Origin of the sequence: Crateriforma conspicua, assembly GCF_007752935.1 — a bacterium.
Lineage (GTDB): Bacteria > Planctomycetota > Planctomycetia > Pirellulales > Pirellulaceae > Crateriforma > Crateriforma conspicua.
Genome location: NZ_CP036319.1, coordinates 692,054 through 1,153,426, shown reverse-complemented (window position 1 = coordinate 1,153,426; position 461,373 = coordinate 692,054). Strand labels below are relative to the sequence as shown.

321 protein-coding genes, 3 tRNA genes and 4 pseudogenes (1 of these 328 running past the window's edge) are annotated in these 461,373 nt (G+C 58.2%); 175 read left to right on the top strand and 153 right to left on the bottom strand.

What is annotated here, in order from left to right; all coding sequences use genetic code 11:
- On the bottom strand, window positions 1–238 hold the 5' portion of the coding sequence (locus tag Mal65_RS04205; RefSeq protein WP_165701054.1) for a vWA domain-containing protein. The gene continues 788 nt to the left of window position 1, outside the view; the window shows 238 of its 1,026 coding nt (coding positions 1–238); the start codon lies at window positions 236–238; its stop codon lies off the left edge, out of view.
- Window positions 239–570: 332 nt separating this feature from the next.
- Here Mal65_RS04205 and metK point away from each other — a divergent pair, with 332 nt between their 5' ends.
- Window positions 571–1,764, top strand: a complete 1,194-nt coding sequence (gene metK / locus Mal65_RS04200) for a methionine adenosyltransferase (RefSeq protein WP_145304644.1) — start codon at window positions 571–573, stop codon at window positions 1,762–1,764.
- Window positions 1,765–1,932: 168 nt separating this feature from the next.
- On the opposite strand, the gene Mal65_RS04195 is transcribed toward metK, so the two are convergent.
- The gene (locus Mal65_RS04195; protein WP_145293943.1) at window positions 1,933–2,310 is read right to left on the bottom strand and encodes a hypothetical protein; all 378 of its coding nucleotides are present in this window, start codon (window positions 2,308–2,310) and stop codon (window positions 1,933–1,935) included.
- The gene (locus Mal65_RS04190) at window positions 2,307–2,699 is read right to left on the bottom strand and encodes a 4a-hydroxytetrahydrobiopterin dehydratase (protein WP_145293941.1); all 393 of its coding nucleotides are present in this window, start codon (window positions 2,697–2,699) and stop codon (window positions 2,307–2,309) included. The genes Mal65_RS04195 and Mal65_RS04190 overlap by 4 nt, the downstream gene beginning before the upstream one ends.
- Window positions 2,700–3,071: 372 nt before the next feature.
- On the opposite strand from Mal65_RS04190, the gene rplA reads away from it, so the two are divergent.
- The 3 genes from rplA to rplL all read left to right on the top strand — a co-directional run bounded on the left by rplA (window position 3,072) and on the right by rplL (window position 4,815).
- Complete coding sequence (gene rplA, locus Mal65_RS04185) at window positions 3,072–3,749, top strand: 50S ribosomal protein L1 (protein ID WP_145304643.1); 678 nt, start codon at window positions 3,072–3,074, stop codon at window positions 3,747–3,749.
- 38 nt (window positions 3,750–3,787) lie between these two features.
- Window positions 3,788–4,312 (top strand): 50S ribosomal protein L10, encoded by a 525-nt coding sequence (gene rplJ / locus Mal65_RS04180; RefSeq protein ID WP_145293938.1) that lies wholly within the window; start codon window positions 3,788–3,790, stop codon window positions 4,310–4,312.
- Window positions 4,313–4,392: 80 nt separating this feature from the next.
- Entirely contained in the window at window positions 4,393–4,815 is a 423-nt protein-coding gene (gene rplL, locus Mal65_RS04175; RefSeq protein WP_145293934.1) for a 50S ribosomal protein L7/L12, read from the top strand.
- 358 nt (window positions 4,816–5,173) lie between these two features.
- Here rplL and Mal65_RS04170 read toward each other — a convergent pair whose 3' ends face one another.
- Complete coding sequence (locus Mal65_RS04170) at window positions 5,174–6,784, bottom strand: amidophosphoribosyltransferase (RefSeq protein ID WP_145293932.1); 1,611 nt, start codon at window positions 6,782–6,784, stop codon at window positions 5,174–5,176.
- Between the two features lie 253 nt (window positions 6,785–7,037).
- Between Mal65_RS04170 and proB the strand changes: the two genes are divergently transcribed.
- Window positions 7,038–8,258 (top strand): glutamate 5-kinase, encoded by a 1,221-nt coding sequence (gene proB, locus Mal65_RS04165; RefSeq protein ID WP_145293928.1) that lies wholly within the window; start codon window positions 7,038–7,040, stop codon window positions 8,256–8,258.
- A 22-nt stretch (window positions 8,259–8,280) separates the two neighbouring features.
- Here proB and Mal65_RS04160 read toward each other — a convergent pair whose 3' ends face one another.
- Together Mal65_RS04160 and Mal65_RS04155 are read right to left on the bottom strand one after the other, a co-directional pair.
- Complete coding sequence (locus Mal65_RS04160) at window positions 8,281–9,147, bottom strand: DUF2141 domain-containing protein (RefSeq protein WP_145293924.1); 867 nt, start codon at window positions 9,145–9,147, stop codon at window positions 8,281–8,283.
- 29 nt (window positions 9,148–9,176) lie between these two features.
- Window positions 9,177–9,440 carry a hypothetical protein gene (locus Mal65_RS04155; RefSeq protein ID WP_145293921.1) on the bottom strand — a complete coding sequence of 88 codons (264 nt, stop codon included), beginning with the start codon at window positions 9,438–9,440 and terminating at the stop codon, window positions 9,177–9,179.
- 185 nt (window positions 9,441–9,625) lie between these two features.
- Between Mal65_RS04155 and rpsD the strand changes: the two genes are divergently transcribed.
- The 3 genes from rpsD (at window position 9,626) to Mal65_RS04140 (ending at window position 13,311) form a co-directional block, all read left to right on the top strand.
- Window positions 9,626–10,234: a 30S ribosomal protein S4 gene (rpsD, locus tag Mal65_RS04150; RefSeq protein ID WP_145293918.1), complete on the top strand. Its 609-nt coding sequence runs from the start codon at window positions 9,626–9,628 to the stop codon at window positions 10,232–10,234.
- Between the two features lie 253 nt (window positions 10,235–10,487).
- Complete coding sequence (lpdA, locus tag Mal65_RS04145) at window positions 10,488–11,936, top strand: dihydrolipoyl dehydrogenase (protein WP_145293915.1); 1,449 nt, start codon at window positions 10,488–10,490, stop codon at window positions 11,934–11,936.
- A gap of 52 nt (window positions 11,937–11,988) precedes the next feature.
- Entirely contained in the window at window positions 11,989–13,311 is a 1,323-nt protein-coding gene (locus tag Mal65_RS04140) for an MFS transporter (RefSeq protein ID WP_145293912.1), read from the top strand.
- Window positions 13,312–13,347: 36 nt separating this feature from the next.
- Here Mal65_RS04140 and Mal65_RS04135 read toward each other — a convergent pair whose 3' ends face one another.
- The 3 genes from Mal65_RS04135 to Mal65_RS04125 are packed head-to-tail and all read right to left on the bottom strand — an operon-like array spanning window position 13,348 to window position 18,136.
- Window positions 13,348–15,198, bottom strand: a complete 1,851-nt coding sequence (locus Mal65_RS04135) for an IRE (iron responsive element) (protein ID WP_145293910.1) — start codon at window positions 15,196–15,198, stop codon at window positions 13,348–13,350.
- Window positions 15,195–17,081 (bottom strand): ABC transporter permease, encoded by a 1,887-nt coding sequence (locus Mal65_RS04130; RefSeq protein WP_145293907.1) that lies wholly within the window; start codon window positions 17,079–17,081, stop codon window positions 15,195–15,197. Before Mal65_RS04130 ends, Mal65_RS04135 begins: the two co-directional genes overlap by 4 nt.
- Before the next feature lie 2 nt (window positions 17,082–17,083).
- On the bottom strand, window positions 17,084–18,136 hold the full coding sequence (locus tag Mal65_RS04125) for an ABC transporter ATP-binding protein (RefSeq protein ID WP_231131277.1): 1,053 nt from the start codon (window positions 18,134–18,136) through the stop codon (window positions 17,084–17,086).
- Between the two features lie 158 nt (window positions 18,137–18,294).
- On the opposite strand from Mal65_RS04125, the gene Mal65_RS26335 reads away from it, so the two are divergent.
- The 17 genes from Mal65_RS26335 to Mal65_RS04050 all read left to right on the top strand — a co-directional run bounded on the left by Mal65_RS26335 (window position 18,295) and on the right by Mal65_RS04050 (window position 36,888).
- On the top strand, window positions 18,295–18,444 hold the full coding sequence (locus Mal65_RS26335) for a hypothetical protein (protein WP_165701053.1): 150 nt from the start codon (window positions 18,295–18,297) through the stop codon (window positions 18,442–18,444).
- Window positions 18,445–18,611: 167 nt separating this feature from the next.
- On the top strand, window positions 18,612–20,192 hold the full coding sequence (locus Mal65_RS04120) for a bifunctional folylpolyglutamate synthase/dihydrofolate synthase (RefSeq protein WP_145293904.1): 1,581 nt from the start codon (window positions 18,612–18,614) through the stop codon (window positions 20,190–20,192).
- Between the two features lie 243 nt (window positions 20,193–20,435).
- Window positions 20,436–22,187: a DUF1800 family protein gene (locus Mal65_RS04115; RefSeq protein WP_165701052.1), complete on the top strand. Its 1,752-nt coding sequence runs from the start codon at window positions 20,436–20,438 to the stop codon at window positions 22,185–22,187.
- A gap of 73 nt (window positions 22,188–22,260) precedes the next feature.
- Window positions 22,261–23,733, top strand: coding sequence for a DUF1501 domain-containing protein (locus Mal65_RS04110; protein WP_145293899.1), 1,473 nt, complete (start codon window positions 22,261–22,263; stop codon window positions 23,731–23,733).
- A 190-nt stretch (window positions 23,734–23,923) separates the two neighbouring features.
- Window positions 23,924–26,380, top strand: a complete 2,457-nt coding sequence (locus Mal65_RS04105) for a secretin N-terminal domain-containing protein (protein ID WP_145293897.1) — start codon at window positions 23,924–23,926, stop codon at window positions 26,378–26,380.
- Window positions 26,381–26,435: 55 nt separating this feature from the next.
- Entirely contained in the window at window positions 26,436–28,007 is a 1,572-nt protein-coding gene (locus tag Mal65_RS04100; RefSeq protein ID WP_231131276.1) for a GspE/PulE family protein, read from the top strand.
- Window positions 28,007–29,212 carry a type II secretion system F family protein gene (locus tag Mal65_RS04095; RefSeq protein WP_145293893.1) on the top strand — a complete coding sequence of 402 codons (1,206 nt, stop codon included), beginning with the start codon at window positions 28,007–28,009 and terminating at the stop codon, window positions 29,210–29,212. Before Mal65_RS04100 ends, Mal65_RS04095 begins: the two co-directional genes overlap by 1 nt.
- Before the next feature lie 92 nt (window positions 29,213–29,304).
- The gene (gspG, locus tag Mal65_RS04090; RefSeq protein WP_145293892.1) at window positions 29,305–29,739 is read left to right on the top strand and encodes a type II secretion system major pseudopilin GspG; all 435 of its coding nucleotides are present in this window, start codon (window positions 29,305–29,307) and stop codon (window positions 29,737–29,739) included.
- A gap of 10 nt (window positions 29,740–29,749) precedes the next feature.
- The gene (locus Mal65_RS04085) at window positions 29,750–30,271 is read left to right on the top strand and encodes a prepilin-type N-terminal cleavage/methylation domain-containing protein (protein ID WP_145293890.1); all 522 of its coding nucleotides are present in this window, start codon (window positions 29,750–29,752) and stop codon (window positions 30,269–30,271) included.
- An 8-nt stretch (window positions 30,272–30,279) separates the two neighbouring features.
- Window positions 30,280–30,708, top strand: coding sequence for a type IV pilus modification PilV family protein (locus Mal65_RS26330; protein ID WP_165701051.1), 429 nt, complete (start codon window positions 30,280–30,282; stop codon window positions 30,706–30,708).
- Window positions 30,705–31,325, top strand: coding sequence for a pilus assembly FimT family protein (locus tag Mal65_RS04080; protein ID WP_165701050.1), 621 nt, complete (start codon window positions 30,705–30,707; stop codon window positions 31,323–31,325). Before Mal65_RS26330 ends, Mal65_RS04080 begins: the two co-directional genes overlap by 4 nt.
- A gap of 4 nt (window positions 31,326–31,329) precedes the next feature.
- Entirely contained in the window at window positions 31,330–32,325 is a 996-nt protein-coding gene (locus Mal65_RS04075; RefSeq protein ID WP_145293888.1) for a hypothetical protein, read from the top strand.
- A 27-nt stretch (window positions 32,326–32,352) separates the two neighbouring features.
- The gene (locus Mal65_RS04070; RefSeq protein ID WP_145293887.1) at window positions 32,353–33,072 is read left to right on the top strand and encodes a hypothetical protein; all 720 of its coding nucleotides are present in this window, start codon (window positions 32,353–32,355) and stop codon (window positions 33,070–33,072) included.
- A gap of 33 nt (window positions 33,073–33,105) precedes the next feature.
- Complete coding sequence (gspL, locus tag Mal65_RS04065; RefSeq protein WP_145293886.1) at window positions 33,106–34,440, top strand: type II secretion system protein GspL; 1,335 nt, start codon at window positions 33,106–33,108, stop codon at window positions 34,438–34,440.
- Window positions 34,437–34,979 (top strand): ubiquitin family protein, encoded by a 543-nt coding sequence (locus tag Mal65_RS04060; RefSeq protein ID WP_145293885.1) that lies wholly within the window; start codon window positions 34,437–34,439, stop codon window positions 34,977–34,979. Before gspL ends, Mal65_RS04060 begins: the two co-directional genes overlap by 4 nt.
- Before the next feature lie 103 nt (window positions 34,980–35,082).
- Window positions 35,083–35,955 (top strand): tetratricopeptide repeat protein, encoded by an 873-nt coding sequence (locus Mal65_RS04055; protein WP_165701049.1) that lies wholly within the window; start codon window positions 35,083–35,085, stop codon window positions 35,953–35,955.
- A gap of 198 nt (window positions 35,956–36,153) precedes the next feature.
- Complete coding sequence (locus Mal65_RS04050; protein ID WP_145293883.1) at window positions 36,154–36,888, top strand: PEP-CTERM sorting domain-containing protein; 735 nt, start codon at window positions 36,154–36,156, stop codon at window positions 36,886–36,888.
- Window positions 36,889–36,928: 40 nt separating this feature from the next.
- Here Mal65_RS04050 and Mal65_RS04045 read toward each other — a convergent pair whose 3' ends face one another.
- From Mal65_RS04045 to Mal65_RS26925, 3 genes are all read right to left on the bottom strand, one after another.
- Window positions 36,929–40,150 (bottom strand): serine/threonine-protein kinase, encoded by a 3,222-nt coding sequence (locus tag Mal65_RS04045; protein WP_145293880.1) that lies wholly within the window; start codon window positions 40,148–40,150, stop codon window positions 36,929–36,931.
- A 165-nt stretch (window positions 40,151–40,315) separates the two neighbouring features.
- Window positions 40,316–41,578 (bottom strand): hypothetical protein, encoded by a 1,263-nt coding sequence (locus Mal65_RS04040; protein ID WP_145293876.1) that lies wholly within the window; start codon window positions 41,576–41,578, stop codon window positions 40,316–40,318.
- Between the two features lie 551 nt (window positions 41,579–42,129).
- On the bottom strand, window positions 42,130–42,708 hold the full coding sequence (locus Mal65_RS26925) for a hypothetical protein (RefSeq protein WP_196784551.1): 579 nt from the start codon (window positions 42,706–42,708) through the stop codon (window positions 42,130–42,132).
- A gap of 121 nt (window positions 42,709–42,829) precedes the next feature.
- On the opposite strand from Mal65_RS26925, the gene Mal65_RS04030 reads away from it, so the two are divergent.
- The gene (locus tag Mal65_RS04030) at window positions 42,830–43,609 is read left to right on the top strand and encodes a 4'-phosphopantetheinyl transferase family protein (RefSeq protein WP_165701048.1); all 780 of its coding nucleotides are present in this window, start codon (window positions 42,830–42,832) and stop codon (window positions 43,607–43,609) included.
- On the opposite strand, the gene Mal65_RS04025 is transcribed toward Mal65_RS04030, so the two are convergent.
- The gene (locus tag Mal65_RS04025) at window positions 43,606–46,158 is read right to left on the bottom strand and encodes a U32 family peptidase (protein WP_145293872.1); all 2,553 of its coding nucleotides are present in this window, start codon (window positions 46,156–46,158) and stop codon (window positions 43,606–43,608) included. The two genes, Mal65_RS04030 and Mal65_RS04025, sit on opposite strands and share 4 nt — an antisense overlap.
- A gap of 241 nt (window positions 46,159–46,399) precedes the next feature.
- On the opposite strand from Mal65_RS04025, the gene Mal65_RS04020 reads away from it, so the two are divergent.
- Both Mal65_RS04020 and Mal65_RS04015 read left to right on the top strand, forming a co-directional pair.
- Entirely contained in the window at window positions 46,400–48,265 is a 1,866-nt protein-coding gene (locus tag Mal65_RS04020; protein WP_145293869.1) for a glycoside hydrolase family 2 protein, read from the top strand.
- A 166-nt stretch (window positions 48,266–48,431) separates the two neighbouring features.
- A complete protein-coding gene (locus Mal65_RS04015; RefSeq protein WP_145293867.1) occupies window positions 48,432–49,868 on the top strand; it encodes an arylsulfatase in 1,437 nt (478 codons plus the stop codon).
- A gap of 61 nt (window positions 49,869–49,929) precedes the next feature.
- Here the strand turns inward: Mal65_RS04015 and Mal65_RS04010 are convergent, their stop codons facing one another.
- From Mal65_RS04010 to Mal65_RS04000, 3 genes are all read right to left on the bottom strand, one after another.
- Complete coding sequence (locus Mal65_RS04010) at window positions 49,930–51,192, bottom strand: hypothetical protein (protein WP_145293865.1); 1,263 nt, start codon at window positions 51,190–51,192, stop codon at window positions 49,930–49,932.
- 63 nt (window positions 51,193–51,255) lie between these two features.
- Window positions 51,256–52,674 carry an SGNH/GDSL hydrolase family protein gene (locus Mal65_RS04005; RefSeq protein WP_145293863.1) on the bottom strand — a complete coding sequence of 473 codons (1,419 nt, stop codon included), beginning with the start codon at window positions 52,672–52,674 and terminating at the stop codon, window positions 51,256–51,258.
- A gap of 28 nt (window positions 52,675–52,702) precedes the next feature.
- Window positions 52,703–53,569 carry a formyltransferase family protein gene (locus Mal65_RS04000; protein ID WP_145293861.1) on the bottom strand — a complete coding sequence of 289 codons (867 nt, stop codon included), beginning with the start codon at window positions 53,567–53,569 and terminating at the stop codon, window positions 52,703–52,705.
- A 262-nt stretch (window positions 53,570–53,831) separates the two neighbouring features.
- On the opposite strand from Mal65_RS04000, the gene Mal65_RS03995 reads away from it, so the two are divergent.
- The 9 genes from Mal65_RS03995 to Mal65_RS03960 all read left to right on the top strand — a co-directional run bounded on the left by Mal65_RS03995 (window position 53,832) and on the right by Mal65_RS03960 (window position 61,212).
- Window positions 53,832–54,302, top strand: a complete 471-nt coding sequence (locus Mal65_RS03995; RefSeq protein ID WP_390621889.1) for a YkgJ family cysteine cluster protein — start codon at window positions 53,832–53,834, stop codon at window positions 54,300–54,302.
- A 67-nt stretch (window positions 54,303–54,369) separates the two neighbouring features.
- The gene (gene hisS / locus Mal65_RS03990; protein ID WP_145293857.1) at window positions 54,370–55,728 is read left to right on the top strand and encodes a histidine--tRNA ligase; all 1,359 of its coding nucleotides are present in this window, start codon (window positions 54,370–54,372) and stop codon (window positions 55,726–55,728) included.
- Entirely contained in the window at window positions 55,713–56,672 is a 960-nt protein-coding gene (folK, locus tag Mal65_RS03985) for a 2-amino-4-hydroxy-6-hydroxymethyldihydropteridine diphosphokinase (protein WP_145293855.1), read from the top strand. The genes hisS and folK overlap by 16 nt, the downstream gene beginning before the upstream one ends.
- A 224-nt stretch (window positions 56,673–56,896) precedes the next feature.
- Entirely contained in the window at window positions 56,897–57,295 is a 399-nt protein-coding gene (locus Mal65_RS03980; protein ID WP_145293853.1) for a hypothetical protein, read from the top strand.
- Window positions 57,296–57,468: 173 nt separating this feature from the next.
- On the top strand, window positions 57,469–58,083 hold the full coding sequence (locus Mal65_RS03975; protein WP_145293851.1) for a hypothetical protein: 615 nt from the start codon (window positions 57,469–57,471) through the stop codon (window positions 58,081–58,083).
- A gap of 39 nt (window positions 58,084–58,122) precedes the next feature.
- The gene (locus tag Mal65_RS03970) at window positions 58,123–58,842 is read left to right on the top strand and encodes a hypothetical protein (protein WP_145293849.1); all 720 of its coding nucleotides are present in this window, start codon (window positions 58,123–58,125) and stop codon (window positions 58,840–58,842) included.
- Between the two features lie 228 nt (window positions 58,843–59,070).
- Entirely contained in the window at window positions 59,071–60,366 is a 1,296-nt protein-coding gene (locus Mal65_RS26920) for a hypothetical protein (RefSeq protein WP_196784550.1), read from the top strand.
- Between the two features lie 191 nt (window positions 60,367–60,557).
- Window positions 60,558–60,656, top strand: coding sequence for a 50S ribosomal protein bL37 (locus Mal65_RS27435; RefSeq protein WP_390621835.1), 99 nt, complete (start codon window positions 60,558–60,560; stop codon window positions 60,654–60,656).
- A gap of 37 nt (window positions 60,657–60,693) precedes the next feature.
- Complete coding sequence (locus Mal65_RS03960; RefSeq protein ID WP_145293847.1) at window positions 60,694–61,212, top strand: 3-hydroxyacyl-ACP dehydratase FabZ family protein; 519 nt, start codon at window positions 60,694–60,696, stop codon at window positions 61,210–61,212.
- A 27-nt stretch (window positions 61,213–61,239) separates the two neighbouring features.
- On the opposite strand, the gene mnmA is transcribed toward Mal65_RS03960, so the two are convergent.
- Entirely contained in the window at window positions 61,240–62,379 is a 1,140-nt protein-coding gene (mnmA, locus tag Mal65_RS03955) for a tRNA 2-thiouridine(34) synthase MnmA (RefSeq protein ID WP_145293845.1), read from the bottom strand.
- Window positions 62,380–62,507: 128 nt separating this feature from the next.
- Between mnmA and prfB the strand changes: the two genes are divergently transcribed.
- Window positions 62,508–63,621 (top strand): peptide chain release factor 2 gene (gene prfB, locus Mal65_RS03950; RefSeq protein ID WP_196784549.1). Its coding sequence is split into 2 segments (ribosomal slippage): window positions 62,508–62,576 and window positions 62,578–63,621, totalling 1,113 coding nucleotides; the frame shifts between segments, so codons are not numbered across the junction.
- Between the two features lie 29 nt (window positions 63,622–63,650).
- On the opposite strand, the gene radC is transcribed toward prfB, so the two are convergent.
- Entirely contained in the window at window positions 63,651–64,622 is a 972-nt protein-coding gene (radC, locus tag Mal65_RS03945) for a RadC family protein (protein ID WP_196784548.1), read from the bottom strand.
- 73 nt (window positions 64,623–64,695) lie between these two features.
- Between radC and Mal65_RS03940 the strand changes: the two genes are divergently transcribed.
- Together Mal65_RS03940 and bioF are read left to right on the top strand one after the other, a co-directional pair.
- Window positions 64,696–65,034 (top strand): histidine triad nucleotide-binding protein, encoded by a 339-nt coding sequence (locus Mal65_RS03940; protein ID WP_145293843.1) that lies wholly within the window; start codon window positions 64,696–64,698, stop codon window positions 65,032–65,034.
- A 77-nt stretch (window positions 65,035–65,111) separates the two neighbouring features.
- On the top strand, window positions 65,112–66,275 hold the full coding sequence (gene bioF / locus Mal65_RS03935; protein WP_145293841.1) for an 8-amino-7-oxononanoate synthase: 1,164 nt from the start codon (window positions 65,112–65,114) through the stop codon (window positions 66,273–66,275).
- A 35-nt stretch (window positions 66,276–66,310) separates the two neighbouring features.
- On the opposite strand, the gene Mal65_RS03930 is transcribed toward bioF, so the two are convergent.
- Window positions 66,311–68,173 (bottom strand): vWA domain-containing protein, encoded by a 1,863-nt coding sequence (locus Mal65_RS03930; RefSeq protein WP_145293839.1) that lies wholly within the window; start codon window positions 68,171–68,173, stop codon window positions 66,311–66,313.
- A 239-nt stretch (window positions 68,174–68,412) separates the two neighbouring features.
- Between Mal65_RS03930 and Mal65_RS26915 the strand changes: the two genes are divergently transcribed.
- Together Mal65_RS26915 and Mal65_RS03920 are read left to right on the top strand one after the other, a co-directional pair.
- Window positions 68,413–71,589, top strand: coding sequence for an amidohydrolase family protein (locus Mal65_RS26915; protein ID WP_196784546.1), 3,177 nt, complete (start codon window positions 68,413–68,415; stop codon window positions 71,587–71,589).
- Between the two features lie 98 nt (window positions 71,590–71,687).
- Window positions 71,688–73,019, top strand: a complete 1,332-nt coding sequence (locus Mal65_RS03920; RefSeq protein WP_145293837.1) for an amidohydrolase family protein — start codon at window positions 71,688–71,690, stop codon at window positions 73,017–73,019.
- Between the two features lie 10 nt (window positions 73,020–73,029).
- On the opposite strand, the gene Mal65_RS03915 is transcribed toward Mal65_RS03920, so the two are convergent.
- The 4 genes from Mal65_RS03915 to Mal65_RS03900 all read right to left on the bottom strand — a co-directional run bounded on the left by Mal65_RS03915 (window position 73,030) and on the right by Mal65_RS03900 (window position 75,595).
- On the bottom strand, window positions 73,030–73,482 hold the full coding sequence (locus Mal65_RS03915) for a TadE family protein (protein ID WP_196784545.1): 453 nt from the start codon (window positions 73,480–73,482) through the stop codon (window positions 73,030–73,032).
- Window positions 73,479–74,501 carry a vWA domain-containing protein gene (locus Mal65_RS03910; RefSeq protein WP_196784544.1) on the bottom strand — a complete coding sequence of 341 codons (1,023 nt, stop codon included), beginning with the start codon at window positions 74,499–74,501 and terminating at the stop codon, window positions 73,479–73,481. Before Mal65_RS03910 ends, Mal65_RS03915 begins: the two co-directional genes overlap by 4 nt.
- A gap of 86 nt (window positions 74,502–74,587) precedes the next feature.
- Window positions 74,588–75,016 (bottom strand): TadE/TadG family type IV pilus assembly protein, encoded by a 429-nt coding sequence (locus tag Mal65_RS03905; protein ID WP_145293835.1) that lies wholly within the window; start codon window positions 75,014–75,016, stop codon window positions 74,588–74,590.
- Between the two features lie 102 nt (window positions 75,017–75,118).
- Window positions 75,119–75,595 (bottom strand): hypothetical protein, encoded by a 477-nt coding sequence (locus tag Mal65_RS03900; protein WP_145293833.1) that lies wholly within the window; start codon window positions 75,593–75,595, stop codon window positions 75,119–75,121.
- 318 nt (window positions 75,596–75,913) lie between these two features.
- Between Mal65_RS03900 and Mal65_RS03895 the strand changes: the two genes are divergently transcribed.
- The 6 genes from Mal65_RS03895 to Mal65_RS03870 all read left to right on the top strand — a co-directional run bounded on the left by Mal65_RS03895 (window position 75,914) and on the right by Mal65_RS03870 (window position 84,588).
- Window positions 75,914–77,107, top strand: coding sequence for a hypothetical protein (locus Mal65_RS03895; protein WP_145293831.1), 1,194 nt, complete (start codon window positions 75,914–75,916; stop codon window positions 77,105–77,107).
- Complete coding sequence (locus tag Mal65_RS03890) at window positions 77,104–77,337, top strand: putative signal transducing protein (protein ID WP_145293829.1); 234 nt, start codon at window positions 77,104–77,106, stop codon at window positions 77,335–77,337. The genes Mal65_RS03895 and Mal65_RS03890 overlap by 4 nt, the downstream gene beginning before the upstream one ends.
- 97 nt (window positions 77,338–77,434) lie before the next feature.
- Complete coding sequence (locus tag Mal65_RS03885) at window positions 77,435–80,290, top strand: PSD1 and planctomycete cytochrome C domain-containing protein (RefSeq protein ID WP_145293827.1); 2,856 nt, start codon at window positions 77,435–77,437, stop codon at window positions 80,288–80,290.
- A gap of 65 nt (window positions 80,291–80,355) precedes the next feature.
- Window positions 80,356–81,747 (top strand): DUF1501 domain-containing protein, encoded by a 1,392-nt coding sequence (locus tag Mal65_RS03880; RefSeq protein ID WP_145293825.1) that lies wholly within the window; start codon window positions 80,356–80,358, stop codon window positions 81,745–81,747.
- A gap of 168 nt (window positions 81,748–81,915) precedes the next feature.
- Window positions 81,916–83,550, top strand: coding sequence for a BamB-related PQQ repeat family beta-propellar protein (locus Mal65_RS03875; RefSeq protein WP_145293823.1), 1,635 nt, complete (start codon window positions 81,916–81,918; stop codon window positions 83,548–83,550).
- A gap of 528 nt (window positions 83,551–84,078) precedes the next feature.
- Complete coding sequence (locus Mal65_RS03870; protein WP_145293821.1) at window positions 84,079–84,588, top strand: RrF2 family transcriptional regulator; 510 nt, start codon at window positions 84,079–84,081, stop codon at window positions 84,586–84,588.
- A 42-nt stretch (window positions 84,589–84,630) separates the two neighbouring features.
- Here Mal65_RS03870 and pgl read toward each other — a convergent pair whose 3' ends face one another.
- Together pgl and panB are read right to left on the bottom strand one after the other, a co-directional pair.
- Window positions 84,631–85,335: a 6-phosphogluconolactonase gene (gene pgl, locus Mal65_RS03865; RefSeq protein ID WP_145293820.1), complete on the bottom strand. Its 705-nt coding sequence runs from the start codon at window positions 85,333–85,335 to the stop codon at window positions 84,631–84,633.
- Entirely contained in the window at window positions 85,332–86,138 is an 807-nt protein-coding gene (gene panB, locus Mal65_RS03860) for a 3-methyl-2-oxobutanoate hydroxymethyltransferase (protein ID WP_145293818.1), read from the bottom strand. The genes pgl and panB overlap by 4 nt, the downstream gene beginning before the upstream one ends.
- A 312-nt stretch (window positions 86,139–86,450) precedes the next feature.
- On the opposite strand from panB, the gene Mal65_RS03855 reads away from it, so the two are divergent.
- The 3 genes from Mal65_RS03855 to Mal65_RS03845 all read left to right on the top strand — a co-directional run bounded on the left by Mal65_RS03855 (window position 86,451) and on the right by Mal65_RS03845 (window position 89,918).
- Window positions 86,451–87,494, top strand: coding sequence for a serine/threonine protein kinase (locus Mal65_RS03855; RefSeq protein WP_145293816.1), 1,044 nt, complete (start codon window positions 86,451–86,453; stop codon window positions 87,492–87,494).
- A 357-nt stretch (window positions 87,495–87,851) separates the two neighbouring features.
- Window positions 87,852–88,493 (top strand): FKBP-type peptidyl-prolyl cis-trans isomerase, encoded by a 642-nt coding sequence (locus tag Mal65_RS03850; RefSeq protein WP_145293814.1) that lies wholly within the window; start codon window positions 87,852–87,854, stop codon window positions 88,491–88,493.
- Window positions 88,494–88,670: 177 nt separating this feature from the next.
- Window positions 88,671–89,918 carry a PQQ-dependent sugar dehydrogenase gene (locus Mal65_RS03845; protein WP_145293812.1) on the top strand — a complete coding sequence of 416 codons (1,248 nt, stop codon included), beginning with the start codon at window positions 88,671–88,673 and terminating at the stop codon, window positions 89,916–89,918.
- A 15-nt stretch (window positions 89,919–89,933) separates the two neighbouring features.
- Here the strand turns inward: Mal65_RS03845 and Mal65_RS03840 are convergent, their stop codons facing one another.
- The 6 genes from Mal65_RS03840 to Mal65_RS03815 all read right to left on the bottom strand — a co-directional run bounded on the left by Mal65_RS03840 (window position 89,934) and on the right by Mal65_RS03815 (window position 98,395).
- Window positions 89,934–92,096 carry a hypothetical protein gene (locus tag Mal65_RS03840; protein ID WP_145293810.1) on the bottom strand — a complete coding sequence of 721 codons (2,163 nt, stop codon included), beginning with the start codon at window positions 92,094–92,096 and terminating at the stop codon, window positions 89,934–89,936.
- A gap of 99 nt (window positions 92,097–92,195) precedes the next feature.
- Window positions 92,196–93,251, bottom strand: coding sequence for a hypothetical protein (locus tag Mal65_RS03835; protein ID WP_145293808.1), 1,056 nt, complete (start codon window positions 93,249–93,251; stop codon window positions 92,196–92,198).
- A 201-nt stretch (window positions 93,252–93,452) separates the two neighbouring features.
- A complete protein-coding gene (locus tag Mal65_RS03830) occupies window positions 93,453–94,352 on the bottom strand; it encodes a hypothetical protein (RefSeq protein WP_145293806.1) in 900 nt (299 codons plus the stop codon).
- On the bottom strand, window positions 94,352–96,481 hold the full coding sequence (locus Mal65_RS03825) for a serine/threonine-protein kinase (protein WP_165701047.1): 2,130 nt from the start codon (window positions 96,479–96,481) through the stop codon (window positions 94,352–94,354). Before Mal65_RS03825 ends, Mal65_RS03830 begins: the two co-directional genes overlap by 1 nt.
- 283 nt (window positions 96,482–96,764) lie before the next feature.
- Window positions 96,765–97,346: a hypothetical protein gene (locus Mal65_RS03820; RefSeq protein WP_165701046.1), complete on the bottom strand. Its 582-nt coding sequence runs from the start codon at window positions 97,344–97,346 to the stop codon at window positions 96,765–96,767.
- Window positions 97,347–97,585: 239 nt separating this feature from the next.
- Entirely contained in the window at window positions 97,586–98,395 is an 810-nt protein-coding gene (locus tag Mal65_RS03815; protein ID WP_145293800.1) for a hypothetical protein, read from the bottom strand.
- A 740-nt stretch (window positions 98,396–99,135) separates the two neighbouring features.
- On the opposite strand from Mal65_RS03815, the gene Mal65_RS03810 reads away from it, so the two are divergent.
- From Mal65_RS03810 to Mal65_RS03795, 4 genes are all read left to right on the top strand, one after another.
- Window positions 99,136–99,366 (top strand): hypothetical protein, encoded by a 231-nt coding sequence (locus tag Mal65_RS03810; protein WP_145293798.1) that lies wholly within the window; start codon window positions 99,136–99,138, stop codon window positions 99,364–99,366.
- Between the two features lie 410 nt (window positions 99,367–99,776).
- Window positions 99,777–100,853: a hypothetical protein gene (locus tag Mal65_RS03805; RefSeq protein WP_174820128.1), complete on the top strand. Its 1,077-nt coding sequence runs from the start codon at window positions 99,777–99,779 to the stop codon at window positions 100,851–100,853.
- A gap of 98 nt (window positions 100,854–100,951) precedes the next feature.
- On the top strand, window positions 100,952–101,761 hold the full coding sequence (locus Mal65_RS03800; RefSeq protein ID WP_145293796.1) for an SDR family oxidoreductase: 810 nt from the start codon (window positions 100,952–100,954) through the stop codon (window positions 101,759–101,761).
- 72 nt (window positions 101,762–101,833) lie between these two features.
- Window positions 101,834–102,922 (top strand): sugar kinase, encoded by a 1,089-nt coding sequence (locus tag Mal65_RS03795; protein ID WP_145293794.1) that lies wholly within the window; start codon window positions 101,834–101,836, stop codon window positions 102,920–102,922.
- A gap of 26 nt (window positions 102,923–102,948) precedes the next feature.
- Here Mal65_RS03795 and Mal65_RS03790 read toward each other — a convergent pair whose 3' ends face one another.
- Window positions 102,949–104,445 (bottom strand): sulfatase family protein, encoded by a 1,497-nt coding sequence (locus tag Mal65_RS03790; RefSeq protein WP_196784543.1) that lies wholly within the window; start codon window positions 104,443–104,445, stop codon window positions 102,949–102,951.
- Between the two features lie 204 nt (window positions 104,446–104,649).
- Here Mal65_RS03790 and Mal65_RS03785 point away from each other — a divergent pair, with 204 nt between their 5' ends.
- Window positions 104,650–105,696 (top strand): ROK family protein, encoded by a 1,047-nt coding sequence (locus tag Mal65_RS03785; RefSeq protein WP_196784542.1) that lies wholly within the window; start codon window positions 104,650–104,652, stop codon window positions 105,694–105,696.
- A 26-nt stretch (window positions 105,697–105,722) separates the two neighbouring features.
- Window positions 105,723–107,669 (top strand): 6-phosphogluconolactonase, encoded by a 1,947-nt coding sequence (locus Mal65_RS03780; RefSeq protein WP_145293792.1) that lies wholly within the window; start codon window positions 105,723–105,725, stop codon window positions 107,667–107,669.
- Here Mal65_RS03780 and Mal65_RS03775 read toward each other — a convergent pair.
- The 3 genes from Mal65_RS03775 to pepT all read right to left on the bottom strand — a co-directional run bounded on the left by Mal65_RS03775 (window position 107,666) and on the right by pepT (window position 111,263).
- The gene (locus tag Mal65_RS03775) at window positions 107,666–109,177 is read right to left on the bottom strand and encodes a hypothetical protein (RefSeq protein WP_145293790.1); all 1,512 of its coding nucleotides are present in this window, start codon (window positions 109,175–109,177) and stop codon (window positions 107,666–107,668) included. The two genes, Mal65_RS03780 and Mal65_RS03775, sit on opposite strands and share 4 nt — an antisense overlap.
- 89 nt (window positions 109,178–109,266) lie before the next feature.
- Window positions 109,267–109,845 (bottom strand): hypothetical protein, encoded by a 579-nt coding sequence (locus tag Mal65_RS03770; RefSeq protein WP_145293789.1) that lies wholly within the window; start codon window positions 109,843–109,845, stop codon window positions 109,267–109,269.
- A gap of 173 nt (window positions 109,846–110,018) precedes the next feature.
- On the bottom strand, window positions 110,019–111,263 hold the full coding sequence (gene pepT / locus Mal65_RS03765; protein WP_145293786.1) for a peptidase T: 1,245 nt from the start codon (window positions 111,261–111,263) through the stop codon (window positions 110,019–110,021).
- 210 nt (window positions 111,264–111,473) lie between these two features.
- On the opposite strand from pepT, the gene Mal65_RS03760 reads away from it, so the two are divergent.
- The 3 genes from Mal65_RS03760 to Mal65_RS03750 all read left to right on the top strand — a co-directional run bounded on the left by Mal65_RS03760 (window position 111,474) and on the right by Mal65_RS03750 (window position 116,300).
- On the top strand, window positions 111,474–112,466 hold the full coding sequence (locus Mal65_RS03760) for a 3'-5' exonuclease (protein WP_145293784.1): 993 nt from the start codon (window positions 111,474–111,476) through the stop codon (window positions 112,464–112,466).
- Between the two features lie 208 nt (window positions 112,467–112,674).
- Window positions 112,675–115,911 (top strand): LPS-assembly protein LptD, encoded by a 3,237-nt coding sequence (locus tag Mal65_RS03755; RefSeq protein ID WP_231131274.1) that lies wholly within the window; start codon window positions 112,675–112,677, stop codon window positions 115,909–115,911.
- Window positions 115,908–116,300, top strand: a complete 393-nt coding sequence (locus Mal65_RS03750; protein WP_145293782.1) for a diacylglycerol kinase — start codon at window positions 115,908–115,910, stop codon at window positions 116,298–116,300. Before Mal65_RS03755 ends, Mal65_RS03750 begins: the two co-directional genes overlap by 4 nt.
- An 11-nt stretch (window positions 116,301–116,311) precedes the next feature.
- Here Mal65_RS03750 and Mal65_RS03745 read toward each other — a convergent pair whose 3' ends face one another.
- The gene (locus tag Mal65_RS03745) at window positions 116,312–117,823 is read right to left on the bottom strand and encodes an MATE family efflux transporter (protein WP_196784539.1); all 1,512 of its coding nucleotides are present in this window, start codon (window positions 117,821–117,823) and stop codon (window positions 116,312–116,314) included.
- Window positions 117,824–118,205: 382 nt separating this feature from the next.
- Between Mal65_RS03745 and Mal65_RS03740 the strand changes: the two genes are divergently transcribed.
- Window positions 118,206–120,182, top strand: a complete 1,977-nt coding sequence (locus tag Mal65_RS03740; RefSeq protein WP_390621994.1) for a LamG-like jellyroll fold domain-containing protein — start codon at window positions 118,206–118,208, stop codon at window positions 120,180–120,182.
- 78 nt (window positions 120,183–120,260) lie between these two features.
- Here the strand turns inward: Mal65_RS03740 and Mal65_RS03735 are convergent, their stop codons facing one another.
- Window positions 120,261–120,998 (bottom strand): RsmD family RNA methyltransferase, encoded by a 738-nt coding sequence (locus Mal65_RS03735; protein ID WP_145293778.1) that lies wholly within the window; start codon window positions 120,996–120,998, stop codon window positions 120,261–120,263.
- A gap of 175 nt (window positions 120,999–121,173) precedes the next feature.
- Here Mal65_RS03735 and Mal65_RS03730 point away from each other — a divergent pair, with 175 nt between their 5' ends.
- Both Mal65_RS03730 and Mal65_RS03725 read left to right on the top strand, forming a co-directional pair.
- Window positions 121,174–122,487, top strand: a complete 1,314-nt coding sequence (locus Mal65_RS03730; RefSeq protein ID WP_145293777.1) for a peptidylprolyl isomerase — start codon at window positions 121,174–121,176, stop codon at window positions 122,485–122,487.
- A 268-nt stretch (window positions 122,488–122,755) separates the two neighbouring features.
- The gene (locus Mal65_RS03725; RefSeq protein WP_145293775.1) at window positions 122,756–124,129 is read left to right on the top strand and encodes a Gfo/Idh/MocA family protein; all 1,374 of its coding nucleotides are present in this window, start codon (window positions 122,756–122,758) and stop codon (window positions 124,127–124,129) included.
- Window positions 124,130–124,215: 86 nt separating this feature from the next.
- Here the strand turns inward: Mal65_RS03725 and Mal65_RS27130 are convergent, their stop codons facing one another.
- From Mal65_RS27130 to Mal65_RS03685, 10 genes and pseudogenes are all read right to left on the bottom strand, one after another.
- The gene (locus Mal65_RS27130) at window positions 124,216–124,374 is read right to left on the bottom strand and encodes a hypothetical protein (protein WP_197203917.1); all 159 of its coding nucleotides are present in this window, start codon (window positions 124,372–124,374) and stop codon (window positions 124,216–124,218) included.
- Window positions 124,375–124,739: 365 nt separating this feature from the next.
- Window positions 124,740–125,198 (bottom strand): hypothetical protein, encoded by a 459-nt coding sequence (locus tag Mal65_RS03720; RefSeq protein WP_145293773.1) that lies wholly within the window; start codon window positions 125,196–125,198, stop codon window positions 124,740–124,742.
- A gap of 404 nt (window positions 125,199–125,602) precedes the next feature.
- Complete coding sequence (locus Mal65_RS03715; protein WP_145293771.1) at window positions 125,603–125,899, bottom strand: type II toxin-antitoxin system RelE/ParE family toxin; 297 nt, start codon at window positions 125,897–125,899, stop codon at window positions 125,603–125,605.
- Window positions 125,899–126,123, bottom strand: coding sequence for an addiction module protein (locus Mal65_RS03710; RefSeq protein WP_145293769.1), 225 nt, complete (start codon window positions 126,121–126,123; stop codon window positions 125,899–125,901). The genes Mal65_RS03715 and Mal65_RS03710 overlap by 1 nt, the downstream gene beginning before the upstream one ends.
- A gap of 192 nt (window positions 126,124–126,315) precedes the next feature.
- Window positions 126,316–126,696, bottom strand: a complete 381-nt coding sequence (locus tag Mal65_RS03705; RefSeq protein ID WP_165701045.1) for a hypothetical protein — start codon at window positions 126,694–126,696, stop codon at window positions 126,316–126,318.
- A gap of 198 nt (window positions 126,697–126,894) precedes the next feature.
- A complete protein-coding gene (locus Mal65_RS03700) occupies window positions 126,895–127,209 on the bottom strand; it encodes a hypothetical protein (RefSeq protein ID WP_145293765.1) in 315 nt (104 codons plus the stop codon).
- A 138-nt stretch (window positions 127,210–127,347) separates the two neighbouring features.
- Window positions 127,348–127,572 (bottom strand): DUF4926 domain-containing protein, encoded by a 225-nt coding sequence (locus tag Mal65_RS27430; RefSeq protein WP_145293763.1) that lies wholly within the window; start codon window positions 127,570–127,572, stop codon window positions 127,348–127,350.
- A 5-nt stretch (window positions 127,573–127,577) separates the two neighbouring features.
- Window positions 127,578–127,906: pseudogene (locus tag Mal65_RS27425) on the bottom strand (DUF6883 domain-containing protein).
- A gap of 514 nt (window positions 127,907–128,420) precedes the next feature.
- Window positions 128,421–129,137, bottom strand: coding sequence for a Yip1 family protein (locus Mal65_RS03690; protein WP_145293761.1), 717 nt, complete (start codon window positions 129,135–129,137; stop codon window positions 128,421–128,423).
- 264 nt (window positions 129,138–129,401) lie between these two features.
- The gene (locus Mal65_RS03685; RefSeq protein ID WP_165701043.1) at window positions 129,402–131,768 is read right to left on the bottom strand and encodes a class I SAM-dependent methyltransferase; all 2,367 of its coding nucleotides are present in this window, start codon (window positions 131,766–131,768) and stop codon (window positions 129,402–129,404) included.
- Between the two features lie 94 nt (window positions 131,769–131,862).
- Here Mal65_RS03685 and Mal65_RS03680 point away from each other — a divergent pair, with 94 nt between their 5' ends.
- Window positions 131,863–132,855: a ThuA domain-containing protein gene (locus Mal65_RS03680; RefSeq protein WP_231131273.1), complete on the top strand. Its 993-nt coding sequence runs from the start codon at window positions 131,863–131,865 to the stop codon at window positions 132,853–132,855.
- 48 nt (window positions 132,856–132,903) lie between these two features.
- Here Mal65_RS03680 and Mal65_RS03675 read toward each other — a convergent pair whose 3' ends face one another.
- Window positions 132,904–134,796: a tetratricopeptide repeat protein gene (locus Mal65_RS03675; RefSeq protein WP_145293757.1), complete on the bottom strand. Its 1,893-nt coding sequence runs from the start codon at window positions 134,794–134,796 to the stop codon at window positions 132,904–132,906.
- Between the two features lie 204 nt (window positions 134,797–135,000).
- Window positions 135,001–136,329: a BamB-related PQQ repeat family beta-propellar protein gene (locus Mal65_RS03670; protein ID WP_165701042.1), complete on the bottom strand. Its 1,329-nt coding sequence runs from the start codon at window positions 136,327–136,329 to the stop codon at window positions 135,001–135,003.
- Between the two features lie 325 nt (window positions 136,330–136,654).
- On the opposite strand from Mal65_RS03670, the gene ruvX reads away from it, so the two are divergent.
- Window positions 136,655–137,176 carry a Holliday junction resolvase RuvX gene (gene ruvX / locus Mal65_RS03665; RefSeq protein ID WP_390621993.1) on the top strand — a complete coding sequence of 174 codons (522 nt, stop codon included), beginning with the start codon at window positions 136,655–136,657 and terminating at the stop codon, window positions 137,174–137,176.
- A gap of 327 nt (window positions 137,177–137,503) precedes the next feature.
- On the opposite strand, the gene Mal65_RS03660 is transcribed toward ruvX, so the two are convergent.
- The 7 genes from Mal65_RS03660 to Mal65_RS27125 form a co-directional block, all read right to left on the bottom strand.
- Window positions 137,504–137,734, bottom strand: coding sequence for a hypothetical protein (locus Mal65_RS03660; protein ID WP_196784537.1), 231 nt, complete (start codon window positions 137,732–137,734; stop codon window positions 137,504–137,506).
- A 353-nt stretch (window positions 137,735–138,087) separates the two neighbouring features.
- Window positions 138,088–138,459 carry a hypothetical protein gene (locus Mal65_RS03655; protein WP_145293751.1) on the bottom strand — a complete coding sequence of 124 codons (372 nt, stop codon included), beginning with the start codon at window positions 138,457–138,459 and terminating at the stop codon, window positions 138,088–138,090.
- Between the two features lie 27 nt (window positions 138,460–138,486).
- On the bottom strand, window positions 138,487–139,560 hold the full coding sequence (locus tag Mal65_RS03650) for an LOG family protein (protein WP_145293749.1): 1,074 nt from the start codon (window positions 139,558–139,560) through the stop codon (window positions 138,487–138,489).
- Window positions 139,561–139,639: 79 nt separating this feature from the next.
- The gene (locus Mal65_RS03645) at window positions 139,640–141,031 is read right to left on the bottom strand and encodes a Na+/H+ antiporter NhaA (protein WP_196784536.1); all 1,392 of its coding nucleotides are present in this window, start codon (window positions 141,029–141,031) and stop codon (window positions 139,640–139,642) included.
- 165 nt (window positions 141,032–141,196) lie between these two features.
- Entirely contained in the window at window positions 141,197–142,843 is a 1,647-nt protein-coding gene (locus Mal65_RS03640) for a di-heme oxidoredictase family protein (RefSeq protein ID WP_165701041.1), read from the bottom strand.
- 126 nt (window positions 142,844–142,969) lie between these two features.
- Entirely contained in the window at window positions 142,970–144,553 is a 1,584-nt protein-coding gene (locus Mal65_RS03635; RefSeq protein WP_165701040.1) for a hypothetical protein, read from the bottom strand.
- 201 nt (window positions 144,554–144,754) lie between these two features.
- The gene (locus Mal65_RS27125) at window positions 144,755–145,030 is read right to left on the bottom strand and encodes a hypothetical protein (protein WP_231131272.1); all 276 of its coding nucleotides are present in this window, start codon (window positions 145,028–145,030) and stop codon (window positions 144,755–144,757) included.
- Between Mal65_RS27125 and Mal65_RS03630 the strand changes: the two genes are divergently transcribed.
- The 3 genes and pseudogenes from Mal65_RS03630 to Mal65_RS03620 all read left to right on the top strand — a co-directional run bounded on the left by Mal65_RS03630 (window position 145,020) and on the right by Mal65_RS03620 (window position 150,848).
- On the top strand, window positions 145,020–147,875 hold the full coding sequence (locus tag Mal65_RS03630) for a PSD1 and planctomycete cytochrome C domain-containing protein (RefSeq protein WP_231131271.1): 2,856 nt from the start codon (window positions 145,020–145,022) through the stop codon (window positions 147,873–147,875). The genes Mal65_RS27125 and Mal65_RS03630 overlap by 11 nt on opposite strands.
- Before the next feature lie 5 nt (window positions 147,876–147,880).
- A pseudogene (locus Mal65_RS27420) lies at window positions 147,881–149,306 on the top strand (DUF1501 domain-containing protein).
- Between the two features lie 90 nt (window positions 149,307–149,396).
- Complete coding sequence (locus Mal65_RS03620; protein ID WP_390621992.1) at window positions 149,397–150,848, top strand: sulfatase family protein; 1,452 nt, start codon at window positions 149,397–149,399, stop codon at window positions 150,846–150,848.
- Window positions 150,849–150,875: 27 nt separating this feature from the next.
- Here the strand turns inward: Mal65_RS03620 and Mal65_RS03615 are convergent, their stop codons facing one another.
- Complete coding sequence (locus tag Mal65_RS03615; protein ID WP_196784535.1) at window positions 150,876–151,823, bottom strand: helix-turn-helix transcriptional regulator; 948 nt, start codon at window positions 151,821–151,823, stop codon at window positions 150,876–150,878.
- Window positions 151,824–152,059: 236 nt separating this feature from the next.
- Between Mal65_RS03615 and Mal65_RS03610 the strand changes: the two genes are divergently transcribed.
- The 9 genes from Mal65_RS03610 (at window position 152,060) to hemG (ending at window position 164,324) form a co-directional block, all read left to right on the top strand.
- A complete protein-coding gene (locus Mal65_RS03610) occupies window positions 152,060–153,310 on the top strand; it encodes a tagaturonate epimerase family protein (RefSeq protein ID WP_145293739.1) in 1,251 nt (416 codons plus the stop codon).
- A gap of 177 nt (window positions 153,311–153,487) precedes the next feature.
- Entirely contained in the window at window positions 153,488–154,420 is a 933-nt protein-coding gene (locus Mal65_RS03605; RefSeq protein ID WP_145293737.1) for an aldo/keto reductase, read from the top strand.
- A gap of 23 nt (window positions 154,421–154,443) precedes the next feature.
- Complete coding sequence (locus tag Mal65_RS03600; RefSeq protein WP_145293735.1) at window positions 154,444–155,469, top strand: zinc-binding alcohol dehydrogenase family protein; 1,026 nt, start codon at window positions 154,444–154,446, stop codon at window positions 155,467–155,469.
- Window positions 155,470–155,471: 2 nt separating this feature from the next.
- Window positions 155,472–156,290 carry a sugar phosphate isomerase/epimerase family protein gene (locus tag Mal65_RS03595; protein ID WP_145293733.1) on the top strand — a complete coding sequence of 273 codons (819 nt, stop codon included), beginning with the start codon at window positions 155,472–155,474 and terminating at the stop codon, window positions 156,288–156,290.
- Window positions 156,291–156,318: 28 nt separating this feature from the next.
- On the top strand, window positions 156,319–157,758 hold the full coding sequence (gene fucP / locus Mal65_RS03590; protein WP_145293731.1) for an L-fucose:H+ symporter permease: 1,440 nt from the start codon (window positions 156,319–156,321) through the stop codon (window positions 157,756–157,758).
- A gap of 39 nt (window positions 157,759–157,797) precedes the next feature.
- The gene (locus Mal65_RS03585; protein WP_145293729.1) at window positions 157,798–159,396 is read left to right on the top strand and encodes an alpha-L-fucosidase; all 1,599 of its coding nucleotides are present in this window, start codon (window positions 157,798–157,800) and stop codon (window positions 159,394–159,396) included.
- A 225-nt stretch (window positions 159,397–159,621) separates the two neighbouring features.
- Window positions 159,622–161,451, top strand: a complete 1,830-nt coding sequence (locus tag Mal65_RS03580; RefSeq protein ID WP_165701039.1) for an arylsulfatase — start codon at window positions 159,622–159,624, stop codon at window positions 161,449–161,451.
- A 202-nt stretch (window positions 161,452–161,653) separates the two neighbouring features.
- A complete protein-coding gene (locus Mal65_RS03575) occupies window positions 161,654–162,790 on the top strand; it encodes a TIGR04053 family radical SAM/SPASM domain-containing protein (protein ID WP_145293725.1) in 1,137 nt (378 codons plus the stop codon).
- Window positions 162,791–162,794: 4 nt separating this feature from the next.
- Window positions 162,795–164,324 carry a protoporphyrinogen oxidase gene (hemG, locus tag Mal65_RS03570; RefSeq protein WP_145293722.1) on the top strand — a complete coding sequence of 510 codons (1,530 nt, stop codon included), beginning with the start codon at window positions 162,795–162,797 and terminating at the stop codon, window positions 164,322–164,324.
- A 59-nt stretch (window positions 164,325–164,383) separates the two neighbouring features.
- Here hemG and Mal65_RS03565 read toward each other — a convergent pair whose 3' ends face one another.
- A complete protein-coding gene (locus Mal65_RS03565; protein WP_145293720.1) occupies window positions 164,384–164,884 on the bottom strand; it encodes a cell division protein FtsH in 501 nt (166 codons plus the stop codon).
- Between the two features lie 280 nt (window positions 164,885–165,164).
- On the opposite strand from Mal65_RS03565, the gene rpmG reads away from it, so the two are divergent.
- Complete coding sequence (gene rpmG, locus Mal65_RS03560) at window positions 165,165–165,329, top strand: 50S ribosomal protein L33 (protein ID WP_145293718.1); 165 nt, start codon at window positions 165,165–165,167, stop codon at window positions 165,327–165,329.
- A 75-nt stretch (window positions 165,330–165,404) separates the two neighbouring features.
- Complete coding sequence (gene recJ, locus Mal65_RS03555; protein ID WP_145293716.1) at window positions 165,405–167,165, top strand: single-stranded-DNA-specific exonuclease RecJ; 1,761 nt, start codon at window positions 165,405–165,407, stop codon at window positions 167,163–167,165.
- Between the two features lie 77 nt (window positions 167,166–167,242).
- Here the strand turns inward: recJ and Mal65_RS03550 are convergent, their stop codons facing one another.
- The gene (locus Mal65_RS03550; RefSeq protein WP_145293714.1) at window positions 167,243–169,471 is read right to left on the bottom strand and encodes a S8 family serine peptidase; all 2,229 of its coding nucleotides are present in this window, start codon (window positions 169,469–169,471) and stop codon (window positions 167,243–167,245) included.
- A gap of 303 nt (window positions 169,472–169,774) precedes the next feature.
- Here Mal65_RS03550 and Mal65_RS03545 point away from each other — a divergent pair, with 303 nt between their 5' ends.
- The 4 genes from Mal65_RS03545 (at window position 169,775) to Mal65_RS03530 (ending at window position 173,648) form a co-directional block, all read left to right on the top strand.
- Entirely contained in the window at window positions 169,775–170,470 is a 696-nt protein-coding gene (locus tag Mal65_RS03545) for a hypothetical protein (protein WP_145293712.1), read from the top strand.
- Between the two features lie 59 nt (window positions 170,471–170,529).
- A complete protein-coding gene (gene glmS / locus Mal65_RS03540) occupies window positions 170,530–172,386 on the top strand; it encodes a glutamine--fructose-6-phosphate transaminase (isomerizing) (RefSeq protein WP_145293710.1) in 1,857 nt (618 codons plus the stop codon).
- Window positions 172,387–172,545: 159 nt separating this feature from the next.
- Window positions 172,546–172,746 carry a hypothetical protein gene (locus tag Mal65_RS03535; protein ID WP_145293708.1) on the top strand — a complete coding sequence of 67 codons (201 nt, stop codon included), beginning with the start codon at window positions 172,546–172,548 and terminating at the stop codon, window positions 172,744–172,746.
- 131 nt (window positions 172,747–172,877) lie between these two features.
- A complete protein-coding gene (locus Mal65_RS03530) occupies window positions 172,878–173,648 on the top strand; it encodes a tetratricopeptide repeat protein (RefSeq protein WP_174820127.1) in 771 nt (256 codons plus the stop codon).
- A 97-nt stretch (window positions 173,649–173,745) separates the two neighbouring features.
- Here Mal65_RS03530 and Mal65_RS03525 read toward each other — a convergent pair whose 3' ends face one another.
- Window positions 173,746–175,596 carry an AAA family ATPase gene (locus tag Mal65_RS03525; protein WP_145293706.1) on the bottom strand — a complete coding sequence of 617 codons (1,851 nt, stop codon included), beginning with the start codon at window positions 175,594–175,596 and terminating at the stop codon, window positions 173,746–173,748.
- Window positions 175,597–175,925: 329 nt separating this feature from the next.
- Between Mal65_RS03525 and gyrA the strand changes: the two genes are divergently transcribed.
- Window positions 175,926–178,784 (top strand): DNA gyrase subunit A, encoded by a 2,859-nt coding sequence (gyrA, locus tag Mal65_RS03520; RefSeq protein ID WP_145293704.1) that lies wholly within the window; start codon window positions 175,926–175,928, stop codon window positions 178,782–178,784.
- A 60-nt stretch (window positions 178,785–178,844) separates the two neighbouring features.
- Here gyrA and Mal65_RS03515 read toward each other — a convergent pair whose 3' ends face one another.
- Both Mal65_RS03515 and Mal65_RS03510 read right to left on the bottom strand, forming a co-directional pair.
- The gene (locus Mal65_RS03515) at window positions 178,845–179,879 is read right to left on the bottom strand and encodes an oxidoreductase family protein (RefSeq protein WP_145293702.1); all 1,035 of its coding nucleotides are present in this window, start codon (window positions 179,877–179,879) and stop codon (window positions 178,845–178,847) included.
- Window positions 179,880–180,180: 301 nt separating this feature from the next.
- Window positions 180,181–180,513 carry a HesB/IscA family protein gene (locus Mal65_RS03510; RefSeq protein ID WP_145293699.1) on the bottom strand — a complete coding sequence of 111 codons (333 nt, stop codon included), beginning with the start codon at window positions 180,511–180,513 and terminating at the stop codon, window positions 180,181–180,183.
- 204 nt (window positions 180,514–180,717) lie between these two features.
- On the opposite strand from Mal65_RS03510, the gene Mal65_RS03505 reads away from it, so the two are divergent.
- Window positions 180,718–181,740, top strand: coding sequence for a rhomboid family intramembrane serine protease (locus Mal65_RS03505; RefSeq protein WP_145293697.1), 1,023 nt, complete (start codon window positions 180,718–180,720; stop codon window positions 181,738–181,740).
- Between the two features lie 94 nt (window positions 181,741–181,834).
- Here the strand turns inward: Mal65_RS03505 and treZ are convergent, their stop codons facing one another.
- Window positions 181,835–184,624 (bottom strand): malto-oligosyltrehalose trehalohydrolase, encoded by a 2,790-nt coding sequence (gene treZ / locus Mal65_RS03500; protein ID WP_145293682.1) that lies wholly within the window; start codon window positions 184,622–184,624, stop codon window positions 181,835–181,837.
- 266 nt (window positions 184,625–184,890) lie between these two features.
- On the opposite strand from treZ, the gene Mal65_RS03495 reads away from it, so the two are divergent.
- Both Mal65_RS03495 and Mal65_RS03490 read left to right on the top strand, forming a co-directional pair.
- Window positions 184,891–186,195 (top strand): endonuclease/exonuclease/phosphatase family protein, encoded by a 1,305-nt coding sequence (locus Mal65_RS03495; protein WP_196784534.1) that lies wholly within the window; start codon window positions 184,891–184,893, stop codon window positions 186,193–186,195.
- The gene (locus Mal65_RS03490) at window positions 186,186–187,421 is read left to right on the top strand and encodes a glycosyltransferase (RefSeq protein WP_145293680.1); all 1,236 of its coding nucleotides are present in this window, start codon (window positions 186,186–186,188) and stop codon (window positions 187,419–187,421) included. The genes Mal65_RS03495 and Mal65_RS03490 overlap by 10 nt, the downstream gene beginning before the upstream one ends.
- A 77-nt stretch (window positions 187,422–187,498) precedes the next feature.
- Here the strand turns inward: Mal65_RS03490 and Mal65_RS03485 are convergent, their stop codons facing one another.
- Window positions 187,499–188,764, bottom strand: coding sequence for an anti-sigma factor family protein (locus tag Mal65_RS03485; RefSeq protein WP_145293678.1), 1,266 nt, complete (start codon window positions 188,762–188,764; stop codon window positions 187,499–187,501).
- A 299-nt stretch (window positions 188,765–189,063) separates the two neighbouring features.
- On the opposite strand from Mal65_RS03485, the gene Mal65_RS03480 reads away from it, so the two are divergent.
- A complete protein-coding gene (locus tag Mal65_RS03480; RefSeq protein WP_174820125.1) occupies window positions 189,064–189,924 on the top strand; it encodes a class I SAM-dependent methyltransferase in 861 nt (286 codons plus the stop codon).
- On the opposite strand, the gene Mal65_RS03475 is transcribed toward Mal65_RS03480, so the two are convergent.
- From Mal65_RS03475 to Mal65_RS03465, 3 genes are read right to left on the bottom strand one after another with little or no spacing between them, the layout of a single operon-like run.
- Complete coding sequence (locus tag Mal65_RS03475; protein ID WP_145293676.1) at window positions 189,905–191,746, bottom strand: GspE/PulE family protein; 1,842 nt, start codon at window positions 191,744–191,746, stop codon at window positions 189,905–189,907. The genes Mal65_RS03480 and Mal65_RS03475 overlap by 20 nt on opposite strands.
- Before the next feature lie 34 nt (window positions 191,747–191,780).
- Window positions 191,781–192,989, bottom strand: coding sequence for a hypothetical protein (locus Mal65_RS03470; protein ID WP_145293674.1), 1,209 nt, complete (start codon window positions 192,987–192,989; stop codon window positions 191,781–191,783).
- 1 nt (window position 192,990) lies between these two features.
- On the bottom strand, window positions 192,991–193,515 hold the full coding sequence (locus Mal65_RS03465; protein ID WP_145293672.1) for a hypothetical protein: 525 nt from the start codon (window positions 193,513–193,515) through the stop codon (window positions 192,991–192,993).
- Window positions 193,516–193,946: 431 nt separating this feature from the next.
- Here Mal65_RS03465 and rpsR point away from each other — a divergent pair, with 431 nt between their 5' ends.
- The 4 genes from rpsR to Mal65_RS03445 all read left to right on the top strand — a co-directional run bounded on the left by rpsR (window position 193,947) and on the right by Mal65_RS03445 (window position 198,570).
- The gene (gene rpsR, locus Mal65_RS26910; protein ID WP_196784533.1) at window positions 193,947–194,210 is read left to right on the top strand and encodes a 30S ribosomal protein S18; all 264 of its coding nucleotides are present in this window, start codon (window positions 193,947–193,949) and stop codon (window positions 194,208–194,210) included.
- A complete protein-coding gene (locus Mal65_RS03455; RefSeq protein ID WP_196784532.1) occupies window positions 194,203–194,676 on the top strand; it encodes an acyl-CoA thioesterase in 474 nt (157 codons plus the stop codon). The genes rpsR and Mal65_RS03455 overlap by 8 nt, the downstream gene beginning before the upstream one ends.
- Before the next feature lie 129 nt (window positions 194,677–194,805).
- Complete coding sequence (locus Mal65_RS03450; RefSeq protein ID WP_231131270.1) at window positions 194,806–196,617, top strand: ABC transporter permease; 1,812 nt, start codon at window positions 194,806–194,808, stop codon at window positions 196,615–196,617.
- A gap of 117 nt (window positions 196,618–196,734) precedes the next feature.
- On the top strand, window positions 196,735–198,570 hold the full coding sequence (locus tag Mal65_RS03445) for an ATP-binding cassette domain-containing protein (protein WP_145293670.1): 1,836 nt from the start codon (window positions 196,735–196,737) through the stop codon (window positions 198,568–198,570).
- A gap of 46 nt (window positions 198,571–198,616) precedes the next feature.
- Here Mal65_RS03445 and cutA read toward each other — a convergent pair whose 3' ends face one another.
- Window positions 198,617–198,952, bottom strand: a complete 336-nt coding sequence (gene cutA, locus Mal65_RS03440) for a divalent-cation tolerance protein CutA (protein WP_165701038.1) — start codon at window positions 198,950–198,952, stop codon at window positions 198,617–198,619.
- Between the two features lies 1 nt (window position 198,953).
- The gene (locus tag Mal65_RS03435; RefSeq protein WP_196784531.1) at window positions 198,954–202,457 is read right to left on the bottom strand and encodes a PPi-type phosphoenolpyruvate carboxykinase family protein; all 3,504 of its coding nucleotides are present in this window, start codon (window positions 202,455–202,457) and stop codon (window positions 198,954–198,956) included.
- A gap of 296 nt (window positions 202,458–202,753) precedes the next feature.
- Between Mal65_RS03435 and Mal65_RS03430 the strand changes: the two genes are divergently transcribed.
- From Mal65_RS03430 to yaaA, 12 genes are all read left to right on the top strand, one after another.
- Window positions 202,754–205,312, top strand: a complete 2,559-nt coding sequence (locus Mal65_RS03430) for a c-type cytochrome (RefSeq protein WP_145293663.1) — start codon at window positions 202,754–202,756, stop codon at window positions 205,310–205,312.
- A 135-nt stretch (window positions 205,313–205,447) separates the two neighbouring features.
- Complete coding sequence (locus Mal65_RS03425) at window positions 205,448–206,341, top strand: rhomboid family intramembrane serine protease (RefSeq protein WP_145293661.1); 894 nt, start codon at window positions 205,448–205,450, stop codon at window positions 206,339–206,341.
- Between the two features lie 63 nt (window positions 206,342–206,404).
- Window positions 206,405–207,352, top strand: a complete 948-nt coding sequence (locus Mal65_RS03420) for a sugar phosphate isomerase/epimerase family protein (RefSeq protein WP_145293659.1) — start codon at window positions 206,405–206,407, stop codon at window positions 207,350–207,352.
- Window positions 207,353–207,646: 294 nt separating this feature from the next.
- A complete protein-coding gene (locus Mal65_RS03415) occupies window positions 207,647–208,576 on the top strand; it encodes a sugar phosphate nucleotidyltransferase (protein WP_145293656.1) in 930 nt (309 codons plus the stop codon).
- 3 nt (window positions 208,577–208,579) lie between these two features.
- Window positions 208,580–211,921 carry a UTP--glucose-1-phosphate uridylyltransferase gene (locus Mal65_RS03410; RefSeq protein WP_145293654.1) on the top strand — a complete coding sequence of 1,114 codons (3,342 nt, stop codon included), beginning with the start codon at window positions 208,580–208,582 and terminating at the stop codon, window positions 211,919–211,921.
- Window positions 211,922–212,081: 160 nt separating this feature from the next.
- On the top strand, window positions 212,082–212,633 hold the full coding sequence (locus Mal65_RS03405; RefSeq protein ID WP_145293652.1) for a YceI family protein: 552 nt from the start codon (window positions 212,082–212,084) through the stop codon (window positions 212,631–212,633).
- A 2-nt stretch (window positions 212,634–212,635) separates the two neighbouring features.
- The gene (locus Mal65_RS03400) at window positions 212,636–213,574 is read left to right on the top strand and encodes a hypothetical protein (protein ID WP_145293650.1); all 939 of its coding nucleotides are present in this window, start codon (window positions 212,636–212,638) and stop codon (window positions 213,572–213,574) included.
- Between the two features lie 241 nt (window positions 213,575–213,815).
- Window positions 213,816–214,979: an iron-containing alcohol dehydrogenase gene (locus tag Mal65_RS03395; RefSeq protein ID WP_145293648.1), complete on the top strand. Its 1,164-nt coding sequence runs from the start codon at window positions 213,816–213,818 to the stop codon at window positions 214,977–214,979.
- A gap of 133 nt (window positions 214,980–215,112) precedes the next feature.
- Window positions 215,113–215,883: a tetratricopeptide repeat protein gene (locus Mal65_RS03390; RefSeq protein WP_145293646.1), complete on the top strand. Its 771-nt coding sequence runs from the start codon at window positions 215,113–215,115 to the stop codon at window positions 215,881–215,883.
- A gap of 139 nt (window positions 215,884–216,022) precedes the next feature.
- Entirely contained in the window at window positions 216,023–217,312 is a 1,290-nt protein-coding gene (locus Mal65_RS03385; RefSeq protein ID WP_196784530.1) for a hypothetical protein, read from the top strand.
- Window positions 217,313–217,455: 143 nt separating this feature from the next.
- Window positions 217,456–217,968 (top strand): ferritin, encoded by a 513-nt coding sequence (locus Mal65_RS03380; protein ID WP_145293644.1) that lies wholly within the window; start codon window positions 217,456–217,458, stop codon window positions 217,966–217,968.
- A 122-nt stretch (window positions 217,969–218,090) separates the two neighbouring features.
- Window positions 218,091–218,858, top strand: coding sequence for a peroxide stress protein YaaA (gene yaaA / locus Mal65_RS03375; RefSeq protein WP_145293642.1), 768 nt, complete (start codon window positions 218,091–218,093; stop codon window positions 218,856–218,858).
- Window positions 218,859–218,880: 22 nt separating this feature from the next.
- Here yaaA and Mal65_RS03370 read toward each other — a convergent pair whose 3' ends face one another.
- The 5 genes from Mal65_RS03370 to Mal65_RS03350 all read right to left on the bottom strand — a co-directional run bounded on the left by Mal65_RS03370 (window position 218,881) and on the right by Mal65_RS03350 (window position 221,855).
- Window positions 218,881–219,375, bottom strand: a complete 495-nt coding sequence (locus tag Mal65_RS03370; RefSeq protein ID WP_196784529.1) for an FKBP-type peptidyl-prolyl cis-trans isomerase — start codon at window positions 219,373–219,375, stop codon at window positions 218,881–218,883.
- A gap of 19 nt (window positions 219,376–219,394) precedes the next feature.
- Entirely contained in the window at window positions 219,395–219,616 is a 222-nt protein-coding gene (gene infA / locus Mal65_RS03365) for a translation initiation factor IF-1 (RefSeq protein ID WP_094411247.1), read from the bottom strand.
- Window positions 219,617–219,854: 238 nt separating this feature from the next.
- The gene (gene rpsI / locus Mal65_RS03360; RefSeq protein WP_145293640.1) at window positions 219,855–220,268 is read right to left on the bottom strand and encodes a 30S ribosomal protein S9; all 414 of its coding nucleotides are present in this window, start codon (window positions 220,266–220,268) and stop codon (window positions 219,855–219,857) included.
- A 105-nt stretch (window positions 220,269–220,373) separates the two neighbouring features.
- Window positions 220,374–220,802 (bottom strand): 50S ribosomal protein L13, encoded by a 429-nt coding sequence (gene rplM, locus Mal65_RS03355; protein ID WP_165701560.1) that lies wholly within the window; start codon window positions 220,800–220,802, stop codon window positions 220,374–220,376.
- Window positions 220,803–220,928: 126 nt separating this feature from the next.
- Window positions 220,929–221,855, bottom strand: coding sequence for a hypothetical protein (locus Mal65_RS03350; RefSeq protein ID WP_145293636.1), 927 nt, complete (start codon window positions 221,853–221,855; stop codon window positions 220,929–220,931).
- Window positions 221,856–222,018: 163 nt separating this feature from the next.
- Between Mal65_RS03350 and Mal65_RS26320 the strand changes: the two genes are divergently transcribed.
- The 4 genes from Mal65_RS26320 (at window position 222,019) to Mal65_RS03335 (ending at window position 226,987) form a co-directional block, all read left to right on the top strand.
- Window positions 222,019–222,174: a hypothetical protein gene (locus tag Mal65_RS26320; RefSeq protein WP_165701037.1), complete on the top strand. Its 156-nt coding sequence runs from the start codon at window positions 222,019–222,021 to the stop codon at window positions 222,172–222,174.
- A 419-nt stretch (window positions 222,175–222,593) separates the two neighbouring features.
- On the top strand, window positions 222,594–224,381 hold the full coding sequence (locus Mal65_RS03345; protein ID WP_196784528.1) for a prenyltransferase/squalene oxidase repeat-containing protein: 1,788 nt from the start codon (window positions 222,594–222,596) through the stop codon (window positions 224,379–224,381).
- Between the two features lie 3 nt (window positions 224,382–224,384).
- Complete coding sequence (locus Mal65_RS03340) at window positions 224,385–225,752, top strand: hypothetical protein (protein WP_145293634.1); 1,368 nt, start codon at window positions 224,385–224,387, stop codon at window positions 225,750–225,752.
- Window positions 225,749–226,987, top strand: coding sequence for a M20 family metallopeptidase (locus Mal65_RS03335; RefSeq protein ID WP_145293632.1), 1,239 nt, complete (start codon window positions 225,749–225,751; stop codon window positions 226,985–226,987). Before Mal65_RS03340 ends, Mal65_RS03335 begins: the two co-directional genes overlap by 4 nt.
- Window positions 226,988–227,102: 115 nt before the next feature.
- Here the strand turns inward: Mal65_RS03335 and Mal65_RS03330 are convergent, their stop codons facing one another.
- Together Mal65_RS03330 and Mal65_RS03325 are read right to left on the bottom strand one after the other, a co-directional pair.
- On the bottom strand, window positions 227,103–228,197 hold the full coding sequence (locus Mal65_RS03330) for a DUF5658 family protein (protein ID WP_145293630.1): 1,095 nt from the start codon (window positions 228,195–228,197) through the stop codon (window positions 227,103–227,105).
- A gap of 279 nt (window positions 228,198–228,476) precedes the next feature.
- Window positions 228,477–229,577 (bottom strand): hypothetical protein, encoded by a 1,101-nt coding sequence (locus tag Mal65_RS03325; protein ID WP_145293628.1) that lies wholly within the window; start codon window positions 229,575–229,577, stop codon window positions 228,477–228,479.
- A gap of 280 nt (window positions 229,578–229,857) precedes the next feature.
- Here Mal65_RS03325 and Mal65_RS03320 point away from each other — a divergent pair, with 280 nt between their 5' ends.
- Together Mal65_RS03320 and Mal65_RS03315 are read left to right on the top strand one after the other, a co-directional pair.
- A complete protein-coding gene (locus Mal65_RS03320; RefSeq protein WP_145293626.1) occupies window positions 229,858–231,468 on the top strand; it encodes a sulfatase family protein in 1,611 nt (536 codons plus the stop codon).
- A gap of 180 nt (window positions 231,469–231,648) precedes the next feature.
- Window positions 231,649–231,733 (top strand) — tRNA-Leu (locus Mal65_RS03315).
- A gap of 435 nt (window positions 231,734–232,168) precedes the next feature.
- Here Mal65_RS03315 and Mal65_RS03310 read toward each other — a convergent pair.
- The 7 genes from Mal65_RS03310 to Mal65_RS03275 all read right to left on the bottom strand — a co-directional run bounded on the left by Mal65_RS03310 (window position 232,169) and on the right by Mal65_RS03275 (window position 248,358).
- Window positions 232,169–233,785 carry an alpha-N-arabinofuranosidase gene (locus Mal65_RS03310; RefSeq protein ID WP_196784527.1) on the bottom strand — a complete coding sequence of 539 codons (1,617 nt, stop codon included), beginning with the start codon at window positions 233,783–233,785 and terminating at the stop codon, window positions 232,169–232,171.
- Between the two features lie 370 nt (window positions 233,786–234,155).
- Entirely contained in the window at window positions 234,156–235,835 is a 1,680-nt protein-coding gene (locus Mal65_RS03305) for a glucuronyl esterase domain-containing protein (RefSeq protein ID WP_196784526.1), read from the bottom strand.
- 129 nt (window positions 235,836–235,964) lie between these two features.
- A complete protein-coding gene (gene galB, locus Mal65_RS03300) occupies window positions 235,965–238,622 on the bottom strand; it encodes a beta-galactosidase GalB (RefSeq protein ID WP_145293622.1) in 2,658 nt (885 codons plus the stop codon).
- 104 nt (window positions 238,623–238,726) lie between these two features.
- Complete coding sequence (gene pelA, locus Mal65_RS26905; RefSeq protein ID WP_196784525.1) at window positions 238,727–241,072, bottom strand: pectate lyase; 2,346 nt, start codon at window positions 241,070–241,072, stop codon at window positions 238,727–238,729.
- Between the two features lie 400 nt (window positions 241,073–241,472).
- On the bottom strand, window positions 241,473–245,135 hold the full coding sequence (locus Mal65_RS03285) for a WD40 repeat domain-containing serine/threonine-protein kinase (protein WP_145293620.1): 3,663 nt from the start codon (window positions 245,133–245,135) through the stop codon (window positions 241,473–241,475).
- A gap of 249 nt (window positions 245,136–245,384) precedes the next feature.
- On the bottom strand, window positions 245,385–246,332 hold the full coding sequence (locus Mal65_RS03280; RefSeq protein WP_145293618.1) for a dihydrodipicolinate synthase family protein: 948 nt from the start codon (window positions 246,330–246,332) through the stop codon (window positions 245,385–245,387).
- Between the two features lie 184 nt (window positions 246,333–246,516).
- Complete coding sequence (locus tag Mal65_RS03275) at window positions 246,517–248,358, bottom strand: glycosyl hydrolase family 28 protein (RefSeq protein WP_145293616.1); 1,842 nt, start codon at window positions 248,356–248,358, stop codon at window positions 246,517–246,519.
- Window positions 248,359–248,595: 237 nt separating this feature from the next.
- On the opposite strand from Mal65_RS03275, the gene Mal65_RS03270 reads away from it, so the two are divergent.
- The 13 genes from Mal65_RS03270 to Mal65_RS03210 all read left to right on the top strand — a co-directional run bounded on the left by Mal65_RS03270 (window position 248,596) and on the right by Mal65_RS03210 (window position 267,326).
- On the top strand, window positions 248,596–249,075 hold the full coding sequence (locus Mal65_RS03270; protein WP_145304602.1) for a Crp/Fnr family transcriptional regulator: 480 nt from the start codon (window positions 248,596–248,598) through the stop codon (window positions 249,073–249,075).
- Window positions 249,076–249,253: 178 nt separating this feature from the next.
- Window positions 249,254–251,473: a serine/threonine protein kinase gene (locus Mal65_RS03265; protein WP_145293614.1), complete on the top strand. Its 2,220-nt coding sequence runs from the start codon at window positions 249,254–249,256 to the stop codon at window positions 251,471–251,473.
- A 162-nt stretch (window positions 251,474–251,635) separates the two neighbouring features.
- Window positions 251,636–254,266: a carbohydrate binding domain-containing protein gene (locus Mal65_RS03260; protein WP_165701036.1), complete on the top strand. Its 2,631-nt coding sequence runs from the start codon at window positions 251,636–251,638 to the stop codon at window positions 254,264–254,266.
- A 135-nt stretch (window positions 254,267–254,401) separates the two neighbouring features.
- Window positions 254,402–255,202 (top strand): SDR family NAD(P)-dependent oxidoreductase, encoded by an 801-nt coding sequence (locus Mal65_RS03255; RefSeq protein ID WP_145293610.1) that lies wholly within the window; start codon window positions 254,402–254,404, stop codon window positions 255,200–255,202.
- A gap of 222 nt (window positions 255,203–255,424) precedes the next feature.
- Entirely contained in the window at window positions 255,425–257,044 is a 1,620-nt protein-coding gene (locus Mal65_RS03250; protein WP_145293608.1) for an acyltransferase family protein, read from the top strand.
- A gap of 159 nt (window positions 257,045–257,203) precedes the next feature.
- Window positions 257,204–259,294, top strand: a complete 2,091-nt coding sequence (gene speA, locus Mal65_RS03245; protein WP_145293606.1) for a biosynthetic arginine decarboxylase — start codon at window positions 257,204–257,206, stop codon at window positions 259,292–259,294.
- Between the two features lie 221 nt (window positions 259,295–259,515).
- Window positions 259,516–259,962: a hypothetical protein gene (locus Mal65_RS03240; protein ID WP_145293604.1), complete on the top strand. Its 447-nt coding sequence runs from the start codon at window positions 259,516–259,518 to the stop codon at window positions 259,960–259,962.
- A gap of 165 nt (window positions 259,963–260,127) precedes the next feature.
- Window positions 260,128–261,747 (top strand): efflux RND transporter periplasmic adaptor subunit, encoded by a 1,620-nt coding sequence (locus Mal65_RS03235; RefSeq protein ID WP_145293602.1) that lies wholly within the window; start codon window positions 260,128–260,130, stop codon window positions 261,745–261,747.
- Window positions 261,748–261,757: 10 nt separating this feature from the next.
- The gene (locus Mal65_RS03230; protein ID WP_145304600.1) at window positions 261,758–265,012 is read left to right on the top strand and encodes an efflux RND transporter permease subunit; all 3,255 of its coding nucleotides are present in this window, start codon (window positions 261,758–261,760) and stop codon (window positions 265,010–265,012) included.
- The gene (locus tag Mal65_RS26785) at window positions 265,012–265,377 is read left to right on the top strand and encodes an RND transporter (RefSeq protein WP_174820119.1); all 366 of its coding nucleotides are present in this window, start codon (window positions 265,012–265,014) and stop codon (window positions 265,375–265,377) included. Before Mal65_RS03230 ends, Mal65_RS26785 begins: the two co-directional genes overlap by 1 nt.
- A 157-nt stretch (window positions 265,378–265,534) precedes the next feature.
- On the top strand, window positions 265,535–266,455 hold the full coding sequence (locus tag Mal65_RS03220; protein ID WP_145293600.1) for a hypothetical protein: 921 nt from the start codon (window positions 265,535–265,537) through the stop codon (window positions 266,453–266,455).
- Window positions 266,456–266,522: 67 nt separating this feature from the next.
- Window positions 266,523–266,864 carry a rhodanese-like domain-containing protein gene (locus Mal65_RS03215; protein WP_196784524.1) on the top strand — a complete coding sequence of 114 codons (342 nt, stop codon included), beginning with the start codon at window positions 266,523–266,525 and terminating at the stop codon, window positions 266,862–266,864.
- Window positions 266,865–267,083: 219 nt separating this feature from the next.
- A complete protein-coding gene (locus Mal65_RS03210) occupies window positions 267,084–267,326 on the top strand; it encodes a hypothetical protein (protein WP_145293598.1) in 243 nt (80 codons plus the stop codon).
- Between the two features lie 75 nt (window positions 267,327–267,401).
- On the opposite strand, the gene Mal65_RS03205 is transcribed toward Mal65_RS03210, so the two are convergent.
- A complete protein-coding gene (locus tag Mal65_RS03205) occupies window positions 267,402–267,677 on the bottom strand; it encodes a Trm112 family protein (protein ID WP_165701035.1) in 276 nt (91 codons plus the stop codon).
- Between the two features lie 137 nt (window positions 267,678–267,814).
- Here Mal65_RS03205 and Mal65_RS03200 point away from each other — a divergent pair, with 137 nt between their 5' ends.
- Window positions 267,815–268,660 (top strand): hypothetical protein, encoded by an 846-nt coding sequence (locus tag Mal65_RS03200; RefSeq protein WP_145293594.1) that lies wholly within the window; start codon window positions 267,815–267,817, stop codon window positions 268,658–268,660.
- Between the two features lie 111 nt (window positions 268,661–268,771).
- Here Mal65_RS03200 and Mal65_RS03195 read toward each other — a convergent pair whose 3' ends face one another.
- Together Mal65_RS03195 and Mal65_RS03190 are read right to left on the bottom strand one after the other, a co-directional pair.
- On the bottom strand, window positions 268,772–270,430 hold the full coding sequence (locus Mal65_RS03195) for an FAD-dependent oxidoreductase (protein WP_145293592.1): 1,659 nt from the start codon (window positions 270,428–270,430) through the stop codon (window positions 268,772–268,774).
- A gap of 178 nt (window positions 270,431–270,608) precedes the next feature.
- Window positions 270,609–270,980 (bottom strand): ArsR/SmtB family transcription factor, encoded by a 372-nt coding sequence (locus tag Mal65_RS03190; protein ID WP_145293590.1) that lies wholly within the window; start codon window positions 270,978–270,980, stop codon window positions 270,609–270,611.
- A gap of 342 nt (window positions 270,981–271,322) precedes the next feature.
- Between Mal65_RS03190 and Mal65_RS03185 the strand changes: the two genes are divergently transcribed.
- On the top strand, window positions 271,323–272,231 hold the full coding sequence (locus Mal65_RS03185) for a universal stress protein (protein WP_145293588.1): 909 nt from the start codon (window positions 271,323–271,325) through the stop codon (window positions 272,229–272,231).
- Between the two features lie 36 nt (window positions 272,232–272,267).
- Window positions 272,268–273,896 (top strand): bifunctional aminoglycoside phosphotransferase/ATP-binding protein, encoded by a 1,629-nt coding sequence (locus tag Mal65_RS03180; RefSeq protein ID WP_145293586.1) that lies wholly within the window; start codon window positions 272,268–272,270, stop codon window positions 273,894–273,896.
- 25 nt (window positions 273,897–273,921) lie between these two features.
- Here the strand turns inward: Mal65_RS03180 and Mal65_RS03175 are convergent, their stop codons facing one another.
- The 3 genes from Mal65_RS03175 to Mal65_RS03165 form a co-directional block, all read right to left on the bottom strand.
- A complete protein-coding gene (locus Mal65_RS03175; RefSeq protein ID WP_145293584.1) occupies window positions 273,922–274,419 on the bottom strand; it encodes a methyltransferase family protein in 498 nt (165 codons plus the stop codon).
- Window positions 274,416–275,813, bottom strand: a complete 1,398-nt coding sequence (locus Mal65_RS03170; RefSeq protein WP_196784523.1) for a sigma-54-dependent transcriptional regulator — start codon at window positions 275,811–275,813, stop codon at window positions 274,416–274,418. The genes Mal65_RS03175 and Mal65_RS03170 overlap by 4 nt, the downstream gene beginning before the upstream one ends.
- 466 nt (window positions 275,814–276,279) lie before the next feature.
- Window positions 276,280–276,603 carry a DUF4404 family protein gene (locus Mal65_RS03165; RefSeq protein WP_196784522.1) on the bottom strand — a complete coding sequence of 108 codons (324 nt, stop codon included), beginning with the start codon at window positions 276,601–276,603 and terminating at the stop codon, window positions 276,280–276,282.
- Window positions 276,604–276,886: 283 nt separating this feature from the next.
- Between Mal65_RS03165 and Mal65_RS03160 the strand changes: the two genes are divergently transcribed.
- The 4 genes from Mal65_RS03160 (at window position 276,887) to Mal65_RS03145 (ending at window position 284,529) form a co-directional block, all read left to right on the top strand.
- Window positions 276,887–280,411, top strand: a complete 3,525-nt coding sequence (locus tag Mal65_RS03160) for a PSD1 and planctomycete cytochrome C domain-containing protein (RefSeq protein WP_165701034.1) — start codon at window positions 276,887–276,889, stop codon at window positions 280,409–280,411.
- Window positions 280,412–280,511: 100 nt separating this feature from the next.
- Window positions 280,512–281,990, top strand: coding sequence for a DUF1501 domain-containing protein (locus Mal65_RS03155; protein WP_145293578.1), 1,479 nt, complete (start codon window positions 280,512–280,514; stop codon window positions 281,988–281,990).
- 326 nt (window positions 281,991–282,316) lie between these two features.
- Window positions 282,317–283,084 carry an exopolysaccharide biosynthesis protein gene (locus Mal65_RS03150; RefSeq protein WP_165701033.1) on the top strand — a complete coding sequence of 256 codons (768 nt, stop codon included), beginning with the start codon at window positions 282,317–282,319 and terminating at the stop codon, window positions 283,082–283,084.
- Between the two features lie 119 nt (window positions 283,085–283,203).
- Window positions 283,204–284,529: an acyltransferase family protein gene (locus tag Mal65_RS03145; RefSeq protein ID WP_145293574.1), complete on the top strand. Its 1,326-nt coding sequence runs from the start codon at window positions 283,204–283,206 to the stop codon at window positions 284,527–284,529.
- 3 nt (window positions 284,530–284,532) lie between these two features.
- On the opposite strand, the gene Mal65_RS03140 is transcribed toward Mal65_RS03145, so the two are convergent.
- Window positions 284,533–286,950 carry a DUF4159 domain-containing protein gene (locus Mal65_RS03140; RefSeq protein WP_165701032.1) on the bottom strand — a complete coding sequence of 806 codons (2,418 nt, stop codon included), beginning with the start codon at window positions 286,948–286,950 and terminating at the stop codon, window positions 284,533–284,535.
- Between the two features lie 121 nt (window positions 286,951–287,071).
- On the opposite strand from Mal65_RS03140, the gene Mal65_RS03135 reads away from it, so the two are divergent.
- The 4 genes from Mal65_RS03135 to Mal65_RS03120 all read left to right on the top strand — a co-directional run bounded on the left by Mal65_RS03135 (window position 287,072) and on the right by Mal65_RS03120 (window position 293,759).
- Window positions 287,072–288,070: an AAA family ATPase gene (locus tag Mal65_RS03135; RefSeq protein ID WP_145304594.1), complete on the top strand. Its 999-nt coding sequence runs from the start codon at window positions 287,072–287,074 to the stop codon at window positions 288,068–288,070.
- 82 nt (window positions 288,071–288,152) lie between these two features.
- On the top strand, window positions 288,153–289,040 hold the full coding sequence (locus Mal65_RS03130) for a DUF58 domain-containing protein (RefSeq protein ID WP_145293570.1): 888 nt from the start codon (window positions 288,153–288,155) through the stop codon (window positions 289,038–289,040).
- A gap of 25 nt (window positions 289,041–289,065) precedes the next feature.
- A complete protein-coding gene (locus Mal65_RS03125; protein ID WP_145293568.1) occupies window positions 289,066–291,510 on the top strand; it encodes an N-terminal double-transmembrane domain-containing protein in 2,445 nt (814 codons plus the stop codon).
- On the top strand, window positions 291,507–293,759 hold the full coding sequence (locus Mal65_RS03120; RefSeq protein ID WP_145293566.1) for a glutamine amidotransferase: 2,253 nt from the start codon (window positions 291,507–291,509) through the stop codon (window positions 293,757–293,759). Before Mal65_RS03125 ends, Mal65_RS03120 begins: the two co-directional genes overlap by 4 nt.
- On the opposite strand, the gene Mal65_RS03115 is transcribed toward Mal65_RS03120, so the two are convergent.
- The 5 genes from Mal65_RS03115 to aroH all read right to left on the bottom strand — a co-directional run bounded on the left by Mal65_RS03115 (window position 293,689) and on the right by aroH (window position 300,820).
- Window positions 293,689–296,925, bottom strand: coding sequence for an efflux RND transporter permease subunit (locus Mal65_RS03115; protein ID WP_145293564.1), 3,237 nt, complete (start codon window positions 296,923–296,925; stop codon window positions 293,689–293,691). The genes Mal65_RS03120 and Mal65_RS03115 overlap by 71 nt on opposite strands.
- Complete coding sequence (locus Mal65_RS03110; protein ID WP_145293562.1) at window positions 296,922–298,472, bottom strand: efflux RND transporter periplasmic adaptor subunit; 1,551 nt, start codon at window positions 298,470–298,472, stop codon at window positions 296,922–296,924. Before Mal65_RS03110 ends, Mal65_RS03115 begins: the two co-directional genes overlap by 4 nt.
- 9 nt (window positions 298,473–298,481) lie before the next feature.
- Window positions 298,482–299,237, bottom strand: a complete 756-nt coding sequence (locus Mal65_RS03105; protein WP_145293560.1) for a TetR/AcrR family transcriptional regulator — start codon at window positions 299,235–299,237, stop codon at window positions 298,482–298,484.
- A 79-nt stretch (window positions 299,238–299,316) separates the two neighbouring features.
- Window positions 299,317–300,324: a hypothetical protein gene (locus Mal65_RS03100; RefSeq protein WP_165701031.1), complete on the bottom strand. Its 1,008-nt coding sequence runs from the start codon at window positions 300,322–300,324 to the stop codon at window positions 299,317–299,319.
- Window positions 300,317–300,820, bottom strand: coding sequence for a chorismate mutase (gene aroH, locus Mal65_RS03095; RefSeq protein WP_145293556.1), 504 nt, complete (start codon window positions 300,818–300,820; stop codon window positions 300,317–300,319). The genes Mal65_RS03100 and aroH overlap by 8 nt, the downstream gene beginning before the upstream one ends.
- Window positions 300,821–301,157: 337 nt before the next feature.
- Between aroH and Mal65_RS03090 the strand changes: the two genes are divergently transcribed.
- Window positions 301,158–301,412 (top strand): hypothetical protein, encoded by a 255-nt coding sequence (locus Mal65_RS03090; protein WP_145293554.1) that lies wholly within the window; start codon window positions 301,158–301,160, stop codon window positions 301,410–301,412.
- A gap of 29 nt (window positions 301,413–301,441) precedes the next feature.
- Here the strand turns inward: Mal65_RS03090 and Mal65_RS03085 are convergent, their stop codons facing one another.
- On the bottom strand, window positions 301,442–304,120 hold the full coding sequence (locus Mal65_RS03085) for an MGH1-like glycoside hydrolase domain-containing protein (RefSeq protein WP_145293552.1): 2,679 nt from the start codon (window positions 304,118–304,120) through the stop codon (window positions 301,442–301,444).
- A 166-nt stretch (window positions 304,121–304,286) separates the two neighbouring features.
- Between Mal65_RS03085 and Mal65_RS03080 the strand changes: the two genes are divergently transcribed.
- Entirely contained in the window at window positions 304,287–306,038 is a 1,752-nt protein-coding gene (locus Mal65_RS03080) for an alkaline phosphatase (RefSeq protein WP_145304592.1), read from the top strand.
- A gap of 161 nt (window positions 306,039–306,199) precedes the next feature.
- Window positions 306,200–307,009, top strand: a complete 810-nt coding sequence (rnc, locus tag Mal65_RS03075; RefSeq protein WP_231131268.1) for a ribonuclease III — start codon at window positions 306,200–306,202, stop codon at window positions 307,007–307,009.
- Window positions 307,010–307,024: 15 nt separating this feature from the next.
- Here rnc and Mal65_RS03070 read toward each other — a convergent pair whose 3' ends face one another.
- The 7 genes from Mal65_RS03070 to lpxD form a co-directional block, all read right to left on the bottom strand.
- Entirely contained in the window at window positions 307,025–308,353 is a 1,329-nt protein-coding gene (locus tag Mal65_RS03070; RefSeq protein ID WP_165701030.1) for an MFS transporter, read from the bottom strand.
- Window positions 308,354–308,368: 15 nt separating this feature from the next.
- The gene (locus tag Mal65_RS03065) at window positions 308,369–309,826 is read right to left on the bottom strand and encodes a methyltransferase RsmF C-terminal domain-like protein (protein WP_145293548.1); all 1,458 of its coding nucleotides are present in this window, start codon (window positions 309,824–309,826) and stop codon (window positions 308,369–308,371) included.
- 73 nt (window positions 309,827–309,899) lie between these two features.
- Complete coding sequence (locus tag Mal65_RS03060) at window positions 309,900–310,199, bottom strand: hypothetical protein (protein ID WP_145293546.1); 300 nt, start codon at window positions 310,197–310,199, stop codon at window positions 309,900–309,902.
- Window positions 310,200–310,253: 54 nt separating this feature from the next.
- Window positions 310,254–310,976, bottom strand: coding sequence for a SpoVG family protein (locus Mal65_RS26900; protein ID WP_196784520.1), 723 nt, complete (start codon window positions 310,974–310,976; stop codon window positions 310,254–310,256).
- 206 nt (window positions 310,977–311,182) lie between these two features.
- A complete protein-coding gene (locus tag Mal65_RS03050; protein ID WP_145293544.1) occupies window positions 311,183–312,274 on the bottom strand; it encodes a 4-(cytidine 5'-diphospho)-2-C-methyl-D-erythritol kinase in 1,092 nt (363 codons plus the stop codon).
- Between the two features lie 21 nt (window positions 312,275–312,295).
- A complete protein-coding gene (lpxI, locus tag Mal65_RS03045) occupies window positions 312,296–313,213 on the bottom strand; it encodes an LpxI family protein (RefSeq protein ID WP_145293542.1) in 918 nt (305 codons plus the stop codon).
- Window positions 313,214–313,216: 3 nt separating this feature from the next.
- Window positions 313,217–314,272: a UDP-3-O-(3-hydroxymyristoyl)glucosamine N-acyltransferase gene (lpxD, locus tag Mal65_RS03040; protein WP_145293540.1), complete on the bottom strand. Its 1,056-nt coding sequence runs from the start codon at window positions 314,270–314,272 to the stop codon at window positions 313,217–313,219.
- 365 nt (window positions 314,273–314,637) lie between these two features.
- Here lpxD and Mal65_RS03035 point away from each other — a divergent pair, with 365 nt between their 5' ends.
- A complete protein-coding gene (locus Mal65_RS03035; protein WP_145293538.1) occupies window positions 314,638–315,489 on the top strand; it encodes a hypothetical protein in 852 nt (283 codons plus the stop codon).
- Between the two features lie 50 nt (window positions 315,490–315,539).
- On the opposite strand, the gene Mal65_RS03030 is transcribed toward Mal65_RS03035, so the two are convergent.
- Complete coding sequence (locus Mal65_RS03030; RefSeq protein ID WP_145304588.1) at window positions 315,540–317,858, bottom strand: HEAT repeat domain-containing protein; 2,319 nt, start codon at window positions 317,856–317,858, stop codon at window positions 315,540–315,542.
- Window positions 317,859–318,038: 180 nt separating this feature from the next.
- Window positions 318,039–318,917: a hypothetical protein gene (locus Mal65_RS03025; RefSeq protein WP_145293536.1), complete on the bottom strand. Its 879-nt coding sequence runs from the start codon at window positions 318,915–318,917 to the stop codon at window positions 318,039–318,041.
- A 260-nt stretch (window positions 318,918–319,177) separates the two neighbouring features.
- Here Mal65_RS03025 and Mal65_RS03020 point away from each other — a divergent pair, with 260 nt between their 5' ends.
- Complete coding sequence (locus Mal65_RS03020; RefSeq protein WP_145293534.1) at window positions 319,178–319,513, top strand: cupin domain-containing protein; 336 nt, start codon at window positions 319,178–319,180, stop codon at window positions 319,511–319,513.
- 79 nt (window positions 319,514–319,592) lie between these two features.
- Here Mal65_RS03020 and Mal65_RS03015 read toward each other — a convergent pair whose 3' ends face one another.
- Window positions 319,593–320,099 carry a GNAT family N-acetyltransferase gene (locus Mal65_RS03015; protein WP_145293532.1) on the bottom strand — a complete coding sequence of 169 codons (507 nt, stop codon included), beginning with the start codon at window positions 320,097–320,099 and terminating at the stop codon, window positions 319,593–319,595.
- Window positions 320,100–320,424: 325 nt separating this feature from the next.
- Between Mal65_RS03015 and Mal65_RS03010 the strand changes: the two genes are divergently transcribed.
- The gene (locus Mal65_RS03010; protein WP_145293530.1) at window positions 320,425–321,273 is read left to right on the top strand and encodes a response regulator; all 849 of its coding nucleotides are present in this window, start codon (window positions 320,425–320,427) and stop codon (window positions 321,271–321,273) included.
- Window positions 321,274–321,296: 23 nt separating this feature from the next.
- Here the strand turns inward: Mal65_RS03010 and Mal65_RS03005 are convergent, their stop codons facing one another.
- Window positions 321,297–322,334 carry a galactitol-1-phosphate 5-dehydrogenase gene (locus tag Mal65_RS03005; protein ID WP_145293528.1) on the bottom strand — a complete coding sequence of 346 codons (1,038 nt, stop codon included), beginning with the start codon at window positions 322,332–322,334 and terminating at the stop codon, window positions 321,297–321,299.
- Between the two features lie 421 nt (window positions 322,335–322,755).
- Here Mal65_RS03005 and Mal65_RS03000 point away from each other — a divergent pair, with 421 nt between their 5' ends.
- The 4 genes from Mal65_RS03000 to Mal65_RS02985 all read left to right on the top strand — a co-directional run bounded on the left by Mal65_RS03000 (window position 322,756) and on the right by Mal65_RS02985 (window position 328,177).
- A complete protein-coding gene (locus Mal65_RS03000) occupies window positions 322,756–325,812 on the top strand; it encodes a PVC-type heme-binding CxxCH protein (RefSeq protein WP_165701029.1) in 3,057 nt (1,018 codons plus the stop codon).
- Window positions 325,809–326,438 (top strand): imidazole glycerol phosphate synthase subunit HisH, encoded by a 630-nt coding sequence (gene hisH / locus Mal65_RS02995; RefSeq protein ID WP_145293524.1) that lies wholly within the window; start codon window positions 325,809–325,811, stop codon window positions 326,436–326,438. The genes Mal65_RS03000 and hisH overlap by 4 nt, the downstream gene beginning before the upstream one ends.
- Window positions 326,435–326,974 carry a hypothetical protein gene (locus Mal65_RS02990; RefSeq protein ID WP_145293522.1) on the top strand — a complete coding sequence of 180 codons (540 nt, stop codon included), beginning with the start codon at window positions 326,435–326,437 and terminating at the stop codon, window positions 326,972–326,974. The genes hisH and Mal65_RS02990 overlap by 4 nt, the downstream gene beginning before the upstream one ends.
- Before the next feature lie 141 nt (window positions 326,975–327,115).
- Window positions 327,116–328,177, top strand: a complete 1,062-nt coding sequence (locus Mal65_RS02985) for an efflux RND transporter periplasmic adaptor subunit (RefSeq protein ID WP_145293520.1) — start codon at window positions 327,116–327,118, stop codon at window positions 328,175–328,177.
- Between the two features lie 11 nt (window positions 328,178–328,188).
- On the opposite strand, the gene Mal65_RS02980 is transcribed toward Mal65_RS02985, so the two are convergent.
- Both Mal65_RS02980 and Mal65_RS02975 read right to left on the bottom strand, forming a co-directional pair.
- On the bottom strand, window positions 328,189–330,177 hold the full coding sequence (locus tag Mal65_RS02980) for a TolC family protein (RefSeq protein ID WP_196784519.1): 1,989 nt from the start codon (window positions 330,175–330,177) through the stop codon (window positions 328,189–328,191).
- 155 nt (window positions 330,178–330,332) lie between these two features.
- Window positions 330,333–331,010 (bottom strand): CPBP family intramembrane glutamic endopeptidase, encoded by a 678-nt coding sequence (locus Mal65_RS02975; protein ID WP_145293518.1) that lies wholly within the window; start codon window positions 331,008–331,010, stop codon window positions 330,333–330,335.
- Between the two features lie 331 nt (window positions 331,011–331,341).
- On the opposite strand from Mal65_RS02975, the gene Mal65_RS02970 reads away from it, so the two are divergent.
- Window positions 331,342–332,622 carry a DUF1552 domain-containing protein gene (locus tag Mal65_RS02970; RefSeq protein ID WP_145293516.1) on the top strand — a complete coding sequence of 427 codons (1,281 nt, stop codon included), beginning with the start codon at window positions 331,342–331,344 and terminating at the stop codon, window positions 332,620–332,622.
- 11 nt (window positions 332,623–332,633) lie between these two features.
- The gene (locus Mal65_RS02965) at window positions 332,634–335,141 is read left to right on the top strand and encodes a DUF1592 domain-containing protein (protein ID WP_145293514.1); all 2,508 of its coding nucleotides are present in this window, start codon (window positions 332,634–332,636) and stop codon (window positions 335,139–335,141) included.
- A 60-nt stretch (window positions 335,142–335,201) separates the two neighbouring features.
- Here Mal65_RS02965 and Mal65_RS02960 read toward each other — a convergent pair whose 3' ends face one another.
- From Mal65_RS02960 to Mal65_RS02945, 4 genes are all read right to left on the bottom strand, one after another.
- On the bottom strand, window positions 335,202–337,244 hold the full coding sequence (locus Mal65_RS02960) for a putative bifunctional diguanylate cyclase/phosphodiesterase (RefSeq protein WP_145293512.1): 2,043 nt from the start codon (window positions 337,242–337,244) through the stop codon (window positions 335,202–335,204).
- Entirely contained in the window at window positions 337,241–339,211 is a 1,971-nt protein-coding gene (locus tag Mal65_RS02955) for an ATP-binding protein (protein ID WP_145293510.1), read from the bottom strand. Before Mal65_RS02955 ends, Mal65_RS02960 begins: the two co-directional genes overlap by 4 nt.
- Before the next feature lie 152 nt (window positions 339,212–339,363).
- A complete protein-coding gene (locus tag Mal65_RS02950) occupies window positions 339,364–341,526 on the bottom strand; it encodes a serine/threonine-protein kinase (protein WP_145293508.1) in 2,163 nt (720 codons plus the stop codon).
- Window positions 341,527–341,532: 6 nt separating this feature from the next.
- Window positions 341,533–342,192 carry a sigma-70 family RNA polymerase sigma factor gene (locus Mal65_RS02945; RefSeq protein ID WP_145293506.1) on the bottom strand — a complete coding sequence of 220 codons (660 nt, stop codon included), beginning with the start codon at window positions 342,190–342,192 and terminating at the stop codon, window positions 341,533–341,535.
- A gap of 367 nt (window positions 342,193–342,559) precedes the next feature.
- Here Mal65_RS02945 and Mal65_RS02940 point away from each other — a divergent pair, with 367 nt between their 5' ends.
- Window positions 342,560–343,177, top strand: a complete 618-nt coding sequence (locus Mal65_RS02940) for a TlpA disulfide reductase family protein (protein ID WP_165701028.1) — start codon at window positions 342,560–342,562, stop codon at window positions 343,175–343,177.
- Window positions 343,178–343,383: 206 nt separating this feature from the next.
- On the opposite strand, the gene Mal65_RS02935 is transcribed toward Mal65_RS02940, so the two are convergent.
- On the bottom strand, window positions 343,384–343,887 hold the full coding sequence (locus tag Mal65_RS02935; protein WP_145293501.1) for a fasciclin domain-containing protein: 504 nt from the start codon (window positions 343,885–343,887) through the stop codon (window positions 343,384–343,386).
- A gap of 284 nt (window positions 343,888–344,171) precedes the next feature.
- Here Mal65_RS02935 and Mal65_RS26895 point away from each other — a divergent pair, with 284 nt between their 5' ends.
- Window positions 344,172–345,041: a Spy/CpxP family protein refolding chaperone gene (locus Mal65_RS26895; protein WP_196784518.1), complete on the top strand. Its 870-nt coding sequence runs from the start codon at window positions 344,172–344,174 to the stop codon at window positions 345,039–345,041.
- A gap of 261 nt (window positions 345,042–345,302) precedes the next feature.
- Here the strand turns inward: Mal65_RS26895 and Mal65_RS02920 are convergent, their stop codons facing one another.
- Both Mal65_RS02920 and Mal65_RS27370 read right to left on the bottom strand, forming a co-directional pair.
- Complete coding sequence (locus Mal65_RS02920) at window positions 345,303–346,601, bottom strand: 3-deoxy-D-manno-octulosonic acid transferase (RefSeq protein ID WP_145293499.1); 1,299 nt, start codon at window positions 346,599–346,601, stop codon at window positions 345,303–345,305.
- A 73-nt stretch (window positions 346,602–346,674) separates the two neighbouring features.
- Window positions 346,675–350,367, bottom strand: a complete 3,693-nt coding sequence (locus tag Mal65_RS27370) for a preprotein translocase subunit SecA (RefSeq protein ID WP_145293497.1) — start codon at window positions 350,365–350,367, stop codon at window positions 346,675–346,677.
- A gap of 364 nt (window positions 350,368–350,731) precedes the next feature.
- Between Mal65_RS27370 and Mal65_RS02910 the strand changes: the two genes are divergently transcribed.
- The 6 genes from Mal65_RS02910 (at window position 350,732) to Mal65_RS02885 (ending at window position 356,989) form a co-directional block, all read left to right on the top strand.
- Entirely contained in the window at window positions 350,732–352,231 is a 1,500-nt protein-coding gene (locus Mal65_RS02910) for a hypothetical protein (RefSeq protein WP_145293495.1), read from the top strand.
- A gap of 4 nt (window positions 352,232–352,235) precedes the next feature.
- Window positions 352,236–352,898, top strand: coding sequence for a hypothetical protein (locus tag Mal65_RS02905; protein ID WP_145293493.1), 663 nt, complete (start codon window positions 352,236–352,238; stop codon window positions 352,896–352,898).
- 10 nt (window positions 352,899–352,908) lie between these two features.
- Window positions 352,909–355,323, top strand: a complete 2,415-nt coding sequence (locus tag Mal65_RS02900) for a secretin GspD/PilQ domain-containing protein (protein ID WP_165701027.1) — start codon at window positions 352,909–352,911, stop codon at window positions 355,321–355,323.
- Window positions 355,320–355,811, top strand: coding sequence for a hypothetical protein (locus Mal65_RS02895; RefSeq protein ID WP_145293489.1), 492 nt, complete (start codon window positions 355,320–355,322; stop codon window positions 355,809–355,811). The genes Mal65_RS02900 and Mal65_RS02895 overlap by 4 nt, the downstream gene beginning before the upstream one ends.
- 63 nt (window positions 355,812–355,874) lie before the next feature.
- On the top strand, window positions 355,875–356,633 hold the full coding sequence (locus tag Mal65_RS26890; protein WP_196784517.1) for an ankyrin repeat domain-containing protein: 759 nt from the start codon (window positions 355,875–355,877) through the stop codon (window positions 356,631–356,633).
- Window positions 356,630–356,989 (top strand): hypothetical protein, encoded by a 360-nt coding sequence (locus tag Mal65_RS02885; protein WP_145293487.1) that lies wholly within the window; start codon window positions 356,630–356,632, stop codon window positions 356,987–356,989. Before Mal65_RS26890 ends, Mal65_RS02885 begins: the two co-directional genes overlap by 4 nt.
- A 75-nt stretch (window positions 356,990–357,064) precedes the next feature.
- On the opposite strand, the gene Mal65_RS02880 is transcribed toward Mal65_RS02885, so the two are convergent.
- The 4 genes from Mal65_RS02880 to Mal65_RS02865 form a co-directional block, all read right to left on the bottom strand.
- Window positions 357,065–359,194 (bottom strand): HEAT repeat domain-containing protein, encoded by a 2,130-nt coding sequence (locus Mal65_RS02880; RefSeq protein ID WP_145293485.1) that lies wholly within the window; start codon window positions 359,192–359,194, stop codon window positions 357,065–357,067.
- A gap of 125 nt (window positions 359,195–359,319) precedes the next feature.
- On the bottom strand, window positions 359,320–360,651 hold the full coding sequence (locus tag Mal65_RS02875; protein WP_231131267.1) for a Gfo/Idh/MocA family protein: 1,332 nt from the start codon (window positions 360,649–360,651) through the stop codon (window positions 359,320–359,322).
- Between the two features lie 269 nt (window positions 360,652–360,920).
- On the bottom strand, window positions 360,921–362,345 hold the full coding sequence (locus Mal65_RS02870; protein ID WP_145293483.1) for an NAD-dependent malic enzyme: 1,425 nt from the start codon (window positions 362,343–362,345) through the stop codon (window positions 360,921–360,923).
- A 306-nt stretch (window positions 362,346–362,651) separates the two neighbouring features.
- The gene (locus Mal65_RS02865) at window positions 362,652–364,028 is read right to left on the bottom strand and encodes a hypothetical protein (protein WP_196784516.1); all 1,377 of its coding nucleotides are present in this window, start codon (window positions 364,026–364,028) and stop codon (window positions 362,652–362,654) included.
- 242 nt (window positions 364,029–364,270) lie between these two features.
- Here Mal65_RS02865 and Mal65_RS02860 point away from each other — a divergent pair, with 242 nt between their 5' ends.
- From Mal65_RS02860 to Mal65_RS02840, 5 genes are all read left to right on the top strand, one after another.
- The gene (locus tag Mal65_RS02860) at window positions 364,271–365,467 is read left to right on the top strand and encodes a glycosyltransferase family protein (protein ID WP_145293481.1); all 1,197 of its coding nucleotides are present in this window, start codon (window positions 364,271–364,273) and stop codon (window positions 365,465–365,467) included.
- Window positions 365,464–366,333, top strand: coding sequence for a polyphosphate kinase 2 family protein (locus tag Mal65_RS02855; RefSeq protein ID WP_145293479.1), 870 nt, complete (start codon window positions 365,464–365,466; stop codon window positions 366,331–366,333). The genes Mal65_RS02860 and Mal65_RS02855 overlap by 4 nt, the downstream gene beginning before the upstream one ends.
- Window positions 366,330–367,478 (top strand): (E)-4-hydroxy-3-methylbut-2-enyl-diphosphate synthase, encoded by a 1,149-nt coding sequence (ispG, locus tag Mal65_RS02850; RefSeq protein WP_145293477.1) that lies wholly within the window; start codon window positions 366,330–366,332, stop codon window positions 367,476–367,478. Before Mal65_RS02855 ends, ispG begins: the two co-directional genes overlap by 4 nt.
- Window positions 367,479–367,552: 74 nt before the next feature.
- Complete coding sequence (gene aroE, locus Mal65_RS02845; protein WP_145304579.1) at window positions 367,553–368,410, top strand: shikimate dehydrogenase; 858 nt, start codon at window positions 367,553–367,555, stop codon at window positions 368,408–368,410.
- Window positions 368,407–368,934: a shikimate kinase gene (locus Mal65_RS02840; protein ID WP_145293475.1), complete on the top strand. Its 528-nt coding sequence runs from the start codon at window positions 368,407–368,409 to the stop codon at window positions 368,932–368,934. Before aroE ends, Mal65_RS02840 begins: the two co-directional genes overlap by 4 nt.
- A 79-nt stretch (window positions 368,935–369,013) precedes the next feature.
- On the opposite strand, the gene Mal65_RS02835 is transcribed toward Mal65_RS02840, so the two are convergent.
- Window positions 369,014–369,736 carry a dioxygenase family protein gene (locus tag Mal65_RS02835; protein WP_145293473.1) on the bottom strand — a complete coding sequence of 241 codons (723 nt, stop codon included), beginning with the start codon at window positions 369,734–369,736 and terminating at the stop codon, window positions 369,014–369,016.
- A gap of 664 nt (window positions 369,737–370,400) precedes the next feature.
- Between Mal65_RS02835 and Mal65_RS02830 the strand changes: the two are divergent.
- A pseudogene (locus Mal65_RS02830) lies at window positions 370,401–372,044 on the top strand (SulP family inorganic anion transporter); the annotation flags it as partial.
- Window positions 372,045–372,143: 99 nt separating this feature from the next.
- Here the strand turns inward: Mal65_RS02830 and Mal65_RS02825 are convergent.
- On the bottom strand, window positions 372,144–372,776 hold the full coding sequence (locus Mal65_RS02825; protein WP_165701026.1) for a hypothetical protein: 633 nt from the start codon (window positions 372,774–372,776) through the stop codon (window positions 372,144–372,146).
- Entirely contained in the window at window positions 372,773–373,300 is a 528-nt protein-coding gene (locus Mal65_RS02820) for a DUF1579 family protein (RefSeq protein ID WP_196784515.1), read from the bottom strand. Before Mal65_RS02820 ends, Mal65_RS02825 begins: the two co-directional genes overlap by 4 nt.
- A 289-nt stretch (window positions 373,301–373,589) precedes the next feature.
- Between Mal65_RS02820 and bsh the strand changes: the two genes are divergently transcribed.
- Complete coding sequence (bsh, locus tag Mal65_RS02815) at window positions 373,590–374,651, top strand: bile salt hydrolase (RefSeq protein ID WP_145293467.1); 1,062 nt, start codon at window positions 373,590–373,592, stop codon at window positions 374,649–374,651.
- Between the two features lie 100 nt (window positions 374,652–374,751).
- On the opposite strand, the gene Mal65_RS02810 is transcribed toward bsh, so the two are convergent.
- Window positions 374,752–375,444 (bottom strand): hypothetical protein, encoded by a 693-nt coding sequence (locus Mal65_RS02810; RefSeq protein WP_165701025.1) that lies wholly within the window; start codon window positions 375,442–375,444, stop codon window positions 374,752–374,754.
- Between the two features lie 439 nt (window positions 375,445–375,883).
- Here Mal65_RS02810 and Mal65_RS26315 point away from each other — a divergent pair, with 439 nt between their 5' ends.
- Window positions 375,884–376,645, top strand: coding sequence for a methyltransferase domain-containing protein (locus Mal65_RS26315; protein WP_165701024.1), 762 nt, complete (start codon window positions 375,884–375,886; stop codon window positions 376,643–376,645).
- 8 nt (window positions 376,646–376,653) lie between these two features.
- Window positions 376,654–377,853 (top strand): NAD(P)/FAD-dependent oxidoreductase, encoded by a 1,200-nt coding sequence (locus Mal65_RS02800; protein ID WP_165701023.1) that lies wholly within the window; start codon window positions 376,654–376,656, stop codon window positions 377,851–377,853.
- Between the two features lie 123 nt (window positions 377,854–377,976).
- Here the strand turns inward: Mal65_RS02800 and Mal65_RS02795 are convergent, their stop codons facing one another.
- Both Mal65_RS02795 and Mal65_RS02790 read right to left on the bottom strand, forming a co-directional pair.
- Window positions 377,977–379,884 (bottom strand): sulfatase-like hydrolase/transferase, encoded by a 1,908-nt coding sequence (locus Mal65_RS02795; protein WP_196784514.1) that lies wholly within the window; start codon window positions 379,882–379,884, stop codon window positions 377,977–377,979.
- 364 nt (window positions 379,885–380,248) lie between these two features.
- Window positions 380,249–380,782 carry a zinc ribbon domain-containing protein gene (locus Mal65_RS02790; protein ID WP_145293459.1) on the bottom strand — a complete coding sequence of 178 codons (534 nt, stop codon included), beginning with the start codon at window positions 380,780–380,782 and terminating at the stop codon, window positions 380,249–380,251.
- A gap of 534 nt (window positions 380,783–381,316) precedes the next feature.
- On the opposite strand from Mal65_RS02790, the gene Mal65_RS02785 reads away from it, so the two are divergent.
- The 4 genes from Mal65_RS02785 (at window position 381,317) to Mal65_RS02770 (ending at window position 385,453) form a co-directional block, all read left to right on the top strand.
- Window positions 381,317–383,809, top strand: coding sequence for a patatin-like phospholipase family protein (locus Mal65_RS02785; protein WP_145293457.1), 2,493 nt, complete (start codon window positions 381,317–381,319; stop codon window positions 383,807–383,809).
- A 581-nt stretch (window positions 383,810–384,390) separates the two neighbouring features.
- Window positions 384,391–384,666 (top strand): hypothetical protein, encoded by a 276-nt coding sequence (locus Mal65_RS27105; RefSeq protein ID WP_146440253.1) that lies wholly within the window; start codon window positions 384,391–384,393, stop codon window positions 384,664–384,666.
- Window positions 384,667–384,688: 22 nt separating this feature from the next.
- Window positions 384,689–385,186, top strand: coding sequence for a hypothetical protein (locus tag Mal65_RS02775; RefSeq protein ID WP_145293453.1), 498 nt, complete (start codon window positions 384,689–384,691; stop codon window positions 385,184–385,186).
- 42 nt (window positions 385,187–385,228) lie between these two features.
- The gene (locus Mal65_RS02770; protein ID WP_145293451.1) at window positions 385,229–385,453 is read left to right on the top strand and encodes a hypothetical protein; all 225 of its coding nucleotides are present in this window, start codon (window positions 385,229–385,231) and stop codon (window positions 385,451–385,453) included.
- A gap of 181 nt (window positions 385,454–385,634) precedes the next feature.
- Here the strand turns inward: Mal65_RS02770 and Mal65_RS02765 are convergent.
- Window positions 385,635–385,718: transfer RNA gene (locus Mal65_RS02765), tRNA-Leu, on the bottom strand.
- Window positions 385,719–385,893: 175 nt separating this feature from the next.
- Here Mal65_RS02765 and Mal65_RS02760 point away from each other — a divergent pair.
- Window positions 385,894–386,115, top strand: a complete 222-nt coding sequence (locus tag Mal65_RS02760; RefSeq protein ID WP_145293449.1) for a hypothetical protein — start codon at window positions 385,894–385,896, stop codon at window positions 386,113–386,115.
- Here the strand turns inward: Mal65_RS02760 and Mal65_RS02755 are convergent.
- From Mal65_RS02755 to infC, 4 genes are all read right to left on the bottom strand, one after another.
- A complete protein-coding gene (locus Mal65_RS02755) occupies window positions 386,112–387,722 on the bottom strand; it encodes a hypothetical protein (RefSeq protein WP_145293447.1) in 1,611 nt (536 codons plus the stop codon). The genes Mal65_RS02760 and Mal65_RS02755 overlap by 4 nt on opposite strands.
- Window positions 387,722–388,498 carry a glycosyltransferase family 2 protein gene (locus tag Mal65_RS02750; RefSeq protein ID WP_231131266.1) on the bottom strand — a complete coding sequence of 259 codons (777 nt, stop codon included), beginning with the start codon at window positions 388,496–388,498 and terminating at the stop codon, window positions 387,722–387,724. The genes Mal65_RS02755 and Mal65_RS02750 overlap by 1 nt, the downstream gene beginning before the upstream one ends.
- Window positions 388,499–388,925: 427 nt before the next feature.
- Window positions 388,926–389,804 (bottom strand): Nif3-like dinuclear metal center hexameric protein, encoded by an 879-nt coding sequence (locus tag Mal65_RS02745; protein ID WP_196784512.1) that lies wholly within the window; start codon window positions 389,802–389,804, stop codon window positions 388,926–388,928.
- Between the two features lie 289 nt (window positions 389,805–390,093).
- Window positions 390,094–390,624 carry a translation initiation factor IF-3 gene (gene infC, locus Mal65_RS02740; RefSeq protein WP_145293445.1) on the bottom strand — a complete coding sequence of 177 codons (531 nt, stop codon included), beginning with the start codon at window positions 390,622–390,624 and terminating at the stop codon, window positions 390,094–390,096.
- 378 nt (window positions 390,625–391,002) lie between these two features.
- On the opposite strand from infC, the gene Mal65_RS02735 reads away from it, so the two are divergent.
- Both Mal65_RS02735 and Mal65_RS02730 read left to right on the top strand, forming a co-directional pair.
- Window positions 391,003–391,076, top strand: a tRNA-Val gene (locus Mal65_RS02735).
- Window positions 391,077–391,286: 210 nt separating this feature from the next.
- Entirely contained in the window at window positions 391,287–391,742 is a 456-nt protein-coding gene (locus Mal65_RS02730; RefSeq protein WP_145293443.1) for a hypothetical protein, read from the top strand.
- Window positions 391,743–391,785: 43 nt separating this feature from the next.
- Here the strand turns inward: Mal65_RS02730 and Mal65_RS02725 are convergent, their stop codons facing one another.
- Window positions 391,786–392,460 carry a hypothetical protein gene (locus Mal65_RS02725; RefSeq protein WP_145293441.1) on the bottom strand — a complete coding sequence of 225 codons (675 nt, stop codon included), beginning with the start codon at window positions 392,458–392,460 and terminating at the stop codon, window positions 391,786–391,788.
- Between the two features lie 426 nt (window positions 392,461–392,886).
- Between Mal65_RS02725 and Mal65_RS02720 the strand changes: the two genes are divergently transcribed.
- Window positions 392,887–429,498: a CARDB domain-containing protein gene (locus tag Mal65_RS02720; protein ID WP_165701022.1), complete on the top strand. Its 36,612-nt coding sequence runs from the start codon at window positions 392,887–392,889 to the stop codon at window positions 429,496–429,498.
- A gap of 4 nt (window positions 429,499–429,502) precedes the next feature.
- On the opposite strand, the gene Mal65_RS26310 is transcribed toward Mal65_RS02720, so the two are convergent.
- Window positions 429,503–429,733: a hypothetical protein gene (locus tag Mal65_RS26310; RefSeq protein ID WP_165701021.1), complete on the bottom strand. Its 231-nt coding sequence runs from the start codon at window positions 429,731–429,733 to the stop codon at window positions 429,503–429,505.
- Between the two features lie 42 nt (window positions 429,734–429,775).
- Here Mal65_RS26310 and Mal65_RS02715 point away from each other — a divergent pair, with 42 nt between their 5' ends.
- Together Mal65_RS02715 and Mal65_RS27285 are read left to right on the top strand one after the other, a co-directional pair.
- On the top strand, window positions 429,776–430,462 hold the full coding sequence (locus tag Mal65_RS02715; RefSeq protein ID WP_145293437.1) for a PH domain-containing protein: 687 nt from the start codon (window positions 429,776–429,778) through the stop codon (window positions 430,460–430,462).
- 57 nt (window positions 430,463–430,519) lie between these two features.
- Window positions 430,520–430,645, top strand: coding sequence for a hypothetical protein (locus Mal65_RS27285; protein WP_261343534.1), 126 nt, complete (start codon window positions 430,520–430,522; stop codon window positions 430,643–430,645).
- Window positions 430,646–430,813: 168 nt separating this feature from the next.
- Here Mal65_RS27285 and Mal65_RS02710 read toward each other — a convergent pair whose 3' ends face one another.
- From Mal65_RS02710 to Mal65_RS02670, 9 genes are all read right to left on the bottom strand, one after another.
- Complete coding sequence (locus Mal65_RS02710) at window positions 430,814–431,122, bottom strand: hypothetical protein (RefSeq protein WP_145293435.1); 309 nt, start codon at window positions 431,120–431,122, stop codon at window positions 430,814–430,816.
- Between the two features lie 67 nt (window positions 431,123–431,189).
- Complete coding sequence (locus tag Mal65_RS02705; RefSeq protein ID WP_145293433.1) at window positions 431,190–432,521, bottom strand: ArnT family glycosyltransferase; 1,332 nt, start codon at window positions 432,519–432,521, stop codon at window positions 431,190–431,192.
- A 9-nt stretch (window positions 432,522–432,530) separates the two neighbouring features.
- Window positions 432,531–434,129 carry a sulfatase gene (locus Mal65_RS02700; RefSeq protein WP_145293431.1) on the bottom strand — a complete coding sequence of 533 codons (1,599 nt, stop codon included), beginning with the start codon at window positions 434,127–434,129 and terminating at the stop codon, window positions 432,531–432,533.
- Between the two features lie 108 nt (window positions 434,130–434,237).
- Entirely contained in the window at window positions 434,238–435,068 is an 831-nt protein-coding gene (locus Mal65_RS02695; protein ID WP_145293429.1) for a MotA/TolQ/ExbB proton channel family protein, read from the bottom strand.
- A complete protein-coding gene (locus tag Mal65_RS02690; protein ID WP_196784511.1) occupies window positions 435,065–436,969 on the bottom strand; it encodes a hypothetical protein in 1,905 nt (634 codons plus the stop codon). The genes Mal65_RS02695 and Mal65_RS02690 overlap by 4 nt, the downstream gene beginning before the upstream one ends.
- Window positions 436,970–437,067: 98 nt before the next feature.
- The gene (locus Mal65_RS02685) at window positions 437,068–439,164 is read right to left on the bottom strand and encodes a hypothetical protein (RefSeq protein ID WP_145293427.1); all 2,097 of its coding nucleotides are present in this window, start codon (window positions 439,162–439,164) and stop codon (window positions 437,068–437,070) included.
- Window positions 439,164–441,710 carry a serine/threonine protein kinase gene (locus tag Mal65_RS02680; protein WP_145293426.1) on the bottom strand — a complete coding sequence of 849 codons (2,547 nt, stop codon included), beginning with the start codon at window positions 441,708–441,710 and terminating at the stop codon, window positions 439,164–439,166. The genes Mal65_RS02685 and Mal65_RS02680 overlap by 1 nt, the downstream gene beginning before the upstream one ends.
- Before the next feature lie 73 nt (window positions 441,711–441,783).
- The gene (locus Mal65_RS02675; protein WP_145293424.1) at window positions 441,784–442,317 is read right to left on the bottom strand and encodes a CinA family protein; all 534 of its coding nucleotides are present in this window, start codon (window positions 442,315–442,317) and stop codon (window positions 441,784–441,786) included.
- 60 nt (window positions 442,318–442,377) lie between these two features.
- Window positions 442,378–442,764 (bottom strand): hypothetical protein, encoded by a 387-nt coding sequence (locus Mal65_RS02670; protein WP_145293422.1) that lies wholly within the window; start codon window positions 442,762–442,764, stop codon window positions 442,378–442,380.
- Window positions 442,765–443,161: 397 nt separating this feature from the next.
- Here Mal65_RS02670 and lpxB point away from each other — a divergent pair, with 397 nt between their 5' ends.
- Together lpxB and Mal65_RS02660 are read left to right on the top strand one after the other, a co-directional pair.
- Window positions 443,162–444,427, top strand: coding sequence for a lipid-A-disaccharide synthase (gene lpxB, locus Mal65_RS02665; RefSeq protein WP_145293420.1), 1,266 nt, complete (start codon window positions 443,162–443,164; stop codon window positions 444,425–444,427).
- Window positions 444,428–444,683: 256 nt separating this feature from the next.
- On the top strand, window positions 444,684–445,466 hold the full coding sequence (locus Mal65_RS02660) for a DUF4190 domain-containing protein (protein WP_145293418.1): 783 nt from the start codon (window positions 444,684–444,686) through the stop codon (window positions 445,464–445,466).
- Between the two features lie 121 nt (window positions 445,467–445,587).
- Here the strand turns inward: Mal65_RS02660 and Mal65_RS02655 are convergent, their stop codons facing one another.
- From Mal65_RS02655 to Mal65_RS27415, 11 genes and pseudogenes are all read right to left on the bottom strand, one after another.
- Window positions 445,588–446,556 (bottom strand): hypothetical protein, encoded by a 969-nt coding sequence (locus Mal65_RS02655; protein WP_145293416.1) that lies wholly within the window; start codon window positions 446,554–446,556, stop codon window positions 445,588–445,590.
- A 415-nt stretch (window positions 446,557–446,971) separates the two neighbouring features.
- Entirely contained in the window at window positions 446,972–447,982 is a 1,011-nt protein-coding gene (locus Mal65_RS02650; RefSeq protein ID WP_165701020.1) for a hypothetical protein, read from the bottom strand.
- Window positions 447,983–448,626: 644 nt separating this feature from the next.
- Window positions 448,627–449,268, bottom strand: a complete 642-nt coding sequence (locus Mal65_RS02645; protein ID WP_145293412.1) for a hypothetical protein — start codon at window positions 449,266–449,268, stop codon at window positions 448,627–448,629.
- A 118-nt stretch (window positions 449,269–449,386) separates the two neighbouring features.
- Window positions 449,387–450,573, bottom strand: a protein-coding gene (locus Mal65_RS02640; protein ID WP_145293410.1) for an IS3 family transposase whose coding sequence is annotated in 2 segments (ribosomal slippage) — window positions 449,387–450,303 and window positions 450,303–450,573 — 1,188 coding nt in all. Because the reading frame shifts where the segments join, the coding sequence is not laid out codon by codon here.
- A 45-nt stretch (window positions 450,574–450,618) separates the two neighbouring features.
- Window positions 450,619–451,539: a hypothetical protein gene (locus tag Mal65_RS02635; protein WP_145293408.1), complete on the bottom strand. Its 921-nt coding sequence runs from the start codon at window positions 451,537–451,539 to the stop codon at window positions 450,619–450,621.
- Window positions 451,540–451,570: 31 nt separating this feature from the next.
- A complete protein-coding gene (locus Mal65_RS02630) occupies window positions 451,571–452,707 on the bottom strand; it encodes a hypothetical protein (protein ID WP_165701019.1) in 1,137 nt (378 codons plus the stop codon).
- Between the two features lie 1,687 nt (window positions 452,708–454,394).
- Window positions 454,395–456,170 carry an ArnT family glycosyltransferase gene (locus tag Mal65_RS02625; protein ID WP_145293404.1) on the bottom strand — a complete coding sequence of 592 codons (1,776 nt, stop codon included), beginning with the start codon at window positions 456,168–456,170 and terminating at the stop codon, window positions 454,395–454,397.
- The gene (locus tag Mal65_RS02620; protein WP_145293402.1) at window positions 456,131–457,186 is read right to left on the bottom strand and encodes a lyase family protein; all 1,056 of its coding nucleotides are present in this window, start codon (window positions 457,184–457,186) and stop codon (window positions 456,131–456,133) included. The genes Mal65_RS02625 and Mal65_RS02620 overlap by 40 nt, the downstream gene beginning before the upstream one ends.
- Window positions 457,187–458,615: 1,429 nt before the next feature.
- Entirely contained in the window at window positions 458,616–459,146 is a 531-nt protein-coding gene (locus Mal65_RS02615; protein WP_165701018.1) for a cysteine peptidase family C39 domain-containing protein, read from the bottom strand.
- Window positions 459,147–459,161: 15 nt separating this feature from the next.
- A complete protein-coding gene (locus Mal65_RS02610) occupies window positions 459,162–460,232 on the bottom strand; it encodes a hypothetical protein (RefSeq protein ID WP_145293398.1) in 1,071 nt (356 codons plus the stop codon).
- A 787-nt stretch (window positions 460,233–461,019) separates the two neighbouring features.
- Window positions 461,020–461,154, bottom strand: a pseudogene (locus Mal65_RS27415) (IS5/IS1182 family transposase); the annotation flags it as partial.
- Window positions 461,155–461,373: the final 219 nt, after the last annotated feature.

The following is a 461,373-nucleotide window of genomic DNA, read 5'->3' as shown; positions in this document are numbered from 1 at the left end:
GATCGCGATCGGGCATCCGCTGGACCACCGCGATGCCGATTTCCCGATCCGGCGGGCCCCCGGTGCCCTTGCTGCGCCGCACCAAAGCGAATCCGATCGCCACCATCAAAAAAAAGTGCAGGGCCAGCGAAGCGGCCAGTGCCGGGGTCACGCCGTGCTGTGGCTGGGCAACATCGATCCCGGCCGCCGCCGGCGGGGCGGTCGGTGCGGCTTTCGGCTTGGACAGGTTCAACGGCACGAGCGATAGCGGGGTGCGACCAGGGGGAAAGGCACGAGAAGTGGCGGGTGCCCACACAATTGTTGTAAACGTTATTGGCCGAACGTGAATCTGGCCCACCACCGCGGCTGAGTTCTTCTCAATTTTAAGGCGACGGGTTAATGTAGCGACGTGTCGGAACTGGCCCGTGAGTCCGCGACGTCTGCCCGCCGAATCATTTCTGACCCGACGCGTTCCGGTTTCCCTGCTTCCATTGCCAACGGAGCCCCAACGACTGTGCGCGTCCCCAACCTCGGAGACACGTTTTGACTAACGAATCGAACACTTATCTGTTCACCAGCGAATCGGTCAGCATGGGCCACCCTGACAAGGTGTCTGACCAAATTTCCGATGCCATCGTCGACGACATTCTGGCGAACGACCCCAATCCGGGCGACGCCCGCGTTGCGGTGGAAACCCTGGTGACCACCGGCCAAGTCGTCGTTGCCGGTGAAGTCCGCACGTCGCATTACGTCGACGTCCAAAAAGTCGTTCGCGACACCATCAAGAAGATCGGCTACATCCACAGTGACGTCGGCTTCAGCTACGACGCCTGCGGGGTCTTCAACGCGATCCACGAACAATCGGCCGACATCGCCCAAGGTGTCGACAAGGCCAGCGACGTCGAAGGCGAACAAGGCGCCGGCGACCAAGGCCTGATGTTTGGTTACGCCTGTAACGAAACCGACGTGCTGATGCCGTTGCCGATCCACCTGAGCCACCGGATCGTCGAACGCTTGGCCCAGTTGCGTGAATCGGGCGAATTGCCCTGGTTGCGACCGGACAGCAAGAGCCAGGTCACCGTGGAATACGGTGCCGACAACAAGCCGATCCGCGTGCACACCGTCGTCGTCAGCACCCAGCACGACGAATCGATCCTGACGCCCGACGGCCATTCGATCACCGAAGAAGCCAAGCAACAGATCATCGAAAAGGCGATCAAGCCGGTTTTGCCGCCCGAATACGTCAAGGGCGACATCACCTATCACATCAACCCGACCGGAAAGTTTGTCATCGGTGGGCCGCACGGCGACACCGGCCTGACCGGCCGTAAAATCATCGTCGACACCTACGGCGGCCGCGGCCGTCACGGCGGCGGTGCGTTCAGCGGCAAGGACCCGTCGAAGGTCGACCGCAGTGCCGCCTACATGGCCCGCTACGTCGCCAAAAACTTGGTCGCCGCCGGCTTGGCCGACGAAGTCGAAGTCCAATTGGCCTATGCGATCGGCGTGGCCGAACCGGTCAGCGTGAACGTCAACACATTCGGCACCGGCAAGATCGACGAATCGTCGCTGGTCCAGTTGGTCCGTGATCACTTCAGCCTGACGCCGCGTGGTCTGATCAAAGAACTGGGGCTGACGCGACCGGTCATGAGCGCCACCGCGGCGCACGGTCACTTCGGTCGCGAGCCCGGCCCCAACGGCGAATTCAGCTGGGAAAAGACGGACAAAGCCGACGCCTTGGCCGAAGCCGCCAAGTCGATGGGTGCCGCCGTCGCATCAGCCTGATCTGACCGCCCCATGATGTCGATCGCGACATGAACGGGGGAAGTAGACCTTGCTTCTTGGCGTGCGGCATGCCGCACGCCAAGGCCGGCAACCCACGGTTGCTTCTAAGGCAATCGCGACTTCTGACAGGGCAACCGCACCGGCACGCTCACGTGCAGGCCCCGCGGCTCATTCACCTTCTTCGATCGCTTGCTGGATCTGGTGAACGACACGCCGACGGGTCATTGACGTCGCCTGATAGCGTTCCACGTCCAAGCCGAATTGCCGAGCGATGGCGATGGCCAACTTGACGTCCGACACCCCGGCGTACTGGTTGGTGATGCGTTGTCGGCCCGGACCGGCTGATGTATCCCCCGGCGGCGCGTCGACGTAAATCGTCTGACCGTCGTGGACAAATCCAGACTCATGGACGTCCAGCAGTGCGTCGATCCACGATTCGGGGACCCGTTTTTCACGGCACATTTGGGGGCTCCACAGGTAATCCCCCTCGCATTCCATCAGCAGCGCCAAAGCCCGAGCCCGCGGGATCGGTGGTAAATCCTTCATCGGTCGCTTGAACCCTGGCCGGGCGAATCCGCCAGCTGGTCGATCTTCGCTGCCAAGATGACGTCGTTTTCGCTCAGGCCGCCGATCGCGTGGGTGGTCAACTCGACCGTCAGGTGCCGATAGCCCGTCAGATGCAAATCGGGGTGATGCTGTTCCCGTTCGGCCAAGGCGGCAATTTCGTTCATCAAGCCCACGGCTTCGACGAAATTGCGGAAATTGAATCTGCGGCGAATCCAACCGCCGTCGTTCGACACCGACCAGCGGGGAATTATCGGCATCAAAGCGTCTAATTCGTCGCCGGTCAGCGTGGGCATACCGCCTTCACACGGCTGACAGTGCTTCTGCAGGACAGATTCCGGGGTCGGTTTGGGGCGATCATCATCGGGCATAGCGTCATCTTTTCAGCCGCCAGCCGTTGGGGCAAGCAATCCGAACACCGTGGCGGGCCAAATTCTTACACAAATCCTTCAACTGGCGTTGACGTCACGTGAATCTTTCGACACGATCCTTGGTCCTTCGGGCGTCCGCCCGACCCGTCGCCATCTTGGCCGACGCGATGTCCAACCGGAACGGCAAAATCTGGTGCGGATACGTGTACGAAAGTGGGTGACGGTGAAGTGGGAGAATCTTGCCGCCGACGGTGGCGTCCCGTCCACGTGATGACCGTAAAACTCGGCATCGCCCCACAGACGGTGACGTCGATCCGACGGGACAGGTGAGCTTCGCCAAACCACCCGACACAACCGATGAGTCGTGACCCTATGGGTAAAAAATCCAAGCGTTATCGCGCTGCGCTCGAAAAGCAGCCGTCCAGCCCGTTGCCGCTGGGCGAAGCGGTCGAAGTGCTGAAGAAGTACGATTCGACCAAGTTCGACCAAACGGTCGAAATCCACATGCGTCTGGGCATCGACCCCAACCAAGCCGACCAGATCATCCGTGGCAGCCTGGTGTTGCCGCACGGGATCGGCAAGACGCAGCGTGTCGTCGTGTTCGCCAAGGGCGACGCGGCCAAAGCCGCCGAAGAAGCCGGTGCCGATGAAGTCGGCCAGGACGATTTGGCGAAAAAAATCAAAGACGGCTGGACCGACTTCGACGTCTGCATCGCCGCCCCCGACATGATGGGCCTGGTCGGCCCGCTCGGTCGCGTCTTGGGTCCGCGTGGCTTGATGCCCAGCCCCCGTGCCGGCACGGTCACCCCGGACGTCGGCAAAGTCGTCTCGGAATACAAAGCCGGTAAGGTCGAATTTCGAAACGACAAAGGCGGCAACGTCCACGCGATGGTGGGCAAGCTGAGCTTCGAAGCTCCGAAGATCGCCGACAACGTTTCGGCGTTTATTGATTTTGTCACCGGTATGAAGCCACAGTCCGTCAAAGGCACCTACGTCAAGGGCATTGCGATCTGCGGCACGATGAGTCCCAGCGTGAAAGTCGCCTTGTAACCGAAAGGCGGCCCCAGAAAAGGTGGCCTGAGAATCCTATGAGCAAATACGTCAAAGATCTCGTCACTCGAGATATCAAGAACCGCTTGGAAGGCGTCGCCGATGCCGTCGTAGTCAGCTACGTCGGGATGGACGTCAACAAGACGAATGAACTTCGCAGCGAACTGGCCGCGAAGGAAATCAACCTGATGGTCGTCAAGAATTCGCTGGCACGACGTGCGACCGAAGGATCTTCGTTGGCTCCGGCCTTCGAAGGTGCCGGCGGTCAAGTCGCCGTGTGCTGGGGAGCGTCTGACTTCGTCTCGTTGGTCAAGGAAGTCGTCCGGCTGGACAAAGACGAAGACAAGTTCGCCGAATTCAGCGCCGACGGCGGTGTGATGGACGGCGAACGCCTGGATGCCGACGGACTGAAAGCCGTCAGCAAGTGGCCCAGCCGTGAAGAACAAATCTCCATGCTGGTCGGTCAAATCCTGGGACCGGGTGCAACCCTCAACGGTGCACTGCTTGGCCCCGGAAAGACGCTGAACAGCCAAATCAAGCAAAAGGGCGAGGGCGACGAGTAGTCCCCGGCCGCGGTGACGCACCGTCGTCGCCTTTTTTCCTTTCCTTCCTGCAACCCACTATCGTTTTTTGAGGTCCGAAGATGTCTGAAGAAGCAACCGCGGTCGCCGAATACAGCGCCGAAACCAAAGAAATGGGCGACAAGATCGCCGAAATGACCCTGAAGCAAGCCAAAGAGCTGAGCGATTACCTGAAGGACGTTCACGGCATCGAGCCGGCCGCCGGTGGCGGCGCGGTCGTCATGGCCGGTGGCGGAGCCGGTGGTGATGGCGGCGGCGCAGCCGAAGCCGAGAAGACCGAGTTCGACGTCGTCCTGACCAGCTTCGGCGACAAGAAGCTGAACGTCGTCAAGGTCGTCAAGAACATCACCGGCGCTTCGCTGATGGAAGCCAAGAAGATGGTCGAAGGCGTTCCCGCCACCTTGAAGGAAGGCGTTTCCAAGGAAGACGCCGAGAAGGTCAAGACCGAAGTCGAAGAAGCCGGCGGTACCGTCGAGCTGAAGTAAGCGTCCCGACGCTGCTTCCCAAAACGCCCACGCGCATTCGCGCCGAATGTCGCCCGGGCGACAAGCCTGGCAGTTACCGGATCATCCGATCCGCAGCCAAAACCAACGAAGGCCCCGACCGTTGTTTCCCAACACCGGTCGGGGTCTTTTTCATTGCGCCATCAGGTGATGAAGGGCCGCCGAATCACTGTCATTCAAGCGGCAAACGACCGCTGCCGTGCCGCACCAGCGCGACCCGAAATAACACAAGCCGCAAAAACCGGCCTGCTGAGCGACCAGCAGGCACCAGGAACACTCGCGGTAACGCACAAAGCCACGCCGCGGGGGAAAGGCAAAAAGCACGCGTGACGGAAACGAATCACCCTGCTTCGATCGCTGCGGCCAACTGCTCGTAGGTCCGCTGCTGATCGACCGAAGCCCCGCGATTGTCCAACGCAATCTGATACAGATGCTGGCCACACGACGTCGGATACTGGCCGGTCACACAAGCACGGCACAACTGATCGCTTCGCATACCGATCGCGCGACTGATCGCTTCGACGGGCAAATATCGCAAGGTGTCCGCCCCCAGATCGTCGGCCAAACGCTGCTGCGCTTCATCGCTGAGATCTTCACCCGCTTCGAAATATTTCGGCGCGATCAGCTGATCGACCGTCGACATATCGATGCCGTAAAAGCACGGTGCGATGATCGGCGGACAGGCGACACGGACGTGAATTTCACGAGCCCCACCGACGTCACGGATACGATCCAACAAGACGTTCATGGTCGTGCTGCGGACGATCGAATCTTCCACCAGGATCACACGTTTGTCCTGCAGGACTTCACGCAGCGGAGTGTATTTGGTGGCCGCCTTGGCTTTGCGATTGCCGCCTTCGATAAACGTGCGACCGGCATAGCGGTTTCGGATCAAACCTTCGCGGGACGGGATCGACAACTCGAAAGCCATCGAATCGGCGGCGGCTTTGCTGGTGTCGGGAACCGGAACAATGATCGTGTCTTCGGGATTCAGATCGACCTTATTGAATTCCCGCTCGGCCATCGCCAGTTCTTTGCCCAAGCTGGTCCGGCTCAGATAGACGCTGCGGTCATCCAGGGTGCTGGCAACGTTGGCGAAATAGATCCATTCAAAGAAACAGTGCGCGGTCTTTTCCGATGGCATGAACGATTCGATTCGCACGCCTTGTTCCGGATCGACCAGGATGGCGTGTCCGGGCGGCAGCGATTTGATCTGGTCGTTTTCAAATCCCAAATTCAATAGAGCGACGCTTTCGCTGGCCGCGGCCACCAATGGACCTTCGTGCACGTAGCACATCGGCTTGATGCCCAGCGGATCGCGGGCGACGATCATTTCGCCTTCGGCGGTCAGGATTGCCAAACTGTACGCACCGTCGAACCCGCCGCAGGCCTCGCGCAGAACACTGACCCAGTCAACCGGACCGGTACTGCGGGATAGGATCCGGCCGAATTCATGCATGATGATTTCGGTGTCGGTGTCCAACCGCAGATGGTGATCGCCGTTGGCCAGCAAACGTTCCTTCAACAGGCCGTAGTTGGACAGTTGACCGTTGAAACAGAACGAGAACCACTTTCGCTTGTGGATGTGGACGCGCTCAAACGGCTGGGCGTACTCGCGATCATCTTGCCCACACGTCGCGTATCGCGTGTGACCGATCGCGGCCCGACCGGCCAGCTGCTTCATCAACGCTTCGGTCTTTTCCCGATGATTCAGCCGAAACACCTCGGTCACCGTCCCCACATCTTTGCGGATCTGCAACAGCGAAGGTCGGTCCGGATCATAGGTGGCCATTCCGGCGGCCAGTTGCCCCCGGTTTTGAATGTCCAGCAACATTCGGGGCAGCACGCGGGAGATTTGTCGCGGGCCGTGCTCGGTGCACATCGGGCTGCGACCACGGCCGGACAGATGGTATATCGCCGCGACACCGCACTCGTGATTCAGTTCGGCCATGAAGATCGGGGGGTTGCCGTAATGGGGGCCAAGAATTCGCCGTTGCCGGTGGTCATTCTCGGACATTCTTCGCCCGGCACCAGACCGGCCCGGTACTCAATCAATCTTAACGGTCGATCGACCCTCCGCAAGAAACGAAAAACGGCGACCTGGCACCACCCGCCGGAATGCCGATCGACCGGCAATCACGCACTGCCACCGCTTCGGCAGCGCCCTAGCCGACAACGCGATCGCGTGGAAAATGGTGGCATCCATGGACAAGCCTAGCCAAGACCCGTCATCGAACGCTGATACGCCCGATTTTGCCGTCCGCGAAATCCCGGGGACCGAACAACTTTTGCGACAAGCGGTCGTCGAAAACGCCGAAGCGGTTGTCGTCAAAGTCGGCACCCGCGTGCTGACCCGTCCCGACGGTACGTTGGACATCCAGCGGGTCCAGCGGCTTTCGTCCCAACTGTGCCGCATCGCCGATTCGGGTCGTCACACGATCATGGTCAGCAGTGGGGCCGTCGGCGCCGGTGTCGCCAAGCTGAAGCTTCCCGGCCGCCCCAAGTCTCTGGGTCCTTTGCAGGCCGTCGCTGCGATTGGCCAGACCGATTTGATCCGTGCTTACGAACAGTCGTTCGCCACCCACGGACGCCATGCGGCACAGGTGCTGTTGACCCGGAACGATCTACGTCGCCGCAGCGGTTACCTGCACGTACGCAATGCGCTGCTTGGCATTCACGATCTTGGGGCGATCGCGATTGTCAATGAAAACGATTCGGTCGCTGTTGCCGAACTGCGAACGACTTTTGGCGACAACGATCGCTTGGCCGCCCACGTCGCGGGCCTGTTGGAATCCGCGCTGCTGATCATCCTGTCGGACATCGAAGGGCTGTATGACGGTCACCCCGATGAACCCGACAGCCATCCGATCGGTTTGATTCGTCGCCTGGACGACGATGTATTGGGCCTGGCATCGGACAACACCAACACCGTCAGCAAAGGCGGCATGCGTTCCAAACTGAAAGCCGCGCAGATCGCCGTTTCCCACGGCCACCCGACCATCATCGGCCCCGGTCGCCAAGACGACGTGTTGGATCAGATCATGGCGGGCAATCCGGTGGGCACACTGTTCATGCCCAAGGAGAAAACGATTCGCGGCCGGCGTCGCTGGATCGGCGTGGCAGCCAGCGTGATCGGCGAAATCAGCATCGATGCAGGAGCCGCCCGCGCCCTGTCCGAACGCGGCAGCAGCCTGTTGGCGATCGGCATCACCGGGGTCAAAGGCAATTTCCCACGCGGCAGCGTCGTGCGAGTCGTGGGCCCCGACGGTCGAACGGTCGGACGTGGGCTTAGCAATTACCGCAGCAGCGAGATCACCAAGATCAAAGGACACAACAGCGACCAGATCGGCGATCTGTTGGGCCACCGTCCCTACGAATGCGTGATCCATCGCGACAACCTGGTCGTCGATGTCGTCGAAGACTGACGCGACGCAATCAAGCGACCGCTCAGCGAACCGCTATCACCAACCGATCGGAATGATCTGACTTCTGCACGACCGCTTGGTCAAACGACGGAGGCCCCGTCAGCGAACGGGCGTCATTGGAAAACCCATAGCGTTCGGTCGGAATGCCCCACAGGTTTCGGTTCAAACGGCTGTCGGCGTTTTCGTCATGGTAAACGGCCACGGCGAAGCGGCGGGGTAGCTTGGCCGCTGGCAACTGAAACGTCGCCCCGCCATCGCGAACCTGCACTTTGTCGCGATAAATCGCGGATGCAGGATCATTAAAACCATCGGGTGAATCGTAAACGGCCAGCATCATGTTGCCGCGATCGGCCGCCGCTCCGCGAGCAATGATGCGGTAGGACGAAGCCCCCGATGACACCTTGGTCGACTTCGCCTTGGACACTGCGGCGGGCATTGGTCTCTGGAGCGACGTTTGGATCACCGGCTGAATCGCCCCGACAAGCCCATCGGAGTCCACATCGGCTTCGTCGCCGGTGGTGCCCAAGTCATCGACCGATTCGGCGCCGGTTTCAGGAATCGGGATCAGTGAATCCTCCGGTGGCTGGATCGCTCGTCCGTCGGGAAAACGGGGGGGGACGAAACGCAATTGGCGACAGGCCAGCACTCCGGATCCAAGAAAGAAGATACCGACAGCGAACATCACCAGGAAATTGCCGTTGTTTTCCTGCCACAGCGAAGCCGCCGGCTCCGCGGCAAATCCCGCCGCTCCACTGTCCCAGCCGCCATTCCAAGGGCTGGTCGTGGAGGACGAATCAGCCGTCTCGACTGAAACTTTCGCATCGTTTGTGTCTTGATGCTGGGTCATACCACCTGTAACCGGTCCTGAGGTGAAAATTCGTGCCTTCATGTTGATAAAGGGTTACGGGATCGGCAACCCTAGCCGGTCATGTTCGGCCACGATCCCCCCAGAAAGAACATCACCACCGACAGGGCGATCCCGCCGCGAATTTCTGCCGGGCTGTCTGACCCCGGCACATCACGGGCAATCCTGTGGACGGGGGACGCTTGGCCTTGCCAAAACGCGGACGAATTGCCACACTTTCCGGTTGCGAGCTGCAGCCCCTGGCGACGCCCGGCGACCGCTGCCGCTTGCACCATTTCCCAACATCGCAGCGCGAACGCTTTTTCATTCCGCTTCATTTTTGCCGACTGGTCGGCCCACCCTTGGGCCCCGCGGCGCGTCCGATCGTCAATCCGATGGGACCATGTGACGGAAGACCGAAGTCAACGAAACGCGGATCGCGTGGTGTGACGGGCATCGTCCCCACACCCTGGCTGTTCCACCCGTGGCATCTCAGGATGCCAAAAAGAGAGTTTCCGAACACATGGCACGCTATACCGGACCCAAAGCCCGCGTGAACCGACGCCTGGGCACCCTGATTTACGAAACCGCCGGCGCCGCTCGTGCGTTGGACCGCCGTGATTCGCCGCCGGGGATGCACGTCCGCGGTCGCCGCCCCAGCAACTACGGTGCGGCATTGATGGAAAAGCAAAAGATCAAGCACTATTACGGCTTGGGCGAACGTCAGCTGCGACGCTATTTCGAAAATGTCAGCCGCAAGGTCGGCAACACGGGCGAACTGTTGTTGTTGATGTGCGAACGTCGGTTGGACAACGTGGTTCGACGCGTCGGATTCACCAAGACTCGCCCGCAAGCACGCCAAGGCATCACCCACGGCCATTTCCGTGTCAACGGTGTCAAAGTCACCAAGCCCGGTTACATGCTTCGCCCCGGTGACATCGTCGAAGTCCGCAACCGTGAAAACTTGAAGAACCTGTATCGTGGCGTCATCGCCAATGCGTCTCCCGACGCGTTGGACTGGGTGACCTTCGATAGCGAAAACCTGACCGCGACCATTTTGGGTCTGCCCGGCGCAAGCGACATCAGCCTGCCGGTGGACGCGAACAGCGTGGTCGAATTCCTGTCTCGCTAGTTTCGGATTCGTTCGCGATTCCCGAATAGGGACAGAAAACAAACGCCAAGGTATCTTCGGGTGGTGGTCCCAGCGGGCCGGATTCGAAGGTACCTTTTTTGTTGGCTGAATTTTGCCGTCCGGCCTTTCTCGGAAATCCCGGTTTCGGCACCTCGGTTCGCCACCGGTGACACACACATCCATGCGAACTCGGTCGGCCGACCGTTTTGATCGCTTCCCTGATTTTTTACTTCGCTGAAACACAAACAAACTCATGCACGCTCCTGTTGTCGTTCTCGGTGGTGGCCCCGGCGGATACGCGGCCGCGTTTTTGGCAGCCGACGAAGGTTTGGACGTCACCATCGTCGAAGCCGAACCACGCCTGGGTGGCACCTGCCTGCTGCGTGGCTGTATCCCCAGTAAAGCTCTGCTGCACGTCGCCAAAGTCATCAAAGAAGTCGATGAATTGCGAGAAGATTGGGGGGTCGTCTATGACGAAAAACCGAAAATCGACATCGACGTCGTGCGTGGACGTAAAGACAAAGTGATCGACACGCTGACGTCCGGCTTGGGTGGTCTGGCCAAGCGACGCAACGTGACGGTCATCCGCGCTCGTGGATCGTTCATCGATTCCAACACGATGAAACTGGAAGGGGACGACGAATCGATCCCCGAAGGCGGCCAACTGACATTTGACCACTGCATCCTGGCCACCGGCAGCGTGCCGGCCATGCCCGGCGCGTTCAACATCGGCAGCGACCGCGTGATGGACAGCACCGGTGCGTTGGAACTGAAAGACGTTCCGGAAACAATGTTGATCGTCGGCGGCGGCTACATCGGTCTGGAAATGGCCACCGTTTACGCCCACCTGGGCAGCAAAGTCACCGTCGTCGAATTGGCCGAACGCCTGTTGGCCGGTGCCGACCAAGACTTAGTCAAACCGCTGGTCAAACAGATCAACTCGATGTGCGAGGGCCGCGTGCTGCTGCACACCAAAGTCGGATCGATGGCCGAAGTCGATGACAAAATCGAAGTCACGTTCGAAGGCCCACAGCATTTCGGCAACGAGCGTTTTGACCGCGTCTTGGTCAGCATCGGTCGTCGACCGGTCACCCAAGGCCTGGGCCTGGAAAACACCAAGGTCGAAGTCAATGAACGCGGTTTTGTCGTCTGCGATCGTTCGCAACGAACGGCCGACCCGTCGATCCTGGCCATCGGCGATGTCGCCGGTGATCCGATGCTGGCTCACAAGGCGACCCATGAAGGCCGTGTCGCCGCGGAAGTCTTGGCCGGCAAGAACGTCGCGTTTGACAAGTTCGCGATCCCCGCGGTGGTCTTCACTGATCCGGAAATTGCCTGGGCGGGTATCACCGTCGAAGAAGCCAAGGCCCAGGGCCGAAAGGTGGATGTGGAAGTTTATCCATGGGCGGCCAGTGGACGCGCTCAGGCCCTGGGGACCACCGACGGTTTGACCAAGTGGATCATTGACCCGGAAACGCACCGCGTGATCGGTTGCGGCATCGTCGGCAGTGGTGCCGGCGAACTGATCGCCGAAGCCGTGCTGGCAATCGAAATGGGTTGCGAAGTCCACGACATCACCGATGCGATTCACCCCCACCCGACACTGTCGGAAACGTTGATGAACGCCGGTGAGATCCACTTCGGAACCGCGACGGAAATCTATAAGCCGAAACGGCGTCCTTCGTCCGCATCGGCTGGCTGATCGGCCAGCCGATCGACACAGTCGTTCCCAGTCACGATCAAGCAGCGACGGTTTGTCTTTCAGATCAATCGCCGGTTCGCCCCTGTGGCGTCTGTGGTCCCTGGTGATCGCCGGCGAAGCCATCTTTGTGCTGCCGTTCGTGCTGCCTCGTCTTTTTCGGCCGGTGATGCTGGCCCAGTGGGGTATCTCCAATACCGATCTGGGCTTGGCGTTTTCCGCTTATGGGATCGTCGCCGCGGTGGCCTATTTTGCCGGCGGTCCGCTGGCCGATCGATTCGGCCCTCGCGTCATGATGACGTTGGCACTGCTATCAACCGCGGCATGCGGGTTGGCGTTGTGGGGACAGCCCAGCGCCACGCGTTTGCTTTGGACGTATGCCGCATTTGGCGTCACCACCATCTTGCTGTTTTGGGCTCCGATGATTCGGGCCACTCATGACCTGGCACGCACACAAACCCAGGGCAGGGCGTTCGGAATCCTGGACGCCGGACGCGGCCTATTTGCAGCACTGCTTGCCAGTCTGTTTAGTTTCGTTTTCGCTAGCCTAGTCGATGACGGTGGCGAAGCAGACGCGTTTCAAGCAATCCTGCTGTTGGCAATCCTGTCGGTCGCCGCCTCCGGTGCAATGATTTGGCTCGGCCTGAAACGGCCAGCAAACGATGCGTCGGACACGGCGAACCTTGGACAGGACGCCGACGCCCCCGGCCAAAGCATCAACGTCCAGGCGATCGGTCGGGTCCTGCGCCGGCGATCCGTCTGGCTGCAAGGCTGGATCGTGCTGTGCGCCTACTGCGGCTACAAGAGCATCGATAACTATGGCATCTACGTGGTCGACGCTTACGGCGCATCTTCGTCGCGCGCCGCGTGGGTCACAACGCTGGCATTTTGGGCCAGACCGATCGCCGCGTTGTCGGCCGGACTGGTGGCGGATCGCGCCGGACGCATGGGATGGCTTGCGGTGCTGTTCGCCGTAGTCGCGGTGGGCAACGGTTGGCTGGCCATCGATCATCGACCGACAAACGGACCGGCCGCGCTCACCCTGTCGGCCACCCCAGTCTTGTTGACCTTGCTGGCCTGCACCGCGGCCGCGATCTATGGTCTGCGCGGCGTTTACTTTGCCGTCTTTGATGATTTAAAGATTCCACCGACCTTGGTCGGCACTGCGGCAGGCCTGGTGTCGCTGGTCGGATTCCTGCCGGACATCTTTTTTGGTCCCGTGACCGGATGGGTCATCGACCGACATCCGGGGATCACAGGCCACCGAATGGTGTTTGCCGGGATTGCCGTCATGTCGGTTATGGGCGTCGCCGCATCGCTTTGGCAACGCCGTGACGTTTCAGACGCCGCGAATCCACTGGACCAAACATCCGCCTAAGCCGTTGCACGACGCGAGTTGCCGAAGCCCCAGAAATCAGTTCGACGATTCGTCCGCGGCGTCGGTTTCTTCCGTTTCGTTTTCAGACGATTCTGGTTCGTCCGATTCAGCGGCTTCCGACTCTGGCGCCTCAGACGCTTCGTCCTGGTTCATCTCTTCGGAACCGGACGAATCGCTTTCTGATCCAGAATCGGTCTCTTCGGATTCGGCTTCTTCCTGCTGCTTGGCCTTCTCGGCGGCTTCCAATTTGGCGGCTTCCTCAGCCAACCGCTTCTCTTCGGCTTCCTTTTCCTTTTGGCGTTCTTCCAACTTGGACGCCTGAGTCTCACGGACTTTTTCATACAAGTCCGGATCCATGTAGCCGTCTTCGTCCATCATTTCGACGAAGGTCTTCAGCGGGAAATCCTCGTCGAATTCCTGGCTGTCAATCGCGATGGCATAGCGACGAATCGAATCACGCAGATCTTCGGCGGTGTCGTCGATGATCAGAATCGGATAGTCGTCGAAGATATCGGCCCAAATTGCGAACGATTCTTCGTACAGTTCGATCGCTTTGTCCAGTTCGGCGTCCGCGTTGGCTTTTTCCGCTTCGTAAACCAACCGCCGTGCACGCACGGTTCGTTCTTCCTGCTCGGCGATGGCCAGTGTTTTCCAGTACTGGTAATTGATCTGCTTCCGATAGCCTTCGGTCTTATTGATTCGGGCTTCCAGATCGTCAATTTCGCCGGCCAAGCGAATGGCCCGCAATCGGACATCCGGATCGGTACGTCGTGCGACATCGGCCCGCGCCGGCTTGGTCTTGAACTCGGCCCCGCGACGGAGATTGAATTCGTCGCCGTTCATCTCGCTCAGCGGTCGATTCAACAACTCACGTTCGGTTTCCGAAAGTTTCGCTATCAGTTCATCGCGAACCGTCTGTGTGGTGTCGCCGACCAATTCGATGAACTGTTCATCTTTTTCGTCGCGTTGACGCTTCAGTTCGTCGATGCGATCGAGCTTGATCGTGAACGGCGCGGTGACCGGAATGCTGCGGTTGCCCAAGACACCCCAGTCCTCCGATGCAAGTTCCCACGCGTTCTGGGCTCGTTCATCCAGCACGCCCTCTTTCTCGATAGCCTCGGCGTGCTTGAACCGCCACTTGGGACCGGTTTCGTAGAAGTTGATCGGCGTTTGGCGACGAATCTTGACGCCGGAATCCACCAGGTCATAGCCACGATTCAACCACAGCCGACCGACCAACCAGTTGTCCGGTTTGCCCATCGGCCCGCGGGCTTCGGGGCTATCCACCGCAATGCCTTCGCCCAGCAGTTCTTCGTGCCAGACTTCGTCGTCGGCGAACAATTCACGGAATTGCTTCCGCTCGTCGCTCATGCCCAGCTTCTGGCCGTAAAACCATCCGGTGTACCAGACCAATCGCGATGCATGACGATTCTGCTTGACGCCGCGGGTCAGATAATCGGTGCCCTCACCAACCATGTTGTAACGCTGGCGGTAATCGTCGAATTCGCTGGAAACGTTGTAGGCCAGGTTCCAGGCTTGGAATTCCCAAACGCGGTCAAAGTGAGGCTGCAGAAGCGCGATGTTGTTCAGCGTCGCTTTCAGGCGGTCCCATTCATGGCGAACACTGAAGTCATGCGCCTTATTCCAAAGCAACGTCGATGCAACGCCACGCATCCCCAGCGAAGCCAGCTTCATCGTTTCACTGGCAGGACTGATTTCACCAAGATCGCTTTCGGCGATGTTGAACCGCTCGCGCATTTCCGCCAGTTGGCCGGCTCGGTCACCTTTGCCGGTCGCCGGCTGTCCCAACAGGAACAGCGGCACCAACATGACGACCAAGACGCCCAGATACAAAATTTTGCGTCCGAATGCCGATTTCAAATTCATGCCGCGATCTCACGCGATTTCAAAAAGAAGTAACTGACAAGAAACGCTAGCAGGCAGTAACCAAAAGTCGCCGCGGCGTGCCGCGCCAGCAATGCATTGAAAATGTCGAAGCCCGATGCCGCGTATTCCGCCGTGCTGACCATTTTGGGCAGGTTGGGCAGCGCCGTTGCGATCGCATCCAGCGAATAGACGATCGCCGCGTCCGCGGCTTTGATCACCTTGTTGGCCAAAACATCGACGTCCAGTTCTGTCGTCACCGAATCCTGTCGCAGCATCCGGACCATCGCTTCGATCGGACCGCCACCGCGGTTGACTCCCGAATCGATGTAATGCCGCGTGTCATAAATCTGTTCGGCCGAAAAGCCCAACAGAACACAAACGGCGGTGGCGATCATGGCGACCGGTCCGCTGAGGAACGTGCTGAACATCACACCGAACGCGATGACCATCGTCATCTGCAACCAGATCGAGATGTAAGCTTTGGCCAAGTTCCATTCGAACGAACTTTCGCCGGGACGCAGATAGACACTGCTCTTGGTCACGCCCAGATACTGGCCGCGGTCGACACAACGAATGACAACCTTGATACGGCCTTCGTCGTCCACGAGGTCGTCGAAAAGGCTCAGTTCCCGGGTTTCATCGCCGTCGCTACCTTCCATCGTCAACGGCATCAGACGCTCGTCGACTTCATACTCGTTGACCTCGAAGACGATCGGATTGGTTTCGATCTCTTTCGTGGGGTGCTTCAGCGACAACGACGCCCGCAGGGTTGATTCGATATCCCCTTTGTGTGTCCGAAAGGCGCGGATGGTCAGGTCCAGTGGGATACCGTCGGGGAAACGTTCCGGTGTGACATCATCAAACGTGAAAACGGCGGCGCACAATGTTCCGCCTTCGATGTAGCCATGCTCCAGCTTCTTGGGGCCTTGTGACATGCCGATCACACGACTGATGCCGCTGCTGCCGTAGCCACCGGGCAACGATTCGTCGCCGACGTTCAGACCGATTTCCTTTTCTTCACCGCGACGGTCAAAGAAGACGACTTCGCCGTAATGGGGAATGCGAGCCCGCAGATCACCGGTCGGCGGCCCGATCACGAACTGGCCATCTTCGTCCCGAGTCACCACGTGACGGTGCCCACGCACCACATCGGTCAAACCACGACCATCGGCGTCCAACGTGAAGCTGTGTTTGTGTGAACGCACAAAGTCAGTTTCGCCTTCGAATTGATCGTCGATCTGACGCACATCGGCGACTTCCAAGTGGGTGTGACGCAAACCACGCTTCACAAAGACGTAACTGACCAGCCCCATCGGAACCAAAATCATCGTGCCCACGCCGATGAAACCCAACATCCGTCCGAGCACGATCTCGGTCGCCCGAACGGGCTTGGTGACGATCGTGTAGATCCGGCGGCTTTCGATATCCGATGGCAAACTGAAGGCGCTGATGAACAACGCCAAAGCCAAGACCAGGTAATTCGTACCGGTCAAAACAAAGCTGATGTACAGCCGGGCGGGATCACTGCTGTTGGGGTCCAAGAACCAGCCGGCCAACAACAGACCGACGACGAACAGCCCGATCACAAACAGGACTTTGCGGCGAATGGCTTCCTTAAACGCCAAACGTGCCAACGCGATGACACGACGCGGCGACGTACCGGGCAAGTCGAACCGCACCAAATCACGAACACCACGCGCGACGGCATAGAAACCTTCGGACGGTCCATAGCGTGCGGCGCTGATGATGTATCCGACCAACAACCCCAAAACGATCGCCAAGACGATCAGAACCGCACCTTGCAACAAGGCACTTTCCAAGAATGCGTCCGGGCGGATCAGCCATTCATAGAAGGACCAAAAATCTTCTGGCTGCAGATTCATGCTTAGCCCTCCGCCTGATCATCAGCGGACGCACCGTCATCACGACGCAAGCCGGCATCGGGCCCTTCGCCCGCGGCCTGGTTTTCACCGGTCGCCGGAGCAGAAACGCGGCGGGCTCCCGGTCGAGCCTCACTTTCGCGAACGATGTTCAAGAACAGGTCTTCCATCGTCGCGGTCGGATTATCGATCGACTTCACCTCGCCACCATGACGCTGGATGACTTCGGCGATTTCTTGCTTGGCCTGATCGGACAAACCGCTGGCGTGGACTTCGGTGACGTCCTGGACTTTCAACAGATCCGTGACACGTCCCAATTCTTTCAATTCGCCCTGGTGCAGGATGGCCACGCGGTCGCAAACGTCTTGGACGTCCGCCAACTGGTGGCTGCACAACAGAACCGTCTTGCCCTGGTCCCGCAGGCTCAGGATCAGATCCTTCATTTCTCGTGTCCCGATCGGGTCCAAACCGGTCGTCGGTTCGTCCAACAGGATCAAATCGGGATCATTGATCAGTGCTTGGGCCAGACCCACGCGTCGGGTCATCCCTTTACTGTATTCCCGCAACTGACGGTGCTTGGCCCCGTGCAGACCGACCATCTGGATCAACTCGGCGACGCGTCGCTTGCGGTCGGCCGCCGACATGTTGAACAGCCGGCCATAGAAATCCAGTGTCTCTTCGGCGGTCAAGAATTTGTACAGGTACGATTCTTCGGGCAGGTACCCGATGCGTTCGTTCTTTTGGGTCTCCGACGCATCCTTGTCGAACACCAACACCCGACCGCTGCTGGGGAACAACAGGCCCAGGATCAACTTGATCGTGGTCGACTTGCCGCTTCCGTTGGGTCCGAGCAGACCGAAGATCTCGCCCCGGCGGACCTCGATATCCAGCGATTTCAAGGCGTTGACTTTGCGACGCCCCCAGAAATCGCGGTACACCTTGCTGAGGTTTCGAGTCTCGATCACCACCCCCGAGTCCGGGGCCCCTGCCGGAGCCGAAGTGGGATCGGTGTGGGAGTCCGGTTGAGATTCGGCGACTGCCGCTGCGTCATTTGCCACGGGAAACGATTCCGACAAGAAGATCACGAAGAAAAATGCAATTAATCGCGGGCCTAGAATAGACTCCGAGCCTGCGTACGCAATCGAGGCTACCGGGGTTCGACGACCAGAAAATTCGGATTCGCCCCGGCCGTCGTAGTGGACATGACGGTTCGGCCATGATCGGCCCGACATTGGGGCTTGCCATCGAGGCCGTTGAACCGGTCAACTTGGACATTCAGTCGTCCGTGCTCGACGCGATGAAACGCGTTTCGGCTCAGGGCTGTGCGTTTCCGCAAATGGCCGGTGCCGGCGTCAAAGCCAACTGACCCAACCCGTCTTCTCCGTATTATTTCTCTCTCGTTGCCGCGACGTGGAAGAATCAGTCCCCCCCGCTGGCCCGCGTGACGCGGCCGGATCGCGTGACGCCGCAAGCCCACACGATGCCGCGTGCTCACCAGACATCGCACCGGAATCGTCGCGCCGACCAGCGGCGATGGGCCCCGCCGCGTCCGTGTTGGCGGCTTCCCCCGAAACGTCATCGAAGCGGCCCGCCGTCGACTTTCTGATGGGGCTGATCAATTTCGAACGTCCTTCGGCGCGGACGCAAGATTTCCAGTTTCGTCTGCAGCGGATGAGAGACCTACTGCGGCGTTTGGACCTGGCCGACTTACTGCACCAAAAAGCGGCACCCGAATCGGCTCCGATCCCGACGATTCACATCGCGGGCACCAAAGGCAAAGGATCCGTGGCAATGATGATTGCCGCCGGTCTTTCCGCCGCCGGGGTACGCACCGGCCTTTACACGTCCCCGCATTTGCACCACTTGGAAGAACGTTTCCGGATTGACGGGAAACCTTGCCGGCCGGACCAGCTGGACGATCTGATCGAACAGTCCATTCCGATTTGCCGACAAATGGCGGATCAAGAGGTCGGCCAACCGACGTTCTTTGAATTGACCACCGCATTGGCCCTGCTGCACTTTCGCCAGCAAGGCTGCCAGGCCCAAGTGATCGAAGTCGGGCTGGGCGGACGCCTGGACAGCACCAACGTGATCCAATCCAGCCTATCGGTCATCACCAGCATCGGCTTGGATCACCAGAGCGTCCTGGGGCATACCAAAGCCGCCATCGCCGCGGAAAAAGCGGGCATCATCAAACCGGGCGTTCCGGTCATCAGCGGTGTCCGACGTCGAACAGACGATCGCCCCGGGATCGACACCGCCCCCGGCCAGACCCCACATCCGGACAATAATGTGACCTGCGACATCCAGGCGGACGATGATCCCGAACCGGTCATCCGCCGGATCGCCGGTGAAGTCGGCACGCGACTGCTGACGCTGGGCGAAGACTTTGACTTTCGCTGTCGGCCCACCAGAGCGTGGGGCAGCGAAGTCGAAGTGTTCGATCTACCGGCCCCCGCCGGAAACAACGGCATTTGTCCGCCGCCGGCCAAGCTGGAATTCCACTTGGGCGTCGAAGGGATGCATCAAGCGGGAAACGCCGCGTTGGCTGCCAAATCGCTGCAAATCCTGGCAGGTGGTCCATTGACACCGGGCGATGAATCAGCCGGAAGGCAGCTACCCAGCCTGGACATTCAACGATGTGTCCGCGCTTGGGATTCGATCAATCTGCCTGGACGAATCGAGCGTTTTGGGTTGCGAGACGGACCGATGTTGATCATCGATACCGCGCACAACGAGGATTCGATCACCGCCTTGGTGACGACGCTTGAACACCGTTTCGGCCCTTCGGCCCATGGCCGGCGCCACATGGTCATCGTCTTCGGAACCAGCCGGGACAAAGATGCGGGATCAATGCTTCGCGTGCTCAGCCGGCTGACCGATCGCTTGGTGCTGACACGATTTCAAGACAATCCGCGGTACCTGCCGCTGGACCAACTGGCCGGCGCGGTCCCCCCACAATCGTTCCGCGACGTCCAATCCAGTGAATCGTCCCAAGACGCGGTTGCTTTGGCCCGTCGTGCCGCGGGCCCCGATGGCGTGGTGGTCGTCTGTGGGTCTTTCTTTCTCGCCGACGAGATCCGGCGTGGGATTCAAATCGAAACCCTGATTTGACGACAAAATAGTCCACAGCTACGGTGAAACCGCCCAAGGGCCAACTCACCAACCTTATTGGCTGGGTACTTTTGGCTTGCCGCCGCTGTTTTCACTTCGGCGCATGTTCCGCTGGATGTGGGGCAATGAGCTCTGGACGATGGGCGGTCCACTTTTCCTCTGATCTACTCCTTGTCTGCTTTACCGGAGAGACGCATGGCGATGCGACTCGGCGTTCGGTGTGTCATTTTTTTGACCGCCGTCATGTCTTGCCTCGACGGCACCTCCGCCCACGGTGGTGATTTCGAAGTCTTCAGTCGCAACGAGATGATCGATGTGATGGTCCGCGTGCGGGCGACTCAGTTTCTGCAGCGTGCCACCTTCGGCCCAACTCAGGACGAGATCGACGCGATGACAATGCGGATGCGCCAGATCGGCGTCACCGCCGCCGCGGAAGAATGGATCGATGATCAATTTGCGATGGAGCCCACATCTCACGTTGCCACCGCTCGAGCGATGATGGCGGCCGACGGCTGGGCGGAGAACGAAGACGGGGTGAACATCACTCGCTATCGCGACCACGCATGGTGGCACATCGCGATCACCGCCCCGGATCAATTGAAGCAACGAATCGCCTGGGCGTTGATTCAAATCTGTGTGATCAGCAACCAGGGGGCGGGATTCAACAACCGCGGTTTGGATAACAACCAGAATGCCGACTGGCTGGGGCTGTCGAATTACTACGACATGCTGTTGGAAAATAGCGACGACACTTACCGCGAAGTGCTGGGGGACGTGACCTACAGCCCCGTCATGGGCACGTACCTGAGTCACCTGCGGAACAAGAAGGGGGACCCATCGAAAGGGGTTTTTCCGGATGAAAACTACGCCCGCGAAATCATGCAGTTGTTTTCAATCGGCCTGTACGAAATGGATTCCGATGGCCAATTGAAAGTCGACGCCGAAGGCAACGATATCCCGACCTACGACAACGAAACCATCAAAGCGTTTGCCCGTTTGTTTACGGGACTGACGTTCGCAGGCAGCCGGACCATCACCAACGGACGCCGCGACCTGCACAACCCGATGATGATGTTCGACGGTTCGCACGACCAGGATCCCAAGACACTGCTAAACGGCGTCACCTTGCCCGCCAATCCCAACGGCGTCGCGGACATCAATGCGGGATTGGACAATCTGTACGCCCATCCGAATGTCGCGCCTTTCATCAGCCGCTTGTTGATCCAGCGATTGGTTCGGTCCAATCCCTCCCGCGCATACTTGGGTCGGGTCGCGGCGGTCTTCAATGACAACGGCCAAGGTGTCAAAGGCGACATGAAGGCGGTCATCAAAGCCATCCTGCTGGACCGCGAGTGTTGGAATTCGATTCGTGTATCGCGCAGCCGTCGTCCCGTCCGAATCATCGTTCGACCGACCGGGACCGAACGCAGTCGGTTGGCCGAACCGGTGGTGATGTACGCGGGCTTCCTGCGTCGATTCAGTTCTCCCGAACCCGATGGTTGGTATCGCTTGCCCGCGTTGGATTACAACTGGGTTCAAGCCCCTTATCGATCGCCCAGCGTTTTCAACTTTTACCTGCCCGATTTCCAACCGGCCGGTCCGATCACCGCCTATCAGGCATCATCGCGAATCCCCAACGGCAGTATCTACGCTCCGGAATTTCAACTGTTCGATGCCGTCGTCGCCAACCGAATGGCCAACCGCATTCGTGGCGACGTTGCCGATGCCAATGCCGATTACACCGCGGTGAACAACGAAAAGGCGGGCCGCCACGATGTCGATTTGCCGATGGATTTTTCGGTGGAGGAAACACTGGGTGAAGATCCGGTGGGCTTGGCCAAACACTTGGACATGACACTGTGCGCGGGAACGATGACCAATGAGTTTCGCGAAGCGTTGGTCGACGCATTGCAACAGGAAACCAATGTCGAACAACGGACACGAGGTGCGATTCTGTCCGTGCTGATGTCTCCCGCCGGGATGATTGTCGAATAAGTCATCCCCGTTCACCCACGCGGCTTATCGCTCCTGCCGTTCTTCTCGTCTTCTTCTTTTCAGTTTGCCCGCCATGAAACGCCAAAGCCGCGAAGCCACCCTGTCCAGTATGAATTCTTTTCAGCTGGATCCACTGTCACGCCGCAATTTCCTGAAATGGTCGGGCGGTTGCGCGTCACTTTCATCGACGGCAATTCTGTCCCAGATCCTGAATTTGCAACTGACGCAATCGGTCGCGGCGGATACCACCGGTGGGTCGGATTACAAAGCATTGGTGTGTGTGTTTTTGCTGGGCGGTGTCGACAGCTACAACATGATCACGCCGCACGTGCAAAGCGAATACGATGCGTACGCCGGTATCCGCACCAACCTGGCGCTGCCGCGCGAAGACCTGCTTTCGATCCCCACGGACTCGTCATCACCCGGCGGACGCACACTGGGCATTCACCCCGGAATGCCGGAAATCCAGACGCTGTACAACGAAGGCAATGCGGCCGTGGTCGCCAACGTCGGCAGCTTGGTGTTCCCCACCGACAAGTCCAACTACTCGACCGTCAAATTGCCGTTGGGTTTGTTTTCACACAGCGACCTGATCAAGCATTGGCAAACGTCCGTTCCCCAATCTCGTTCACAAGTCACCGGATGGGGTGGACGCATGGCGGACATTTTGAACGCCACCACCAATGACAATCCCAACATCGCGATGAACATCGCGTTGGGTTCACTGAACGTGTTTCAAACCGGCGGGCAAATCGTTCCCTACGTGGTCAACACCAGTGGTGCCACACCGTTGTACGGGTATGGGAACAACAACGCACGCGACCGCGTTTACCGGCGTGTCATCGATCACATGTATCCGTCCACCGCCGACAGTGAATTGGGGCAAATCTACAGCGATCTGCTGCAGCAAACTTTGGCAAAAACCAAGCGTGTCAGCATCGACGCCGCCGATGCATTCAATTCGGCCACCGACGTTACCTTGAACACGACCTTTCCCGCCGAAAATCGCCTTGCCGAGAACCTGGAGATGGTGGCCAAAACCATCGCCGGCCGCCAGACGCTGGGACAAGGACGGCAGATCTTTTTCGTGTCCGCCGGTGGCTGGGATCACCACGACGAAGTGATCGACAATCAAGCCGCCATGCTGCCGCAAGTCAGCCAAGCATTGCACGCGTTCTATCGCGCAACCGAAGAATTGGGGGTCGCCGATTGCGTGACCACTTTCACCGCATCCGACTTTGCCCGGACACTGTCCTCCAACGGCAACGGCAGCGATCACGCGTGGGGCGGCAACCATTTCGTGATCGGGGGTGCGGTCCGGGGCGGCAACACCTACGGTGACTATCCCGAATCGCTGGCACTGAACAATGACTTGGATGTCGGTCGCGGGCGTTTGATTCCAACGACATCGGTGGATGAGTACAACGCCGAACTGGCAATGTGGTTCGGCATTCCCAACAACCAAACGCTGCAAGACGTTCTGCCCAACATCCGGAATTTCTACGCCAGCGGCGGATCATCGGCACCGATCGGGTTCTTGGCTTGACGAGCTTGGCTTGGCGGCTGCGGAAAACCACACGTTGACGCCGCAAGTCCCGACTTGGTAGTGGACATCCATACGTTGACATCCCTACCTTCGATCGCGGCGTCCGTTTGTGACCTTTCCAGCCACAACCCACCGACACGTCGCTGACGGTTTGCGCGGGGCGCACCGGGGAAAGCCGTCGCTGGTTTTCGTGGCCGCGACGATCCTGTTTTGGATCGGTGCCTGGGGTTCGAGATTGCAGAGCCAGGAACAGGAACTACCGCGGCCCGTGGTCGTGGACACCCCCGGCCCCGATGTTGAATTGAACCTGGACGGTACCGTCCCGCTTGACGCGTTGATCGGGTACATCGCCGGTCGTCTGAATTTGCGTATCGAATACGACGATGCCATCGCGGCCCGAAAGGTGACGGTGCGATCTCCCGGCACCCTACCGGTCAGTTCACTGCCGATTCTGTTGGGCAATGTGTTGCGGACCGAACAATTGGTCCTGATCGAAGACCCCAGAACCGGATGGAAGCGGATCATTCCCGCCGACCAAATGACGTCGGTTTCTCAAGTTCAACCGGGGATCCGTGGGCCAGCCACTTCGATCGCCGATCCCGTCACGATCAATCCGCCTTTGCAGTCGGCCCCGGCCGATGCATCACCGCGGGTCGTGTCGCCAACCAATCCGGCCACTCCGATCACCCAGGTGTTCGTGCTTGAAAACTTGAGCGCCGAATCGGTCACTCAAGTTCTGCAACCCTTTCTCAGCGGCACATCAGCCAACCTTTCGGCCGTTCCCGGTTCGAACACTCTGATCGTGACCGACTATGCCGCGGCCATCGAAACCTTGACGGATTTGATCACCCTGATCGACAAGCCGGCGGGTTCGGCCGGATTCCTGTTGTACGAAGCCAAACATCAATCATCGGATCGATTGAGCGAACAGGTCATTGGATTGCTGAAGACGTCCGGCGACAACGACATTGATACGCGACAGATCCAAATCATCCCACAGCCGCTGGGCAATCGCATCATCGTCGCGGGCTCCACCGCAGTGGTTCAAAAGGCCGAATCGCTGTTGAAGCGTCTGGACGTCGCCTTGGGAGTGACAACGTCGGTCTATCGAATCCGCAATACCTCGGCGCAGCGAATCGACAAACTGATTGGCGGCTTCATCGAACCGCCCAACGATAGCGAATCGGCCTATCAATCAACGGTGGATGAAGAAGGCAATCTGCTGATCGTTCGTGCCAGCAGTGATGTCCATCGCCAAATTGCCGATTTGATCGAACAGTTGGACCAAGCTGTCGAAAGCGATGGCAGCCCGATTCAATTCTACAAGCTGAAAAACGCAAGCGCGATCGACGTCCTTTACTCACTGCTGGCGTTGCAGGAGGCGGTCGGCGCAGGCCCCTATGCAACCGCTTCCGGCTTTGGGCCGTTTGGCGGAATCGCGCCGACCGCGTTTAACGCGGTGACGCCAATGGGATTGGCCGGACCGAATTTGGTTTCGCCCCTGGCGACTGCGACGGGACAAACCGTCCCAATGACTTCACTGCCGCTGCCGCCGGCCAGTGGATCTCGGTTCGACCAAGACTCCCCCACCACCAACAATCCGTTGGCACAACCGACCCTTGCCGCCGGTCCGCAGGCCAACGGCATGGCACGTGGATTCGCGTCAGGCGTCGAAACCGCTGGTGGCTATCTGGCCGGTGGCGGCGTGGCCACGCTGCCGGGCGGAGCCAGAGTATCGGCCGATGTATCGACCAACAGTCTGATCGTCTTCGCGCCCGCCGGCGTCCAGCCGATGTATGCCAAGCTGATCGAATCGTTGGACCAACGACGTCCCCAGGTTTTGATCGAAGCGAAAGTCATCGCCGTCAGCACGTCGGATGATTACACCTTGGGGGTGGAAGTGTCCGTCGGTGACCGCGAAGGCATCAAGCGTTTGTTCAAGTTCAGTTCTTTTGGCCTAAGTGAAGTCAATCCGGACACAGGAGCCCTGCGCATCATTCCGGGGCTGGGATTCAATGGAACGTTGATCGACCCCGAAGTCGCCGATGTCGTTGTGCGTGCACTCGCTCAGCACGAACGATCACGCGTCTTGGCGGCACCCAAGATCCTGGTCAATGACAACAGCACCGGTACACTGGAAAGCGTGGTCAGCGTTCCCTTTGCCAGTGTCAACGCATCGGACACGGTTGCGACGACCAGCTTGGGAGGCGACCAGACGGCCGGGACGATCATCACCGTCACACCGCACATCAACGAAGACGATCATTTGCAGCTCGAATTCGATGTCGAATTCAGCACCTTTTCCGGACAGGGTGCCGACGGGCTTCCCCCGCCACGCCAGATTGATCGCGTCGGAAGTATCGTCACCATCCCCAGCGGCAAAACCGTGGTGGTGGGGGGCCTGAAACGAACCAGCGAAGCCCACAACTTTGCCGGAATCCCATGGGCTGAAAAGATTCCCGTTATCCGGGAATTGACCAGTCGCACCGACGACGGATATTCGACCACATCCTTCTTTCTGTTCATTCGCCCCATCGTGTTGCGAGATTCGCGGTTTGCGGACCTGAAGTATCTGTCGCAAAATGAACTAAGCGAACAGTGTTTGCCCGGTGACTATCCGTCCAGCCGGCCTGAACTGATCCCATAAACGGCGGACTCTATCCATCGCTTCCGGCCGCAATGACCCAACGATTCATGAACCGGTGCTTCTGTCGGTGTTGCCTTTCGACCAACTGAGCTTCGAAGATTCGCTCGATCGTTTCGACGGCGACCCCGTATTCTTGGATCGCATTCCGATCCAACACGCCCGACGGCACAAGATCATTGGTGTTCGCCCCACAGCGTCGGGTTCGGCAGAAACATCAGCCGGGTTGCTATTGGCGATCGGCGACCAACGATCCTTGCCGCAGTGCGATATCGTGGCTCGGCGTCTGCGAACTGCGGTGCAACCGATTCGTTGTGACGCTGATGTCGTCGCGGCCAAGATCGATCAAGCCTACGCGCAACGCGATCGCGACGCTCGACACTTGCTGCATTCCATCGATACCCAGCGTGTCGGCGAACCGACCATCGGTACCAGCATCCGCCCCGAAGACTTGTTGGACAGCGACCGTCGGCCTCCGGTCATCCAGTTGGTCAACCAATTACTGTTCGATGCCGTCGTCGCGGGTGCTTCGGATCTGCACATCCAGCCTCGGGATGACCGCCTACAAATCCGACAACGCATCGATGGCGTGATGTTTGATGTAGTGGAAGTGCCAAAATCAATTCAGGAAGAAGTGATCAGCCGGATCAAAGTCCTGGGTCGAATGAACATCGCGGAAAAACGACTGCCGCAAGATGGACGCGCAACGGTGACCCTTGGCGATCGCAATGTCGACTTGCGAATCGCGTCACTACCGACCAGCCACAGCGAACGCATCGTCATTCGACTGCTGGACAAAAGCGTGCGTCGTTACACGCTGGATGAACTTGGCATGCCACCGGCCATGCTGCAGCAATGGCAACAACTTATCTCCGTGGATCATGGATTAATCCTGGTGACCGGACCAACGGGAAGCGGCAAAAGCACGACCCTGTATGGTGCGCTTCAAACGCTGAATTCATCGGAAACCAACATTCTGACGCTCGAAGATCCGATCGAGTATCAACTTCCCGGGATCAGCCAAACACAGATTAATGAAAAGAAAGGGATGACGTTCGCCTCGGGGCTGCGAAGTCTGCTGCGTCAGGATCCCGACGTGATCATGGTAGGAGAAATTCGCGACCAGGAAACTGCGACCATGGCTATCCAGGCATCGCTGACCGGCCATTTGGTTTTCAGCACGCTGCACACCAACGATGCAGCCAGCGCAATCACCCGAATGCTGGACCTTGGCGTCCAGCCTTACTTGTTGGCCAGTTCCCTTGTCGGATCTCTGGCACAACGTTTGGTTCGCACATTGTGCCCACATTGTAAAACAACTGCTGGCCGGACGATGCCCGGTGGTGAACCAGAACCGGTCAGCGCAAACGGCTGTTCCCAATGTCGCCAGACCGGATACAGTGGTCGAATCGGCATTTTCGAACTGTTGGTCGTCGATGAAATCATTCGACGACATATCCAAGACCGCAGCGGCGCCCGCACGATCCGCGATTCCGCACAGGCGGCAGGAATGCAACTGCTTAGCGATGACGGACAACACAAAATCGCTCAAGGCTTGACCACGGCCCAGGAAGTTGCCCGCGTGACGGTCGTCAATCAACCGAATGCCGACGGGAATGTGGTGACGTAATGCCCGTGTTCGGTTATCAAGGCACGGGGACCGACGGCAAACGACTGCGTGGCAGCATCCACGCGGAATCGGCGCGGGCCGGACGTGATTCACTGCGACAACAAGGCGTCACCGTCACAGCGATCCGGCCAATTGACGAATCCGCCCAGCGGTCCTGGTTGCAGTACGTCCGGCAACATCGTGCTCGTACCCAGTGGGCGGTGGCCGCCCACGAACTTTCCATGCTGTTGCGTACCGGCATGGGCATCGACGAAGCGGTTGACACCTTGGCCGACCAGTATCGTGGTGGCCTTCGGATCGCTCTTCGCCGGATACACGATGACGTGACGGCCGGCCGTTCCTTGGCCGAATCGATGGCCATGCAACCCCATGTCTTTGACGCCGCATCCGTGCGTCTTGCCGAGGTGGGCGAAAATGCCGGGAACTTGGACGCCGTGCTTGACGAACTTGCGCAGCTGAAGCAACGCATGGCCGAATTCGGTGACAAGGTTGCGACCGCTTTGATGTACCCGATGTTTTTGTTGACCTTCGGGGTCGCGGCGATGATTTTCTTGATGACCTGGGTGCTGCCACCACTTCTTGAAAACTTGCAAGAAACGCTGACGCAGATTCCTTGGCCCACTCGAATCGCTCAATCCATCAGCACGTTTTTGGTGAACAATGGCCTTATGCTGTTGGTCGCATCAGGTGCGTTGTTGGTGATCGGCGTTTGGATACTATCGACCGAACGGGGCAAAACCTGGATAGATCGCCAGGTTTTGAAATTGCCGGTGATCGGTCCGATTCTGATCAAACAAAACGTCGCAAGGATCGCTATGGTGTTGGGAATGCTGCTGCGCAGCGGCATTCCGCTGCGTGAAAGCATGCAACTGGCTGCACGATCCACCCGCAACACATCGCTACGCCGAACACTAGCCAAATGCGTCGACGACTTGTCGGCCGGTGGAGACGTTGCCGCAGCCCTTCAAGATCAAGGCTTGTTTCCTCCTTTGGCCATCCGCGTCTTCGCGGTCGGCCAGGAAAGCGGTGAACTGGACCAGATGCTGATCCGTTTAGCGGACGACTATAATCAACAGGTTCAACGCGCCACGTCTCGTCTGACCACTATGCTGGAACCCACCCTCATTTTGTTCATGGCTGTTCTGGTCGGCTTTCTTTTGGTCGCCACGATGCTACCCATCTTGCAGGCTGGCCAGGTCACCTGAAATCCATACTTCGCCATCGGTCACACGAGCACGCACACACGTCAAAACTGAACTGACTTTCCTTTTCTGAAACCTGAATCGCATCACCTGTCATGTCGTCACTTCACCACCATCGCTTACGCACAAAGACCGGTTTTTCCTTGGTCGAATTGATCGTTGTGATGGTCATCATCGGATTGCTTAGCAGTTTGGTCGCAATCCAAACCCGCAGCTATTTGATTGCCAGCAAGCAGAACGCTGCGAAAGCGGAAATCGCCACCATCGTGAGCGCACTGGAGACGTATTACGCCGACCAGGGACGATATCCGACAAGCGAAGAGGGAATTGAGATTCTGTCGCAGGGAACCGACAGTTTCCCAGACGGTTTCTTGAAATCGGTACCCCAGGATCCATGGGGGCGCGATTACGAATACATCAGCCCGGCCGACGAATCCCCATTTGAAATCCTGTCATTGGGTGGTGACGGACGTGAAGGCGGCGACGGCGCCGACCAAGACATCAGCAGCGAAAACCTTAGCGTGTCTTGAATTGTCTCGAATGAAAATCTTGAAAGGCCGCCGCGGGTTCACCCTGATTGAATTGGTCGTCGTCCTGATCTTGGTAGGCTTGGTCGCCGGGATCGCGATTGGTTCAACTCGCGGGCTGATTCGCAAAGCCACCACCGAGCGATGGATCGAAAGTTTTCTGCTGCTCGAACAGGTTGAACGCCACGAAGCCGCGAAACAGAATCGTTCCGGCGGAATCGCCTTGCGTCCCAAGCGTGACCTGACGTTCATCGCAGCCGACCGACATCTTGCCATTCCGTCGGGCCTGCAGTTGAAGCGTTGGCAAGTTTTGGAAGCAGCGGAAATGCGTCCCAGCGACAACCGCGTGCAGTACTTTGCCAATGGCCAGAGCCGCACGCATCTGATGGAACTTCGGTGCGGTGATGTAACCGAATGGGTGCTGGTGATGGGGTTAAGCGGACAGGTTCGTCACCTGCGATCACAATCCCAATTGGAAGCCGTGCTTTCAACCTTGCGATTTGGCTACACCTCGGATGCGGTGACGACGGAGTGATTTCAAAAGTGACGTTTACGACAACAAGACCTCGCCGCCTTTTGCAAGGCTTCACGCTGATCGAGGTCGTCGTCGGGATCACATTGTTTTCCACCATCGTTGTGTCCGTGCTGTTGGCCATCAGCCGATTCCGTGTTGCCGCCACCGAGGTCCGAGACCGCAATGAAGCAATCAAGATCGCCGACCAACTCATGTCGCAATGGATCGACTTGCCGGCAGGCTTACCCGGTGTGGTCGCCGGCCCGATAGTGGGACACGACACAATGCGATACCAGACACGCCAATTGGATCGTCGCCCAATCTGTGGCGTCTGGTGCGACGTGATGCGTTTGGAGATTGTCCAATTCCGCACCAACGGAACCTACAAACCATTGGCATCGATCGAATACGTTCGCCGAGACAATCGCCGCACCGCACCGAGGCCGTACCAGCCATGAATCAGTCGAACGTTCGACCGCGGCGTCCCACTTTGGCGATGGGCAAGGTGCATCCCGGATTCACCTTGATGGAACTGATCGTGGCTGTGGTGTTATCAGTGATCGCATCGGCGTGCGTTTTGGTTGCCGGCCGCCAGATCATCACCGCTTCCAACGACATCCGCGACGACCTTCGAACATCGATCAATCCGCGGCTGATCGGCGATCAAATGCGGCGTGACTTTATCCACGCTGATCGCATCCAGTGGTGGAATGATGGTGTCCAGCTGTCTGGATTGATCCACCGCGACACGTCTATTGGAACGCCCACCGGCCGCTGGGCCACAGTCCGCTATCAAGTCATCCCCATTTCACAAGGACAAAGCAAGCGTACCAACGATCGCTTCAATCGATGGCTGTTAAGGCATCAATGGCAAACCGATCCGTTGACCGGTCGAATGGTGAACTATCAAGTCGAGCCGATTTCGGACGACATCGGCCGACTGGACGTGACACATGATTTGTGGCAAGACGACCTGCGATCCGATGTTATGCCGCCGGTGATTCGAATTCGCCTGACCGATTCACGGGGAATGGAACAGATCGCATTGGTGATACGACACCACGAGGGTCTTTAGTCCAATGCAGTCACATCCACGTCGCGATCGCCCCGCGGCCTTTGTCCTGTTGATCGTGCTGGTCGCGTTGATCACCAGCAGCGTCATACTGGTACAGACGGCCAATCAGACGGCAATGTTCCAACGCATGACCATTCGTTTGAACGAGGATGTCCAACAGTCCTGGGGGCAACAAAGCTTAGAAAAGGCCATCCTTCCCGCCTCCGCCGGGCTATTTGCCACGAACATCGCACGTGACGACGTCAACGCTGGACCCATGTTTGCTGACAAACCACAGCGTGCCATCGTCGCCGACCGAATCATTCTGGGCGGCCAAAGGTTTGATCTCTTGCTATCCAACGAGGACGCGAAAGCCAACCTGAACGCGGTTTACGATTTTGCCGGCGAACGTGCATGCCAACGCCTGGTCCAAGACATGGTTCAGCCGATGCAATACCGATGGCTGGCCTTGGCCCCCGAACGTCAAAGCCTGGCCGATCGCACTGCGAAGGATTCGCAGCGTGACGAGTCACGCATTAACGGACTTGGCGACAACAGTTCGGCCGTCCCCACCGTGGACATTGCCAACATGCCCCCGGCATTTCGTTCATGGGGGCAAGTCTTTGATCAGTCCCAGATCGTTCAACAGCAGGGCAGTCTACGTGTCTTGGCGGAACTGAGCCGAAACTTGACGATCTTCGGCAGCGGTCGACTGAACGTCTGGTCGGCGGATGAAGCAGCCATCGTTGCCGTCTGCCGCGATGTGGTGCAAGATGGATTGGCAAGACGTCTGGCGGAGCGGATTTCCGACACTTCCCTTCGCCAAGTTGAACTGGTGTTGAATCAAACCATTACAAATCAGCAGCACCGACAGACACTACGCCAACGGCTAGCCGACGCCAGCCAAGCGACTTCACTTTGGATCGAAGCCAGCGGGCCATCATGCCGTCGCCAATCACTGGCCATTCGCCGGATCGATGATGCGGGCATCTACCAAACGCGACGATTCGTCTATCCATAAACTTGTGATGCCGATTGGTTCTGCAACATGTCGACCACCGATGACCGGACAAAACGATGGCTGTGGATGGGAACCGCATTTTGGGTTGCGATTTCAATCATCGCAGTCGCGTGGTCGCGATCGGACGTCGAAGCGATGGCCAGTGGTACCCAACCGCGGCAACTGAATCAGGAAACACGACCGCGGATCCAGACGCCGCCGATCGACTTGGACCAATTCCAGTCGCTATGGGGTCGCCGGTTTCAAGGAAAACAGTACGAAGCGGCGACCGCACCAAAGCCACAGAAACCGACCTCGAAACGTCCTGCGACACCGCCCGCGGCAAAAATCGTACGGCCCGTACCTCGCATCTTGGGGCTGCGTCTGTTGGGCACTGCCGTCGAAAGCGAACACGATATTGCCATTTTCATGTCGGAACAGGAGGGGCTATTGTTCCTGCGCACCGGTGAGGCGATTCCATCCGTAACCCCGGCCATAGTCGTTCGTTCCATCGATTCGCGCAGGGTTCGAATGCAATCCCAAGACCAATGGATTGAAACCCCCGTTGGTTCATCGGTCCGGATCCCACCGAGACGATCACCGCTCGCAACCCCAACGTCGCCACCACAGCCTCTTCGCAACTCCGACGCCGCATCGGAGTTGCCTAACACCGCACCTGCATCACCACCGGTCGGCGATCCGATTCAAGCGGACAATATCGACGACCTGTCATTGGAAGACGAACTGGACTGGCTGAATGGTCAATAGTCGACGGTTGAAAACATCTTGGATGGCAAACAGATGATGCTTGTTCGATTCCTGGACCAGGCCGTTGAAGTGGTCACCCAAGAGGGTTCAACTCGTTGGTGCGCCGCGGAAGGAAACGAATTCGCGACAGCAATCCACGATGCGCCGTGGCCGGATGAATTGCGGAATCAAGACGGCCAAACGATTCGCCAATGGATTGCCCAGCGGACCGAGGGTCGATCTGAATCTGCTGCGGTGACGATCGGATCCATGGACTGTTACTTACTGTCGGCTGACATGCTAGCCACCGACGCAGGTTCATCCTATGAACAGCTGAAGTTTGCTTGTGAAGACGTCTTGCCGATCGACGCCGAACAGATCGAAGTCGCGCAAAGCACAACCGCAACACATCGAACGCTGGTCGCGATCGATACGTCACGGGCGGAACCGTTGGTGGATCTGTTGGAACAAAACGGAATCCCTGTCATGACCGTCACCCCCGATTCGATGCTGGTGTTGCAGCAGATCATCGCGTGTCGCCCCGTTCCCAAGTCGTGTCATCTGATCATGCCGTCGCCGTCATTTTCCGGCGGTCTGACAGGGGAATTGTTTACACTGAAATCAGGACGCCCGGTCCAGTGGCGACTACTGCCGTCCGGCGACCACCCATGGATTGAATCGCTCCCTGACACTCTAGCGGACGATGATTCTGCATTGCCCGTGGTCCAACTCCATGCACCGGAGGGTACAGCATCATTGCCGGCTATTCCCGGTGCGACTCAGTTGCAATTTGATGTATCGGGAGTCTTGAATGATGCGATGCTTCAAATACGGTCGCATCGCCCTTGGTTTGATTTACGCAGGGGAGTCCTGGCCCGACACGATCGGCTGCGCAATGTTCGTTTTCCATTGCGTTGTTTTGCTTTGTCGACACTCATTGCCTTGGCGTTGATCGCCGCCTCGGTTTGGTTCAAGACTTCGCAGCTTCAACAGCAATCGGACGTCGCCTATCAAGCGATGCGACAGGAGTTCAAGCGGACCTTTCCCGGGCAAAGAGTTCCAGAGGCCATTGTCAAGCGAATGCGTAGCGAACAGCGTCGTGCTCTCGGCCAGAGGGCAGACGTGTCGCAGGTGGAAATTCCGACAAGCGCCATGCCAATCCTTTTGCGTCTGTTGGAATCGATGCCCGATGGTGTTTCCTTTGCCATTGAATCGCTCCGCATCCGTGAATCTGAATTCGTCGCCGACTTGCGATTGGACGACTATGCCGATGCCACCGCGATTGCCGACGCTTGGGTGAGCGAGGGTTTTCGAATCCAGCCACCATCCAGCGCACGGATCACGCGGCAACAAGTCCGGACTCGGTTCGAAGGAAACTTTGCGCCATGAGTCAGACAAAGGAACCCGCGCACAACGTCCAGACGTTTTTTTGGGTCATGGTCTGTGGACTGACATCCATTGCGATCGTCTTGGGCGTTGCCCGGTACCGAAGCACCAAGGCGCAACTGACGCAGTTACGAAGTGATGCAGCCGACGTTTCCAAATGGGCGAGCGACATTCGAGCTGCCGCGCGGCGTCCCAAGGTTGCGGCGTTGCAAGCGGAATCTCCCAGCCATCTGGCCGTGCGAATTGAAGCCGCGCTGGAACAGTCATCCACGGCTCCAACCCAACTGATGTCCGTCGAACCGCAGGCTCCCAGTCGTGTGCCGCGATCGGACTACACGACTCGAACCACGCTGATTGAACTGCGTGGTGTGACGTTGCGGCAGCTGGCCGTCTTCGCGCGGGCTTTGCCCGATCCGGAGCAGGGAATGGCGGTACCCCAGCTGAACCTGACCCCCGCGACCGCAAACCAGAGAAACCAGGAGGTCTGGGACGCCCAGCTGACCTTGACCCAATTGATCTTTTCTCCCATAAGCGACTCGTGATGTTGTCCACCCATTCCGGGTGCTTCCGCGAGACCGATAGACTGGACCGATTCGTCCACCGATGTGCTGGTACACCGCCACCAACGAAGATCGATGGATTGGCGTGAATGACGTCCGTGGCGATCATGGTGACGACGTCCCGGTGGCGGCGAGTCATCGACATCAAGTCGGCACGCTTGAGGCAGCATCTCGTTGGATTCCCCGGTGGTTTCTGTGGGTGATCGTGGCGCTGGCCTGTGGCGGATGTAGTTGGCTGAGACCAGAAAACTCGTTTGATGTCGTGTCGGCCGACGCGTCACCGGTAACCAATGCCAAGGCACATGCAGCGTTCAAATCGGGCGTGAAACACTACCGCCATGGCAAATTGGATTTGGCCGAGCGGGACTTCATCCATGCGGTGGAATTGGACCCGACCCACGGCAGGGCGCACAACAATTTGGGGCTGGTCTACTTTGAAAAACACCGATTGGCCAAGGCTGCGTCCGCTTTTGACACGGCGGTGATGTTGCGTCCGGAAGATCCCACCCCGCTGAACAACCTGGGCATGGCGTTGGAGGCCGGCGGACGCGCAGGGGAAGCCGTCGAGTTCTACGCGGCAGCGGCCCAGTTGTCGCCGGACGAGCCGAAGTACCTGGGCAATCTGGTCCGCAGCAAGGTTCGGATGGGTGACCGCGGTGAACTGGTTCACGCCCAACTGCAACAACTGGCCATGATCGAATACCGCCCCGATTGGCTTCGGTGGGTCCATGATCAACTGGCCTTGGACTTCAATCCGTTGCTGGATCGCGGAAACCCAAACGATTCCGATGGCTGGAAATCGTTGTCGGCTTCGAAAGAGGGCCCGCGCGATGAGCAGGACGATGGATCGGTCGTGTTGACACCTCAAGAGGTCGAATGGTTGCCAGCGGAGGTTCTGTCGGAACCGGTGGTCGTCGAGCCGCCCACAGCACCGCTGTCCGCCCCCGCCGTTCCGTAGCCGCGACCGGCGGCATCAGTCGATGATCCGGATGCTTGCCAAACTCTGCCCACCCGGTCCCAAACGGCGAACCCACCCGCCAGCAGGGCAGACGAAAACTCATGGCAGCCTCAAGGGTTTGGACTAAATTGAAGGGTCGTCTTCAGTTCACCTGTCGACGACGTCCTTTCCCCACAGCTTCTCCTCTTCTTGATTCTCATGCGAATTCAAACCTTGCTGCGCGCTGCCCTAGGCCTGCTTGTTGTATCGCTGATGTTTTGCCACACAGCAGGCGCTGTACCCACCCGTTTTTTGGATGAAGGTGCGTTCAATACTGAAGTATCTGGATCCACCGTCAGTGTCGTTGATTTTGATTCCGTGCTGGCCGACGAAACGATCAGCGATGGTGAAATATTCGACGGCCTTCAGTTCACCTATCAGATGGGGCTCGCAGCCGATGAACTGCGTGTTGTCTACGGCCCCACCAGCCAGTTTGGATACGACCCGGTAACTGCACCTGGCTACCTGGGTAACGATACCGAAGAATTGATCGGCGAAGGAGTCAGCTTCACCATATCGCGTCCAGGCGGTTTTTCGGCATTCAGCCTACAATTCCTTTCACCGGAGATGCTTTTGTTCCCGAACGACGTGCAAGTCCGTGCGAATGGCGAAACTTTTGATTTCACCGATGGTGCATTTTCAAACGAACAGGTGAATCCAACAGGATCGGGAACTGGATTTAAGTATTTTTTCGGAGTGACAGACTCCGATACGGTATTCGACTCGATTGAAATCCTGACGCCCGATGCACCTGGTGCCTCCGGATACTTTGGAATTGATTCCATTCGCTACGTTTCAGCCAGTGCGGTTCCAGAACCCGGGTCGATCGCACTGTTGGGTGGATTGGCAAGCGTCGGTGCATGGCGAGCACGCCGGCGTCGTCGTCGATCCTAAGCTTTAGCGTTCGGGAAGACGTGACGATGATGGACAATCGTCACGGTTGGCTGATCGGGGCTTCGTTGCCTTGGGCTTTGTTGACTTTGGCTTCGTTGATTTGGGCCCCATTGATTGCGTAGAACTGACGTGGGCCCGGGATGGATCGAAATTCGGTGTCGGCGACGGTCAGGTTGACGTCGCGACTGGCATAGATCGCCACGGTCCCACAGCGATCGAAAACGCTGTCGCGGATCGCCAATTCGATGGCATGTTCGGCATCGGGTTGGAACATCATTCCGTGGTCGCAATCGCTGATTTCCATCCGCACCGCTTTGTCCACCGCAGCGGATTGCAATGCTTGAACGCCCACGCCGGAATTGGTGACGGTCAATCCGTCCAACTCCGCACGCCCACCGGTCAGGGTCAGACCCGCCGCAATGCAATTGGTCAATCGACTGTCCAGGATTTTGCAGGACTCGCAAGCTTCAATCCAAATCCCGGTGTCACGCCCCGCATCGACTTTGACATTGCGTAGTTCGATTTGCCCCGCGTCTTTGGCGATTCGAATCCCGGCCAGTTGGCTCTCTCGGATCTGGACATTGTCCATCCCTACGTCGCCCGCCTGAATCAATACCGCGGTCCCGCCGCCTTCGATCTGGCAGTCGCCGGTGACTTTCAGCTGACCGCCGGACATGTCGATTGCCGTGTCGCACCGCGTGAACACGTCCCCGGTGATTTGAACGACCGGTGGCAGCATCGTGACGTCGGCGTCTGGGTCCCCGATCAGCGAATCGCGATCATGCCGGACCATCCACACACCGCGGGAACAGTCTTCAAAAGAATTGCCCGACATCGCCAAGCGTCCTCCGGCGGTGACATTCACCGCAAACTGACGTGCCGCATTGAACTGGCAACCGTCCAGGCGAACCGGGCGATCGGTCGGCTCTTGGACCTGGATACCGATGTCTCCGGCGAACTGAGCCCCACTGATCACAGCGGGACTGGCGACCAACTGGACACCGCTAGCGGTGAAAGCACAATCGCTGATCTGAACCGAGGACGCGTCTTTTGCACTGACGGAAAAACCGGGTGACGACCCGAAGCGACACAACAGCAACGCCAGCGACGCGGCCGGATGAACTTTGACAGCGTTGTAATTGTCATCGTCCCCAAAGCTGGCCTTGCTGATATCGCAGTCCTTCAGGCCGAGGGTCCCCTGCAGCACTTCGATCGTGTTGAAGCGTGATGGTGATGGAATGCCCGACGCGTCTTCGTACAAGTCCCTGGCTGCGATTTCCAATCCGGTCAACGTCACCGTTGCCTGACCATCAACGGTCACCGGCGATGCGCCGTCGCCGATGACGACCGGTCGGCTTTGCGCATCGGGTGCCGCTTCCAATCGAATCGAACGTTGCAAGCGTAGCGATTCGCGATAATAGCCGGCGGCAATCTGAATCGTTTCACCGTCCGCAGCGGCATCAATCGCTTCTTGAATCCGTCGGTGGTTGGCCGGACCGTCGACGGCCACGCGTCGAGGCCCAGCATCCGCATCATGGGGAACCAACAGTGAATCCATCGGTGAATTTGACGCATCCTCCGGCGCAGTCTCGGGATCCCCGATTTCCAATTCCATACGATCACCGGCAAAGCCGCCGGCAACCGCCGTGGACGGTCCGGCATCGGGAACCAGCGTCGATGGATCCGGCGACCGAAGCAGCGCCAAAATCGGCTGATGAAAGATCGCGGCGATAATCAGCGACGCAATCCCCACCGACATTGCGGCGAATCCGGTCAGCTTTCGTTTCCGATCCGGGAGACCGTCCAACGTCCCGCCGACCAAGGTGCGTTGATCGGTCATGACGCCGCGCTGCGACACCAGACTGTCACGCAACGTGGAAAGCCCCGTGCGAGCCGAGGGAGACCCACGATCAAACGGCGTCACGGTGGCACGAACCGAATCCAAGCCCAAGGGCCGTTCAAAATCCTCGGGCTTGGCATGTTGCCGGATCAAATCAAGAAGGCCATTGGACAATTCATCGACCGAAGCAAACCGCTGCGACGGTTCCTTGGCGCAGCACCGCCGAAACAGTGCGTCCATGTCCTCGGTCAATCGATCAGGATCCCGTTGGTGCAGCGGTTTGGGATCGCGCTGGCAAATTTGTTCCGCCAACTGATCACGTGTTCGGCCCGCAAATGGCAGCCCGCCAGACAGCAACTCGTAATAGATCACGCCCAATGCCCAGATGTCGGAACGTGCATCCATAAAATCCACGCGGCCGCGGATCTGTTCGGGCGACATATAGGGCGGCGTCCCGGCCAGTTCGCGGCGTCGCCCCACCTGTTCCTGTTCACTGATCGCCAATCCAAAATCAACGATCCAGGGAACCCCATTCACGTCCAACAAGATGTTGTCGGGTTTCAGATCCCGGTGAAGCATGTCTTGGCGATGCGCCGTCATCAGCCCCAAGCCCAAGTGATACATCAAGATCATCACTTGCCCGGGCGACGGTCGGTCATGCCGCCGCACCCAGTCGCCCAAGGTGCAACCGTCAATGTACTTTTGGACGATGTACACCGCACCGAACTCAGTCCGGTCCACATGCAACACCGGCACGATATGATCGCCTTCGACCTTGGCCACATTCGACGCTTCGACCAACAATCGCTTTTGATAGGCGACGTCTTCCACCAACGAAAGCTTGATGGCGACCTTGCGGTCCAGCGCCTCATCACGCGCTAAATAAACAACGCCGAACGCGCCGCGTCCGAGTTCGCGAACGACATGAAATTTGCCGATGGATTTGGGAAGCGTCCGATGGGCCGCGTTTGAACTGTCAAATCCATCGGCCATCGATGCGGTGAATTCCGCCGGAATATCGATCGTCGGTGCCGTGCCGGAAGATCCGCGATCGGTATCGCCGATAGGAAGATCGGCTTCGGACAATTCGGTCGCCCATAATCCATCCTCGGACGAATCGTTCGACTCTTGGTCCGGTGGCGGTGCGATCGTGGGCAGATCGTCGGGCGATGACGTTTCGTCAGTGGCAGCGTCGGACTGTTTCGAGATCCCCGATTCAGGCAATGAATCGGAATCCAGCATGGAGTCCGACGTCTGAGCGTCGATCGTGTCCAACGACGCCGCGTCCTCGGAATCATGAGCGTCCGGGGAATCGAACTGCCCCGATCCTTTGGAATCCACGGGACGCCCGACAACCGATTCATCGGACGATGCGGATTCCGACCGACGGTCGCTGTTGTCGTCTCGATCGTTGTTGGACACGGCCTGGAGGACTGCCTGAGAGTGCAAAAGGATTCACTCGTTCAAGCATATCAGCTGCCCCCAAAAACTGGGATTCAAAAGTCCATTCTTTTGCGGCAGCCGGCCCCCACCAGATGCTGCCGGCGGCGTGACCGCACGCCGGACAGAGCGGGAGAAACGCCGTGGCTAAAAGGCGCTTTGGATGGTGAAGGGAACCGCGGGGCTGATCGGCGGCGGGACCGGCTGGATCGGCTGTCCCTGATTAAAGTCGTTGTCGTTGCTGTCGAAGATGTTGCTGTCGGCCAGGATGGCCAATCCGGCCAGCCCCAGCAGACCGCTCAGGTCACCAAAGCCGCCGCCACCACCACCGCCGTAGCCGCCGCCATAGCTGCCACCGGGTCCGAATCCGCCGCCCGCGGGCGCCGCACCGCTACCGGCAACAGGCGTTCCGACGCCTTCGGCAGGAAAGACGCCATCGGCACCCAGCAAGTCATCACGTCGCTGGGCTTCGACCACGGAGGGGACCAATTCCGGGGGCACCATGACGACCGGCAGGACCGACGCGGGTTCGGCTGCTGCGTTGGCGGCGACAAATCCGGCGTCTTGCATGGAATCGACCGTGTTGTCGCTGGCGAAGGAATCGGTCGGCAACGCTTCGAAACTGAACGACGTGTATCCGGCCGGCCCGGCAGCAACGATGCCGTACACGCCGGGTGATAAACCGGCCAGCGCGAACTGACCGCGAGCATCGGAAACCACGCTTTGCAGACGCACGCCATTGCGGATCAAGAACACGTTATTTTCAGCCAGCAAACCGCGAGTGTTCGGACGATCCGAAGGAATGATGATCTGTCCCGGCAAACGGCCGTTTTCGGACAGTCGAACTTGGTATCCGTGGTCATCGGATTCGTCATAGTCGTAACGGATCGGGTCGACCGATTTCGGTTCCGTGTACGAAACGTATTGTTCGACCAAGCGATCGTTCACCGCGCGCCCATCAGGAATCACGGGGACGGTGACCGTATTGTCCGCGTTGCTGATCCCGTCCAGATTGCCGACTTGCTTGGCGTAGAACGGGATGGAGGCGATCGCCGTGGCGGTTTTGGCGACGACGGCGTACAGACCGCTAACGGGATTGGACAAAACAAAGTTTCCGTTGCCGTCCGGCGTCAGTTCTTGGGTGGAACCATTGGGGGTGACGACGGTCAACTGTGTCTCGCTTGGCGAACCGATGTCCGCGAGGTATTGGACATCCAGTTGAATCCGGGGCGCACGCGAGGTGAACGCAACCGTGTTGTCCTTAGGCAATCGCATCGGCTCGTCTTGCACGACCACGTTGGCGACCAGCGTCTTTTGACGCAAAGTTTCCTGTGCCGAAACCGTCAGGCCTCCACACATCACGGTCATTCCCAAGGCAACGACAACGGGGCCGAAGCCGAATCGATCCATCAGGCGGGTTCGTTTCGCGTGCGTCATACAAAATTGCTCAATGTCAAAAGCGAACGGATGCGGTGGGTGAACGCATCGACTTACCAAGATGTACTCGTTCGAATTCGATCTTGGCCAAACAAGCCGGTGCGTGGGATCCCCGTGGCGTGATCCGAGGAAGAACATCTGAAAAGGTCACGACGCGTTCAATCGCGGCGGATGCAGACGACCGGAACATGCAGAATGCTGCCGGGCGCCCATGCAACCGACGACCTTCCTGTGATTACCACAGTTCCAATGCGTGGCTGATGTTCTTTCGGTTTCAGATTAGACGACGTGCCCCCCGTCGCAACACCCGACCGACGGTGATTTAACTCAAATCACATCCTACGATCGCTGCAATCACACCAGGAAGCGCCACCAGTCCCCTTAAGCCGCCAACTAAGGCCAGGAACACCCCACAGAATATCAATCATGCCGCCCGGAAGTCGATCAAACGCGAACGTCAGCCGACACCCTTTTTTCCGGCGACAAGGGCGACAGTCTGCGATTTTCTCCGCGCGCCAGAGAGGTCAGTCCGTTTCCGGCAAATGCGCGACAGAAGCGGTGGCCGGTGCCCCCTGGGACGCGTCCGTATCCTGGGACGCGTCCGTATCCTGGGACGCGTCCGTATCCTGGGACGACACTGGCGGAATGGATACCGAATGCTGGCCCCCGTTCGATTGGCCCCCGTTCGATTGGGATCGGCTGCCGCCTGCGGTCGGCGTCGCCAGGGGGGCTTGGTCGGTTGGCGACATGCTTTGCAGTGTTGCGATACGTTCGTCGACCTGACGCAACAACGCCTGGACGATGGCGATCCGCGTATCCAGATCGCCTTTCAATTCCCGCTGCAAATCGAACATGGCGACCTGCCAGCGTTGAGTTTCGACCGGCGCGTCGCACAACGGGACCGCGGTGGCATGGTCGCCACGAATCTTGGCGGTGGCGTGGTCCATTTCACGTTGTTGGCGAACCGAACGTCGACGTGACCGAATCGTGCGGCGGGCCAAAACCCACCCCAGCATCACCATGCCGCCCAGAAACAACAGGCTGGATCGGTCCAATTCGGCCATCGATAGGATCGCGGGAAAGTTCATACCCAAACGTAGCATCGCTTTTGCAACCGGCTTTGGCACGTCAAACTGGATGCGACCAGAATTCGCCGGATTCTTCGCCACAACCGGAATCACCGGCGTATCCACGACTGCACGCTTTCCATCCCCGATTCGTTTCGTGCCCGACGTCTCCGCCACCGCCACATCGACGACCGCCCAAGTCCAGCTTTGGCATGCGCCTTCATCCGCCCAGCAGCCGGGCCGGATCGAAATTCAGTGCCAACGTTGGATGCCGGCCGCCGAGGTCCAGGCGGCTCAGCGATTTCGTCGTCCGACCACACGTCACCAACACATCATCGGGCGTGGGATGAGCCGCCGGTTGCTGGGCGGCGATGGAGTCGATCCACACGCGATTGAATTTCACTGGCTGCCGCACGGCAAACCGGAAGTTCGACGGCCCGACGAAGCCAAGCAAGCGTTCAACGTCGCCCACACCGACGGGTTGGTCCTATGCGGCATTGCCGACACGGACGACATCTTGCTGGGCGTGGATGTCGAACCGCTGGACCGCAAGACCGATGCCAAGCTGGCCGTGCGATATTTCTCCGCGCCGGAAGTCGAATATCTGTCGCGATGTGGTGACCCGATCCGGCGACAACAAACATTCCTGCGAATATGGACGCTAAAGGAATCGTTCATCAAAGCGATCGGCACGGGGCTGCACACGCCGCTGGGCCATTTTGCGTTTGAAAAGATCGACGACGACCAACCGGAATTGCGTGTCTTGCAACCAGGCCTGGATCAGGGACGCTACTGGACGTTCCGTTGCTTCAGCCCACGTCCCGGCTACATCGCGTCGGTCGCCATCGGCGCGTCAGCGGACACGCTCCGGTGCAATTACCTGTTGCAAAGACTGGAAACGCTTTGCATCGACACAGACAATCCCGACTTGGACTAAAGAATGGCCAACGGGTTTCGTTTCGGTTCCAACGTTCCTCGCGTGACGCCGACACGATTGGTCGCTTGCAAGGTTCGCCACACGTTGCCGCCATCGACACGACCGGCCAGCAAGTCCAGATACAGCCGAATCACTCGCCGCGTGTTTTCGGCGTCCTGGTCTAACAGTTCCACCCGATACCAACCGACGCCGCGGCGAATCAGATCCGCCACCGCTTCGGCACCGCTTTGCGGCGAAGCGTTGTACAACGTGTTTCGGCATGCGATGTCGGCTTGCAGGGGATGCAAAGCACCGACGCGGTCACGCAACTGAACGACATGTCGATCACAGGGCCGACCACAATTGGTTTTATTGGTTCCCGGCGACAACACGCTGCAAAACACACAATGCTCCATATGGAACAACGGCATGTGTTGATGCACGACCACTTCCAATCGGTCCGCCGGCACACTGTCGACCAAGTCCTTCAACTGATCACGATTCAGATCATACGACGCGGTCAATCGATCCACCCCCAACTCGCACAACCACTGGGCCGATCGATGGTTGGTGATGTTCAGCGAAAAATCGGCGACGCAAGGGACGCCGACTTTTCCCGCATGTTCGATCGCGGCCAAATTTCGCGCCAAAATCAAATCGGGTTGATACTTGCTGACGGCATTCAGTAGCGCATTTTCCCCCGGCTTGTGCATCCGCACCGTCGCCAAGCCCACGGTCACACCGTGACGCCGGCCCGCGGCGACTGCATCGCGATAGTCTTTCGGTTGGTGAAAATCGGCATAAATCAACGATGCGCCACCTTCGATGGCGGCGTGCAATTGGTCCAGCGTGCGGCACAGAACGGCCAACGCAGGTGCATCGGGTGTGGCATCCAGGGTGGTCAACAAGCTTGTGTCTGGCTGGTGCCATGGCTTCAGCAATTCAACACCCGCATCGGAATGGATCCGCCGCGTCGGCGGTGCTTTCAGGCGTTCACGCAATCGCCCCACCAGATCACGTCGCAGCGATTTCAGCACACTGACCGGCACCATCGGCTGGTCTTGAATTTCAACCTTCACGTTGCCCAGTTGAAACTCGGTGTCGCCAAGCCGCCCCAGTTTTTCGCGAATCATGGCCACATCGGCGGGCCGTTTATTGGCTTTTTCCAGTGGTTTTTCGGAGCGGACGATCTCACAAATCGCGGTCCCGATCCGTGCTTCCAACTGCAGTGGCTGGCCGCTTGCGGCGTGCACCGCAAGATCGACCGACAAACCGGCGTCGTCTTGTTTGCCCGTGTACGTTTGCCGCAGCCGCCGATTCAGTTGCGGATCGTCGTTCTTGAAGACCGGGTCATCCGCTTCAATCGCGCCGAAATCCATATCGCCGTGTCCGAATGCCAGCCAGACGACTTGCCCCGCACGGGCCGACCGAACCGACTGGCCAGCTTGTTCGATCGCATAGACACGGCTGCCCTGGAATTTGCCTTGATCCGACTTGGACTGAACGGATACCCCGTCACCAAGCGCAACGTTGCACCGGAGATTCAGTCGGATACGGTCACCGCGAACTTCGTCGACCACGCCAGCGGCCAAGCCTTGCTTTGCGGAATACAAACCGGGCACCAATCGTTTGTGATCATTGCCTTCCAGCCATCCGGGGGCGAACCCGCGAGAAAAGGACAGTTCCATTTCCTGTCGCGTCTGCTCGGACAACTCGGTCGATTCGCCCTGGACGGCTCGGTCGATCGCACGACGATAATGCCCCGTGATGTTGGCGACGTACTCCGCGGTTTTCAGACGCCCCTCGATCTTCAGCGACATCACGCCGGCGTCGATCATGTCGGGGATCGCGGCGTAACCGGCCAAATCTTGTGGGCTCAACAGATAGCGGACATCGCCAAGGTCACGATCTTCACCGTCGCAAACCAATTCATACGGCAACCGGCAAGCTTGGGCACAGTGTCCGCGATTCGCGCTGCGTCCGCCCAACGATTCGCTGGTCAGACATTGCCCGGAATAGGCGACGCATAGCGCACCGTGAATGAAGGCTTCCAGTGGCAAGTCGGTCGCGTCATGAATCTTGCGGATCTCGGCAATCGACAATTCGCGAGCCAACACGACGCGTTCGATTCCCAGGTCGGCCGCCACGCGAATCGTCTCCGCGCTGGTCAAACTCATCTGCGTCGACGCATGGATTGGCAAATCAGGACATACCGCATGAACCAACCGAGCGACGCCAAAATCTTGGACCAGCACGGCATCAACACCCGCGGCGGCGACCCGCTGGATCACCGGGACCAATTCCGGCATCTCGCTGGGAAACGCCAGCGTATTCATCGTCATGTAGCCACGGACGCCGTGCAAACGCAGGGTTCGCATCAATTCGTCCAAGTCATCCAGACCGAAATTCTTGGCCCGGTACCGAGCGTTGAATCCACAATCCAGCCCGAAATAGACCGCGTCGGCACCATTGCAAATCGCCGCACGAACGCAGTCCCAGTCGCCAGCGGGGGCAAGCAGTTCAGGCCGCGGACGTGACGGGTGTTCGGCACTTTTTTCACTTGGATTCATCCCGCCGATTGTGACCGCGGCGAGCGGATCCCGCTAGGCAAAACATCGCTTCGGATGTGTCCAGTGGATCGCGGTGTGGTGGCCCCGGTCGACCACCGATCCTGCGACAAGTGCGGTCGCGGGCGACGCAGACTGTGGAAAGCGGCGGGCTGGCGGGCGATACTGGCCGCCTCGGAAAAGAATCGACCAAAGATCGAAACTTACGCCCCTTCCTTCCCGCCCCACCTTTTCCACCCCACTCATGAAACATCCAACGACAAAGAATCACGCGATCGTTGCCTCGGCGATCCTGTGTCTCGTCACCTCTGTATTGGGTCCGCCCGCGGTGGCCCAGGATTCGAAGTCCGGCCAGCCGGCCACGCCGACGATGCTGACCCGCTGGGGAAAAAACGTCTCCGCCGAAAACGCCTGGACCGAATATCCTCGGCCACAGTTTCGTCGCGAGGACTCTTGGCAATGCCTGAACGGCCACTGGGATTACGCCGTGACCGGTCGAGACGGTGAATCATTCCCCGACCAAGCGGACGGCAAAATTTTGGTGCCATTTTGTATCGAGTCGACGCTCAGTGGTGTCGGCCGATTGCTACAGCCCAACGAGACGCTGTGGTACAAGCGGACATTCACACACCAGCCGATCGAAGGCAAACGGACGCATTTGCATTTCGAAGCGGTGGACTATCAGACAACGGTCTTCGTCAATGGCCAGGAAGTCGGCCAACATATCGGCAGCAGCGATCCGTTCCGCTTTGACGTCACCGATGCGGTCCACGAGGGCGACAACGAAATCGTGGTTCAGGTGATCGATGAAACCGCCCCACATCAAACCTTGGGCAAACAAACCAAAAATCCCAAAGGCATCTACTACACGCGGGTCTCAGGCATTTGGCAAACCGTGTGGTTGGAACAGGTCCCCGAGCGTCACATCGCCGGCGTGAAGATGAAACCGCGATTGCATGAAGACACCCTGCGTGTCCTGCCAACCTTGGCCGGCCCGAAAATCGACGGCGAACGAATGGTCATCCGCGTCCACGACAACGGCCGAACGATTGCAACGGCCGATTCATCGCTCAGCGTTTCTCTGCCCGGTGCCAAACGCTGGAGTCCCGATTCGCCACATCTATACGACATCACGCTGCAATTGACCGACGCCAGTGGCAACGTGATCGATCAAGTCGAATCGTATGCCGCCATGCGTGAATTCGGCATTCAGCGTGATGAAGACGGACATCTGCGTCTGACGCTCAACGGCGAACCGATCTTTCACTACGGACCGCTGGATCAGGGCTGGTGGCCGGACGGATTGCTGACACCGCCCAGCGATGAAGCGATGCGCTTTGACGTCGACTACTTAAAGCAGGCCGGATTCAACATGATCCGCAAACACATCAAGGTCGAACCGCGACGGTTTTACAGCCACTGTGACAAAGTCGGCATGCTGGTTTGGCAGGACATGCCCAGCACGGGCGGTCGTCCCGAATGGACGCGAATGAAACCCGGCCCCGACGCCACCCGTTGGCCGCCGGAAGAAACCTGGGATGAAGCACGCCGCAACCAATTTCGATCGGAACTGAAATCGATGGTGGAAAAACTGCGCAACAGCCCCAGCGTCGCGATGTGGGTCCCGTTCAACGAACGCTGGGGACAACACGACACGATCGGTGTCGGCCGATTCATGGAAAACTTGGACGTGCGTCGCCCGATCAACATCGCCAGCGGCGGCAACTTCTTCCCCGTCGGTGACGTCGCCGATCACCACAGTTACCCGCATCCGGACTTCCCGCTAGACGATGCCCGCTTTGCCGACTACGTCAAAGTCGTGGGCGAATTTGGCGGGCATGGCTTGGTGATCCAAGGCCACCAGTGGAACCCCAAAATGCGCAACTGGGGATACGGCGGATTGCCCAAGACGCCGCAAGAGTACAAGGAACGTTACCAAACGACGCTTGAACAGCTTGCCGAACTTCGAACGCAAGGCATCGCCGCGGGCGTTTACACCCAAACCACCGACGTCGAAGGCGAAGTCAATGGCCTGATGACGTACGACCGCGAAGTCCAAAAACTGTCGGCCGATGAACTGGCCCAGATGCACCGAGACGCGGGCTTCTAAATCACGATCCCGAAAAGCACGTTCCCAATCGATTTGCTGACCACACCGGGGGCGTGTCGTTCGTATCGCAATCGCACCGGGGGCTTTGGATCTGGCAACGCATTTGATCCAGAGCCTCTGCCTCCTGTTACAGCCGTCTCTTTTCCTTCACCCGCAACGAAATCTCATGATTCGAAATCGCATCGTTTGTTCGATCTTCACCGTGATGGCGTTGACCGTTATCGGCGGCACGGCTGCCGGCGCGGAAAAACCCAACATGATTTTCATTCTGGCCGACGACCTGGGTTACGGTGACCTGGGCTGCTACGGTCAAAAAGTCATCCAGACGCCTCGCTTGGACCAAATGGCTGCCGAGGGCATGCGGTTCACCCAGTTCTATGCGGGCAACACGGTTTGCGCCCCCAGTCGCAGTGTGCTGATGACCGGCCAACACATGGGGCACACATTTGTTCGCGGCAACGCCAACACGGACATGTCGATTCAAGCGCTGCGTGATGAAGACGTCACCGTGGCAGAAGTCTTGAAGACCGCCGGTTACACCAACGGTTTGGTGGGCAAATGGGGACTGGGCGAAGTTGACAACGAAGGTTTTCCGTTACAGCAAGGCTTTGATTCATTCTTCGGATACCTGAACCAAGTCCACGCTCATAACTATTACCCGGAATTCTTGTGGTCGGGCGATCAAAAGCTGAAGCTTCGTAACAAAGTCAAACGCAACGACAAATCATACGGCGGCTTCACCGGCGGCTACGCGACCAAACGCATCGATTACAGCCATGACTTGTTCGTCGAACAGGCCGCCGACTTTATCAATCAGCAACAAGCGACCGACGGTCCGTTCTTTTTGTACTTGGCTTTGACGATCCCGCATGCCAATAACGAGGCGACTCGGATGATGGGCAACGGCGCCGAAGTGCCCGACTTTGGGATCTATGCCGATCGCGATTGGTCCGATCAAGACAAGGGCCAGGCGGCGATGATCACTCGCATGGACGGTGACGTGGGACGGATCCTGGACCAATTACGCAAGCTGAAGATCGCCGAAAATACATTGGTGTTTTTCAGCAGCGACAACGGGCCCCACGACGAAGCCGGACACAACTTGGACCGCTTTGATCCCAATGGCCCGCTGCAAGGGATCAAGCGAGCGTTGTACGAAGGCGGCATCCGAGTCCCCGGAATCGCTTGGTGGCCGGGCACCGTTCCGGCGGGATCCACGACCGACCACATCGCGTACTTCGGCGACTGGATGGCGACCGCGGCAGAATTGGCCGGTGCGACTCCGCCCAGGGATCTGGACAGCATCAGTTTCGCGCCGACCCTGATGGGCCAACCCGACCGGCAAAAGCGGCACGAATTTCTGTACTGGGAGTTCTATGAACAGGGCAGCCGCCAAGCCGTCCGCTTTGACCAGTTCAAAGCCATTCGCCAACCGATGTTCACCGGCGAGGTCGAACTGTACGACGTGGACCAAGACATTTCGGAATCCAACAACATCGCCGCCGAACACCCGGAAATCGTGGCCAAGGCGACGAAGATGATAGACGATTCACATCAACCGAACCCGAACTGGGAAATTCGCGGACGCGCCCCCAAACGCTGATCCGCCCACAGGCGGTTTGGGATGGTGGACGCGACGGCCTTCCCCGGCCAACATCCACCGCCTAGGCGAACTCCTGACGCAGGTCGGCGGGCTGATCCGTTTCGGGTCGGTCCGTCGCCAGCTTCAACAACAGTGTTTCGGCCACCCGGTCCATCGCTGCGTCGTAGCGGCGACTGGTGACCAGCGAACATGCCGATCCATCGGCGAACCGGATCGTGTGCATCACCCAACCGTGGTGCAGCGTCGGTGCGGCCGATTCGGGAATGGGATGCACTGTTGGGGACGTCCACCAGCCAGCCTGTTTCAGTTGCCAGCCCTTTCCATCGGTATCTCGGCAAAGCGTCAGCCGGCTTTTGGCAGGAAACGGCCCGATGTCGTCTTGCGGAAAGACGATCAGCTCGGGCTTTCGGGGTGAACCAAATCCGGTCCAAAGCTTGGCCAAAATAGGATCCAAAACCATGGTTCGATAGAACGTCACCCGGCGGCTGATCCATCGCAGAATCAATGCGGCGACCACCAACACACCCAAGTTGATGACGGTGGCCACCGTGGGGCTGTAAGCGTAAACCGCCATCAAAGCGGCACAAATGGTTTTGTTACAGATTTCGAACACGGCGTCCAAAAACGGAACCGGCGTCAGCCATACCAAGAATTCGAAGAAGAACTTGACGCTGTTGATGATCAAGATGTTGATCACCATGGCGACGGCCAACAAAGTGTCCGCGGTGAAACTGATCACGCCAAACTGGATCATCGCGACTTGAGGTTCCGGATCAGGCGAATCAATCGCGGCGACGACTTTGATCACCAGCAAGATCACGATCACCGCATAGGTTTCCAGTCGATCCAACGCTTGGGCGATCGGCTTGCTGACTTTGGTCAGTCGTGGCAGGCTGGTCAAAACCGTCAGCCCGACGAAGATCCAAAACAGGGTCGGATTCTGTAGCGGACCACTGGCCCCAAGCAACGCGTTGTCGGTGATCCAATCGGGGCCATACAACGCCAATCCGGACAACAATGCGATCCCGAAAAACGGGGACAAGGCGACCGGCGCCAGGGGGCCCAGCCAATCCGCCAAGTGCAGCGATTCCGCCCAAGCGGTCGTCGCGGCGATGTCCGTGGTATCGAATTCACCTTCCAGCGTTTCGGTCAGTTTCTCCGACGACGTTTCATCAGTCTCCGTTTGCGAAAGTTCGACATTGTCGGTCGTCGCCGCATCGACACCGGACGTCTTTGCCGACTGCGCCGCTCCGGTGCAAGCCGCTGACAACCAAAACGAAACCGTGGCCACGATGACCACCATGGAAAATCGCACGGGATTCATAGACAAACTCGATCGAAAAGAAAAAGGGCCGGTCGGACCGGAACGCCGCAGCGCATCGATCAATCATTGATCGGATTGTCCGGCACGTCCGGACGCCCATTGTTGCAGACCACGCAAACGGGCCCGCCCCCGCAGAAAATATTCTTCGCCCAGCGAAGCGAAATGTTGGTCGCGAAGTTGCGAAAACGTCGCTTCCGCGTCTTCGGATACCTGAATCCAACCCGATCGCTGCAAAGACCGCAGGATCGCCTGGGCGATGCGTTGGTGCCCGGCGATCGATGGATGAATATGGTCCACAAACCAATCCGGGTCTTCCACCGAATCGTTGTCTTCATCCAACAGTTTGGCAACATCCACCGAAGCATCGGCCTGGGCCGTGATCGATCGCACACTGGTGACGATGGGACTGGTCGCACGCAGCGGACAGACGTCGTGGTCGCGGGCAACGGTAAAAAGAGTACGCGTGGTTTGATCACGAATCCCGCCATCCCAACGTTGGCGGCCCAAGTAGTAGTTGGCTCCCGCGTGAAGCGGATCGGTTTGAAGAATTTGTTTGCAAACCGATGATTTTTTCGATGCGTCCTTCTCGGACACGACGACTTGCCACTGGCGATCGATCCATCGCTGTTTCGGATCTGACAAACGGGGGTCCGCTGTCGTTTTGAACGGCGGCGTACGAACACGATCCGACGCGGGAACACAGACCAGGATTGGGACGCCCGCATGACGACACCGATCAACCATGGACCGAATCGTTGCGTCAAAGTCGGCTTCGACACTGTGACGCCACGACGGGTCACGACGGTATGCATCCAAACCGCCGACATGATCCAGTCGGGCATTGACCTCCGGTGCAAGCGTCGGTGACTGCGGTTCGGCGTCGCGGCCCAGTCGTTTTTTGACGAAACGCACCGTCGCCGATGCGGTGGCCACGTCATCCACCCAGCGTTGCCAGCGGCTTCGATGACGCGAGACCGCGTACGTGCGGTCTTCCAAGAACTCGTTGTGACCGGTGTACAGCACGATCAAATCCGGCTGGTGCTGTAGGACTTCCTCCAGCAATCGCGACACGCGATAACTGGCATAGGAGACCCCGCCGACGTTCACGACTTCCGGCGGATGATCCGGGTCGGCGGCTTGCATCCACAGCGAAAGCCAGGTGGAAAACGCGGTTTCGTGCGCGTAGGGACGGCCTTGAACGGTGGACCCGCCCAACACAAAGACGCGTCGGGTCCCGGCGACCTTTTCGGTGGCAAAGGATGCGGGCTGAAAGTAGTTTCCACGCTGTGGATCGACGACAAAGCGGTCGCCGGATTCATTGGGAATGAACAACGCCGGTTGCCGCGAGACATCGACCAGTGGGTCGTCCCAAGTGACCGACGGACCATCGACAATTCGCAGCACGATCTCCGCGGCAACCAGTGGTAACAGACCGATCAAAATCGCCAGTGACCGGAACCACCAAACCTTTCGACGGGACATCTTCCGCTTCGTCGACATCGGCGTGGCTTTAGCGATGACTGCCGCGCCGCGCGACGACACGGTGGAAACGCAATTGCACCTCGCGATCGACCACCCGCCGGACACCTTCGACCAGACAGGCCGGTTCGTTTTCGCGTTCCCCGCGTGAAATGACCGAATCCAGTGGGGTTCCCGGCGCGACCGAGAAGGTCCGCTGATTGACTGTTTGGTTGCCCGCGTCCAATTCGGGAATGATGAAGTGACAAGTCGCCCCGAAGGTCAGCATGCGAGCGTTGTAGGCGTCGTGGTAGGGCCGAAAACCGGGAAAGCCAGGCAGTAGTCCATGATGGAGATTCAAAATTCGTCCACCGGCAAACTGCCAACACGTCGCCGCGGGCAGAATCCGCATGTATCGAGCCAGCACGACATAGTCGACGTCGTAGCGGTCCATCACGTGAACCATTTCGCGATCGTCGGCCGACCCCGCCTTGTCACCGATCATTTCGAACGGGATGCCGAATTGGTCGGCCAGCGGAGCCAGTTTTTTGCGATTGCTGATCAGAACCGTCACGTCCGCGTTGATTTCACCGCTGCGTGCTGCTTCCAGAACGGCCCGCGGGGTGTGTTCGACAAAGGTACCGCACAGGGCGATCCGCGGTTTGGCGATGTTTCGATCGGGGCTCCAGACTCGAATCGACAACTTGGTGTGATCACCGATTTGACGCATCGCGTCGATCATCGGCTCGTATTCGGCCGATTCCAGATCGATCCGACACAGCATCGCGAACAACTGTTCTTCGTCATGGTCATACATCTGAATCTCATTGATTCGGGCGCCCCGACCGGTCACATGGTGAATGATCGGGTCAGCCAGGCCGGTGCTGTCCGGGCCCAGAGCGGTGATGACGACTTCCATGGTGGGATGACTTTGATAGTGTGTGGCGTGCTGATAACCGTCGATTCCTGACGAATCGGCAGATTTTAGGTCACGACGGGATTTTTTTCACCGCGGGTTCCTTTTCCCCGCCGGCCCGAATCGCGACACCATGATCGGGTCCGGCCGCAGCCGCGGGGACCGCCGGAGGTCTTTTGCCTTGCCGAAATCAAAGAAATCCAAATCGAACCGGACACCGAAATCGGGGGCCTCGCCGGAATCGAAATCCGTCAAGGCTTCGACGCTGGCACCACGTCCGCCCAAAAAACGGCGGCGTGAAGACTATCCGGCCGACGCCAATTTGTGTGAACACTGCACCGCCAAGTGCTGTCACTACTTTGCGTTGCCGATCGAAGAACCCGCATCACGACGCGACTTTGATTTCATGCGGTGGTACCTGCTGCATGATCGCGCGTCGGTATTCGTCGATTCGGATACCTGGTACCTGTTGGTCCACACGACTTGCAAACACCTGCAAGACGACCATCGGTGCGGAATCTACGAAACACGGCCACAGATTTGTCGCGACTACACCACCGCCGAATGCGAATTCGAAGACGACTGGTGCTACGAAAAGTACTTCGAATCGCCCGAGCAAATTGACGAATACGCCGACGCGATGTTCGGGCCACAGTTTCCCGATCCGACGCTGGCCGATCATCATGCCCTGCGAAGCCGCCGCCCGACGGGCCTGCCGATCGCCGTGGCCCATTGAGATACCGATCGATCGATTGCCAGACGACCGCCCTTTCCCCCAAAACAATTGAATCCCACACCCATCAATGATCCAGCCACGCACCCTGAAAGGTTTCCGCGATTACTTGCCCGCGGTGATGATTCCCCGCGAGCGTCTGATGGAAACCGCTCGCGGCGTTTTTCGTTCTTTCGGATTCGCGCCGATCGACACGCCAACGCTGGAATACTTGGAAATCTTGACCGGCAAGGGCAGCGACGAAACCGATCGACAAATCTATCGCTTCCAAGACAACGGCAAACGCGATGTCGGAATGCGTTTTGATCTGACCGTTCCCCTGGCGCGGTTCGCAGCCCAGCACATTGGAACCCTGGGGACGCCGTTCAAGCGTTATCACATCGCGCCGGTGTGGCGTGGCGAAAACCCGCAAGCGGGTCGCTATCGTGAATTCGTCCAGTGTGATTTCGACACCATCGGAACCGAAAGCGTTCTGGCCGATATCGAAGCGGTCGCAGTCATCGATTCTCTGATGCAAGCGGTGGGTTTTGACGCCTTCACGATCAGCATCAACAATCGCCAAATCCTGACCGGACTGTTGAATCATCTGGGGCTTAGCGACCAAAGCGTCGTGATCCTGCGAGCGTTGGACAAACTGGCCAAGATCGGCCGAGACAAAGTTGCCGACGAAATGATGAAGGTCGCGTCGATCGACGCATCCAAGGCTGATGCGGTGCTGCGTTTGGCCGACTGTCAGGCCGACGGTGACAACGAAGCCGTCTTGGACGCCTTGCCCGAGATCACCGGCGGGGATGAAACGGCGGCGGCGGGCATCGAACGTTTGCGTGAAATCTTTCGCGGTGCGGTCGCCTCAGGTGTTTCCCCCCGGCGTATCCACATCGATGTCTCCATCGCTCGCGGCTTGGACTATTACACCGGCGTGATCTTTGAAACGACGCTGAACGATTTGCCGGGAATCGGCAGCGTTTGCAGCGGCGGTCGCTACGACAACCTGGCCGGACTGTTCACCAAACAACACCTTCCCGGTATCGGTGCGTCGCTGGGCTTGGATCGTCTGTTGGCAGCGATGGAGCAGTTGAACCTGTTGCCCGATGCCAAGAAAGCCGCGCCGGTGATGGTGGCTTATTTCGATCGCAACCGTCGTGACGACTACCTGCAATTGGCCAACCAGCTGCGTCGTGCCGGGATCGGAGTGGAAGTCTATCACGAACCGAAAAAGCTGGGCGCGCAACTGAAATACGCCGATGCCCAGGGCTTCATGGCCGCAATCATCGCCGGCGAAAACGAATGGCAGGACGGTCGCGTCCAGTTGAAAGACCTGCGAAACAAGTCCGCGGTCGATGTGGATTATCGGCACGACGCCGCCGAACCATTGGTCGCGGCGATCGGTGCATTGATTCAAGGCACGTCGTCATGTCCCAGTGCTTGATCAGCCTGGGCAGCAATCTGGGCCAACGCAGCGAATTACTGCATCGCGCCGCCGAACGCGTTGCCAAGTCATCGGCGGTGTCGAATTTTCGTGCCAGCCGCCTGTATGAAACGCCGCCGATCGGCGGCCCGGGTGGCCAGGAACCGTTCCTGAACGCCGCAGCGGCATTTGATACCGAATCGTCGGCGCACGAAATTTTGTCGCTGTTGCAAGACGTCGAACAGTGGCTGGGCCGTCAACGACTGCGGCGATGGGACGCCCGATCGATCGATTTGGACGTCGTGCTGTACGGCGATTTGGTGGGCGGTGACAGTCATCTGGTGGTGCCCCATCCACGATACCCCGCGCGAACGTTCGTGCTGCATCCCGCCTGCGACGTGGCGGATCACTATCGCGATCCGCGATTCGGATGGACGATCGGTGAACTTTCACGGCACGTTGCCAAGGCACAGCCGTCGCTATGCCTGGTCGGCGGCGATGCGGACTTGCGAAGATTGATTTGCCGGCGTCTGACCCAAGACCACGGGGTGATCACATTCCAATCGACCGACCGTGTGATGACAGCCGGAACGATCGCCAACGCGCCGCTTCCGCCCAGCCAGATTCGTTTCGCGGAACCTCCGGTGCAAGAGCCTGTATCGACCGACGACGCTGCCATGCCCGCGGGGCCTTGGGTTAGCGATTCGTTGCCTTCGCTGGACATCACCGACCGCACCCACTGGGACGATCCCCGCATGCCACGATTGATCGCCCGAATCCAACACGTCACCGAAGATTCGTCTTGGCCGGCGCCGCACAAAATTTGGCCCAAGGGATGGCGATACCCGGAATACCGCTTGGAAGTCACCGACGTCGAATGGGCCATCGGGGAAGTCGCCTCGGCGTTGGATTCCATGCGTTGCCCGTGTCGGGCGGTGACGGACGACGGATCTTGGTGGCGATAACCGTCGTTGCGTCTGTGACGGATGTGACATCCGGTCGGCTTGTGACACCGCCACTCTCGGCGAATCGGTGAATCTTTTTGGTGACGCTGGGGGTCGCCCCGTTCTGGTTCCGATACCCACCACTGAACGTGGTTCGATGAAGCCACGCGCCGGACAAAATGGAGATTGTCCTTCGAACACTTTGCACGGATGCTTCCGCATGTCACTTGCAGGAGGCATACCCGATGAGAACGTCACTGACGACTCGGGGCCCTGTCCTATCGATCGCCACGGCCGGCATCTTGTTGGCCGGCATGACCGGTTGCAAATCCGGCTGTTTGCTTACGTCGTTCTATTCGCGTCCGGTCGTCGTTTCCGAAGGAACCTGCAACTGCGAAGTGCATCGCGGCGGGGTTCCCAGCGTGACGCCAAACGTCCCGCACGAATCTTTGATGGGTGGACAGGGGCTGTCGCAGCCCATGCCTGAAATTTCCACCGGCGAAATCCCCCCGATGTCGGCCCCACCATTGCAGCCGATCCCCGAAACAGTCGACGGACTCAGCTGGCCCGCACAGCCGCCGGTCGACGTGACACCGATCCCCGAAGAATTGGATCTGCCGCCGGGCGAACCTGTCGAACTATAGCCATCGCCAAGCCCGGCTTTGCCCAAATCATCAACGACCGTGTCTGAGATTATCGGACACGGTCGTTTTTTCGTTGGGTGACAAAACAACGACGGTTGGCCAAAACGGCCGACTCGTTTCTCTCGACCAGTACCGGCACAACGCGGGTGATTCAGGTCGCTAGAATTCCAGCCATGCACCCATCGAACGCGCCCGACGCCAATCCTTACACGCCGACCGCCGAGATCCCGGAACAGGCGATCGGCGGTCCGATTGATTTGCCGCCGGACGTCCGCGGGACTTTCGTTCACCAAGTGCCGATCCTGGGCATCTTGATGGTGGTCCAGGGCGGACTGGACGTCCTGATGTCAGCGGCGGTGGGGATTTATGCCTTCATCCTGCCCGAAGCCATCAGCCAGGCTCGCCCCGGCGGTGGCGGCAATCCGCCGCTTCCACCGGAAGCCACCTGGGTCGCCACCGCTTTGATCGCGATGGTCAGCTTTTTCGTCTTGGCGATCGGCATCGCGAACATCTTCGCGGGCATATGGACCGTTCAATTTCGCCACCGTGGTCGCGCCCTGCTGGCGGTCAGCTTCGGCCTATTGTCGGGGCTGACGTGTTACTGTTTGCCGACCAGTCTGTTGCTGTTCATCTATGCCATGGTTGTCTTGAACAATCGTGGCGTCGTCCTGGCATTCGACTTGCGCCGCCGTGGCCACCATCCCCAGGCGATCCAACAGGCGTTCAGTCGCGGTGCAACACCGACCGGCCGAGTCCCGCCCAACGCACCGGCCACCCCGGGCGACTGACCCTTCTTTTCCTTCCTTTCACAATGCGGAGCCGACGTGATGCCAAGCCCAGAACCGTCCGACCGTGGCGAAGGCGTTCCCGACGACGTCTTCACCGCCAACGTTGCCGGGGATCCGATCGGCAATGTCGGTGCCGCACCGCCACAGGCGTACACCGGCCCGCCGATTCGGCCGTTGGGTCTGACCATCATCATGGTGCTGTGCTTGCTGTTCGGCGTGTTCGGAACTCTGCAGGGCATACTGGGAATCGGCGGCCTGTTCCTGGGTGACCTGTTCGCCGAAATGGCGGCAAGTTCCGGGGACACCGCACAGGCCCGGATGCAAATGGAACTGCAAGAAACCAATCGTCGGTTCATGATCCCCAACGTGTTGCTGCTGTTGGGTGGAATCACGATTGCCTTCAGCTTGGTCGCCGGCGGCGCGGGCATCGCAATGCGTCGGCTTTGGTCGGTCGGATGCCTGCGCAAAGCATTCCTGGCAGCCGCGGTTCTGGAGGTGATTCGCGTGATCCTGGCCGGATTTCAACAAGCGACCAATATGCCGATCATGGAACGGTATTTTCGCGAATCATCCCAACAGATGCCCGGATTCGCCAATCTGACGACCACGTTCATGTGGGCCGGGCTGGTTTTTTGGTTGGTGTGGGCGACCGTCAAAATCGGGTTGATGCTGTGGGGGCGGCATTACCTGGGATCGCCTCAGGTGGCCGGTTATTTCGGCGCACCATCGACCGACGGGCACCAAGAATCTTCTTTTTGACGAATTTCGTTTTTCAGTTTCGCAGTCACAGGGATCCGCTATTTCGCGGGTTTCCGGCGACAACACCGACGTGAAACGCGTGATTTTGGATCAGCAGATCCGTCTTTCAACTTTTCACGTGCTTCTCCTAGACTGCGGCTCAAGTCACCGGCGGGATCAGCCGACAAGACGTCGGTCCGGCTCGCGTTGGCAGGACAACACAACCTCCAGGACGGAGAAACGTTGGGCATGGATGCCGTTTTTCGCTCACGCCGCACCGGCGGATCGGTTTGCCTCGCACTCGGTTGGATGATTTGGCTGTTGATGCCGACATCGTTCGCCACCGCTGCCAAGGCACGCACGATCAACTTCATGGTCGACGCACCGACGCCGCAATTGGCGCAACAAGTCGCCCGTTCGGCCGAAAAGTACCGCCAAGACTTGGCGATGCACTGGCTGGGTCGCGTGTTGCCGGACTGGCCATCGCCGTGCCCGATCAACGTCGTCGCGGGAAACTATCCGGCTCAAGGCGTGACCACCTACAACCCGCAACCGGTTCGTGATTTCCGGATGGAAGTCGTCGGCACCCCTCAGCGGATCCTGGACAGCGTGCTGCCGCACGAGATCACGCACACGGTCTTGGCGACCCATTTCGGGCGACCGCTGCCGCGTTGGGCCGACGAAGGCATCTGTACGACGGTGGAACATCCCGACGAAAAACGCAAGCACGAAATCAAACTGCGCGAGTTCCTGCACACTCGGCGCGGCATCAAGATGAACGAGCTGTTCTTGATGAAGGAATACCCCAGCGACATCCTGCCGATGTACGCCCAAGGCTATTCCGTTTGCCGTTTCTTGATCGCCCAGAAAGACGCCAGAACGTTCATCCGCTTTTTGGATGATTACATGAAACAGCCGTCGTGGACCCAGAACGTCCGCAAACACTACGGGTACGAATCGCTCCGCGAATTACAAGAAAACTGGTTGGCCTGGGTCGCCGACGGCAGCGGTGACGTCGACGCGTATGTGAAGTCCGACGCCGCCACATCGCCGGTCACGCTGGCCGCCGCGACGAACACCACACGCCGCAATGATCCGCCGTCGGTCCGTTTGGCCGGCGCGACCGAACCCGCCCCCAGCGGTGACGGCGGGACGGCCGGACGCGGCTGGTACTTGCGAAATCGCGACAACCCCGCCGCCACGGCATCTGCGTCCTCGGCATCTGCATCCGCCAATCCGGCATCGCCGCAAACCGCCGCGGCCGAACCTGGTCGATCGTCCGGACACGCCAGTACCCCCATCCAAACGCCGCCGTCGGGCACGGCCCTGTCGGCGATCGCACCGCCGCCATCGGTTCGCGGCGACCAGTTCTATTCGACCGCCCACCCGCAAGCCGAACAGCGAATCGCCCGCGGCGATTTCCCGGCGCCCGCTCAGGGCCAGGCTCGAGCACTTCGGGCCGGCGATATGGACCAGGATGCTTGGCGCGGGACCGCGTCGGAAGCCGTTCAGTATGACGCCGCCGCGGCCCGCTACCTTCGCTAGGTCGATGCTTTCCTGGCCAAGACGGTCGTCACCCTGGCGGCCGGGATCCGGCCTTCTCGCGGAAGCAGCGGCGGGTTTCATTGGCGTTTATGGCCGCCGAAGCCTACCGCCGCAGAGGCGAATTTGCTAACTTGCCCGATCACCTCCCACATTCATTCCCCACGACGACCGCCCCGCGAGGGCACGTTTTCATGGCAAAACCGCAACACAAGCTGAAAAAAGCCAATCACGGCCGACGTCCCGCTAGCGCCAAAGCCCGCAAGGCAAAGCGTAAGAAGATCAAGACCTGATCGCGTTCGACTTGACGAAGCCTGGGAAGATAGCGGCGTGGCAAAAGACGAATTCATCATCGATTTGGACCTGTTGGATCCCGACAAACCAATCGCGGATATCGAAGCGATTCGGGCGGTCAATCCACAGCGTCACGAGATGGAACAGCTGACGGCGATCCTGTACGAGGATCTGGACCGTAATGTCAGCGCCGCGCTGAAAGAAATCACCGCGGACGAATTTTGGGTCCGTGGCCACATGCCCGGCATGCCGTTGATGCCCGGTGTGATTATGCTGGAAGCCGCCGCGCAGTTGTCCAGCTATCACGCGTCCAAACACGATCTGTTGGGTTCGGCCATGGTCGGATTCGGCGGCTTGGACGAAGTCCGGTTCCGTGGCGTCGTCACCCCCGGCGACCGGCTGATCATCATGGTCTGCTTGGAAAAGGTTCGCCGCGGCCGCATGATCGTGGCCCGATTCCAAGGCGCCGTCGACGGCAAGTTGGTCGTCGAAGGTGTGCTGCGCGGCATCAGCATTCCGGTCGAACATGTGACCGGCCAAGCATCGACGTCCTGACCGGACACCATCAACGATCCGATTCGCTTACCGGATCCATCCACCGCCCAGCACGCGATCCCCGTCGTAAACCACCGCGGCCTGTCCCGGTGCGATCGCCTCTTGCGGGTCATCGAATTGAACTTCGAACTCGGTCCCCGTTTCGTTGGCCCACTGGACGCTGGCCGGCTTGGCCGTGCTGTTGTAGCGAATCTGAACGCCGACCTTGGGCGGTAATTCCGAACGGTCGACCAGCCAGTTCCCGTCGACCGCACTCAGACGCGGACGCTGCAATTCCGGCTTCTTGCCGATGACCACCTGCTTCGTATCCGGGTCGATGCGGACGACGAAGTAAGGTTCCCCCATTGCCACGCCCAGTTTTTTTCGCTGGCCGATGGTGAAGGCTTCGATCCCCGCGTGCTGACCCACGACGTCACCTTCGGTGGTCACGATATCACCGGCGGTTGCCCCCACCATTTCCGGACGGCGGGCTTTGACGAAATCGCTGTGGTGCCCCTGGGTGACGAAGCAGATTTCTTGGCTGTCTTTCTTGGTGGCGACACCCAGCCCCAAGGATTCGGCCATTTCACGAATCTGTGGCTTGGTGAAATCCCCCACCGGCAACATCATCCGTGACAGCCGGTCGCGTCCGATCCCGAACAACGCGTACGATTGATCCTTGTTCTGGTCGCGTCCACGGTGCAGCCGGCTGGAACCGCCATCGCGAACCATTCGTGCATAGTGGCCGGTGGCCACATAGTCGGCATCGACACCAGCGGCATAGTCGAACAGCCGCCCGAACTTGATCCAGTGGTTGCATTTCACACACGGATTGGGCGTCCGGCCGTTTAAATAATCATCGACGAAGTAGTCGACGATCCGGCGAAAATCTTGCTGCAGATCCAACGCATAAAACGGGATCTTGAACTTTGCCGCAACGCGACGGGCATCGGCCGCGTCGGTGGCGCTGCAACATCCCTGCTTGTGATCGGCACGCCCGTGAGCCATCGGCGCGACGACAGGCAATCCGGCGGCGGGTCCGCCGGAATCATCGACGCGGCACTGCTGGGCGGATTCCTCGCCGTGCCGCATGAAGACGCCGATCACGTCATGGCCGGCATCGGTCAGCAGGTGTGCCGCCACGCTGGAATCGACTCCACCGCTCATTGCCAGAACCACTCGTGCCATTTTGTGTCCGTGTGCTGTATAGTCCTAAACGTGTTGGTTCCATGCGGCCCATCGCATCGCCGGTAACCGTCCGAAAGGGTGGCCGCTTCACTTCGTCCCAAAACAAATCCCCGGGAGTCACTGACGTCATGGACGCCGAACTGGTTCAACGTAGCGAAGCGATCCGCGAGCGTTTGACACAACTGCAGGACTCTCTTTGACCACGCTGGCAAGCGATCCGAAATCAAGGCCATCGAGGCCAAGATGGGCGAGCCCAATTTTTGGGACAACAACGAAGAAGCGCAAGCGACCATCGCCACGTTAAAGGGATTGAAGTCGGTCGTCACCCCCATGGATGAGCTGTCCACGGCTGTCGAAGACATGGATGCCTTGTTCGAAATGGCCGAGGAAGACGAATCGATTGCGGCGGAAGTCGAATCGGAAATCAGTCGGCTGGAAGACGTCCTGGACGATCTGGAATTGAAAGCCCTGCTGAACGGCCCCAACGACCAAGCCGGCGCGATCCTGACCATCAATGCCCGCGACGGCGGCACCGATGCGAACGACTGGGCCGACATGTTGCTGCGGATGTACAGCGCCTGGGCGGTCGGTCAGGAATTCAAAATCGAACTGCTGGACCGCCAGGAGAACGAAGAAGCGGGGATCAACCATGCTTCGGTCGCCATCCGCGGCCCGATGGCCTATGGGTACCTCAAAGGCGAAGAAGGCATGCACCGGCTGGTCCGGATCAGCCCGTTCAACAGCGAAGGGAAACGTCAAACCAGCTTTGCTGCCGTCAGCGTTGCACCGGAAATCGACGATTCGATCGAAGTCGAAATCGAAAAGAAGGACGTCCGCGAAGACACCTATCGGGCCGGTGGTGCCGGTGGCCAGCACGTCAACAAAACCGACAGTGCCGTGCGTCTGACTCACGAACCGTCGGGCATCGTCGTGCAGTGCCAGAACGAGCGCAGCCAACACCAAAACCGGGCAACCGCTTGGAAGATGCTGCGGGCCAAGATGGCGCGTCTGGAAGAAGAACGACGCGAGGCCGAGGTGGCACAGAAATACGAATCGCAAGCCCGAACCGGATTCGGCAGCCAGATTCGCAACTATTTCTTGCACCCCGACCAACGTGTCAAAGACGCCCGAACCGGCCACTACGTTGGCAGTTTCAATAGCGTCATGGACGGCAGCGAACTGCAAGGGTTCTTGGACGCGTTTCTGCGTTTCCGTGCGGGCAAGGAAGTCAAGACCGACTGAGGGACCACGCCGCGGACATCACGCCGGTGTCAGCCGCTTTCACGCAGGCTGACACTGGCCCGCCGTGCGACCACGATATGGTCCAGAACGGTGATCCCGATCAGCTTTCCCGCCTCAGTCAACCGATCGGTCACCGCGTGGTCTTCGCGACTGGGCGTCGGATCACCGCTTGGGTGATTGTGCACCAGCAAGACGGCCGCCGCGGCATCGCGAATGGCCGGCCGGAACACTTCACGCGGGTGAACCAAACTGGCGTCCAACGTTCCCACGGTGATGCGATGCGTCCGCAGCGGCTGGTGCTTGGTATCCAGGGTCACGATGTGGAATTCTTCTTGAACCGCGTCGCCCGCCAAGTGCGCGAATCGCCGCGAGCAAAATGCGATCGCTTCGGTCGTGCTGGTGATGCGATCGATTTCCGGTTCGCGGTTGGCCTCCTCCGCTGCAACCCTTCGTCCCAGCTCGATGCCTGCCATGATCTGGCAATAACTGGGCTTGGTCACCGCCGGGCTGATCTGACGCAGATCCTCGTGTGATGACGTCCGCAAAGCCATCAGATCTTCGGCAAAACGATTGGCCACCTTGCGACCGCCGGTCGTCGCGGATTCGTTTCGCACGCCCACGCGAATCAGGATGGCCAACAATTCCGCGTTAGATAGTGCCGCGACGCCTTCGTTCAGCAATCGTTCACGTGGCCGTTCGTTGACCGGCATCTGTTTGACTTGATCGCCACAGATCTGACGATCGATCCACAGCTGAACCTCTTTGTCCGGATCGCGAACCGTCCAGCGGTACGATTCACCACTGGCCAACTGGTACTGTTCCAGCATTTGGTCGCGGACCATCTCATTCAGCGTGCGGGTGACGAATCCGGGATCCGCATCGGCGACCAGTTCCGCGGCCTCATCCCGTGTGAATCGTTCGTATCGCGCCAGGGGCTGCAACACATTGGTCAATCGTTGGCGACGTGGATCTTCCATCGTTCCGACGGCTCCCATACTCATGGACACAATCAACTTGGGGTATAGTCATCGCGTCATCCATTTTTGCCGATTCCGCGCCGCACGGATTGTCCCCATGGCAACCTTGTTCACTCAGATCGTTCAGCGAGAAATTCCGGCCGACATCGTTTACGAAGACGACCTGACACTTGCATTTCGCGACATTGCCCCCAAAGCCCCGACTCATATTCTGGTGATTCCTAAAAAGGAAATCGTGTCGCTGGCCGAATTGACCCCCGAAGACGAAGCGATCGTGGGTCGATGCGTGATGGTGGCCCACAAAGTCGCCCAGGCCGAAGGGCTGAACGGTGGCTATCGTCTGGTCTGCAACAGCGGCGACGACGGCGGCCAGGAAGTTCCCCATTTGCATTTTCACGTCTTGGGCGGACGCAAACTGACCTGGCCGCCGGGCTGACCTGGCCGCCGGGCTAATCCGTCACGCGGCCGCTGACACGTCATCGCCAAGCGATGCGATGGGAAAAATCGATAGTGATGAACCTGGATCGTTTCACCAGCGACCTTGCCGATCTGGAATCTCGAGGCCGGCGTCGACGTTTGATTCCCCGACGTATCGATGGGCGATTTTTGGTCGATGACGACGGCCGACGTTTACTGAACTTCGGCAGCAACGATTATTTGGGCTTTGCGTTGGCCTCGGCGACCCCATCGCCATCGACACACGCCGCCAACAACATCGCCGGCAGCACCGCCAGCGCCCTGGTGTGCGGGTGGACGCTGCAACATCATCGCTTGGCCGAATCGATTGCGGCATTGGAATCGACCGAATCGGCGGTGCTGTTCCCCAGTGGGTTTGCCGCCTGCAGTGGAACAATCGCCACGCTGGCGGCACCGGGCGATTTGATCCTCAGCGACGCACTGAATCATGCATCCCTGATCGACGGATGCCGTTTGTCCAAAGCCGATGTGGTGGTCTATCCGCACGGCGATGTCGCTTTCGTCCAGCAGCAATTGCAACAAACCGCGCGGGCCGGCCAGCGCGTCTGGATCGTGACTGACAGCATTTTCAGCATGGACGGCGACATCGCACCGCTGGCCGATTTGGTCGAAGTCGCACAGCGATATGACGCCGACCTGATTGTCGATGAAGCACACGGCACCGGCATCTTTGGCCAAGCTGGATCTGGTGTGGTGGAGATGTTGGGTCTGAAGAATGAAATCGCGGTTCGAATCGGAACGCTTAGCAAATCCATCGGTGCACAGGGTGGTTTTGTCGCCGGGCCCCAAGCGGTGATTGATTATCTGATCAACCATTGCCGGCCACTTATTTTCAGCACATCGTTATCCTCCGGTGCGGTCGCCGCCGCCCAACGATCGATTGATCAGATTCAAAGCGACCCGCAACCCCGCGTCCACGTACGCCGACTTTCCCGCCGTCTGCGTGAAGCGATCGGCCAGCAATGTGTTCCCGGCGACCCGGCGGCCGAAGTCCCCATCATTGCCCACATCGTTGGCAATGATTCCGCAGCGACCCAAGCGTCATTCGAACTGCAGCAAGCCGGTTTCTACGTACCCGCGATCCGTCCGCCCACGGTCCCCACCGGTACCGCCCGACTACGTATCTCGCTTTCGGCCATCCACACCGATGAAGACGTCGATCACTTGGCGTCGGCGCTGGCACGCTTGACCAAGGCATGAACAAGGTCCGAAAGAAACTGGACCCGACACGTTGATCAGCGAACCTGGACTCGGGTGCCCATTGGGATCTGCAATTCCCAGTCCGCAAACGTTGCCCAAGGGGTTCCCGCGTGCAGACGGACGCACCGATCCAGATGCTTGCGTGCTTGCCCGGCCAGCGGACGATTCAACGGGACTTGCAACACATCCGTGGGAATCCAGCGAACATGGTTGGCGACCTCCATCGCCCCCGTGGAAATCGATCGCGTCGCCGCTAAGTATTCGTTGGTTCGCACGATCCACGCCAACACACGCCCACGCGTTAAATCGAACGCGGCCTTCCATCGCGGTGATGACTCCGCGTCCCACAGCGGCTGCCAATCTTGAACCGCCTCAAAGTTGCGTTCCAACACCAGCAAGCGGTCCCGTGCGGCGATCAGGGACCGTGTGACTTCGTCCAGCGATTGCACGTACTGGTTGCGTTCTCCCACACGTCGCAAATGATCCTCCGGTGCATCCATCCGGAACGGGTCGACCCGATAATAGGCAGACGGCAGTTGCGCCGGTGGCGGTGCCGGAAAATTTGGATCCAGGCTGATTTGAACTGCCTGAAAAACGTACTGCCGAAGCGACGAAGTTCGGACCTCACGCGAATAGTCTTCGGCCGACTGCAGGCTGGGATGATAGCCGGGGGAATCGATCAAGTCGTACTGACCGATGGCCGGATCCGGATCTTTCCGATCAAACAACGTGTACCCGCCGCCGGTTTCCACCGCCAAACGCGACAAGGCATAGGTGCCGAAACCCGATGGAACCGCTTCGCGAAAGATGCCACCACACCAAGGAAACGCTTTGGCGTGTCGCCGGTCGGTTGGTGGTTCGTTTTGATACCAAAAGCCAGCCAGAAAGGTCTCCGGCATTGGCGTTTCCGGACCTTTGCGAACACGCGCCACGCGACGACCGTCGATCACTTGCCGGGTGATCTCGCGTCCAAAGACGGACGTGGCCCCCAAGACGTGAACGGCCACCCGATAGTGGCGACAATGCTGAATTGTGTTTTCCAGCATCGGCAAATCATCTCCGGATTCATCGGTCAAGATGACGATCATCATTCGATCGGGACCGACCCGGCGATCGCGATACTGCCGTAGCGTGTCTTGAATGGATCCCATCACGTTTTCATACCCCGACGAATCGACCGGCAATCGACGCATGGCCGCTAGGACGTCCGTCATTTCCTTGGTCGGTCTTTGTATCTCTTGGTGGCGACGACCGTATGCAATCACGGCCCCGTACAACTGTCCCTGGTAAACCGATTTGGACCGTGACGAAAGCTTCAGTTCGTTAAAGAACGCCGATGCCTGATTCGCCATCACCGCACGATTCTCCTTCAGACTGGTCGAAGAATCGAACAACCAAGCGACCAACAGATCTCCCTGAGTTAATTGCCCCTTGATTGCCGCCTGGACCGTTTCCATGGCCTGGGCCACTCCATCGGCGGCATGCAGCCCGGCGCCATCGGCCAAGTCCGCCGTCGCCAAAACCGGCGCCGGACTTTCGGCCATCGTGTCGACATCGGTGGATTTCACGGGGACAACCGGGCGATCGGCCGTTTCAATTTTGGGTAACGGCATGGGATCGGGTGTCGAAGCGTCGGACTGGCTGGCCGATATCGTTTCTGACTTTGCAGAAGGTTCCGGGTCGGCCGCAGGAAGCACCTCCAACGCCACATCGTTCCGCTGCGCCGCGTCTTCAAAGCGTCCGGCCAGAAACAGCGGCGAACCACCCGACCACGTGGGCAAAACCCACCAGGCCAGAAACAGCAGCAAAGCCAAATGGCACGCCAGCGAAATCGCCCAAGGACGAACGCGTACGAACATGGTTTGCCAAACCGGTCGGCGGTGTCCTGGACGATTCATCGTCGGGTTCGCGACTCGGTTGCGGGGAAAAGAATCACTGCGAAATCATCCGTGCGGTGGCCACGGCGGTCTGGTTTGAAACTAAGGGGGACGTCGCCTGAACGCAAATCGAATCAATCGCCCGGGCGCTGACCGACCACGGAAAGGCCGACGACTGATTATCTTGAGTCCTTCCGCAATTCGCGGCCGACGTCACCGATGCGCCGCCGACGCCGTTCCCAACGCCACCCGGAGATGACATGACCGGCATTCGACAAACGATCAGCCTGTCTGTTTTGATTTTTCTTTTCGGCATCACGCACCAAGTTTCTTCGGCACAGTCCCCTTTGAACACTCGGCCGACGGTGGGACTGCGAGAAAGCGAGCCCACGTTGACGGCGTTGACCGGGGCGACGGTGCGGCAAAGCCCTGAAGCCGATCCGATCCAGGCGACCGTTTTGATCGACGGCAACCGGATCTTGGATGTGGGACCGAACATCAACGTCCCCCCGGACGCCCGACAGATCGACTGCACCGGCCGATACATTTATCCAGGTTTGATCGACGCCTACAGCGAAACCGATGTTGATTGGTCGTCGGGGCAACAAGCCGGTGGCTACTGGAACCGATACGTGACGCCTCGCCGCAATGCGGACGATGGATCGGTCGTCGGTTCGTCCGCCATGCAAAGTCTGCGACAACAGGGCATTGCCATTCGATTGGTCGCGCCGGCCGGTCGCATTGTCAAAGGCCGCAGCGTCTTGCGACTGATGACGGACGATGAAACCCAGAGACAGATCCTGTCCGATCCACGCTGGGTCCACGTCCAATTGACCGTGCCGCGCCAGCGATTGTCAGGCGAAACCTATCCAAATTCGCCGATGGGTGCCACGTCGCTGGTGCGCCAAACTTTTTATGACGCTGACTGGTACGCAAAAGCATGGGCCGCATACCAAGCCGATCGCACCCTGCCGCGTCCGGAACGTAATTCCGATTTAGAAACGTTGGTTGACCAAATCGACGGATGCACGTTCGTGTTTGATGCCCCCAACGAACGCATGGCCGTACGTGCGGACAAGATCGCTCGCGAATTTTCCCTGAAGACCATCATCCACGGCAGCGGTCGGGAATATCGGGCGATCGACGACATCGTCAAGTCCGGCCGACCGATCCTTGTCCCGGTCGACTTTCCCGACAAGCCCGATGTTGCGATGGCATCGGCGCAGAATGACATGACACTACAGACGCTGTTGCACTGGCATCATGCGCCCAGCAATCCGGCTCGTTTGTCGGTCGCCGGCGTCCCGTTTTGCCTGACGACCGACGGTTTGGACGATGGCGAAGGCTTCTTGAAGGCCGTTCGCCGATCCATCGAACATGGCTTGGATGAATCGGCTGCCTTGGCCGCGGTGACAACGGTGCCGGCACAATTGCTTGGCATCGCCGATGACGCCGGAACCATCGAAGCGGGGAAACTTGCCAATCTGTTTCTCACTGACCAACCGTGGGACCACTCCGATGCCAAAGTCATCCGAACCTTTGTCGCGGGGAAAAGTTTCTGGGGCGATCGCAACGGGCAGACGAACAACGACCCGCTGCCGGGACGCTGGACTGCGTCGGGCACCGTAAACGGCCGAAAAACGCGTTTTGTGCTGACGATCAAACGCGACAAGCGAAACCGCTGGTCCGCTCAGGTGCAAAACCCTGCAATCAGTGAAGCTGAATCTGAGCCGGCAAGTGATGATGAAAAGGCGTCGACACCTAAACCGGTTTCTCTGGACGACGTCCGGCGCAACCAGATTCGTCTGACCGGAACGATCGACCAAGCCGACTTTGCCAAGGTGACCGACACTGCCCTACAGCCCGGCACAGCATTGCTTGAACTCATCACGTTCACCCGCGATCGTGAACCCAAAGTCGATGGCACCCTGGTCACCGCCGATGGCCGGCGTTGGTCGATTCGGTTGCAACCAGCGGCCAATAAAGACGTCTCGGAAACCCAAGACGGTGATACTTCGGCTGACACCGCAAAGGAATCGGCTGAGGACAGCGAGGTTGCCAAGACCGACGACATTCCCCTGCTGCATCCCTTGGGGGCTTACGGCACGACCGGTCTGCCCGATCAGCCGGCCGAAGTTCTGTTGACGAGGGCCACCGTTTGGACCTGCGCGGACGACGATCCAAAAGTCCAAGACGTGTTGATACGCGACGGCAAAATCGCGGCGGTGGGAACCGACTTGAAGACCACAGACAACGGCGCGGTGGTTTCATGCGACGGCAAACACATCACCCCGGGGATCATCGACTGTCATTCGCACATCGCAACCGATGGCGGCGTGAACGAAAGCGGTCAAGCCGTCTCGGCGGAAGTCCGCATTGGTGATTTCATCGACGACAGTGACATCACTATCTTTCGGCACCTTGCCGGTGGCGTCACCACCGCCAACATCTTGCACGGATCCGCCAATCCGATCGGCGGCCAGAACCAAGTGATCAAGATGCGATGGGGCGGACGAATGGATCAACTGCGGTTCAAGGACGCGCCGGCGGGAATCAAGTTTGCCTTGGGAGAAAACGTCAAGCGGAACCCAGGGCGATACCCCAACACACGGATGGGCGTGCAAGAGATCATTCGCGATCAGCTTTTGGCCGCACGGCAGTACGATCACCGTCGACGTTCCATGTCGGATCCTTCCACGCACCAGTTGCCGGTACGTCGTGACTTGCAATTGGACGCGTTATCACAAGTCCAGCGTGGCGAACGTTGGATTCACTGTCACAGTTATCGTCAGGACGAAATCTTGGCAACGCTGTCATTGTTGGAAGAATTCGGCATTCAAATCGGCACGTTGCAGCACATCCTGGAAGGCTACAAAGTCGCCGATGCGATGAAACGACACGGTGCGATGGGTTCATCGTTTTCGGACTGGTGGGCTTATAAGTTCGAAGTCTACGACGCGATCCCTTACAACGGCGTGTTGATGAACGATGCGGACGTGGTGGTTTCCTACAACAGCGACGACGCGGAACTGGGCCGGCACTTGAACACCGAAGCCGCGAAAGCGACCAAGTATGGCGGTGTCGCGGCCACCCAAGCCTTGCGTTTTGTCACCCTGCATCCTGCACGGCAACTGCGCATCGACGACCGGGTCGGTTCGATCGAATCTGGCAAAGACGCCGACTTGGTGATCTGGAGCGGTCCGCCACTGTCGACCACCACACGCTGTGAACAAACGTGGATCGACGGCCGCTGCTATTTCAGCTTGGACAAAGAAGCACAGTGGCACCAGCGTGACCAAACACTACGGCAAACACTGATCCAAAAGGTTCTGGCTGACGGCAAACCGTCCGGCGACGACGCAACTGGCGACAAAACGGTGGCCGAAGAAGATCGCTGGCTGCGTTACGACGCTTTTTGCACCACGCGACAGCAATGAACGGTTCACGCCCCAATCCACTGACCGTATCGGACACCGCCTCCGTCCGCCGCTTCCATCCAAGTCGAATGCCCCCATATCAGATCGAGCCAATCGACATGCACCGCTTTATCACACAACGCTTCGCGATCCCTTCGGCACGTCTGTGGGTGGCTGCGATCGGATGGATCTGTCTGTCGGTCGTGTCGGCCAGCGATCAAGTTCCCGCGCCGCCACAGTCGCGTCCCATCGTCATTCGCGGCGCCACGCTGCATCGGGTCGATCAACCCGTGATGCAAAACGGTGACTTGCTGTTTGACGACGGCCGGATCACCGGGATCGGTTCGGATATCGACATTCCCGACAACGCAAAAATCATTGATGCGGCGGGCAAGCATGTTTATCCCGGCTTGATCGAATCGATGACCGATTTGGGGCTGCGTGAAATCAGCAACCAAAGTGCGACAGTCGACAACACCGAATTCGGCAGCATCAATCCCAACGCAAAATCATGGGTGGCCGTGAACCCGGACAGCGAATTGATCCCCGTCGCCAGGTCCGGCGGGGTGTTGTTGGCCAACGTCGCGCCGCTGGGACGATGGATTCGTGGCCAATCGGCGGTCATGATGCTGGACGGCTGGACCTATCAAGATATGGTGCTGTCGGCACCCTCGGGGTTGTGTCTGAACTGGGACCACATCACCGGACGTGGCGGGGACGCGGACCTGGCACGCCGCGACGAGCGATTGGATGAATTCACAGAACGGTTGGACCAAGCACGACGATACGCGCTGGGACGGCAACGAGATGGCGAAAGGACACACGCGGATTTGCGATTGGAAAGCCTGATCCCGGTTATCGAAGGCCGAGTCCCCGTGATTGCGACAGCCAACCGCCAGTCGGCCATTGAATCCGCGGTCGCCTTTTGTCGCTCACAATCGCTGCGTCTGATCATTCACGGTGGGTTCGACGCCGAACAGTGCGCCGAGTTGTTGAAGGCTAATGACATCGGCGTTCTGATCCCGGGCACCTATCGTTTGCCGATTCGGCGAAGTGACCGTTATGACGCGGCCTACACGTTGCCCGCCAGGCTACAGCGTGCCGGCGTTCGTTTTGCCATCGGGGGCGAAGGATCCGGATCACCCGGCGGTGCTTCGCTGACGCAAAACTTGCCGTACCACGCCGGATGTGCGGTCGCCTATGGACTTTCGCGTCAGGATGCTTTGCGATCGATCACTCTGTCGCCCGCGGAAATCTTGGGCGTCGAAGATCGTGTCGGTTCGCTAACGGTCGGAAAGGACGCGACACTGTTGATCGCCGATGGCGACATTTTGGAAACGGAGACACAGGTCACCGATGCTTTCATCACCGGACGCCCCGTCGACCTGAGCAATCGCCATACGATGCTGCACCAGAAATACCGCCAAAAGTACCGGCAAGCGAATCGCTAGACCGGTGCGATCAAACGCCTTCGCGACGCATCGTCAGTTCCCGACGGATTGAACGGCCCGCGACGAATTGATTGGGCACAAAGCTGTTTTGATCCAGCGGCACATCAACCTGCACAGTGATCTCCGGTGTATCCCGTTGAATTTGGGCCGGGCGAATTTGGATGTTGTAATTGGTGACGCCGATGGTCCCCAAAACTCGTTCCGCTTCGGTACGTGCGTCGGCCGCGGTTCCACCGGGGATGATCGCGATCCGGGCGGCTTCATAGACCGCATTGTCGGCCGTGTGGCGGATCATCGCCACGCGGCAAAATTCGAACGCGGCGAAAAAGAACAGGAACACGATCGGTGCCGTCACCGCGAATTCCACCATGGTCGCACCACGGCGGTCACGTCGCGTGGCTGGTCGGCGGGAAAGCCCTGCTGCCGAGCGATCCCCGGCCGGAAAGATTTGCTTGGACATCATTCGGTAATCATCGTGCTGAGGGTCAATGCGATTTCGCGATAGATCTGTTCCAACTGCAAACCGTTGTCGGCGTGGTAATGATTGCCGCCACCGATCGTGGCGACTTCACGCATCCGCGTCAGGTCGGCGTTGCCGCCAAAGGTGATCGTGTGAATCGTGACGTTGTTGGCGGCCAATTGATTGGCGACGACGCGAGGTTCTGGCCCGCGGTTGTGCCGGCCATCGGTCATCACCACCATCGTGCGTTCTACAAAATCGGGCGATCGTCCGGACAACATGATGGCACGACCGGCGGACATCCCGCGTGAAATGCTGGTGAATCCGCCGACCCGCATCGCCCCCATGGCTACGCTGATCTCCGCCAAATTCTCGGTCAGTTGCACATCTTCGCTGGCACGGTCGTTGTAGGAAGCCAACCCGACACGTTCATCCACCGGCGTGTTGTTCAGCGTGTTGACGAAGACGTTGATCGCGTTGGACAAGTCCGCAAACTTTTGACCGGCCATCGACCCGCTGCGGTCAACCACCAGCACGACGTCGCGTTCGATGTAAGTCGCCGTGGCGTTGGCCACCGGTTCAAACGAACTGACGCCCAAGATGTTTCCGAAAAACAATGGCACGGCCCCCGACGGCGAATCCGCGGTCCGGCGTCCGAGCACACGCACGCTGTTTAGCGGCACTTGGTCCGCGGTGAATGCGTAACGGCCGCCGTTTTGTTCTTGGCTGCGTCCGAACTGGAAATCGCCGGCGGGAATCACCAACGGGTCTCCGTTGACGCTGTTCGCCGCAGCGATTTGCTGGCCACGCTGAACCGCTTGATTGCGGTCCAGGGTGTCCGACAAAGTGGCCGCAGCGGCTTTGGCGGCCGCATCGGTCGCGGTTCGCAATTCAGTACGCGACAGGTGCATCTGAGCGACGTCGACGGAGAAGGCCACCGCCACCATGAAGCCCAAAAGCATCACGGCGATCAAGACCAGCATTGCGCCGCGACGACGACGGGAAGGAGCCGTTCGTTTCATCGTTGGGACAGAACCATTTTTGGAGTTAACAGAGACAGCGGAACGGGCGAGCATCGATCGTGACGCGATCGCAAGGCATCGACACATCACTCTTTGATCATGACGACACGTGACCGAATCGTTCGATTGGCGATGAATTGCCCGGCCAGCGGACTGTTGGGCTGTGTGGGTGCACTGACTTCGACAACGATTTCGTCACCGCGATCCGCGTCGGCAGATTCACCCGATGGAAAGGCCACCGCGTAGCCTTGGACGCCACGTGAATTCAAGATATTTTCGATCCGCTGTCGTGCCGTGGCATTGCTGCCTTCGTTGCGAATCGCGTCACGAACGCCTTCGTAGGCGGAAACGCTGATCGACTGCTTCAAGAAAATGAAGCTGGATGCTTCGATCGACCCGAACACCAGCAACACCAGCACCGGCAGACAGACGGCAAACTCCACCGCAGCAGCCCCTCGTCGAGCGCGGTGTTGCACCGGAGATTTCCGGCAACCGTGCTGGAATCGAGCTGGCATCTTTGGATCGTCGGTGAGTGAACCGGTGGGAAGCGGAAACAACATCGGCAACGCTTGGTGGATAGGAGTGAACCAGAAATCGGAACGGCCGGAGAATCTCGATCAAGACGCAGCTTCGGCATCAACGCCGTTGCCCGAGTCGTCCCGGGCACCGGCTTCCTGAGATGCGATGCGGCGAATCAGTCGGTTGAAGTCGTCCGCCATCTCCGCCCAATAATCGCTGGTACGGAACTTCAACGGTCCCACCGGACGACCTTCGCCGGCATCGCGGAGAGCTTGACGCAACCGGCTGATCGGACCGGCAAACCGGTTAGTCAGCTTCAAGGTGTCCCAGATGAAGGCCGGGATCAGCGTCATCGTCACGATGAAGAAGGGCAGGAATCGGGTCCAGCATTCTTGGAACGCTTCGGACCAGCCGGCCTCAGGTTGCTCGAACAATCGCAACCAAATCATCAAGGCCAAGGTGTTGCAGAAGAACAACGCCACCCAGTGCAGCGCGATTTTTCGCAAAATGCCTCCCTGGACTTCGCTGTCAACGATCGTCTTTTTGCGGCGGGCGGTGGTTACGGTTGCGGACATAGCGTTGGCGTCGCGGTGGGTCGGAGTCGTCGATGGAATCCGCGATGAATCCGAATGCCGCGTGTTTGCAGCGATCGGTCGGGAATCCGGTTTATCGAACGCTAGAACACAAACCGTCCCCGTGCAGCCACATCGACGTCGGGGGGATAGAAATTGGCCCTGGCAAACGTCGGGTCGCGTTCGTTGTTTCCGCCGCGCCGGGATGTTGCCAAAGCTCCACACGCCCGATAATCGTCGTTTTCAATACGACCCGCCCCGACGTGACCCTGCGTTCGCGTCGCGAATGATGTTCCCAACCAAGGATTCCGGCTCAACGTCATGACGGACGCCCCCTCTCATTCCGAATCCCACGACGAGTCGCCCGCCCAGAAACCCTCCGTCGCGGTCGAAACGCATGCCGGCCACGATTTGGAAGGCAGCATGCTGGACCGTGTCCGCCAGTGGACCGATCTGTTGCCGTGGATCCGACTGGTCAACGTCTTGCGGCTGGCCGGTTCGCCCGTCTGGCTATTGATCGTCACGGTGGCATCGCTGATCTGGGGCGGCGGGTTGTGGATCTTTGGCGGGCCATTGAGCCCTTGGTTTTCCATCGGCGACGCATCGTCTTGGGTTGGATCGGCGGCGGAACCGTTGTCCTGGTTTTGCACGGTCACCGGATCAATCAATCCGTTGGTCCTTTGCTTTGCGGGCTTTTCCTGGTTGGCCTGGCTGACGGCGTGGATCTGGACATCGCTTTGTTGGACCACACCGATGCTGGCGTTGGCTCGTCAGGGAGCTCTGCTGACCGCAGGTCGGCCGATCGAATCGATCTCGCGAATCGTGCCCCTGGCGCTGCAGCGTACGCCCCAAGCGTGGCTGGTCATGGTCACACCCGCCGTGTGCACCGGGATTTTGCTGGTTCCCGTTGCGGCCGTCGCCTGGTTGGTTTCGATCGCGGGCGACCCCCTCTGGCTTTCCGCTCCCGCGGCGGTCCTGTGCCTTTTGGTGTTAATTCCGGCGGGGATTTTGGGAATGGGCAGCCTGGTCGCCGTCCCTTCGGCGATGGCGGCGATCATCAACGAGCCTTCGGCGGACCCGCTGGATTCGCTCAGCCGAGGCTACGAAAATCTGTTTCGTCGGCCACTGCACTTGGTCGCCTACCTGTTGATCGGCTTTTTTGTCGTCACCGTCGTGTCCTGGCTGGTGGGGATCGTTGCGACCGGCACCGGACAGATGGCGGCGGGTGTAATCGAACCCTTTGCAATCGTCACCAATGCCGTCTCGTCGTCCGATCCGTCTGGATTGAACGTCGAACCGATCGCCGTCGAACCGTGCCGCTTCGCCGGAGTGATCCTTGCGGGGCTGAAATTATTGCCAGTGGTGATCGCGTTTGCGTTAAGCTGGGGACTGATCGGCGGCATCTATCTGTTGCTGCGTCGTGACTGTGGCGGACAAGAAGTGGAAGACCTCTGGGCGCCAAGTGTTCCCGCCACCTCCCTTCCCGAGTTGCCTTCGGCGGCAAAGAACGAATGAACGATTTGAATCAAGAACGGCTGGTGACGGTCGCCGAACGTTCGACCGAAGTCGCCGCAAACATTTTGGTCAGTGTGTTGGCCGAAAACGGCATTCGAGCGATTGCGACGGGAGGCTTCACGGCCGGCTTTCGGGCCGAAGCCCCCGGCTGGGTCCAAGTCAAGACGTTGGAAGATCAAGCCGATCAGGCTCGCGAATTGATTGCGGAAATCGAAGAAGTCGAAGAATAACTCCGCCAGGTCCTCCACGACGCCCAGCCCACCGGATCACTTCGCCGATCCCCATCCCGCCTTATTCCACCCCACCACCGAACGCCCAGGACAGTCCATGTCGTCAGGCAATCGTTATCACGCCGCCGCGTTGATTCGGCCGGTGCTGATCTTGCTCGCACTTACGATCACGCTCCGGGCGCCGCAGGCCGGCGGTCAAGAAAGCGGACCAGCCACCGATGACACGTGGGACGTTACCGAGGGCGAGAAACTTTTTGCGCTGGACGTCTTTCCCGTGCTACGTGACAAGTGCTTTGGTTGCCACAGCGACGCCGCCGATCCGCTGCAGGGCGGACTGAACCTGCAAACACGCGACGGCATGTTGGCCGGTGGCGACGAATACGGTGACGTCATCGTCGAACCGGGCGAAGCCGAATACAGTGCTTTGGTCGCGATGATCGCCCGCGAAGAAGTCGGGTATGAAATGCCGCCCAAGGAAGCCGACCGTTTGACCGACACGCAGGTCCAAGCGGTCGCGGCGTGGGTCGACGCCGGCGCACCATGGCCGGACGAAGACCGGGTCCAACAGATCTATGAACGTTTCGCCGAAGGCGTCAGCGTGCGAACCAGTGGCGGGCTGGCGGATGACTGGACCCAGCGAAAATACAAGCCGGAAGACCTGTGGGCATTCCAGCCCTTGCACCGGAGCTTTGAACATCAGTCAATCGACGGCTTCATCGACGCAAAGCTGCGTGACCGCGATATCGAACCTGCACCGCCGGCGGACCGGCGTACGCTGATCCGACGCGTGACTTTTGACCTGATCGGATTGCCGCCCAGCCCCCAGGAAGTCGACGCGTTCATCAATGATCCGGCGGATGATGACACGGCGTTGGCCACGTTGGTCGACCGACTGTTGGAAAGCCGACACTACGGGGAACAGTGGGGCCGACACTGGTTGGACGTGACGCGGTATGCCGACAGCAGCGGCTTCGCCAACGACTGGGAACGTCCCAACGCTTGGCGATTTCGCGACTATGTGATCCGATCCTTCAACAGCGACAAGCCTTACGATCAATTCGTGATCGAACAATTGGCAGGGGACGAATGGGCCGACCAATTGAAGCAGTCGGGCGATCTGGACGAACAACAACAAGCCGAATTGCTGGTGGCCGCCGGATACCTACGGATGGGACCTTGGGAACAAACGGCGATGAGTGTTGCGAAGGTGACGCGACAGCAATACTTGGATGACGTGACCGATTCGGTCGGCCAAGTGTTCTTGGCACAACCACTGCAGTGCTGCCGATGCCATGACCATAAGTTCGACCCGATCCCGACCCGCGATTACTACAGCATCCAAGCCACCTTTGCGACGACCCAATTCGCCGAACGCAAAACGGCCTGGATCGACGAAGAAAATCGTGACGGCATGTCGCACGACCGGCGATACCACCAACAACGACGCGAACACAACGCACAAAACTTGGCGGAGATTTCCAAAATCAAGCGTCAGCGTGAAGCGGAATGGTTGGCCGACAAAGGCATCCCCTTTCCTTCGATGAACGCGGCAAAGAAAGCGGGCGTGGTCGATGACGATTTGTTGAACCAACCTTTGCTGACGCCTGAAGAACTTGGCAAAGAAAGAATCTGCCGAAAATGGAAAACGCGATTCGACTGGGAAATGGATCGCTATGAACCGTACGCGTTCACCGTCTACAGCGGCACACGGGGACCGGGAAACCAAATGAACTCCCGTTTTAGGGTGCCCGCCAACGCGATGAAGGGCCCCCCACCAAACACTCATATTTTGACCGGGGGCGATCCCTTTGGTGATGGTCCCGCCGTATCGCCCGGTGTCTTGTCGGCATTACCCGGCGTCGTCGACGAAACCGGCACGGTTGTCCGTCAAATGCCATCCTCTGTCAAAGGCCGGCGTCTTGCTTTGGCTCGCTGGATCGTGGATGCCGACAATCCGCTGACGCCGCGTGTCATCGTCAATCGCATTTGGTCATATCATTTCGGGCGTGGCATCGCGGGCAACCCGAACAACTTCGGTGCAACAGGCAAAAAACCGACGCATCCAAAATTGCTGGATTGGCTGGCCGTTCAGTTCCGTGATCAGGGTTGGTCAATCAAATCGTTGCACCGGATGATCATCAACAGCAAAGCGTATCGCCGCAGTGCGTCGCATCCGTCGGTTGCCTTGTTGGCCGAAGCCGACCCGAATGACGAACTGTACGCCAGGTTCCTGCCGCGGCGGTTGGCCGCCGAGGAGATCCGCGATGCGATGCTGCGTGTCAGTGGTGAATGGAATCCGGCCGTCGGTGGAATTCCGATCCGGCCGGACATGAATTTGGAAGCCTCGTTACAGCCGCGGATGATCATGGGGACTTTCGCCCCCAGTTACGTGGCGGACCCGTTGCCCGAGCGTCGAAATCGCCGTTCGATCTATGTGCATCGAACGCGTGGGCAACGGATGCCGATGATGGAGACATTCAACCAACCCGGGTCCGAAACGTCGTGCGAACTGCGTGACCAAAGCAATGTCACACCACAAGCATTCACGTTGATCAACAGCGAAGAAACCAACGACCGCGCATTGGCATTGGCTGATCGTGTTCGCCGAGACGTCGAGTCAGACAATCGCAGGGCGGTGATCCGTCGATTGTTCGACCTGACCCTGCAGCGTCCACCGTCCGATGAAGAAATCGAATGGTCGATCGCCCACTGGGATCGCATGATCCCCTGGCACCAAAAGACAACCGTCGGCCGCGCGGATCGCCCTGAAAAAGTCGTGCGCGAAGCGATCGATGAAAATACGGGGAAACCCTTCCAATTCACCGAGCGATTGTTTGCCCACGATGACTATGTCCCGGACCTGCTTCCGGTGGACGTTGATGCCGATGTCCGCGCATTGGCCGATGTCGCTTTGATGCTTTTGAACACCAACGAGTTCATGTACGTGTACTAGCGGCCGACTGTCGCCTACCCGCCGCTTCGCCCACCCGTTGCCTCCTTCCACCACCGATCGTCCCCATGCTACGCCGCGATTTTTTGTACGGTCTTTCGGCTTCGCTCGGGTCGGCCGCGTTCACCGCGATGTTGGCCGACGCGAACCAGGACACCACTGGGCAATCGCATCAGCGGCAGCCTCATTTCCCGGACGCCAAGGCAAAGCACTGCATCTTTCTTTACATGGAAGGCGGCCCGTCGCACATCGATACGTTCGACCCCAAGCCGACGTTGAACCGGTTGCACCTGAAGAAGTTTCAGCGTCAGGGGGAACAACAATCTGCGATGAGCGGCGGCACACGCTACTACGTCGAAAGCCCGTTCAAGTTCCGCCGCGTCGGACAGGCGGGCATTCCGATGAGCCAACCTTGGCAACATTTGCCCAAGGTCGCCGACGACCTTTGTTTTTATCGCGGATGTCAAGTCGAATCGGTCAACCATCCGACGGCCAACTATCACGTCAACACGGGAAACCGATTTGGCGGTGATCCGTCGATCGGGGCGTGGGTGAACTATGGTCTGGGCAGCCCGAACAAGGATCTTCCAGGCTTCATCGTATTGCCCGAATTGGCGTATCCCCAAGGCGGTTCGGCAAACTGGTCGAACGGTTATCTGCCGACGTCATTGCAGGGCACGCCGCTGCGTCCCAAAGGATCGCCGATCCTGGACATTGCCCCGCCGGACGGTGTCACCCGACAACACCAACGTGAAAACTTGGATTTTCTACAGCAGCTGAATGAACGACACGCATCGTTGCACCCGAGCCATGAAGACCTGAAGGCTCGAATGATGAATTACGAACTGGCGTTTCGCATGCAGATGCAAGTTCCCGAGGTCTTGAATATCGACGACGAATCGGAACAGACGCTGCGCGATTACGGCGTGGGGGTTCAGCCAACGGACAACTTCGCACGCCGATGCTTGTTGGCTCGCAAACTGGTCGAAAAGGGCGTGAGATTTGTGCAAGTTTATGCCAGCACCTGGGATTCCCATGACTACTTGGCCAAGGCACACGGTGCGTTGATTCCCGCGGTCGACCGTCCGATCGCTGCGTTGATCGCCGACTTGAAACAACGTGGATTGCTGGAAGAAACCCTGATCGTTTGGATGGGCGAATTCGGGCGGACGCCGGACAACGGTGTCCGCGGTGGCGGATTGGCCTATGGACGCGACCACAACCCCAACGCGATGACCATCTGGATGGCCGGCGGCGGCGTCAAAGCGGGACACGTCATCGGGGCGACTGATGAAATCGGTGGCGAGGCGGTCGAATGCGTTCACCACATCCGCGATTTTCACGTCACGTTGCTGCGGTTGCTGGGACTGGATGACAACCGACTGACGTACTATCACGCCGGACGCTTCAAACAGCTCAGCCAGTTCGGCGGCCAGGTCATCGATGAACTGATCGCCTGATCGTTTGCTGAAGCGGGTGACGCATTTTGCGCGTGTGTCGTTCATTTTGGACACTTTCCGACATTCCGCCGTTACCCTCGTGACGTGCCGGTGTTCAATCCCGGCACGCGGTCAGCGGACCGCACTTTTCGGAAAATCTTTTCGCACAACGATCGCGGGGATGGCTTGATGAATCGACGTTTTAATCGGGGCTGGCGGTTGATCGCGTTGGGGGGACTTCTGGCGGCGACGCCGATGCTGTCCGTCAGCGCCGATGACTGGAACCGGTTTCGCGGCCCCAACGGATCCGGCGTCAGCGACGATGGCGGTTCACTGCCCGAACAATGGTCGCCCAAAGCCAACGTGGCCTGGAAAACGGCTTTGCCGGGTGCCGGTGTTTCCAGCCCGATCGTGGTCGGCGACCGGGTCTTTGTGACGACTTACAGCGGATACGGTTTGGACCGCCAAGATCCCGGCGACATCAATGATTTGGTTCGTCACTTGGTTTGCGTCGACCTGCAAACCGGCGAGCCCGTGTGGCAAAAAGACGTCCCCGCGGCCCAGCCCGAAGATCCCTACACCGGCATCGGCGTGACCGCCCACGGTTATGCGTCGCACACCCCGGTCAGCGACGGCAAAAACGTCTATGCCTACTTCGGCAAAAGCGGCTTGCATGCGTTCGACTTGGACGGCAATCCGCTTTGGAACGTCCCGCTGGGTAAAGAATCTGATCCCTGGAAATGGGGCTCATCCTCCAGTCCGATCTTGTTCGAAGACACCGTGATCGTGACCGCTTCGGCCGAAAGCCAAGCGATCGTCGCGGTCGACAAAGCCACCGGTAAAGAAGTGTGGCGACAGGAAGCCGAAGCTCTGGACGGCATGTGGGGCACACCACTGTTGGTCCAGATCGATGACCAAAGAACGGATTTGGTAATGAGCGTGCCGAAGGAGGTTTGGGGGTTGGATCCGCGGACCGGAAAGCTGCGTTGGTATGCGGCGACGTCCGATGCCGAACAGGCCCATTCCAGCGCCGTTGCCGACGGCCACCGAGTCTTTGCGTTTACCGGACGCGGCGGCGGCAGTGCATCGGTGCAAGCGGGCGGCAACGGTGATGTGACCGACAGCCAAGTCGACTGGACCGGTCGCGATTCGGCACGCTTCGGTTCGCCCGTCTTTGACGGAAAGAACCTGTACTTGGTCGCCGGTGGTGTGCTGACCGTGATCGATCCGGAAACCGGCGATAAGGTCAGCCAAAACCGATTGGAAGGTGCTTCGCGTGGCGGTGGCATGGGGTCGCAAGACTATGGGTCGCCCATCATCGCCGATGGCAAGCTGATTTATGTCAACGGATCGGGCCAAGCGTTCGTTTATCGCTTGGGCGACGAAGCCGAACTGTTGGGCGTCAACCGCGTCACGGCCGATGCCGAAACCTTTGGCGGAACCCCCGCCGTTGCCCAAGGTCGTTTGCTTCTTCGCAGTAACAAACATCTGTACTGCGTCAGCGATGAAAACGAAACGGTCGACCCGGCGGACAATGCCGTCGAAGTCGCTGCCGCCGATGCCGGCGGACGTGGCCCCGGCGGTCGTGGCCCCGGCGGACCTGGATTCGGCGGGCGTGGCCCCGGGGACGGACGTGGAGGATTTGGCAACCGTGCAGGCGGCGGTCGCGGTGGATTTGGCGGCGGCGGACGCGGCGGTGCGGGCGGTCGCGGCGGTGCGGGCGGTCGCGGTGGATTCGGGGGTGGCCGGGGTGGATTCGGCGGCGGCGGTGAACGTGAAGACACTCGACCGGACCGTCCACAGCGACCGGAATCGGCGTTCTGAACAAGCGTTCTTCTGGCCGGCCCCCAGTTAGATGACCGAAACCCACGCCCGACGTGAACATTGGCCCAGGTGTCTACACAGACGCCGGTCTTTTTGTCGGCGGCCTGGTCGATGATCACGACGCCGAGCCCGGTGATCCCGCTGGGGCCGATCGCGCATCAAAAATCCCGCCGTGCCGGTCACGTCCGTGCAAACACGCGGGATGTCGGCCCAGAAACCATTCGGAGATCCTTCACCGATGTTCCGAGCAAAACACAAGGTCCAGGGGGCCAGCTGATCATCAACGGGTGCCCCCCTTGTGTGGAAATTTTATGACAAATGAAAAACTGGATGTCAACATCCAGTTTTGCGTTTTTCTGCTCTTTGCGGTGCGTTCGCCGGACTGACGCATGATTGACGACAGTCACGGTGCTGCCTAGCCTTGCGATGATCGCCCTCAGTTTTGGGGCTTTCCTATCGAGCAACGCGCCGGCGAAGCACACCGGCCACCGTTTACTAGGCCAGTTGAGCACCGGGCATCGTGGGCAGATGATTTCGCAGACAACCGAGTACGCCCTTCGTGCGGTCGTGTACTTAGCCGACCAAGACGGGGCCAGAACCACCGCAATGATCGCCCAGGCGACGCACGTCCCCGCCGGCTATTTGTCCAAAGTCATGCAGGCGCTCTCGCGAGCGGAACTGGTGCAGTCCCAGCGAGGCCTGCGGGGTGGATTCTCGCTGCGGCGTCGGCCGGAATCTTTAACCGCACTGGAAGTCATCAACGCGATTGACCCGATCCAGCGTTTTCACACTTGCCCGGTGAACCTGCACGGCGAAGCCCTGTGTCCGCTGCACCGGCGGCTGGATGAAGCCGGACGTTTGGTCGAAGAAACCTTTGGTGACACGACCATTGCGGACATGATCCGTGACACCGGTGGCAGCAAACCACTGTGCCAAAGGCCGACCGATGACGCCGGCTCTACCGGTAATGCCGCCGGCCGATCGCTGTCGTCGCGTCCGACAACGGACCCGGACCAACATTCGACACTGGCAACCTGACCGGTTCGACCAACCGAAGCGGCCACATACGGGCGAACTCGATCAGTCCGCCAGGACGTCGTTGGTCAAGTACCAACGGTCGGGGCGTACCAGTTGCGCCGGGTAATTGCGCACATCAATTTCGAGGTTGGTGACCTGCGCAAACGCCTGTTTCTTGCCGGCCCCCGCGACGACAAACCAAACACTTGCACCGGAGTTAATTGCGGGGTACGTCAGCGTGTACCGATAGGCATCCAGCTTGGGTACCCAGTTGGCGACAAACGTCTGGTCGTCCACACCGATCGCATCGGTTTGCGGGAACAAGGACGCGGTGTGGGCATCATCGCCCATTCCCAGCAGAACCAGGTCCCATCGCGGTGGCAGGTCCCCAAAGTGTTCCAAAATTTCATACTGGTACGCTTTTGCCGCGGCCTGCGGATCGGACACCTTCACAGGAACCGGATGCACATTCGACTCCGGTGCATCAATTGGATCTAACCAAGCCGTTTTGACCATCTTGTAATTACTGTCGTCGTGATCATGGGGGACGTTTCGTTCGTCGCCCCAGAACCAATGCACCTGATCCCAGGGCAGCGATTCCTGCGCCAACAGTTCGTACATCCGCTTGGGCGTCGAGCCGCCTGAGAGCGAAATGGAAAACGAATCGCGGTGACGCAAAGTCGAACGGATCAGGTCGGCAACATCGCTTGCCGCTTGACGTTGCAACTGTTCGACGGATTCAAAGGCCAAACGTTCGGGCGATTTCATGATTCGAATGTCTCGTCGGGTCCGGGGAAAGTGTTGTCGGAAACGTCATTCCGATATTGCTGCGCCGCGTTTTTCAAAACTTCTTGCAAGTCGGCATACTTGCGAACAAACGTCGGCAAATAACCACTGGTCAGACCGACCATGTCATTGGTCACCAACACTTGGCCATCGGTGGAGGGGCCGGCGCCGATACCGATGGTCGGCACATCCAAAGCATCGGTGATCGCTTTACCGATGGCATTGGTCACACACTCGATCAGCACCGCGAACGCGCCGGCACTTTGCGCCGCCAGGGCGTCGTCGACCAAGCGTTGTTGGTCGCGGCCGATTCGATAGCCGCCATCGACGTGAATGTTTTGCGGTCGCAACCCGACGTGTGCCATCACCGGGATGCCGGCGGTCACCAACGCTTCGATCCGAGCGGCCTGTTCGGCGCCGCCTTCCAACTTGACCGCGTGACAGCGTGTTTCCTTGAACACCCGCGACGCGGACTGCAGGGTTTGCTCGATCGACAGTTGGCCTTCGGGGAACGGCAGATCGACGACCACCATTGCCCGCCGCGCGGCGCGACCGACCATTTCAGCGTGGTACAGCATCTGGTCCATCGTCACCGGAAGGGTGGTTTCGTGACCGGCAACGACCATTGCCAGTGAATCGCCGACCAGCAAGATATCGATGCCGGCTTCGTCCAAGACCGCCGCAGTGGGAAAATCATAGGCGGTCAGCATCGAAATCCGCTGGCCGCGGGACTTCAGGTTCTGCAGTGTTCGGGTGGTGACGCGTTTGATCTCCGACGCGGTCATGGGGCACCAATTAATCTGGTTGGACGGTGGGGTGGCTGGGTTGGTCGTTTTCCGGCATCAGTCTGGCACTTCCCCACGACTTCGCCCAGACCGTGGTTTGGCCCGTGGTGGCGCGCCAGGCGGCGGACTGTTCCGAATCGGCCCAGCGATTGGGTCGCTATGGCCCGTGGTGAGGCCGGAAACGAAGACGCTATGGCGACCAAGGCCTCAGAAAACAACCTTCAGCGGTATCGATTCAGCCCGCAATAACCGCTAGAAAATGCATACTCACCTTTTGTCCATACCAGTCCTGTGACGACGGATCCTTCCCCCATGCACTCGCCGACCATTGACGATTACGACCTGGGACAGGTCGTCGGCGCGGGAACGGTCGGGACGATCTATTTGGCAACCGAGCGAGACACGGGATACCGCGTTGCCATCAAAAAGCTGCATCCTGGTGTCAGCCGGGACCCGTTGATCCGGGCCCGTTTCGAACGAGAAACAACGATTCTGCAGCGTTTGCGCCACCCGAACATCGTGGCCTGTTACGGCGGCGGGGAAATCGATGGCGGGCTGTACTACATCATGGAATTGGTCGACGGCGGGACGGTCAAAGACCTGCTGGAATCCAACGGGCCGCTGCCTTGGCCGTCGGTCGTGGACGTGACGCGGCAGATCTGTTCCGCCTTGCAGTACGCTCACAACCATGGCGTGATTCATCGTGATTTGAAGCCGGGAAATCTGTTTTTGACGACCGACGCCGTCGTCAAGTTGGGTGATTTCGGGATCGCACGCGACACTCATTCCGCCGACCTGACCAGCAGCGGGCTGACCGTGGGCACCCACGCGTACATGTCGCCCGAGCAGATCACCGGCGATGCGTTGATCAGCGGCAAAACGGATTTGTACGCGTTGGGATGCTGCGTGATGGAAATGCTGACCGGGCGCAAGCCGTTTCTTGGCGAGAACTTTGCCCAATTATTCGAACAGCATTTACGAGCCGCGCCGCCACGGGCCCGCGATCTGGTCGGCGACTGTCCGCCCGAATTGGACGAAGTGATCAACGAACTGCTTGCGAAAGATCCCGAGAATCGGCCGTTCAACGCACGATCCGTCCAAGGCGTGATGCTGGAGATCGGCGAAAAGTACCACCTGGATGCTCCGCTGGATTCCAGTCTCGAATCGGTCGGCAACGGCGAACCGGCCGACGTCGCCGCGTCCAGCGCGACTGAGGGGGGACGCCGAATGCTGGAGAAGCAAATCCGCGGCCGCATGGGGGGCGGGCCACGACCGGACGTCAGCTGGGGCCGGCTGGCCGCGATCGTCGCCGTGGTCGCCGGATTGATCGGTGCACTGATGGTGGCCCAGTCCTAGCATGCGCTCTGGTTGCCGACCGGTCGCCTATTCGCTGAACCGGTCGACTATTCGCTGAACCGGTCGACTATTCGCTGAACCGGTCGACTATTCGCTGACCGGGGGCTGATCGACGCCCCGGGTTGCCGGCCGATCGCACCGCATGGCATTTTGCCGGGGCTACAGTTATTCTGCGCTCCTATCATCCCGGCACCGACGGTGCCACCGGCCCGAGTCACCGATTCCGTTCGCTGCTCGCCGGGTCGGCTCAATTTCCCGACGCGACCCGCAGGAATCACTTCCTTCATGTCCCTTTCCACCTCCCTCCGGCACGGCTTGGCGATTGGCTCGCTCGCTCTTTCCCTCGGCATTGCCGCCATGTCCCAAACTGCCATGTCACAAGAAACGCCCGATGCCAAATCGGATCCGATCGCCTATTTCCTAGGCCTGGACATCGGCGGGTCGATGGCACAACAAGGTTTCGAAGCCAAAGATTTTGACATCGATGTTTTCGCCCAAGGCTTGCTTGATGCCCTGGCAAAGAAAGATCCGCAACTGACCGAAGAACAGCTGCGTGAGGCCCAAGGCAAGCTGCAAGCGATGATGCAAAAACGCGTCCAAGATCGCGCGGCGATGAACAAAGAAAAGGGCGAAGCCTACATGGAAAAGAACGCCAAGTCCGAAGGCGTTCGCAAATTGGACGGCGGCGTCCAAATCAAAACGACCAAGGCGGGCGAAGGCGCATCGCCCAGCGTGTCCGACCGAGTCACCGTTCACTACACGGGCAAACTGATCGACGGCACCGTGTTCGACAGTTCGGTCCAACGTGGCGAACCGATCACGTTTGAACTAGGCCGCGTCATCAAGGGCTGGCAAATCGCGCTGCAAAAAATGAAGGTCGGCGAAAAAGCCATCGTCACCATCCCGTCGGATCTGGCTTACGGCCCTCGCGGTCAGGGTCCGGTCATCGGCCCCAACGAAGTGCTGATCTTCGAAGTCGAATTGATCGAAATCCCGTAGCCGTCCCCGATCGGCTGATCCGTTCGATGCCGCCAAATGGTTAATCCCCGAGGTGTCGAACGGGTTACACTGTGAACCACGCGACGACTCCTGCCAGCGATTATTCTTGGCAGGAGTTTTTCGTGTCCGGTGCCCGGTTCCGTTTCCCCGTTTCCCCGCCCAACGCTGAAGCCTTTGATGAAATCACCCCGCCGAATCTTACTTGCCACCGTCGCCGCTGCGGCGACCACGTTGACATCCGGTCTGGGCTTTGCCGCCAGCCCAACGATCAACCTGGCCGATCCACCGTCATCGCTGAACACGGATCCAATGCCGATCCAAATCGTCGACGCTTATCCAAATCTGCGGATCAGCCGTCCGGTGGTCCTGACGGGCGCCGGCGACGACAGCGGACGTCTGTTCGTCGCCTCGCAAACCGGCGAAATCTACGTCTTCGACCAAAAGGACAGCGAAGTCGAAGAAGCCGATTTGTTCATGGACATCAACGAAGCGGTTTCCTACAAGGACCGTGAAAACGAGGAAGGCTTTCTGGGCTTGGCGTTTCATCCCAAGTTCAAAGACAACGGCAAGTTCTACGTCTACTACACCACCAGTGAGCGTCCCCACGTTTCCATCATCAGCGAGTTTTCGGTTCGCGGCGATGATCCCAACCAGGGTGACCCACGCAGCGAACGCGAACTGATGCGAATCCAACAACCGTTTTGGAATCACAACGGTGGAACCCTGGTGTTCGGTCCCGACGGATACCTGTACGTCGGACTCGGTGACGGCGGCAAAGCGAACGACCCGTTGAAGTCCGGACAAGACGTCAGCAAGTTGCTCGGTTCCATCTTGCGAATCGATGTCGACACACGAACCGGTGGACTGCCCTACGGCATTCCCACCGACAACCCCTTGGTGGGCAAAGACAAAGCGTGGCCGGAGATCTATGCCTGGGGCATTCGCAACATCTGGCGCATGTCATTCGATCCGGCCAATGGTGATTTGTGGGCCGCCGATGTTGGCCAGAACCAGTGGGAAGAGGTCAACCTGATTCGCAAGGGCGGCAACTATGGCTGGAGCCTTCGTGAAGCGTCGCACAAGTTCACTCTGGGCGGTGGCAAAGGATCCGGCCCACGGCCCGATTTGATTGAACCGCTGATCGAATACCCACATACCGAGGACTGGGGTAAATCGGTCACCGGCGGCGCGGTGTACCGCGGCAAACAAACGCCGCAGTTGGACGGTTACTACCTGTACGGCGACTACGTGTCGGGCAAAGTCTGGGCGATGAAGTACGACAAGGGCAGCCAAACGGTGACCGAGAATCGCGAGATCGCTTGGTCCAACCTGCCGGTCTTCACGTTCGGTCAAACCGATGACGGCGAAGTGTTGATGACCACGCAATCCGGTGGCGGTCGCATCTACAAGTTCGTCGCGAATTAACGACCCGTCCGCCCGTCAATCATCGGTGCAAACGGGAAACGAACGCCAATCCACCCCCAGCCGCTGGAACTCCGCAGCGGCCGTCAGGAAGTGGGCGGTGATCCAGTAGATGTTCCAAGCTTCGCTGTAACCGCCCCGCATCCCCGCGATCGTTTCTCCGGCGTCGTGTTGTTGATAGTTGGTCTGGAACAACTGCTCGCCTTGGACCCCTGTGGCCAGGTCCGTCATTTGACCGCAGCTGACCAACATGACCTGTGCCAACTGGTGATAGCGTGAATCGCCGGTCCAGTCGCCCAGTTGCCAAATGACCGGGGTAAAGACAACGCCGAACACATCCAAGTGTTGGTTCTGGACCGACACGTCCGTCCAGCCACGCGTCTTGACGGCTTGGTCGGCCAATCGTCCCGGCGGCAAATCGACGTCCCAGACGTACAAGTAACTCAGACAGACATCCGCCGCGTGAACGGCGGCATCCAGATATTTCTTATCGCCGGTGGATTCGTACAAAGCCGCGAACCCTTGCAATGCGGCCCACGCTCCTTCTTTGTCTTCGCACCGCGCATCCAACGTGCCGCCCCAATAGGGTTCGGCCATCGTCAAATGACGATCGATCGTGTGGTCGGCCAACCGCCGTGCGGAATCCATCCAATCTTCACGCTGCATCAGTTCACTGCCCAAAACCAACGGTGCAATTGCAAACGCTTCGTTGGTCGACACGGGATGCCAATCGGCACGCCCGACCCGGTCACGGATCAGGTCCAACTGTGCGGCCAAAAACGTTTCCCATTTGGACACATCGACGGCGGGTTCGCCATCGCCGGAATGCTGATCACGCACGCTGCGGATCGCCCGCGCGATTCCAGTCAACGCCTGGGCGGTTGAAAGCGGGTTAGTTCGCTGCAGCCAGCGATGCTGTTGATAGTCATAGACGATCGCAAACATCGGATCGGCTTTCTTGCCCACCGTCGGCGATTGGCACAAAAAGTCCAACGACTCTGCGGCGCGACGTTTCCACAGGACGGGGTCATCACACTGCCCCGCCAAGTCCAGCGTCAACAACGCGTGACCGGGGACTTCCGCACGGTCGGCCCATCCCATCATCATCCAACTTTGGGCTTGAGGCGGACGGGTGCGAAAGCCACGACACTGTGCATCCTGATGCCAACGATCAAACGTGTCACGAAGCTTGGCCGACATGACGTCTTCAATCGCGGGCATGGACCGGTCAGCGACGGGATCAAACAAGTCGATCGACGTCCAAAGCGGCTTTTGAAACTCATGACCGACCACGGGCGCATCGGCCAACTGAATCCAGAATTGTTTTTCAATCACCGTGCCCGGCTCAACCGCAACCATGTGTGCATCGTCAAACGGAAACAGCTTGGTCTGGCGAGCCTTTGCCATTCCCGGCTGGCCGTTGGTGGCCACCGGCCCGCTTTGCAGCGTCAATTCGACACCGTCCTCGCGTTGAATCAGCCCCAACGACCACCACAAATCATCCCGTGCCGCGGCGGGCAACTTTGACGGCCGACTGTGCAAAGCCGCAACGCCACGTCCGGAATCGATCGCGGCGGCAAAGGGCATTGGGTACCGGTGTTCTTGATACAGCGCCGAAAACCCTGGTTCGGATTGCCAAGTCGGCACACGCGTGGGATCGATGCGGGTCCCCGATGGATTTCCGTAGTACTGTATCCCGGGCAGAAACGGCTTCAGTGAATCGTCGCCACGCGGGCTGACGCGATACCGGACCGATAACACGACCGGCCCGCTGGGCGCATCACCCAGGTATTGCCAACGACGCTTGGCATGGACCAAGCCATTGTCATCGACGCGATATTGATCGCTGACACGCCACGGACCATCGGGGGTCTGCACCGTACCGGTGAAATGCGTCCATGGTCCCAGTGTTTGCGTGTGGATCGGCGATGCGTGGTGCCAAGCCTGTGGGGCATGTTTGGACCAACCCGTTCCGATTGTCCAAAGCCCATCGGCGGGCGTGGACATCGCCCAGCCATCGCCGTTTTGTGTGATAACGATGCCTTCGTCGGTTGCCGTCAGCAAGACTTCCGCCGAAACCGCCGACATCCAAAGCAAGGTCGTGATACCGAACAGTGCGACTGCAACCGGTTTACTAATCGCAAACTTGCGGCCGCCAAACCGCACATTAAGAATCGACATTCCCATCTAAAATTTCGCCAGGATTTGCAAGGACGATTGACCGACAACAGCGTCGTCAGAATACACCAAGCCCTAACGCAAAAGATGGCCTGTCAATCATTAACGTCCGGAACGCATTCGTTGCATTGCTTCGCGTTGTGCGTCCAGGACGGCGCGTTCCAATTTCGACGCGTTATCACGCGGTGGCGACCCCGGTGGCGGCGCATCGTCGACCAGCGGAACAATCGTGCCCGCGTTATCGGCGGCCTTTGCGGCTCCGTACACATCGACACGTCCGCCACGGAATCGCTGGCCCGCCGGCAAGCTGAACCGCCCGACACCTTTGCCCTGAAAATTCACGTCTTCGATCACGTTCGGGCTCTTGCCGGTTCGGTCAATGGCGACCGACTGCATCGCCCACTGGTGCACGGTGATCTCGTACCAGACCTCCGGTGCAATATCATGTCGCACGGTTCGACTGTAGGGACGGCCCAGTGCATCGTAAGTGTCATAGATCTGCACTTCTTCGCTGCCACCGTCGCGCTCGATCGTCACGCTGACGCTCTGCCCCGGTGCGACGCGGAACTGCTGGGGGTCTTCGGCGCGTCGCAGATCCGTCAGCGTCACCTGAATTTCGCGCGGACCGGTGTTGACCAGTTCTGCTTGGACCGGCTGCAACGGCGGCTTGGCGACCACCTCGGTATCGACCAGTTGTGGTCCCGCCGGTCGCTGCGGAACGACCACCGGTGCCGGAACAACTTGAGGTGCGGGGACGACCTGGGGTGCCAACGGAACGCGGGCCGCCGAAAACGCATTTCCAAAGCCGTTGTAGCTGTACCCGTATCCATAGCCGTAGGTGGAATACGGATAGGTGTATTCGCCGTAACCCGAATAGGGATCATAGCGGAACCCCAGTGGATAACCGCCATAGCCCAGGCCGTATCCATAGTTCGGATAGATATGCACATTGATATCGCGCCCCGGGCGACCATAGCCCGGTCGATCGGGGCGAGGTCGCGGACGATCCGGCTTGGGCGCCGGTTTGGGTGGACGCCGCATCGTCTTCAACGTGGGACGCGGCGGCGCGATAGGCGATGTGTTCTGCGCGTCGACCGGTTCAGGAATCGTTGCCAGCGTGATCCCGATGGCGACGGTGATGCCGAGGATCCCGCCCATCGGGCATCGACTTGTTGAAGCAATTCGAACCATCATTGATGGATTCCCACGTGCAAAAGAAAAGTGTCCGAATGATCTTAAACACAAGACCATCAGACACTTTCAATTCTACGGGGGATCCGCCGGCCGGGCAAAAGTGATTCCGTCGTCGGTGCGATCGCGCGGGCAAGAACCGCCGGGAAACGCCGCCGCGTGGTTTTGCTAAACGCCGCCGCAGGCCGCAGGGCCCGAACCTTTGCACTGACGCCGGCGGCTCAACAGGCCAAAAACACCTGTTCCGACCGCCAACGCCAACAGGCCCGCCGTCGTTGCGCCGCCCATCTGCACCAGACGTCGGCCGACCAGTCGCGATTCCAGCTGCCCGCGTATCAAATCGCGTGCTTCATTGCCAAACGTCAGCAAAACAGCCGCCTCGAAACGTTCATCACCATCACCACGTTGAACCACACCTTCGTACCGCTTGTGGATCAACAAGTCTTCGACCTGTGACGGCTGCAGACGAATCGATTCCGATCCCGGCATGTCAGCAAACGTCTGCTCGGCGTACATCTGAATCGTCGTTTGGACCATCACATCCAGGGACTGACGGGCGATTTCGGCGGATTCTGCGGGCACCGAAACCACCGGCCAAATATCCACGCCGTTCATGTGCGTCGGTGCGTCGGCCAACCACTCGGGACGATCATTTGGATAGCTGATGAATTCCGACGGCGGCACAGACAATTCGCTGACCTCCGGCCGCGCTGCATCTTCGCTGCTCACACCGTCTTCGATGCGTTCATCATCGTCGGCATCGCCACCGCCCGCATGCTGGGCCACGTCAACGCCGGCCTCCGGTGCAATTGAGTGTTCCGTCCCTGAATCCGTCTCGACGACTTCCGCCGCCACGGATTCACCCTCGGCGTCCTGATTTGCCGGCTTCCTATCCGGTGACACCGCCAACGCGGGTGCGACGCAAAAACAAATCGCCAGCACCGCCGCGGTCAGCGTGGATTGCCGCACAAGCGTGGCCCAAAATCCGTTCTTGTCTGGGCAACGATCCGAATCACAAACACAGCAATCGCATCGACGCTGATCAAAGTTTCGTTCGCAATACTTCATCAGACCATTCCCTCCGAAGCGGTAGCGGCTTCATGACGATTCGGCCCGACGCCGCGACGTCCCGCATTCATCACGTCTTTGTCTTTTGCCAACGCGGGATTCACCCACGGGGCCGACATTTGGACGGCGATCGCAATACCACCAGCCAGCATCATTCCGGACGGCTGTGGGATCGGCAAAACCTGGTGGATCAACCATTCACCGACAACGGCAACGGCGACCGACCACAACGACAATCGGCGTTTTCGAAGCGGGTCGACCATCTTCCACCATCGCAGCCCCGCCAACAGCAGTGCGAAGTGGGCCACAAATGCGGCACCGTAGGGAACACCGTTGTCCGCATAAAACGCTTGCGGCAGATCGGTCGAATCGATCTCTCGCGCAAGCCCCGCATCGACCGGCAACAACAGGTATTGGCTGATGGCAAAGGTCGCAAGGCCGATGCCGGCGCCCAAACCAGCCAGTGCAATCCGGCGACGCAGGCTTTCGCCTTCTTCACGTTCCCACAGTTTGCCCAGCAGCAACAGCGGCAGCGTCGCGATCATGCCGATCGCGGCCAACAAGCCGTAGGGTGCCAATTCCGCCGGCCCGACCGGCCCGCGGCGAAGCCCGATCACCCCGGCGGCGACGGCCAGGAACAAACAGGTCAAAATCGCCGCGATGGACGATGTGCACAGTTCCGCGACGCGTGTCACGGTGTGCTTGGCCCGCAATCCGTTACGCATTTGTCGTCGCCACGCATCACGAGTGATCGGATGATGGGGGACGGCATGCGAGTCGGCGATCCTTTGTGCTTGAGCATACGTCGGCTGTTGTCGCACGTGCAGAACAATGTTCCGCACGACGTAGTAGGGCACATAGATGAAGCCCAACACCCACAACATCGGCACCAACCAGTGCGTGTTGAAGACCAAGGTGATGATGCCGATGATTACCAGCGCTGTCTTGGCGCCAGGTGATCGTTCCAGACCATCCCACCAACCACCGAGCTGACGGAACCCGTGACGTACGGCCCGGGCGATCGGCTCTTCCTGCATCGTCGGATTCGGCTCATGGACCGGACCTACGGGTGAAACCGCACGACCGACAAAAATCTCCGGTGCGTCCGCCTGTTTCCCAACCGGCTGACCGTTCTTCGCTCGAGGCGTCCTGGCGGCGTCGCCGGTAACCGTTGCCGTGTAAACAGGGTCCACACCGACCGGCGGCGACGATGACAATTGACCGACCGCCGGCAACGCAGTGGTCAAACCCAGCGGTTGCAGCAATTCGGCGATCGATGACGGACGACGCGCCGGGTCTTTTTGCAACGCGCGGTCAATGACTTCGCGATAAGGCGATGAAACGGACGACAGATCCGGCAACGCGGTCAAATGCTTGACGATGATCTCGTGACAGCTTTCGCCGTCAAACGGAACCCGACCGGTCAACAGTTCGAACAGAATCACGCCCAAGGCGTAGATGTCGATCTCTCGGCCGTATTCACCACGACCGATTTCCGGGGCCATGTAGTGGAATGTTCCGACCGATTCGGTATGCCCGCCGCGATGCGAAGCACTGATGAATTTGCTCAGGCCATAATCACCGACCTTCACAACGCCCATATCGTCGAACAGGTTGCCCGGCTTCAAGTCCCGGTGGACCAGCCCCGCGCTGTGCAGATGATCCACACCGGCGCACATTTCGCGAAACCAACGACGGGCTTCCCCTTCGGGTAATCCGTTGGGGTTTTCGTCCAGGATCTGACGCAGGTTTTTGCCCGCGACGTACTCCATCACCACCCAAGCGCCGTCGTTTTCGTCGCGGCAAATGTCGTACAGCGCGACCAGATTGGCGTGCTTCAGATTCAAACACTGCGACACGCCACGCAATTCGACATCCAGGTTTCGCTGGATTCGTTTCAGCGCGACTTCTTTCCCCGCTTCGCTGACGGCGAAATAGACTTCGCCGAAACCACCGACGCCCAATCCACGACGGATGGTGTATCGGGGCAGCGGGGTGGATCCGGGTTCGTACAAAAAACGCATGTTTGCTTGGTTGTCGCCGGCCGGCGGCAACGCGGCGTCACGCGACGCATTGGCCCCGACAGGCGTGGGCGTGGTTTCGGCCAAGCGATTCCGGTCGATAGCCATCGGAGACCGGGCCAACGGATCCGACGATTCCTGATCCGAGGCAGAGGCCTGACCGGCCTTCGATCGGGCTTCCTCGGTGCTTGTTTTGATTGTATCGATCACCGCAGACATGATTGGACACGAGCCAGACGGGTTCGGATTGGAACGACGATTTTTGGGGCAAAGCAGTTTCATGGCATCCTCCTGGGCACCGCGACAGGCGGATGGGGGCGCCCAAAACGGCACGAAAAATATCGTGCGGGCGAAAAACGGTCCTGGTGATCGTCGCTCATGTCGGCACCGTTTATCCCTTCACCAAAGTCAAAGAAATCTCATCAACCTCGACACGTTGACCGGGCACCAATTCCAGCATCGGACGCCCGGGCCCGACCATGACCCAGGTTTGATTCCGCTGTGTCAGCGTCCAGCGTCGCTGAAGCAATTCACAGCGAACATGACAGCCGACGCCGGGACCGATCAGCACCGTGTCGCTGACCAAAATCACGCCGTCGACGTGATCGGCAAATCGATGCGGCGGTCGCAACGTCAACAACGCCGAACCGCTTAATGGGCTGGGCGTCGTTAACCACAACGATGCCGACCCTGGCAACGGAACCGGTTGCTGCGAATCGATCAGCGTTTTGTCGCCCTCGCGGGGCACCCAAAAGTAATCCTGGCCGCTGCGATCCAGACGACCGGCCATGCGAGGCAAATCCGCGCCGACCCGAATGTCGGCGGCCCGGCGACCACTGAGGTCCATGCCGCCGATGGTCCAGCGGGATCCCGGCAACAAAACGAACCCGCCACATCCGTCGATCCAAAGCTGAGCTTGGTCGACCGCGGCGGGCGACGCATCGGATGATGGCGGTTCCGACGAACGGGTCATTTCATCGTTCTCAGTGGGGACGGCGGTGGTCATTGAGTCCGACTTCCAGACATGGCAGGATCGACAAAAAAACTCGAGTCGCGTCACCGGCGCGACGGCGAATCGCCGTTGTCGATCGTTCACTCAGTATGGACGGCGACGGTGGGCGATGGCACATGAGCCGGCAATTTTCACCGACACAAAAAAAGGGCATCCGGCGGCACCAAGTCCGCCAGACGCCCACGGCTGAAGCCGGGTGATCAGTCCAGTTGGATCGAAACCAGCTTTTCTTCTTCGACCGACGGGTCGTCGTTCAGGATCGAGCTGACCAAAGCATCCAAATCCGCTTCGGTCGGTTGGTCCAGATCGATTTCGCCGAAGTATTCGACGTCCACTGCCAACGTTTCTTCTTGAACGTCAATGCGAGTGGCGATTTCGTCCAACAAGTCGCGGGTCTGGGCCAGACGACTGTCGTCCAAGTTCAACTGGCTGTTGGTTTGGGCGACACGCAGGGCAGACATCCGGGCCTGTAGGTTTTCCACTTCGACTTCCAATTGACGGCGGGCATTCAGCATGGCGTCCATTTGTTGCTGAGCCGCTTGCAACGATGCTTCGCGTGCGGAAAGCATTTGGCGCAGCTTGTCCGCGGTCGCTTGGCGGGTTTGGTGTCGCTTGGCACGGTTGGTCAAATCCGCTTTGACTTGAGCGGACGTGTAAGTCCGGCCGCCGTACGCATAGACGACACTGTCTTGTTGCAGGTCATCGTGCAGACGTGCGATGTCGCTCTTGGACTTCGCCAGCCGTGACTCGGTATCGTCCAACTGCTTGGCCAGCCGCGCGGTTTCCACCTTTTCACGGGCGATCCGATGGGCGTTGGCTTCGATTTCCGGCTGCAGATCGTGGATCATTTGCCGGGCTCGCTTCAGTTCCCATTCCAGCGGCATGGCGTCGCTGGCTGCGGTGCTGACGCTGTTGAAGCCACACTTGGCATAGCTCCAGAACGGGACACCGATGGAAAGACTGGACAGCAGGGCCAACGCCCCGCCGGCGATCAACATTTTTTTCAGCATGGCGTTTTTCCCTTGAGTGATGGTTTGCCTTGGGGTCCAAGAAGGCGTTCTTGCCCTCATACAGGCAATCATTCGCGGGCCCCGACGGCTTCTTGGCGGATCGGTGGGGAAAATTTTTCGGTCCTGCGGATTTTTTTGTGTCACCTCCGCGTCCAACCTTCCGCTTGGCTCACTGGACAGCCGCCCTGCGAATCAGCTACTTCCGGGGTCGGCCCGCCGAGACGCCAAGCGACCGATCGGCCGGCTGAATCACCGCACGCCCACAAAGGGCCCTTTTGCAAGGCTGCCACCGTCCAGAACTGCGAAAGTCACAGCGTTGGCAAAGTCCGATCGACCGGCGGACCGATAAAACCAGTGGATCGCTGATTTCCCCGGCGGCTTCCTGACCACCCCAAAGGCGAACTGCCGGGGAGTGGGACCAAAATGGGGACAGCGACCCGCGGCGTGGCGTCGATGCCCGCCTCGTTGGCATTTTGCAACGATCCTGTGGCCGAATTGCCGCAATGGCAGCGACCACTGAAATCACGACTTTTTACGTAAACCACCTTGAATCAAGTACTTACAACGGAATCGACGGCCTCCAGCTGATACGGCACAGCGATTGCGGTGAACCTAGATCCGAAAAACAGGTCTTGGCAGACAACCGCATAGATCCACAATGACCTTGCCGGTCCATTGGTCTGCCCAAGCTGGCCCGATCGACGATCGCAAGGAAGCTAGAACGCATAAGGAGCGAACCTATGACCGCCTCCAATCCCCACGGAAACAACGGCACCACCGCAGCCGCCCAGACGACGGAACATGTTTCCGCCGAAAACCTGGGCCAGTGGGGCGAACTCCGTGCTTCGATGCTGACCGTCGACGCGACCGAGTTGTCGCAATGGATCGACGATGATCTGTCGCAAATGGAAGCGGAACTGATTCGCTTTTCGTCGCCGAAATCGCGCGATGGAAAGACCAGCCGTCGCTAAGCAAATTGACCGAAAAATTCGCGGCGTGGCTCAGGTCACGTCGCCTCGGATGCAGGCAGCCATGTCCACGGCAGTGGATCGGCTGCCTATTTTTTTGGCACCCCGACTCGGACGACGGTGATCGGACACGTCGCCCGACTGAATCGCATGCCGCTTTTCACTCGTCGCCTTCCGCTTATTCCCATCAGGCAGACTCGTCCCGGTCGGGCAAAATGGATGGACCGTATCGGACGGCCGATGGGGACCGCGCCGCAAAGCGGTCAAATCGTTAGACTGGCGGTTTGTCCAGGGATGTCTCGCTTGCCGCGACCGATCGATCGCTTCGTCGGCCCGCTGTCGCCCGCGATCGCCGTTTCCGGTGATCACCGGTTCCCGTGATCTTTCGTTCGGTTCAATAGTCGGAACCAGCCATGGCCAAAGGGCTGTTCACCCAAGGGATGTGCGTGCTTTTGCGGGCACCGATGCCCAAAGTCGAAATTCAACGCCGCCTGTCGATGTTCGAACTGGTCGGACGCCAGGAATCCATCGACGATGATGCGGCGCCGGAAACACTGGTGCTGCAGTTTCGCCCCGAGGTCCAAGGGCATTTGATGGTCACGCCGTCCTCGGCACGTTGGCCCGATGACATGGGCGAACCAGATGAAAATCCCGAAGCCTTCGTCGCCTGGTCACTGGGCCAATATGGACCGCTGACCTATCCAGGTTGCCTGGACCGGGCCGTCCACGACCCCACGTTGACGCCCGGTTTGCGTCGCGATGTCAACGATCACGCCGCCCATATTCGATTGCTGATCAGTTACGTGGTGGGGGCCGATGAAGATTCGGACAACGACGATTTGCCGGAGATGCCTGAGGGGTATGACGCCGAGGCCGAGTTGGCGGCGATGACACGGGCCGTGACGGCACTGTTGGAATCACCGCTGGCGATCGCTTACTTCAACCCGGGCGGTGAAATCATCTTGGACGCCGACACGATGCGTCGCGGACTAAACGAAGCCTGGACCCGCGACGAACCGGCGATCGACATGTGGGTCCAATCACGTTGTTTGGTCGAACACAACGGGACGTCGGCCGAAGGTTGGGAAGTGATCGACACCGTGGGACAGGGGCAATTGGATTTGCCCGATTTGGAAGCCGTCTTTTTCGGCAAGCTGTATGCACGCGACGAGGTCGTCGATTTCCTGCGTGGCATCACCCACGAATTGCTTGATCCGCACGTCGGGATCGATTCCTTCATGGAAGGCCAGATCCGCAAGGGCCCCGGCGGGATCCAGTGGCACTGCATTGCCTGCGGCGATTCGCTGAATTCGCCTCCACGACCGACCCTGCGGTGGTTCGCCGACGACGGCCTAGAAATCCCCGCCCCGGCGTTGGCGGATGCCGACGACGACAGCGACGAAGACGGGCCGTCGCTGCATGATTGGTCGGATGATTTCGAGGAACTGGACCTGGAATCGGACGACGAAGAATGGGACGAACCGTTCTAATCCGGCGACCGACCGTTCCGCGAATGGCCGGCCCAAGATGATCGTCAACACTTAGCCACCTTTGGTCAGCGGCGTGGATCTCGTATCCTTTGGCCGCCATGAACACACTATTTGATCTATCCAATGACGTGGCCGTTGTTGTCGGCGGCACGGGCGAACTGGGCGGCCACATGGCCCAGGCGTTGGCATCGGCGGGTGCAAAAGTCGCCGTTGTCGGTCGCAACGAACAGCGGGGTCAAAACCGCGTCGATGCGATCACCGGTGACGGCGGTACGGCGAAATTCTTCGCGGCCGACGGATTGGTCACCGAATCGCTGGAATCGGCCCGCGACGCGATCACCGCTTGGGCGGGCGTTCCGACGGTTTTGGTCAACGCGGCCGGCGGCAATCACCCCGACGCCACGATCCCGCCGGGCGGCGATTTTTGCAAACTTCCCGGGGAAGCCTGGCAAAAGGTTTTCGATTTGAACCTGGTCGGCGGGGCCCTGCTGCCCAGCCAAGTCTTCGCACCCGCGATGATCCAAGCCGGCGTGGGCAGCATCATCAACATCGCGTCGATGTCGGGCATCATCCCGCTGTCTCGTGTGGTCGCCTACAGCGCGGCCAAGGCGGCGGTGATCAACCTGACGCTATGGCTGGCCCGCGAATGGGCCACGACCGGCGTGCGGGTCAATGCGATCAGCCCGGGATTCTTTCCAGCCGAACAAAACAAAAAACTGTTGTTCAACGACGACGGCACCTACACCGAACGTGGCGGGCAAATCATCGGCCATACGCCGATGGAACGCTTCGGCAAGCCCGAGGAACTGGCCGGTGCGGCAATCTGGTTGGCCAGCCGACAAGCGTCCTCGTTCGTCACCGGACAAAACATCGCCGTCGACGGTGGGTTCGCCTCGGTCACGATCTGATCCGGCCGCGGATTCCCCACGCTACATCCCCAATTCCCCCCATCGTTTCCCCGCGAAGAGAAGACAACTGACATGAGCGCGCTAGACGTATTGCCCGCAGGTTCCGATTTGGACTTTTGTGCTCTTGGTGCTCTGGTGCATCGTTTGGATCCCGGCGTGATCCCGTTCCGGACGGCCAACCATTTTGATGTCCATGTCAGCGGTGGTGAATACAACTGTGCCGCCAACCTTGCCAGTTGTTTCGGGCTGAAGACCGGCGTCGCCACGGCCATGGTCGACAACGGCATCGGCGAACTGATCCAGCGTCAAGTCCGTGCGATGGGCGTTCGTCCGTTCTACAAACACTTCCAACACGACGGCGTGCGTGGCCCCAACATGGCGACCGTGTACAGCGACCGCGGCCAAGGCGTTCGGCCACCGGTCGTGTTCTACAACCGCGCCAATGAGGCGGGTGCGATGTTGAAGCCGGGCGACTTTGATTGGAAATCGATCTTCGCCGGCGGATGCCGCTGGTTCCACAGTGGCGGGATCTTCGCAGCGCTTTCGGAAACGACTAGCGAATTGGTCGTCGAAGCAATGAAGGCCGCGGGCGAAGCGGGCGCGATCCGATCGTTCGATTTGAATTACCGGGCCAAGCTGTGGGACACCATCGGTGGGCTGGAACAGGGCCAGAAGATGATCGCCCAGATCGCACAGAACGTGGACTGCTTGATCGGCAACGAAGAAGACCTGCAGAAAGGTTTGGGCATCCAGGGCCCGGACGTGGAAGAGAAGAAAGCCGCCAAGCTGGACCCCAAAAACTTCTTTGCCATGATCGGCAGAGCAGTTGAAAAATTCCCCAACATCAAGCTGGTCGCCACCACACTGCGTGAAGTCCACAGCACCAATCGACACAGTTGGTCGGCCGTGCTGTGGTACGACGGCAAAGAATACGTCGCACCGACGGCCGAACTGGACGTCATCGACCGCATCGGTGGCGGCGACGGATTTGCATCGGGTTTGATCTACAGCCTGTTGGACGGCCGCGATCCGCAGGAAGCCTTGCGAATCGGATGGGCACACGGCGCCCTGTTGACGACGTTCCCCGGCGACGTGTCACGGGCCACCTTGTCGGAGGTCGAAGCGTTCGCCAAAGGCGGCTCGGCTCGGGTGCAACGCTAAGTAACCAACGGTTGACACGCCTTCGATTACGGCGTCAAGCATTGCCGCAGCGCTGCGGCAATCTTGGCGTTGTCGAAATGCGGATCCTGGGTGGCCTTGGCGTATTCGGCCAAGGCATCGGCCAAACGACGCACCACGACGTCCGAATCCCCGCGTCCGTAGAAGTTCAATAATTCGTCGGGATCGGCTTGGTTGTCAAACAACCATGGCCGGTCATTGACCGACAGAATCAGTTTGTAACGTGGGTCAACGGCCGCAACCCAGCCGGCCTTGACACCTGCGTTTCGCAAGAACGTGACCGGCGGATCGTCGTCACTTGCATTGCCGGAACTCGCAAAAACGCCGCTCAGGTCTCGTCCGGCAAACGTCGCGTCACAAGACACACCGGTCATGCCGACCACGGTCGGCGTCAAGTCGACGGTCCCCATCGGCTGGTCAACGACCACACCGGCCGGCACGGCGGCGGGATACCGAATCAGCATCGGGACCCGAGCCGACCCTTCGTACGGATTGCCTTTGTTCAATCGGTCGTGTTCAAAACACAGGTCACCATGATCGCTGGTCATCAGCACGATCGTGTTGTCCAGTTTTCCGCTCGACTGCAACAGGTCCAACATTCGCCCGATGTTGTCGTCGATGCACTGGACCATGCCAAAGTACTGGGCCATCAGGTCGCCCTGAAACTTGGGATGTTTTTTGGCGCTGCCCAACCAGTTTGGCGTGGGCAAATCATCGCGACCGTAAGTCCGTGGCGGCAAAAATCGCATCGATTCAAACCGCGTGTCATATGGCTTACGGACGGTGTTGGGGCCGTGCGGATCGGGATAACTGACCACGGCCAAGAACGGTTGGTCGCCACTGTCACGGATAAAATCCATGGTCCGGTCGGTCAGAAAATCCGTCGTGAAGGTCTGGTCATCTGCATCGGCGACCGAATAACTGGGGTCCCCCCGTTTGTCCCGCGCGGCGACTTCGGGGCCGTCATCGGTGACCTGCAATTTCTTCCAGTGTCCACGGTTGAACATGAATTCGCTGTACTGGAAACCGCCGTCAATCTTTGGGGCCCACCCCGGTTTCGAATCGCCGCCCAAATGCCACTTTCCGACAAAAGCGGTTCGATATCCGGCATCACCCAACACGGTGGCCAACGTGGGTATGTCTTGCCGCAATTCCAAATCATTGGCCGGCACGCCGGTTGTATGCGGATACAGCCCGGTGATCATCGCGGCGCGACTGGGCGAACACACCGGCGACGTTGCAAAGGCCCGCGTGCAAATGCCACCTTCGTCGGCCAAACGATCCAGGTGAGGCGTCGGCACGATCGCGCCGGGCCCCCACATCTCCGCCTGCTCGGCGGGCATCAGGTCGCGATAGCACCCAAGGGTTCGAAAGTTATGCTCGTCCGTGATGATCACCAGGACGTTGGGAGAAGCCGCGCCGGCCGACTGGCTAAGGACAATTACTGCCCCAACCAAGGCGACCAAACGCGAGTGAAGCAAACGGGTGCATCGGCACAGGACCATGATTGTCTACCGGTGAATCAAGAATGAAACGCGACGACGACCCAGCGGGGCGATGCGCGAAAGCGTCTATGATAGTCATCGCCGATGGCCCCGATGTCGCCATTGCCTCCATTCGGTGGCTGGCAAACCGATCCTGAACGCGGTGAATACACTGGGCGATCCACGCTATCGATTGACGCCCCGCCTTTGACAATGCCCTCGTCCATGCCGTCTTTGATCACGCCGAAAGCCGCCGCCGCGAACGAAACGATGTCTCATGAGTACGTGCTGGGCATCGACGTCGGTGGCACCGATGTCAAAGTGGGCTTGTTTGATTACGAAGGACAAATCGTCGCAAGTGACCGCACGCCGACACCATCGTTGGGGACGCCGATCGCGGTGTTCGAACATGCATTGCGGTTCGGCAACAACGCCTTGGGGGCGGAAAAAACGGCCACATCGAAAGATCACTGCCAAATCACTGCGGTCGGGTTGGCGGTGCCCGGTGTCTTGGACCAGGCGACCTGTCAACTGAAGGAAGTCGTCAATTTACCCGGTTGGCTGAACGTCCCGTTGCTGGATCAGATGCAAGCCCAAACGGGACTTCCCTGTGCCGTACTGAACGACGCGAACGCGGCGGCCTTAGCCGAGCACGCGATGCGAAATCTGGGGCACCAGTCACTAGGGTTGGTCACCCTGGGAACCGGCATCGGATGTGGATTGGTGCTGGGTGGACGACCGCACGGCGGGGACCACGGATGCGCGGGCGAACTAGGCCACATCGCCATCGACTTTGGCGATGCGGCGTGGCCTTGTACCTGCGGCAGCCGCGGGCATCTGGAAACCTATGCCGGTGCCGCTGGCGTGCAGCGACGCCTGAAAGACCGGATCGCCGATGGTGTGGCGGCGAACGAGCCCGCTGACATCACGCCTCGCGAAATCGCCCGACGCGCCGAAGCGGGTGACCCGGATTGCATCGCGACGATCCGGGAAACCGCCGCTTATGTCGGCAGAGCCATCGGCATGCTTTGCCAAAACGTCGACCCGGCCGTCGTCCTGTTGGGCGGTGCGATGACCTTTGGCGGTCCCGATCGCCCGACCGGTCGCAAGTTCTTGGACGACGTCATTGCCGAAGTCCGCGCGACGACGCTGGTGCAAGTCGGCACTCAAGTGACGATCGACTTTGCCAGCCTAAAGAACAATGCCGGAATGATCGGCGCCGCAAAGTTCGCCAGTCTTGCCGCACAAATCGACCACGACGCGCATCATTAAATAGACACAGCTATTTGCACCGGAGCATGGAGACCTGCACCGTGAAGACGGATTTCACCAGAATCGAGCGGCTACCGATCCGGGTTTTTCCACAACCCACCGATGCGGCCAAGGTGGTTGCCGACGAAATTGCCCAGGCCATCCGCGAAGCGGATTCGAGCGAGCGTCATTTCGTCCTGGGATTGGCCACCGGATCGTCGCCGGTCGACACCTACGATGAACTGGTTCGTTTGCACCGCGACGAAGGCCTATCGTTCGAAAAGGTCACCGTTTTCAGTTTGGATGAGTTTTATCCAATTTCACCGGAGCAATTGCAAAGCCACGCACGCTTCTTGCACGAACATTTGATCGACCACATCGATATTCACCCCGACAATGTTCACTTTCCCGATGGCACCATCGATCGCGAAAACGCGGCGGCGTACTGCAGTGATTTCGAAGCCAAGATCACGTCCGCCGGCGGCATCGATTTCCAGTTGCTGGGCGTCAGCCGCATCGGCCACATCGGATGCAACGAACCCGGCAGCGATCCAGGGTCACGCACGCGGTTGATCACGCTGGACCGAGTCACACGCATCGATGCGGCCAGCAATTTTTTTGGTGCCGACAACGTGCCACGTCATGCAATCACCATGGGTGTGGCCACGATTCTGGAGGCCAAACGGATCGTGTTGCTGGCCTTTGGCGAAGGCAAATCGCAAATCATTCGACGCACGGTCCAGGACGATGATCATTGGTCGATCCCGTCCACGTTCCTACAACGACACGCTGCGGCCGATGTGGTGGTCGATCAATCCGCCGCAGCGGCTTTGACGCGTTTCGCGCGCCCCTGGTCGTTGGGGCCGATCGCCTGGGACGATGCGATGACGCACCGCGCCGTGATCGACATGGCACTGCGTTCGGAAAAGGCCATCTTGAAATTGACCGAGGCCGATTACAACGAACACGGATTACAAGATTTGCTGGCCGATCACGGCAGCGCCTATGACATCAACCTGCGAGTCTTTCGCCGCTTGCATGCGACGATCACCGGCTGGCCGGGCGGCAAACCCGACAGCCGAAAGGAAGCCGGCGACCGCCCGGGCCATCGCGACGATCTTTTTCCCAAACGCATCCTGTTGTTTTCCCCCCATCCCGATGACGACGTCATTTCGATGGGCGGCACCCTGATCCGCTTGGTCGACCAAGGCCACGAAGTCCACATCGCTTACCAAACGTCCGGCAACATTGCGGTCTTCGACGACGACGCCTTGCGATTCGCCGAGTTCGCCGCCGACTTTTGTCGTGAATTTGAAATTCGGGCCGAAGGTCTGGACGAACTGGAATCGCACGTCGACGAATTTTTGCGGAACAAGAACCCCGGCCAAGTCGACAGTGAACCCGTTCAACGTATCAAAGCATTGATTCGACGCGGCGAAGCCCGCGAAGGGGCGCGATGTTGTGGCGTTCCCGATGAACAGCTTCACTTTTTGAATTTGCCGTTCTATCAAACCGGTCGGGTCCGCAAAAAACCACTGTCCCAAGACGACATCCGGCTGACCGTCGACCTGATGCGTCGGGTCCGCCCGCATCTGATCTACACCGCAGGCGATCTTTCCGATCCGCATGGCACCCACCGCACGTGTTTGCGTGCAGTGCTGCAATCGTGTCTGCAGTGCCAACAGGACGAATGGTATTCCGATTGCCAAGTCTGGTTGTACCGCGGGGCCTGGCAAGAATGGCCGGTCGAACGCATCGAGATGGCCGTGCCGCTTAGCCCGGATGAAGTCAAACGAAAACGTAATGCGATTTTTAAACACGAATCGCAGAAAGACCGTGCGCTGTTCCCGGGGTCCGACATGCGGGAGTTCTGGGAACGCGCCGAATCACGAAACGCAGACACCGCGGCCAAGTACGACACGTTAGGACTGGCCGAATACGCCGCCATCGAAGGCTTCGTTCGCTGGGACGGACAATCGGGACTGACCGTCTAGCCGCCCAGTTCGGCTTCGCTTTGATAGACGGCCAAGGTCGTTTCAAACGTCTCCGCACGGACCCGAAATTCGGGAACCGAATCGGTGTGTTTGTTGCAATGTTCGACCAACACCCGATACAAGAACCGAAACAAGTGCCGGGGCACCCGCAGCGATTGAAACGCGGTCAACATTCGGTTGTACGACAGGTCATCGGCGAACAAATCCTTGGGTTCTGGTGAAGCGCCCTCGGCGGCGCACGCCATCATGCGGGCACGCGCCAAGTCGTACAACGATTCACCGGTCCAAGCGAACGAGGGCACCACGTTCTGCTTGTCCAATCGGGCACGTTCGTGAAAATCGCGATTTTCGCGTTCCACATCCCGGTACAGTTCTTGGGGCAACATCAGCTTGAATCCGATGCCGGGTTGCTTCAGCAATTTATTGTCCAGCATCGGCCAAACGAATCGCTTCATCAGTTCCTGTTTGCCGCCGGTCAAATGCGGTTCGTCCACGCGGTCCATCAGCACGATGATGCCGTGATAGCCCAAACGTTCGATCAAACCTTGGAACTTGTTCAACAGTTCATAGCGATCATCGGTGCGGTCGTAGCGAGGAATCGGCTGGTTGGCCAATTCACGGCGCGGGAACCGCAGCAGCACGGTTCGCAGCGAACCGACTTCGCGTTTGCCGACCCGCATATGGCGACGAATGCCCATCGCCGCAAAGTGACACTTGATCCATCGCCACAAAAAAGGTGACGAAAACAGCAATGCCAAGGCCGGGGCCAGCCACAAAATTGTCAGGCTGCGACCACCGTCCTCGCCACCGTTTTGCCGCATGAACAGGTATCCGGTCAGCACCACGGCGACAATCGTACCGATCACTGCCAGGGACACGTCCCAAAAAGCCAACCAGTTGGAAAACGACAATTTCTTTCGCAATTGGCTCCATCGCCCCACCGACGTCGACGCGGTGGATTGATCATATGCCATGGCCAACAACAGAAAATCACGTGCCGCGGTGCGGTCCAGTTTCGCCAGATGGCCGGTCGTGATCGCGTCTTCGCTGGATGCGTCTTCACGAGACGATCCGATGGCCAGCACTCGGTCGACCAGGCTGGTCACACCGATGCACAGAATCGCGTCCATGTGGTCCCACAACCGCCATGCATCCAGCACCTTTTCCGGCTTGCGCGCCACCCGCCGACTCATCCGTTCGCTGAAGTGATCCAGGAACGGATTGAAATCGTCATAGCGAATCACGAACACACGCTGTTCGGGATGCTGGGCGTTGTAGCGGGCCAGATGTCGGTCGACTTGCAACCGCATCGCCGTTTTCCCGCTGCCTTTCGGGCCGAACACGATCGCCGTGGATGGTTCGGCCGGGTCCCCATAAACCTTGTCCCAGACCGGATGGTAGGCACTGCTGATGCAGTGTTCCTTGAAAACCTGGTCGGTCTGCGCGTCTTCCTCGGCAAAAGGATTGCGAGAGATACCGTGATGCTCAAGCAAAGATTGAATGTTCATGCAATATCCGGTGCATCCGTTTGCAACGAAAGGTTCAGCGTAGCGACAAGGGCGTTGATCACAGACGAAATCTGAAAGAGCTGGCCCGATCAGGAGGCATCCAGGCTTTTGATCATTTTGACAAAGTCATCACGATTGGCCTGAACGACTTTGGCCGGCCCGATCATCTTGACGAAATACAGGCGTCCTTTGGGGCTTTGCAAAATGGCGCCGGTCATCGCGTAATCCTCGCGTTTGACCATTCGACCACCCGCGAAGGGACCACCGCCCATGCGTTCGCTGAACGAACCGGCGTGGTCGACGATCACGACCTGCCAATCGCCCACTTTCATCGCTTCACGCTTGAACGCACCTTCGGGGCTTTCGCTGAATTGACCTTTCCATCGGGCGATGTTCGGTTCCAATCCACCGCCACTGGCCATGCCATAAACACGGGCGGTCAATTCGTCATCACCCTTGCCATCGGTGGCGACAAATTCGGCTTCGACGATCCGCGATTTCGGCGGTGATTTTTTGAACGCCGCGGGCACCGTCAGTTGGGCTTCGTTGAGAACGTTGATCTTTTCGGTCGTCTTCGTCGCCGCGTCATCGGCCAAAACCGGGGACGACGCCAAGACCGTCAACAAACCGAACGCGGACAAAGTCAGGGGACCGGTGAAGGATCGCATGGCGATGGGCTCCGTTGGAAATTCGTATTGGGGGACAATGCATTCGCGAAAACAAATACACGCGACCGCGAAAAAATTTACCGCAGTCGGACGGTTTACCGTAGTCCCGAAGAAAGCGGATCGACACATCCCTGCCGGCCCGACGCCCTGGTTCACAGCGCCACGGGGTCCCGCTAGCGACGAATCGATCCCCACAATTTCGCCAATTCGACCAAGTGCTCGGTGGCCGCGACCATTTCATCCAAGCACGCAAATTCCGTCACGCTGTGGATATTGTGCTGGCCGCTGGACAGGTTCGGCGTCGGCAGCCCTTTTTCGGTTAACTGGCTTCCATCGGTGCCGCCACGAATGATCGCTTTGGTGCATTTTCGCCCAAGATTCTCAAACGCTTTTTCAGCCAGAGTCACGGATTCGGGCAACTTTTTCAGCCCATCGGCCAGATTGCGATACTGTCGGTAAACGCTGACCTCATATTCGATGCCCGGATGATCGGCGGCCACTTCGGCGGCGATCCGTCGAATCAGCTTGGCATATTCTTCCAAATCACTGGTGTCGAACGAACGCAAAATCAGTTCGACGGTGCCTTCGCCCGTTCGCGCCTTCATGTCATGGGCGTGAATGAAGCCTTCGCGGCCGTCGGTGGTTTCCGGAGTGCAGTGATCTTTGGGCAATCGCGCGACGAATTCCGCGACCGGACGCATCGCGTTGATCATGCGATCCTTCGCGATCGCCGGGTGAATGTTGTGTCCGGTGAATTGGACCGTCGCCCCGTCGGCAGAGAAGGTCTCGACATCCAAAACGTCCGCACCGCCACCGTCGATGGTGTAGGCCACATCGGCCCCAAGCTTGTCCAAGTCGATCTTGTCCGTTCCGTGGCCGATTTCTTCGTCACAGGTGAACAGCAAGCGAATCGGACCGTGCGGCAACGATGGGTTTTCGATCAGCGTTTGTGCCAGTTCCATGATGATCGCCACCCCGGCTTTATCATCACCGCCAAGCAATGTGGTGCCGTCGGTGGTGATCAAAGTCTTCGACACCATGTCGTTCAGATCCGGACAGCCATCGACCGTGATCACGTTTCCGGCGGGAAGCGGAATATCGCCACCGGCATAGGATTCGATCACCTGCGGCTTGACCGACGTGGCCGGTGCCTCGGGTGAAACATCCATGTGGGCGACCAACGCCATCGTCGGACCATCGCCGTAATCACCGACGGCGGGTACGGTCGCCCAGACCAAAGCGTTGTCGTCGATCTGAACATCTTCGGCCGACATGGCACGCAATTCTTCGGCCAGCACCACCGCCAAATCACGCTGTGCCTCGGTGCTGGGGTATGTCTTGCTGTGCGGATCCGCCGGCGTGTCGATTTGGACGTAACGCAGAAAGCGATCCAGCAGGCGTTGGCGATTGATTTGCATGGGGATAAATCGTTCGGTGTCAAATAGCGATTCGGAAACAGCGACGTCGACGCGGTTCAACCGGGGGATTGGTAGAATTTATCCGCACCGGCGTTAAATTGGACGCCAATCCCGTGTGGAAGCAACCCCGCGTCGTCACCCGGCAGCGTGCACTGGTGGCCGAAGCGGCGGGCGGCAAATTTCGACAGTTTTCAATCCAGCGACGACGGCATGACGCAATCGGTCACCTACTTAGTTTTTGATGTCGAAAGCGTGGCCGATGGCGATCTGATTGCCAAAGTCCGATATCCCGGCGAAGGGCTGACGCCGGCCGAAGCGATCGCAAGGTATCAATCGGAAATCTTTGAAAAGTCCGGAACGACGTTCATCCCGCATACCTTTCAAATCCCGATCGCGGTGGTCATCGCCAAACTGGATGCGGAATTCCGGATGCTGGATTTGGTTTCGCTGGATGAACCCCATTTCCGCAGCCATGTGATCACGGCGAACTTTTGGAAAGGGTGGGACATGTACCGCCGGCCCACCTGGATCACATTCAACGGACGATCGTTCGATCTGCCGATCATGGAAATGGCGGCGTTTCGTTACGGCATCTCGCTGGCAAAATGGTTCTCTGGGTCCGGTTACAAAGCCCTTCGCAACCGATTCAACAGCGAAGCCCATTTGGATCTGCAGGACTTGTTGACCAATTTCGGCGCTGCACGATTGAACGGTGGATTGAACTTGGCGGCGCAGTTGCTGGGCAAGCCCGGCAAGATGGGCTTGAACGGTGAAGCGGTCCAACAAAAATATGACGAAGGCGGCAAGATGGAAATCAGCGACTACTGTCGCTGTGACGTCTTAGACACGTACTTTGTCTTCCTCCGATGCATGGTTTTGACCGGCAAGTTGACGCTGGAACAAGAAATCGAATTGGTTCAGCAGGCCAAGGATTTCATCCAACAACGTGCCGATGATTGCCAGGCCTATCAGGACTACCTGGGGCAATGGGGTGAATGGGTGGACCCTTGGGAAGCCGAGGCGGTGGACGAAGCCGACGAGAACGCCGATGCGTCGGATCCATCCGAATCGGGTGACGGCAACGATGACTCCCCCGCCCAGCCAACGACCGATTCGGAACCGACGTCATCGCCCGCGGAAGCCGATTCCACGGCAGATCCGCAGACCGATTCGGCCGCCGACGTGACCCCCAAAACGCCCTAGTTCGGCGCTTCGAAAAGGCCCGTGAAACTCGTCGGGCCTCCCCAGCGATCTGACTTGTGATTCCCAGATCGGCTTTCGTAGACTTCGACCGTTCATCCCGGTGTCAAACACCATAGTTTTGATCGGAAAGTCTCCCCCCTTGGTCGGCACGGATGCCACCGCTGTATGTCTCGCCCGTTTCGGATGCAGGATGCAGATCCGGATCGGGATGCCTGCTGCGCGGGTCCGACGACCGCTTTCCACCGCGTTGATCCTGATCTGCGGCTTGATGCTGGCACTTTCGGACATCGGTCCGGCGTCCCAAACCGCGACCGCCCAATTCCCGGCGTCTGATGCGACGACGACGGATGAATCCGCAACCAAAATTTCGCGACAGCCGCCCCGAGTCGATGGCGATCGAATCGCCAAATGGAATCGCGGTGGGGCCGACATCAGCTGGCTGCGCGACAACTGTCGACTGATGTTCGAAGACCGGATCTATCTGTGCGATCAGGTGCTGTTGGTCGTCGATGGCCCGCCGGGACGCGTTCGAACGCGATTCGTGATTTCCGGTGTTTCCGACGGCAAAGGCGGGCAAACGGGTCCGCTTTCGGGCGTGATCTATTCGGCATTGGAACCCCAGATTCAATCGCCCACACCGGTCCCAGTGCCGCAAAGTCTGCCTGCCTTGGCGTCACACCTTCCCGGCGGTTGGCCCGACGTGCGATTGCCTCATCCGCAATCCACCCCGGGCGATCTTCGTCTGGCAGGACATACGGAATCGCCCGCGGAAGACTCGGGGGCAGACGACGGTGGGGTTCGCCAAGCCCAATACGCGTCGCCGCTTCCGGTTCCCGATTCGCTGCCGGACCAGATTTTTGGCCCCACACTGGTGCCGCCCCCGGCCACAAGTTTTCCAGGTACGCCCGGCGTGGGCACCCCGGTGCCGAACCAGACGACGATGCCCGATGCGCCGCGAATTCAAAACGGCGAAGGACAATTTCGAATTTTCTCGGCCGACGGTCGACACGAAATCGAGTTTGTTTCACGCAATCCCGCCGCTCCGCTTTCGATCCAAAACGTGCCGCGTCCGGCCTTGGGCGAAGAGGTCTGGGTCGCCCGCGGTGGTGCCACCGTTCTGATCCGCGACGTCCAAGCCCAGTTGCCCGGCGGCCAATTCTTGGACCTCGGCACGATCTCGTTGTCCGCCCATCGCATCGTCGCGTGGACGCCCTTGCTGAATGATTTGATGCAAGGCCGCGCCGACATGACGTCCCATGATTTGGAGCTGTATCTGGAAGGCGACATCGTGTTCCGACAGGGTGACCGAATCATCTATGCCGAATCGATGTATTACAACGTGACGCAGGAAACCGGGATGGTGTTGGACGCCGAAGCCATCAGCACGATTCCCGATTACCAGGGCGTGGTGCGATTGAAAGCGGATGTCCTGCAACAGGTCGCCGAAGGCAACTTTCAAGCGTTCGGCGCCGCGGTGACGACCAGCCGTTTGGGCGTGCCGCGATATTGGCTGCAAAGCGATCAGCTTTCATTTCGCCAGCGTCTGCGGACCACCGTCGACCCGATCACCAACCAAACGATCCAGGCGACCGATTCGTACGTTTCCAGCCGCGACAACTTCATCTACTTCGGCGGCGTGCCGGTTTTCTATTGGCCGCGTTTGAGCGCCAGCATCCGCAAACCGCCGTTGTATCTGACCGGGGCCAATTTCAAGAACGATGACATCTTCGGAACACAGGTCATGTTGGAATGGGACCTGTTCCAACTGCTGGGATACGACTCGGCCCCGGACGGCGTCGATGTGCGCATCAAGACGGACTATCTAAGTGACCGTGGCCCCGCGTTTGGTACCCGCACCACATACGACCGCACCAGTTTCTTTGGTATCCCGGGACATGTTCGTGGACAAACCGACGGCTATCTGATTCACGACACAGGCTTGGACACCTTGGGGCAGGACCGACGCGACTTGACGCCGGAAAAAACTTGGCGTGGCAAGTCATGGCTTCAACACCGTCACACGTTCAACAGCGGCTGGGAATTCATCGCTGAGGTCGGTTACATCAGCGACCGCAATTTCTTGGAACAATACTTTGAAAGCGATTGGGACCAGCAAAAGGACTACACCACCGGCGCAAGGCTTCGTCGCTACGGCGGCAACCAATTATTGGACTTGTCCGTCGAAGCAAGGGTCAATGATTTCTTCAAAGAAACGCAGCAACTGCCCGTCCTGGAACACTATGCGATCGGACTTTCGCCGCTGGGCAACGCGTTGACGTGGACGATGAACAACAAAGTCGGCTACGTCGATTTGAATGTCGCCGACACGCCGGTCGATCCGGTCGAAGCCGCATCGATGACGACACTGCCGGGCGAAGTCGATGCGAAAGGTTTGATCGCATCGACGCGACATGAATTGTCCGCGCCTCTGGACTTGGGTCCGCTGAACCTGAGCCCCTTTGTCGGTGGCGACGCGACGTATTTCGGCGAAGACATCAACGGCGATTCGCTGACACGCTTGACCGGACAAGCGGGCATCCGAGCCAGTTTGCCGATGTACCGCATCGATCCGACCATTCAAAGCGCGTTGTTGAATGTTCGCGGCTTGGCCCACAAGATCGAATGGGTGGGCGAATACTTCTATGCCGACAGCGACGCGAACTTTGACGACTTGCCGTACTACGATTCGCTGGATGATAACGCGCAGGAACAATTTCGCCGTCGATTCATCATCGATCAATTTGGCGGGGTGTTGCCGGCACAGTTTGATCCGCGCGATTATGGATTCCGCCAAGGCATTCAACGCTACGTCACCAGCCCCAGTGATGTGGTGGTGGCCGACCAGCAACAGATTCGCTTGGGGGTTCACCAACGATTCCAAACACGACGTGGCTTGCCGGGCCGGGAACGCATCACGGACATCCTGCGGTTGGACATTGACACCATCCTGATGCCCGACGCCGATCGTGATAATTATGGCGAAACGGTTGGCCCGACGACGTACGACGCAAGCTTCCACCTGGGCGATCGCGTTTCTTTGCTAAGCGACGGCTACATCGATTTCTTTGACGATGGATTGCGCAGCATCAGCGGCGGCATACGCATGAGCCGACCGGGCTTGGGCGATGTCTATGCGGGGTTGATCAACATCGATGGACCGGTGACCAGCACGGCCCTGCGGACATCGTTGGATTATCGGTTGAACGAAAAATGGATCGTCCGCGCGGGATCCACCTATGACTTTGCCGACGTCGGTAACGTCGGACAAACGATCGGGCTGACGCGGATCGGTGAATCCTTCTTGACGGGATTCGAAGTCACCGTGGACGCGGGACGAGAAAATGTCGGCTTCAACTTCTTCGTTCTGCCGCGATTCTTCCCGACGGGGCGAGGCCGCGTAGGTGGCCAACTGATTCCGCCGCCAGGCGTGGAGGGCTTGGAATGACCGATCCCCATTCACGATCCACATGGCGCCAGAAGTTTGCCGACGCGAGCCGCGGCATCGGGGTCGCGGTCCGGGGACAGAAAAGCTTTTGGGTCCACTTTCCGGCCGGCGTTCTGGTTTTGGTAACGGCATTTGCCCTGCGTCTGCCCGCCACATCCATGGCAATTCTGTGGCTGACGGTCGGCGTGGTGATCGCGGCAGAAGTCGCCAACAGCGCCTTCGAAGCGTTGGTTCACACGGTTCACCCCAGCTTCGACCCGCGGATCGGCCGCGCCCTGGACATGGCCGCCGGCGCGGTCTTGATTTTGTCGATTGCCGCGGTGGCCGTGGGCATCTGCCTGCTGGGCTGGCCGTTGTGGAAAGTCGTCGTTGGGGTGGCAGCCGCCTGAACAGGCTCCGCTTACACCATCCGCATCGACTTCCAACGTCCCTGCAAGAACCGGCCCACCATCGAAGCGGCCAGCAAGAACACCCACCCGGTGACGACCCACCACCACCAAGTCAGCCGTCCCGTTTCCGGTTCGAAAACGATGCCGATGCTGCAAGCGATGATTGACGCAAACAAGCCGGACAGCAAAACGAACCAGGTGTCACCGGCACCGCGAAGCGATCCGGCCACGATCAATTGCGTCGCATCGACGATGACATAAATGGCGACGAAACCCAACAGGTTTCGCGCCAGCGATATCGCCACCATCGAATCTTCCGATGCGTCACCCCACTGGTACAGCGCCAGCAGTTGATCAGGAAACGCCAGGTACAACACCGCCCAGACCATCGAATAGATCCAACCGATCGATAGGGCCCCGGCCACCGATTTGACCGCTCGTGAAGGACCGCTTTCGGTCAAATGCCGCCCCACCAGAACCGATGCGGCGATCGCGACGCCGACCAACGGGACATAAGCGATCATGTTGAAATTGATCGCCATTGTGGTCGCTCGCAGTGGCAAGTCCCCCTGCTGTCCGATCTGCAAGACGATCGCGGTGAACCCGGCCGCCTCGGTTAACGACATCAATCCCGACGGTAAACCGAAGAACAACAACTTGCGGATCAACGCGGGATCAAACGAGATGCCGGCCAGAATCCGATAGCTTTCCTGAAACTTGGGCCGTGCCAACAAAAACGCGAACAAGCCGCCCTTGAACCAGAACGAGATCAAACTGGCCCAACCGGCACCGATGATGCCCATGGCTTCGATCTGCAGCGGCCCCATGTTCATTCCAAAGATGAACATCCAATCCAAAACCAGATTCACAACGCCCGATGCGATGCTGGCCCACATGATCACGTGCGTCCGCTCGGTACCGGCAAAGAAACCGCTTAAACCGGATTCCAGAACGATCCCTCCGGCACCCCACATCAGCAGCCGAAGGTATGCCGATTCCAATTCGATCAAGCCCGCGGGTTGTCCGGTCAGTGAAAACAACGTCGGTGCGAGCGTCCCGATCAAACCGAACAGCGGCAACGTGGCCAAGGCAAACCAAACGACCTGCCATAGAAAACGACCGATCATTTCACGTTGTCGGCTGCCGACGTACTGGCTGACCACGGCACCGGTCATGCCCGACACGCCGACCGGAACACAGATCAACGTCCAGAACAAATTGCCGGCGGCCATCGATGCGCTCATCGCCGCGCCGTCATACCACAGCAAGAATGTGCGATCGGCAAACAACACCACCGAAAACGTGCCCGTGCTGATCATCAGCGGCATCGCCACGCGAATCACCTCGGCCATGGCCTGGCCCAAGGTATCGGTCGACGGATCACCGGGGTCGGGCGCAGCATCACCGGATCGAACTTCGCCGGAAGGCGAAACGACATCGATCAGCTCCGACGAATCGTGGACCTGCTGCACCTGGTCGGTGAACTCCGTTGGCACCGCTGCATCCTTTTCCATGCTTGTCATGATCGCGAAACGACTTTCCGTACCGCCCCGCGATCCTGGGTTTTGCGCGCCGACACCATCAAAGGTTCCACCGGCATGACGGCCAAAGACTTTAGACCACGCTCCGCCCATCGGTGACACGTGGCACCTGTGGGACAACTAACATGGACCCCACACGAGGGTCCTGGGGCGCGAATTCACTGAATCTTCTTCGCGCAGATCCCTTTCAGATCGTTGTCGGCATGCCAGGGTTCGCGCATGATACCCGCGACCCTGCCGCCACCTTCAATCTGAACATCCAGTGGGCCTCTTTGACAGTCCACGACGACTTGATTCCATCCTGCCAAGAGCCAATTCGATGCGATCCAACGCGTTTCTTTCCCTCGTTTTATGCCTCGGCCTGATGCACGCCATCACGCCGGCATCGGCACACGACGGTCACAGCCACGACGGCCATGATCACGATCACTCGCACGCCGCCGATGCGTCGGCCGCGATCATGACCACACGACCGGCCGCCAAAAGCTTGCCGCCGGTCCAAGCCGATGACGTTTTTCACTTTGTGGTTTACGGCGACCGCACCGGTGGCGTGCCCGAAGGATTGAAAGTCTTGGAACAGGCAGTCGACGACACGAATCTATTGGATCCCGATTTGGTCATGACGGTCGGCGACTTGATCCAAGGATACAACCAAACGCCCGAATGGTTGGACCAAGCGGCCGAGTACCAAGAGATCATGAACCGGCTAAACATGCGGTGGTATCCGGTGGCGGGCAACCACGATGTGTATTGGCGCGGACCTGACGCGCCGCCCCAAGGACATCACGAATCCAATTACGAAAAACACTTTGGGCCACTGTGGTATTCGTTTCAACACAAGAACGCCGGCTTCATCGTCCTGTACAGCGACGAAGGCGATCCGGAAACCAATGAAAAGGCTTTCAATCAAGGACGTCTGCAAAAGATGTCCGACAAGCAATTGGAGTTCTTGGAAAAAGCGTTGAAAGACCACAAAGACGCCGATCACGTTTTCTTGTTCCTGCACCATCCACGTTGGATCGGTGGCGGCTACACCGGCGGCAACTGGGACGTCGTGCACGACATGCTGAAGTCCGCCGGAAACGTGACCGCCGTTTTCGCGGGCCACATCCACCACATGCGATTCGACGGTCCGATCGACGGCATTGCCTATTACACCTTGGCCACCACGGGCGGACACCTGTCGGCGGAAATCCCCGGTGCCGGTTACCTGCACCACTTGAACATGGTCACCGTTCGCCCCGATGACATCAGCGTCGCATCGTTGCCGATCGGTTCGGTGATGGACCCGAAAGAGTTCACGCCGGAGTTTCTGGCGACCGTGGATCAAGCTCGCTCGGTTCGCCCGTCATTGCAGTCCGGCGAATTGCGACTGAACATCGACGGCAGCGCCAGCGGTGAATTGACTTATGCGATCAAGAACACCACCACGCGGCCGCTGCAGGGTTCGTTGGTCTTCGGTTCACCGGACCGTCCGTCGCGTGACTGGACTTCCGATTTGGATCACCAACACTACGAAATCGCGGCCGGACAATCGCGTCAATTCACATTCACTGTGAACCGACCGGCCGGCAGCATGCAAACGCTGACCATGCCCACGGTTCGTACCGAACTGGATCTGATCGGCGAAACCACCCGCATTCGATTGCCCGCCATCGACCAACCGTTGCCTTTGCGTGTCAGCGCCGTGCCCGCTGATTTCTTCACCGCCAGCAAAGACTTGGCTTTGCGTGTGCAGACGCCGCAATCCGCGGTTCGCATCCCCAGCGATGAATTCGAACTGCCCGACGGTCCCTTCACCATCGAAGGCTGGTGCCGGTTGGATGAAGCCGCCGGTTACAACGCCGTGATCGCAAAAACCCAAAGCTCCGAATATGCCATCTTCATGGACGAAGGCGCGCCGGTGTTCGACGTCAACCTGAACGGTCGGTACGTTTCGGCCAAAAGCGATCAAACCATCGCCATCGGCCAATGGACTCATATCGCCGGCGTCTTCGACGGTAAAGAAGTCCGCTTGTACGTCAACGGAAAACAGGTCGATTCACGCCCGGCCCGTGGCAAGCGCCGCGCGAACAAATTGCCGTTGTTCTTGGGAGCCGATCCGGACGCGGGCGGGAATCCGACACGCAACTTTGTCGGCTTGTTGGATGAAGTTCGCTTGTCGACCGGCGCAGTCTATGAAGCGGACTTCACGCCCGAATCACGGTTCTTGCCGCAAGATTCGACGGTCTTGCTGATGCACCTGGATCGACGCGTCGGCCCCTTTGTTCTGGACCACAGCAATTCCGCAGCCATGGGAACGCTTGGCAAAGCGGCGGACTTGGTTTCTCACGATCGCTAAGGCGTTTGTGAAGTCGACGCGTTTTTGCCCGGCCGCAAATCAGTCCTGCGGTCGGGCCGGAAGCGAACGGTCGGCCCGCTACAGGTTCATGCCACAGATGACCGCGGGTTCGACAAAACACAGCCGGACGTTTCCGTATTCACGAAAGTCCCACGCCGCGGCAGGCAAACGCGCGGTGTCAAAAAACTTGTCCGTTTCGGCGACCAACACGCTGCCCAGCGGGGCGTGTTCCAGAAACGCGCGGATCATCTGGTTCAACTTGCCCAGGGTCGTTTCGTCTTCCCACATTCGGTAGGGCGGGCACAAAAAAACAACCCAGGGCGTGTCGGCATCGGGCGGCCCCAACAATTTCAATGCGATACGAAAAGTGTCGCCGATGATCAGATTCAAGCGGTCTTCGATGCCCAACTGAGACGCCGAATCTTTCAACGTCTTCATCGCATGCCGCGATTGTTCGACCATGGTCACGCCATTGGCCCCCCGGCTGATCGCTTCGAAGGCGATCGCGCCCGTCCCGGCAAACAAATCGAAACCGACGGCCCCGCGGACCGCCGGCCCCAAGATGTTGAACAGGTTTTCGCGAACGCTGTCCTTCATCGGTCGTGTGTAGGCGGCGCCGTGATAGCGGACCGTGCGACCACGCATCGAACCGCCAATGATTCGCAGGGTCGTCGCGTGTGTCTTGGCGGCCGACTTGCCGCCACGCGGTGCCTTGGCAGCGGAATCATTCGCATCGCCGTCCTGATGCCCCGTTTGGGCTGCATCAAACTTGCGTGACGATCGGGATTTTCCGCGACGTGGGTGCTTCTTGCTCATTCGGGGCAGTATAACCGCGGTTGTGAAAAGGTCTGCGGGGCGCGCAAACCATCGCGGGGCCCCTGACGTACCACGTCAGATCGTCTCCGGCAGGCGACGCGTCCCATCATCACCGGTTTCACCGCCGGTCCCTTTCGTTCCTTCATCGTCTTCGTCGGTGCCCCGAGTCCGCCCTATGCCCCGTCGCACGCTCCGAATGTTCCTGATCACCCCGTCGCGGATTGCCGGCTGGACGGCCCTGTTGGCTTTGGCCGTTTCTGTCGTCAGCTGGGACGCGGCGACGCTGTCGGCCCAAGACGAAACGACCGAATCCGCACCGACCCAAGACGTATCATCGGAATCGTCAGAGTTCGGATCGCTGGAAATCGAAAGCCAGTTGCCGCCCGACGCCACCGAAGAAGAACAGTTGGCCGAACTGGAACGGCTGTTGGAAACACCGGAAGTCCAGGAAGCAATCGCCGCATTCGACCAATCGCACCAAGAATTGGTCGAAGCGATGGGCGACCTGAACGAAACGTACTTGCGATACCGCAATGAAATCGACCAAACGGAATCCGGCAAAGCCGCCTTCCGTGAACGTCGTGAACGGGTCCGCAAGCTGATCCATCAAACGCACCGATTGGCCAACCCGATTTTGCCGTTTTATCGCGAAGCGGCCACCTATGCGTTGACGATGGTGCAAAGCAACGAAGAACGCAGCATCTACAACGGCGCGACCTACGAAAGCGCCGCCCGATTCTTGGATGCCAAGCGGAATGAAAAATACATCTTCCAAGCCGCCATGCGTTCGGCGGTTTGCACGGGACAGTTCGACGTCGCGCGAAAGATCTTCGACGTCCTGCAAGGCCAAGAACTGCCCCAGATCGACACCAACATTCGCATCAATCTGGACCAGATCGAAGAAGATTTCAATTTGGAAGCGGAACGCCAGCGGCGCGACGCGGACAAAGTGTTCCCCAAAGTCAAACTGCACACGACCAACGGTGACGTCATCGCCGAACTGTACATCGATGACGCCCCAAGCGCCGTATCGCACTTCATTCAATTGGTCGAAGACGGCTATTACGAAGACGCCGAATTCATGCAGGTGATCGACAACTTGTTGGCTTTGTGCAGCCACGCGGCGGAATCACCTCCTCAAAAATTCTTGGTCGACGAACACCAGAAACCCGACGCCCGACGTCCGCTGCGGGGATCCTTGGTCATGGCGGGCATCCCGGCCGAAGCAGGCCGATTTGTTCCCAATTCCGCCAACCGCCGATTCGCGATCATGATGATGCCGATCCCGATGGTCGCCGATTCGCAAACCGTGTTCGGCCGCGTCATCGAAGGCATGGAAGTCGTGTCGACGTTCCAGCGGGTCGATCCCAGCAAGCCGAAGGAAAAGGGCGAATTGGTGCTGCCACCCGATCGGATTTTGGAAGCCACCATCATCGATCGCCCCGAAACGCTGCCGGAACCGGAATACATCGAAAACCCGTCTCGCTAGCGGCGAGGTTCATTTTCCATGATTTCGACGCCGATTGCCGGCCCGACGGTCGAATCGTCGCATCCTTTGTCGACGACGCGGCGGCGGGTTATCCTGGCGTGTGGCAACCAACAACGATGGCCAGCCCGCCCTTACGTCGCGACTGGACACTGAATTGCCCCAATCCGTCCTCCCGCCCAACCATTTTCCCACCTTCCTTCGCAGACGAACCGCTGCCTCGGTTTCGACGCGACACCGCCTTCTTTTTTACGCTCGACCGATCGCCGTTATGAACGACCCGAAAAAATCCCCCTCCGAAACCATTCACGACACCAAACAAGAATCACGACGCCGATTCATCAAAGGCGGCGGGATGATGTTGGCCGGCGGCGCGATCGCCGGCAGCCAAGCTTCCGTGGCTCGTGGCGCCCACGCCTACGGGACCGACACGATGAAGATCGGCTTGGTCGGCTGTGGAGGACGTGGCACCAAGGCCGCGATGCAAGCACTCAGCACCTCCGGCGGCGAAGTCAAATTGGTCGCCCTGGCAGACGTTTTTGATAACAACGCACAAACGACTTATCGCGGCATCAAAGGCAAACACAAAGACCAAGTCGACTGTGCCGATCGCATCTTCGTCGGGCTGGACGCTTTCGACAAAGTGATGCAATCCGACGCCGACGTCGTCATCCTGGCCACCCCACCGGGATTCCGCCCGCAACACTTCGAAGCCGCGATCGATGCGGGCAAACATGTCTTCATGGAAAAGCCGGTTGCCACCGACGCGCCGGGAGTCCGCCGTATCTTGGCAGCGAGTGAAAAGGCCAAGGAAAAAGGTCTGGCGGTCCAGGTGGGCCTGCAACGCCACCACGAATTCCGCTATCGCGAATGCATCGATCGGCTGCAAAACGGTGCCATCGGTGATTTCATCTTGGCCCGCGCCTACTGGAACGGTGCCGGCGTTTGGGTGCGTCCACGCAAACCGGAAATGAGTGAATTGGAATACCAGATGCGCAACTGGTATTACTTCACTTGGTTGGGCGGTGACCACATCGACGAACAACACATTCATAACTTGGATGTGATCAACTGGTTGATGGACGGCCCGCCGGTCGAATGCCAGGGCCAAGGCGGCCGCGAAGTCCGCAACGGGATCGACCACGGCCAGATCTATGACCACCACATGGTCGAATTCACCTACGGCGACACCAACTATGGCAACGGCATGAAAATGCTTAGCCAGTGCCGTCACATCCGTGGTTGCTGGAACAGCGTCAGCGAACATGTCCACGGCACCAAGGGCTACTGCGACATCAGCAAAGCGCGGATCTACAAGCCCAACGGTGACTTGGCCTGGGAAAGCGATGCGACCGAGATCAGCGAAAAGGGCTGGCAACAAGAACACCACGACTTGTTCAGCGCGCTGCGTCGTGGCGAAGTCCCCAACGAAGGCGAATACGGCGCGTACAGCACGATGACCGCGATCATGGGACGCATGGCCACCTACAGCGGCAAGCCGGTCAAATGGGACGACGCGTTGAACAGCGAAATCCAACTGGCCGACACCGATTCGATGACCAGTTTCGACAGCGCCGCTCCGATGCAGCCCGATGAAAACGGTCGCTATGAAGTCGCCGTCCCTGGCCAAACCAAAACGGTCTGACCTGACGGTTCTTCCCCCGACTCAGATCATCGATCCAACACCCCCGCCCCCGCCGTTCGTTTTCGGACGCGCGGGGGTTTTCTTCATCAGGGATCACACGTGTTCGCACCGGAGGGCGATTGATTGCTGCGCCCCAGCGACCGGAATCGGCGATAGGCATCCGCGGGACTCGGCGGCACTCCATCGTCGACCGGGGCTGCCTTTTCACGTTTTCGGCGTCGCAGCGACACAGCCAACGGTGGCATCGAAGTACGACTCTCGTCCCTTCTTCTCTGGGTACCGCCTTCTCGTTTGCGGGCCAAATGATACGCCACTTCTTGGACGCTCTTTTCGAATACCTCCGAGAGAACGTTTCATGGCCGCAAAGCTTTGGTAAGGACTGGCCAGATTGCTGACCCTGCCCCTCGTGATGCCGTTTTCAGCGACCGCCCAGAATGCCAACGCCACTCGCGAATTGTTTCAACGCGAATGAGAGTTCGTCGATAGTGGCCCCACGTTTACGTCATTTGACTCGGTGGCGCCGGTCCCACAGCGTGGGCACCGAGGGCGTGGGCGAATGACATTGATTTCAAAAAGCCGCGCGCCCCGCGACTCTGCGTGCAGCGGATGGTTATGCGTCTGTGCGTGCCAGAACTTCCTTGTGAAGTTGAGAAAGATCAAGGATGATTTTACAGATCGTGTCGGCAAGTTCATCAAGCTCGTCAGACAGAGGAAAATCGCAAACTCCGGAAGGAAACCCATAAGAAGCTGCCAGCGTTCCACGTAACGCGTGATCCGAAGTCGCAGCATTGGGGCCAAATCCCACGCCGTAACGAAAACCGGGCCCCATGCAACCATAGTCGATGCACAACTGAAACGACACGTCGTCAGCCCTCCCGGCGTTCAGCCACACGCCCCCACCAAGGTTCGATGTTTCCACCTCAAACGTTGCTCTTAACCGGGCGTGGATTGCTTTTCGTATTGAACCGGCTTTCGCGATAACGGGAGTCTTCGAGGCGATGATGGCGGGAATGCGTGATTCGTGAACCATCTGTGAAAGGGTATCTGGGTTGCCTGCAAATTGCCGCATGAAGCGATCAGGAAACTCTGAAAACCGCGGTTCCGAGAAGACTTCTCGAAACGCGGCAATTCGTCAGCTGCCGAACCGACAGGGACTGCATGCGGGGGAGCGCTTTCGATTTCCGTTTGTGGATTCTGGCAAGCAATTGCAGCACACGATTCAAAGACACGTTTCCGTTCTGCGTCGCAAAGTGTCTTTAGGTAACTCAGCGTCCGCCAAACCGTGGTGCTGGGAACATGCCGCAACAAGGAGAACCCTTGCGAATGCGCCAACTCAAGACGATGTAGGAAAATGTCTTGCATGTGCTCCACGTATCATTGAGCGTTTCGACGCATAAACGCGGAATTCACGGGGGGACGGGCGAAACACTTGCAAGCAGACGGGCAAACACGACTCGCGTCCTCCCGTGCAATTTATGGTTCGCTGCGGTCTTGCAGTCGAGATTCATCACGACCAGCGACAAACAAACCCATCACCATGATGATGTCAGATTCGATTCGATAGTAAAGAACAGCCGTGAATCGACGCAGTCGGCAGGGTCGGTATCCAGTATGATCCGAAGCGAATGAGAATGGTCGTTCCTGGACGATCGAAACAGCAGCATAAAACTCCGATTCCAGTTCGTCGCCCAGTCCCGCGCGACGTTCATCCAGCCAAGCCATCGAGACAAGCAGATCGTCGCGAACTTCCTTGGCGTATCGAACATCCATCACGATCGAGCATCACGGATTTGTTCGCGTAGTTGCGATTCGGTGAGCAATGAATCGGGGTTTGCCCGGTAGCTCTCTAAGCGTCGGTCGAGTTCAGCACGCTGTTGGTCTGTCAGTGTCGTCCCAGCGTCCTGCGGCATGCGATCCCAGATTGCTTGCACGACCAACAATTGCTCCTCCAGCGGGAGGGCAGAAATGTCAGAAATGGCCTGTTCGACAGTCATAAATCACCTGCGGTGGTAGGACTCGAAGATTCTACCTCGCTACAAGAAAGCAGTCCAGTTTCGCGAAAAACGCGTCGAAACTACAACCGGCGAACGGTAGGGTTCAGCGGGGCCGCGCGAACGACTCACCACTTCAAAAACGTCGACTCGCAGCCTCCGTTGCCCCCCGTGGTTCGGCATTCCTTTGAACGCTCATGATCGAGAATCCACGACAATGCCAAGAGTATCATCGTCCAATTTGAATCGATAACGTTTTCCGTCTTGCAGGTTTGCGACAAACGTCCGCATCGAACCTGGCGATTCACTGGCGTCCAGTTCTACCGAAAGTACCCGTTTTCCAGGTGGAACAAGTGCGTAAGGTATCATAGCAATGAATCGGCCACGAACTCGTTTGACTTCGTGACCATCCACCGCAGCCAATCTGTAGCCCGAACCAACTCCACGTGATGCGGTGACGTCGTTTACTACCGCGTAGCCATCGATGTTCTCTTCGAATAGCCCGCATGTTGCACCGTGTAACACTGAAATCAGCATCAGCATGAAAGTGATCGTCACGGCAAATCGCGGACGCAATGCGCGTCTCCTAACAGTGATAACGTAAAATACATCTTGGCAGCGTCAGATAGCAGAACGTCTGCCGCATCCGGGCACGAATGGAAGACTTTGATTTCAGTTGCCGCGTGAATGAGTGCTTTGGCTCACGGCTTTGTTATCCGACGGCTCTGTCACATCGGTTCACGTGGTGCGTGCTATACAGGACCGCCGTGTCATTCACGACAGAAAATGCCGTGGCCTCAGACCAAATAAACCGAGAACAGTCACAGAACACAAAAATGAACCGCTGACACAGAGCAGCCCAACAATCCAGTGTGTGCCTGCGGCTTCACAAGCGATCGCGATGACCACAAATGCGATTGCCTGAAGGAACGCTAGGACAGCAAGCCAAATTTGCCAGGGTTTGGGATTCGGAATTGCTTCGGCTTCGCTTTGGCTGCCTTTTCGTCTTGCAAGAATCGCGTTCGGCAGAAACATGAGGACAAATCCGAGCAACAAAAATGTCAGGATGCCAATTTCGTGATCGTCCATATCGTTCCTCCGCTGTTGGTGAATTGAGGATTGGGCGAACTTTGTGTCGGATAACGTCCGCCGTCACCGGGCGCCGAGAGTGAAACGAACCATCAAAAGACGCGCTGACGTTGCTCCGGTGCACGGCATTGTTCGCCCCTACGCAGTCTTTCGAGTATGAAGAAGTTCACCAGCCTTGATTGGCCGCACGTCATCAGAACCGACGGTTACGAGCGCAACCGTATGTCCACCCCCATCAACGAACTCGACCTCGTATCCCTTTCCGCCCTTGTAGACATGCACGACGGTCCCCACGTCCCCGCGAGTGAGGTTCTCGTGAGGTGGATCAGCGTCTAGTACAACGAGAGAGTGTTCGGCAATCATGACAGTCACTCGGGGTAGGCGGTAACCAATCGTGGTGGATCATCGTCCTCGACGATCCAGACCGTCTGAACCACGCCAGGACGGTACCCGGGCCGACCGACGGTCCCCACCGCTTTGTATTTTATCCAAAACGGGTGGTTTCGGTATCGAACGTTGTGCAGTTTCGAGCAACAGCGAGTAGGTCAGCAGCGAGGTGGTGCCATTCGGCGCGGTCGTAGCCGAGGGAGTGGAACCAGATCGCCTTGGAGCCACCGTCGGGATGCGCAAGATTGAGCAGGTAGTCACGCACCTTTGCGTCTTCCACTACGGCTCGGTCTGCGTCAGGTATCGGCATAAAGTTTTGTGGGCGAACTCTGGATTCTTCATCGGAGTCGGGGAGAATGCCCGTTGGTATTGGCTTCACCAGATTCGCTCCGGGCCGACTTCCCCTCATGTGCTCTGCATTGTATCTGTCCTCCCCAAGTCGAGGGAGCGGCAAGTCACGGGTTCTGCCAAGACTTGGGGCGTGTCGCGTCTAGAGGGGGCGGACGGCTAGGACACGGAAATCCTTCTACATCGTTTGGCGATTCTCCTGGCCTCCAAAATGACGGGAATTGCACCGGTGTAGCAGAGTCGGCGGATTCAGGGGGGCGAGGCCCGGTTCTTTCCGTCCAACGGGTGCCGTTAATACATTGGATCGCCGGGGATCGTATTCGGCTGTCGTGGGCGATTACTGATAATCCACGTCGTCACCGCCGTTTCTCTTGGGAACGCCATGTCTTTTGAGAGCACTGGATGCTGGTGATTGGGCACGACATCCGCTCGGAATCCGATCGTTCGCTGCCGGACCGATCGTGGGGCCGATTCGATTATGCATTCGAAAGCATGGCGACCACGAGGACGAGTCCCAGCAACGGAACGACCACAACGGCCCCGGCCAGGATCAGATTCCCGAATCCTCGCCAAGCGGATCGGAAACCCTGGACTTCGGCGATCGTGTTGCAAAGCAGGACGAATGCCCAGACGCCCAACACCAGTTCGACCAACGCAAACGCCAAGAACGGGATCAACAGCATCGGTTGTGCCTCGAGCCCCGGTGTCTCCTGAGTGAACAAGTCCGAACCGAACAATACGATCTGGGGTATCCACAAAGGCAACGCGGCGATCGACGGAACCGATGCCCAGGCAATGGCCGTTTTGATGTGTTCGCGACTGGCGACGCCTCCGATCCAACTGCCGGAAAAGCGGACCAAATGCGAACCGATCCACAGGCTGAATAACCCCGCCAAGGGGCCGATCAGAATCGCGATTCCAAGGATCGCGGCCAGGGGAAGATCGTCGCCCGCGTTTCGCGTCGACGCCCGATCCAGCGTTTCGCCGACCCCCGCCAGACAAGCCAAAAGCACGACGTGAAGCTTTGGATTGATCGAAACAATCTGACGAACGGTCCGGCGCGGCGATGTCCAAATGGTACGGAAAGGGCGCAGGTCGTCGTCCGTACCAACAAAGCTCACGTTCTCGCCGGACTCTACGCTCAGTGGACTTGGGGTGGCATAGGGATTGGACGCTGGGTCGTCGCTGCGCATCTTGCAAAATTTCCTGTCTGCGGTGGTTGGGACAAACTGCCGGTTCCACGGGACCTGTGTGCATCAAGACTGTCATGCACAGCGTATCGGATCGTCACCGACAAGTCGCGCCGCCAATTGATGCCACTTGGGATCGATTGGGGGAACACGAACAACACAATGCCGTGAGAGCCACCAACAGCGCCGAAGCCGATCAACGATGCAAACGATTCACCGAGCCGATTTCTGTTTCAGTCGTCTTTCCAAGGCTGGCCGGAATCAGGCTTAGCGGACGATGCGCCAGCAGCGATGGATCCGCCGATTCCGATAGTCTTCGGGAACGGTCTGGCGACTGATTTCGATCACGGACTGAACATCCAAAGCATCCTGATCAAATTTGAAACGCCGGAAGTTGGTGGAAAAATAGATCACGCCTCCCGGGCGAACCAGCGGGATCACAGTTTCCAGCAAGGGCAGGGCGTCACGCTGGACATCCCAAACGTTTTCGGTCCGCTTGCTATTGGAAAACGTCGGCGGATCCACCACGACAAGGTCATAACACTGACCGGCAGAATGATTCGCTAAGAACTCCGCCACGTCGGATGTGATCACCCGATGGTTGTCGGATTCGAAACCGTTCAATCGCAGGTTTTCAGTTGCCCAGTCGGTGTAAGTGTTCGACAAATCAACGCTGGTCGTCGACTTGGCTCCACCCGCCGCCGCGTAGACAGAAAACGAACCGGTGTAAGCAAACAGATTCAGGAACCGGGTGCCATCGGCCTGCTGCCGCACCATGTGCCGGGTGACGCGGTGATCCAAAAACAATCCGGTGTCGACATAGTCCGATAAGTTGACCAGGAATTTTAGCCCGTCTTCTTGGACCACAATGCGTCGTCCCTGCACCGCCTGTTTTTCATGTTGGGTGTTCCCACGTTGGCGACGCCGCGACTTCAAAAACGCGTTCTCCGGTGCAACGTCCAGTGTTTTTGCCGCGGTTTCGACCATCAAATCCAGCCAGTTGGCATGCTGTGCGGGATCACGATCGTGCGGACGTTCATACTCGGTGATGTGCAGACAATCTTCGTACCGATCGACAACCAGCGGAATCTCTGGAACGTCTTTTTCGTACAAGCGATAACAAGTGATCCCGCGTTTGGTGGGCCAGCGCCGCAAATGCCGTGCTCGCTTGGCCAAACGACTGGCGAACAGGTCAGCTTGATGGTGGGCCTTTTCAGGCAATTGCCCGAATGCTGCGCCGCCGGACGCGTGCACCAGGGTTTGTGATTCAGATGCATGAATTTCGGGTGTTTTTCGCGTGGGCTTGTTTGATTCGTTCGTTGTCCCGTCCACGTTACCAGCGGACGTCGTGGATGTCGGATCCGAAGTCGGTGGCAAAGCATCGGCGCTGGCCTGGCGGACTTCGACCACCGGTTTGGGGCCGTGGAATTGGAACAACGTGCAGGCGACGTTGCCGTTGTACAACTTGCGTCGACGGTCGGCCTTTCGCCCCAACAATCGCTCCAGCCCCGGGTACGCGGTCAGTACGAAATGCGACCACGTCGGCAACCGCCGAAAGACATCGGGAAACGCTTCGAACAACGCATCCAATTCTCGGGTCACGCGGGCCGATCGGTCGGCGGATGATCGGTGATCGGACTTCGTCGGTCGCGGCATCTGGCCCCCTCGCGAATCCGGGTATCGTGATTCGGAACCCGCCGACGGGTTTCCCTCCGGCGGATGGGTGATCAGACATCCGAATCGACGGCGACTGGTGAATTCGGAAAACGCTTTGGCTTCGAAATGGATGTCCGCTTCGACGCCTGCCCGAACGGCGTTGTCGCGGGCGGCGCGCAGAACTTTTGGATTGATGTCGGTTGCTAGCAGAGTGGGTGACACTGATGGCGTTTGCAGGGTGACCGCGTCGCGACGCAGGTCGCCCCGCAAGTCGTTGGGAATCGCCGGCCAGTCGTCCAGCGCAAACGAACGCATCAAACCCGGTGCAATGCTTCGTGCGATCCAAGTGGCTTCGATCGGAATCGTCCCGGTGCCACAGAACGGATCGCAAAACGGGCGTCCCGATTCCCAGTGGCTAAGCAACACGGTGGCGGCGGCCAATGTTTCTTTCAGCGGTCCACGCGATGGGTCACGCCGGTATCCACGTCGATGCAAACTGGCCCCGGAGGTGTCGATGGTCAGCGTTGCAATGTCTTTGATCAGGCTGACATTGACTTCGTAAGTGGCCGCGGTTTCGACCAGATCGTTGGCTTGGTGGTCACGACGCAGGGCGTCGACGATGGCGCGTTTGACGGTGCGTTGACAGGCCGGAACGCTGGAAAGTTCCGATCGCACCGATCGACCGGTGACGGGAAAACGTCCGTCGACGGGAATCCATTCGCCCCAATTCAGTCCCCGGGTCTTTTCGAACAGCGTGTCAAAATCGGGCGCCGTGAACCGGGCGACGCACAACAGGACGCGATCGGCACAGCGCAGCCAAAGGTTCGCACGAACGACCGTTTCCCAATCACCCTCGAAGATGACTTGGCCATCACCGTCGACTTCCGCTTCAATGCCAAGCGAGTGCAATTCGCGTCGGACGACCGCTTCGAGTCCGAACGAACATGCGGCAATCAAACGCAGGGGTGGGCGATCCAAGGGCTCTCTCGTCAAAATCTCATTGTGTGTCGGCATCAGACACTACAATCGTAGACTTCCCCGTCCGCTTTCCCCACCCGATGACAAAACAACGATGCCCGTTCCCCGCCTGATGTCATGGCCCCGCGTCGCGTTGGCGGCCTTTCTAGTGTGCCTTTCCATCGCTCCGACCACCATTTCGGCCGCCGATGCGGACGATGCCAAGTTGAAGCTGTTGATCATTGACGGCCAGAACAATCACACCGCGTGGCCCAAAACGACGGCCATGATGCGAGACTTCTACGAAGCGTCGGGACGATTCACGGTGGACGTCAACCGCAGCAAGTTCACCTGGAAAGGTGGCAAGTTGTTGGAAGAGTATCCGCTGGACGACGGAAATGAATATCAGGACCTGCCGGAACCGAAGCCCGACCCAGATTTCAAACCGGATTTTGCCGCGTACGACGTCGTGGTCAGTAATTTCGGATGGAAAGCGGCGCCCTGGCCCGAGGAAACCCAGCAGGCCTTGGAAAAGTTCGTTGCCAACGGCGGCGGTTTGGTCATCGTTCATGCGGCCGACAACAGTTTCGGCAATTGGTTGGAATTCAATCGCATGATCGGCTTGGGCGGCTGGGACGGACGCAATGAAAAGTCCGGCCCGTACGTCTATGTCAACGAACAAGGCGACGTCGTTCGAGACATGACACCCGGTGGCGGCGGATCGCACGGCCCCCAGCATGAATATCAAATCGTGGTCCGCGATGCCGACCACCCGATCACGCGAGGCATGCCGCGGGCGTGGTTGCACGTGCAAGACGAGCTATACCAAAAGCTGCGTGGACCGGCCGAAAACATGCACATCTTGGCGACGGCCTACGCGGATCCCAAATACCGTGGAACGGGGCGTCACGAACCGATGATCATGACGATCCACTACGGCGACGGCCGCGTCTTTCACACGCCAATGGGCCATGACGATAAATCTTTCGCTTGCACGGGCTTCATCACCACGATGCTGCGTGGCACTGAATGGGCCGCGACCGGTGACGTGACCCTGACCGATATCCCCGAGGATTTCCCCGGGCCCTACGAATCTCGCAAACGCTGATTCGCCGGCGGTTCGTCTAGAACCGCGATGAACAACGCCCCTGCCGCGCTACGGCGTGGCGGGCGATTCGGGCGATGGTGAATCGGTTGTCTGCGAAGCTTTCAAGGCAGATTCGAATTCATCCAACTGACGCTTCAGTGGCGGAAAGTGCGGCTGGGCGGACACGGCCCGGCGTTGCCACTGCACCGCAGCATCCAGTTCGCCCACGGCAAAATGGCAACGGGCCAGGGTGTCCATCAGCGTCGCCCGCTGGCCCATCAATTCGATGGATCGCTGGCTGCAACGCAATGCCTTGTCAAAATCACCGGTCGTGTTGCTGACCAACCACGCATAGTCATTCAGTGCCTGGGCCAGCAAATCATCGTTCTTTCGCAACATGAATCGGCCTTGGCCGCCACGATCGGCGTCGGCGATTTTGCGTTCATGACCCAGCGTTTCGCGAGCCAGCAACTGACGCACACTGCGTCGGTATTCGTCGTCACCGTCCAAGTGGTACATCGCGATCAACGCGTCGATACGTTGCCGATAACCTTCTTGAAAAGCAACTTCGAACGCGGCACGTGCGGCTTGTGAATCGCCACGCTCTTTCGCCAACAACCCGCGGTGGTAGGCGGCCAAAGCACGCATATCGACCAATGAAATGTCGCGGACGTCCATCCGTTGTTTCAATTCACCATCGATGGCAAGCCGCTGAATCAGCGGCTCCAAGACGTCGATCACCTGTGCGTGCTGGAACAAATCCGAGTGCATTTCGCCCAGCAGTTTCCGAGCCATCGCGCCTTCGATCGCCTCGATTTCAAAGCGGTCGATCACGAAACGGAACTCCCTCTCGGCCCAGCGAAAAAAACCTCGATCCCGCAAGTCCGTGGCAACCTTAATGTGCCTGGCGGCGCGAGTCTTGACCTCCTGAGCCCCCAGCTCACCCCGCTCCGATTCATCCGTTGGTATCGGATTGGTATCCAGCGCCGCCGCCGCGAATTTTTCGGCCAGCGAATCATTCCCCAGCTTGGTGTGCGCTTCGGCTACGCCATAAAGCAACACTGGATCTTTGTCGAACAGACTGGGATGCATCCGGTGCAATTCGAACACCAATGAATCCAAATCATGTTCGAGCGCCCAGGTACAAGCATCGGTCAGTTCGTTAGGCACCGGAGACACCAGGTCCAAGTTCGCCGTCGCCAATCGCAAAGCATCTTCGACATGCCCCTGCTGGGCGGCGCCGGCGGACAAGACACGCACAAAACGCAGCAACAGATCCGAATCCAATTGATGGTCGGCGTGTCGATCGAGCTGGCGGCGATGTACCGCCAATAAATCCATCCATCGCTGCCGTGCGAATTGATTGTCGGCTAAGTCCGACGCATGAAGCCGCAACCATTGGCTGGCGACTCGGTCGGACTGCCCGATCGTGTCCAAGATGGTCTTGGCACGTTTGCGCTGGGTCGTCTGATTCATTGGCGTCGGCTGTTCCATCAACGCGATGGCGGCAAACAGACTGAGCCGCGGATCGGTTTCAAAGCGGGCCAGGCGGGCCAGGGCTGCGGTCGCCATTTCATCCGGCAGGTCCGCCAAGCGTTCGATACGCGACTGTCGGTCGTTGATCGCCAAACTGCCATAACCGGTCAACGTCTTGCGCACCGCTTCCGGATCCAAGGGGCCCGACCAACGTATGGACCGGCTGGCGATCAGACGTCGAACCGACATGGCGATCTGGTTGTCCGGATGATCGCTGGCTTGTTGAAGCTGATCGAGTGCTTCCAAACCATATCGCTGAAGCGCCGCTTTGGCTCTCTCGCGACTGACGTAATTGGGGTGCCCCAACTTTTCAATCAATTGGGCGATCGTCTGACGGACCGGCGCGTCGCGGTCGGCCATTTGTGCACCGGAGAAGTCGCCGGACCCGTTGCCGCCGGTCTGCGCCAAACACGGCACGGCGTTCATTGATACCCATCCGATCAACAGCGACGCGGAAAAGGCCCGACACCGACAAACACATCGATCCAAACGCGATCGCATGCGGTGGCGGTCAACAGACGGATCGTCACATCGGCGGATCGAGGGATCGCTGGAATGAGCGTACAAAAACGGCTTCATAAAATTGTTCAACGTTGTCGGATTCCGACGGACGATCGTTCGCCAGCCCTGTCAATCTTCGGTTGTCGACAGCGACGGGTCAAACGTGGATAGATCGAACACGGCCAGCCGTTCTTCGTCCTTCAAAACCAAACGGTTCCCCCGGATCGCGGGCGTGCAGTAACTGGGGTCGGTCATCAGCGGCTGATCCGTGAATGCCAGCACGTCCACACCGTCGCGACGAACTGCCAGGCTGGCCAAATGCCCGCGTTCACCGATGGCAAGAATGATGTCGTCGCCGACACGCACCGGTTGGCCACGCCGCAGGATCGATTTGTATTCCCACACCAGTGCGCCATCGGCGGGGGCAATCATCCGCAGCGAAGCGCCGCCCTGACCGGCCGCAGTGAACCCAATGACGTGGTCCTTCCAAGTCACCAAGCGGTTGAATTGGCTGTCCAAAACCCGCCGGTCTTTCCAAACTCGCTCGTGGCCCCGATCGGGCAGTATCCGCACGGCCAGCGCACCGGGGCCCGGACCGGTGACCGCCAAAACGATGTCGTCAATCACGACCGGTGAAACGGCGTTGTAGGACAGCGGCGCGCGTCCAAAGTGCTGGATTTCCCAATCCACCGAACCATCGGTCGGATCCAGCGACAACAAGCCTTCGGCCGTGATCACCAGCAAATGATCGTTGCCATGCACGCGGGTCATGACGGGAATCGTGTACGCGGCGGCATGATCGGTGGCCGTCCAAATGGTTTCACCGGTGGCGCGATTCAACGCAATGATTCCCGCGTCGGTATCCACGCCGCCCAACGACAGAAACACACGATCTTGGGTCACCAACGGACTGGCGCCGGCGGGAAAGATCCCCGGGGTCACCTGGTACTCTTGATACAAATCACGGTGCCAAATCCGACGACCGTCGCGCCAATCGATCGCCGACAACTGGCCTTGGCCGTGATGCACGAACACCGCATCGCCGGCAACGACGGGTGTGCTGTAGGGCCCGTCGCTGTATTCGTAATCACATACCGCGGAGGTCGGTATCTGGTCTTCCCAAATCAGATCACCGGATTCCAAGTCGAAACAGACGGTCCGTTCGCTGTCATCGACACGGTGGTTGGCGATCACCCGGTCGCCGACGATCACCGGCGATCCATACCCGGTCCCCATCGGCTGCTGCCACAACAGCGGCGGGCCTTCCGGCGGCCATGTCAGATCGACGCCTTCATCGGCCAAGCGGTTCCGCGCCGCCGACGCCGCGGCCGGATCAACGGGCGACGCCTGGGTCGGTTCCTGTGCCGCGAAACCTTCAAAAGTACCCTCCGGTTCGCTCGACGAGTGACACCCCGGCAAAAACAACAGGCAGCAACCGACAAGCGATATCCGCCGCATGCATCTGGCAAAACGATCGACCGCGAACCCAGACATACACGCACAGCCGCGAAAGGATTTGAATTTCAAACGGAACGAGCAACGGCGCCGATTCGACCGAAGTCGCGAACGGCCCGGGCACCGATTCTAAACATCGGCCAAGCCGACGAAACCACGCCCGCATGGCGATTTCTCTGGCGACAAACGCCATGGCACCCCACGGCCGATGATCTGCCGCGCCCGCCCTCGCCAATGGTTGGCCGAAGATGCCCACCGCCTTACAGTGAGACAACGGTCGCTGATCGACCACTTCCTGGCTTCTGTTCGCACAAACGACGAATCTGCACTGGTGATTCCTTCCTTTCCCGAGTCTGGGCGTATCGCGGCGATTGATTATGGGACCGTTCGAATCGGCGTCGCCATTTGTGACCCGGATCGCATCCTGGCCAGCCCCTTCGAAGTCGTCACGACATCCGCGCTGGTCAAAGATCCCGACTACTTCGCACGCATGGCAAAGGAAAATCGCGTCACCGCGCTGATCGTCGGGTTGCCGGTGCACTGCGACGGTGGGGAAAGCCAGAAGAGCGCCGAAGCACGCGAATTTGCCAAATCGCTGAGGGACCAAACCGGTCTGCCCGTACGCATGTTCGATGAACGGTTCACGACCGTTGCGGCGCAGCAGCGAATGCGGCCTGGAAAATACACACGCAAACGCACCAAAGAACGTGTCGACGCGATCGCCGCACTGGTGCTGTTGGAATCATTCCTAGAAGCTTGCCGTTATCACAACGGGATCGCCGGACATGATGTGGACGTCGGCCCCGATGATGAAACCGGTCCAACAAAGGAACAATTGAATCTGGAGTGACCGGTGTATCTGGAGTGACCGGGAACGTCAGCCGGGCCCCGGTTCGATGTAGCCCGTCCGTCGCTGTGGCGATTCCGCAATGCGTGCAGACGGCATTTGCGTGAACAGGAATGCGGGTCGGTTCCATCCGCCCAAATCACATTGTGCATTCCTAATCTTTTCAATTCCTAATCTTCGATGGCCCAAGTTATCGGTGGCCAATGATACCAATGCCCCTCGGATGGAACGTCGCTGTTGTCGATCGGCCGGGGATTTGTCGGCGGGGTGTCGGTCATAGCAAGTGCGGAATTGCAACCGCCCACTTTGACGTCCACCCGCCGTGATGGATCACTGTTCGCTGGGCTCGGTCAGCATGTCCATCAGACGTTCGAAACGACGATCCGCCTCCATCCGACGCTCGACTCGCTCATCGACGCTCCATCCCGATCGGATCTCTGCGACACGGCGAAAAACTTCTGCATCTGATAAAGTCGTCTCGTTTTGCGACACTTGAGGCTTCGCGGGCTTCAGGTCGACAACGGGGTTGATTTCGCAAAGGGTGCTTTCGATGGTCAACATGGTTCATCCTCCGATGATTGCCGGTCAAAAAGACTCGGCCAGGTTTCGTGTTTAGGTCAACTTGTCAGACAGTGGTGAGACTGCTGATGTCTGGCCGGCCCACAGCCGACACCCGCCCGTCTTAGGACTGAACCGCGGGATGCCAAATGGTTGATCTCGCGGAACAACCGGGCTTAAAGCACTTGGCGTGCCAAACCACACAAACCGAAAAAGCGTTTTTTTCGTTGCGACACGCGGTGGCCCGGCGTTTCACGCGCGGATAAACCGCCGGTGGCCCCAAAAACACGTGTTTCACGAGCTTATGGGGGTGCCGAAGAGTCGGCTTGGCCGCAACCCGCGAGGTTTCCCCACCCTCAGACGGACCAAGTCAGCCGTTCAAAATCTTGCAAAGTTTGCAATTCACCGCCCGGAAGCGACTTCACGACGGCGGATTTGGGTGCCGTGCCGCCGGAAAGGAAGCAGGCGACCAGCCGTTGCCAGTCGGCCCAATCACATCGACCGCGGATCTCCACGTACTGGATCGCCCCGTAGGCGTCGTAGACCATCCCGAACAGTTCCAGCCCGCTGCCGGGGCCTTTGAAGGCGAAGGAACCGTCGGGCTCGAAGTACAACGTCGGAATCTGCTGCAGCGCCGATTCGGCTTGTTCAAAACTGCAATCCAGTGGCCCGCCGTCGCGGCCGGCCAAATGGATGTGAAACGGATCGGCGTTGGAATCAGCGGGCACGGCTTGGACGAAATGAACGGGGGGCGGTCAGACGCTGGGACAATCCGCGTCCGGACCACTGCCCGGTCGCTGATTGATCGCGTTGATCAGCATCCGCAATCGCCCCAGGTTGCGGCGGTTAAAGTGAAAGATCAGACGGGGCAGCGGGGCCAAATCGGGTTCGCCGACTTCCTCTGGCAACGGCTCGCCTTGCCGGAACGTTCCCTTGACCAGAATGTCGGCGAATTCGGTGTTGATCTGGTCCAAATGCTCGTCGGTCAACGCTTCTTTCAGCCGGAACACCAATTCGTTTTTGACGTACCGCATCGAGTGATAGACGCAGTAAAAGCCCAACACCTCGTCGACCGCTTCCTGAACCGAATTGGTGACTTTGTACAGGCTGACGTCCTCGGGGCTGATCATGCCGCCCCGCAGTAATTGCCGATCAAAGAACTTCTGTAGATCGGCCCAGTAGTCGCCTTTGGGGTGGTCCAACAAAACCAATGGCAACATGGTCTGCTTGCCGGTTTGGACCAGCGTCAGCGTTTCCAAGGCCTCATCCAGCGTTCCAAAACCGCCGGGGGCACACACGATCGCACTGCTTTCCTTCAGGAACATCAGCTTGCGTGTAAAGAAATACTTCAACGTGACCAATTTGGGGTCACCTTCGATGTATTCGTTGGCGCTTTGTTCGAAGGGCAGCATGATGTTCAGCCCCATCGACGCTTCGCGCCCCGCCCCGCGGTGCCCGGCTTCCATGATGCCGCCGCCGGCGCCGGTGACGACCATCCAACCATGGCCCGCCATTCGACGTGCGAATTCCTCGGCACTCTGATAGTCGGGATGGTCCGGCTTGGTCCGTGCGGATCCGAAAATCGTGACTTTGCGTCGCCGACGAAACGGCCGAAAGACCTTGAACGCGTATCGCAATTCACGCAGCGTCCGCGACAACAGCTTCAGATCCCCGCGAGCGGTCTTGTCGTGATCCAGCCGGTCGATCGTGTGCCGCATGACCCGCAGTAGGTCCTGCGAATCGTTGGTGGTAAGCGGGTCAAACGCCGGCTGGGGCCGCTGCAGTTCGTCTTCGCCGATCGCTTCGGCGGGCAAGTCGTTGGGACGCATCAAGATCGCATTCAGCTGAACAGGTAAACATCAGCGGACCGATTCCGCCGCAACAGGGTCGACGAAACCGGCGAATCGATCAAGCCGCCGCAGCTTCCGGATCGCCGGACGCATCATCGGACTCGGGTCGAACCCCCAGCCCACGCCCGATGGCAATCGCTATCGGTGCAGCCAGGAAACTGAGCAACGCCCCCATCTTCACCGAATCTTGGATCGCACCGGGTTCCTTGAACGCGGCGACCGAAACGAACAACGCCACCGTGAATCCGATCCCGGCGACCATGCCCAGGGTGACCACGTGGCGGTAATCCATTCCCGCGGGCTTTTGCAACTTCATGCCCTTTTCGGCCAAAAGCGTCATCAAGGTGATGCCGACCGGCTTGCCGATCAACAAACCGGCCAAGACCAGCCAGGTGCCGGTACCGACACTGCTGAGCACGACGCCCGCATTGACCAGACCGAACAAGCCCAAGATGTATTCCACGGGCACCTTCCAAAAGTGCTCGAACGCGTTCAGCGTGTCGTCCCGGTTCAGTTCTTCGCGTGCGAAAATCCCCAAGTCCGTCTGGGCGTGTGGCAGCATGGGAATGATCGGCACCAGCCCCAATGCGGGGTGGATGTGGGCAAAGTAGAACGAGAACCAGCACATCACACCGGGCCCCAAAAGGTACCACCAGTGCGACTGGACTCGCATTTTCTGCAGAGCCCAAGCCGAAGCGATCGCCGCGAGGGTCAACAAAAACCACATCGGCTCGATCGCCTGGGTCGGATAGAAGATCGCCAGAATGATCAGCCCTGCCGCATCATCGGCGATGGCCAGCAACAACAAAAAGGCGATCGCGGGGTGCGAGCCGCCGAAGATGAACCGGGCCACCAGGTAACTGAATGCGATGTCCGTCGCACAGGGAACCGCCCATCCGTTCTTGAACGCGGCAAACGCGTCGCCACCGGCAAGCGCCGCCCCGGCCAAATAAACGACCACCGGGCCCAGGATCCCGCCCAGGGTCGCCAACAACGGCGTCGCCGCCTTTCGCGGATTGGCCAAAGCCCCGCCGGGCAACAACGATTCCCAGACCTCCTTGCCCGCGATGGCAAAGAACAGGGCCATCAAAACGTCATTGATCAAAAAGTGGATCGTCACCCCGTGGTGTCCGCCACCGCCATCGGCGTGCGAATCGTCACCATGGCCGGCTTCCGCGTGGCCATCATCACCGTGATCGGCCGCCGCGGTATCGCCGTGGGATGCGTCGCCGTGGTCTTCGGCACCGTGTCCGTCGTCACCATGCCCGGCATCACCGTGTCCGTCGTCGCCGGACACCATCGCTGCCAAATCGAAGTGAATGAATTCGTGATAACTGTGGCCGTCGGTATTGGCCCACACCAGGGCCGCGACGGCCCCGATGATCAACAGCAACGAATTTTCGACCAGAAAGCGGATGACTCCGCCTTTGCCCTGCGCATGACCTGACATGTTCTTTCCCACCCGGTTCGCCACGGCCCCTGTCAGGCGTCCGCACAACCCTGTTCGGAACACCCACCGCCAGGGTCGTGACGACGCTGACTTAGTGCATTGAGCCGCAGAATATAGCGAGGAAGCCGGTCTGCGCAGAGGTCAGTCGGCAATCGGGCGGCGGTGTCAGCGGCTGGCCGCAAGCGTGGTCGGCTGGGGAGCCGTGGGCGGCGCGATCAGCGACTTCAAAAACGTCTGCAAGGCTTCACGCTGAGCAAAATCGAGACTTAGATAGCGATCCCGCGACCCATTGGCTTCGCCCCCATGCATGGTGATGGCTTCGGCCAACGTTTCGGCCCGGCCGTCGTGCATGTAGGGTGCCGAATCGGCCACGCCCCACAGCGGCGGCGTCCGCCATTCTTGTGTCACATTGGACGGTCGCAGCGTTCGGCGATACGCCAGCTGTTCTTGCATCGGGGTATGAATATTTCGTTGCTGACAGCTTCCGGGATTGATAATTCGCACACGGGTGAACCTGTCACCGGGCTGAATCACGACCGTGTCGCGGAGAGCATTGGATCTGCGAGGTGTCCTTTGATACACGGGCTCTCGAGTAAGTATTGGCGTTGGCGATGAAGCGAGTGATACCGATCGCCCTCGATAGCCGGACGTCTCTGTCGCCGCTCCGATGGCAACCACTTGCCGAATCAGCTCGGCACGCACCACATCGGGCTCCGCAGCGTCATAGTCATAAAGCCGATCCCCCATGTCGTGCAAAAGTAGGTCGCTGTATAGCTCGGTCGCCTGCCCCATGTCTTTCACGTGACAGGCGTTGCAGCCGATCTTGTTAAACACACGCTCGCCCAAAGCGATCTCGCTGGCATGTTCGGACGACCGTGGCGTGGCCCGCACAGGGCGGGGCAGGGCGGCAATAAAGTCACGCACCTGCAAAACTTGGTCTTCGCGAATATCGATACCGGGATTGCGATAATCGGGCATCCCCAAATCCGTAGGTTGCTCGCGACGTTTGGTTTCCAGACCCATTTCGTTGGCGCAAGCCTGGTCCACAAAGTCGGCCAACCGCGACAAGTTCCCTCGCCAACCGAAACGCCCATAAGTGTTGTCACGCAGGATCGACAGGCGTCCGCTGACCTCCGGATGTCGACGTTGAATCGCCACCTGCCGCTCCAAATCGGCATCCGGGACTTGGTCGATCAGTCCGGCCCCAAACAAAGCCGTCGTGTTGCGTTGGAAAATACGGGCTTCGATTTCCATCCCGGTCTTGGCGGTCACCCCTTTCCACATCCAAGACGCTGTCATGTTCTCGCGGACGTCGGCCGGAGTCGCAGCCCCACCTTCCGCGGCAAACTCGGAGGAAGAATGCGCGACGTATCGCTGACGCAAAGATCGCATCGGCAACGTGCCGCCGAAATGGGGTAACGTTGCGGTGGCCTGCAAGTTCCCCGACGAGTCCACCAAACTCGGATGCAAGGTCCTCACCATGCGCTGAACGTCTGAACGCAGCGCATTGGCCGAAAGCTTGATCGCGTCCAAGCCAATCGAATTCGCATTGAACCTTGAATCACCGCCACCGCCGACACCGCCTTGGTGGTGACAGCCCACACAAGACGTGGCATTGAATAGCGGTCCCAGTCCATCGCTGCCCATCGCAGGATTGGATGATTGCCATTGCTTTTCAAACAGTGAACGACCCGTCGCAACATCCTGGGGCGTGACCGCGCTGACCATCTCCGGTGCAACGACCAGCCCACCGAACAAAATCACCCAGCGCCACGCACTTGCGCGGCCACACAACAATCGCTTGTGCCACATCACGTTCTCCATTGCCCGAACCCCCGAAAAGAAAAGCTTTGTTGAAAAGAGTCGCCCCGTAAACTGCGACGACGCGCAAAACGATGCCTGGCCCAAATCCGGCCGATTCACTTGACGCCAGGCTCGTCAAGGATCATTCGTCTTACCGGCAGCGCGTTGCAGCCGACGAAGCTTGGCAATGTTTCGCGCAGGCGATTCCCCCTGACGAAACAACATTGGTCGATTCGACTTGGGCATGACGATGGTGTCGCTGATCGTGGTCGGCCGAAACAAATCGACGGCGGCCCATCCTTCGTTTCGATGAATCGCCCACCACTGGCTGTGGGAGACTTCGCGAACCGGAAACTGCTGCAAAGTGTTTTCCAAGTCCGCCCAAGTAACCCTTCCCGGCGGCCCCGCAGCGGATACGTCGTGCCGAGCCGATGCACCGGCGATCGCCAGACGCTGCGTCCTCAGCACCACCGGCGTCACCGACCGATGCTTACTCCACCAAGCTTCCAGCTCCGCCGTCATCGGTTCGAACCTGACGACCGGTTGCTGCCAAACCAGTTCGACCAAGGGTTCCCATCGGTCACGAAGCGGAAGACCGACCAGCAGCGGCAGGGCACACTGCACCCAGTCGTCGCGTGTCTCCGCGTGCTGCTCCAACTGGCCCAGCGTTGCACGATAAAAATCGGGATCGTCTCGGCGAATCTCGCTATCCGCAAAACGGCTGAACGCATCCAGCCGATACAGCGAAGTGAAAACATCATGCACCAAATTCAAACGCAGGCCCCAGTCCACCTGGTCGGAAGCATCCAAACCGGCATCACCTGCGATTTGGATCTTCGCTGCCGCATCCAGTTTTTCGGTCCACTTTTCATCGACCTGGGGATCTTCCCATTCGCCCTCCTCTTCGCGGCTAGGCAACACCGTTTCAATGGCATTTGCCGCATTGGTCTCGGGTGGCTGCGACGCCTGCTCGGCTTTCGGCAGGTCTTGATCCAAAGTGCTTTTATCCAAAGCGTCTTCACCCAGCCCGTCTTCCGGCAACGCCCCACTTTCCTCCGGTGCATCCACTTGTTCCAAAGCCGCCGGATCTGGATCGACTTGGTTGACCAGTTTCAACGTCTGCATGACACGGCGCAAACGCGCGGCGTAGTATCGATTGACCCGCTGTAAACTTCGCTGTGCCACGTCGCGTCGCCAGTGTCCCTGACGCACCGCAGCGTTGGTCTGCATCGCGGCCACTTCTTCGGCGTCTTCGATCATGTCCCACAGTGCGTCGCGGGTCGGGATCCCCACACAAAAACTCAACAGGCGGCCTTCGGCATCCGCGACTGCCAAAACCAGACGTTCGGGGCGATTGAAATCCGACTTGCCCGTCAATTCAGGCGGCAATCCGGCCGCCCAATGAACCGCACCAACGCGAGGCCCCAGGTCCGGACGTTCCGACAGAACGCCGGCGACGCGGCGATCAAGCCACTGGCGACACCAAAACGAAGGCTGCGTTTCGACCGGAGTGTCGATGTCGTTGGTCACGGCGATCAGAAACAGCGGTGCCGTATCGCCACTGATCGACGACAGTTGCGACTTGGCGGTCTCCAACGAGCGATGCCAGACAATCGCATCGGTTGCCCCGGCGCTGGGTGGTGAAATAACCAGCGACGTCGCGAACAGGATAAGACCGCAAAATACGCTGCCTGAAGAATGCGGCGGCCAGCGCAGCATCTCATCACCCCCAATGCAATTTGTCCAAGAAAAGAGGTACCGCACAGCATCCAAACGTCTTCACGACGCAAGCCCCGGCTGCACAAGCACAGAAGGTGAACTTAACGCCCCCCGACCGCGGAGGCAACAAAATTTGTCCGCGGATCGAAATCCGACCATTGCTACTCGTTAATTGTTAATATCTTTCGGCTGGGGGTTGTGTCATAATCGGAATCCCCCCTGCGAACGACCGGCCGCACCACCGGCCACCTCCTCTCGCCTGCCGATTCCCCCCGCCATTGCCGCCGATTTGTCGATGCGTGTCCGCTTGAATTCACCGCAATCCGAACAGCCTCCACCTTCGTGGATCGGCCAAAACGCGTCGCGGAGCGGTTCGATTGCACAGCTCTCCGCGGTCCACTGTGTGCTTTGGACCGTCATCACCGTGATCGGCGTTTGCCCAGCTTGGTCAAGCGACGACGCTGGTTTGTCAGACACGCCAACCGTTTCGAAATCGGCCCAGGACTTCACGCTGAAAGTCCTGCCGATGCTGAAGTCCAAGTGTTTCGGCTGCCACGGCGACGACCCGGAACAGTTGCAAGGCGACTTTGACATGCGAGCCCGCGCGGCGCTGCTGGGCGGTGGCGAATCGGGCGAAGCCGCCATCGTGCCGGGTGATCCCGACGAAAGCCCTCTGGTCTGGGCGATCCGTTGGGAAGGCTTGGAAATGCCGCCGAAAGAAAATGACCGACTGACCGAGACTCAGGTCCAAAGCGTGGTGTCATGGATTGCGGCCGGGGCCCCCTGGCCATCGACGCGGGAACAGAACGCCATCCGCGCCGCGGCAGCCAAACAAAGAGTGACCGACGATGGCGTGCTGGTGTCCACCAGCGGCGGAACATCCGACACATGGACGCACCGGCGTTATCAACCCGATGACCTTTGGGCGTACCAACCCTTGATGACGCCGATTGCACCGGTCAGCTCGGGCGACCCAACCGAACCAGCCATTGCACCGGAGCACGTCATTGACATGCTGGTCGACGCCGCGATCGAAGATGCGGGGTTAACGCCGGCCAAAATTGCTTCACCACAATCATTGATTCGACGTGTCACGTTCGACTTGACCGGTCTGCCCCCCAGTCCCGAGTTGGTCGACGCGTTTTGCAAGGACTACGCGACGGATGCCGATGCAGCTTGGGAAGCGTTGATCGATCGCTTGCTGGCCGTACCGCACTTTGGCGAACGTCAGGCGCAACACTGGCTGGACGTTTCACGCTACGCCGACACCGGCGGGATGTCCAACGATTATGAACGTTCCAACATGTGGCGTTACCGCGATTATGTGGTTCGATCGTTCAATGAAGACAAACCTTACGATCAGTTCATCATCGAACAGATCGCTGGTGATGAATTGGCCGACCAATCGGTCGCCGCGCGTTTGTCGGCCGATGCGGCGACGGTCCGCCAAGTACAAATATCGGGCGACTATACGCCCCGGGAAGCCGAATGGATCATCGCCACCGGCTTTCTGCGATTGGGGCCGTGGGACAGCGCGATGATTGAACCCGAACCGGCACGTCAAATGTACTTGGATGACGTCGTCAACTCGGTCGGCCAGACCTTCTTGTCAACCACGATGCGGTGCGTCAAGTGTCACGACCACAAGTTTGATCCGATCCCGACGCGTGACTACTACCGCTTGTACGCGACCTTTGCCACGACGCAGATGGCCGAACGCCGCGTCCCATTCTTGCCACAAGAAAACACCGACCGCCTGCAGACCGGACGGCGACAGGTGCAACGGATGTTGGACTTTGCGGCGGCGGAAAAAGGCAAGCTGATCGCCAAACGCGAAGCTGCGGCACGACGATGGTTCGACCAGCGCGGCTTGGATTACCAAGACGCCGATCAACGACGCGACTTGCCAGACGACCAAAAGCCGCCCCGACACGTCGGTCTGGACCACATCGAACAAGGCCAACTGAAGGTCCGCGAACAAGACGAATGGATCTGGACACGACGACTGGAACGCTACGAACCGATGGCGCAAAGCGTTTTCAATTCCGGCGGTTCATCGGCGCCCAAAGTCAACGCACGCAAACTTCGTATCAAGCGAAACGACGAACAGCCCCAGACCCCAGAGTGCTTCATTTTAGGTGGCGGTGATTTGACCGCACCTGGCGATCAAGTGACCCCCGGCGTGCTAAGTGTTTGTGGCTTATCCACCACCGGCGACGCACACCTTCAAACGCACGAGGCCCTCGGCGACGACGATCCGTTTCGCCTGACCGAATCGATCGAAGGCCGGCGACTGGGTTTGGCCCGCTGGATCGCCCACCCGGATAACCCGCTGACGACACGTTCGATCGTCAACCGGATCTGGCAGTCACATTTTGGCCGAGGCATCGCCGCCAATCCGAACAACTTCGGGGGCAAAGGCGGCCGCCCGACTCATCCGGAACTGCTGGATTATCTGGCCCACCAATTGGTCGACGGCGGTTGGAAACTAAAGCGACTGCATCGAATGATTCTGCTGTCGCAGACCTACCGCCGCGCCGCGGTACCGGTGGATGCAAAGGCGGTCGCCCGCAGCGATCCGGACAACCACTGGCTTTCCTACTTTCCACCGCGGCGGCTGTCTGCGCCGGAAATTCGCGACGCCATGCTGGCGGCCACCGGTGAACTGAATCGTAAGGTCGGCGGATTGCCCGTGATGCCGGAAATCAACATGGAAGTCGCACTGCAGCCAAGGATGATTCAATTTTCCCTGGCACCGGCGTATCAACCATCGGCAACTCCTGACCAACGGAACCGACGAACGATCTATGCGTACCGTGTTCGCGGCCAAGCGGATCCGTTTTTGGAATTGTTCAACCAACCCAACCCGAACGAATCATGCGAGCGGCGTGAATCGTCGGCTGTCACGCCACAAGCCTTCACGCTGATGTACAGCGACATGGTCACCGATCGCAGCGTCGCGATGGCATTGCGACTGCAGCAAAAACACGAGTCACCGAAAGATCAATTGTCGGCTGCGTTTCGAATCATTTTGGGCCGGTCTCCGTCGCCCGAAGAAATCGACCGTCTGGTCCGCTACATCGACGACATGACGGAGTATCACCAACAGGTCCAGCCGACGCCGGTGAATTACCCTCGGCGCATCACCCGATCACTGGTCGAAGAGTTTTCGGGCAAACCGTTTCAATACCAAGAAATCTTGCCCGTCTTTGATCGCTACACGCCTGACGTCAAGCCGACGGACGTGGACGCACCGACGCGATCGTTGGCCGACGCTTGTCTGTTGCTGTTCAACACGAACGAGTTCTTATACCTGCAGTGATCTTGATGCCCCCATCCCTTTGTTCACGACCGTCATCCACACCTGCGTCACGCCGCGGGTTTCTGTACGGGCTGGGCGCAACGTTGGGATCCGTTGCGCTGACCGACTTGTTGGCCGCCGACGCCACACAATCCGCATCGGCTTCACCTTTGGCGGTCAAATCGCCGATGCACCCGCCCAAAGCAAAGAACGTGATCATGTTGTTCATGGAGGGCGGTCCCGGCCAAATGGACACGTTTGATCCCAAACCCGAACTGACGCGTTTGCATAAAACGGAATCGAATCTGACCGGAGGTTTGGAAAAGGGTTTCAAATTCTTTGTCGGCAGCCCGTTCAAGTTTCGTAGCGTGGGTCAGTCGGGCATCGACATGTGCGACCAGTGGGTCCACTTGGCGGATCCCTTTGTCGCCGATGAACTTTGTAATTTTCGCGGATGCCAGGCCGAATCACTGAACCACCCCGAAGCCCTCTTTCACATGAACACCGGCAGCCGGCTGGGAGGTGATCCGGCGATCGGCGCATGGGCAACTTATGGGCTGGGCAGCGAGAATCAAAACTTGCCCGGCTATGTCGTGATGACCGAACTAGCGTTGCCACAAGGCGGCGCGACCAATTGGAGCAACGGGTTTTTGCCGGCACATTTCCAGGGCACGCGACTGCGACCGGAAGGGACGCCGTTGCTGGACTTGCAGGCCCCCGCGCACAAATCGCGTGAGCATCAACGACGTGCCTTGGACGACGTAGCTGAACCAGCAACATCTGGCATCCGCACCGGCGATCCAAAACGATCTGGAATCCCGGATGGAAAGCTATGAATTGGCGTTTCGGATGCAAACGTCGGTCCCCGACGTGATCGACCTTGGTCGCGAAACCGCGGCAACGCACCGTGCATACGGATTGGATCAACCGGAAACCGAAACCTTCGGTCGGCAGTGCTTGATGGCGCGACGCTTGGTCGAAAATGGCGTTCGGTTTGTCCAGATTTTTAGCGGTGGTTGGGACAGTCACGACTATCTACAACGTGGACACAGCGCACGGATCCGCAGCGTCGACAAACCGATGGCCGCTCTGATCGCGGACTTAAAACGCCGCGGCATGCTGGACGACACGCTGGTCATTTGGACCGGTGAATTTGGTCGCACACCGGACAACAATAAACGTGGCGGCGTTTATTCGCTCGGTCGCGGCCACAACAATCATGCCATGACAATGTTGCTGGCCGGCGGCGGCGTCCGAGGCGGCACGACCGTCGGCGCGACCGATGAACTGGGGCGCCACGCCGTCGAGTGCGTGCATCCGATCCGCGACCTGCACGTCACTTTGTTGCACCTACTGGGCTTGGATGACAACAAGCTGACATACTTTCACGCCGGTCGTTACAAACAGCTCAGCCAGTTTGGCGGCCAAGTCATCGACGAACTGATCGCCTGACCCTTCACCACCAACATCTGTTTCCCTCACTCCCACGACGAAGATTTCATGATTCGATACTTGTTAGTGGCCGTTTGCCTTGCCACCGGAATGTCTTTCCAGGCGAATGCCGAAACGGACAAGCCGAACATTCTGTACATCATGTCCGATGATCACGCCTCACAAGGCATCGGCGCCTATCAGGGCCGATTGTCGGTGCTGGACCCGACGCCGACGCTGGACCGTCTGGCCCGCGAAGGCGCGTTGCTGACGAATTGCTTCGTCACCAATTCAATCTGCACACCCAGCCGCGCGGCGATCATCACGGGCCAATACGCCCACGTGAACGGCGTGACCACGCTGAACGGAAAAATCGAAGGCGAACGCCAGTTCCTGGCACATTTGATGAAAGACGCCGGATACGAAACCGCGATGGTGGGCAAATGGCACTTGAAAGCCGAACCGGCAGCGTTCGACTTTTACACCGTGTTGCCCGGCCAAGGTTTCTACTTCAATCCGATCTTCCGCGTCCGCGGCCCCAAGCCATGGCCGGAAAACGAATTTCGCTTCAACAGTTATGACAGCGTCCATTCGTCCGATGCGATCACGAACATCTCACTGAAGTGGCTGAAGACCCGAAACCAAAAAGACAAGCCGTTCTTTTTGATGCACCACTTCAAAGCGCCGCACGATAACTTTGAAAATGCGGAACGTTATGACTGGTTGTACTCCGGTGTGACCATCCCCGAACCGAAAAGCTTGTGGGAACGCGGCAACCATGGCCCCCATGGCCAACCGCAATACGGAACCTCGGTCGGAAAGCGGAACGAACGACGCAACATGGGTGACCACATGTTCGTCGACGATAGTTTGTCCGACGAAGCCTACAAACGCGAAGCCTATCAGCGTTACCTGAAGAAGTTCCTGCGCTGCGTTCGCGGCGTCGATGACAATATTGCACGCTTGTTGGATCACCTGGAATCCACCGGCGAACTGGACAACACGATCATCGTCTACACCGCCGACCAAGGATTCATGCTGGGCGAACACGACTACATCGACAAACGTTGGATGTACGAACAATCGCTCCGCATGCCTTTTATCATTCGCTATCCCGAATCAATCCCCGCGGGCGAACGACTGGATTTCATTGCCAACAACGTGGACTTCGCGCCGACGCTGTTGGATTTTGCCGGCGTCGACAAACCTGACTTCATGCAGGGCCGATCGTTCAAACCCATGTTGAACGGCCAACCGACCCCGGATGACTGGCCCACCGCGACGTATTATCGGTACTGGATGCACATGGCCCACCACGATAACCCGGCACACCTGGGCATCCGCACCAAGGATCGCAAGCTGATCTACTTCTACGGCAAGCCGCTGGACGCGCCCGGCGCCTTGGACAAGCCCACCGATCCCTACTGGGAATACTACGACCTGAGCGAAGATCCGGAGGAGATGAACAATCTGATCGAGGATCCCGCGTACGCCGATGAAATCAAGCAGATGAAGGCGATGCTGGAGGAAAAGATGGCAGAAGTCGGCGACAAGATGCCCTGATCCCAGCAACATCTACACAGCCGGCGTCTATTCCGCCGGCTCGGCACGTCCGGTGTGCTGCCGAATCAATTGCTTCGGAGGCACACCGTAGACGCGTTTAAAGGCCCGGGAAAACTGAAAAGCGTCGGCGAACCCCAAACGCTCGGCTACCTCTTTAACCAGCATGGATTCTTCCAGCAGCAATTCGGCGGCGTAGTTCATTTTTTTGCGTATCAAAAATTGATAAGCACCGCCGCCACCAAAGCGTGAAAAAAGTCGCGACAGATAGATCGGCGTGATCCCACATTCCTGCGCGACCTGGGCCACACTTTCCAGCCGCATGAAGTTGTCTTCGATGTGCCGCCGCACCGTTTGATACGTGTCATAACAGCGGGGCACGTTGGCACCGGGACCGACCGCCAGCCGCTGAATCTTCAACATCAACAACTGCAGAATCGAAGTACAGATCTGTTGGCTCATCGCGCCATCGTCACGGCCGTCGTGATCCAGCATGTCGAACAGGTCGACCAGTTCATGTAGCGCCGTGACCTGCAACGGTTTCCCCGACATCAGCCCCGTTTGATCGACCAACTGCTTGGCACGTCGCCCACAAAAATCGACGTAGTACTTCTTCATTCCCACCGCACCACAATTTTCGATGCGGTGCGATGTCTTGGGACCGTAGGCGAATACCGAACCGGCACGCAGCGGATGGTGAACGTTTTCCAGCGTCAACTGCCCCTCGCCCTCGGCCACCATTTCGATCGCGTAATAGGGAAAGTCTTTTCGGGCGACGATATAATCCGTGCGCATACGTTCGCGGCCGCCACAGACGACCACCAACGATTCGTAAGGCGACGGCTTCAAGTCCAAGTAATACCGCCGTGCCTCGGCGACCTGCTGGGACACAAAGGCCGGTTCGTTGATCGATGCGGGAGACGGGTCGGCCATACCAAACAGGTTAAGAATCGTCATGCCCAGGTCAAGACCGGCCATGGCATTTGCCGACAGGGCGGCTCACACTTTTGGGTCATCCCCGCGTCCCGTGCCCGCCCCACGTCGATCGCCGCACGGCAGATCAGGTCTCCGAATCGGTGGTGCCCCCGTGCCGATCGTCCAGACAGTATTCTGTCAGTCCTGTCGCACCGGCCCACCACTTGGATCGGCACCGACGCATCGCACCCGCGATCCCCGCCCATCTCTATTCCCCACGACCATCCATAAAATCTTCGATGAAAACACTTGCCAAATACTCGTTTGGTGTCGGCGACCGTTTCGCCCATGAAGCCGAAGCCCAACTGGCCGCGTTTGAAAAACTAGCCGCTCAAGACGTCATTGTTTCACCGGTCTGGAACAAATCCAACCGCGAACACACCTTCGTCGGATCCGAACCGCCCAGCGTCATGGCCGCGGCAAAGGCTGCGATCGAAAGCCGCGGATGGTCGCATGACTGGCACGTCGATGCAGACCACATCGGGTTAAAAACGGTGGATCCGTTTCTGCCGTGCAGCGATTTTTTCACCATCGACGTGGCCGACTCGATCGGCAAAGCCCCCTCGGACGCAGACCTGGACGCGTTTGTTGCCAAGCACGGTGAACTCGTCGGCACCTTGGAACTGGACGGACTGTCCGAACCACTGACGATCACCGCCGATGATGTTCGGCGTGTCGGCAAACAATATTTGTCCGCCTGCGCCGAAGCCGCGGAAATCTATCGCTACATCGCTGACAAGAAAGGCGCCGACGAAGTCATCGCCGAGGTCAGCATGGACGAAACCGATGCCCCACAAACTCCGCCGGAACTGTTGATCATCTTGGTTGCCCTGGCCGACCAAAACGTTCCGTTACAAACAATTGCACCGAAGTTCACCGGGCGTTTCAACAAGGGTGTCGATTACGTCGGCGACCTGACGCAGTTCGAAAAGGAATTCAACGACGACTTGGCCGTCATCGCGCATGCGGTCAAGGCTTATGGCTTGCCGGAAAACTTGAAGCTTAGCGTGCATAGCGGCAGCGACAAATTCAGCCTGTATCCGATCATCCGCCAAGCGATGAATCGAACCGGCGCGGGTGTCCACCTGAAGACCGCCGGCACGACTTGGCTGGAAGAAATCATCGGACTGGCCGAAGCCGAAGGCGACGGACTGGCATTGGCCAAGGAGATCTACCAGACGGCCTACGACCATGTCGACGAATTCTGTGCTCCCTATGCCAGTGTCATCGACATCGACCGCAGCCAGTTGCCCGGCGCGGACACCGTCGCCGGTTGGTCGGGCAGCGAAATGGCCAACGTGATTCGTCACGACCAAAGCTGTCCCAGCTTCAACCCCAGCGTTCGGCAGTTGCTGCACGTGTCGTTCAAGGTCGCTGCCAAAGCGGGCCAACGGTACACCGACATGCTGAAAGCCAACAAAGAAATTGTCGGAACGCAGGTGACCAAAAATATCTATGACCGTCACCTGAAGCCCCTTTTCGTCGGCTAACCTAACCGGCGACCTACGTCGCCGGCGTCCGCACTTGATCACCGGCTGCATCACTCCGCCGCGGCTGCGGTAACCGATTCAGGCGGCCTGCCTACAACGGCAAGCCTGCCTTCCCACCGCCGCGGTCGCTGCCGGACCCTCCCATCGCCCCCATTCATTCGCACCCCATCTTCCGCAATGCAAAAACGCAAACTTCTGGGCACGGACCTGGAATTACCCGTCATCGGATTTGGCGCCTCATCGCTGGGGCAAGAATTCCGCAGCATCCAATTGGACGAAGCCCTTCGCAGCGTTCGTGTCGCTTTGGACCTGGGCATCAACTTGATCGACACGTCGGCCTATTACGGTCGCGGGATGAGCGAAGTCTTGTTGGGGGTTGCCCTGCGTGATGTGCCGCGTGACGACTATGTGATGTGCACCAAGCTGGGACGCTACGATCGCGACAAGTTCGACTTTTCCGCCAAACGGGTCGCCGAAAGCGTTGACGTCTCGTTGCACCGGATGGGCTTGGACCACGTCGACATCATGCTTTGTCATGACATCGAGTTTGTCGACCTGGACCAAATCATTGCCGAAACACTGCCCGCCCTGCGTGAAGCACAACAAGCTGGAAAGATCCGTTACGTCGGCATCAGTGGCTATCCGCAAAAGATCTTTCACGAGATCGCTGCCAAAGCCGACTTGGATTGCGTGCTGTCGTACAACCAATACACGCTGCAAAACACTCGGTTTGCCGATGAAACCGTTCCCATGCTGAAAGAAAAAGGCATCGGTGCGATGAACGCTGGGCCTTTCCAGGCACGTCTTCTGACCAATGCCCCATTGCCGCCATGGTGCTTGGAAACACCCGAGGTGCGTGCGGCGGCCAGCAAAGCCGCCATGTGCTGTGAAAAACATGGCGTGGACATCGCGCAATTGGCACTGCAGTTTTCTTGTGCCAATCCCGACATGTCGACCACGATCGCCGGCAGCGCGAATCCCAAGAACATTGAAAAGTGGGCTCAGTGGATCGATCAACCGATCGACGAAGCTCTGTTGGCGGAAGTCCAACAGATCTTCGCAGACGTCAAGAACGTCGGTCATCCGTCCGGCCTTCCCGAAAACAACTGACCCACCAAGACGAATCGATTCTTATGAAAGCACTGCAGTTAAGCGAACCCAAACGTTGGGAAATCGTTGATATCCAGGCTCCCGGCAAACCCGGTCCTGGCGAAGCCGTTGTCAAAATTCACCGCGTGGGCGTGTGCGGAACGGACTTGGGTGGCTACTTGGGCAAGTTCCCGTTCTTTTCCTACCCACGCATCCCCGGCCACGAACTGGGCGTGGAAGTCGTGGCCGTCGGCGAAGGCGTCAAGAACGTCTCGGTCGGCCAGTTCTGTGCGGTTGAACCGTACATCAATTGCCAACAGTGTTACTCTTGTCGCCGCGGGTTCACCAACTGTTGTGAACACCATCAAACATTGGGCGTCATGTGCGACGGCGGCTTGGCCGAACAGATGACGTTGCCTGCGCGCAAACTGCATCCCTCGGGCAACCTCACGATGGACCAAGCCGCGTTGGTGGAAACGTTGGCCATCGGCTGTCACGCGGTGGACCGCAGCAAACTGCAAGGCAAAGAGAACACTTTGATCTTGGGCGCCGGTCCGATCGGCTTGTCGGCTTTGGAGTTCGCAAAGCTGACGGGGGCACGCGTCATCATCGCCGATTTGGTTGAATCACGTCTGGAGTTCGTTCGCCAGCGCATGGGTGTGCAAGACACCATCCAAATCAAGGGCGACGATTCGGATATCGAAGCGATCGGCGACTTGACCGACGGCCAATTCGCCGACGTGGTGATCGATGCCACCGGTCACAACGGGTCGATGGTCCGCAGCATGGAATTCGCCGCCTTTGCCGGTCGGGTCGTTTACGTGGGGATCACGCAACAGAACCTGGACTTTCCCCACGCGGCGTTTTTCCATCGCCGCGAATTGAACTTGATGGCCAGCCGCAACGCGTTGTCGCCGGACTTTCCACGCATCATTCGCCTGATTGATGCCGGCATCATCGACACCCAGCCGTGGATCACGCACCACGCGTCGTTCAACGAGGTCCCGGACGTGTTCGAATCGTGGACGCGACCGGAAACCGGAGTCATCAAAGCGGTTATCGAGGTTTGAAAATGATCAAGTCAGCCATCACCGTCAGCTTGGTCGAAGAAGCCAAGGGCGGACCTTTTGTCTATTGGAACGGACTGGACGATGCCTGCAGTGAAGCGGCACGCCTGGGATTCGATGCTATCGAAATCTTCGCCCCCTCGGCCGATGCGGTCGACGTGGACAAGCTTTTGCCGACACTGCAACAGCATGAGCTGAAGGTTGCCGCGGTGGGCACCGGCGCGGGAATGGTCAAGCACGGCCTAAGCCTGACCGACCCCGACAAAGATCGTCGCGAAAAGGCATGCCAATTCGTCGAATCCATCATTCATTTTGGTGGCCGATTGTCGGCGCCCGCGATCATCGGATCGATGCAGGGACGCTGGGGCGGCGACCTGGATCGTGACGCGGCTTTGGGATTGCTTGCCGAATCAATCAATCGTTTGGCCCCGATTGCTGCGGAACATGGCGTACCGCTGATCTATGAACCGCTGAACCGCTACGAGACCAATTTGTTGACCACCGTTGCCGACGCCTGCGGTTTCTTACGGACACTGGACACGGACAACGTCAAACTGCTGGCCGATTTGTTCCACATGAACATCGAAGAGGCCGACATTGCCCAGGCGATCCGCGATGGCGGCAATGACATCGGACACATTCACTTTGTGGATTCCAACCGACAGGCCGTCGGTTTGGGGCACATGGATTACGCGCCGATCATTCAGGCGCTCCAGGACATCCGATTTGACGGCTATCTTTCGGCCGAAGCATTCCCGCTGCCCGATTCGGATACCGCCGCGGTCAAGACAATCGAAGCTTTCCGCGACTTCTTTCCCCGATAAGGCTTCTCCCACCTAAGGCTTATGACAGATGGCCGATTCCACCGTCCCGGTCGACTCACCCGCCCAATCCCCAGCGACCGCCGAAAGTGAAGCGACGGTCGTACCATCGAAGTTTTTGTTTCCATTCATTTTGGTCACGTCATTGTTTGCCCTGTGGGGCTTCGCCAACGACGTGACCAATCCGCTGGTCAAGGCGTTCAAAGAGATCTTTCTGATCAGCAACGCTCAAAGCTCGTTGGTGCAAACGGCTTTTTATGGCGGTTATGCGACGATGGCGATTCCGGCCGCGTTGGTCATCCGCCGGTTTTCGTTCAAGACGGGGATCTTGCTGGGCCTGGGGCTGTATGCGGTCGGCGCCCTGTTGTTCATTCCTGCCAGCATGAACATGCAATTCGGCTTGTTCCTGGTCGCACTGTATGTGTTGACTTTCGGCTTGGCATTCTTGGAAACCACCGCCAATCCCTACATCCTTTCGATGGGGCCACCGGAAACGGCCACACGGCGTCTGAACCTGGCCCAAGCGTTCAATCCCATCGGTTCATTGACGGGGATGATTGTTGCCAGCCAATTCATCCTGCCCAACTTGCAAGTCGCCGATTTTCGCCAGCAACAAGTCGACGCGAACCCGGCGTATCAGGAAATGCTTCCCAGCGAAGTCGACGGTTTGGTCACCCAGGCCCTGGAATACTACAGCGTTGCAAACCCGACCGAACACCAAGCCATGCAAGCGCACGACTTGGGCGTTGTACGTGTTCCCTATGTGGTGATCGGTGTGGTCGTGATCGCTGTTCTATTGGTTTTTGCCGTTTCGAAAATGCCGGACACCGGGCGGGAACATGAACAGATATCACTGGGCAAACTGACAATGAAGCTGGCCACGTTCCGCTATCTGGGCGGGGTGTTTGCCCAAGCGTTCTACGTCGGCGCACAAATCATGTGTTGGACGTTCATCATTCACTATGGAATGACGCTATTGGGAATGACGGCGGCCGAAGCCCAGCGTCACAACATCGCCGCGATGATCATCTTTTTGACCAGCCGGTTTATCTGCACGTTCATCTTGAAATACCTCCGTCCAGGATTGCTGTTGGGCATCCTGGCGATTGGCGGGATGCTGCTGACCGCGGGAGCCATTTTTGTCCAAGGCTATGCGGGGATCTATTGCCTGGTCGGCGTCAGTGCCTGCATGTCACTGATGTTCCCAACGATCTATGGATTGGCACTGGACGGCCTGAACCCCGAAGACGGCAAACTGGCATCGGCGGGTTTGATCTTTGCCATCGTTGGCGGTGCATTGATGCCGCGTTTCCAAGGCCAAATCATCGACATGGACGCGTTCAACTTTGCCGGAATGGAACTGGAATCCGTCCGTGTTTCCTTTGTTCTGCCGCTGATCTGCTTTATCGTCATTGCCATTTATGGATTTGCAATGTCGATGACCCAGCGTCCCACCAGCACGTCGGCCTAACCCGTTTCCCCCTATCCAATACGACAAGAGAACTTTGTCATGAATAAAACCTTTTTCGGTGCCGCCATTTTGCTCGGCACGCTCGCGTCGCCAGTCTGGGGCCAGGACACGGCCACACATCCCGAATTGGCGCCGCATCCCGCCGTTGCTCCGGCTGTTGAAAAAATCGACCAGGTTGCAAAGGACGGTCCATTCAAGCCCGAGTGGGAATCGCTTTCCACCTACAAAATCCCACAGTGGTACAAAGACGCCAAGTTCGGAATCTTTATTCACTGGGGTGCCTACAGCGTGCCGGCCTACGGCAGTGAATGGTACCCGCGTCAGATGTACATCGACACTAAACGCCGCGGTGACAACTTTTTCGAACATCACCGTGAAACCTATGGCCCGCAAAAGACTTTTGGTTACAAGGATTTCATCCCCGAATTTAAAGCCGAGAAGTTTGACGCCGCCGCATGGGCCAAGCTATTCAAGGATACCGGGGCACGCTATGTGATCCCGGTCGCCGAGCACCACGATGGGTTTCCCATGTACGACTGTGCGTTCACCAAATGGGACGCATCGGAAATGGGACCGCACCGTGACGTGATCGCCGAACTGGCCGATGCCGTCCGTGCCGAAGGCCTGCACTTTGGGGTCAGCAGCCACCGCGCTTTTAACTGGCAGTACTACGTCCGCAGCGAAGACTATGACAACGCAAACCCCGAATTCGCGGGCCTGTACGGACGCCCGATGCCATTCTTGTTCAAGCCCGACGCCGACAAGTATCAAGAAAACTTTGAACCGCACGACGACCAATTCAAAGACGATTGGTTGGCGCGCACCTGCGAACTGGTCGACAAGTACCAACCGGAGGTGATGTGGTTCGACTTTGGAATCGCTCCTCGCGTTATCGAATCTTACGACTCCAATCCCTTTGCCGATCACCTGAAACGTTTTGCCGCGTACTACTACAACAAGACGTCCGGCGACGACGACAGCTTGGGAATCATCAACTACAAGTTCCAAGCGTTTCCCGAATCGGCTGCGGTTTTGGACAAAGAACGCTCCAAAATGGCCGGTATTCGCGAACCGTTTTGGCAAACCGACACTGCGGTCAGCGCTAGTTCGTGGGGCTACACCCAGAACCAGAAATACAAGACGCCGGATCGCTTGGTCGACGACTTGGTGGACATCGTTTCCAAGAATGGTTGCCTGCTGCTGAACGTCGGCCCGCGTCCGGACGGCACTATTCCCGAGGAAGACCAAGCAATCCTGAAAGCGATCGGCGGATGGCTGAAGATCAACGGCGAATCGATCTACGGCACCGAATTCTGGTCCACCTTTGGCGAAGGGCCGACGACGGTTTCCACGGGTCACGTTTCGGAATCCAAGGACAAGCCGTTCACCGCCGAAGACGTTCGCTTCACCAAAAAAGGCGACGTGATCTATGCAACGATCATGGATTGGCCGGAATCCGGTCAAATCAATATCCGCACTTTGGCCGCGGGATCGGAACACTGGCCCGGACAAATCGAATCGATTGAATTGCTGGGATCCGAAAGCCCCTTGGAATACGACCGTACCCAAGAAGGGCTGAAGATCACGTTGCCTGAAAAACGTCCCTGCGATTACGCGTACGTTTTCAAGCTCCGCTAAGCGATGAAACAATCGTTCGATTGAATTCAATCGAAACGCACCCGCTGACTTAGCATCGCGTCCTTGGTTATTGCCAGGGACGCTTTTTTTTGTGCCTAGCCGGCCTTCAGGCGGTGACCGCATCCGCCATTGTCCCCGGTCGTTGCGTCCGCACCGACCTTCGGCGGCATGGCTAAACTGTGTGATTCAACCAGCCGAATCACTCACCATTGCGTCGGGAACGCCATGAATCGATGCCATCCCATTCAAGGCAACCTGTTGATCGAAGCACGACTTCCGTCACTCTTTCGAACCTTCGCTCGTTCCAAATTCGCGTTCTTGGCAGGGTTGCTACTTGTATCAACGCCACCATGCTTGGCTGATGTCGGCACACGCCCCAACGTCGTGGTGATTTTGACAGACGACCAGGGTTGGGGTGACCTGAGCGTTCACGGGAATCGAAATCTAAGCACACCCCACATCGATTCGTTGGCTCGCGACGGCGTGACGTTGGAACAGTTCCTGGTCTGTTCGGTGTGCGCTCCCACACGTGCCGAGTTTTTGACCGGGCGGTATTACCCACGAACCGGTGTCAGCGGCGTAAGCACAGGCCAAGAGCGTCTGAATCCAGACGAATTCACGATCGGCGAACTGTTCCAAGATGCGGGTTACGCCACGGGAATCTTTGGCAAATGGCACAACGGCACACAGCCTCCCTATCATCCCAACGACCAAGGCTTTAACGAGTTTTACGGTTTCACTTCCGGCCACTGGGGACACTATTTCAGTCCACCACTGGAACACAACGGCACGCTGGTGCGTGGCAACGGTTACGTTGCGGACGATTTCACCGACCACGCGATTGAGTTCATCCGCAAGCATCGGGAGCAGAACTTTTTCTGCTATCTACCGTTCAACACGCCGCATTCGCCGATGATGGTCGACGACCGTTTCTACGACAAGTTTGAAGACGCCGCGATCGATCCGCGACATCGCGATCCACAAATGGAAGACCTGTCGATGACGCGGGCCGCACTGGCGATGTGCGAGAACATCGATTGGAACGTCGGACGACTGCTGTCGGAAATCGAAGGCTTGCACCTGAGCGAGCAAACCATCGTCGTGTTCTTTTGCGATAACGGCCCCAATTCGTACCGCTTCAACGGCGGCATGAAAGGCAAAAAGGGGTCCATCGATGAAGGTGGCGTGCGCAGCCCCTGTTTCATTCGTTGGCAGGGCCAGATCGATGGCGGAACACGAATCGAACACCTGACGGCGGCGTTGGACCTGATGCCCACGTTGGCGGACCTTGCCGGAATCGACTGGCAACCGCCGAAACCGATCGATGGCAAGAGCTTGATGCCGCTGATTCGGCGATCTCAAGTCACATGGCCGGAGCGAACAATCTTCTCCATCCGAGGCAACCAAGTCAGTGCCCGCACCGACCGTTTTCGATTGGATGCGAAAGGGCATCTATTCGACTTACAGGAAGATTTGGCTCAGAGCACCGACGTTGCATCACGACACCCCGATTTGACCGCAAGACTGAAGAAGCAAGTCGCGGAATTCGGCAAATCCATGCGACAGTCATTCGACGCCAATACGGATCGTCCCTTCACCGTCGGCTATCGCGCAAAAACGCGACTGCCCGCGCGCGACGGCACACCACACGGATCGATTCGTCGCAGTTCCAAAGCGCCGAACAATTCATTCTTTGTCAATTGGGTCGATGAATCGGATCACATCCATTGGCCCATCGATGTCGGCCAGACGGGGCGGTACGAAGCGATCGTCCACTACACCTGCGCCCCGTCGAACGTCGGGGTGCGTATCGGCGCCGCTGCAAGTGATGCCAGCACGTCCGCCTTGGTGTCTGTCGCTTTCGACCCGCCGCTTTATGCGAAGCCCAAGGAACGCGTCAAAGAGTCGCACTACTTTGTCAAGGATTTCCGCGTCCTTTCGCTGGGGACGTTGAATCTAACCCAAGGTCGCACAACGTTGCGGCTGTTTGCATCGGAGCCGCAGGGACCGGGAATCATTGACGTTCACTCGGTGGAATTGAGTCGCATCGATTGATTCGGCGGTGCGTGCGTACGCTCCTGCGATGCGTGTTCGTTTCCATCTTGAATGACTTATCAGGAATTTCCCGTGGTCGCGTGACAATGTGACGCACGAAAAACACAACTTTGAATCTGCCTATGTCGCAGGATTCTTCGATAGGATTGTTGGTCCCGCCATTTGATTCCCATCGCGCCGGGCCACATCCTTAGGATCCGTCATGATCGCGCCCTTTCGCCCCAGTTCGAATCCCCTCCACCAACGAACACGAGCGTCGTTCGATCACAGCCCGATGCTGTGTTTCTATGAAGTCACACGGGCGTGCGACTTGGTTTGCCAACACTGCCGTGCCTGCGCGCAACCCAAAAGCGATCCTGGCGAATTGACGACGGCGGAATCCAAACTTCTGATCGACCAGTTGGCCCAGTTTCCACAGCCACCGATGTTGATCTTGACCGGTGGCGATCCGCTGAAACGGGCCGACCTGTTTGAATTGATTCGTTATTCCGTCGAAAGTGGCTTGGAAGTTTCGATCACCCCCAGCCCGACACCGCTGGTCACGGCGGAAGCGATCGCACGACTGCGTGATGCCGGGATTTCGCGGATGGCGATCAGCATAGACGGCGCCGACGCGGCGACGCATGACGCCAACCGAGGCGTTTCGGGAAGCTATGAACACAGCATGCGAATGCTTGCCACCGCCGCCGACCTTGGTGTCAGCACGCAAATCAACACCACCCTGACGCCTGCCAATGTCGACCAGATTGAAACCATGGCGGACCAGTTTGCCAAGGTTCGCACGGACATGTGGTCGGTGTTTTTCTTGATCCCGGTGGGACGCGCCGCCGAAAGTGATCGTCTGAACGCCGATCAATGCGAAGCAGCATTCGAACGACTGTATCAACAGTCGCTAAAACAGCCGTATCGCATCAAGACCACCGAAGCGATGCATTACCGCCGTTTCATCATTCAGAAGCATGCCGCGAAGCGTCGCCGCGAAGGCAAATCGGATGACGAAACGGCGCGTCCGTTCATGCCGGCGGGGATCAACGACGGAAAAGGCGTGATGTTCGTCAGCCACATCGGTGTCATTCATCCGACCGGTTTTCTGCCGGTGACATGCGGTGTGTTTCCCCGACAAAGCGTCGTCGACGTTTACCAGAATTCACCGGTCTTTCAAAAACTTCGCGACGCTTCCTACCTGGAAGGCAAATGCGGCTGCTGTGAATTCAACAAGATTTGTGGCGGTTCGCGTGCCCGAGCCTACGGCGTGACGGGCAACATGTTCGCCGAAGATCCCGACTGTTGTTATCTCCCATCGTCGGTTCGCCGATCCGACGACGAATCACAGGATTGAATCCATGACGCAATCCAACGCTCCCAAACGCATCGCCGTCATCGGCGGTGGCATGACTGGCCTGGCCGCGGCCCACGAATTGGTTACCAGCGGCAACAACGTCAAAGTCACCGTGTTTGAATCGGGTGACCGTGCCGGCGGTGTCATCCAAACCGTTCGGAAAGATGAATTCTTGATCGAAGGTGCCGCGGACAACTTCATCACCACGTCACCGGTTGCGGTCAAGCTTTGTCATCAATTGGGACTGGGCGATCAATTGGTCGGAACGACACCGGGACGCGAAGGCGCGATGGTGATGCGTCGCGGAAAGCTGGAACCGATTCCCGCGGGCTTCACCGTGATGGCACCGTCACGAATCTGGCCAATCCTGGCATCCAAGATTCTTAGCCCCTGGGGAAAGCTTCGCAGCGGTGTCGAGTACTTCTTGCCACGTCGTCGGGAAGTCGAAGACGAATCGCTGAAGGCTTTCGTGTGCCGGCGTTTCGGTCGCGAGATGTTCGATCGCTTGGTGCAACCATTGGTCGGCGGGATCTATACCGCGGACCCCGATCGGTTGAGCGTCGCAGCAACGATGCCGCGTTTCATGGAAATGGAAAAACAGTACGGCAGCCTGATTCGTGGCATGCTGCGTGAGCGGAAAGCCAGACCAAAAGCCACCGCCAACTCTCGTGGCGCACGCTACAGCATGTTCATGACGCTGAACGGCGGAATGAGTCGGCTGGTCGACGCCTTGGTGTCCAGTCTGCCCGAGGGCACCTTGCGTTTGAACAGTCCCGTGACAGACATCGTTCGCGACGGCGTGCACTGGTCGCTTCAAGTCGACGATGGCAAGCAACCTTGGGAACAGTTTGATTCAGTCATCGTCGCCGCGCCCGCGGGACCGGCATCACAACTTTTGTCAAAGGTTGATGTCGATGCCGCGGATGAGATCGCGGAGATCCCGTATGCCAGTTGTGCTGTCGTCTCGCTTGCGTACAAGTTGGACCAAGTCGGCGAACCCTTGAACTCGTATGGGTTTGTCGTTCCGATTGCCGAAGATCACTTCATCCTGTCTTGCAGTTTTTCCAGCCTGAAGTATCCAGGCCGGGCGCCGGAGGACAGCGTGTTGATGCGAGTGTTTATCGGCGGGGCATGCCAAAGCGGCCTGTTGCGGATGCCCGATTCGGAACTGATGGAATTGGCACACTGGGAACTGTGCAAGACGCTGCGTATCAGCGGTGATCCGTTGATGCGACACATCAAACGCCAAGTTCACGCGATGCCGCAGTACCACGTCGGGCACAATCAGCGAGTGCAAAAGATTCGCGACCGCCTGGCCGCCTTTCCGACACTGACCGTCGCGGGCAGTGCGTACGGTGGCGTCGGCGTGCCCAGTTGCATCGAAAGCGGCAAAAGAGCGGCGCAACAGATCTTGGCCGCGACCGAAGCCCCAACCGATGTCTGGGAGTTACGCGATCCGCCGGTATCACGAACGGATGAAAGCAGCCACAGCGAACTGCGCGATGAAACCAAGCGTGAACTGATCGAACACTAAATCGTAGGCTTCACTCGGCAGCCGACCGGTTTCCAGGCGTCCCCGTCGAAGCCCGATGGTCAACCGCCGTATCGTCCCCAGAACCCCATGATCTGTTGGACGGTTTCGCCATCGACGAATTCGTGCGTCAAAAGCTGATCGGCAATTTCCGCCAAAGCGGCCCAGCAATCGTCGCGGCGTAGGATTCGATCCAGCTGCTGCAACGACTGAACCAAAATCGCCTGCGCGCGCTGCGGGTCCCCAGTCAGGGCAACGGCCATCGACCGGGCCATCGTCCAGTCGGCCGCCCAGGGTCCGAACTTAGACGGATCAACATCACCACCGGAATAAATCATTTCGGCGGCCGGGCCGGCCAACAAAGCAACGATTTCGCGTTGCCGCTGGAAATCCGCGTTCGGATCGACCGGCCCCCAGTTGATACGACAATCGCCGAACCGTTCGGGCAACCACGAATCCGCTTCGCCGCCCAACTGAACGGACTCGATTTCACCCCCCAAAGCGTGGGCGACGACGGCGTGCCCGGCCTCGTGATAGGCGGACAATTCTTCTTCGCAATCCATGACGCCGCCGCCAAATCCAGCGGCCTCTGATTTTCGGATGGGTGTCCTTGGGTGGTCAAATCAGCGTTTGGAAGCCCAACGGCCGGTGCGAAGGGACTGGACCACAGAGGCCCGGGAAACATTTCGGCTTGCTGAACCACCACCGTGTCAGGCATACTGTGCCGCTTTGATCTGCTGCCGGCAAGGCGGCCAATGATCGATCCATTGATCCGGCCCACGCAATCTTCGCGTTCTGACCGGATCGGCTTCCCCCATCCCATTCCCCCGATTTTTCCGTCCTATGGCGAAGAGCAAAAAGAAAGCGGAGACCATTTTTCTGGTCTGCGAAGAAACCGGCCAGTACAACTATTCGCTGAAGCGTAAGCCCGGTGGCGAAAAGCTGCGTTTGAAGAAGTACAACGCTTCGCTGCGCAAGCACACCTGGCACGTCGAAAAGAAGAAATAGTTCAGCATCCTTTCGCATCGATGGCGGACGCTTGTCATGGTGCGTTTGGAATCTTGGCGGTCGGAGTGATCAAGGATGAAACGAGCTTGGCGTGTGGTCCCGCACGATTCCGCCCGCGTACAACGACTCGCCAGTTCTGCTCGACTGCCCGCCGTGGTGGCCCAATTGATGGTCAGCCGCGGCATCTACGATGGCGACGCGGCCAAGCAATTCTTGGACACGCGGCTTTCCGGGCTGCGCGATCCTGACGGGCTGCCCGGGATCGCCGATGCGACCGAGCGGATCATGCGGTCGGTCAACAACGATGAACCCATCGTCGTTTACGGTGACTATGACGCCGACGGGATGACCGGAACCGCCATCTTGGTCAACTGTCTGAATCTGATCGGGGCCCGCGTCAGCTATCACATCCCCAACCGCCTGGAAGACGGCTATGGGCTAAACGCCGATGCGATTCGGAAACTTGTCGATCGCGGAAAGCGTCTGATCGTCTCCGTCGACTGCGGCGTGACCAGCGTCACGTGTGCCGAATTGTGCAAGGAACTTGGCATCGGCTTGGTGATCACGGATCACCACCAAATGGACGACCAATTGCCCGATGCCGATGCGATTGTCCATCCTCGATTGCCCGGGACCGCCTATCCCTTCGGTGAATTGTGCGGGGCCGGCGTTGCCTTCAAATTGGCATGGTCACTTTGCCAGGCTCACTGCGGTGCCAAGAAAGTCAGTGACAGGATGAAAAACTTTCTGATGGATTCGCTGGGCTTGGCGGCCATCGGAACGATCGCGGATGTTGTGCCGCTGTTGGACGAGAACCGGATCCTGGTCGAACACGGTTTGAAAGTCCTGAAGAATCGTCCGCGTCCGGGCTTGGCGGAAATCATTCGCCGCAACGGATTGGATCGCGGCAGCACGATGACGACCGAAAACGTGTCCTTCACCTTGGCACCTCGGTTGAACGCTGCGGGACGGTTGGGACAGGCACAGTTGGCAGTGGAATTGATGACCGCAACGGATCCCGATCGCATCGCCGCGCTGGCCGAGTATCTGGACCAATTGAATGGCACACGAGAATCGTTACAGCGAAGCGTCTACCTGGCGGCGAACAAGCAGATCGCCGACCAATTTGACGGCGAAAACGATGCGGCATTGGTGCTGAACGGCGTGGGATGGCACCAAGGCGTGATCGGGATTGTCGCCGGTCGCCTGAGTGACAAGTTCGCCAAACCCGTGATCGTCATTTCCATGGATTCCGCCGGCCGCGGGGAAGCGGTCGGCAGCGGGCGTGTGGGTGGCACCAACATCGATTTGCACGAAGCATTGTCCAATTGCAGCGAACGGTTGGTGCGTTTCGGCGGCCACCAAGCGGCGGCGGGCATCACGATCGAAGAACGTCAAATCGATGCCTTTCGCGGCGACTTTTGTGAAGCGGTGGCACGGCAATGGTCCGAACGCGATGTTACACCGGAGATCGTGATCGACGCCGAAGCCCCGCTGACGCAGTTGACGCTGGAAACGATGAAGCACATCGACATGATGGCACCGTTTGGTGCCGGCAACCCGCGTCCGATCTTGATGGCTCGCGACATCCGTTTGGACCAGCCCGCGCGGCGGATGGGCGGCGGCGATCGACACCTGACGGTGACGCTGCGACAGGGTGAACGCACCATCCGCGGTGTCGCGTTCGGCTGTGGTGATTGGTGCGACGACCTGAACGCTTGCGAAGGCCCGATCGAAGTCGCCTTTCGCCCGGTGATCAATGAATTCCGTGGCTATCGAAACGTCGAAGTCCAACTGGTCGACTGGAGACCATCGGAGACCTATGCCCCGGTCTAAGCTGGCAATCGTTTAGGTCGCTGATCAGTCAGGTCGCCGCCACAGCAAACCGGTGATCACCACGCGTTGCCCGGTTATCAAACGCCCAACTGTTCAAAGACGCGGCGGGTGGCATCTTCAAAGCGTTCATCGTCTTGGTCGCTGATATCCAATGGGACGGGCGCCGCTTGAGGCGTGAAGCCCAGCGGCAATGACACCGGTTGGAAGTTTTCGAACGCATCCACACGGTCGAATCCGCGCGCGATCCGTGTCGCACCATCGACGGAAGTCCATTGCGTTAGTCCCGCGGCAACATGCCACTGGCTTTCTGATTCGTTGGAATAGATTTTGGCAACGTCGGTGCCGCCGCTGGCGGATTCTGCCGTGACGTTTTCAAAGTAACGTGCACTGACTTGGTAACCACCGCTGCTGACCATGCTGCGTGTGGGTGAGATCGACAGGACATCGTCACCGACACTGTCGTACAGTTCCGCGGTGTCATGACCACCCGCGGTTGCGTAGGCCGAAACCGATTCAAACCCATACGCCGACTGAAACAGACTCGTGCCCGACGAATCGGTTCCACGCAGACTGGTGAATCCGGGCTGTACCACCAGTGTGTCGTCGCCATCGGAATCGTAGAGGTACGCGGCGTCGTTTCCGCCGGCGGTCGCGTGCACGTACGTGCGAACCACGTCGCGCACATCAAAGCGGAATCCCACACCGGACAGCACGGCGTCGCCGCTGCGCGATTCCAGCAAATCATCACCGCTGGAATCGTACAGGGTCGCACGATCCGATCCGCCGCCTCCATCGAACTGGACATCTTCAAAACCGCGCAAGACAATTTCGACGCCGCCGGCGATCAACCGGCTTTCGACATCGGAATTCGGGTCGGCCGATAACCGCAATCGCTCGCTGCCGACGGATCCCAGAATTTCCAATCGGTCTGAACCGCCTGCGGCATCCATAAGGATCTGGCCGTCTTGATCGGTCAGCAAGTACGTCTGTTCCGATCCGTCGTGGTTTCGGACATTCAATGACATCCCGTCGCGCAAGTCCAATGTGAATTGCTGTGACTGATGATCCGTCGTGACTTCGCTAGCCGATACCGCTGTTTCACCTTCGCCACCATCATCGGGTTGATTTGAACCGCCGGACGGTTGCAGACCATCAAGCGCCGACTGCAAATCGATCGAGTAATAGGTCAACCCTGTTCCCGCGTCTTTATGCTCCGATGCATGATCTCGTAATCGTTGCAGGACATCATCGGCCGTCGGTTCCAGACCGGATGCGATCATGGCTTCGCGGATCAGAACCGTCGCCGCAGCAACTTGGGGCGTCGCCATGCTGGTCCCGCTAAGTGCTGCATAGTCGTTGACGTTACCATCCCAACCGAAAACGTGATCAGGCACGGCGCTGCCTTGGCCTTCGCCCGGTGCCGCCAAGATGCCATTTTCCCGCTGTGCAAAATCACTGATTTGCCCACCGTCATCGATGGACGTCACGGCGATCACGTTGGGGCTGGATGCCGGATAAAGCAGATCCGTGGTCCCCGGCGTGATTTCATCGTTGGCGTAATAGTTTCCGGCGGCGGCGAAGACCAAGATTCCGTCATCGTGCAACAGTTGCAGTTCGTCTTCCAGAATGCCAATGGCGTAGTCGCGATTTGCATCGTTCAGCGCAGCGCCGATCGATAAGTTCACCGTCGTGATCGGGTGTTCGAAATCGTTCTGGGAATCGTGGACCCAACGAAGGGCCGATTCGATCCACTCCAGACTGCCCGCGCCGGAATCGTCGAAGACGCGCAGGGCCACCAAGTCCGCTTCCGGTGCCATCCCAGATGATTCAGAACTTTGCCCGGCCAACAAACCAGCGACATGAGTGCCGTGGTACCCGGCAGGCCCATCGTCATAAGGGTCCGCGTCGTCTTCGGCAAAATCCCATCCACCGACGACTCGATACCCCGGCCCGATCCCCGCGCCTTGGCCCGGCGAGGTAAACGCTTCGTGATCCCAAGCGATGCCGCTGTCGATCACCGCGATGGTCTGGCCGTCACCGGTCAGACCGTACATGTCGCGAAGGTCGGCCGCTTGATTCAAGAGGGAATGATTGGACGCCGGTGACAGCGTGCCTGACGAATCCATCGGCATCAGAACGTCGGATACATCGTCCGGTCCTAGTCCGTCTTGAAGCAGGTCGGCCGTGGCCGCCGCCGCCAGGCTAGCCGAAAACGCCAGTCGGGTTTCACACTGGCGGATCCCATCGGTCGTGGGAAGCAGGGCCAGCGGCAATCGGCGGGAAGGAGTCTGGGATTTTCGCGTCACGGCGATCTGCAGGGGCGTTGGGCGCGGTGGCGGCGAGCCCCACCTATTGCAATAGGCAGACGCGCCGAAGGCGGACTGTTCACGAAAACGTAGGACGCACAGTCGTGCAAAAGTTTCCTAACCGGACCTTCGCCAGATCCGATCGACTCCGCCGGCCGGCATGTCCGATTCAATGATTGAATCCGTCAAAACCGGCCCCCGCCGACTTGCCGTACTGCAGGGTTTCAGTGTCCAAGTCGGCCCGTCCCGCAATCGGGTTCCTTTGCAACTGCTGTTCGTTGGGATTTGTGGAGTAATCAGGCGATGTCGCTGTTGAAGATCTGGAACTATTTCCGCAAAACTGACGAACCGGAATCGGCGTCCTCGGGCGTCAAACCGGCGGAAGCAGCGGTTGTGACTTCCAATGCGGCTCCGACCGCGAAACGCCGTGTCGACGCCCAAGCGATCGGCGATCGAACCGACGTCGCGGTTTCACAGCCGCCGCCGGCCAAGTCGAAAACCAAGGCGGTCACCAAATCCATTCGTGCGGCGCAGAGTCGTCACAGCGTGCTTTGCAAGAAGCTCCGCAAGTGGGTCAAAGCTGAAACGCCCGCCAGCCTGCGAGTCTTGGAAATCGGCGTCGGTGATGGTCAGCGTGCCGAAGCGGTGCTGTCGACGCTGATGCAAACGATTCCCGCCGAATCGATCATCTACTGCGGCGTCGACACGTTTGAAATGGGCGGCAGTGATTTGACGTTGAAAGACTTTCACCGCCAGATTCGCGGGCTGGGAATTCAGCCGCGTCTGTTTCCGATGCCGACGACCTTGGGGCTAACGCGGGTCGCACACTCGTTGGGACAGTGTGACGTGATTCTGGATTCCCAAGAATTTCATGCCAGTGAAGATGCCAAGAAGCTGACCGCAAAGTTGGCTTCGGACGCATCGCTATGGCTTGCCGACGTGGGAAACGATTGGGTAGAAGTTAATGGTGGTGGCGACGCATCGAAACGTGCCGCCTGATCACCGCTGCGGCACGCCTTGGACCAAAGCACTCTTTTCACCACGGGATATCACCAACCATGTGTGGGATCGTTGGATATGTCGGCGCCACGGATGCCGAACCTTTTTTGGTCGACGGTCTGCGTCGGTTGGAATACCGCGGGTATGACAGTTCGGGTGTCGCCATTCACTGCGGTGAATCGATTCACGTGACCCGCGCGGTGGGGCGGATCCAAGCGCTTGCCGATCGCCTGGGACCGACACCGCGATCGGGCGCCGTGGGGCTGGGGCACACCCGCTGGGCCACACACGGTCCGCCGACCGAGACCAACGCGCACCCACACGTCGGTGGCGACGGTGAAGTGGTTTTGGTCCACAACGGTGTGATCGAGAACTTTCAAGAACTGAAAGACCAGCTGACGGCTAAGGGGTATTCCTTCAAATCGGCGACCGACAGCGAAGTCATCGCGCACTTGATCGCCGAAGGCTTGAAGGTCACACCCGACAAACCCGATCAGCCCAACACCAAGTACGTCACCGCGGTTCAATGGGCAATCGCGCAATTGCGGGGAACCTATGGCCTGGCGGTTCTGTTTCGTGATCGTCCCGGATTGATGGTGGCCGCGCGTTTTGGGTCGCCGTTGGTACTGGGTGTGGGGCGAGGGGAATTCTTTGTCGCCAGCGACGCGTCGCCCATCGCCGGCCGCACCGACCGCATCGTTTACTTGGCCGATCACCAAGTCGCGGTCCTGACCAAGGACGGCTTTTCGGTCCTGCATAAGGACCAGGGAAAGATCCGCGTCGACATTCAACCGCTAAGCGTGGAAAGCAACGACGTCGATCTGGCGGGTTTCCCGCACTACATGCTGAAAGAAATCCACGAGCAACCCGAATCGCTGCGCAACGCGATGCGTGGTCGCCTGGATGACGAAAACGCGACGGCGGTCTTCGGCGGTCTGAACATGACGCCGCAACAGATCCGGACCGTTCGTCGAATCATTCTGACCGGCTGTGGTACCAGTTGGCACAGCGCCCTGGTCGGCGAATACATGATCGAAGAACTGGCACGGATTCCCGTGTCGGTTGAATACGCCAGCGAACTGCGGTACCGCAACCCGCCGATCGAAAATGACACGTTGGTGTTCGGGATCACCCAAAGCGGTGAAACCGCCGACACCTTGGCAGCGATCCGCGAAACCAAACGCAAGGGACACCGGACGCTGGCCATCAACAACGTCGTCGGCAGTAGCATCGCCCAAGCGGCCGACGGCGGCATTTACTTGCACGCGGGTCCGGAAATCGGTGTGGCCAGCACCAAAGCCTACACGTCCCAGTGCTGTGTCCTGGCAATGCTGGCGTTGTACTTCGGACGAATGCGTCACCTGAGCTTTGAAAGTGGACAACGCATCATCGAAGAACTACGGATGCTGCCCAACGCGGTCGCCGAAGCGTTGCGATGTGATGCCACCGTCAAAGAAATCGCGGCCAAGTACCACGAGGCGTCAACGTTCCTGTACCTCGGTCGGCAATACAATTTCCCGACCGCGTTGGAAGGTGCGTTGAAGCTGAAGGAAATCAGCTACATCCACGCCGAGGGCTATCCGGCGGCCGAGATGAAACACGGGCCGATCGCCTTGGTCGACGAACACACCCCCAGTGTCTTCATCGTTCCCAAAGGCACGACCTACGACAAAGTCTTGGCCAATATGGAAGAGGTCAAAGCCCGTGGCGGCCCGATCATCGCGATCGCAAGCCAGGACGATCCGCAGGTCCAAAAGATCGCCGATGACGTCATCACGATCCCCGATGCCCCCGGACTGACCCAGCCGATCGTGTCGATCGTCCCCCTCCAGCTGCTGTCCTACCACATTGCGCTTTTGCGGGGTTGTGACGTTGATAAGCCACGCAATCTGGCGAAAAGCGTCACCGTGGAGTGAAAATTTAGCGATAGCGTTGTCTTTACAGACTTGGTAGCCAGAATGGCTTAGCGTAAGGCGGAAACCCGCAAGGGGCGCTCGCCGACCACCCGCATGAGCCTGAACGGGCCACTCCGGGTCTTTTCAGACAAACCGATTTCACTTCCAAGACGCCGTCCTATGAAAGATTTCGAACTCAGCTATCGAGCCCGCAAAGCCCTGATGGTGCACATTGGTGAAGAGGCCGGTGCGGAAATCGCCAACCTGATCAACGAAATGGCGACCGAGATCCAGGAACTGCGTCGCACCAAGGTCAGCGTCACCAAGATCGTCCCCGGTGCGGTCACGGAAACGCGAGAATTCAACGAAGAACCGGTGTGAATGAACATTTGATCGTCATAGACGGCAAAAATGTTTGAAGACGATCGTCGGGACGACTAGAGTGCTGGAGACTGAATTCAGCTTCTCTGACCTCCCCTAAGAAGCCCGATTCCGGGTGGAGACGATCCCGAATGACGCGACATTTCCAGTGGTTTTACGCGGCCGCTGCCCTTCTGGCTTGCTGCCTGACGACGGCACCCGCACAAGGCCAGCTTTCGGTCTTGAACACGATCTACGGCCAGGGTGTCCACGCCTACAACTCGCACCAGTACGACCAGGCGTATCAACTCTTCAGCCAGGCAATCACCCACGGCTATCAAGATCCTCGGGCCTACTATTTCCGCGGTTTTGCGGCCGATGCGATGGGGCGGCAATACGAAGCCGAGGCCGATTGGCAGGCCGGTGCCGAGCTGGAAGCCCGCGGTAAAGTCAACGGCGACATCGGCCGTTCCTTGTCCCGAATCCAAGGCTCCGCGCGATTGAAGCTGGAAGAGATTCGCCGTGAAGCACGCGTTCAGCAATTGATGCTTGGCCAAGCACGGTCCAATCAGCGGATGAACGAGATCCAAGCCGCGTCGCCTGCACCAGCCACGCCGCCCCCCGCACCCCCGGTCGCTGACGCACCTGCCACGCCACCGTCTGATCAAGTCGATCCGTTCGCCGACGATCCGGTGGCCGACGCCACGGTCGAAAGCAAGGATGTGCTGGAAGGCACTTTGGACGAAGATCCCTTCAAAACTGACGGCAATGCGGCCGCAGCGCAGCCGGCCGACGCCCCTGCCGACGACAACCCGTTCGGCGGCAGCGACGATTCCAACCCGTTTGGCGACGCCGGTGGTGACGACAACCCGTTCGGCGACATGGGCGGCGACGACAATCCGTTCGGTGATTCGCCCTTCTAACGCGAACGCTGACAATCGCCCGAAGACATTTCAACCGCCGGCCCCAAAAGGGTCGGCGGTTTCTTTTTGGATCGTCGGCCGACGCGTTGGTTTCACGTCAAGCGGCATCGCCATCATCGGCGGCGTCACCTTGATCATTCGCCCCAGCTTGCTCACTTGCGGCGGCTTCAGGCAACTGGACCACCGGATCGCCAAAGTCCGGGGTGAAACGGACTTGCGGGTCGTGTTCACAGGTCACCTCGGTCCCCAACAGGGCGTCATCAATGACCATCGCCACGTCGCACTGCGTGCAAGTCACACGGACCTTGCCCGGCTCGGCCGCCATCGCAGCCAAATGAGCTTGGGTGACGCCGGCCACTTCGATGTCGTCCGCTTCCAACGTCGTCAGCAGTTCGCGATTCACTTCCGTCATCCCCGCCAAGCGATTGGCCAACCGACGGACGCTGCGTTCAAAACTGTTGCGTGACGTGCGGCCATTGCCGAAGTGTCGGTCACGTTTCAGATAAAGATAGGTGAAACCACGCAGCAGTCGTCGCCGTGCCTCGGTGGTCAATTCGTATTTTGACTTCTTGGCAATCAATTCGAAAATCCGGCACAACGCGGCCGGATCATAATCCTCGAATCGCATCGTCGTCCCGACCCGCGAGCTTAGCCCGGGATTACTGCGAATCATTTTGTTCATTTCATTCGGATACCCGGCCAAGATGACGACCAATCGCTTGCGTTGATCTTCCATGCGTTTCAAAAGCGTCTGCACGGCTTCACGGCCGTACTGATCTTGGCCGCTTTCATCGATCAAGGTGTAGGCTTCGTCGATGAACAGGACGCCGTCCAGAGCCTCATCGATCTTGGCGTTGGTTTTCGGTCCCGTCTGCCCCGCGTATTCCGCAACCAAACCGCTGCGATCGGTTTCCACCAAGTGGCCTTTTTCCAGGACGCCAAGGGCACCATAGATTTCGGCGACGATCCGCGCCACGGTCGTCTTTCCGGTGCCAGGGTTCCCGACGAACGCCATGTGCAGACTCGGTTTGCTGGTGGGCAAACCCGCTTCGGTCCGCAGCTTTTCCATCCGCAAAAAATTGGTCAGCGTTTCGATCTGGTCCTTGATTCCATCCAGGCCGACCAGCCGGTTCAGTTTCTGGCGTGCGTCGTCCAAACGCTGTTCCGGAGTCCGATTGTCGTCGGGATCCATTGCCGGCGTTTTTGCGGTGACCGCCGGTTTCGGTGGCGCCGCGGCCGGACCACCGGTCGGCATCGGTGTCGGCTCGGCGGGCTGGCCCGCACTGGCACCGGCTCCATCACGCAACCGCTGGGCTTCACGACGCAGCCAATCGATCGCTTCCCGGGCGGCGTCGGTGTCTTCGGGATGATTGATCTCCGGTTCAACCGCTGGTTCGGACGGGCTCGCGGATTGCCAAGTTCGACCTTCGCTGATCTCCATCTGCCGCATGATGGATTCGATGCAATCCTGTTCATTCAAATCAATTCCGCCGTCGACCGCGGCAATCAGCTTGGCCATCCGCATGACCAACGATTCCAATTCACCGTAGCGGTCACGGATCGAAGGGATTTGGGCGAACGGCCGTACCAGATCGGCCCACTGAAACTGGACCGCCGTTTGGACCAGCCAATCGACCGCGTCACGCAGCTTGGATCCCATGACGGTCTGTCCCCACAAGTGTTCCAACAACACGCGTCCCATCTGACGCTGCTGCATCGATTGGAAACCGGCATCGGGCACCACGGTGGCAAAGACCTTCATCACCAATCCCTGGTGCAGATCATCCATTTGGTCGGCAATGGTGGTGGCGTCGCCGTCGCCCTGGCCCAGCCATTTGTAGGAACCGCGGATCAGCTTGCCGCTATCGATAAACAGCGTCCGAGTCTCTTGAAGTGCCTCGCGATACAGCCGAATGGACTCGATGATGGCGTCGTTGGGATCAGACATGACAGGCTCGAGAAACGGGACCGCCGATCCGCCCGAAGGCGAAGCACCGATCGATGGAGAAGGGCACCCTTGTGGGGCAGCGCGTTCCGACGCGCCAAGGCGTCGCCACACAATCCTACCGTGGCGACGGAGGCACCGCGCCCCGCCGCATTGGGCGACCGCAAATTCACCACATAAAGCCATGCCAGTCAATAACTTATGACGTCTGCTCGTCGCTCCGGGGCCGTTGTGGCCGGGACCCAAAATCCTTACACTAACCGGTTCGTTCAGCGGCGAATCTGAGCCCCAAATTCGGCCGGCCGGTCCCCCCATAGCCAAGAGCAACGACGTTGGCAGACGACGAATTCGAAGACGGCAACGAAAACCAATCAGACAATCCGTCGGACGCCGAACCGTCCGAGTCGGGTCCGGAAAACACAGGCGCCGATGACGTCGAAGCCGGTTCAGAAAACGGCAACGGCGATCCACCGTCGGGCACCGACATGGTCACGCCGGCCGGGGACGGCGAAGGGGGCCGTGGTGCCCTGCGGATGGTCGATCTGCCGATCGAAGACGAACTACGCGACAGCTATCTGACGTACGCGATGAGCGTGATCGTCAGCCGTGCCTTGCCCGACGTTCGTGACGGCTTGAAACCATCCCAACGTCGGATTTTGGTCGCGATGAACGACCTGAACCTCGGCCCGGGCAGCAAGCGGGTCAAGTGCGCAAAGATCTCTGGCGACACATCGGGTAACTATCACCCGCACGGTGAAAGCGTCATCTATCCGACGCTGGTTCGGATGGCCCAAGAATGGAACATGCGCAGCCTGTTGATCGACAAGCAGGGGAACTTCGGCAGTATCGCGGGGCTGCCCCCGGCGGCGATGCGGTACACCGAAGCTCGCTTGAGTGCCGTCGCGGCCAACATGCTGGACGACCTGAAACTGGACACGGTCGACTACGTCCCCACCTATGACGAAGCACGCAGCGAGCCGACCGTTCTGCCCAGCAAGTTTCCGAACCTGCTGATCAACGGTTCCGGCGGGATCGCCGTCGGGATGGCCACCAGCATCCCACCACACAATCCAACGGAAGTCTGCGACGCGTTGATCCGGTTGATCGACGAACCGGAAACGACGATCGACGAATTGTGCGAAATCATTCCGGGCCCCGACTTCCCCACCGGCGGAATCATTTGCGGACGGGCCGGCATTCGACGCGGTTACAAAACCGGACGCAGCACGATGGTGGTGCGCGCCCTTTGCCGAATCGAGGAGATGAAGGGCAACCGCCATCGCATCATCATCACCGAGATCCCGTACCAACAGTATCGCGACCGGATCGTTGAAAAGATCGCCGCGTTGGTCAACGGTGACAAAGTCAAAGGCATCTCCGCGATCCGTGACGAAAGCGATCTGAAGGAACCGGTTCGCCTGGTCGTCGAACTGAAACGCGACGCCGATCCGGATGTCGTGCTGAATCAGCTGTATCAATTCAGCCCGCTTCAAGACACGTTTTCGCTGATCTTCTTGGCCCTGGTCGACGGCAAGCCGCGCGAACTGACGCTGAAGGAAATGCTGACGGAGTTTCTTCGTCACCGCGTCCACGTGATTCGGCGCCGCACCCAATTCTTGCTGGCCAAGGCGCGCCGCCGTAAACACACCGTCGAAGGTTTGTTGCTGGCACTGGCCAACATCGACGAGATCATTCAAACGATCCGTACCAGTCGGACACAACCAGAAGCCAAGCAGCGGTTGATGGGCATCGAATGTCCCTCATCACTGATGCAGCGGGCGCTGGGCGACGAAGGTTTCAAGCAATTCGTCATTGAACGCGGCGAGGCGGAATCGTACACGCTGACCAGCGTCCAAGCGGATGAGATTCTGCGGATGCGGTTGGGCCAGTTGGTCAACCTGGAACAGGAAAAACTGACCGACGAACATGCCGAGTTGCTGAAGGAAATTGCCGACTATCTGGACATCCTGGGCGATCAGGAACGCGTCTATGGGATCATCAAGGATGACTTGGAAGAGATCAAACGACGCTTTGGTGACGCGCGTCGGACCGAAATCTCCGGTGAAGAACTCGGTAACATCGACCTGGAAGACTTGATCACCGAAGAAACCATGGTGGTTTCGATCAGCCACAACGGGTACATCAAACGGACGCCGACCAGCGTTTACAACACACAGCGTCGTGGCGGCAAAGGCCTGAAAGGCGCCAAGACGGATGAAGCCGATCCGATCGCTTTGCTGTTTGTCGCCAGCACCCACGCGTACCTGCTGTTCCTGACCACGGCCGGAAAGGTCCGCTGGCAAAAGGTCTATGACTTGCCGCAACTGGCCCGCGATTCCAAGGGACGCGCGATCGTCAATCTGCTGAACCTGGAGGAAGGTGAACAGATCGCCGAGTGTCTGGTCGTGCGGGACTTTGACCAGGAAGGCTACTACGTCGCGATGGCGACCCGCAAAGGATTGGTCAAAAAGACGCCGCTGGAACAGTACAGCCGTCCCAAGAAAGGCGGCATCATCGCCATCAAGCTTCGCGACGATGACGAATTGGTCGATGCCGCCGTTGTCGGTCCTGGTGACGAGTTGATGATGGTCACCCAAACCGGCATGGCGATTCGTTTCAAGGAATCGGATTCTCGCCCCATGGGACGCAACACCTCGGGCGTCAAAGGCATCTCCCTGGTCGGCGACGACGAAGTCGTCGGCATGGTGGTCGCCGATCCCGATGCGACGCTGCTGACCGTTTGCGAAAACGGCTATGGCAAACGCACCCCGTTCGGTCCGAATTTGGTGGAGACCGAAGATGACGAGGTGGGCGAAGAAGAATCGACCAGCTCGGGTGCCCGATACCGAACACAAAAGCGAGGCGGTAAGGGGCTGCGAGACATCCGCACCAGCGAACGAAACGGACAAGTCGTGGGCATCGCCGTGGTCAATGATGACGACGAAGTGTTCATGATGACGGCCAAAGGCAAGATCCAGCGGATCAAGGCCGGCGACATCAGCGTGATCGGTCGCAACACCCAAGGCGTTCGCATCATGAACGTCGACGCGGACGATTCTCTGATCGAAGTGGTGCGTGTGCCGGCCGAAGAACGCGATGAAGAGGAAGCCGAAACGGCGCCGACACCTGATGGTGGCGATTCCAGTGACTCGGGCAACGTTCCGGCGTCAGAAGATCAAAACGAACAGTGACCTCCGGTCGCTGATTCGTTTCGGTTCGCGGCACGCCGATCAGCATCGTCATCAAACGGTTCAGACGTCGGAGGACGTCGGTGATTTCGCTGACGTCAAAGCCTGGTGGACCATACGGCGGGAATAGCCGGTCAGCTTGGCATGGCCGGGACACCAGCCTTCCAGGAAACGCACGAAATCGGCCCAGGCCAGCGGATACAGCTGTCGCCACTGCCTTTCCAAAGCGTCTAGATCGAATCGATCACCGTGATGGCGGACCACCGCGGCACGCAGGGCAGCGAAATAGATGGCCAGGTAAGTCGATTCGTTTCGCTGACATTCCGATTCGTCGACGCAGCTGCTTAAGAAGTACGCCACGTCCTTCATTCCGCATCCGCGACCGACGTACTGGAAATCCACCATTGCCGGCGCCGATCGGTCGTCGGCGGGAAAACACATGTTGGCGACCTTGGCGTCACCATGAACCAGCGTCTGGAAGGAGCTTTCATTCAAACGCTGATCAATCGCAGCGGCTTGGCGTTTCAGATCATCCTCGGGCATCGCCCGCCATTCGTCGGGCCGGGTGTCCAAATGCCAATATGTTCCGATCGGCCACAGTCCGTCAAAGTCGCTCGCATCGTCGGCCGGGTGCAAGAATGTGCCATGAAAGCTGGCCAACCACGCCAGCCCGCGCGCCACACCGTCGATGTCCAACCGGCCCAGTCGCAAGGGGAACCCAGCGGCATCCAGATCTTCCAGCACCAATGTCAGACTGTCTTGGTCACTGGTTTGGCCCCAACAACGGGCGACTCGGCAACGGTCATCGCATCGGTCCGCGAATCGGGCATAGAACGCCGACTCCACTTCGTAGGAACGCAACTTTCGTCGATGAGAAACCGGTGTATCCCATCCGCGAGGGTGGCGTCCGGGCTGGTCGCCGACTTGTGGCGGCCGCACCTGTTTGACGATCACCGTGGGGACCGACGCTTTCAACAAGGGAATACGGACGATTTGGCCGTACCCGCTCCAAAGTGACTGAACCGGCGTGGCGGGGCCGATCGATTCGGCGCCGGTGACGTCGCAAATCCAATCTTCCAATGGCTTGAAGGAATCCAAGGTGGCGGTCCCGGCGTCGATTTAAAACGGAGGCCTCAATCACCGATTCGCCACCGCGGGATGGCAAGCGGCCACTGGCAGCCAACAGAAACGGCTGGCCAACAGAAACGGCTGGCCAACAGAAACGGCTGGCCAACAGAAACGGCTGGCCAACAGAAACGGCTGGCCAACAGAAACGGCTGGCCAACAGAAACTGCTGGCCAACAGAAACGGCCATGCGATCGATCGCATGGCCGTCGGCGACATTTGATTGGTGCCAGGCCGTCAGCGTGACGGCGTCAAAGGCACCCGGTCTTGGCAATCAGGCCTGGAAGCTGCTGCCGCAGCCACAGCTCTTGACCGCGTTGGGATTGTCGAAGGTGAACCCCTTCTTTTCCAGACTTTCGTACCAATCGACGGTCGTGCCATCCAGGTACAGAGCACTTTTCTTGTCGACGACCACGGCCACGCCGTGCCATTCGTACTTGGAATCGACTTTGTCGTCGAAGCTGTCGTCAAAGTTCAGGGTGTAGTTGAAGCCGCTGCAGCCGCCACCGGCGACGCCGATGCGCAGCAGCATCGAATCGTCAAAATTGTGTTCTTTTTGGAAGCGTTTGACTTCTTCGGCAGCACGTTCGCTGAGCTTGATTGCCATATCGGGATTTCCCTTTTCGTCAATTCGTCGGGGCTGTGATTCGGTCTTTCCGGCCGGTCTATCGTTCCAACCGACAATGCATGATATTCATCAACGGACGATTTCGACAAGTCTTTTCGCGTCCGATCACGGTCGAGTGATGGGCGCCGAACCATCCAATCCGCCATTGGCCACGCTTTAACTCCCCCCATCCCCCCCTCATTCATGCGAAAAATCGGGACTCTTTCACAGCCCAGGGACGCCCGCCGGTTTTGCGACTATCTGTTGACCCGCCAGATCGACGCGACGTGGGAACAGGAATCCGACGGCTGCGACGTCTGGATCCGAGACGAATCGGACGTGGAAGCGGCCCGAACCGAACTCGGCACTTTCCGCCAAGACCCGGGTGCCCCCCGCTATGACGTGGGTGATCAGGTCAAAAAAATTCGCAGCGAACAGGCCAAACAGCAACAGCGGATGCAGAAGAACATCCGTTCCGTACCCACCGGCGGTCCGGGGATGGGACGCATGCGTCAGGCGAACATCCCGCTGACCATCGGGATCATTGCAATTTCGGTCCTGGCCAGCTTCGGGACCAACTTTGGCAACGTCGATTGGGCGGATCCCCGAAACGCGGACTTTCGAGAGAACCTTTCGCTAGAAACCAAGACTTATTTGGCGATGTCGTTTGTCGACCGCTACGACTATGCAACGTTGCAAAGCGAACGTGGCGAAGTCGTCGACTGGACCGTGTTCGCGACTGCGGACGGTGGCGACAGCCTGGCATCGTTAAAGAAGGGCCAAGTTTGGCGTCTGATCACACCGATGTTTTTGCACGGCAGCGTGATTCACCTGTTGTTCAATATGCTGTGGATCTACACCTTGGGATCATCGCTGGAACGGCTGCACGGGTCACTGTTTTTCGCCGGGCTGGTGCTGGTCAGCCAGATCGCGGGAATGCTGGTGCAGGTGCTGCTGCCCGACTGGTTGCCCCCGTCACTACAAGGGTCTCCCTTCGCCATCGGCGCCTCCGGTGCAGTGTTCGGACTGTTCGGATACATCTGGATTCGCCCGAAGGTCGAAGCCCTGTATCCGATTCGCATGCCGCCCCAGAACGTCATGCTGATGCTGGGATGGTTGGTGATTTGCATGACGCCATTGATCGGCAACGTCGCCAACGGCGCTCACTTGGGCGGATTGCTGGGCGGCGTCGCTGCCGCGTATCTGTGGCCCGGGCGTGTGACCTGACGCGTCCGTGCGGCCGGCCAGAAATCCCATCAGCGTCCCGAAAAACAAGCTTCGTGGAACGAAAGACGCCGATGCCCGGCGCTGACGTAACGCATCAACCGTCAGCCAAGCCGCGTGCGGTGATCAATGCTCGTGACACCGCGGGATGTTCTTGGCCGACGGCCCGTTCGGTCTCGTCACGATACTGATCGGCCATGGAATCCATCACCGTCGATTCACCACCGGGGCACTGCAGGTCGGCAGCGGAAACTTCGCCGGCCAAGCACACTTGAATCGTTGCGGCGACCTTGTCGTTGCTGTAACGCATGGCAAACACGTTCTTTGGTCCGGCCACGACCTCGTAACTCTGATCGCCAAAGCAATCAGCCTGTTGCAGTTGCTTTCGCAGCGCAATCAAATCGCGATACCATCGCCACATCGATTCTGATCCCGCCGACTTTGGACCGATCTTGGATGATTCCATGGCGGCCGGATCGGTGGGCAAGTGCCCGGCCGACCAATCGTGCTGTGGATATTCGCGGCGGCGTCCTTCGACCACGGATTGCCGAAGGTGATCATCGCCAAAATCGACAAAGAACGAAAACGGGTGGGGGCAAGCGAACTCTTCCCCCATGAACAGCATCGGAATGGCGGGCGACAGAATCAGCAACGCAGCAGCGGCACGTTGCGCCGGCATCCCGGCGATCGTGTGCAGCCTTTGGCCCAGCGGATGATTGCCGATGAAATCGTGATTCTGAATCGAATAGACCAAGCCCGACGTGTCCACTCGCGCCCCCGGCTCGGTTCGCTGGCGTGGCGAACGAACCGTGCCTTCGAAGACATAGCCCTGTGACATGACCTGTCGCAGATCGCTTTCGGCGTGATAGGTCCGCTGGGACAGTTGTTCGCCCGGACGCAAGACGGCAAACACGCTGTGCAGAAAGTCGTCGCACCACTGCGCGTCAAAGTTCATGCCGCCCTGTGACCGAGGAACCAACATCTGTGGATCGTAGATGTTGGACTCGGCGATCAGCAAAGGTTTGCGGCACGTTGAATCGCCCCACTTTCGAACCGCCTCGGACAGTTCCGCCACCCAGTGGGTTTCACTGTCGTCGGCGATGCAGTGAATCGCGTCGACACGCAAACCGTCGATGCGATATTCATCCAACCAGTGAATCGCGTTGGCGATTGCAAATCGTCGGACTTCACGATCGGTGGGCGGCTGGTCAAAGTTTGGTGCATCTCCCCAGACCGTGTGATGCTTGGCGGAAATGTATCCGCCCAGCGGATGCAGATAGTTGCCTTCCGGCCCAAAGTGGTTGTAAACGACGTCCAGGATGACAGCCAACCCTTTGCCGTGCGCCGCATCGACGAAATCACGAAACTGATCCGGCGTCCCATAGTCGGCCATGGGGGCAAACCAATCGACGCCGTCATAGCCCCAGTTCCAGCGTCCGCCACACGCCGCCACCGGCATGATTTCGATCGCATTGACGCCCAGATCGACCAGTTCGTCCAGTCGATCAATCGCCGCCTGATAGGTCCCCGCATCGGTGAACGTTCCCAGATGCAGTTCATAGATAATCAAGTCGTCACGACCGATCGAATCGGCGCATCGGTGTGACCATGCGTGCCGGCGGTCAACCACTTGTGACGGACCATGAACACCGTCCGGCTGAAAACGACTGGCCGGATCGGGAACAACGGTGTCACCGGACAACCGATAGCGATAGCGTGTCCCCGCAGGACACTCATTGACCAACCCCAGGTGATATCCAGCATCCGTACGACGCAGCCGATGGGCGGACACGGGTTGATCCGCCTGGTCGACCAGCAAGACTTCGACGTCTTGGTGCGAAGGTGCAAACACCACAAACCGGGTCGTATCCCGATGAATCAGCGTCGCCCCCAAGTGATCGTGCAGACGCTCAATCTCCACCGCAGAAGGACACATTGTTGCACCGGAGTCGCCGGCGGTATCCGGTGTGTCCCGCTGCACCAAGCCGAACCACTGGCACCCTTGCCAGACGCCGGCGGTGCTGTGATCGTCGGCCAAAAACAGCCGCCCCCGCCAACCCGATTCACGATGATGCCGCGACACGCGTGAAGCCAGGGTACGATCGGCATTGCCGACAACCACTGCTGGAATGCCGCTGATCAAGGCAGCCAAATCGTTCCCCGAATCACCGGCGAAGGCGATCTGGTCCGAATCGATCCCGAAGTGTTGGATCCACCAGTGCAGTGCATGGGCTTTGGTCACACCGCGGGGCATCACATCGATCAACCCGTCACCGTTGAACGGGTCAACGCTGTGAACGATGCCAAAGGGCAAATCTTGCTGATCCAGAAATTCACGAATCGCGGCAACCCGCTGCTCCAATTCGTGCTGGTCCGCGTAAAAGCTAAGCTTAAAGCGGGCCTGTTTTTCGGGCTCTTGCAATCGAATGCCGTCGATCGATTGCAACCGTCGCCGCAGATCATCCGCGTCGATGTCACCGGTGATCCGCGACAGTTCGTCGTCATAGGCTTGCAAACGTTCAAACCCATCGGTCACGACATCGCCGGCGGGCGAGCGATCCGCAGTGTCGCCGGTGTGACGGTGATAGATGCTGCTACCGACATCGCACAGAATCCATTCGGGCAAGGGCAGGTCAAACTGTCCGATCGCATCGCCCACCGATTCCAAATGCCGCCCCGTCAAAAACGCCATGCGCAAACGCGCCCGACCGGGCGTCGGACGGGTGGCTTGATGAAATCGCCGTAAAGCTTCGGTGCTGGCTTCGAGTCGGCATTCAGCTTCTTCGACCGACAATCCCCCACGGACCGCCTCCCGCACCTGCAGCGGGATCAGAGTGCCGTCCAGGTCGGTTGCCAAATACGAGTGCTTTGGTTGATTGGGTTCCATGAGATTCAATACTGAGCGAATGACGGATCAGGATTGGATGGGCTTTGACTGTCGAGCGACGCCGCCGGTGCCCGTCCCGGGTCTCGTTTGATAGGGTGTGAACAACGAAAACACTTGGCTTGACCGTTTGACGACGTCAACCGTGGCGGTGATCGGGCGACGCGATTGGAACACGCACGGGCGTGGGCGTCGACCGAACCGTCGTCCAGCCGTCTCCTTTCCGATCCGGATCCATCGCGATCCTGTATGTAGAGTGTGGATGTCGAATGAATCGCTGGATTTGCGTCATTGCAGTGCTGGCCATGGTGATCACCGGATGCGCCAAATCGGAACCCGATGCCACCGTATCGGCTAAGCCATCCGATTCTGATTCGACGCAATCGGCATCGCCGATCGCGGCCGATCCGGCGGTCTCCAGCGATCCGAACACCCAAGCCCCCCAATCGATGCCGGGCACTGTGAACTCACACGAGGCCAGCAGGATTCCGCCCAAGCCCGACGGCGTTGTTCGCATCGCCACTTTTAATGTTTCGCTGTACGGCAAAGCTCCCGGGCAAATCTTGGAACGCCTGGCCGACGGCAAGGACCAGCAGGCCGAACGGATCGCGGCGATCGTTCAAACGGTACGTCCGGATGTTCTGTTGCTGAATGAAATCGATTTTGACGAAGACGCAGCGACGGTAAACGCATTGAACGATTTGTTCTTTGCCGTCGGCAACACCGAACGCGACGGACACCGGTTCGACCACGTTCGTTCATTCCCCAGCAACACGGGCGTCGATTCGGGACTGGACCTGGACGACAACGGGCAACCCGGCCAACCCAATGATGCTTGGGGATACGGTGTGTACGAGGGGCAGTATGCGATGGCGGTGCTTAGCCGATTTCCCATCCAAGACGAACAAATTCGGACGTTCCAGAAACTGCGTTGGGCGTCGATGCCCGATCCTCAAGTTCCGGTCGATCCCGAATCGGGCGAAACGTACTACGACGAAGACGTTTGGAACCAGCTGCGATTGTCCAGCAAGAATCACATTGACGTGCCGGTGCAGATCGGCGAACGCGCTCTGCACGTTTTCGCCAGCCACCCGACGCCGCCGGTTTTCGACGGTCCAGAGGACCACAATGGATGCCGCAACCACGATGAGATTCGCTTCTGGACGGACTACTTGGACGGTTCGTCCGACGCCTGGATGATTGATGATGCGGGAAACCAAGGCGGCTTTGGTTCCGACGCCCCGTTTGTGATCATGGGCGACCTGAATGCCGATCCGGTTCGCGGCGACGGCCGGCGTGACGCCATCATCGGATTGCTGGAACACGATCGCACGACCGATCCGCAGGCCAGCGGCGCGGCGGTCGCCGAAAAGGAACCTTCCGATAGCGTCAGCCCCCACGCGACGGCCGATTTTGGTCGCAACGGATGGATGCGGGTCGACTACGTGGTGCCTGATCAATCGCTGGAACTTCACGACAGCGGTGTGTTTTGGCCGGGGCCGGATTCCCCGCAACGCTATTGGATCACCGCCAGTGATCACCGCTTGGTGTGGATTGACGTCGTATGGCCGTGACGCCCGATCCAAACGCCCCCATCCGCGTGCTGTTGATGATCGGATCGATGGACGGCGGCGGCAGCGAACGACAAATCCTGCATTTGTTGCGTCATCTGGATCGCGCCCGATTTGCACCGCATCTGTACCTGAAACGTGCCGAAGGAATCTTTCTGAAAGCCGTTCCGCCGGATGTTCCGGTCCACGTGGCATCGGATTTTGCCACAGGCAACCAACGCAATTGGCCCGGTCGAATCCACCGCCAGGAATCACGCGAACTGGCGACGCTGCTGCGTGATGAACAGATCGATGTCGTTTACGACCGCACGTACCACATGACGTTGACTGCGTCGTCGGCTTGCCGACGGTGTCGCGTGCCCCGTGTTTCCACGATCGTCAGCCCGCCAAGCCACGCGTTGCCGATGGTCGAAACGAAATTCATTGCCTGGAAACGTCGTTTGCTGGCGGTGGCCTATCGCCGATCCTTCCAGGTGATCGCGGTCAGCCGACAATCCGCCGAATCGGCCGCCCAATTTTATGGATTGTCGCCCAATCGCATCCGAGTCATTCCCAATCCAATCGATTTGGATGCGCTGCGCAATGACGCCGCGGATGCGGAAACACGAATCGGCCAGCAGCACCAACGTTTGCGTCTGGTCTGCGTCGCCAGAATGACGCCGGAAAAAGGGCACGAGGTTTTGCTCGCTTCACTGCGGAAGCTGCAGTCCGGGCCGGTCGCCAACCGCATTGCGGTTCAATTGGACTTGGTCGGCGACGGACCGTTGCGGCCAAAGCTTCAAAAGATTGTCGCATCCAACGGCTGGAACGATCCGACCGCCACGTCCGAACCCGGGCGTCCGACCAATCACTGGGTGCGATTTCTGGGCCGATCGGAACGTCCGGCGGCGCACATGGTGACGGCCGATGCCTTGGTACTGCCATCGCTGTTCGAAGGCATGCCCAATGTCGTGCTGGAAGCATTGGCGTTGAAGGTCCCGGTCATCTGTACGACCGCCGGCGGTACACCAGAAATCCAGCGAGACAAGCCGATCGCTTTCTGGGCAGGGCAGGGCAATGCCGATCAACTGGCTGCGGCGATCGCGGCCATGTCACGCAATCCTGAAAGAGTCAGCCGTCATGTTGAAAACGGTTTCGATGTGATTGAGCAACATCACAATATGCGACGAACCACCGAAAGGATCGAAGACATCCTGTCGGCCGCCGCCGGTCGCGGAATCGACCGCTAAGCCCTGGCAATCGCCTTGGGCCGCGGCGGCGATTCAAGCGAACGGCCGAAACACTTGGTTGAAATTCTTGGTCGGGCCTAGCGGACCAAGATAAAGACGTTGGACATGACGTCCGGCCCGTCATCCGCACCACCCGGCTGTAGCCCGGCAATGGCATCGGGGACCAACGTTGCTTGCAGTGGCAGGAATGCACGGTCGGCCAGGCTGTCCACCAGCCTGGACGATTCTGCCGAATCGATCATGTCGCCAAAGTCGTGACGAACCGACGTCGGTTTGACATCAGCGAACTCCGATGCAACGCCTAGCACTGGGGCATCCGACGCCAAGCTAAGTCCCACGGATTCGACCTGCTCGCGATCCGCCAGCAGATTCATGATGAAGCGGTCCAGTTGCTTCGCCGGGGCTTTCAAATACATCAGCGAACCTGACAGGTTGGCATCGTCCACCGCGTTAGCGACGGCACCCAAAACAGACGGGTCAACCGGTTGTTCGCTTTCGTCGGCCACGCGTGCACGCTGCATCGCATCACGGATCGGTGCCATCCCCAAACGCTTGTCGACCAGCCGGATGTCCAGCACCAAAACGGCCTTGGTCGAACGTGACCGGCCCGTTGCCGATGCGCCGACCAGAGAATCCAACACCGCAGCGTCTTCGGGCGGTGCTACCGTGTCCGCCGCCGCTGGCGTCATCGCCGCGGCATCTTTCGGTTGCGTTCGGCTGGCGACCGTATCCGGTCGTGGCAGCACGGTTTCACGCGACGTCGAATCGATCAAATCATCGGTGTCGGCATCCGCTTGCACCAGCATCGAATCCTGCTGGATCGACGACGGATCCGCTTGAGGCATCTCCGGTGAAACCACAACTTGGTTTTCAGGCTGAGTTTCAACATCGCGGACGCCCGACGGATCGGTCTGCGCCAGACCATTGATCGGATCGACCGGTGATGGGTCGGGCAACAAGACGACGGCCACCGCAACCGATGCAGCCAACGCCAGAGCCGCACCCACGGCAGCGACGCGTTTGACCGGCACCGCGATGGCGGTTCGTACGGGTTGTGTCGACGCTTTCAACAGCGGGTGGCTGTCTTCACAACCTTCCAGACGGGCGCGCTGGATCGCCGCTTCAACGACTCGATCGGCAAATCCATCGGGAAGGACGCTGGATTCGCTGTCGGAAAGTTCGCGCAGACGATCCCCCAGGTCGCGGAGACCTTCCAGATCCGCCCGCGCACCGGCGTCGTGTCGCAGACGGGCTTCGATCCTGGCCTGCTGTTGCGCATCAACGGCACCATCCAAATAGCCGCTGAGCCGTTCTTCGATTTCGGGGTCTAAATCAGACATCATTCACGATTCGTTCAAGGACCACGCCGCGTTATGTTATCCGGATCGTCTATCCGGCGTGACCGACCAGGCCGATGGGTTTCATCCATGAAACTGCAGCCCCAGGCAACGCTGGCGGCTTCGTCGGCACGGTCGTGCGGTCGGTGGTGATTCATGGCATCGGATGACCACCGCGTTGCAAAAGTTCCCGCATCGTGGGCCGGATTCGAAAAACCACGCATTTTTTTCGCGTTTTTTCGAGTATCCCCCCACGCGACGCTCATCTTCCCCGTTTTCATCGGCCCTCGAAGGCCGGCCACGCCATGGATCCACGAAACGCCGCATTGCGGGCCAATCGCCACACTTACGATGCGATGGCGGCGAAGAAAGATCCGCTTTGCCGCCCGGCCAGCGACGCGGAATTGGCCGATCCGCTGTCCACGGTGGACCCGATCGGCTGGCTGGGGGGATCGATTAACGGTTGGCGTGTGTTGTGTTTGGCCGCGGGCGGGGGGCGTCACAGTTCGCTGTACAGCGCCGCCGGCGCGCAGGTGACGGTGGTCGACTACAGCCCCGCGATGCTGGAACTGGATCGGCAAATGGCCGCCCGCCACGGTCATCGGGTGCGGATCATCGAAACCAGCATGGACAACCTGGCGGGGTTGGGTGACGAATCCTTCGACTTGGTCGTTCACCCGGTCAGCACCTGTTACCTGCCGGATGTGTCCGGTGTCTTTCGCGAAGTCGCCCGGGTCACCAAGCCCGGCGGACTGTACATCAGCCAGCACAAGACACCGGTCAGCCTGCAAACGTCTTTGCGTCGCGGTGGCGGTGGCAGCTATGAAATCCTGCATTCATACTATCGACGCGAACCAGTGCCTGCACCGGAGCATTGGTCGGCGGCGGCACGCCGACTGCGTGAACACGGTGCCACGGAATACCTTCACCGCTGGGAAGAACTGATCGGCGGAATTTGCCGATCGGGATTTGTGGTCGAAGATTTGACCGAACCCATGCACGCGGATTCGACCAGCGCCGCCGACTCGTTTGCCGACCGATGCCGGTTTGCGGCGCCCTACGTTCGCATCAAGGCTCGTCGCAGAACAACAACCACGGGTCCAAACCATCGCGCGGCCGATGCTGCGTCATCACCTTCGACGGCCCCTAAGATCTGGACCCCATGACGGTCCCGCTTCGCAGTGCGTCTTGAACACTGACGTGCCCGGCCAGCAAGTGCGTCCTTGTCTGTTCGGCCAGAGTCAGAACGCCTTGCCGACGCGCGATGGTTTTAAAATCGCTGGCCGATCGAGTGACCGAACCGGCGTCGTTCCAAACGTCGTTTCGATCAATTTCATCGGGGATCCGTATCACTTCATACAGATACATCGTTCCTTGATACCCCGACTGGTCACACGCGTCACATCCGGCGGCCTGGTATAGCACGGCATCTTGTGTCAACGACAAACGCTGGGCGGTCGCCCGATCGGGACGCGTCGGTCGGCGACAATGATCACACAGCCGTCGTAGGCTACGTTGGCCGATGATGCCGGACAGCGATGAGGTGAAAGGCGCAGCGGAATCGCCGTAGCTGCACAACCGACGAAAGCCCGACAAAGAATCGCTACTGCGCATCATGCCGATGACAAGCGCGCCGGCCGACGCCGCGTCGGCACACAGACGCGAGGTGGCTGCATTCCAAGGTTCACCGAGCAACAACACATCGGGATCTTGGTTCAAGCAGACCTGCAAGGTTTGCGCCATCCCCAAGCCGGCCGCCTCGCAGGTCAGCACTTGGTTGATGCCGGGCATCGCCACCGTTCCACGACGCTCCGCCGAGCACACGTTGCGGGTGACGTCGTTCAATTCAGCGGCACAGGCCTGCATGGTGGCCCGCTTTCCGCTGCCCCGCGGCCCGCAAATGGCGACCAGCCCATGAGACGATTGCAGGATCGCGCGTACCCGCGCCAACTGGACCGAGTCCATCGACAACGCGTCCAAAGATTCCGCGACTGCCGAAAGTTCGCGCAGCCCCAGAACCATGCTTTCACCAGCGGCGGTCGGAAAAGTCTGTAGGGAAACATGAAAACGTTTTCCGCCACGCAGCAGGGTGAATCCGCCTTCCTGTGGCAGACGACTTTCGCTGCGACGAACACGCGATCGCAACTTCAACGCGTCGCTGATCTGGCGATACAAAGCACCGGAAAACTCGCCGTGCACTGACAAGCGGCCTTCGGCGCGGATTCGAATGCGACAGGTGTCGCCGGCGGGTTCCAAGTGAATATCCGTGGCGGCTTGGCGAATCGCCTCGGCCAGAAGATCGGCGATGGCTTGGTCGGATTTCGATGCAGCGCCGATCGACAGCGCGCGTTTGGCGGCATCGATTTCGTCGGACGTCCGTTCCGTTGTCGGGGCATGACCCGCCGCGCGTTGGATCGTCGCACATTGATCGTGCGAACGGTCATCGCAGGTCCCCGCAGCCTTGCCGTGCCGCAGCAAGCCATCCTGCCGATCGGTCTGATCATGCAACGCGACGATCAGCCGTCCGACGACATCGGCGGTGGCAAACATCGGACGAATCCGGCGATCCAATTGGCGACCGATCGCATCGGCGTGACGCAACCCGTCGGGACAGGCGACGGCCACTTCCAAAGTGAGGCCGTCATCCGCCAACGGTGCCAGCGAATGCTTTTCGCACACCTCCTTGGGAATCGATTCGGCGACCGATCGGTCGACCGGCAATGGTTCATCGGCGGGCGGATCAAAGACGGGGATCAGATACATTTGCGAAAACGCATGGGCGATCGCCGTCTGGTCGATCAATCCATCGGTGCCCAGAACCGGGGCGTTGCCGACACCGTCTTGCACCGGAGAATCGTTGGCATCCTCCGGGGCCTCGCACCAGCGCAGCACGGCATCGGGATCCATGCGTCCCACCTGCATCGCCCACTGACTGGTACCGGCGGAACCCTGAGGGTCAACGGAGATCTCGTTGGAGATGGATTTCATCACGTGGTGACTCTTTGACACAAAACAGCGGTGGCTAATGGGTCCGAGATCCCAGCGGGGCAGGGCGGACGATTCTTTGAAAGCAAGCCTGGGACCATCGACCCAACGCAACAAAACGAACGGACCAGGAGCGAATCGTTGACGTCGCCGAATGCATTGGCGGACGTTCTCGCCGGCCGACAACCGTCCTGGACAAGGCCGACGGCCCGCCGGACGACATCGAACGGGCGTCTTCGTTTGCCGTCCGACGGTGCGGGGAATGGGTGTTCGGTGGGGTTGAGTGCGGTGAAGACGGTGGTGTGGACGATCCACCGTTGGAATCAGCAAATTGGCCGCGCAAAGCCAGGTTCACCACGATGGATTCAGGATCCAGCGTCTGAGCGGGCAACCAAGTCCAGCGTTGTCCCCATCGACATCCCCAAGCGGTGGTGGAGATCAAGGATTTCAATTCGTCGCGGCCATAGACGACCACCAAATCGGCCGCAAAACGCGAAGCGGGACGATGACGACACAAGCGACCGGACGCTTCATCGACCAAGCCTTCGACCACGTCCAAGACCCCGGACGCTTCATCGCCACCGGGCAGCGGGCAACGACGCACCAGCACTGGCACACCACCACAGCAAACGCAAACCCATTGGTCACACAGCCCCAAGAAGACGTGCACCGCGACCATCGACGACGACCGGGACGGTTGATTCCAACCGGCCGATGGCACAATCAAATCCGGCGTGATCGCAACGACCTGTGATTGATCATTCGCGACGTTCAACCTCTGTCCGCCTGGACCGCCATGCAGTGCAGACACGATCGAACGCAATTGACCGCCGGGCGTGGACACGTCCACCCGATGCCCACCGAAGTGATCGCTTAAACGAAACGACTGCAGGACAGTACCGGCGTCCATTTCACGTGACACGCCGTTGCACCGGAGCTGCCTGTCGGCGAAATCCTTTAGCGATTCGACCGGACGAGGCTGATCGGATGAAACTCGCACTTCGCAAAGCGACAGTGGGCATCCCACCACCAAACGATCCGCGGAAAGATCATGCCCCAGGGAACTCAAGAGGTCCGAGAACGCGACATCTGCGGCCGATCGAGTGTAATCCTGTGACGCATGGCGAAACGAAAACCCTCCCCACCAAGTTCGGTGCACTCGGCAAGCATACAAAACGTTGGCGTCCCAGTGGACAGCCGTGCTGGCTTGCGATTCCGGAATGGATTTCAGTTTCGCGACGTCCACATCACCGATCCGAATCGCCGTGGAGGTCGGGTCGCCCGGCCCAACCGCCGGCAAGTAGATCAGGCGAAATATCGTTGCGAGGACGCAATTCTTGGGGAATCAAATCACCGGTCACACTGCTGCGACGTGAATCGAACCCCTGTTCGGTGAAAATCACGGTGTACTTGTTGTCGGTCGCCGTACCGGCGCGGGTCAGCGTCAGGCTCCACGCATCAGTGGTGCTGTCGACTGGTCCGATCGAGAAATGGATCGGGGCGGTGCGGTCCAAGTCCAACTGGCTGAGGTTTCCCGCATAGTGTCCTGCCTGGGCGTGAAAATCGACTTGTGCTTCGCGAACGCTGTTCAGGAAGTCGAAAGCATCGGTGGCCTTTTCACGTTCCATGTTCGCCATCACCCGCGGCACCCAATAAACCGCGACCGCGCCGATGACCAGCACCAGCGAGACTTCGACGACAGAAATGCCACGCCGTGGACGCCCCTCTGGTCGCTGCGGGCATTGATTCAAACGGGTATGGAATAACGACATGATTCTTTTCGCCCCGGTCCGGTGGCTGGGCGGCGGATCGGTTCGCCTGGTTCGCATTTGCCGCCGTGCCCACCGCGGGCGACATCGGCCGAGGTCGATTCGCATCGCCAAACCGCCCGTGGGCTTGCGGGAACGAATGCCGACCTAGGAAACCCTTAGGCCGCCGCCGGGCGTTGAGACGGACAATTCGGCGGACATTGGGGGGGCGAGATGGCGACGATGGGGGCACCGGAACTGAATCGAGCGATTTTGTGGATCGTGACGATTGATCGTCCGAATCAAAACGGACGTGAAATACACTTGCCGGTCGCAGCAGGTTTCGCCATACTCCGCGATCCGCAGTTTGGCGAGCCGGCGGTGAAAGATCGCGCCGGCCGTGTAGTCCGTTCGTCCTGCAGACAAGTTGAAAAGACTGTATGCCCCCACGTCCCATGAGCTCGCGTAGTCGAGCCCGCAAACGTTCACGCGTCCGTTCACGTACCCGCAAAAAGGACCCGATCTTCGTCGATGGCGTCCGCCCACGTCCGATGTACGTGGATTACAAGGACGTGGAATTGCTGAAGAAGATGGTCAATCGCCAAGGCCGAATCGTCGGTCGACGCAAGAGCGGCTGTACCGCCGTCAGCCAGCACGCGGTCACCGCGGCTGTCAAACGAGCCCGCTTCATGGCTCTGATGCCCTACGTCGGTGAATAAACCGGACGTCTTTTCGGTCCAGCGTCGCGTGGAGTTCTGCGAAACCGACGCCGCCGGCATCGTTCATTTCGCCGCATTTTTCCCGTGGATGGAAAGTGCGGAGCACGCCTTGCTGCGGTCGCTGGGGATTTCTGTTTTGCCCCGGCACCGGGATGACACCAAACCGCTGACTTGGCCCCGCGTTTCCGCCCAGTGCGATTATTTATCGGCGGCCCGCTTTGAAGATGAATTGACGGTCGACGTTTCGGTCCGCAACATCGGCCGCAGCAGCGTCACCTATCGATTCACGTTCCGGTGCGGCGATCGAATGTTGGCCCGTGGGCAGGTCGTCTCGGTCTGCTGCGAATTGGCGGCCCACGGCAAATTGACCAAGGCACCGATTCCCGATTCGATCCGCGACGCGCTTTCGTGCTATTTGGACGCCCCGGAATCCTCACGGACTTCGCCGGATCAGCCAAGCGTCTGAGTTGTTCGGACGAAGTTCGGCACCGGCACTTGAAATTGCCAGAAGTCTGACGGATTCTGTCAAACCCAATTGGGCCTCAAGGCGTAGCAAAGCCGTGCTCGTCATCCCATCCGCCGGACCGATCCCTTCATGTTCGACATCTGCGTTCCCCCCGCCCTTCTTGACTGTGGTTTCGTCGATCCCAGCGTTGGCCTGCATGGTTTTTCAGACGCGTTGATGTCCAACGGCCTGTTCGTCGGCCAGGCACTGAAGTGGCTGCCGACGTGGCTGACGCCGATCTGGGTGCTGGGCGTGGGCATCGCAGCGGGTGCAGTGGTTGCAGCGGCCATTTTCGCCGTACTGGCCGTCCTGTCGTTCATCCCGGGCCTGGGCAATATTCCCGATAACCCACGTCGCGGCGTGATCGCATCGCTGATTTTGGGAATCCCCGTCGGCCTGGCGCTGTGCGGTTGGTACATGCCACAGACGGAAGAAAACGCGGGCGTGTTGGTCTTGCCGTTGATGTTGGTGGGCCTGCTGGTCGGATTCAGCGTGATCTACGGGATGTGGCATCGCACGCGTTCGGAGTGGTTTTCGATGCTGGGCGAGGGTGTGATTCCCTACGTGCTGGGAACGCTGGGCGTGTTGGCCTTGATCGGACTCGGATCCACACCGCTGGTGGAATCACCGCAAGAGATCCTGGCATCGGTTCCCGCCGTCAACATCTTTACCGACGGTGTGACCACCCACGAAGTCGAGATCCCCGCGGCATCGCCGGACGCCGAACCTGATGACGCCCCGTTCCATCCGGCCGAAATCGAATACAACACCCGCAGCACGTCCGAACTGACGATCCGCAGCAACCGCACGGTCTTGTTGGCCGACGCCGACGACCCGGCTCGCTTTTCGACTTCGCCGTTCCGGGTCGATGCCGGTGAAGTGCTGGAATACCGATACGAAGACCGCGACACGCCGCCATTGCCGCCGGATTCGTCAAAGCTGCACATCCAGAACCGTGAAATTGACCCCGCCACGGTGGTCTTCACCTTCGTCAACTTGCCACAGATTCCGCAGGCAAGTTCGATCGTGTACACGGCCCTCGCGGTCGTCGTGTTGATCGCCGGATTGATGGTCTTTCGCCAAGCGGCACCTCGGGTTTGGGCCCTGGGTTTGTCGACGGCCAAGAACGAAATGGCCCAGCCGCTGTATTTGATTTTGATCGCACTAGGGGTGGTCGGGATCCTGTTCTTTGGGATCTATCCGTTCAACACCCTGGGCGACGACATCCGTGTGCTGAAGGACAGCGGCGTGACGCTGATCATGGTCTTGGCCATGTTGCAGGCGGTGTGGAGTGCGGGAACGACCGTCAGCGAAGAAATCGAAGGCCGGACCGCCCTGACGGTGCTCAGCAAACCCGTCAGCCGACGTGCATTTGTCCTGGGTAAGTACACCGGAATCATGCTGACCGTGCTGGTGATGTTCTTGATCATGGCAGCGGTCTTGATTTTGGTGCTCAGCTACAAGCCGATTTTTGAGGCACGTGAACTGACAAAATCGGCACCGGTGTGGCAGGAATGCCATGAACAGATCATGTCCGTGCTGCCCGTGCTGACGCTTTATTTCATGGAAACGATGGTGATCGGCGGCATCGCGGTTGCGTTGGCCACCCGGCTGCCCCTGCTGGCCAATTTCATCACCTGCTTCATCGTGTACGTGATCGGTAATTTGACGTCGCCTCTGGTGGCGTCGGCCCAGGACAACAATGAATTGGTGGGATTCGTCGGTAAATTCATTGCCGTCATCGTCCCCAATTTGAACGTCTTTAACGTCCAAGCGGCGGTGGATACCGGAAATACCATCCCACCGATCTACTTGGCCGGAGCATTCAATTATCTTGTGGTTTTCGTGGTCGCGATTTGGATGCTCGCGATGTTGTTATTCGAAGACCGCGATTTGGCATAACCCGCCACGACCTGTTGCATCGGAACGGCCCCCACACCGGCTCCGTTGTGGTGGACGGTGCGGGCATCGGCCCATCGCACAGCGTGTCCGCTGGGCCTGCAACGGGAGTCCACTGCATTGAACCGATTCAGCACATTGGCGGCCGCCCGGTCGGAACCCGACGCCGGCGGATCGCTGGGTACGTTCTTTTGGTCCGCTTTGGCGGGCATTCTGGTACCTGCACAGGTCGTCCTGCTGGGGCTGATTGCCCAACTGCTGGACAACGAGGGCCTTTCGGGTTCCTCGGTACGACTGGGCAGCCACCTGGAGCTTCCCGTTCCCTCGTGGCTGGTCGATCAGGCCCCGCTTCGCCAATTGGCCGAATTGGTCGTGGTTTCGGTGTTCCTGGCTGCCATCTTTTGCTTTGCGATTTGGATGAATCGCCGCACCGCCGATCGTCGTGCCCGCAGCGTGGTCAAATCGTTGCACGCCCGATTGCTGCGTCAAAGCCTGCGACGGGCGGAATTCGAAGGCGCAGCCGCCCAACAGGTGCGTGCCCAATCGCTGATCGACCAGCACCTGCCGAACGTCCAAAAAGGCCTGTCGCTGTGGTACCGATCCATTCCACGCAGCGTGTTGATCCTGGGCACCTGCGTGACGTTGGCCTTGCTGGTCAATCCATGGCTGGCATTGCTGGCCGTGCTAAGCGGGTTGATGGTCTGGCAGCTGTTCCGAATCTTGCGCGAACACGACACCGACCAACTGACCGATTGGGAATTGCCACGGACCCGCAATCGCATGGCGGAACTGGTCGGCCAAGCACCGCTGTTGGCACGACTGCAAGCCGACGGACTGGCCGACACGGCCTTCAGCAGCGAACTGGAAACGCTGTACCGTCGACTGGCGGTGGAGGACGAAAAACGCGCCCGACTTTGGCCCATCCTTTTCCTGGCATCATCGGTGGCGATCGGCGTTCTGATCCTTGGACTGGGCGTTAACCTGTTCGGCGTTCAGCGAGGCCTGAGTCTGCCCGCCGGCTTAGTCCTCGGCCTGGCATTGACCGGCGCATCGGTTTCCTCGCGGCGTCTGTCACGTCTGGCCAGCCAGTTGCGAACCAGCGGTCGTTCAAGCGAATCGGTTTACTTGTATTTGAACCGCAGCGGTGAAATGGCACCCAGCGAACAACGTGTCGGCCTGGGTGGATTGCGGGACTCGGTCGCGATTCACGACGTGTCGCTGAAAAGTTCGGCCGGCGACGCCATCCTGAGCAACCTGACCTTGCAATTGAATCCCGGTTCGTTGGTCGTACTGATGGGGACGGATGACGTTTCCAGCCAAGCGTTGCTGGAATTGCTGATGGGATTCGGCCGCCCCAGCGGTGGGAAGGTCGAAATCGACGGGATCCCCTTGCTGGATGTGCACCCACAAGCTCTCGCACGAAACGTGATGTGGGTCGAACCCAGTGGGCCGATCTGGGAAGACACCGTGCTTGAAAATTTGCGTGGCGGCGATGATTCGATCAACAACAGCGACATCCGAGACACGTTGGAATCGTTGGGGATCTACGAACAACTTCAACGTTTGCCCGAAAGCCTGAACACCATCCTGACCCCCGGTGATCGATCATTGGGTCAAGAGGTGACTTATGCACTGGGAATTGCTCGCGCGGTGTTGCACCGGCCGCCGATCATCCTGGCCAAGGAATCATCGCCGCCCGGCGAACACGTGGCGGACGATCCGTGCTTGAAAGCACTGAAGAACTTGGCCGATCAAGGCAGCCTGGTCGTGGTCCTGCCTCGGCGACTGCAGACGCTTCGCTTGGCCGACCGTGTCATCTTGCTGAATGGTCCGCGATTGGTCGGCGAAGGCACCCACACAGATCTGTTGAACGACAGCGATTTGTATCGCCACCTGAATTACCTGTTGTTCAATCCCTACCGACGCCGACGCAGCACAATCGCAACGGATGCCTAACAATCGCGGCAGTCATCAATAGGGACCGTCGGCATTCGCCCGGCGGCTAGGCTCCGTCGGTTTGCTCGCGAACCCAGGCCAAATAATCCTTTGCCGCCCAGATCACGGGTGTCACCAAAATCTCTGGCGTTTCATACGGATGGATTTCCGATAGCCGGCGAACCAGCGACTCGGTCAATTCGGATCGTGTCTTGATAACCAACCGGTACTCGTTGGCCGATTGTCGCGTCTCTTTCCACACGTAATGACTGCGTATCGGCCCATCCACTTGGATGCACGCGGCCAGACGTGCATCCAACAACTGACCGGCCAACTGTTCGGACTGTTCTGATGTTTCGACGGTGGTGACGACTTGCACCATCGCGGCCACCGAGTTGTTCATGTCAGACACCAGCCAGCTTGCGAACCATCGACGGGTCGCTTAACGACGGTTGCAACGGATCGGCCCCCAGGGTTCCCACCAGGCTATCCAGATAGGCTTCGGAACGTGCTTCCTTCAAGCGATCTTCGACCACCTGCAATCGTTGCTTGGCGACATCCGCAATGCCCGAACGCAGATTCACCGGTTCCGCCAAGTAGGCCTGCAAGCGACTCTCGAACCCCTTCCAGTGATCAATATCACGCGTCTGCTTGGCGACCAATCGACGGCGATACCAATCGCTGGCCAACAGATGATCGCGGTCAAACAACGCTCGCACGTCCGGATGGTCGACCGTTTTGCCCTGATAGTCACCGTTGGCAAGGATCGACAGGATCGCCTGCAGCGGCGGACACGCCAGTTCATAACTGCCGTCTTCGAAATACCGTTTGGCCACTCGCTGTTGTGCTTCGGCGATGTGCACAATCCCATCGGCAAACGATTCCGCGTCCTGCAACTCGGGCTTCAAGATGTCATCGGTGAAGACTTTATCGGGACTGTCAAAGACACGTGCCAGATAAGTGTGCACAAACTTACGTGTGATCCGATACCCAAGGCGACTGGCCGGCACGGATTTGCCGTCGACTTCAAAATCCTTCAACGGCTCCAACATGCCATTCTTGATCATCGCCTTGGGATCGCGTTCTTCGGCCGACATGCGGCACCAGATTTCGGGAATCAACAGTGAAACGTCGTGCCCGAATTCGAAACGCGGACCGATGTGACCGGCCGCCGTGCTGAAACCGCCCAACCCGGTCAAGATCATCGAGACCACTGCGGCGTTCAAATCGATCGACGGCGGCAAAGCGTTGAACGGTCCCTTGGTCAACGCGCCTTCACTGCCCGCCCCCGTCGTGCTGGGGCTCTTTCCGGTCAGCGAACAGACCCAGTCCATCAGCAACTCGGGCAATTCCTGATAGTGCAGCGGCGAATAGACCGCCAACGATCGGATGCCGGCCTTCTTGTCCGGCGGATTGTTCCGACGCCCGGCCAACACCGCCCCGACGGGAATGTAGACCGGTTGGTCTTCCTTCAGGGCGCGGTGCAGTTGCACGCTGCGAAACGCGACATAGGTGTCACGCACGCGGACGGCATCGGGACGATCCTGCAAGTACCGCGGGTTCTTCGTCGGCTTTCCGTTGACCAGACGCGGCCGATCGGTGCTGACGACAAAGCCATGGTCGCGCGACGCGGCCCGTGACAGCATGTCCTTCATCGGCTTGGTGAAGTTCTGGAACTCGATCACATCGTCGACGATCTCATTGGACTCATCCGGCCCCAGCGGTTGGAAATTGCTAATGAAACTTCCAGGTCGCGACAGATCATATTCCGTCTGTTTATCCAAACCGCGGTGGATCGCGTCGTCGGGGCGTTGGAACAAACGGTATTCGCAGTTTTCGACGAACTTATAACTGCCCGCTTCTTGAATCGCCTTGCCCAGGTTGGCGATCGACGTCGCGGGAACCACCACGCTGGCGCTGATGTCGTCTTCACGCTGGACCTTTGCTGCGGCGATGAAGTCTTGCCGCAACTTGAACGTTCGCCAACGGGAATCATCCAGCCCCACACGCAGGTAGGTCCCCACCAACGACCGCGAGCCCAATTTCAATTCATGCCCGGGGGAACCGTTGACGATGTCGACGCTAAAGAAGTCGCGCCAGTTGCCCTGCATCTCGTCACGCATGAAACGCTTGATGATCAACGCCGCGGCGTACACGTGATCGGGAATCGTGTTCAGCCACTGGATGTATTCATCGCTGTAATTCGGTTGTGGCGTCAACAACTGAATCATGCTGCCCAGACTGCGGGACGGATCCAGCACGCTGCGGCTTGGGCGGTCCTTGTAATCCGGTTTGTCATCGGTGTCGTCGCGCCAACGATCGGCATAAGACCGATTGAAGATTTCATCCAGCTTGGCGAAATCCTTATCCCGGTCGGCGATAAAGATCGGCCCGTACAACATGTAATCCCGCAGGCTCTTACTGATTTCGCTCTTGCCACCGCCACTGACCGTACAAGGTTTGTGGCAGGCAATGCCTTCGCCGATCGTCCCGACCAAACGCCAGGACGGTGCATTGGGGTGTTTTTCCAAGCGAATCCGGTAACCCGACGGCGTGATGTATTCGTTGTCCGGTGAAAGTTTAATGCGGACTTCTTTGCCGTCATGTTCCCAGCGAATGCAACGTTCCTTCAGCGTGACGAAAGCGTTTTCGGGGATATAGATCACACCCGGATGCTGGCGATCGATGCCATAGCCGCTGGGTTGCGGTTCAATGAAGCTGGGATACTCACGCACCAAATCGGCAAACGTGCGACCGTTGTACCGGCGGCTGTTGACTTGGAATTCCTCTCCCAAGGAATAAGACGCAAACGCCAATGCGCCGCCGGCGTGTTCCTCTTCGACGTTGCCCATCAAATTGGCGGCAAAGCTGATCTGCGTTTTAACTTCCTTTTTACAGTAGCCGTAATAATTGTCGGCGATCAGCGTCACCATCACGCCGGCTTCATCACGACACGCCAATTTGAACGCGCTGCCGTCGTTGTATTTTTCGTTTTCGTCTTTCCAACACATCGAATCGCGACGTTGGCGTTCGGTCGCGTCGTCGTAGTGAGGCAGTCCTAACTCCTTTTTCGTCAACTCGGACAAATGAGGCGCCAGGATCGCGCATCCGGTGTGCCCGCTCCAGTGTTCCACATCCAATCCGGCATCGTTTTCCGGCACCATGGGGTCACCGGCGTTTCCAAAGATGGATTCGACAAAGTCCAAGTTGCTGACCAGCGATGCCGGTGCGTAGAAACGCATCTCAATTGATTTGGCCACACAGACCCCGAGGACCTCGGGACACACCAACGGCCGCAACAACAAAGACACCCAAGTGTGGCCGGGTTGTTTGGATTGCGACGTGTAGGGCAACAGCATCGAATCTTGGGGTGGCGTCATCGCCGCGCGGAACAGACGCAATGCGGTCTCGCGAGGCACCGCCCGTTTGTCACCGGGAATGGGCAGCCCGCCTTCGACAATATGAAACGTTCCCGCGGTCGTTCGCCGGTCGTGGCGTGGATTGTTCAAAATCCCGTTTTCGCACCGATACGATTTGATCAAGTCGTTTTCGAACTTGTCCCCATCGACGGGCAGGCTTAACTCCCGCGCCATTCCGTGGCGATCCAAGGTCAACGATTGGTTGGGCAGTTCGACGGGACAATCGCCGATCAGGTCACCGAAGTAGCGGTTCAGAAACCCTTCGATGCGGGCATCCACCGGAGCGCGATAACTGGTCAACAGTCGGTTCTTTTGCCGCAGCGATTCCAACATCTGTGCGGAGAATTCGCCCAGGCTGTCTTCGACCGTGTTCTGTTCAGGCGGTTGCAACCCCGCGGCGGCCAAATGAAGGGTGATGTAATTCCGCAGATTGTCGCGGACACCGGGCGAAGTGGCGATTTCACGGTCCCATCCGAGGCTGCGTTGCATGGTGGCCCGTTCCTTCATCATCGACATAGCATTCTTGGTTGGGGTGAAAAGTGGCGTGGGTCAGTGAATCGATCGGCAGGGCGGCAGATACGTTCCCGCCAGACGCCGGCTGAACAAATACAGCGGCTTGTCCCCCTGTATTGTGCCGGATATCCGCGGCGTTGTTTCGCTGTCGCGACAATTCGCCCCGGTCAACGTTGGAGCCGGCTCCGTTAACCAGTTAGGATGTGACAAAATGCTCCACCGACAAGTGGGCTTCCCGCCGATTCCCCCCTCGCACCACCTTGACGCCGTTCATGCCAGCCCCACCGACCTTCCGATCCATTGCCTTCACGTTGACGGGATTTCTTTGTTTGATCCCGCTATCACTGCAATCAAACGCCGGCGGTTTGGGTGTCACCCCGCCGGATCAAATCCGCGTGACCGACGGGTTTGCCGTCGAATTGGTTTATGAAGTTCCCGGGAAAGGCGGCAGCGACGCGGATGGCCAGGGATCTTGGGTCAGTTTGACTGTCGACCCGCAAGGGCGATTGATCGCGTGTGATCAATACGGGGCGCTGTACCGCATCGATGTCAGCGGTGATGCGGCCGACGTGGAAAAGCTGGACATCGAATTCGCAGGTGCACAGGGTCTGCTGTGTGCGTTTGGTTCGCTGTACGCCAACGTCAATTCCCGCGATTTTCCCAGCGGTGTTTGGCGTCTGACCGATACTGACGGCGACGACCAGTACGACAAGAAGGAACACATCTTGCCGCTGAACGGTGGCAGCGAACACGGTCCCCACGCCATGGTGCTGACGCCCGACGGAAAGCGGATTGTGACGTGCGCGGGCAACAACACGAACTTGCCCGATGACTTTGCCATCAGCCGTGTCCCTGAAGTCTGGGACGAAGACCATCTGCTGGGCCGCATGCCGGATGCCCGCGGCCACAACGCCAACCGAATGGCGCCGGGCGGCTTCGTCATCGCGTTCGATCCCGATGGTGGCAATCGTGAATTGATCGCGACCGGATTCCGCAATCACTATGACATCGCGTTCAACACCGACGGTGAACTGTTCACCTATGACGCCGACATGGAATGGGATGTCGGCACGCCGTGGTACCGCCCGACCCGAGTCAATCACGTGATCAGCGGCGCGGAGTTCGGCTGGCGAAACGGAACCGGAAAATGGCCGGCCTACTATCCCGATTCGTTCGGTGCCGCCGTCGACATCGGCCCAGGATCACCGACGGGAATCGCCTTTGGATATGACAGTGGTTTTCCCCAACAGTACCGAAACGCGTTGTATATCGCTGACTGGAGCTATGGCAACATTCACGCGGTGTTCCTGCGTCCCGATGGGGCCACTTACTCTGGTGAATTCGTTACCTTCGCCACCGGCGCGCCGTTGCCGGTGACCGACATCGCCTTTCATCCCGGTGACGGAGCGATGTACTTCACCATCGGCGGTCGCCGCGCCCAAAGCGGTTTGTATCGAATCCGCTACGTGGGCGACGAAGACGACTCGGCCGCACCCAAATCCGATGACACCGCCAAAGACTTGCGCCAGCTTCGTCACCGGATTGAAAAACTGCACACCGGGCAACCGACCGACGTCGCGTTGAATTTGGCCGTACGCAATCTGGGCCACGACGACCGAGCCATCCGTTTTGCATCACGGATCGCCCTGGAACATCACGACGTGGCCCAGTGGATCGACGCAGCACTGAAATCGAAAAACGATCGCGCCGTGATCCAGGCCGCCGTGGCCATCGCCCGCGTCGGAACGCCCGATCATCGTGGCCAGGTTTTGGCGGCTCTTGGCGACATTGACGTCGATGCCTTGGATGACCAGTCGGTCATTGATCTGACGCGAGCCTACGCGTTGACGTTTCTGCGGTTGAATGCCGGAGACCAGGTCGCCACGCCCTCGGACGCCCAGCGTCAACAGATCGTCGACCAGCTGAACGATCGCTTTCCAAGCGGAAAGGACAACCTGGACCGCGAACTGGCACGTTTGCTGGTGTTCGTCAACGCCGACGGCATCGTTCCACGCGTCATCGCGCAGCTGAACGATGCCCCCAGCCAGGAAAGTCAGATTCACTATGCAATGATCCTGCGGCATCGTATCGGCGACGCACCGGCGAAGGTCCAACGCGACTATTTTTCTTGGTTCAACCGCATGCGTGATGCTCGTGGCGGCATGTCGTTCGGCGGATTCGTCAAGAACATCCAAGACGCTGCCGCCGAAGGACTGACCGATGACGACCGCCAGACGCTTGCCTCGGTGTTGAATCCTCCGGTCAAATCCGATGCCGTTGCCGAAGAAGCTCGCCCGCTGGTCAAACAGTGGTCGGTGGACGACTTGGCCGAGCACGTGGCATCGCCCGGTCGCGCGTTTGATTTTCAGCGTGGCAAAGAAATGTTTGTCGCGGCGCAGTGTTACAAGTGCCACCGCATGGGACTGGAAGGCGGCATTCTGGGCCCCGACCTGACCGGCGCCGGTGGCCGATTCAGCGTGACGGATTTGCTGTCTTCGATCATCGAACCGGGCAAAGTCATCAGCGATCAATATGGGGCAACCCAGTTCTTGACCGATGACGGTCGCGTCGTCGTGGGACGCGTCATCAACCTTAGCGGAAACAAGCTAAGTGTGATGACAAACATGCTGGATCCGTCCAGCTTGACGTCGATCGATCGCGACACGATCGAAGAAACGGCCCCAGCACGAAACAGTATGATGCCTAGCGGCTTGGTCGACACCTTGAACGAGGACGAAATCGCCGACTTGGTGGCCTACCTGCGTGCCGGTGGCCGCAGCGATCACGCGTTGTACGCCAAGGTGTCCGGCGCCGACGCGTCGGCCGACTGACGCATCGGCCGTCGCTTGCCGCCGTGTGCTTACCGCCGAGCGGTGGCGGCCCAGGTTTACGGGCTCGATGTTCTCTCGCGTGGTGGGATTTGCTAACTTTGGTTCGCTATCCCACCCGTCACCAACGAGTCACCCATGGGTCTTTACGACCGAGATTACGGCCGGGGCGGCATGCGTTCGCCTTGGGACCGTGTCGAAAACCCCCGCAGCATGACCATCACGTTGATCATCATCAACGTGGCGGTTTTCTTCGCGGACATGATTTTCAGCGACCGCGAAACCGGGTTTTCCCTGGCTTCGTGGCTGGCCGTATCGTCGGAATCGCTGACACAGCCGTGGAAGATTTGGCAGGTTTTGACGTACGGCTTTGTGCACGACGATCAAAACATCCGCCACATCTTGTTCAATATGTTCGGCCTGTTCATCTTCGGCCGCATCGTGGAACAGCGGATCGGGGCGGCTGAATTCCTGCGGTTCTATTTGTGCGCGATCATCGTCGGCGGTTTTGCTGCGGCAATCTCTGGGCTGGCATTTGGCGATGCGCCGACGATCGGGGCCAGCGGCGCGGTGGTGGCGGTGACGATTTTGTTCGCCTGCTATTTTCCGAACACCGAAATCTTGTTGATGTTCGTGTTGCCCGTCAAAGCATGGGTGCTGGCGGTTCTGTACGTCGGTTTTGATCTGTTCGGCGCACTCGGCTTGGCGGGTGACAGCAACACGGCATTCCAAGTCCACTTGTCCGGCGCGGCATTCGGCCTGCTTTACTTTTTCCGCGGGTGGAACCTTGGATTTCTGGCCGACGGGCTGGGTGGCATGAACCAGATGTCAGACAAAATTCGTTCGCGATCACGACGAATGAAGCTTAAACTGCATGACCCTGACCGAAAACTTGCTCAGGAAGCCCGAGAGGCGGATCGGATCTTGGACAAGATTCATCGCAATGGCGAGGACAGTTTGACGGCGGCCGAACGCCGCACACTTGAACGCTACAGCGCAAGGCAGCGAAAGAAACGGCAACAGGCCGAATAAGACCTCCCTCTCTTCGTTTTTGACCTGCCCCAATCCCTAGATTCATCTTCCCCCCGCACCGTCATGTCAAAGCATCCATCGCATCCCGTCGCCAGCCGCCGATCCTTTCTTCAAAACGCCGGTGCCGCCGCCGCATTGACCGCCGGCTTGGCCAGTCCACTCCGCGTCTGGGCCGATCAAGCCGCGAAGTCGGACGGACAACCGCTTCCCTATCTGGACCGCATCGGCCTGCAGCTTTACACGCTGCGCAACCAGATGAAGGATGACCCCAAGGCAACGCTGCAAGCCGTGGCCGACGCGGGTTATCGCCAAGTCGAATTGATGAACATCGACGACGACGCGATCAAATTGGCCGCCATGGCTCGCGATTTGGGCTTGGCCGTCCACAGCGCCTTCATGAACTGGCAAGCCGTCGCCACGCCGGACCAATCCGGCGGCCCCGACGTGGACCGGACGATTGAATTGGCCGAAACCATCGGACTGCGGCACATCGTTTTCGGCTACATCGGCAAGAATGCTCGCGACACACTGGACAAGATTCGTGGCATCGCCGACCGGGCCAACGCCGCCGGCGAAAAGGCACGATCCGCCGGCATGCGACTGTGCTATCACAATCATTCTTTCGAATTCGCAAAGCTGGACGGCAAGACGACCGCGTTTGATGTGTTCGTCAAAAAGTTTGATCCGCAAACCGTTGAGTTTGAATTGGACGTGTTCTGGGCCAAGATCGGCGGACACGATCCGGAAGCACTGATGCGTCAGTTGGCAGCGCGAATCAGCCAAGTCCACCTGAAAGATCTGAAAAAGGGCGTCGGCACAATCCATGACGAAGGCGCCGTCCCCAAAGACGCGTTCCAAGAGGTCGGCGATGGCGTCTTGGACATGCCCGCGATTATGAAATTGGCGGCCAAGATCGGTGTCGACCAATGCCATGTCGAACAGGATCAGTCGCCGGACCCGATCGCCAGCGTCAAGCAAAGCATCGGCTATCTAAACGAACGGTCGGCGTAGCAGCACCGGGCCAGCAGGAAATCGCAAAATCTCCAGCTGACTTTCGACGGTGCCGGATCGCGTGTCGGCCCAGACATGCCGTTGCACCGGTGCCAGACAAACTCGCACGGTTGTGGCCCAGCGCATCGCGGCCGCGGCGGACCGTCATTTCGCCACTTGGCCAGATTGGGCCCCCACTCCAAACGCCGCAGGTGCAGATTAAACTGCCCGGTGACGGCGGCCCGCCCATCGGTTGGCGGATGCCGAACGTCTGCCTCGTCTACCGACCGATCGTCACCGACCGACACGCCCATCATGAAGATTCGCAAAGCCGTGATCACCGCGGCGGCACCCGACCAATCGACCATCCCACTGCAACGCTTGGTCGACCGTGACGGCCAGGACAAAACGGCACTGCAGTCGATTGTCGAAGAAACCTTGTCGGCGGGAATCGAAGAAATCTGCCTGGTCATCGCACCGGGCAGCGAAGACAGCTTTCGCAAAGCGGCCGGCCCGCACATCGGCTGTCTGCAATTCGTCGTCCAAAGCCAACCGCAAGGCTATGCCCACGCGGTCGCCCAAGGACGTGACTTTGCCGACGGCGAGCCGATCTTGCACTTGGTCGGCGATCACCTTTACCTGAGCCAGACGCATCAGACCTGTGCCAGACAACTGATCGACGTTGCCAGCGATTTGGGCAGCAGCGTATCGGCGGTTCAAGCCACCCGCGAAAGTCGGTTGCCATATTTCGGCGTCGTTGCCGGCACGCACGTCCCGCGACACAGCGACTTGTATGAAGTCAGCCGCGTGGTGGAAAAGCCAACGCCGACCCAAGCCGAACAGGAATTGGTCACCGCGGGTCTTCGCAGCGGTCACTACTTGGGGTTCTTTGGAATGCACGTGCTGACCGCCGATGCGATGGATGCAGTCGACGCAGTCGTCGCGGAGCAAAACGCGGAATCATCCGCCAAGAAAGCAACGCTGTCAGATGCGTTGGCTACCCTGCCGACTCGCAGCCGATACTTGGCCTATCGCGTTCAAGGCAATCGATACAACATCGGTGTCAAATACGGCATGTTGGTCGCCCAGTTGGCGTTCGGGCTTTCGGGTACCGATCGGGATCAAATTCTGACCGAAATGGTCGAACTGTTGGCACAACACCCCGGCCGTATCGCCGACATGGCAGGCAAGAGTGACACGTCCGACGGCCAAGCCGCCGGTGCCCCCGATGGATCGGGGAACTGATTCATGACGAAACTGATTGACATCATCACCTCGGATGACGACTTGGTTCGCAATCAATCGTTGGAATCCGTGGTCGCGACGATGGACCGCGACCAATTGATCGCGGCCGCCGACCAGCTGGATCAATTTCGACGCGGCGAACGCAACCTGTACCGTCGTGTTCGGGCGTTGTTCTTTTTGGCTGCGATCCATCGCTATCACTTGCCGCCCCGATTGGACCCGACGCGTCAAAGCGAAATCCCCTTCGATGGCTATCAACACTTGCTGGAACGACGGTTCTTGGAAGCCATCGAAGTCTTTTTGGAAACCCAGGCCGACTCCGGTGCAAGCGATGGGTTGTGCAGCGCGTTGGCAGAAGCCTATCACCGACTGGGTTTCCAAACGCTGGCCGACCAGGTCAAACAGAGTGTCCGCACGGTGCGAGGCAACCAATGGATGTTTCGCTTGGGGCATCCGGCCGATCATCCACTTCGATTCTCATCGGATTTACTAGCCGCCTCCGGCGAATCACTGCCCCCGCTGTTGTGCGAAACGACGGCGGTGCGGATGGATTTTTCACACTCCGCGTGGAGCGACATCTTTTTTCTTGGGATGGATTTCCCCGAAGGCGCTCGCGTTCTGAACGTATCGGTCGATCTGGGCGTTTGCGGCCGCGATGCGGCGCCCCGTCCGCCGATCGAAACGTACCTACGTATCATCGACCAACCCGTGATCCGCTTGGTCAGTGTCGATTTGAAAGCGTCGACCGATGTGACCAGCATCGGCGAAATGTTTGATTTCGCTCGTGACTACCTGGGCCTGCTAAAGGCCGCGGTGATCGCCGCCGGCATCGTTCCGCCGGGACTGGAAGGATGCCAGGAACCTTTGGAAAGCCTGCTGGCGCGGATGATCGGCCCGGGCAAAGGCTTTGAACTGGTCAGCAAGATCAATGACATACCGAAAGGCTCGCGTCTGGCCGTGTCGACCAACCTGCTTGGGTCGTTGATTTCCATTTTGATGCGAGCCACCGGACAAGTCCGTCAGCTGACCGGTGTGTTGACCGAATCGGACCGTCGTTTGGTCGCGGCACGCGCGATCCTGGGCGAATGGATCGGCGGCAGCGGCGGCGGGTGGCAAGATTCCGGGGGCGTCTGGCCGGGCATCAAGCTGATCTGTGGTACGACCGCCACCGAAGGAGACCCGGAATATGGCATCAGTCGCGGGCGTCTGACGCCGGTACACACGGTCCTGGACCGCGACAAGGTCGATGACGTGACGCGACAAAAGCTGCAAGACAGCTTGATCATGGTCCACGGCGGCATGGCCCAGAACGTCGGCCCGATCCTGGAAATGGTCACCGAGCACTATCTATTGCGTGGCGAAAAGGAATGGGCTGGTCGCCAGAAAGCCATGCAGATTTATGACGAAGTGGTCGATGCGCTTCAGCGTGGCGATATCCGCGCGGTGGGCGATGCGACCACGCGAAATTTCGAAGGCCCGTTGCAGTCAATCATCCCCTGGGCCACCAACCGATTCACCGACCGGCTGATTGAATCCTGTCGACAGAAATACGGCGACCAATTCTGGGGCTTTTGGATGCTGGGCGGCATGTCCGGTGGCGGCATGGGTTTCATCTTTGATCCCACCGTCAAACCCGAGGCACAAGCTTGGCTGGGCGAAACCATGATCCGCGTCAAACGCGAAATGGAAACCGCGTTGCCGTTTGCCATGGACCCGGTCGTTTACGATTTCGCCATCAACGACAACGGCACCGCGGCAACTCTGCGGCGCGGCAACGAAGCCATGTTGCCCGGTCGCTATTACGAAATGATGTTGCCGGCGGCCTTGCGTCGACCGGCACGCGAATTGTCCAAGATCACGCTGCACGAACTGCAAAACGTCGGACACGGGATTCGCCGGTCCGGTGATTCTGCATCGGGCAACGAAACCGATCCAATGCGGTTGCTGGAATCCATTTTGCCGGCGGCCACCAAGTCGGAAGGCGATCACAGCCCGCTGCGACAGATTTTGGAACAGACCGGTTTCGATCGCCAACAACACGAACAGATCCGATCTGATCTGCGCAGCGGCCGATTGGGATTGGCCCAAAACCGACTGGGGGCCAACGCGTCGATCGAAGACGTCGATGCGAGCGACTTGATCGACGCGAGGGTCGCCATCGACGCATCGACCGTGGATCTGGGACGCCGCGCGATTGCCGACGGCCGGGTCGGCATCGTCACTTTGGCCGCCGGTGTGGGCAGCCGCTGGACTCAAGGCGCAGGCGTTTGCAAAGCATTGCATCCGTTTCATCGTTTCGCCGGACGCCATCGCAACTTTCTTGAAGTGCATTTGGCCAAGAATCGCGCGGTCACACGTCAGTTTGGTGGATCCATCCCGCATGTGGTCACCACCAGTTGGTTGACCGAGCGGGCCATCCGCGATGCCATCCAGCGTCAAGACAATTACGGTTTCGAAGGTGACCTGTACGTTTCGACTGGACGCAGCGTCGGGTTGCGAATGATTCCGATGCTTCGCGACTTGCGATTCATGTGGGAAGAAACGGCCCAGCAAGTCTTGGACGAACAACAACAAAAGGTTCGTGAAAGTTTGCGCGCGGCATTGTCACAGTGGGCGGTACAACAGGGCGAAGGCAGCGATTACACCGACAACTTGCCCGCCCAGTGCATGCATCCGGTCGGGCACTGGTACGAAGTGCCCAATCTGATTCGCAGCGGAACGCTGGCCGCAATGCTGAAGCGTCAACCGACGCTACAGCACTTGATGTTGCACAACATCGATACACTGGGCGCCAACGTCGACCCCGGGCTGTTGGGGCTGCACCTGCAGTCCGGAAATGATCTGAACTTCGAAGTCATCACACGGCGACTGGAAGATCGCGGCGGCGGCTTGGCCCGTGTCGACGGACGCGTCCGTTTGGTGGAAGGCCTTGCCATGCCCGACGAAGAAATCGAATTCGGGCTGACCTACTACAACAGCATGACCACGTGGATCGACATACATCGATTGTTGAAGTGGTTTGGTCTGTCGGTGGACGACCTGGAAAATGCGTCCAAGGTGGATCGTGCCGTTCGCGACGCCGCATCACGATTGCCCACCTACATCACGCTGAAAGACGTCAAGAAACGCTGGGGGCACGGCCAAGAAGACATTTTCCCGGTCAGCCAGTTTGAAAAATTGTGGGGCGACATGTCGGCACTGCCTGACGTTTCCAGTGGTTTTTTCGTCACGCCGATGCAACGCGGACGACAACTGAAATCGCAGGATCAATTGGACAGCTGGAATCGTGACGGGACCGCCGCATACATCAATTCACTGTGCGACTGGGCCGCGACCGTATCCTGACCCGCCGCTGGAACAGCATCGGCGAAAAAGTTTTCTTCGGCGACCGTGGCGGGTTGTCGCAGCTTTAAACTATTGGTCGGGTTGAACGGTGTCCCGACCGGGGCATGCGTTTTGTCCTTCTCCCCGATTTCGATCGACTCCCTCGTTTGTGAGCCCCTCCATGTCGCTTCGTATGACGCTGTCCGCGGTTGCCTGTGCCGCGTTTTTCTTGAACGCTCCGGCCGGTGCCGAAGGTTTGAAATTGGTCCCCGATGATTCGAAGATCAGTTTTGTCGGCACCAAGCCCGACGGAAAGCACGACGGCGGATTCAAGAAATTCGCAGCCGACGCGACGCTGAATCCCGAAAATCCTCTGGACGCTTCGTTGAAAGTGGTCATCCAAACGGCCAGCCTGTGGTCGGACAATCCGAAACTGACCAACCACCTGAAGAACCCCGACTTTTTTGACGTTCGCAAGTACCCCGAGATCCGATTTGAATCGGACAAGATGGTGGCCGGCGATGAGCCGCGAACCGGAAAGATGATCGGGAAATTGACGATGCTGGGCAAAACGGAAACGGTCGAAGTCCCCGTGGTTTGTGTGGCCAAGTCGGACGGTGCCACACTGACGGCCGAATTCAAAATCGATCGTACCAAATGGGGCATGACCTACGGTCAAGGCAAGATCGACAACGACGTCGCCATCAAAGCGACTTTGAAGTTCGTTCCCTAGGAGTGACTTTCAGCACTGAGTTGCTGGTGGGCTGTATGGCCTTGCCAGCCGTGATCGCATTTGTCGCCGCCTGGACGGCCGGTCGTGTTGCCGGCGTGTCTGGCGTTGACGAAGTCGCCAAATCGCCATGGAATCGAACCGGTGCGGCTGCTCTGGTGGCCGCGGCCGGTTGGTGCTTGGCCATGCTTGGGTCGTTGGCCATCGGTTTTCACTTCTCGGAAAGCGAGCAATCGTTCGTCGCCTGGGTGTTCGACGATGAGGCGTGGCGTAGCGTCATTGCACCATTGTTCGTACTGGCCCTGGCCGCGTGTGGAATGTTCGCCGTTACCGAACCTTGGAACGGCTGGCGAATGTTATTGGTCGGCTTGGGTTCCACATGGCTCGCGTTCATGGTGCTGCCAACCGGCGAAGGTTGGGTCGACACACTGCCGCTTCATCGGACGTGGTTCGCGTTGGTCGTTGTCAGCGTCCTGCTGAACATCGCTTCATTCCAATCGTTGCACCGGAGCGGTGCAGGCAGCTGGCTTTTGCTGGTGGGCTTGGCCGGACTTGGTCCCGCGATGCTTTTGACCGCGTTGAACTATGCGGCCCCGGCGCAGTGGTGCCTGGCGGCAATCTCCGCAACGCTTGCCTGCCAGGTCGTCGTCACATTGCGGGGCACAGCCACTTTGCCGTCGCGGGTGGTTTCAGTCGTGTTTTTCCCATTGGCCGGAATGATCGCCGCATTGACCACAACGTCCCGGTTCTACACTTGGGAAGACTATCCGGCATGGCTGTATGCGGTCGCCTTGTTCACCCCGACCTGCATCGCCGTGACTGACATTCCGATCCGTCGCCGACCGTGGTGGCTGCGTGTCCCCGTTGCGGCGGTGATCGCCGGATTGTTGATCGGTGTGTGCGTTTGGCAATTGCTTTTGACCGTGGATGACACCTCGTGGTAATGCCTGGCATCGGGGTTTCGTTCGGCCTGGTCGTTTCCGACTTGATCATCCGATCGGGCATCGCCTGGTCAGACCGTTTCGCCTAAAACCGTCCGGCCAAGACCGGCGTACAATGTTCCCGCGGTCGATGCTTTTGCGGTCGATTTCGCCGTCCGGCCGCCCCCGGGCTTTCCCCGTCCGACCATCGTGTACTCTCACCGCCCGCCCCTCCCGCCATCCCAACCCTTCCGTCCGATCCAACATGCAACCATTCGACATTCAACAGCGCACACGCTTCGTCTTTGGTGATGGCTCGTTGGATCAACTGGGCGATATCACGGCACAGATTTCGGCGGGGCAGGGTCCTCGCGCCCGCAAAGTGATGGTTGTCTGTGATCCTGGGTTGATTGATGCCGGACATTTCGATCATGCGATGGGATTGCTGCAGTCGTCAGGTCTGGAGACCGCTTCATTCCACGACTTCGGTGAAAACCCCACCTCCGACATGGTCGACGCAGGGGTACGGTGCACGGCAGATTTTCAACCGGATGTCTTGGTCGGACTCGGTGGCGGGAGCAGCATGGACTGTTGCAAGGGAATCAATTTCGTTTACTGCTGTGGTGGATCCATCCACGACTACGCGGGTGTCGGAAAAGCGACCACGGATTTATTGCCCATGATCGCGGTGCCGACGACAGCGGGCACCGGCAGCGAGAGCCAGTCGTTTGCTTTGATCAGCGACGCCAAGACGCACGTCAAAATGCCGTGCGGCGATCCCCGCGCGGCTTGCCGTGTCGCCTTGCTGGACCCAACGTTGACCCTGACCCAACCGGCCAGCGTGACCGCGTTGACGGGGATTGATGCGCTGTCGCACGCGATAGAAACGTACGTCACCAAACGGCGGAACGAGATGTCGATCACGTACAGCCGACGAGCCTTTGGGATGCTGGCGTCGGGATTCCCACGCGTGCTGGACGATCCGAACGACCTGGAGGCACGCAGCCAAATGCAATTGGGGGCCAGCTTGGCTGGCATGGCCATCGAAACGTCGATGTTGGGCGCCGCTCATGCAACGGCGAACCCACTGACCGCACGTCACGGAATCGCCCACGGCCAAGCGGTCGGGCTGATGTTGCCGGCGGTGATCCGCTTGAACGGGCAACAGCATCAACAGTGGTATGCGGAACTGTTGCGCGAATTGGATCTGCCGCCATCGGACCAAAGCCCGTCGGATCGACTGGCCGACTTGGTACAGCAATGGGTCCGGCGTGCGGGGTTGGCGACCAACCTAGCGGACTTGGCAATTCCCAGCGGCCAGATCGACGAATTTGCCGACGACGCACTGCGACAATGGACCGGTACCTTCAACCCGATCGCCTTGGATGCGGACAACGTCCGATCGCTGTATCTGGATGTCGCCGAGTGACCTGGGTGTCGCCCGGTGCCCCCGCTGGTTCCAGCCGATGGCAAGACGATCGTGTTGCGACGCCGGGCCAATCGGTTCCTGCTAAAATGGCGTGACGTTCCCCGATTCCCAGTCTCCGCCGTGCGACGGCCCGATGGATTCCCCCGACGATTCGCTTCAGCAAAAGGTCCCCGACCCACAGCCCGGCAAGGCTGTGATGGAACCGAAGGTCCAGCTGGAACGACGTCAGCATTTGGAACGTGCGATTCGGGAAAACCACGGCAACGTCGACCAATTCCTGGAACTGGGACGGCTGTACCGTGACGAACATCGGCCGCTGGAAGCAAAGCGGGTACTGGCACAAGCCGCCAAGATTTTCCCCGATAACAATGACGTGCAGTGGCAGTTGGAAGAAGCCATTCTGGCTCGATCGCTGCAGCAGTTCCGCGAAGCCAACGACTTGGCCAGCCGAGTCAATTCGGCCGAAGCCGACGAAGAACTGGTTCGCAGTCAGAGGGATTGGATCCGACAACGCATTGAAATTTGCACCGGGCGTTTGAAACGCGATGCGTCGTTGAAGCACTTGTGTGTGATCCTTTCCGAAGCCCACTTTGACGCCGGTGATTTTCAAAACGCCATCGATGCCGTTCAGCCGGCGTTGAACTGTGATGAATATTCGCCTCAAGCATTTCTGATGCGTGCCCGCAGCGAACTTGCACTGGGGGAATCCGAATCAGCGCTGAAATCGTTGCGGCTGTGTGCGCTGCGGCGTGAAATCATCGCCCCACCGAAGATTCGCTTGGCGGCATTGCGTTTGTTGTGCGACACCGCTCGTACGCTGGGACTGACCGCGACGCTGAAGCACTATGAAAAGGCTCTGCAAGACGTTCAGACGGAACTGCGATCGGACGCGACCGGATCGTGATCCCCGCCAACCCTTTGTCATTTCATACGTCTTGCCGCTCTACCGACAACATCCATTGCCACGGATCGGCTGGACCGGCTTGCCAACAAGATCCAAAGCGTTTGGAATGACCGTGGCCCCAGAATGATCGAAAGACGCTTTGACACTTACGCCGAATCGCGTCCCCGGCCTTGATCCCAGACGCCCCGCCGACACACAGGTTTCCACCGTTTTGAACGACCGCACCGAAGACTTCACCACGCGACTGCGTGACACCACGGATGACGCAGCAAGCATCGTTCGCCAAATGCTGGCACATTATCGGGCGCAGGGTCAGCCGGTTGAGTTATTTGAGGCCATGAAGATGGCGACACGGTTAGAATTGGGCCTGCCCGCGGTCGCCACGTCCGATGAAAACCAGCATTCACCGGAGACCGAGCGACGTTTGGAGGACGGGTTGCTGCGGGGGTGCCGCGAAGCCGGCGCGATGTTGATCCAACAAGGTCGCGTGATGGAAGGCTGGATGTACCTTCGGCCGATCGGAGATCGCGAATTGGTGCGTCGACTGATGTCATCGGTCGATGTTGACGACGACAATTACGATGCACTGATCCAGGTGCTGGTGCACGAAGCGATCGACGTCGGTCGTGGCTACGAATTGGTGCTGGAGCATCAAGGCACGTGCAACAGCATCACGATGTACGAACAAACGATCGCGGGAATGCCGTTGGCCGAACGCCAAGCCGCAGCGGAAAAACTGCTGCTGCACTTTTACAACGAGCTTACCGACCTCGTACGACAAGACATCCACGGCCGGATCAAAGACTCGTCGCCCGCCCCCGATGCCGGTCAGCTTGCCTCAAAGTCGCTCGGGAAACTGCTGGAAGAAAATCCGGATCTTTTGGCCGGTGGCGGCTACCACCTGGACACAACCCACTTGGCGTCCACGGTTAAGATCGCCAGTGTGCTGACCGATCCACGACAACTGGAAATGGCCCTGGAGCTTACTAACTATGGTTCCAAGCTGAACAGCCAATTCCAATACCCTGGCGATGAACCTTTTGCCGAATTCTATCCGATGTACCGCGCGTTTTATCGAACGTTGCTCGGACACGACGTGCCGGACAATCTGCGATTGTTCGCACGCAAAGCCGACACGGTTGATCCGTCGGTACACGGAACCGGTGCAATCGAAACGTACGCGGAACTGCTGGCCAGATCGGACCAGCCCGCCAAAGCCCTGTCGGTCATGATCGACAAAATGCCGGCTGAGATTCCGTTGCAAACGTACATCGCACGTTTGATCGAATTGCTCGGCGACGTCCCGGCGGACCAATCGGTCGCGGTGGAAAAGCGGCTCCGCGACCACTGCTTGGACCGCAGTGACCTGCTGGCCTACGCTGCGGTCGCCGGTCGCAGGCGGTCCGAAAATGCTTCCGCAACGGAATGAATCCCGCCGACATCGCCGTGCAATAGCGCATGGTCGATGACATACCATTCCGTCAAATTTCCCTCGTGGGATCGATCTCGATGGCGTGATAGATTGCGGGCTAGGCCTTCCAAGTCGCTTCCTTTCCTGCCGGACACAATGTCGTGCACCAAGAAATCCAAGACGCGTTTAACGATCACCTGAACGCCGAGTTTTATTCGTCGTATCTTTACCTTTCGATGATGAACTACTTTGCCGCCGAAAACTGGGACGGCATGGCGTCCTGGATGCAACTGCAAGCCGACGAAGAACGCATGCATGCGATGAAGTTCGTCGACCACATCAACGAACGTGGCGGCCGAGTCATCTTGCAACAGATCGATACCCCGAAAATCGAATTCGGCAGCGTGCTGGAAGCTTTCGAAGACAGCTACCAACACGAGTGCCTGGTCACCCGAAAGATCAACCAATTGGTGGACTTGGCGGCCAAGCATAGTGACCACGCGGCGATTGCATTCCTGCAGTGGTTCGTCAGCGAGCAGGTCGAAGAAGAATCGACGGTGCTGTCGATCGTTGAAAAGCTTCGTAAAGTCGGCGACAACCCGATGGGCCTGTTGATGATCGATGACCAAGTGGGTCAACGCACCGGTTCGGATTCCGAAGGCGATGCCGGCTGAATTACTGCCGCAAGCGTCGTTTCACTTGTGCACGTTTAATCAACCCATCAAACCGGTGGCCGCGATTTCCAGTCAAACGAAGTCGTGACACCGGACCGATCTTCCGTCCGACCGAATGATCCATGCTGTCGATTTTGTCGCCCTCGAAAACCCTGGACTTTGATTCGCCCGTCTCCCTCACTGGCACGACCAAGATCCCATTCCCCGACGACAGCCAACAACTGGCGTCACAACTGGCCGAAGCAACCCCGAATGCGCTTCGCGACCTGATGGGCATCAGCGATTCGTTGGCCGAATTGAATCACCAACGATTCCAAGACTGGGAGATCCCCACCGCACGAAATGGCGGTCGGCCGGCGGCGTGTGCCTTCCAAGGCGACGTCTATCGCGGGCTGAAAACGGACCAATGGACGCCCAAACAATGGGACTATGCCCAGGATCACCTTCGCATTTTGTCGGGACTGTACGGCGTGCTGCGTCCCAAGGACCTGATGCTTCCGTACCGATTGGAGATGGGCACGTCGCTGAAGACGGAACGCGGAAAAGACCTCTACGCGTTCTGGGGTGACAAGGTCCGGGACCGTTTGATCAAGTCGATGGAGACGACCGGTGCAAAGTTCCTATTGAACTTGGCATCCCAGGAATACCTGAAAGCGATCGGTCCAAAGACGTTTCCGTTCCCGATCATCACCCCCGTCTTCAAGGAAAACAAAGACGGCGAGTACAAGATGATCACGGTCTTTGCCAAAGTCGCACGAGGGACAATGGCATCGTGGGCGATTCGCAAAAAAGCGAAAACGCCAAAGAAACTGCAAACGTTCGACGCCGACGGTTATCGATACGATGCGGCTAGCAGCAAAGAAAGCCAACCGGTGTTTCTACGCGGCTAGGTATCGCGGTCTGCCGCCGGGCCTACTTGATTTCGTGCAATTCGACGATGAAGTTCAACGTCGCGCCGATCGGAATTCCGCTGCCGGGTGGCGGCGAATTGCCATAACCCATTTCCGCCGGGATCTTCAGCTCAATCATCCCGCCTTCGCTGACCAGCTGCAGACCTTCGGTCCAGCCACGAACGACATCGGTCAGACGAAACGACGTCGGATCGGATCGACGGTACGAGCTATCAAACTCGATGCCGTTGTCCAACGTGCCCACGTAATCAACGACGACGCGACTGGTCGGGCCCGGCATGTTCCCGTTGCCCTTACGCAGGATCCGATACTGCAGCCCCGAATCGGTGGACGAAAATTCTTCCGGAGCGTCCGCATCGATCGGGCCCGGGCTGCTGCTGCGGGTCTGTACGTTACAACCGACCAGTGTGATGGCCAGACAAACTGCGAATGAAGCAAAACCGAATCGCCGCATCGCGACGCTGGAATTGCCATTTGAACGTACAGAATCAAGCATAGCGACGATCGATGAAGTGTTAGCGTTCGCGATAGGTGATTCGGCCCTTCGTCAGATCGTAGGGCGACAGTTCAACGCGAACCTTGTCACCGGGGACGATCCGAATGAAGTGCTTCCGCATGCGCCCGGCGACGTGCGCCATGACTTCGTTACCTGTTTCCAATTGCACGCGGAACCGAGTGTTTGCCAAGGCTTGCGTGACAGTACCTTCGACTTCGAAGGCCTCTTCTTTTTTTCCCAAAACTGATATTTCCGTTTACCGATGAAACCTGCTGCCGCTTTTCGGGCACCGAGCCCGAGAAGAGAAAATGGCCGATTTTTCAGAGAAACCGGCCGGTCACCACACCTGGTGGCCCATGACGGCTTGGCAGGATACAGAACCCATGCATGACGGTGCAAGCGACGCGCCAAAGATCCCGGTGCGTCAGATCGTAGCGAAAACTGACGCAAACACCAGTCGGAATGTAGCCAGCGGCGTATTAACGCTTGCTGAACTGGACGCCACGACGGGCACCACGCAGACCGGGCTTCTTCCGTTCCTTCATTCGCGAATCGCGAGTCAGGAAGTTGCCGTCGCGTAGGGTTTCGTGCAACGATTCGTCGTATCCGGTCAAGGCACGAGCCAGGCCCATGCGGACGGCACCGCTTTGGCCGGTCATTCCGCCGCCGCTGACACGCACGAACACATCCAGCTTGTCGCCCAATTCCACGGCATCCAGGGTCGAACGGATCGCGGCAACGTCCTGTTCGTTGGCAAAATACTCTTCGATCGGCTTACGGTTGATCACGATTTTGCCGCTGCCGGAACGGATACGGACACGAGCGACGCTGCTTTTGCGTCGGCCGGTGCCCAGGCAATCGCCGCTGATCTTGTCCTTTTTGATGGAAACCATGGAATGCTGTTTGGTGCGATGATGAACGGGACGCGGATGGATGTGACGTTAATGAAAAGCCGCCTCATCGACTGAGGCCCTGACTTTCAAGTCGACACGTCGGTGTCAGACCTTTTTGCTGGTTCGCTGCAATTCCGAAGGCTGTTGAGCCGTGTGCGGATGCTCTGAGCCGCTGTAGATCTTCAGCTTCTTCAGCATCTTTGCGGCCAACTTGTTCTTGGGCAGCATGCGACGCACGGCGTGCAGAATCAGATCTTCCGGCTTGCGGTCGCGACGATCGCCATAGCTTTCCAGATGCAGCCCGGGATAGCCGGTGTACCACGTGTAGTGCCGATCACTCATCTTGTTGCCCGTCATGGCCACTTTTTCGGCGTTGGTCACGACGACGAAGTCACCACAATCGACGTGCGGTGTGTATTCCGGCTTATGCTTGCCCATCAGCACGACGGCGATGTCGCCGGCCAGCCGGCCCAGGACTTCGTCCGATGCATCGACGTGATACCAGTGTTGTTCGACTTGGCCGGGTTTGGCCATGAAGGTTCGCTGAACCGCCACGAGACTGACTTTAAATCTTAAGGAACTTGCTAGAACGAATCGCGGAATCTATCGGCAAGTCCTTTTGGCGGCAAGTCCTAATATCGCCTTTGTTTCCGACGAATGTCAGGGCCCTCCCACGGTCCCGCCGACCAACATCTGCAGCGTTTCGGGCCGCACCGGATGGGGGGCGACCGGGGCCCAACGAAGCGACGTTTCCAGGTCTTCGGCGGTCGAATCCAGGCCAGCCCTGTCCGTGCGTTCGGCCGCCATCGACAACGGCCCCATCTGAATCGCCAGCGGCAGGGTCTCCACACGACGCAAATTGACGGCCAGATCTTCGGTCCACTGTGCCGGATTCATCGTCCGCAACATCTGGGCGGACGCCAGTGCGGCGATCAGCGGTCGTTGCTGTCCACCAGATAGCCTGGCCAACACGGCCGAAGCCGCGGCACGATCCTTTTCCAACAATGCCGATGCGGCGACCAATCGCACCGCATCGGAGGGATCGGCCAGGGCCGCGCGTGCCGCCTGGGCGTCGATTCCGCCCGGCCGTTCCGATGAAGACAACCAGCGAACGGGCAGCCAGCCGACGACCATCGGCGGCAACGGCCGTCGATCCAATTGCCGGACGATCTCCAACGCGATCTCCGAACGTCCGCTGCGCGATGCGGCCTGGGCGGCAGCCATCGACAACCACTGCTGTAACCAGACCGCCGGCCTCTGTTCGGTTTGCTGCAACAGTGCTCGCAACGCCGCGTCGTCATCGCCACGAACCAAAGCGTCGATGGCCTGACGCTGACCGGGCTGCCACCGAATCGGCATCGCCCACACCACTCGATCCGCGGCGACCACGCTGGCTTCCGGCTGATCGGCGGTCTGGACGTATTCCAATCGCCGGGCATCAAAGCGAATGATCTGAACTCTCAGCCGGCGAATCGGATCGGGAAACCAACGGAATGCCTCATCGAGTCTGGCCCCCGCTCCGTTGTCCTCTGTACCGCCAACCGCCGCGTCCACCGGTCGTGTTGCATCGGCAAAGCGACTGGGCATCGAGGGCTGAATCCAGACCCACGCGTCCGTCCCGACGGGCCGATTCGGCTGTTGTTCGCCGACAGCTTCCGCCGACCCCGAACCCGGCGACAGACCGCTTTGCGATTGGACCGCACTTTGCGATCGGACCGGGCCGGAACAACACAGCAGCACGACGACCAGGATGGCCCTGAACGCCTGCGTGGGCATGGGTATACAGTGTTTCCGCTGGACCGCCGCGACCGCGTGGCCGACATCCAACCGGCGGCTAGACAACGGTGGCACCGGGCGTCCGTTGGAGAATCCACGCGACACCGCCAAGGAATCGTTTGATTGGTGATCTCGCATCGCCGGGGTCCTTTTGACGGGTGTCTTTTGACCGATCCTATCCCGCAAAGCCTGCATCATCCGATTCATCGTTACCGACATCACGCGCCGACGTCACACCCCGGGACCGATCCAGTGCCGCAGACGGGCCGATCCGCCGCGGCGTCGTCTTCGCACCAAATCGTTTTGTCATCCGACGGATCACCGTGCTAGACTGGAACGTCACGAAGCCGATCCCGTCAAGCATCGTTGCCCACTGGAAGCTGTCTCACCGGGGAAAGTGGGACTTTTTCCGAACGATCGCGTCGACGTAATCGTCCTCATGCAGTGGGCAACCCGGGGGAATCTCACCGGCCATCCGGTTGACCGTTCGCCGCCTGCAACTTTTCTGATCTTCCATCATCTTTTGACGCTGCTGCGACGGGGGCGCGGATGTCGAATCTCGAACCTTCGATCGACTCGTCCAAATCGTCGGCCGGACCATCGGTCCCCAACGGCTCCCCCGCCGATGCGTCGCCGCCAACGCCGCCGCTGGTCCCACCGCCGCCGCCGACATCCCATCAAGGCCGACGCAAACAATCCGCCACGACGGGCGAACCACCGTTGCCGCCCCCGCCCACCGGTGTCGGTTCGGCCAAAGGCGTCCGCTGGCGGGGCGAACTCGACGAACTGCCCGATCCGGCCGCGACGAAAGCGAAGCCTCATACGCCGGCGACCCCCGCAGCCAAGGCGTCACCATCGGCATCTGCCGCGCCACCCAAAGGTGACTCTCCGGATGCCGATGCCGATTCGGCCGCCGCTGAACCGTCCGGCGAAGCCGAAGAGCCCAAAGAAGACCTGTCCAAGAAAGCCCCGCCGTGGCTGATCAGCATGATCGTGCACCTGATCTTGCTGGTCATCTTGGGTTTGATCAGCACACCGGTCGGCGAAGGCTTGGGCACCGTGATGATGGTGCTGGGCGATTCCACCGGTGATTCGTTCGATGCATTGGCAGAGTTTTCGATCGATCCGGTCGACGCACTCAGTGACGCCGAATCGGAATTCATCGAAGACGCCCCCATCGATTTTGACACGCCGCTGGAATTCGATTCACTGAAAGTCGACCAACCGAAGGATCCGACCGAGGCAAACATCGGTGTCGGCCCGATGGTCCAGGTCACCAATCCGATGTTCGGTGGACGCCGCGGGGCGACCAAAGCGGAATTGATGAAACGATACGGTGGAACCCCGCAAACCGCCGAAGCGGTGGACTCGGGTTTGGCTTGGCTGAAACGTCAACAAATGGACAACGGCGCCTGGAGCATGCGGGGGCCTTATCGCGACGGCGTGCGAAACGAGAACAAGATCGCGGCGACTTCGATGGCGTTGCTGGCCTTCATGGGCGACGGCAACACGCACCGGGAAGGAACCTATGCGGATGAAGTCCTGAAGGGCTTGAAGTTCTTGACCAAGGAACAGCGTCGTGACGGGTTCTTTTGTCAGAAAGTCGTCAGCGGTGATGACGAACAGGCCTACGCCCAAGCCCAAGCAACCATCGCGGTTTGCGAAGCCTATGCGATGACGGGCGATTCATGGCTGAAGCCCTACGCTCAAGCGTCGCTGGATTACTGCAGCGACGCCCAATCGGCGACCGGCGGTTGGCGTTACCGCTTCCGCGACATCGAAGGCGACCTTTCGGTGACCGGTTGGTACGTGATGGCTTTTCAAAGCGGTCGCGCGGCACCTGATTTGACGATCGACGACAAGGTCTGGTACGGCATCGACCGGTTCATGGACACGGTGTCCTTGGGCGCCGGATCAGCCTACGGCTACTTGCCCGGCTATGGTGAAACACCATCGATGAACGCCGAGGGGTTGCTGATTCGGCAATACACCGGCTGGCAACGCGAACACCGTTCGATGCAACGCGGTGTCAAAAACTTGTTGGACAACTACATGTTCGACATCGACCAGTCGGACGTTTATTACTGGTACTACGCGACCCAGGTATTGCACCACTACGGCACGTCCGCTTGGTCGCTGTGGAACAACCGCATGCGTGAAGCGTTGCCTCAAGCGCAAACCAAACGCGGGCGAGAAAAAGGCAGTTGGGCACCACAGGGCGACAAGTGGGGCGACCGTGCCGGCGGACGACTGTACACGACCTGCCTCAGCCTGTATTGCCTGGAGGTCTATTACCGTCACATGCCGCTTTACGACATGTGGGAAGAAACGCCTTAGACCATGGCCGGCCCCTCCGATCCATTGGCCAAGTGGTTGCCCACCGGTGACCCGCTGGCACCGCTGAAGACCGCTACGCAGCCTGCGGTCACCACGCCGCCTCCGCCGTCCACGCCCGAGCCGGCGACAAAACAACAACTCCATGCACCGGAGCAAGCCGAGCCACCAACCGCAACGGTGCAGCCCGCCGGCGGCGAAGTGGATTCCGAAGCGATCCCCCTGGCAATTCCGGCCGCAGCCCTCGCGCAGGCCCCGCCTCAAGCCACAGCCCCGTCCGTTGCCACGCGACCATCACCGGACACCGGGGATGATCCTTTCATCACACCCGATCCCGACGCTCATCGCCCCCATCGCCGGGCGTCCAAACGTCGCCCCGGTGGATTGGCTGTCACCCTGGTCGTCGCATCGGTCGTCAGCCTGGTCGGCTGGGCAGGCGTCACCTTGCTTTCGGGTGACGGCGATTCTACGGAAGTTGGCAATGGCGATTCGCTAATGGCATCGATCGACACACCGAACGCCCAAGGCCGACCAGACGTTGCACCGGAGCAGCAGCAAAACGGTGCTTCCCAACAGACGCCGGTGATACCGCCCGGCCGCAGCGATCGGTCTTCACTTGCCGCGGATCTCGGTGAATCCTGGTTCGACCAGGAACCATCTTCGTCCGATACAGTATCGCCGAGTGATTCATCTCCAGACGAGCTATCACCGCCGTCGATCCCCCAGCCATCCACACCGATCGATACTTCATCCACGACATCACCGGATCCCGCGACGATGCCCGGCCCTGAACCAACAGAGCCGCTCGTTAAAACGCCTCCGGTAAGCAACGACCAAATTCGTCGTGGCGATGATGCCTATCAAGACGCCATGAACGCGTTGCGATCGGGCCAGCTGGACCGGGCAATTGTTTTAGCCAAAGCCGCCATTGCCGCCGCGGCCAACTCCCAGCAAGATCGGCGTGCGGAGGCCGTTCGTCAGTTCGCCGAGTTGGCCCAGTACTATCGTGGGGCAGTGGATCGATCACTGAACCGGTTGTCCCCGGGTGATTCGATCGACTTGACCAGCGCCGTCAAAGTTGTTTTGGTGGAATCGTCGCCCGATCGGGTCATCGTTCGGACCGCGGGCCGCAACAAACGCTTCGCCCGCGACCGCATGCCCATCGCCCTGGTCGACCGTTTGGCCGCCGATTCACTCGTCGACGCTGGGGACACGGCGTTGGCCGCCCGCGCGTGTTTTCATTCGGTCAGCCCGTCGGCCGGAACCGATGCGGATCGGCGACAAGCGTTGGGCTGGCTGCAATCAATCCAAACGGAAGTGATCGGCGCCGATCGCGACGCGCTGATTCGTGTTTTGGAACAATGGAATCCATGACCTCATCCCCTTTTCAGCCCGCCCGTTCCGCCGCCGTCGGCCAATGCTGTGAATTGTTGGATTCGCTGATTCGCTATCCGACGATCAGCCACACCAGCAACGTGGACATCCACGGCCACATCGCTGACGTCCTGTCGGAACTGGGGTTTCGTGTTGAAAACAGCACCTATATCGACGCACAAGGTGTCACTAAATCCAACCTCGTGGCGGTCAGGCCGCCAGTCCCCGCATCGACGACCGACGCGGCGGGACCATCCCACGGCTCCTTGCCGCCCGTTGATTCGTCGTTCCCCACCGAATCGGGATTCGCGTATTTCTGTCACACCGATGTGGTCCCCGCCGACGGCTGGGACGGACCCGGCGGTGATCCGTTCACGCCCGTCATCACCGACGGCCAGATGTATGGCCGCGGGACCTGTGACATGAAAGGATCATTGGCCGTCATGATCCAAACGTTGCGTGGGATTGCCGCGGATGAACAGCGGGCGCCGATCTGGGTGGTCTGCACGGCGGACGAAGAAGTGGGTTTCCAGGGTGCCCAGCACTTGGTCCAGCACAGCGGCGCGTACCGCCAACTGGTCGAAGCCCAACCGCTGGCTGTGATCGGCGAACCGACCGGCCTTGCGGTCTATCACGCTCACAAAGGCATCACCGGATTCACACTGACCAGCCAGGGCAGGGCGGGGCACAGCAGCACGCGCGACGGCATCAACGCCAACATCGCCATGGTGCCATTGCTGGACAAGCTGCTGGAAATCTATCACCGCACCGAATCAGACACGCGGTACCAAAACGATCAGTTCGATCCGCCGACGCTGTCTTGGAACTTCGGCGTCAGCGATTCCATGAATGTGGTCAACATCACGCCGCCCCGGTGCAAGGCTTGGTGTTCGCTTCGGCCGATGCCGGGGATTGATGGCGAAGATTTGATCGACGAAGTTCGCACACTGGCCGAAGCACAGGGCGTGCAGTTCACACGGCATCCGGGATGTCCGCCGTTTTGGTGCGAAGCCGATCAGCCCCACATTCGCCAACTGGCATCGATCACCGGCACGCAACCGGCGACGGTTTGCTATGGGACCGACGGCGGTGTGCTGACCGAACTGCGATCACGTGTTGTTCTAGGCCCCGGCGACATCGCCCAAGCACACACCAGTGACGAATCGATTTCGATTCGGCAAATCGCCGATGGCATCGAACGGTTTAACCAGATCGTCCGCCACTGGACGTGTTGACGCTGAATAACATCCACCAAGACTCAAACGGGTCACCAACTGCCCCGGCGGTCCTTTGCGTGAAAAGATCACCGGACCACACGCACAGGCGTGCCGTCGCACCGCAACTGGGCGACTACATGAACATCGAGTTGAAGATCAACCAACGAGCGGTCAACAACGTCAGCACCAAACATCCCCACCAGGATGCCATCTGTGCGACCGATCGTTGATGCAGCACATACAAGATTCCCGCCGACATCATCACCACGGCAGATTTGAAGGCGATCAAGTGCGTCGGGTTGCTTAACAAACCATTGCCCAACGGATTTAATTCACGCATCGAACCGGTGTGCGACGCCAACATCGTCCAAATCAAATCAACCGCTGACAGAAACACGAAAATCAACAGCGATCGCATGACGATCGTACGCTGGCGTGACGAATCGGTTTGCGGATCACCAGTGGATTCCAACACCGGTTTGTGTTGCAACAAGTGCCCGAACCCACAGGCGACACAGATCATCGCAAAAATCGTCAGCGGATAAGTGTATCGATCCAACACGGCCGCCTTTTCCGTATTCGATTCGTTCATCAAGACGATTTGATCCGAGATGTCCAGCGCGTAACGAACCCGGTCTTCCAACGCGGGCGTGATCTCCAAATCGGTGACAAATTGTGCCAATTGCGAACGATCCGTATCGGTCAAGACGATCGAATCCAACATCTCATCCAAGGAAGCACCGAGCGTGCGGGTGTGAATCGCCAACAGCAACTCCGGCGAACCTTCATAGGAATCCAATACGATCGGATGGCGGCCTTTTTCAAGGACGACGACTGCCCGAGCATCGCCTAGCAACGTGGCATTGATCGTTTCGCTTAACTGCTGCAACGTTTGAATGCGGTTGCTGCGCATGCGGGCGAAAAAGCGACGCCGCGGGGGCATTGCGTCAGAATCGCCGGCCGACGACTCTTCCGCCGGCTTTCCCAGATACTGTCGTCCCAGTTCGTGACCATTGACAATCAAGCCGGATTGAAGATCCCAACCCACCGCATAAGGCGGTGCGATGTACTGGCCGTCCAGAAACAAGAGGCCCGAGTTGGCCACCGTCTTGGCGTCCCTGCGATAGGCAACCTCCACCGCATCGGCGGTGGGTGCAACCAGCAGGGCGGCAAAACTGATCAACAGCGTCGGGGTCAGCGGCGACCGAAATGTTTGACTCGTCAACATCTTGCTTGCACCGTCAAAGCGTTCGCGGGCCTGTTTCAAAGAAACTCCCGCAGTGGGTTTGGTTTTCAAATCGGCACTTCAAAAGTGAGCACCCGACTTCAAAATGAACCCTTTCGCTCCGGATGGGTATCGCTTTCGTTGACAAATTTTCAGAGGAATCTTCAATGCGGCACTGGCGCCGCGACTACGGCAGGCATGCCGCCATAGGTTTTTGTGAAAATTTCGGACGATGCGCCGAATTGACGCTTCGGTGAGCCACCCCATGCGTTTGAGTGCGGCCTACTGCTCCGCGGATCGCTGGTAAAGTTCGGCTTGCCGCAACATCAATGCTTCTAATGCACTCCAGTATTCGGCCGAATTCATTTCCGGCTTCCGACGTTTCAGCGTTTCCAAATCGCGCTCGATCACATCCCGTTCGGCACGCTGGGCCTCGTCCAGCCGGGGCAGGTCGGACGCCGCCACCAGAGTGATTCGTTTGGCAAGATTTCCGTCGGCTTCGGCATGCTTCTGGTCCGCCGAAAGCCCATCGAACCACTCGGCAGGTGTTCCCTGGGCATCCCCGTTGTCGTCGATCAACGCGTGTTCGCTGGCGATGCGTCCGGCATCCCGATAGAACTGACGGGTCTTGCCGGCGGCCATCACAAAGGCTTCCAAGACCGAGGTCTCATCGTCATGGTCCAAATCAGCGGCATCGGAAATGATCGCTTGAACAAAGTAACCGCCGAACCTTGTCCAGTCGCGTTCGTCACCGCTTTGGGTCGCCGCCACCACGACTCGATCAGGCCCGGAAAGCCGATTGACGAAAGGTCCGCTGCACGACGCGGCATTGACGATCACCGTGCGTGACGAAGTCGCCGATAGCCACTGGGCCAATTCGGCGGCGGACACATCGGGACCGACCAGATTGAATTTTGCCACGTCGTCGGCAAAGGTGCCGTGGCCCAGCAGGATCAACCACAATGTCGGCCCACCGCTGGATTCGGCGTCACCATCGCCGGTGGCGGTCATCGGTTTGGCACGTTCGGCCAACGCCCGACGCAATCGCTGGCGATCGCTTGTGGGCTCGTCCGATACTTCGGCTGATGCTGCGTCGTCGGGCGAAGCCGCGGGGCTGCCGATCACCTGTATCCGGATGTCAGAATGATCTTGCAAGGCTTCCAGTTCGGCGGCCCACTGACGTAGCGGTTCGGCATATTCGTCAGCCCCGGCCGCGCCGAACACGACCAAGACATCGGCCGCAGGAACTTCATCAGCGGCGTCTCCGCGGCCTGCGGTTCCGGCAACAAAGCTGCCCATCCAGGCAGCGCCGACAGCCCACCACAGACCATGCCCGAACCGTGTCGGAATGTCTCTGACGGATCGTCGTTGAACGAATCGCATTTGCATTGCCTCGATCTAGTGAATTGTGGTCTGCCGGCGATCGGTTGCCCGTCGCGACCGCAGGGACGTCGATCACTGTGCGACGCAGGAAATCGCACCATCGGGGCCACGCCGGTGGACATGTTCGATGATAGCCGACGGGACATCGGGTCGCTTCGATGGCTTTCCTATGCGTCCCGCCCGAATGTCGAATCCGCCCAATCGCCCGCGATTCCAAACGTGTCCGTGCTATGCTGTGGTTCCCGATTCAACCCCGACGCATCTTCAGGAGACCGGCCGGATGAGACCATCCGCATCACTTGACAACAACATTGTCCCCACCGCCTTGCACCGGCACATCCGGTTTTGCCAGGGCGTCGTATCGCTGGTGTGCTGCCTTGTGGTCCTGGGCTTGGGCGGTCCCCAGGCATCGGCCCAGTCGGCGGATCCACCCAATGTCATCGTGATCATGGCCGACGACTTGGGATACGGTGACGTTTCCTGCTATGGCCACGCCGCACTGGAAACGCCGCACATCGATCAATTGGCCGCCGAAGGCCTTCGCTTTACCAGCGGGTATTGCTCCGCATCGACCTGCACGCCGACGCGTTACTCGTTTTTGACCGGCACTTATGCGTTTCGCGAAGACGGCACCGGCATAGCGCCGCCCAACAGCCCCGCGTTGATCCCGGCCGGGACCACCACCATTGCTTCGCTGTTGAAGTCAGCCGGATACCACACCGCGGTCATCGGCAAATGGCACTTGGGACTGGGCACCAAAGACGCCGGGCCTGATTGGAACGGCAAGCTTTCCCCCGGACCGCTGGAGATCGGATTTGACCATTGCTTCTTGCTGCCGACGACCAACGACCGCGTTCCGCAGGTCTATGTTCAAGACCACCACGTGTTGAACCTGGATCCAGCAGATCCGTTGTGGGTGGGCCAGAAAAAGCCATCACCCGATCATCCCACCGGCATTTCCCATCGTGACACGCTGAAGATGGACTGGTCGCACGGCCACAATTCGACCATCCACAACGGCATCAGCCGAATCGGTTTCTACACCGGTGGCCACGCGGCCCGTTTTCGTGACGAAGACCTCTCGGACCGCTGGGTCAGTGAATCCAAGCAATGGATCAAGGACCACCAAAGCGAACCGTTCTTTCTGTTCTTTGCCAGCCACGACCTGCACGTTCCCCGTGCGGTGCACGAACGCTTTCAAGGCTCATCCGGCCTGGGGCCTCGTGGCGATGCCATTGTCGAACTGGACTGGTGCGTCGGCGAACTGATTTCGACATTGAAAGACTTGCAGTTGGACCAGAAAACCATGGTCGTGTTCTGCAGCGACAACGGTCCGGTGTTGGACGACGGATACAAAGACGACGCGATCGAAAAGCTTGGCGACCATGATCCCAACGGTCCCTTCACCGGTGGCAAGTACAACGTTTACGAAGGCGGCACCCGGACGCCGCTGATCACGTGGTGGCCCGGCACGATTCGTCCCGGCGTATCGGAAAAAATTGTTTGCACCGTCGACCTGGCGGCCAGCTGTGCCGCGATGGCCGGCGTGCCGTTGCCCGACGACGGGTGCTTGGACAGCTTTGATGTTTCGGACGCACTGCTGGGTGCCGACGACGCTCAGGGCCGCCAATCGCTGGTCCAGCAGGATAACGGCAAAGGCGACAACTACGGCTATCGTGTCGGCGACTGGAAACTGGTCCGCGCGGACAGCAAAAAGGCCAACAACATGCACCTGCGATTGGTCCGGGATCCGATCCCGCAATTCCAGTTGTTCAACTTGGCCGATGATCCGGGAGAAACCAACAACGTGATCGATCAGCACCCTGATGTCGCCCAGCGGATGAAGGCCGAACTGGCCGAATTGATCGCCGCGGGACGCAGCCGCCCCTAGGGGCCGGACCATCGGGAAATGTTGTGCTCGGCGGCGTGCACCGGCCAGGCTGCTCGCTGCCCTTGCGACCAAACCGACCAAGCGATATCTTCCTGAATCTGCCGCGGCCGCGACATCGATTCGTCGTTTGTTAGCGGCCGCAGTTTTCAATCGCCCGAGATTTTCTTCGGGGCGATTTCAGCGGATGTGGCGGAACTGGCAGACGCGCTAGATTCAGGTTCTAGTGTCCGATAAGGACGTGGAGGTTCAAATCCTCTCATCCGCACTCGGTCTTTACCGAGCCCAACAGGCCTTAAGCACGTTGTTGCTTGAGGCCTTTTTTCGTGTTTCAACTGAATCAGTGCCCTTCCGGTGACATAGTTGAAACGACGGCACTTTTCCTTTCGGCAAACAACGCTACCAGCGTCCGCCGCAGACCAAGCACGAGCTACAAATCGCAAGCTCGCGCCAACGGCCCCCGGGCTCGTGATACCCAGGATGATCCTGCACGGATTGATCCGCAAAACATGTGCAAGCTGGCACACACGCTCGAAGGAATGGGAGTGTGATTGGCGAAGACGCTCCGAATATCACTTCGCTGCGAGGAACTACTGCCAGCACCCATCTGCGCAGCAACTCAGGGGTACGGCCGCAGCGCCGCGCCCGTCCATGGCATGTGTGCTTCACCGACGCATGGTTGACGCCTTGTCACCGTTGTCCGCTAGTGAGCAGTGACTGCCGAGACACTTGCCGGCGGAATGGTGATCTGGATCGTGTTTGCGACGGTCTTCAAGTTTCGGATTACTTGCGGTTGCACCGCTTCCGGATCGTCAAACGTATTGTGAGCATCGATCCGCTGTGCACTAAGCACTCGGCCGTGCGCTTTGGTCAGCTCCAAGCCCTCGAAAGCCAACTCAACCGGGTAGGACTCTGTCGGTGATGCGTTCACCAGCGACACGTTGATCGTTCCGTCCGCTGTCAGTGACGCGGACGCTGAGATGGCGTCCACCTGACTGCTCCACAACTTGTCGGGGTTTGCGTCAGTTTTGAAACTGGCGGAAGGATTGGTTGGTGGTGCATTCGCGGTCGTGCACGTGTAGGCCGGACTGTTCACGTCCAGGGGAATATGCTTTGCGCCTTGATGAATCTTGTACATTTCGAAGACGTGATACGTCGGCGTCAGCAGCATTCGATCGTCGCGAGTCAGGATCATTGCTTGCAGCACGTTGACGACCTGTGCGATGTTTCCCATCGTGATTCGGTCGGCATGTTCGTGGAAGATGTGGAAGAACAGAGCAGCTGAAACGGCGTCCCGGATCGTGTTTTGCTGATAGAGTGCGGATGGTGCATCCGGGGCCTGGTCGTACCAGGTCCCCCATTCGTCGACATAAAGGTCAAGCCGTCGATTAGGATCGACTTCGTCCAGGATCGCGATGTAGTCCTTGATGAGATCCTCGACTTGATATGTCTGCTGCATCACGGAGAACCACTCCGACTCCGGAAAGTTCAATGCGTCTCCTTTCGCGTTCCAGTCGGCCCCGGGCAGAACGTAATAGTGCATGCTGAAGGCGTCGGCTTGCTTGTGGGCGTTGCGGACCAGCGTATCCATGAACGGTACATCACGACCACTTGGTCCGTTCGCGACTTTTGTGATGTGATTGCCGCTGAAGTTTCGAACGTATGTGGCATAACGTCGATAGAGGTCGGAGTAATATTCGGCCGTCATGTTCCCTCCGCAGCCCCAGTTCTCGTTGCCGACCCCGAAGTACTTGACGCGCCACGGTTTCTCGCGCCCATTCATTCGCCGCATTTGTGCGAGCGTGCTGTTCGAGTCGCTTGTCATGTACTCGACCCACTCACGCATTTCTTCGACCGTGCCGGAACCCACGTTTCCGGCCACGTAGGCTTCACAACCGAGTATTTCGCAAAGATCGAGAAACTCATGCGTACCAAACGCATTCGTCTCGTCGCCGCCCCAGTAGATATTCAGCGTCCGGGGCCTGTCGTCGCGAGGCCCGATACCATCACGCCAGTGGTAGTCGTCTGCGAAGCAACCGCCCGGCCAACGAAGAACCGGAACGTTGAGCCGCTTAAGCGCGTCCAGAACATCCTTGCGATAGCCTTGCTCGTTGGGAATCTGCGAATCGGGGCCAACCCACAGTCCACCGTAGACGCAGCCTCCCAGGTGTTCCGCGAATTGCCCATAGATTTCGGGAGCGATGACGGAATCCGCCTTCGTGGCGTCGACAACGATCTTTGTTTGTGCGTGGCTAAGATGAGTGCAACCCCACAGAAGTAGAAGGGCAACTCCAATTCGCATTTGAAAACTGATCTTCATTGAAAGGTACCGTGATCGTGGGTTCGGGGTCGGAGTCCAGGGTTTCCCATTGGTGAAGGGGCATGATCGATTTCAGCCGGCTCGCCCAGATTCTTCTCTAGGATGGGCTGCAAGGCCGTTCGCCAGACCTCATGTCCGGCTTGCCCCAAGTGAATGCCAAAGTCGGCAAGGGCATCGGCTGCTTCGAATTCTATTGGAGTTCTTTTGGATCAATGCCCTGTGGCTTCATGACGTTTTCCGGAGTCAATTTTCAGAAACGCTTCGTAATGATCATAGCGTCTTCCGCGTTTTGGATGACGCGATGGCTGACTCCGACGCCGATCTTGACACGCAGTCCGATCGCTTCCTTCAAAGACCGCCTGGCGCCGCATTATTTTAATTCCAGCGCTGCCGGGCCAAACGGGTAGGTCGTGAATGCGATTTTGTCGAGCAACGCGCCGTCTTCGCGGTAGGCCAGGGTGAGTGTGTGGTCGCCGGGCTTCAGCGTCATGCTGCCCAGCTTGACCCATTCCCAGCCGATTGTTCCCAATCCGTTCGCCGTCTCAAACTTCCCGTCGTCAACTTTGAACCAGAACGAATCATCATCGGCCGACGGGCAATTGACTCGAGCAAATAAATGGTACTTTGAATTTTCGTTCGTCGTGAATGGAACGATCAGTGTTGCGGCTACGCCGGAAGGCGCCGCTTGGGGGCTGTTCTTGCCGGACTTGATGGTCACGTATTTACCACCTGACGCCTTTTCGTCGTTTGCAACCAGCCAGTCGGTTCCGCGTTTCAAGTCTTCCGCCTCGAAAGACAGCGTTTCCACGCTGGTCGAATCGGGCGTTGGGAATGTCGACTTGCCGGTGGCCCATCCGTCGTACCACATCGTGTGTTCAAAGTCGCCGAACGGATGCTTTGCGACGACCGTGTCGACACCTTTCTTTCCCAAAAGAAATCTGTCGACGAACGCTTCGACTTCCGGACGCTGACTGTCAGGAAGTTGACAGTGCTGGTGTCCGGCGACGATCGAGAACCCAAAGCGATCGGCGATGCCAAACTTCTTCCACACTTCGTGAGCAGCGCGGCAGGAAACGTATCCGGATTCATCGGCCAGCCATTCATAGTCGGGATTGCCAAGCACGAGCAATGCACGTGGAGCCACCATTGCCATCAGTTCGTGATGGTCATACGGGAGTTTTTCAACGGAATTCCCGAAGCGGAACATGTCTTCAAGGAACCAGGCACGACTAGTCTTCCCAAGCGTTTCAACGTTCCCCAGCGTTTCGGAAACCCGCCACGCTGCCGCGCCGCCTCCGCCGGATTCCTGTGCGATGGTCAGTGCGATTCTTTCATCAAAGGCTCCGGCAAACAGAGCCATCTTTCCGGCGAAGGAACAGCCGGTGACCGCGAGATGTTTGCGATCAATTGGAAGTACTCCTTCCACAAGTTCCAAGCCATCGATGATCCGGCTGATTCCCCACGGCCACGCGCTGTACGCGCCGATGTGATTCAAATCAGGGTACAGCCGATTGATCGGTTCGTGACCTCGCTTTTGTGTGTGTGACATCACTTGGCTGAAATTAAAACCAATCATCGCAACGTTCCGATCGGCAAAAATGTCGGAAGGAAGACTTCCACTGCCACCGCCGAACCCGATTCCAATGACTGCTGGAAACGGTCCGTCACCTTCGGGCAGACGAACACGCGCCGTCAGGACCAGTGTTTCACCATTCTCCGCGACGTTGACCGTCAGAGTGCTGTCTTTGAAATCCGCTGTGATGTTTTTTGGGCGAGGCGGTCTCTGTCCGATTCCGTAATGTTCAATCTCGGCTTTGATCTCAGACCGACGTCGACTCCAGTCTCGGAAGTCCGTCGAACGACCGCTTCCATCCGACCAGGCGAAAGGATCAGGCAACGGGCGGACGATTGGCAGTTTTTCATAGTCGGGCAAAACGGGCGCGTCGAACTTTGTCCCCGTGTGTTCAACGTCATAAACCAGCGGCACGTCCTGGGCGAACAGTCTTACCGACGCCAATAAAACAAACGCCAGTGTGATATGGATTCTCATACTCGCTTCCTGAGTGCGACTGTCGTTTGTCGGGAAGATTTGCAAAGTGTGTCGTCCATCCTCGCCGTGAGAGGATGAGTCGGTTGTTCAATTCGACGAGGGTTGATTCGCATGAAGCATCTTTGCTTCTTATTTTGTCCCAGCAGCAATCGTGACCGAGGCAAGGGGCAGACCCTTGGTGGTCGCCGTCACGCGAATCTCACCAGGTTCACCATTCTTTGTGCGAACAATGGCAAGGCACAAACCGTTGAAGGCGGGCCGCGTGGCTGACGGGAAGGCGACGAAACACGTGGGATCACCATTGTCGGTGGCGGCAATGTGTCCGGGGCCTTCGACGCGGAATGTCAATTGGTGGTTCGCCTGGGGAACAGTCGTGCCGTGCGCGTCGACAATCCTTGCCGTAATGAAACTAAGGTCCCGACCGTCCGCGTGAACACGTTTGCGATCAGCAGTGATCTTCACTCCTGCGGGCTCGCCTGCGGTCCTGACGACCGTGGATGCCCATGCCTTTTCGTTCTTGTAGGCGACGGCTCTAAGTTCGCCGGGTTCGTAGACGACGTCGTCCCACCGAAGGCGGTATTCGTACCGCTGCTTTTTCTTCCTGCCGAGTGACGAGCCGTTCAGGAAAAGCTCTACTTCATCGCCGGACGTGAAAATGTGAACCGGCGTCTTTTGGCCCTTGCGATCGGGCCACGTCCAGTGTGGCAGAACATGCACCATTGGGTAATCCTGTCGCCAGTGAGACTGATACAGGTAGAACCGATCTTTCTTGAACCCGGCCAGATCGATCACGCCAAAGTACGAGCTCCGAGCCTCGTAGTATGGGGTTGGTTCCCCGAGGTAATCCCAACCGCTCCAGACAAACCCGCCACCAACGTAGGGATGTTTTTCAAGAGACGCAAAGACCTTGTCAGCCGATGACCCAAAGGGTGCCGTGTACAACTCATAGGAACTCACGTACTGTCGTTTCGGATCGCCGCCGACTCCGTCTGCAACCGGTGCGCTGTTTCCTTCCGCGACCGGAAACAGGTAGGTACCTCGCGAACTGACTGCGGCTGCGTTTTCACTGCTAATGATCAGCCTGTCGGGATACTTTTCATGGAAAGCCGGATAGAGGGGCGGCGTGTTGATCCCCTTGAGGTGCGAATACGCGGGCGCGTTGCGAATGCCTTCGCCCTGATAGTTCAGGCTGATCACGTCCATCGGTTCTGAAAACGCCATATCCGGCTTGGCGAAGTTCATCGACGCCGTCATCGGCCGAGTGGGATCTTCTTCCCGGGTGATATCGCGCATCCTGGCGGCCAATTTTGCCCCAGCGGCGCCCGTGTACTGTTCGCCGAGTTCGTTTCCGGTGCTCCACAGAATGACCGACGGATGGTTTCGATCTCGTTGAATCAACGACCGCAAGTCCTGTTCGTGCCAATCGGAAAAAATCAGATGAAAGTCCAGCGGCGTCTTTTTGCGAGCGAACACGTCGTACAATTCGTCGACAACAAGAAAGCCCATGCGATCTGTCAGTTCCAACAGTTCCGGCGCCGGCGGGTTGTGAGCCATGCGGATCGCGTTGCAGCCCATCTCCCGCAGCAATTCCAATTGTCGCTCCGCAGCACGAACATTGAAGGCGGCCCCGAGTGCCCCGAGGTCGTGATGCTGATTCGCTCCCCGAATGGGAATGTGTTCGCCGTTAACGAGCACGCCTTTGTTAGCATCGAATTCAAGGTTGCGAATTCCAAAACGTGTTTCGTACGTATCCACCAGTCGGCCATCGGCCGACAGCGTGGTGACGGCAACGTATCGGTGTGGAGTTTGAGTTGGTGGCGGTCCCCACAGCTTTGGATTTGGCAACGCCACGGAAGATTCAACATTGACCGAGCTTCCCGCAGCAACGTTGGTCCTCGACTTTTCAAACTCCGCGATTGGGGATGCTGCCTTGTTGCCATCGACCGAAAGTTCAAACAACTGCGTTGACACATCCACCTGTTGGGCCTGCCGACCGTCGTTGTCGATGGCAATTTTCAGATCGATCTTCGCAGCGTTTTCGGTGACCTCCGGGGTCCGAACAAAAGTTCCCCAATGACCGACATGGACCGGCTGAGTTGTTGTTAGCCAGACGTTGCGATATAGCCCGCCGCCCGGATACCACCGCGACGAATGGGGTGGGTTGTCCAATCGAATCGCCAATTGATTGTCGTCGCCCGGCTGAAGGTAAGGCGTCAGATCAAGCCGCCAAGACGAGTATCCGAATGGCCAACCGCCGACCAACTGACCGTTCACCCAGACCATCGCGTACGACATCGCACCGTCAACATCCAGAAAGACTGATTTCCCGCGATCACCGTCAGGGATACTGAGTTTTCGGCGGTACCAGGCGACCCCGGGGCTGGGCAGTCGGCCCATTCCGCCGGTAACTGGCACATCCCAGCCTTTCATGAACGGCCCGGCAATCGCCCAGTCGTGCGGCAAATCAACGGACTTCCAACCGCTGTCGTCGAACGAATTCTGGACGAACGGAAAACCACCGCCCGGGTTTCCGTTCGGGCGCTGCGTTCGTTTTGCAGGGCTGGAAACAAATGCGTTTCCCGACGGAAGAATCCACGGCTTCAGCGTTTGATCACTTGCCGCGACTTTTTCTGCTTCGGTTGGTTCCGTGTCAGCCGGCCGGTCGTCCTTTTTGTCGGTGACTTCTGGCCGAACGTCATAGATCAGAGCGTCGGCATCTTCTGCATCGGCGTACTTAAAAAAACGCCACCCATCGTTGATCGAGACACGCGTTCGACCAAAAGACATCGGGCGATCGGCAGATGGCGAGTCCTGAGCGGAAACGAAATTGTCCCAATGGACGCCTGGAAGGCATACAACAAGTGCAATCAGAATCGTAAGTTTTCGTATATTCATGGCGCAAGCTCGGCGGAGTTTACTGGGACTGGTCGCTGACAGCGAAGAATGCGGCCGGCAAAGTCGCTGAGATAGGACTCTCGCCAACGGCTGACGGTCTTTGCCCCACTGTGCGGGCCTTCCGCCAGAGATGGTGCCAGATCGTCCGTCCACCAATTTGGCAGCCTGGTATCAGGACGTGCGGCAACCGAGGGCTCGGGTGCACAGGCCGTAATTGCCCCTCTTAAACCGTCCAGTGATGCCACGGTGCTTTCGAGCTGGAACGAGTATTGTTTCGCGGCTTTTGGACAGAACCGAAACCGCATCGTCCTGTCGTCAGCCAAATGCCCAATCAGACGCTGATTCTCGACTATCAAAGTCGCCTTTGCGTCTGGCGGCGCATCTCCAGCGGGTATCACTAATTCGAGAATCCCGAAGACTTGGAATCGATCAGACTCCTTCGGCAGACGATTCAATTTCAGATTGGGCCGCTTCCATGCCCGAACGTACCTGCCTCCCCAGCCGGGGTGACTTGGGTCTTCGAGACGACCGTTAAGCAACCAGCCGACCGACGGTGTGTCGCCCATCTTGATGTCGGCTTTCTGCCGAACGAAGAAGTTCCCGAGCGCGCCGATGCCCTTGATGTGCTCGGACACAAATTGTTCGTTGCCCCAGACACCCGATTGATCGCCGCCGGTATACCAGCCGCGATACGTTGCATTGGATTCGATCATCCATAGCGTCGGGTGATGATCAACGACGTATTGATAAGCATCTGGAGACCACTTTTTGTTGGGGCCGCCGATCCAGTAAACACGCAACTTTGGCAAAATTTCCGGCGCATCGTTTAACGCTTGGGCGACATCCTCTAGCCCACCCCAGACCAGGAGATAAAGCGGCCGAGGATCATCTCGATGGGCACAATCGATGATCCAGCGAGACCCTTCGGTTGGCCGTCTTACGCCCGCATAGGGAGCACGCTCGATTTCTCCCTGCTTTGTGATCGCACGCAGGATGTCCGGATTGGGGTATTTGTCCGAATAGCTTGAAAGGCATTCGTAATCCTGTTCGTAGCAATCGATCACATCAAGAATGTCCTTCATCCGGCCTTCGCCGTATGGCGACGAAACCAGCCCTTCAAGATCAAGCAAATCGGAATAGACAAGTAGGTGAACCATGGACTGAAAGTCGTCCGGATCCGTGCCACCGATGTCGGTCGATACGATCACGCGACAACGATAGCCGCTGGCACCGCTGTGCTCTGGGATACGCCTGGATCGCGATCGCAATCGTTTTTTCGCACCCTCGCGATGAGGCCATTGGGCATACTTCTGTGCGACCTTCTGGCCCCAGTTTCCGTACCATGAGTATCCGCCGCGCCGCTCGTCTCCAATTTCCTGAATGTCATACTTGATCACTCCATCGCGATCACTGAAGATCGGACGATTCGATTTGATCTCGTAGAAACGGGCCCACAGTGGCCCGGCCTGTTGATCTTTGGTGAGTGCAAGACCCGTTTGGCTTTTGTTGTAGCGGTAGCCTTCGATCTTTACCGAGTCGAACCACTCGACGCCGGCCTGGACCGCCCGCATCATCTCGGGCGTTGGGTCGCTGACGCTCATCAGAAATATCAACACGCCGGCACTTTCACTACCACTGAGCGATGGATGTTCGTAGCTGCGGGCCTGCGCCGGGGCCAGCGTCTTGACATCATGCTGGGCGCACCACACCGTGGGAACACCATCGAAAACCACCTGGCACTTCAAAATACATTCGATGCCAATCCGAACAGCTTCTGCTGCCTTGCGTCGTCGCATCCCATCCACAAATCCATAGGGAGCTTCTCCATCCGCCACATCACGAAGCAAATGCATGACGCGAATCATGGCCCCGTCATTAAATGTGATGTGTGAGTAGTATCCTTTCCTCAGCGGCCAGAACTGAGGCCAGCCGCCGCCCGGGTACTGAGCGGCAAGCAGATAGTCGACACCCTTTAGAAATGAATCTCGGTACCGAATGTCGCCGGTTTCATGCGCCATCCGAGCCAGAAACTGCATCGGCACGGTGGTGGCATCGTTATCAAGACTGTTTGCACGACCGTCGCCGGGCCGTGGAATGTCATCGGGAGAACGCGGTGGCTTCGCCAAATCCGTACTTTTCGGCCAACCGCCTTGCGGCGACTGATATTGGATCACATTGTCGGCGACTTCCCGAGCGACATCGGATTGAAACCACGCGTCATCATTCCTAAGCAAGTTCTTGTCGAAGCGAATTTGTGCGTCGGCACTCTTTCCTGCAACAATCAAAATGAGGATCGCGGACAAACACCATTGCAGGACGTGAAGATGTCGACGGTGAAGCATACGGATGATTCCGATTCTCAATGAAGTTCAGCACTGCCCCGATTATTGTTTCATCCACGATCATTTGGCAAAAACGACTGCGATCGACGGAAAGTCCGACATCATAACACCTCGCGATCGCTGGTTTTTGCGTGGTTCGGTCACGGCATCCGACGCGTTGACGTTCAGAATCATTCGTCGATATGCGTAGAAATAGGGTTCGCCGTCGTTGGGGAACTCTAAAACGGCGTGAATGCTTTATCCATCCGCATCCGCATCCGCATCCGCATCCGCATCCGCATCCGCAGGAAGGGAAAACTTCGCGGTTAGGTCGCCGGAGCCTTCGATTGTAACGGAACCTCTGTAAGTGGCCGGTTATTCGTAGATAAGCCACGAAGGCGTCAGTGAGCCGTCATCGGGATCAACGCGGTGCGGGTGTCATCGCGGTTTTTGGGGCCGCCTTCGCGGTGAATGAATCGCCGGCGAACAAGGGATCGACGGCCAGCACTTTACACGGATAGTTGAAGCCAAAAACCATCAGACGCTGTAACGGTTCATTGAAAAACAAGCGATCGGATTGGCGATGTTCGAATTTCAGAAAGCCTAGGTCGCGACCACTGCGCACATCCCAAAAGTGAAGCGTTCCGCCGGAACAGGCGGAAACCAACGTCTGGTCGTCTTCGATGAAACACAGTCCGTCAACGCTGTCACGATGCCCACGCATCAAGCGACGCTGGGAACCATCGGATGTCCGCAGCAGTTCGATGGTGCCGTCATGATGCCCAACGGCCAGCAGTTCTTGTGAAGCCGAAAGCGCCGCGCTGCAGTAGTTGCCGTACTGGCTGGGACGTTGATCGACCAAACGCATCGTTTCCGAATCGATCCACCACAACAATTCTTGGGATACGACCAAGTACCGATCTTGTCGATCAAGCGTGATCACCCGACTGGCACCAGGCGATGGCCCCGTCACCCGTTCCTGTTCGGTCCAATCGGATGTTCGGTAACGCCGCAGATGGTCGTCGAATAACAACAACAGGTACCGATTGTCATTGGTGAACCGGACGGCATCCGGCTCCTGGGGCTGACCAACGATCGGCAACCGAGCGATCACGCTTTGATCGTCGACGGATTGGACGACGACGCGTCCCTGACAGCCCACCGCCATCCATTGGCCATCGCTGGACACATCGATCGAATTCCGCTGTGTGTCGTCATCGGTCGCCACCTCGGTGACCTCCAAGGTCGACAAGTCATACTTCTGGACACCGCCTTCTTGCAGCCTTGTATAGACTTGCGTCGCCGCCGGGTTCACCGCCGCAATATTGATCATCGGGTCCCCAATGGACCGGAACGGTTGGCGAGACAAATTCAAACGGTGGATACGGATCACGCCGTCTTCGCCACCTTCGGCCAACGTATTGGCGTCAATGAATTTGATGCTGGTGATCCGGCGATCGCTGGCCGTGATCACTTCCGGACGATCCAGCGGACGATTCAGGTCCCACACATAAACCAGGCCGTTGTCACAGCCCGCCGCGACGTGTTGCCCCGCATGGTCCAGCGCGATGCAACGCAGTCGTCCGCGAATGCCGCGATGGTGTTTCCACTGCTTACGGTCGGGCCAGCCATAGACAGCAAAGTCATTGTTGTTCGCCACAACGATCCTTCGGCCATCGCCTGAAAACGCAAATGAGGTACTGTCCAACTCGGTTCGCCACTTCGTCGCCGCATCCATGTCCGACACCGGCCACATCTTGATGCTGTATCCGACCAAATCACCGGTGGTTTCATCGGTTTCGCGAAAGGCCGTTAAAAGTGTTTCACCGTCCGGTGCAAAGGCCATTGATTCGTTACGGGATTCGGCCATTCCGCTGCCGATAACGTTGCCTTCGGCGTCGTGCACTTTCACCTTGTGATAGCGTCCCGCGGTCGAAACAAACTGCCCATCGGCCGAGATCGCAACCGATTCGACGGAATAGCCATGGCCTTCCAGTCGGCGAATCAATTCGCCATCGTCCATGCGATGCACCTGAACCGAGTTGATTCCTAACGGCACATTGCGTCCAGTAACAAACCACTTCGCATCCGGCGAAACAGCGATGGCATCCAGACGCCCGCCGATCGGATGTCGGCGAATCAGTTGCCCATACGAGGGCCCATCGGCCAGACTCCAAATCGCCACGTCCCCGGAATTCCCGACCGATACCAGTTGACGCCCATCACTGGTGACCGCGATCTCGGTCACCCCCTTTGGATCGGCTTCGATCCGCAACGGTGCCGGGCGATGCGTGATGGTCCGCAACAACCGCCATTCAAATCCGCGCGGATCATAGGTCCCCGGTGCCATCCCGACACGATCCGGGTCGTGACGATCCAACAGTTGCTCCACGGCATCGAAATCGCCACGATCGTAGGCGCGATAGGCGGCCGCGACATCGGCGACATACAACTGCCGCCGCAACCGCCGCTGGCTCTGATCCAAATCCAAATTGCTTTTGGCCAGCGCGGCATTGGTGCGTTCGAGCGTCTCGTTGGCCGTCCCCAGTTCGCGGTTGAACCTCGCCAGGCGTTGGCCCATCAGGTACTGAGCCGCAATCACGGCCAGCACGATGGTCGCGGTAAGAGTCGCAACGGCAAGCGCGGCTTTCGGATTGGACACCACCCAGCGAATCGCATGATCGGCAGGGCCGGGCGTCCGCGCGACGGTCGCCGTTCCCGCCGCAAATCGTCGCAAATCAGCGGCCATGTCCGCGGCGGCCTGGTAGCGATCCGACGGCATTCGCTGCATCGCCTTCAAAATGATCGCTTCCAACGGCCGGGGAACGTCGGGCAACACCTTCGACGGTGGCGGAAACCGACCGGCGCTGATCTCCATCAAGATGCGAAACCGATCGCCATGATGGGGACGCCGACCGGTGACCAATTCGTACAACGTCGCCCCCAGTGAATAGACATCACTTCGGTGATCGACCTGACCCTGATCGGCCACTGCCTGCTCGGGACTCATGTAGTGCGGCGTCCCGATCACTTGCCCCGTCTGCGTCACGACCGTGTGCGCTTCCCCCAGCGACGCCAGTCCGAAATCCGTCAACCACAGGTGCCCGGTGGAGTCCAACATTAAGTTGGATGGTTTGACATCGCGGTGTACCATTCCCTGATCATGGGCCGCCTGTAACGCATCGGCCGCCACCGCGATCATTTCCGCGATGTCCTGGAAACGGTCACCGTGTTTCGCTGACGCAGTAAAACATGCCATGGCGTCCGAACGAAAACCATCCATTGCACCCGAGTGAATGGATGCTTCGCCAGTTCCTTGGTCGCGTCCGTCGGACGTGGATGGCATCTCCACAGACATCGTCCCGACCGTCGACAAACCGCCAGACTGGATTTCCGAATCGGGTTCATTCTGCAATCGTGGATCAGCGATTCGCATCGCCGATACCAAATCAGCAAGCGTGCAACCATCGATCAGCTTCAACGCCAGATACGACGCATCATCGTCGGATCCGAAGTCCAGCAGTGGCACAATGTGTGGGTGATCCAGTGATCGGATCGCCGACGCTTCACGCCGAAATCGCTGTACCAACACTTCATCCGCGGCCGCGACGGCGTCCAGCACCTTGACCGCGGCGGGATGCTGATCCGATTGGCGGCGTCCCAGATAAACCCGGGCCATTCCGCCCCGGCCGATCAAACGTTCCAGCCGGTATTCGCCCACCACGTCTGGACGTCCGGACCGGACGTGGATCTCTGTCGATGCATCACCGGTCAGCGACGATGAACGGGATTCGTCCGACACTAACAATGGATCGGACGGCGGTTCCGCGGCGTTATCGTGAGCGGTCAGGTCTTTGGCATCCCCACCAAGACTCGGTTCCGTACCGGTATGGGACCAGTCACCGGCCTCGGTATCGCCCGCACTGTTCGCCGGATTCGCCCTTCGAATGAATCCCAGAAACGCATCACGATGGCGAGGCCAGGGACGGACGAATTCCTCGGGGTCCAAATGATGCCCCGATTCCAGCCGCTGCAGATACGCAGCAATCACCTCGTCCAGCGTCTTGTTTTCCGATCGGGTCATGCCAGCCCTGCAATGTCATGTCCGTTTGCCTGACTAGGAATCCATCGCCGGCTACACCCGATCATCCAGCGACTCGGCACGGACCCCCATCAGATTTAGAAACGATAGCACCCCGCAGAGCCAATCAAAGGCCCCGCCCCATGATGGTCCATCGAAACACCAAAGTCGAACATGCGGGAGCTGATTTTTGCACAATCATTCTCACGCCGCCGAAGGCCCCGCCCCCCCGCGGCGATGGCGTCCGCAAAATCAAGCGTCGCATTGCGGGACCCATTGATCCCACCATGCCCGGAACAACTGCAACTGAGACTCGGCAAACGCGGCTTGCCTGGGCGACAATCCATCGGTGGGCTCAAGATGATTTCGGTATTCCTGAAATCCTTGCAGATACAGCAAGTACTTGTAGTACATCACTAAATCGGGTCCTTCGTCATAGCGTGAAAGGACGGCCAAGGCATCATCCAGTTCTTTGGCATAGCGACGAGCCCGGACGTCACCGGCGGCCGCCTTTCGACACAGATCGACCAACCGCAACACCGCATCGGGCAAACAGTTTCCGATTCCCGTGATTGCACCGTCGGCACCACAACGGACGAACCCATGAAAGACCTGGGTATCCACGCCTGCCATCAACAACAAACCGTCGTCGCCGCTGGTGATTTGTTCGGCGGCATAACTAAGTGAATCGGCACCGCCGAATTCCTTGAATCCCACCAAGTTCGCGAAACGATCACGGAGCTCAAAGAACAAGTCCGCTTTCGTTTCATAGCCGTAGTAGGGGCTGTTGTAGATGACCGAGGGCAAATCGGGTGCTGCAGCGAGTACAGCGGCAAAGTGACTCCGTTGTGCGGCCGCCGATGTCCCGCGCGAAAGCACACGCGGGATGACCATCAGCCCGGCTGCACCAACACGTTGGGCATGACGTGCGTGATCCGCGGCCACCGCGGGACTGATCGCGCCGGTCCCGACCACTACGGGAACTCCGGCATCGACCAGTGCTTTGACACCGTCTTGCCGCTGTGCATCCGATAACAAGGGCCATTCACCCATCGATCCACAGTAAACGACCCCCGACATTCCGGCATCGATCATCCGCTTGCCGTGACCGACCAAAGCATCGAAATTTGGCTTGCCCTGTTCATCACAGGGCGTCATCAGAGCGGGAATGCATCCACGAAAAACCGAGCCATCACTCATCCGATTGCCTGCTGACGATCGTTAACAAAAAGTCTGACGCTTGCTGCGAAAGCCGGAGCCGCGCCGTCGGCACGATGCCTTGTGCAGCAAGCCAAGTCCTGGCCGCCGATCATATCGTTTGGCGATCCCGGGTCCATCCCGCGTGCCAAACCCGCTGAACACAGCGGGACATCAACATTGGATTTCAATGCTGCCGCGCATCGCGACTTCCCGACTTCGAATGATCGTCGGAAGCCCCACCCGATGCAAAGCTGATCTCTGGCGATCCGATCACAGTGAATCGTCCCGTCGTTTGAGAGTTTTGCTGGTTGATGAACTCGCCAGCCACCCGCAGACGTTCGAAAGTCAAACCTTGCACGTCACCACCGACGACATTCGTCTCCCCCGACGGATCCGCTTGCGAAGGCACGTTGCCGGTTTCCGCGATGTTGTGGTAATCGCTCGGGTCCAACCACCGGTCAACGGTGATATCGCGAAATCGCATGTCGCGAACTTTCTGCCTTGGTGATTCGTGCAAGTGCAGTCCCATCATCCGGGCAACGGGACCTTCCATCACGATGTCTTCGAACACAAAGTCTTCGATCACACCGGCTCCGTCGTGACGGGCCATGCTGACCAAGCCCCAGTTTTCATTGGTGCCGGTGTACTCGGTATGAATCACATCGATGTGACTGACACGCACATCGGAAACGGTTTTCCCGAACCACCCCAACTGAAAAACGGCGCCGTTGTTCATTTGCCACACGACACAGTTTCGAACCATCGCATGGTCGTGATACAGCTTGAATGCATCGTCAAAGGCTGACACGAAACAATCCTCGACGATGCCGTTTCGTGGCACGTCGAAACCATCGTTGTTCCATCGCCAACTGCCAAGGATTTTGACGTTCCGAATTGTGCCGCCATGGTCAAACGTATTGCAAACAAAGTGGGGTGCGTTGACCAGAGTGACTCCCTGGATCGTGAAATTGGGTCCCACGTCGACCAATTTGATGGACGTCTTCCACGGGTCATGCATCACCGGTTCGTTTGAACCGTGCTGTGCGCGCCATGGAAAGTCTTCGCCGGACAAGATCCCGGATCCCGTCAGCGTTAAACCATCCACGGATCTTGCATCGATGGCCCCCATCACATAAGCGCCGCCTTGGAGATGAATCCGCTGAACGCTTCGGGGCACCTTCCAATCGCCGATCCGGTGAACGCCGGGCTGAAAGACGACCACTGGCTTGTTTTCAACAGAAGCAAGACTGGCCCCGGGCATCACAACCCCGATATCGCCGTCGTTGGTTTCCGGACCGCCGACGAATTGCTGGCGTTCGTCATCCATCGGGTCGGCAAACAACAACAATGCATCGCGTGGTATATCCCGGCGCTGGCGAAAGTGCTGATCAATGAACTCCACCGAAAATTTCGCACCGGGCTTGTGCACGCGAATCTTGACCCATCCGGCCTGGGCATCTTGCTGAAGAATGTCGAAGTCGACGCCAACCTTTCGACTTGGACGCAACCGAACCTTCTGAAACGTCCCGTTCACCTTCTGCACCCTCACATCCACAGCTTTGCCGCATTGGAAAGTCGCAAAACTGAACGATCGCCGATCGGCACGATCAAAGGCCGCGCCGTCGGTTCGCCCGTCGCCCGCCGGCGGTCGCGTGACATAGACATCCGCCGTTTGTCCTTGGACCTCGACCCGATAGAAAGGTGACCGCTGGGAATCACTTAAACCTGGCGTTCGAAAGACGGCCCATGGTTCGTCTTGAATGACCGATACGTCTTGGTGCGGCTCGGGACGCTGTGCCGCCATCGGTCGACCTGCGGAAACGCACGACACCACGATGGCAACCAGACCGAGCACCACAGGTGATGACCGCGACGCCACGCGGACCTGGCTATCGGTCGTCCCCCTGTAAAAAAGCTTTGGCGAATCGATCTTTGCGCTGGCGACACGTTTGGTCGCCGTCGACCGTCGGTTGAGCTGCGGAACCATCGCGTCCTCCATCAAACTGCCCACGATTGCAAGTGCCATTGGCGTGCTGACGATTCGGTCGACGTTTTCAACCGATCGTTGGTGATTCGCTGGCAATACGACGAAGGTGCCCCAATCTGTACGTCAGAATAGGCACCACAAAATCGGTTGTGACCCAGCGAGCCGACATAGATCGTCGATTTTGACAACCACTGCGATGAATCGGCTCGGTACGATGAACGGTTCCGCCCGATACGATCGCGTCTTGATTCCAACGATTTGAAGGTGAGTCGAGCCATGTCTGATGACCGCGTCGAACTGCTTCGCCAAATGCCCGCGTTTGGAGGATTGAAACCGGAATCGCTGCAACTTTTGCTAAGTGAATCCACCCAATTACACACTGCCGCGGGTGATTATTTTTTCCACGAAGGTGACCGCGGCGACTGTGTCTATATCCTGGAATCGGGATCCGTCACCGTTCAAAGGATCTGGCACGACCAAACGTTTGTTCTGGGCCACCTGGGTCCCGGCGATTGCTTTGGCGAAATGGCGTTGATTGATTTTTGTCCACGTTCGGCCAGCGTTTACGCGGAATCGGATTGCCAAACGATCCAAATTCCGACCCGATCCTTGGGTATCCTGTTGCGCAACGACGTCGAACAGTACGCGATGATCATGATGAACCTGGGACGTGAAGTCAGTCGCCGGTTAAGAGTGGCCGACGACGCGCTTTTCCAATTGCGTCACGCGGGTACCGCTGGCACAGCTTGTTCTTGAGCATGGCGTTTTCCGCGGATTCGGCTCAAAATACCCAGCAAGTCCATCGCACGTGCCAACGATTGGCATGCCTTGTCAGCCGAATCTGGGGCTTTTCCCCCGCCAAAAATTGAACAGCCCCAACAGCCTTGCCAAAGCGTTTCGCACGGTTCGCCCTCGGACGCTGCCAGAATGAATCATGAGCGGCCCAAAAAACTCTGCCTCCTTCGCCAGCGATGTCTCCCAATCCAAGCAATCCGTCTGGGGATCTCGTGCTTCACGCATCAAGAACGTGGCGACATCGGCGCTTTCCAACTTGGTGTTCACCCGACGCCGTCTGTGGACATGGCCCCTGGTCGCCGCCGTGGTTTTGTTCCTGGTCGGCTGGTTCACCCATCGTCACGTCGAACGCCAAGTCGAACACACGCTGGCCCAGCAATTACAAGCCTTGTTGAACGCCGATGTGGCGGCGCTGAAAATCTGGCTGGACGTCCGTGAAGCAGACGCGGAATCTTTGGGCCATGACGAACGGGTATTGGACCTGGTGAGTGGCTTGAAGCAGGTCGCCGATGCTGCTGCGCCACAGCAGCGTACCGCAGCGTTGTTGTCCGCGGCCGAACAACGCACGTTAAGCGATTTGTTGGACGATTGGCTGGAAACCCAAAACGTCCAGGGCTACATGGTGGTCGATCGCACAGGTTTGGTGTTGGCCAGCGACACTGAGGGGGCCGTGGGCAATACGGAGTTGCTACAGAAGTCCTTGCCCCAATTTGACCCCATCTTCGCCGGCGAAACGCACTACCTGCCGCCGATGAAAAGCATCCTGGCCATGCCCGATATCGATGGTGAAATCCGTGCGGGTGTTCCAGTGATGTTCATCAATGCGCCCGTTCAACAAGATGACGGCGAAATCTTGGCCGCGCTGTGCCTGCGGATTCGTCCGGAAGATGAGTTTTCGAAGATCTTGCAAGTCGCACGGTCAGGGCGAACCGGGGAAACCTACGCGTTCAATCGTGACGGTCTGATGGTCACCGCCAGCCGCTTTGATGAAACGTTGAAGGAAATCGGCTTGCTGGAAGACAGCCCTCACGTTCGGTCGTTGCTGAACATCGAATTGCGTGATCCCGGCGTCGACATGACCGTGGGCAATCGCCCCAAGCTTCGACGAAACGAGCAACCGTTAACCGCGCTTGCCCAGTCGGCGACTACCGGGGAATCAGGGCTGAACGTCGGTGGATATCGCGATTACCGTGGCGTCCGTGTCATCGGCGCGTGGACGTGGTTGGACGAATTCGACATCGGCGTGGGAACGGAATTCGATACCTCCGAAGCATTCCAGTCGCTGCAATCACTTCGGATTGCTTTCCTGGGTTTGACGGCGTTACTTGTGCTGGTCACCGCCGGACTGTTCGGGCTGACCTTTTACGCATCCAAACTGGAACGTCAGGGTCGCGAAGCGGCGGTCGAAGCACGACGCCTAGGGCAATATTCACTGGATGAAAAACTGGGTGCCGGTGCGATGGGCGAAGTCTATCGTGCCCACCATCAAATGCTGCACCGTCCGACCGCAGTCAAGCTGCTGAACGTCGATCGTCATGACGAACAGGCCATCGCACGGTTTGAACGCGAAGTTCAAATGACGTGCCGCCTGACGCATCCCAACACGATCGCGATCTTTGATTACGGTCGAACGCCCGAAGGCATTTTCTATTACGCGATGGAATATCTGGACGGGCTGAGCTTGGATGATTTGATCCGTCGGTTCGGCCCACAATCGGCCGGGCGAGTCATCTATCTGCTGCGTCAACTGTGTGGATCTTTGGCCGAAGCCCACGAACAAAAGCTGATCCACCGTGATGTCAAACCAGCCAACATCATGCTGACCCGCTGTGGCGGCATGGCGGATTTCGTCAAGTTGTTGGATTTCGGATTGGTCAAGCCACAAGATTCCGACCGCGAAATGACTCAGGCCGGATCGCTGACCGGCACGCCGCTGTACATGTCACCCGAAGCAATTCAACACCAACCTTTGGATCACCGCAGCGACCTGTATGCCGTCGGTGCGGTCGGATACTACATGCTGACCGGCACGAATGTGTTCCGCGGTCAAAGCATCGTCGAACTGTGCCAACAACACGTCCGTGAGAGCCCCGAATCACCCTCACAACGAATGGGGCGCCCCGTCGACGACGGCTTGGAGCGTGCCCTGATGTGGTGCCTGGAAAAATCGCCGGACGGTCGCCCCAAAAACGCCGACGAATTGGACCAAGCACTGGCCCAGTGCGGCGACGCGTCACGCTGGGACAAGTATGCCGCGAAAGAATGGTGGCACCGCTTCATCGATCAGAGCACCGATGTGGACGCGACGATCGAACAAACCGTCGCAGTCGGCCCCAATTTTTCGCCGCCGACCTCCTAATCAAGGTCTCGGTGACGCATCATAAATGGGCCCCAGCATGATCGCGGCCGAAAATCATTTGGCTTGATCATGTCGAACGCCGGCGGATCGCATCCGACGACATCGGATGATCCGGCCGCATGCCCACCCCATTCCCTCCAGCCGACTCTCCGGTGCAATCACATGTCACCCTTTCGTTCATTCTTGCATCCGTTGGTTTGGTATATCGCGTCACTGCGAATACTTCTGATGATGGCGTTGGTCTTCCTGGGCAGCTGGATGCCGGGTTCCGCCCAAGAACCCAAAGGCTGGTTTGAATTTGGCATGTCGGCCGTCGATGACCAGCTTGACTTCCTGGTCAACGATGATTCGATCGTCCCGGCCGGACAGCCGGGGCGGGTGACGGTCGCCGATGGACACTTCGTCGACGGCAACGGTGAACGCATTCGCTTCATCGGTACCAACCTTTGTTTTGGCGGCGCATTCCCCGACAAGAACGATGCGACGGCAATCGCTAAACGTCTGGGGCAATTGGGCGTGAACGTGGTTCGATTCCATCACATGGACAACGCCAGTGCACCTCGTGGCATTTGGGATCGCGGTCACAAACAACTGGACGACGATCAGTTGGACCGACTGGATTGGCTGATTGCCCAACTGAAACAGAACGGGATCTACAGCAATCTGAACTTGCACGTATCTCGCGATTACCCCGGCATCAATCGGAACACCGAACGGGCCTTTCGGTACGGCAAAGCCCTGGACAACTTTTATGGCCCCTATATCCAACTTCAAAAACAGTATGCCAAGGACCTGTTGACGCATCGCAACCCCTACACGGGAACAACCTATACGAAAGAACCGGCGATCCTGTGCGTGGAGATCAACAACGAAAACAGCCTGACGACCGCCCCCTGGGATTCCCTGGCGGATCAGGGCGAACCGTGGGGCCCGGAACTTCAAAAGCAATGGAATCGATGGTTGGCGGCGAGATACGACGACATCGACCAGGCACGTCGGGCTTGGGGCGAAGTCGACGAACCGCTGGGTGCACCGATGCTTGCCCAACCGGTTGCCGGCCGCGAATTAGACGCTTGGAATTTGCAGGCCCCCGCGCCGGCCGAAGCGACCATTCAAACCAGCCAAGACGCGCCAGAGGGCGAATCTTTCAGCATTCACTGTGAACTCACCCGGCCCGGCAGCGAAGAATGGCATTTCCAGCTGAATCAACGCGGAATCAGCTTGGAAGCCGGGCGTCTGTACACTTTCAGTTTTTGGGCAAAGAGTGATCGACCGCGAACCATCCGTCCCGAAGCCCGGCTGGCGATCGATCCCTGGGATCATCTGGGCCTGGAAACGGCCGTGCAACTGACGCCGCGATGGCAGCGTTTTGATTTGCCGTTTCGTGCGACCGAAAGTCATCAAGACGTTTGTCGTGTCGGTTGGGTGATGGGCAATGACGTCGGATCGGTTTGGGTCTCCGGTGCATCACTTCGTCCCGGCGGAGTCTTGGGAACCGCGAAATCGCAAAGCATCGCCAAGGGCAATGTCCGGCTGACACGACGTGTCGATACCGTGCAACGACAGCAGGACTATCTGCGATTCCTGATGGATACCGAACAGCGTTATCACGTCATGATGCATGACTTCCTGAAGCTCGATCTTGGACTTCAGGCGATGGTGATCAACACCCAAGCCAGTTACGGCAGAACTGCCGGAATCCTGCGTGAATCGCGCTGGTCCGACTTCATCGACATGCACGGGTATTGGCAGCACCCACGATTTCCGGGACGGCCTTGGGACCCGTCCAATTGGACGATCGAAAACACATCCATGATCGGCGAGCCCGACGGCGGCCGGATCGGCCTGATCGCCCGACATCGTGTCGCGGCGATGCCGTTCAGCGTCAGTGAATACAATCATCCGGCGCCGAACGAATCGGCGGTCGAAATGTTTCCGATCCTGTCGTCGGTCGCGGCGATGCAGGATTGGGATGCGATCTATCAGTTTTCATACATGAATTCATCGGAGACGCCGGAAGTCCCACGCATTGATTCGTACTTCGAATTGGCCAATCACCCCGGGCACTTGGTGTGGTTGCCCATCGCAAAGCAGATTTTCCGTCAGGGCGGAGTCCGCCCGTTAGCGACATCCATGACATTGCAGATCCCGACCGATGCGGCGCACGCCGATGAATCGATTAGCGATCACTGGTCCGCCGCGGGGGCGCAAGACGATGGGCTGATGAATCACCGACTGCAAGTCAAAGTGGGCGACACCGACGCGCCCGTGATCCACCGGACAACCGTCACCGACGCCGCAGCAGCGACGAATCAAGTCCGTTGGCAAACGGGTGACAACAACGTCGCCCGCCCGGCGACCTTTGTCGTCAATGCCCCCACGGTGCGTGCTGCTGTCGGACAGTTGGCCGATCGCACGATCCAGCTTGGTGACGTTTCGCTGATCGTTCGGGGCCTGGACAAAAAATATGCGTCGTTCGGACTAGCGTCGCTGGACAACCGGCCGATCGAAACCTCCAAACGCATGTTGCTGGTTCTGGTCGGCCGCGTTGAAAACACCGGCATGCGGTGGAATGAATCTCGCACCAGTGTGGGCACCGACTGGGGCGACGCACCAACGATCGCCGAGGGCATCAGCGCGTCGGTGGTGATTCCTGGAAAGGTCAACGTGACATCGCTTTCGGCGTCGGGCGAACCGCAAACCGAAGTACCGGTTCGCTTGGCCGGCGATCGATCGGGGATCAAGCTGGGTCCGAAATACAAGACGCTGTGGTACCTGGTCCAGCGTCCTTAAAACTGGATTCACTGGAACACGGTAAACGTCAAGGGCGTGGGCAAGGCCGGTCGATCGTCGCTAAGATCATGACGTCGGCGGTCGGTCGCGGCCGGGTCTTGCTTTCTTCATCGCTTCACCCCTTTCACGCCCACGATGTCATTGCGTTTTGAAAATAAACGAGTCTTTGTCACGGCCGCATCGGTCGGCATCGGCTACGAAATCTGTCGTCAGTTCATAGACCAAGGCGCCATCGTTGGCCTGAACGCACGGCGCGAAGAAACGACGACCCAAGCTGTCGAAACGCTTCGCACCCAGTACCCCGACGCGACCATCACTGGTTACCCATGCGACGTGGCCGATGTCGAAGCGATCCAGGGCCATGTGCGCGATTTCAGTGACCAACACGGCGGACTGGATGTGATGGTTGCCAATGCGGGCATCACCGTCTTTGCCCCGTTCTTGAAGGTACAGCCCGACGAGTTTGACTACTTGATGAACGTCAATATGCGCGGCACCTATTTCAGCGTGCAGGAAGCCGCCAAGCAGATGATTGCTGCCAAAACCGCCGGACGCATCGTACTGATGTCGTCGGTTTGCGGGATGCAGTCCCATGCGCACACCAGTTCCTATGGCATGACCAAAGCGGCGATCCGCCACCTAGCCATTTCCTTGGCCGATGAACTGGGGCCACACGGCATCACCGTCAACGTCGTCTCGCCCGGCGCCACGTTGAACGAGCGCACGTCCGAAGACCAGGAATACGCCGACGGCTGGGCCAGCGTGTGCCCATCGGGCCGCGTCGGTAACGTGGGTGACGTCGCCTATGCCACTTTGTTTTTGGCGGACCAGCGGGCGGGCCAAATCACCGGCGAAAACATCGTCGTCGACGGCGGATGGTCGACCACCAGCCCGTTGCCGAAATACCTGCATGATGAACTGAAAGGCGGAAAATAGCCGTCGGGTCCAGATCGATCACAAATTTGCGTTGACGGATTCGCATCCGAAGCCTGTCGGATCAACGCTGGGCAAATTTTGATCGGCCGGATTGCCAAGATTCATTCGGTCCCGGCGAAAGCGGTAACGTTTGGGGCCACACTTGTCCGGGTCGGGTCACAACCGGATCCTGATCCGGCCATTCCCCGCCGTCGCCCCGCCCAATCAATCATCATCAGTGCCATGTCGAAAGCCACCGTCCTTTCCGATCCGCGGCGACATGATCTGGATGCTTTGCGAGCCGTTGCGATGCTGCTGGGCATTGTGTTGCACGGCATGATTTCATTCTTGCCGGTGGCCTCGGGCTGGGCGGTGCAAGACAGTCGGCAGGCCGACGGATTCGGCGTCGTTCTGTCGATGATTCATGGCTTTCGCATGCCGCTGTTTTTTCTGATCAGCGGTTTTTTCACAATGATGTTGCTTCGACGACGCGGCATCCCGGCGTTGTTGTGGCATCGATTCCGGCGGATTTTTCTACCTTTGGTTTTGGGTTTAATCACCATCATCCCGTCGGTGTGGATCGTCTCGGCGTTTGTCCAGCAACCCGCCGATGCCAACGCCAGCGCCGACAACCTTTGGGCGGCCGTGATCATGGACCAGCCCGACCGCGTCCAGGCGTTGATCGACGACGGCCATGACGTTAACGCACGGTCCGATGACGGCGCGACACCCTTTCTGTTGGCCGCATTCCTGGGGCGTGACGATGTCGCGGAGGTCTTGATCCGCAATGGTGCCGACCCGACCTTGGCGAACTACAAGGGAGAGACTCCGGCGAATGTGATGCAGGCACCTTGGTCACTGACCAAAATGATCGCCGGCTTTGTCAAAGCACCTGTGAAGCAGGAAGCTGTGCAAGCCGGGCGCGAGAAAATCGCCCAGTGGATTCCCGAAAAGTCTGACGACATAGCAACGCCAGCGGGATCAGCCGACCAAGCAAAGGAGACATGGCAAGCATTGTTGGCCGCCTTGTTTTTCGTACCCGTGTTTCTGCATCTATGGTTTTTGTGGTTCCTGTGTTTTCTAGTCGTCGGATTTGTGATCAGTGTGTGGGTCTATCGACATCTGCCATTGAAGTTGCCGACGACGTGGGCGGCATCAGCGTTTTGGGTGATCGCGCTGGTGGTGCCGGTCACCGCGCTCCTGCAAGCGTCCATGAAAAGCAATGCGGGCCAATTCGGTCCCGACACGTCGATCGGCTTGCTGCCATTGCCGGTCGTGCTTGCCTATTACGCCGTGTTCTTTTTCTTCGGCGCGTTTTATTACCGCGTCAATGACACGCCGGGCCGATTGTCGCGGCACTGGCCGGCGATGTTGCTGGTTTCGTTAGCCATTTTGTTTCCTGTCGGGCTAACCTGGGGCGGATCCGGAAACCAGACGCATCGCATGGTCGGTCTGTTATGCCAAGCCGGATATGCTTGGTTGATGTCGATCGGAATGATGGGACTGTTTCGTCGCTATTGCGACACCCACAGCCCCGCGATGCGATATCTGTCCGATTCATCGTATTGGCTGTACGTCGCCCACATGCCGGTCATCTTGTTGGTCCAGGCGTGGGTCCGCGATTGGGACTTATCGCCCTACATCAAACTGCCGATCATTTGCGTCGTGACTTCCGCGGTCTTGCTGATCAGTTACCAGCACCTGGTTCGGTACACACCCATCGGAACACTGCTAAACGGCAAACGGGTGCGACCGGGACGACACCGGCCTACGCACGATCACACTGATGCGATCTTGATCGACACAGCACCGGAAACGGATGCGGTGGTGGAAGCAAAGATTGCGTCGTCAGGCTCGTCCTAGCGAGATGGGGGTGGAACACGGATGGATCCCCCAAAAGACCTCAAAATTCTGGTGAATCGCTGCTAGACCAAATCAAATGTCGTTTGGATACTGTGCGCGCTTTGGGTCGTCCCATCTTTTGGATGACCGCCGCCGTTATTCCCCAAAGGCTTTGGTGCATTGACGCAATCCATCGGTACCGCATGGTCGATTCAAAACGCAGTGGACGAATATGGGATCGCTCGATGGGGCGACGACTATTTTCACGTATCGCCCGACGGCACGGTATTGATATCGCCCGATCGCAACCCTGAGGCTTCGGTCGATCTGCACGCATTGATCGAATCGCTGGTGGCCGACGGAATGAGGCTGCCGATCCTGGTTCGCTTCGGCGGCATCCTGCGTGATCGCTTGCACCGCTTGGACCAGTGTTTTCGCCAGGCGATCGACGACCACCAGTACCAAAATCGCTATCGCTGCGTCTTTCCGATCAAGGTCAATCAACAAAAAGACGTCGTCGCGGAAATCGTCGAAACCGGCGCCAAACTGGGATTCGGAATCGAGGCCGGCAGCAAAGCGGAACTGTTGGCGGCCATCGCAATGTCACCGCCGGATTCACCGATCGTTTGCAACGGGGTGAAGGACGAAGCGGTTCTCGACCTGGCATTGTCCGCCCAGCGACTGGGCCGCAAAGTCTTTCCGGTGATCGAAAAACGAAGCGAGTTGGACGTCCTGCTGCGTCTGGCGAATGCTGCCGGCGTGCGTCCGCGGATTGGTATCCGGGTCAAACTGGCGACCCGTGGTTCCGGGCGTTGGCAAGCCAGCGGCGGATACCGCAGCAAGTTCGGCTTGACCGTCGCGGAGGTCACCCAGTGTTTGGATCACTTGTTGGAAATGGGAATGGGCGACTGTTTTCAGTTGTTGCATTTCCACGTGGGCAGCCAGATAGGCAACATCCGCCAATTGAAGTCCGCGATCTTGGAAGCCGCCAGGATTTACGCCGATCTGTACCGACGCGGAGCGGCACTCGGTCACCTGGACGTCGGCGGCGGTTTGGGAATCGATTACGACGGATCCAAATCGGATTCACAATCCAGCATGAATTATTCGATGCAGGAATACGCCAACGACATCGTGTACCAAATCCAAACGGTGTGCGATGAATCGGACGTCCCGCATCCGGAACTGTTTTCCGAAAGCGGGCGGTCGGTGGCTGCCCAACACAGCGTGCTTGTCTTTGACACGTTGGGCGTTGCTGCGCAAGGTTCACCGGAACTGCCGGACTGGGCCAGCGCAACGGCCGCACCCGATGGCGAAGGCACATCACCACCCCAGTCGTATGAACAGCCGGTTCATGATTTGTGGTGGGCGTTCAGCCACCTGAATGCGGACAATTTGATGGAATCGTTCCACGACGCGCAGGTTTCGCTGGACCTTTGCATGAACCTGTTTAGCGGCGGTTACTTGCCGCTGGAACAACGCGTCGCGGCCGAAAACGTCTACTTCGCACTTTGCCACAAGGTGCGGGACTTGGCCAGTGAATTGCCCGAGATGCCGGAGGAGTTGAAATCGCTGAACCGGATGCTGTCGGACACCTACTTTGCAAACTTTTCGTTGTTCCAATCGGTTCCCGATGCTTGGGCGATCGAGCATCTGTTTCCCATCATGCCGATCCATCGTTTACAGGAAGAACCGACGCGTCACGCGGTTCTGGGGGATATCACGTGCGACAGCGACGGAAAGATTGATGAATTCGTGTGCGGGGGCAAGCGGTGCCAGACGCTGCGGTTGCACAGTTTGATTCCCGGCAATCCGTATCGCCTGGGCGTTTTTTTGGTGGGAGCATATCAAGAAATCTTGGGAGATCTTCACAATCTGTTCGGCGACACCAACGCGGTCCATGTCGAGTTCCAAGACGGTGGCCCGGTGATCTGTGCCGCGATCGGTGGTGACACCGTGGGACGCGTTTTGGAGTACATGCAGTACGACGTCGCGGACCTGAGCGATCGGCTGAGCGTCGCGATTGATGAAGCCATCGAACAGAACGTGATCGACCGGGAACACGGACAGGAGTTACGAGAAAACTTTCTGCAGACTTTCGAGCAATACACCTACCCGTCGTTGTCGACGCACGTCGAATCGCTTGAATTGGCTTCGACGGTCAACCAAAGTGATGACGGAATCGAAAGCACTCCGATCATTGGTTCGTTGGTGGATGAAACGCAGGATGAAACGCTTGCGGAATTCACCGACCCGCCGTTGCCGGAGTGATCCGTCATGAATTTCGAAGTTGACCTGGCCGGGAACGGCTTCAACAATGGGCGCGATAGGCGACGACGATCGTTTCGCTGCGGCTCGTTGTGCAACGATTTGCTTGGCGAATTTTTGTACAGCACCGGTGCCCGGCCTCGCCCGGTCAGTAGCCTCCAGTCCAGCGGACGCATCGCCCCCCGCTCCGAATCTCCCGTTTCCCCGCACCGAATTCTCGCAACTTGATCGAACGTCTTCTGCATCTGTGCCTGATCCTGATCGTGCTGGCTTGTCCGGCATTGGATCGGTGCTGTTGTGCCGCGACGGTGGATGGTGCTTTGGCATTCGGTATCGGATCCGACGCACCCGCCGGTGCCGCGTTCGCTTGCAACCGTTGCTGTGGTTGTGACGCCGCCCCGGCTGTTGAATTGGTCGACAAGACCGGCGATCCGCAACCGTTGGATTGCCCGGGTGATTGTCACGACTGCATCTGTCATGGGGCTCTGCTGCCCGACGCGGTGGTGGCATCGACACGTCCGACGGACCTGTTCCAATTCATCGTCGGCAACGATGTTTTGGGCCATCCGATCATGCCTTGCAAGCGACGCCTTCGACGTTCGATGGATGATGTGGGCCCGTCGATCGGCGGGAAAGACCGCTTGCTACTTCAGTGCACATTGCGTTTGTAGCGATCGATCAAACCTGTTTTGGTTTTGTCGATTCCTACTCGTGTCTGTCCCTGGCGTCTGGTCCCACGGTGACCAAGGAAGACGTCACGTCAATTCGGACATGCACGCAGCGCCGGAATGTCACGTTCCGGCGATTTCTGACGTACCGCTCACGGAGACAACGTGATGCCGCCCACCGTTTTTGTGTCCGATCCCAAGCCGTCCGATTCGCTGGAACGTCCCGCGACATCGATCCGCGCGATTGTTTGGAAAGCCACCAACTGGATCCCCACGGCATGCGTCTTCGCAGCGCTGGGCGTCTTGGGCTGGTACGGACATTCCACCGGATGGACGTTGCCAAGTTTTTCAACGCTGACGGCAAATGAGAAGCCCGATGCAATGGCCAATTGGTGCGCCAGTCACGGTGTCCCGGAAGACATCTGTATTGTTTGTCGGCCAAACTTGCTGGACGACGCACCGTCATTAGCGTATTGCACAACGCACGGCGTCCACGGTTGCGTTTTCGAAAATCCGACGCTGGCGGAACTATCGCCGCCCGCCGAAGTGACCAATCAAGATCTGCGGCGTGCCGATCGCGCGCTCCAGTCCTTGCCACGATCGACGAACCTGCCGATCAGCAAGACCGCCGGTGTCCGCATCCAATCCGCTTCGATGCAGGCAATGGAAAAAGCCGGCGTGGACGTTGAACCGGTGACCCGCCGCACCGTGGTCGAATCCATCGATGCGTCAGGAGTCATTCGGTACGACGCAACCAAGTTGGCTCAGGTGTCGCCACCGGCCGACGGCACGGTCCGTCGCATCTTTGTCCAAATCGGGCAGTGGGTCGAACAAGGCCAGACGCTGGGGATTATCGACTGTGCGGAAGCCGGACGAATCAAGGCCGAATTGCAAGCGGCGCTATCCCACGAACATTTCTGTCGCGACAACCTTCGTCGCTTGCGTCCGTTGGCCGGCAGCGCCGTTTCAGGCAAGCGAATTCTGGATGGTGAAAATCAACTCCAGCAAGCCCGTGCCGATGTCGACGACGCGGCGGGGCGTTTGGCCAATTTGGGCTTGGCCGTTGATATCGATCATTTTCGAACGCTTGAATTAGAAGCGGCAAAAATGGCCGTCCGCCGTCTGGGACGCCCGGAATCCGATGATGCCTCGTCGCAAGACCTATCCGGGGCCAATCTGATCGCCGTCACCGCTCCGCTGCAAGGCATTGTCACGCACCTTCGCACCAATGTCGGCGAAGTGGTCAATCGTGGCAATGAACTTTTCCGCGTCGTCGACACTCGTCAAGTTTGGCTGGATTTGCGAGTTCCCGCTGAACAGGCCGAATGGGTTCATCTGGGCCAAACCGTTCGCTATCGCCCCGACGGTCAAAACAAGACGCATGAAGGACAATTGACCTGGATCAGTACCGACGTGGATCCCACCACACGCACCGTCGCGGTCCGTGCGGTACTGAAAAACCCGGACCAAAGTTTGCGCAACGAGTCGTTCGGATTGGGCCAAATCATCTTGCGACAGGAGCCCGATTCGATCGTCGTTCCCGAAACCGCATTGCAGTGGGACGGTGACGGCCACGTGGTCTTTGTGCGTGACGCAAGATTCTTTGAAGAGGACCGACCAAAGTTCTTTGTTACCCGGTCCGTTCGCCCGGGTTCGAAGCAGGACGGTTTTGTCGAAATCATCGCCGGCGTTCTGCCTGGCGAAGTGGTGGCCACCAAGGGCAGTGACGTCCTGAGAGCGCAATTGCTGCGAGGCAATTTGGGCGCCGGATGCACGTGCGGCCGCTGAGTCCATCATGATGCTGAAGCTTCTGATTGAATTGTCCCTGCGACATCGTGCGGCGGTGTTGCTAAGCCTGGTCGCATTGTTTGGCACCGGGGCTTACGCGCTGTCCCAATTGGACATTGACGCGTTCCCCGACACGACGCCGGTGATGGTGCAGATCAACACGACCGCGCCGGCCCTGGGACCGGAGGAGATCGAACGCCAGATCACCTACCGGATCGAGCAAGCGCTCAGCGGCATGCCGTCGCTTCAGAATATTCGTTCGGTTTCCAAGTTCGGGTTTTCACAAGTCGTCGTCACATTCGATGACGACACCGATATCTACTTTGCACGCCAAGTCGTCGCCGAACGCTTGGCCACCGTCACGCTACCTTTTGGCGTGTCACCGCCCACGATGGGGCCGGTCGCAACGGGTTTGGGAGAGGTCTTTCATTACGTCCTGACGTATCCAGACGTCGATTTCACAGAACTGTCACCGCAACAGCGACAACGTTTGTTGACCGAGTTGCGAACCGCCCAAGACTGGATCGTCAAACCACAGCTTCGAACCGTCGCCGGCACAGCAGAGATCAACAGTTGGGGCGGTTTTGAGAAACAGTTCCAAGTGCGTGTTGACCCGGCACGGCTGATCGCCCGTCAGCTGACGTTCACCGATGTCATCGTCGCATTGCAACAGAACAATCGAAACGTCGGTGGCGGCAAGATCGATCGACTGGGCGAAATGTTGCTGGTCCAAGGAATCGGCCGAACCACCAACGTCGAACAGATCGGCGACATCGTCGTCAAAGCATCCGAGGGAACGCCGATTCGCATCCGCGATGTTGCAAACGTCGACATCGGTCACGAAATTCGACGTGGCGCGGTATCGGCCGACGGACGTGGCGAAGCGGTGATGGGTTTGGGATTCATGCTGATGGGCGAAAACACCCATCACTACACCCACGAACTGAAGATCAAGATCGAAGAAATCCGTGACAATCTGCCAAGCGGCATGCAATTGGTCACGATGTATGACCGCACCGAATTGGTCGATTCGGTGATTGAAACGGTCCGCCGTAACCTCTTCGAAGGTGGTCTGTTGGTGGTGGCCATCTTGTTTGTCTTTCTGGGCAGCCTGCGTGCCGGTCTGATCGTCGCGATGGCGATTCCTTTGTCGATGCTATTCGCGTTCACCGGCATGTGGCGATTCGGCATCGCGGCCAGCCTGTTAAGCCTGGGCGCCATCGACTTCGGCCTGGTCGTCGACAGTTCGGTGGTGATGATTGAAAACTGCGTCCGTCACCTGGGAATCGCCGGTGAACGACAGCGCAAATCAAGGTTGGAAATCATCCGCGATGCGGCCATGGAAGTCCGAGGCCCGACGTTGTTCGGCGAACTGATCATCATGATCGTGTACCTGCCGATTCTGACGCTGGAAGGCATCGAAGGCAAAATGTTTCGGCCGATGGCGATGACCGTCATTTTTGCTCTGGCCGGATCGATGCTGATGTCAATGACTCTGATGCCAGTGTTGGCCAGTCTATTGCTGCCCAAACGCCCGATCCAGCGCGAACCATGGCTTGTCCGCGTACTGCAACGGCTTTACGAACCAGTGTTGCGGTTCACGATGAACCAGAAGCTGGCGGTGATCGGCTTAGCGGCGGGCGTGCTGGTCGTGGCGTTTGGGATGATCGCCCCGAATCTGGGGACTGAGTTCATGCCCCAGCTTTCCGAAGGCGCCGTTGCAATCAATGTGGTCCGATTGGCGGGAACGGAACTGGAAGATTCCATTCGGTTCAACACCCAAATGGAACGCGCCATCTTGGAATCGTTTCCCGATGAGGTCGCGCACGTCTGGAGCCGCATCGGATCAGCGGAGATCGCCACCGATCCGATGGGATTGGAGCTGACCGATGTCTTCATCACGCTCCGCCCTCGCGACCAATGGGTCAAAGCCGGCACACAAGGTGAATTGACCGCATTGATCGAACAGGTGCTGCGTGATCTGCCGGGACAGCGTCTGGCCTATACCCAGCCGATCAAGTTGCGGCTGGATGAAATGGGCACCGGTTCACGATCTGACATTGCCGTCAAGCTTTACGGTGATGACCTGGAGACGCTGGCGGAAAAGGCCGGAGAGATCGAAGCGCAGTTGCTGCGAATTGATGGGGCCGCCGACGTCGGCGCGACTCAGTTGACCGGCCAGCCGATGCTTCAAGTACGCATCCGCCAGGACGAAATCGCCCGGTACGGGATCGCCGCATCGGAAGTATTGGACCTGGTTCAGGCCATCGGAAACCGGCCGGTCGGTGACGTTTTCGAAGGCCAATTGCGATTCCCGCTGACCGTGACCTTGATCGACGATGCGCGACACGATGTTCCGTCGATTCGATCGATTCCGGTAACCACACCCGACGGCCAACAAATCCCACTGGAACGCTTGGCCGACGTCACGGTAACCACCGGGCCGTCACAGATCGCACGCGAATGGGGGCAACGCCGCGTCACCGTTTCGGTCAATGTGCGTGGGCGTGATGTCGGCAGCTTTGTCCGAGAAGCCCAAGCCGCAATCGCTCGAAACATCGTCATGCCGTCGTCCCGGTACTACGTCGAATTCGGTGGCCAGTTCGAACACATGATTCGCGGGCGACAGCGTCTGATGATCGTCGTACCGATCGCGCTCGCGTTGATCCTGGGCCTGCTTTACATCACGTATGGCAATCTGATTGACACGGTCCGCGTTTTCACCGGCATCCCGTTCGCTTGGACCGGCGGCATCTTCGCCCTGTGGATTCGCGACATGCCGTTTTCGATCAGTGCGGCGATCGGATTCGTCGCACTATCGGGCGTCGCCGTGTTGGACGACATGCTGTTGGTGTCGACCATCGGTGCACTGCGTCGCCAAGGCGTGCCGCTTCAGCAAGCGGTCCATCAAGCGGCAATGACACGTTTGCGTCCGGTGCTGATGACGACTCTGGTCGCCGCGCTGGGCTTTGTGCCCATGGCATTCAGCGAAGGCACAGGTGCCGAAGTCCAGCGTCCGTTGGCCACCGTAGTCATCGGTGGCGTCATCAGTGCGACCGTGATGTCGTTGTTGGTGTTGCGAGTCTTGTATGTGGTCGTTCGCGGGACCACCGATCGAACCACCAACGATGACCTTCCGTTGAGTTCATCGGCACGAACAGGTGCTGACGGTTTCAGCACGAATCCCACGTCCCTTCCTTCAGGCCCAAGTTCTGCATCCGCGGACGCCGGCCATTCCCTGTTGTCTTCTGAGCGAGAATATTGATGCGTTTTGCAAACCAATTCATGACTGCACTTCTTTGCACCGGAGCCTGCCTGTTGACCGGCTGCCAAAGCGAACCCGACGACTCGTTGTCCACACGTCAAACCGATGGCCAAGGCGGTGATGAAGTCGTCGCGATGGCGGATGATCACAGTGGTTGGTGGTGTCGTGAACATGGCGTTCCCGAATCCGAATGCCCGCTATGCGACACATCGTTGCTGGCCGAATTCCAGGCCAAGGGTGACTGGTGCGATGAACACAACCGACCAGATTCGCAGTGTTTCCAATGCCATCCGGAGAACTTTGAGTCCTTCGCCGCACGCTACGAAGCCAAGTTTGGCGAACGTCCGCCGGCCCCGAGCATGTAGCGTTCCAGCGTTTGACCACGCAAATCGCGATCGTGCCCCGAATGACGCGACCACCGCTTCCCGGTGGTCGTTTTGCGTATCAGATTGATGGATCGGCTATCATGTCCCTGGGGTATGTCAGCTGATTTTTTTGGTCTATTCACAAGGGGTCATGGTCATGTCTTTCGCAAACGTTCACCGGCGTGTCGCCGCCACAATGGTGGTCATTTGTTTGTTGTTGACCGGCCAACATCGATTGGTCAGCGCCGACGATACAAAACCCGCGAAAGTAAATCCGGCCGGTGCAAACGCGGCAGATCATTCCGACACGGCACATCGTTTTTCAATCCAGCATGCCAGCCAGACCGCGTTGGCCCCCACGCACATTGCACTGGTGATTCCCTTATCCAGCAGCGCCTCCGATTCTCAGGACGCGATCGAAGGTTTGCGTCGACGCCGGTTGGTCATTGAACGTGCCGCAGCAGAAATGGGTTGTGACCAAGCTCACATCCACTCCGCGTTCTTTTCGGCCGGTCCGGAATCGCAGTCCGTCAGCTCCATTGCTCTTCGGGCTCGCAACGGCGTCACCAGCGAACCGAAAACGATCGCCCGCTGTATCATGCTGATCTTGGACGAACTCGACGACCGAGCACTCGACCAAGAATCAAACTTGGTCGAAGGGCAACAACAACTTCAAAACCTTTTACAAGTCCTTCCACCGGAGGACTTGGTGGAATCATCGTCGTCTTCGCGATCGGTGATCTATTCACCATCATCCAGCCAAATTTCACATCCGATCGCATTGTTTGCCGCCAACGTGACCACCCAGAAACGCTTGGCGATGGTGCAACAAGCGATGAAAGCGGCGGAACAGCGAGCCAGGGAACTGGCCGGATTGAATCAATCCGATCATCGCATCAGCTTGTCCGAATCAATGATCAATTCGTACAGTTCGACACGGCGTGACATGGTCTCCCTGGAGCGATTGATTTCGACCTTCTATCCGGACATGGTATTTTCCATGTACCCAGATCAAATCGTCTTCCACACGCGGATCATGGCGTCCATTTCGCCCCCCAACCAACCGCCGTCTCAATAGGCGATCGTTTTGTCGACTTGACCAAACGCTCGTTCTGCCTCGCAGTTCGCCCGACAGAGATTTTGCTTTGCCTGATTCTGATGTTCCCTTGGAAATCACCGTTATCCAATCACAAACCGCAATCAAGGAAAACCCGGACGTGGTGCTGATCGACGTCCGAGAGCAGGACGAATTTGAACTGGCACGGATTCAGGGCGCCAAACTGATTCCGCTAAGCGAGTTTCCGAGTCGAATCGGTGAACTGGAACCTTTTCGCGATCGTCCCATCATCGTTTATTGCCACCACGGGGTGCGAAGCCTGCACGCGGTGTTTGTATTGCGACATAGTGGTTTTTTGAATTCAAGCAGCATGTCCGGCGGGATCGACTTGTGGAGTCAACAAATCGATGCTGAGGTGCCACGGTACTGACGCCAGGTCGGATGCGTGCCGAAATGCGTCGCCGGATGCTCCGGAGATCGAGCGAAATTCGCGAAAGTCCCGGCTACGATCTCGACGACTTCTTGTAAACTGCAGAACGTAGCGGACGAGCACTGGAACGCGGAAAAAGAGGAAGCCCCGGGAGTTCATCCGCCGACACGCGGGACCCTTTTCCGCGATACTGATTCATCCGATGAATGAGGTCACGACATGTCGCAATCGCCGCTCATCGTTATCGATGACAAGCACGTCCCCCTGTACCGGATCGTTTGGGTCAGCGACGTGCCACACTTTTGCGGCGAAGACGACTGTACCCGTGAAGGCGAATACGAAATCCGTCTGGACGTCGACGATTCGTTGTGGACCAATGCATCCGGTCGCGATCAAGTTATCGCCGCATTGGCCGCTTGGTGCGGCGATCCGGGCAGCGACGAAGGTCCGGACTGGTCATAGACGGCTTTCGCGGCGACCGCCATCCGACCGATTGAGTCGCGGCGGGCTTCGTGCCAGTGCTAGTGATCCCCTGTGTCAGTTTCCCAAGTCGGCCCCACCTTCGTCGGGCAATCGAATCGCCTCATCGGGCACCAGGGCGGGAATGCCGTCGCGGACCGGATAGATCACCGGTCTTCCGGTCGGTCGCAACCCAGCCTCGATTGGTTCGCTGACGGCTTGATCGGCGGTGTTAAAAAGCCGTTTTTCTTCGATCCATTGATTGATCTGCCCCAACAAATCGGGGGGCACCAATTCGAGCTGGCTGCCGTCGACGGGGCACCGCAACATTGCGACGAAATCCGCATCAATCATTTTTTTTACTGCGTTGAGAGTCTGATCTCGGCCGATGCTTCAATCCGAGCGGTGCCGGTTTGATCCGGTTACGGTCAGGTCACAATCGTGAAACACCGCTGTCTTTTCAAACACATCGAACACGGCGAGGACCAGCCATGAAGCATCGGATTCTATCCCGCGTTTCGACGGTCGCCAGCGGTCGTCATTGCCCGGCTCTGCTGCCACGAACCTTGTTGACCGCAGGCATCCTGTGTGGGGTCGCAAGCAACGCCACCGCCCAGCAAGCGTCATCGGGGCTGTACACCGACCCGACCACCGGAATCGGCTATGCCCCGGTCAAGAAGACGATCGAACGACCGGTCCAAGAAACTCGCATGGTTTCACGCCAGCAAACCACCTATGCGCCTCGGACGGTCACCGAGACGCGACCGACCACTCGGACCACTCTGTATCCGGTGACGCGAACCGTCCTGGAACCCTACTACGCCAACCGTTGGAATCCTTTCGCCAAGCCGTCGCTGGCCTATCGATTCAAGCCTCAGGTTCACTGGCAGACGCAAACCGACGTTGTCAATCAAACAACGACCCGGACCGAGTACGTTGCGGAAACCAAGACCGTCCAGGTTCCCGAAACCGTTCACCGAATCGTTCGCGAAGAACGCGTCGATTATGAACCGGTGGGTCAAGTCACCCGTCCAGCCGCGTCGACAACCAGTTCGGACTTGGCCGCACGATTGCGACCGCTGGGTTCGGGCGAGCGGATCGTTCCGTTCGGATCGGCATCCGCCAACTTGGCCCGATCCACCAACGCACCGCGTTTGTCATCAACCACGGTCGCCGGTACCACGCCGGTCGGATCGACTGCTGACAACCGATCGATCAGCCAAGCCGGCCAACCGGCCACCACCTTGGCACCACGCACCAGCGGATACGGCCTGGCGGCTCCGCCGGCCGCCGGTGTCGGCATCGCCACCATGCCAGCGGCGACGTTGATGCGATAGTTTCCAAAAATTCGTCAAGAAACAGTCACCTGAAACGCGCAAAACGATGCACCGGATCAACTCCGATGCATCGTTTTGTCGTTATACAACTGGCGATATGACTTGGACGGCTTAGGCGACCGGCACTTGTTCACCGTGGTGCTGGACCCATGTCTTGTATCCACCGCTCAGATTCTTCACGTCGAAACCACGCTGCATCAAAATGCGACTGGCCATGTAGCCACGCAGCCCGACTTGGCAATACGTGACGACACGTCGATCTCGCGGGATTTCATCCAGCCGGTCCCGCAGTTCTTCCAGCGGAACATTGACCGCGTCGGGCAGATGCCCCTTGGCAAATTCGCCGGGTGTGCGGACATCGATCCGGAATTCTTCGACCGGCATCGCGTCGGCGATCGATTCGACGTGCACGACGGGGTGATCCCCTCGCACAACGCCGGATGCGACAAAGCCGGCCATATTGACCGGATCCTTTGCGTGCCCGTACTGGGGGGCGTAACAGAGTTCAACTTCCTCCAGATCCTCCACCGTCCAACCGGCTTGGATGGCGGTCGCGATCACATCGATCCGTTTATCGACGCCCGCACCGCCGACGGCCTGAGCCCCCAAAACCAGCCCCGAATCGGGATCGAACAACAACTTCAACGTCATCCCCTGGGCGCCCGGATAGTACCCGGCATGGTCAGTCGGATGAACATAGATCTTTTGATACGGAGTGCCCGCACGTTTCAGAAGCTTTTCGCTTTGCCCCGTCATGGCGGCGGTTCGGTCGAACACACCCACGACGGCGGTTCCCTGCGTTCCACGAAACGTCGACGCCCGACCGAAGATGTGATCGGCGGCGATTCGGCCTTGCCGATTGGCGGGGCCGGCCAACGGAATTTGGGTCGGCAAACCGGTCACCACGTCGGTCACTTGGGCGACATCCCCGACGGCATAGACATCGGGATCATTGGTTTGCATTTGCGCGTTGGTAACGATGCCGCCACGGGGGCCACATTCGATACCGGCATCGGCCGCCAACCGACTTTCCGGACGCACGCCGATCGCCAAAACGACGAAACTGGCGTCAATGGATCCGCCGGATTTCAAGTGGACCGTCACGCCGCCGTCGCGGTCCTGGAACCGATCGGCCGAATCGTTCAACTGCAACGTGACACCGTGACCGCGCAAATGATCGTGCAGGCCATTGACCATTTCCTTGTCCCAGGGCGGCAATATCTGGTCGCCGAGTTCGACGACGGTGACGTCCCAACCGCGGCGGACCAAGTTTTCGGCGACTTCGATGCCGATGAACCCCGCCCCCACAACGACCGCTTTTCCGGATTGTCCGATCGCGGCGGCATGCATCGCGTCGGCATCCTTGAGGTCACGTAATTCCATCACGCGTGGGTGATCAATGCCGTCCAAGTCAGGGCGGAAGGGAGCCGCGCCGGTCGAAACGATCAGCTTGTCATAACTTTCTTGATACGTCGTTCCGTCACGCAGATCTTTCACATCCACCGTCTTGTTCGCACGATCGATTTTCGTGACTTCGCTGCGAACCCGAACATCCAATCGGTAGCGTCCGTGCAAACGTTCGATCGGGGCGACCAACAACTTGTCACGCGATTGAATTTCGCCGCCCACGTAGTATGGCAGTCCGCAATTGGCAAACGACGGTGCTTCGCCACGTTCGATGATGACGATTTCGCTGTCTTCGCTAAGGCGTCGTGCCCGTGCGGCGGCCGAGGCGCCGCCGGCGACACCGCCGATGATGACGATCTTCATGGATCCGATTTCTCCTGTATTCAAACCATTGGTGATGGAAAGCGTCGTCGCGGCGGCGGCCCGAACATCACCCACGTTCCGGCCGTCATGCTGTGGGCATCTCACGTCAGCTCGTAAGGTGACGAATGGTCGTTGCCCGAAGATCGCCCACACGCCGGTGGGTCCGACCGCGACACATTTAGCGAATGAATCGTCCTTCGATGCACGCCATCAATTGTTCCAGATGGGGTTCGGCCACTTGGTAATAGACTCGGCGGCCTTCGCGTTGGCTGGTCAAAAAGCCGCATCGCTGCAGCAGCCGCAAATGTTCGCTTGCGACATTGTCGGGAATCTGGCAATCGGCGGCCAATTCGCCGACGGTGAATCTGCCGTGCAGCAACAACTGGACGATGCGCAGACGCACCGGATGGGCCAAAGTCTTCAGGCATTCCGCCGCCTCGGTCAGCATTTCGACGCTGCCCTTGGGCTTGCCGCTGTTCTTCGGTTTGGCGTTTTTTGCCGCGCCGGCTTTTGCTTGTCCCGTCTTCGGCTTGGCTGTACGTGTGGTCATCAGCGTGCTCTCGGTGTCTTGTGTGGATACCTCCAAAGTATCGTCAGCTTACGACATTATGAATGTCCTTTTTGCTCCCGCGATCCGCCAACGGTCTTCCGCTGCGGCGGTCGGACGCACCCGCCGGGCTGATCCCAAACGCGCGCGGCGACCTTGGGTGTGCGATAATGAGCCATGCAGACGAGCTGAAAGGACACAAAAGATCGCCTGTTTGGGTTTTCGAGGGATCGGCATCCCGATTGCCCATTGTTTCGCTGCGGTGTCGCTGTGCCACGACCGACGGCTTAGCGGCAGCGCGTCCCACGGTCGAACGTGTTCCACACCATTGGAAAGGCCCCAGTCATGAAGCGCATCGTGATCGCCACCGACGGATCGGCCAACGCCGAAGAAGCGGCCTGGCTGCTGTCGCATCTGCCCCACCGTGACCGTTTGGAAATCACGATTGCCACCGTGATTCATCCGCCAAGCTACAGCTATCGCGCCCAACCGGTCGAAAGCTGGCTGGAGGACCTGTTGAAGCGTGAACGCGACGCGGCCGAACAATCGGCGGCTCGTATTCGAGACATGTTCGAGGGCGCCAACGTATCGATCGACCATGTCGCACCGCGAGGTTCGGCGGGTCCGGAAATCGTCCGCATCGCCGAGCAAACCAATGCCGACTTGGTGGTCATCGGCGCGCGAGGCCACAGCACGGTCAGCCGAATCATGCTGGGCAGCACCAGCGATTACGTGGCCACTCATGCGCCCTGCAGCGTCCTGGTTGTCCGTCCCACGGGGCTGGCAAAGCAACCACGCCAAGTCCGCATCACGGTGGGTTACGAAGACAGCGGGCCGGCCTGCGCCGCGATCGAAGAACTGCGTGACACCCACTGGGGCAAAGCAGCCGACGTCTCGTTGGTCAGTGTGGTGCCTTACTGGCCGGGAATGTATGGCGAATTGGAACCCGATCCAGAACTTTCCGGCAGAGCGACCGAGCACCTGACCGAACTGGCGTCGGAACTGGCACCCCATGTCGCCAAAGCGTCCTGTCACGTGATCGAAGGCCAACACATCGGCGAAGCTTTGGTGCGTTTTGCCGAAGACGAGCGATCCGACCTGGTAGTCGCCGGGGAAACCCCGCGCGGTCTGTTGGGGCGTTTGCTGATGGGCAGCGTGTCACGCTATGTCTTGCGGCACGCCCCGTGCAGCGTTTGGATCACTCGCAACCGGATGATCGAAGGCTTGAAGTCATCGTCCAGCAATAGCGAATGATTCATCCGGCATCCGCCCGAATCATCGGTCCTCATCATGCCCGATATCGCTAATAGCAACTCGTCTCTGCCCCTGCGCGGTCACCAGCCCTTGCAGCGTGCACTTCGCGACCCGTCGGCTTTTCCAGACCACGCCGACGGGCCGGTGGAGGTTCACGAGACCCATATTTCTTGGGTCTTCCTGGTCGGCAGCCATGCCTACAAAGTCAAGAAACCGATACGCACCGATTTCTTGGACTACACAACGCTGGCCAAGCGAAAGTTTTTCTGCGAGGAAGAACTACGGCTGAACCGTCGCTTCGCCCCGCAACTGTATCTGGATGTCGTACCCATCCGACGCCACGGAACGTCCCTACGGGTGGAAACTCCGCACCGGGCGTCCACCGCGAACCGAGGCGATCCCACCGTCGGTGAAGTCGTTGATTATGCCGTTCGCATGGTCCGTTTTCCCGACAATTCACTTCTGAATGCGCAACTTGCCCGCGGTTTGGTTCACGATGCGACGGTACAAGCACTGGCCAAGGTGATCGCCCAGTTTCACCGGTCCGCCCAACGGGTAACCGCCGAATTTGCCGGCAGCCCGCCGAATCAGGTCTTGTCGACTTTTGAACGAAACTTGGATGCACTGGCGGAAGTCCCGCACGACAGGGCACAACAGAATCTGGACGCTCTGGTATCGTGGATGCACCGCTTCGTTGATTTGCACGGGGATGTCTTTGCGGAACGATTCCGTCAGGGCTTCGTGCGTGAATGTCACGGCGATTTACACTTGGCCAACTTGATTCACTGGCGTGGACAACTGACGCCGTTTGACGGCATCGAATTCTGCAAAGCGTTTCGCTGCATCGATGTGTTGTGTGACGCCGCATTTGTGGCCATGGATTTCGCCGCACGCGGGCGAATGGACTTCTGTCGCGCGTTTGCTAACGATTATCTGGACCGCACCGGCGATCATGAATCGCTGCACCTGTTGCGCTGGTACTTGATTGACCGGGCGTTGGTACGAGCAAAAGTCGCCTGGATCCGCAGTCGCCAACAACGGGTCACCGACAGCGAGAGACACGAGGCGCTGAACGACTGTGTGAATCACATCGACTTGGCCGAACAGTTTTCTCGTCCCACCGACCGTCGGCTTTGGATCACCCACGGTTTCAGCGGCAGCGGCAAGTCGACGCTCAGCCGTAACGTCGTCAAGCGGTGTGGCGCGATTCGAATTCGCAGCGACGTGGAACGAAAACGGCACTTTGGATTGCAAGCCGAAGACCGACCGTCCGACGAAGTCGCCCGTCGCATGTATAGCGCTCAGGGTGATCGCATCACCTACAATGCACTATTCCAATTGGCGGAAACCATCTTGAATCATGGAGATTCGGTGGTCGTCGATGCCACGTTCCTGCGACGAGCGTGCCGAATGCGATTCCTGGAATTGGCTGAACGCACCGGTGCGCACTTCGGCATCCTGGACTGCCAAGTGGACGATGAAAGTTTACGGCAACGTTTGCAACGCCGATCAGCGCATTCATCGTCGGGCGCATCCGATGCGGACCTGTCGGTGTTGGATCATCAACAGCGTCATCACGACCCATTGGACGAATCGGAACTGTACCACGTGGTTCAAGTTCCCGATGACCGACGATCGGGCTGTGCAGAATGCCTTACCGGCTGATTTTTCGACATCGCATCCGCCGTGATCAGCGTCTGAATGCCGAACCCGTCGCTGGAATTATCCTTGGCAAGAAACGCCCGGTGCGTGACCGATAGTCGCGATAGGTTTCAAATCGTTGCATCAGAGCATTTTCTTCGATCGACGACTTGCTCCAGAGGACGCCCAGCAAACACACCCACGACACGAATCGCCAGGGCTGCCAATCAAATGGCAGTTGTGCCAGCGTGAACAACAGCAAACCGGCATACATCGGATGCCGTACCCAACGATAAGGCCCAGCCATCGTTAAAACCGTCTGTTGCCCGGGCGTGGGGTGAATCCGAAGACGCCGAAGTCCAATCGCCAGCCAAGCAGTGATGGCGACGACGATTCCTGGCACCATCAAAATCAACATCCACGCGTCCGGTGGTGACCACCGTGATGACAGAACCAACGCCGCAGCCAAGACCATCTGGGCGGTGACCAACACCCATCCCGCACGAGCCGTCTTGATGACTTCAGACGGATCCAGCGGCGGATTCACTGAACAACGTCATCGGTTGCCGGAACGGCATCGCCTTCATAACGGTGCAACAAGCGATACAGTTTTCGTCGGTGGATGCCCAGCATGCGTGCCGTTTTCGCCTTGTTGCCGTTGCACGCCGACAGCACGTCCAACACATGCGTCTTGGTCAGTTCATCGATCGTCAGCGGCGTTCGACCTTCTTGCATGCCGGCTTGGTCCAGGATTGAACGTGGGGTGGCCGTAACGACTTGGCATTCGGCGTCACCGGTACAGTCGGCGACATCGTGGGTCAGATCATCCAGCGTGATTTCTTGCCCGTTGGCCAGGATCATCGCCCGTTCCAACACGTTGATCAGTTGCCGAATGTTACCCGGCCAGTGATAGGCGTTCATGGCTTGTCGGGCCAAGACGTCGACGTGCCAGTCATCGGGCAACAGATGATCGATCAACACATCGATATCGCCGACGCGATCACGCAGCGGTGGCAATCGCAGCGACAACACGTTGATTCGATAATAAAGATCACGCCGGAATCGTCCCTGTTCGACTTCGTCTTCCAAATCACGATTGGTGGCGGCAATCACGCGGACATTGACGACGCGTTCTTTATGGCAACCGATCCGCCGCATCGAACCGTCTTCCAAGACACGCAACAGCTTGGGTTGCAACGATGGCGGCAATTCGCCGATTTCATCGATGAACAGCGTCCCGCCGTCGGCGATTTCAAACAGGCCAGGCTTATCGGCTGTCGCACCGGTAAACGATCCCTTCAAGTGACCGAACAATTCGCTTTCGACCAACTGTTCGGGAAGGGCGGCGCAGTTGATGGTGACGAACGGCCGTTCGGCGACGTGACTGTGCTTTTGAATCAAGCGGGCGACGACTTCCTTGCCGGTGCCACTTTCACCTTCGATCAGCACCGGTTTATCGGTTGGAGCGACCTTTTCAATCATCCGTTTCACTGAGGCGATCGGGGCCGAATGGCCGACCAAACGCGCCGCCGGTCGTTGTCGTGACATCACGGCTTTCAAGTTCTGGTTTTCGCGTCGCAAAACAGCTCGGTCGTGGGCAACATGGCAGTGGTGTTCCAATTCACCTAACGCACAGGGCTTGGTCAGATAATCACAGGCCCCCATTTGCATCGCCGCCACGGCAGACGAAATCGATCCCTGGCCCGTCAAGATGACGACTTCCAAATCCAGATCGTCTTGCCGGACCCGTTGCAGGAACTCCAACCCGGTCACACCCGGCATATCGATGTCGATCACGACCACGTCGTATCCGTGGCGTTCGCACAACTGCAGCGCTTCGACACCACACGTGGCCTGAGTTACGCGATGTCCCTTGTGCTGCATCCAACGTGCACAGCCTTGGCGAAAGTCATCGTCGTGGTCGACCAGCAGCAGCTTCATTAGTCGGTTGTCCATGGTTCCGATCACACATGGGGATGGTCCAGGCATTCACGGGCGATCCTGGGACCGGTCCCGCGGCCGGTGCCCTGCTGTCACACCGCGAGCGACGGGATACGAACCCGCGTGGAGATCGATCATAGGGCGACCGACGACACAACCGCCTTTCGTACGACGATGCAATTTCGGTCCGCTTTGATGCGCTCCGGTGCGCGACAATGGCACAAATGCATTCTACGAATTTGTGCCCGAAAATCGCGTTTAGAAACGTCGCATTCGACGATCGGGACATTATGACACAGGACGCTTGAAAAAGCGGACAAACTGTCCCACCTTCACCCGTCCCACCTTCACCCGTCGCACCATCGCCTTCGGGAATCGCAGGCAAGATCGGACGAAAGAAGCGATCGGAATGCGATCGGTCCGCCGGGCGATGTGCACCGCCGGACCGCGATGGTCACCTGAGAGGCTAGATGCCCATTTGCGACAGGATGTCGGCGACGCGACCGACACTGTTGGTCAGCGACGGGTGCTCGACCTGAAACTGCTCGGTCGCCTCTCGCAACCTTGACGCCAGGGTCTGGGAACTGACGTCCTCCCGATCCAGGCTTTGGCGGATTTCGGTCACCGCCTGCCGCAATCTTGCCCGCTGGTCCTGATCCAACGTCGCGGCGGACTCCAATTGGTGGTGCAGGTCGTCGAGTGTTTTTTCCAGTTCGGTCCGCATCTTGGGGCTGCCGATGGGGGTGAAGGGAGAGGCGAGCCTGCTGTATCGCGAAATAACACGAATCAACAGTCTCTGAATCCTCAAAATACCATCCACGAACCGCCGCGTCGCGACTTGGTAAGCGTTAGTTGTTAGCAAAGCAGTTCGATTCGGGCCGCGGGTGCGGTACAATGACGCGAACGCGGTTGCATCGCACCGCCCCGCCTTTCTGCCCGCCCCTTTCCGACGGTTCGTCGACACCATGCTGAATCCACGCGCGCGCCTCGCCGCCACTGCCGCAAACCCTGCAGCCGAACGTCCACCGTTCGCACGAAGTCGCAGAAGGCTGGCGGCTTGGACAGGAATACTGATGGCCTCAGTCATCGCTTCGCTGGCGGTCCCAGGGCCTGGGTTCGCCGACGGCCCGGACGGAAAGACCAGCGATGCCGATGATGTCGATTTCGCCCGCGATATCAAACCGATCCTGTCCGATCACTGTTTCGCCTGCCACGGCCCGGACGAACATGATCGCCAAGCCGGCATTCGCTTGGACACCGCCGATGGCATCTTCGATGTGGTCGACACCGACGAACCGGCCGACAGCCTGATGTTGGAAAGGATTCGCGAAAGTGATCCCGATCTGGTGATGCCACCGCCGGATTACCACAAACCATTGTCGGCTAAACAGAAAGACACGATCGAGCGTTGGATCGCCCAGGGCGCTACATTTGAACAGCACTGGTCCTTTCGACCGATCGACGACACAGTCCCCGCGAACGTCCAAAAGATTGCCGACGCCAAAGACCTTTCGATCATCGACGCCTTTGTCGAAGCATCGCTCCGGCGCATCGGTTTGTCATCCAATGACCAAGCCGACCCAGAAAGCCTGTTGCGTCGCGTCAGCTTGGATTTGACCGGTCTGCCGCCCGACGAAACGATCGCCGCGGAGTATTTAGCGGATCCATCCCTCGAAGGCTATCAACGACTGGTCGATCGCCTGATCGATTCGCCCGCGTATGGCGAACACATGGCCCGGTACTGGTTGGACGTCGTTCGATTTGCCGACACTCACGGCCTGCACTTGGACAACTATCGCGAAATGTGGCCTTATCGCGACTGGGTCATTCAAGCGTTCAACGACGACAAACGCTTCGACACCTTCATCACCGAACAATTGGCCGGCGATCTGTTGCCCGATCCCAGCATGGATCAATTGATCGCCAGCGGATTCAACCGCTTGAACGTGACCACGAACGAAGGCGGTTCGATTTATGACGAAGTTTTCGCACGCAACGTGATTGATCGGACCGACGCGTTCGGAACGGTCTTCTTGGGGCTGACCACCGGTTGTGCGGTCTGTCACGACCACAAGTTCGATCCGATTACCAGTAAAGACTTCTACAGCCTGTCGGCGTATTTCAACAGTCTGGACGGGTCGGCGATGGACAAGAACGTCAAGGATCCGGCACCGACCATCCAGGTCCCCAGCGAAGAACAGAAAGCCGAACAGCAACAATTGGCTCGTGACCTGCGCCAAGTTCGACAAGAAATGGACGGCCCCATCGCGTCGGTCGATGCGGACCAACGACGTTGGGAACGGTCGCTGCAATCCGATCCCGTGATTGCAGCCCCAACGATCAATAACGTTCATTCGAAGTCCGGCGTCGCGATGACGGTCGACGACGATGGCACCATTTCGCTGGACGAAGCCGCCGCCGATACCGACGTGGTCACGATCACTGCGACGGTTCCCGCCGACGCGGACTGGCAAACGCTGCATCTGCACTCGATCGCCGACGCAACGACGAATCGCGTGGGTGCGTCGCCCAACGGAAACGTCGTTCTTAGCGAAATCGATTTGCAGATTCGCCGTGGCGACGGGAATTGGGAACCACTGAAAATCCAATCGGCGACCGCGGATGTCGAACAGGCCGACGGTAAGTTTGCGGTCAGCTATGCCATCGACGGCGATATCAACACCGGCAATGCCGGCTGGGCGGTCGGTGGTCATCAAAGCGTCGGCGATCGCAATGCTTGGTTTACATTTTCGCCCATTCGCACCGGCCAGGACAAGACTCCGGTGCAACTGAAGGTTCGCCTGAGCTTTCTGTCGCAATACGAAAAACACCAATTTCAAACGATTCGATTAGCGCTGTCAGATCGTGGCGCGACCATCCCTGAAGACGATCGTGTCGTCGTCGGCCCGACGCATACCGTCGGGCCGTTTCAGCTGCAGCGTGCCGATCAGGGATATCAAGATAATTTCCCGATCGACCGCAAAGCGTTTGATGCCGACCGTGACGTCAACTACGGCGGACGCACGTATCGTTGGCAGCACCGCGGCGACCTGCCGGCGATCGCCATCAACCCGCCGGCCGAATCGACTGCTTCACCCGGTGTTCTGTTCATCCACCAGTCGATTCAATCACCCAAGGCCCAAAAGGTCCGGTTGATGTTGGGCGTTGACGGCGGCTTCCTTGTCTACCTGAACAACAAAGAAGTCGCGTCACGTCGTCAAGATCGCAAACTGGACCCGCTGGGTGACCAGTGGGAACTGAACCTCCGCAAAGGTGAAAACCACTTGCTGTTCCGTTTGGTACAGCATGATCGCCCGCTGCGTTGGAACTACGCCTTCGCCGGCCCCAGCGTCTCGGTCCCGGATCATGTCCACCAAATCGCAGCGACCGACCCGGCACAGCGGTCGGCGGAATTGACCAAAGCGATGCAGCGATACTTCCGCAGCGGTTTCTGTCAGCATCCCGACTGGATCGCCATCACGATGCAAGAACGGGCGATCCAAAAAGCCCAGACGGATTTAAACGAAGCGATCCCGACGACACTGGTTTGGAAAGAAACGAAGCAACCGCGTCAGGCGCACGTATTGAATCGCGGACAGTACGATTCGCCCGGTGAAAAAGTCGATCGCGCAGTGCCCGATTGGTTGCCCATCATCCCCGACGGCGCAAACAACGATCGCCTGGGGTTGGCTCGCTGGTTGACCCGCCCCGATCATCCGCTGACCGCTCGCGTCGCGGTGAACCGTTTTTGGCAACAACTGTTCGGGACCGGACTGGTCAAAACCAGCGAAGACTTTGGCAGCCAGGGTGAACCGCCCAGCCACCCGAAATTGCTGGACCACTTGGCCGCCGATTTCGTCCAATCTGGTTGGCAAGTCAAGCGACTGATGAAGCGATTGGTCATGACAGAAACTTATCGTCGATCCGCCAAAGCACAGCCGGAACACTTGGACGTCGATCCGAACAACCGGTTCTTCGCACGCGGTCCGCGGTTCCGTTTGGATGCGGAAGTCTTACGCGACCAAGCGTTGCACCTGGCCGGAATGTTGAACACGACCATGGGCGGCCCCAGCGTGAAGCCACCGCAACCGTCCGGACTGTGGTACGCGGTGGGCTACACCCGCAGCAACACCGCAAACTTCAAAGCCGACAGCGGACCGGACGTGTACCGGCGAAGCATCTATACGTTTTGGAAGCGGACCAGTCCGCCGCCGCAAATGTCGACGTTTGATGCCCCCAGTCGCGAATCGTGCACCGTTCGCCGGGAACGGACCAACACGCCCTTGCAAGCGTTGCTGATGATGAACGAGCCTCAGTACCTGGAATCTGCCAAGACGCTGGCCACACGCGTGATCGAACACCCCGAATTGTCCGACGATGCCGAACGTGCCGCTTGGCTGATGCGACATGTCTCCTTGCGACAACCGTCCGAATCGCAGGTCGATGAACTGGTGGTCTTGCTGAATGATCTGCGAAACTACTACGCCGAAAATCCGACAACCGCCGCAAAATTGTCCGGCGATTCGTCCGCCCAGCATGCCGCATGGACGGTTGTCTGTAGCACCGTGATGAACCTGGACCAAGTCGTTTGCAAATAGGCGTCGACGGCAAGATTCCCGAACGTCGGCCGCCACACCACGATACCTCCACTTTCCTGCCGGACTGTTACCGCCGGCTTCACTTGGCGATCAATCCTTCATGAACGATCTGATCAACGAACTGTCACGTCGCGCCTTTTTGCGTCGCGGATCCGTCGGGCTGGGTGCCGCGGCACTTGCAACGTTGGAAGCCAACGCGGCGACACCGAACCCGTCGTCTAGCGGCACCAATCCCCATGCATCGAGTGGACGGATCGGTGGGTTGCCCGAATTGCCACACCATGCGCCCAAAGCCAAGCGTGCGATCTATCTGTTCATGTCTGGTGCCCCCAGTCAAATGGACATGTGGGACCACAAACCCAAGATGGCCGAATGGTTCGACAAAGACTTGCCCGAATCCATCCGCCAGGGGCAACGTTTGACCACGATGACCAGTGGCCAAGCCCGGTTTCCGATCGCACCCAGCATCTACAAATTCGCGCCGCAGGGCCAAAACGGCACGATGGTCAGCGAATTGTTGCCGCACATGTCCAAGAAGGTCGATGACATCGCGTTGATCAAATCGATGCACACCGAAGCGATCAATCACGACCCGGCAATTACGTACATTTGCACCGGAGACCAGTTGCCCGGCAAAGCCAGCTTGGGTTCATGGCTTAGTTATGGACTGGGAACCGAGAACGAAAACTTGCCCGCGTTCTTGGTGATGACGGCATCGTGGACCGGTCGTAAAGAAGCCCAAGCCCTTTACAACCGATTGTGGGGCAGCGGTTTTCTGCCCAGCAAGTACCAGGGGGTCGCACTACGCAGCCAAGGTGACCCGGTTCTGTATCTAAGCAACCCCGACGGCATTGATCCGGTGGTTCGTCGACGAATGCTTGATTCGCTGGGCCGCTTGAACCAACACACCGCACAGCAATGGGGCGACCCAGAAACCCGTGCCAGAATCGCGCAATACGAAATGGCCTTCCGAATGCAAACCAGCGTTCCGGAATTGGCCGACCTGAGCGACGAACCCCAACACGTTCTGGACTTGTATGGCCCCGAAGTCACCAAACCAGGCACCTATGCCAATTGCTGTTTGATGGCCCGCCGGATGGCCGAACGTGGCGTCCGGTTCACACAGATTTTCCATCGCGGATGGGACCAACACGGCAATCTGCCCAAGGACTTGCCGAACCAGTGTCGTGACACCGACCAACCGTCGGCGGGTTTGCTGACCGATCTAAAGCAACGTGGCTTGCTGGACGACACGCTGGTCGTCTGGGGCGGCGAATTCGGCAGGACGATCTATTGTCAGGGCAAACTGACCAACGAAACGTACGGTCGTGACCATCACCCCAAATGCTTCACCGTCTGGTTGGCCGGCGCGGGCATCCAGCCCGGTGCGGTTCACGGTGAAACTGACGAATTCAGCTACAACGTCGTCAAAGACCCGGTTCACATCCGTGACTTGAACGCGACGATTTTGAATCAAATGGGCATCGACCACGAACGATTCACGTTCCCCTTCCAAGGGCTGGACCAGCGACTGACCGGCGTGGAACCATCGCGCGTTGTGGACGAAATCTTGACGTGACGGCGATTCAGTTGCGTGGCGGTCGACAATCCAAATCGTTTGATGGGTGAAGCGGCCCGAGCGATTTGCGGCATAGCGGTTGCTAATCCATTCCGCTGCACGCGGACGTCCCGCGTGTTTGCCGTCGTTGGTGATCGCGATGATCGATTGTCGATCGCGCTGTGCGAATACACATCAGCGGGTTAGGGCCGAACGCCAAGTCCCCTTTCCAGGTCCGCCGGTGGTTGCCGCCCCATCAGTCCCGACGGCTGCATCTGCACTTTGCCGCTTCGACGCCATTCCTATTGATGGTCGAAACGGTGGCCTTCCCACGCCCGTTGCACGTCATGACCGTCGTTTCGCACCAAGACCACGCGCCCAAGCTTGCTCCCGAAGTGGGTCGGATGGGTGAAATCACACCCATGGGACGCATTGATGTCGGTGCGGTGCCACCTGAAGATTCGTCGACGGGTGGACGCCCCAACGGCGACGCCGGGGCCGCCCAAGACGATCAGGGTGGCGATGATGAGCAAGCGGTGCAATCCCTGGACGAACTGTTGGACCGAATTGATGATTTGGCTGAGGATCAATCACACGTTTCGATCGGCGACGTGATGGATTCACTGGGCTCCAAATCCTTCGGGCCGCTGTTGTTGGTGCCAGGGCTGTTGTTGATACCGCCGGGACCGGCCGACATCCCAGGCGTCCCGATTCTGCTGGCGATCTTTATCATCATCATCTCGGCACAACTGTTAATGAACCGAGATCATTTTTGGATCCCAGACTGGTTGGAGAACCGCAATGTCGGGTCCGACGGAGTATCAAAAGCCGTCGGCTGGCTGAGAAAGCCGGCACATTTCATGGATCAATATTCCCAGCCACGGCTGGAGTTCCTGGTCACACGCGGAGGCCAATACGCCACGGCGGCGATTTGCATCTTGATTTCGCTAACCACGCCGATCCTGTCGTTGATTCCGATGAGCAGCAGTTTGGCCGGTGCAGCGTTCGCTGCGTTTGGCTTGGCCTTACTGGCCCGCGACGGCGTGATCGCGTTGGTCGCATTTGCTTTTTCAATCGCCACCGTCGGGGTGATCGGATTCAGCGCGATGGGCTGATTCATCGGGGGGGGGCACAACGGCGAACCTAATACGACCGCATCGGGACGCGTCCCCAACGCGGACCGCCGATGGCTTGGTCTTGATTTTCGGGCGGGTCGTTTGGTACTGGCACCCGCATGAAGGTCCTATCCATCGATGCGTCTCGAAACGTCGATTCCGTCCCCTTCCGGTCCGCGGATCCTGGCACGGTTGCCGGAAAACCACGACACGGAGGATTGGAGCGTTTGCGCGTCATGGCAACGCTGGGCGTGGTCCTGCTTCACGCATGCGTTCCCTATCTGAAGCACCCGATGCCGGGACTGGCCTGGCCCGTTCGCGACACTCCAAGCGAGTGGCTGGACGTCACGTTTTGGGCCATCGAAGTCTTCATCATGCCGGTGTTCCTGGTGATGACCGGCATGTTCGCGTGGCAGACACTGCAGCGACGCGGTGCCGCCGACTTAATGCGGACGCGTTTGTCGCGATTGGGCAAGCCGTTCCTGTTCGGGATGATGGTGATTCTGCCGGCGGAGCTTTATATCTGGGTCGGCGGCTGGGTGTACGAGGGCTGGGTCGATGCGGTCAAACTGAAAAGCCTGAAGATTGATGGTGCACTGGGCAACAGCCTGTGGGGCACCAGTCACCTTTGGTTCTTGCTGTACGTGTTGTCTTACGTCGGCATCGTTGCCGGCATCGCAACGTGGATGCAGCGAAACCCCGCCGAAAAGCGGTATCGATTCATCCAACAACCGTTTGGCTCACGTGTCGCATTGATTCTTTTGGCGGGAATCGGAATCTGCACGCTGTGTTTTCGTCCGGAAGTGGTCTGGGGCTTTCAACATGATTTCTTGCCGGTCCCCAGTAAATGGATTTACAGCGGAACGTTCTTCTTGGGCGGCATGTGGATTGTCAGTCAAGACAAACGCTTGCACCGGATTCAGACGTTGACGCGGCCGCTGGTGATTACCGCCGTGATGTCGCTTGGTGCCGCGGTGGCCGTCGGCCGCTGGCATCTGGCCGGACACCAGCCCGACACGGCGATGTCCCAGGCATCGGGCATCTTGCTGGGGACCACCACCACGCTGGCCGCATGGGCCGTTAGCTTGGCAGCGATCGGCTTCTTTCAGGCACAAGAACGTCCGATATCGAAAAAAACACAGTACGTGGCAGCCGCGTCGTTCTGGATCTACCTGGTCCACCACCCCTTGTTGGGCCTGATGCACATCGACACCAAATTTCTGTTGCCGCAAGTTCCTTCGCTGGTGAAGGGAGTCTTCTGTTTCCTGGCCGCATTGTCGGTTTCCCTGCTGACCTACGAAGCGGTGGTCCGACAGTCCGCACTGGGACGTTGGCTGGGCATGACTTGGTCGCCAAAAACAGAAACATCCGGCACCGACAATGCCGACCCGGTGATCTTGAAACACCTGGAGACCGCGGCCACACCACGACGCCGGGCCGCATAAAGATCAATCGGCCGGCGGCTGTTGCATCGCATACAGCAACAAATTGGCAATGATGCGTGTCGCATCTTCGGTGCCATAGCCGGCACACTGAATCGAGTTCTGGCTTTCCAACGCACAGCTCAGATCCAACGGTGAAAAGAAGACGTTGTCGGCGGGCCCCACCCGCGCCGCTTCGATCATCGGAAATGTCGTTCGGGTCTGCACCGCAAACTGATTCGCATCTCGTTTCGGACGTCGAATCGTCACACGCCGCACATCGAATCCGCCATATCGGTTGGTCAACGCGGGATGATCCGGGGCAATCGCCGCCAGGGGTTCGTCCAAATCCAATTTGTCGATTTCGCGACGAAAGGCTTTCACGAATTCTTCCGCACCGCAAACCGCATTGGCGATCAAGTAACCGCCGCGATCCAAGTAAGTTTGAACCGCCTTTCGCTGTGCCGCTGTCCACTGAAAATCGGTTCTGCCGTGCACCCACAGTGCGGTGACGTCGCTCAGGGATCGATCATCCAACGTGATGGGATCGCCGACCGGGGCGACCGCGACAGGAAGCGTTTGCGACAGCAGTCCGACAGCGTTGGGCAATGCCCGGCGTGCGTCTTCGCCACCGGCCCCCAACGCCAGTTCGGCCAATTGCCACTGGCCCCGTTGCCGCGACGTTTCGGTGGATCCAGTCAGCAAAAAACGTTGCTGTAGTTTGTCTTGCAATTCACGTCCGGTCGCATAAGCGATCACGTTTTCGCCCACCGATACGGCGGCACTGATCTGTGAACGTGACGATTCGGACAACTGAGCTTGCCGAAACAGCAACCCCGACAACTCCCATCGACACGAAAGCGACTTGGGGACGAAAAAGATCGGCGTGCGACAGCAGGCCTGCACACCATAGATCCAGAAATCTTTCCCCAGCATTTCAGGATCCACTTTGCGTTGGGCATACCAGACTGGATGTTCGATCGGCAGCTTTTCAATTTTGGAATCCGGATACCACCGCGTCACCCAATCGGCGAACTGACGACGGAATCCTGCAGCATCACCGCATCCGTCGCCTTGTTCCGCTTCGAACAGGATCGTCCCTCCCTGATCGACGTATTCCCCCAATCGGTCCGCCAAGACATCACCACCGGCGATGGCTTGTCGACCACTGATGACCAGAACGGGGGCCTGCAACAAATCTGTCACGCGGGCATTCTCACCGCGAATCGTTTGCCAGGTCAGGTCTTTTCCCCAGTCCCGTTCGACGTGTCGAACCAACTGTCGTAGCGACTCAGGATGTCGGTTCCAAGCGGTTGCATCGGATGACGAATACTGCAACCGGCCGACGACCACCTGCCGTTTGCCTTTGCTTAAGAACAGCAACGCAAAGGAGGTCGCCACCAATGGTCGGTCTTCGCCATTGGTGCTGCCTCGCCAGAATCCTTGAAACGAATCTTGCAGACGCAGCAATCGATCGGCTCCTTCACGGTACCAATCATGCTGGCCGATAAAACGACGTCCTGACAAACGCCCCACGCGTTCGAGCGCGTACATGTAGTAGTAGTAACTTTGACCGCCCGCTTGCGGATTGCTTTGGGTCGAAAAATATCGTGCCAGCCATCCCAAACCACCTTGGACCGGATCGGCCGCTTCATCGTCGCCACCACAACATTGAATTTTGTCGCCTTGGATGCTGGAATTCGCGCCGGCCATACGGCCTTCGGTGATGATCAGCGAAGCGATTCCCGCACACGTCATGCTGCCCGTCACCGGCATAGCGTCGCGATATCGCCATCCGCCGTCGGGTTGCTGGGTCGCCAACCAGTAAGTTCTTGCTTTCGCGAAAACATCCTCGGGAACGCGAACACCCCGATCCACCGCGGCGGCCAGGGCCAACAATGCAAACTGGGAATTGGACGGATCGCCTCCGAATTCCTTTTGCTGGGTATAGGACCACAGCCCGCGATTGTTTTGCGCTTTCACAAGCCAATCGACGTTGCGCCGGATCCGTGGCAAGTCCTCCGCCGCACCGGCTTCACAGTACGCCAGCGTTTGCAGAGCGACTGGATAGGTCCGATCCGGTCGGTTTCGACGCAAATAGGCCAATGCGGACACCATCGCTGGATCATTCGGTGGAACGTCCGCGTTCAACAGCGCCAATGTACACAGCGCCGTCAGCCCACACGAATAGGACGGATATTCCGGCCAACCACCCGATTCGGTCTGCTGTTGTTTCAAGTATGCAACGCCACGATCGATGCTTCGTTGAACCGACACCGCATCAACGTCTTGACCAAGCGCCGCGTTCGGCACGATCACCACGGCCCACACGACCACGGCCCACCCGACCACGGCCCGCACGAACAGTGTCCGTCGCGACCGCGGTTTCGTATGATGCCGACGGGTGAAATACGACTTGATCGTGCCCGATCGGTTTGGTGTCATCGCCGAATCACAAAACCAAGAAGGGAATGTTGCGTCCATGAGTGATTCTAACGTGCCTGCGAGCCCGCCCCCCGCGCCGCCGGATCCACCACCGGCTGGCAAGGCACGCAACTTAGGCGATGTGCTGAAGGAATTCGCGGAACATCAACAGACGATGCGAAACGAATTGGCCAAAGTCATCATCGGCCAACAAGACACCATCGAACAATTGCTAGCCGCCATCTTTACGCGCGGCCACTGTTTGTTGGAAGGAGTCCCCGGGCTGGCGAAAACACTTTTGGTCAGCACCTTGGCCAACATCTTGGACGTGTCGTTCAAGCGAGTCCAGTTCACCCCCGACTTGATGCCCTCGGACATCACCGGCACGCAGGTCTTGGAGGAAGACGAAGCGGGACGTCGTAGCTTTCGTTTTGTTCAGGGCCCGATTTTCGCCAACATCTTGCTGGCCGACGAAATCAACCGAACCCCACCCAAAACCCAAGCCGCGCTGCTGGAAGCAATGCAGGAGCGGCAGGTCACGGTGGGCCGCGAATCCTATGCGTTGCCGGATCCGTTCTTTGCGATTGCCACCCAAAACCCGGTCGACCAGGAGGGGACGTATCCGTTGCCCGAGGCCCAGTTGGACCGGTTCATGTTCAAAATCCGGATCGACTATCCGACCGCGGCGGAAGAAGAACAGATCCTGACGGCCACCACACGCGGCGAATCACCGACGGTGAACAAAGTTTTGTCATCTCGCGCGATCCAGAACGTCCAGAAATTGGTCAACAGCATCGCCGTGAATCCGTTCACCGTTCGCTACGCATCGAACCTGGTTCGCGCCAGTCGCCCCAGCGATCCGACGGCGCCCGATTACGTCAAATCGCTGGTGGACTGGGGTGCCGGTCCCCGCGCGGGGCAAAATTTGATCGGCGGTGCCAAAGCAATTGCGGCGATGGATGGTCGATTCAGCATTGACGTTGCCGACATTCAAAGGATCGCATTGCCCGTGCTACGGCACCGAATCGCCACCAACTTTCAGGCACAAGCCGAAGGCGTCGATACGGATGAAATTGTGCGCCGCTTGATCAAAGACGTTGCCGTCCCCAAACCGCCACGCATGGCTGACAAAAACGCTTGACCACGTCACCCACGGGGCCCCGGATCACCATCATCGGCCCCCATCGGATTCGCCTTTTAACAACACAAAGCTTTCCAAACCGGTGACTGATTCACTGTCCCCCGAAACGCTTCAGCAAATCCAGCGGTTGGACCTGCGCGCGCGGATGATCGTACGTGGCTTTCTGCAGGGTCTGCACAGCAGCCCTCATCAAGGGTTTTCCGTCCAGTTCAGCGATCACCGACGCTACGATCCCGGCGACGATCCGAAACGTATCGATTGGTTGGCATACGCAAAGACCGACAAGTACTACGTCAAACGGTACGAAGCGGAAACCAATCTGACCGGATACTTGGTGTTGGATCTGTCCAAGTCGATGGGCTTCACGCATCGGCAGAGCATGACGAAGTTCGAGTATGCGACCTGCCTGGCGGCTTCGTTGGCCTACCTGATGACGATGCAACAAGACCCGGTCGGCCTAATGACATTCGCCGAAAAATTGAACGCGGTCTTGCCGGCCCGCAGCCGTCGCGGTCAAGTCGCCGACTGCTTGGCCGCATTGTCACGGTTGACCCCCGACGGTCAAACCGACATCGCCACGTGTGTGACTCAAGTCGCCGCGATGCTGAAACAACACACGTTGATCATGTTGTTTTCGGATCTGCTGGGGTCGCCCGAATCGACAATCGCGTCGCTGGCACAACTGCGGCACGCCGGACACGACGTGATCGTCTTTCATATCCTGGATGAAGCCGAAGTCCATTTCCCCTATCACGGTCAAATCGAGTTTGAAGACCCCGAAACGGGCGAAACGGTCAGCGTCGACGCGGACGCATTTCGTGCCGACTACATCGACCAGATCGAAGATTTTCGGCGTGAACACGAACGGGCCTGTCACCAGCTTCGCATCGACTATGTTCCCCTGGATACAAGCATGCCGTTCGACAAAGCCTTGACGGAATACCTGCAACAACGTCAATCACGGTTCTAAATCCAGCCAGTCATCGGAGCCTTGCGTGACGTTCGTCAACGCCACACTGATCTTGGGTACTCTCGCGGTCGCCGTGCCGATCGCGTTGCACCTGATTGCGCCGAAACAACCACGACGCGAATCGTTTCCCACGGTGAGGTTTCTGACCCAGCGTTTCGAAAGCAACCGTACACGATTGAAGGTCAAACGTTGGTGGCTGTTGGCGCTACGAATTCTGGCGTTGGCCGCTTTGGCAGTCGCGTTGGCGGGCCCCTTGGTCCGCAGCGAACTGTCCACCGCGTGGTTGGCCGCGGGAATCGGCCTGGTCGCCGGCCTTGCGCTGCTAGGCTTGGCCACGGCATCACTGTTTCGAGGGATGTCGAAGCCAACCATCGCGGCCCTGGCCATCTCCGGTACAATCGCCTGTGCGGGATCGATCGGATGGGCCGGGTTTTCGTTGTTGGCATCCGACGCCCCGGTCGCGGCTAGCCGGAACCCGATTGCTTTGGCAATTTTGCTGGATAACGGCCCCTCGTCGCAGTGGACCGCGGGCGGGACCAATCATCTGGATGCCATCCGCGCGGCCGCTAAAAAACTGGTGGGACGGGTGGCGCCCGGAAGCCGTGTTGTGATCGCCGACCGCTCCAGTCGCCCCGTGGTGTTTGCCACCGACACGGCCGCGGCAATCAACCAGATCGAAAATGTCCGCGTGCGTCCGGATGCGGCCCCCATCAGCGGCAAGCTGGATGCGATGCTTCGCTTGTTGGGAAACAGCGATTTGGAAGACCGCCATCTGGTCATTGTCAGTAATTTGTCGCGATCGTCTTGGACGACGCCTCCGCAACAGGCTTTGGTGGATGATCGCGTCGCGGTATCGGTACTGGATGTCGGCAACTTTGACGCTTCGAATCGATCGCTGAAGTTGTTGCACCACGATCCACATCCACCACTGGGTCAGGCAACCGCGGTGCGCGGAACGATTACTGTTCAGGACTCCGCCGGCGAACGCTCTGATACCGCCACGGTGGAATTGGTTCAATTCGCCGACGATCCGACGCGTCCGCTGATCCGTGACGGCGTTCGAATCGATCCCGAAACCCGAGTCGTCGATCGAGCGGTGGTGTCGATTGCCAATGGGCGTTCCAGCGAATTCGTCGTCACGTTGCCACCGCAGCCCGATTTAGGAATCCGGCATGGCATGATTCGGCTGGGGGCATCCGACGCATTGGCGGCCGACGATCAACGCTTCCTCAGCTGGTCCATCCAGCCACGCCGTCCGTTGCTGATCGTGTCACAGGACCCTGATCAAGCCGACTTGATCGCGTGGGCAGCCACTTCACCGCTGGCCCCCGACGATCCCAATTCAGCGTTCCAGGTCGACGTCATTGGCGAAGATGTGTTCCCCACCATCGACCGCTCGCGATTTGATGCCGTCATTTTTTTGGATCCATCGGCGTCGCTGTTGGCCGCAGTCGATTGGGACGCTTTCTTCAGCCGAGGATCCGCCGCGGCAATCATCGCGGGCCCTCGCTTGGCCGGCGGCTTTGATCAACACGATGTCCTGCCAACCTTCAAACGTGTTTGGAAAGTACCGTCGCCAGGCAGTTTCCTAGAAATCGTCCGTCCCGGTCACCAAATTTTTGACGAACTCGCATCGCTGGATCCCCAGCCGCGATGGAGCGATTTTCGAATTCGTCGCTACTGGCAAATTAAATCAAAAAAGAATCAAGAAACGTTGGCCTCGTACGCCGGCACCGACCATCCGGCGATCATCGCCATGCAGCGGGACCAAGGCAGACTTGCCGTCATGACGACACCGCTTGCCGCTGGCACCTTCCAGGCCGACCGGTGGAACGATCTTTTTGGGTCGGATGCTTGGCCAACATTCATCCTGACCCGGCAACTGGTCCGCTGGCTGGCAACGCCGAAAGTGGGGACGCTACAGGCACGCGTCGGATTGCCTTTTCAGTTGTCACTATCCGCATTGAATAAGTCGCCGGCGGGCTCCGGTGCAAACGCTCGTTCCGAAATTTCCGCCGATGAAATTGTCCGCTGGCAACTCTTTTCGCCCAGATCTGATCTCCCGACTCCAATCGAAACCGCATCGGACGCACCTCGCTTGACGGTTGGCCAAATTAGCCAAGTGGGAACCTACTGGCTGCGGTCCCCTCGAGGGACGCTGGGGTTCAGCAGCAACTGGAACGGTGACGACCTGATCGCCGAAAAGGCATCCGTCGACGACCTGACGGCATGGTTGGGTCCGGAGGGCGACGAGACCGGATTCACGCTGACCGACGACCTAAGCGACATCGAACTGATCGGCACGAAGGACGCTGCGTCGATCTCGTTGCGTTCGCCGATTCTGTTGCTGGCGGTCATCGCGTTCATCTTGGAACAGGTTTTAGGAAACCGCTTTTATCGTCCAGCCAAAGGGGCCCAACTCACACCCGGTATCCAACGACTTGCCGGTGATCGAAGGGTATCGGCATGACGCGGTGGCAAATCGATCCCCTGTTTGATTCATCCTGGCTAGCGTTGCTGGTCGCTGTCGTGGTGGCCCTCGTGCTGCTGATGATCACACCGGCAATGAGTGACCGGCGTCGTTTTCGAACACTTCTGGGTCTTCGGTCCCTGGCGACAGGCTGTTTGCTGCTGGTCCTGTTGGGGCCATCATGGGTCCGTGTCGACCAACAACCATCGGAATCATCGCTGGTGATTGCGATGGACACGTCGCAAAGCATGTCGCTTTCCGACGGGGACGCAACAAGTCGCTGGGACATCCAACGTGACGTGGTCCAATCACTGATCAACCAACTGGAAACGGTTTCCGAGCGATTGCAGATCATTCCGTTGACGTATGCATCCACGGCGGAAACGAAAAACAGTGATCCGGCAACACTGATCGACCAGTTGTCTCCCGTGGGCCGCCGGACGGATTTGGCGTCGCCGATCCGCTGGACGCTGCAAAGTGCCAATCGCCAATCGATCGAAGGATTGATTCTGATCGGCGACGGCGCGAACACCGTTGGGCCTGAAGCAGCATCCACCGGCGGCGCGGCGTTGTCGGCGGATCAGGCGGCATCGGTGATGGATTCCATCGGTTTGCCGCTGTGGACAATCCCGATCGGACCGGCCAGCCTGAATGATCAGCGGCGTGACGTCGCGGTGTCGGGACTGCCCGAAAGTTTTCGACTGTTCGCGGGAACCCAATTTGACTTGCGTTTCGAATTGGAAAGCCGTGGATTGGCCGGTACTGAAATCCCGGTTCGCCTGCGCTGGATCGATTCACAGGGTAACGCAACGGATGCGGCGGTCCGACGTATTGTTAGCGAATCGGCCATCAGCCGAACTCCGGTGCAAATCCCTGTCGACACGCCCACCCCGGGCAGCTATCGCCTGGAAGTACAAGCCGACCTCATGCCTGGCGAAACCGTCCGGCCCAACAACACGCAAGTGGCGTTTGTCGACGTGATGCCGGGCGGTGGCCGGATCTATTACTTGGAAGGCCAGCCCAGAGAAGAACAACAGTTTCTGCGTCGTGCGTTGCGTTTCCCCGACCTGGATTTGGATTACCAATGGATTCCCGCGGACAGCCGATCACGCTGGCCAGTTTCGTTGGGCGACGATTTGACGGCCGACAGCCACGACGTGTTCATCATCGGCGATTTGGAAGCATCCGCTGTTGGCAACAAACAATGGCAATCCCTGACCGATGCGGTGGCAGGCGGCGCGGGTCTGGTCATGCTTGGTGGCATGCAAACGTTGTCGGCCGGCGGCTATCAAGACACGCCGCTGGCCGGCGTTTTGCCGGTCGATCTATCGCGAATCGGCAACGCTGATATTCCAGGACCTCTGACACTACGTCCCAGCATCCGCCACCCGATCACCACGATCGACTCTGCCCAACAGACGACTTGGGCACAACTGCCCCCGTTGAACGGGGCCAGCAATCTGGGCACACCACGATCGGCACCGGGGGTGCAAACCTTGCTGGAATCCACCGACGGAAACCCTCTATTGGTCGTCGGCGAATATGGGCGAGGCAGAGTCGCCGTATTGGGAATCGATGAAACGTTTCGTTGGCATCGCTATGGGTTCCAAAATTTTCACCGGCGATTCTGGCGTCAACTGGTTCTGTGGCTGCTGGCTCGTGATGGAGATTCCGGCGAAGACATTCAGCTGAACATGACCGCCCGCCGTTTTTCCGACGATGCACCGGCAGGATTCACGGCCATCATTCCGCCGCCTCTTTCGTCTCGTGACGACTGGACCGTTCAAGCGGTGGCCGATGATGGATCGGTCACCCCCTTAACCTTTGACCGTCAATCTTCGCAGGACGAAGGGCGCTTGCGATTGGAAGGTCAATTGCCCACATCGCTGGCCGCGGGGATCTATCAATTGCGTGTGACCGGCGGTTCGACTTCGGAACCGACCAATGACGCGTCGCTGGGTTTTGAAGTCTTGCAGGACATCGCCGAACTGTCTCGGTCATCCGCTGACCCCGTGCTGATGCGACAACTGGCAGGGCTGACCCGACAAAGCGGCGGGCAATCCTTCGGCGTCGACCAAACCGATGAATTGGTCGACCTGATCCGCCAAAGCCGACAACGCAACGTGGCCACGATTGTCCAGAAGAACCGCCTGGGCGATGGCCCGATCAGCGGATGGATCATGTACCTGCTGTTCGCAGCGGCATTGGGATCGGAATGGATTCTGCGTCGACGATGGGGCATGGTTTGATGGAAACCAAACGGTAGGCCGACGGAACCAACACCAAGGCCAGAAGCGTTGCCCCCGCGACGCCACCAGCGATGCATACAGCCATCGGCGGCCAGAATCGACCGCCATCCAGAATCAGCGGTGCAAATCCCACCATCGTCGTGAATGTCGTCGCCACGACGTGCCGCGAACAATGCATCACTTCGTGCACGATGGCATCGATGTCGCCACCGGCCGCGCGAGCGTTGGCGCTGATGGCGGCCAACACCACGATCGAATCATTGATTGCCACACCAATCAGCCCCATGGTTCCGATGATTGCCATGAACCCAAACGGATAGCGGGCAATTTCCAATGCCCCCAGCCCCAATCCGATCGACAGTGCGGCAACGGACGCAATGATTGCTGCCAATCGGAACGATCCGAACGACATCACCAACGTCGCCGCCATCAACACCGCCAATACGCCAACGGTCGAAAACAAATTCCCCACCGCGTCATCACGCTTGGACGCTTCGCCCCCATATTCGATTCGATATCCCCGCGGCAACGGCGCGTCGCTTTCGGCAATCAGTTGCTCGATCCGTGCCTGCACGACACTGGGCAAAACCCCAGCTTGAACGAACGCGGCGACTTCATTCATTCGCCGACGATTCAACCGTGGAATGGCCGCCGTTTCCGGAATCAGGGTGACGTCGGCCACCGCGTCCAGCGGCATCAGGCGCACGTCGCCGTCGGACGACTGGCCCACCAGATCCATACTGGTAATTCGATTCAACGATCCACGATCCGCATCTTTGACCCGAACGATGATCGGCAATTCTTCGTTGTCCTGCAGAATGCTTCCGCCGACGCGTCCTTCCAAACTGCTGAACAGTTGACGAGCAATTTGATTCGGCTCCAACCCCGCCATCCGTGCCGATTCACCATCCACCCCGATGGACACCTGCGGCAAGACTTCGTTCATGTCCAACCGACAATACGTGACCTCGGGAATGGTCGACAACAGTTGTCGATAATGATCGCCTAGATTACGAAGCGTCTGCAGATCCGGACCAAAGACGCGAACTTCCACCGGAGCATCGAAGGGGGGCCCTTGTTCCAATTGGCGGACCAAAACTCGTGACGACGTGATCCGGCGACTCAGTTCACTCTGCAACTTTCGAATCAGCGGTACCGGATCGCCGGCGTCCGTTGTGGTAACCAACGCCTGGGCGTAATTGCTGGTCCCTTTTCGATTGGAAATGACGTTGTAGTAAAACTGGGGTGCGCTTTCGCCAAAAAACCAGTCGACACGTTTCATCCCATACTGCTGCAAAACCAGGTCGATTTCGGCAGCCGTTCGCTGTGTCTGGGAAAGCGAATTGGTCGCCGGACCTTCCACGGTGATATGAAACTGATTGCGATCCGACGGCGGAAAGAACTGTTCGTTCAAAGTCGGAAAAAATGCAAACCCAAGCACCGGAGTGATGACCGATACCGCGATGCCACGCAACGGACGACGCAACAGCCAATGAAGTAGCGATTGAAAACGTGATGCCAAGCCATCGGTGCGAAGGCCGTTTTCATGGATCTGTCGCAGCCAACCGTGCTTTGGATGCGCCGAACCCTCGTTCGGATCGAGCTTGGGAAGCCACCGAGCGGCAATCGTCGGGATCAGCGTCAACGCTAGAAACAATGACGAGAAGATCGCAAAAATGACACTGATGGCGATGGAGCCGACAAATTCACCGGCCGGCCCCGGCATCAACGCAATGGGCGCGAAAGCCAACGCCGTTGTCACCGTGGAACCCAACAGCGGGATCGCCAGATGACGCACCGAATTCACCATCGTGTCGATGCGACTTTGCCCCGATCGCAATCGTCCACGCACTTCGTCGACAATCACGATGGCGTTGTCGATCAACAATCCCAAGGAAATGATCAGCCCGGTGACGGACATTTGATGAATCGGGATGCCAACCACACGCAAGAAAAACAAGACCATCAAACTGGCCAGCGGCAACGTCAATGTCACCATCACCGCGGAACGCCAACCCATCAATAGGTAAATCACCAAAGAAATGGCTGCCGCACCGATCAGGAGGTTGCTGGCCAGTGATTGCAGACGCTGATCGACATAGTCCGATTGCCGCAGCACCGAATCAATCTTGATCCCATCGGGCATCGTTTCCCGAAACCCCGCCAACGCCTGTTCGGCTTTCGTCGTCCACCGATCGATCCGATAGGTCGATCGAACGGTCGCACCGAGCACCACGGCGGGACGACCGCCCAGCATCGCCAATCGTGATGGCGGATCTGGAACCCCCATCTGAACCGTCGCCAGATCGCCTAGACGGACAAAACCATCGCCACTTTGACGGATCGGAATGTCGCTGATCTGATCAACCCAATCCAACTGGTTGCCGACCTCCAACAACAATTCCATCGATTCACGCCGGACTTGGCCCGCGGACCGCTTCACGTCAAAGGCTGTCACTTGATCCGCGATCGCCCCAGGCGTCAGTGACAATGATGCGGCGCGAGCGGGATCGATCTCGATTTCGATCTCTTCGCCTGGATCGCCGAAGCGAGACACCGTGTCGGTTCCGGGCAAGTTTTGCAGGACATCCTGTAAGTCCGCCGCCAATCGTCGCAACACCCGGTAGTCCGGTGCGTCGTCGCGGTTCCAAGTCAGACCGACGATCAACGCGTGGGCGCGAACTTCCAGTTCATCAAACTGGGGGCGGCCCGCATCAGGCGGAAGATCTTGCAGGCTGTCTTCCAGGCGGCTGCGGACACGCGACCAAATGGTTCCGCTTTCTGTAACCGAATCCAGCAACTCCACTGAAATCGTGCTGATGCCGCCGCGACTGATCGATCGAATTTCTTTGATCTCTTCAATGTCCCGCAAGCGGTTTTCGATTTTCTCGCTAACTTGACTTTCCACACGCTGCGCATCGGCGCCCGGCAATGGTGTGGTGATCAACGCGGCACGCTTCACCAAGACGGGGTCTTCCATTCGTGGAAGAATCGCGAAGCTACTTGCGCCGGCGACCAGGATCAGCGTCAAAATCAACACCGTCAGCCGCGAATCATGATAAAACCCGAACGCGATCGAACCGATCCAAGACGAATCTCGCGAGGCCTCCGATTTCGGTGCGTCCGATCTGTTCGCATCACCGCGGGTGTGTGTTGACCGGGTCATGCGTCGTCTCCCGATGTCGGCACCGACCGCGTGGATCGATCGCATCGTGCGGAACCCTCCCGCCCGCTGTCGTCCGAAACAGTGGTTTCGGAAACACTGGCTTTCGGCGGCTTGGTTGACGAATCATCTGGATCACGCAGCGGCAACTTTCGTTTCGCCATGACGCGTGTCCCCGGCCCCACGCGATGTGTCCCCCGACCGACGATCCAATCACCATGATGAAGCATTCCGGTGACCTCGCACCACGGACCATCGGTCGACAGGACACGCACATCCCGGCGCTCGATCGTACTAGGAACGATCTGGACATCACGTGTTCGGGCCTTCGTCGATCCGGCGACGCGATCAACCGGCGGTCGAGGGTCATCGAATTTTGTGGCGGGGTTTCCCACCGCTGCGAACACGGACCACAAACCACGGGATCCGCGAACGAGCGCCGTTGTTGGGACCCAAAACCGAACGGAAGAAGGATGTCCAGACGCCTGCGACATGGCGATCAACAACGTGACTGCTTGACCGACCAAAACCTCATCGGCCGCGTCAAAACGGACATCGATTCGTTGCGTCCGGGTGTCCACATCCAATGATGGATGGATTCGCAAAACCGTTGCCGAGTGACGTCGACCGTCGATTTCCGTTTGCAACGTCTGCCCAACCGCCAGCGTTGACACGGTTTCCGGGGGCAGTCCAAAGCGGGCTTCCAACGGCGGCGATTCGATCAGTCGGAACACGGGCTGATCGGCTCCAACGATCGTCCCTTCGTCGACCTGACGCAGCGCGATCGAACCGTCAAACGGAGCCAAAATGCGACTGTCTTTCAAATCGACGTCGATTCGCTGCAGCATCGCGTTGGCAATATCGATGTTTGCTTTGGCTTGCTGAACCTGTTCGATGCGTGTTCCTTCGGCCAGTTCTTCGTGGGCCGCCGTCGCGGATTCCAACGCGGCTTGCAAACGCTGAACGGCGAATTTCGCATCATCGAAACTCTGATCGCTACCGGCACCACGGGATCGCAAGACTTGTTCCCGTTGCCAACGAGACTGTGCCGCGGAAACTTCCGCACGCAACCGATCCACCTCCGCAGCGGCCGCGGCGATCGTCTGGCGTCGCGGTCCGGCGACGGCTTCGGCATGCTTGGCGACCGCAACGTCTAGCTGTGCCTGCAAGCTATCCCGCTCGGCTTTCAAATCCGACACGTCCAACATCGCCAATTCGTCGCCCCGGCGAACCGTGTCTCCTTCATGGACGTCGACGCGGTCGATTCGCCCGCTACGCCGAAATGCCAACAAGCTTTCACGACGCGGCTGGACGGTTCCCCGGTACCGCGATACCTGTTCAGGCGGCTTTACCGAACCGACACGGATCACATCGACGTATAACGAAGCAACATCCGCCGTGGGCTCCGCTGCAACGTCTTGCAACACAACGCCGCCCGACAATGACCACGCAGTCAATAACGCGACCAAGCCAACGGTCATGATGACCGACGCGGCAACCAGCAGGCGAATCAATGGTCGAAACACCAGCAATCCAATTTTTTGGATCATGACATGGGCCTAGGTTTCGGTGGAAGTGGCAAGCCCCGTTTGCCGTTTCAGTTCGTCCGCCTTTTGACGCATCAATGGCAAAATGCGTTTGACATACCGGTTGTATCGCGACGAATCGAACAAGGGTTGCCAACCGATTCCGTCAAGCATCGCATTGCAATTACGACGAATTGCCTGATCGGGATCGTGAATCCCGATTTCGCTAAGCGACGGACTGGTCGCCGCCAGGACGTGACCGCCATAGGTCAGCGACCATAACCCCATGACGATCTGCGCCACCTGCTTTCCACGTGGCAATTGCAAATCGCCTTGTTCGATCGCCGTTTCGATAACGGATCCGACCACACCGATGCATTCGTTTTCACATTGCATCAAGACTTCGCGTCGCCCAGCCGACGTCTTTTGCCAAACGCTGTCGTGACGGATCACCTGTTCGACCGAAAAATCGTCGGGCAATTCGTGAACGTAGACTTCACAAGCGATCCCGATCGCGGCGATCTTCTCCCGCGATGCCTTGCCCAACGTGACCCCATACTTGAACAGTTCGACCCGCCGTGCCGAAGCACGCGCCGCCAACGACAAGACGATGTCTTCTTTGTTGGGGAAGTGGTTGTAAACCGTACCGCGGGTGTAACGAATCTTTTTGGCAATCGCGTCCATGCTGACCGCCGACACACCGCCGCGTCGGATCATCGGCAGGGCGGCCGCCAAAATCCGAGATTCACGCTGACGGATTTCGATCTGCTTGGGGGTCAAGATATCCATGCCCCCAGTATTCGTCGACAATTTTTATTGACAAGATGTCAATTTTGACATTTTGTCAATTTCCAACCTCTCGACGGGTTCAGTCGTCGTCGGTCAGGCCGAGTTCGCTGAGCATTTCGTCGTCCAACAGGTTCAGACCCGCGGATTCGATATCGTCGGCAAGTTTTCGACGATGCTGGTCGATCATCTTGGCCAACGCTTTGACGGCCACCGGCATCACGGCACCGGTGCTGTGCCACTGCGACGACCATTCTTTCAGGATTTCGCCCAGCCAAAGGTCGCGGTGCAACCAGTGGCGAACGGCCAGATGGATGCGGGACTCTGGATCGTCGACCAAGTCCAGTTCGGCGGCCGCATCCAGAACCACCACGACGACCGCTTCGGGCCAGGGCAGGGTAAACCACTGTTCGCCGCTGCGTTGACGGATGTGTTCGTCCACCGCGATCAGCGTGACCAGATAGGCGATCCGGAGTACTTCCGGCAATTCCCGATGGGCGTCGGTCAACATCGCTTCGATCCAGAAGCGACCATCGGGCGCGACACCTCCGTCACCACCCCGCATGGGCTGGACCCAGTACCCGCGGACCTTGGCGGGCCACCAATCGTCCGGCGGCTGCCCCTGCCAGATCTTCTTGGAAATTTGATTCAACAGGCCGGGACCATACGATTCCCAAGCTTCGCGAAGCGGCCGGCCACGCAATTCCAATTGTTGGTTCAGCTTGGGAAACCGGCGATCAAACGCCGATCCCGCCGAAGAAAACAGATCGGCAATGGCGCTGGCGGTTTGCTCGGACTGCAATTCCGATCCACCGGCATCCAACAACGCCTGTTCGTAGTCCTTGATCGCCGCTTTGCGTTGAACCGGTGCGTCTTTGCGGACCGCGGCGGTCCGAATCACCGCATCCCAAAAGCGATACACGTCCAAAGATTCGGACACCAAGCGGGCATTGATTTGTGTCACCGGCGCGGCCATCGCTTTTTCCGTGGCCGCGTCCACGCAACCGGAACCTCCGGCAACCACATGCGCCGCGTGCAACATGCTGAGCCGCCCGTGCGTGGACCACCGAACTTGTGTCGGCCTAGGCACCGGATGCTCCCTTCACGTCGCTTCCGGGGGCCGCGGGATCCTGAGATGCTGGAAAACTCTTGGCCGTCGACTGGTCTTCACACAGGTGTTCGCTGATCCACCTTTCCAGTTCTTCGAAGTCCACCGGCGGCAAAACATTTAAATCGGGACGCAGCCGGACCGCATCGCGGACGTAAACGTGGTTGATGTCGGCTTGCGGCAGGTCGGTGTTCCAATGAATCAGCACGCGAATGCACCGCGGCAGCGAACCTTCGACGGAAACTTCGTAACCGCACAATAGTGGCACTTCCAGCCATCCCAACTGTCGCGCCGCCAGCGCGGGAAACTCACTTTCGATATCGCGTGTGACCGTGAAAATGGCGCTGGCGACGTCGGCCGCATCGATGCCGTTGCGTCGGATCATTAGCGCCAACAACTGGCGGGTCGCCGACAGGACCTCGTCACGAGTGTCCTGCTGGACCGTAATCGCCCCTCGGACTCCACGGCAAACAGTCATCTTGGCCAGATTTCAGTCAAAGAAAGGAACACGGATAATTCGTCACGGGGCCCCGAAAATCGCCCGATCCTGTGGACGCTACGATAAAGCACCCGCAGGCTTCTGGGCAGGGCGTCGCGGGGGATTCGCCGGCACGCGATGGGTGACCGAACGTGCCGGCCGCCAGACGCGCGGCGCCGTTCGCCCTGGACCGGCTTCAATTCCGAACCGATAAATGACGATAGTGGCAATCTGATCGCAGGTCATTTTTGCCCGTGTTCTTGCCTGCCCGTGCCTGTCGATCGGCCCCGATCCATGGACCGATTGACCGGTTTTTTCTTTACGATTCGAGCCGCCGATGACCCAAAACCGCACGCCGTACCAAGACAAAATCATCAAGAACTACTACCAGAACCGCGACGCGATCGGGCTGCAAAAGGCTCAGGAAGCGATCACGGAACTGTATCTGAGCGAAGGAAAAAAGCGGGAAACGATTTGGAAGCGGCTGGAAAGCCATCTTGAAAAAATCGGGCTCAAGCCGGAACAAATCAAAAAGCTGCGTGCCGCCGACGATCCGGCCAAGGTTGCCGAAGCGATTCAAAAATTCGCTTGACCCGGATCCCCCCGCACCAGAACCGGCGCCTACGGTTGGCTTGCCATCGCGGCGCGTTCCAAACAGGTCGCCACCAATGACGTCCAACCGGTCTGGTGGCTGGCCCCCAGCCCCTGACCGGTATCGCCGTGGAAGTATTCGTAGAACAACAACGTGTCGTTCCAGAGCGGGTTTTCTCCGCTCGGCACGTTGCCCGCCATTGATGGCCGAACCGCCCCGTCGTCCGGACGCAGAACCAGTCGCGTCAGACGCCGGTTGATCTCGTCGGCCGCCTGGCAAAGGTTCATTTTGGTCCCCGACCCGTCCGGCGCATCGATTTGAATCTGGTCACCGTAAAACTGGTGATACCGCCGCAAGGCTTCGATCAACAAATAGTTGACCGGCAACCAAACGGGGCCTCGCCAGTTGGAATTTCCGCCAAACATCCAACTGTCCGATTCACCGGGCACATAGGCGACCCGATGCGTTTCGCCACGCAGTTCCAACTCGAACGGCCGCTGGGCGTGGCATCGTGACAGCGAACGGATGCCGAAATCCGACAGAAACTCCGTTTCCTTCATCATCACATCAACGACCGCTTGCAGTCGCTCTTTTGACGCGATGGACAACATCATTGACTCGCCACTGCAGCCTTCACTGGCCCAGTGAATGTTCTTTGCCAAGTGATGACGGTATTTCAAAAACCAATCCAGCTTGTCCTTGAACACGGGCAACTGTTCGACCAGCCCCTGATCAATGATCTGCACCGCGATCAGCGGAATCAGTCCGACCAGTGACCGAACTTTCAGCGCAACCTGACGCCCATCCACATGCAGACTGTCGTAGTAAAATTGGTCCTCTTCGTCCCATAGACCGTCGCCGTCAATCGTATTGATCGCGTCGATGATGCGGATGAAGTGATCCAAAAATTTGGATGCCAGTTCGGCATACGAATCATCGTCACGTGCCAATTCCAAGCTGATCGACAACATCGTTCCACAGTAGAACGCCATCCATGCGGTTCCATCAGCTTGTTCCAATTGGGTCCCGTGGGGCAACCCTTTGCTGCGGTCAAAGACGCCGATGTTGTCCAGCCCCAAAAAGCCACCGGCAAACACGTTGTCGCCGTTGTCATCGACTTGGTTCACCCACCAAGTGAAGTTCATCAACAGACGCTGGAACGACGTCGCCAAAAAGGCACGATCGGGACATCCCTGCCGAACGGTTTCCTGATAGACCCGCAAACACGCCCAAGCATGCACCGGCGGGTTCACGTCATCGAAATAGTATTCATAGGCCGGGATCTGGCCGTTGGGGTGCATGTACCATTCTCTCAGCATCACCGTCAGCTGACGCTTGGCGAACTCGGGGTCGATCCGAGCCATCGGAATCATATGAAACGCCAAGTCCCAAGCGGCGAACCAAGGGTATTCCCACTTGTCGGGCATCGACAAAATGTCTCTGGCATACAAATGTCGCCACCGGCTGTTTCGACCAGACAGGCGTTGCGCCGGTGGGACCGCAACATCACGATCGCCTTTCAACCAATCGTTGACGATGTAGTGATAAAACTGCTTGCTCCACAACAATCCTGCGTAGGCCTGGCGACAAACGCTTCGTTCGTCATCCCCCAAGCCGCCGGGCAGAACCGCGTCATAAAATGCGTTCGCTTCATCGACACGACGGTCAAAGGTTTCTGGCACTGAAACGGAATCCGCACCGGCGACGGCCGGATCGTACAACCGCACGGTGAATTGTTTGGACTGTCCGGCGGGAATCGTCATCGCGTACATACCGGCGACCTTCGTGCCATGGTGACGCGGCTGCACTGCGTCGGTTTGGCCATCGATCACATAGCGATGAAAGGCGTCTTTGACATACGGCGTAAAGTTTTCCTCGCCGAACAAAAATTCTTGGTTCGTTTCGTTCTCGGTGAACAACAACGGCACCTGATCGCCATCAGGATGATCACCGAATTCGCATCGAAATGGTTGCAGGAATTCGTGTTGCGTCCGCACCGCGTTGCCATCGACCTTTTCAATACGCGGCTTCAACGAACAGCCTTCGTGACGGCATCCCCAAACCCATGTATTGCGAAACCACAACGTGGGCAGCACCCAAATCGGATGCGCCTCGGGGCCATGATTGGTAATGGTGATGCGAACCATGATGTCGTCCGGGCCGGCCTTGGCGTATTCGGCCTGGACATCAAAAAAGCGGTCGTCATCAAACACCCCGGTATGGTGAAGTTCGTATTCTCCCTCGTCCAAGGTCCGCTGGGCGTTTTGAGTCTGCAACAACTCATAGGGATACGCAGCGTGGGGGTAACGATACGATGCCTTGCAGTAGCTGTGGGTGGGAGTCGAATCCAAATAGTAATAGACCTCCTTCACGTCTTCGCCGTGATTGCCCTGTGGGCCGGTCAGCCCGTACAGACGTTCCTTCAAAATGGAATCGTTGCCATTCCAAAGCGCCAGAGCAAAACACAGTCGGCATTGTCGGTCGGAAAATCCCAGCAGCCCGTCTTCCCCCCAACGGTAGGCGCGGCTGCGTGACTGGTCATGCGTGAAATCGTCCCAGGCATCGCCACCGGCCGAATAGTCTTCGCGAACGGTGCCCCACTGGCGTTCGGATAAGTAGGGCCCCCAGCGTTTCCAATTCTTTTGGCGGGATTCATTCTCACTCAGCCGCTGGTGTTCAACGGTCGTCGATGTCGGCGATTGATTCATGAACGATGAAAACTGTTTGATTTGGCTGGATAGGGGGTCGGACGCAAAGCAGTCGGGAAAGTATTCTAAGGCTGATCGGCGGACCGACGATGACATAGTGAGGTGCACCCCGCACCCCCGAAAGGTGGCCCGCCCGTTGTTTTTTGATTGGAAACCCACCGTGTCAATGACAGCCTCGACGAAATCCAGCCTCTGCATCGCCTTCCTCGCGTTCGCCCTGATCGCCGGTTGGTCCACGCGACCTGCCGCCCAACCGCCCGCGGTCGCCGATGCGACGAAAGCCGACGAAACCACGCCGGCAGAAGCGACATCGAACGAATCGACGGATTCGCCCGAGCTTTCCGAATCGTCCGGCGACGCAGTCAACGATATGCAAAGCAGCGCGATTCGCGAGCAATCCGCTGCTTGGGGCCACTGGGGTGTCGACGCGTCCAAGTACAGCAGTTGGACAAATCACAGCAACCGTTTGATCCCTGTCTACACGTTCGGCATCACCCTGGATTCGCTTCGCCAAGAAGGCAGCGTGTACAGCGATCGCGAACGGCTGGAGAAGCTTTACGGTACGGTCACTCCGGGAACGCACCAACCGTCGGCCGACTATTTCGACCAGACCGACGTCTACCGATTGCAGCAACAAGCAATCGCGGCGGGAAAAAAGAACATCGTGCTGTTCGTCTTTGACGGGATGGATTGGCAAACCACTCGGGCCGCGGCCTTGTACAAGGCTGGCAAGGTCCGATACGAACGCGGACGCGGTACCGGCCTGTCGTTTCAAGACTACCGCGGCGTCGAAACCGACTATGGCTTGGTCGTGACCAGCCCACGCCAATCCGGGGCGACCTTTGACGTCGACGCTCAAACGGTGACCGGACAAAAAGACATCACCGGTGGGTACGACCCACAGCGTGGTGGCCACACTCCGGCGATGGAACAAAGCCGACGCAGTTACCTGGTCGGTCTGGAACGAGATCGCGAACACACCGTGACCGACTCCGCCGCCTCAGCGACCAGTCTGTGTAGCGGCATCAAGACCTATAACGGTGCGATCGGCGTCGATGCTTTCGGCCAGGCCGTCGAATCAATCGCCCATCAGTTGCAGCGGGAAAAAGGGTTCGCCATCGGAATGGTCACCAGTGTGCCGGTCAGCCACGCAACGCCCGCCAGCGCATACGCCAACAATGTGACACGAAAAGATTATCAAGACATCAGCCGCGACCTGCTGGGCTTGCCATCGTCGTTTCATCGCGATGCGCCCAATCAGGGCGTCGACGTGCTGATCGGCGGCGGCTACGGCGAGGGCAAAGGTGCCGACAAGGTCCAGGGCAGTAATTTCATGCCCGGAAATACTTATCTGCACGAAAGTGATCTGCGCCGCAGCGACGTTGCCAACGGCGGGCGTTACGTGGTCGCCAAACGGACAAAGGACCGTGATGGGGCGGATGTGCTAAACGAAGCAGCCGATCAAGCCGTCAAAGGCAACCATCGCTTGGTCGGATTCTTTGGCGGCCGCGGTGGTCATCTGCCGTTCCAAACCGCCGACGGTGATTACAAGCCGACCTTTGATATCCGTGGCACCGAGAAATACAGCCAAGCTGACATCCAGGAAAACCCGACGCTGGCCGAAATGGCGACCGCAGCCCTGAAGGTCCTGCAGCAAGATCCCGACGGATTTTGGCTGATGATCGAAGCGGGCGACGTCGATTGGGCCAACCACGCGAACAACCTGGACAACAGCATCGGCGCGGTGCTCAGCGGTGAAGCCGCCTTTGACGCCGTGGTCGACTGGGTGGAAAAGAATGACGCTTGGCAGGAAACCGCGATTCTGCTGACCGCGGACCACGGGCACTATTTGGTCATCGAAGCCCCCGAAACGATCGCCGCGGCGGGAGCCGACAAAGTCGGCAAATCAGAAAAATGATTCTGGCCGGGGGGCCGGCCGGTCGATATGCTGCAATAACGGTCGCTCACCGGTGGCTGGGGCGATCGCTCGGTTCCCCCATCCACCGGCGTGTGACAAAGTCAACGCTGCGGGAAATGCTCTCGCGGCGGCTTTTCCTGTCTTTGTCGAATGAAATACACGTGAACTCTCCGGACCAGTTGCTGGGTCCTGAATCCACGTCCGTACATCTGATTGATGACGCGGATGCGGGTGACCAGGACGCAAAAATCCGTCGCTGCCAAGACATCATCGATTATCAGTTCTCCGACGAAACGCTGCTGCGTGCGGCGCTGACTCATGCGTCGGGAGCGTCCAACCGCTTGGCCAGCAATGAACGCTTGGAATTTTTGGGGGATGCCGTGCTGGGCCTGATGGTCTGCGAATGGCTCTTCGAAGAATACCCCGAGTACAACGAAGGCGATTTGACGAAGATCAAATCGGCCGTTGTCAGCCGGCGTTCCTGTGGCCGTGTGGCCTGTCGCTTGGGCCTGGATCGATGCCTGATTGTCGGTCGCGGCGTGACACGAAACCGCAGCTACCCCCGGTCGTTGGTCAGCGACGTTTTTGAATCGGTCATTGCCGCGATCTATCTGGACGGCGGGCGGGATGCGATCCGCGATCGCATTCGCGAATGGCTACAGGACGAAGTCGACGCGGCGGTCGAAAGCCAAGGGGCCAGTAACTACAAATCGTCGCTGCAGCAGCACGCCCAACGTGATCTGGCCAACACTCCGGTGTATCAGCTGGTTCGCGAAACTGGCCCAGACCATCGCAAGGCGTTTTTGATCTCTGCGGTCATCGGTGAACAATCCTTCACGCCTGCGTGGGGTAACAACAAGAAAGACGCCGAACAACGCGCCGCGGCGAACGCTTTGGCCGAATTGCGTGAAGAACCACTGCCGTATCCCAGCGGTGCAGCCGGCGAATCGTCTTCCGAAACCTCGGTTTGAATCACCGGCGGCGGCTCAAACCGCCGGGCTGATAAGGCGTGGCCGTGTCGCAAACCAGGCGGCGACCATCAACGGCGACAACAAGGCCAGGAATCCCCAAATCGCTGCCTGAAAACTGCCGGTCTGGTCGCGCGAGATTCCCATCAAAAACGGCCCACAACCGCTGCCGGCCACGGTCAGACACCAAACCGTCCCGCGGATCTTCCCCAAGTGCAGGCGTCCGAAATAACGCACCCACACGACCACGCCGACGGCAATCAACAGCCCCTGACCACCACCGAAACAGACGGCAAACGCATAGTAGCCCGGTACGGAATTCCAACCGATCAAGCAGCCGACCGACAAGTTGAGTGCCACCATGCCAATCCCCAGCAAGCGATGAAGCGGCACAAAATCCGCCAGCACTCCGCCCACCAACTGCATCGCCAGCATCGACAGCCCCAATGCCTTGAATAGATCCGACGGCAACGCGTCCGGCATGCCTCGATCGGCACACAACGTGTACAAGTGAAACAGGACCCCGGTGCCCACCAATGCCCACAACGCATTGCAGGCGGCCAAAATCGGAAAAGCGGTCGTTCGCGATGCTTCCGCAAGGGTCCAGGCATCTTCTGGCGTCGTCACAACCGACTGCTCGGGTGCATCGCCATGATTCGCGTCGACATCCGCCTTGCGGTGACCATCCGCTGCACCCTGACCAGGCGGCCCGCCCGCTGTGCCGGGCCCCCGATCGATTCGGCCGTCAACGTTTTGCCCGATGTCCTCGGGACGATTCACGAAGACCAACAGCAAGACGGGCACCATTACCATCGCGATCAACGCGGCCATGCGGACGTAGGTTTGACGCCACCCATAGGCATCAATGGACTGGGAAATCCAAGACGGTACCCAGGCGAATGCCAACGCGGTCCCGATGCTCATCACCGCAGACACCCGCCCCAAGCGGCTGCGAAACCACATTGCGATACTGTTGCTGCCCAACAACGTCAGCGATCCTTGTCCCAGGAATCGCAACATCAGAAACACCGCCAGTAGGCCCCAAAACCCCGACACCGTCGAAGCGGCCAAACAGGTGCCCGCCAAAGCCACGACCGCCAATAGTGTCACGCCTCGCAGACCGAACCGATCCGCCAATGGGCCCACCCCGGACAATGGAAAGGCGGCGAAGAAAGTTCCCAACATGTATGCCAGCGATAACCGACTGTCGGACATTCCCAAATCGTCGCGAAGCGCGGGCATGAACGCACTGACGGCAAAGGTTTGCCCAGGGCTTGTACAGATTTGCACCAACATCGCCACGGGCAGCATCACGTAGCCATAGAAAAACGGAAATCGCCAGGCCACACGACGCAACAAGTTTCAACCGCCGGTCAATCGATAGGGTACGGGTAAATGGTTTTTGCCAGTGGAACCATTCGATTTGATCCAGCCTAGGGGACGATCCTGCCAGGTAACGACCACCCAACCACGCAGCGCACAATCGATGACGTTTCCCGACAGGTAGCGACGAGCCCGGGCATCATCCACTTGGATCGTTTGCACAGGGGTGACCGATGCGAAAGCCCGCCGTGACAATCCGTGGGCCGGCTTCCATGTTTTTCCGGTGCAATAGGCCAACTCGGGCAACTTTGCAGCGATCAACGGTACCCAATCCGGTGCTTCCAACGGCACACACATGGCAACATCACCGCGAATGATCGTCCGCTGATGAAGTCCCGCCACGTCGTCCGTGATCCAATCCCCGGGGTCGAATTCAAAGCGTCTGGGACGAAGACGATCCCGCCGATTCTTGTGTCGTTTTGCCGATGAAAATCGATCTCGTCCATGGGGCGGTGAAGCTTCGTCCCGCGACGACATCGCGTCCCCATCAGCGTCCAACCGTGCCGCAAAGGCACCCGCACAGTCATGCAAATGCGGCCACAGGCGATAACAACCGTCGGTCACGGAACGATAATCCTGCAATGCCTCCAATTGCACCGGCACCATTGACGTCGTTTCAACAATCCGTTGCACCTGAGCTTCGTTTTCGTCCACCGCGAAGGTGCATGTGCTGTAAATCAGTTTGCCGCCGGGACGCAGGAGACGCACGGCCGCATCCAAAATGCGATTTTGCCTGGCGGCACTGTGTCGAACCTGACGTGCCGAAAACGAGCCTTCGGATTGCTTGCCGCGGGCCACCAATGTTTGGCCGCTGCACGGCGCATCGACCACCACACAGTCGAACTGCCCGGTCAACTGCGACGCCAAATCCTCCGGATCCTTTTGGCTGATCGCCCAACGATCGCTGCCGGTCCGAGTCAGATTGAATTCCAACGCCGCCAGCCGAGACCGGATCGGCTCATTGGCCAACACAAACCCACTTTCGCCGACCGCTTCGACCAACGCCGTTGCTTTTCCACCAGGTGATGCACACAAGTCGCAAACAAGGCTGCCGGCCAGCTCATCTGTGTCCGCACCGCAAGCCGCCAATGCCAACAGCGATCCGGCGTCTTGTAAGAAAAAATCACCGGCCGCATACCGCAACGTGTCGGCAGGCCGGCGTCCCTGCCAAGTACCACCGTGTCGAAACGCACCGTGATACCAGGGCACGGGCGGACCCAAATGACCGGCCCGGAGCCCGTCCGAATCGCATTGCAATTTTGCGTCGTCGATCCAGCGACGGTGCAGCCGCATGACGCTGCCGTGATTGACTTCCAGGGCCGCCAAGAAATCGGCCCATTGTTGATCGGGTAATCCACAGACACCCAGCGAATCTCGTAGTTCACTGCGCCAGTCGCCAGATTCCCGGTCGGTCGGTTCGGTTTGGTTGCCGGTCATGCCCGAATTGTGGCGGGGACCGGACGAACCGAAAATAGGGTCATCAGACCCAACGCTCGCAACAAGTGGCGGGTCAGCGGGGACGGATCAAATGCCGATAGATCCCCAGGCCGGTCGACAACAGGCCGGCCAGAATCAGTGGCGACGTCAGCGTGAACAGGATGAACACCAGATGTGGCAAACGCCCCTGGTCGCCGGTCGCCGGCACCACGTCGGCACCAAAGATGACCCGCAACTCATTTTGCACAGCATCGACACGGGACGCATACAACATCCCGGCCGACATCAATGCAAAGATCAGCATCACCAGCAACATGAACGAAAGACTGATCTGACGTCGGTTGCGTCGTGGTGCGGATGGGGCTGGGTTCATCAGGTCAAATCATCAGGATGTTGGCATCGCGAAACCGAACAGCAAACGTGCCGCCTATTCGTCAAAGATTCCGGCACCGAAGCCGTCTTGGTCGTGCGAGTCGCTTTCAGAATCGGTGTCATCCGTGGATGCGGAGTTCGTCGTGCGAACTTGGGCCGAAGCACGATCACCGGGTCGATCCGACATCTTGGGTCTCGGGGGGCCTCCTTCGCCGGCCGAATCGATCAAGGTGGCTTCCTGTCGCTGGTCATCGGACCGTTTGGGCTTGGCCGCAGGTTCGTTCACATTGGACTTTGCCAACGCGGTGGAACGGCTGCCCGAGTTTCGTCGATCCTCGGAATCCAGATCATCAGCGCTCACGTCTTCGAAACCAAAATCGTCGTCGTACCGCGAACGGTAACCAGGCTGGCTGGCACGTGAGACTTCGGCTTCGAATTCTGCCAACACCGCGTTCTGAATCAGCTCGCGACATTCGCTGTTGATCGGGTGGGCGACGTCGGCATACAGCTTCTGTGGCGAATCGTTGAAATCCGCATCCAGTCGCAGCTTTCCACCACACTGATTACAGAAATTCGCGCGCAGATGATTTTTGTAGCCACAACGTTGGCAGTGCCCGGCCAATTTACGACTGGGCATGGCAACGAAGGGGCCATTTGTTCCGTCGATGATCTTCAAATCACGAACGACAAAACAATCGTCGATCGTGATCGAACAGAATGCTCGCAGACGGTCTTCGCTGGATTCCATCAACTTGATGCGTACTTCAGTGATGTTCACCGAACACCCTCCCTAACTTGCCGTCACGTCGTGGGGCCGAACTTGTCGCTGGCGAATCCTGATGACCGGTCCCAACACTGCGCTGGACACGCCCAAAGGCCCACGATGGTTTCTGATCAAACCAAGGGACGGCGGCCTGCAAAGGAAGCGGGCTGCCGCACGGGGCAGGGCGGTGCGTCGGATCCGGAAATACGGGTTCACGGTTGTCACGTCTGAGTCTGTGCGGGCGGAGGCAACGAACACGCTGTCATCACTCGTGCACCGGGGCATAATTGCTGACGCAGCGTCACAGCCGCCGAGCCGGCCGATTTGGGGGTATCCGCTATCCCGAAACTGGCCGAACCGCTACCCGTTAATTGAACCCCTTTCAGACCGCTTTGCCACATAGATTCGTGAATTTCATCGATCCGAGACGCAATTTTCCGTGCCGGCTCGGTCAACCGATTCTCCATAAATTGCCCGATTTCGCTGATCGCCAAGGTCTGCAGGCTCTTTCGTAGTGGTGCCGAAGATATTGGCGAATCGGGCACGGTGGCCCCCTGATAAACCCGAGCCGTCGACAATGCGATCGCCGGGTAGACGATGACGAAATTCAGCCGGCCGCCGATGGGAACCGGCTGCAAGACTTCACCGCGACCGGTTGCCCAGGCAACCGGCGAAATTGACGCAGCTGAATTTTCGCTGCCGTTTCGAGTGCCCGCGGGCGCAGTGCCGGCCGGATCCGGGACCGGCGGCAGCCGCAAGAAAAAGGGAACGTCACTGCCGATGTCGGCGGCCAAGCCGTGCAGGGAATCAAGGTCGCCCTGGCGTCCGACCAAGGTGGCGATCGCCAACAGCGTCATCGCCGCGTTGCTGCTGGCACCGCCCATGCCCGCACCGGCCGGGATGCGTTTACCAAGCGTGATTTCAAATCCAAGATCCAAACCGAAGTGTTTAACCGCGGCTTCGGCAGCCCGCCAAACCAGATTCCGTTCATCGCAGGGGATGTCCAGCAATGATGCCGCGGACTCCGGTGCAAGTGATGGATCGCCCTGGTCATCGGCCCCCGTCGCAGCTTTCGAAGATGGTTCGACGCCCAGTTGACAGGAAAGCTCGTGACGCGAAGGCAACCAGTCCACTTGCAGTGAAATGCCGGGCTGTTGCCGAACACGGATTTGCAATTCATCCACCAAGTCGATGGCCACCATCACCGTATCGATGTCGTGGTATCCGTCGTCGCGGCGTTTGCACAACTCCAAAAACAGATTCAGCTTTGCCGGGCAAAGCATCCGTATTTGCGATGCGTTCGTTTTGGACATGGTTCCGATCGCGCAGAAGACTCAAGCGGCACGTCGAACCACCGTCTCTTCGGTCGATGACCCGCAAACATCGGCGTCATCATAGGCGATGATGGAAATCCCTGCGCGACTGGCATCGCGGTAGGTTTGATCTTGGTCGACGACGATCGTCCGTTCCGCTTCAATGACAATCGCTTTGCCGCCGGCGGCATGAACGTTGGCGATCGTTTGCGGACCGATCGTGGGAACATCAAACCGCATGTCTTGGTCCGGCTTGGCCACTTTGACCAACGTCCATCCGCCGCGAGAACACAGCTGACCGGTGCGTTGGATACAGGCGTCGGTTCCCTCAATCGCTTCAACGGCGATCACGGTCCCGTCTTTGATGGTGATCGTCTGTCCGATATCCAGCCCGCCCATCTGACGCGCCACCCGCCAACCGGCGCGGGCATCGGATTGCAACGCGGGCCTAGGCGACGGACCGGCCAAATGTCCCTGATTCACGAGCAACTCCGGAGCCAAATCGGTCGCGGCATGAACCGCAATTCCCTGACGTAGATAAAGTTCGGTCACTGCGGTCAGCAGGCTGTCGTCGCGGGCATCGGGGCGACGTCCCAGCAACAATGGCGCGAACACCCTGACACAGGTCCAATCGGGCAAGTGACGCCACACCGATCGGGAATACAACAGATCCGACTTGAACAGTTTGCCGGCCATCGTCACGCCGGTCACGCCACGACGACGAAAGAATCGCAGGTGTCCGCCCATGCGGCCAACGCCGGCCCACTGGACCGCGTCACACACGCCTTCCAATTCGGCCGATGCATGGCCGTTGATCGCAATGCAATGCACCGGATGCCCGTTGCTTTTCAGCGTTTGGGCCACCAACACAGGCAAGCGTCCCCAACCGGCAATCAGCCCGATCGGCTCCGCCGCGTCCGCACCACGAATCGGGGTCATGGATCACGCCGCCTTTCGAACGGGCACGTCGTCGCCGACGATCTGACGCAGCGACGACAACTCCTTGCGCAGCGATTTCAGTTCCCGTCGCATCTCGGGCAACTTTCGTTCGGTCGCCATGATCTGCATCTGTTCGCGCTGGCCGGTCGCCGGTGATCCCAGCAAAACCTCGTGACCCTGGCTGTCTTCCATCACGCCGGCCTGGGCGCCGACGATCGTTTGGTCACCCAGCTTGATGTGATCTTTCAAACCGACTTGACCAGCCAAGACGACGTAATCACCGGTGTGACAGCTGCCGGCAATGCCGACTTGGCTGCAAATCAAATTGTGACGACCGATCCGACAGTTGTGTCCGATCATCACTTGGTTGTCGACTTTGGTGCCTTCGCAAATCCGCGTCGCACCATACGTGCCACGGTCAACGGTGACACAGGCCCCCAGTTCCACGTCACGTTCGATGTGCACGTATCCCAGTTGGGCGGTCGGGACGTGACGTCCGTTTTCTTGGCGATAACCGAATCCATGGGCACCCAAGACGCTGCCGGCGTGAAGCACGACGCGTGGTTCCAAGCGGGTGTAAGAATAAAGCACGACGCCGGCATGCAACACGCAGTCTTCGTCAATCGTGCAGCCTTGGCCCACCACCACACCGGGCATGATCCGGACTCGGGCACCGATGAATGTACCGGCCGCCACGGTTGCCGTTGGGTGAATTTCTGCGGTCGGATCGACCTGCGCGTCGGGATCGATTCCGGCTTGCGGGACGGTCGCAGGCAGTGGCGGACGAAAATGGGCGACGATCCTGCCGAACGCTTCGTGGGGATCCTCCACGACGATCTGAACGCACTCCGCTTCCATGCCGTCGGCCAAGGCAACCGGCGTGACGACCGCGGCGGCACAGCCCGGGTCGAATTCCTCGGCCCGTTTGGCTTCGTCCAACAGAGTGATTTGCCCCGTCTGGCATTCGGCCGGCGGGTTGGCCCCGGTGATCATCCGGGAAGGGTCTCCGATCAACTTGCCACCCACCATGGCGGCCAAGTCCGAGATTGAAATGGTCATCCGAATCCTTTCGGAAAGCTCGACGGTTGCGTGTCGTCCACCGGTTTAGCCGATCCGCCGGTGCCAAGACAAGACGATTGTCGTGAAACGATCCAACCCCAAGCGACATCACATTGATAACAAAACGAGACTGCGAGCACAGGCAAGTGAAATCATTTCGACAACACCCACCACTCCGCGTGGCCAACCGACCAAACAGGCGTAAGTTCCTTTATATACGTGATTTGCGTCAATAAACCGGGCGTCGCAAAGCGTTCTGGCATCCGCGATGCGTTTCACGGCCCTTGAAATCGGTCGCGACGGCCGAACGCACTTTTTCACCGCCCCCCCGGGCTCTCCCACGCACGCAAGGGACGCATTTGACCATGACCCGCATTTGGACCCTGACTCTGTTGGCATTGACGATCGCTCCGGCAACGGTCGCCTTGGCCAATCACGACACGCCACTGTACCGGGCGGCCGACTATTACCGCGACGCGGTTCGCGAATTTGAAACGCACAGCGATCGCGCCCGATACCTGGATTCGTACACCGAACGAGCGATCGATCGTTTGAATTCGGCCGCCAACCTGCTTCGTACCGCCGCCCGCGACCCTCGTAATACGGACCGATTGTTGGACCGATATTACGATGTGGTGGGTCTGCAGGACCGGATCGAAGCGACGTTGTTTTCCAGCGGCTATGCCGATCCGCGTTTGTCCGCTTGCTGGACCGATGTCCGCCGCGCTTTCACGATCCTATCGACACATTTGGAACTGGGCGGTGCCTACGGCGGCGCGGTGACGCGTCTGCCACAGACGCTGGATCCCGGATACGCGTACGGCGGATACCGGTCGTCGTCGGTACCGATCACGCCCAACGTTCCGCAAACGATTCCGGTTCCGCCGCCGATCAGCGTTCCTCCGATCACGTCACCACGCACATTGGCGGTACCGCCGATCTTTTCTGCGACGCCCCGTGGGATCACCGTCGACGACTATCGTGCTTACAGCCCGCTGGACAGCGCGCCGCGCCGAACTCCGTCAGGTTTGCCGCAATCGTGCGACCGATTTGACACGCGTGATTTTGACTACCGGTCCAGCTTGTATCGCAGCAGCGTGCCCGCACCCTATGGAACGCGACACATCCATGCACCGGAGCATTCACGGCGCGTGACGCGATCGCCCGCGGGCGACTTGATCACCATCGGCGCGCAACTGATGCGTTTGATGGACTAGGCATCAACCCTGGGGCAAAGCCGTTGAAGTGGTCCACGAACCGACGCGGACTACTTCGACGCTTCTTCTTCCGCCATCTTTTGCTTCATCAATTCGACCACCATCTGATACTGGTCGACATCGGGAGCAAGTCTTGCGGCCAATTCCAGTCGCTGAAGCGCTTCGTCATAGCGACCTGCCAAGTACAGCGCCAGTCCACATCGATGTTGGACGTCGGCGTTCTCTGGTGCCAGATTGGCGTCGCGGATCAACAACGGCAACTCTTCGTCGCGCAGCTTAGCCGCGTATTGCTGGTATTGTGCGGCGGTCGGTCCAGGTTGCTGGGACGCCATCCGTTCCAACAATGACGCAAGGTTCGTTCGCGGGCCCGTCATCGCCGGTTGGATCCGCAGCGCGTTTTGGTATGCCTTGGCGGCTTCGTCCAGTTTCCCGGTCCGTTCGTTCAGGATGCCCCATGTCATGTGGGCACCACCACGGTCACCACCGATCATCAGTGTCTGTTTGACGTTTTTCAGCGCTAGGTCGACTTGGGTACGCTCGGATGATGTCAGCGTGCCATAGGCATCCGATTGAGCCAGTGTCCGCGTGGCTTCGTCTCGCACCAGCGGTGAAGTGTCTTGGAGCGCGGGCACCAACGACTTCCGCGTCATCGTGGGCGGTGCGACTTGCATGACCGAGGCGGCCGCGGCGCGGACGATGGGTTCGTCGGTGGTGTCGGCCAAAATCTCCTTAGCCGCATCGACGATATCTCGCAGTTCACTGTCACCCACCGGACGAAGGGTCAGTTCGCGGAGTGCCGTGGCCCGTGCAATGGGCGGATAGGGATAGCCACCACGAGTCTTGGCGACCTTGATCAATCGCTTCACACCGTCGGGGTCACCACGACGAAACGCCGCAATGTCTTCGCCCCAGTGTTTGGGCGTTTGCCGGTCTTCGCCGTACCACTTTTCACAGGCGTCTTCGCACCACTGGTCGGTCTTGCGAACCGCGTCGGCCACCGGCTTGATCCCCGCCTGTGCGGCCAACAACCAATTGGCGTATTCCTCCAGCGGGTACATCTTTTCGATCGTCTTCCGATCCTCGTCGCTGACCTGTTTCCGGACGTCTTCCAGCTGATCCATCACGTGACAATCGCTGCAGGCGTTGGGTGTACCGATCGCCAAGGACAGATCCGGGCGTGGCACCCGCATGCTGTGGTCACGTCGCGGGTCGACCGCCATGTAGGTCGCATCGGGCATGTGGCAATTCACGCACATCGCCCCTTCGGTGCCCGGTTCGTGGTGATGGTGCGACGGGACGTCATACTTGCCGGCGGCGTGCTGGTGACAGTTGGTACAGACTTGATTGCCGGGGAACTTGAGCTGCAACGAATGCGGATCATGGCAATCGGTACAACGAATTTTTTCGTGGTACATCTTGCTTTGGATGAAGGATCCGTAGACGTACACTTCGTCTTTGATTTGGCCGTCGGCGTGATACGTGGCTTCGGTCAGCGTTTCCAGCTGGAAATGATCGTGATAGGGATCACCGGGGTGGAAGGTTTCATCCAACAACGCCCGCCGACTGTGGCAGGGCGCGCACGTTTCAATCTGCGGACGCGGATTATCGCCTTTCAGTTTGGCCAGGCCATATCCATGGTTGCGATCCCAAAACAAGGACCGGCTGTTGGCCAATTCCACGTGCAGACTGCCCGGACCGTGACAGGCTTCACAGCTGACGTCGATTTCTGAAAACGTCGTGTGGTACTGGTTGGTCTTCAGATCAAAGTTTTCTTGCAAGTTGGTCGAATGACATTCGGCGCACATGATTTGCCAACGCTGTCCGATGCCGGTCCAGTGCAACGGATCGTCGGGCTCCATCTTTTCAAAGACGTCTGGCGGTGACAGGTAAAACCATTCGCCTTTTTCGGTGTCCCAGGTCAGTCGCAAGACTTGCACTCGCGCGACCTGGTCTTCGGGCATGTCATCGGGCCGATCGAATTCGACCATGTAGTTTTGCAGCGGCGTGTAACCAAAGACGTACTTGACTTCGAAGTCCTCCATTTCTCCGGTTTCGCCTTCGGTGTTCACCATGAATTTGTCGCCGTCGCGATAAAACCGGCTGGTGATTCCGTATTGCGTGAACGTGACGTCACCAAAATCCGCCAGGACGGTCTCATCGGTCGCCACATCCATGGCCAGATCGTGATGAGAATCCTGATACAGCTTGGCTTCTTCCTGGTGACAATCCACGCAGGCCTCTCGCCCCACAAAGGTTGCCTGGTACTCGGCAGGCTTGGCCGACCAATAATCGGCGGCAACCGCGGCGGTCACGACCACCAGCGTGGCGACAACGATCAATAGCGGCCACCGCGCACGACCGCGTCGCATGCGAAAGGAAGGGGATGAAGAATCGTCGGGTCGGAGCGTCAAGGGACTGTCAGTCGTCAAATCGGGGCGGGGAATTGTGTCGCCATCGCGACCATTGCATCGGGCAGATCCTGATCGGCTTGTTCGACACATCGCGTGCCGGACGCACCGGAGATCCCATTGTGGTTCAAGTCAACGAAATCAACGAGGCAAAACCTTCAGCGATGGCACCTCATCAGGCGGCGGACCCAATGCATCGGGCACCGAAAGGCTGGGGGCGTCCAAGGGCAGCTCGTCATGCGTCGGTGGATGACCCATCGGTCGTGGCGGTATCGGGGCGGGCGGGGGCAACGCCGGACGAACATTCGGTCCGGGCTGCTGATGTTCGGTCGGGCGCACCGGATGCCGGCGCGGGTCGGTGGGACGGTGGTCTTGATTGCGGGCTGGGACACGGGAGGGGGAATTCCAATTCGGATCGCCATCGCCCGACCGCGTCAGCGGGTGCCCATGGGCCATCGGCCGTGATCCCAGCACGACGCCCGCTTGTCGCCGCAAATCATCGACCATCCGAATCGTCGCCGGATCGGCATCACCCACGGTTCGATTCCACTTTTCTAATTGACGTGCGGTCCGCAACAACTGTTCGGCCAACTTTGCGGCCACGTCGTTCGCCGGTCGGGGCGGTGCCGACGGGGGCAACGCGTGCGGAACCAGCGAAGGGTCCAACGTTGATCCATGCAATACGCTTTTGCTGCTGCGCAGGTGCTCCAAAATTCCGCCCAGAATCGAGGGGTCGTCCGAACCAGGGGCTCCGTTTCCCTGCAACGCTTCCTTGATCTTGTTCATCACCGCGTCATCGGCATCGGGGGTGCGAAGCGTCGGAGCGGGCGGCAATTCGGCGGGCACTCGGATCTGAGGATCTTGCGGCACATCGTCCACCGGCTGGGGCGCAAACTCTGGCGGAACCGCCAAAGCCATCCCCGCGCAAGACGTAAACAGGCCCAACCACACGACCAGAACGGTCGCGGAACAAGGCGTCACGCATCGCCACAGCACTGCTGGGCAACAGGATTGTTCCATCGCTTGTCTCCCTTCGAAAAAATGCCCTTTTGCCCAAGGAATCACTAACGCCGGCCATCACCATGACAAACGCCGCGCGTCTCCGGCCCACATCGGCACCCGTTTCAGCATGGACAACCGCCATTGTCGCGGACAGGTCACTGATGTGCGACGGGTGCCTGTCGAAACGGATGTCCTGGGGTAGGATTGGACATCACACCGCAGGGAACATCCCGCCCCTTCCCCTTTCGGACAAGCACCACTGGACCACGGAACGTTCGATGTACGATTCGATTTGTCATCCCGACGACTTTTCCTGGAAAGAGTCCGACTTTCCCGGCGTCACGAATAAGGTCCTGAACACCAATCCGAATACGGGGGGGCTGACGGTGCTGACCCGGATGGACGCGGGCGCTGAAATTCCGGCGCACCACCATGACATCGCCGACGAATTGGTCTACGTGCTGGAAGGCGATTTCATCGAAAATGGCCAACACTATCGTCCCGGCACCGTTTTCTTTGCTCAGGCGGGAACGAAACACGGCCCCCACCATTCCCAGCACGGGTGTGTGGTGCTGACCCAGTTTTCCAAGACCCTGGACTTTGTCTTGGACTAACGATTACCAACGGTGTAGCCCGTATTTGGGGCGTGGTTCGCGTTTCGGCATACCCAGTGCCCCCGCATCTTGCTGCGAATCAGGCGGGCGGCGTGGCATCGCCTAACTTGTTTTCCATAAAGACCGCGGCCCCAAACGTCGGGTCCAGTTGATAGCGTTCGAACCCGAACTGTTCATAAGCGGCCACCGCGCCCCGGTTTTCCGACAACACCTCCAGCGTCATCTTGCAACACCCGCGACGAATCGCGATGTCGCGGGCCGCATTCAACAGTCGTCTGGCGATCCCACGGCGTCGATAGTCTTGATGGACGATCACGTCGTGGATGTTCAACAACGGACGCGCCGCGAAGGTGGAAAACCCTTCGAAGCAATTCAACAGCCCGGCCGGGCGATCGTCGACGTACGCCAACACGCTGTCGGCATCATTTCGGCTGGCCAACCGCGATGCTAAGTTCTGGCGAACCTCCGCCGACAAAGGCTCTCCACCGCCGCTGACGTCGCTGGCATAGTGATCCAACATCGCAACCAGGTCGTTGGCATGTTGGGAATTCTGATAGTCGACGGCGACAAGTTCAATCTTGCTCATGACATCCCGGCGGTGGCACGAAGAACGGAGACTGCGTGGCGGACGTTGTGGTCGACCAAACGCGGCCCTGTAAAACACAAAGTTTCCGAAACAACACGGACACCAACCAGCCATCGAACGTTCGATCGACAGAACGTCCGCAGCCATGGGGGGAATGATATCCCGTCGGCGTGCCAGCAGTGCAGCCGACAGCCACCTTGCGTCACGCATGGTCGACATCCCGTCCACGTCCGCTGCCAAACGGGATACAATAAATGGTCTTTCGGTTCGACGTTGAATGAGGCGACGTCAATAGCATGCCCATCATGGTGTCAGGAAACCTGTCATGGCCAAAATCTTAGTAGCCGAGGACAGCCTGACGCACATGGAAGTGTTGCGGTCGATCCTGGAATCCGACCAGCACGATGTTGATTGCGTCGAAGACGGCCAGCAAGCGCTGGACTATCTGAACGACAACAGTTGCGACGCCATCGTGACGGATCTAAACATGCCGGTTCTGGACGGGTGCCAACTGGTTCAACATCTGACCAACAGCGATCCGGAAATTCCCATCGTTGTAGTCACCGCCCGCGGCAGCGAATCACTGGCGGTTGACGCTTTGGCCATCGGTGCGACCGACTTTGTGCCCAAGGATTCGTTGCAACAATTGTTGACAAAGGTCGTTCGACAAGTTTTGGGCTACCGCGTGGCCGAGGCTCAGGCATCAGGTCTGGCGGGACAGCTGCGTAAACCCGAGTTCTATTTCAAGCTGACCAACGACATCGGTTCGATCCCGGTCGTTGCCAACTACTTGGTCACGACGATGGCGGCGGCCAAGTGCGGAAACCCCAACTTGCGTTACCGAACGGCAACGGCAATGGCCAGCGCAATCTTCAACGCGATTCAGTACGGGAACCTGCAGATCCGCGAATCACAGATCCTGGACCCTCAACACGCCGACGCGGCCGACTGTGACTTGGCGGTGCGTGTCAAAGTCAGCATCGCGAATTCCGACACACGGATTTCGGTGGCCCATGAAGGCAAAGGGGCCATCACACGAACGACCCCAGCGCCCGGCACCCCCGAATCTTTTGAAATCGAACAGTGCCGCGGCTTGATGTTGATGACCAGCTTCATGAACGATGTGATGTTCAATCACCGTCGCAGCGAAGTCACGCTGGTCGTTCAGCACTGACCACATCGGTGCTCGTGCTTGGATCAAGTCTGGGGACAGACGATGACCTTCATTTGATCCGGGTCACCCTTGTAAAGCCGATCGAACCACTCGGGCCCCTGTGCCAACGAGATCTTCTGGGTGATCAGCGGACGAACATCGATGATGCCTCGGGCCATCATGTCGATGCACTGGGGATACTCACCGTTGCAGCCACAGGTGCCTTGCAACCGAATTTCACGCGTGACCACCGACTGCAGCGGCAAGTCGATCGTCGGCGTGACGTTTCCGACCAGGGTCACGCAGCCACCTTTGCGAACCGATTCGATCGCGGTCTGTACGGTCGGTGTCATCCCAACGACTTCCATCGCCACATCCGCACCACGTCCGCCGGTCATCTGAATGACCGTTTGTACCGCGTCGACCTGGCTGCTGTTGATCACGTCGGTGGCACCAACGTCTTGGGCGACCTTCAAGCGACGATCATTGATGTCGATGGCAATGACGCGTGATGCACCGGCGGCACGAACGGCCTGGATCGTCAGCAAACCGATCATCCCCGCACCGACCACCACCGCCGTATCGCCCAGGGTAATGGGGGTCACGTTGGCCGCGTGTACCGCCACCGAAACCGCTTCGACCAGGGCGGCATGTTCCAACGGCAGACCGTCGGGCAAGCGATACACGATTCGCCGTGGAACACTGATACGTTCGGCAAACGCACCGTGGCGACGGTAATCGCCACAACTGACGCCCAGCACCATGCGGTTGTCGCACAAGTTCTGGTGACCGGAACGGCAAAATTCACATTGCCCACAGGACACCATCGAATCAAACGTGACGGCATCGCCGGGTTTCAGGTCGGTCACATTTTTGCCGGTCCGAACAACGTTTCCCGCCGCCTCGTGCCCCATCACCAACGGTGGAATCCGGCGGCCACTGCTGCCGTCATAGCCGTGGATGTCGCTGCCACAAATTCCACATGCTTCGACCTGGACCAGAACGTCGTCAGGTCCGACCGCCGGTTCATCGACGTCGGTGACTTCCAAGTTTTTGTATTCGGTCAGCAAAAGAGCTTTCATGACGCTGGCAGGTTTCAATGAGGGCGGGGAATGCGAAAACGGGAGGCGGACGAACGGGCGTTTGGCCACGCCGGCGGATGACCGCGTGGCGGCATTCGCTGAGGACCGCTTGGCGGTATTCGCCGGGCCCCAGCGTGGGCAAAGTCGCACGGCGCAGCAAATGTTAATCGTCCGCGAGCCAAATCGACAGCATGTGATCTGAAACGAGCCCGTAAAACGATTACTTTGGATACGGCACGATCACCTGATCGATGACCGACCTGCGGTCTTGCCACGCTTTTCCGCCCATCGTCCCACCCATCACATGCGGCCCGCCTTGATGCCTTCGATCGAATCTTTCCGGTGCTCCGCCGGTCGCCCCTTCCCCCGACACGGCAACACGCAACGGTTCCACTTTCCGGCCTTGGTCGTCGGGATGTTGATGACCATCGCCGTCACAACCGCCGGCGCCGACGATTTCCCCACGCCGATCAACAACGATCGCGACGGCGACGCTCCGGTGATGTCGGCCGAACAGGCGGCATCCACCATGCAATTGCCCGACGGTTTTTCCGCACGGGTTTTTGCCGCCGAACCCGACGTTCAAAATCCCATCGACATGGCTTGGGACGCGCGAGGTCGACTGTGGGTGGCGGAAAACTACACCTATTCCGATCGCAGCGAACGTTTCAATCGCAGCCTTCGTGATCGAGTCCTGTTCTTTGTCGACCAAGACGGCGACGGTCGTTCCGACCAGCGACACGTCTTTACCGACGACGTGCAGATGTTGACCAGTGTCGAAGTCGGGCTCGGTGGCGTCTGGCTGATGTGCCCGCCGCAGTTGCTGTTCATCCCCGATGCCAACGGTGATGGCGTGGCCGACGGTCCGGCCGAAGTCATCCTGGATGGATTCGAAGTCGCCAAGCAGAACTATCACAACTTTGCCAACGGCCTGCGATTCGGTCCCGACGGTTGGCTTTACGGACGCTGTGGCGGATCATGCCCGGGACGAATCGGCACCCCTGGAACCCCCGACGAACAACGCGTTGCACTGGAGGGCGGCATCTGGCGGTATCATCCGACCACGTCCGCGGTGGAAGTGATCAACGCGGGAACCACCAATCCCTGGGGCCACGACTGGAACGAAGCGGGTGATCTGTTCTTTACCAACACGGTCATCGGCCATCTGTGGCATGGAATCGCGGGCGCTCATTTTCGGCGGCCCTTCACGCTGGATCCGAATCGCCACACGTATCAACTGATCGACTTTCACGCCGACCACTGGCACTTCGACACCGGCGGAACATGGCAGGCGTCGCGCGATGGTGCGGCCAACGATTTCGGCGGCGGGCACGCCCATTGCGGGGCAATGATTTATCGCGGCGGCAAATGGCCGAACATCTATGACGGAAAACTGTTCACTTTGAATTTGCACGGTCGGCGGGCCAACGTGGAACGGTTGGAACGCATCGGCGGGGGCTACGTTGCCCGGCACGAACCGGACTTCATGATCGCCAGCGATCCTTGGTTCCGCGGCATGGAAATGTCGTACGGGCCCGATGGCGACGTCTATGTTCTGGACTGGAGTGATACGGGCGAATGCCACGAACACACCGGCGTTCATCGCACCAGCGGACGCATCTACCAAATCCGCTACGACGGTGACGACTCAAGTGCAACACCCAACGCTTTGGCGGGTTCGCCGCACGACCTACGTGCGAAGTCGGTGGAATCATTGGTCGCCCTACATACCAGCAACAACGCTTGGTTCGTTCGACAAGCACGACTGGTGCTGCAATCACGCCAAGTCGCCGGTACGCTGACCGCGGACGACATTCGCAAAATCCGTGCGACTTGCCGGATCGCCGCTGACAGCAAACTGCAAGCCCGATTGTCCCGCACACTGTGGGCGCTCCGCTCACTGAACGATGCCGATTTGGAGCGTCTGCTGAAGCATTCCGACGAAACGATGCGTGCGATCGGCGTTCGCGCCATCGCTGATTCCTGGCCCATCGACGACGTCATGGGCCCGTGGCATGCATCGCTAAAGGAATCCGACGAAGCCTTCTCCGGTGCATCGACTTGGCTGGACCGGCTGATTGAACTGGCGGAAACGGAAGATTCTGCTTTGGTGCGACTTAGCTTGGCGTCGACGCTTCAGCGGTTGCCCGTCAGCCTGCGGACCAAGCTGGCGTCCCCCTTGACCCGACGAATCCAGGACGAAGGCGACCACAATATCCCGCTGTTGATTTGGTACGGACTGATGCCGGTGGCGGAACAATCGCCCGACCAGTTGGCATCCCTGTGCGTGGATAGCCGACTGTCGACAATTCGACGGAACGTGACGCGTCGTTTGGCCGAAGACGTCGCAACGTCTCCGGAACCCTTGACACAAATCCTGCGTGGCATCGCCGCTTCCGACGATGCCGATGCAGTGGCCGATGTCATCAGCGGTTTGTCCGCTGCGGTTCGCGGTGTCCGTCGGGTGGACCGTCCTCTGGGATGGGATACATTCGCAGCTTCGGCCAAACAGAACGGCTTGTCACGTCAGATCCAAAACCTGGACGTGGTCTTTGGCAACGGACAGGCTTTGGAAGCCATCACCGATCTGGCACTCGATGGATCGGCGGATCCCGCGCAGCGTCTGTCGGCCGTCCAAACGTTGATCGACAGTCGTCCAGATAATCTGTTCGAAGTCTGCCAGAAACTTCTTCGCGATCCACGAACGAATGTGGTCGCGGCCAAAGGTTTGTCGACGTTCGACAACCCCGAGGTCGCCCGCATGATCTTGGCACAGTACAACCGGTTTCGCGCGCCCCGCAGGCCGGAAGTGGTGTCGCTGTTGGTCAGCCGCGTTTCCTTTGCCGACCAATTGATCGACGCTTTGGAAAGCAACAAGATCCCACGTGCGGATGTCACCGCGTCACAGGTCCGCCAAATCCACAGTTTGGCGGATGCTTCCCTATCGAATCGCATTGACCGCGTCTGGGGCAAGGTTCGAGTCAGCCCGATCGAAAAACGACGCCAAATCGAAGCGTTGAAATCGGACTTTGCGACCGGCGTCTTGAAAACCGCCGACGCGCGACGCGGCCGATTCCTGTTCGAAAAAAATTGTGGGACCTGCCACCGTCTGTACGGATCGGGCGGCGACGTCGGCCCCGACTTGACCGGCGCGAACCGATCCAACTGGGATTACATCTTGGAAAATGTGATCGATCCCAGTGCCGTTGTGGACAAGGACTTTCGCATGACCGTGGTTTTGCTAGCCGACGGCCGGGTCGTCAACGGCTTGGTCTTGGACGAAAACGACCGCACCTGGACGATTCAGACCGCAACCGACAAGATCACAGTGGCTGCGGATGAAATCGAAGAAGCCCAAAAGACTGAAAAGTCTGCGATGCCCGATGGTTTGATCGATGCGATGTCCGATCAAGACCGCCACGACCTTTTCGCGTACCTGACAGGTCCGACTCAAGTCCCTTTGCCGGAACAACCATGATCACGATCGTCGACTACCAGATGGGCAATCTGCGGAGCGTCCAGAAAGCAATCGAGCGTGTCGGCGGCCAAGCCGAAATCACATCCGACCCACAGACGATCGCCGGAGCCCAGAAACTGATTCTGCCAGGGGTCGGTGCCTTCGGTGATGCTATGGACGAAATTCATCGTCGCGACTTGGCCGCGCCGATTCGCGATTTCGTCGCCTCGGGCCGGCCATTTTTGGGGATCTGTTTGGGATTGCAGTTGTTGTTTGACCGCAGCACCGAACACGGCGAACACGAAGGTTTGGGGATCATCAGCGGCGACGTCGTTCGTTTCGAACTGGACGACAGCTACAAGGTTCCTCACATGGGATGGAACCAAGTCCAACGCAAAAATGATGCCCCGATTTTAAAAGACATCCCCGACGGCACACACTTTTACTTTGTCCACAGCTACTACGTACGCCCCGACGATCCCGATGTCGTCGCGTTGACATCCGACTACGGCGGTCCGTTCTGTGCGATGGTGTGGAAAGAAAATGTTTACGCGTGCCAGTTCCACCCGGAAAAGAGCCAAGCGGATGGACTGAAACTGTTGTCCGGTTTCAATGATTTGCCCGTTGCAGGTACGGTCGCCTCATGACCCACCCCGCCGACGCAACCGCTCGCCCGAATGATGCACTGCCGCAGGATGTTCTGCTGGGCATCGGCAACTTCACGGTCCACTTCCATTGGCAAAAAGACCGGTTTTGCCACGACGTTGCTTTCGGCGATCAACCACTGCTGCAATCTGTCGAAGGAACGGGCGAAGATGTCTGGCCTGATTCGGCACCCCTACAACAAGTGTCCGTTGAATCGATCGGTGAACGTTGCGTCGCCTTGGGCGTCGGTGCCAGCGGAACCAGCCATTTCAGCGTCAGTGTCGAACCGGAATCCTGTACCGACGATGCATGCACCATTCGATTTGAGTGGGCGTGCCGCAGCAAGGAAGCCCCAGCGGACCCTCGGTCGACCTATCAATGGCCCGCCGAACATCGATCACTGATCGACATCGCCGCCGAACCATCGACTCGCCAAGACACCGACGGTACATCGGTTTGTCTACGACCGACCTCGGAATCCGGCCCGACGTACGTTTGGGCCTATCGGGTGACCGTCCGCCGTCCGGTGGGTGAATAACCCGCACGATTGCTACGCCAGGAATCGACCTGCGGCCAAGACGCTTGGAAATCATTGAATCGACTTGCCCCGGCGACTAGCTTTGCCGGCAAGGCCCCCGGGGCCCGTTCACCCGCCTTGCGTCTTGGGGATCCAGGTTCGATGTCATTGTTTTCCGCTGCCCAAACAAGCCAATGCCGATCGTTGTTACCCAAAGCGTTTTGCGATCTTGACCTAACCGGCTGCACCGTGCTGGCCATCATGTCGTGCGTTTTCGCCGGCCATGTGATCGGGCAAACGCCACCGGAAAGCAGTGTCAGCGCAAGCCCATCGCCGGAATCGACCACAACGTCAGCGATCATTCGGGTCGATGCCCAAACGTCGCTGATTCAAAACACGACGCTGGCATCACCGATCAGCGGGATCATCCAAAGCATTCATGTCCGCGAAGGCGATTCCATCGAACCTGCAGCATTGATGGTTCAATTTGCCGACGAAGAAATCAATGCGGAATATCAAGCCGCCAAAGCCGCCTACGAAGCCGCCGTCATCGAAAGCCGCAACGATGTCGACGCTCGGTACGCCCAAAGGTCGCTGGACGTTCATCAACAAGAATTGCAAAAGTCACAACAGGCCAACCAGCGTTTCGCCGGAGCGATCAGCGGAACGGAAATCGAACGATTGCAATTGGTCGTCGACCAATCCACGCTGGCGATCGAACAGGCGGATCAACAACGGGAAATCGCCACGGCTAAAGCAAAGGAAAAACTGGCGGCCGTTCGTCTGATCGAAACCCGTTTGACCAAGCACCACTATCAATCCCCCATCGGCGGTCGCGTTGCCGAAGTCATGGTCGAACCCGGTCAGTGGGTGGAACAGGGCAAACCGCTCGTTCGAGTCATCTCGCTAAATCCGATTCGTGTGGAGTGCTTTGTCGACGGTCAGCGTTATGGCGATGAATTGCTAGACGCCAAGGTGGAATTTCGCTTGCGTGCGACCAGCATGGCCGGTGGTGCGACCCCCAGCATGGCCAGTGCAGCGACCCCGATGACCGCATCGTCGGGCCCCGAAACATGGACCGGGAACGTGACCTTTGTTTCGCCGGAACTGCACCCGGTCACCGGTCAAACACGTCTTTGGGCACGAATCGACAACCCCGACCGACGGTTGCGTGCCGGCATGAAAGGAACGATGTCGATTGAAATGGGACCGGTGCCGCGTTGATGCCGGGTGAATCAGGGGTGATCTTCCACCAGGGATTCTTGTGTACCGCATGGCCCATAAGCGACGTTGATCCCTAGATCGGTTAACAGGGTCCCGGTCACCGCGTTCAACTGAATCAATGACAGGGAATACCTGCTTTGGTCTTCGGCCATTTGCTGTTGTGATCGCACCAATTCCTGTTGAGCATCCAGCAAGAATTCGATCTGAATCTTGTCGTTCTCATACAGCGCCAACGATGCGTCGTACCGATCTTGGGAAGCGTCTAGGATTTCTTTTGACACCGTCAACGCATCATAGGCCGCGTCGACTTCGCTGTACGCATCACTGATCTCGGTACGCAAAGCGGTTTGCTGTTGATCCAGAATTGTCAACTGTCGATTCAGCTGCAGTTTCGCGTTAGCCACCGCTGCCTTTGCCTGGCGTCGACCAACGGGAACGCCCATTTCCAGCCCGAACTGCCACTCCTGGTGGTCGAACGAATAGAAATCGTCGAACGCGGAACTGAAACGATCCAGACCGTCACCGAACAGGTCGTCGCCGAACCCGCGAACGCGATATCGTCCGATCAGATCGACTTGTGGCAACAAGAAGTTCTTTGCCGCGATCAAACGATAACGTTCCTGTTGAACGCGAATCGATTGTCGCCGCAGTTCATCGCGATAACTGAGACCTCGCTGCACCAACGCAGGAAAATCGAACACATATTTCACGTCGGCCGGCGGATCAACGGGAAACAGAATCGTGCCTTCGTTGATGGGCATACCCAACATTTGTCGTAACCGACGTTCCGTGACCAGTAGTCCGGATTGTGGCTGGTCCGCATCCAACACGTTGATGATCTGACGTCGCAGTTGATAGTAGCGGGAACGTGCCTGAGCTTCTTTATCGGCTTCGCCACCCTGCAAGTCTGCCTCGCGTCGTGCCAGGGTCGATTGCCAAGTTTCGTAGGCCATCTGCTTGGCCTCCAACAGACTTTCCAGCGACTGATACTCTCGGCGAAGCGTCCAATAGGTGGCATACAGTTCTTGAACGAAATCACGCAACGCGATTCGAAAATCGATATCGCTGATCTGCGTGTTCATCCTTGCGATCAAGATGCCGTTGGAAAAGTTGAATCCAGGACTGGCATTGGGTCCGGCGATTTCATTGAACGTCCGCCCGGCACCACGCAGCAGCGGCTGACGCACCCCGGCTTCGAAATAGGATTCCCAGTAATTGGGAAACCGATTGCCTTGCCGATTGTTGTTGTCGTACAGATGCACCCGCTGGATATCAAAGACCGCACCACTGACCGACCGCTTTTGCCATCCGATTGTCGCTTCGGCGGTGTCCTGCACCAGTTCCTGAACCTCACCGCCCAGCGTCGCGTTGTTGAAAACACGGTCGTTATTGGCCGTGTTCAGACTGGCGGAAAGCTGACTGTCAAATTCCGCCAACGCGGCGGCGGGCCCAAAGAACGGGTCGGTGACTTCGATCGCCCGATCGTACGCCGTGGTCAATGATTCGGGATTGGACAGAACGCGAATCCCCAGCGAACGGATCGCCGGCGCATCGGTCAACGCGATGGTCAGCATTTCGGCTTCGCTTATCGGTCGCCTTGGCGGTAACCCGTCCGCGCCACCACCACCCGTCCATAACTCCGGACCGCCGATCGTTGCGAATCGTTGATCACCGCCGGTCAGCGGATCCCACTGTTGTTTGAATGCGGCATCATCGGCGGTGACATCACTGGCGGACTCGTGGGACGCCAGTCGCCAAGGGCTTCCATGTTTGCCGGCAGCCGCTCCGGCGATTGTGTCGGCACCACGAATGGACGCATCGGTTGGCGATGGAACCGGCTGTACCGATGCAGCAGATGGTTTGACCGGAACGCTGCTTTGAGCGATTTGCCAAGCGGGTCGATGGCCTCGGCATCCGCCCATGATCACCAGGCATGCAACGATCCATCGACTGTGCAAACAGCGATAGCGATCAAAGATTCGTGCACGCGGCAACAACACGGCGGGTTCTTCCTTGAACCAAAACGTCGACAGGGATCCATTGTCCTCATCGGCGCCGTGTTCCAGTGGCAACACCCCAAGCAATTGAAACTGAACAAGACGATTTCACCGGACCGGAATGGCCCGGCAACATCGCTAAGACCCGACCGGATCGATCAGTCGACCGATTCGTCAAGGTCGACCGAATCCGAACTCTTTTGCCAAGCCGTCATCATCAGCTGGACGGCGTCATAGGTCGCATGCGCCGCGATGGGAATCAAAAGATTTCCGCTAAGCAGCAGCAACACGCCCAAGTACAGACCGATCACCGTTGCCACCACGACGTACAGCCGAGTGATCGGATGAACCAACCCGAACGCGATCGATGATCCGATCAGACCGATGCCGATTTCAAGTGGCCCCGAAACACCGCTGGGATTTTCCGATAACCACTGCATCAGCCAGCCGCGGAACAGGAGTTCTTCCCCGACGCCGGCGCACAAGCTGATCAGAATCAATTCCAGCGGCCCCAACTGCAACAACAGACGCAGCATCCCGTCGTCGCTTAGGCGTTCCAATTCGCGAACCGATTCCAACGGCAAGCGACGCAAGACGGCAATTCCCAACAACATTGGAATCGCGGCGGCCATCCCATAACCGATCCCCAAGACCACCGGCGACCAGACATCCCACTGAAAAACGCTGAGGTCGATCTTTGGAACCAGGGCACGCGGGTCCGGCCCCAGCAACCACCCCAAAAAGAGTGCAAGCAGGCCCAGCGCCGATTCAAAAATCACCGCGGTACGGAATACATCGTCCGCCGTTTGTGGTGCTTCGTCTTCTGAATCGTCCATCCGTCTGACCGAAAATCCTATTCACGCTGGAACCAGCGGGTGAGACCGCCGGGAGTTCCCGTTTCGTCGTTTGCCGCCTGAATCCGGCGGTCCATACGATCGTCCGAACGGCCGCCGGCTCATTCAAACACCGTTCGGATAGCCTAGCCCTTTTGCCTAGCCCTGGGGACGGGCCCGGGCGGCGATCTGTGTTGAATTGATCCGGCACGGTCGCATATCCCGGCCAAATAAATTTTGCCGCGACCGCTGGATCGCTTAGAATCATGGGTCCTGCCCGGCATCGCCTTCCTCCACACCCTCCCGCCCACCTAGAACAAGGGAATCGCGTTCGATGCGAAATGCCCCCCGCGGTCGTCGTGGCTTTTTGAAAGCCGCGGGCCTGACCATCGCCCTGCCGACGATGGAATCGCTGCCTCGCAAAGCCCAGGCCGCCACCACCGAACCGACGCCGATGCGAATGGTATGTATCGGAAACATGCTGGGGTTTTATCCCGGCGCGTTTTGGCCCAGCCGAGCAGGCGATCAATACGAGCTGTCGACGACGCTGAAGCCGTTGGAAAGCCAGCGAGAAAATCTGACCGTGATCTCGGGTTTGGACCACGGCGTCAAAGGCGGTCACTTTGCCATCCACGCATTTCTTTCAGGCGTTCGCCACGTCGATGCCGCTTCGCAGCCCGACGGCAACATCACCGTCGATCAACGGGCGGCCGAAACGATCGCCGGCAAAACACGATTCCCGTCGTTGACCATCGGATCGGAAACGGGCATCCACGGCGGATGCCAGATGTCGTGGACACGCAGCGGCACTCGGGTGCCACCGATTCCGGGACCGCATGAGTTGTTTCAGCGACTGTTCGTCGGTGATGCCCAGGCGGATCGACAGAAAGCCATCGACCGTTTCCGCCTGCATGAATCCATTCTGGATGCGGTCAATGATGACGCAAAGTCGCTGGCGAAACGGCTGAACCAACAAGACCGTGACAAGCTGGACGAATACTTCACCAGTGTTCGCGAGGTCGAACATCGTTTGGAATTGGGCGAACAATGGTCGACCATCCCCAAGCCTAAAACGGAACTGCCGGCGCCGGACAACACCAACATGGTGGACGATCTGCCGGTCCTGTATGACTTGATGGCTTTGGCACTACAGACCGATTCGACGCGTGTCGCAACGCTGGAGATTGGCGGCGACTTTGCATCCAGCCGATTCGGATACCGCAAAGGTTATCACGCGCTTTCCCACCACGGTCAGGTCCAGGAAAGCATCGATGCGTTGATCGACATCGAGACCTATCAAGTCCAGCACTTTTCCAATTTCCTGGAAAAGCTTTCGAAGATCGATCAACAGGGTCAATCGCTATTGGATCGAACCATGGTTCTGTTCGGCAGCGGCATGGGCAACGCGAATTCGCATACCAACACCAATTTGCCAGTGATCTTGGCCGGTGGCGGATTCCGGCACGGTCGGCACTTGGCATTTGATTCATCCGCCCATCATCGACCGCCGCTGACAAACCTGTTCTTGACGATGCTGAATCGATTCGGTGTTCCCGCCGACCGCTTTGCAACCAGCACCGGTACGCTGCGTGGCATCGAAGTGGCCAACGGATAGGAACATCGACAATGCATTGGTTTCAAAGATTGGTGGCGGCATCACCCTGCCTTCGCCGACCGCTGGGGTGCGTGATCGCGTTGGCCTGCATCGTGGGCGTAAGGTCGCCGCAGGATTGTCCGGCCGACGACTTGGCGGCTTTTGTGGCGACATACTGTGCCGACTGTCACGGACCAGACACGCAAGAAGCCCAGCGTCGTTTCGACCAGATCAATTACCGGCAGCCGAGTACCGATGATGTGATCCTGATGACTGAGATTGTCGATCAGCTGACGCTGGGCGACATGCCTCCCCAAGACGCGGATCAACCTGCTGAAAAGGTCCGACTGGCGACCACCGAATCCCTTCGCCAATCGATCGCCCGCGTCCAACAGGCGTCCCAAAGTACGAACCGCCAAACCGTCCTGCGGCGACTGAACCGGGACGAATATCGCCGCACGATTGCCGATCTGTTCGACATGGAAATGGCCATGTTTGATCCGACGCTTTCGTTTCCCGCCGATACGGTTGGCGGATCGTTCGACAATGTCGGTGACGAATTGGTCACTTCCGCCTATCTGTTGGAACACTACTTGGACGCCGCCGACCAAGTGGTGGAAAAGGTGTTTCGGCAATCACGTGATGTCCCGGAACAAACCTGGAATTTCCGCGGTCACTTTTTACAACAGCCTGAACTTAACCCGGCCCACAAGGAAGCTTTTGACTATCGCTATCTGTGTCTTTACGACAGTCCGCTGGCCGATCGACCCGAAGGTGCCTACGGACCGTTGTTGGATTTTGAACAAGGCGTTCCGGTCGACGGAACCTACGAAATCCGCGTACTGGCCGAAGCGAAAAACCGTGACACACCGTATCCGGCCGACCAGCTTGGCATTGAACTAGACGAACCGTTCCGTCTGGCAATCGTGCCTGGCGATGTGGCTTTGAAAGAACAGCACACGATGCAACCGATGCAGCCTGTGTTGGCGCAATCCAAAGTTCCCGATGACCAGCCGACTTGGCTGACATTTCGCGTGCCGCTGGATCAAGGATTCGCACCACGTTTTACTTTCCCCAACGGAATGGCCGAAGTCCGACCTCTGTATGTTCGTTTGGTTCGCAAGTACCCGGAACTGTTGCCAAAAAACAAGCGAAAAAGCAGCGGCATCTTTGTCGATCGCAAGACGATCATTCGTGACGGCTTTTTGCCACACATCCGAATCCACCAGGTCCAGATCCGTGGCCCCATCAACGCGGGCACACCAACACGCAGCCAGCAAGCGGTGCTTGGCGAACAACCATTCGCACCGGAGCGGACGCGAGAGATACTGTCGGCATTTGCGTCCAAAGCCTACAGACGTCCGGCCAGCCCGGCGGAGGTCGATCGGCTGATGTCGGTCGTTGCCGTTCGCAAGAAACAGGGACGCAGCGATTTCGAAGCTTTCCAAGACGCGATTCGCGCCATTTTGTGTTCCCCCGCGTTTCTGTACATGGATCCCGACGTGGACGATTCGGCGGACCACTTGTCCGACTATGCGATCGCGACGCGTCTATCGTATTTCCTGTGGGGGACCATGCCCGACGCTTCGTTACGTCGATACGCGGCGCAGGGGCAACTGTCGGACCGGGCCGTTCGTGCCGAACAAGTGGATCGTTTGCTGAATGATTCCCGCAGCGATGTCTTGATTCGTCGTTTCCTGGACGGATGGTTGCGGCTGAGCGACCTGGGCAGCCAACCACCGGATCGCAATTCGTTCAAGGCGTACTACAAGGACAGCCTGGAAGACGACATGCGTCGTGAATCCGAGTTATTCCTTCGGCACTTGATTGACAACGACCTGCCGGTGACAGAATTCCTGACCGCCGACTATTCGTTCATCAATCGCGATCTTGCCCGCTTGTATGGCATCGCCGATGCGATCCCCGGGGATCAGGCTGACCAATTCCGCCAGGTTCATTTTGACGATCCGTTGCGTGGCGGACTGTTGGGACAAGCCGCCGTGTTGACGGCCACTGCCAACGGAATCGAAACGTCCCCAGTGATTCGTGGCGTCTGGATGCTGGAAACCGTTTTGGGCCAATCCGCACCGCCACCGCCGGACGATGTACCGGCGATCGACCCTGATGTTCGCGGTGCGAAATCAATCGTCGATTTGTTGGAAAAACACCGCAGCGACCAAGCCTGCAATCAATGCCACCGAAAGATCGATCCCTTGGGTTTCGCTTTGGAAAGCTTTGATCCGATTGGACGTCGTCGCGATCGATACAGCAATAAGATTACCATTGAAACAGGTGGAAAACTGCCCAGCGGTGAATCGTTCGAAGACCTAGGGGGGCTGAAAACGCTGTTGGCCCAGCGGCGATCCTTCTTTGCACGATCGTTTGTCGAAAGCATGATGACTTTTGCACTGGGTCGGCGTTTGGAACCTCAGGATCGGCCGACGGTGGACGCCATCTGCGATTCGGTCGCGGACGAAGATTATCCGGTCCGTCAATTGATCCACCGCTTGGTCGAATCACCGGCATTTGTCAGTCGCTAGGAAATCAGCGGCAAACGACGTGCGAGGCTGGTGAAGGCGGAACGTCTTCCGATTTTCGGATTAGGAAATACCGCTGACGATCGGTTGGCCGTCGTGATAGAAGATCCCGCCGACGTCGCCGATCAATGACTTGACGCCTGTGCTGCGTGTCGGCTGGACGATCAGCCGTTCCAAGTCTTCCAGGCTCAGCGGGGGTGCAAAGAAGTATCCCTGGGCCATGTTGCAACCCCATCGACGAAGTAATGACATCTGCTGTTCGGATTCGACACCTTCGGCCACGATGCGAGCACCCAATTGGTGCGCTAGTTGAATCACCGCTCGAGTGATCACCGCATGGCTGTTGTCGCTAACAATTTGGGCCGTGAAGGATCGATCGATTTTGACCGTTTCCACGGGATAGGCTTGAAAGCACAGCAGTGATGACTGGCCTTTGCCGAAATCATCGATGTGAATCCCAATTCCCGACTGATTCAACGATTGCATTCCGGCCAACGCGCGAGCACCGCTTCGCTGATCCGCGGTCTCGCGCATCTCCAACTTGAACCGACGACGATCGAATCCGGTTTCATCCAAGATTTGAAGCAAACGCCGCAAAAAGCTCTGATCGTTCAGCTGCCGGCTGGACAAGTTCACGCCCAGATAAATGGTGTCGCGAATCGAATCCGGCAACCGTTGCAACATCCCGCCGAACTGCGTCGTGGATTCACGGATCACCCATTCGCCGACCGCAGAAATCAAGCCGACTTCCTCCATGACCGGAACGAACTCATCGGGACTGACGTTCACACCGCGTTCGTTCTGCCAACGCAGCAGCGTTTCCACGCCTTTGATACGGCCGTTGGCTAGGTCAACAATCGGTTGGTAAAGCAATCGAAAATCGCCGTGATCGACCGCGCGGCGCAGCTGTTCTTCCATCTCCAAACGAGCACAAACGGCAGCGTGCATTGACTTGTCAAACACGGCCACACGTCCACGTCCGCTCGTTTTTGCGCGGTACATCGCGGTGTCGGCATTCCGTAGGGCTTCATGAGCGTCACGGATTTGCGCATCCACAAAAGCGACGCCAACGCTGGTACCGACGTTGACCCATCGGTCACCCAGCTTGAATGGTTCGGCGACGCGTTTGACGATCCGTTGGGCCACCCGCATCGCGTCATCGGTCCCGCCAAGACATTCCAGCACGACGACGAATTCATCGCCGCCCAGCCGCATCGTTTCTTCGCCCTGGTCACAGAAACGCTGCTGGTCTTCAAAACGCGTCAGCAGGTCATAGTCACGAACGCATTCCTTCAAACGCGAGGCGACCTCATTCAATAACAGGTCACCGGCGTCATGCCCCAAACTGTCATTGATGATTTTGAAATTGTCCAAATCCAAAAACAGCACGGCATCCAATCGCTGAACATTGCGACGATGCTTTTGAATGATTTTCTCCAGTTGCTGCAGCAAGAAGCATCGATTGGGCAATCGGGTCAGATTGTCCCGCTGGGCCATTTCACGCAGTTCGTCTTCAACGCTGCGACGCAAACTGACCTCGGTTTGCAGTTCGTTAATCTGATGCGTTCGGATCGCTGAAAGACGGTACTTTTCGCTCAGCGACAAAGCCAACTGTCGTACTTCGTCCGATTCAAACGGCTTCTTCAACAACAACAGACGATCGTTGTATCCCAGTTGCTGTAAGACGTCTTTCCAAGGTCGGTCGCTGTGTGCGGTACAGATGACGATTTGCAAACGTTCGTCCAATTCCCACAAACGGCGAGTGGTTTCGATGCCGTCGGGTCCTTGGGGCATTTTCATGTCGACAAAGGCAACGGAAAACCGCTGTCCATCGGAAACTGCCGCTTGCATCAACGCGACCGCCTGATCGCACCCGGAGGCATGATTGAGTTCATAGGCGGGCATTTCGTTGGGTGATTCGACATCGTGGGCCGACGGCGCGGCAGCCGAATTCAAAAAACGAGCCTCAAAGTCCGCCAAATCCCCATCGGCGGACGACTGTTGTTGAAAAATCCGATCGAACGTGTCGTGGATGTGCGGTTGGTCGTCGACGACCAACAGACGCCGGACTCCCGTCTTGGCATAGTCGATGGTAGCCGGATTCATGCGCCCACCTCCATCAACATCTCGCCTTTGGTGGCGGCCTCGGTATCCAATCCGCTGATCAGTCCAGACGGAACCGACATCACGATCGTGGTGCCGTGCCCCAGTCCGTCGCTGCGTGCTTCGATTCTGCCGTTCAGGCCAGACATCGACAACGAACAGAAATGCAGCCCGAGTCCGGTACCGTCTTCCCGAGTCGTAAAGTGGGCATCGAACAACTTGTCGATGACGTCGGAGTCAATGCCGCAACCGTTGTCGCGAACCCACAAACACACTTCATCTCCGTGTTCGTCGACCCCGATTTCGATGCGTCGGCTGCGATCTTTCACGTCCATGAATGCGGCATGCGAATTGGTCAGAACATTGATCAGAACCTGTAGCAGAATGGACCGATCCGAGCGAACCACGACATCGGGATATCCGACGACGTCGACGGAGATGTCGGCGGCATCAAAGCGACCCTGACAACAAGACACCGCTTCATCGATCAATTCCCCGACGCAAAACGTTTGGTGATCGGTCGTCGTACCGGCATGTCGACTTTGCTGACGCACGACGTCTTCGATGTGTCCCAGGTTGCAGCGAAGCGTTTGCAGAATTTCGGTCAGTTCTTGGCGATCCGATTCCAACGTTTCCGATAGCGACCGTAAGTAGCTCGGCATCTCGCGAATCAAGTCGTCGTTGTCTTTGGATTCTTGAAGTTTGGTTGCCAGACCCTTCAGCGGTGCCAAACGCAATTGCGTCGCTTTGTGCGATGCCGCTTCCAGCAAACTGTTCACATTCGTCAGTACGTTGCCAATGTTGTGAACGACCGTGCCGGCAACTTGGCTCATCCCGGCGGCTCGCGAAGTGGCCGACAATCGTGTTTGCGCCTGTCGCAATCGACGCATCATGCGGTGAAACGACAGCGCCAGGTTTCCGATTTCGTCGCGTGATTTGATTTCAGGCGGTTCCGCCCTCAGACCTTCATCGGCCACGCGTTCGGCGTGGAACCGGATCGCCTGCAGTGGCGTAATGACGATCCGTTGCAGCATCAACAGCAACACCAACAAAGCGGCCACCGAGCCGAAAACGAATTGATTTCGTCCGCTGTAGACCGCTTGCAACGCCCGGCGTGCCAGGTCCGGCGGGATGAAGACCATCAGTTCCAAATCCTCCGGACCGGAATCTGCCAGAACAGGAAAACGCGCGATGACGGTCTGAACCGAACCGCTTTCGGCAAGCGTCGTTGGGGACGACAATGGATCTGTGCTTTGCAGCGGTTTCCCGCTCACGCACTGTCGCAATTGGAAATCGACCTGGGTCCGTCGACCCAGCCGACGAATGCTGGTTGCGTCCAACGCCCGACCGACAATCAAAAAATCTTCAGGACGGTGCCTGGCCGCCCGCAAGGCGACCAGAGCCAGTTGCCCGTCAGCGGATTGAATCGCGTGGAATTGAGACGACGAATTTTCCGATTGCATCTTGGGTAGATGCCGAACCGCCAGCTTCGCGAAACCTTGAATGCTTTCGGTTGACGTATCGGCGTCCTGGTGCAGCGGCACCCAAGTGCCATCGGTCTGAACATACCCGGCAAAGTCGATTCCGTCGTTTTCCGAATCGCCAAATGGACGCGCCCTGTCGTGCATTGCAACGGCTGGATGCGTCGTGTTCAGATAGTCGGCGATACTGGAAAGATGGTTGGATTCCGATTCGATCGCCGCGATCACGCGACGCACGTCGCGATACCCTCCGGCCCGTTCCAACGACAACAGGGCCGGTTTCAGATAGTTCCGGCGCACCATTTCGTCGACCGCGATAAACGCGATGAACATGACCGCCAAGGACAGGACAAGCTTGCTGCGCAGCGAACGCCCGTGTCCCGCCACACCTGCGCACCGATCCGCACGTCCAGGTGTGCCCCTTCGTTCGGAGCCTGGGTCGGGCGTTTCGCCGTAGCGATCAAATATCTCGGCCGCTGGCTGAATCATCAACGGGAACAGCAAACAAACGTCAGGGGAATCGGAACAACAGTTACCGAACCCTAGGTTTGCTGAGACAGACGGTCGATCAGCGCCAGGCTCATTGCCATGGAAAGTCCGCTTCGCCCAAAGAAGTTGACGACTTTACGGCTTGTATGGATTCAATCAGCCGCAACGGCTTTGCTTTCGAAGAAGCGGCGGGCAGCGGGATGAAACGATAACCCCTGCCATTCCGTCGTCTGGCTCAAGTGGATCATCCCGGGGACCAACAACGGTGGCTCGTACAGTACTTCTAACGTTTGCAGGATCAGTGGATCCGGTGCATCGATTTGTGTGGCCAGGAAAGCCATCGTACCAACCGTCCGAACGCCGGAATCGGGCAAATCACATCCCTGATAGTCTGCCGCAGTGATCCGCATCGGTCGCAAGGTTGGGTGTTCCAGCGAAATATCATCCGCACGTGGAACCTCCATCAACCGCCATTGCCCCGATTGCAACCAGCGCCGCACCACTCGGTTGCCACGCCCCATGCAAACAACGGCGATGTCGACATTCAAGTCGGTACGCAATTCGTACCAAGGCGTGAAATCACGTTGCGGGTCATCCAATCCATAGCCCAGCGAATCGAAAACCATCTCCGCGGCAACACGTGACCCACTGGCTTTGGGACCGACCGCGACACGATGACCGGCAAAGTCGTCAAGTGTTTGGATGCCGCTATCGCGACGCACCATCACGTGGACCACTTCGTAAAACAACGGTGCAATGACACACAGTGGGTCCCCGGAAACCGCAGACGCCTGCAAGGGTGCCATGCTGACTTCGCCGCGTACCAGTCGCTGTTGGTTTTCCAGACTTCCGCCCGTGGGGACGACCTGGGTTTGGATCCCCACGGACGAAGCCAGTCTCCGTGCAATTCGATTGGACACATCCGTATAGACGCCGTCGGTCATGCCACCGGCCAACACCACCTGGTCCGGCATCGAATGCCGTAAATGGTGTCGCCACCAGGCAAGCCCAACGACGAACACCGGCATGAACATCATCAGGGTCAACATCGCCGTTTGCAGTCGGCGATGTTGGTCGGTGGTATGAAAACGTCGACGTCCCATGATCGCGGCAACCACCGGAACACCTTCGATCCAGTGCCATGCCTTGGTCAACAACCACCGGGGTCGGGCGGCGATGGGCTGGCCGTCCAAATAGGCCTGCAGATCACTGGCCAACGCTTGGGCCCCCGAGTAACGCTTGCCCGGTTGTTTTTCCAGACACTTCGCGACGATGGTTTCCAAATCCGCCGGGGCGTCCCCCCGAATCGAACGAAGGGCCGGCGCGGGGTCGTGCACCACACGAATCAATGTCTGCATCACGGTGTCGCCGACGATGGGCGGACGCCCGGTGATGCATGCGAACAGGATGGCCCCCAGCGAATAGACATCGCTTTGGGGGTTTGCACGATCGCTGTGACCGCCGGCTTGTTCGGGCGCCATGTAATGGGGCGTTCCGACGGCGGTACCGCTGCCCGTCATCCCACCATCGGCGTCGGCAGTTTTGGCCAAACCAAAGTCGGTCACATGAACGCGGTCGTCGGGATCGATCAGCACATTTGCCGGTTTCAGGTCACGATGCAGCACGCCGTTGTCGTGGGCATGCGCGATGGCGCGTGCCACATCGCGGACATAGCGTGCGGCCAGCTGGAAATCCATCGGCCCCTTGGCCACCTGGCTTTGCAAATTCGTTCCTTCGATGAACTCCATTGAAAAGAAATGGTGACCGGCACGGCGCCCGAATTGGTACACCGCGACAATCCCCGGGTGCCGCAACCGCGCGGCGGCCTGGGCTTCGGTATAGAACCGTCGAACCTCCGATTCGTCGGCCAAAATGCCACTTCGAATCATCTTCACCGCGACATCACGCTGCAAATCCTTTTGCTGCGCCAAATAGACAACCCCCATACCGCCGCGGCCGATCACCTTTTTCAGCAGGTAATCACCCAAGTCAAACGGTAACGTCGGACCGGGATCACCGTGTCCGCGATTCGCCATCGGCAACGTGGCGGCCGGGTCCGCGATCGAATCGTTCTGGTCGGCGACCGACAGGTTGACGGTTTCGGCGATCGGGTTGACGACCTTTGGTTGCGAAGTCTGCCCGCCGAATCGCCCGAAGGAATCGGCCACGTCCATCAGTTCACGCAGTTCGTCAGCGATGTCGGGGAACTGATTTAAGAATTCCTCGCGGCTGCCGATTTCACCCGAATCGCAACTGCGCAGGTACGCCGCAAAGGCTTCGTCCAAACGATCATCGTGCTGGTCGATGTCAGACAAAACGAATCACCACCAGGGACTACTTTGCGATTGAAAATGATCGCGCAGCTTGCGCAAGCCACGCTTTAACAAACCGGCGACGGCGGTTTCAGATTTTCCCATGCGTTCGGTGATCTGCGAAAGCGGCAAGCCTTCCATATACCGCAAACGAATCGCTTCGGCTTGTGTTTCCGGCAAGCTGTGCAACGCGTTTAACAATTCCAAGACCGCTTCGCCCCGGATCGCCACACCGCTGGGACTGGTGGTGCTGCCCGGCATCTGTTGGATCCACGCGGCATCGGACCCTTGCTTCAAATCGCCAACGGTAACTTCGCGTTTCAGCGATCTTTTTTGTGTCGTCACGTGCCGCGTGACCGCCGACGCCACGTTGTGTTTCAACATGCCACGCAACCATGCGGCAAATTCCGCCGGCGTCGTGCCACGAAACTGATGCAGATCCCGTTTGGCTTCCAGGTACGTCCACTGGACCAAGTCCAGCGGGTCGATCCGTCGTCGCAATCGTTCCGACAAATAACGATGAGCCAACATCAACAGGTAACCACGGTACTGATCCAACAATCGACCGAACGCTTCGTTGTCACCTCGCTGGGACGCCACTAACAACTGGGCCGTCGACATCGACGTGGGGTCGGAATCGGCCGGCGGGCCTGGCGGAAGGCTGGTCATAGAGTCGATCATGGGGTCGAAAGCTCGGTCCGCGTCATCCGGTGACGCGTTGATCCAAACGGCACGATCCGACACGCTTTGTGACGCCTCGCAGTTCCCCCTAATCTAATCGATCGTCTCCCGGGCTGAACATCGATCCATTTCCGCCCCACGCATCGACCGGCCATCGACAGGATTGCCGGCAATGGCGTCCAACCTCCTTCCTCGCACTCCTATCAGTGAACCGATGAACAAATCCACGCAGACGATTTCTGGTTTTCCAGCTTCAACGGGTCATGATCAACCCGGAAATGTTGATCCAGTGGCCATTCGTCGATCGCAAACAGTTCTTGGCAGGTCGCGGAGAATCTTTTTGGCCTGGTGTGGCATGACGATGCTGGCCGCTGGGTGTGGCCAAGGGGTCGGCGACGGGACCGCCGACAACAAATCGACCAGTGAATCTGTTGCGAACACTGAATCGGCAACCGACGCCTCGAAGACGGTGGCCGAGCCCGCCGCCCGCGACGAAACGGCGTCCGCCAAGAAAAGCGAACCGGAGATCCGGTACGAGCCATGGCCGGCAATCGAGAAACGAATTCAAACCGGCGGCAAGATCACCGTGGTCGATTTCTGGTCCCTGTCTTGCGAACCTTGTTTGAGAGAACTGCCGGCGCTGGCGGAGTTGGCCAGGGAACGAGACGATGAATTTGACTTCGTTGCCATCGCCGTCGACTTCGATGGACGTCTGACCAAACCACCGGAAACCTATGAGCCCAAAATCCGCGCCGTTCTAACGGCCCTGGATGCAACGTTCGAAAGCTATCTGTGCGAAACAGCAAGCGACACCGTTTTCCAAGCCATTGACATTCCGTCGATTCCCGCCGTGTTCGTCTACGGGGCCGACGGCAAGCTGTTGAAGAAATTCGTCGACACCGGAGACACAGCGGGCTTCACCTATCATGACGACGTCATCCCCTACTTGGATGAACTGACATCTGATTCCTAAACGGTTCGGATGACAGAAACGGAAGACTTTCCCGAGCCATTGATCATTGCGGCATCATCAACACGCAATGATCGACGAGCGTTTCGCGATCACTTTACCTACGAAAAACGGCCCCTGCAGTGAACACTGCCGGGGCCGCTTTGAGATCGATTCATGTTGGGCTGACGTCAACCAAAGTTGGAATCGTCCAACATGCCGGTCGGCGATCAGTCCTTGGAGGGCAGCAGGACCGCGTCGATGACGTGGATCACGCCATTGCTGCACATGATGTCGGTCTTCACGACCTTGACTTTGTCGTTCAGGATCACACCTTCGTCGGTGACTTCGATCTTGACGTTTCCGTTCAAGGTCTTCGCCGAATCCAACTTCACAACCTTGGCGGCCGGGACCTTTGCGGCAACGACGTGATATTTCAGAATTGCGACCAGTTGGTCCTTATTCTCGGGCTTCAGCAAGGTTTCCAAGGTTCCCTTGGGCAGCTTGCCGAACGCGTCGTCGGTCGGTGCGAAGACCGTGAACGGGCCTTCACCGCTCAGGGTTTCGACCAATCCCCCCGCCTTGACGGCGGCGACCAGGGTCTTGAAGCCGTCGGCACCAACGGCGGTTTCGACAATGTTCTTCTGTGCGTGTTCACCGCTCTTGTGATCGTCGGCTTTGGCGACGGCGGGAACGATCATCAGGGCGGCCAGGGTCAGCATGAAACGCTTCATCGTTTCGGTTCCTTTTTTGGATTGTTAACAGACAATAGGAAGTTCAGTGGCCTGAGGGGCGCCCCCCGTGACAGGCGTCGGCATTCGCGAATCGGCAGACTGTAGAGACGCGGCAAGCAAGATCTTGAAAAATTTTGCCGCGGTGATCCCTCGCATCCGCGAAACCCTGTGCGGCTGGCGTGGTTTGAATGAGAGTAACGCGAGCGGGCGTGGGCCAATTTCGTGCATCCCACGCACGCGATCGTCTTCTCTTCATGTCAACTCTCAACACGAGTTCCCAAACGATGAAATTGACGCGTCTGACCGCCTTGGTCCTGTGCGTTGCTGTGATGGCATTGATCGCATCTGATGTTTCGGCCCAAGGCGGACGTGGCGGCCGCGGCGGTGGCGGTTTCGGAGGCCGTGGCGGCGGTCCGGGAGGCCCCGGCGGTTTTGGCGGTCGTGGTGGCGGTCCCGGCGGCGGCGGCGGAATGCTGCAACTGCTGCGAATCGATGAAGTTCGCAGCGAACTGGATCTGATGGACGATCAGGTCCAAACGCTGGAAAAGGTCGGCCGTGACATCGCGGAAGAAATGCGTGGCGACATGCCCAATTTCCGCGACATGAGCGATGAGGAGCGCCAAGAGGCCTTCGCCAAGATGCAAGAAATGCGTGAAAAGGCGGAAAAGAAGACTCGCGAGCAACTGGAAGAAGTCCTGTTTCCCGAGCAGTACGACCGCCTGAAGCAGATCAACATCCAAGCCCAAGGCATCAACGCACTGCGTGACGCTGAAGTTGTCAAAGAACTGGGTTTGAGCGACGAGCAAAAGGAAAAGATCCGCAAGGTCGGCGAAAATTTGCGTGACGGCATCCAGGAAAAGATTGCCGAAGCCCGTGAATCGGGTGATCGCGACAAGATGCGTGAAGCGATGCAGGAAGCCTTTGCCGGCATGCAAGAAAAGCTGGAAACCGAAACCCTTGCCGTGCTGACCAGCGAGCAAAAGAAAAAATTCGAAGAAATGAAGGGCAAGCCTTTTGAAATGCCCGAACGCCGTGGCGGATTCGGCGGTGGCCGCGGCGGATTCGGTGGCCCCGGTGGCGGACCCGGAGGTGGTCGTGGCGGACGCGACGGCGGTGGCCGTGGCGGACGCGATGGCGGTGGCCGACCCGAGTAATTGAGATTCCCCACGGACAGTGTCGTCCCGCGGCTTTACGCCGGACGCGGCAAAAAGCGTCCGGCAAAAAAACAAACCGCACTCGGTTGTCGCTCGTACGCTCCGACGACGCCGATAGGGACAGACACTCATTGGGTGAGTGTCTGTCCTGCTATGGTTTGATCGATGGCCTGGCAATCGTTACCGGTTGCCAGGCCATTTTTCTGCACTCCCCAGGCCGCCGTTCGCGTGCATTGGGCGATCGTTGTGGCCACCCAAGAATTAGCCAGCCCGAAGCTGCAGCAGGCGTTTCATTGCATCCACGGTTCGGCCGGTCGCCCCCTGATGCTGGGCCACGTACTGACGCGCGTTGATGCCCAAGCGATCAGCCGACGGCACGTCATCCAGACACCGCCGAACGAATTGGTTCAATTCTTTTTCGTCCTGAACACGCACGGCCCCTTGGACTTTCAACAATCCGCCTGCGATCGCTGCAAAATTCTTAGTATTCGGTCCGAAAGAAACGGCGCACCCATAGCCGGCCGGTTCCAGCATGTTTTGACCACCACGATCACCAAAGCTGCCACCAACCGTCGCAATCTGGCTGACGCCCCACCACTGGCGTAATTCGCCGATGGTATCCACCAGGATGACGGTATCGGCATCCCAGGCATCGGATACGGCATCGGACGATCGACTGCGTCGCCGCAATGAAAGCCCCGAATCTTCGACTAGCTGGGCGACTTCGTCGAATCGTTGTTGATGACGCGGAACCAAGATCAAACGTAGCTCGGGGTGCTTCGGTGCAAGATCTTGGTACACCGCCAAGGCCATCGCTTCTTCACCGGCCTGCGTACTGCCGACGCACCACACTCGTTGCCAGGGCGCGACGCCGGCCCAATCCGCCAGCGCTAGCACCCTGGGATCGTCACGGTTATCCGGCGCACCATCGAACTTAAGCGAACCGGTGACATCCACTTCCGAACATCCACAATCACGAAAACGCTGGGCCGCGGATTCGTCTTGTGCTCCCAACCAGTCGATACGCTGGAACGTGAGTCTCAAAAACCAGCTGAACTGTTGATAGCGACGAGCGCTGGTCGCACTCAGCCGGCCGTTGACGACCGCAACGGGCACGCCCAGTTTTTCGCTGCACCGGATCAAGTTGGGCCAAAGCTCCAGCTCCGTCAACACCAACATTTGAGGACGCAATCGGCGGATCGTCGACTTCACCGCCCAGGAAAAATCCAGCGGACAAAAGAACACACGGTCCGCTCCGAAACGGTCCACCGCCAAGTCGAATCCGGTATCCGTGGACGTGCTGACCAGCATGCGGAACGGTGGCAACGCGTCCTGAACCGCGGGCACCAGGCTGGACAGCAAATTGACTTCGCCAACGCTAACGGCATGAAACCAAATGCACGGCTTGTCATCGCCGCGCAATCGTTTGGCATCGCCGGGTGATAATCCAAACAGTTTCTGTCGCCCGCCACGTCGGTACCGACCATGAGCAATGACGCGATACAAGATCCACGGCGACGCCAACGCCAGCATCAACAAATAGACGAAATTGGCGAACATGGAACATCATCCGTGATCGAATTCCGGTGGCTACATGTCAGCCACCGGAATCATTGATGTCGTGCGTGCCTGATTATTCGACGGTCTTCCGCATGCAGCACGACTTGTACTTCTTTCCGCTTCCACAGGGGCACGGATCGTTTCGACCGATCCGCGGACCTTGCCGGCGGATCGGTTCGGCTTTCGAATCTTCGCCGCCGCCGGATTCATTGCTTTGCTGGGCCACTTCCTGGGCTTGGCTTTGCGGGGCGGGTGCGGATTCCTTGGCCGTGCGTGCATCGACCCAAGTGCTGCGGATGAAGTCTTCGTTGAACGACTCCATGCGGAAGATCAAGTCGGTGACTCGTTCGCCGATGTTTTCCCACATGGCGTCGAACAAACGCATGCCTTCGCGTTTGTATTCGACCTTGGGATCCATTTGGGCATAGCCTTTCAAGCCGACGCTGCTGCGTAAATGGTCCATCGTCAGCAGGTGATTCTTCCAGGCTTCGTCGACGATGTTCAGCAAGATATGCCGTTCCATCCGACGCATTTCGGGGTGGAATCGATCGTCCAGCGCGCCGCTGACGGTCAATTCCATTTCCTTCCGCGTCATCCGTGCCAAGTCTTCGGACGGTGTGTGGTGGTTCAAATCCTCTTCCAACCACTTGGCCATCGTCGACAGGGTGCCGTTACCGCCGGCGGCGACAGCCGCGGTGGTCGAATCGTCTGCGTTACTAAACAGGTCCTTCAACCGCTGCTGGGCGGCGGACTGTTGGCTTTCGACATCGCCGATCGCGTCTCGGCTGTACTGGACCAACTGCGCTTTCAGATCGTCGCGGTTCAGCTTGACATCGTCGACGGGCAATTCAACTTTGAATCGTCCGCGGACCCAATCGACCAAGCCCTCGCGATCCAGGGATACCTGCGCGCCCTGTTTTTGCGTGAAGCGTGAAATGCCGGTCAGCACCGGGTACTCCGCTTCCTTTTCCGCATAGGCATCTTCGGCCCGCTTCATCAACGCAGCGGCGACTTGGCGACGATCCTCGACTTCCCGAAATTCTTCCGGCGTGACTTCGATGCCGAACTTGTGTCGCATCCAAGCGCACAGGGTTCGCAGCCCGAAATCGGCATCCAGCAACGGTTGGCCTTCGGACAGATCAGTCTTTTCAACCAGTGCATGTGCCTTTTCGATGAACTCGTCGATCATGTCATCGCGATCCATCCGTTTCAGCTGGTGGTCCTGGTAATTGGCTTCCAGCCGCGTGTTGGCCCAGTGGGTCAACGCTTTCCAGTTCCATTCGTCTTCCATGCCCTCAGGCAGGTTTTCTTCGACCGCTTCGTTGACGGTCACTTCCGATGCTCGCTCGGCCTGATCCTTGGCATACGAATCCGCCATATCGAAATCCATGTTGCGGAATTCGCGTGGGTCCAACTGGCACTTCAGTTGGGCACCGGCGAACGCGGCAAATGATTCGACGCCATAGTCGGGATCCAAGAAGGTTTCGACAAACTTGTCGATTTGACCATGAATCAGTTCCAGCACCATTTGGCGGCTGCTGTGTCCGTCCAACAGGTTTTGGCGATACCGGTAAACGCGTTTCCGCTGTTCGTCCATGACTTCGTCATAGTCCAACAGACTCTTTCGAATTTCGAAGTTGCGTTCTTCGACCTTCTTTTGTGCCGCGGCGATACGTCGGGTGACCAGCGATGATTCGATCGCTTCGCCTTCCTTCATTCCCAGACGTTCCATCATGCTCTTGACGAAATCGCCGGCAAAGATCCGCATCAAATCATCTTCCAACGACAGGAAGAAGCGACTGGAACCGGGATCACCCTGTCGACCACAACGTCCACGAAGCTGCAAGTCGATCCGTCGCGATTCGTGACGCTCGGTCCCCAGCACATACAGCCCGCCGATTTCGCGAACCTGCTGGCCTTCGACCGACATGTTTTCACGCTGGTCAATTTCTTTGACCAACGCATTCCATTCGTCGTCGGGGACATCCAAACGCGTTGCGTATTTGTGTTGCAACTGGGCCCAGGCCATCGTCTCGGGATTACCGCCCAAGATAATGTCGGTGCCCCGACCGGCCATGTTGGTCGCGATCGTGACGGCCCCCAGGCGACCGGCCTGCGAAACGATTTCTGCTTCACGACCGTGATTCTTCGCATTCAGAACGTCGTGTTGGATGCCACGGCGTTCCAGCAACTGGCTCAAGCGTTCGCTCTTTTCAATGCTGACCGTCCCGATCAGGACGGGGCGACCGTGCCGTTCGACCTTGGTGACTTTTGAACGCGGAACCGACTCGGCCTGTTTCTCGTTCTTCAGAACGATTTGGATCGTTTCGTCGTTTTCATCTTGGATCTGACCCCAAAGTTCGGTGCCGTCTTTGATGGTCAACACGTCCCACTTGTTGGTGCGTTCGACTTCATCGGCCAAGGCGGCGAACTTGTCTTTTTCGGTCAGATAGATCAAGTCGGGGTGTTCGATCCGCTGCAATCCACGGTTGGTCGGGATCGCCACCACGTCCAGCTTGTAGATCTTCCAAAACTCATCGGCTTCGGTCATGGCCGTCCCGGTCATCCCGGACAGCTTTTTGTACATCTTGAAGATGTTTTGAAGCGAAGCGGTCGCGAAGGTCTGAGTTTCCTGTTTGATCGGCACGCCTTCCTTCGCTTCAACCGCTTGGTGAAGCCCGTCGCTCCACTGTCGACCTTCCATCAAGCGTCCGGTGAATTCATCAACAATGACGATTTGGCGATCTTTGATCACATAATTGACATCACGCTTGTAAAGGAAATGAGCCTTCAGCGCGTTGTCGATCAAGTGCGGCCATTCCATGTTGCCCGCGGTGTAAAAGCTTTCCACGCCGGCCAATTCTTCGGCCTTGCGGACGCCGTCATCGGTCAGCGTCACGTTGTGTTGCTTTTCATCAACCGTGAAATGCGTTTCCTTGGTCAGCTGTCTCGCGACGCGATCCGCTTCGCTGTATCGTCCAAGGTCCAGGTCGGCAGGCCCACTGATGATCAACGGAGTCCGCGCTTCGTCGATCAAAATATTGTCGACTTCGTCGATGATGGCGTAGTTCAGCGGCCCTTGGCACTGCTGGGCTTCGGGTGGGTAACGGTCGTCACCCTTGGCCGCCGGACGCATGTTGTCCCGCAGATAATCGAAGCCGAATTCGTTGTTGGTCCCATAGGTGATGTCGCACATGTAGGCCGCCTGTTTTTCGGCGATCGACATGCCCGATTGAATGGCGTTCACCGTCAGGCCCAGATTCATGTACAGCGGGGCCATCCATTCCATGTCACGGCGGGCCAAGTAATCGTTGACCGTCACGACGTGAACGCCTTTGCCTTCCAAGGCGTTCAAATACGCCGGCAAGGTCGCGACCAAAGTTTTCCCTTCACCGGTAACCATTTCGGCGATGGCGCCGCCGTGAAGGACCATGCCGCCGATCAGCTGAACGTCGTAGTGGCGCATGCCCAAATGGCGACGGCTGCCTTCGCGACATACCGCGAAAGCTTCTTCCAAGATGTCATCCAGCGTTTCACCGTCGCGCAGCCGCTTGCGAAACAAAGCCGTCTGTTCACGCAATTCCTCATCGGACATTGCCTGATACTTGGGCTCCATTTCCGTGATCCGATCGGCACGCTGTTGCAGCTTGGCGACCTGACGGGCGTTGGCCGATCCGAAAACGGAAGTGAACAGGCGATCGAACGATCCGAACAGACCGCCGAAAAGGAGCCCGAGGGCGTCCCAAATTCTTTCCAAAATTGACATGTTTCTTGTGGGGGTGGATCGTTGGACGATCAGCGGCCGCCCGATGGGATACGGCCCAAGTGGGGCGGGACCACACCGCAAAAAGCGGAAAATCTGCCGTGATCGGACGGACCGATACAGGCTGTGCAAGCGTGTTCTTTAGCAGGCAGCCACCAAGTGTGCCAGTTCAACGCACCGGTGGCGTGTCCGAGGCGACCGCATCGTCCCGGACCGGGCCCAATAAAATCGCCGTAACTTGTTTCAAATTCTCAAGTTACGGGCTTAAAGAATTTGGGTCAACTGAAGAACTTTGGCGATCCTGCCGGCAATGCCCCGCGGCGTGACCTAGCTTTCGGCGGAACATCCATCGAAATCCGCGCCTGACATGCCCCAAAGTTCATTCACCACCGACGTCCGCCAGCGATTCGGGTTGCGTATCGAACGTGATCTGTTGCAACTGGCCATCGCCACGCCGACCGAGGGTCCAAGCCACCGGATCGCGATCGAGGCGATCCACTGCCCGCGCCCCGACGGATGGCTGAGTCCCGCGGCACAGGCCGACCTGGTCGATTGCCTGATCCATTGGCGACACAAGCACCAGATGGACCAGGGCACAACCGTGGCGTCACTGGACGGCGATTATTGCGTGACCCGGATTACGACCGGCCATCCCCAGGACGTCGACAGCGAACTGAACACGCTGGGCACACGGATCCCTCGTTATCTACAACTGGGCCCGGGTGAAAAGGTCATCGGGTCCTTTCGCGAACGTTTGGCTGCTTCGGTCGACTACGCCGTGACCGGTGTAGCCAGCCGCGGCGTGATCGAAACGGTCTATGAAGCCTTTCGGGCCGCAGATTTGAATGTCTTGTGGCTGGAACCATCGCTGAACAGCCTGGCACGTCTGGCCGGACACCTGGGCCACTGCAACGCGGCACCGACCCTGATCGCCGACGGAACCGGCCGCCAATGGGATGTGGGCATCGCGTTCGAAGGCCGGTTGCTTTTGGATTACCGTCCGGCGGCGGCCAACAACGAGCAGGGTTTCCACGACGCGGTGATCAATCACCTGGAACGGTTACGCCGATTTTGCCAGCGACACCGGCAATTATCCGACGGAAACCTGGGCGAATTACTGATCTGTGGCAGCCCCGAAAAAGCCAAAGCCGCCGCAGATCTGTTTGACGATTCCAACGACATCGATGCCTCCGTGCTGAACGTGTCCGGTGGCGAGTTCATCCTGGAGCAATCGGAGCACGAAAGCGGCACGACGGCAGTCGTGGCCACGGTCCTGCCGCTGTTGATCGGAATCCAAAACGACGGCGTTCCCGATTTACTGGACCACGTCCGCCGTGCGCCGGATGTTTCGACCACCACACAATTTCTTCGGATCGCTTGGCCGGCTCTCGTTGCGGCGGTGCTGTTGCTGGGATCGTTTGCGATGGTCCACCGTCAACGTGGTCTTTCCGATCGTGCCATCCAACGACGCGACGCCATGCAGGCCGAGGTGTATCGCACCAAAGCACGCATGATGACCTTGGCCCAGCGACGCCAACTGGTGGACCACTTTCGACGCATCGAAAAAGGTGCAGCGGAACCTCGCTGGAACCTGACCCTTCGCCAGATCACACAGAGTTTGCTGGATCGCTGCAAGTTGAACAGCTTTCACGTGGAAGACGGTCACCAGATCCTGCTGGACGGCACCGTCACCGATGAATCACTGGTGTATGAACAAGTCAGCCAGTTTCGCCGGTTGCCCGAGGTCGAACAGGTCGCTTTGAAGGCCACCAACCCGGAGCCCCAAACCCGCGGCATTCGCTTTTTGATCGGGTTACATCTGCACAAAGAATCATTGCCTGTCGTCGACTCGACGTCGGAGGACTGATGTCATGCAAAGACTTAACACCCGTATAGTCGGACTAATCGTGGCAACCGCAAGTTTGGGGGCAATCATCGGCATCGGACTGCCCTGGGTCGATGAGTACTTTGAACTGCGACGCGATATGGCTGAGTTCGACAAGATGGAAGTCGAACTGACGGCAATTCGTCACCGCGGCCTGCGTTTGGCCAAGATGGAAAGGGAACTGAATGAACAACTGAAATCGCTGAACGACCGTTCGGTGATTCCCGATAACCGGTCCGATGTCCGGGAACGATTGGTCGAAATCGTGCGTCAAGGCGGCGGACGAATTCGAAGTTTGGAAGTCCACACCGGAAACAAACGATCCTGGGCGACGGTAAACGACGATCCGACGGCGGAAGTGATGCCTGAATTCGCAAGGATGTCACCCTATGACTTGCATTCACACGACGTCGATTTGCGGGCCGACGGCAGCCTGGAAGCGATTGAAAAAATCCTGACGGCCATTGGCGGCCAACGCTGGTACATGACCACGCGAACGATGAACGTGTTGCCGACGATGAAGCCGGAGGCGCCCGTCGCACTGGAACTTCGTTTCACCGTGTTCGGTCTGCTCGCCCGCCCCGATGAACCCGACGAGGATGTCGCAAGGCGTCCGACACAACAAACACGACAACTACTTCTTCATTAGGCCCTTTGCCATGGATGGCAACGCCGATTCGCATTCTTTCGACGCCAAGGACGCAGGCAACAGCCGACGGTTCGCTGCCGTGCTGCGCGTCGTCGGGCGTGACGGCGTTTCTGATGCCCAGCGCCTTTGCGGGGCCAACAACGTTCAACGGCACACGACCGGTTTCACTGAATCCACCGGGCGCTTTTCCGCCGCCGCGTGGAGCTTTGCGCTTTCGGCCTTTTGTCTTGTCGTTTGTTTCACTCCACTGACAAAGGTCAGCGGCGACGGATTGACACCCCTGGGACTTCGGCCGCTGACCGCGGTTCCGATCGCGCCCGGTGAAACGCCACTGGATTCTCGCGGACGCCCCATGGTTTGGCGTCCGCAAGCCAAAGTCATCCGTTCTGGCGATCCGGTTTCGATCGCATCGGCACAACAAGATTCATCGCCCGCAACAACATTCACCTCCTCGGGCACGTCCGGCCAAGCGAACAACGTCCCATCGCTTGGACCAACGCAGCCACCGGGAACCTCGGCCACGTCAACGACAATGCGTCCGACCAGCGTTGCCGAAGCACTGGACCGGCGGGGGACCGTGACGTTTCGCGAAACTCCGCTGCAAGAAGTTGTCTTTTTGCTAAGCGACCTTTGGCAAATCAATATCGTCGCCGGTGAATCCGTGACGGGAAGCGTCAGCGGGACATTTCATGAAACCCCGTTACGGGAAGTTCTTTCGGCCATCTTGTCGGCTTCCGGCTACGGTTACAAGCAAACGGGCAACAGTCTGATCGTATTGCCGGTGGACCAAGTCGGAACGGACGATCCCGAGTTCGTGTCGCGCACCTTGCAAATCCCGCCGTCGGATGACCCCGCCGCGGTCGTCGATGCGGCGCGGATGCTGTTGTCCGAACGCGGCCAGATGCTGGAAGTCGGACGGCAGCGTGTGTTGGTCAGAGATTATCCGGACCGGATCAGCCAGGTCGAAAACCTTTTCGGGAACTTATCGCCAACGACGCCTCAGCAGGCTGGAACGTCACCTGAACCGACGCCGTCGGCATCATCAACGACGGCGACGGCAGACGTTTTGGGTACCGATTCCAACGATGAAATCCGCATCTTTGCCTTGCAGTACGTCGAAGCCGAACAGATGCAGGAATCACTGGCATCAATCCTGGGCACCGACGTGACCGTCGCGGTGTACGTGGATGAAAACCGCATACTGGTTCGCGGCAATTCACGCAGCGTCGATCTTGCCCGCCGAGCGATCGAACAACTGGACCGACCGCGACCACAAGTCCGCATCACTGCGTTGATCTACGACGTCGGGATGAGCGAACGCGAAGCCCTGGGTATCAACTGGTCGGGCGGTCGCAATCTGGGATCAGCGACCCGATTGAGCGCTTTGTCGGATCTGGTCACCCCGATCGAAGACGCCGCGGCCACCGCGGTTGACACGACCACCGGCGCGGTAGCAACGACCACCGAAACGGTGCTGACGAAGTCCAGTAGTTTCCTTTTCGGAACGTCGGGATCGAAACTAAACGTCGAAGGCCTGATCGTCGCGTTGGATCAAACCGAAGAAGCCAAGTTGCTGGCCAATCCCAGCATCACCGTCGGCGACCGCCGTCAAGCGGAAATCAAAATCGTCGAAAGGTTGCCCGTCCAAACCGCGCAACAAAGCGTCGGTGGTGCGGTGGCGGATATCGAATTCGAGGACGCCGGTATCACATTGACCGTCCAACCGCGTATCGCGGACGACGGAACCATCGAACTGAATGTTGCACCGGAGTTCAGCACGAAAGTCGGCGAATTGAATGGCAATCCGATCATTGACAGCCGAAACGCGTCAACGGTCGTGCGGGTTGCCAACGGCGAGACCTTTGTCCTGGGTGGCCTGCGCAGACGACGCGTTGTGGAATCGCAAGCAGGCGTTCCCTACCTGAAAGACATGAAGTTTTTCGGAAAGTTGTTTCGCAGCCACGACACGGAGATCCAGGAAAGCGAATTGATCGTTTTCATTCGCCCGGAAATGATCACTCCCAACCATGTCGGGTTGCCCCGGGAACAGCATGCTGCCCGGGTGACCGATTGCCTGTTGGACAGTGTCCCCTACGCCACGCAATGCCCGCTGACACCGGACTGTCGCGATCCGAATTGTCCCAACCACTATCCGCGCCCACGCGTCAATGGTGGTTCACGTGAATTGGAAATGATCGGCGGCTACGGTTCGACGATGAACCCGATGATGCACGGCAGCCCCACCATCATCAGCGAAAGGGTCATCTCCGAATCATCCGTACCGGAATCTACGGTCCAGTCCCCGACGACTTGGCATCCTTCGGAATCACCCGACGCCATACCGGGCGAAATGCCAATGGACATGGAAAGTGCGTCCGAACCGATGCTGTTTGAACCCGTGATCGTGAAGGAACCCCGCCGATGAAACGCATGCCAGATGATTTGAAATCGGGGCGCTTGCACTGGGTTTACCTGGTCGGGTCGATCGGCTGTGCGACCACACTGGGCTGTGGCGACGCGGCCACCACCTTGGAAGCGATTCAAAACGCCGTTCCGGTCCCAGGCATCACCGCGACGCCGAGCCAGGATTCCCAAACCGCCGACATTCAAGCGACGCCGGTCGCGTTCGATCCGGTCAGCCCCGATCGGGTCAATCCCTTTGTGTACCCCGGCGGTGAACAAGACGAACGAAGTGGGTTCGCGGTACGCGGGGCTAACGCATCCCAGGTGAAGGTCTTGGGGTTTGCCGACGTCGGGGTCCCACGCGTGTTCTTGCGGATCGAAGACGAAACCAAAATCCTGCGCGAAGGAGACCAAGCCATGAACATTCGGGTGGTAAAAATCAATCCACCCAATGTCGTCCTGGCCATCGACAATCTGACTTGGACGGCGACGATGTTCGACGATCGGTGAAGCGGCTAAGCTTGGGGAGAATCGTGACCTCACTTCGTCACCACATCCCCAAAGCCGAAAACGATGACGCGTCCCCACCATCGCAATCTTGCCGTTACGTTCACCGCGTCCCTGCTACCCCTGGCATTGGTGGTGCTGGTCGGATGCGGTGGCACCGATTTGGCGACCGTCCCCATCGAAGGTGACGATGGATTGCCGGCGGAATCCTCCGAACAGGATGCCGGATCGGACGACACCAACCCGACGGCCAACGACGATACCGCGTCATCCCCGAACGACACCGCCGATCCAGCGGAGTCCGCATCCACATCGATCTCCAGTTCGGTGCCGATGATGACGCAAGAAGCTTTCTTCGCCGCCGCCGAAGAAGGCTTGTCCGATGCGATTCGAAGCGGTATCCGTCAGGGGCTGGACGCGGACGCCGTGGGTCCCGAAGGACGGACCCCGCTGCAGTTGGCTTCGTTCAACGGACACACCGAAGTCGTCAAGTTGCTGTTGGATCAGGACGCGGTCGTCGATCACCGTGATTCCGCCGGACGGACCGCCCTGATGTACGCATCAACCGCCGACAACGTCGACACCGTCAAACTGTTGCTACGTCGCGGTGCGAATCCCAACTTGGCCGACAAGGTGGAAAACTTCACGCCGCTGATGTTCGCCGCAGCCGAAGGTCAACTGTCCGTGGTGGATCTGTTGCTGGACGCCGGTGCCCGAGTCGATTCCAAAGACATCGACGGTGATACCGCTGGCGTGTTCGCGGCGGCCAACGGCCACGCGGAAGTCGCCAAACGCTTGGAGGCGATTGCGGAGACCGAACAGTGAAATTCAGTCGTGAGGAAATCGACCTCGCCCGTCAATGGAAGGGCGACGGTTTGGATTGGACGCCCGCGGTCGGCCATTTCGTCTGGGATGAAACCGGCTTGATCGAAGCCGATTCACCGTTTCATGACCGGGTGTTTTTCATCCTAGACATGAAACATTTCCTGCGTCGCAGCAAGACGATCGAAGCGTTACAGGATGCCTGCGTCTGGTTGCCGACTTGGGAAGACGCCCGCGATTGGTTGATTCAGCATGGCGTCGACGATGCATTGATCGCCCAGCGTTTGCAACAAGAAAACGCGATCGAATCCCGATCCGAACGATTGGTCCTGTACCGGATGATCGCCGAGAACTTGTAGTCATTTCTTCAGCCGCGCCGCCCCTTTGGTCGGCGCGACCGAGATTTTGACGTTCCCTTTGGGCTTTCGGTCGCACTAGGGCAACGGCAAAACGATCGGATCGTTTTCGGCAAACGAGACCTGTCCGGCTTCACCGTCAATTTTGTATTCAACGGTCAATTCCTTGGGGGATCCTGGGGCCGGATCGCCACCCAAAGCCGAGTTGTACTGACTTTGGGGCAGACGAATCAGCGGGGAATCGCCGGCATGCTGTTGCAGTAATTCGGTCACGTCTTTTTGCTTACCCGCCGAACCGTACTTGGCCGAAACGATTTCGACATCCATCGGTTTGCCCCACAGCGGTTGCAAAGCTTTGGCCGTTTTGTCCGTCACGCCGACCAATTTCAGCACCACCGCAGCGGCGGCGATCGCTTCGGGTTTCATCTCGGCGTCTTGTCCAACCTTCACCGCAACATTCAACATGGCCGGTGTTGGATAGCGACGGACGACGTCCAAAATCAAACGCTTTTCTTCCTCGCGATCAGCCACCTTCAACGCGTCATTGGCCATTTGCAATCGGTCACGATTGTTCATCGTGAACTGACGTGCGATCCGCAGATGACCACGAAGAGCGCGGATTCGGTACGCGTGCGAGGGCTGGGACGCCAGTTCCAACAAATAGGGTGCGGCGTCGACGGTCATCCAAGTTCCCAGCAAACGTGTGGCAGCGTCCTGGATCTCGCGATCGCCGGATTGCGCCGCGTCGGCCAATGCCTTCAGCGAACGTTCCCCACCCATCGCGGTCAATAATTCCAAGGTTGTGATACGATCTGCGGTCGAAGCATTGGCGGCCGCTTGATCCAGCTTTTCCGCACACGCATCGCGATCGGGCATACGCACACAAGCCGCACGCAATGCGTCCAACGATGCCGCCGCGTCACCGTTGTCGGCATCAAACGCTCGGGCCATCAACATCCCCAAATCGTCCATCGTGGCGATCTGGCCTATCGCCTGAAGGGCCGCTTCGCGGATCGAAGCATCCTTTGCGTCCAAGGCGTCGATCACCATCGACTTGGCACCGGCGATCCGTCGCGCACCGACCACACTTAACAGCACTTCCTTGGCACGACCGTCGGCATCTTTCAGCCGGCTGATGACCGCGTCTTCCAATTGGTCATCGGGCAACAGAGAAAGCGTTTCCAGTGCGGATGCCACCACCACCACGTTTTCGTCGTCGGCGGCGGACAACAAAGCGGGCAGGGCGGTGACGTCACCGATCCGCTGCAACCCTTCGATGGCAGCCAACCGCACGGCCAGATCGTCCGACTCCGATTGCCGGATCAAAGCGTCTTGTGCATCGGCATCGCCACGTTCGGCCAATCCGGTGATCAGCAATGCGCGTCGGGACGCATCCACTTTTTCAATGGCATTGACCAATGCGCCGGTGGCACCATCGCCCGACAATTCGCGGACAGTCGTCAATGCGATGCCTTGCTTGACGCGATCATCCGACTTCAAGGTTTCGATCAAACGATCCACGCCGTCGGATCCACGTGACAGTATGCTTCCGCGAATCGCTTCGATTCGTCGCTGCGGTGGGACGTCAGCGGCGGCAACCGAATCATAGATCTCCGCCGCATCGTCCGCCTGATCTTGGGCCATGGCGGTTTCGGCGACCAGAATCAAGCCTTCGGCCAGTCCCGATCGGACGGTCATGTCATCGGCCGATGCGAACGCCGACTGCAGGGCTTGCCGTGCATCGTTGCCACCGATGGATCCCAACGCGACCGCGGCGGCGACCGCCACATCGGCGTCCTTATTCTGTAAGGCATCGATCAGCGATGGCACCGCGGAACGTGCACCACGAATGCCCAGTGTGTTGATCACGCCGATCAACGAACGTCCGTCGATGTCGCCCATGGATTCGATCAAAACTTGGTCGACTTCCTCACCCGGAATGGCTTCCAGGGCGATGCGGGCCCACGACACCATTTCAGGGTCACGCAGCAGCGGCGCCAACGCTTCGGCCGCTTTGGGCGAACCATAGACCGCCAATTTTTTACAGGCGATTGCCTTTTGTGGTTTTCCGGCATCTTCGGATACCAGAATGTCGATCAGCGTTTGTTCGTCTTGTCGGAAACCATCGGCGGCGGGGGCCATCGTCGGCCAGGCCGTCAACGCGGCGACCGCGGCCAAGAATCCGAACCGTATTGCAAAGTATCGCATGGTGGGTGGATAGGATTTCAATCAAAGGAGGGTTGTTCGGTGGGAAGTTCGCCGCGTGAGATCAGTGCAACCTGACGCGCGATGATTGCCGGATGGATCCGACATTCCTTGGACAAGCGTGTCGGCTACATTCGCCACGGCGCGCGGGTCGCTTCGCTGCGTAAGCGATTGGCTTCCGCATCGTCTTTGAATTCCGCTTTCACCGGATCGAATTCCAGCTCGCGATCCAGGAACAAAGCGATGTTGGCCGCGTGACAGGCGATATGCGAATAGCAGGCGGCTACCGCATTGGCCTTGGGTTGGCTGCGTGTTTTCACACAGTCCAAGAAATCACGCACATGGAACGTCGCCGGATAGCCGGCGATTTCTTCGACCTTGCGGCCGGCCAACAGTTCATTGCTGCTAAGCACAAATTTGCCGCTGTCCCCCGTTTCGACCCAACCGTCTTCGCCTTCGAATCGCACCGGGCACGACCCCAACGGCAACCAGTCGTTTTCGCGCAACACCAATTCGACGCCGCTGGCATACGTCGACACCATTTCGCCATCGCGCGGCGGCGAATACTTCACCGGCGCCGTGCGATCGGCACCGGCGGCCAATTGGCAAAGATCCACACAGTGGGACCCCCATTCCAAAACACCACCGCCGCCAAGACCACCGACGAATCCGCCCCCTTTTTCAAAGTGGAATGCGGCCATCATTTCATGGTTGTAGGGACGATAGGCGGCGGGGCCCAAATACATGTCCCAATCGACTTCTTCGATCGGCGGTGCATCTTCGGGCGGCATCCATCCGCTGATCTTTGCCGTCATGCCACGCGGGTGCGCGTACACGCGTTTCAGCTTGCCCAACCGCCCGGACGCGGCCAGTTCACACGCGAAAGCAAAATGCGGCAAGTTTCGCCGCTGGGTCCCGGCTTGGAACACACGCCCGGTGCGACGCATCACATCGGCCAATTGAAAACTTTCGGCGATGTTCTTTGTGCAGGGCTTTTCGCAATACATGTCCTTGCCCGCACGCGCCGCCGCACACGCCGCGGTGCCATGCCAGTTCGGGCCGGTCGCGATCAACACCGCATCGATATCATCGCGATCCAACAATTCGCGAAAATCTTGATACGTATCACAGTCGTTGTTGCCGTGATGCAAATCGGCCAACGCTTTGATCGCCTGGCGTTGCTTCTGCTTCACATCACAGACGGCCAAGAACTGCACATCGGACTGTTCGAAGAAACATCCAAGGTCGTAAGTGCCGCGACGCCCGATTCCGATCCCGCCCACCGTGACGCGATCGCTTGGCGGAACCGCAGCCCCCAAGCCCATCGTGGCGCCGGAAACAAAATAGGGTGCGGATACCGCGGCCGCGGCAGTTTTTAAAAAACGACGACGGGATGCGGCCGCTGGATTCCCGTCTGCTTTGGACGGGTTCGGCCGACAACCTTTCGAGGAAGAGGACACCTGATGCGACATCATGCTTCTTTTGGCTGCGTGGAAGGCGGGAAAGACTGACGCTGGCGGGGCGCCCGTTGAGTCCGCCCGATCCACGTTTGTTCATCGCGTGGATTTCCGCCGGCGGGCCAAGGGGCGATTAGGCCCAGTCTAACGAAACGCCCGTCGCGGCGTGTCCATCAATCCCTAATCGGCAGCAAGCAGAAACGTCGCAGCACTCGGTCGACGCCTCGCTACGATTCAGCCTCGCGTGTTTTTGGCCTAGTGAATTTTTTGGCCTAGTGAATTCGGTACGGCTGTTTACTGGTGCGCCGTGCGACCCCGGATTCGATCGCCGCCGTCGACACCGCGTCGCTGACCGCACGCGCGACGCGTCGGTCAAACACGCTGGGGATGATGTAGTCGTCCAAGATGTCTTGCTCCGGAATCACCCCGGCAATGGCTTGTGCCGCCGCCAACTTCATCTGGTTGTTGATTGTCGACGCACGCACCTTCAACACGCCGCGAAACAAACCCGGGAAGCACAGCACGTTGTTGATCTGGTTCGGAAAGTCGCTGCGTCCGGTCGCCATGATCCGAACGTGCGGGGCAGCCAATCGCGGATCAATTTCGGGATCCGGATTGGCCAATGCAAAGACGATGGGTTGATCAGCCATCGCTTGGATGTCTTGGACGGTCAACACGTTGGCGGCCGACACACCGATGAACACGTCCGCACCGGCAATGACTTCACCAAGTTTGCCCGTCACTCGGTTGGGGTTGGTGTTGTCCACCACCCAGCGTTTCACTTTGTCCAATCCGTCGGCCGGAACGACGGCTCCTTCACGATCGCACACGATGACTTCGCCGGCACCAGCCAAGTTCAACATCTTCACGATAGCCGTTCCCGCGGATCCCGCACCGTTGATCACGATCCGCACTTTGGCGATTGATTTGCCGACACGCTTCAATGCGTTTTGCAAACCTGCCAGCACAACGATCGCCGTTCCGTGTTGGTCGTCATGAAAGACGGGGATCTCCAATTCCGCATCCAGCCGTTCTTCGATTTCGATGCACCGCGGCGCGGAGATGTCTTCCAGGTTGATCCCGCCAAAGGTCGGTGCCAAATGCCGAACCGCTTCGATGACTTTTTCGGTGTCCTGGGTGTCCAAACAAATTGGAAAGGCATCAACGCCGGCGAACTCCTTGAACAACATCGCCTTGCCTTCCATCACGGGCATCGCCGCGCGTGGACCGATGTTGCCCAATCCCAGCACGGCCGACCCGTCGCTGATCACGGCCACGGTGTTCTGACGAATCGTCAATGAGAAAGATGCGTCCGGGTCGTCGGCGATGGACCGGCACACCCGTGCGACCCCCGGCGTGTACGCCATCGACAAATCGTCTCGTGTTTTGACCGGCTTGGTCGGTGTCACTTCGATTTTTCCACCCAAGTGCATCAGAAAGACACGGTCGGAAACGTTGACCACCGACACGTCATCCAACTGACGCAATTGGTCGACGATCTCGGTTCCGTGTTCGACGTCTTTGGCACTGACGGTATAGTCGCGCGAAACCATGCCGTCGCCGACCTTGACGATATCGACACCGCCGATCGATCCACCCGCCTGGCCGATTGATTCGGTGATCCTTTCCGCCACTCCAGCAATGTTGGGATAGCGCAAACGAATCGTAACGGCGTAGGTCGGAGCTGGTTCGTACATGAGGGTTGTGGCACCCGTGGTTTTGAAAGGCGTCGCGAAGCGTGAAAAGGATCCCAACAGTCCGGCCCCCAGGCAAACCCGGGGAAATGGAAATCCGTCAGACGCATTTTCTACCACGTGCGACATCTTGCCCGAAGCGGAGACAACCGGCGGGCAATGCCAAAAACCCTTTGCAGGACCCAGCGGCACGGCCAGCGGAAGCCGATCCGCCCACACCGGATTGGCTCCGTTCCGGCTCCACTGCACGCCCGCTTTCTTCCCCGCCAAAGCCCGTGATCACGTCGATACGCTTCGCCGGGTCGGTCGCTAGCGAGAAACCTCGGGCGAAAGAGTCGCCGAGGACGCCGACACCCAAACCGTTTCGAACTCGGGACGCGTTTCCCGCAAAATCTCGGCCAATTCGCGACGAATCGACGGGGTCAGATGATCGAAGTCACCCGAGGTATCGTCGCCCCGCAGCACATCAGCGATCCGCTGATAGATCACCCCACGCACTTCGTCGGGTAGCGCGTTCATGGCATCGGAATAGATCAGATAGCTGCACGGATAGCGGAACAAACGCGTCCGCAGATCCAGTTGCCTCAGCGACCGCCCCCGAGAATCAAACGGCCCACGTCGCTGGAACTGGTCGGCAAAGTCGGACGTTCCACTGACCGAATCGGTCAACGCAAACTCATCACACATCAACAGATGACGCACCACTTGGTCGGCACCCGCTCGGATGCGACGCCGGGCACTGTCGCTGATGAAACCATCCGGGCGTTCCAACAACTGATTCATCTCATAAGACTGATGCAGCGCCGAACGTGTCTCGTAATTGGCGGCGGCAATCGCGTTGTGGGTCTGGGTCTGATGCTCCATCACCATCAATGCGACCAGATCGCTGTGAGGCGACAAGTATTGATCGGTGTCAAAGAAGTCCGACAGGTCGTTCACGTTCGCACCGGGGTCGCGATCAAACGAAGTGTCATCTCCCTTGCACAAAGTGTTCCCCATGTGTCGCATCGATCCATGGCGGCCCGTGACGTACCAACCGCCCCAACGATCGCGAAAGTCGCTGGTGTGATCGGTGACGAAGGTGCCGCTGCCGAATTTCGGGCGACCGGCCGCGTCGGCGAACACGCTGCGGACCAAATACCCGGGCACGTCTTGAGTACGGCTGGATGCGTGACAAGTCAGACATCCGCCACGGTCGCGCACAAGCGACGGTCGTTCGGTACGTTCCTGTTTCAGCGTGTAAAAGGTCGCGCCTTGGCGGGCGTCGGTCGCCGCGACCTCCAACACGTCGCCTTTTTGGCAATAACCGATGTAAACGTCATCGTTGAAGTAAATCGCTCTGGGACGCCGTGGTGAAATGCGGTGAATCTGCAAACTGGTCTTAGAAAACACCAGCATCTGCGAACTGACCGGAATTTCCAATTCCCCCAGCACCGCCGGCAGGTAGCCGAACGTTTCGTCGAACGCCAAAGTCGTCTGGCCATCGTCGATTCGCTGCTGGAGCCGCGCCACCGCGTCGTCGACGTCCGCGTTCAGATAATCGATCGGTGGCCGTTCGTAAGCCGCCCGCTGGGCCGACGCGGTCGCCCCCAGCAGAAAAAACGACAACACACACGGTCCCAGCAATCGATGGCCTGGGCGAACCATTGCCAATGCAGCAGATCGGCTCCAACGACGCAGAAACATGGAAAATCTTGGCGGATCAGAGGAATGGACAACATCGACGTCATGAACGACGTATCCCAGCATACTCGATTTCTACACCCCGGGGTGCAGAATCCAGCGGGTCCAGAAGATCCGTGACGTCGCTGCGCGGCGGCGTTCCGGAGGTCGCAAAAAGGCCGCTGGTTCCGAGCCGCACGCGGCGCCGGTATCCTGCGTGCCCCGTTACGAATCGTCCCGTTTTCTATCTGTGGTGCCCATCCAAGATGCCCGACTTTTATCAGCACGACATGATCACGACGGTTCACGACCTGCAGTCGGCGACGCTGACGCAGCTCGAAGACCTGATCCGTCAATCGACGCAGGCCAGCAAAATCGGGCTGGTGCTGCCTGTAACGGCATCGGACATGCGTGCGGCGCCGTTTGATCGAATCGTGCAGGAATTGACCAAAGCGGATTACGTCCACACGATTGCCGTCACCCTGGGGGTCGCCCCGGACCAGGACGATTACACCGAAACGCTTCGCAAAGTCGCACCGCTGGGCGATCGCGCCAAAGTCATTTGGACCGACGGACCGGAAATCCAGGGCCTGTATCAAGAACTGATCGATGCCGGGATTCCCGTTTCAACGCCGGGCAAAGGCCGCAGCGTTTGGACGGCGTTCGGCTTCTTGTTGGCCGACCCGCAGATCGACACCTTCGTTTTGCACGACTGTGACATCGTCGATTACGACCGCATGCTACTGTCGCGGCTTTGCTTGCCGATGGTGCATCCGGCGCTGGACTATGAATTTTGCAAAGCCTTTTACGCTCGCGTCACCGATCGCATGCACGGCCGCGTCGTCCGTTTGCTGGTCGCGCCCCTGTTGCGTGCGATGAAACAGTGTTTCAGCGACAACCATTTCATTCGCTTCCTGGGCAACTTTCGGTACCCGCTTTCAGGCGAATTTTCGCTGACCCGCAACCTGGCACGCAGCAACCGCATCCCCAGCGACTGGGGTCTGGAAGTCGGCACGTTGGCGGAGGTCTATCGCAACACATCGCTCAAACGTGTGTGCCAAGTCGACCTGTGCCGACTGTACGAACACAAGCACCAAGCGATGTCGGTCGAAGACAAGACCAAGGGCTTGATGAAAATGGCCATCGACATCCTGTGCACGATTTACCGCACCCTGGCCAGCCAAGGCGTCCAGCTTAGCCGCAGCAATTTCATCACCCTGCGAGCCTCCTACCTACGGGCCGCCCAGGATTGCATCCGTCAACATTCGGCCAACGCGGTCGTCAACGACTTACAATTCAATCGCCACGACGAAGAGGTCGCGGTGGAATCGTTCGCCGAATGCGTCACCATCGCTGGCGACCTTTTCCGTAACGATCCATCCGGTGCCGAAGCGATCCCCAACTGGACCCGCATCCGAGCCGCATTTCCCAATTTCGTCCGGCAACTGCGCGACGCCACATGAGTGCCAAAGAAGACCTGGAATTCGCCAAAGAACATCGGATCGCACCCGGCAAGCGTCCCAACTTGAAAAAGCTGGACACCAAAGTCCGCGGCCCGTTTGACGATAAGGATGACGCAAAGGCATTCACCGCGGAAACCAATCACAAGATTCGTGATCTGCAGTACCGCATGTTCGTGGAAGAAAAACAGTCTTTGCTGGTCGTCCTGCAGGCGCCCGACGCGGCAGGCAAAGACGGGCTGATCCGGAAAGTTCTGGGCCAGATGAATCCTCAGGGCTGCCGGACATATCCGTTCAAGGTCCCCACCAAGGAAGAACGCGCCCACGATTTCTTGTGGCGTATCCACCGCTGCACCCCCGCGGCGGGAAAAGTCAGCGTGTTCAATCGATCCCACTACGAAGACGTGCTGGTCGTCCGTGTGAATGACTTGGTCCCCAAACGGGTATGGAAGGACCGATACAAGATCATCAACGATTTCGAACACATGTTGGCCGAAGCGGGGACCCGAATCCTGAAGTTCTATCTGCACATCAGCCCGGAAGAACAACTAGAACGATTCAAGAAACGCTTGGACAATCCCGACAAGCACTGGAAACTGAACACCGGTGACTACGCGGCCCGCGATCAGTGGGACCAGTACCGCGAGGCTTACGAGGACGCGATCGAACAATGCAACACAGATCACGCCCCCTGGCACGTCATCCCCGCTGATCACAAGTGGTACCGCGATGCATCGGTCGCGGCCATTGTTTACGACACGTTCCTATCGATGGATCCACAACTGCCTCCGGTCGACGTCGACCTGGATGAAATCCGGTCCTTGTACCAGCGCGAAGCCGCCGAATTGGGCAAAGCATCATCCTCATGACCATTGAACGAAATCCCACACGTGCCGTTCGCATCGGCACGATTACCATCGGTGATCACCACCCGATCGCGGTCCAAAGCATGACCGCGACCAAGACCCAAGACACCGACGCGACCATCGAACAGGCCGAAGCGATCCGCAAACGCGGCGCCGGTGTGGTCCGCATCGCCGTGGACAGCGACAAGGACGCGGCCGCCCTGGCCGTGATCCGCGACGGCACCACCGCCAATTTGGCGGTGGACTTGCAGGAAAACTTTCGCTTGGCCGAAAAGGTCGCGCCGTACGTCGACAAGATCCGATACAACCCCGGCCACCTGTACCATCACCAACGCGACAAACCCTGGCAAGACAAAGTCCGCTTTATCATCGACCAAGCGGCCCAGCACGACTGCGCCGTCCGTATCGGTGTTAACTGCGGCAGCGTTGATCCGGCCAAAAAAGAAAAGTACGACCCGGCGGATTCCATCACGCCGATGCTCCAAAGCGCGTTGGAACACTGCGAATTCGTCGATTCCCTGGGCTTTGATCGCTATGTCGTTTCGCTCAAAGACAGCGATCCGAAGCAGGTGGTGGAAGTCAATCGTCGCTTCGCCCAAGCCCGTCCCGATGTGCCGCTGCACCTGGGCGTGACCGAAGCCGGGATGCCGCCGGAAGGCATCATTAAAACTCGAATCGCTTTCGAACAATTGATCGGTAAAGGCATCGGCGACACCGTCCGCGTTTCCTTGACGTTACCCAACCCGCGTAAGCCCGAAGAGATCGAAGCCGGGCAATCGATCATCGATGACATCTACGCCGGACGCGTCCGCAGTGTCGTGAACTTCAACGAAGGCGGGCTGAACATCATCAGTTGCCCCAGTTGCAGCCGCGTCGAAAACGAAGCCTTCGTGGAATTGGCCGCCGACGTCAAAGTCATGACCGAATACGCCAAGCAACACGACATCACGATCGCCGTGATGGGATGCCGCGTGAACGGTCCCGGTGAAACCGACGACGCGGACCTGGGACTGTGGTGCGGGCCGGCCAAGGTCAACCTGAAACGCGGACCTGAACCGTTGGGTGCCTTCGGTTACGACGAAATCTTGGGTCAATTACGGACGGAATTGGACAAACTGATCCAACAGAAAACCGCTTCGGCCAGCTAGCGAGTCATCCGAACAGCCTCGTGATCGCTGCCGCCTGCCGGTTGTTCATCATTGCCATTTTCCTTCCGCGTTCCATGCCCGAAATCACCCCCGACACGATCGTCTGCGCCCTGTTCGGGCACCCGGTCGGTCATTCGATGTCGCCCGCGATTCACAATGCCGCCTTTGATGCCTTGGGGCTACCCTACGTTTACGTCGCTCACGACGTGACGCCAGGCCAAGTCGGCGAAGCGTTGCGAGGCGTGCGTGCGATGGGTTACCGAGGACTGTCGGTGACCATTCCGCACAAAGTGGAAGCCATGGAAAACGTCGACGTCGTCGACCCCACGGCCCAGGGCATCGGATGCATCAACACGGTGGTCAACAACGACGGCGTGCTGACCGGTTTCAACAGCGACGGACGCGGGGCTTTGAACGCGTTGATTGACGCCGACGCTGATCCGCAAAACAAAAACGTGCTGATCTTGAGTTCCGGCGGTGCGGCACGAGCGATTGCCGTCACCTTGGTCCGTGAAAATCCGCCGCAACGCATTGCCATCGCCGGTAAAACGGAATCTCGGGTGCAAAGCCTTGTCGCCGACGTTCAGTCCCAAGGCGGCACGCCGATCGTCGGATGCGGGTTGAACGCCGAAGCATTGAAACCCGAAGTCGATGCGGCCGACATCATCATCCACTGTTCACCGGTGGGTATGCATCCCAACGAAGACGCCACGCTGATCCCGGCCGAATGGTTGCGTCGCGATCTGGCCGTCTTTGACGCCGTCTATAACCCGCGGCGGACCAAGCTGTTGTCCGATACCCTGACCGCCGGCGGACGTACGATCGAAGGGTTGGAAATGTTCTTGGGTCAGGCCTATGTCCAGTTCGAACTGTGGACCGGCCAACCTGCACCTCGGGACGTGATGCGACGCGTCGTGGAGTCGCGACTGTGAACGTGGTTTTGGTCGGATACCGGGGCACGGGCAAAAGTGCCGTCGCCAACCGCATCGCACGTCGACTGAACTTGCGGAAAATCAGTTTGGACGACGCCATCGTTCGAACAGCCGGCAAGTCGATTCCCGAGATCGTCGAAACCGACGGATGGCCCGCCTTTCGTGACCTGGAAGAATCAGTCGTCCAGCGTTTCACCGACCAAGACGGACTGGTCATCGACTGTGGCGGCGGGGTGATCGAACGAGATGCCAATCACGCCCGCCTTAAGCAAGCCGGACCAGTGATCTGGCTGACCGCCTCCGTTACAACCATCGCCCGGCGAATCGGCAGTGACACCCAGCGGCCGTCTTTGACGGGCGCACGAAGCTTCGTCGATGAAATCGCCGATGTCCTTCAGCGGCGCAACCCGCGATACCAAAGCGTCAGTGATTTCGAAGTATGCACCGACGACGCGACCGTCGCACAAGTGGCCGACGCGGTCGTGACATGGCTGGTCGAAGCGGGACATGTGCCGGCTTCCTAATCAAGCCGCTGCCCGAACAGACCATTGCGGATCCAATGCCCACCTCGGATCCGCAACACAATCGTTGGTCGCCGGCGAATTAACCACGCCGGCGCGACGCACGATCGCTTGGCCCGATGCCACCACGCATCACGCCCTGATCGTCCTCTTGGGGTGTTTCGCCCATGACGATGTTGAACCTTGCCTGTAACTCGTTCAGTTTCGAATCGGCGATCGGATTGAACTTGGCGGTCACCAGCTTGCGTCTTTCGACGTCACGAATCGTCCGGAACACGCCATCCCGTTCGTTTTGCGGATGCCCTTCGATCAGGATCTGGGACGTCATCACCCGGTGACCATTCATGCTGACCGCAAAGTGGATATGGGGCGTACGACCGGGATAAGTCGTCGGCTTGATCGTGCGAAAGTAATAGCGTCCGTTCACGTCCGTCAGGAATCGACCATAGCCTTGAAAATTCGTGTCGCGTCCCTTCGCTCCGTTGCTGCCGGAGTGCAGATAAACGCCGTTGGCATCGACTTGCCAGATTTCCACAAATGCGTTTCGGACCGGTTCGCCGCTGCGCCGCAAAACCTTGCCGGTCAAATGCGTGACTTGGCCGACCGCGGGATCGATCGAATCGTTGATCACCAGCAGGTCGTTGTCGGTGTCCAGCGGCAGCTTGTCTGGATAGAACGGCCCTTCGGTCAGCCGAGGCGTGATTTCCAATTGTTCCGCCATCACGCCCGGCGTCCACAACGCGGGAATTCCGACCGGTAAAACCCGCAACGCAGCCCGCCGGCTGAACAAAATGGAATGTTTCATCCGCGATTGTCTCCCGCCCCGACATCAAAACCGAATCAACCGCACGCCGCGGTCCGTGGTGCCAATGAAACCCCTTGGGTTGTGCCAAGTTTCGGCGGCACCGTGTCTTCATCGTAGAGGGTTTTGGTTTCTGTCACAAAATTTCGCAAACTTTTCCATCGCCGGCGGGGGCGAACGTGGCGTGAAAGATCCCCACGTCAGACGACCACAATGGGGCGGGACCACCCGCTGCATCGGGACACTCGATCGATCGGCTGTTCTGAACCGCTGGTCCAGCGTGGCAAAGGCTTGGCCCCGGTCCCGATCCGCGTTGACCGGCGCTAGTGGCGAAGTATAGTTCTCGGCTCACCGCGCCGTCGCGCCACCGACCCATGCGATCAAAACGGCCCTTGCGAACCGAGGGTTGCACCCGAGATGACCGGCTGACCGCCGGCGGTCGATCCCCACCAGCGACGACAAACACCACGGCAATTCCGTGTACCCCGCATTGTCGGAACATTGGGGCTGTGCCGGGCGACTCTGCGGTCGCTGGCTTCAGCCAAGCCGAACTTCACCCAAGCGTGGAATCTCGTTCGTGATCACAGGGCGGCCTGGCGGGCCGGTCCCCGATCGGCGAACCGATCCGCGTGATTTCGAAATCGAAATTCCTAAGACGAACGAATACATGCTGAACTACTTTCGCTCGCAGGACGGCTCGATCAAAAACGACGTGCTATCCGGCCTGACGGTCGCCCTGGCATTGGTCCCCGAAGCGATCGCGTTCGCGTTTGTGGCCGGCGTTTCACCGCTGATCGGGTTGTATTCGGCTTTTTTTCTGGGGCTGATCACTGCCGTGTTGGGCGGACGTCCCGGCATGATTTCCGGTGCCACCGGCGCGATGGCGGTGGTCGTCGTGTCCCTTGTCGCAGATCACGGGATCGAATACCTGTTCCCGACCGTCATCTTGTGCGGGGTATTTCAGGTCGCGATCGGCCTGGCACGTCTGGGTAAGTTCATCCGCATGGTCCCACACCCGGTCATGCTGGGTTTCGTCAACGGTTTGGCGATCGTGATCGGCTTGGCACAGATCAGCAGTTTCAAAACGCTTTCGCCCGACGGTGAAATGGTCTTTCTGTCGGGTGCTGCCCTCGGTTGGATGCTGGGGTTGGTCGGATTGACGATGGCCATCATTTGGCTGTTGCCCAAGATGACCCGAGCGGTCCCGGCGTCGTTGGCCGCCATTTTGGTCGTCACGGGCATCTCCGTCGCGATCAACCAAACGTCCGGCTCTGGAACGGTCCTGACCGCCGACGATGCATCCAGTCGAACGGTGCTGACCGTCGGCGACTTGCTGGCCAATAACGCTACCGCAGCGGCCATCGCCGAAGGCGTCCCGCCGGGCGAAACGGCCAGCATGCGTGGTGGATTACCGATGCCGTTCTTCTTGGAATACGCGATCGCACCGCTGACCTGGGAAACCTTCAAGATCATCCTTCCGTTTGCCGTCGTGCTTTGCGGCGTGGGGCTGATTGAATCGTTGATGACGCTGTCGCTGATCGACGAAATCACCAACACACGGGGACGCGGCGACCGGGAATGCATCGGCCAGGGAATTGCCAACCTGACGTGCGGCTTCTTCGGCGGCATGGGCGGTTGTGCGATGATCGGTCAATCGTTGATCAACGTGAACTCCGGCGGGCGCGGACGCTTGTCGGGCATCACCGCAGCGGTCTGTCTGCTGGCCTTCGTCTTGTTCCTGTCCCCCTGGATCGAACAAATCCCGATGGCCGCCCTGGTCGGCGTGATGTTCATGGTCGTGATCGGAACTTTCGAATGGGCATCTCTGCGAATGTTCCACCGCATGCCTGCTAGTGACATGTTTGTCATGGTCCTGGTCACGGCATACACCGTTTTCATGCACGACTTGGCCACCGCGGTCATCTTGGGCGTGATCGTATCTGCACTGGTCTTTGCTTGGAAACACGCCACGCACATGGGGGCGGACGTCAAGCTGAACGAACACGGCAGCAAGATCTATCAACTGCACGGCCCACTGTTCTTCGCATCGGTCGCGTCGTTCAAGGAATTGTTCGACGTCGAAAACGATCCCGACGACGTCGTGGTTGATTTCTATTACACGCGTGTTTATGACCAATCCGGTTTGGAGGCGATCAATTCGTTGGCCGAACGCTACGAAACCGCCAACAAACGCTTGCACCTGACGCACCTAAGCCTGGAATGTCGTCAGTTGCTGGATCGTGCCGGCGACTTGGTGGAAATCAATCTTTCCGAAGACCCGCAGTACCACGTCGCCACCGATCGTCTGGTCACACGTCCGAACGGGTCCATGGAAGTTGGCGATTTGGTCGACGCCGCCAAGGATGCCGCACACCCACGTTCGATGGCCTAGTACGGCGCCCCGACACGTTCAAAGGCTGATTTCCATCTCCACGAACTGATCCGGCCGGCTCCGATACTTTTCCGCCATCGTTTGCAACGTTTCCCAACGCGTCGAATGCGTGGGGCGTTCAAACGATGGTGTTTCGGCCGGCAAATTCAGTAGCAAGGATTTGCGCACCATCATGGCCCGGATCTTTCGTGTCCGCACCTGGCCCGCCTGTTCGTGTGTCAGACACATCAAATAGGTCTCGGTGTGGACGTCCATGGACGCATCACGCCGCAGGTGCCCCAGTGCAAATCTTTCGCTGACCTCGTTCAGGACGGCGTTCAAGTAGTACCAGGCATCCGCCTTGGGGATCGGGATCACCGGATCATCCAACGTGGTCTTTGACGCCAGTTCGCCCAAAGCTTTCGACGCCGATGGGTTCAACAAGATTTCGGTACAGTCCATCTCCAGGATCGTCCGAATCTTTAGAACGCCTTTTTCGATCGACGTCAGCGATACGTTCAGCCGGTCCAAAAATTCGCGGCGACGCCAGCGGGTGCGTGCCCGGCGACCGGCCAGGTACGACGCCACATACGCGGCGACGACAATCCACAGCAATTCCGGCCAATTGTCGATCAGGTAATCGTATAACGATTCAATCACATCACGCATCATTCATTCCCCACTTCGGCGACTCGTCGGTAAGTCGTTTCGACCGCCAGGGCCTCGTCGCCTTCGGGGCTGACATTTAACGCCATGATGACCAAACGCTCGGGGGCGTGCAGACGCAACACCGTCTTCCAACCCCACGGCGGCACTCCCGGGCCGACGTCGTACCGACCGAACACCTCGCAACCGTCCTCCAACGCAGGGCCTTGGGAGAACATGATAGCGCCGTTCATGTGAAAACTGTCGATCCACGCCGATTGCCATCGTTTTGTCACCGCGTTGAACACCCATGTCTCTTCGCCCGAGCGCGGGTGACCTTGGATCGTTCCAACGTATTGGTGCTTTAAAAATTGACCGCCCACCACCGCGGCCATCGTTCCGGTGATGTCCGATTCGTCGGCCAATTTTCCAGGCTCAAACCATGTGCGGCAGACGCCTTGCCAACGGCCGCACAGATTCGCGATTAGTTTTTCGGCTTCCACAATCTGGGGCTCCGTTGGATTGATACTGATGGCGCTGGCGACTGGCATCTTATCGTGCATGCGGCCGGCCGACCTGCAGTCTGACCGGGCACGTCCCCCCGAATTTGATGTGCAAGCCTGACCAGTTCTGGCCTCCGATCCACACCATGCATCATCCTGAACGCCGATCCGGCACGCCTGAAATACGTCGACCAGCCACGGGGCTGTCTTCCACGGGGCAGAGCACTCAACGCAACGGCATTCGCTCGCAAACAGTCGCCCACGATCCAGGACGCACCGATTCCAACGCTTGGATTTCAAAGCCTGGCACATTCTCTCAAATGAAAGCTGCCTCACCATGAAATGGCACTCGGAACTTGTCCTGCCCGTGACGGTCACCGTCATTTTTACGATCACGTTTTTGGTGGTGCCGGCGGTTTCGGCCTGCACACGCATCCTTTGGAACCCCAGCGACTCGGTGACGATCGTCGGCCGCACGATGGACTGGGCCGAATCCACCCAACCCAAACTTTGGGTCTTTCCAAGGGGTATCCAGCGTGACGGAGGCATGATGGGACCGGTGCGGCTGATCCATGATCGGCCCGCTCGTTGGAAATCCAAATATGGGTCGGTGGTCGTATCGGGCTACGACCTGGGATCCTTCGACGGCATGAACGAACAGGGATTGGGAATGCACCTGTTGTTCTTGACCGCGACCGATTACGGCGTTCCAGACGACACCAAGGACGGCATTCAAGCCGGGTTATGGGGCCAGTATCTGCTAGATAATGCCGCGTCGGTCGACGAAGCGATCGACTTGATGAAGGGGATCCAGCCGGTGATGGTCGAACACGGCGGATTCAGATCCACGTTACATCTGGCCATCGAAGATTCATCGGGCGATTCGGCCATCGTCGAATACGTCGGCGGAAATGCCAAGATCTACCACGGATCCCAACACCGTGTGATGACCAACGACCCGCCATACGATCAACAGCTCAAAGAACTGTCCAAGTGGGACTTTAGCGATGCGACCCGCAAAACACCGTTGCCGGGCAACGTGAACCCCATCGCCCGGTTCGTGCGTGCAAACTATTTCCTGGAATCGCTTCGCAAACCACGCAGCGAACGCGAAGCAATCGCATCGGTCCTGTCGATCGCCCGCAACGCTTCGGTGCCGTTCAACGCACCTTACAAGACGCCGGGGACGATCTATGACACGGAATATCGCACCGTCGCGGATCTGGCGGCGCGACGCTATTTCTTTGAACTGACCACCAGCCCCAACGTCATCTGGATCGACCTGAACGCATTTGATCTTCGTGAAGGCGGCGAAACGAAAACGCTGGACCCCAACGACATCCACCTTTCTGGCAGCGTTGAATCCAATTTCCAGGTCGTCGACCAACCGCCTTTCTAAATCCGATGGCCGCTGTCGATCCCCAGCGGCCTGTCAATACGAATAATGGCCAGGCAATGCCGAGATCAAACGAGCCGCCCCCTCTCGTTCATCGATACAACTAGCCTTCCAGCGGCGCGTCGTCACCGGTCGCCTCGTCACCATTGCCGGCCTGTTCGTCTCGGATGCTGGCCGGTGAAGTTTCGATTCCCTTCTCCTCCTTTTCGGGAATCTCTTTTTTGCGTTCTTCCTTCAGCGTTTGGTTCGCCGCTTGTAGCGCCGATTTGGTCTGATTCAAACTCTTTTGCAGATTGCCATTCTGGCGAGTGAGCTGGCGGATTTGTTTTTGAGCTTCATCACGTGCTTGGATTGCCTGCGTTTTCGCTTCCGCAGCCACCTTTTTGGATGCAGCTAACTGATCTTCCGCTTGCTGCGAACGCTTCTTTTCCTTTGCAAGCTGCTGCTTCAACTGATCCGTTTGCTTTTGCATCTTCGCGATCATCTGCTTTGCTTCGCTCAACGCTTTGGCGGTTTGCTCGCCCGAGGCCGTCAGCTCATCCACCTGTTGCCGCAGCGCGACCAATTCTTCGGTCAACAAAATGTTCAGCTGACTCGGGTGATCCACGGTTCCCATATCGCTGACGGAAACAACATCGCCGCAAGCGGTCGATGGAATCACAATAATGGCAGGGGCACAGACGGGTTCGACCGCACAGCCACACGGTGACGACAGCAGGTTTGCACCGTACGCGGAAGTCGAACTGGCAACGATCAGCGCGGCAGTTGTGATTGATGATGCGATCAGGGTTTTCATCGTATCGGCGGGATTGTGGGGGAAGGATTGGTGGGTGGGTTTGGCGGGAATACGTGTCTCCGTCATCCCGCTTGGTCTCACTGTAATTCGGCGACCGTGCATTTCAGGATGCGACCGCCCTTCGACCGAAAATTTCCGTCTACCCCTGAATGTAACCGTCGTTTCACTGGCTTCATGCAGACCGGTGGCGGGTGCGACAAAAGGCACGCCGGAGATGACATCGACACTAGACAAAAGTCGACGCCATCTGATCCGCGACACCGATCAGCGTCCGGTAGTCGCATCCCTACAGTGTGCGCGACGGTCCGCGGCACGCCAGCTGCACTGCGTCGCCTGGCCGGAACGCCCTTGGGCGTCCCCAGATTCATTCCGACCGAAGATCGTCCGTCATCGTAGCGTCCAAATTCCACTTGGCCTTTGTATGGAACACGAAACCCAATTGATCGCCCGTTCTGGCTTTGCCATCGAGGACTTTCCGCAAACGCTTCCCGCAGGTCATCGCCTGCAGGAACGTTGTCTGTTGCCGGAATTGATGGATGACCCACGGTTGGATGACCAACTTCATTACCAAGCGCTCGACGGTCTGCGACGCATCAACCGAATCAGCCGATGCAGTAAGCGGTTTTGGCCCACGCTGAAACAATTGGCAAACACGATGGACCGACCGCTGCGTGTTTTGGATGTTGCCACCGGTGGTGGTGACGTGGTGGCTTCGCTTTCCCGAATGGCTCAACGCAGTGGAACGCCAATGCAGATCGACGGTTGCGACATCAGCCGGCGAGCCTTGCGCTATGCTCGCCTGCATGCCGAAACAACGGGCATGAAGGACTGTCGATTCTTCGCGATCGATGTTTTGAAAGAGTCGTTGCCAGGCGAGTACGACGTGATTCTGAACTCATTGTTCCTGCACCACCTGACGCGATGCGAAGCGGTCCGCGTCTTGGCCAACATGGCCGCCGCCTGTCGACGCGCCGTCTTGATCAGTGACCTTCGCCGTACCAGATGGGGATACTTCTTGGCGGCCGCGGGGTCACGTCTGATCACGCGCAGCCCGATCGTGCACCTCGACGGCGCACAATCCGTGCGTGCCGCTTGGTCGGACACCGAAATCAAAGGGATCACCCACGATGCCGGGCTCGGTGATGGTGAATTGACCTTCCATTGGCCGCAACGCTTCTTTCTAAAGTGGTGCAAGCCATGAACCATGTGATGCCCACAGACGTGCCCGATAACCTCCAATCCGCGGGCCAAACCCTTTGGGACTGCATCGTCATCGGTGCGGGCCCCGCCGGCAGCCTTGCGGCACGGCAGTTGGCCAAAGACGGAATGCGGACATTGCTTGTGGACCGCAAATCGTTCCCTCGTGACAAAGTCTGTGGCGCATGCGTGAATCACCGCGCATTGACCGCTCTTAACGCAGCCGGTCTACAGCATGTTGTCAGGACCTGTGGTGGAATCCGCCTCAGTCATTTTGACTTGCGAGCCGGCGGAAAACATGTGCGATTGAATCTGCCCGGCGGCCTGGCCGTGTCGCGACACCGATTGGATGCCGCACTTTTCGATGCAGCCCGCGATGCCGGCGCAGTCACCTTATCGCGGGTCGGCGCGAGCGTCTTGCCTCGCGAAAGCGACGCGGCCCACCGCGACGTCCAGCTGACCGTTGCCAATACGTCCTCAAGCACAAAAGCGGTTGTCCGCGGAAAAACGGTTCTAGCCGCCGACGGCTTGGGACATCCCAGCCTGCGAAAACTGAACGAGTTCACCGACTCGATTTCAGCGAACTCACGCATCGGATTGGGCGGCATCCTGCGAGACGACGCGGCACATCCGGCGTTTGAACACTTCAAGCCCGGTGTCATCTACATGGCGACCGGTGCACAGGGATACGTCGGCATGGTCCGAGTCGAAAACGGCCATTTAAACTTTGCCGCCGCGGTCGATCGTTCCGGCTATCGATCCGCAAGTGCCCCACAAACAATGCTTGCCGATATCATGCAAACCGCCGGGTATGGTCCATTGCCCATCGGTGATCTGCAGTTGACCGGCACCCCAGAATTGACCCGACGAATCAATCGCGTGGCTTCGGATCGTGTGTTCGTCGTCGGCGACGCGGCCGGATACGTCGAACCCTTCACCGGCGAAGGCATGGCCTGGGCATTCGCCGGCGGTTTAAGCGTGGCCCCCGTGATTCGCCAATCGCTTGATGACTCGGCATCGGCCGGACTAGCCGAAACACGCTGGCAACAACACTGGAATCAACAGATTGCATCCAGACAACGGTGGTGTCGACGCTTGACTTGGTTGCTGCGACGTCCGCGTGCGATCGACGTGGCGATGAAAACCGCGTGCGTCTTCCCTCGTCTAACCTCACCGATCATTCAATCGATGAACGCTTCGTTCGCGGGCTGAACCGCGAACCGCTTTCACGTCGAATCGGTCGCCAGCATCGACTCGCAATCTCTTCGGGTGACTCTCGATCCTAATGGACCTGGACCTGGACCTGAAGTGATCCGAAGGCAACGAATCAGGCGATCACCAACCGTTCAATTGGGCGATGCGGCCAAAAATGCTGATACCATATCGTCCTTCACGAGTCTTACCTTGGTCGACATAGCGTTTGACCAGTGGCAACGCGGGTTGCCCCATCCAATCGATCACGTTGTGCAGCATCGTTTCGTTATTCGTTCCTTCGAACAACAATTCGTTCAAACAAGCCAACGCCTGTTTGGAGTCCCCCAACTCGACCAGCGTCCATGCCGACATCATACGGACCTCATGCGATTCATCGGAAAGGCCGTTTCGCAGCACATCCTTCGCCGGCATCGCGTGTTGATCCAGCAAATGAAGCCCGACAGCGGACCACCAGCGAACGACTTCATCACTGTCGGACATACCGCCGACGAACGCTTCCAGGTTTGACGGATCTCTTGCCAGCGCCAGATCGGCCAAATCGAGGTATCGCTCCAACGGATACAGATTCTCGTCCCGCACCATTTCATAAATGGTGATCCCATGGGCCGCCGCACGTCGCTCACGCATTTTTTCCGGCATCAAGCCCGAATCTCGCAACTCCAGTTGTTGTTGTCGAAGCGCCTTCTTCAGTTCGCTGATTTTGACCTGATGCTCCGGTGCATCGATCAGACTGTGAACGTTGTCGAAATCCGTCTGATTGTCGTAGAACTCTTCGGAAACACGCGGACGAAAGAATCGCCCGGTGATTTCATTGGTTTTGCCCTCGCGATGATGTTGTTCCCAAGCCGCCGTCAAAGGTGCTTTCCAAAGATAGGCCAGGTGCTGTCCAGCCGGCGCGTACGGCATGTAGTTTTTGTGATAGGCGTATCTTTCGTCACGAATCATGCGAACATTATCCAGTCGTTCGTCGGCACGTTCACGGAACCCAAGATGATACTTTGGCGCCGGCTCGATCTGATCTCCCAGAAAGACCGTGCCTTGAAACTGCTCGGGAATGTCCGCACCGGCCAAGGCCAACCAAGTTTTCGGCATGTCAACAAAACTGACGATGCGATCCACCGTCGTGCCGGGTTCGGTCGCCGGATACAAGTGCTTCCACTTAGCGGGAATTCGGATGACCAGAGGACAGTGGACACCGCTGGCGTACAAAAATCGCTTACTTCGCGCCATCACTCCGCCGTGATCGGAGTTGTAGACAATGATCGTGTCGTCGTACAAACCGTCCTTCTTCAGCGCCTCGATCGTCGCCCCAACCTTGGCGTCCATTCGTTCGACCGCCTCGGCGTATTTCGCATAGTTCTTTCGAACCACCGGCAGATCAGGATGGTAGGAATACAACTTCATTTTTGCCGGATCCTTGGTCACATTGTCCACGCTCCCGTGGGCACGACTTTCGTGACTGTCTTGGATGTTCACGACGGCAAAAAACGGTTGTCCCGGCTTTCGATATTTCCAGCCGTAAGGTGATTTCCCCTTCTCGCCTTTGAAGTCCCAGCACGCTTTGTCTTCGCGTCCGCCGATGTTGTAATCCGTCTTTCCCGGATTCGATGTGTGGTAACCGGCCTCACGCAACAGATCGGGATAGTATTTGATCTGGTGGTGCGGGATCGGATTGCGACTGCGCATCGGTTGCGTTCCGTTGGAGATCCCGTACATCCCGGTGATCCAACATGATCGGGTCGGTGCACACACGGCCGCGTTGTCGAAACAGTGCGTGTAGCGAAACCCTTCCTCGGCCAGCCCGTCGATCGCCGGCGTTTGTGCATTGGTTCCGCCGTAACAACTGACCCAGGAGACGCCGTTGTCCTCGCTGGTGATCCACAAAATGTTCGGTCGATCAGTCCCGTCGTTCGTTCCGGTTTCGGACTGGCTATCTTCGGCCTGAGCCATCACCGGGAAAACGTGGCCGGTGCCCGCAATGCACAACGCCGCCCAAACAGAGAACAGTAAACACCTTGATTCAGGCATCGGAAAAAACCTTCGTGATGGATCCAGGACTGTCGATCGAGAATCCCGCATCTTCGTTCAGTCGACACCAAGCGTCAACAAACGTCGGGCGATCGCGCCGCGAACGGGACAAAAGGCCCCAAGCCAGCGTTGGAAGACCAAGCGGGATAACTCACCTTCAAAACGCCGAATGACTTCTGTGCTCTACGCGTCGTTGCAAGGTAGGCGGGCGCCAACAAATCCGAGAGGCGGTTCCGAATCGAACGATGGTCAAGAACTGGAGCACAACGATGCGTACACCGACAGTCCAGGAACACGGTTTCATTGGTGACAGGAACGTACGCGATGCCATCGCGATCGCTGCATCCCTAAGATCCAGTGCTTTCTAGACCGAAAACCTATTTCCACAGGCGTCACAGAATTTCGCATCGCCTTCGTTCGATTCACCGCACGACGGACAGGTCTTCGACATTGCCGATCCACACTCATCGCAGAACTTCGCATCGATGTCGTTCGCGTGCCCACATTTTGGACATTGAACACGGGCCGTCGCTCCACCCATCCCCTCGCTCAGTCCCGCACCGATCGCCGACGCAACGGTTTTCACGCCGCCCTTGGTTCCGTCGGCCATGTAATTGAAGGTGTCCTTTCCAACAGGAGCAATCTCACCCGCTTGGTAACGTGCGATCGCTCCCATGAAACCGAACTGAGACATCCCCAGCCCGACCATCATCAGCGGCATTCCAAGGAAGCAGCACCAGAAATAGCGGGGAGGTTCAAAGCTGCCGAATGATGAAAAGAAGCTCACAAGGCCAACAACCATCAAGATGACGCCCACGCCCAGCGTTATCGGCCCGATCAACCGTAAGACTGTTCGGACTTTTGTGTGACCTTGATTGATTCGTTCTTCGTCCGGCATGGCTTTTCCTTGAGGCAAGCATTTGTCTCCGATGAATAGGCAAACGACGCGTCCATCTGGGGCGCAATTTCTCGCCCATTTTTGCCAAAAAATTTAGTGGACCCGAGGATGCATCCATTCTATCCCCCCTCATTGCGGCTTCGCTAGAATTGCCGTGAACGGGCTTTCGGCTGCGAGCACGGATCAACGCCTTGTTGGTGGAATTGGTCCGCCAACAAGAACGCGTGTCGGCGATCCAGGCATTGCGTTGGGTCAGGGGTCGCTACGGCATCAGTCCCAAGGTCATCAAGAACTGCTGGTGGCGTTCGTCCATCACCCTTGACCGCGATCTTTGAAGACAACGCATTCATTCGTCGGGGATTGCTCCCGCACGAAGCCCAACGGCTTCGATACGGTTCGCAGAGGTCACCGCGATTTGCCGTCCTCGGGACCGAATCTGGTGTACGTTTCCAAGGCCATTGAATAGGGTGGTGACGGCATTCCCACGGTCTTGTGTTCGGGCCGCTCACATCCAATTTGTCGGGGACTTCTCTGATGCAACGACTTGGACTGGCGCTATCTGGCGGCGGCTTTCGCGCGGTGCTCTATCACCTCGGCGTCGTGCGTTTTCTCCGTGACGCGGGGCTGCTGTCACAGGTCACTCACATCACTTCGGTCTCCGGTGGCAGCGTCCTAGCCGCTCATCTGGTGCTGAACTGGGACCGGTACTGCGGGAGCGACGAGGAATGGCAACAAGTCGCTGAAGAGATCCTGCATTTGGTACAGCTGGATGTACGCAATCGCATTGTTCGCCGGTTCCCATTGGCGTCGATGACGAACATCGGCAGACGGACTCTGCGAATGTCGACTCGCCGGCAGTACACGCGTGCCGGGCTGTTGGAGCAGCACTACGAAAAGTGCTTGTACGGCGACACCAGCCTTTTCAATCTGCCCGAGCGGCCACAACTTTACATTCTGGCAACCAACCTGAGCGAGGGATCACTTTGCGCGTTCCATCGGGACGGATTGCTACTGCTGCGACGGACTCCGGGGCGATACGACCGCTTTGAAAAAGTACGGATGGGGCTGGCAACGGTCCCCATGGCGGTCGCGGCTTCGTCGGCGTTTCCGGGATTCTTTCCCCCATTGGAACTGAGGAATTGGGAGGTCGGTGCCAAGGAGGGGGAATTCAGCCGTCTTTCATTCACCGATGGAGGCATCTATGACAATATTGGATTGCGGATGTTCCACCACATCCAGCACACGTCGCTGAGCAACGCGGGGGCGCCAGACGCGACGGACGTGCTTGATCCTGATGCGATGGCGGCGGCGTTATCCGCGGGAGCGGAAATGCCCGAGAACACTGCCATGCGACGGTTATGGGAAAAGCTGACGGCGCTGGATCCAGACATCACAGTTGCGAAATCCAAACGGGAGACACAACAGTATCATCGGATTTTGATCGACAACCTGGGTACGATTGCCCGCAACGACGAGCTGTATCGTGACCCGATCTTCCAAGAGATCCAACTGTCCGATCCGCGGGCACGCGCGTTGCTCGATGACACCAACACGTCCTTCGATCGGTTGGAATCAAGCGACCGAGTCTGGTTGAATCGCCAGCTGATCGCTGCGGCGTTGGAGCGATGCACCGGTAAACCATGTTTGCGTTCTGGCGGCGATGGATTCGATGGCATTTTGGTCAGCGATGCGGGCGCTTCGTTCAAAGTTCGCGGCGACGGTAAAGCTGGCGGCCTTTTCAGTACGGCCATGCGATCCTCCGACATCTTGATGGACCGGGTCAACCAGCTGGAACTTGAATCATTCCGCTATACGCCCGGCGTCCTGTTCTTCCCGATCACGCATGTCGTCCAGCAAACGGAGGATTCGCACGCACCGCATCCGGAAATCCAACATCATGCGTCGCTGATCCGCACGGACATGGATGCCTTCTCGGACTTGGAGGTGTCGGCTCTTGTGCAACACGGGTACTGCGTGGCCCGACAAGCCTGTCGCGAACGAGCCTTGTTGCCGCCGGCCGAAATCCCAAGTGGCCCGCCTTGGAATCCAGTCGCTGCCAAGGCAATGCGGAAAGGCACCTCGGCCGGCTCGGCTGCTTTGCTGAGCGATCCCGGTACGGCGTTGCAATTTGCCCGGCGGCTTCAGCAATCATCATCACGCCGAATCCTAAGCACGCTATTGAGCTTTCGCGATTGGCCGACCTATGTGTGGATGCCAATTGTCACACTGTTGATGCTCACGCTGCCTTACCTGCTTTACAAGTCAAATAGGACCGCGACCCAGCGAGGGTACGTGCTGGCGGCAGTGGCTGAGACCAGCCCGCTTTATCGAAAAATACTGGAGCTGATCCAGGCGGGGCCGATTCGCACGGTGGAAGCCGTGGATTTCGAAGAAGTGACGTCGATGGACGATCTCAACTTCGACGGCTTCGAAGTCCTGTCCGACGACAGGATTTTTGATCTGCGCGCTTTGGTGCCCAATTCGTCGGGGCAAGAATCAAAGCCTTACGTGCATAGTCGTCTTCGAGTCCGGCGGACCAAGATCACGGACGAAAACCCACATTTGCGTTTCCAAATACCATCGAACGACGAAACGCTGAATTACTTCTGCAAGACCAAGAGTCTGAGACCGCGGCATCGGCGGATGAAACTGGCGGATGGAAGATACCTTTGGGAACTGGACCTGGACTTCAGCAGCGTTCCCCTGGGAGATGATGCCGAACTGGTTCTTGAAGGTCTGTTGATCAGTGAATCAAGTGAGCAGTACGCGGACGAAGGGCGTTTTCAGTTCAGCCTTCCGGCCGACACGGGGCTGGCACAGATCTGGATGCTGATGCCAGAGAATCGAAACTACGAAAACTTTGAAATCAGCGGGTGGCCAATTGATGCCCCCGAGCTGGCAGAACCCATCGATCCCACCACAAAGGTTGAGCTTCCCATTGGTTCCATCGCGACATTCCAATTGATCAATCCCAGGGATAACTTTCGCTACGAATGCCGCTGGAAATGGAGCGGTACAGAGCAATAGCCAACGGACGCCATAGGAATCTCGCGATCCTGGCATCCGCTTGCGCATGCGACCGGGATGCCACCCCATGGGCGGCGGCGAAGCAAAAGCGGCCACTCCGCTATCGGGTGAACCCCAGCCGCAGAACACCCATTCTGGTCACGAGCGCGCAGAGCCTTACCAAAGCCAACGAGGGACGGAGCGACGGGCCCATCTTTACAGAGCACACTCTGATCAAGTCGCTTGGACCGCAAAAGAATCTGTGTGGGGGCACAGATCGGGCGGCCGGTCCATGCGACAGCAGATGATGTCGATGCCGACCAAAGACATCCCAGGAACACTCGTGGCCATCACTGACCACGGGTGACCGGGAAAGTACCGAAGGTGGGACTCGACCGAAACGAGATCCAAGCGGCAAAGGGCCGAGTTTTCTGGCCGTGACAAAAACCGCTGGAACGCAAAGCGGCACAGAAACGCCGTGAAAAGTATGGCTGCACGATCGTGCAGTCGGAGCACAGCGGACAAATTCTCGGGGATACCATCCTCGCATTGGACGCATGAAGATGCACCAAGCGGCGTGAGACTACAAACCACGCTGAGTTGTGTTTGACCGGTTATCCGCCGATCTGCACAATCCGAGAAACGAGAAACGCAGCGGTGGCAAAGAGCTACCAGTATTTTCCACTGGATGCTCCAGCGGCAACGCCGTGGGGCAAGTAAACAGGTTCTCTCGTTACATGATCGTCGACGGCAACCAGCAACTCACCCTCACCCGGGGCGATCTCGACGGATTCACGGAAATACACTTCCTGATCAGTCACCTGGGCCACCTCAAATTCTGCTCCGGCGATTCGGAGCAGAATTTTAACGCTGGATGAGTAGCGATTTGCAGAGCTGAGCATGAATCGGACCGACGAAGAGCTGATCGAACTAGCTAGAGAATACGCTGCCGAGCACGGACTTGCCATCATGGCTCGACTCGGGTTCGGTGAAGATGCTTGGGTTTTGAAGTCAGACAGGCATACGGCCGTCAAGGTTTTCTATCGCGAGAAAAACTACTGCAACGAGCGGGATTGTTACGAGCGACTCGCCGAATTCGAAGTCACGGAGATTGCCGGATTTACTGTGCCAAAATTCGTTCGCTGCGACGATTCCCGTTGGATCGTCGAAATGGGGATCGTGACACCACCGAGAGTTCTCGATTTTGGGAAGGCGTACCTTAATCGGCCCCCTGATTATCCCGCACAGTCGTTCCACGATTCAATGGAGGAATTCCGTAGCAACTATTCGGCCGATGACTGGGAGAGAGTCTTGGAGGTGGTTGACGAACTCGCATCGATCCAGATCTTCTACACCGACCTAAAGCAGGGGAATATCCAGGTTCGAGCCGAACCCTAGCGAGGCGAGGAGGTGGGCGGAAATCCCGATCGTCAATTCTCCATGCCGGCCGATTGGATTGAACGGTGCATCACCGCCGCCGGTGTCAACAAGACGTTCACGAGAATCGTGAAGCAAGCCGGGCTGATCGAGTGGCCGAGGTTGATGCAGAATTCGCAAGCGTCCCGCGAAACGGAACCGATCGCAATGTTCCCGAACTTGGATGTGGCATCGTGGCTTGGCAATTCGGCACCCATCGCGATGCAGCACTACGCGATGACAATTTAATCATCGTTGGATCATGCGGTGCGAAAGGGTGCCCGAAGAAACACCCTTGCTTCCCACAGTCCGTGGCAAGACCTGGCGATCAAGGAGAATCACTGGAACTGTGAGGAAACAAAAATAGCCCGCAAAACAAGGAGTCTTGCGAGCTAACGATGGCTGATGATTCCCCGGGGAAATCAAAAAGTACCGAAGGTGGGACTCGAACCCACATGAGGTTGCCCTCACCGGATTTTGAATCCGGCGCGTCTGCCAATTCCGCCACTTCGGCTTTGTTGCAAAGCGTGAACCACGGATTGTAAGCGGCGGCGTGGTCTTGGCAAGACGCCCGAGGGGGCGGATTTCGGGGGCCCGCCGGCGATCGCGATCCTCGATCGGGTTTTGACACCTGAGGCGACTTTGCCGCGTCCGGAGATTTTCGCTCAATTTGCCGCAGCGATTCGCCGATGTTTCTTATACGCCGTGGGATCGGCGTGCTGCTCGCCGCGTTGCTTGCAATGTGGCCTTCAAAAAATGACGAATTGGCCATGGAACGGGCCAAGACCACCCCCGTTCCAACTCTACCACGGCCAATGCTGATGAATCCCGATGCTTTCCACGCAGCGCTCGGTTTGACCTTTACCTTCGTCTGGTTGATGGTCGGTCAAATCATCGTCGGCAGCCGCTAGGTCTGTAGCAGTCGCCGATACGCGGCCAGCATCGATTCGACCGGATGCAAAGCCAGCGAGTGCTCGCGACTTCGCAAAATCGACCGATTGGCCTGAATCCGCTTGGCATCCGCGATGCGGCGATTCAAATCATGCCGCACTCCGGCCAATTCATCTGACAAACGCTGATTGACGTCACAGACCTGACGATGCCAATCCAGCTTCTGGCCTCGGGGCGGAATCGATTCCAACAGTTCCGCCTTGCGACGCAGCAACTCGGGCGACAGATCGGCTTGCCCCGCAAATCGTTCGGGCTGGTACACCGTTTGACGTAGCTGGCGTCGAAGTAAGGCGATCGAGTCTTCGTTCGAATCTTCCGGCCGCACAACTTCACGGTCGCCGTTCCCCAAAGCTCGGCCTTGGGCGATCGGCAACCGGATCGTCGCCGACAGCACCATGAATTGCGGCGGCGTCAAACCGAAAAATTCAGCGGCGACCATGTCACCCAGTTGGTCGTATTTGCCGCCGCCGATCCCGTGCAAGAACAGGTCGCTGAGAACCAGTCGTGCGAACATGGTCGTCAACAACGCCCGCGGCCGAAGCTTCACGTCATCGTTGCATTGACCACGCAGATGGTCGGCCGCCTGATCCAGATCCGACATATCAATGTCCAAGGCGACACCGGCGCGATCGCTGATTTCAAGTCGATCGCCTTGACGCCGCACCCAAACAGCCCGCCTGACCGGCAAATCGTTGCCGTAGATCCACAGCGGTGTTTCCTGCCAACCGTCTTCATGGCCCAATGGTGGCACTGGGTGCGATCGGCTGCGAATCCCTTGTGCCGCTCGATAGACGGCCAGCGAGTCGTTGTAGGCTTTGGCGAATGCGGCCGCGCGGTCAAAGATCCGGACGATGAAACGAGCAAAGGCTTCGGTGCGACTGACCACACTGACGGGCAACTCCAGCGTCCGGGCCCCCAAATCGGCTTCCAACGCGTGTCGCGCCTGTGCCATGACACATCCGGCGAAATCACATCGCTGAATCGCACTCTTGGCGTGCCCCCACAGCAGGTTCACTGACGGATTGGCGACCAAAGGCTGCACCTGAGCGGTCAATCGCTGGCTGAATGAATCGAACAATGCACGGTCGGCGATCCGCCATTGTTCGTAGGGCACGCCCGATGCGGCACGATCAAAGGCCACCGACTGCATACTCACGCGACGTGAAAGGTCGTCGTACACGGGGACTCGCACCGACGCATCGCCGGCCACGTCATTGTCGACGACCAAGTTGATCGCCAAGCTGTTTTGACAGGCAGCCAAATGAGACAGCGCGAAGTTCTTGAACCAAACGCCAGGGTGAAACAGCGTCGGCTGGTGACCGGCCATGATGATCCGGCCCGAGTCGCGGCCCTCGGTCCAGTGAACGTCACGGTAGGCGGATGTGTACGCCAAAGCAGCACGCACCACTTCGTCGCGTCCCGATCGTCTCAGGTCGCGCAACGAATCGGGATAGCCCTCGGCCAACGCCCGATTGGCTTGTGCAACGGCGTCCGCTTGCATCAATGGCGGGTCGATCAACCCGGCACCGTTGGCCGACGGTGCACGATAGGCCCGAAACGCTGGCATCACCCGATGCTTTGATTGCACAGACGCTTGCGTTCGTTCAAAGGCTTGCCTTCGCGGCACACCTTGTCGATCGCCTGATTCAATACATCGTTGTAATAGTTCAATCGAGTCTCGGCGTGATCCAACGAACCACCAAAGGATCGGCTGAGATCCAGATAGATCAACGGAACCGGAACTTCAACGACTCGTAAATCTGCTGCCGCGGCTTCCACCCACAACTGCAGCGGCATGGCATAACCGTTGTCGGTGATGTCCATCTGTTGCAACGCTTCGGCGCGATACGCTTTGAACCCACAAAACGCGTCGGTCAAATCAAAACCCAAACGCCGATTCAATTCGCTGGTGATCCGCCGATTGATAAACATCCGCTCCGGTGGCGGCGCGTCATCGCCTTCGTATTGCTTCAGGTAACGGCTGCCTGAAACGATATCGGCGGCGGCGGCAGCTTCGACAAATCGAGGGATCCGCTTCGGCTGGTGCTGGCCATCACAGTCCAAGGTGACCACACCGTCGAACCCCTGCTCAATGGTGTACTGAAAAATGCTTCGCAGCGCGGCCCCGTAGCCCTGATTGGTTTCGTGCGTCACGACATCAACATCGCTGCGGCGGGCCAAAACTTCGGAAGTCCCGTCGTTGGAGCCGTCGTCGACGCACAAAACGTGATCGGCGTAATGGGCAACTTCATCCAGAACTCCGTCGACGTAACCGACTTCGTTGTAGACCGGCAGAGCGGCTAGCCAGCGTTCGCCACGTTGATTTCGAGTCGCAATCTTCAAGAGGCAGTTCCCTGTTTGATCGTTTCGTTGAATGTTGAAATGGATTCGTCGCCGGCGCTCGATCAGCCAAACTCGAGCAGCCGAACTCGATCAGCCCATGTCCAAATTGGCCAGCGTCTTGGTCGCCCTGACACCGCCGCCCACGAGAATCCCCGCTAGTGCAACCGCCGTTCCGGACAGCGCATTCTAGGACTGAAATCAACCCGGTCAAACGCCGTCATCGAGCAGAACCACCGACATCGGACCGCAGTTTCGCCCAAATCACGCGTTCAAAACGATGCAATTGGGCACCGACAGCGCTGCCGATCGTCCGTACGACGCCGCGCCATAGGCAACCTAGGCCGCGCGATTCCGGGCAATCGACCAACGTCGCGGCGCCGATTCGGCTATGAACAGCGTCGACGATCGGCCGAGGCCACCGGAAGGCCTACAGCTGCAATGAGCGAATGGGATCCCGTTCCGCCCGGCTGGCCCACAAATTCAGTGCCGGGTGCGACTGGGCCAACTGGTCGGCCAGCTGCTCCATCGCAAAGCGTTCGCTCCAATAATGCCCCAACAAGACCATGCCGATCCCCATCGCCCGGGCTTCCAAGCAGGTGTGAAAGGTCGCTTCGCCCGTCACCAAGGCGTGACAGCCCCGCCGATCGGCGGCCTCCAGAAAACTGCCGCCACTCCCACAGGCGAACCCCACCACTTGGATCTCCATCGCCGAATCGCCGACGATGCGAACCGATTCGCCGTGCACCAAGGTCGCGGCACGGATGGCCAAGTCTTGCAAGGAAAACATCGTCGCCAGCGTACCGAAACGCCCGCCGCCCTCGCACGTACCGGTCGGCGCATTGGATTCGGCTTGGGCCTGATCCCCCGGCGGAGAATCGTCCATCAGGACGCCAATTTCCTGACACTCCAACGCCAATGCCCAACGCTGGTTGATCCCGTCGACTGATGAATCAAACGCGGTATGGGCGCTGTACACGGCGATTCCATGGGACGCCAGCTGCCAGACCAATTTGCCCGTGCGATGGTCGTCGCTGATCCGATCCACCGGACGAAAAGGAATCGGGTGATGAGCCACGATTAAATCGGCTTGATGCCGGATCGCTTCGGCCACCACATCCTCGTCGATCGTCAGGCACGTCATCACCGACCGGATCCGTGATGAAGAATCCCCGACCAACAACCCGACGTTGTCCCAGTCCTCGGCCAATCGCAGGGGAGCAATCCGGCCCAGGCTGTCCAGCAAATCTTGCATCGCAACATCGGTGTGTTCCGATGCACCCGTGTGATTCGGCTTACTCGGCTTCATCGTCATCCGGTTGGCCCACAAAAGGACAGAACGGGGTGGAGCCCGATCGACTTGGCCCCGAACCGAAAGGAGATCGCCCCCTCAGAACGATGCCTCGCCAGCGTCCTGCCGGCCAAAACGAACGCGGCCAGACACGCACCAGCGAAAATGAATCCAGAAATGGACTGGAAAGACGGTCTCGCTTTAGGCCGTACCCAGTACGAACCGAATCGCCGATAGAAAACCGGCACAGGAATCTGAACACGATCGGCAGAATGACCGACGAACACCGCTAAGCAGCGAATGCAAGTCACTTCGGGGCAATCATACAGATCATGCGTCGTCCGTGCTGCTGCGGCGTGGTTTCGACTTTGCCGACCGGCTCCAGCAATTCGATGACCATCTCCATGACCTTGCGGCCTTCTTCGATGTGTGCCATCTCACGTCCTCGGAAAAGAACGCTGACCTGGACCTTGTCCTTGTGTTTCAAGAACTTTTCGGCCTGGCGGATCTTGGTCCGCACGTCTTCGTCACCGGTTTTGGGACGCAGACGGATTTCTTTGGTCTTCGTATGGGACTGTCCGCTGTTCTTCTTCTTGTTCTTGTCGTACTTGTATTTGCCGTAATCCATGATCCGGCAAACAGGCGGTCGCTCGTTAGGGGCGACCTCGACAAGGTCCAATCCCGCGTCGCGAGCGCGACTTAACGCATCTTCAGTCGGGATGATTCCCAACTGTTCACCGTCTTCGCTGACCACGCGAATCGGGCTGATGCGAATACTGTTGTTGATGCGAACGGTGTCTCGGTTTTCAGGTTGAATATTTTTTCGTGCCAGTGCCAACTGAATAAATCATCTCCGGCCGGTGGGCAGACCGGCTCATCAGGGAAGGTAACCCGCCCGGGCCAGTCCTACCGTCAGACCGGGCCGCATTGGCGAAGTAAGGAAAACGCTTGCGTCGATGCGTGGTGCAATCAACGGACCGCGATTGGCCAAAACGATCGATTTCGTCAAGACCAAATCCGCAGAAAGTATCCCGCCCGATTGCGGACAGCGTCAACAGCGAATCCCGAAAATCGCGATAATCGTTTTGCAAAGGTCAAGGTTTGACGCTCTTGACGGTCAGCAGGCCTCTGGGCAAACTACCCGCTTGATTCGCACCGCAGCGGATTCAGGCGTCCTCATCGACCCGCCGATCCTACCCCGTGCGACCCGATTATCGGGCGATTAGCTCAGTTGGTTAGAGCGCCACGTTGACATCGTGGAGGTCAGAGATTCGAGTTCTCTATCGCCCACTCGCGGGGACGTGAATGACGTCCCCGTTTTCTTTGCCGAATCGTCTCTCTTGACGTTCCCAGCGGTCTGTCGTGTGATCCGCTGTCATGCTGCCGTCGGATGGTGCATCGCCAGAAAACCACTGGCAAATCCTCGGACGCACCCCACTGTCGCCACAGGAACGTTGACCCAAACGGTCCCCCCCGTGGCCTGCATCGAACACGACCACGATGGATAATCCGTATCAGGCCCCCATCGACGCGACGACCGACTTGCCGCCGGCCGCTGTCGCGTCACAACCAAGCTTTCGGCTGCCCCGAGGCAGTTTCGTGGTGTGGCTGATGGTCTACCTGTATCCGCTTTGGCTGATCGGTTCGTTCTACATGACTTGGTGGATCGCGTGGCATCTGTTGGGACATCGCCCACGCCCCAGCTTGGACGACCCGAAATCCATCGGAGGAATTCTGGACTTCTTGTACTACGTTCCCGGCATCTTTCTGGTCTTGATGCCCATCCTGGTGCCGATCGGGTTGGCTTCCTCTTTCCTTTTCCCGATCAACGTCCAGCGGAAGACACGGTGCGTTCTTGGAATAGCACTGCTGGTTCTGTACGTCACCATCGGGGCGTTTGTGTTTCGTACCCTTCGCTCGGATCCAAATCATGTCGTTCGGTGGTGGCTTGATTGATCCAATGACCTCCGATGCAACGACCTGCCTTCGGTCCCCGCTGCTAACCCGGCGAGGCATCTTCAAGTAACTCGGCCACCCGGTCGACCAGACCGGCCTGCTTCGGATGAGCACTGGATCGCAACAGCATCAACGCTGTGCAACCGCCACCGTACATTTCGGCCCCTGCATCGGCATCCGCGCCCGCCTGGAGCAAAACGCGAGTGACTTCCGCCAAGTTCATCGGCACGACTTGGCGATGAGTCTCCACACCATTTGCCCCCACGTAATGCAACAGCGTCGATCGATGACCATACCGCGACCGCTGTGTGGGCAAACCAGCAGAGCGGTTGAACAACGACCGAAGTGTTTCGATGTCACCCGCTAAAACCGCGTCCACGGCGGTTTCGAACATCGGATCGGCTCGATCGTCGTCCAGTGCATCGACCTGTGACCAATCAGAAAATCCGTGTTCACGTGCGACCGTTTCCAGCATGTCCTGCAGTGACAGCTCCGATGCAAAGACTTGTTCAACCGAACACCCCACCAGACGTGGATGCCATGACCGGATGATCGGCGTGACGGCACCATCGGCCGAGCGATGTGCCCGCAATAGCAGGTCGGCTTGCCGCCGCAACAAGTCGACAATCGGTAGGCTTCCGTGGGGTAGGGCCAACAGATCGGCGTACAGACGCCGGACGCTCCGCACGTCTTCGCAGCAGTAGATCTTGGGACTCATCCGATTTCTCCACGTCCAGTTTTTGGATGATCGCGATATCTGGTTGCCTGAGAACGTCTGAAGCACCACGTCTTCTTGCCCTTCATAAAATCCGCCTCTCAGACACCCACACGTCAACCACAAGAGGGGGGCTCCGGTGCCATAAGCACCCGATCGACCGGTTCTAGGCGGCAGAATCGGATTTCTTGACCTTTTGAGTGCGACATTTTGTTGCCCTAACAGCCCCCCGCTTGCACCATACAGCAGACAGCCGAGTGGGTCATTCGGATCGATTTCGGCGATAGCGGGGCAAAACAACAACGTAGCCACATCTTGGAAATACCGCCCATGCTTGGCCGCCGGAATTGGTCTCGGCTTTCTCGCGCGCAGCAGAATCAAAAACAGCGTCGCAAAGAAGCTCTTCAGAAACGCCGCCGAACCAGCCTGATGCAACGCCTGGAGGATCGACGATTGTTGGCTCAGGACGTTGCCGGGACGATCAGTGAAGACACCAGTTGGGCGGGAACGATCCGGGTGACCGGCGATGTCCAAATCCCGGATGGGGTAACCCTGGACATCGATCCTGGCACGGTGATCAAGTTCGAATCGGGGCGCTGGCTGTCGGGAACGGGCACGGTCAATGCGATCGGCACGGCGAACAGACCAATTGTTTTTACGAGTGTCAACGACGACACGGTCGGTGAAGACTTAACGCCCGAGGGCGACGGTGTACCGGCACCGGGTGATTGGGAAGCCTTGTATGTGGGCTCACCCAATTGGAATTCAGCTCACACCGGAGTTCGTTTCGCCGGGGGCCAGGCGACAGCGGCGGTCGTGGCGGACTTTGCAATTCCGACTGATAGCGATTCGACCGCCTCCTTCTCATCAATGCAAATCGAAGCGAGTGCCTCTCGTGGGATCTATGTACAGTCGGGGAACCCAGGTTTTAGCGGAGTGTCGGTTGTTGGCAGTGCCAACGTAGCGATAGGACAAACGTTTGCATCGGAGCCGACGTACGCCAACATCACTGCCAGCGGTAACGCCGGCGGGGATCATGTTTCCGTTCCGAGCGGCACCCTGACATCGGATCGCACCTGGGATTTCGGTGGTTTGACACTGCATACCACTGGTCAGACCACCATCAACAACGGCGCGACACTGACAGTCGCCCCCGGTAGCGTGATCAAGTTTGGTACGAGTGGAAGTCTGTACGCCAACACCGGCCGCCTAGTGGCTCAGGGTACTGCGGAACAACCGATCGTGTTCACCAGCACGCAGGACGATTCGATCGGTGGAGACTCCAACGCCGATGGTGATGCGACTACACCGACGAGAGGCGATTGGAACAGTCTTTATCTGTGGAATGGCAGTTCGATCATTGAGAATGCGGAGGTTCGATTTGGTGGACGCGACACCCGGTACGGAGCACTCAGCGTTCGGGGCGCCAATGGCGGAACCTTCACCGATCCCGTCGAGCTATCCGACGTCCAAATCGTTCATGCAAATACCACCGGTCTTGAACTGACCAGCGGCGATGTGACGTTATCGCGAGTGAACGTTGCAGATTCGGGTGGTGTCGCGATTGGGCAGGCTTTTGTCACCAACGCGTCCTACGACGACGTTGATGCAACAGACAACTTGGGCGGCGACCATGTTTCGCTCGGCTCCGGGACGATTCGTTCCGACCGCACCTGGGATTTCGGCGGCCTGCCCGTACATAGCTTTGGCACGACAACGATCGAGGACAATGCAACCCTCACCGTCGCTCCGGGCAGCGTTGTCAAGTTTGGTCAGTTTGGTCGGATCCAAACCGCTGGTGGTCGCCTGTTGGCTCAAGGCACCGAAGATCAGCCGATCGTCTTCACCAGCACTTCCGACGACAGCGTCGGTGGTGATTCCAACGCCGATGGTGACCTTTCGAGTCCAGCGCCGGGAAGCTGGTACGAGCTTTCACTTTGGAATGCCGGATCGGTTTTGGAACACGCCGAGGTCCGCTACGGCGGTGGCGACACGCGTTACGGAGCCGTCAGCACAAACAGCAGCGGCGGCGGGGATCTCACCGAACCCATCGAGTTGTCTGATCTCAAAATCATCGATTCGGTCGGAACCGGTTTGCAACTGAGCAATGGCGAAGTCGATCTATCCGGCGTGGTGGTCCAAGATTCCGGAGGCGTGGCAATCGCCCAAGCGTTTGCAGCCGACGTCACCTACGACGATGTCATCGCACGCGGCAACCTTGGTGGTGACCATGTTTCGCTTGGCACCGGAACGATCCGATCCGACCGCACCTGGGACTTTTCTGGCTTGCCAGTTCATTCCTTTGGTACGACGACGATTGCCGATGATGCCACGCTGACGATTGCCCCGGGCAGCGTGGTCAAGTTTGGTCAGTTAGGAAGAATACGGACCAGCGGTGGTCGGCTGCTGGCCGAAGGTACGGCTGACCAACCGATCGTTTTCACAAGCACCCACGACGACACCGTCGGTGGTGACTCCAATGCCGACGGAACCGATTCCACTCCATCGCCGGGTGATTGGTACGAGCTATCACTTTGGAACAGTGGCTCCGTTCTGGAGCACGCCGAAGTCCGATACGGCGGAGGAGACAACCGGTACGGCGCGGTCAGCGTTTTTGATTCAAACGCCAGTCGTTTTACCGATGCGGTGGCCCTGTCGAACTTGCGTATTTCCGATTCCGAGCGCACCGCTTTGGAACTTGGTAGCGGTGAATCAAGCCTGTCCGAGGTCGTCATTTTAGATTCCGGAGGCGTGGCAATTACCCAAGCCTTCGCAGTTGACGCCACCTACAACGGTGTCACGGCACGTGGCAACTTGGGCGGTGACCGTGTTTTTCTGGGTACCGGAACCATTCGGTCAGATCGCACCTGGGATTTCGGCGGCCTGCCCGTACATAGCTTTGGCACGACAACGATCGAGGACAATGCAACCCTCACCGTCGCTCCGGGTAGCGTTGTCAAGTTTGGTCAGTTTGGTCGGATTCGAACCGCTGGCGGTCGCCTGTTGGCTCAAGGCACCGAAGATCAGCCGATCGTCTTCACCAGCACCACCGACGACAGCGTCGGTGGTGATTCCAACGCCGATGGAGACCAATCGAGTCCAGCGCCGGGAAGCTGGTACGAGCTTTCACTTTGGAATGCCGGATCGGTTCTGGAACACGCCGAGGTCCGCTACGGCGGCGGTGACAACCGTTATGGAGCCGTCAGCACAAACAGCAGCGGCGGCGGGGATCTCACCGAACCCATCGAGTTGTCTGATCTCAAAATCATCGACTCGGTCGGAACCGGTTTGCAACTGAGCAGTGGCGAAGTCGATCTATCCGGAGTGGTGGTCCAAGATTCCGGAGGCGTGGCAATCGCCCAAGCGTTTGCAGCCGACGTCACCTACGACGATGTCACCGCACGCGGCAACCTTGGTGGTGACCATGTTTCGCTTGGCACCGGAACGATCCGATCCGACCGCACCTGGGACTTTTCTGGCTTGCCAGTTCATTCCTTTGGTACGACGACGATTGCCGATGATGCCACGCTGACGATTGTCCCGGGCAGCGTGGTCAAGTTTGGTCAGTTAGGAAGAATACGGACCAGCGGTGGTCGGCTGCTGGCCGAAGGTACGGCTGACCAACCGATCGTTTTCACAAGCACCCGCGACGACACCGTCGGTGGTGATTCCAATGCCGACGGAACCGATTCCACTCCATCGCCGGGCGACTGGTACGAGCTATCGCTGTGGAATAGTGGCTCCGTATTGGAGCACGCCGAAGTCCGGTACGGCGGTGGAGACACGAGGTATGCCGCGGTCGACATCCGCAACCCGTCAAACGTACCCGATGACACGGTGCAACTTGGCAACGTTATTGTTTCATCCAGCACTGGAGATTCCATCGATGTTGGAGGCGGGCATGCGACCCTCGATGACATCCGCTTGCTTGGCATTGGTCAATACGGCGTCAACGTCTTCGGAAGCTCAGTCGTGTCGGCAACCGACATGGACATTTTTGGTGGGGCAAGGGGCTTTTCGGTCGCAAGTGGATCAACCGCATCGGTCCAGAACAGTAGCTTCGTCGGGCAGAGCGAAGCGGCGGTCGTACATGGTGGGACGGATTTTGCCGCAGCCAATTTCGCACAGAATTATTGGGGGCACCCGGGTGGTCCCCACGACATTTCCGCGGCTGACGGACGTGTGAACGAAAACTCGTTCGGGTCAAGGGTCAGCGACTACGTCAACTACGACGGTTTTCTCTCGATTCCTCCGAGATCTTTAGGAAGTGCGGTCGAAAGCTTTCAGCGCATCATCGGTGACACTGCGGATCGTTTGATCGTCCGGTTTGATCAACCGGTCTTGGCTGATTCGATTTCGCTGGATGACTTTGCACTCAGTGGCCCGTCATCCACGTCGATCGCGTCCGTCATGTTACTGGGTGACCGAGTCGTCGAGCTGACACTTAGCGAATCGATCCCCAACGCCGGTGCGTACACGCTCTCGGTCGGGCCAAACATTCTTGGTCCGGCGGGAACTCCGATGGATCAGGATCAAGACGGGACTTTTGGTGAATCCGTCGAAGATGTATTCGTCGGCGTCTTCACGGTTGATAAGGCCGGTCCGCAGATCGTTTCACAAACACCTGCCACGACGATCTCGTCGGTGCTGCAAAACGTTGTGATCGAATTCAACGAACCGATCGATCCCAGTTCGCTGACCACAGATGACGTCACGCTCATCAGTCCATCGACACGTGCAGCTCGTGACGTTTTCACTCCAGTGCGTGTCGATGGTGGTTTTGCGGTGCGAGCCGCTCGTGCCATCGATCCCTTCAACGACCTTACCGGGGCGCTCGCGGTGCTTGCCGACGAGAACCTGCGTAGCGAAGAAGTTGTTGAGACACGACCTTGGATCAATTATGGACCGTCGGGAGCCAACTTTGGTGATGATTTCACAAACCCGCTTGAGGCTTCCGGCCCGGGCGACTATCTCGCCTTTGAAGCCACAGGAACGATCAGCATCCCCAGTCCAGGACCTTGGACTTTTGCGATCGGCTCTGACGATGGATACCGACTGGAAATCGCTGACTTCAGCGCAGAGTTCACAACCGGGCGAGGCTTTGCAACCGATCTTGCAACCTTCGATTTTTCGGCCGCCGGTGATTATCCGATCCGGTTTGTTTTCTTCGAGCTAACCGGTGGCAATGGATTTGAACTGTCAGCCGCTCAGGGAACCAAAACAGCGTTCGACAGCGACTTTCAACTGGTCGGTGATACCGAATTTAAAGATGACGTTCCAACGCTTGGCATCGAACCGGTTGACGATACCAACACATCCTTCCGGATCATCGTTCCACCGCAACCCTTCGATGGACTGTATGAAATCGAAGTCCAGCCGGTCGCGCGAGACTTGTCTGGCAACGTTCACGATCAAGACGCCAATGGCGTCGGTGGTGAGCAAGGCGATCTATACCTGGGCACCTTCACCGTCGAACGAAAGCCCCTGCGGGTTGTCGGACAGAATCCTACAGGCAATGTCCTCGGCGGCCTGGAGTCCTTCGAAATCACGTTCAACGTGCCCGTCGACCAAGGCAGCTTTTCGACGAACGATGTTCGTATCGAGGGCCCTGCCGGAGTGGTGGGCGCGACGTCGATCGAGCGGATCAGCGAAACGGTTTACCGAGTCAACACCGAGCGAGCCACCGCCGATGGCCGCTATGACATCATCATCGGTCCAGGAATCCTTGACCTGGGCGGCACCGCCATGGACAGCGATGGCGACGCGATCGCTGGTGAGATTGATGACCGGTACGAGTCAGAACTATTCGTTGCCAACGCCGGTCCATTCATAACCGATTTCATGCCAACCGGCATCGTTTCCGCACCTTTGACGACGCTCGAAGTCGCCTTTAGCGAAGCGATCGACGAAGCAACGCTGGACGACCAAAACATCCGACTCGTTGGTCCGGACGGTGCGGTGACGTTGTCATCCTTCAACCGAATCGCCCCACTTCGATACGAACTCGTGTTCCCAGCAATCACGACTGCGGGCGACTACACGATCGAGATCGGTCCGAATCTTTTGGATACCGCTGGCACCGCGATGGACCTGGATTTTGACGGCCAAGTCGGTGAAGACCCAGACGACATCTTCACCAGCACTTTCACGGTTGACTCCGGCGGACCGATCATCGTCGGCTATACCCCCGACTTCGTCTCGAAGCCATACTTTTTCATCGATGTCACGTTCAACGAAGAAATTGACCTGACCACGTTCACACCGGACGATGTTTCTTTGATCACACCAGGCGGCGTCGTCAACGTCAGCCAAGTCGTCGGCATGGACACGAAAAGGGTTCGCGTATCGTTCCCGACTCAATCCACCGTGGGCGACTACACGTTCACGATCGGTCCAAACATCAGCGACCCGACCGGCAACGCGATGGATACCGACGGCGACGGAATCTTCGGCGAAATCGAAGAAGACCGTTTCGTCGCAACGGTTAGCTTCCAAGTCCCCGACTTGGAATTCGTCGACGATCCAATCGTCGCACCGGAGACAGCAGACAACGGCGAATTGATCACAGTGTCCTGGACGGTGGAGAACACCGACAGTGCGGATGCGGTGCATCCGTGGACCGACCGACTGGTCCTTTCATCCGACGAAATCTTTGGCAATGGTGACGATCGTTTTCTTGCCGACGTCATTCGCAACGAGACTTTGGCCACAGGAAGCACGTACACCGCGACGGCACAAGTGACGGTGCCGTTTGGTCTGGAAGGCGATCACTTCCTGATCGTTCGCACGGATTTCCGCGATCAACTGTTCGAGGCGACCAACGCGAACAATTCTGCGGTCAAGCCGATCAACGTGGCGGCGGCACCCCCACCAGCTGATTTGATCGTTGATGCGATCACCGTCGACCCCAGCGGCTTTATCGGCGATTCCTTTGGCCTGAACTATCGCGTCCGCAATGATGGAACGGCAAGAACGGTGGTCGATTCTTGGACTGACCGCGTCTTTCTTTCTTCCGATTCCGCCATCGGCGGTGACATCTTTATTGGCAACGTGACCCACACGGGGGCCCTGGACTCGAATGCGTCGTACACGATGCCGTCATCGCTGGTGGTCCCTGCTTCCGTCACCCCCGGCGACTACTACGTTGTCATCCAAACCGACGCGACGAATCGTGTCGACGAACCGACCGCGGAAGACAACAACTTTTCCATCTCGTCGACCACGATCAGTCTGACACCAACACCGCTGCCCGACCTGGTCGTGACAGCGATCACGCCGGACCCAAATACCACGCCGACATCCGGCGAGTCCTACAGCATCTCGTGGACGACACGGAATGATGGCGATGCGACTGCCGGGTCCGCCTGGACGGACCGCGTCTACTTGTCCACCGACAACGTGCTGTCCGGCGACGACGTTTTGCTGGGGGAAGTGACCGCCAACTCAAGCCTGGATGTTAATGCATCCACCACCCAGACGCTTGACGTCACCCTTCCAGATGAAATCTCCGGCGGATACTTCATCATCGTCCAACCGGACGCCGGCAATCAGGTCAATGAAGGAGACGGCGAATCACCTTCCGATTACGTCAGTGATTCGGTCGACATCGCACTCTTTCCCTACGCCGATCTGACGGTCACACAAGTCTCTGCACCGGAGATCATCATTGGCGACCCGGTGGATCTGACGGTATCGTGGACCGTACAAAATGTCGGAGAGGGACCGGGCCGGGTGGACAACTGGACCGATCGCGTTGTGCTTTCACGAGACGACATCCTTGGCGATGCGGACGACATCATCCTGGGTGATTTCCAACACAACGGATTTGTCCCCGTTGACGCCACCTACGAGCGTACGGAAATCTTCCAACTGCCCAACGCGCTGCGCGGTCGCTTTACCCTGTTTGTCCAGACCGACCTGAACGACGTCGTCTATGAGACGACCGGCGGAGCATCGAACGTCGGATCTCCGGTTCATCCGGTCGATGTCACCACGAAGCCCTATAGCGACCTGCGTGTGGAGGATGTCGCCAGCAACGGCACGCCACAGTCCGGTCAACCGCTGGAAATCAGTTGGACGGTCGCCAACCGCGGTATCGCGACGACTGACCGAACCTCGTGGACCGATTACGTCTATGTGACCGATGACCCGACCGGTGTCAGCGGACTGCGATTGCTTGGCAGCAGCGTTCACGGTGGTGCACTTTCGGTCGACGGTGCTTACACGCGGACGGACACGTTCGTTCTGCCTCGCTCCCTGGACGGACGGCACTACATCGTCGTTCGGACGGGCGGCCCCGATGAGTTTCTTTACAACACCAACGATGCACTGGGCGGCAACCAAGGGATCAGCCAGCCGATCGATGTGGAGTTCATCCCACCGGCCGACGTGAACCTGCGAGTCGCAGAAGTCAGCCTGGGCGGCTTGACGGAAGTGGACGACGGCACGCGAGTCGAAGTCACGTGGACGGTCCGCAACAACGGCCCCGAAGAAACCGAATCCGGCTGGCGGGATCGGTTGTATTTGCAGTCGACCGACGGCAACGAGGTGATCAATTACGGTCGCTTCACCAACGATCAAACACTTGCGGCGGGGCAGACGATTACCAGAACGGAAATCGTCACGCTTCCCCGCACCAGTGGGCTGTTTCGTTTCTTCGTTCAGACCGATGACGCCGGCGAAGTTATCGAATCGGGCGACGGTGAACTGGACAACATCACGTTTTCCGACACTCTGCAGATCAATCTTCGCGCCCGCCCAGACTTGCGAGTGACCGATGTCACCGCGCCGGAGGTGATCACGGCGGGAACCATTCTGGATGTCGCATTTACGGTCTCAAACGTTGGCACCGCGGACACGCCGTCCGCCGGTTCGAGGTGGAAGGACCGCGTTTGGCTTTCGTCGTCGGCCAACAACATCACCAGCGGCATCCTGCTGGGTGAACTGGACAATGGTTCGGCGCTGGCTCACATCGGAAGTGAATCCGGCAACGTCAGCGAATACCGCACCACCGCATCGTTCTTGATTCCCCGAAACGCTCCGGGCAACTGGTTTGTTCTGGTTCAAACGGACCGCGCAAACCAAGTCGATGAGTTTCCCTTCGAAGGCAACAACTTTGGTGCGTCCGCCATCGCGATTGACGCCAACCCGGTGCCTCCACCGGACTTGGTGGTGACATCCATCACGGGTCCCGGCGACACGTTTGATGATTCATCGTTCACCATGCGTTACAGCGTCGAGAACCGCGGCGCCGGTGTGACCGATCCAGGCAGTTGGACCGACCAGATTTGGCTGACGTTGGGCAAGGATGGACCGATACCGGCGCGAGGCGACCGGCTGGTCGGCACCTATCGGCATAACGGCGTTCTGGACGTCGGCGAAGGTTACGAAGCGGAAGCCACGGTCAACATACCGGTCGGCTTGACCGGTCAGTATTTCTTAACCGTGTATGCCGACGGATACGGCAGCGTTTACGAATCCGCTTTCGAATCGAACATCAATCCCGATGCCCCCAATGACTTCGACGGCAGTAATTATGGCAGCACACCCATCAATGTTCTGCTGACCCCACCGGCGGATCTTCAAGTCACCAACGTCGAAGCCGACGCGACGGGGCAGGGCGATTCCAAATACACCGTCACTTGGGAAGTCACCAACAACGGTACCGCGGCAACCGACCGCGACGCCTGGGCGGACGCGATCTATGTCAGCGACGACAACGTGTGGGATTCCAGCGACCAGCTCGTCTTTGCCGTGCCGCATAACGGCGTGCTGCAGATCGGCCAGTCCTACGAAACAACGGCCGAATTCACATTGCCGCCCACTGCCGAAGGGTCGCACATCCTGGTCCGCACCAACGTTGATCCGAGGATCGCGTTGACGGAAGAACAGAAGTTTCTGGACGAAGTCAAAGGCGTCTTGTCGCGTATTGAAGAAGCCACCGGAAAACCGATCGGCGAAATCAATGTCAGTGATCTGAAACAGTTTTCGCGAAGTGAGCTGACCAGCATCCTTGCCGGCAGTGCGGGAACGCTGACGACGGTCTACGAAGGTCCCTTCACCAACAACAACGTCGGGGCAGCCGAGAGTGTCATCACCGACGTCCCGGCCGACCTGGCGGTCACGGACGTTGTTGCGGATCCGGCAAACGATTCGGGAGAGCAGTTTCTGGTTCGCTGGACGGTGGAGAACATCGGTGACTTTGCGACCGCCGACGACACGACGAACTTTCAACAACATGTGTTCCTGAGCAAGGATCAGGTCTTTGACGCCAGTCGAGCGGTCTACATCGGACAGAAGACGGCGGTACTGAACGAGCCCATCGAGGCCGGCGGCACCTACAACGACAAGATGACCGTCGCGACACCGCCGGGCAGCGAAGGCGAATGGTACGCGCACGTGTTTGTGAACATCAATGTCCGCCGCGGCGTGCCGAGTGTCGCCGGCGGCTGGGGCAACAGTGCGTTTCCCAATTGGCCCGGGTACTTTCAAACGCGAGTCTATGAAGACGGCATGCGAGCCAACAACATGGCTCGGTCCAACGTCATCGACATCACGTATGCGGAAGCCAACCTGGTCATCAGTGATCTTTCGGCCGTCCCCACCGATCCGGATTCGGGATCGGTCTTTGATGTCTCGTTCAAGGTCACCAACGAAGGCACGCGAGCCACCCGAGTCGACTCATGGACGGATCGGCTGTTTCTGTCCACTGACACGGCGACGGATTCCTACGACTTTGTGCTGGGGTCACAGAAACACTTGGGAACACTGGGCATTGGCGAATCCTACGATGTCGAATTGCAAGTTCGCTTGGCCGACAACATCGGGGGCCCGTTCTTTGTCATCGCCCAAACGGACACGGTTTTCTCCGGCCCTCAGTCCTACACACTGCCGTATCCCCAGGCATCAGGCTACGCACGAACGATCGCCATCGTCGATCAAGTCCTTGAGTTTGCGGATGAAGGTGACAACCAAGCGATGGCCTCGCTTGACGTTCAGTTCGTGCCGACGCCTGAATTGACAATCGACCGCGTGACATCCCAGGAAAGAGTCAACGTTGGTGATGAGTTCACGTTCAGCTACACGACCAGCAACGACGGCGGCGTAATCCCCGAATCGCAAGTCCCATTCTTTGATCGGGTCTACCTCTCGCGTGACCGCTTGCTGGACGTCAGCAGCGATCACTACGTCACTCAGATCCGACGTGAAGCGACCATGGCGGCCGGTGAAACGCTGACCTTCGATCGAACGGTCCGTTTGCCGCGTGGTTTGGTGGGCGACTATTACGTCATCGTGGCGACGGACATCCCGACACGTCCGGGCATTCGGCCCAACGGCGAGGTCATCGAGTCCAACGAAGAAGACAACATTCAGGTCTCCGACGTGCCTATGATCATCGAGGTCCCGCCGCCGAGTGACCTGCAAGTCATCGACATCACAGCGCCGACCGCGGCAACGGTGGGTGACATCGCGACAGTTTCGTGGACGGTACAGAACCGTGGTGATGAACCGGCACGCGCCCGGTTCGGCGACGCGGTCTACTTGTCGTCTGATTCCGTCTGGGATTTGGGCGATCCGCGTATCGGCACGGTCGATCCACCCGTCGTACGCACGGTCGCGCCGGGTGAGACCTACACCGCGTCACTCGATTTTGAAATTCCGCTTGCACTGCCCAGCGACTACCGCATCATCGTCCGCACCGACATCTTCGATGATGTCATCGAAGGCGAAAACAACCGCAACAACACGGGGTTTTCTGCCGACACGCTCAGCGTCACCGTGCCATTGTTGCGTGAAGATATCCCACTGGACGACACGCTGGCACAAGGTGTGACACGTCTTTACGAGTTCAACGCAGATCCCGGCGAAACGATCCGCATCGATCTCGATTCCTTAGAAGACAAAGGATCCCACGAGCTTTACGTCGCCTACGAACGTCTGCCGACTCCGTTCGACTTTGATGCCGCCTACGAAGGATACCTTCGTCCCGATCAGTCGCTGATCATCCCCGAAACACTGGGCGGTCGGTACTTCGTGCTCGCACGAGCGGGCTTGAGAACCGAAGACCCCGGCGACGAAGGCTTTGACGTCAACCAACGTGCCGAATACCCCGTTCAGCTCAGCGCCACACGACTGCCGTTCGGGATCACTGGCATCACCCCGGACGCGGGCGGCGACGATCGATACGTAACCGTCACCATCAAAGGGGCGGAGTTCCCCGAGCAAGCCGCTGTCCGTCTGGTTCGTCCGACGATCGCCGAGTTCGCACCGGTCTCGGTTGAGCGTATCGACGCAACACAAATCGTCGCCGTATTCGATCTGCGTGACGCACCGCATGGACTGTATGACGTGCAAGTCCTACATCCCGATGGGCGCGTCGCCATTGATCCGTACAGATTTCAAGTCGAGTCGGCTGATGCCCTATTGTCAAACGCTGGCCTCGCGGGACCGAGTCAGATTGATCTAGGTGCAACCGGTGCCTACGCGTTGGCGGTTCAAAGCCTTTCCAACATCGACACGCCTTATACCGTCTTTGAACTCGCTTTCCCCAACATCAAAAACCGAAAACCGGAACTGATACCGGGGCCAGCATTGACGTTCGATGCGGGGCTTCGCGGTGACGAAGCAACCGTCGCACCGCTGTTCGATTCGGTCAGCACTTTTGATTTCGCCAACATCGAACCTGAGCTGAATTTGGATGGCGTGTTGACCGCGCGCGGGGTCGCAATTGATCTGCCCGCCGGCGGCGTGACCGAGATCGGCAGTGCCGTGACGATTTATCCGGGTCTGCGAGCCAAGCTGGAGGAAGATCCCGACTTCCTGAAGAACCTATCGCCGTTTGATCTCGACGACCTGGCCTTTGACTTCTACGTCGCCGCCGCGGCAACACCAATGACCACGGCGGAATACCTGGATTTCCAACGAGACGAAGCCGAACAACTTCGCCAAGCGATTCTTGCTGATGCCGACGCTGAGCCTAGCCTGATTTCCATCGCGGGAGACCAGGACGCATTCGGCACGTTGTTTCTCGAATCGCTTGTCGAAAGCGGCTTGCTTCGGCCCGAAGACGTCGCGCCGACCGCCGACGCGCGCGCCGAAAACATCAACCTGTTCTTCAGTCTTGTCGGTGGCCTGCTTGGCGGAGAAACCGGCTCGGGGATCATCGATGATCCGACGCAAACGCTGGTGCAAACCGAAGCACGACTCAGCCAACTGATCGAAACACTCAAGCAGTACGCCGGTCACACTCCCGATGTTACCTCCGGTGGGAACATCCCTGACTTTGCCGACTACGACATGGGTGCATCCAACCCAACGTCGTTCGTCACCTTTGAACTGCGTGCCGGACCGCCACCGTTGTTCGAAGTGTTTGAAACGGTCGAAGACATCGTCTTTGATATCGACGATCTAGGCGCCAACCTCGGCGATTCCGTTTCCATCACCGGTCCTACCGGCGTCGGCGAAGAGAACTTTGTCCCCATTGCAACGCCACTGCCGTACAGCGTCGGCGTCACTTACGACGATGCCGCCAACATTCCGGCTCGCGAAGTCCGTCTGGTGATCCCGCTGGACGACACACTTGATGAACGGTCGTTTGTGTTGGGCAATATCCAACTGGGTGACCGCACGATCAGTTTGCCACCTGGACGTCCCAACTTCGTCGGTGAGTTTGCCCTGTTTGAAGAAGAAGGTTACGTCCTGCAGATCACGGCCGGTGTGGACGCCAATACCCGCGTCGCGTCCTACCTGCTTCGTGCCGTTGACCCCCGCGATGGCTTGCCTCCGGTGGATTCATCGGTCGGTCTGCTGCAGCCCGGCGAAACAGTCTCCGCAGAGTTCTTCGTCAACGCGGACAACGTCGCGGCATTCGGTACCGATGGTCAGTTGACCACGGGTGACCTGATCGAAATCACCGCACGCGTCCTGATCGATGGCGGCGAATCCATCGATAGCGTTGTGACATCGGCGACGCTTGATGCAGCCGCACCGACCAGCCAGTGGACGACCACTCCGCTGGGCAACAACCGATACGAGATCACGTGGTCAGCCGAAGACGACGAAGGCGGAAGTGGCGTCGCCGCGTACTCGCTTTTGGTCTCCTTTGACGGAGGCAACCGATATCGCAGTGTCTTGTACCGCACGGGCGAAACTTCGTTCGTTTACCAAGCAAACCCGGGACAGACACCTGTATTTCTGGTGCGTGCGATCGATGCGGCCGGTAACGTCGAGTCGGTCGCCGACGGAATCCGCGTCCCGCGCCTGGTCCCGGAAATCAATTTGGGCGGTTCACCACCGGTCGCGGTCGTTCAGCCGGTGGTGATTCCTGATGCACAACCGGCCGCCGATCGGACGGTCGCCGATCGGTTCTTTGACGAAGCCGCGTTCGGAATCCCGGCCCGGACCAGTGCGTCCAGTCCTAGTGAGTTCGCTCGGGTCATCCGTCCGTACGCCGCGGAGCGATTGGCCGTGATCCCGGGAAACTCCGGTGCAAGCATTGGTGCACTGGCGATGACCGTCGCCCCCGATGGCAGCCTGTTTGTTTCCGGTGGAGCAGGGCGAAACGAGCTTTATCGAATCACAACCGAATCGGATCCGATGCTTTTGGGTCAGCTCGATTCACCGATCTACGAGATGGTGTTCGATTCGGCGGGCCAACTGTGGGCAAGCTCCGGCGGCCAAGGCCTGCTTCAACTTGACCCGACCAGCGGAGCCATCCTCGGTTCGTTCGGCGACGGGGTCTCGCTCGGACTCGCCGCGATTCCAAATGAAAACGCAATCTATGTCGCCACCGTGTCCGGCGTCCAAAGGTTCGACACGGCACAGCGGACCTTCACCGCATTCTCCCGTCAGCGAGTCGATGCCATCGCGGTCGACGCCGACGGTATTTTGTACGGCACGACATGGCCGACAACGACGGCGCAGGGCGGTGCATCGGTCGTTCGATTCGATTTTCGCGGACGGACCGAAACCATCGCGACGCTGGATGACGGCGCCGAATCGCTGGCCATCGGCGCCCCTGATTCTCTCCTGGCCGGTGCCTTGCTGGTGGGCCACGAAGGCAGCGGCCGAATTACCGTCGTCGATCCACTCTCGCTTCGCCAAACGGTGCTCGCATCCAGTGGATCAGGCAGAGTCGAAGGTCTCGAAGTACTGCCCGATGGCCGCTTTGTCGCCACCCAAGGCGAACAGATTGACGTCTTCTTTACCGTCGCCGCACCGCGCGTCATCGAAACCATCATCGCCGATGGCCAGAATCGTGCGCAGTTACTGTTCGATGTCGGCCTGAACGCGCAAAGCACACAAGCCAACGGCAGCGCGACACGACCGGCCAACTATCGGATCACCAACCGCGACACCGGGCAAGACGTGACCTTGGGTGCCGTGCGCTACGATGCCACGTCACGCACCAGCGAACTGTTGTTCGAATCGTTGGCGCCGGCGGAATACGAGTTGTTCGTATCGCCAACGGTCGAATCCGAACAAGGCATTCCGATTGGTGGCGAAGGCTTCACGACAACGTTCCGCGTGTTCGAAGATGTCTCGGTTTCGACGGGTGTGTCTTACTCCAACACTCGAGTCAATCGAGCCGACGGGACATTGCTGTTCGATGTCATCATTGCCAACACATCGGACTTTGATCTTGCCGGCCCCATCAACGTCACCTTCGATCAACTCGGTGACGAAAGCGTTGTCTTCTTCGGCAACAACGGTGCGCCGGCCAGCGAAGACGGATTCCAAGTTTTCGCCGATGGTACAACCTTGGCCGCAGGTACCGCATCGGCCCCGCAAACGATCACCATCGCCAATCCAAACTTGCTGGATTTGAATTTCAACCCACGTGTTTTGGCGACGCTACCGCCAAACCAACTCCCGTCATTCACCAGCACCCCCGTCGTCGCGGCGACCGCAGAAGGCGAATACAGTTACACCGCCGTCGCAGACGATCCCGATGGAAACCGCATCACCTATGTACTCGCCGATGCGCCCGAGGGTGCATTCATCGATCCGAATACCGGTGCAGTCAGCTGGACACCCGGTCGTGGATCCGAGCCTCGTGAGTCGTTCGAAGTCCGTGCCTACGATGCCCGGGGCGCGTTCGAGCGTCAGACCTGGACAGTCGATGTCAGTGGAGCCAACCGTGCCCCCACGCTTGCCCCGATTAGTGATGTATTTGCAGTCGAGGGTGACTTAATCGAGGTCCCGGTGTCGGCCTTCGATCCCGACGGAGACGATCTGTTCTACTTCGCGGACGCTTTGCCACCGGGTGCTGTCTTTGATCACATCGGACAAGCGCTGCGTTGGCGTCCTGGTGGAGATCAGGCCGGTGAATACAAGGACGTCAAGCTGATCGTCAGCGATGGCTTTGTCGAAACGAGTGTGACGTTCGACATCGTGGTCGCCAACAACAACGTTGCCCCAACGATTGCACCAATCGCCGACCGCACGATCAACGAAGGTGATTCAATCGCGTTCACCGTATTCGGTGAAGATGAGGATGGAGACACGCTCACCTATCGGTCGGCTGTACTTCCGCCTGGCGCGTTCCTCGACCCCAACACGGGCATCTTTGAATGGACACCAGGATTCGATCAGCACGGCGTGTTTGAGTTGACCTTTTTGGCAGACGACGGAACCGCCGTCTCACAAGTCTCCACAACATTGACCGTCAACAACATCAATGGTCCCGTTCAGTTCCCCGAGTTGGGTGAATTCGAGATCTTCGAAGGTCAAACGATCACACTACGCATCGCGGCGTTTGATCCCGAGTTCCCCGTCGCTCCCGTGAACCCCACGTCTGTCAGTGAAGACTTCTTCGTCGACTTCGAAGCTTTCTTGCCCGAGCTGACCTACACCCATGACGTACTTCCTGACGGTGCCACGTATGACCTGGACCGTCAGCTATTCACGTGGACGCCCGACTTTGATTCCAGTGGCAATTATCAACTGACGTTCAACGCCAGCGACGACGGTGATGGCACGGGAACACCAACAAGCGATTCGGTGACGCTTTCGCTCAACGTGCTGAATGCCAATGGTGCTCCCGAAGTCACCACCGTTTCGAACCAGACCGTTGACGTTGGCGGCACTCTGACGATTCCGATCATCGCGACCGACCCGGAAGGATTGCCCATCGAGTTGGACGTTCGGCTTGGTCAGGCAACCGTGCTTCCAGACTTTGCCATTTTGACCGACAACGGCAACGGCACCGGTCAGCTTGTCATCACACCACAACCGGGCGACCGCGACGATTACCTGGTGACCGTCACAGCACGCGAGACAACGGGCGAGTTTCCACTTCAAGGGGAATCACAGTTCATCCTGAGCGTGAACAGTGAAAACGAACCGCCAATCCTCTCACCGCTGTTTGACTCGGTTGCCGTAGTAGGCCAACCGATCTCGCTGGACCTATTCGTCACCGATGCCGATCAAAATCCGCTGACCTTTACCGCCAACGGTCTGCCGGCCGGTTCCGTCTTCACGCCATCGTCAATCTATGGCGAAGCAAACTTCCAATGGACGCCCACCACGATCGGTGACGTCACCGTCACCTTCACCGTAACAGACAGTGGCAACGGAGACGCTTCACGAGAATTGACGGATTCTCGCACGATCACGCTGTCGGTCCGCGACACGAACACTCGCCCAGACCTGCAACCCATCGGCAGCCAACCGATCCGCGAAGGCGAAACGCTTGACATCACCGCGGCCGCCACAGACGCCGATGGTGACTCGGTGAGTTTTAGCGCCGGACTCGTCCAGGGATCCGCGATCGGTCCGCTTCCCACCGGTATGCAGTTTGATCGTGCGACCGGACGCCTGACCTGGACTCCGGACTCGAACCAAGCCGGCACTTATCGCGTACGGATCACCGCGACCGATGGTGCGGGATCGCGAAGCGAAGACGTCGAGATCATCGTCGCCAACGCCAACCAGCCTCCGGTGTTCAGCACGCTGCCACAATTGTTCGGACGCGAAGGTGAACAGCTTGTCTTCGCCGTGACCGCTGGTGACCCAGACGGCGAAACACTTGTGTACCGCTTTGACGGTGATCCGCCGGCGGGATTCGAGTTTGATTCGGTTCAGCGAACGGTCATCTGGGACGTCGACTTTGACTCCGCAGGCGATTACAGCCTGCCGTTTACGGTCACGGATCCCAGTGGAGCGACTGATACGGTCGATGTGGAAGTCCGCGTCCTGCCAACCAATCGTGCCCCGTCGATTACGGCACCAACACTTCGAAACGCCGAAATTGGCCAACCGCTTGCGATCGACATCCTGGCCGAAGACCCCGATGGTGACGCGGTAACCTTGGTCGCGTCCGATCTTCCCGCAGGTGCGATTCTTGATTCGGGCAACGTCCTGCGGTGGACTCCGCAAGCGTTCCAGTCGGGAACCTTCACGGTACGCCTGACGGCCGATGACGGAGCGATTCAGACCATACGACCCATCACGCTTGTCGCTTCATTTGAACCCGCCGCACCAGATCTAAGGCTTGTCGTCACACCTTCCTTCCCAGCGATCCCAGGTCAATCTGTTTTGATTGAGCCCATCGCCGACAGCGATGTCGTCGTCTCCGCTGCAACGATCAGCATCGATGGACAGTCGTTCGCACTTGATGGACTGGGTCGAGCGACGTTCGTGACCGACATGCCCGGTCGCTACGAAGTCACCGCAACCGTCAGCGATGAAGAAGGTCGCGTCACCACGATCACTCAGCCGCTGTTCATCCGTGACCCGAATGATCGCACCGCACCGCGAATCGAGATCACTGAATTCGCACCGCCCGTCGTGACAGGCACCCGCGAGTTGATGTTCGACATCTTCGATGACACGCTGGCGGAGTATTCCGTCGAAGTGGTGCCTCGTGGTGGAGGCCAGACAACGACCATCGGTTCGGGCACCACGAGCATTGTTCGGATGGTCAATCTTGATCCCGGTGATTTCGAAAACGGCTTTTACACCGTTCGCGTCAGCGCCAGGGATTTAGGTGGGCTCTCGTCGACCGAAACGTTTGACATCGAGATCAATTCGGCGGACAAAACCGGCGCCGTCCTCGAATCCGCGACCGACATTGAAATCACTCTGTCGGGAATCCCGGTCGCGATCACACGCCATTACAACTCGCTGGTCACATCGGACACCGATTCGGACTTCGGTACGGCCTGGACCTTGCCACTGTTGGATCCACGCATCGCGATCGGTGGGGATGCCGATGACGAGTTCGCGGCGTTTGCCGATGGCACCCGAGTCTACGCAACCTTGCCAACCGGACAGAGAGTCGGGTTCACGTTTGCGCCGACTTTGTTGACCGACTCGGACAGCGGAGTCGTGACCCACGCTCCCACTTGGGTTTCCGACGACGGTGTGGACTGGACGCTTGAAACCCCGTTCAACGCGCCGCTGCGAAAAGCGGGCAACGAGTACTTCGTCGTTGGTACGGGACTGCCTTACTCGCAGGCAATCTTTGACGACGCCGCGTTCTCCTTGATCAGTCCAACCGGCCTGCGACACGAGTATTCACCCTCCCGCCCCGCCGTAGGGTCGGACGCGGTCGCGGCCGGGGAGGGCAAATATTCACTGTCGCGGATCGTTGCTGCTGATAACACGACTTCACTACGCGTCACCGACACCGCCATCATCGCGCCCACCGGCGATCGCCTGACCATCGTCCGCGACACAGCCGGCCGAATTCAGGAACTCGTTGGCCCCGCTGGTGAACAAGTCTTCTACCGATACGACGATGCGGGTCGACTTGCTTCGGTCCTCGACGCCGGAACGAGTGACCGTGGCTTCTTCAGTTACGACGCCGAGGGACTCCTGCGCGACGACGCACCGCATCTGGGTGGCACTCGGCAGTTCCTTTCCGCCGACGTGAACGGCACGGTCTCCGGTGCACCCGAGCGTTACGAATTCACGATCACTGAAGGCGAACTGCGCAGCAGCCCAACGGGCGAGATCACGATCGGCGTCGAAGTCACATCAGATGACTTTGATCCTGATGCTGCCGGCGTCGAAGGACAGCCACTGGGTTACGAGTTCACCGAAGCGGGACGCAGCGTCTCGCAAGTGGCCATCGACTCACCGGGGACTTACGTCCTGACCATTGGTGGCGGCGACGGAACCTTCACCGCCGACCTGTTCTTGGTCGGTGACGTCGACGGCGATCACGACGTCGACGCCGACGACAGTGCGACCGGCGGCGATTTCGACCGCGACGGTGACATCGACAACGTCGACACCGCGGCTCTCACCGCCATGTTCGGCTTCGTCGCAAACCGGGCGCCGACCATCAGACCGCCCGCGACCGAGTTGACTGTCAGGCAGTCACAGACACTCGTCGTTGACACACAACAGTATGCGAACGATGCCGAGGGCACCACACTCAACATCAATGGCGGTGATGGCTCCTCACTTGGTGTTCGCCCAATTGGTGCCGGACTCTTTGCGGTGCAATCTGATTCCGCCAACAGCACCGTCACGCTCACGATCGTTGCAGACGATGGACTTCTGGAGTCTCAACCAAACGACTTAGGCATCTCCACAGTCTCGTCAGCATTTGCGACTTTGGAGATCGGATCGATCGAGTCGACGTTGGATGTTGGCTCGCTTCGGATCGTTACCGTGGTAGGGATACTGGACGACGGAAGCGAAATCACACTTGGTCTCGGTGAAGCGAGTTTTGTTACTCGAGATGCATCCATTGCTACCGTTTCGGACCGCGGAGTGATCACCGGGATTGCAGAAGGCACAACCGTCATCGAAGTATCAGCCGGCGGATTAACAAGAGCCGTTGCGGTAGAGGTGGGTGGACGTGCCGAACGGCTACTGGAGGTCTTCCCCCTGTCCTACGCGATGCAGGTCGGCGTGTCGCGAGATGTATTGGTCCGCGAGCGTTTGGAAGATGATGTCTTGGATATCAGTGGGTCGGACGGCGGCACGCACTACATCCCCGAGGATCCGAGCCTTCTATCGATCGATGAGACCGGCAGATTGACGGCTTTGGGTGAGGGCGTGACGTTCGTCACAGTGATCAACGGAGGACGCGCTGAACGAATCGAGTTGTTGATCAGCGAACCATCATCCGGGACCGTTACACTCGACCATTCCGGTGGTTTAGTGAGCGATGACACTGGGATCGTGCTTGGAGTTCCCGCGGGCGCGATGAGAGAGGACCGTGAATTTGCAATCGAAAGAATTGCAGAGGACGAGCTTCCGTACTCGACACCGAGTGGATTCGAAGTCGCAGCCTCGTTCACCATAACCGGCGATGAAGAACTGACGGATCATCCTCTTTCCGTCGCGATTCCCGCCCCGGCAAACACCGACCCTGGAACCCCCTTCTTCTTGATGCAGGCGGTCGACGTTGTCTTAGGCCCAGACGAGATCGTACGGTCTTGGCGGTACGTCGACTCAATGGAAGTCGGCGACGATGGGATCGCCAGAACGACCAGTCCGCCGAACCTTGGGGTTGCCGCGCGTCGGACGAGTGAATCTGTCATCTTCCGGCCTTCGAAGTTTGCTGCGTACGCCATGGCGACGCCCAACTTGGTCGGATACTTTGCGATGAAATCGGATCTGAAGACACGTGAGTCTCAGTTCAATGACCACAGGGCACAACGCTTCCCGGGTGTAGTCGGAATCGACCAGGCTGTCGGGGCGGGCAACCCAGAGCAACGCTACTACGCCACCGCAAGCCCTTTCGGGGACTTTTTTCTCCCAGTCGTCGCCGACCTGGACTACGACTTCACGGTTCATGCGGCGCAGCCGGACGGTCTCGTTGCGTTAGAGACGAATCAAGTCCGAGTCGCCCCCAATGCAATTGAATCTGGCCTTTATCCGGTCAAGCCCCGTCTTGTCCAAAGTGGCATTCCGCAACCCTCGATCAACAGTGCGGTTCTCGGCATCAACGACGAAACTGGACCAACGCTGACGCTGAAAGGCCGTGACTTCCTGTATCAAAGTCCGTTCGCTGCAGCCGGCGAACTTGGGACCCAAGTATCCGACCTATTCGTCACGTTTGAGATCGGAGGCCGAGACAGCTTTGACGGTGACGGCAACGTGCTTCCAGTCGGAGGATTGGATTTTGTCGTCGACGGATCTTTGCTCAGCGGTGATGAGAACGAGATCATTGTCCCCATTCCTGCCGGTGTCATGGTCGGCGCGTCGAACGTGACGATCACTCGACCGAACCAGGCACCGTTGGACGGAGAGTTTGGTCGGCAGGTATTCGTTAGCAATCCCGTCAAGCCCATTACACAAGGCCGCTATGCGTTCTCGCTATCCGGTGCCGAAGACACGGTCACGGTGATTGATCTTTTCAATGTGAGCGATGCCGGCGGTGTCACGAAGTCAACGCCCGAAACGATTGCGGTGATCCCTCTCGGAAAGGGGACCGCTGGTGAATCGAATCACGACGCCCCGAGGAAGAGCGTTGTTACACCCGACGGAACACGCGTTTATGTCACGCTTGCTCGGACCAGCGCGATCGCCGTCATTGACGCGGTCGCACTGCAAGAAGTCGATACGAAACCTGAGTCGGATCCACGTTTTGCTGAGATCGACACCGAGGGTGTCCAGCCGATCGCTTTGCCCATCGGAGCCCAGCCTTACGACGTGGTGACCGATCCACAGGGGCACTATCTGTTTGTTTCCGACTTCTCAAAGGCTGTCGTCTACGTCATCGACATCAATCCCCAGTCACCCACGCTACACCAGGTTGTCGATTCGGTGAGCATGCCCAGCATTCATGCTCCCGCCGGTTTGCGTGGCATGGCAGTGGATCCGGACGGTCGGTCGTTGTTGATCACCGCCCCGGCGGAGACTCTGTTTCGGGGCGGTCGACCAGGAGTCCCTGGACGTGTGTTGAGGATCGATCTGTCACCACTTCGCTCAGTGAATGATCGAGAGCTTGCGCCGGGAAGTGGGAATGCCACCGAAACATCACCAATCGCGGGACGCTTGTCGCTCAACACTTTGGACGCGCGTGGTGTGACGTTTGTCGGTCCGGGTCCGTACGACATCACCGCAACAGACGAATCGGGCACATTCCTTGTGGTCGACCGAGTTGCGAATTCCGAAGGCTTTGCCATCCTTCGAGAAAGCGAAGAGGGTTTCAGCTACGAACCGATCGACCTCAATGGTTTCGGACAAATCCCTCGATTGACAGAAGGACGAGCGACGCAGGTCTTTGGGGTGCGAAACGTATCGAGTGTCGAGTTTGTCGAGGAGAACCAATTCCAGGAGCAGCTTGGCAGAGAGCATCCATCCTATGCTCTTGTCACGAGTTTCAATCGGTTTAGACAGAATGATCCGTTAAGCGATCCAACACTAGGTGCATTCACCGCGTACAACCCGCTGCTGAGCAATCCGTCGACAGGTGGATTCACGACCATTCAGGAAGACTTGCTGGCGGGCGGGAACATTGGGATCATCCGCAACGCAACGGGAGACTTTGCGACGCTCGCAGGACAGCCGCGTCTTGTCGCTGCGACTCGTACCATTGCGCAAGGCTTTCCAGACAATGTTGCACTCAGTGATCGCACCGGGATTGCGTTGCAAAGCTTCACCGGACGTGATGCGGTCTTCGCCTACGACATCATCGGGGCGATCGGATACATCGAGTCACAGTCTGATGCCGGGGTGCTGCAGTCGTGGGGTCAATTCCCGGACGGTGAGCCCTTTGAGAATGACATTGCCGAGTTGTCGACCATTCTCAGGGGTCCTCTCTCGACCGTTCCCATCGAAGCAATCAACCCGGCAATCGGACTTGCAGCCGACTTCCGCTTCTTTGTGACCGGTACGAATCCTAAAGTCCCAATCATTGGATACGGTCCGCCACCGTCCGATCCTTTTGGCAACTCACCCAATGAGTACGTACCGTTGGGTACGGATAGAATCCCACGGGGGATTAGCGTTCAACCTGAATTGAAAGGTGATTTGATTGGGTTAATCAATACACCGCTCAATCAAACTGCGACGCTCCAGGCATTTCCGTCTAACGCCGCCGACATTGAGACGGGTCGCAACAGCACTGCGGAGTTGCACACCGGTGCATTCCACGAGACCCACTCACTGGTGTCTTATCAATCACAGGGAAAAACTCGAAGCCTCAACCTGCACTACGATTCTCTCAGGGCAGAGCAACGGCTTGTTCATTACGTTGCAGTGGCGAACCCACAGGCCATTCGCTCGAATGACGACAAGCTTGCGGTTTCATTGTCCGCCCGCAATGGTGACGCCGTTTATGCTTCCGGAACGCTCGCCGACGAGGAACATCGTCAGCGTCTCAGCGATGCAGGACTGCCAGCGAACTCGCTGTTTATCTCGCTTGATCGCGAGTTCCAGGACGATTCGCAGTACGGAATCGGGATCCCTTTTGACTTGAGCGAAGCCCCGACGGGACTCTACACACTTGCCGTGGATTACCAGCTGGTCAGCGAACAGGGTGGAAATCTTGTTGGCGAGCGGGCTCAGCAGCAGACCGAACCTCTCGCTGTCGTCAACACCCGACGGGGAATCTTCGGTGCCGGCTGGGGCCTGGAAGGCTACATGGAGCTGTTTGCTGGGGATTCTGGCGTGCTGCTTGTCGACGGAAACGGCACCGAGCAGATCTTCATTGCCCCAGAAACACTCGGTCAGCCGTACACGCCAGTTGGGCTCGATTACTCAACCTTTGTCCAAGCAGCTGATGGCACGTTCAGTCGCCGCATGCTCGATGGAACTATCTATCAGTTCAATCGCGAGAACAAACTGAGCTCTGTCATAGATCGGCACGGCAACGCAACGACCTTCGACCATGACGGTGATCGCCTACTTTCAGTAACCGATCCAGTTGGGTTGGTGACGACGTTCAATTATTCGAACAACAGGGTCACTTCGATCATTGACCCGGCTGGACGTGTCACACGTTTCGAGTATCAAGCTGATCGATTGACTGCGATCGTCGATCCTGATTTGACTCGGCGAACTTTCGAGTACGAAGCTCAGCCTTATGCGGCAGATCCAGATGGCCGACCTTTAGAGAATCTGATTACCGGACAAGTTCACAAGCGGGGAAACGCAAGTGACCCGCTCGCAGACGATTTCGCAGAATCGGTGACGTACAACGATCTCGGTCGTGTCATCGGTGGTGAAAGAATTGATGACCGCGCGTTCTCACTATCTCCGTCGCAGACGACCGCCGTCCTTGACCTTGAAGAGGCGTCAACGCTGGACAGCGCGCCCACGATCGAACTGATCGCGAGTCTCCAACGCAGTCGAACCGAGTCTAGACCTGAAACCCAGCGCTGCGGAATCGACGGAAGTGGCGGGACCAACCAGTCCCTGCAGTACCAAGCCGCTGCTTCCTACACCGATTTCGAAGGGAACGAGATTCGTTATGAGATGACCGGATTCGGGCAACTGACCCGAGTGGAGGACGGTGACGGAGTCGTTCGCCGATTCGACCGTTCGGACGACGGCGGACGCATGGTCGCTGAGATCGACGCCTTGGGAAATGTCGTTTGCTTTGTGCACGATGCGTTTGGCAACCTGGTCGAACGCACCGATTTCCCGGGAGGGCCAGATTCCACGATTGGTGTGACGACGGAGTACGAGTACGACGTCGCAAACAACAATCAGATGATTCGGATGACCGAAGCGATTGTTGGTGGCACCTTCGGACGCGAAACGCTGTTCGAGCTTAACGGGGTCGGGGACGCAATTGCGATCACCACACTTATTCCCGAAACGACAACGGGCAATCCATCAAGAACCACAACAAACTACACGTTCGATGCTGCGGGGCTGTCGACGTCTGTCACGGACGGGAACGACAACGTCACAACCTATTCTTACGACACGTTGGGCCGTCTTGAGGAAATCACGTTTGCCGATGGAGTGCAGACTTACACGTACGACGGGCCAGAAGGGAATGTGTCCAGCACGACCGACCCTGCCGGTGACGTAACACGATTCACCTACGATGAAATGAATCGTGTCCTCACAACGGTGAATGAACTCGCGGAAAACTCCTCGGTTGAACAATCGAGCGAGTACGACGCTGAGGGGAACCCAACACGACAAGTTGATCGCAACGGATCAATCACAGCCTTTGCGTACGACGTTCTCGATCGTCCAACTGCACGCATCGATGACGCGGAAGGGCTGGGCTACGAAACACTCTACGGTTATGAACTGGCCGACCTCAGACCAAACTATGAATTCGAACAAGACCCGCAATACACCTATCGGGTCAAGCAAAACGCACGCGGTTTCTTTACCACGGAGGTCTACGACAGCCAGAACCTTCTGCGATTTGCATATGACGAACTTGGCAGAAAGACCGAGTACGTCTACGACGCCGCACGCAGAGTAACCAAAGAACTTCTTCCCGGCGGGCGTCTTGTCGAACGAACACTTGATGGACGAGGACGAGTTGTTAAAGAAACGGGACCAACGGTCGAAGTAACCCACTTCGAGTATGACAATCTCGACCGCATCACCCGAATGACGGTCGAGAATGATGCGACTGATGATCACATCACTCGATACTTCTACAACGTTTTTGACACCGTCGGGCTCGAAATCGACGCGGAGGACCATCACAAGGAATTCCACCACGACGATGCCGGAAATACCATCAAGATCGTAGAAGCAGCTGAGTCCGACGAAGCATTTACTACGACCTACGGTTTCGACGCAAGAAATCGGATCATCTCAGTCGACCACAACGGTGCTGCATCCGAGTCCATCGCTTACCGTGCCGACGGGACAATCGCGTCGCAGACGGACGCTCGCGGTTTTACGACCGAATTTGAATACGACGGCCTCGACCGAAAAATTCGAATTACCAATGGCGAGAATGAAGTCACTCTCTTGGACTATGACGGCAATGGAAACATCATTGCGAGCACTGACGGCCGTGCGGGAGGAGATTCATCGTCAGGCGATTTCACAGTGCAGATGGAGTACGACGCACTGAACCGCATGACGGCAATGATTGATCCACTCGGTCATGTCACTCGTTATACATTCGACGAAATCGGAAATCGCACCTCAGTGGAGGACGCAAGGGGGGGCGACGAACATACCACGACATATCTGTATGACGCTGTTAATCGCCTAGTTGAGACTAGGCTTCCAACAAACATCGTTCACCGAGTCGAATTTGACGTCATGGACAACATGACTGTCGAACGAACCTTTGGGCAGTCTGAAAATTCAGTCAATTCGAACACAACTCGCTACAACTACGACAAGTCAAGTCGGCTTTTACATGCGTTTGACGGGGAAGGCAACAAAACTTCGTACGAATACGATCAAGTCGGAAACGTCATTCGCATAACGGACGATCGTGGACCAAGCCACAGGACCGAATTCGTTTTCGACAAACTCGATCGAGAGCGTCAGCGAACGCATGCGCCGGGTTCCGATGTCGAAGCTGTTTGGAAAACGGAGTACACGGCCGATGGTCTCGTTTCACTGAACGTTGACCCGACCGGATTGACTGTCGAGTTTGGCTACGACGAACTGAATAACTTGGCCACGCGAACACGCGAAGGCTTGGTCGATCGCTTTGAATATAACGAACTGGGTCTCTTGGAGGCGCACACCGACCCGCGAGGCGAATTCTACACAACCGAATACGAATACGACGGTGTCGGCCGCAGGATTCGCCAGTTCGGGCCATCGGGAACTCCAGATGATCCCAAGCCCTATGAGATCATCACTGAGTATGACGATGCCGGGAACATTACATCCCAATCTGATCCGCGCGATTCGTCACTGACAGTGCGTTATGAATACGACGCGGCCGGAAGAATGGTTTCAAGAACCGACGCGATGGATTACACGAGCCATTTCGGCTACGACGAGATCGGAAATCAAATTGAAATCAGGGGGCCGGAAAGCAAGGACTCGGACGACGCCGAGTTCCTGGTGACACAGTACTTTGACGCCCTCAACCAACTTGTCGGGATCACCGAGCCCGGCGGTCACACGTCATGCTTCGCATATGATGTGCTGGGCAACCTCATTGCCTCCTCCGATGGCCGCTCCGGTGCCTCGCTCTGTGACGGAAGCATTCCAAACGGATTCGTCGATCGAATGGAGTATGACTCCCTCGGACGCATGACTCGCTCCGTCGATGCCGCCGGTAATGAAGAACTCCGCACCTACGGTCCCATTGGAGAACTCGAAACGTTCACCAACGCTCGTGGATTCACGACGAGTTACGAGTACGACGAACTGGGACAAATCAAGTCCATGTCTCGACCTGCCGGCGCTGACGGAAAAACATCGGTGACGCGATTTCGGTACGACGCAATCGGCAACTTGCTAGAGATGACCGATCCGCGTGGCCCGGAGTACGTCACGAAGTACTTCTACGATTCGCTTCACCGAATGGTGGAGATGCAAGAAAACATCGTGGACAGCGCCGGGGAGTCCACCACGCTCTCAACCACGTACGCTCACGATGCCGCCGGCAATGTCATTTCCATGACGGATCCAAGAGGCGAATTCACGCTGACGACTTTCGAACACGATGCGGGAAACCGCATTGTGAAGCAGACATTTAATGCCGGCTCAGAAAGCGAACAAGTCTTCGCAACCATCGAGACCGAATACGACAGTGCAGGGAATCGTACGAAAGTCGTCGATCCTCGTGGGGAATACTACACAACACTGTTCACCTACGATGATCGCAACCAACTCGAATCCATCACGGAGCCAACAGGCAGCGAGAATCGACCTGGGCCCAGTGCGGTGACCAACTATTCGTACAATGCACGCGGACTTGTCACATCGGTCCTGCTGCCCTGGACAAACGACGTCGGCAATCGCGGTGAGATGCGATACAGCTATGACGCCAGAGGCTTGAAGAGCAGCGAAGTTGACACGGAGGGCAATCGCACCGAATACGAGTACGATGCAGCGGGCCATCTGGTAGCAATGCGAATGTCCGGTGACGAATTTTCCGCGGATCGAGAAGAGACATACACACTTGACGAAATCGGTCGAATCATTGGAGTGGTCGACGCGGCCGGTCGAACGACGACGCTGTCTTATGACGAGAATGGCAATCTTGTCAGTCAAACCGGGCCAACTCAATCTGCTGATGGCTCCGCCCACGCTCAGTCGTGGACCTACGATGCCCTTGATCACCTCTTTACACAAACCGACGTCGAAGGTTTCACGACTCAAACCACTCATGATGCCGTTGGCAACCTGATCGAAGTTCTCGATCCACGTGGATTTACGACGACCATGTCGTATGACCTCCGCAATCGACTCGTGCGATCCGAACGCCCTGCCGGCACCAGTGAAAACACGTCAACGCTCGTTGACACTTTCGAATATGACGGAGCAGACAACCTGATTCGCCATGTTGACGCGAGAGGCGACGCCTTTGCGACCACCACCATCTACAACTCGATCAACCAGCCGATCGAGATCTCGCGTGCAGGTGGCGTCGTCGGCGAGATCACACCTCATGTACAGAAATACGACTACGACGCGGTCGGGAATTTAGTCAGCTACACCGACGCACGCGGCGAGGGATTTGAAACCGAGTATGAAGTTGACTACGGCGGACAGATCTTGATTGCCACCTATCCAGGTGGCGAATCGGGAACGCGGTCGGAATTCTATCGATACGACGGCATCGGGAACGTCATTCAGCACATCGGTCCCGGGGGATCCGACTTTGAAACGAATCTGCGGTATGATCGGCTTGGACGTCTGGTCCAACGCATTGACCAAGTCGGTCAAGTGGAGGACTCTTCCTATGATGCATTCGGCAACCTTGTCACGGTGACCGATTCCCTTGGCACCACCCAGACTCGTTTTGACGAATTGAATCGACCGATCCTGACGGTCGACGCACTGGGTCATGAATCTTCAAGTGTGTACGAACTGGGCGGTTCGCTCCGCCGAGACACCGACCCGCGCGGAAACAAAAGCGAAACGTTGCTTGATGGGTTCGGACGCGTCATCAAGCACACCGACGCTTTAGGCGGGGTCAGCGTCGTTCGGTACGACGGCATGGGAAATCCCGATCGGATTGTTGACGAGAACGGAAACATCACGAGCCATGTGTTTGACGCTCGAAACATCTTGGTCGAGTCGACTTCTGCATTCGGCACAGACGTGGCCCAGACTCGTAGGTTCGAATATGACGTGATGGGCAACATGGTCGCCGAAATCGACGGCCGCGGCGACTTCTTTCGAACAGAACACGTCTTTGACAATCTCAATCGTCTCATTGAGACCAGCATGCCTGCTGGCCTTCCCACCGATGCCGGGGGCGATCTTGTGGCAAACGAGGGCACGCCGAATCGCGGCGACCGAATCGTCCGCAAGCTGACGTACACTCCGCTTGGAAGTGTCGCGACCGACGTTTCGACTCGGGGTGAGTTCTATACCACCACTTACACCTACGACGACGCAAATCGTCCGATACAAATCGATCGACAAGTCGGAACCCCCGAAAACCCTCAAATCGCAACGATTCATCAAGAGTTCAACGATGCCGGTCATCTGGTACGCACGATCGATGCGAACGATTTCGTCACTGAGATCTCTTACGACGCAATCGGCCGCGTAACATCGCGAACAATCCAAACCGACGACCCCGCGACCGACGGATTCTTCACCGAGAATTGGTCCTACAACAACATCGCGAATGGATACCAAGTCATCATGACCAATGCGTCTGGCGTGCTAGACACCGTCACCAACTACGACGCGTTGGGAAGAGTCGTTTCGATCGAGTCGCGCGGCGCGGAGCCACAAACGCTCACTTATGACGAAGCGGGCAATCTTCTGACCGAAACATCCGGGCGTGTCGGGTTTCGTTACGAATATGACCCGCTAAATCGTCGAGTTTTCGCGTTTGATCAAGACAACAACGTCACGCAGATGACATACGACCCTGTCGGAAATCTTTTGACGTTGACCGACGGAGACAGAATTCTTGTCGAGACATCAACCTACGACGAGTTGAATCGGCGCAGCACGTCCACCAACGGTATCGGACTAACAACTACCTTTGGGTACGACCAAGCCAACAATCTGACTACGGTCACTGACTCTGCTGGCAATACAACAAGCATGCTCTACGACGCGGGAAATCGCGTCGTTGCCGAGACCACGTCACAGGGAACTCGACTTTATCGCTTTGACGCTGGTGGAAACATCATTGAAACGGTTGATCGAAACGATCGCCGAGTGCAGTACGAGTACAACGGCCGTGACCAGGTCGTCAGTGAAGATTGGATTGGCGATTCAGACACAATCGTTCACTCCGTCACGAATACGTACGATGCGGGCGGTCGATTGCTTTCGACGACAAACCCCCTCGGCACGGTCTCGTTTACCTACGTAGGTGATGTCCTCGGCAAGGTGGCCCGAGAAACCACAACCACGGTAGCCGGCTTGCCGGCGGTAAACGTTGATTACTCGAGAAACAAGATTGGCCAAACGACACGTACGGCCCTGAGAGTAAGTAACGAGCCAATCCTCGTACAGAACGACTTCGATTACGAGGACGCGACCGACCGAATCGAGGCGATTCGGCAGTCCGGATCAGCAGTGACAGAGAAGTCCGTGAAGTTTTCGTACGCACCTGAACTCAACTCCGTCGCGAAGCTCGAAAGATTCAACGGTGGGCCCAACGACACGCCCGTGCTGACGACAGACTATGGGTTCGACACTCGAGGGTTTGTCGACTCAATTGTTCACGGTGCCGTTTCTTCCCCGATCGCATCATACGCGTTGCAGTATTCGGGCGACGGCAACATCACCTCAATTGATTCCACTCGCAACGATGCGGTTTATCAATACGACGATTCAAATCAACTCGTTTCAGCAGACCACACTGCAGCGGCACTGCTCGATGAAGCATATGAGTATGGCGACAATGGTCACCGAGTTGCTTCGTCGCACCACGGAGGAGCCTATCAGACGGACGATCAGAACGAACTCGTCCAGGCTGGCCAACTTCAGTATCAATACGACGCCGAAGGCAATCTTGTCGAGGCAGTTGACTCGGAAACTGGTGAAGTCAACCGATTCGCGTGGGATCATCGCAACCGCCTCGTACAGGTCGAAACGTACGACAATGACGGCATACTGATAAGCGTCGTTCAGTACGGATACGACTCGATGGACCGTCGTGTCAGCCGCAGTGTTGACACCTCTCCCGAGGACGATTCTTCCCCGGCCATCGAGTACTTCAGTTACATCGATGGAAATGTTGCGATCAAGTGGATCGATAGCGATGGGGTCGATGGCGATGGCTTGCCTGCTGTCGACACCACCTATTTGCATGGGTTTGAGATCGACCATGTTCTCGCACAAGACTTTGGGGGCGGAAATTACCAATGGCTACTTGGCGATCATCAAAACACGGTCCGTGACTTGGTGGATGCCGACGGAACGCACCTGACACACTTCTGGATCGATTCATTCGGACGATTACTTGGTCAAACGAATGACGCCTTCACGACTGATTATCTATTCACCGGGCGTGAATACGATCATCAAACCGGGCTGTACTACTATCGAGCTCGCTATTACGACCCGTCGGTCGGCCGATTTGTAAGCGTGGACCCGATTGGTTTCGCATCAGGTGAATCGAATCTTTATCGTTACGTTGAAAACAATCCGGTGAATGCCCGAGACCCGATGGGTCTTTCGGTTTTCGGCAATCCGTTCCGCAGCAGTGTCGCCGCGGCGAGCGAGAAAGCGATGCCGCCGGCCCAAGCTCAAACTGCCCAGTTCGTCGTCGACACCGTCGATGGAATCATCACCTCAACGATCGATAACTACGTCGAGCTAGCGAACACCTTTGTGTTCGACCCGATTGCGATGGCGACCGGGCAAGCGGTTTCGGGGCAAGTTTGGACACAGGCGATCGTCTACAACAATTGGGGCGAAGCGTTCAAGGAATTTGGACCGCGGCTACTCGGTCTCATTCCCGGCTACGGAGCAGCAGCATCCGCGATCGTGGGCGTCGGGCTGCAGGTGCAAAGCGTCTACGACAACAGCAACACAGCCATCAATGCGTATTTCCAAGGTGACGGAAAAGCATTCGGTGGTGCGATCAAGGGCTTGTTCGACGACCGTGACGCTTTCGGTAGTACACGAGGCCTCGAAGGCGTCGTTCGGTCGGTACCGGGATTGAATGGCAACACATCGAACCGGCACGCAGCAACCGCTGACGCCGGCGATGCACGCGCAGTTGCAACGTCGCGCCAACGCGCCGCTCAGGGTCAAGTGACTGATGTCGAACACCGTGTCAGGCAAAAGCACGAAGCGATCGATGACACGCCAAGTAAGGATTCACCAACACACGCTGACAACGACGCCATCACAGCCGCCTCTTCATCGAAGGGTGGATTTGTATCTACCGTCAGATCAGCCATCGAACTCGCAGCAACATACAAATCGACACGGCAAGGGGTCAGCTCGCTCATTGATGGCGGCAAGCGTCTGTGGGACCTCAAAGGAAAGATCGAAAACGGTTATAAGCTCATCCAGTCTGTTCGGCAGAATCCAAGGCTAATCCGTGACTTCATTGACGGAAAACCCCTGATCGCGGAAGCCGCGACCGCCGCCGGCTCGACGAAGCAGCTGAAAAAGAACTCTGTAGAGATCCAGCGTGATCCCGCATCGGCGATGGAAGGTTCAGCTCGCCCAATCGATCCGGCCGTTCTTAATCCGCCCGATGGCAAGTTCACTTCAGAACATGTCCAAATGATGGTGAAACGGCTTTATGAGCTGAAGGGCGTCCCGCATTTCACGGAGAAGAATCAGAAGATCGCCGCTGAGAGAGTGATTGATCGACTCGTCAACGAAGGTATTGGAACCCGAGATCAAGTCCGCGCCATGGTCGATGACGCTGGATCCACTCTAGGTGGTGGGACGGCAGCGTTTATTGAGCGTCAGAACACTGCGAATAATTTCGAAAGATCGCCTCAGTTCTCCCAGTATATCAGTCTTTTGGAGAAAACAGCGGAACGTAAAAAGGGTACGAAACTCGGCGAGAATGCCGAAGGTGTATTGCGAGTCCTGCGCGGCGGCCGAACCAATGGAACTTACGATGCTGCGAACGGAAAGTTCGTCGATGTTGGAAACGACTTCTTCCAGTCGGTGGAAATCAGGTACTTGATGGCCTCGCAGCCGAACTTCACAACATTCATGAAAACACTCGGGCGAGAAGGAGTGTTCGCTGGTCGACCGGATGTACAAAACGCACTAGGTGCAGTCCGTCACATTGTTGGCTCAGATGTGTATGTGCTGGGTGCGAAAGGAAGCTTCAACGACGTTCATCGATTGAACAAGTTGGGTGACACCCTTCGTAACGCGACCGAGGCCGCCGGATTGAGAGGACGCGAGCGAAACCTTCGCAATAACATTTTGAAGTTCATCGATGACAACATCAACTCAGGGCTTTCGGTCAAAACCGATAAAGCAGAATCAAAGGCCTCTGGAAATCCTGGAAGCGCCGACCTCGACATTCGAGTCGGTGCCTTAGAACAGTTGTTAACATCATTCGGCGGGCGCGATGCGATCTTTGCTCGCGATGCATTTGACGCAGCAGCAAAAAAGGATTCAGTCCATCCGAGTGAGTTCGCTGATAAAACGCCACGGGCGCGAATCGGCTTTGATGCAAAGAACAAGTTCCAGCTGGACTACTTCAACGTCCCCGAGCACCAGAAAGCTGAGTTTCATCAATCGGCCGAGTTCCAACGGTTCGCGTCTCAGATGGCCCAAGTTGTTTCGCTTAGCGAACAAATCTACGAGGGTTCCCTTGCGGTAGGTATCGAACTAGACCACATCGCGTGGGCTGGTCGAAACGGAATGCAACAAAGCTCTGATTTCCCGGGCGGTCGACGGACCGATCCAAACTTCAACATTCGCATGGGCGCCTTGCAGGTCGGCATCGACGGAAACGGTTCAACGACCTTCCGACCAGCTGCTGGGATCATGCTTACCGACGCGAAAAGACAAGAAGTTTGGGATGATGCCGTCGCACCGGAACTGAACAGGGCGGGTGTCGTCAACCACCAAGGAATTCGTGTTCGCTTGCTCGCATCCGATAGAACCTTGGTTCACACAGCTTTGATGCCGGCAGAGTTCGTGCAGTCACTACGTGACGAAACGCCACTGGCCGCACCCGCGATCGACGGCGGAACAATCGAGTACGTCATTGACGAGTCGGCAGACCTTGTTGCTGACCCTGTCTACGTCGAAGCCTTACTACAAGCCTCAATTCATTATTGGCAAGCTTCACTGAACTTACCCCAGGACATTCTCTTGACGTTCCAGGTTCAGGATCTTCCGGCACAACAGCTGGCGTTCGCGTCACCCGAAAGCATTGATCCAGACGGGACAATCCGTGGCACGATTGTGATCGATGACGATGCGGCCGGACACCATTGGTTTGTTGATGCGACGCCGCTCACCGATGAAGAGTTTACGGGCTCGGATGTCCACAGACCGAGTGGCTTTGATCTCTTGACCGTCTTCGCCCACGAGATTGGGCACATGATTGGATTCGGTCAGTGGCATCCGGGATTTGCTGAAATCACCAAAGACCTAGACGCAAAAAATCCAACCATCGAGGTACATGGTCAGACTTTCTATCTCGACCCAACCGGAAATGAACTCGATCCGCGTTGGCATTCGAGCAACCTGATGGCAGCGGAGCTCTCAAGGGGTCAACGGAAACTACCCTCGGGCACCGCCGAGATTCCCATCCTTCACGAAGCGTTGAGCCGACAAACGGTCACCCCGGATGCCCTCTCCAGTGCAATCGCTCATGCCAATCAATCCGCCTACTTGAACGGCATTGCGATGTCTGATGCGTCGCCACTGGGCTTCGTGTTGCTGGCCTCGCAGGTCTCGGACGCCCTCGATGCCAATCCGTCGAACGGTATTCAGGACGACGATTTCACGCAGTTCGGATCCGCTCCGTCAAGCTCGCCCTGGCAAACCGTCGGTGACGTGATGATTGCTGATGGCATCGCCACGATCAGCGAAGACGTCGGCATGATCTCGGATCTGTCGCAGACGTTCGTCGTGCCGCAGGGTGTGCAGTCGATCACGTTCACGCTGGGTGGAATGAACCTGGATGTGGGGCAGGGCGCTCATCCGCCGGAAGCTTTCGAAGTCTCGCTGCTGAACGCGACGACGACGGAATCGATCTTGCCGGAGATGATCGGGATGACCGGTGGAGATGCCCTGCTGAATATCCAAGCCAGCGGACAGGCCTTCTTTAGTGACGGGGTCGCCGCATCGGGTGTGCAAGCAAGTGGTGACGCGCTGGCCAACTTGAACGCATCGATCGATGTGACCGTGCCGATTCCTGAATCCGCGTACGGTCAAACCGCAACACTGATGTTCGACCTGATTGGCTTCGGAGAGGACAGCAGCTCGATCGACGTCCAAGACGTTCAGATGAACTTCGATGCGGGTTGGCAGAACCCGATCGATCGATACGACGTCACGCACGACAACGACGTGACCGCCCGAGATGCATTGGTCATCATCAATGAACTGAACGCCGCGCGAGTCCACGACCAAGCCACAGGCGATCTGCCGGCGATCACGGACGATGTGGGGCCGCCACCGTTCTATGACGTTAACGGCGATGGACAATTGACCGCGCTGGACGCGTTGCAGGTGATCAACCGCTTGAACAGGCAAGCTAATTCGGAATTACCCGAGTCATGGCAGAACCCCATCGACGCCTACGATGTTGATGATTCCGGGGACGTGTCCGCTTTCGACGCGCTGCAAATCATCAATGAACTGGCATCGGCCCGAATTCACGATCGTGCCACTGGCAAGCTTCCGGCAATCAATGAGACGGTTCATCCCAAACCGTTTGTCGATGTTGACGGAAATGATGAAGTGTCCGCGTTCGACGCGTTGTTGGTGATCAACCACCTGAATCGACATGGTGACGGGGAAGGTGAATCCGGCGGCCAAGATCCCGCTTGGTCGGAAACGGCTGACCAAGTGTTTTCCGACTTTGACGACGATCTCAGCTGATCCATCAATCGACCAACAGGTGAATCAGCCCGCGACGATGGCTGCTGCGCGGTTGTCGGTCAGGCCGCGCGATCATTGAACGATCACCGGCGACATTCTCCTTTTTCCCGCTGCGCAAATTGCGTAAACGCGGACGGCCGCGTGTTTGGCTCGACACTTGCAACATTACGGAGCCGCCGCCGATTGGCACGCCATTGGCCGCACCACGCAAAGCATCCCAGTGGACGGATCGCACAGGGCGGCCCTCCTTTCACCACCCCACACAGGCGAAGGTCCCATGATTTCCAGCACCGAAGCCAGGCCCCAAGATCGAGCCCTGGTCTACACCTGCCCGATCTGCGAATCGACCATCGGCATCGAACAACATTTGATCGGTGAAACGATCAGCTGCCCCCACTGCGATCGTCCGTTTGAAGTCGTTCCGCCGCGAGCCTATCCCGCCAAACACGGCAGTGACACCGATCCGTCGACCATTCTGAGTGCCGATGACTTGGCCGAAGACGAAGCGATCGAAAAGGTCATCCATCCCGTCGTCTTTCGACGGCACCTTTTGGGAACGATTGTCTGTGTCGCAGCGGCGATCATTGGCGGGCTGGTCCTGGGCCTGGGAGTCGCAGGATCGTCCATCGAAGGTATCACAGGACTGACTTTGATGATTCCTGGTGGCGTGCTTTTGGGGATCGGGCTGGTGTTTCTGGTGAAATGGCTGATTGAAAGCCGGATGCATTCACTGAAACTGACCAACGAACGAATGATTTACCGTTACGGAATCATTCACCGCGGTACCAGTGAAATTCGTCACGAAGACGTTCGCAACTTGAAAGTCGACCAGAACTTATTCGAGCGTTTATTCCGCTTTGGTGATATCGCCGTTTCCAGCGCGGGCCAGGACGACATGGAAGTCATCATTCATGACATCCCAAACCCCGAAGCGGTCGTCGACTACATCCGCAAACGCCAATAACACGGCACAACCAATCGCCGAGGTCCCATTGAATCCCTGTCACCAAGGGTGTGCTTGATGGCACCGCCTGAATCAGTCGCCACACAGACGAAAGCGAAGCAATCGATGCAACAACGACAACTCTTGATCTTTGCCTGTTACGCCATCATGTGCCTGGTCGCGTTGGGTGCGATCCAGGTTTAAAGCCAGCGATCAAAACAAATCGAAAATTCATCGATCTGTCAAATCATCGGACGCCCCCACAACGCGGATCGATGAATTGCCGGGGGACGTTGAAGACCAGCACACGTGTGGCGAATGCCGGATGGGACACTGCCAAACGGATCGACCATGTTCGTGGCAAAACGGTTTTCAATTGGTCGAATAGAAACCGTTTTCCATCGTTCCACGCGATCCGGTCGCATCATATTCCAAGCGATTTTGATCGGGCTGTTGGGTCAGCACCAATTCAAAGGTTTCACCGTCGGCATCGGTGCCCGTTCCCGTAAATCCGTCACTGGTTTTGGTCAACTCCACTGACTCCAGCGACAATTGTTCCTTGATGTACTCGCTCGCTTTGGCTTCGTCCCACGTCCCCGGGTTGTTCGCCGGTTGGCATCCGACGGACGGAAGGCACACAGCGAGAATCAGAGCGACAACAGTCTTTTGAATCAGTGACATGGCGATTGCTTGGTTGAAAAGGGTGGTATCGAAGCTGTTTTGAAACGAAACGATTGACGTCGGCAATCTACACATCCGCTGATGGCTCGTGCAGTGTGCTTTGCCAACAACGACGCCAGCAATGGACGACGCCCAGTGACGCAAACAAGTGAATCGGCATCAACAGGGGAACCGTGAACCGCCCTGCCGTTGACCAAGTGGCGGCGATCCCCAGCGTACAGGCCAGCCACAGAATTCCGGCGACATTCGCATGCTCGGTGCGTCGATAGGCGATCCATCCCATCAATGCAAACGCGGACACATACAGATCACCCAAGTTCCAGGGTCGCCAAGCGCTGAAGACTTTTGCCGCGGCCAGCACCGGCAATTTGTATCCATCGGAAACAATCCAGTCCTTCGCCAAGGCTACGCTGGTGCGTCCCCACTGCGTTTCGGTTTCCAGGCTACCCAGGTCCGTCCCCACGTCATCAAACAATCCGGCGGCACGCGGATCCCACCAAAGTCCCATACCACGAAGCGACCGATCGCTATACCCCGCGACCGCGTCCTTCGCGCCTTGGGTGCCCAGCGGTTGAAAGCCGTCCAACACCGTCAAGTTCCGCACCATCCAAGGCGACAGCACCAACATCGCGATCAACACCATGCCTGCGATCGGAATCCATTCGCCGGACGCGGTGCCCGACCCAACGCTGTTGCGTTTTCGACGCCACAGACCGATTGCGATGACGGGAATCCACAGGACGAACATTGATCGAAGAAGTGCGGACACCCCAAGAACGATGCCAGCGGTGATCCATCCGAGATAGGGCCGGGTTCGGCGACGATCCATCAGGGAAAGCAAGCCCCAGAACAAAACTGCGATCGCAAGCATCGCCAAGCTTTCGGTCAGCAATGTCCTGGCGAACATGCGCGTCCGAACATCCACCAAACAAAACTGGACCACCGCGACGACCGCCGTGGGCCATCCACCGAAGCGATCGGCAAGCAATGCCAAGATGCCACAAGTCAACGCAGCGGCCGCAAGGTTGATGAGACGACCAAACATAAACTGGCGTCCCAACATCCGATTGCCAAGCGCCAGCAGGTACGGATAAAGCGGCGGCCGCATGGCGGTCGGCCAGGGGCCAACCCGTTTGGGATTCTCGGATCCGTGCAAATCCAAGATGGCGTCGGCCGCATCACCGTAGGCGTTCAAAAACGCCGGTGACGCATAGTGCGTTTGATAGATGCCGCTGTTGGCAATTTCCCAGCCCAGACTGTCATAGGCCAGTTGGTCATCGGCGATCGGCGGAGGCCCGGACAACTGGCCGGTCAACAGCGTGTGGCCACCAAAAACCATCAACGCGGTAATGCAGCCGCAGATAAAGACCAAGGCTTGACGTGTCGCTGTCTTGCTCACCGACGGGACCTAGTCCTTCACGACTTGGCTTCCCCACCATGTGGGATCCGGTTGCCAATCGGGATCCAGAAACTGGGCGTGCGACTTTTCCAAGGACTCTTTCTTGATCGTGTGCATTCGTTTCCATTTCGCCGCCGTTCGCTGTGGATCATAGCGGGGATCGGGTTCGGGATAGAGCGCACCGACCGAATCCAACCATGACTTCAACTGGCTGTACATTTGCTGAACCCGCTGCGGATGCTGGTCCGCAATGTCGTTCTGTTCGGCGGGATCATTGGACAGATCGTACAGTTCGTTACGGCCGTCTTCGTAGTAGTGAATCAGCTTATAATCACCGTCGCGGTACAACGAACTGGGTTCACCGCCCTGGTTGTCATAGTGCGGGTAGTGCCAGTACAGCGGGCGGTCGGCGATGGATTGCCCCCGCAACAATGGCACCAAACTGACACCGTCGACGTGTTGTTCCGGACGCATGTCCAATCCACACAAATCCAGTAGCGTCGGATAAAAATCAGCGTGCGTGACCGGAACATCGTTGGTCATCCCGTCGCCGGTGATGGGTGGGTACCGCAAATAGAACGGTTCGCGGATGCCGCCTTCCCATTGCCGGCCTTTGCCGCCCCGCAGTGGCAGGTTGCACGTCGAGTAAGCGTCACCACTGGACACGCCGCCATTGTCTCCGGTGAAAACAACGATCGTGTTTTCATCCAAACCGGCTTCGGCCAACGCATCGACCACCATGCCAACCGCCTGGTCCATGGTTTCGATCATGCCGGCATAAATCGGATGGTCTTGGACGATTCGAACCGGCAGTGTGCGGTCGACTTCGAAGCGATGGTCACGTGGAGGCAACGACTGGGCCTTGGTTTGATACTTTTGCCAGCGACGCTGTTCGGTCTGGACTGGTGCATGAACCGTATAAAACGACAACATGGCAAAGAACGGTTTGTCCCGGTGATCGTTCATGAAATCGACCGTTTCCTTGGCCAAGCGAAGCGTCAACGATTCGCCATCGGGACCGTCTTCCATTTCCGGGTTCTTGTAGGGTGAAAAGAATCCGCCGGGCGGGCTTCCGCGATGATGCCCGCCGACATTGATTTGATACCCGTGATCGGTGGGCAAACTGCCTTCGCCACCCAAGTGCCACTTGCCGGCAAAGAACGTGGTGTAGCCCGCTTCGGCCATGGCTTCCGCAATCGTCACATCTTCCTGTGGCAACGAATGCAGGTACTCCGCGGGCAGCATTTTGTCATCACGTTTCCAGTCCATGCCCGATGCGGCACCGATCCACTGGGTGATGCCATGCCGCGCGGTGAACTTTCCAAGTTGAATGCTCGCGCGTGACGGGCTGCAAACACGACAGGAGGCATAGCCCTGAGTGAAACGCATCGACGAGTTGGCCAATGCATCAAGATTGGGCGTTTCGTAAAACGTGCTGCCTTCGACCCCCAAGTCGTGAAGTCCAAGGTCGTCCACCAAAATGAACAAAACGTTGGGACGCTGATCATCCGCGGCGTCGACCTGATTGGGGGTGAAAGTCAGGCAGGCCGATACCACGATCAAAAACACGTGAAGGCCGCAAAGAGGATCCAATCGATTCGCAAACATAAGATTCACAAGCAGTGAAGCGTGATGGAGAGGGCCGCCAAAGCGATTCGCAAGCGACGTTGATGTTTCGGCGTCAGTGTAACTGCCGCCGAGATGCGATTGGGATGATCAGGTTCGTTTCGGAGGCCGATCGTCCGGTGCGGCAGCGGGCGGTCTGGGCGTTGATGACGCGGGCGCCGAAGACGCCGGCGATGCGGTGGACTTCCGGGTGGCCGTCCGTTGCGACGTGCCGGGCCGCCGCTTGATGGGGGTTAACGCGTGCACGGTTTGCTGAGCCACTTCGGCGATCAACGAATCGACGCGGTTTCGACAGATGGCATACGCCGCCAGCGACGGGATCGCGACCACCAAACCGCCGACCGTCGTCACCAATGCTTGGTAAATGCCTTCGGCCAAGTCACCCGCGCCGGCCGCTCCGCGAGTGGTCGCCACTTGTTGAAAGGCGAAAATCATCCCCGTCACCGTGCCCAACAATCCGACCATCGGCGCGATGTTTCCGATCACCGACAAGTATTCGATGCGTCGCATCAACCTGGCCGACTGCTGTGCCAAGGTATCTTCCACGGCTTTTTCAACCTCGGACCAGCCGAACTCTCGTTCCGCCAAACCTGCTAACAGGACCACACTGATGACACTGGGTGTGCGGCGACACACCGCATCGGCATCGGCGAGGCGACCGGTCAATAGCGATTGTCGGACGCTGTCGGCGACCGAAGGCGGCAAAATTTCCGCACGTCGCAACGTCATGAACTGATCGAACACAAGATAGGCCGCTGCCACACTGAGGCAGAACAACACCAGGATGATGATCAGACCGATCCATCCGCCACTGAAGACGATTTCGAACAATCCGGCGCCGTCGTCGTCCGGTGCCGCGTCACTGGTGGCCTGGGCCAGCCCCATCAATGATTGCCAAAACAAACCCAAACCTCTGTTCATACTTCGGTATCCTCCGTCGCCGATTGGTCATTCGGGCGATGGTTTGACGCCTGATCGTGTGACCCCAGATCGTGTGACCCCAGATCGTTTGCACGCCGATCGCCGGGCATCGATTTCAAACCGATCGACAACAGGAATTCCGCATCGGCCAACAATGGATCATCCCAACGCAACCGCAGAACGCCATCACTTTGCATTCGTCCGATCACGTGATGGTGTTCGTCGCGAATCTGTGTTTCAACGGCATGAACTTTTCCACGCCGCTGAACCATCGCCACCACCCACATCGCGAAAACGGCCGTGGGCAACAGCGATAGCAGGACACTGGTCAGGATCATCGAAAAATTAGGATGGGGGAACGATTCCAGCACTCCGGATCCTTGCCCCACCACGCCATAGCTGGCTGAAAGGTATTCCCGATACAGCGCGACGATCGGGCCCGCCAACAAGGCCCAAAAGAGCGTCGTCCCGATCAATCCGGCAAGGGTCGATGCCCAGGCGGGCCATGACGCGGCGTCCGTACAACGCTGGACAATGCGTTGTGATTCTTCTTGCAAGGTATCCAGCCCCGCGAGCGAAGCCACGGCCGAATCACTGTGATCGCCATCGCCCGGTTCCGCGTCCTGGCGAAGCTTTGAAAGTTCGGATCGAAAGTGAAGCGTCAACGGCCTCAGGCGATCATCGATGGCGGCGTTGCTGCGTCGCAACAGTCCTTCGCGTATCTCCGACGCCGCGTTTTGACCTTCCATCACGTTGCGGGTGCCCGCCCAGATCGTCCCGATCAATGATGGCAGCGAACCGGACAGCGAAAGCAGCAAACGATCCCAGGCACCGCTGGTTAAATTCAGCACGCCCAAAATTGATCGGTAAGGGAACCAGATCGCCGACGTATTCTCCATCAGCGACAATCGCAAACGGGAACGGACGACCGCGCGTAACGAACCGCCCGACCCCAACAAGCTTTCGGCAACGTGCGAAGGGATCTGCTTCGTCTCGCGATGCAGTGACTGGACGGCATCGGAGAGCCCGGGCAATCGGTCGCGCAGAATGGAATGCAACGCGGATCGAAAACGAGTTTCCAGCACGTTCAGGCGTGTCGTTTGACGGTGACCGGCTTGTCCGTTTTCGACCATTGCCTTTTCAATCGCTGATGCAACCTGCTGTGCCGCCTGGAGTCCGACCTGGTCTTCGCCCTGATCGACGGTATCGAAATCGGCCACGATGACCGGACGCACGATCAGACTGGCGGGAGCGGTCTTTCGCAAACGTGACTGAAAAGCATCGGCGTCGATGGCCACGGAATCGTCACCGTCGCGGACGGCATTGATCACGGGCACAACCATGGTGCCTTCACCAATCTGATTCAAAACTGTGACCGAATGGCTGCGCATTTGATCGCGTCGAACGACCAGGACCAGCACCGTCGCCATCGCCAACGCACGTCGCGCCACGTCGGCGATCCTTTGTCGATCGTCGGTCGCCCCGGGTGAATCAACGATCAGATAAGGCGTGCCGATCGGTTCCATTTGATCGGCGGGGCACATCAAGAATTCCTCGCTCGACGCGTCCAGATCCGCGGGAGGCATTGGCCCGATCCAGCGAAGCTTTTCGGTCGCTTGGTCCAGGTTATTCCCGCTGGCGATCAATTCACGAGTCCCCGAACGCCGAATCATCTGGCGGACCAGCCACGATTTGCCTTGACCGGTGGCCCCCACGACCGCAACCACCGCGGCACCGCCGGCACGATCATTCAAGATCGCGACGCGTGACCGTGCGTGGTCTTCGCAAAGGGCGACGACCTGTTGTCCCAACGGTGTATTGCCCAACACATTGCGGGTTGCCCGTCGAACACGTTGTAAAAACAAGTCACCGGGGGCGGTGTCGGTCGCTGGCCCAGCCAAGGGCGAGGCCAACCATTCAGTATGCTGGGATTCAGACGCCGACACGGGCACCACTTGGAATGAAGGATCGATGGATCAGGCAGAGATGGCCCAAAGTATCAAGGGAACTGTCGCACCAGGTCTTGGCGGAATTCATCGCGAACATGGAACACACGCAACGCCGGGCCTTCACTGTCACGTCGAATGATGTCTGGTTTCATCATCGGCAACCGTTTTTGCCGGACCATCAGAATCATATCATTGTCGGTCGCTTCGCCTGGACCGCCCGCGGTCCGGGGTACGCCAAAGCAATCGCACAGGACGGCGTGAAAGTCCGCGATTTGTTGTCGCGCCGCTTGGTGCCCGACGTCACGAAGACTTTTGTCACCCGCCCACAGTGCCGCGAGTGCCGTCAGTCCAGCGGCGGCAAACAATTCGGAAATCGATGCGGCGGCAATGAAGTTGGCGCCGAAATCGATCGGAATCATCAAGACACCGGCAAAGGCAGCGAACAACGCGACCAACGGGGTCAAACCGGAGGTCAGCTTGCGCCGCATCGGAACCTCCGCCCACATCTTTTCGGCCGCTTGATGCAGTCGCCGTGGATTCAATGTCGTGAAGTCATCTTGTTCAAAACGCAGCAGCGCCGTTTCGATCGCGTCATTCCAATCGGCCTGGTCACCGAGATGCGACAGGGCGGTGTTTCCCCCGTGACGCTCAATGGACTTTTGCAGTTTTTCCGGTGTCAGCAGCCCACCGAACTCGCCACGCCGGAACTTGTCGGCGACATCATCAGCCGCCTTCTGTGCCATGGCGGTGGGAGCCAAATGGCGCAAAACGTCTCGCACGCCGCCAAAGACACGCCGAACCGTCGAGTTCAAACGAACGCCCCAGCGGGCATACCAGGGCGCCGTATCGGCAAAGGCTTCGGTCAACTGACGCACGATGCGCTGGCTTTGATGCAATCGCAAATCGATGACTTCACCGGTCACATCGCGATGTGCAAAGAAATCCAACACCGCTTGCAACAAACACTGTCGGGCATCGTGACAGGCTTTCCGCGATGCATCGGCCGACGCTTCCAAGCAAGTCATGGCGTCGTCGCAAACCAAGTCTTGCAACCGGGACTGCAGAGACGCCTGGAAGCGATCGAACAAGACCCCACGGTCCAATTGCTCGGGCAACGCGACCAGCCAACGATCCGGGTCAATGGCGGCCGGCGGGTTCTGGTCCGGATCGGCATCGACGCGATAGAAGACGGGAAACTCCGCAGCGCCGTCATCGCCCATCGTTGTCAATTCGCCCGTGGCATCTTCCGGAATGAACGGACGACTTTTGGGGACATCAAAATCATAGGCCGCATAGATCGTATCGACCCCGTGCATCTCGGCGACACGAGCAAACGCTTCGTGTACTTGATCGGGTGTTTGAGGCGGACGCACACGGTTGACCGCCAACACACGTGGAACGCCGGGCATCAAATCAGCGGCAACGTTCAACAGTTCGGTCAGATGTGAATCGCGTGACGATTCGGCCGACGTCACGACCAAAAATGCAGAACACAACGTCGCCGCCTTTCCCAACAAATCACGACGTTGTTCGGGCGAACCCAAACCAAGCGATGCATCGGAGACGATGTCGGGGCAATCCAACAGTCCGACGCCCGCCGCATCCAACCCCGGGTCGGTCGCGATCAACGGGATTTGCAACTCCGCTTCGGATCCGCCGGTGTTGTTGTACTGTGCCCACGCGGTTTCCGGATCCTGATCCAGATCCACCGGCGCGGCCCCCAAAGCGTCGCCGATCCGTTGCAACAGCAGTTGCCAAAGCTGGGGGTCTTTTTGCCAGGACTGTGGCAACCACAGCACAAATCGGTGCGTCCCTTGGTGGTTGCCGATTCCACGCAGTGCCCGGCGTTTGCCTTGATCGCTTAGAAACGTCGACACCAGACTGGTCTTTCCGCTGTTCAACATTCCCGCCACGGCGATGGTCGGACGATCCACCAATGCCGAGGCCGAATGCAATTGACGGCCCGCCGCGTGGACCTGCTGGGCCAGCGATGTGTCGATGCTTCGAAGTGCCGACGTGAAGCTTTCACGATGCTGCTGCGGCGCATCGTGTTGGATCGCCGCCCGGCGGTCGTCGTCGTCCAGCAAAGCGGCCAAGGACGGCCAATCCACGGCCGCCGATTTGCCACGCAGTTTCCAACCGAACATCAGCCTGATTCCTTGGTCTGGTCGTCTTCGCCGTGGGTGGATTCGGTCGTGGCAGAGTCGGGGGAAATCGCCGGGTCCGGCTGTCGATCGACGACCAAGCCGTGTTCGGCCGGATTGTAGGAAAACGTCCGCGAATCGTCTGCGGTGGGTGCGGTGTTGTCGCCCCCGCGTGGCGGCTCGGATGCCGATGGTGGTCGTCCCTCATCGTCGTCCCATTGTCCCGACATCAGACTGGCCGCAGGATCGGTAACCGCATCGCTTTGGGAATCCCATACGTCACGCATCGGGCGGATCGGTCGTCCGGGCTGTGCCACCACGGCGGATTCCCCCGAGGGTGTCGACGCCGAATCATACGCGTCGCCAAAACGAGACCACCATTGCCGCGAATCGTCTTCGGTCCACGATCCGACGTCAGCACAACGTCGCAAACGGTCCGCCAGGTCACCCGCCGTTGCCGGCCGTCGTTCGATGTCGTGGCTCAGACAGTCCATCAGCACATCTTGCAAGTCATCGGGCAGGGGACAGCCGATTCGATCGGCCGGACGTTCGGGATCGCCGCCCAATCGCATCGCACAGATCTCTGGTACGGCGGTCGCGTCATAGGGTGTCACACCGGTCAACAACTGATAGCCCACCGCCCCGATCGCATAAAGATCACTGCTGCGATCGGCATGCTTGGAATTGCGAATGACCTCGGGTGCCATGTACATCGGCGTTCCGGTCAGCGCGGTCGGCGAGGTCAGCGTGTGATCGGTCCGCTGTAGGTTTCGGACCAATCCAAAGTCCAGCACTTTCACCATGTCATACAGACCGGCAAAGTTCACCACGACGATGTTGCCCGGCTTGATATCGCGATGAATCAGCCCGTGATGATGAGCCTCCTGGATCGACCCACAAACCTGAACCAGCAAATGAATCACACGTCCCGGTGATTGTCGCCCGTCGGCTTTGATCAACTGGCGAACGGTCATCCCACCGACGTGTTCCATCACATAGAAGAACGTGCCTTCGGCCGTGCGTCCATAATCGTACACGTTCACCGTGTTGGGGTGCCCCAGCTTGGCCGTCATCTGCACCTCGCGTTCAAACCGTTCGACCGCTCGACTGTCGGCCAGCGGGATGATGTCATCGGATTCATCAACACGTTCCAGCACTTTGATCGCCACGTCGCGTCGCAGCAGTTGATGCTGGCCCCGATACACCGTCCCCATTCCACCGCGTCCGATGATTTCGAACAATTCGTACTGGCCCAAACGGCGGATCGCGCCACGCATCGCCGCGGTGCTGGCATACAATCGGCTGAACACCAATGACACCGCGGCCAACGACACCACCGTCAACGCCAAAGCCGCCAGCAGGGTCCACGTCGCCAAACGCAGAAAATCGATCGCTTGGTAAGCTTCTTCGTGATCCATTTCGGTCGTCACACCGAAACCGTATTCGTCCAACCATTGCCAAGCGCCAATGACTTTGACGCCGCGGTAATCGGTGTACCCGTTGACGTCGATTCCCGAGCGTCCGTCGATCGCCTTCGCGGCCATCTTCGTCAGCGGCAACTGGTCCCACTGTTGCACAATGCGCTGGCGGTCTGATGGCGACGCGTGCAGCAGATCAAGTCCTGGATCACGGATGGTGACCCGCAAAACGCTGTTGGCCCCGGAAGCTTCATCGACCAAGCCCAGGGTGTGAAGCTGACGATCGAATCGGCTTTGGCTGATCATCACCCCATCGCTATCAAACGCGTACGTTTCCCCCGTTTCGCCCATTCGGGCGACCGACAAGATTTCGGTGAATCGATGGGCAGGGTCCAACAGCAACCCGAACGCCCCGACCGGCAAGACGCCGTCGCGGATCGTCGACAACGCGATCATCGCCAGGTCACGCCGGGAATGGATCGCCGCGGATGCATCGCCGTCATGGATCGGCAACGGCAACGCGGGCGTCACGGTGCTGTCGTAACGAAAACAGGTATCCAAACCGGGACGCAGACGCGCAAACGACCGTCCGATCAACTCGGGCCGGGATGACAAACGAATCGTGGCGTCCGCATCGACGATCAGCCACCCGGTGCAATCGATGTCTTCATCACGCGTCGTGATCTGTTCGTTCAGGAACTGTGTCACATCCTTTGCAGCCTGCAGAGCATCCGCGGGCGTATCATCGCTTTGCACCGGAGCCGTTGTGGCAGCCAATGCCGCCCCCAGCGGATACTGGGCTTCGCAGTCCTCGATCAGCCCCGCGGTGATCTGCCGCTGGTCCATCAACCACAACTGGAGCGCTGAAACGCCGGCCGACAGCATCGACGAAACATTGTTTTCGGCGATCTTGCGCGTGGACCTTTCGGTCACCGAGTAAACCGCCCATACGGCCGATCCGATCAGCAACGCCAAGACAACGGTCATCCAGGCCGGCCAACGTCGAGGCCAAATCCCCGACCTTGCTCGTGTCTGCGACGTTTCACCCCAAGTGGCGCGGTCCACCGCCGGTCCAGCCGGCTTGTCGCCGCCACCGCTGGACACCCACTGTCGTGAAAGAAATTGTCGCATCGCCCCATTATCACCGAACGATCGGCGGATAACAGGCGACGCGAATCAACACGGCGAAAACAACCCGCGGTGGCTAGGTTTCCGCCAACGCGACGCGGATCAGAAATTGCCAAGCCTCTCGGGCACTTTCGATCTGACGCTGCACACGCGAACGTTCGTGCAGAACCAGCGCATGCTCGTGCACTACGTAGGAATCGTCCTGACCATCCCGCGACACCCCCGGACCGTCCGATCGAACGCACACGGCCAGATAGACCCTGCCATCCAATTCCACCGGCGCGTCAGGGCCCAAATGCCCCGTGACCGCCAACGACACCGTCGCCTCATCTGTCCGACGCATCACCGCCCGCGCCATCTGAGCAGTCACCGGTGCGCTGACCGCGGAATGACGTGACAGCAGATCTGGATCGATATCCAACCACTGCACCTTGGTCTGTTCCCGGTAGGTGACGGCCGAACCGCAGAAATGCTGGGATACGCCGGGGACGGTCGCGATGGACGCGGCCAGCAATCCACAGGTACAGCTTTCGGCCAAAACCAAACGATGGCCGGTCGCCCGAAGACGATCGGCCACCGTTTGACAATCACGAGTCAGTTCGGGGGTCATCTGGATCCGTTCATGCGGCCGCGCCGACACTGCGCGCCTGCGCGGCCGCTGCAGTGCCGACTAGTGGTGATAGTGTCGGTGACGGTGGTAATCGTAATGCCCCGGATACCGGCCATAGTGATGACCGTGCCCGATCACAACCGGAGGCCGGTAATGAACATGCGGCGCCGGACGCACGTGATAGCTGCGGTGATAATACGACGGCGCCCGAACCGGAACACCGATCGAACGCGATCGATAGATCGTCGCGGTCGGGTAGGGCCGGATCGACGGGCCGTAATAGGGACGATACGCACCATAGCGGCTGTATCCGAAACTGCTGTAACCATAACCACCGGTACCGATGCTAAGGCTGAAACCGCCCGCATCCGCTTTGGGTGCGTCGCCCGCCAGCGTGAACGCCAACGCAGCAACGGGAGCCAATGTCCATTTGATCCATTGATTCATAGAAGTCCTCCTAAACCAAAAAGTCGAACGACGAAGTTGTCAGGGGACCTCCGTTGCTTCTGGCGTGCCAAATCGGCCTGAAACGAAGCCAATTGCCTATTGTCACGCAAAAAGCGGGGTTTGAGCAAAATTCCTGGCCGCCTTGCGGCACGATAGATGACCAACAGACATCACTTTGACGACACTCAGTGTTTCACGATAAGACCGTTTCCCGGCACCGGTCCGACACGCATGATCACTGGGTGGGGGAGGCATGCAGAGGCCATGATCCGGGCCAGCAAGGATCGCCCGAAACCACAGTGACGTTGACGCGGCGTGATGCGGTGGGGTACCAGCGAATCGGACAGTCGATCGGTCAATCCGATTGGACTTTTCAACCCGCCCACCCCCCATGGACATGTCCCGATCGATCTTCTTTTCCGTCGGTGAACCAAGCGGTGACCAGCACGCCGCACGACTGGCCGATGCGCTTCGCCAAGCTGATCCGTCGGTGCACTTGCGCGGATTCGGGGGGCCGGCGATGGCGGCCGCGGGCTGTCATCTGGATTTGGATTTGACCCGCCACGCGGTGGTGGGGCTATTGGAAGTCTTGCCCAAACTGCGTGACTTCTTTCGGTTCGCCGACGAAGCCGAACAAGTCTTTCGTGATTCATCCGTCGACGCCGTCGTGCTGGTCGATTTCCCTGGATTCAATTGGCACATCGCCAAGCGTGCCAAGCGTTTTGGGATCCCGGTGTACTATTACTGCCCGCCACAATTGTGGGCCTGGGGCGGATGGCGTGTGGCCAAGATGCGTCGCCTGGTCGACCACGTGCTGGCGGTTCTGCCGATCGAAGAAGACTACTTTCAAACCGCCGGGATACCGACGACGTTGGTCGGACACCCCTTTTTCGACGCCGTCGCCGAAAAGCCACTGGATCCAATGGTCATGGCGGGGCTACGGCGGATTGCCAAGGACGACCGCGGCGCGGTTGCGGTGCTGCCCGGATCGCGCTCGCACGAAGTCCATCGGAACTTTCCCATTCAATTGGCCGCCATCCGCCGTTTGCACCAGATGCACCCGGATGCCCACTTCATGGTCGCCGCCTATCGCAACGACCAGTGTCTGTGGTGCCGCGACCAACTGAGCGATTCGGACCGCGACTTGCCCATCCACTTTTTCGTCGGGGCGACCAGCGAAATCATCCAGTTCAGCCGCTGTGCCATGATGGTCAGCGGATCGGTCAGCCTGGAACTGATGGCCCGCCAGACCCCCGCGGCCGTCACGTACCGGATCGGCCGGTTGCTTCACGAATTCGGCAAGCGTGTGGTGAACATCAACAGCATCACGCTGCCCAATTTGATGAGCGATCGGAACCTTTATCCGGAAATGATCTCGGTCGGCCCGATCGAACCAGCAGTGGACTTTTTGACCGAGTCGATCGACGCGATGCTGAGCGACGAGTTCTATTTCCGACGGCTGAAGGCCGATCTGGCAGAACTTCGCAATCGGGTCGCGTTGCCGGGTGCCACGAAAAGGGCCGCCGAATTCTTGTCGGAACAGATCACCAGCGACGTCCGGTCCGGTGACCAGCCCCACCGGTTCGACGATGCCGCGGGTACGGTCGACAGCGTCACGGAGCGATCACGCCGAATGCCGGCTTTCGGTCGCCGGGCCGCCTAGACAAGGGCTGCTTAGCCAAGGGCAATCCGCCGCTCGCACTTTCGATACCCGCTGGGGAACCGCCTACGAGCCCGCGGAGGGCGGATCCGGTCGCTTTTTTGCGGTTGAACCATTCCGCCCGGACTGGCGTAACGGCCAAGTCGGCTCAAAATAGCGGGACCTCGGCCCACCCCAGGCGTCCGCTTGCCCGCGATTGCGTCATCGCACGGCCGAAGCTTCCCAAACCAACGTTCCCACTTGCTTCGTCGATTCCGCAATGTCCGATACGACCGCTGTCAGCGATTCGTTGTCCAGTTCGCCTTTGATCGGTGCCGAAACCGGGTACGGGGTGGAAGAACAACCCACGCCCATTCGCGCCTCGGGTTTCTTCGCACTGCTGGCCGGGCTGGCCAGCGTGTTTTGTCTGCTGGGCACGCCTCTGTTGGTGCTTCCCGTGATCGCGATCCTGCTGGGCTTGATCGCATTGCGGCCTAGCGACCGCGGCCGACCCATCGGGACCCTCCCGGCCAAGATCGGAATGGTCTTGGCGGTGGGCTTTGGTGTTTGTGGATTCTTAATGCCTTGGCTGGCGACGCAAACGGTGGGGACTGAATCGGCGTATTTCGCCAAAGAGTACTTACGGCTGATGGCCCGCGGCGATCGCGAAATGGTCATGGAAATGCGCAAGGATCACATCAACCGCGTTTCACCCGGCACACCGCTTGTGACCCACTACGAACAGCTGGAAGCCGAAGTGCGGGCGATGGAAGACGCCCAGGGAATGTCGCCGATGGAAAACTACAAGGAAGACGATTGCGTCGCCGCCTTGGAAGACATCGGCGGCGATATCGAATTGTTTCAAGTCGGTTCAGCGAGGATGTACACCCACTTTGGCGAACAATACGTGGAAACGAATTGGAACAATCACACCGATCCGTTCACGAACGACATTATCGTCACGATGGCATTCAAAATCGACGCGGAAACCGGTGATCGCCAATGGTACGTCAAACGCTGTACCTGGGACCAAGAACAACCGGTCGCCGAATCAATCTACTAAGACAGGTCTCCGTCACCACATCCGTAGGTCATGCCCTGCATGAGAGTGCCCCCGCCAAGAATCTCCGGGCATGGCCCCAGGGTTCCCGTCACCCACCACGTGGCCTACGACGAATGAAACACTACATCCCTGGGTTGATGGCAGGGCCCCGTCGCCACCAACATCCGGCGAGAGCCTCGATGGACAATCGGAACGCAACATAGACGGGTGGAAAAAAGATGATGCGGTACCTTTCATAGAACGACACAAGAACATACGGCGCCGCCAAGAGTGCAATCAGAAACACAGCGTGGTCAAAAGGCGGCTTGCGATTTGGGTGAACCACCAAGTGGAAAGCAATTGTTCCATGCACCGCGCCGAACACCATCAGACGAAACACATCAGCATGTCGAAGTTGGCCACAGAACACGAAACTGCCCAAAACCAACGAAGCCAATCGGTACACAACCCGATTCAAATATTCCAGTGGACTACGTAATATCGCTTCAATACAGCGACTTCGGGATTGCCGAATGAATTCGGCTTCACCGACTGAGCAGTAGTCAAGGTGGGCCCTTGAATTCACTGAAATGGGATGCTGATCAAGTGTAATCGCATCCAACACGCCGTCATCATCCAGAACCTGGGACTGGTACAACTCGTACCAACCGTTGGTCTTAACGAATCCTGGCAACCCGACAACCCACCAGTTCCGAGCTGAGCACAGGATTACCAACCCAAGTGAAAGGACGCACGACAAGGCAAACGCCGTTTTCACAAACCTACCATGCGCACGACCAAACCCGACGGCGGAGTGCACTGTGAGCGCAAGACCCACGATAGGCGAAATTAAGATAGCTAGACTCTGGCTCAGATATTTCGCAACAAGCAGTTTCCGTTTGGAAAGACGAAGCAATCGACAAGACGATTCGCCTGCGCTGGAAAAACACAAGGAGATCGCTGGAACGCAAAGGATTTCCGGTTGATAACGCAGCAAGCGTTCAAAGCCAAACGCAGTCAAGAGAATGATGACAACGGGAACCGAGAACCCGACACGATCACCGTTTGCTACGAAAAAGGTCCCCAAAAACATACAAAACGCATTTAGCATCAAAACAAAAAAACGATATCCGCTTCTCCTCGTGATTCATTGCCTTGCAAACCACACCCAACAGGACGGTCGGAATCGGGGCAACCCAACCCGTCGGACCACTTTCGTCGGAAAACGCGTTTGCAAACTGCCCCGTATCAACGAAGTTCGTTCCGACTCAGTACTCGATACTTAATCGCCAGGAATGAAGCGAATCTCCATAGTGTCGATCTGCGATCGCAATCGAAGCTATCACCGCAACTCCGATCGCGACGGCACGAAGCACGGTCGTCGAGTCTCGCCGGGAGTGCATTTCGCGTCTTCACATACTAAGCCTTCGATTGCTCCACCGACGATAAAGGAAACGACAAACCAAAAGCCCCACCGTGATTAGAAATAGGCTGTTGATTACCGGGAGCCCATTCCGTTTCGTCTGTCATGGTTTAATCGGCGCCACTGTGATTCGATCGATTGTGCTTGGATGCGTTTTCGACGCGTCCAGCACACGTGTACCGGAAGGCAGGCCCCATGATTGATAGTCACTCGTGAGTGAGAAGTCGTTATCATTCACGTGTTCCCAATCGAGTTCCAGATCAATCACCGTTTTGACCAAAACATGGACGGGTTCCCTCGTTTCTTCTTTAAAGGCCTCCTTGTATTCGGTCTGAACTTGCTTCGCGTGGATCGGAAGAACGGCCTTCCCGAACTCCCTGTGTTCGGTCTTTAAGACTGCCCAGGGTTCACCGGCGGGAACGAAGTTGCCGTCTTCGGATACTTTTCCGATCGTTCGCACAATACTCAAAATTGGCTCAGCTGTCGTATCATAGGAATATTCCACTTGCTGTCCGGTCGACGAGGGACCAACAATTTGAAACCCATTTTCCGTCTCAATACACTTCGTACTCGGTTGTTTTGACCACTCCCGCCGACGATCCATCGATCGATGGGAAACACCGTGAAGTAAACTCTCTAATGAAAACAAGCCGACCATCCGCGGATGAATCGAAGGGTACATTCGATCAAAATTGACCCTCGGCGGACGAATGTTTCTTGGTGCCGTATACAGAAACGCTCCCATATAAAATGGGTTAAAGAAGTACCTGTCATTCTCCAATTCGACAGCGAGCAAAAAGCTATCTTGGTTTATCTGCCTTCTGGTTGTAGGAGTATCTCGATGAAATCTCGAGCCGACAACCTGATCGCGTTCCATTTTCAACTGCCATATCGGCACCTCGTCGTCGAAGGCAATCTTGGCCAATCCCTGCTGCGGGCTTAGATCCAGACCATAAGTCTCACCGGTCGCGGATTTCCTGACCGTCCACTTCGCGGTCACTTCCGCTTTCGTACACTGAAGTCGTCGTCCGCAGAGCCTTTCGAATGCGTCGGCTGGTTCTAACCCCCACGCCTCTGTCAGCGGACAGAAAAACAAGAGAGCGATCGGAAGCATCCGTTTCCAATCCAGTACCCGACACTGCATATTTAACCGATCCACCCAAAATCTCCCAAAAGACAATTCGATTCAAACACATTTTACAAGCGAATAGATTGGATCAACACCCTGAGGATTTGCCAAACCAATCACATGACAGTATGCGATTGATCAACGTGAGACAAAACGCTCGGACAACACCGTCAACAGGCATCCAAGGAGAGTCCAAAGCCATCGCGATACGCCAATAATGAACCGAAAGCGGCGCATTGCCGGCACGAACCTGACACTCCGTGAACTTCCGATTTACATGTACAAATGCCAAAGAGCCATCGGGGTCCATTACGAACGTCTTTTTTTAACGGATCAAATCCCCAGGGCATCCTTAAATGCCCATGACCATTGTCACTCCTATACATCAACTTCGATCCATTCACCGACGCTGTTCTCCGCCAATAATGCCCTTCAGGCTCATCTTCAACACTCTGCGGAACAGCATGACAAACCAACGACCGCGACTTCAACGCATCATGATGAAGGACTAGAATCTCCGCAAGCTGATCCGCAGTCATGCTTTCATCGAACACCGGTGAAACTCTCTCGAAGCCCCCCACAGGAAAAGCTAGAATTTGAAACACCATCAACAATAACACTTCAACACTTCAGATGTTTTTTCGATTCGTTCGATAAACCCACCACCCGACAATACCGAAAACAACAATCAAATTTAAAACCAAAACATTTCTTATCACCGGCGACTTTTGGGGCATATCAAAAATTGAAGCTGGAACACGATAGAAATCCGCATCCTCGAGGGTGGCTCGCGGACTGGTCCAATCGGAAACCCTTACACCGGCTTCGTCGTACCAAATCTTGAATTCGCTCTTGCCCAACTCAATCGCTTGATAGGAAACGATCTCAATCAGAGTCTGGTACACTGCCGCAGGTGCAATCGATGAAGGAGAAGTTTCGTAGGCAAATGACGCAACGACGCATCGCCTTGGAATCCAAGCGTTAGCTGAGCCAACTTGCAAAAAGTCCGAATTCCGCGTGTGAAACATAACATCACCTGAGGAAGCTCTCGAAACCCATTTCTCTTCGACGGCGTAACCCAAGGACTTTCTGAGATGATATCGAATCTTCCGGCTATCTCCCAGCAACTCTCGCCGCTCTTGCTCAATGCGCATCTGCAATTCGCGACTACTGCCCGTCAAAAGTGCAAAGGGCTCATGCGTTTTGATGTCAAATGTCATCTGACTCTGCCAGGGCTCTGGCTGCTCGATGATGACCTCAATCAACTCCATTGCCCCGTTGCTGAGGTCTTTAACTGAAATGACTTTCCCGCGATTCTCAGCATCGAGAATGACAGATTTAACCGGCTGACCAAGCTCCGCTGGAATGCCCCCATTTCCTGATCCACGGTTATGAGAGTACGGGTTGGTTAAACGATTCCACAGTGGGCTGCTTCCGCGAAGGGAGCGCAGCGAACGAAGCGGAAGTAGCCCACTGTGAAGCAAAATCCGCTGGGGCCATTCCACCGATGCCGCTGTGCGGACGTCGATGGTTGTACGTTTGACGCCATGACTCAATGATCGACTGTGCCTCGGACAAGCTGCTGAACAGCTCGCACGATAAACACTCATCGCGAAGCCTGCTGTGGAAGCTTTCGACGTAGCCGTTCTGCCAGGGACTGCCCGGTTCGATGTAGGAAGTCCCCACCTCAATGAAGTCCAGAAAGGAGCGGACCGCCTTGCTGATGAACTCCGGGCCATTGTCGCTGCGGATGAACGACGGGATGCCGCGGCTGACGAATAAGTCGCTCAACAGCGCCACCAAATCGTCGCCGGTGAACTTTCGACCCACTTCCAGTGCAATGCACTCACGAGTGAACTCGTCGATCAGAGAGAGGATCTTCAACGAGCGACCGTCTTCGGTTCGATCAAAGATGAAGTCGACCGACCAAACGTGATTGGGGTACTCGGCCGATCGACGAATGACGCCGCCTTCGGAGTTGCCCAATCGTCGCTTTTTCGCCTTTTTGACCGGCACCTTGAGACCTTGTTGTTTCCAGAGTCGGTGGATTCGTTTGAAGTTCACACGCCAGCCTTCCTGCCGCAGAAGACGAGTGATGCGTCGATAGCCATAGCGAGGAAACTCGCGGACGAGTTCCAGTATTCGAGCAACCAGACGTGGTTCGTCTTCTTTTGCGTTTGGCCGGTATCGTTGGCTACTTCGCGATTGGCCGAGCGTCCTGCAAGCCCGACGCTCCGAGACGCCGAAGCAACTCTGCAACTTGCAGGCTGCTTCACGGCGACGCGTCGGGCTTAGAAGTTTCCCTCAGCGATCACCTTGAGCATTCGCTTATCGAGTTCTGCTTCGGCCAGCAGTTCTTTGAGCTTCTGGTTCTCGATTTCGAGTTCGCGAAGCCGTCGAGCCTCATCGGACTTCATGCCGCCGTACTGCTTCTTCCATCGCATCCAGGTCGATTCAACAATCCCAAGCTTCTGGTACACCTCCGCCAGGCTCTTGCCGGCGGCCAACATGGCTTCACCCTCGGCGATCGCCTTGACGATCTGTTCGGGCTTACGTCGCTTTCGTGCTTGTTTCATCTCGAGAGTCTCCTTGGCCGTTATTGGCCAGTACACTCTCATAACTCATGGACCAGTTTTTGGGGAGCACGCCACCGCCACGGAGTGTGGCCCCCTAAAACCAATTTCATCGAGATACCAAAATCCCATCGATGCCAAATAGTCCAGGCCTTCCATCCGCTCTTGTCGCGAAGTGGCTATCTCCGGCGTGTAGATGAACACGCTGCTCATAGCAGGATCACTAAGATCTTTCGATCCGTGATAAAACTTTTGTCCATCGTAAGATATTTCATTTACGAGTTCACTCGCATAGTAGGCCCCCGGGGGATGCACCACGGACTCTCGAAAAAGTGGCCCGTTGAATTTCAGCTCAAAACCAAGCGTTTTCTCGAACTCGTCCCGCGATTCAAGAGTTCTAAACAAGATTTTTACGTCTTCAATCGAAGAAATTATTTTTCGACTCTTCTGACCAGTAATGCTGGCTTTCGAAAACAGCGATGAGTTTTGCTCAAGAGCTGTCTTAACGGAGCGGGGCAACACATGTTCGCCCCGCGCATGCTCGTTAGCAAATGCAAACCCACAGTACAAAATGGCGAGCTTGAAGAAACTTGATCGAGTCAGCGACAATGGCAGACGCCACCCCCGAAACAGACCAGTCGCTCGGGTGCCATCGGTCGCAAAACTTTTCAGCAACGTTTTTCTGACTCCACGACGCACCATCTTACAAAGAATATAAACAAACGCCGCGAGGAAATCCCCCACTGTCCCCAGGCTTTTTGTCCGGCCTTTGTCGCTTGGTGGGGCGATTCGAATGATCTCCTCCAAATCCAATGGCTGATCAGCCAATTTCGCAAGTACGTAAAGACTGACCGGGCCACAGCATCTTTCATCTCGCCACCGTTGAGCACTCTGGGGAGGTTGCGATTCCAATGCATACGCATCGCACGCCAACATCGCACACGCGAAAAATGCGAGTTTTCTTTTCATTGAGTCGGTCCGCTCACGTACATTGTCTCCGTCACAAAACCCTTCTCCTGCGAAAGACCAGAAAGACGACCAACAAAAAACTGCTGAGTACCACGAAGAGAACAGGTGCACTGAAAAAACCTCGCGACCCTTCCGCCAGCGGTTGAGAGTCGAGGAACTCGCGAACGCTCTTGCCTTCCAAATCAGCCATATTGACGGCGATCCCTCGGTCCTCATCGATGATGCCCGGGGCGTTCTCGATGGGAAGTCGAAAGTACATGGGATCGGGAGTTAGGCTAATCTTCGAAGCAACCAAGATCGCTTCGACCACCGGTGCGGAACTTGGAGGCTGCGAGAAATATTCCAGTTTCACACGAACTGGCATCCAAATCTTCGGCTCGACTTCTTCGAACGATTCAACAATGAACGAGGTTCGCACCTCACCGGGAAAGGCTTTCCAATAATGCGCCCGTTCGACCAGAGCAAAATTTCGAGCCGGATCGAGGAATATTTCATCTCGACCCTCATCGGCAAGCCTGAGCATGCGTTCGCCACGCCGTGTCACCCAGGTCGCGGCGTATGACCCTTCATGGAGAATGTCAAGAAGTGAAACATACTTTTCAAGAGCCGGGTCCCGCAATTTGACACCAAAGCCGTCCCGAACCGACACCATCCCCAACAGTTCCCGATAAAGATCATCGGAGCCAACGCGGGTGGGATCGTTCAAGGTCGAATCAATGTCGCGAGTGGCGTGAATCCCATCGCCAACCCCTGTTAGACGATACGCCAATTCTCCATCGGACATCAAACTACGACGTCCGTCGGGCTTCGCGAAGGGAACATCCGCGGAGGCACCTGCTCCCAATTGATGATAGTACTTTTTTGATGGCCGATCCCATGCGTGAACGGCAGACCATTTCAAAGCGAGACGCTCCATAGTGCCGTTGCTACCAACGTGAGCCGGTGCAAATCTCTCTGCTTCGCCAACAAATTTCTGCGTCACCACATAGGAGACCTGAAACTGGCGGTTGACCTTTTCAAACTTCTTCTGAGTTGCAACTTCGGCCTGAGTCAGGTCGACCCCCTCACCTCTGACAGTCCCAACTGCGTAGATAAAAAAGGCCAACGCGATGGTGCCAGCCACTTTACGTGTTCGGTCGACCATTCTCGGGCGTTGCTTGTTCAGCATATCAACAAGAACCAGGCAATTGTATTTTCTTGTCACAATCGTTTCTTTCGCAACAGCAAATCAACTCGGCAACGGTTTCCGAATGGCCGTCAACGGCCTCCAAAAAATCTTGAAGCTTCAAGCGAATTGACTGGGGCACGATGTATGGCACCAGCCCTCCAATCCGCGAATCACTCGCGGATCGACCAACATCAATTTGCAGTTCGGATTGACGACGAAAACAGTGAAAAACATCATGTCTGAAGACACGCGTCGACAAAAGCTTTGAAACGGCAACGCCCCGGCGGGCCAGTCAGAACCAACCGCAAACTCCGATGATCCGATAAGTATTGCTACAATACTCATCGCAAGGATCAAACCTATGCACCTCCAGGTTACAGCTATCACTGTTCAACCTGTCGTTCTGCACCGGACCACAACTCCATCCACTTTGGTCGGGAAGGGCGTCACATGTGGTACCGTGACTGGTTTTGGTTTTCGCCCCACAGTTCCACAGCCCCGCACCCGTTACTTGCGTTGCGGATTCTGAATTCGTCACTTCATAGCCCGGCGAGAGGCAGCAAAACGCCAGCAGCCCCAGCGAGACCAGAGCAAGAGTCCGAACCATCATTTTACCCTCGTGTCTTTGTACTTACCCGCAATTTTGTATAGCTGAGGTTCCAGATTGCGGCACCGAAACTCAGGACGCAAATTTAAGGTCCCCGAAGGCTTTTTCCAAAAGAGAAGTGTCGAAACTTCGAAGATTCAAGAATCTTTTCTTTCGCAGAATCGGAAACCGGTCGACTCTGACCCTTTTCGGAAGACCTTGTGCCGACGCCGCATCGGACTTCGTACAGGGCCAGATCGTTCGCCCGTCAATTCCTGGAACCCAAAAATCTCCGTCCCAAAAGTACGATTTGGTTCAAGTGAACCGTTCACCAGAGCATCCCCGCCGATCTCGTGAATCCCCGAGACTTGCGTTTTTGAGAAAGCAGGGTGAACGCCTGGCAGGCCCCGCACGCCAATCGATTCGGTTGACCATCGTGCATCTGACGGAAAGCCCTGCCGTGCATAACCTGGCTGCTGCCCAATACCAGGCTGGATCGATAGGAAACACCAACAGCATCCCGTTATGATCCGCGTTCATTTTTTGATTCGGATAGGTTCATCAATTCGTTGAGAGTCCGCTGCAATTCGTCGACATAACGGACCAGCCCTCGCCGCGTGGCGGGTAACAATTCTGCGTCCGGGTCTTGTGCCAACGGAGAAACCAGACGAGCCAGGGTGTCGCAGTGACCCTTTGCATTGCCGAGTAATTCATCCGCGTGCCCGCGGAGCGCGACGCCGCTGGGGCCTGGCTCCGAAACTTCCTCGCCGCGGGCAGGGTTTTCTACTTCAGATCGATCATCGGGGCGGTTGGTATTTTCATTTGCGGGGCCATCTTTGGCGTCCCTCGCACAGCCATCGTTGGCGGTAGACGGCACGAGCTTAAGCAATAGGTGACCAAGGCTCCTGTCGGGAACAGCGTCAACCGATACGGGAAAATTCCTTTGGTGGCCTTTCTGGCTGGAGGAAAGTGGGGTGTCTTCTGGGACAGGTCAACCATGTCCGCCGTGTCGCAATCCGATATATAGGATCGCTCGAGAATTATATCGACTCCTTCTGGCTCGCGGCAGTCATCTGCGATATGACTTAGCATTCACACCGTCTAGCGTGTCGGCCAAACGCCAATGTCGTGTTCGTCGCTTTTTACGGCCAGCAGAAAAGTCAAATGTGATCCCCACAAATCGATCACGCCGTCGCGTTCCTCCAAGAATTCCATCATCCAGGGATCCATCGACAGATCCGTTTTGCTGCAAATCAACCGTAGCGGACGGTCCACTCGGGATCCATTTATAAAACGTCGAATGACCAGCTCGGGATTGGTACTGAACTCTATCCCCCTCCGCATACCGGCGGCCCGCAGATTCGTCTCGGAATTGAGGCGAGACACAACCACGACGCGTATCGATTCAGGCTGCCGATTGGCGTAGTTAGCGACCCGCTGAAGATCCTGTCCCCAATCGGTCGCGTCACAGAACAGGTGACGATGCCCGGCTTTCGCCCCACCGGACAATGTGTTGAACGCAGGAAGCCAATTTGGCGCCACAGCCAAACAAAAGACCACCGTCCCGACAGCCCCGGTCAACAGAAGACATCGCAGAACCACGCCGCTTCTGGACCACCCAAAACCGATCAATAGAACGCAAAAGGGCAACACGGGAAACGCATAGCGATGCTGCTGCCCAATCCCAGCAGCTAACACGGTGATCAGTCCGTACCATATTAGGAATGCGAGTGAAAAAGCCTCAAACGCTTGAATCTTAGACACACGCCGCAGGGCAACGCTGATCGCCACGGTAAACGCCACCAGGGTACCAATCGGTAGCTTGACGCCCATCGCGTAAAAGTAGAACCACCAGGCTGTTCCACGCCGCCCGGCCAGGTACGACAGCGTCCCAGTCTCGAAGTCAAACCTTTGAACATCCATGCCGATCATCACATCCTCGGGGATGGGCACCGGCAAGTTCGACAAGATTGTGTCACTAAAGGCATTCCCTGAAATACGCTCCAGGCCGACATCGCCTCTCCAACCTGGACTTAGGAACTGAAAGGACCCCAACGTCCGCCCGAGCCCCGAGAACGCATAGCCGGCACAAAATACCGCCCACGCCACGCCCACCATTAAACATATGTGGATTAAAAGCCGTCGAAGCCCGACATCGCAGCAAATTGCGGCGAACACGAGGAAAAGCGGTAGCAAGGCTAGGGCGGTGAACTTGCACAGCAACGCAGTGGCGTACACCACTCCGACCAACAGGGCTTTCGCCGCCGAAGGCCGTTGCAGCCAATAGATGAAAATGAGCATCGATGCGAGCATCATCACGCTTACCGGAATGTCATTGGTAATCAGCGACCCATGCGCGATCACGCTTGGCTGAAAGCCCCAGAACACACCGCAGACCAAACCGCCAACCGGGCCGTGAAAGTGCCGCACCAATGCCATTAACAACATCAGTCCGAAAAGCGAGAACATGCAAACAGACAGCCTACCCCAAATCAAACCACACACGAACCAATCTGGATCCGTTTCGAATGCCTTTCTTCCCAACACGAATTCAGGCCGATCGGCAATATCCTGTAATAAATATTTCGGATATTCGATGTCCAAATGATGCGCCCAAAAAGCACCTATCACACGAATAAGCGGCGGATTAACACAAAACACAGAGGTGTCATAATCCTCCCAAAGTGCCAGCCCTGCGTACAGGTGCCCATATTCGTCCGCCGTCGGAGATAATCGAATCGCGTTAGTCGCCAGCATCACCGCGTGGGATGCGACGATTACCACGACGCCCAGCCACCAAAACGCCGTGCGACTGAAGGCAAGAGTGCCTTGAGAACCTAACACTTCCTTCGCCAGCCCAACCAGTTCACGCCCCACATCAACACCACGATAGCAAAAAGCGAAACGGAAACATTCAACAAACCAGAACTGACGGCAGACACCGGCCTTGCCGCCATTGCCATCTCCATACGCTCGGCCGTCAAGTCTAATAAGTCATAGCCTCCGGCGGTCACATGAGTCAGCTCGCGATCAGAATTAAAGTAACGCGTCCCCCCAAGGACAGGGACTGCAAACCGCCCAGAACTGACCTTTGTTGATAGCTCGAGCATTACCATTCGAAGGTCAGGCCGATCATCAAAATCAATGTCGATTCGTTGGGGAATTGCCCACGCCCCTTCCACGTCAACAAAATCTTGAAATGCAAATTGCATCTGCAGACCGCGTCGAGAATTCACCAGCTCACGCATCACCAAGACGGGAAAAGGTCTAAATTCAAACATCAATCGGTCGGTCACGCCATGGACCTTCTGCTGGACACAAACCCTTGAATCGCTTAGGCGCTCGACCGTCCACGGATCGTCTGAATACACAAACAAGGCCGGATAGAAGTGACGTCCGTTATAGGCGAATCCTTCCTCCTGGACATCCGCCAACGAACCCGAAAGGCGGTTTGGTGTCAAGATCCCGACAGAAGAAAGGAAACGGCGCGTATCCAGATGCAACTGAGGATCGATCCATGGCGTGATCTCGTGGCACTCACGCTGAGTTTCATTAAATTGGACGATGCGACTGGACGACCAGTAAAATGAATTCAAGACGGGATCATATTTGCTATCGGAAAACTCATAGAGCGACTGATCGTACCAATGAGAAATTCGATTAAAGTATCTCCCAGCGTCGAATGCCTCTTCGATGGTAAGTATTCGACGCAAACCGTCATCATCATTGGCAAGCACATCGTACTCAATGTCTAAAGCGATCGGTGCCCGGTAAACTTCCGCAATTTCCTGTATAATCCTCCCTGCTTCTTGCCGCGAGACGGGCTGTCCGTTGCAAACACATGTTGCCCCCTGAAGAACCAATAAAATCAGAACGATTTCAATAAGTCGCATGCACTCAAACGTGGAATTTCGAAAGATCATTTCTCCTTCTCTCCGGAAGCATTGCTTAGATGGGATAATCAACGGTTCGTAATCCAGAACATGAATTTTCCGTAACGAACCCCACGCCTTCACAAGGACGAGCACTTCGGCTCAGATTTTTCCGCAAAGCAACAATGCCGGCACGCAAGGCATCGCATGCCTCTATCGGAACACCAAATACGCCTGTTTCTGCATAGGGGAAGGTTCCTGGTGTTGAGCCTGGCCCACGGCAAAAGGATTAACCGTAAAGTTCATCCCATTGCGCAACGCACTTTGCGGCGTGGACCGCGGGACAAAGATAGCGACGCCTGTCATGGTTGTGTTCGATAAAGGCCACAAGATTCTCTCGGCAATATCTAACTGCCCTTGCGATAACCTCGTCGTCTAATCGATGGAAACTCCGCCCGGCAAGTAGCCACTCCAAGTGATGTCCGGTCACATGAATAGAAGACTCTTCCGCTGTGCCAACTGTGGATGCCAAGAACCAGTCGTTTCCCCAACCGCCGTCCTCGTGCTGGTGCCGAACCAACAAACGCGAAGCGTTCCCAAGAAATGAGGTCAGCAGGTTTCGACTGCGAAATCGCAAAATGCCACACATTTCGTTTGCCCGAAGCATCGACACAGCCAGTTGCAAACGGTGCGTCCCTGAGCAAGCTCCTCGGCCACAACCTTCGGCAAAAATTTTCTGCGTAACACTGTCGAAAGAGAAGATTTCACCACGACGGTTGCACCAACTACGAAGCGGCGGAAGACAGTGAACCAGAGACAACGTGGACCATTCAATTTCTTGGACAAATTCGTACCTTGCACAGACCGATCGGATTCCGTCAGCAATTGAGTTCTCCGATGTCAAGGCGAACCGTGAGTGGCATCCAAGCATGCCAAGCAGTGCTAGGGTCTGATCAGGATGCGACTCAGTATGCTGGTTGTCGTCTTTCGAAGTGCGGAGCAGGCCGTCGGCACCGACGAAGAAAAGCGGCTTTTGTTGTAATGTATATTTCCCGTCGACAAGGTTTCGTAAAAACGTTCCAAGCGTTGGACCGAAATGGCAGATATTTGCTTTCCACAGCAATGCGTAATGCAATGCCTGCGATGCTCGAAGTGGCCGACCGGGCAAACGCAACTGCCGCAGCACTAATGCAGTGATCGCGTCGGATGGACGCAGCCCTGGCCAGTCTTCGAGCGCTAGGGGAGTCGACCTGACATCAGTATGCAAATAGTCCTGGAGATGAGGAGAACACGCCACGCACAGCGAGAGCCCCGAGATGGAAGCCACCCGGACGAAGCTACGTCGATCGCAAACTCGTTCAGACATACCGGATGACCTGCAATCCTCGTCGCCCAACTGCGATCAAAAGAAAGCTGACGCAGCCCACCAATGCAAACAACAAAAATCGGTTTAAGCGCTCCTGCCAAACCGCGCGGCGAGGCACCAAAAAAAACCGCTCGAATCACGCATGAATTCAGCTAACGGAGTTTCCCTGATTCGGCACTCGATACCGTCTCCGATCAAAGCTGAATCCTGGGAGATCCCAAGTACGACAATGAAGTGTCCGTTTCTAGCAGCACTGAGGTGAGCGATGAACGGTTTCGGCAGCCGACGAAGATATCTCCAGTCGCGAGTTTCAATCGAAACCGTCGCCAAGCCCAATTGTTCAGATCCTGATCGCAATTCTTCCAAGCTGCTCCCCTCACTATCGACGGGGATTGCCTCAAATACCTGATCCAAAGAAATCCCACTATTCAAAATCCTTCCGAGAATGTAGACGCTGATTGGTCCGCAGGCTCTCTCATCTCGCCAGAAAACTTCGTCTCCCTCATCGGCATTCCCATCAACCTTGTCGGCTTTGACGGACGCTGCATTGATGCATCCGCAGACGATCAGCAGAGCAACTACCTGCCGCAACCAGTCAGTGATTGCGTATCGCAACCCTATATTCATGGCCTATACCTCACGTGACCGTTGACGCTTCCAGATCAAGACGCCGGAGACAACAAACATGATCCCGACCATTAGGACAATCACGGGCATCCGTACACCCGGACGCACTGAATCTGCAATGGGAGCGGAGTCGAGGAATTCACGAATGGTCCGACCGTTGAGCGGTTCCGCACGAACCGTAGTCATTCGATCCGCATCCAGGAAACCGCGAATCTGATCGACGGGAACTTCAAACAATGAGGGATTGGGCACGAGGCCGATTTTTTTGACTGTGAGATCGGCCTGCACGATTGCGCGACTGGGGCTTTCACGACTCCAGTAGCGTATGCTAGCAGCTCGCGGCAGCCACACCCCATTCACGGACTCGAAATCCGAGCATTCGTAAGATGTCGAAATCCCTTCTCGCCCCGGGCGTTGCCAGTAGAACTCGCGTTCCACGATCGCTCCACCCATTTCAGGATCAAGAACGAGACGATCGACCCCGGGGTACTCGAGTAAAAACAAATGCTTATTGCCACGTTGTGTCGTGGAGCTCGCATAAGATTCATCGGCCAAACATCGCACGACATCTGCGTAGCCGGGACGTTCGTCGGCTCGCATCGTGACACCCCATCCCTCACGGTCGGAACGACGCCCTAGCAGTTCCAGATACAGCTCTTCTTCCGGAGATTGCTCCTTCGGGTATCTGCCAGCCTCCCAATTCCGGGTCACCCGAGCAATCTCCGTTTCATGTCGAATCATATAAAAGTTTTTCCCGTCCGAAAGCACACTGGTCGGCAACTCGGGACGATCGCTCAATGATTCGACGGTTGTAGAATGATAGAACTTGGCTCGATTGTTTTCCCATGCATGCACCCCCGACCACCCCGAAATCAAAGACTCTATCCTGAAACCACCGATATGGACCGTTTTGGCAGGACGAGGCTCCTCGAGTAGACGCAACTCGACGTCGTATTCGACTTGAAAACCATCGTCGATTCGCGTGTTGCGTTCCGTCAGTTCGTGTAGCAAGCGACTGCGGTCGCCCTCCTGTGGATACGCTTCGGCTACAGAAAGGAGCAGAAAGAACGGCATACAGACACTGCAACTCCACAACTTCTCATTTACCATGATAGCGATGCCCACTGTATTCCTGGCTCATACTCGCCACACCGAGACCGGAAGAGCGTTCCTTTGAAGGATCGGATCCGCCGAAACATATACGCGCTTGCTAGATTCGCGTTATCGCAACCAACTGGCGACATCTAGAACCAACCACAATCGTCAGTAAAGTCATTGGCGGTACCACAGTTGGCGCCGCAGGGCACCTGTACAATCTCCAGATCGCACCATCCGGTGGTGCAGTAGTTGAAGCCGTAGCAAACCCATCGGCCCTCATCTTTATCATAATCGCAGGCTTGCCGATAGCTAACCAAACTACTTCCACCACACCAGCCGGATCCGTTGATGGAGGCTGCTTTCTCCGGAGCCAAAAACTCTCTCTTCGGCGACGTTAACAGAAATGCCAACATGTCCCCAGAATGACCGCTACTAATGTCGAACGCATCACAAATTCTCTCAACAGGAAACGCCCACTGATCTTCCCAAAAGGTCACGAAACGAGCAGGCTCAACGCCGCGCAACCAGTCTCAGGGACTGCGACAATTGAACTTGCCGCCCCTCCCAAGTTTGTCACGAATACCGGGAACGTACTCCATATCCCTTCAATACGCAAACATCTTTGTTGTGGGAATGTTGGTTGTCGTGTTTGCTGATCCTTCCATCTGTATCAGCAAAGAATGCTCTGAAAGACCAGTTTTCGGCCAGCGATGCGTCGACGCACAAGTCGATCATCTCAATACATGACCGCTCCCGACGTTTATGTCAGGCGTTCATAATCTATCGAAAGACGTCCATGCCGAGTTATCCAAATGAAGGCTTGTCCGACGATCCACCGTTACGGCAACAGAACAAATCCTTTCACATTCACTGTGCGGAGTACGGTCTGAAGCAACACTTGGCAAGTGGATTTCCCCAGATCGAGTATTCCGCATCGACCACAAACACTGCCTGCACACACCACCTTGAGACGCCGGCATTCGTCCTTGAATCGATGAAGAACAGAGTGCGGCCTGTCGTAATCTTGAAAGCCAGCAGCATACTCGATAGCAACCAGCAACAGAGCCAGTGTATCGACCGCGATGTGACGCTTTCGATAAGTGGCTTCTTTCCTGCG

Bases quoted from the DNA above. Each gene is read 5' to 3' on its own strand.
- metK (WP_145304644.1), top strand. From the start codon at position 571: ATGGGCCACCCTGACAAGGTGTCTGACCAAATTTCCGATGCCATCGTC.
- Mal65_RS04195 (WP_145293943.1), bottom strand. From the start codon at position 2,310: ATGAAGGATTTACCACCGATCCCGCGGGCTCGGGCTTTGGCGCTGCTG.
- Mal65_RS04190 (WP_145293941.1), bottom strand. From the start codon at position 2,699: ATGCCCGATGATGATCGCCCCAAACCGACCCCGGAATCTGTCCTGCAG.
- rplA (WP_145304643.1), top strand. From the start codon at position 3,072: ATGGGTAAAAAATCCAAGCGTTATCGCGCTGCGCTCGAAAAGCAGCCG.
- rplJ (WP_145293938.1), top strand. From the start codon at position 3,788: ATGAGCAAATACGTCAAAGATCTCGTCACTCGAGATATCAAGAACCGC.
- rplL (WP_145293934.1), top strand. From the start codon at position 4,393: ATGTCTGAAGAAGCAACCGCGGTCGCCGAATACAGCGCCGAAACCAAA.
- Mal65_RS04170 (WP_145293932.1), bottom strand. From the start codon at position 6,784: ATGGCCGAACTGAATCACGAGTGCGGTGTCGCGGCGATATACCATCTG.
- proB (WP_145293928.1), top strand. From the start codon at position 7,038: ATGGACAAGCCTAGCCAAGACCCGTCATCGAACGCTGATACGCCCGAT.
- Mal65_RS04160 (WP_145293924.1), bottom strand. From the start codon at position 9,147: ATGAAGGCACGAATTTTCACCTCAGGACCGGTTACAGGTGGTATGACC.
- Mal65_RS04155 (WP_145293921.1), bottom strand. From the start codon at position 9,440: ATGAAGCGGAATGAAAAAGCGTTCGCGCTGCGATGTTGGGAAATGGTG.
- rpsD (WP_145293918.1), top strand. From the start codon at position 9,626: ATGGCACGCTATACCGGACCCAAAGCCCGCGTGAACCGACGCCTGGGC.
- lpdA (WP_145293915.1), top strand. From the start codon at position 10,488: ATGCACGCTCCTGTTGTCGTTCTCGGTGGTGGCCCCGGCGGATACGCG.
- Mal65_RS04135 (WP_145293910.1), bottom strand. From the start codon at position 15,198: ATGAATTTGAAATCGGCATTCGGACGCAAAATTTTGTATCTGGGCGTC.
- Mal65_RS04130 (WP_145293907.1), bottom strand. From the start codon at position 17,081: ATGAATCTGCAGCCAGAAGATTTTTGGTCCTTCTATGAATGGCTGATC.
- Mal65_RS26335 (WP_165701053.1), top strand. From the start codon at position 18,295: ATGATCGGCCCGACATTGGGGCTTGCCATCGAGGCCGTTGAACCGGTC.
- Mal65_RS04120 (WP_145293904.1), top strand. From the start codon at position 18,612: ATGGGCCCCGCCGCGTCCGTGTTGGCGGCTTCCCCCGAAACGTCATCG.
- Mal65_RS04115 (WP_165701052.1), top strand. From the start codon at position 20,436: ATGTCTTGCCTCGACGGCACCTCCGCCCACGGTGGTGATTTCGAAGTC.
- Mal65_RS04110 (WP_145293899.1), top strand. From the start codon at position 22,261: ATGAAACGCCAAAGCCGCGAAGCCACCCTGTCCAGTATGAATTCTTTT.
- Mal65_RS04095 (WP_145293893.1), top strand. From the start codon at position 28,007: ATGCCCGTGTTCGGTTATCAAGGCACGGGGACCGACGGCAAACGACTG.
- gspG (WP_145293892.1), top strand. From the start codon at position 29,305: ATGTCGTCACTTCACCACCATCGCTTACGCACAAAGACCGGTTTTTCC.
- Mal65_RS04085 (WP_145293890.1), top strand. From the start codon at position 29,750: ATGAAAATCTTGAAAGGCCGCCGCGGGTTCACCCTGATTGAATTGGTC.
- Mal65_RS04080 (WP_165701050.1), top strand. From the start codon at position 30,705: ATGAATCAGTCGAACGTTCGACCGCGGCGTCCCACTTTGGCGATGGGC.
- Mal65_RS04075 (WP_145293888.1), top strand. From the start codon at position 31,330: ATGCAGTCACATCCACGTCGCGATCGCCCCGCGGCCTTTGTCCTGTTG.
- Mal65_RS04070 (WP_145293887.1), top strand. From the start codon at position 32,353: ATGTCGACCACCGATGACCGGACAAAACGATGGCTGTGGATGGGAACC.
- gspL (WP_145293886.1), top strand. From the start codon at position 33,106: ATGATGCTTGTTCGATTCCTGGACCAGGCCGTTGAAGTGGTCACCCAA.
- Mal65_RS04060 (WP_145293885.1), top strand. From the start codon at position 34,437: ATGAGTCAGACAAAGGAACCCGCGCACAACGTCCAGACGTTTTTTTGG.
- Mal65_RS04050 (WP_145293883.1), top strand. From the start codon at position 36,154: ATGCGAATTCAAACCTTGCTGCGCGCTGCCCTAGGCCTGCTTGTTGTA.
- Mal65_RS04040 (WP_145293876.1), bottom strand. From the start codon at position 41,578: ATGGATCGATTCGGCTTCGGCCCCGTTGTCGTTGCCTTGGGAATGACC.
- Mal65_RS26925 (WP_196784551.1), bottom strand. From the start codon at position 42,708: ATGCTACGTTTGGGTATGAACTTTCCCGCGATCCTATCGATGGCCGAA.
- Mal65_RS04025 (WP_145293872.1), bottom strand. From the start codon at position 46,158: ATGAATCCAAGTGAAAAAAGTGCCGAACACCCGTCACGTCCGCGGCCT.
- Mal65_RS04020 (WP_145293869.1), top strand. From the start codon at position 46,400: ATGAAACATCCAACGACAAAGAATCACGCGATCGTTGCCTCGGCGATC.
- Mal65_RS04015 (WP_145293867.1), top strand. From the start codon at position 48,432: ATGATTCGAAATCGCATCGTTTGTTCGATCTTCACCGTGATGGCGTTG.
- Mal65_RS04010 (WP_145293865.1), bottom strand. From the start codon at position 51,192: ATGAATCCCGTGCGATTTTCCATGGTGGTCATCGTGGCCACGGTTTCG.
- Mal65_RS04005 (WP_145293863.1), bottom strand. From the start codon at position 52,674: ATGTCCCGTCGAAAGGTTTGGTGGTTCCGGTCACTGGCGATTTTGATC.
- Mal65_RS04000 (WP_145293861.1), bottom strand. From the start codon at position 53,569: ATGGAAGTCGTCATCACCGCTCTGGGCCCGGACAGCACCGGCCTGGCT.
- hisS (WP_145293857.1), top strand. From the start codon at position 54,370: ATGATCCAGCCACGCACCCTGAAAGGTTTCCGCGATTACTTGCCCGCG.
- folK (WP_145293855.1), top strand. From the start codon at position 55,713: ATGTCCCAGTGCTTGATCAGCCTGGGCAGCAATCTGGGCCAACGCAGC.
- Mal65_RS03980 (WP_145293853.1), top strand. From the start codon at position 56,897: ATGAGAACGTCACTGACGACTCGGGGCCCTGTCCTATCGATCGCCACG.
- Mal65_RS03975 (WP_145293851.1), top strand. From the start codon at position 57,469: ATGCACCCATCGAACGCGCCCGACGCCAATCCTTACACGCCGACCGCC.
- Mal65_RS03970 (WP_145293849.1), top strand. From the start codon at position 58,123: ATGCCAAGCCCAGAACCGTCCGACCGTGGCGAAGGCGTTCCCGACGAC.
- Mal65_RS26920 (WP_196784550.1), top strand. From the start codon at position 59,071: ATGGATGCCGTTTTTCGCTCACGCCGCACCGGCGGATCGGTTTGCCTC.
- Mal65_RS27435 (WP_390621835.1), top strand. From the start codon at position 60,558: ATGGCAAAACCGCAACACAAGCTGAAAAAAGCCAATCACGGCCGACGT.
- mnmA (WP_145293845.1), bottom strand. From the start codon at position 62,379: ATGGCACGAGTGGTTCTGGCAATGAGCGGTGGAGTCGATTCCAGCGTG.
- radC (WP_196784548.1), bottom strand. From the start codon at position 64,622: ATGAGTATGGGAGCCGTCGGAACGATGGAAGATCCACGTCGCCAACGA.
- Mal65_RS03940 (WP_145293843.1), top strand. From the start codon at position 64,696: ATGGCAACCTTGTTCACTCAGATCGTTCAGCGAGAAATTCCGGCCGAC.
- bioF (WP_145293841.1), top strand. From the start codon at position 65,112: ATGAACCTGGATCGTTTCACCAGCGACCTTGCCGATCTGGAATCTCGA.
- Mal65_RS03930 (WP_145293839.1), bottom strand. From the start codon at position 68,173: ATGAATCGTCCAGGACACCGCCGACCGGTTTGGCAAACCATGTTCGTA.
- Mal65_RS26915 (WP_196784546.1), top strand. From the start codon at position 68,413: ATGACCGGCATTCGACAAACGATCAGCCTGTCTGTTTTGATTTTTCTT.
- Mal65_RS03920 (WP_145293837.1), top strand. From the start codon at position 71,688: ATGCACCGCTTTATCACACAACGCTTCGCGATCCCTTCGGCACGTCTG.
- Mal65_RS03915 (WP_196784545.1), bottom strand. From the start codon at position 73,482: ATGATGTCCAAGCAAATCTTTCCGGCCGGGGATCGCTCGGCAGCAGGG.
- Mal65_RS03910 (WP_196784544.1), bottom strand. From the start codon at position 74,501: ATGAAACGAACGGCTCCTTCCCGTCGTCGTCGCGGCGCAATGCTGGTC.
- Mal65_RS03905 (WP_145293835.1), bottom strand. From the start codon at position 75,016: ATGCCAGCTCGATTCCAGCACGGTTGCCGGAAATCTCCGGTGCAACAC.
- Mal65_RS03900 (WP_145293833.1), bottom strand. From the start codon at position 75,595: ATGTCCGCAACCGTAACCACCGCCCGCCGCAAAAAGACGATCGTTGAC.
- Mal65_RS03895 (WP_145293831.1), top strand. From the start codon at position 75,914: ATGACGGACGCCCCCTCTCATTCCGAATCCCACGACGAGTCGCCCGCC.
- Mal65_RS03890 (WP_145293829.1), top strand. From the start codon at position 77,104: ATGAACGATTTGAATCAAGAACGGCTGGTGACGGTCGCCGAACGTTCG.
- Mal65_RS03885 (WP_145293827.1), top strand. From the start codon at position 77,435: ATGTCGTCAGGCAATCGTTATCACGCCGCCGCGTTGATTCGGCCGGTG.
- Mal65_RS03880 (WP_145293825.1), top strand. From the start codon at position 80,356: ATGCTACGCCGCGATTTTTTGTACGGTCTTTCGGCTTCGCTCGGGTCG.
- Mal65_RS03875 (WP_145293823.1), top strand. From the start codon at position 81,916: ATGAATCGACGTTTTAATCGGGGCTGGCGGTTGATCGCGTTGGGGGGA.
- Mal65_RS03870 (WP_145293821.1), top strand. From the start codon at position 84,079: ATGATTTCGCAGACAACCGAGTACGCCCTTCGTGCGGTCGTGTACTTA.
- pgl (WP_145293820.1), bottom strand. From the start codon at position 85,335: ATGAAATCGCCCGAACGTTTGGCCTTTGAATCCGTCGAACAGTTGCAA.
- panB (WP_145293818.1), bottom strand. From the start codon at position 86,138: ATGACCGCGTCGGAGATCAAACGCGTCACCACCCGAACACTGCAGAAC.
- Mal65_RS03855 (WP_145293816.1), top strand. From the start codon at position 86,451: ATGCACTCGCCGACCATTGACGATTACGACCTGGGACAGGTCGTCGGC.
- Mal65_RS03850 (WP_145293814.1), top strand. From the start codon at position 87,852: ATGTCCCAAACTGCCATGTCACAAGAAACGCCCGATGCCAAATCGGAT.
- Mal65_RS03845 (WP_145293812.1), top strand. From the start codon at position 88,671: ATGAAATCACCCCGCCGAATCTTACTTGCCACCGTCGCCGCTGCGGCG.
- Mal65_RS03840 (WP_145293810.1), bottom strand. From the start codon at position 92,096: ATGTCGATTCTTAATGTGCGGTTTGGCGGCCGCAAGTTTGCGATTAGT.
- Mal65_RS03835 (WP_145293808.1), bottom strand. From the start codon at position 93,251: ATGGGCGGGATCCTCGGCATCACCGTCGCCATCGGGATCACGCTGGCA.
- Mal65_RS03830 (WP_145293806.1), bottom strand. From the start codon at position 94,352: ATGAAGTATTGCGAACGAAACTTTGATCAGCGTCGATGCGATTGCTGT.
- Mal65_RS03825 (WP_165701047.1), bottom strand. From the start codon at position 96,481: ATGGCTATCGACCGGAATCGCTTGGCCGAAACCACGCCCACGCCTGTC.
- Mal65_RS03820 (WP_165701046.1), bottom strand. From the start codon at position 97,346: ATGACCCGTTCGTCGGAACCGCCATCATCCGATGCGTCGCCCGCCGCG.
- Mal65_RS03815 (WP_145293800.1), bottom strand. From the start codon at position 98,395: ATGCTGAAAAAAATGTTGATCGCCGGCGGGGCGTTGGCCCTGCTGTCC.
- Mal65_RS03810 (WP_145293798.1), top strand. From the start codon at position 99,136: ATGACCGCCTCCAATCCCCACGGAAACAACGGCACCACCGCAGCCGCC.
- Mal65_RS03805 (WP_174820128.1), top strand. From the start codon at position 99,777: ATGGCCAAAGGGCTGTTCACCCAAGGGATGTGCGTGCTTTTGCGGGCA.
- Mal65_RS03800 (WP_145293796.1), top strand. From the start codon at position 100,952: ATGAACACACTATTTGATCTATCCAATGACGTGGCCGTTGTTGTCGGC.
- Mal65_RS03795 (WP_145293794.1), top strand. From the start codon at position 101,834: ATGAGCGCGCTAGACGTATTGCCCGCAGGTTCCGATTTGGACTTTTGT.
- Mal65_RS03790 (WP_196784543.1), bottom strand. From the start codon at position 104,445: ATGGTCCTGTGCCGATGCACCCGTTTGCTTCACTCGCGTTTGGTCGCC.
- Mal65_RS03785 (WP_196784542.1), top strand. From the start codon at position 104,650: ATGCCGTCTTTGATCACGCCGAAAGCCGCCGCCGCGAACGAAACGATG.
- Mal65_RS03780 (WP_145293792.1), top strand. From the start codon at position 105,723: ATGGAGACCTGCACCGTGAAGACGGATTTCACCAGAATCGAGCGGCTA.
- Mal65_RS03775 (WP_145293790.1), bottom strand. From the start codon at position 109,177: ATGAACATTCAATCTTTGCTTGAGCATCACGGTATCTCTCGCAATCCT.
- Mal65_RS03770 (WP_145293789.1), bottom strand. From the start codon at position 109,845: ATGCGATCCTTCACCGGTCCCCTGACTTTGTCCGCGTTCGGTTTGTTG.
- pepT (WP_145293786.1), bottom strand. From the start codon at position 111,263: ATGCAAATCAATCGCCAACGCCTGCTGGATCGCTTTCTGCGTTACGTC.
- Mal65_RS03760 (WP_145293784.1), top strand. From the start codon at position 111,474: ATGACGCAATCGGTCACCTACTTAGTTTTTGATGTCGAAAGCGTGGCC.
- Mal65_RS03755 (WP_231131274.1), top strand. From the start codon at position 112,675: ATGCCTGCTGCGCGGGTCCGACGACCGCTTTCCACCGCGTTGATCCTG.
- Mal65_RS03750 (WP_145293782.1), top strand. From the start codon at position 115,908: ATGACCGATCCCCATTCACGATCCACATGGCGCCAGAAGTTTGCCGAC.
- Mal65_RS03745 (WP_196784539.1), bottom strand. From the start codon at position 117,823: ATGACAAGCATGGAAAAGGATGCAGCGGTGCCAACGGAGTTCACCGAC.
- Mal65_RS03740 (WP_390621994.1), top strand. From the start codon at position 118,206: ATGCACGCCATCACGCCGGCATCGGCACACGACGGTCACAGCCACGAC.
- Mal65_RS03735 (WP_145293778.1), bottom strand. From the start codon at position 120,998: ATGAGCAAGAAGCACCCACGTCGCGGAAAATCCCGATCGTCACGCAAG.
- Mal65_RS03730 (WP_145293777.1), top strand. From the start codon at position 121,174: ATGCCCCGTCGCACGCTCCGAATGTTCCTGATCACCCCGTCGCGGATT.
- Mal65_RS03725 (WP_145293775.1), top strand. From the start codon at position 122,756: ATGAACGACCCGAAAAAATCCCCCTCCGAAACCATTCACGACACCAAA.
- Mal65_RS27130 (WP_197203917.1), bottom strand. From the start codon at position 124,374: ATGCCACCGTTGGCTGTGTCGCTGCGACGCCGAAAACGTGAAAAGGCA.
- Mal65_RS03720 (WP_145293773.1), bottom strand. From the start codon at position 125,198: ATGCGGCAATTTGCAGGCAACCCAGATACCCTTTCACAGATGGTTCAC.
- Mal65_RS03715 (WP_145293771.1), bottom strand. From the start codon at position 125,899: ATGGATGTTCGATACGCCAAGGAAGTTCGCGACGATCTGCTTGTCTCG.
- Mal65_RS03710 (WP_145293769.1), bottom strand. From the start codon at position 126,123: ATGACTGTCGAACAGGCCATTTCTGACATTTCTGCCCTCCCGCTGGAG.
- Mal65_RS03700 (WP_145293765.1), bottom strand. From the start codon at position 127,209: ATGGACGATCACGAAATTGGCATCCTGACATTTTTGTTGCTCGGATTT.
- Mal65_RS27430 (WP_145293763.1), bottom strand. From the start codon at position 127,572: ATGATTGCCGAACACTCTCTCGTTGTACTAGACGCTGATCCACCTCAC.
- Mal65_RS03690 (WP_145293761.1), bottom strand. From the start codon at position 129,137: ATGCGCAGCGACGACCCAGCGTCCAATCCCTATGCCACCCCAAGTCCA.
- Mal65_RS03680 (WP_231131273.1), top strand. From the start codon at position 131,863: ATGCCCGTTCCCCGCCTGATGTCATGGCCCCGCGTCGCGTTGGCGGCC.
- Mal65_RS03675 (WP_145293757.1), bottom strand. From the start codon at position 134,796: ATGAACGCCGTGCCGTGTTTGGCGCAGACCGGCGGCAACGGGTCCGGC.
- Mal65_RS03670 (WP_165701042.1), bottom strand. From the start codon at position 136,329: ATGCGGCGGATATCGCTTGTCGGTTGCTGCCTGTTGTTTTTGCCGGGG.
- Mal65_RS03660 (WP_196784537.1), bottom strand. From the start codon at position 137,734: ATGTTGACCATCGAAAGCACCCTTTGCGAAATCAACCCCGTTGTCGAC.
- Mal65_RS03650 (WP_145293749.1), bottom strand. From the start codon at position 139,560: ATGCGTCCCAACGACTTGCCCGCCGAAGCGATCGGCGAAGACGAACTG.
- Mal65_RS03645 (WP_196784536.1), bottom strand. From the start codon at position 141,031: ATGTCAGGTCATGCGCAGGGCAAAGGCGGAGTCATCCGCTTTCTGGTC.
- Mal65_RS03640 (WP_165701041.1), bottom strand. From the start codon at position 142,843: ATGTGGCACAAGCGATTGTTGTGTGGCCGCGCAAGTGCGTGGCGCTGG.
- Mal65_RS03635 (WP_165701040.1), bottom strand. From the start codon at position 144,553: ATGCTGCGCTGGCCGCCGCATTCTTCAGGCAGCGTATTTTGCGGTCTT.
- Mal65_RS03620 (WP_390621992.1), top strand. From the start codon at position 149,397: ATGTCTTTCCAGGCGAATGCCGAAACGGACAAGCCGAACATTCTGTAC.
- Mal65_RS03615 (WP_196784535.1), bottom strand. From the start codon at position 151,823: ATGGCCGGTCTTGACCTGGGCATGACGATTCTTAACCTGTTTGGTATG.
- Mal65_RS03610 (WP_145293739.1), top strand. From the start codon at position 152,060: ATGAAAACACTTGCCAAATACTCGTTTGGTGTCGGCGACCGTTTCGCC.
- Mal65_RS03605 (WP_145293737.1), top strand. From the start codon at position 153,488: ATGCAAAAACGCAAACTTCTGGGCACGGACCTGGAATTACCCGTCATC.
- Mal65_RS03600 (WP_145293735.1), top strand. From the start codon at position 154,444: ATGAAAGCACTGCAGTTAAGCGAACCCAAACGTTGGGAAATCGTTGAT.
- Mal65_RS03595 (WP_145293733.1), top strand. From the start codon at position 155,472: ATGATCAAGTCAGCCATCACCGTCAGCTTGGTCGAAGAAGCCAAGGGC.
- fucP (WP_145293731.1), top strand. From the start codon at position 156,319: ATGGCCGATTCCACCGTCCCGGTCGACTCACCCGCCCAATCCCCAGCG.
- Mal65_RS03585 (WP_145293729.1), top strand. From the start codon at position 157,798: ATGAATAAAACCTTTTTCGGTGCCGCCATTTTGCTCGGCACGCTCGCG.
- Mal65_RS03580 (WP_165701039.1), top strand. From the start codon at position 159,622: ATGAATCGATGCCATCCCATTCAAGGCAACCTGTTGATCGAAGCACGA.
- Mal65_RS03575 (WP_145293725.1), top strand. From the start codon at position 161,654: ATGATCGCGCCCTTTCGCCCCAGTTCGAATCCCCTCCACCAACGAACA.
- hemG (WP_145293722.1), top strand. From the start codon at position 162,795: ATGACGCAATCCAACGCTCCCAAACGCATCGCCGTCATCGGCGGTGGC.
- Mal65_RS03565 (WP_145293720.1), bottom strand. From the start codon at position 164,884: ATGGATTGCGAAGAAGAATTGTCCGCCTATCACGAGGCCGGGCACGCC.
- rpmG (WP_145293718.1), top strand. From the start codon at position 165,165: ATGGCGAAGAGCAAAAAGAAAGCGGAGACCATTTTTCTGGTCTGCGAA.
- recJ (WP_145293716.1), top strand. From the start codon at position 165,405: ATGAAACGAGCTTGGCGTGTGGTCCCGCACGATTCCGCCCGCGTACAA.
- Mal65_RS03545 (WP_145293712.1), top strand. From the start codon at position 169,775: ATGTCGCTGTTGAAGATCTGGAACTATTTCCGCAAAACTGACGAACCG.
- glmS (WP_145293710.1), top strand. From the start codon at position 170,530: ATGTGTGGGATCGTTGGATATGTCGGCGCCACGGATGCCGAACCTTTT.
- Mal65_RS03535 (WP_145293708.1), top strand. From the start codon at position 172,546: ATGAAAGATTTCGAACTCAGCTATCGAGCCCGCAAAGCCCTGATGGTG.
- Mal65_RS03530 (WP_174820127.1), top strand. From the start codon at position 172,878: ATGACGCGACATTTCCAGTGGTTTTACGCGGCCGCTGCCCTTCTGGCT.
- Mal65_RS03525 (WP_145293706.1), bottom strand. From the start codon at position 175,596: ATGTCTGATCCCAACGACGCCATCATCGAGTCCATTCGGCTGTATCGC.
- Mal65_RS03510 (WP_145293699.1), bottom strand. From the start codon at position 180,513: ATGGCAATCAAGCTCAGCGAACGTGCTGCCGAAGAAGTCAAACGCTTC.
- Mal65_RS03505 (WP_145293697.1), top strand. From the start codon at position 180,718: ATGCGAAAAATCGGGACTCTTTCACAGCCCAGGGACGCCCGCCGGTTT.
- treZ (WP_145293682.1), bottom strand. From the start codon at position 184,624: ATGGAACCCAATCAACCAAAGCACTCGTATTTGGCAACCGACCTGGAC.
- Mal65_RS03495 (WP_196784534.1), top strand. From the start codon at position 184,891: ATGAATCGCTGGATTTGCGTCATTGCAGTGCTGGCCATGGTGATCACC.
- Mal65_RS03490 (WP_145293680.1), top strand. From the start codon at position 186,186: ATGGCCGTGACGCCCGATCCAAACGCCCCCATCCGCGTGCTGTTGATG.
- Mal65_RS03485 (WP_145293678.1), bottom strand. From the start codon at position 188,764: ATGATGTCTGATTTAGACCCCGAAATCGAAGAACGGCTCAGCGGCTAT.
- Mal65_RS03480 (WP_174820125.1), top strand. From the start codon at position 189,064: ATGGATCCACGAAACGCCGCATTGCGGGCCAATCGCCACACTTACGAT.
- Mal65_RS03475 (WP_145293676.1), bottom strand. From the start codon at position 191,746: ATGAAATCCATCTCCAACGAGATCTCCGTTGACCCTCAGGGTTCCGCC.
- Mal65_RS03465 (WP_145293672.1), bottom strand. From the start codon at position 193,515: ATGTCGTTATTCCATACCCGTTTGAATCAATGCCCGCAGCGACCAGAG.
- rpsR (WP_196784533.1), top strand. From the start codon at position 193,947: ATGAGCTCGCGTAGTCGAGCCCGCAAACGTTCACGCGTCCGTTCACGT.
- Mal65_RS03450 (WP_231131270.1), top strand. From the start codon at position 194,806: ATGTTCGACATCTGCGTTCCCCCCGCCCTTCTTGACTGTGGTTTCGTC.
- cutA (WP_165701038.1), bottom strand. From the start codon at position 198,952: ATGAACAACTCGGTGGCCGCGATGGTGCAAGTCGTCACCACCGTCGAA.
- Mal65_RS03435 (WP_196784531.1), bottom strand. From the start codon at position 202,457: ATGCAACGCAGCCTCGGATGGGACCGTGAAATCGCCACTTCGCCCGGT.
- Mal65_RS03430 (WP_145293663.1), top strand. From the start codon at position 202,754: ATGCCAGCCCCACCGACCTTCCGATCCATTGCCTTCACGTTGACGGGA.
- Mal65_RS03425 (WP_145293661.1), top strand. From the start codon at position 205,448: ATGGGTCTTTACGACCGAGATTACGGCCGGGGCGGCATGCGTTCGCCT.
- Mal65_RS03420 (WP_145293659.1), top strand. From the start codon at position 206,405: ATGTCAAAGCATCCATCGCATCCCGTCGCCAGCCGCCGATCCTTTCTT.
- Mal65_RS03415 (WP_145293656.1), top strand. From the start codon at position 207,647: ATGAAGATTCGCAAAGCCGTGATCACCGCGGCGGCACCCGACCAATCG.
- Mal65_RS03410 (WP_145293654.1), top strand. From the start codon at position 208,580: ATGACGAAACTGATTGACATCATCACCTCGGATGACGACTTGGTTCGC.
- Mal65_RS03405 (WP_145293652.1), top strand. From the start codon at position 212,082: ATGTCGCTTCGTATGACGCTGTCCGCGGTTGCCTGTGCCGCGTTTTTC.
- Mal65_RS03395 (WP_145293648.1), top strand. From the start codon at position 213,816: ATGCAACCATTCGACATTCAACAGCGCACACGCTTCGTCTTTGGTGAT.
- Mal65_RS03390 (WP_145293646.1), top strand. From the start codon at position 215,113: ATGGATTCCCCCGACGATTCGCTTCAGCAAAAGGTCCCCGACCCACAG.
- yaaA (WP_145293642.1), top strand. From the start codon at position 218,091: ATGCTGTCGATTTTGTCGCCCTCGAAAACCCTGGACTTTGATTCGCCC.
- Mal65_RS03370 (WP_196784529.1), bottom strand. From the start codon at position 219,375: ATGCTTGATTCTGTACGTTCAAATGGCAATTCCAGCGTCGCGATGCGG.
- rpsI (WP_145293640.1), bottom strand. From the start codon at position 220,268: ATGGTTTCCATCAAAAAGGACAAGATCAGCGGCGATTGCCTGGGCACC.
- rplM (WP_165701560.1), bottom strand. From the start codon at position 220,802: ATGGCCAAACCCGGCCAAGTCGAACAACACTGGTATCACGTCGATGCA.
- Mal65_RS03350 (WP_145293636.1), bottom strand. From the start codon at position 221,855: ATGCCCAGTCGCTTTGCCGATGCAACACGACCGGTGGACGCGGCGGTT.
- Mal65_RS26320 (WP_165701037.1), top strand. From the start codon at position 222,019: ATGGCCCTGAACGCCTGCGTGGGCATGGGTATACAGTGTTTCCGCTGG.
- Mal65_RS03345 (WP_196784528.1), top strand. From the start codon at position 222,594: ATGTCGAATCTCGAACCTTCGATCGACTCGTCCAAATCGTCGGCCGGA.
- Mal65_RS03340 (WP_145293634.1), top strand. From the start codon at position 224,385: ATGGCCGGCCCCTCCGATCCATTGGCCAAGTGGTTGCCCACCGGTGAC.
- Mal65_RS03335 (WP_145293632.1), top strand. From the start codon at position 225,749: ATGACCTCATCCCCTTTTCAGCCCGCCCGTTCCGCCGCCGTCGGCCAA.
- Mal65_RS03330 (WP_145293630.1), bottom strand. From the start codon at position 228,197: ATGTTGACGAGTCAAACATTTCGGTCGCCGCTGACCCCGACGCTGTTG.
- Mal65_RS03325 (WP_145293628.1), bottom strand. From the start codon at position 229,577: ATGCGATTCGTTCAACGACGATCCGTCAGAGACATTCCGACACGGTTC.
- Mal65_RS03320 (WP_145293626.1), top strand. From the start codon at position 229,858: ATGAGACCATCCGCATCACTTGACAACAACATTGTCCCCACCGCCTTG.
- Mal65_RS03310 (WP_196784527.1), bottom strand. From the start codon at position 233,785: ATGAAGATCAGTTTTCAAATGCGAATTGGAGTTGCCCTTCTACTTCTG.
- Mal65_RS03305 (WP_196784526.1), bottom strand. From the start codon at position 235,835: ATGAGAATCCATATCACACTGGCGTTTGTTTTATTGGCGTCGGTAAGA.
- galB (WP_145293622.1), bottom strand. From the start codon at position 238,622: ATGTCTTTTGGTCGAACGCGTGTCTCGATCAACGATGGGTGGCGTTTT.
- pelA (WP_196784525.1), bottom strand. From the start codon at position 241,072: ATGCTTCACCGTCGACATCTTCACGTCCTGCAATGGTGTTTGTCCGCG.
- Mal65_RS03285 (WP_145293620.1), bottom strand. From the start codon at position 245,135: ATGACCCGATCGGAAAACAAGACGCTGGACGAGGTGATTGCTGCGTAT.
- Mal65_RS03280 (WP_145293618.1), bottom strand. From the start codon at position 246,332: ATGAGTGATGGCTCGGTTTTTCGTGGATGCATTCCCGCTCTGATGACG.
- Mal65_RS03275 (WP_145293616.1), bottom strand. From the start codon at position 248,358: ATGGCACTTGCAATCGTGGGCAGTTTGATGGAGGACGCGATGGTTCCG.
- Mal65_RS03270 (WP_145304602.1), top strand. From the start codon at position 248,596: ATGTCTGATGACCGCGTCGAACTGCTTCGCCAAATGCCCGCGTTTGGA.
- Mal65_RS03265 (WP_145293614.1), top strand. From the start codon at position 249,254: ATGAGCGGCCCAAAAAACTCTGCCTCCTTCGCCAGCGATGTCTCCCAA.
- Mal65_RS03260 (WP_165701036.1), top strand. From the start codon at position 251,636: ATGTCACCCTTTCGTTCATTCTTGCATCCGTTGGTTTGGTATATCGCG.
- Mal65_RS03255 (WP_145293610.1), top strand. From the start codon at position 254,402: ATGTCATTGCGTTTTGAAAATAAACGAGTCTTTGTCACGGCCGCATCG.
- Mal65_RS03250 (WP_145293608.1), top strand. From the start codon at position 255,425: ATGTCGAAAGCCACCGTCCTTTCCGATCCGCGGCGACATGATCTGGAT.
- Mal65_RS03235 (WP_145293602.1), top strand. From the start codon at position 260,128: ATGCCGCCCACCGTTTTTGTGTCCGATCCCAAGCCGTCCGATTCGCTG.
- Mal65_RS03230 (WP_145304600.1), top strand. From the start codon at position 261,758: ATGCTGAAGCTTCTGATTGAATTGTCCCTGCGACATCGTGCGGCGGTG.
- Mal65_RS26785 (WP_174820119.1), top strand. From the start codon at position 265,012: ATGCGTTTTGCAAACCAATTCATGACTGCACTTCTTTGCACCGGAGCC.
- Mal65_RS03220 (WP_145293600.1), top strand. From the start codon at position 265,535: ATGTCTTTCGCAAACGTTCACCGGCGTGTCGCCGCCACAATGGTGGTC.
- Mal65_RS03210 (WP_145293598.1), top strand. From the start codon at position 267,084: ATGTCGCAATCGCCGCTCATCGTTATCGATGACAAGCACGTCCCCCTG.
- Mal65_RS03205 (WP_165701035.1), bottom strand. From the start codon at position 267,677: ATGATTGATGCGGATTTCGTCGCAATGTTGCGGTGCCCCGTCGACGGC.
- Mal65_RS03200 (WP_145293594.1), top strand. From the start codon at position 267,815: ATGAAGCATCGGATTCTATCCCGCGTTTCGACGGTCGCCAGCGGTCGT.
- Mal65_RS03195 (WP_145293592.1), bottom strand. From the start codon at position 270,430: ATGAAGATCGTCATCATCGGCGGTGTCGCCGGCGGCGCCTCGGCCGCC.
- Mal65_RS03190 (WP_145293590.1), bottom strand. From the start codon at position 270,980: ATGACCACACGTACAGCCAAGCCGAAGACGGGACAAGCAAAAGCCGGC.
- Mal65_RS03185 (WP_145293588.1), top strand. From the start codon at position 271,323: ATGAAGCGCATCGTGATCGCCACCGACGGATCGGCCAACGCCGAAGAA.
- Mal65_RS03180 (WP_145293586.1), top strand. From the start codon at position 272,268: ATGCCCGATATCGCTAATAGCAACTCGTCTCTGCCCCTGCGCGGTCAC.
- Mal65_RS03170 (WP_196784523.1), bottom strand. From the start codon at position 275,813: ATGAAGCTGCTGCTGGTCGACCACGACGATGACTTTCGCCAAGGCTGT.
- Mal65_RS03160 (WP_165701034.1), top strand. From the start codon at position 276,887: ATGGCCTCAGTCATCGCTTCGCTGGCGGTCCCAGGGCCTGGGTTCGCC.
- Mal65_RS03155 (WP_145293578.1), top strand. From the start codon at position 280,512: ATGAACGATCTGATCAACGAACTGTCACGTCGCGCCTTTTTGCGTCGC.
- Mal65_RS03150 (WP_165701033.1), top strand. From the start codon at position 282,317: ATGACCGTCGTTTCGCACCAAGACCACGCGCCCAAGCTTGCTCCCGAA.
- Mal65_RS03145 (WP_145293574.1), top strand. From the start codon at position 283,204: ATGAAGGTCCTATCCATCGATGCGTCTCGAAACGTCGATTCCGTCCCC.
- Mal65_RS03140 (WP_165701032.1), bottom strand. From the start codon at position 286,950: ATGACACCAAACCGATCGGGCACGATCAAGTCGTATTTCACCCGTCGG.
- Mal65_RS03120 (WP_145293566.1), top strand. From the start codon at position 291,507: ATGACGCGGTGGCAAATCGATCCCCTGTTTGATTCATCCTGGCTAGCG.
- Mal65_RS03115 (WP_145293564.1), bottom strand. From the start codon at position 296,925: ATGACCCGGTCAACACACACCCGCGGTGATGCGAACAGATCGGACGCA.
- Mal65_RS03110 (WP_145293562.1), bottom strand. From the start codon at position 298,472: ATGATCCAAAAAATTGGATTGCTGGTGTTTCGACCATTGATTCGCCTG.
- Mal65_RS03105 (WP_145293560.1), bottom strand. From the start codon at position 299,237: ATGGATATCTTGACCCCCAAGCAGATCGAAATCCGTCAGCGTGAATCT.
- aroH (WP_145293556.1), bottom strand. From the start codon at position 300,820: ATGACTGTTTGCCGTGGAGTCCGAGGGGCGATTACGGTCCAGCAGGAC.
- Mal65_RS03090 (WP_145293554.1), top strand. From the start codon at position 301,158: ATGACCCAAAACCGCACGCCGTACCAAGACAAAATCATCAAGAACTAC.
- Mal65_RS03085 (WP_145293552.1), bottom strand. From the start codon at position 304,120: ATGAATCAATCGCCGACATCGACGACCGTTGAACACCAGCGGCTGAGT.
- Mal65_RS03080 (WP_145304592.1), top strand. From the start codon at position 304,287: ATGACAGCCTCGACGAAATCCAGCCTCTGCATCGCCTTCCTCGCGTTC.
- Mal65_RS03065 (WP_145293548.1), bottom strand. From the start codon at position 309,826: ATGACCGGCAACCAAACCGAACCGACCGACCGGGAATCTGGCGACTGG.
- Mal65_RS03060 (WP_145293546.1), bottom strand. From the start codon at position 310,199: ATGAACCCAGCCCCATCCGCACCACGACGCAACCGACGTCAGATCAGT.
- Mal65_RS03050 (WP_145293544.1), bottom strand. From the start codon at position 312,274: ATGTCCAAAACGAACGCATCGCAAATACGGATGCTTTGCCCGGCAAAG.
- lpxI (WP_145293542.1), bottom strand. From the start codon at position 313,213: ATGACCCCGATTCGTGGTGCGGACGCGGCGGAGCCGATCGGGCTGATT.
- lpxD (WP_145293540.1), bottom strand. From the start codon at position 314,272: ATGACCATTTCAATCTCGGACTTGGCCGCCATGGTGGGTGGCAAGTTG.
- Mal65_RS03035 (WP_145293538.1), top strand. From the start codon at position 314,638: ATGACCCGCATTTGGACCCTGACTCTGTTGGCATTGACGATCGCTCCG.
- Mal65_RS03030 (WP_145304588.1), bottom strand. From the start codon at position 317,858: ATGCGACGCGGTCGTGCGCGGTGGCCGCTATTGATCGTTGTCGCCACG.
- Mal65_RS03025 (WP_145293536.1), bottom strand. From the start codon at position 318,917: ATGGAACAATCCTGTTGCCCAGCAGTGCTGTGGCGATGCGTGACGCCT.
- Mal65_RS03020 (WP_145293534.1), top strand. From the start codon at position 319,178: ATGTACGATTCGATTTGTCATCCCGACGACTTTTCCTGGAAAGAGTCC.
- Mal65_RS03015 (WP_145293532.1), bottom strand. From the start codon at position 320,099: ATGAGCAAGATTGAACTTGTCGCCGTCGACTATCAGAATTCCCAACAT.
- Mal65_RS03010 (WP_145293530.1), top strand. From the start codon at position 320,425: ATGGCCAAAATCTTAGTAGCCGAGGACAGCCTGACGCACATGGAAGTG.
- Mal65_RS03005 (WP_145293528.1), bottom strand. From the start codon at position 322,334: ATGAAAGCTCTTTTGCTGACCGAATACAAAAACTTGGAAGTCACCGAC.
- Mal65_RS03000 (WP_165701029.1), top strand. From the start codon at position 322,756: ATGACCATCGCCGTCACAACCGCCGGCGCCGACGATTTCCCCACGCCG.
- hisH (WP_145293524.1), top strand. From the start codon at position 325,809: ATGATCACGATCGTCGACTACCAGATGGGCAATCTGCGGAGCGTCCAG.
- Mal65_RS02990 (WP_145293522.1), top strand. From the start codon at position 326,435: ATGACCCACCCCGCCGACGCAACCGCTCGCCCGAATGATGCACTGCCG.
- Mal65_RS02985 (WP_145293520.1), top strand. From the start codon at position 327,116: ATGTCATTGTTTTCCGCTGCCCAAACAAGCCAATGCCGATCGTTGTTA.
- Mal65_RS02975 (WP_145293518.1), bottom strand. From the start codon at position 331,010: ATGGACGATTCAGAAGACGAAGCACCACAAACGGCGGACGATGTATTC.
- Mal65_RS02970 (WP_145293516.1), top strand. From the start codon at position 331,342: ATGCGAAATGCCCCCCGCGGTCGTCGTGGCTTTTTGAAAGCCGCGGGC.
- Mal65_RS02965 (WP_145293514.1), top strand. From the start codon at position 332,634: ATGCATTGGTTTCAAAGATTGGTGGCGGCATCACCCTGCCTTCGCCGA.
- Mal65_RS02960 (WP_145293512.1), bottom strand. From the start codon at position 337,244: ATGAATCCGGCTACCATCGACTATGCCAAGACGGGAGTCCGGCGTCTG.
- Mal65_RS02955 (WP_145293510.1), bottom strand. From the start codon at position 339,211: ATGATTCAGCCAGCGGCCGAGATATTTGATCGCTACGGCGAAACGCCC.
- Mal65_RS02945 (WP_145293506.1), bottom strand. From the start codon at position 342,192: ATGACCAGCCTTCCGCCAGGCCCGCCGGCCGATTCCGACCCCACGTCG.
- Mal65_RS02940 (WP_165701028.1), top strand. From the start codon at position 342,560: ATGACGATGCTGGCCGCTGGGTGTGGCCAAGGGGTCGGCGACGGGACC.
- Mal65_RS02935 (WP_145293501.1), bottom strand. From the start codon at position 343,887: ATGAAGCGTTTCATGCTGACCCTGGCCGCCCTGATGATCGTTCCCGCC.
- Mal65_RS26895 (WP_196784518.1), top strand. From the start codon at position 344,172: ATGAAATTGACGCGTCTGACCGCCTTGGTCCTGTGCGTTGCTGTGATG.
- Mal65_RS02920 (WP_145293499.1), bottom strand. From the start codon at position 346,601: ATGTTCGCCAATTTCGTCTATTTGTTGATGCTGGCGTTGGCGTCGCCG.
- Mal65_RS27370 (WP_145293497.1), bottom strand. From the start codon at position 350,367: ATGTCAATTTTGGAAAGAATTTGGGACGCCCTCGGGCTCCTTTTCGGC.
- Mal65_RS02910 (WP_145293495.1), top strand. From the start codon at position 350,732: ATGCCCCAAAGTTCATTCACCACCGACGTCCGCCAGCGATTCGGGTTG.
- Mal65_RS02905 (WP_145293493.1), top strand. From the start codon at position 352,236: ATGCAAAGACTTAACACCCGTATAGTCGGACTAATCGTGGCAACCGCA.
- Mal65_RS02900 (WP_165701027.1), top strand. From the start codon at position 352,909: ATGGATGGCAACGCCGATTCGCATTCTTTCGACGCCAAGGACGCAGGC.
- Mal65_RS02895 (WP_145293489.1), top strand. From the start codon at position 355,320: ATGAAACGCATGCCAGATGATTTGAAATCGGGGCGCTTGCACTGGGTT.
- Mal65_RS26890 (WP_196784517.1), top strand. From the start codon at position 355,875: ATGACGCGTCCCCACCATCGCAATCTTGCCGTTACGTTCACCGCGTCC.
- Mal65_RS02880 (WP_145293485.1), bottom strand. From the start codon at position 359,194: ATGCGATACTTTGCAATACGGTTCGGATTCTTGGCCGCGGTCGCCGCG.
- Mal65_RS02870 (WP_145293483.1), bottom strand. From the start codon at position 362,345: ATGTACGAACCAGCTCCGACCTACGCCGTTACGATTCGTTTGCGCTAT.
- Mal65_RS02865 (WP_196784516.1), bottom strand. From the start codon at position 364,028: ATGTTTCTGCGTCGTTGGAGCCGATCTGCTGCATTGGCAATGGTTCGC.
- Mal65_RS02860 (WP_145293481.1), top strand. From the start codon at position 364,271: ATGCCCGACTTTTATCAGCACGACATGATCACGACGGTTCACGACCTG.
- Mal65_RS02855 (WP_145293479.1), top strand. From the start codon at position 365,464: ATGAGTGCCAAAGAAGACCTGGAATTCGCCAAAGAACATCGGATCGCA.
- ispG (WP_145293477.1), top strand. From the start codon at position 366,330: ATGACCATTGAACGAAATCCCACACGTGCCGTTCGCATCGGCACGATT.
- aroE (WP_145304579.1), top strand. From the start codon at position 367,553: ATGCCCGAAATCACCCCCGACACGATCGTCTGCGCCCTGTTCGGGCAC.
- Mal65_RS02835 (WP_145293473.1), bottom strand. From the start codon at position 369,736: ATGAAACATTCCATTTTGTTCAGCCGGCGGGCTGCGTTGCGGGTTTTA.
- Mal65_RS02825 (WP_165701026.1), bottom strand. From the start codon at position 372,776: ATGATGCGTGATGTGATTGAATCGTTATACGATTACCTGATCGACAAT.
- Mal65_RS02820 (WP_196784515.1), bottom strand. From the start codon at position 373,300: ATGCCAGTCGCCAGCGCCATCAGTATCAATCCAACGGAGCCCCAGATT.
- bsh (WP_145293467.1), top strand. From the start codon at position 373,590: ATGAAATGGCACTCGGAACTTGTCCTGCCCGTGACGGTCACCGTCATT.
- Mal65_RS02810 (WP_165701025.1), bottom strand. From the start codon at position 375,444: ATGAAAACCCTGATCGCATCATCAATCACAACTGCCGCGCTGATCGTT.
- Mal65_RS02800 (WP_165701023.1), top strand. From the start codon at position 376,654: ATGCCCACAGACGTGCCCGATAACCTCCAATCCGCGGGCCAAACCCTT.
- Mal65_RS02795 (WP_196784514.1), bottom strand. From the start codon at position 379,884: ATGCCTGAATCAAGGTGTTTACTGTTCTCTGTTTGGGCGGCGTTGTGC.
- Mal65_RS02790 (WP_145293459.1), bottom strand. From the start codon at position 380,782: ATGCCGGACGAAGAACGAATCAATCAAGGTCACACAAAAGTCCGAACA.
- Mal65_RS02785 (WP_145293457.1), top strand. From the start codon at position 381,317: ATGCAACGACTTGGACTGGCGCTATCTGGCGGCGGCTTTCGCGCGGTG.
- Mal65_RS02775 (WP_145293453.1), top strand. From the start codon at position 384,689: ATGAATCGGACCGACGAAGAGCTGATCGAACTAGCTAGAGAATACGCT.
- Mal65_RS02770 (WP_145293451.1), top strand. From the start codon at position 385,229: ATGCCGGCCGATTGGATTGAACGGTGCATCACCGCCGCCGGTGTCAAC.
- Mal65_RS02760 (WP_145293449.1), top strand. From the start codon at position 385,894: ATGTTTCTTATACGCCGTGGGATCGGCGTGCTGCTCGCCGCGTTGCTT.
- Mal65_RS02755 (WP_145293447.1), bottom strand. From the start codon at position 387,722: ATGCCAGCGTTTCGGGCCTATCGTGCACCGTCGGCCAACGGTGCCGGG.
- Mal65_RS02745 (WP_196784512.1), bottom strand. From the start codon at position 389,804: ATGAAGCCGAGTAAGCCGAATCACACGGGTGCATCGGAACACACCGAT.
- Mal65_RS02730 (WP_145293443.1), top strand. From the start codon at position 391,287: ATGGATAATCCGTATCAGGCCCCCATCGACGCGACGACCGACTTGCCG.
- Mal65_RS02725 (WP_145293441.1), bottom strand. From the start codon at position 392,460: ATGAGTCCCAAGATCTACTGCTGCGAAGACGTGCGGAGCGTCCGGCGT.
- Mal65_RS02720 (WP_165701022.1), top strand. From the start codon at position 392,887: ATGCAACGCCTGGAGGATCGACGATTGTTGGCTCAGGACGTTGCCGGG.
- Mal65_RS02715 (WP_145293437.1), top strand. From the start codon at position 429,776: ATGATTTCCAGCACCGAAGCCAGGCCCCAAGATCGAGCCCTGGTCTAC.
- Mal65_RS27285 (WP_261343534.1), top strand. From the start codon at position 430,520: ATGGCACCGCCTGAATCAGTCGCCACACAGACGAAAGCGAAGCAATCG.
- Mal65_RS02710 (WP_145293435.1), bottom strand. From the start codon at position 431,122: ATGTCACTGATTCAAAAGACTGTTGTCGCTCTGATTCTCGCTGTGTGC.
- Mal65_RS02700 (WP_145293431.1), bottom strand. From the start codon at position 434,129: ATGTTTGCGAATCGATTGGATCCTCTTTGCGGCCTTCACGTGTTTTTG.
- Mal65_RS02695 (WP_145293429.1), bottom strand. From the start codon at position 435,068: ATGAACAGAGGTTTGGGTTTGTTTTGGCAATCATTGATGGGGCTGGCC.
- Mal65_RS02685 (WP_145293427.1), bottom strand. From the start codon at position 439,164: ATGTTCGGTTGGAAACTGCGTGGCAAATCGGCGGCCGTGGATTGGCCG.
- Mal65_RS02680 (WP_145293426.1), bottom strand. From the start codon at position 441,710: ATGCGACAATTTCTTTCACGACAGTGGGTGTCCAGCGGTGGCGGCGAC.
- Mal65_RS02675 (WP_145293424.1), bottom strand. From the start codon at position 442,317: ATGACCCCCGAACTGACTCGTGATTGTCAAACGGTGGCCGATCGTCTT.
- Mal65_RS02670 (WP_145293422.1), bottom strand. From the start codon at position 442,764: ATGAATCAATGGATCAAATGGACATTGGCTCCCGTTGCTGCGTTGGCG.
- lpxB (WP_145293420.1), top strand. From the start codon at position 443,162: ATGTCCCGATCGATCTTCTTTTCCGTCGGTGAACCAAGCGGTGACCAG.
- Mal65_RS02660 (WP_145293418.1), top strand. From the start codon at position 444,684: ATGTCCGATACGACCGCTGTCAGCGATTCGTTGTCCAGTTCGCCTTTG.
- Mal65_RS02655 (WP_145293416.1), bottom strand. From the start codon at position 446,556: ATGCTAAATGCGTTTTGTATGTTTTTGGGGACCTTTTTCGTAGCAAAC.
- Mal65_RS02650 (WP_165701020.1), bottom strand. From the start codon at position 447,982: ATGCTTCCGATCGCTCTCTTGTTTTTCTGTCCGCTGACAGAGGCGTGG.
- Mal65_RS02645 (WP_145293412.1), bottom strand. From the start codon at position 449,268: ATGGAGTTGATTGAGGTCATCATCGAGCAGCCAGAGCCCTGGCAGAGT.
- Mal65_RS02635 (WP_145293408.1), bottom strand. From the start codon at position 451,539: ATGAAAAGAAAACTCGCATTTTTCGCGTGTGCGATGTTGGCGTGCGAT.
- Mal65_RS02630 (WP_165701019.1), bottom strand. From the start codon at position 452,707: ATGCTGAACAAGCAACGCCCGAGAATGGTCGACCGAACACGTAAAGTG.
- Mal65_RS02620 (WP_145293402.1), bottom strand. From the start codon at position 457,186: ATGCGACTTATTGAAATCGTTCTGATTTTATTGGTTCTTCAGGGGGCA.
- Mal65_RS02610 (WP_145293398.1), bottom strand. From the start codon at position 460,232: ATGCCGTTCTTTCTGCTCCTTTCTGTAGCCGAAGCGTATCCACAGGAG.